Source organism: Teredinibacter haidensis, from assembly GCF_014211975.1.
In the GTDB taxonomy this organism is placed as follows: domain Bacteria; phylum Pseudomonadota; class Gammaproteobacteria; order Pseudomonadales; family Cellvibrionaceae; genus Teredinibacter; species Teredinibacter haidensis.
The window spans coordinates 1,903,160-2,364,532 of sequence record NZ_CP060084.1; the positions used below are offsets into that span (position 1 = coordinate 1,903,160).

The 461,373-nt window shown below is 46.8% G+C and carries 339 protein-coding genes, 6 tRNA genes and 5 pseudogenes (2 of these 350 only partly in view); 96 read left to right on the forward strand and 254 right to left on the reverse strand.

From position 1 onward, the window contains the following. The 4 genes from fnr to H5715_RS07460 all read left to right on the forward strand — a co-directional run. Window positions 1-588: the 3' portion of a fumarate/nitrate reduction transcriptional regulator Fnr gene (gene fnr / locus H5715_RS07445; protein ID WP_075185302.1), read on the forward strand. The gene continues 156 nt to the left of window position 1, outside the view; only the last 588 of its 744 coding nucleotides appear in the window; the start codon falls outside the window, past its left edge; the stop codon is at window positions 586-588. A gap of 19 nt (window positions 589-607) precedes the next feature. Beyond that, the gene (locus H5715_RS07450; protein WP_075185301.1) at window positions 608-1,210 is read left to right on the forward strand and encodes a DUF4202 domain-containing protein; all 603 of its coding nucleotides are present in this window, start codon (window positions 608-610) and stop codon (window positions 1,208-1,210) included. Window positions 1,211-1,221: 11 nt separating this feature from the next. Further along, window positions 1,222-1,593 carry a SirB2 family protein gene (locus tag H5715_RS20520; protein WP_075185300.1) on the forward strand — a complete coding sequence of 124 codons (372 nt, stop codon included), beginning with the start codon at window positions 1,222-1,224 and terminating at the stop codon, window positions 1,591-1,593. A gap of 200 nt (window positions 1,594-1,793) precedes the next feature. After that, window positions 1,794-2,327, forward strand: coding sequence for a hypothetical protein (locus tag H5715_RS07460; protein ID WP_075185299.1), 534 nt, complete (start codon window positions 1,794-1,796; stop codon window positions 2,325-2,327). A 66-nt stretch (window positions 2,328-2,393) separates the two neighbouring features. On the opposite strand, the gene H5715_RS07465 is transcribed toward H5715_RS07460, so the two are convergent. The 3 genes from H5715_RS07465 to guaB all read right to left on the reverse strand — a co-directional run bounded on the left by H5715_RS07465 (window position 2,394) and on the right by guaB (window position 5,997). Beyond that, complete coding sequence (locus H5715_RS07465; protein ID WP_075185298.1) at window positions 2,394-2,627, reverse strand: hypothetical protein; 234 nt, start codon at window positions 2,625-2,627, stop codon at window positions 2,394-2,396. Window positions 2,628-2,842: 215 nt separating this feature from the next. Then, window positions 2,843-4,420, reverse strand: a complete 1,578-nt coding sequence (gene guaA / locus H5715_RS07470) for a glutamine-hydrolyzing GMP synthase (protein WP_075185297.1) — start codon at window positions 4,418-4,420, stop codon at window positions 2,843-2,845. Window positions 4,421-4,521: 101 nt separating this feature from the next. Further along, window positions 4,522-5,997, reverse strand: coding sequence for an IMP dehydrogenase (guaB, locus tag H5715_RS07475; protein ID WP_075185296.1), 1,476 nt, complete (start codon window positions 5,995-5,997; stop codon window positions 4,522-4,524). 237 nt (window positions 5,998-6,234) lie between these two features. On the opposite strand from guaB, the gene xseA reads away from it, so the two are divergent. Then, window positions 6,235-7,596 carry an exodeoxyribonuclease VII large subunit gene (xseA, locus tag H5715_RS07480; protein ID WP_075185295.1) on the forward strand — a complete coding sequence of 454 codons (1,362 nt, stop codon included), beginning with the start codon at window positions 6,235-6,237 and terminating at the stop codon, window positions 7,594-7,596. Here the strand turns inward: xseA and H5715_RS07485 are convergent. The 3 genes from H5715_RS07485 to H5715_RS07495 all read right to left on the reverse strand — a co-directional run bounded on the left by H5715_RS07485 (window position 7,593) and on the right by H5715_RS07495 (window position 11,165). After that, entirely contained in the window at window positions 7,593-8,915 is a 1,323-nt protein-coding gene (locus tag H5715_RS07485; RefSeq protein WP_075185294.1) for a hypothetical protein, read from the reverse strand. The two genes, xseA and H5715_RS07485, sit on opposite strands and share 4 nt — an antisense overlap. Next, window positions 8,916-9,719 (reverse strand): PhzF family phenazine biosynthesis protein, encoded by an 804-nt coding sequence (locus tag H5715_RS07490; RefSeq protein ID WP_075185293.1) that lies wholly within the window; start codon window positions 9,717-9,719, stop codon window positions 8,916-8,918. Between the two features lie 612 nt (window positions 9,720-10,331). Then, the gene (locus tag H5715_RS07495; protein ID WP_139309761.1) at window positions 10,332-11,165 is read right to left on the reverse strand and encodes a sulfite exporter TauE/SafE family protein; all 834 of its coding nucleotides are present in this window, start codon (window positions 11,163-11,165) and stop codon (window positions 10,332-10,334) included. Between the two features lie 94 nt (window positions 11,166-11,259). Here H5715_RS07495 and H5715_RS07500 point away from each other — a divergent pair, with 94 nt between their 5' ends. Further along, complete coding sequence (locus tag H5715_RS07500) at window positions 11,260-11,622, forward strand: hypothetical protein (protein WP_075185291.1); 363 nt, start codon at window positions 11,260-11,262, stop codon at window positions 11,620-11,622. A 14-nt stretch (window positions 11,623-11,636) separates the two neighbouring features. Here H5715_RS07500 and der read toward each other — a convergent pair whose 3' ends face one another. From der to ndk, 9 genes are all read right to left on the reverse strand, one after another. Further along, window positions 11,637-13,025, reverse strand: coding sequence for a ribosome biogenesis GTPase Der (gene der, locus H5715_RS07505; protein ID WP_075185290.1), 1,389 nt, complete (start codon window positions 13,023-13,025; stop codon window positions 11,637-11,639). Between the two features lie 71 nt (window positions 13,026-13,096). Then, window positions 13,097-14,275 carry an outer membrane protein assembly factor BamB gene (gene bamB / locus H5715_RS07510; protein WP_246434731.1) on the reverse strand — a complete coding sequence of 393 codons (1,179 nt, stop codon included), beginning with the start codon at window positions 14,273-14,275 and terminating at the stop codon, window positions 13,097-13,099. Beyond that, complete coding sequence (locus H5715_RS07515; protein WP_075185289.1) at window positions 14,275-14,985, reverse strand: YfgM family protein; 711 nt, start codon at window positions 14,983-14,985, stop codon at window positions 14,275-14,277. The genes bamB and H5715_RS07515 overlap by 1 nt, the downstream gene beginning before the upstream one ends. 11 nt (window positions 14,986-14,996) lie before the next feature. Then, window positions 14,997-16,268 (reverse strand): histidine--tRNA ligase, encoded by a 1,272-nt coding sequence (hisS, locus tag H5715_RS07520; RefSeq protein WP_075185288.1) that lies wholly within the window; start codon window positions 16,266-16,268, stop codon window positions 14,997-14,999. A 36-nt stretch (window positions 16,269-16,304) separates the two neighbouring features. Then, complete coding sequence (gene ispG / locus H5715_RS07525) at window positions 16,305-17,429, reverse strand: flavodoxin-dependent (E)-4-hydroxy-3-methylbut-2-enyl-diphosphate synthase (protein ID WP_075185287.1); 1,125 nt, start codon at window positions 17,427-17,429, stop codon at window positions 16,305-16,307. A 55-nt stretch (window positions 17,430-17,484) separates the two neighbouring features. Next, a complete protein-coding gene (locus H5715_RS07530; protein ID WP_075185286.1) occupies window positions 17,485-18,426 on the reverse strand; it encodes a helix-turn-helix domain-containing protein in 942 nt (313 codons plus the stop codon). 38 nt (window positions 18,427-18,464) lie between these two features. Further along, window positions 18,465-19,259: a type IV pilus biogenesis/stability protein PilW gene (pilW, locus tag H5715_RS07535; protein ID WP_246434732.1), complete on the reverse strand. Its 795-nt coding sequence runs from the start codon at window positions 19,257-19,259 to the stop codon at window positions 18,465-18,467. A gap of 29 nt (window positions 19,260-19,288) precedes the next feature. Then, entirely contained in the window at window positions 19,289-20,446 is a 1,158-nt protein-coding gene (rlmN, locus tag H5715_RS07540) for a dual-specificity RNA methyltransferase RlmN (protein WP_075185284.1), read from the reverse strand. Between the two features lie 86 nt (window positions 20,447-20,532). Next, window positions 20,533-20,958, reverse strand: a complete 426-nt coding sequence (gene ndk, locus H5715_RS07545) for a nucleoside-diphosphate kinase (protein ID WP_075185283.1) — start codon at window positions 20,956-20,958, stop codon at window positions 20,533-20,535. 158 nt (window positions 20,959-21,116) lie between these two features. On the opposite strand from ndk, the gene H5715_RS07550 reads away from it, so the two are divergent. Beyond that, entirely contained in the window at window positions 21,117-21,668 is a 552-nt protein-coding gene (locus H5715_RS07550; RefSeq protein WP_075185282.1) for a glutathione peroxidase, read from the forward strand. Window position 21,669: 1 nt separating this feature from the next. On the opposite strand, the gene H5715_RS07555 is transcribed toward H5715_RS07550, so the two are convergent. From H5715_RS07555 to trmJ, 10 genes are all read right to left on the reverse strand, one after another. After that, on the reverse strand, window positions 21,670-22,101 hold the full coding sequence (locus H5715_RS07555; protein WP_075185281.1) for a SufE family protein: 432 nt from the start codon (window positions 22,099-22,101) through the stop codon (window positions 21,670-21,672). A gap of 2 nt (window positions 22,102-22,103) precedes the next feature. Further along, on the reverse strand, window positions 22,104-22,640 hold the full coding sequence (gene sufT, locus H5715_RS07560; RefSeq protein ID WP_075185280.1) for a putative Fe-S cluster assembly protein SufT: 537 nt from the start codon (window positions 22,638-22,640) through the stop codon (window positions 22,104-22,106). A gap of 229 nt (window positions 22,641-22,869) precedes the next feature. Beyond that, the gene (locus H5715_RS07565; protein ID WP_075185279.1) at window positions 22,870-23,220 is read right to left on the reverse strand and encodes a HesB/IscA family protein; all 351 of its coding nucleotides are present in this window, start codon (window positions 23,218-23,220) and stop codon (window positions 22,870-22,872) included. Window positions 23,221-23,234: 14 nt separating this feature from the next. Then, window positions 23,235-24,488, reverse strand: a complete 1,254-nt coding sequence (locus tag H5715_RS07570; RefSeq protein WP_075185278.1) for an aminotransferase class V-fold PLP-dependent enzyme — start codon at window positions 24,486-24,488, stop codon at window positions 23,235-23,237. Then, window positions 24,485-25,804 (reverse strand): Fe-S cluster assembly protein SufD, encoded by a 1,320-nt coding sequence (gene sufD / locus H5715_RS07575; RefSeq protein ID WP_075185277.1) that lies wholly within the window; start codon window positions 25,802-25,804, stop codon window positions 24,485-24,487. The genes H5715_RS07570 and sufD overlap by 4 nt, the downstream gene beginning before the upstream one ends. Continuing rightward, window positions 25,804-26,562 carry a Fe-S cluster assembly ATPase SufC gene (gene sufC, locus H5715_RS07580; protein WP_075185276.1) on the reverse strand — a complete coding sequence of 253 codons (759 nt, stop codon included), beginning with the start codon at window positions 26,560-26,562 and terminating at the stop codon, window positions 25,804-25,806. Before sufC ends, sufD begins: the two co-directional genes overlap by 1 nt. A gap of 186 nt (window positions 26,563-26,748) precedes the next feature. Next, on the reverse strand, window positions 26,749-28,188 hold the full coding sequence (gene sufB / locus H5715_RS07585) for a Fe-S cluster assembly protein SufB (RefSeq protein WP_075185275.1): 1,440 nt from the start codon (window positions 28,186-28,188) through the stop codon (window positions 26,749-26,751). A gap of 46 nt (window positions 28,189-28,234) precedes the next feature. After that, window positions 28,235-29,428 carry an IscS subfamily cysteine desulfurase gene (locus H5715_RS07590; protein ID WP_075185274.1) on the reverse strand — a complete coding sequence of 398 codons (1,194 nt, stop codon included), beginning with the start codon at window positions 29,426-29,428 and terminating at the stop codon, window positions 28,235-28,237. 60 nt (window positions 29,429-29,488) lie between these two features. Next, window positions 29,489-29,989, reverse strand: coding sequence for a Fe-S cluster assembly transcriptional regulator IscR (gene iscR, locus H5715_RS07595; protein WP_075185273.1), 501 nt, complete (start codon window positions 29,987-29,989; stop codon window positions 29,489-29,491). A gap of 86 nt (window positions 29,990-30,075) precedes the next feature. Then, complete coding sequence (gene trmJ, locus H5715_RS07600; RefSeq protein ID WP_075185272.1) at window positions 30,076-30,858, reverse strand: tRNA (cytosine(32)/uridine(32)-2'-O)-methyltransferase TrmJ; 783 nt, start codon at window positions 30,856-30,858, stop codon at window positions 30,076-30,078. A gap of 167 nt (window positions 30,859-31,025) precedes the next feature. Here trmJ and H5715_RS07605 point away from each other — a divergent pair, with 167 nt between their 5' ends. Continuing rightward, entirely contained in the window at window positions 31,026-31,829 is an 804-nt protein-coding gene (locus tag H5715_RS07605; protein WP_075185271.1) for an inositol monophosphatase family protein, read from the forward strand. Between the two features lie 86 nt (window positions 31,830-31,915). On the opposite strand, the gene H5715_RS07610 is transcribed toward H5715_RS07605, so the two are convergent. The 5 genes from H5715_RS07610 to queA all read right to left on the reverse strand — a co-directional run bounded on the left by H5715_RS07610 (window position 31,916) and on the right by queA (window position 39,611). Beyond that, window positions 31,916-33,964 carry a PAS domain-containing protein gene (locus tag H5715_RS07610; protein WP_075185270.1) on the reverse strand — a complete coding sequence of 683 codons (2,049 nt, stop codon included), beginning with the start codon at window positions 33,962-33,964 and terminating at the stop codon, window positions 31,916-31,918. 401 nt (window positions 33,965-34,365) lie between these two features. Then, window positions 34,366-35,292: a protein translocase subunit SecF gene (gene secF / locus H5715_RS07615; RefSeq protein WP_075185269.1), complete on the reverse strand. Its 927-nt coding sequence runs from the start codon at window positions 35,290-35,292 to the stop codon at window positions 34,366-34,368. Between the two features lie 24 nt (window positions 35,293-35,316). Next, a complete protein-coding gene (secD, locus tag H5715_RS07620) occupies window positions 35,317-37,182 on the reverse strand; it encodes a protein translocase subunit SecD (protein WP_075185268.1) in 1,866 nt (621 codons plus the stop codon). Between the two features lie 221 nt (window positions 37,183-37,403). Then, window positions 37,404-38,516 (reverse strand): tRNA guanosine(34) transglycosylase Tgt, encoded by a 1,113-nt coding sequence (gene tgt / locus H5715_RS07625; RefSeq protein ID WP_075185367.1) that lies wholly within the window; start codon window positions 38,514-38,516, stop codon window positions 37,404-37,406. A 39-nt stretch (window positions 38,517-38,555) separates the two neighbouring features. Then, window positions 38,556-39,611 carry a tRNA preQ1(34) S-adenosylmethionine ribosyltransferase-isomerase QueA gene (queA, locus tag H5715_RS07630; RefSeq protein ID WP_075185267.1) on the reverse strand — a complete coding sequence of 352 codons (1,056 nt, stop codon included), beginning with the start codon at window positions 39,609-39,611 and terminating at the stop codon, window positions 38,556-38,558. 153 nt (window positions 39,612-39,764) lie between these two features. Here queA and H5715_RS07635 point away from each other — a divergent pair. Further along, a tRNA-Leu gene (locus H5715_RS07635) sits at window positions 39,765-39,851 on the forward strand. Between the two features lie 197 nt (window positions 39,852-40,048). Here the strand turns inward: H5715_RS07635 and sthA are convergent. Genes sthA through H5715_RS07680 form a run of 9 tightly spaced genes read right to left on the reverse strand, consistent with a single transcriptional unit; the run spans window position 40,049 to window position 48,615 of the window. Next, window positions 40,049-41,446: a Si-specific NAD(P)(+) transhydrogenase gene (gene sthA / locus H5715_RS07640; RefSeq protein WP_075185266.1), complete on the reverse strand. Its 1,398-nt coding sequence runs from the start codon at window positions 41,444-41,446 to the stop codon at window positions 40,049-40,051. Between the two features lie 25 nt (window positions 41,447-41,471). Next, window positions 41,472-41,726, reverse strand: coding sequence for a (Na+)-NQR maturation NqrM (gene nqrM / locus H5715_RS07645; protein ID WP_075185265.1), 255 nt, complete (start codon window positions 41,724-41,726; stop codon window positions 41,472-41,474). After that, the gene (locus H5715_RS07650) at window positions 41,723-42,769 is read right to left on the reverse strand and encodes an FAD:protein FMN transferase (RefSeq protein ID WP_246434734.1); all 1,047 of its coding nucleotides are present in this window, start codon (window positions 42,767-42,769) and stop codon (window positions 41,723-41,725) included. Before H5715_RS07650 ends, nqrM begins: the two co-directional genes overlap by 4 nt. An 11-nt stretch (window positions 42,770-42,780) precedes the next feature. Beyond that, window positions 42,781-44,004 carry an NADH:ubiquinone reductase (Na(+)-transporting) subunit F gene (gene nqrF, locus H5715_RS07655; RefSeq protein ID WP_075185263.1) on the reverse strand — a complete coding sequence of 408 codons (1,224 nt, stop codon included), beginning with the start codon at window positions 44,002-44,004 and terminating at the stop codon, window positions 42,781-42,783. A 21-nt stretch (window positions 44,005-44,025) separates the two neighbouring features. Continuing rightward, the gene (nqrE, locus tag H5715_RS07660; RefSeq protein WP_075185262.1) at window positions 44,026-44,634 is read right to left on the reverse strand and encodes an NADH:ubiquinone reductase (Na(+)-transporting) subunit E; all 609 of its coding nucleotides are present in this window, start codon (window positions 44,632-44,634) and stop codon (window positions 44,026-44,028) included. Then, entirely contained in the window at window positions 44,634-45,293 is a 660-nt protein-coding gene (locus H5715_RS07665) for an NADH:ubiquinone reductase (Na(+)-transporting) subunit D (protein ID WP_075185261.1), read from the reverse strand. The genes nqrE and H5715_RS07665 overlap by 1 nt, the downstream gene beginning before the upstream one ends. A 3-nt stretch (window positions 45,294-45,296) precedes the next feature. Beyond that, a complete protein-coding gene (locus H5715_RS07670) occupies window positions 45,297-46,070 on the reverse strand; it encodes a Na(+)-translocating NADH-quinone reductase subunit C (RefSeq protein WP_075185260.1) in 774 nt (257 codons plus the stop codon). Further along, window positions 46,063-47,268 carry an NADH:ubiquinone reductase (Na(+)-transporting) subunit B gene (locus H5715_RS07675; RefSeq protein WP_075185259.1) on the reverse strand — a complete coding sequence of 402 codons (1,206 nt, stop codon included), beginning with the start codon at window positions 47,266-47,268 and terminating at the stop codon, window positions 46,063-46,065. The genes H5715_RS07670 and H5715_RS07675 overlap by 8 nt, the downstream gene beginning before the upstream one ends. A 3-nt stretch (window positions 47,269-47,271) precedes the next feature. Further along, window positions 47,272-48,615 carry a Na(+)-translocating NADH-quinone reductase subunit A gene (locus tag H5715_RS07680; RefSeq protein WP_075185258.1) on the reverse strand — a complete coding sequence of 448 codons (1,344 nt, stop codon included), beginning with the start codon at window positions 48,613-48,615 and terminating at the stop codon, window positions 47,272-47,274. A 492-nt stretch (window positions 48,616-49,107) separates the two neighbouring features. Here H5715_RS07680 and mfd point away from each other — a divergent pair, with 492 nt between their 5' ends. Further along, window positions 49,108-52,584 carry a transcription-repair coupling factor gene (mfd, locus tag H5715_RS07685; protein WP_075185257.1) on the forward strand — a complete coding sequence of 1,159 codons (3,477 nt, stop codon included), beginning with the start codon at window positions 49,108-49,110 and terminating at the stop codon, window positions 52,582-52,584. After that, window positions 52,584-53,567: a CsiV family protein gene (locus H5715_RS07690; protein WP_083607986.1), complete on the forward strand. Its 984-nt coding sequence runs from the start codon at window positions 52,584-52,586 to the stop codon at window positions 53,565-53,567. The genes mfd and H5715_RS07690 overlap by 1 nt, the downstream gene beginning before the upstream one ends. Window positions 53,568-53,877: 310 nt before the next feature. On the opposite strand, the gene H5715_RS07695 is transcribed toward H5715_RS07690, so the two are convergent. The 5 genes from H5715_RS07695 to nagZ form a co-directional block, all read right to left on the reverse strand. Next, window positions 53,878-54,090 (reverse strand): cold-shock protein, encoded by a 213-nt coding sequence (locus H5715_RS07695; protein WP_075185256.1) that lies wholly within the window; start codon window positions 54,088-54,090, stop codon window positions 53,878-53,880. A 227-nt stretch (window positions 54,091-54,317) separates the two neighbouring features. Beyond that, entirely contained in the window at window positions 54,318-55,070 is a 753-nt protein-coding gene (locus H5715_RS07700; protein ID WP_075185255.1) for an S-methyl-5'-thioinosine phosphorylase, read from the reverse strand. A gap of 1 nt (window position 55,071) precedes the next feature. After that, a complete protein-coding gene (locus H5715_RS07705; protein WP_075185254.1) occupies window positions 55,072-55,638 on the reverse strand; it encodes a phosphoribosyltransferase family protein in 567 nt (188 codons plus the stop codon). A gap of 3 nt (window positions 55,639-55,641) precedes the next feature. After that, on the reverse strand, window positions 55,642-56,769 hold the full coding sequence (locus H5715_RS07710) for a mechanosensitive ion channel family protein (RefSeq protein WP_075185253.1): 1,128 nt from the start codon (window positions 56,767-56,769) through the stop codon (window positions 55,642-55,644). Window positions 56,770-56,771: 2 nt separating this feature from the next. After that, window positions 56,772-57,797: a beta-N-acetylhexosaminidase gene (gene nagZ / locus H5715_RS07715; RefSeq protein WP_075185252.1), complete on the reverse strand. Its 1,026-nt coding sequence runs from the start codon at window positions 57,795-57,797 to the stop codon at window positions 56,772-56,774. 397 nt (window positions 57,798-58,194) lie between these two features. Between nagZ and H5715_RS07720 the strand changes: the two genes are divergently transcribed. Next, a complete protein-coding gene (locus H5715_RS07720; RefSeq protein ID WP_075185251.1) occupies window positions 58,195-58,515 on the forward strand; it encodes a DUF6763 family protein in 321 nt (106 codons plus the stop codon). 84 nt (window positions 58,516-58,599) lie between these two features. On the opposite strand, the gene H5715_RS07725 is transcribed toward H5715_RS07720, so the two are convergent. Both H5715_RS07725 and H5715_RS07730 read right to left on the reverse strand, forming a co-directional pair. Continuing rightward, the gene (locus tag H5715_RS07725) at window positions 58,600-59,004 is read right to left on the reverse strand and encodes a hypothetical protein (protein ID WP_075185250.1); all 405 of its coding nucleotides are present in this window, start codon (window positions 59,002-59,004) and stop codon (window positions 58,600-58,602) included. A 4-nt stretch (window positions 59,005-59,008) separates the two neighbouring features. Further along, on the reverse strand, window positions 59,009-59,284 hold the full coding sequence (locus H5715_RS07730) for a dihydrouridine synthase (RefSeq protein ID WP_075185249.1): 276 nt from the start codon (window positions 59,282-59,284) through the stop codon (window positions 59,009-59,011). A gap of 183 nt (window positions 59,285-59,467) precedes the next feature. On the opposite strand from H5715_RS07730, the gene lexA reads away from it, so the two are divergent. Both lexA and H5715_RS07740 read left to right on the forward strand, forming a co-directional pair. Next, window positions 59,468-60,070, forward strand: a complete 603-nt coding sequence (gene lexA, locus H5715_RS07735; protein WP_075185248.1) for a transcriptional repressor LexA — start codon at window positions 59,468-59,470, stop codon at window positions 60,068-60,070. Window positions 60,071-60,082: 12 nt separating this feature from the next. Further along, window positions 60,083-60,517: a SulA-like leucine-rich domain-containing protein gene (locus tag H5715_RS07740; RefSeq protein WP_075185247.1), complete on the forward strand. Its 435-nt coding sequence runs from the start codon at window positions 60,083-60,085 to the stop codon at window positions 60,515-60,517. 70 nt (window positions 60,518-60,587) lie between these two features. Here H5715_RS07740 and H5715_RS07745 read toward each other — a convergent pair whose 3' ends face one another. From H5715_RS07745 to topA, 3 genes are all read right to left on the reverse strand, one after another. Then, the gene (locus tag H5715_RS07745) at window positions 60,588-60,836 is read right to left on the reverse strand and encodes a hypothetical protein (RefSeq protein ID WP_075185246.1); all 249 of its coding nucleotides are present in this window, start codon (window positions 60,834-60,836) and stop codon (window positions 60,588-60,590) included. A 346-nt stretch (window positions 60,837-61,182) separates the two neighbouring features. Next, complete coding sequence (locus H5715_RS07750) at window positions 61,183-61,671, reverse strand: DUF6586 family protein (RefSeq protein WP_075185245.1); 489 nt, start codon at window positions 61,669-61,671, stop codon at window positions 61,183-61,185. 2 nt (window positions 61,672-61,673) lie between these two features. Beyond that, complete coding sequence (gene topA / locus H5715_RS07755) at window positions 61,674-64,376, reverse strand: type I DNA topoisomerase (RefSeq protein WP_075185244.1); 2,703 nt, start codon at window positions 64,374-64,376, stop codon at window positions 61,674-61,676. Window positions 64,377-64,845: 469 nt separating this feature from the next. Here topA and H5715_RS07760 point away from each other — a divergent pair, with 469 nt between their 5' ends. Further along, window positions 64,846-65,571 (forward strand): hypothetical protein, encoded by a 726-nt coding sequence (locus tag H5715_RS07760; RefSeq protein ID WP_075185365.1) that lies wholly within the window; start codon window positions 64,846-64,848, stop codon window positions 65,569-65,571. Here H5715_RS07760 and H5715_RS07765 read toward each other — a convergent pair. After that, entirely contained in the window at window positions 65,556-66,068 is a 513-nt protein-coding gene (locus tag H5715_RS07765) for a hypothetical protein (RefSeq protein WP_075185243.1), read from the reverse strand. The two genes, H5715_RS07760 and H5715_RS07765, sit on opposite strands and share 16 nt — an antisense overlap. 98 nt (window positions 66,069-66,166) lie before the next feature. Here H5715_RS07765 and H5715_RS07770 point away from each other — a divergent pair, with 98 nt between their 5' ends. Then, window positions 66,167-66,595 carry a universal stress protein gene (locus H5715_RS07770; RefSeq protein ID WP_075185242.1) on the forward strand — a complete coding sequence of 143 codons (429 nt, stop codon included), beginning with the start codon at window positions 66,167-66,169 and terminating at the stop codon, window positions 66,593-66,595. Window positions 66,596-66,601: 6 nt separating this feature from the next. Here the strand turns inward: H5715_RS07770 and H5715_RS07775 are convergent, their stop codons facing one another. Continuing rightward, window positions 66,602-68,497 (reverse strand): ATP-binding cassette domain-containing protein, encoded by a 1,896-nt coding sequence (locus H5715_RS07775; protein WP_075185241.1) that lies wholly within the window; start codon window positions 68,495-68,497, stop codon window positions 66,602-66,604. 161 nt (window positions 68,498-68,658) lie between these two features. On the opposite strand from H5715_RS07775, the gene H5715_RS07780 reads away from it, so the two are divergent. Both H5715_RS07780 and H5715_RS07785 read left to right on the forward strand, forming a co-directional pair. Then, window positions 68,659-70,659 (forward strand): transglycosylase SLT domain-containing protein, encoded by a 2,001-nt coding sequence (locus H5715_RS07780; RefSeq protein ID WP_075185240.1) that lies wholly within the window; start codon window positions 68,659-68,661, stop codon window positions 70,657-70,659. Window positions 70,660-70,721: 62 nt separating this feature from the next. Further along, the gene (locus H5715_RS07785) at window positions 70,722-71,357 is read left to right on the forward strand and encodes a hypothetical protein (RefSeq protein WP_139309759.1); all 636 of its coding nucleotides are present in this window, start codon (window positions 70,722-70,724) and stop codon (window positions 71,355-71,357) included. On the opposite strand, the gene murB is transcribed toward H5715_RS07785, so the two are convergent. From murB to H5715_RS07820, 7 genes are all read right to left on the reverse strand, one after another. Continuing rightward, window positions 71,349-72,368 carry a UDP-N-acetylmuramate dehydrogenase gene (murB, locus tag H5715_RS07790; protein WP_075185238.1) on the reverse strand — a complete coding sequence of 340 codons (1,020 nt, stop codon included), beginning with the start codon at window positions 72,366-72,368 and terminating at the stop codon, window positions 71,349-71,351. The genes H5715_RS07785 and murB overlap by 9 nt on opposite strands. Further along, window positions 72,365-72,844 carry a low molecular weight protein-tyrosine-phosphatase gene (locus H5715_RS07795; RefSeq protein WP_075185237.1) on the reverse strand — a complete coding sequence of 160 codons (480 nt, stop codon included), beginning with the start codon at window positions 72,842-72,844 and terminating at the stop codon, window positions 72,365-72,367. Before H5715_RS07795 ends, murB begins: the two co-directional genes overlap by 4 nt. Window positions 72,845-72,849: 5 nt before the next feature. After that, window positions 72,850-73,617, reverse strand: a complete 768-nt coding sequence (gene kdsB / locus H5715_RS07800; protein WP_075185236.1) for a 3-deoxy-manno-octulosonate cytidylyltransferase — start codon at window positions 73,615-73,617, stop codon at window positions 72,850-72,852. After that, on the reverse strand, window positions 73,614-74,654 hold the full coding sequence (lpxK, locus tag H5715_RS07805) for a tetraacyldisaccharide 4'-kinase (RefSeq protein WP_083607984.1): 1,041 nt from the start codon (window positions 74,652-74,654) through the stop codon (window positions 73,614-73,616). Before lpxK ends, kdsB begins: the two co-directional genes overlap by 4 nt. A gap of 24 nt (window positions 74,655-74,678) precedes the next feature. Continuing rightward, on the reverse strand, window positions 74,679-75,122 hold the full coding sequence (locus tag H5715_RS07810; RefSeq protein ID WP_075185235.1) for an ExbD/TolR family protein: 444 nt from the start codon (window positions 75,120-75,122) through the stop codon (window positions 74,679-74,681). A gap of 13 nt (window positions 75,123-75,135) precedes the next feature. Continuing rightward, entirely contained in the window at window positions 75,136-75,762 is a 627-nt protein-coding gene (locus H5715_RS07815; RefSeq protein WP_075185234.1) for a MotA/TolQ/ExbB proton channel family protein, read from the reverse strand. Between the two features lie 112 nt (window positions 75,763-75,874). Beyond that, window positions 75,875-78,247, reverse strand: a complete 2,373-nt coding sequence (locus H5715_RS07820) for a DNA internalization-related competence protein ComEC/Rec2 (protein ID WP_175574250.1) — start codon at window positions 78,245-78,247, stop codon at window positions 75,875-75,877. 229 nt (window positions 78,248-78,476) lie between these two features. Between H5715_RS07820 and H5715_RS07825 the strand changes: the two genes are divergently transcribed. Further along, complete coding sequence (locus H5715_RS07825; RefSeq protein WP_075185233.1) at window positions 78,477-78,995, forward strand: DUF2062 domain-containing protein; 519 nt, start codon at window positions 78,477-78,479, stop codon at window positions 78,993-78,995. Between the two features lie 39 nt (window positions 78,996-79,034). Here H5715_RS07825 and H5715_RS07830 read toward each other — a convergent pair whose 3' ends face one another. The 4 genes from H5715_RS07830 to H5715_RS07845 are packed head-to-tail and all read right to left on the reverse strand — an operon-like array spanning window position 79,035 to window position 82,629. After that, a complete protein-coding gene (locus H5715_RS07830; protein WP_075185232.1) occupies window positions 79,035-79,421 on the reverse strand; it encodes a DUF4870 domain-containing protein in 387 nt (128 codons plus the stop codon). Window positions 79,422-79,453: 32 nt separating this feature from the next. Next, window positions 79,454-80,689 carry a lipoprotein-releasing ABC transporter permease subunit gene (locus H5715_RS07835; protein ID WP_343044310.1) on the reverse strand — a complete coding sequence of 412 codons (1,236 nt, stop codon included), beginning with the start codon at window positions 80,687-80,689 and terminating at the stop codon, window positions 79,454-79,456. After that, entirely contained in the window at window positions 80,686-81,366 is a 681-nt protein-coding gene (locus tag H5715_RS07840) for an ABC transporter ATP-binding protein (RefSeq protein ID WP_075185231.1), read from the reverse strand. The genes H5715_RS07835 and H5715_RS07840 overlap by 4 nt, the downstream gene beginning before the upstream one ends. Before the next feature lie 6 nt (window positions 81,367-81,372). Then, window positions 81,373-82,629 carry a lipoprotein-releasing ABC transporter permease subunit gene (locus H5715_RS07845; protein WP_075185230.1) on the reverse strand — a complete coding sequence of 419 codons (1,257 nt, stop codon included), beginning with the start codon at window positions 82,627-82,629 and terminating at the stop codon, window positions 81,373-81,375. A gap of 93 nt (window positions 82,630-82,722) precedes the next feature. Between H5715_RS07845 and H5715_RS07850 the strand changes: the two genes are divergently transcribed. Beyond that, a complete protein-coding gene (locus H5715_RS07850) occupies window positions 82,723-83,316 on the forward strand; it encodes a PilZ domain-containing protein (protein WP_075185229.1) in 594 nt (197 codons plus the stop codon). A gap of 27 nt (window positions 83,317-83,343) precedes the next feature. Next, on the forward strand, window positions 83,344-83,652 hold the full coding sequence (locus H5715_RS07855) for a hypothetical protein (RefSeq protein ID WP_075185228.1): 309 nt from the start codon (window positions 83,344-83,346) through the stop codon (window positions 83,650-83,652). Window positions 83,653-83,680: 28 nt separating this feature from the next. Here the strand turns inward: H5715_RS07855 and H5715_RS07860 are convergent, their stop codons facing one another. After that, window positions 83,681-84,667: an alpha/beta fold hydrolase gene (locus H5715_RS07860; protein ID WP_075185227.1), complete on the reverse strand. Its 987-nt coding sequence runs from the start codon at window positions 84,665-84,667 to the stop codon at window positions 83,681-83,683. Between the two features lie 95 nt (window positions 84,668-84,762). Between H5715_RS07860 and mnmA the strand changes: the two genes are divergently transcribed. The 5 genes from mnmA (at window position 84,763) to H5715_RS07885 (ending at window position 90,177) form a co-directional block, all read left to right on the forward strand. Continuing rightward, entirely contained in the window at window positions 84,763-85,884 is a 1,122-nt protein-coding gene (gene mnmA / locus H5715_RS07865; RefSeq protein WP_075185226.1) for a tRNA 2-thiouridine(34) synthase MnmA, read from the forward strand. A gap of 2 nt (window positions 85,885-85,886) precedes the next feature. Next, the gene (hflD, locus tag H5715_RS07870; RefSeq protein ID WP_075185225.1) at window positions 85,887-86,519 is read left to right on the forward strand and encodes a high frequency lysogenization protein HflD; all 633 of its coding nucleotides are present in this window, start codon (window positions 85,887-85,889) and stop codon (window positions 86,517-86,519) included. A gap of 107 nt (window positions 86,520-86,626) precedes the next feature. Further along, window positions 86,627-88,009, forward strand: coding sequence for an adenylosuccinate lyase (purB, locus tag H5715_RS07875; protein ID WP_075185224.1), 1,383 nt, complete (start codon window positions 86,627-86,629; stop codon window positions 88,007-88,009). A gap of 73 nt (window positions 88,010-88,082) precedes the next feature. After that, window positions 88,083-89,228: a cupin domain-containing protein gene (locus tag H5715_RS07880; protein ID WP_075185223.1), complete on the forward strand. Its 1,146-nt coding sequence runs from the start codon at window positions 88,083-88,085 to the stop codon at window positions 89,226-89,228. Continuing rightward, window positions 89,221-90,177, forward strand: a complete 957-nt coding sequence (locus tag H5715_RS07885) for a GNAT family N-acetyltransferase (RefSeq protein ID WP_075185222.1) — start codon at window positions 89,221-89,223, stop codon at window positions 90,175-90,177. The genes H5715_RS07880 and H5715_RS07885 overlap by 8 nt, the downstream gene beginning before the upstream one ends. Here H5715_RS07885 and H5715_RS07890 read toward each other — a convergent pair whose 3' ends face one another. Then, complete coding sequence (locus H5715_RS07890) at window positions 90,178-90,495, reverse strand: Rieske (2Fe-2S) protein (protein WP_075185221.1); 318 nt, start codon at window positions 90,493-90,495, stop codon at window positions 90,178-90,180. Window positions 90,496-90,515: 20 nt separating this feature from the next. Further along, window positions 90,516-91,133: a bifunctional phosphoserine phosphatase/homoserine phosphotransferase ThrH gene (gene thrH / locus H5715_RS07895; RefSeq protein ID WP_075185361.1), complete on the reverse strand. Its 618-nt coding sequence runs from the start codon at window positions 91,131-91,133 to the stop codon at window positions 90,516-90,518. A gap of 188 nt (window positions 91,134-91,321) precedes the next feature. Between thrH and H5715_RS07900 the strand changes: the two genes are divergently transcribed. Together H5715_RS07900 and H5715_RS07905 are read left to right on the forward strand one after the other, a co-directional pair. Next, on the forward strand, window positions 91,322-92,047 hold the full coding sequence (locus H5715_RS07900) for a phosphoadenylyl-sulfate reductase (RefSeq protein ID WP_075185220.1): 726 nt from the start codon (window positions 91,322-91,324) through the stop codon (window positions 92,045-92,047). A gap of 41 nt (window positions 92,048-92,088) precedes the next feature. Continuing rightward, on the forward strand, window positions 92,089-92,424 hold the full coding sequence (locus H5715_RS07905) for a hypothetical protein (RefSeq protein WP_075185219.1): 336 nt from the start codon (window positions 92,089-92,091) through the stop codon (window positions 92,422-92,424). Between the two features lie 61 nt (window positions 92,425-92,485). On the opposite strand, the gene cysB is transcribed toward H5715_RS07905, so the two are convergent. Beyond that, entirely contained in the window at window positions 92,486-93,460 is a 975-nt protein-coding gene (gene cysB / locus H5715_RS07910; RefSeq protein WP_075185218.1) for an HTH-type transcriptional regulator CysB, read from the reverse strand. Window positions 93,461-93,653: 193 nt separating this feature from the next. On the opposite strand from cysB, the gene H5715_RS07915 reads away from it, so the two are divergent. Continuing rightward, complete coding sequence (locus tag H5715_RS07915; RefSeq protein WP_075185217.1) at window positions 93,654-94,445, forward strand: sulfite exporter TauE/SafE family protein; 792 nt, start codon at window positions 93,654-93,656, stop codon at window positions 94,443-94,445. Here the strand turns inward: H5715_RS07915 and H5715_RS07920 are convergent. The 10 genes from H5715_RS07920 to H5715_RS07965 form a co-directional block, all read right to left on the reverse strand. Then, a complete protein-coding gene (locus H5715_RS07920; RefSeq protein ID WP_075185216.1) occupies window positions 94,442-95,356 on the reverse strand; it encodes a 5'-nucleotidase in 915 nt (304 codons plus the stop codon). The genes H5715_RS07915 and H5715_RS07920 overlap by 4 nt on opposite strands. Window positions 95,357-95,361: 5 nt before the next feature. Next, window positions 95,362-96,378: a D-cysteine desulfhydrase family protein gene (locus H5715_RS07925; protein WP_075185215.1), complete on the reverse strand. Its 1,017-nt coding sequence runs from the start codon at window positions 96,376-96,378 to the stop codon at window positions 95,362-95,364. Between the two features lie 94 nt (window positions 96,379-96,472). Then, complete coding sequence (gene yajC / locus H5715_RS07930) at window positions 96,473-96,805, reverse strand: preprotein translocase subunit YajC (protein ID WP_075185214.1); 333 nt, start codon at window positions 96,803-96,805, stop codon at window positions 96,473-96,475. Window positions 96,806-97,040: 235 nt separating this feature from the next. Continuing rightward, complete coding sequence (locus H5715_RS07935) at window positions 97,041-98,078, reverse strand: helix-turn-helix domain-containing protein (protein WP_246434735.1); 1,038 nt, start codon at window positions 98,076-98,078, stop codon at window positions 97,041-97,043. A gap of 618 nt (window positions 98,079-98,696) precedes the next feature. Next, a complete protein-coding gene (bcp, locus tag H5715_RS07940; RefSeq protein ID WP_075185213.1) occupies window positions 98,697-99,173 on the reverse strand; it encodes a thioredoxin-dependent thiol peroxidase in 477 nt (158 codons plus the stop codon). Window positions 99,174-99,272: 99 nt separating this feature from the next. After that, window positions 99,273-100,256, reverse strand: coding sequence for a malate dehydrogenase (locus H5715_RS07945; RefSeq protein ID WP_075185212.1), 984 nt, complete (start codon window positions 100,254-100,256; stop codon window positions 99,273-99,275). A gap of 93 nt (window positions 100,257-100,349) precedes the next feature. After that, window positions 100,350-100,970 (reverse strand): dUTP diphosphatase, encoded by a 621-nt coding sequence (locus H5715_RS07950; protein ID WP_075185211.1) that lies wholly within the window; start codon window positions 100,968-100,970, stop codon window positions 100,350-100,352. 8 nt (window positions 100,971-100,978) lie between these two features. Then, window positions 100,979-101,758, reverse strand: coding sequence for a TatD family hydrolase (locus tag H5715_RS07955; RefSeq protein ID WP_075185210.1), 780 nt, complete (start codon window positions 101,756-101,758; stop codon window positions 100,979-100,981). A 100-nt stretch (window positions 101,759-101,858) separates the two neighbouring features. Beyond that, a complete protein-coding gene (locus H5715_RS07960) occupies window positions 101,859-102,212 on the reverse strand; it encodes a PilZ domain-containing protein (protein ID WP_075185209.1) in 354 nt (117 codons plus the stop codon). A 109-nt stretch (window positions 102,213-102,321) separates the two neighbouring features. Next, window positions 102,322-103,341, reverse strand: coding sequence for a DNA polymerase III subunit delta' (locus H5715_RS07965; RefSeq protein ID WP_075185208.1), 1,020 nt, complete (start codon window positions 103,339-103,341; stop codon window positions 102,322-102,324). Window positions 103,342-103,405: 64 nt separating this feature from the next. Between H5715_RS07965 and H5715_RS07970 the strand changes: the two genes are divergently transcribed. Beyond that, window positions 103,406-104,023 (forward strand): RluA family pseudouridine synthase, encoded by a 618-nt coding sequence (locus H5715_RS07970; protein WP_075185207.1) that lies wholly within the window; start codon window positions 103,406-103,408, stop codon window positions 104,021-104,023. Window positions 104,024-104,028: 5 nt separating this feature from the next. Here H5715_RS07970 and tmk read toward each other — a convergent pair whose 3' ends face one another. The 10 genes from tmk to H5715_RS08020 all read right to left on the reverse strand — a co-directional run bounded on the left by tmk (window position 104,029) and on the right by H5715_RS08020 (window position 112,044). After that, the gene (gene tmk / locus H5715_RS07975; RefSeq protein ID WP_075185206.1) at window positions 104,029-104,664 is read right to left on the reverse strand and encodes a dTMP kinase; all 636 of its coding nucleotides are present in this window, start codon (window positions 104,662-104,664) and stop codon (window positions 104,029-104,031) included. Then, window positions 104,651-105,754 carry an endolytic transglycosylase MltG gene (mltG, locus tag H5715_RS07980; protein ID WP_075185205.1) on the reverse strand — a complete coding sequence of 368 codons (1,104 nt, stop codon included), beginning with the start codon at window positions 105,752-105,754 and terminating at the stop codon, window positions 104,651-104,653. Before mltG ends, tmk begins: the two co-directional genes overlap by 14 nt. Before the next feature lie 25 nt (window positions 105,755-105,779). Continuing rightward, window positions 105,780-106,622, reverse strand: a complete 843-nt coding sequence (pabC, locus tag H5715_RS07985) for an aminodeoxychorismate lyase (RefSeq protein WP_075185204.1) — start codon at window positions 106,620-106,622, stop codon at window positions 105,780-105,782. A 16-nt stretch (window positions 106,623-106,638) separates the two neighbouring features. Then, complete coding sequence (gene fabF / locus H5715_RS07990; protein WP_075185203.1) at window positions 106,639-107,871, reverse strand: beta-ketoacyl-ACP synthase II; 1,233 nt, start codon at window positions 107,869-107,871, stop codon at window positions 106,639-106,641. A gap of 147 nt (window positions 107,872-108,018) precedes the next feature. Further along, a complete protein-coding gene (gene acpP / locus H5715_RS07995; RefSeq protein WP_011468112.1) occupies window positions 108,019-108,255 on the reverse strand; it encodes an acyl carrier protein in 237 nt (78 codons plus the stop codon). A 202-nt stretch (window positions 108,256-108,457) separates the two neighbouring features. Then, complete coding sequence (fabG, locus tag H5715_RS08000) at window positions 108,458-109,201, reverse strand: 3-oxoacyl-ACP reductase FabG (protein ID WP_075185202.1); 744 nt, start codon at window positions 109,199-109,201, stop codon at window positions 108,458-108,460. Between the two features lie 18 nt (window positions 109,202-109,219). After that, window positions 109,220-110,167 carry an ACP S-malonyltransferase gene (gene fabD, locus H5715_RS08005; protein ID WP_075185201.1) on the reverse strand — a complete coding sequence of 316 codons (948 nt, stop codon included), beginning with the start codon at window positions 110,165-110,167 and terminating at the stop codon, window positions 109,220-109,222. A gap of 41 nt (window positions 110,168-110,208) precedes the next feature. Beyond that, window positions 110,209-111,219 (reverse strand): phosphate acyltransferase PlsX, encoded by a 1,011-nt coding sequence (plsX, locus tag H5715_RS08010; protein ID WP_075185200.1) that lies wholly within the window; start codon window positions 111,217-111,219, stop codon window positions 110,209-110,211. A gap of 2 nt (window positions 111,220-111,221) precedes the next feature. Then, window positions 111,222-111,404, reverse strand: coding sequence for a 50S ribosomal protein L32 (rpmF, locus tag H5715_RS08015; protein ID WP_075185199.1), 183 nt, complete (start codon window positions 111,402-111,404; stop codon window positions 111,222-111,224). A 67-nt stretch (window positions 111,405-111,471) separates the two neighbouring features. Next, window positions 111,472-112,044, reverse strand: a complete 573-nt coding sequence (locus H5715_RS08020; RefSeq protein ID WP_075185198.1) for a YceD family protein — start codon at window positions 112,042-112,044, stop codon at window positions 111,472-111,474. 98 nt (window positions 112,045-112,142) lie between these two features. On the opposite strand from H5715_RS08020, the gene H5715_RS08025 reads away from it, so the two are divergent. Further along, window positions 112,143-112,757 carry a Maf family protein gene (locus H5715_RS08025; RefSeq protein WP_075185197.1) on the forward strand — a complete coding sequence of 205 codons (615 nt, stop codon included), beginning with the start codon at window positions 112,143-112,145 and terminating at the stop codon, window positions 112,755-112,757. 17 nt (window positions 112,758-112,774) lie between these two features. Next, the gene (locus H5715_RS08030; protein WP_075185196.1) at window positions 112,775-114,676 is read left to right on the forward strand and encodes an ATP-binding cassette domain-containing protein; all 1,902 of its coding nucleotides are present in this window, start codon (window positions 112,775-112,777) and stop codon (window positions 114,674-114,676) included. Window positions 114,677-114,731: 55 nt separating this feature from the next. Here the strand turns inward: H5715_RS08030 and H5715_RS08035 are convergent, their stop codons facing one another. Genes H5715_RS08035 through rluC form a run of 3 tightly spaced genes read right to left on the reverse strand, consistent with a single transcriptional unit; the run spans window position 114,732 to window position 116,799 of the window. Beyond that, window positions 114,732-115,229, reverse strand: coding sequence for a GNAT family N-acetyltransferase (locus H5715_RS08035; protein WP_075185195.1), 498 nt, complete (start codon window positions 115,227-115,229; stop codon window positions 114,732-114,734). Next, window positions 115,229-115,864, reverse strand: a complete 636-nt coding sequence (locus H5715_RS08040) for an HAD family hydrolase (RefSeq protein WP_075185194.1) — start codon at window positions 115,862-115,864, stop codon at window positions 115,229-115,231. Before H5715_RS08040 ends, H5715_RS08035 begins: the two co-directional genes overlap by 1 nt. 2 nt (window positions 115,865-115,866) lie before the next feature. Further along, a complete protein-coding gene (gene rluC / locus H5715_RS08045; RefSeq protein WP_175574249.1) occupies window positions 115,867-116,799 on the reverse strand; it encodes a 23S rRNA pseudouridine(955/2504/2580) synthase RluC in 933 nt (310 codons plus the stop codon). 1,009 nt (window positions 116,800-117,808) lie between these two features. On the opposite strand from rluC, the gene rne reads away from it, so the two are divergent. Both rne and H5715_RS08055 read left to right on the forward strand, forming a co-directional pair. Continuing rightward, window positions 117,809-120,778, forward strand: a complete 2,970-nt coding sequence (rne, locus tag H5715_RS08050) for a ribonuclease E (protein WP_075185193.1) — start codon at window positions 117,809-117,811, stop codon at window positions 120,776-120,778. A gap of 121 nt (window positions 120,779-120,899) precedes the next feature. After that, window positions 120,900-120,987: transfer RNA gene (locus H5715_RS08055), tRNA-Ser, on the forward strand. Between the two features lie 464 nt (window positions 120,988-121,451). Here the strand turns inward: H5715_RS08055 and H5715_RS08060 are convergent. Continuing rightward, a complete protein-coding gene (locus H5715_RS08060; protein ID WP_083607980.1) occupies window positions 121,452-122,084 on the reverse strand; it encodes an arylesterase in 633 nt (210 codons plus the stop codon). Between the two features lie 62 nt (window positions 122,085-122,146). Here H5715_RS08060 and H5715_RS08065 point away from each other — a divergent pair, with 62 nt between their 5' ends. The 13 genes from H5715_RS08065 to trmA all read left to right on the forward strand — a co-directional run bounded on the left by H5715_RS08065 (window position 122,147) and on the right by trmA (window position 136,264). Further along, the gene (locus tag H5715_RS08065) at window positions 122,147-122,812 is read left to right on the forward strand and encodes an ABC transporter ATP-binding protein (RefSeq protein WP_075185192.1); all 666 of its coding nucleotides are present in this window, start codon (window positions 122,147-122,149) and stop codon (window positions 122,810-122,812) included. Next, window positions 122,809-125,286 (forward strand): ABC transporter permease, encoded by a 2,478-nt coding sequence (locus H5715_RS08070; RefSeq protein ID WP_075185191.1) that lies wholly within the window; start codon window positions 122,809-122,811, stop codon window positions 125,284-125,286. Before H5715_RS08065 ends, H5715_RS08070 begins: the two co-directional genes overlap by 4 nt. After that, window positions 125,286-125,588: a DUF2288 domain-containing protein gene (locus tag H5715_RS08075; protein ID WP_075185190.1), complete on the forward strand. Its 303-nt coding sequence runs from the start codon at window positions 125,286-125,288 to the stop codon at window positions 125,586-125,588. The genes H5715_RS08070 and H5715_RS08075 overlap by 1 nt, the downstream gene beginning before the upstream one ends. Before the next feature lie 128 nt (window positions 125,589-125,716). Beyond that, window positions 125,717-127,105: an SLC13 family permease gene (locus H5715_RS08080; RefSeq protein ID WP_075185189.1), complete on the forward strand. Its 1,389-nt coding sequence runs from the start codon at window positions 125,717-125,719 to the stop codon at window positions 127,103-127,105. Window positions 127,106-127,264: 159 nt separating this feature from the next. Continuing rightward, window positions 127,265-127,585: a hypothetical protein gene (locus H5715_RS08085; protein ID WP_075185188.1), complete on the forward strand. Its 321-nt coding sequence runs from the start codon at window positions 127,265-127,267 to the stop codon at window positions 127,583-127,585. Between the two features lie 128 nt (window positions 127,586-127,713). Beyond that, window positions 127,714-129,237, forward strand: a complete 1,524-nt coding sequence (locus H5715_RS08090) for an FAD-dependent oxidoreductase (RefSeq protein ID WP_075185187.1) — start codon at window positions 127,714-127,716, stop codon at window positions 129,235-129,237. Between the two features lie 204 nt (window positions 129,238-129,441). Further along, complete coding sequence (locus H5715_RS08095; protein WP_075185186.1) at window positions 129,442-130,260, forward strand: mechanosensitive ion channel family protein; 819 nt, start codon at window positions 129,442-129,444, stop codon at window positions 130,258-130,260. 174 nt (window positions 130,261-130,434) lie between these two features. After that, entirely contained in the window at window positions 130,435-132,582 is a 2,148-nt protein-coding gene (locus tag H5715_RS08100; protein ID WP_075185185.1) for an adenosylcobalamin-dependent ribonucleoside-diphosphate reductase, read from the forward strand. A 9-nt stretch (window positions 132,583-132,591) separates the two neighbouring features. Next, window positions 132,592-133,287: a TSCPD domain-containing protein gene (locus H5715_RS08105; RefSeq protein WP_075185184.1), complete on the forward strand. Its 696-nt coding sequence runs from the start codon at window positions 132,592-132,594 to the stop codon at window positions 133,285-133,287. 163 nt (window positions 133,288-133,450) lie between these two features. Beyond that, the gene (locus H5715_RS08110; RefSeq protein ID WP_075185183.1) at window positions 133,451-134,104 is read left to right on the forward strand and encodes a Bax inhibitor-1/YccA family protein; all 654 of its coding nucleotides are present in this window, start codon (window positions 133,451-133,453) and stop codon (window positions 134,102-134,104) included. Between the two features lie 65 nt (window positions 134,105-134,169). After that, on the forward strand, window positions 134,170-134,532 hold the full coding sequence (locus H5715_RS08115; protein WP_075185182.1) for a DsrE family protein: 363 nt from the start codon (window positions 134,170-134,172) through the stop codon (window positions 134,530-134,532). Continuing rightward, entirely contained in the window at window positions 134,529-134,861 is a 333-nt protein-coding gene (locus H5715_RS08120; RefSeq protein ID WP_075185181.1) for a hypothetical protein, read from the forward strand. Before H5715_RS08115 ends, H5715_RS08120 begins: the two co-directional genes overlap by 4 nt. A gap of 302 nt (window positions 134,862-135,163) precedes the next feature. Continuing rightward, on the forward strand, window positions 135,164-136,264 hold the full coding sequence (trmA, locus tag H5715_RS08125) for a tRNA (uridine(54)-C5)-methyltransferase TrmA (protein WP_075185179.1): 1,101 nt from the start codon (window positions 135,164-135,166) through the stop codon (window positions 136,262-136,264). Between the two features lie 103 nt (window positions 136,265-136,367). On the opposite strand, the gene H5715_RS08130 is transcribed toward trmA, so the two are convergent. Continuing rightward, on the reverse strand, window positions 136,368-136,853 hold the full coding sequence (locus H5715_RS08130) for a DUF2489 domain-containing protein (RefSeq protein WP_083607979.1): 486 nt from the start codon (window positions 136,851-136,853) through the stop codon (window positions 136,368-136,370). After that, on the reverse strand, window positions 136,850-138,334 hold the full coding sequence (locus H5715_RS08135) for a DNA recombination protein RmuC (protein WP_075185178.1): 1,485 nt from the start codon (window positions 138,332-138,334) through the stop codon (window positions 136,850-136,852). Before H5715_RS08135 ends, H5715_RS08130 begins: the two co-directional genes overlap by 4 nt. A 78-nt stretch (window positions 138,335-138,412) precedes the next feature. Here H5715_RS08135 and murI point away from each other — a divergent pair, with 78 nt between their 5' ends. Further along, window positions 138,413-139,243 (forward strand): glutamate racemase, encoded by an 831-nt coding sequence (gene murI, locus H5715_RS08140; protein WP_075185177.1) that lies wholly within the window; start codon window positions 138,413-138,415, stop codon window positions 139,241-139,243. 65 nt (window positions 139,244-139,308) lie between these two features. Here the strand turns inward: murI and H5715_RS08145 are convergent, their stop codons facing one another. From H5715_RS08145 to H5715_RS08195, 11 genes are all read right to left on the reverse strand, one after another. Next, window positions 139,309-141,180, reverse strand: a complete 1,872-nt coding sequence (locus H5715_RS08145) for a SurA N-terminal domain-containing protein (protein ID WP_075185176.1) — start codon at window positions 141,178-141,180, stop codon at window positions 139,309-139,311. A 366-nt stretch (window positions 141,181-141,546) separates the two neighbouring features. After that, entirely contained in the window at window positions 141,547-141,819 is a 273-nt protein-coding gene (locus H5715_RS08150) for an HU family DNA-binding protein (RefSeq protein WP_075185175.1), read from the reverse strand. Window positions 141,820-142,173: 354 nt separating this feature from the next. After that, window positions 142,174-144,591, reverse strand: coding sequence for an endopeptidase La (lon, locus tag H5715_RS08155; protein WP_075185174.1), 2,418 nt, complete (start codon window positions 144,589-144,591; stop codon window positions 142,174-142,176). Window positions 144,592-144,788: 197 nt separating this feature from the next. Further along, a complete protein-coding gene (gene clpX, locus H5715_RS08160) occupies window positions 144,789-146,078 on the reverse strand; it encodes an ATP-dependent Clp protease ATP-binding subunit ClpX (RefSeq protein ID WP_075185173.1) in 1,290 nt (429 codons plus the stop codon). A 228-nt stretch (window positions 146,079-146,306) separates the two neighbouring features. Beyond that, window positions 146,307-146,948, reverse strand: a complete 642-nt coding sequence (gene clpP / locus H5715_RS08165) for an ATP-dependent Clp endopeptidase proteolytic subunit ClpP (protein WP_075185172.1) — start codon at window positions 146,946-146,948, stop codon at window positions 146,307-146,309. Window positions 146,949-147,312: 364 nt separating this feature from the next. Continuing rightward, window positions 147,313-148,626: a trigger factor gene (tig, locus tag H5715_RS08170; protein ID WP_075185171.1), complete on the reverse strand. Its 1,314-nt coding sequence runs from the start codon at window positions 148,624-148,626 to the stop codon at window positions 147,313-147,315. Between the two features lie 56 nt (window positions 148,627-148,682). Continuing rightward, window positions 148,683-148,767 (reverse strand) — tRNA-Leu (locus tag H5715_RS08175). A gap of 193 nt (window positions 148,768-148,960) precedes the next feature. Next, window positions 148,961-150,136, reverse strand: a complete 1,176-nt coding sequence (gene fadA, locus H5715_RS08180; protein WP_075185170.1) for an acetyl-CoA C-acyltransferase FadA — start codon at window positions 150,134-150,136, stop codon at window positions 148,961-148,963. 10 nt (window positions 150,137-150,146) lie between these two features. Continuing rightward, window positions 150,147-152,303 carry a fatty acid oxidation complex subunit alpha FadB gene (gene fadB / locus H5715_RS08185; protein ID WP_075185169.1) on the reverse strand — a complete coding sequence of 719 codons (2,157 nt, stop codon included), beginning with the start codon at window positions 152,301-152,303 and terminating at the stop codon, window positions 150,147-150,149. A 188-nt stretch (window positions 152,304-152,491) separates the two neighbouring features. Beyond that, on the reverse strand, window positions 152,492-153,100 hold the full coding sequence (locus tag H5715_RS08190) for a helix-turn-helix domain-containing protein (protein ID WP_075185168.1): 609 nt from the start codon (window positions 153,098-153,100) through the stop codon (window positions 152,492-152,494). A 21-nt stretch (window positions 153,101-153,121) separates the two neighbouring features. Next, entirely contained in the window at window positions 153,122-154,975 is a 1,854-nt protein-coding gene (locus H5715_RS08195) for a beta-ketoacyl synthase (RefSeq protein ID WP_075185167.1), read from the reverse strand. A gap of 140 nt (window positions 154,976-155,115) precedes the next feature. Here H5715_RS08195 and H5715_RS08200 point away from each other — a divergent pair, with 140 nt between their 5' ends. Further along, the gene (locus H5715_RS08200) at window positions 155,116-156,105 is read left to right on the forward strand and encodes a GlxA family transcriptional regulator (protein WP_075185356.1); all 990 of its coding nucleotides are present in this window, start codon (window positions 155,116-155,118) and stop codon (window positions 156,103-156,105) included. Here H5715_RS08200 and H5715_RS08205 read toward each other — a convergent pair. The 3 genes from H5715_RS08205 to H5715_RS08215 form a co-directional block, all read right to left on the reverse strand. After that, window positions 156,102-156,737, reverse strand: coding sequence for a class I SAM-dependent methyltransferase (locus H5715_RS08205; RefSeq protein WP_075185166.1), 636 nt, complete (start codon window positions 156,735-156,737; stop codon window positions 156,102-156,104). The genes H5715_RS08200 and H5715_RS08205 overlap by 4 nt on opposite strands. Before the next feature lie 77 nt (window positions 156,738-156,814). Further along, window positions 156,815-157,324 carry an Hsp20 family protein gene (locus H5715_RS08210; RefSeq protein ID WP_075185165.1) on the reverse strand — a complete coding sequence of 170 codons (510 nt, stop codon included), beginning with the start codon at window positions 157,322-157,324 and terminating at the stop codon, window positions 156,815-156,817. 200 nt (window positions 157,325-157,524) lie between these two features. Further along, window positions 157,525-158,487 (reverse strand): TIGR01777 family oxidoreductase, encoded by a 963-nt coding sequence (locus H5715_RS08215; RefSeq protein ID WP_075185164.1) that lies wholly within the window; start codon window positions 158,485-158,487, stop codon window positions 157,525-157,527. 248 nt (window positions 158,488-158,735) lie between these two features. On the opposite strand from H5715_RS08215, the gene H5715_RS08220 reads away from it, so the two are divergent. The 6 genes from H5715_RS08220 (at window position 158,736) to H5715_RS08245 (ending at window position 165,769) form a co-directional block, all read left to right on the forward strand. Beyond that, entirely contained in the window at window positions 158,736-159,047 is a 312-nt protein-coding gene (locus H5715_RS08220) for an HPF/RaiA family ribosome-associated protein (protein ID WP_075185163.1), read from the forward strand. Window positions 159,048-159,421: 374 nt separating this feature from the next. After that, window positions 159,422-161,341 (forward strand): biosynthetic arginine decarboxylase, encoded by a 1,920-nt coding sequence (gene speA / locus H5715_RS08225; protein WP_075185162.1) that lies wholly within the window; start codon window positions 159,422-159,424, stop codon window positions 161,339-161,341. Between the two features lie 11 nt (window positions 161,342-161,352). Beyond that, complete coding sequence (locus H5715_RS08230; protein ID WP_075185161.1) at window positions 161,353-162,552, forward strand: saccharopine dehydrogenase family protein; 1,200 nt, start codon at window positions 161,353-161,355, stop codon at window positions 162,550-162,552. Beyond that, window positions 162,552-163,739: a carboxynorspermidine decarboxylase gene (nspC, locus tag H5715_RS08235; protein ID WP_075185160.1), complete on the forward strand. Its 1,188-nt coding sequence runs from the start codon at window positions 162,552-162,554 to the stop codon at window positions 163,737-163,739. Before H5715_RS08230 ends, nspC begins: the two co-directional genes overlap by 1 nt. Window positions 163,740-163,828: 89 nt before the next feature. After that, window positions 163,829-164,524, forward strand: coding sequence for a GGDEF domain-containing protein (locus H5715_RS08240; RefSeq protein ID WP_075185159.1), 696 nt, complete (start codon window positions 163,829-163,831; stop codon window positions 164,522-164,524). A 465-nt stretch (window positions 164,525-164,989) separates the two neighbouring features. Beyond that, window positions 164,990-165,769: a PEP-CTERM sorting domain-containing protein gene (locus H5715_RS08245; protein WP_075185158.1), complete on the forward strand. Its 780-nt coding sequence runs from the start codon at window positions 164,990-164,992 to the stop codon at window positions 165,767-165,769. Between the two features lie 82 nt (window positions 165,770-165,851). Here the strand turns inward: H5715_RS08245 and msrA are convergent, their stop codons facing one another. Together msrA and H5715_RS08255 are read right to left on the reverse strand one after the other, a co-directional pair. After that, the gene (gene msrA, locus H5715_RS08250; RefSeq protein WP_075185157.1) at window positions 165,852-166,490 is read right to left on the reverse strand and encodes a peptide-methionine (S)-S-oxide reductase MsrA; all 639 of its coding nucleotides are present in this window, start codon (window positions 166,488-166,490) and stop codon (window positions 165,852-165,854) included. Window positions 166,491-166,513: 23 nt separating this feature from the next. After that, complete coding sequence (locus H5715_RS08255; protein ID WP_075185156.1) at window positions 166,514-167,170, reverse strand: class I SAM-dependent methyltransferase; 657 nt, start codon at window positions 167,168-167,170, stop codon at window positions 166,514-166,516. Between the two features lie 103 nt (window positions 167,171-167,273). Here H5715_RS08255 and H5715_RS08260 point away from each other — a divergent pair, with 103 nt between their 5' ends. Both H5715_RS08260 and H5715_RS08265 read left to right on the forward strand, forming a co-directional pair. Next, window positions 167,274-168,758 carry a Ppx/GppA phosphatase family protein gene (locus H5715_RS08260; RefSeq protein ID WP_075185155.1) on the forward strand — a complete coding sequence of 495 codons (1,485 nt, stop codon included), beginning with the start codon at window positions 167,274-167,276 and terminating at the stop codon, window positions 168,756-168,758. A gap of 9 nt (window positions 168,759-168,767) precedes the next feature. After that, window positions 168,768-169,496, forward strand: coding sequence for a J domain-containing protein (locus H5715_RS08265; RefSeq protein ID WP_075185154.1), 729 nt, complete (start codon window positions 168,768-168,770; stop codon window positions 169,494-169,496). Window positions 169,497-169,498: 2 nt separating this feature from the next. Here the strand turns inward: H5715_RS08265 and H5715_RS08270 are convergent, their stop codons facing one another. The 5 genes from H5715_RS08270 to H5715_RS08290 are packed head-to-tail and all read right to left on the reverse strand — an operon-like array spanning window position 169,499 to window position 174,721. Further along, entirely contained in the window at window positions 169,499-170,758 is a 1,260-nt protein-coding gene (locus H5715_RS08270; protein ID WP_075185153.1) for a hypothetical protein, read from the reverse strand. Continuing rightward, complete coding sequence (locus H5715_RS08275) at window positions 170,755-171,462, reverse strand: ABC transporter ATP-binding protein (protein ID WP_075185152.1); 708 nt, start codon at window positions 171,460-171,462, stop codon at window positions 170,755-170,757. The genes H5715_RS08270 and H5715_RS08275 overlap by 4 nt, the downstream gene beginning before the upstream one ends. A gap of 11 nt (window positions 171,463-171,473) precedes the next feature. Further along, on the reverse strand, window positions 171,474-172,709 hold the full coding sequence (locus tag H5715_RS08280; RefSeq protein WP_246434739.1) for an ABC transporter permease: 1,236 nt from the start codon (window positions 172,707-172,709) through the stop codon (window positions 171,474-171,476). A gap of 8 nt (window positions 172,710-172,717) precedes the next feature. Beyond that, on the reverse strand, window positions 172,718-173,950 hold the full coding sequence (locus H5715_RS08285) for an ABC transporter permease (protein WP_075185151.1): 1,233 nt from the start codon (window positions 173,948-173,950) through the stop codon (window positions 172,718-172,720). Between the two features lie 6 nt (window positions 173,951-173,956). Beyond that, on the reverse strand, window positions 173,957-174,721 hold the full coding sequence (locus tag H5715_RS08290) for an outer membrane lipoprotein-sorting protein (protein ID WP_075185150.1): 765 nt from the start codon (window positions 174,719-174,721) through the stop codon (window positions 173,957-173,959). A gap of 254 nt (window positions 174,722-174,975) precedes the next feature. Here H5715_RS08290 and H5715_RS08295 point away from each other — a divergent pair, with 254 nt between their 5' ends. Further along, the gene (locus tag H5715_RS08295) at window positions 174,976-176,466 is read left to right on the forward strand and encodes a glycosyl hydrolase (protein WP_185906614.1); all 1,491 of its coding nucleotides are present in this window, start codon (window positions 174,976-174,978) and stop codon (window positions 176,464-176,466) included. A 191-nt stretch (window positions 176,467-176,657) separates the two neighbouring features. Here the strand turns inward: H5715_RS08295 and H5715_RS08300 are convergent, their stop codons facing one another. Next, on the reverse strand, window positions 176,658-177,449 hold the full coding sequence (locus H5715_RS08300; protein ID WP_075185148.1) for a hypothetical protein: 792 nt from the start codon (window positions 177,447-177,449) through the stop codon (window positions 176,658-176,660). Window positions 177,450-178,100: 651 nt separating this feature from the next. Between H5715_RS08300 and H5715_RS08305 the strand changes: the two genes are divergently transcribed. Next, a complete protein-coding gene (locus H5715_RS08305) occupies window positions 178,101-179,882 on the forward strand; it encodes a malectin (protein WP_083607977.1) in 1,782 nt (593 codons plus the stop codon). Window positions 179,883-180,011: 129 nt separating this feature from the next. Here H5715_RS08305 and H5715_RS08310 read toward each other — a convergent pair whose 3' ends face one another. The 3 genes from H5715_RS08310 to H5715_RS08320 form a co-directional block, all read right to left on the reverse strand. Further along, window positions 180,012-180,842: a ribonuclease H family protein gene (locus H5715_RS08310; protein ID WP_246434741.1), complete on the reverse strand. Its 831-nt coding sequence runs from the start codon at window positions 180,840-180,842 to the stop codon at window positions 180,012-180,014. A 287-nt stretch (window positions 180,843-181,129) separates the two neighbouring features. Continuing rightward, window positions 181,130-181,990 carry a PA4780 family RIO1-like protein kinase gene (locus H5715_RS08315; protein ID WP_075185147.1) on the reverse strand — a complete coding sequence of 287 codons (861 nt, stop codon included), beginning with the start codon at window positions 181,988-181,990 and terminating at the stop codon, window positions 181,130-181,132. 398 nt (window positions 181,991-182,388) lie between these two features. After that, a complete protein-coding gene (locus H5715_RS08320) occupies window positions 182,389-184,122 on the reverse strand; it encodes a cellulose binding domain-containing protein (protein WP_075185146.1) in 1,734 nt (577 codons plus the stop codon). Between the two features lie 937 nt (window positions 184,123-185,059). Here H5715_RS08320 and H5715_RS08325 point away from each other — a divergent pair. Next, window positions 185,060-186,772 (forward strand): annotated as a pseudogene (locus tag H5715_RS08325) (cellulose-binding domain-containing protein); the annotation flags it as partial. Between the two features lie 245 nt (window positions 186,773-187,017). Here the strand turns inward: H5715_RS08325 and H5715_RS20525 are convergent. Together H5715_RS20525 and H5715_RS20395 are read right to left on the reverse strand one after the other, a co-directional pair. Further along, entirely contained in the window at window positions 187,018-187,152 is a 135-nt protein-coding gene (locus H5715_RS20525; protein ID WP_425507036.1) for a glycine zipper domain-containing protein, read from the reverse strand. A 211-nt stretch (window positions 187,153-187,363) separates the two neighbouring features. Next, window positions 187,364-191,749, reverse strand: coding sequence for a PKD domain-containing protein (locus tag H5715_RS20395; RefSeq protein WP_075185145.1), 4,386 nt, complete (start codon window positions 191,747-191,749; stop codon window positions 187,364-187,366). Between the two features lie 619 nt (window positions 191,750-192,368). On the opposite strand from H5715_RS20395, the gene H5715_RS08335 reads away from it, so the two are divergent. Both H5715_RS08335 and H5715_RS08340 read left to right on the forward strand, forming a co-directional pair. Then, window positions 192,369-193,292: a hypothetical protein gene (locus H5715_RS08335; protein WP_075185143.1), complete on the forward strand. Its 924-nt coding sequence runs from the start codon at window positions 192,369-192,371 to the stop codon at window positions 193,290-193,292. A gap of 2 nt (window positions 193,293-193,294) precedes the next feature. Continuing rightward, entirely contained in the window at window positions 193,295-193,903 is a 609-nt protein-coding gene (locus tag H5715_RS08340; protein WP_075185142.1) for a DNA-binding domain-containing protein, read from the forward strand. A 72-nt stretch (window positions 193,904-193,975) separates the two neighbouring features. On the opposite strand, the gene H5715_RS08345 is transcribed toward H5715_RS08340, so the two are convergent. Further along, window positions 193,976-194,335, reverse strand: a complete 360-nt coding sequence (locus tag H5715_RS08345; RefSeq protein WP_075185141.1) for a winged helix-turn-helix transcriptional regulator — start codon at window positions 194,333-194,335, stop codon at window positions 193,976-193,978. A 106-nt stretch (window positions 194,336-194,441) separates the two neighbouring features. Between H5715_RS08345 and H5715_RS08350 the strand changes: the two genes are divergently transcribed. Next, window positions 194,442-195,596: an NADH:flavin oxidoreductase gene (locus H5715_RS08350; protein ID WP_075185140.1), complete on the forward strand. Its 1,155-nt coding sequence runs from the start codon at window positions 194,442-194,444 to the stop codon at window positions 195,594-195,596. A 486-nt stretch (window positions 195,597-196,082) separates the two neighbouring features. Here H5715_RS08350 and H5715_RS08355 read toward each other — a convergent pair whose 3' ends face one another. Both H5715_RS08355 and H5715_RS08360 read right to left on the reverse strand, forming a co-directional pair. Next, complete coding sequence (locus H5715_RS08355; protein ID WP_075185139.1) at window positions 196,083-197,651, reverse strand: hypothetical protein; 1,569 nt, start codon at window positions 197,649-197,651, stop codon at window positions 196,083-196,085. Between the two features lie 538 nt (window positions 197,652-198,189). Then, a complete protein-coding gene (locus tag H5715_RS08360) occupies window positions 198,190-199,311 on the reverse strand; it encodes a LamG domain-containing protein (RefSeq protein WP_139309755.1) in 1,122 nt (373 codons plus the stop codon). 427 nt (window positions 199,312-199,738) lie between these two features. Between H5715_RS08360 and H5715_RS20400 the strand changes: the two genes are divergently transcribed. From H5715_RS20400 to H5715_RS20215, 3 genes are all read left to right on the forward strand, one after another. Continuing rightward, window positions 199,739-199,867, forward strand: coding sequence for a hypothetical protein (locus H5715_RS20400; protein ID WP_281388202.1), 129 nt, complete (start codon window positions 199,739-199,741; stop codon window positions 199,865-199,867). Between the two features lie 509 nt (window positions 199,868-200,376). Then, a complete protein-coding gene (locus tag H5715_RS08365) occupies window positions 200,377-200,763 on the forward strand; it encodes a hypothetical protein (protein WP_139309754.1) in 387 nt (128 codons plus the stop codon). Window positions 200,764-200,859: 96 nt separating this feature from the next. After that, window positions 200,860-201,213, forward strand: a complete 354-nt coding sequence (locus tag H5715_RS20215) for a peptidoglycan-binding domain-containing protein (RefSeq protein WP_246434742.1) — start codon at window positions 200,860-200,862, stop codon at window positions 201,211-201,213. Window positions 201,214-201,498: 285 nt separating this feature from the next. On the opposite strand, the gene H5715_RS08375 is transcribed toward H5715_RS20215, so the two are convergent. The 15 genes from H5715_RS08375 to rfbB (H5715_RS08445) all read right to left on the reverse strand — a co-directional run bounded on the left by H5715_RS08375 (window position 201,499) and on the right by rfbB (H5715_RS08445) (window position 216,145). Beyond that, window positions 201,499-201,786 (reverse strand): transposase, encoded by a 288-nt coding sequence (locus H5715_RS08375; RefSeq protein ID WP_075185136.1) that lies wholly within the window; start codon window positions 201,784-201,786, stop codon window positions 201,499-201,501. Window positions 201,787-201,819: 33 nt separating this feature from the next. Further along, complete coding sequence (locus H5715_RS08380; RefSeq protein WP_075185135.1) at window positions 201,820-202,179, reverse strand: IS110 family transposase; 360 nt, start codon at window positions 202,177-202,179, stop codon at window positions 201,820-201,822. 1,826 nt (window positions 202,180-204,005) lie between these two features. Further along, window positions 204,006-204,257, reverse strand: coding sequence for an AAA family ATPase (locus tag H5715_RS20530; RefSeq protein ID WP_075185133.1), 252 nt, complete (start codon window positions 204,255-204,257; stop codon window positions 204,006-204,008). Window positions 204,258-204,415: 158 nt separating this feature from the next. Beyond that, entirely contained in the window at window positions 204,416-204,991 is a 576-nt protein-coding gene (locus tag H5715_RS08390) for a YdeI/OmpD-associated family protein (RefSeq protein WP_075185132.1), read from the reverse strand. 775 nt (window positions 204,992-205,766) lie between these two features. Further along, a complete protein-coding gene (locus tag H5715_RS08395; RefSeq protein ID WP_075185130.1) occupies window positions 205,767-206,198 on the reverse strand; it encodes a GNAT family N-acetyltransferase in 432 nt (143 codons plus the stop codon). A 930-nt stretch (window positions 206,199-207,128) separates the two neighbouring features. Further along, window positions 207,129-207,205 (reverse strand) — tRNA-Pro (locus H5715_RS08400). A 138-nt stretch (window positions 207,206-207,343) separates the two neighbouring features. Beyond that, the gene (locus H5715_RS08405) at window positions 207,344-207,700 is read right to left on the reverse strand and encodes a MerR family transcriptional regulator (protein ID WP_075185129.1); all 357 of its coding nucleotides are present in this window, start codon (window positions 207,698-207,700) and stop codon (window positions 207,344-207,346) included. Next, a complete protein-coding gene (ihfA, locus tag H5715_RS08410) occupies window positions 207,684-208,007 on the reverse strand; it encodes an integration host factor subunit alpha (RefSeq protein ID WP_075185128.1) in 324 nt (107 codons plus the stop codon). The genes H5715_RS08405 and ihfA overlap by 17 nt, the downstream gene beginning before the upstream one ends. Beyond that, window positions 207,991-210,384, reverse strand: coding sequence for a phenylalanine--tRNA ligase subunit beta (gene pheT, locus H5715_RS08415; protein ID WP_075185351.1), 2,394 nt, complete (start codon window positions 210,382-210,384; stop codon window positions 207,991-207,993). The genes ihfA and pheT overlap by 17 nt, the downstream gene beginning before the upstream one ends. A gap of 111 nt (window positions 210,385-210,495) precedes the next feature. Next, window positions 210,496-211,509, reverse strand: a complete 1,014-nt coding sequence (gene pheS / locus H5715_RS08420) for a phenylalanine--tRNA ligase subunit alpha (RefSeq protein WP_075185127.1) — start codon at window positions 211,507-211,509, stop codon at window positions 210,496-210,498. Window positions 211,510-211,686: 177 nt separating this feature from the next. After that, complete coding sequence (gene rplT / locus H5715_RS08425) at window positions 211,687-212,046, reverse strand: 50S ribosomal protein L20 (protein WP_075185126.1); 360 nt, start codon at window positions 212,044-212,046, stop codon at window positions 211,687-211,689. Window positions 212,047-212,081: 35 nt separating this feature from the next. Beyond that, window positions 212,082-212,276: a 50S ribosomal protein L35 gene (gene rpmI / locus H5715_RS08430; RefSeq protein WP_075185125.1), complete on the reverse strand. Its 195-nt coding sequence runs from the start codon at window positions 212,274-212,276 to the stop codon at window positions 212,082-212,084. A 215-nt stretch (window positions 212,277-212,491) separates the two neighbouring features. Then, window positions 212,492-213,034, reverse strand: a complete 543-nt coding sequence (gene infC, locus H5715_RS08435) for a translation initiation factor IF-3 (protein WP_075185124.1) — start codon at window positions 213,032-213,034, stop codon at window positions 212,492-212,494. Between the two features lie 61 nt (window positions 213,035-213,095). After that, on the reverse strand, window positions 213,096-215,009 hold the full coding sequence (gene thrS, locus H5715_RS08440; protein WP_075185123.1) for a threonine--tRNA ligase: 1,914 nt from the start codon (window positions 215,007-215,009) through the stop codon (window positions 213,096-213,098). A gap of 122 nt (window positions 215,010-215,131) precedes the next feature. Further along, entirely contained in the window at window positions 215,132-216,145 is a 1,014-nt protein-coding gene (gene rfbB, locus H5715_RS08445) for a dTDP-glucose 4,6-dehydratase (RefSeq protein WP_246434744.1), read from the reverse strand. Between the two features lie 139 nt (window positions 216,146-216,284). On the opposite strand from rfbB (H5715_RS08445), the gene H5715_RS08450 reads away from it, so the two are divergent. The 10 genes from H5715_RS08450 to H5715_RS08495 all read left to right on the forward strand — a co-directional run bounded on the left by H5715_RS08450 (window position 216,285) and on the right by H5715_RS08495 (window position 224,194). Further along, window positions 216,285-217,703, forward strand: a complete 1,419-nt coding sequence (locus H5715_RS08450; RefSeq protein WP_083607974.1) for a capsule assembly Wzi family protein — start codon at window positions 216,285-216,287, stop codon at window positions 217,701-217,703. 53 nt (window positions 217,704-217,756) lie between these two features. Then, the gene (locus H5715_RS08455) at window positions 217,757-220,270 is read left to right on the forward strand and encodes an SLBB domain-containing protein (RefSeq protein ID WP_083607973.1); all 2,514 of its coding nucleotides are present in this window, start codon (window positions 217,757-217,759) and stop codon (window positions 220,268-220,270) included. A 219-nt stretch (window positions 220,271-220,489) separates the two neighbouring features. Next, window positions 220,490-220,566, forward strand: a tRNA-Val gene (locus H5715_RS08460). A 105-nt stretch (window positions 220,567-220,671) separates the two neighbouring features. Beyond that, window positions 220,672-220,747 (forward strand) — tRNA-Asn (locus H5715_RS08465). 831 nt (window positions 220,748-221,578) lie between these two features. Then, entirely contained in the window at window positions 221,579-221,905 is a 327-nt protein-coding gene (locus H5715_RS08470) for a hypothetical protein (RefSeq protein WP_083607972.1), read from the forward strand. Window positions 221,906-221,930: 25 nt separating this feature from the next. Next, the gene (locus H5715_RS08475; protein ID WP_075185120.1) at window positions 221,931-222,407 is read left to right on the forward strand and encodes a L,D-transpeptidase family protein; all 477 of its coding nucleotides are present in this window, start codon (window positions 221,931-221,933) and stop codon (window positions 222,405-222,407) included. A 15-nt stretch (window positions 222,408-222,422) separates the two neighbouring features. Then, window positions 222,423-223,085, forward strand: coding sequence for a L,D-transpeptidase (locus H5715_RS08480; protein ID WP_083607971.1), 663 nt, complete (start codon window positions 222,423-222,425; stop codon window positions 223,083-223,085). Beyond that, window positions 223,082-223,402: a hypothetical protein gene (locus tag H5715_RS08485; RefSeq protein ID WP_075185119.1), complete on the forward strand. Its 321-nt coding sequence runs from the start codon at window positions 223,082-223,084 to the stop codon at window positions 223,400-223,402. Before H5715_RS08480 ends, H5715_RS08485 begins: the two co-directional genes overlap by 4 nt. Window positions 223,403-223,551: 149 nt before the next feature. Continuing rightward, the gene (locus tag H5715_RS08490; RefSeq protein WP_075185118.1) at window positions 223,552-223,917 is read left to right on the forward strand and encodes a hypothetical protein; all 366 of its coding nucleotides are present in this window, start codon (window positions 223,552-223,554) and stop codon (window positions 223,915-223,917) included. Window positions 223,918-223,945: 28 nt separating this feature from the next. Then, window positions 223,946-224,194 carry a hypothetical protein gene (locus H5715_RS08495; protein WP_075185117.1) on the forward strand — a complete coding sequence of 83 codons (249 nt, stop codon included), beginning with the start codon at window positions 223,946-223,948 and terminating at the stop codon, window positions 224,192-224,194. A gap of 576 nt (window positions 224,195-224,770) precedes the next feature. On the opposite strand, the gene H5715_RS08500 is transcribed toward H5715_RS08495, so the two are convergent. From H5715_RS08500 to H5715_RS08520, 5 genes and pseudogenes are all read right to left on the reverse strand, one after another. Further along, window positions 224,771-225,355, reverse strand: coding sequence for a YdeI/OmpD-associated family protein (locus tag H5715_RS08500; protein ID WP_075185115.1), 585 nt, complete (start codon window positions 225,353-225,355; stop codon window positions 224,771-224,773). 159 nt (window positions 225,356-225,514) lie between these two features. Then, window positions 225,515-225,700 (reverse strand): IS3 family transposase, encoded by a 186-nt coding sequence (locus H5715_RS08505; RefSeq protein ID WP_139309753.1) that lies wholly within the window; start codon window positions 225,698-225,700, stop codon window positions 225,515-225,517. Next, window positions 225,700-225,912: a DDE-type integrase/transposase/recombinase gene (locus tag H5715_RS20535; RefSeq protein ID WP_425507037.1), complete on the reverse strand. Its 213-nt coding sequence runs from the start codon at window positions 225,910-225,912 to the stop codon at window positions 225,700-225,702. Before H5715_RS20535 ends, H5715_RS08505 begins: the two co-directional genes overlap by 1 nt. A gap of 113 nt (window positions 225,913-226,025) precedes the next feature. Further along, entirely contained in the window at window positions 226,026-226,379 is a 354-nt protein-coding gene (locus H5715_RS08515) for an IS3 family transposase (RefSeq protein WP_139309751.1), read from the reverse strand. Next, window positions 226,376-226,582, reverse strand: a pseudogene (locus H5715_RS08520) (transposase); the annotation flags it as partial. The gene H5715_RS08515 and the pseudogene H5715_RS08520, both read right to left, overlap by 4 nt. A 753-nt stretch (window positions 226,583-227,335) precedes the next feature. On the opposite strand from H5715_RS08520, the gene H5715_RS08525 reads away from it, so the two are divergent. Beyond that, window positions 227,336-227,575, forward strand: coding sequence for a hypothetical protein (locus tag H5715_RS08525; protein WP_139309750.1), 240 nt, complete (start codon window positions 227,336-227,338; stop codon window positions 227,573-227,575). A 161-nt stretch (window positions 227,576-227,736) separates the two neighbouring features. Here the strand turns inward: H5715_RS08525 and H5715_RS08530 are convergent, their stop codons facing one another. Then, window positions 227,737-228,669, reverse strand: coding sequence for an IS1595 family transposase (locus tag H5715_RS08530; RefSeq protein ID WP_075185111.1), 933 nt, complete (start codon window positions 228,667-228,669; stop codon window positions 227,737-227,739). A gap of 285 nt (window positions 228,670-228,954) precedes the next feature. Between H5715_RS08530 and H5715_RS08535 the strand changes: the two genes are divergently transcribed. Continuing rightward, window positions 228,955-229,242, forward strand: coding sequence for an acyl carrier protein (locus H5715_RS08535; RefSeq protein ID WP_075185110.1), 288 nt, complete (start codon window positions 228,955-228,957; stop codon window positions 229,240-229,242). A 98-nt stretch (window positions 229,243-229,340) separates the two neighbouring features. On the opposite strand, the gene H5715_RS08540 is transcribed toward H5715_RS08535, so the two are convergent. The 13 genes from H5715_RS08540 to tnpA (H5715_RS20540) all read right to left on the reverse strand — a co-directional run bounded on the left by H5715_RS08540 (window position 229,341) and on the right by tnpA (H5715_RS20540) (window position 307,061). Further along, on the reverse strand, window positions 229,341-230,795 hold the full coding sequence (locus tag H5715_RS08540; RefSeq protein WP_075185109.1) for a DUF1302 family protein: 1,455 nt from the start codon (window positions 230,793-230,795) through the stop codon (window positions 229,341-229,343). A 5-nt stretch (window positions 230,796-230,800) separates the two neighbouring features. Next, window positions 230,801-231,580: an outer membrane lipoprotein-sorting protein gene (locus tag H5715_RS08545; RefSeq protein ID WP_175574248.1), complete on the reverse strand. Its 780-nt coding sequence runs from the start codon at window positions 231,578-231,580 to the stop codon at window positions 230,801-230,803. Window positions 231,581-231,736: 156 nt separating this feature from the next. Further along, complete coding sequence (locus H5715_RS08550; protein WP_075185107.1) at window positions 231,737-234,310, reverse strand: efflux RND transporter permease subunit; 2,574 nt, start codon at window positions 234,308-234,310, stop codon at window positions 231,737-231,739. 523 nt (window positions 234,311-234,833) lie between these two features. Then, window positions 234,834-255,134 (reverse strand): amino acid adenylation domain-containing protein, encoded by a 20,301-nt coding sequence (locus tag H5715_RS08555; RefSeq protein WP_075185106.1) that lies wholly within the window; start codon window positions 255,132-255,134, stop codon window positions 234,834-234,836. Next, the gene (locus H5715_RS08560) at window positions 255,127-297,456 is read right to left on the reverse strand and encodes an SDR family NAD(P)-dependent oxidoreductase (protein WP_075185105.1); all 42,330 of its coding nucleotides are present in this window, start codon (window positions 297,454-297,456) and stop codon (window positions 255,127-255,129) included. Before H5715_RS08560 ends, H5715_RS08555 begins: the two co-directional genes overlap by 8 nt. A gap of 131 nt (window positions 297,457-297,587) precedes the next feature. Next, window positions 297,588-300,968: a thioesterase domain-containing protein gene (locus H5715_RS08565; RefSeq protein WP_075185104.1), complete on the reverse strand. Its 3,381-nt coding sequence runs from the start codon at window positions 300,966-300,968 to the stop codon at window positions 297,588-297,590. A gap of 138 nt (window positions 300,969-301,106) precedes the next feature. Continuing rightward, entirely contained in the window at window positions 301,107-302,315 is a 1,209-nt protein-coding gene (locus H5715_RS08570) for a sterol desaturase family protein (protein WP_075185103.1), read from the reverse strand. 39 nt (window positions 302,316-302,354) lie between these two features. Next, window positions 302,355-303,455, reverse strand: a complete 1,101-nt coding sequence (gene fabD, locus H5715_RS08575; protein ID WP_075185102.1) for an ACP S-malonyltransferase — start codon at window positions 303,453-303,455, stop codon at window positions 302,355-302,357. A 219-nt stretch (window positions 303,456-303,674) separates the two neighbouring features. Further along, window positions 303,675-304,298 carry a glutathione S-transferase family protein gene (locus tag H5715_RS08580; protein ID WP_075185101.1) on the reverse strand — a complete coding sequence of 208 codons (624 nt, stop codon included), beginning with the start codon at window positions 304,296-304,298 and terminating at the stop codon, window positions 303,675-303,677. 1,105 nt (window positions 304,299-305,403) lie between these two features. Next, window positions 305,404-305,829 carry a hypothetical protein gene (locus H5715_RS08585; protein WP_075185100.1) on the reverse strand — a complete coding sequence of 142 codons (426 nt, stop codon included), beginning with the start codon at window positions 305,827-305,829 and terminating at the stop codon, window positions 305,404-305,406. Next, entirely contained in the window at window positions 305,826-306,368 is a 543-nt protein-coding gene (locus H5715_RS08590) for an IS66 family transposase (RefSeq protein ID WP_075185099.1), read from the reverse strand. Before H5715_RS08590 ends, H5715_RS08585 begins: the two co-directional genes overlap by 4 nt. Continuing rightward, window positions 306,325-306,645: an IS66 family insertion sequence element accessory protein TnpB gene (gene tnpB, locus H5715_RS08595; protein ID WP_075185098.1), complete on the reverse strand. Its 321-nt coding sequence runs from the start codon at window positions 306,643-306,645 to the stop codon at window positions 306,325-306,327. Before tnpB (H5715_RS08595) ends, H5715_RS08590 begins: the two co-directional genes overlap by 44 nt. Continuing rightward, complete coding sequence (gene tnpA, locus H5715_RS20540; protein ID WP_425507038.1) at window positions 306,639-307,061, reverse strand: IS66 family insertion sequence element accessory protein TnpA; 423 nt, start codon at window positions 307,059-307,061, stop codon at window positions 306,639-306,641. Before tnpA (H5715_RS20540) ends, tnpB (H5715_RS08595) begins: the two co-directional genes overlap by 7 nt. A gap of 105 nt (window positions 307,062-307,166) precedes the next feature. Between tnpA (H5715_RS20540) and H5715_RS08600 the strand changes: the two are divergent. Beyond that, window positions 307,167-307,845, forward strand: a pseudogene (locus H5715_RS08600) (integrase core domain-containing protein); the annotation flags it as partial. Between the two features lie 58 nt (window positions 307,846-307,903). Here the strand turns inward: H5715_RS08600 and H5715_RS08605 are convergent. From H5715_RS08605 to H5715_RS08660, 12 genes are all read right to left on the reverse strand, one after another. After that, window positions 307,904-308,611 carry a 4'-phosphopantetheinyl transferase family protein gene (locus H5715_RS08605; RefSeq protein WP_075185097.1) on the reverse strand — a complete coding sequence of 236 codons (708 nt, stop codon included), beginning with the start codon at window positions 308,609-308,611 and terminating at the stop codon, window positions 307,904-307,906. A gap of 26 nt (window positions 308,612-308,637) precedes the next feature. Beyond that, on the reverse strand, window positions 308,638-312,183 hold the full coding sequence (locus H5715_RS08610) for a hypothetical protein (protein WP_075185096.1): 3,546 nt from the start codon (window positions 312,181-312,183) through the stop codon (window positions 308,638-308,640). Window positions 312,184-312,602: 419 nt separating this feature from the next. After that, on the reverse strand, window positions 312,603-313,574 hold the full coding sequence (locus tag H5715_RS08615) for an acyltransferase domain-containing protein (RefSeq protein WP_075185095.1): 972 nt from the start codon (window positions 313,572-313,574) through the stop codon (window positions 312,603-312,605). A gap of 43 nt (window positions 313,575-313,617) precedes the next feature. Beyond that, window positions 313,618-314,730 carry an ACP S-malonyltransferase gene (fabD, locus tag H5715_RS08620; RefSeq protein WP_221892359.1) on the reverse strand — a complete coding sequence of 371 codons (1,113 nt, stop codon included), beginning with the start codon at window positions 314,728-314,730 and terminating at the stop codon, window positions 313,618-313,620. 109 nt (window positions 314,731-314,839) lie between these two features. Further along, window positions 314,840-316,096, reverse strand: a complete 1,257-nt coding sequence (locus H5715_RS08625; protein ID WP_075185093.1) for a beta-ketoacyl synthase N-terminal-like domain-containing protein — start codon at window positions 316,094-316,096, stop codon at window positions 314,840-314,842. A gap of 5 nt (window positions 316,097-316,101) precedes the next feature. Further along, window positions 316,102-316,341 (reverse strand): acyl carrier protein, encoded by a 240-nt coding sequence (locus tag H5715_RS08630; protein WP_075185092.1) that lies wholly within the window; start codon window positions 316,339-316,341, stop codon window positions 316,102-316,104. 35 nt (window positions 316,342-316,376) lie between these two features. After that, window positions 316,377-317,126 (reverse strand): polyketide synthase, encoded by a 750-nt coding sequence (locus tag H5715_RS08635; protein WP_075185091.1) that lies wholly within the window; start codon window positions 317,124-317,126, stop codon window positions 316,377-316,379. A gap of 25 nt (window positions 317,127-317,151) precedes the next feature. Beyond that, complete coding sequence (locus H5715_RS08640) at window positions 317,152-317,937, reverse strand: enoyl-CoA hydratase/isomerase (protein ID WP_075185090.1); 786 nt, start codon at window positions 317,935-317,937, stop codon at window positions 317,152-317,154. Then, window positions 317,928-319,184, reverse strand: a complete 1,257-nt coding sequence (locus H5715_RS08645) for a hydroxymethylglutaryl-CoA synthase family protein (protein ID WP_075185089.1) — start codon at window positions 319,182-319,184, stop codon at window positions 317,928-317,930. Before H5715_RS08645 ends, H5715_RS08640 begins: the two co-directional genes overlap by 10 nt. A gap of 47 nt (window positions 319,185-319,231) precedes the next feature. Beyond that, window positions 319,232-319,861 (reverse strand): MBL fold metallo-hydrolase, encoded by a 630-nt coding sequence (locus H5715_RS08650; protein WP_139309748.1) that lies wholly within the window; start codon window positions 319,859-319,861, stop codon window positions 319,232-319,234. A 20-nt stretch (window positions 319,862-319,881) separates the two neighbouring features. After that, complete coding sequence (locus H5715_RS08655) at window positions 319,882-321,045, reverse strand: IS4 family transposase (RefSeq protein WP_221892360.1); 1,164 nt, start codon at window positions 321,043-321,045, stop codon at window positions 319,882-319,884. 318 nt (window positions 321,046-321,363) lie between these two features. Next, entirely contained in the window at window positions 321,364-321,762 is a 399-nt protein-coding gene (locus H5715_RS08660) for a polyketide synthase dehydratase domain-containing protein (RefSeq protein ID WP_083607968.1), read from the reverse strand. A 751-nt stretch (window positions 321,763-322,513) separates the two neighbouring features. Here H5715_RS08660 and H5715_RS08665 point away from each other — a divergent pair. Then, window positions 322,514-323,386, forward strand: coding sequence for a hypothetical protein (locus H5715_RS08665; protein WP_075185085.1), 873 nt, complete (start codon window positions 322,514-322,516; stop codon window positions 323,384-323,386). Between the two features lie 59 nt (window positions 323,387-323,445). Next, window positions 323,446-324,066: a hypothetical protein gene (locus H5715_RS08670; protein ID WP_075185084.1), complete on the forward strand. Its 621-nt coding sequence runs from the start codon at window positions 323,446-323,448 to the stop codon at window positions 324,064-324,066. 484 nt (window positions 324,067-324,550) lie between these two features. Here the strand turns inward: H5715_RS08670 and H5715_RS08675 are convergent, their stop codons facing one another. From H5715_RS08675 to H5715_RS08685, 3 genes are all read right to left on the reverse strand, one after another. Further along, window positions 324,551-325,417, reverse strand: a complete 867-nt coding sequence (locus tag H5715_RS08675; protein ID WP_075185083.1) for a phage integrase N-terminal domain-containing protein — start codon at window positions 325,415-325,417, stop codon at window positions 324,551-324,553. Window positions 325,418-325,576: 159 nt separating this feature from the next. Next, the gene (locus H5715_RS08680) at window positions 325,577-326,506 is read right to left on the reverse strand and encodes a hypothetical protein (protein ID WP_075185082.1); all 930 of its coding nucleotides are present in this window, start codon (window positions 326,504-326,506) and stop codon (window positions 325,577-325,579) included. A 1,581-nt stretch (window positions 326,507-328,087) separates the two neighbouring features. Next, on the reverse strand, window positions 328,088-328,543 hold the full coding sequence (locus H5715_RS08685) for a hypothetical protein (protein WP_185906615.1): 456 nt from the start codon (window positions 328,541-328,543) through the stop codon (window positions 328,088-328,090). A 348-nt stretch (window positions 328,544-328,891) separates the two neighbouring features. Here H5715_RS08685 and H5715_RS08690 point away from each other — a divergent pair, with 348 nt between their 5' ends. From H5715_RS08690 to H5715_RS08705, 4 genes are all read left to right on the forward strand, one after another. Then, window positions 328,892-329,107 carry a PilW family protein gene (locus H5715_RS08690; RefSeq protein ID WP_075185080.1) on the forward strand — a complete coding sequence of 72 codons (216 nt, stop codon included), beginning with the start codon at window positions 328,892-328,894 and terminating at the stop codon, window positions 329,105-329,107. 277 nt (window positions 329,108-329,384) lie between these two features. Next, window positions 329,385-330,065 (forward strand): hypothetical protein, encoded by a 681-nt coding sequence (locus tag H5715_RS08695; protein ID WP_075185079.1) that lies wholly within the window; start codon window positions 329,385-329,387, stop codon window positions 330,063-330,065. Window positions 330,066-331,480: 1,415 nt separating this feature from the next. After that, window positions 331,481-332,068, forward strand: a complete 588-nt coding sequence (locus H5715_RS08700) for a hypothetical protein (RefSeq protein WP_075185077.1) — start codon at window positions 331,481-331,483, stop codon at window positions 332,066-332,068. Between the two features lie 117 nt (window positions 332,069-332,185). Further along, window positions 332,186-333,139 (forward strand): hypothetical protein, encoded by a 954-nt coding sequence (locus tag H5715_RS08705; protein WP_075185076.1) that lies wholly within the window; start codon window positions 332,186-332,188, stop codon window positions 333,137-333,139. Between the two features lie 46 nt (window positions 333,140-333,185). Here H5715_RS08705 and H5715_RS08710 read toward each other — a convergent pair whose 3' ends face one another. The 3 genes and pseudogenes from H5715_RS08710 to H5715_RS08715 form a co-directional block, all read right to left on the reverse strand. Continuing rightward, window positions 333,186-333,554 (reverse strand): cold-shock protein, encoded by a 369-nt coding sequence (locus H5715_RS08710; RefSeq protein ID WP_246434770.1) that lies wholly within the window; start codon window positions 333,552-333,554, stop codon window positions 333,186-333,188. Beyond that, window positions 333,537-333,692: pseudogene (gene csrA, locus H5715_RS20220) on the reverse strand (carbon storage regulator CsrA); the annotation flags it as partial. The gene H5715_RS08710 and the pseudogene csrA, both read right to left, overlap by 18 nt. Before the next feature lie 544 nt (window positions 333,693-334,236). Next, complete coding sequence (locus H5715_RS08715) at window positions 334,237-334,425, reverse strand: hypothetical protein (protein WP_075188417.1); 189 nt, start codon at window positions 334,423-334,425, stop codon at window positions 334,237-334,239. Between the two features lie 210 nt (window positions 334,426-334,635). On the opposite strand from H5715_RS08715, the gene H5715_RS08720 reads away from it, so the two are divergent. After that, on the forward strand, window positions 334,636-336,852 hold the full coding sequence (locus tag H5715_RS08720) for a DUF4942 domain-containing protein (RefSeq protein ID WP_185906616.1): 2,217 nt from the start codon (window positions 334,636-334,638) through the stop codon (window positions 336,850-336,852). Between the two features lie 763 nt (window positions 336,853-337,615). Here the strand turns inward: H5715_RS08720 and H5715_RS08725 are convergent. Together H5715_RS08725 and H5715_RS08730 are read right to left on the reverse strand one after the other, a co-directional pair. Next, on the reverse strand, window positions 337,616-364,147 hold the full coding sequence (locus H5715_RS08725) for a YDG domain-containing protein (RefSeq protein ID WP_185906617.1): 26,532 nt from the start codon (window positions 364,145-364,147) through the stop codon (window positions 337,616-337,618). A gap of 88 nt (window positions 364,148-364,235) precedes the next feature. Continuing rightward, window positions 364,236-366,032, reverse strand: coding sequence for a ShlB/FhaC/HecB family hemolysin secretion/activation protein (locus H5715_RS08730; RefSeq protein WP_075185464.1), 1,797 nt, complete (start codon window positions 366,030-366,032; stop codon window positions 364,236-364,238). 1,640 nt (window positions 366,033-367,672) lie between these two features. On the opposite strand from H5715_RS08730, the gene H5715_RS08735 reads away from it, so the two are divergent. From H5715_RS08735 to H5715_RS20015, 3 genes are all read left to right on the forward strand, one after another. Further along, entirely contained in the window at window positions 367,673-368,050 is a 378-nt protein-coding gene (locus H5715_RS08735; RefSeq protein WP_221892378.1) for a PEP/pyruvate-binding domain-containing protein, read from the forward strand. A gap of 38 nt (window positions 368,051-368,088) precedes the next feature. Further along, the gene (locus tag H5715_RS08740; RefSeq protein WP_139309769.1) at window positions 368,089-368,523 is read left to right on the forward strand and encodes a hypothetical protein; all 435 of its coding nucleotides are present in this window, start codon (window positions 368,089-368,091) and stop codon (window positions 368,521-368,523) included. A gap of 362 nt (window positions 368,524-368,885) precedes the next feature. After that, entirely contained in the window at window positions 368,886-369,293 is a 408-nt protein-coding gene (locus H5715_RS20015; protein ID WP_221892361.1) for a helix-turn-helix transcriptional regulator, read from the forward strand. A 42-nt stretch (window positions 369,294-369,335) separates the two neighbouring features. On the opposite strand, the gene H5715_RS08750 is transcribed toward H5715_RS20015, so the two are convergent. The 3 genes from H5715_RS08750 to H5715_RS08760 all read right to left on the reverse strand — a co-directional run bounded on the left by H5715_RS08750 (window position 369,336) and on the right by H5715_RS08760 (window position 373,960). After that, window positions 369,336-370,772: a tyrosine-type recombinase/integrase gene (locus tag H5715_RS08750; RefSeq protein WP_139309770.1), complete on the reverse strand. Its 1,437-nt coding sequence runs from the start codon at window positions 370,770-370,772 to the stop codon at window positions 369,336-369,338. Window positions 370,773-371,154: 382 nt separating this feature from the next. Then, complete coding sequence (locus H5715_RS08755) at window positions 371,155-372,321, reverse strand: nucleotide sugar dehydrogenase (RefSeq protein WP_075185468.1); 1,167 nt, start codon at window positions 372,319-372,321, stop codon at window positions 371,155-371,157. A gap of 214 nt (window positions 372,322-372,535) precedes the next feature. Continuing rightward, a complete protein-coding gene (locus tag H5715_RS08760; protein WP_075185469.1) occupies window positions 372,536-373,960 on the reverse strand; it encodes an MBL fold metallo-hydrolase RNA specificity domain-containing protein in 1,425 nt (474 codons plus the stop codon). 1,241 nt (window positions 373,961-375,201) lie between these two features. Here H5715_RS08760 and wbaP point away from each other — a divergent pair. Next, the gene (gene wbaP / locus H5715_RS08765) at window positions 375,202-376,608 is read left to right on the forward strand and encodes an undecaprenyl-phosphate galactose phosphotransferase WbaP (RefSeq protein ID WP_221892362.1); all 1,407 of its coding nucleotides are present in this window, start codon (window positions 375,202-375,204) and stop codon (window positions 376,606-376,608) included. A 572-nt stretch (window positions 376,609-377,180) separates the two neighbouring features. Here wbaP and tnpC read toward each other — a convergent pair. The 35 genes and pseudogenes from tnpC to gyrA all read right to left on the reverse strand — a co-directional run bounded on the left by tnpC (window position 377,181) and on the right by gyrA (window position 415,993). Continuing rightward, a pseudogene (gene tnpC, locus H5715_RS08770) lies at window positions 377,181-378,684 on the reverse strand (IS66 family transposase). 21 nt (window positions 378,685-378,705) lie between these two features. Then, window positions 378,706-378,846 (reverse strand): IS66 family insertion sequence element accessory protein TnpB, encoded by a 141-nt coding sequence (gene tnpB, locus H5715_RS20545; RefSeq protein ID WP_139309771.1) that lies wholly within the window; start codon window positions 378,844-378,846, stop codon window positions 378,706-378,708. After that, entirely contained in the window at window positions 378,797-378,940 is a 144-nt protein-coding gene (gene tnpB / locus H5715_RS20550) for an IS66 family insertion sequence element accessory protein TnpB (protein ID WP_139309772.1), read from the reverse strand. Before tnpB (H5715_RS20550) ends, tnpB (H5715_RS20545) begins: the two co-directional genes overlap by 50 nt. Window positions 378,941-379,129: 189 nt before the next feature. Next, window positions 379,130-379,234 carry an IS66 family insertion sequence element accessory protein TnpA gene (tnpA, locus tag H5715_RS20555; RefSeq protein ID WP_425507026.1) on the reverse strand — a complete coding sequence of 35 codons (105 nt, stop codon included), beginning with the start codon at window positions 379,232-379,234 and terminating at the stop codon, window positions 379,130-379,132. A gap of 137 nt (window positions 379,235-379,371) precedes the next feature. Further along, window positions 379,372-380,469 (reverse strand): glycosyltransferase, encoded by a 1,098-nt coding sequence (locus H5715_RS08780; RefSeq protein ID WP_075185470.1) that lies wholly within the window; start codon window positions 380,467-380,469, stop codon window positions 379,372-379,374. Further along, window positions 380,466-381,617 carry a glycosyltransferase gene (locus H5715_RS08785; RefSeq protein WP_221892363.1) on the reverse strand — a complete coding sequence of 384 codons (1,152 nt, stop codon included), beginning with the start codon at window positions 381,615-381,617 and terminating at the stop codon, window positions 380,466-380,468. Before H5715_RS08785 ends, H5715_RS08780 begins: the two co-directional genes overlap by 4 nt. A gap of 11 nt (window positions 381,618-381,628) precedes the next feature. After that, window positions 381,629-383,095: a murein biosynthesis integral membrane protein MurJ gene (gene murJ, locus H5715_RS08790; RefSeq protein WP_075185472.1), complete on the reverse strand. Its 1,467-nt coding sequence runs from the start codon at window positions 383,093-383,095 to the stop codon at window positions 381,629-381,631. 225 nt (window positions 383,096-383,320) lie between these two features. After that, complete coding sequence (locus H5715_RS08795) at window positions 383,321-384,409, reverse strand: glycosyltransferase family 4 protein (protein ID WP_075185473.1); 1,089 nt, start codon at window positions 384,407-384,409, stop codon at window positions 383,321-383,323. A gap of 146 nt (window positions 384,410-384,555) precedes the next feature. Then, a complete protein-coding gene (locus H5715_RS08800; RefSeq protein WP_075185474.1) occupies window positions 384,556-385,713 on the reverse strand; it encodes a glycosyltransferase family 4 protein in 1,158 nt (385 codons plus the stop codon). Then, a complete protein-coding gene (locus H5715_RS08805) occupies window positions 385,691-386,842 on the reverse strand; it encodes a glycosyltransferase (RefSeq protein ID WP_075185475.1) in 1,152 nt (383 codons plus the stop codon). Before H5715_RS08805 ends, H5715_RS08800 begins: the two co-directional genes overlap by 23 nt. Further along, the gene (locus tag H5715_RS08810) at window positions 386,820-388,271 is read right to left on the reverse strand and encodes an O-antigen ligase family protein (protein ID WP_075185476.1); all 1,452 of its coding nucleotides are present in this window, start codon (window positions 388,269-388,271) and stop codon (window positions 386,820-386,822) included. The genes H5715_RS08805 and H5715_RS08810 overlap by 23 nt, the downstream gene beginning before the upstream one ends. Next, window positions 388,222-389,142 (reverse strand): Gfo/Idh/MocA family protein, encoded by a 921-nt coding sequence (locus H5715_RS08815; protein ID WP_075185477.1) that lies wholly within the window; start codon window positions 389,140-389,142, stop codon window positions 388,222-388,224. Before H5715_RS08815 ends, H5715_RS08810 begins: the two co-directional genes overlap by 50 nt. Further along, window positions 389,143-389,910, reverse strand: a complete 768-nt coding sequence (locus tag H5715_RS08820; RefSeq protein WP_075185478.1) for an NDP-hexose 2,3-dehydratase family protein — start codon at window positions 389,908-389,910, stop codon at window positions 389,143-389,145. It abuts the gene before it with no gap. Beyond that, window positions 389,894-390,343 (reverse strand): sugar 3,4-ketoisomerase, encoded by a 450-nt coding sequence (locus tag H5715_RS08825; protein WP_083608008.1) that lies wholly within the window; start codon window positions 390,341-390,343, stop codon window positions 389,894-389,896. The genes H5715_RS08820 and H5715_RS08825 overlap by 17 nt, the downstream gene beginning before the upstream one ends. Before the next feature lies 1 nt (window position 390,344). Further along, window positions 390,345-391,214 (reverse strand): glucose-1-phosphate thymidylyltransferase RfbA, encoded by an 870-nt coding sequence (gene rfbA / locus H5715_RS08830; RefSeq protein ID WP_075185479.1) that lies wholly within the window; start codon window positions 391,212-391,214, stop codon window positions 390,345-390,347. A 2-nt stretch (window positions 391,215-391,216) separates the two neighbouring features. After that, complete coding sequence (rfbB, locus tag H5715_RS08835) at window positions 391,217-392,281, reverse strand: dTDP-glucose 4,6-dehydratase (protein WP_175574256.1); 1,065 nt, start codon at window positions 392,279-392,281, stop codon at window positions 391,217-391,219. Window positions 392,282-392,352: 71 nt separating this feature from the next. After that, on the reverse strand, window positions 392,353-393,369 hold the full coding sequence (locus H5715_RS08840; RefSeq protein ID WP_221892364.1) for a Wzz/FepE/Etk N-terminal domain-containing protein: 1,017 nt from the start codon (window positions 393,367-393,369) through the stop codon (window positions 392,353-392,355). Between the two features lie 48 nt (window positions 393,370-393,417). Next, window positions 393,418-394,833, reverse strand: coding sequence for a mannose-1-phosphate guanylyltransferase/mannose-6-phosphate isomerase (locus tag H5715_RS08845; protein ID WP_075185481.1), 1,416 nt, complete (start codon window positions 394,831-394,833; stop codon window positions 393,418-393,420). Between the two features lie 233 nt (window positions 394,834-395,066). Beyond that, on the reverse strand, window positions 395,067-395,360 hold the full coding sequence (gene ihfB / locus H5715_RS08850; RefSeq protein WP_075185482.1) for an integration host factor subunit beta: 294 nt from the start codon (window positions 395,358-395,360) through the stop codon (window positions 395,067-395,069). 308 nt (window positions 395,361-395,668) lie between these two features. After that, window positions 395,669-397,351, reverse strand: a complete 1,683-nt coding sequence (rpsA, locus tag H5715_RS08855; protein ID WP_075185484.1) for a 30S ribosomal protein S1 — start codon at window positions 397,349-397,351, stop codon at window positions 395,669-395,671. A gap of 290 nt (window positions 397,352-397,641) precedes the next feature. After that, window positions 397,642-398,826: a lipopolysaccharide assembly protein LapB gene (gene lapB / locus H5715_RS08860; protein WP_075185485.1), complete on the reverse strand. Its 1,185-nt coding sequence runs from the start codon at window positions 398,824-398,826 to the stop codon at window positions 397,642-397,644. Window positions 398,827-398,836: 10 nt separating this feature from the next. Next, window positions 398,837-399,142 (reverse strand): LapA family protein, encoded by a 306-nt coding sequence (locus tag H5715_RS08865; protein ID WP_075185486.1) that lies wholly within the window; start codon window positions 399,140-399,142, stop codon window positions 398,837-398,839. Window positions 399,143-399,151: 9 nt separating this feature from the next. After that, a complete protein-coding gene (gene cmk, locus H5715_RS08870) occupies window positions 399,152-399,850 on the reverse strand; it encodes a (d)CMP kinase (RefSeq protein WP_139309773.1) in 699 nt (232 codons plus the stop codon). Window positions 399,851-399,856: 6 nt separating this feature from the next. Further along, on the reverse strand, window positions 399,857-400,561 hold the full coding sequence (pyrF, locus tag H5715_RS08875; RefSeq protein WP_075185487.1) for an orotidine-5'-phosphate decarboxylase: 705 nt from the start codon (window positions 400,559-400,561) through the stop codon (window positions 399,857-399,859). A 121-nt stretch (window positions 400,562-400,682) separates the two neighbouring features. Continuing rightward, window positions 400,683-402,278, reverse strand: a complete 1,596-nt coding sequence (locus H5715_RS08880) for a hypothetical protein (protein ID WP_075185488.1) — start codon at window positions 402,276-402,278, stop codon at window positions 400,683-400,685. Between the two features lie 117 nt (window positions 402,279-402,395). Continuing rightward, window positions 402,396-403,355 carry a FecR family protein gene (locus H5715_RS08885; protein ID WP_075185489.1) on the reverse strand — a complete coding sequence of 320 codons (960 nt, stop codon included), beginning with the start codon at window positions 403,353-403,355 and terminating at the stop codon, window positions 402,396-402,398. After that, on the reverse strand, window positions 403,352-403,858 hold the full coding sequence (locus H5715_RS08890) for an RNA polymerase sigma factor (RefSeq protein ID WP_075185490.1): 507 nt from the start codon (window positions 403,856-403,858) through the stop codon (window positions 403,352-403,354). The genes H5715_RS08885 and H5715_RS08890 overlap by 4 nt, the downstream gene beginning before the upstream one ends. Next, entirely contained in the window at window positions 403,859-406,399 is a 2,541-nt protein-coding gene (locus H5715_RS08895) for a TonB-dependent siderophore receptor (RefSeq protein WP_075185491.1), read from the reverse strand. It abuts the gene before it with no gap. A gap of 182 nt (window positions 406,400-406,581) precedes the next feature. Then, window positions 406,582-406,779 carry a hypothetical protein gene (locus H5715_RS08900; protein WP_075185492.1) on the reverse strand — a complete coding sequence of 66 codons (198 nt, stop codon included), beginning with the start codon at window positions 406,777-406,779 and terminating at the stop codon, window positions 406,582-406,584. 176 nt (window positions 406,780-406,955) lie between these two features. After that, window positions 406,956-408,368, reverse strand: coding sequence for a sulfate adenylyltransferase subunit CysN (gene cysN, locus H5715_RS08905; protein WP_075185493.1), 1,413 nt, complete (start codon window positions 408,366-408,368; stop codon window positions 406,956-406,958). Between the two features lie 90 nt (window positions 408,369-408,458). Beyond that, window positions 408,459-409,370: a sulfate adenylyltransferase subunit CysD gene (gene cysD / locus H5715_RS08910; RefSeq protein WP_075185494.1), complete on the reverse strand. Its 912-nt coding sequence runs from the start codon at window positions 409,368-409,370 to the stop codon at window positions 408,459-408,461. 81 nt (window positions 409,371-409,451) lie between these two features. Beyond that, window positions 409,452-411,680: a bifunctional prephenate dehydrogenase/3-phosphoshikimate 1-carboxyvinyltransferase gene (locus tag H5715_RS08915; protein WP_075185495.1), complete on the reverse strand. Its 2,229-nt coding sequence runs from the start codon at window positions 411,678-411,680 to the stop codon at window positions 409,452-409,454. Continuing rightward, on the reverse strand, window positions 411,664-412,257 hold the full coding sequence (cysC, locus tag H5715_RS08920; protein WP_075185496.1) for an adenylyl-sulfate kinase: 594 nt from the start codon (window positions 412,255-412,257) through the stop codon (window positions 411,664-411,666). The genes H5715_RS08915 and cysC overlap by 17 nt, the downstream gene beginning before the upstream one ends. Window positions 412,258-412,286: 29 nt before the next feature. After that, window positions 412,287-413,408 carry a prephenate dehydratase gene (pheA, locus tag H5715_RS08925; protein ID WP_075185497.1) on the reverse strand — a complete coding sequence of 374 codons (1,122 nt, stop codon included), beginning with the start codon at window positions 413,406-413,408 and terminating at the stop codon, window positions 412,287-412,289. 17 nt (window positions 413,409-413,425) lie between these two features. After that, window positions 413,426-415,993 (reverse strand): DNA gyrase subunit A, encoded by a 2,568-nt coding sequence (gene gyrA, locus H5715_RS08930; protein WP_075185498.1) that lies wholly within the window; start codon window positions 415,991-415,993, stop codon window positions 413,426-413,428. 210 nt (window positions 415,994-416,203) lie between these two features. Between gyrA and H5715_RS08935 the strand changes: the two genes are divergently transcribed. Genes H5715_RS08935 through H5715_RS08950 form a run of 4 tightly spaced genes read left to right on the forward strand, consistent with a single transcriptional unit; the run spans window position 416,204 to window position 419,727 of the window. Beyond that, window positions 416,204-417,538 carry a TRZ/ATZ family hydrolase gene (locus H5715_RS08935; RefSeq protein ID WP_075185730.1) on the forward strand — a complete coding sequence of 445 codons (1,335 nt, stop codon included), beginning with the start codon at window positions 416,204-416,206 and terminating at the stop codon, window positions 417,536-417,538. 2 nt (window positions 417,539-417,540) lie between these two features. Beyond that, window positions 417,541-418,260, forward strand: coding sequence for a bifunctional 2-polyprenyl-6-hydroxyphenol methylase/3-demethylubiquinol 3-O-methyltransferase UbiG (gene ubiG / locus H5715_RS08940; RefSeq protein WP_083608009.1), 720 nt, complete (start codon window positions 417,541-417,543; stop codon window positions 418,258-418,260). Beyond that, the gene (locus H5715_RS08945; protein WP_075185500.1) at window positions 418,257-418,919 is read left to right on the forward strand and encodes an HAD family hydrolase; all 663 of its coding nucleotides are present in this window, start codon (window positions 418,257-418,259) and stop codon (window positions 418,917-418,919) included. Before ubiG ends, H5715_RS08945 begins: the two co-directional genes overlap by 4 nt. A gap of 43 nt (window positions 418,920-418,962) precedes the next feature. Then, the gene (locus tag H5715_RS08950; RefSeq protein ID WP_075185501.1) at window positions 418,963-419,727 is read left to right on the forward strand and encodes a YciK family oxidoreductase; all 765 of its coding nucleotides are present in this window, start codon (window positions 418,963-418,965) and stop codon (window positions 419,725-419,727) included. Window positions 419,728-419,743: 16 nt separating this feature from the next. Here H5715_RS08950 and H5715_RS08955 read toward each other — a convergent pair whose 3' ends face one another. The 15 genes from H5715_RS08955 to flhA all read right to left on the reverse strand — a co-directional run bounded on the left by H5715_RS08955 (window position 419,744) and on the right by flhA (window position 435,048). Beyond that, window positions 419,744-420,280 carry a hypothetical protein gene (locus H5715_RS08955; protein ID WP_075185502.1) on the reverse strand — a complete coding sequence of 179 codons (537 nt, stop codon included), beginning with the start codon at window positions 420,278-420,280 and terminating at the stop codon, window positions 419,744-419,746. Beyond that, window positions 420,270-420,692, reverse strand: coding sequence for a DUF2802 domain-containing protein (locus H5715_RS08960; protein ID WP_075185503.1), 423 nt, complete (start codon window positions 420,690-420,692; stop codon window positions 420,270-420,272). The genes H5715_RS08955 and H5715_RS08960 overlap by 11 nt, the downstream gene beginning before the upstream one ends. Continuing rightward, window positions 420,689-421,171, reverse strand: a complete 483-nt coding sequence (locus tag H5715_RS08965; protein ID WP_075185504.1) for a chemotaxis protein CheW — start codon at window positions 421,169-421,171, stop codon at window positions 420,689-420,691. Before H5715_RS08965 ends, H5715_RS08960 begins: the two co-directional genes overlap by 4 nt. Before the next feature lie 139 nt (window positions 421,172-421,310). Continuing rightward, on the reverse strand, window positions 421,311-422,243 hold the full coding sequence (locus tag H5715_RS08970; RefSeq protein ID WP_075185505.1) for a chemotaxis protein CheW: 933 nt from the start codon (window positions 422,241-422,243) through the stop codon (window positions 421,311-421,313). Next, window positions 422,240-423,046: a ParA family protein gene (locus tag H5715_RS08975; RefSeq protein ID WP_075185506.1), complete on the reverse strand. Its 807-nt coding sequence runs from the start codon at window positions 423,044-423,046 to the stop codon at window positions 422,240-422,242. Before H5715_RS08975 ends, H5715_RS08970 begins: the two co-directional genes overlap by 4 nt. 84 nt (window positions 423,047-423,130) lie before the next feature. After that, window positions 423,131-423,997 (reverse strand): flagellar motor protein MotB, encoded by an 867-nt coding sequence (locus H5715_RS08980; protein ID WP_075185731.1) that lies wholly within the window; start codon window positions 423,995-423,997, stop codon window positions 423,131-423,133. A gap of 22 nt (window positions 423,998-424,019) precedes the next feature. Continuing rightward, a complete protein-coding gene (locus H5715_RS08985) occupies window positions 424,020-424,760 on the reverse strand; it encodes a flagellar motor protein (RefSeq protein WP_075185507.1) in 741 nt (246 codons plus the stop codon). An 11-nt stretch (window positions 424,761-424,771) separates the two neighbouring features. Beyond that, a complete protein-coding gene (locus H5715_RS08990) occupies window positions 424,772-425,908 on the reverse strand; it encodes a protein-glutamate methylesterase/protein-glutamine glutaminase (RefSeq protein ID WP_075185508.1) in 1,137 nt (378 codons plus the stop codon). A gap of 26 nt (window positions 425,909-425,934) precedes the next feature. After that, a complete protein-coding gene (locus H5715_RS08995) occupies window positions 425,935-428,124 on the reverse strand; it encodes a chemotaxis protein CheA (RefSeq protein WP_075185509.1) in 2,190 nt (729 codons plus the stop codon). Between the two features lie 77 nt (window positions 428,125-428,201). Further along, window positions 428,202-428,996 (reverse strand): protein phosphatase CheZ, encoded by a 795-nt coding sequence (locus tag H5715_RS09000; RefSeq protein ID WP_075185510.1) that lies wholly within the window; start codon window positions 428,994-428,996, stop codon window positions 428,202-428,204. A 19-nt stretch (window positions 428,997-429,015) separates the two neighbouring features. Beyond that, window positions 429,016-429,402 (reverse strand): chemotaxis response regulator CheY, encoded by a 387-nt coding sequence (gene cheY, locus H5715_RS09005; RefSeq protein ID WP_075185511.1) that lies wholly within the window; start codon window positions 429,400-429,402, stop codon window positions 429,016-429,018. A 167-nt stretch (window positions 429,403-429,569) separates the two neighbouring features. Next, window positions 429,570-430,295: an RNA polymerase sigma factor FliA gene (locus H5715_RS09010; RefSeq protein ID WP_083608025.1), complete on the reverse strand. Its 726-nt coding sequence runs from the start codon at window positions 430,293-430,295 to the stop codon at window positions 429,570-429,572. Window positions 430,296-430,398: 103 nt separating this feature from the next. Continuing rightward, on the reverse strand, window positions 430,399-431,226 hold the full coding sequence (locus tag H5715_RS09015) for a MinD/ParA family protein (protein ID WP_075185732.1): 828 nt from the start codon (window positions 431,224-431,226) through the stop codon (window positions 430,399-430,401). A gap of 75 nt (window positions 431,227-431,301) precedes the next feature. Beyond that, window positions 431,302-432,780, reverse strand: coding sequence for a flagellar biosynthesis GTPase FlhF (flhF, locus tag H5715_RS09020; protein ID WP_075185513.1), 1,479 nt, complete (start codon window positions 432,778-432,780; stop codon window positions 431,302-431,304). A 33-nt stretch (window positions 432,781-432,813) separates the two neighbouring features. Next, window positions 432,814-435,048 (reverse strand): flagellar biosynthesis protein FlhA, encoded by a 2,235-nt coding sequence (gene flhA / locus H5715_RS09025; protein WP_075185514.1) that lies wholly within the window; start codon window positions 435,046-435,048, stop codon window positions 432,814-432,816. A gap of 221 nt (window positions 435,049-435,269) precedes the next feature. Between flhA and H5715_RS09030 the strand changes: the two genes are divergently transcribed. Beyond that, window positions 435,270-436,481: a tetratricopeptide repeat protein gene (locus H5715_RS09030; RefSeq protein ID WP_075185515.1), complete on the forward strand. Its 1,212-nt coding sequence runs from the start codon at window positions 435,270-435,272 to the stop codon at window positions 436,479-436,481. Window positions 436,482-436,541: 60 nt separating this feature from the next. On the opposite strand, the gene flhB is transcribed toward H5715_RS09030, so the two are convergent. From flhB to H5715_RS09135, 21 genes are all read right to left on the reverse strand, one after another. Continuing rightward, complete coding sequence (gene flhB / locus H5715_RS09035; RefSeq protein ID WP_075185516.1) at window positions 436,542-437,675, reverse strand: flagellar biosynthesis protein FlhB; 1,134 nt, start codon at window positions 437,673-437,675, stop codon at window positions 436,542-436,544. A 22-nt stretch (window positions 437,676-437,697) separates the two neighbouring features. Continuing rightward, complete coding sequence (gene fliR, locus H5715_RS09040) at window positions 437,698-438,471, reverse strand: flagellar biosynthetic protein FliR (RefSeq protein WP_075185517.1); 774 nt, start codon at window positions 438,469-438,471, stop codon at window positions 437,698-437,700. Further along, window positions 438,471-438,740 carry a flagellar biosynthetic protein FliQ gene (locus tag H5715_RS09045; protein WP_075185518.1) on the reverse strand — a complete coding sequence of 90 codons (270 nt, stop codon included), beginning with the start codon at window positions 438,738-438,740 and terminating at the stop codon, window positions 438,471-438,473. The genes fliR and H5715_RS09045 overlap by 1 nt, the downstream gene beginning before the upstream one ends. A 19-nt stretch (window positions 438,741-438,759) precedes the next feature. Continuing rightward, entirely contained in the window at window positions 438,760-439,473 is a 714-nt protein-coding gene (gene fliP / locus H5715_RS09050; protein WP_139309784.1) for a flagellar type III secretion system pore protein FliP, read from the reverse strand. Between the two features lie 134 nt (window positions 439,474-439,607). Next, window positions 439,608-440,171, reverse strand: coding sequence for a flagellar biosynthetic protein FliO (gene fliO, locus H5715_RS09055; protein ID WP_083608011.1), 564 nt, complete (start codon window positions 440,169-440,171; stop codon window positions 439,608-439,610). Between the two features lie 11 nt (window positions 440,172-440,182). Continuing rightward, window positions 440,183-440,584 carry a flagellar motor switch protein FliN gene (gene fliN / locus H5715_RS09060; RefSeq protein ID WP_075185520.1) on the reverse strand — a complete coding sequence of 134 codons (402 nt, stop codon included), beginning with the start codon at window positions 440,582-440,584 and terminating at the stop codon, window positions 440,183-440,185. Further along, window positions 440,577-441,578 (reverse strand): flagellar motor switch protein FliM, encoded by a 1,002-nt coding sequence (gene fliM / locus H5715_RS09065; RefSeq protein WP_075185521.1) that lies wholly within the window; start codon window positions 441,576-441,578, stop codon window positions 440,577-440,579. The genes fliN and fliM overlap by 8 nt, the downstream gene beginning before the upstream one ends. Window positions 441,579-441,593: 15 nt before the next feature. Continuing rightward, window positions 441,594-442,118, reverse strand: a complete 525-nt coding sequence (locus tag H5715_RS09070; protein ID WP_075185522.1) for a flagellar basal body-associated FliL family protein — start codon at window positions 442,116-442,118, stop codon at window positions 441,594-441,596. 191 nt (window positions 442,119-442,309) lie between these two features. Continuing rightward, entirely contained in the window at window positions 442,310-443,665 is a 1,356-nt protein-coding gene (locus H5715_RS09075) for a flagellar hook-length control protein FliK (protein WP_075185523.1), read from the reverse strand. Between the two features lie 83 nt (window positions 443,666-443,748). Continuing rightward, on the reverse strand, window positions 443,749-444,096 hold the full coding sequence (locus H5715_RS09080; RefSeq protein WP_075185524.1) for an Hpt domain-containing protein: 348 nt from the start codon (window positions 444,094-444,096) through the stop codon (window positions 443,749-443,751). Between the two features lie 14 nt (window positions 444,097-444,110). Then, the gene (locus H5715_RS09085) at window positions 444,111-445,838 is read right to left on the reverse strand and encodes a SpoIIE family protein phosphatase (protein WP_075185525.1); all 1,728 of its coding nucleotides are present in this window, start codon (window positions 445,836-445,838) and stop codon (window positions 444,111-444,113) included. Window positions 445,839-445,932: 94 nt separating this feature from the next. Further along, window positions 445,933-446,241 (reverse strand): STAS domain-containing protein, encoded by a 309-nt coding sequence (locus tag H5715_RS09090; RefSeq protein WP_075185526.1) that lies wholly within the window; start codon window positions 446,239-446,241, stop codon window positions 445,933-445,935. A gap of 225 nt (window positions 446,242-446,466) precedes the next feature. Further along, complete coding sequence (locus H5715_RS09095; protein ID WP_075185527.1) at window positions 446,467-447,522, reverse strand: protein-glutamate methylesterase/protein-glutamine glutaminase; 1,056 nt, start codon at window positions 447,520-447,522, stop codon at window positions 446,467-446,469. A gap of 264 nt (window positions 447,523-447,786) precedes the next feature. After that, on the reverse strand, window positions 447,787-448,431 hold the full coding sequence (gene cheD, locus H5715_RS09100; protein ID WP_075185528.1) for a chemoreceptor glutamine deamidase CheD: 645 nt from the start codon (window positions 448,429-448,431) through the stop codon (window positions 447,787-447,789). A gap of 57 nt (window positions 448,432-448,488) precedes the next feature. Continuing rightward, window positions 448,489-449,322 (reverse strand): CheR family methyltransferase, encoded by an 834-nt coding sequence (locus H5715_RS09105; RefSeq protein WP_075185529.1) that lies wholly within the window; start codon window positions 449,320-449,322, stop codon window positions 448,489-448,491. A 56-nt stretch (window positions 449,323-449,378) separates the two neighbouring features. After that, window positions 449,379-452,105, reverse strand: a complete 2,727-nt coding sequence (locus H5715_RS20405) for a methyl-accepting chemotaxis protein (RefSeq protein WP_075185530.1) — start codon at window positions 452,103-452,105, stop codon at window positions 449,379-449,381. A gap of 17 nt (window positions 452,106-452,122) precedes the next feature. After that, the gene (locus H5715_RS09115) at window positions 452,123-452,692 is read right to left on the reverse strand and encodes a chemotaxis protein CheW (protein ID WP_139309774.1); all 570 of its coding nucleotides are present in this window, start codon (window positions 452,690-452,692) and stop codon (window positions 452,123-452,125) included. Window positions 452,693-452,732: 40 nt separating this feature from the next. Then, complete coding sequence (locus H5715_RS09120) at window positions 452,733-455,228, reverse strand: chemotaxis protein CheA (RefSeq protein ID WP_075185531.1); 2,496 nt, start codon at window positions 455,226-455,228, stop codon at window positions 452,733-452,735. Between the two features lie 85 nt (window positions 455,229-455,313). Next, window positions 455,314-455,676 carry a response regulator gene (locus H5715_RS09125; protein WP_075185532.1) on the reverse strand — a complete coding sequence of 121 codons (363 nt, stop codon included), beginning with the start codon at window positions 455,674-455,676 and terminating at the stop codon, window positions 455,314-455,316. A 122-nt stretch (window positions 455,677-455,798) separates the two neighbouring features. Further along, window positions 455,799-456,083, reverse strand: coding sequence for an STAS domain-containing protein (locus H5715_RS09130; RefSeq protein ID WP_075185533.1), 285 nt, complete (start codon window positions 456,081-456,083; stop codon window positions 455,799-455,801). A gap of 215 nt (window positions 456,084-456,298) precedes the next feature. Then, window positions 456,299-456,466 carry a hypothetical protein gene (locus H5715_RS09135; protein ID WP_175574257.1) on the reverse strand — a complete coding sequence of 56 codons (168 nt, stop codon included), beginning with the start codon at window positions 456,464-456,466 and terminating at the stop codon, window positions 456,299-456,301. 180 nt (window positions 456,467-456,646) lie between these two features. Between H5715_RS09135 and H5715_RS09140 the strand changes: the two genes are divergently transcribed. Beyond that, window positions 456,647-458,374, forward strand: coding sequence for a substrate-binding domain-containing protein (locus H5715_RS09140; protein WP_075185534.1), 1,728 nt, complete (start codon window positions 456,647-456,649; stop codon window positions 458,372-458,374). A 10-nt stretch (window positions 458,375-458,384) separates the two neighbouring features. On the opposite strand, the gene fliJ is transcribed toward H5715_RS09140, so the two are convergent. The 4 genes in view from fliJ to fliG are tightly spaced (at most 5 nt apart) and all read right to left on the reverse strand, a layout consistent with a single transcriptional unit that may run on beyond the window. Further along, complete coding sequence (fliJ, locus tag H5715_RS09145; RefSeq protein ID WP_075185535.1) at window positions 458,385-458,822, reverse strand: flagellar export protein FliJ; 438 nt, start codon at window positions 458,820-458,822, stop codon at window positions 458,385-458,387. Beyond that, window positions 458,822-460,261 (reverse strand): flagellar protein export ATPase FliI, encoded by a 1,440-nt coding sequence (gene fliI / locus H5715_RS09150; RefSeq protein ID WP_075185536.1) that lies wholly within the window; start codon window positions 460,259-460,261, stop codon window positions 458,822-458,824. The genes fliJ and fliI overlap by 1 nt, the downstream gene beginning before the upstream one ends. Continuing rightward, the gene (locus H5715_RS09155) at window positions 460,261-461,079 is read right to left on the reverse strand and encodes a flagellar assembly protein FliH (RefSeq protein WP_075185537.1); all 819 of its coding nucleotides are present in this window, start codon (window positions 461,077-461,079) and stop codon (window positions 460,261-460,263) included. Before H5715_RS09155 ends, fliI begins: the two co-directional genes overlap by 1 nt. A gap of 5 nt (window positions 461,080-461,084) precedes the next feature. Continuing rightward, window positions 461,085-461,373 carry the 3' end of a flagellar motor switch protein FliG gene (gene fliG, locus H5715_RS09160; protein ID WP_075185538.1) on the reverse strand. 755 nt of this gene lie beyond the right edge of the window, so the window shows 289 of its 1,044 coding nt (coding positions 756-1,044); the start codon falls outside the window, past its right edge — the gene reads right to left on this strand; the stop codon is at window positions 461,085-461,087.

Here is a 461,373-nt window from a genome sequence, read left to right on the forward strand (position 1 = left end):
AAATCGGATCATGTTTATCATGCTGGAGAGCCTTTCCGCTCTGTCTATGCCTTGCGCTCCGGTGCAGTAAAAACCGTAAAGGTTACTCAGGATGGGCAAGAACAAGTAACAGGTTTCTACCTCCCTGGTGAAATCATAGGTATGGACGGCTTAGCCTCCAACCACCACACCAACTCCGCTACTGCCCTGGAAACCTCTGCTGTATGCGAGATTCCTTTTAGCCGCCTCGAAGAGTTGAGCGCACAGGTACCTAATCTCCAGCGCCGCTTCTTTCAGTTGATGAGCAAGGAAATCACTCAAGAGCAGCAACTAATAACGCTGCTAAGTAAAAACAGTGCCGACGAAAGAATTGCCTCTTTATTGCTAAGCATATCGACCCGCAACCATAATCGTGGCCTTTCAGCCAAAGAATTCTACCTCCCCATGTCCCGCTCGGATATTGGCAACTACCTCGGCTTAACTATCGAAACCGTTAGCCGTGTTCTTAGCCGCTTGCACAAGCAAGAGGTGATTTTGCTGGATAAAAAGCATGTCATCATTTCCGACATGGATGCACTACAAAACATCTCCTCAGTGTCCATTGAATAAGCAGCGCACATAAGCCCGTATGACTGAACCACATAATCACTTAAGCCTCGTTCTGGAAAAAATAGACGAGGCCAACGCTCTCGATCCCAACCAAGAAGCCTGCCCCTCCAGCGAACAACTAGTCGCTAAGGAGTTACTGTACGGGCAGCGTATGTCTGAGCAGCTTTCCCTGTTCGCTCCAGAAGCATCTGAACATCTGCAAATTGCCGCTCGAGCACAACATATTGAACGCTGGAAATCACCAAGAAGTAATTACCCGGAAGGTCGCGCGGGATACAAGAAATGGCGAGCAGAACTCTCCCTCTTTCATGCCAACAGGGTTGTGGAGCTTATGATGGAGGTCGGCTATGCCGAGGACGCCTGCGAACGAGTAAAATTTCTCGTACAGAAACGCCAGCTAAGACAGGACGCAGAAACGCAAACATTAGAAGACGTTATCTGCCTTGTGTTCTTACAGTATTACCTGGCGGATTTCACTGCAAAACATCAAGAAGAGAAACTTATTGATGTCATCCAGAAAACCTGGAAAAAGATGTCTGACACAGGGCATCAAGCGGCACTAAAGCTTCCTCTACCGCAAGACCTGCTCTCTCTCGTGACAAAAGCGTTGGGAACCGCGTAAAAGCCGATAAAATGCTGCTTTATCTTAAATATTTTCATATTGCCTTCGCCGTAACCAGTATCTTTGGGTTTATAACCAGAGTGTTGTGGCTGACATATAAGCCAGAGTTTCTCCAAAATCGGGCAGTCAAACTAATGCCCCACCTAAATGATACAGCACTCTTCATCACTGGCATAACCATGGCAACGGCCATTGGCTACCCGCTGAATGCCTTTTACTGGTTTACAGTAAAACTTACCTTGCTTCTAACATACATTTGCTTAGGGTTTTTAACCCTAAAAACGACAAAAGCCAATTTAGACCGATTTGCACTGCTTAGTGTATCTATTATCACTTACGCTTCTATAGCAATACTCGCAGCTTATAAGCCCAACTTTTCTTAAACCTACATCACATCTAGCCTGTAAGCCATCCTTAAGTATTATTTTAGGCATACCTAAGGAGCAACCAATGCTCTGAAACGAATTTCCGCACAAGGAACTGGTTCACGTTTACTTGACATAACTTGTGGAGAACATTTTAATTGGATTAAGCGCCATACAAATGACTAATAATTATTGGCATATTATAGGGGACATTAGTAATGAAAAAATCACTCTCAGTTTGCCTGCTTGTCTTAATAACAATCGCAAATGCCGCAGTCGGCTGTGATGAACAGTGCCTAAAAGAAAAAGCAGAAGTAAAAGCCAATATCAGCTTTCCAACTTATTTAACGTGGAAACACTGTGATGACACCATTGTAGATTTTATGTCTTCATCCATGGACAGCCTAGACAAATACAGAAACCAACATTTCGACACGCGTTACAAAGGTGGAATGCGCAACATTAAGCACTACATAGTCCAGCGCAAAGAATGGCTGCAAGAATGCGATAACTATCTGCAACTGACCGGTAAAGGCCGCATATTTGACAATAAGAAAACAACTAATCAGATCTTCGCCTCTATGGACGCAGTTACAAAAGAACTGGATGATTTAATTTCTGGTGTTACCTACTCAAGCGAAATGGGTCAGGATTCAAGCTCCATTATTAATGAGCGCTTCGAAAAGCTATTAATAAATGTTGATGAGCACAAAACACTAATGCACCTTAAGGGTCGTTATGTTACCCGTTAGAAAAACGGTCTTTAGATAAAACACAGGCGCCCCTTGGGCGCCTGTGTTTTATCTATCAAAATTCTATTAATGAACTTGGGCTAATTTCTCTCCTTGTATTACCTCCTGCGCCGCTTTTTTTATAGCCTTCATTCCGCAGCGCAACAGGCGAGCCTGATCAACCGCAGACATTCCATCAGGGAAATGGCTCGGCGACACCCCTAGGGGTTGCAGCGGGCTGCCCTCAATCGAAATCCTAAAACCAGTTATATGGAATGCTGACAAACTTTCCAAGTCGACGTTCCAAGCATCAAAATCCATTTGGTCATCCTCTATCAGTAACTCGGTACAACACTTTCTTTACCCAAAAGTAAAGATACCTACGAAACAGTCCAAACATCTGTAATCAGCAACAAACATAAAATTTCGTAAGAAAATATGAACTCTATAGCGTTTACTGAATAATCTCTACTAAAAATTGATTTATGCTAATGTTTCCTTACTCTACAGGGCCTACAAGTACCGCATATTATTGACTACTCCCACTCGATTGTGGCAGGCGGCTTACTGGACACGTCGTACGTTACACGCGAAACACCCGCTATTTCATTGATAATTCGGCCGGATACACGTTCTAAAAGCTCATAAGGTAAATGCGCCCATCGCGCTGTCATAAAATCCACAGTTTCCACTGCTCGCAATGCTATCACCCATTCATAGCGCCGTCCGTCCCCAACTACACCAACTGATTTCACCGGCAAAAACACCGCAAAGGCCTGACTAGTTTTATGGTACCAACCGAATTCATGCAATTCTTCAATAAAGATAGCATCGGCCTCACGCAGGATATCGGCATAATCCTTTTTAACTTCACCCAAAATACGAACACCCAAACCGGGCCCAGGAAATGGATGGCGGTAAACCATATCGTAGGGAAGGCCTAACTCTAACCCTATTTTCCTCACCTCATCTTTAAAGAGCTCTCGAAGCGGCTCAATCAACGCCATCTTCATATCATCTGGCAGACCACCAACGTTGTGATGACTCTTAATAACGTGCGCTTTTCCAGTTTTACCCGCAGCTGACTCGATTACATCTGGGTAAATGGTGCCCTGTGCCAACCAATTAACATCGGTTAATTTGGTCGCCTCATCATCAAAGACCTCAATAAAGGTGTTGCCTATAACTTTGCGCTTTTCCTCAGGATCGTCAACGCCCACAAGCTTACCAAGGAACAAATCTTCAGATTGTGCTCGGATAACCTTAACGCCCATATTTTTGGCGAACATATCCATTACCTGATCGCCTTCATTCTTACGCAGCAATCCGTTATCCACAAACACACAGGTCAGCTGATCGCCAATGGCCCGATGCAGCAATGCCGCCACAACAGAGGAGTCCACGCCGCCAGAGAGCCCAAGCAGCACCTTGTCCCCTCCCACCATATCCTTAACGCGCAGAATCGCATCTTCAACGATATTCGCTGCGGTCCACAAAGGTTCACAGCCCGCCAGTTCCAGCACAAAATGTTCAAATATGCGTGTACCTTGAAGTGTGTGGGTTACTTCTGGGTGGAATTGAATGCCGTAGAAGCCTTTTGCCTCATAGGCCATTCCGGCAATGGCACAAGTTTCAGTGGAAGCCATCAAGCTAAAACCCTCCGGCATTTCAGAAACTTTATCACCGTGGCTCATCCAGACATCCAACAGGGAGCCACCATCGTTATCGACATGATCCTTAATATCGTGAAACAGTTGGTTTTTACTCTCGATCTTAACCTGCGCGTAACCAAACTCTCGTAGATCCGAGGACTCTACCTGCCCCCCTAGCTGGATGGCCATGGTCTGCATGCCATAACAAATCCCAAGTACGGGAACACCCAAAGTAAAAACAATCTCTGGCGCTCTGGGAGATTCTCCCGCGGTAACCGACTCAGGGCCACCCGCCAAAATAATTGCCTTCGGAGCATATTCACGAATTTCGTCTTCACTCATATCAAAGGCACGAATTTCAGAATACACGCCAATTTCACGCACTCTTCGCGCAATCAGCTGGGTGTACTGGGAACCAAAGTCGAGAATAAGGACGCGCTGGGAATGGATATTTTGAGTCATGGCTTGCTCATCAATGTGAACGGAGAAAAAGACACAGCCCGTGAGATAAGCTCACAGGCTGTTATATATACGAAGTATAGGCTCGCTCGCCTGCGCTATGGTTAGCGCCCGGAAACCGGGTAGTTTGGCGCTTCTTTAGTAATGCTCACATCGTGAACATGGCTTTCACCCATACCTGCCGAAGTCACCCTGACAAATTCTGGCAGTGTACGCATAACCTCAATATCGATCGAACCGGTGTAGCCCATAGCGGCTCTCACGCCACCCATCAACTGATGAACAATGGCCGAAAGCGGGCCTTTGTAGGGAACACGCCCTTCAATACCTTCTGGCACCAACTTTTCCATACCCTGGCTGGAATCCTGGAAATAACGGTCAGACGAACCCTGCGTCTTAGACATCGCCCCCAGCGAACCCATTCCACGATAGGACTTGTAAGTTCGCCCCTGATATAACTCCACTTCACCCGGAGCTTCTTCTGTACCCGCAAACATAGAACCAATCATAATCACATGGGCGCCTGCTACGAGCGCTTTGGCAACATCACCCGAGAAGCGGATACCACCATCAGCAATTACGGGGACGCCCGTATCTTTGAGAGCTGAGGCGACATTGGCAATAGCAGATATTTGTGGAACTCCTACACCGGTAACGATGCGCGTCGTGCAAATAGAACCAGGACCAATGCCCACTTTTACGCCATCTGCACCGGCCTCTACCAGTGCCAGAGCAGCTTCAGGTGTGGCGATGTTCCCACCGATCACCTGCACATCGGGGTAGTCCTGTTTAATCTTGCGCACACGGTCAAGAACGTTTTTGGAATGACCGTGAGCGGTATCTACAACCAACACATCCACACCGGCTTCTACCAGTGCTGCAACCCTGTCATCGGTGTCCGGGCTGGTGCCAACGGATGCACCTACGCGCAAACTACCGTCGATATCTTTACAGGCACTGGGATAGGTTTCCGCTTTGTTAATATCTTTCACTGTGATCAAACCGCAGAGATCAAAACTGTCGTTAACAACCAGAACCTTCTCAATACGATGCTTGTGCAGTAAAGCCTGCGCCTGACTGACGCTGGTCCCCTCTTTTACGGTTACGAGCTTATCACGAGGGGTCATAATGCTAGCGACCCGCTGATCCAGGTTGGTTTCAAAGCGAACGTCGCGACCAGTAACAATACCCACCAGATCTCCGTTCTCAAGCACTGGTACACCAGAGATTCGGTGCTTACGAGTAAGCTTGATTAGATCATTGATTGTCGCAGAGGATTCAATGGTAATTGGATCCTTCACCACACCAGCTTCGAATTTCTTCACTGCACGAACTTCTCGAGCCTGCTGTTTGATACTCATACTCTTATGGATAATGCCGATGCCGCCTTCCTGAGCTAGAGCAATCGCCAAGCCGGATTCCGTTACAGTATCCATAGCCGCCGAGAGCAGAGGAATATTCAGCGAAATTCCGCGTGTCAGCTTGGTCTTAAGACTGACGTCTTTCGCTGTAACAGCCGAGTAACCGGGAACCAACAGAACGTCGTCGAAAGTAAGCGCTTCTTGAGCAATCCTTAACATAGAAATAACAACCTCTGGAAATCGAGAAAGGCACCTGCCAAGCTAAGCTGACACGAAAATAACGAAAGGCCTTTAAGGGGCGTTTGGTGCGAGATAAAATAAACCCGATATTATAGTGTCGCCAAGCCTGTTGGTAAACAAAAGTCTGGCCTGAATTTCTTTATAGACCAATACTTTACTTTGATACGCTCGCTCGACATTATGTGGCGCCCCGCACCCGACCAACGGCTACGAGCTATGAACAACCTCATCTCAGATAACGACAACATTATCCACAGCGGGCGCCAGGTGTTGTCGGTCAGCGAGTTAAACCGCAAAGCAAAGCAACTACTGGAAATACACCTGCCGCTCATGTGGGTAGAGGGTGAAATATCCAATTTCAGCAAGCCCTCTTCCGGCCACTGGTATCTCACACTAAAAGACGAGAACGCCCAAGTGCGCTGCGCCATGTTTCGTAACCGTAACAATCAGGTACGTTTCACACCAAAAAACGGCATCAACGTTCAAGTACGCGCCAGGGTTAGCCTTTACGAAGGTCGTGGCGACTATCAGCTCATTATTGAACATATGGAGGAAGCTGGATTTGGCATCTTGCAAAAGCGCTACCAGGAATTAAAACAGAAGCTTGAAAATGAAGGACTGTTTGACAATGACCAGAAAAAACCGTTGCCAGAACTCCCTAGACACATCGCTGTTATTACATCCCCCACGGGTGCAGCCGTACGCGATGTGATATCGGTGCTGGAACGCCGTTTCCCGGCCATACCCATCACCGTAATTCCAGCAGCTGTACAGGGCGATGGAGCAGCCCAACAGCTGATCGAAGCGATAGATCTGGCCGAAAAACAGGGCTGCTTTGATGCCATACTGTTATGCCGTGGTGGCGGCTCTATTGAAGACCTCTGGGCGTTTAACAACGAACAGCTTGCTCGTAGGGTTTTCGCCGCAAAAACTCCCATAATCAGCGCTGTGGGCCACGAGATCGATTTCACGATTACTGACTTCGTGGCTGACTTGCGCGCGCCAACCCCTTCTGCAGCAGCAGAGATTCTTAGCCCTGATGCACAGGAGCTTGAATTCGCGTTTAAAGACTTCGAACGGCGGATGACGAGTAGAATCGAACACCTATTGAATCAATGCCAACAAAAATTAACGCATGCACGGCAACTAATGCGGCATCCCGGTCAGAAATTACAAATCTGGGCACAGCGTTTGGATTTATTGGATATGCGGCTGAATTCAGCTTGGGTTAAAACTTTTCAAAATAAGCGGATAAAACAGGACCAAATAGAGAGTCGACTGAACAGTCAAAACCCCGCAAACACTATTCGCTATAGCCGCGATAAAATTCAGGAGCTTTGCCAACGCCTAGATTTAGCCATGCAACACCAGGTAAAGGACAAGCAGGCTGCCTTCACCAAAGCCGCGAGTTTGCTCAATATCGTTAGCCCACTCAACACATTGAATCGCGGCTATGCTATTGCACAAAACCAGCGAGGAAATATTATTCGTGAATCGGCGGAAACCGAAAAAGGGGAAAGGTTAGAACTCATGCTATCGAAAGGCTCGCTGGAAGTTACTGTCAACAAAACAAATTAACTTAAGGCTAACAGCTCGTCACTAGCAGCCAAAACGGCATCCGCAAATGTGCGTTTTCGCAGAGTGACGCTCTCATCTAAAAGCTCTGATATCAATACAGGGCTACCGTCAAGATGCGTTCTCGCATACAGGCCAGCAACAAAACTTTCAACGGGGTGCCGTGCAATAACCTCCGTATTGCTATCAACAACATCCACAAGAATTTCCCGAATCGCTTTGGTATAGGTAATTTGGCGCATTCCCCCCACACACACAAGCCCCATAGAAAACATTAACAAACTAAACACCAAACACATACCGGGAATGATACTGCCTTCACGCAAACCCGCCATCACACTTTCAGGCTTTAAGACTAAGCGACCCTGCTCACTATTTAAGTGGCACCCATCGTATGACAAGAACGGAACCATCTTGCTGCCACTACATTGCCAGAATAAAATCGAACCCTGCCCTGCCTTTCTATTCCAACAGCCACTGACACCATCAAATTTTTCAACAACATTGTCTCTGCAGTTTTTATCAAACAACAGGCGGTACATTAATGAATCATTATTTTCCAGCTCGGTGATCAACAAATCAATCGCCAACTCACTAACATTGAAAAACAGGAACTCCACATCGGGTATTGCCTGCTGACACATTTTATGATTAAGCAATGCACACTGTTCGGCGTAACTTTGCAGAGCCAAAACATCACTGTTGCTATAAAATTCCCCCAACAGAAGCTCATATGATTTTTTTTTCTTTGAATCAATATCGCCCGAGCGATATTTTTTCTGTATCGCAGACAAGGCTTTACTCACATCAGATGTAGTGAACGGCTCCATATGGGAAACCATTTTCTTTTTACAGCTTTTAGGGAACAAGTTGATTTGCTGCAGGCCGCTCTTACCGGGAAGCAATAATCCTCTGGGGTAGAAAAGGTTATCCATGGGCACCCAGTCAGTTGAAAGAACCGGCACCACTGCAGGAGCTTTTCGACCTGCGCTTGCAACCAATAAACTTTGGATAGCTAAAGGATGGAAGAGCGGTGCAGTATGGTGCGCACTCAAAACAACGGGAGAATCAGTTAATTGCCCTCTCAATTTTGTATCGTCATTAAAGCGGGATCGACAAGCTGAAGAGATTAAATTAAAGAAGCTAGGATTAACCGGGCACTGCATATTTCTACTTAAAGCATGCCACAAATAATCAACGTAATCCTTGAGACTGGCATTTTGCCACTGAGCCAAATGCGAGACTAACACAGGATTCCGCTTTCCCAACTGAGAAAGAAGATGTGACCAAGCAGACAATTCCGCTTGAAAAGCAACGTCCATTTATGCACACGCTCCCACTGGAATACTACCCGAAAACCAGGTTAAGGCTTTGCCGAATATACAGACAGTTTGCCCGCTAACCCTGCAAGGGATAGGCCCTCCCCGCTCAGAAACCGAACACCCCATCAACTCTTCCCGTTTTAATTTATGGCTCCACAGCGGACCAAGGGCACCATTGGCGGAACCACAAAAATAATCTTCATCCACGCCAATTGACGGAGCAAAAACACGATAACAATAATCTGTATCCCGTCCGGGAGCTGTCACCAGCAAAGCCCGTATCGAGCCCACTAACGGAACAGAAAAATCCGGACGTAATGACCTCACCATATGCTCACTGGGAAACTCGGCAATTACATCGTAAAAGCTTTTATACATTTGCTTAACTTTTACACCTAAAAATTTGTTAACGCAGGGCACATCAATAATGGGTTTGCACAAAAATTTCGGCATCTCTAACTCGAAACCATCGCTGTGTATTCCCACTCGGACCTTTATTCTCCCCAAACAAAAAATGATATCTTCCCCTATATGACCGAGATACTCGCGTACCACATGAGAAGCGGCAACAGTACCGTGACCACAGATTTCCACCTGGTTTTTGGGGCCGAAATGCCGTAATAAATAGCCTCGTTCGCCGTTGGGTACGACAAAAGAGGTAATGGGTTGATTTAGTTCAGCCGCTATTTGCTGAAGACTTGAATCCGGCAACAGTTCCTTCAGCACACAAACTGCTGCGGGATTACCGGTAAACGGGGCGCTCGCAAATGCTTTGACAATAAATAAATTATTACTAGTCGTCATTTCCGTACAACTCGAATAGTAGTGCGCAAAAACTTGCGGAAAGACATTAACATTCGTTCTAACCAAAGCTTAGCACAAGCTTTTTAAAGCATTAGCCCTACTTGAATTTATTCTAAACCGTTTTTGTTCTTATTTTTATAAACCCATAGTATTTAGTAATAATGGGACAGAGTTACTCCCAATTAAAAAGCCTCATCATCATCTATACAACCACCTGCTTGGCCCATATAAATAATACATGTGTATTCCCGGTATTGATTAAGCTTTTTTTCAGGACTAACGATTAATGATTAGACAGATAAACCCTGCGGTTTCCACAACAAATCGCTCGAAAAAATTCACATAGATTACAAACAGACAGATCGGCAAGCCACTCCACGTGTTTAAGTTCGCAGCCGCTACAGACTATTCAGGCGCTAGTGCCTACGCCTTTGGCACTACCCATATATTTGATATCATTAGAATGATTGTCGCGCCTTATCGATAAGGTCAGTCGTGATTATTGTGTCGCTAGACATCAAAACACACGCCGGGAGGCGCTACAAAGAGCGTTTGGAGTTAATAAAAGAATTGAGGCGTTTATCAATACGGCTCTACATAAAATTTCGAGGATTAGCCTGTAATTTCAATTAACATTTTAATAACAAGCAACACCAATAAAAGAGCCAATATTCCCGACAACATCCGGTGAGATAAGCGCTTGCCGAACTTCGCCCCAAAAGGAGCTGTCAGCACAGACGCCGAAACAATCAATAAAAATGCGGGAAAATTGATTAAAGAAAAACTACCGTAGGGAGCATCCGGCCGCGTACTGCCCAAAACTAAAATAAGTAAAACTGCGGGCAAGGCAATAAGGAAACCAAAACCAGCCGCTGTTCCCACGGCCCGGTGAGCCGAGAAACCACGAACAACTAACAACGGCCCTCCCAAAGCTCCGCCCCCGACTCCTGCCAAAGCGGAAACGCAGCCGATACAAAATGTGGATAGAAGCATCCCCCACCCGCCACGCTGCTCCTTTGTATCACGCTCAGTGCTGAACACAACAACTAAACGAACCACAATAATGATGGCAACAATACCCAGCAAGGCTGCAAAAATCCCCTGTAACCAGCTACCACGCAAATTGGAAACGCCCAATGCACCAATTAAAGCACCCAAAAATAATGCGGGAGACCAAAAGCGCAAGCAGTACCACGCGATATTGTTCAACCGCCAATGGGCTTTAATCGAGGAGATGGACGTAGGAATTATACACAGCAAAGATGTGGATACCGCCATAGACATAGCCGTTTCTCCACTACAGCCCATCGCAATAAACAGGTGATAGAGTGCAGGTACAACGATAATGCCACCGCCAACACCAAATAACCCCGCTAGAAACCCCGCCAATATTCCCGTGGAACAGGCGAGTAACGCCAACATCAATAAGGATTCATTGAAAATCAAGAAAAAACACCTATTGTTAACCGAGAATAAATGGTAGTGCAATCCATTAGGTAATACACTTCAGCCCGTAAATGCGATCAAAGGAGTATCCGTTATGACACATTATTCAACTTGGAAGTACACTCTGTTTTGCTTAGTATCAAGCCTGCTACTCAACGCGGGTTCCGTTAGCGCAGACAACCATGGCACGGAAGAAGCAGCCATGCCAGAGGCCGAAATATCCAAAGCCCATAAATACAGTTGCTCCCAGCAGGGGCTTATTCGCCGCATTGAAATCAACTACAGCTCGGACGCGATGAAAGTTCCTTGTGATGTTAATTATTACAAAGACAATGAAGCGCCCAACGAAGTCAACACGCTCTGGAGCGCGCAGAATCTGGAAGGCTATTGTGAACAGAAGGCAGAAGAATTTGTAGGCAAATTGCAGTCCTGGGGCTGGTCCTGCTCTGCAGAGTAAGCCTACAAAGCAGATTACTTTTTCTTCACATGCTTCATTAACCGACGTTTTTTGGCAAGCTGGCGATCAGTCAGCTTGTTCTTTCTTCCCGCAAATGGGTTCTCACTGGAACGGAATTCAATTTTTACCGGTGTCCCTTGAAGCTCCAGCGCCTTGCGGAAGCTTTTCTCTAAATAACGCACATAATGATTCGGTACTTCCTTGGTTTGGTTGCCGTGAATGACAATCACCGGAGGGTTGTGGCCGCCAGAATGGGCATAGCGCAATTTTATGCGACGACCATGAACCAAGGGGGGGGGATGCCCGCTAACAGTGTGCTCTAAAACTCGGGTTAAAAAATTGGTTGAGTATTTCTCCGTTGCCGCGCGGTAGGCTTTTTCTACCGACTCATATAAATGCCCCACGCCGGTACCATGCAAGGCAGAAATAAAATGTAGATCGGCAAAGTCAGCAAAACGCAGCCGCCTTTCCAGCTCCATTTTGATATGTTTCTTATGGTCTTCTTCCAGACCATCCCATTTGTTGAGCGCGACAACGAGAGCCCGACCACTTTCGAGCGCGTGCCCCATTAGGTGTAAATCCTGATCGACTACACCTTCACTAGCATCCAGCACGACTATCACAACATTAGCGTCTCCCATTGCCTGGAGCGCTTTAACAATAGAAAACTTCTCTACAGTGAGTTTTACGTTTTTGCGACGGCGAACACCTGCGGTATCGATAATGGTGTACGGTTTTCCATCGCGCTCATAATCGATATAAATACTGTCTCGGGTAGTTCCCGGCATATCGAAAACCACAACACGATCTTCACCCAACATTCGATTGACGAGCGTTGACTTACCCACGTTGGGGCGCCCGACAATGGCCATTTTAATGCCGCGCTTTTCGCTCTCGTCTTCGGCTTCCGTCTCGGGAAATTCCGCCAACACCTCCTCTATCAGAGGTCGAACACCACGACCATGAGAAGCTGCAATGGAATAAATTTCGCCCAGGCCCATTTCGTAGAACGGCGCTACAGCCACATCCGGATTTAAACCGTCCACTTTGTTGGCAACCACAAAGGTAGGCTTGGCTAAACCGCGTAGGTGATCGGCGATTTGCTGATCGGTAGCTGTCATACCATCTCGACAGTCCACCATAAATAATACAATGTCAGACTCCATGATCGCCTGTAGCGATTGATCAGCCATCACACTGTCGATACCTTCTTCGTCGCCGCTGATACCGCCCGTATCCACAACAATAAAGCGCTTACCTTCAAATTCCGCATCACCGTATTTGCGATCGCGAGTAAGGCCCGCAAAGTTAGCGACAATGGCGTCTCGGGTTTTAGTGAGTCGATTAAATAACGTGGATTTTCCCACGTTTGGCCTACCAACAAGGGCAATGGTTGGGATCATGAAGCTTCTCTGGAATGAATTAGATGCGACGAGCCTTATTCAAGCTCGCCGCAGGCACCTTTGAACAAGCCCTACTTGGACTCGCCAACGATAGTATAGGCGCTCAGTTTGCCTTTATTGGAGTAGGTATACAATGTATCACCATCGCCCAACAACGGCGCACGTATAGCGGCTCGTCGCATTTTCCCACCACCGGCCAGTTTAAAACGGTCAGCGAATTGACCATCGTCCTGATTTAGTACATGTACATAGCCATAACCATCAGCGACGGCCAGATAATCGCCGAATATTGCTGGAGCGCTGGTATTACGGCGCTTAAGCTGAAAATTTTCCCACTCAAGCTCACCGTTTAAAGCGTTATACGCAACAATGCGAGACTCATCTGTGCTCACGAAGACTTTATTATTGGCAACCACCACTGCATTGTGGGTTGATGCCTCTTTCGACCACACCAGTCGACCGGCTCCGCGGCTTGCGGCCACGACATTGCCTTGATAATTCCCCGCGTACAGGTAACTACCGTTAAGCACCGGTGTTCCATCAATATCGACGATACGATCCAGCTCGGTACGCCCCTGGGGACGGCTCACTCGAAGCTGCCACTGGGACGAACCATCTTTGGCTCCCAGGCTCAGTACCTGCCCATTATCGAATGCAACAATCACCTGAGTGGGGGTCAGGACAGGAGACGCCGTACCACGCAAGGTCAGAACTGGCAGCATGTGATCATAGGACCAGCGTAGCGCACCGGTTTCGGCCTCAAAGGCAAATACGCGTCCATCAATGGTCACAGCAACAACAATATCACTGTTCCCAGCCGGGGCAGATGCCACTTCACTACTAACCTTGGCTTTCCAGTTAAGCTCTCCGGTATCCTTATTCAATACGTGAACCATGCCGTCGTAAGTGCCGAAATAAATACCGCTGGCACTCGCCGCAACACCACCGGAAATTTCAGCTTTAGTTTTTACTTTCCAGCGTTTTTTACCGGTTGTTGCATCGAAGGCCTGTACATCGCCCTTATAGCCAACCGTATAGATACCACCTTCGCCATCCAACGCAGGAACAAAACGTGAAAACCGCTTTTCCTGACCGGAACCCGCAGCCCGGCTCCATTGCTTTTTAACTTTGACTGTTTCCTCAAATTTAATGAGATCTGCAGCCTTCAATTCGAGTTTTTTTGAATCTTTGCTTTGACAGGCTACAAGGCTCAGAACAGCAACGGCCAGCAATAAATACCGCAACAACATTAAGCGTCTCCCTCAGCGGCAGCTTCAGTAGGTTCTGTTTCTGCTACGGGTGCTGATTGAGCAACCGCATCACGCTTTAGCTGGATAAGGCTGGTACGACCAAACTCAGAGGGTGGCAGTGAACTCAAGGCTTCAACATAAGCTGTATGAGCCTGGCCCATTTTACCCTGCGAGTGATAAATATCACCGCGAATTTCGGCAAACAGGGCCGTGTAGGTCTCGCTATTGGACTGAGCGACCAGAGCCAGCGCCTGGTCGACATCACCTTTGGCTGCCAATACACGGGCTAGACGCGCACTTGCCAGCTGTACAATAGAAGCATTTGCTCCACCAGTCACAACCTCTTGTAAGCGGCTCGCTGCGACATCGAGCTGCTTGTCTTCCACATGCAGTTTGGCCAGCATCAGGTTGCCCATATCGGCATAGAGCGAGCCATTAAAATCGCTAACCAGAGCTTCAGCCAAACCACTTACAATTACCTTTTGCTCGGCGCTCATGGCGGCACCAGGCTGAACCTCAGCGGCTTTAGACAGTGCTTCAAATTGATCTGATGCGGCCTGGGCCCTCCCCAACTTGTGGTCTTCCCAGCTTGACCAACCCATCCAGCCCACTAGGGCAACAACGCAGGGCAGTACAATAGACAGCCAATTCTCTTTCCACCAGCGCTTGAGCGCCTCTACCTGTTCTTCTTCTGTTAAGTGATCTGCCACTTTATTCGCTCCTAAACGATAACGTCTGTTATTTGTTGTTGTTTTATGGTTTGCTGCGCGTCACCCGTACGCAAATACTTCACGGTAATCTCGCCTTTACTGGCTTCATCCTCACCCAGGATCAAGGCGATCTCAGCCCCACTCCGATCAGCCTTTTTCATCTGACTTTTAAAACTTCCGCCGCCACAATTCATCTGCAGACGAAGATAAGGTGCTTCTTCGCGCAAGTACTCCGCCAACTGGAAAGCCTGAGGTATTACGTCGCCAACAGCCACCAAGTAGACATCGACAGTACGGGAAATATCCTCAGGAAATAAATTCAATTCCTGCAGCAATAGCACCAGCCGCTCCATGCCCATAGCAAAACCAACCGCCGGCGTTGGCTGCCCTCCCAATTGTGAGACCAGGCTATCGTAGCGACCACCGGCACACACCGTGCCCTGAGCGCCAAGTTTATCGGTTACCCACTCGAAAACCGTGCGACTGTAGTAATCCAACCCGCGAACCAATCGCGTATTTACCGTAAATGGTACCTCTGCCGCCGTCAGGTAGGCCTGTACCTGAGCAAAGTGCTCGCGGGATTCGTCGTCGAGATAATCTGACAGGTCCGGTGCATCGGCCAACAGTGCTTGCGTTTGTTCGTTTTTACTATCGAGTATGCGCAGCGGATTAGTTTCCATGCGACGCTTGCTATCGTCGTCTAGCTGATCGAAACGCGCCTGCAAATACTCCACCAAGGCTGCACGGTATTTCGCGCGGCATTCACTGGTACCCAAACTGTTTATTTGCAGAGTCACGGCATCATCCAGGCCGAGTACTCGCCAAAGACGGGCCGTTAATATTAGCAGCTCGGCATCCACATCGGCTGAAGCAATACCGTAGGCCTCAACACCGATCTGGTGGAACTGACGCAAGCGGCCCTTCTGAGGCCTTTCATAGCGAAACATTGGCCCAGAATACCAAAGCTTTTGAACCAGGGTACCGCGATTGTAGAGCAGTTGGCCTTGTTCACAGGCGCGCACACAACTTGCTGTGCCCTCCGGACGCAGGGTAACGCTTTCACCGTTCCTGTCATCGAAAGTATACATTTCCTTTTCAACGATATCGGTCACTTCACCGATTGAGCGTTTGAACAGCTCTGTCGTTTCCAAAAGCGGGAAGCGGATTTCCTGATAGCCATAAGTTTGTACGACTTCGGTAACAACCGATTCCAAATACTGCCAATAGGGTGACTCGTTGGGCAGAAGATCATTCATGCCCTTAATTGCTTGCAGCTTTTTCAATGCTTATCCTGATTTTATATGGTTAACTGACGGCTCTTATGCTTTGGCGATCAGGTTTTTTTCCTGCTCGGCGACTTGCGCCTCTTTCTCGTCTGCCCGCTGACGAATCAGCCTTTCCAAATTATCTACAAGGTTTTCTTGCTCTAACTTCTGGCGGGGCTCTCCACCTACGTAAATCAAGTTTTTGGGTGTACCGCCTGCCAGACCAATATCCGCCTCTTTAGCTTCACCTGGGCCATTGACGACGCAACCGATCACCGCCACATCCAAGGGCGTTTTTATATCTTCAAGCCGGGTTTCCAGCTCGTTCATGGTTTTAATAACATCAAAATTTTGGCGAGAGCAGCTTGGGCAGGCGATAAAATTAATACCTTTGTTACGCAGCTTGAGACTCTTAAGCATATCCCAGCCGACTTTCACCTCTTCCACCGGATCAGCCGCGAGAGACACGCGAATGGTATCTCCAATACCGTCCATCAGCAGCATGCCCAAGCCAACGGACGATTTAACAGTACCCGCACGCAGGCCACCGGCCTCCGTAATACCCAAATGTAGCGGCTGTTCAATTTGGGTCGCCAGTTTACGGTATGCCGCCACGGCCATAAACACATCCGAAGCTTTTACACTGACTTTGAAATTCTGGAAATCGTATTTGTCGAGAAAATCCACATGACGCAGGGCAGATTCCACCAGGGCATCAGGTGTTGGCTCACCGTATTTCTTTTGCAGATCCTTTTCCAGAGACCCCGCATTCACACCAATACGGATGGGAATATTCAGATCACGGGCTTTTTCAACCACGGCTTGAACACGCTTCTCACGACCGATATTGCCGGGGTTGATACGCAAACAGTCAACACCCAAATCGGCCACTCGCAACGCTATGCGATAGTCGAAATGAATATCCGCCACGAGCGGAACAGAAACTTTTTGTCGAATGGCCCCAAATGCCTCAGCCGCATCCATACTGGGCACGGAAACACGCACAATATCGGCACCGGCATCCTGAATACGCTTGATCTGCGCAACGGTAGCCTCGACATCGGTCGTTTCTGTATTGGTCATACTTTGCACGCTGATGGGTGCATCACCACCAACGGCAACATTGCCAACCATTATTTGACGCGTCTTGCGCCGTTTAATCGGCGATTCAAAATACATGGATTTTTAACCTACTGATAAATCGCCATTAAGGCCTGGGAGGTGATAACGATGGCTACGGAGCAACCGTAAAGCGCAGAGTTTTTTTGCCGGGCACGGGGTTCACGGCAAATGGTTGGCCGTTAATCATTACCTCCGCTGCCCGCGCATTGCCCAGCATCACTTTAAACGGGGCCTCTCCAAAAAGCTGCAGATTATCCCCTTTCAGTTTGGTTTGCGCAAACACTACCTTACCGTTGGCATCTGTAACCTTTACCCAGCAATCATCAATAAAGGACAAAACCAGTAACGATTCGTTCTGAAATACTCCGGGGCGGGTATCGGAAGGCGCCGGGGTCTCCGCCACCGGCTCAGCACTCGGTACGGACGTGGGCACCAGCACAGGGGGTTGAGGGGGGCTATCGACAGCATCGTTTTCGCTAACGTCTACTTCAGCGTCAAAAACAACTGTCTCTGTCTCTGTCTCAGCAACAACCGCAGCGACTGGCGATGAATTCAGCTCACCTACAGGTTTATTTGGTTTAATAAGCCACACGGCAAAAACCCACACGAACAGCAGTGCAGCAACGGCAACATAGCCCGGCATGGAGTTTATTTTAGTCAAGAAACTCTTTTTTTGATTCGATGACAGCGTGCTCATTGCAATTGAGCCCGAACCTGCAAGAGACGGCTCACCCAGTACGTGCTCGGCCGATGAAGCCATTGTGGAAGGTACTGACTGTTTATAGGCAGCGATAAGGGAGTCAGACTCGACATCAAGAATTTTGGCGACCTTGCGGATATACCCCATCACAAAAAGCTCGCCACCCAAGCCACCGTAATTGTCATTTTCCAGATCTGCCAACTTCCAGTCGGGGATCATCGTGGCACTGGCGATAGCCTCGATATCCACGGCCTTACCTTCCCGTATCAGCTTCAGAGCGGCACCTGGCTTGCTCTGATCCAGTAATTGCTGATATTCGTCTTCGATGTTGAGTTGTGCTTGGCTGCCGGTCATCAGATTGTTCTTATTCTTCTCGAGCCCGCATGTGGGCACTATTGAGTTTCAATAAATCGCTTGTAGTCCAAAAATTCTTTCGAGTAAGGGTACAGGTTTTTAAGCGCCAATGCATAGCTTGCTTCTTTATCTTTGTTCCCAAAAATGCGTTCAATGCGAATACCCAGCCACAGGCTCCTGGGTACATGGCGGGTAATGCTGCTGAATCGATCCAAATACTGCTTCGCGTTACTGTAATCCCTTTCCATAAAGGCCATATCCGCCAACTCCAAGTTTGACTGAGCGATACGCGGGTTTAGGTTCAAACTGTGCTCAAAAGCGGCTTTCGCTCGGACTTGATCATCTAGCTTGAGCGCGCACAAGCCGACATTCATCAGCGCATCCGGCCTGCCGTTATAGGCGTAATCCGAGCTTGATAACTGGAAGAGCTTCATCGATTCGTTAAAGCGCTCCTGCTCAAAAAGTAAGCGCGCGTAACTAAATTCAATGCTGGCCCGGGAAAAATCGATCCGACTCCTATTACTCAGAGCTCGTTTAAAACTGACTTCCGATTCCTTAATCTCGCCATTTAGCTGGTGCAGTAGCGCCATACCCAGGTGAGCTTCCGCAGATTTACTGTCGAGGTCTAGCGCTTTGGTAAAAGAACGCACCGCGCCCTCACGCTTATTCTGCTGCAGATAGGTCATTCCCAATTTAATATTAGCTTCCAGAGCCTGCTGCTTATCGATCTTCGGCTTGGAGCTCTCCATAGTGGTGATACAGCCGGCCAGCAACAGCGCTAGAAAAGCGCTCAGTACAACCGCCCTGCTTCGTCGAAAAATAAGCCTGGACACGGTTACTCCCCCTTTATTTTGTTTAATTATTATTGATTCACAATTTTCACGGGTATCACCCCATCTTCGGCACTCATCAACGCCACCTGGTCGAGTTTATAGCGCTGACTGCGTTTGGTCCTATCATTTACCTGCCCCGCCAGCTGACCACAGGCCGCATCAATATCATCACCACGAGTCGTGCGAATGGTCGTAGTGTAGCCCGCATCAATTAAAATCTGCTGAAAACGGTACATCGCGTTGTTGCTTACGCGCTTGTAGTTAGACAGAGAAAACGGGTTAAACGGAATCAGATTGATTTTTACCGGTACATCCTTCAGTAACTCTGCCAGCTCATGGGCATGCTCTGGCCTGTCATTTAATTGATCAATCAGCGTGTATTCAATGGTGATCTTGCGATGTGAATCGGGCAAACCCTCGATATAACGCCTGGCTGAATCCAGTAGTTGCGCAATAGGATACTTCTTATTTATGGGCACCAATTGATTCCGCAACTCGTCGTTGGGCGCATGCAGTGAGATAGCTAGGCAGGCATCGGTATACTTACCCAAACGATCCAGCGCCGGAACAACCCCGGAAGTACTCAAGGTTACCCGCCGTTTGGATATACCGTAGCCATTATCATTCATCATAAGATGCATGGATTCAACCACGTTTTCGAAGTTGAGAAGCGGCTCACCCATCCCCATCAGCACCACATTAGTCACTTTGCGGTCTCCGCGACCGCCATCTTCTTGCAGCTGACCAAAAGATTTAGCCGCAATCCAAACCTGACCAATAATTTCATCCGATGTCAGATCACGGTTAAAACCCTGTTTGCCGGTCGAGCAGAAACTGCAGTCTAGAGAACACCCTACCTGCGAAGACACGCACAGCGTTCCCCGCTCCCCCTCTGGAATAAACACGGCTTCTATAGCGTTGCCTCCACCCACACGAATCAGAAATTTGCGCGTGCCATCGGAAGAGTCTAATTGTTCGATCACTTCCGGCGCACGAATCTCCGCGACCTCACCCAGACGATTACGCAGCGCTTTGCTGATATTACTCATTTGCTGGAAGTCGCTCACACCCATCTGGTGAATCCACTTCAATAGCTGCGCAGCGCGAAACTTCTTCTCACCCAGGGATTCGAAAAACGCTTCCATACGCCCTTGCGACATACCCATCAGATTGACTTTCTCGGGCATATTGACCGCTACTACTTCAACGTTGGCACTGTTATCCTGACAACTCACTAAACTTAATACCTCTGGTTTTAATTCAATTGCCCGCCCTAGCGCGGACAGATCTCATCTTCTGAGAAGAAATAGTTAATTTCCCGTACAGCCGACTCGGGGCTATCGGAGCCGTGAACGATATTCCTACCGAGAGAATCACCGTAAACGTTGCGAATGGTGCCCTTTGCCGCTTTAGAGGGATCCGTCGCCCCCATGGTTTCACGGTTCAACGTAATCGCATTCTCCCCTTCCAAAACCTGTACTACGATGGGGCCTGACGTCATAAACCACATCAGATCATCAAAAAACGGCTTACCTTTGTGCTCAGCATAGAAGCCTCCGGCCTGCTCCTCGTCCATATGGATCATACGCGCGGCCACAATACGTAAGCCTGCACTTTCCAAGCGACGATATATTTCGCCAATAATGTTTTTCTTAACCGCATCCGGCTTCACAATGGATAATGTTCTTTCAGTAGCCATTCGATATTTTCCTATTGTTTTCATATCCCACGGCTCGCACGCCTACTTGGAATAATTCCCGATATTCACCCGCCAAATTATACTTGGATAATCGCCAGATTAGTATGCATAGTGCACAATAGTCATCCCCCTGACCGAACAGATTCAAAGGAGGTTTTATGAATAACCGGCTTACCCTTTGCCTTGTGCTGCTGTCAATTCTACAGATACCCAAGGCTGCCGCAGAAACAACCGCGCAGTGCCCCGGCTTTTTAAACCACGAATTTAAAAAGTTGCACAGCAGCAAAACCATTAACCTATGCGAACTCTACAAAAACAAACCGCTGGTTATTATCAATACAGCCAGCCACTGTGGGTACACCCATCAGTTTAAAGGTTTGGAAGCGCTATATCAGAAGTATAAAAAGGAAGGCGTTGAGCTGATTGGGTTCGCTTCAAATGATTTCAAGCAGGCCGCAAAAAGCGAGGAAGAAGCAGCAACCATTTGCTACAAAAACTATGGGGTTTCTTTTACCATGCTGGCACCCACTCACGTGCGAGGCAAAGAGGCCAACCCCGTTTTTACACATCTGAACGAGCAAACACGGAAACCCGGCTGGAATTTCAACAAATACTTCATTTCTGCCGATGGCAAACACATCAAACATTTTGGCAGCAATACCAAGCCCCTAAGCTCTAAGCTCGAGACAGCCGTTAAACAGGCACTCTGACTTACTTCTTGGCCTCGGTTCGAATACGCTCAACCATCGACCGCAGGCCATTACCTCGTGTAGGGCTGAGATGCTTAAGCAAACCTAACTGATCAAAATATTCATTGATATCGAAGGCCAGAATATCCTTAGGCGATTTACTGTTATAAGCCGCCAGAACTATCCCCAGCAAACCTTTAACAATAAAGGCATCACTATCGGCAGCAAACCACAGTTTGTCATCGATGCGCTGGTAATCTATCCACACTTGACTCTGGCACCCTTTCACCTGATACGCATCGTCTTTCTTTGCCTCATCCATCTCAGGCAATTCTTTTCCTAGATCAATAATGTACTTATAGCGATCTTCCCAGCCATCAAAAAAACCGAGTGTATCGACAACATCTTCCGCGGTAATAGATGTACCAAACGGGTTTTGGGTAAGATCCGACATAACTAAAAAAACATTCCGGTTTCAAGTTGCGCTTCTTCCGACATCATATCTCTATGCCAGGGAGGGTCAAAAACCAACTCAACCTCAGCCTCTTTTACATTGGGCACCATGCCTACACGATATTTAACATCCCCGACCAACACCGGCCCCATTCCACAAGCGGGAGCGGTTAAGGTCATATTGATAGCCACTTTTTTGTATTGCTGATCAATCTCTACCTTGTAAATCAATCCAAGGCTGCGCAGGTTTACAGGAATTTCCGGGTCATATACTGTTTCCAAAGCCTGCCAGACCTGATCTTCATTGATAAACTCATCTACAGGTTGCTCAAATACAAGTTCGTATTTTTCCAAGCCCAAAGCATCGGCATCTGTGCCATCAACTCGCAGCATATTACCTTGGTACACAACTGTATAATTACCACCGAGTGATTGGGTGATCGTAATAAACTGGTGTGCGGGAATGGTAACGGGATCTCCCACAGGCACTAAGCGAGCCGGGCAATCACGTACTGTTGTTACCATGCGTTGTTCTGACATATATAAAACCATCTATCAAAAATATAAAACTGTATTAACAATAAAAATAGGGTGAAGCACTCTGCACCAGAGCTGGGAATTCAAGCCCCCAAAGGTAAGGGTCGGAATGAACACCGACTAGCAGACTGTTGCAAAACTATCTGCATTGCCAGCGCGACGTTAAAATTTTGCAACGAGCTAGCAATCCTATGCCAAAATCAGCGCTTTGCGCCAACGGGAGAACACTCAGTTAAAAACTAAAGCTTTCACCACAACCACAGGCATTTTTAACATTGGGATTATTTAACACCAAATTCCGATTCAAACCCTCTTTCACATAATCCACGACCGTACCCTGAATGGCAGTCAGGTGGGTTGGATCGACATATAACTGTACGCCATTACCTAAAGTAATAGCCAAGTCATTTTCTTCTGAGCATTGAACTTCGTCAATAACATACTTAAAACCCGTACAGCCGCTCTCTTTTAAACTAATACGAATCGCCTGAGCCTGCTGTTTTTCAACTTGCTGACGAAAGTGTTCAGCCGCTGCGGGCGTAACACTCACAATTTCGCTAACGCTAAATGTTTCAACACTCATATCTGTTTCGCCTCTTACAAAAACTGTTTAACTTTTTCGAGAGCCGCAAACAAACGGTCGACATCATCTCGGGTGTTATAAATAGAGAAAGACGCGCGTACGGTGCCAGGAATATGCAGAGCATCCATCAACGGTTGCGCGCAATGATGGCCTGTGCGAACGGCGACGCCCTGCTGATCCAGCAACATTCCAACATCTGAAGGGTGTGCCCCCTCCAGCAAAAAGCTGAAAACACCAGCGATATTTTTGGCCTCACCCACGCGTTTCAATCCCTCGCAGGTTGCAGCGCGCTGATGGCAATATTCCAATAAATCATGTTCATGGGCAGAAACTTCATCACGATCAAAACACTGTAAATATTGAATCGCAGCGGCTAGACCAATGGCACCTGCAATGTCCGGTGTACCAGCTTCAAACTTATAAGGTAACTGATTGTAGGTGGTACCAGCGAAGCTACAGGTTTCAATCATTTCACCACCGCCATGATAAGGCGGCATTTCATTTAACAGCTCTTCTCGCCCCCAAAGCACGCCAATACCGGTTGGGCCAAACAGCTTGTGACCGGAAAAACCGTAAAAGTCACAATTCAACGACTGTACATCGACAGGGAAATGAGCGACGGCCTGCGCACCATCAACAAAAACCTTTGCACCGATTTTTTTTGCCTCTGCAATGATATCTTTAACAGGATTTATAGTGCCGAGAGCATTGGATACATGTCCGATTGAAACAATTTTCACCCTAGAATCCAGTAGCGCCGCAAAAGCCTGAAGATCAATTTCACCTTTTTCGGAAACAGGAATCGGGATTAAAGAGGCGCCTTTATCTTGCGCCAGCATTTGCCAGGGAACGATGTTGGAATGGTGCTCGAGGGTTGACACCAATATCTTGTCGCCAGCAGCAATATTGGCTCGCCCCCAACTGTGGGCAACCAGATTCACTGCCTCGGTGGTACCACGAGTCCAGATAATTTGTTCTTTTTTGGGGCTATTAACAAAGGTGGCTACAGTTTCCCGCGCGGCTTCAAATACGGCGGTGGCTTTATCACTTAAGCTATGAGCACCACGATGTACATTGGAGTTGTATCCACGATAGTAATCACTGATTGCATCAATCACCGCATTGGGCTTTTGTGTTGTCGCAGCATTGTCCAGATACACTAACGGCTGCCCGTTAACGTTCTGATCCAAAATGGGAAAATCCTGCCGAACTTTTTTTGCATCAAAAGTCTTCACAGTACTTTGCCCCACCTGCTCCGCAACATTCATACAAGGTGCCTCATTAACGCATCATCACGCGCAAACATTCTGACCAACATGGGACGTAAATGGCCCGCTATAGCATCATGTTTAATGTCATTAACCAACTCATTAATAAAACCAAAGCTCAGCATCACCCGGGCCTCTGCCTCCGACACACCCCGAGTGCGCAAATAGTGCATGGCGGTACTATCTAGTTGTGCAATTGTTGCACCGTGAGCACATTGCACATCGTCGGCATAAATTTCCAATTCCGGCTTAGTATCCACTTCAGCCTTATTGCTGGTAAGTAAATTTTTGTTGCTCAGCTGCGCCAGAGTTTTCTGTGCTTGCGGATGGATATGAATGCGCCCGTTAAAAACAGCACGAGAGCTATCGCCCACAATTCCCCGGAAAACTTCGTTTGTGGTACACAGAGGAACCGCGTGCTCGATACAGGTATGGTAATCAATATGCTGACTATTGTGGGTCAGATAAACGCCATTAAGTTCGCAGTGCGCGCCTTCGCCCTGATGATTCACAACGAAATCCAAGCGCTTAATTTTGCCCCCCAACCCCAGATGAAAACTGTTTAAATTAGCGTTGCGTCCCAACGCGACATTCACACTGCCAACATGAATGGCCGCTTCATGTTCCAGATGCAGGCGATAGTGATGTAAACGAGCATTTTCGCCCACACAGAGTTCGGTCACGCCATTCGTAAAACTATTCTGATCGTCCTCACCGGAAGCGAAATGTTCAACGATGGTAGCTTCACTGCCTTGCTCCATTTCCACCAACACACGCTGATGAACAGTATAGGCCTGATCTTGCAGGGTATTGATGTGTACAATTTGTACCGGTTTTTGCAATTGAATATTTTTTTCAACACGCAGAAAAACACCATCCTGCAGCTGTGCCGCATTTAACGCAGAGAACAGGTGCTTTTCGGGAATCGCAACGGAATCCAACTTAATGCGGATTTGAATCCGCTGTTCTTTGCTGGCCTCGGAGAATCGCACCAGCGTAATCCCCTCCGGCAACACAGACAGATTACTGGATAAGACCTCACTGTATTGCCCATTAACAAACACCAACTGCCATGCATTCAGATCTGCAATCTGAACCTGTTCCTGCCACGCACTCTCATTAACAACGGGCAAACCTTTCCGGTGAAAATCCCCCTGTTCCAGGGCCCGCAGATTGGTGTACTTCCAGCTTTCAGCTTTGCGCCCTGGAAAACGATGGGCCTGCCACTGATCTTTCCCTCGGGCATTCAGATCAGACAACCATGCGGACGCACCTGTTGCCAGAGGTTCGACGGCCTGTTGCATAAACTCCGACATTAAGCGGCTCCACCTAATGATGGGTCCAGCCAGCCGTAACCTTTCTCTTCCAGCTCCAAAGCCAAGCTTTTATCACCCGATTTAATAATGCGGCCATTTGCGAGCACATGAACAAAATCCGGCTCGATATAACTCAGTAAGCGCTGATAGTGCGTAACTACGATAAATGAACGCTCTGGGCTACGCAGTGCGTTTACGCCATCAGCAACCACTTGCAGAGCATCGATATCCAGCCCCGAATCCGTTTCATCGAGAATGCAAAGCTTCGGCTCCAGCAGCATCATCTGCATAATTTCATTGCGCTTTTTCTCTCCGCCCGAGAAACCTTCGTTCACACCGCGCTTCAAAAAGCTTTGATCGAGGTTTACGGCTTTACAGTACTCGCGCGCCTTTTTCATAAAACTTACAGCATCCAGAGCATCCTCGCCCCGGTGCTCCCGCACAGCATCAACCGCGGCTTTCATAAACTCCATGTTACTTACGCCAGGAATTTCCACCGGGTATTGAAAGGCCAGAAACAAACCTTCTCGGGCACGCTCTTCGGTATCCATTTCAAGCAAGTCTTTACCTAAAAAAGTGACTCGGCCACTGGAAACATCATAACCGTCTCGACCAGACAACACATGACCGGTGGTACTTTTACCGGAACCATTTGGTCCCATAATTGCGTGGACTTCACCGGGTTTAATTTCAAGGCTTAAGCCTTTAATAATTTCTTTGTCTTCAACACCTGCATGAAGATCTTTTATAGAAAGCATATTAAGTACGCTCGTTATTCGTGACTGATGAGCTATAGCGCAGATTTAAGCGCTGACTCTGTTAACGTGTGATTCTTCCACTGTTGCGCGTGGTGCGCTCGCTTTCGCTTATTGCCGTAGCTCCAGCAATACTGGTTTATAGATACTTACCTTAAGCAAGGCACACGAAAAGCGTGCACTCCCCTTTTAACCTACTGATCCTTCCAGGCTTACTTCCAACAACTTGCCGGCTTCAACGGCAAACTCCATCGGCAGCTCTTTAAACACTTCCTTACAGAAACCGTTCACGATCATGGACACGGCTTTTTCCGTATCAATGCCCCGCTGCAAACACAAATACAACTGGTCGTCGCTCACCTTCGAGGTTGTGGCTTCATGCTCGACAACGGCCGAAGGGTGTTTACTTTCTATATACGGGAAAGTATGCGCAGCGCACTGATCACCAATCAACAGTGAATCACACTGGGTATAATTACGCGCCCCCTCAGCACCGGGATTCATGCGCACCAAACCGCGATAAGCATTGGAGCTTTTGCCAGCAGAAATACCTTTAGAAATAATCGTCGATCGAGTATTTTTACCCAAATGGATCATCTTCGTTCCGGTATCGGCCTGCTGGTAATTATTCGTAAGGGCAACAGAATAGAATTCACCTACACTGTTATCACCTTTCAAAATACAGCTTGGGTATTTCCAAGTAACCGCAGAGCCAGTCTCGACTTGCGTCCAGGAAATTCGTGCATTGGTATGGGCAATACCACGCTTGGTTACAAAATTGTATATTCCGCCCCTACCTTCCGCATCACCGGGATACCAATTTTGAACGGTGGAATATTTAATATTGGAGTTGTCCAACGCTACTAATTCAACCACCGCTGCATGCAGTTGGTTTTCATCGCGCATAGGCGCAGTACAACCTTCCAGATAACTGACCTGACTACCTTCATCGGCAACAATAAGCGTGCGCTCGAACTGGCCAGTATTCGATTCGTTAATACGGAAGTATGTTGATAGCTCCATAGGGCAGCGCACTCCCTTAGGTATATACACAAATGAACCATCACTAAAGACAGCGCTATTTAGAGCTGAATAGAAATTGTCTTTTTGCGGAACCACACTACCAAGATATTTTTTCACCAACTCTGGATATTCTTTAATGGCTTCCGATATAGGGCAAAAAATCACGCCGGCATCTTTAAGCTTGCCACGAAAAGTGGTCGCAACCGAAACCGAATCAAAAACAGCATCGACAGCAACACCCGCCAGGGCCTCCTGCTCGTGCAAAGGAATACCCAGTTTTTTGTAGGTTTCCAACAGTTCCGGATCAACTTCATCCAGACTCTTTGGTCGATCAGCCATGCTTTTCGGTGCAGAATAATAGGACACCGCGTTGAAATCGATTTTGGGGTAATTAACGTGCGCCCAGTCGGGTTCTTCCATTTCCTTCCAAGCGCTGTAGGCTTTTAACCGCCAATCGAGCATCCATTGAGGCTCTTCTTTTTTAGCTGAAATAAAACGAATAACACTTTCATCCAGACCGGGCGGCAGGGTCTCGGATTCAATATCCGTTACAAAGCCTGCGGCATAATCCTGCTTGATTAAATGATCAATATGTTCTTGAGACATAGAATTCACAACTACTGGGCCAGCAACCTGGCCAAAAATCTAGAAACTAAACACTCGCCCGAGCGTTTAGCTCGGCAAGCCACTGAGGTGAGTTTTCTCGTAATTTGTTCACTGTGCTTACAACCGTTTGCGCTGCAAAATCCACCTCATCCTCGGTTGTATAACGTCCGAGACTGAAACGAATAGAGCTGTGTGCCAGCTCATCATTCAACCCCAACGCTTTGAGCACATAAGATGGCTCCACGCTGAGAGAAGTGCAAGCCGAGCCCGTTGAAACGGCCAGCTCCCGCAAGGACAGCAAAAGCGTTTCACCATCCACATAAGCAAAACTTATATTGGCATTACCCGCCACCCGATTTTCCAGTGAGCCATTAAGCTGCCAATCACTAAGCTCGCAAAAACCACGTAAAAAGCGGTTTCGTAAAGAGAGTATACGAGCATTATCTTCACCCAGTTGCTTCTGAGCTATTTTTGCCGCTAACCCCATACCAACAACTTGGTGGGTTGGTAGAGTGCCGGAGCGCATCCCTCTCTCGTGCCCACCTCCATGTATTTGAGCTTCAATAGGTACCTGCGACTGACGTTTTATGTAAAGTGCACCCACACCCTTGGGGCCATAAAACTTATGAGCCGACAACGACAACAGATCCACATCCAGCGCAGAACAGTTTATCGCTAACTTACCCGCGCTCTGCGCCGCGTCTACATGGTAAAAAATATCTTTTGATTTACACAGACGACCAATCGCAGCAATGTCGTTAATCACGCCGATTTCGTTGTTGACATGCATAACAGAAACCAGCGTTGTATCATGCTGAATGGCAGCTTCGACATCCGCCGGATCTACCCTACCCTCAATATTGGGCTTGATATACGTAACTGAAAAACCCTGTGTTTGCAGATATTTAAATGCATCCAACACGGCCTTGTGTTCGATTTGAGAGGTAACTAGGTGCTTGCCTTTTTGCAGGTTAGCCAGCGCGACACCTTTAATTGCCAGATTATTGGCCTCGGTTGCACCACTGGTCCAGACAATCTCTCGGGGGTCAGCTCCCAGCAATTCAGCCACTTGAGCACGCGCGTTTTCGACAGCCTCTTCAGCTTTCCAGCCATAGACATGGGAACGGGACGCCGGATTGCCAAAATTGCCCTCGCGGGTAAGGCAATGAAACATGGCCTCTGCCACACCCGGGTCTACCGGTGTGGTTGCAGCGTAATCAAGATATACGGGCTTTTGCATCAACTTACTTCAACCAATTTTTCAGCAAACGGCTTGCGAATGGATTGACGCAAACGCTGCTTAGCTTCCGATGTGAGAAGCCGTTAATAGGGTATCAATGTTCGACTCAATCGGAGCAGGAGCATCACGTCCCTCCTGTCGCTGAGCGACCTCTTGCACATCCTGCCGATCTACCAGGCTCTGGAGGCTGATCCCACTTAAAAAGTCGTGGATCTGCTCGCTTAAGTCACACCACAAAAAGTGGGTTAGGCAGACCTCACCGTTATGGCAATCACCTTCACGACCACAACTGGTAACATCAATAGATTCATTGACAGCATCAATAATCTGGGCGACAAAAATGCCTGCCGACTCGCGGCTCAACCGGTAACCACCACCCGGTCCACGCACACTGGATACCAATGTATTTTGACGCAACTTCGCGAAAAGCTGCTCAAGGTATGATAAAGAAATACCCTGACGCTTGGAAATATCAGCCAAACTGACGGGGCCACGCTGAGCGTGCAGCGCCAAATCCAGCATTGCAGTAACCGCGTAGCGGCCTTTAGTGGTTAATCGCATAGTACAGACCTCATCGTTGAGATGGCACCATTATTCAATACCCCACTAATTTAGTCAACTATTTAACCCAGCAAACAACTAGGTTATTACCCATTGTCACTCTTCGGTGGTTCCAGCTTTTTATCGGTGTGATAAATATAATTCTGGATGGATGTGAGCATCCCCCTCAGAATGTTCAACTCCATCTGATCCAAACGGGTACGGTTAAACAAACGACGTAACCGCGTCATCGTCTGCCTGGGGTTGCCCGGGTCAAGAAAATCCAGCTTGACCAGAGTCTCCTGTAAGTGTTCGTAATAATGCTCCAACGCCTGATTTTTAACCGGCGGCTGATCCCATTCCTCAAAGTGAGGCGCCTTACCCTCTTTCGCGCTTAAGTAAGACATACGTATTTCGTAACAGATAACCTGCAGAGCCGCCCCAATATTCAAAGCGCTGTAATCGGGGTTAGCTGGAATATGTACATGGTAGTTGCACTTGTGCAGCTCCTCATTGGTCAAACCGCGATCCTCTCGGCCAAACACAACCGCCACCGGATGTTTTTCGGCTTCAAACCAGCAGCGGTCACCACACTCTCGAGGGGTTACCAATGGCCAGGGGATTCGACGTTCTCTAGCACTCGTACCCACAACCAAGCCGCAGTCGGCAATGGCTTCATCCAAGGTTGCCACAACTTTAACATTCTCCAGTACATCGATAGCACCAGCGGCACGCCAAACGGCTTTTTCTGCCGGATACTCTTTTGGATCGACCAAATAGAGCTCAGACAAGCCCATATTTTTCATTGCTCGCGCCGCAGCGCCAATATTACCGGGGTGAGTGGTATTCACCATCACCATACGAATTTGCTGAAAACGTTGTTCATTCATGGAAATAATCTTCGGGAAAACGGGCTGTACGCCGGAAAAGGCGCGCAGTGTACCAGAGCAGCCACCTTCAGAATAGATTCTGCTGCCGCCCTACTGCTATAATCGCGCGCGCCGCGTTCAGCGGACAGAACGTTCTTTTAAATTTCCACCCGTCCAGAGATGCCACTATGGAACCCATGCTCACTATCGCGTTAAAAGCAGCCCGCAAGGCTGGCGACATGATCGAACAGTCATTCGAGCGCCTCGATTTGATCAACATTGAAGAAAAAGGCCGCAACGATTACGTTAGCGAGGTAGATCGCAAATCGGAGCAGGAGATAATTTATCACCTGAGCAAATCCTACCCTGATCACAAATTTATCGGTGAGGAATCCGGTGTTTCGGGCGCCGAAGAGAGCGATTACGAATGGATTATCGACCCTCTGGATGGCACCACCAACTTTATCCACGGTATTCCCCAGTTTTCCGTATCCATCGCCTGTAAATACAGAGGCCAGCTGGAGCACGCTGTTGTTCTCGACCCGATTAAACGCGAAGAATTTACCGCCAGCCGCGGCAGGGGCGCCATGCTCAATGGTCGCCGAATTCGCGTAACCGACCGCCGAGGCATGGACGGAGCGCTAATTGGAACCGGCCTCCCCTTTAACGGATTTGCACTAGAGCATATAGACGAATATCTGGGCTGCCTGCGTGAAATCGCTGGCCAGACTGCGGGCATCCGTCGCCCCGGTTCAGCAGCTCTTGACTTGGCTTATGTAGCCGCTGGCCGTTTTGACGGTTTCTGGGAAATGAATTTAAAACCCTGGGATATGGCTGCCGGTATTTTACTGGTAAGAGAAGCCGGCGGCTTACTCAGTGGATTTAAAGGCGACAGTAATTATTTAGAAACAGGTCACTTGGTGTGTGGTACACCGAAGGTGTTTAAACCCCTGCTACAGATTGTGGGCAAACATTTGAGCAATGTTTATTAAGCAACCAGAAACCTCCACAAAAAAGCCCGGCTAATGTTACCGGGCTTTTTTGTTTTTAGATCAGATAAATTCTTTATCGAATACCACTACAGTAACAACTCATTAAACACATCAATAAGCTGCTTCAGATCCAGCGGCTTGGTTAGATAAAAGTCAAAAGCGCTGGCCCGTCCTTTTTCAATATCATGCACCATCGCGTTAGCAGTCAACGCGATAACCGGAATATCCTTAGTAGACTCATCCTGTTTTAATACTTCCAACGCCTCAAAGCCGTCCATGCCCGGCAAGTTAATATCCATAATAATTAAATCGGGCTTTGTGGTGCGGGCCATAAAAATACCGCGCAGAGGTTCGCCCGTAAGATCCAACTCCAGGTTTGGATAACGCACGAGTAATTGTTTCATTAATCGCTGATTTGGAGGGTTATCTTCAACATAGAGAATACGTTTATTTTCAGTAACCAGCATATCCGGAATTTCGCTACTTAATTCCGAAGGGGTCCGGTCATATTGATCGGCCAACTGCTCGATAGGCTGGCCGTGGTATATTGGAAATTCTACCCAAAAAGTACTACCCACACCCTCCTTACTGACAAAACCAATGGCTCCTTTCATTTGCTCAACCAGCTGCTTGGTAATCACTAAACCTACACCACTACCCACTATATTGGTGGCTTCAGCCCCCAATCGATTAAAGGGTTGGAACAACTGCTTTTGCAGTTTATCCGGAATACCTCTTCCCGTATCCCGAACCGAGACCCGTAGCACATCGCCATCACCCAACTGACAACCAATAATAACCTTTCCGAAATCGCGGTTATATTTCACCGAATTACTCACCAAATTAAGCAGTATCTGCTTGAGCCGAACAGCATCTGCGATAATGGTTTTTTCTTCCAACCCATTCGCTTCGAGCTGAACACTGATGTTTTTGATATCCGCTTGAGCCTGGATCAACATTACCACTTCCTTTAACAGTCGCACTGGAGCTACAGGCTCCAATGAAAAACCCATTCGGCCGGACTCAATTTTTGCAAGGTCCAACACATCCCCTACCAACTGCAGTAGATGCTCGCCTGCCTGCTGTATTTCAGCAACATTCGTTTGCTGCTCCAATGAAAGAGTTTTGTCCAGGTCGAACAATTGTGCGAAACCGAGAATCGCATTTAGCGGTGTACGCAATTCGTGACTCATACTCGAAAGGAAATCAGATTTTGCACGATTGGCTAATTCGGCATCTTCCTTGGCTTTTAGCACACGCTCTTCTGCCCGCTTAACCTGAGTGATATCCATGTTTGTTCCTGACATCCGCGTGGCTTTACCTTCATCGCTATAAGCCATTTGCCCTCGGGCGCGAATCCATCGCCACTCATTATCTTTTCCGAGTATGCGGTATTCAATGTCGAAGGGTGTTTTCTCACGAACATGTTCTTTTAAGGCGTTATCAAAAATAGAGAGATTTTCTTCGTGAATACGCTTTCGCCAAGCTTGCATTCGATCAATACCCTGATTCACAAGATCGTCGTGTTCCGAATACCCCAGATGCTCCCAGCAACGGCTGGAAAAATGAAACCCCCCGTGCTCCGCCGACCACTCCCATATACCATCATTGGAGGATTGCAGAATCCGGGCGTGGCGAGCCTCACTAATGAGCAGCGCCTGCTCAGTTTGCTTCAGCTTGGTTATGTCATAGACCACCCCGGACACATACCGCACACGCCCCTTCTGATCCCGCACAACCTCGACACGCACTTCGGCCCAAATATGTCCACCGCGCTTTTTACGAATGCGAAAAATGGCTTCACCAAGCCCCAAGCCACGCAGCAGTGCGTGTACAGCACTGTTCAGCTTGCTCTTATCGTCTGGGTGCACGTATTCCATAAACGTCTCAGCACTAGAAATATGCACCATATCGGCTTCGGCATACCCCAGATGGGACCAGAAACTACCAACCCAATCCAGACAAAAACGGTTAACATCCCAATCCAAAAAAGCATATCCATGGCTACTCCCACGAAAAATACGCTCATAGCTAGCAACATTTTTCTCCAAGGAGCTAATTTTCTGTCGAAACTCATAAGCCGCTGAGTCCGATATGTCAGCCTTCGATATTCCCGCTCTTTTAAACCAATTCATCTAATAAGACTTCCGCAGTTTTTATACATGATTGAGGCGTTTACCATTCAGTTTAGAATAAATATCTCTATAGGCGTGAGCAATTCCGGCTAAGCGCTACAATTAAGAAACCCGTAACGAATGTAAGTGGCAAATGAGCGAAAACATTGAAGCATTAGCCGTGAAAGCGAGAAAAAGCATCGCCGAGTTGTTTTTACTTCTCGGTGATTCTGGCACGCTCGAGCGCAGCCACCCACTACCACTAAAGCCGCTCCTTCCGCATAAAGCGCCTTCTCTGTGCGAACCCAGATTCACCCAGAACAAAAATTAAACCTCACCCAGTTATAGAATCCTTCACTGTCAGACATAAAAAAAGCGGGAGCGACAATGGCCGAACCCGCTTTTCGTATAACGAAAACCTGTTACGGGATAAGCGTTTCCTGGTCGTCACCCTCTTTATCGATCACAATCAAATCATCTTTCGATATACCCATTACCAGCAGTACGTTCGCCGCAACGTATATAGAGGAGTATGTTCCCACAACCACACCTAAAATCAACGCCAAGGCGAAGTTGTGAATGAGTTCACCACCCACGATGAAAAGCGCTAACAACACCAATAGTGTGGTTAAAGAGGTTATCAGAGTTCTACCCAGAGTTTGCGACAAGGAAATATTGATGATATCGATAGATGCTGTCTTACGCACCTTACGGAAGTTCTCTCGGATACGGTCGGAAACAACAATTGTATCGTTTAGAGAGTAACCAATTACCGCAAGAACCGCTGCCAATACGGTCAGGTCGAAATCCAATTCGATAACGGAGAAGAGCCCCAGCACAATCAGCACATCGTGAGCCAGAGCCGTAACAGCGCCGACCGAAAATTTAAACTGGAAACGCAACGCAACGTAGGCCATTACAACTGACAGCGCGAATAACAAACCCAATCCACCGTCGTTCAAAAACTCTTCGCCCACCTGAGAACCAACATACTCAATACGCTCGCGTTGCACGATGCCATCACCTTTGTACGCAGAAGCCAAGCTTGCCGCAATGGCATCTCCTACCTTGGCCCCATCGGACTTAATACGAATAACGACATCGCGGTCGGTACCGAAGTTGGCCACAATTGCGCCGGGGTAACCCTGTTCTCGCAGCTCTGCGCGAATATCTGTCAAGTTTGCTGTTTCGGGGTAATGCATTTCGATCAGCGTACCACCGGTAAAATCCAGACCAAAACTCAAGCCCTTTACCGACAACACCGCGATAGAAGCTATTACCAATAAAATCGATAGGACTCCGGCAAGTTTGCGTTGGCCCATAAAATTAATCACTTTTTTATCGCTCATTTTCGTTCTCTTTATTCAGGCCAATTAAATCCAGAGTTTCTGTACACGACGACCGCCGTATATCAGGTTTACAATTGCTCGGGTGCCCATAATGGCGGTAAACATGGACGTCACAATACCTATAGCCAGAGTTACAGCGAAGCCTTTCACGGAGCCCGAACCAATCGCATAAAGAATAATAGCGACGATAAAGGTGGTGATATTGGCATCCAGAATGGTTTCAAAGGCACGGTCAAAACCGGCCTTAATGGCTGTTTGTGGCGGTACGCCATTTTCCAGTTCCTCCCGAATACGAGAGAAAATTAACACATTGGCATCCACCGCCATACCCACTGTTAGTACAATACCAGCAATGCCCGGCATGGTCAGAGTGGCGCCGAAAATGGACATAACAGCAATTAGCAATACCAGGTTAAAGGCCAGAGCAATATTGGCCGCGAAGCCAAAAGCCCGGTAGTACACCAACATAAAGAGCAACACCAACGCCAAGCCAATTTGTACAGATTTAACACCCTGAGATATATTTTCAGCGCCTAAAGATGGACCAATGGTTCGTTCTTCGACAAACCCCATGGGGGCGGCAAGCGCACCGGCTCTCAACAACAGCGCCAGCTCAGATGCTGCCTGGGGGTTTTCCAGCCCAGTAATGCGGAAGCTTTTACCCAGCGCGCTTTGGATCGTTGCCAGACTGATAATGCTGGACTCGGGAGTTTGCGTATAGGTAATTTTCTCTTCACCGTTTTCGTCAATACTACGCTTGGTTTCAGTTTTGTATTCGATAAAGAGCACTGCCATCCGACGCTTGATATTTTCGCGAGTACCGCGGTGCATCAAGGTTCCACCCTGGCTATCGAGGGTGATACTCACCTGCGGCAGGCTCGTATCTGGATCGTAGCCAACTTGAGCATTGGATACGTTCTGTCCAGTCACAATCGGGCGCTTCTCAATCGTCGCATCGCCGTACAAACGCTGCTGTCGATCATCCCTCATAGGATAACTTTCACGTTGGGAAGCCAACGTAGCGGCATCGGCTTCCAAACGGAACTCCAGGTTCGCCGTTTTGCCAATTACCGCCTTGGCGCGAGCAGTATCCTGAATCCCCGGTAGCTCCACTACAATCCGATTGCGCCCCTGACGCTGGACCATTGGCTCAGCCACACCAATTTCGTTCACACGATTGCGTAGCGTGGTTAAGTTTTGTGTAACAGCATAATCCTCTTTCTCGCGGATATAGGTGTCACTCAAACTGGCACGAATCAGGTATTTGCCACCCTCATCTACTTTTTCGTACTGGAGCTCGCTCAGATCGGCTCGCAGCATGGAGGTTAATGCTACGCGCTGCTCATCTGAAGCCGCTTCAATGGTAACAAGGTTATCCCGTACGCGAACATCCACACCGCGCATGCGCTCTTTGCGGATATGCTTGTTAATGTAGGACTCGATGCTCTCCATCTCTTCGGCCAGCACCTTCGGCGTATCCACCTCCAGCAAGAAGTGAACACCGCCTGCCAAGTCCAGGCCCAGCTTCATCGGTCCGGCACCTATGTTCAGTAGCCACTCGGGAGTGGTTGGCGCGAGGTTAACGGCAACGACAAAATCATTACCTAACGACGCCTGAACTTTTCGCTGAGCGGTTAACTGATCGTCCTGCTGGCGCAGTCGGATCAGGCCGTTGCTCTTATCGAACTCCACACCAAAGTAATCAATACCCTGCTCTGTTAAAACGGCCTCCGCTTTTTGTAGATCACCCTCGGTGATTTCCAATGCCGCGGAAGAGCCAGAAATTTGAATGGCTGGATCGGGTGCGTAAATATTAGGCAATGCGTAGAAAAAACCTACGACAACAACGACCAGAATGAGTAAATTCTTCCAGATGGGATAACGATTCATGATGTGGTCCAGGAAACAGAACGTTTTTGTTGTAATTTAAAGGCGGCGAATTATACCCGGAATCGCGCCAGCTTACCCGTAAATGGGCACACTAAGATCAAGTTTCAAGGGAAAGGGATTTCACCAGGGCATATTTTGTATGAGTTGGGGCACGAATTAAGGAACCCAATCCGCACCTCATTGATCGTTTTTCGTTGAGTTTCGGTGCGTACAACGCCAGCCTACAACCTAAAACGCACCTTATCCTGTCGATCATAAAATTCAGCCACGTAGTCTTCCAAACAGCCATTAGCAATCGCATCCCGCAACTCCCGCATAACGGTTTGATAATGACGCAAATTGTGAATGGTATTGAGCTGAGCTCCCAGAATTTCCCCACACTTATCCAAATGATGCAGGTAAGCACGGCTGAAGTTCTGACACGTATGGCAATCGCAACGGGTATCCAACGGGCCCGTATCATAACGATGCTTGGCATTGCGAATTTTAACTACACCTGTACGGGTAAACAGGTGACCATTGCGGGCATTGCGAGTAGGCATAACGCAGTCGAACATATCGATACCACTGCATACCGCTTCGACAATATCTTCCGGCTTACCTACGCCCATCAGATAGCGTGGCCGATCTGCAGGCATTTTGTCTGAAAGGTGGTTGAGGATACGAATCATATCGGCCTTGGGTTCACCCACCGAAAGCCCACCAATGGCGTAACCGTCAAAATCAATATCTTTCAAACCATTCAGAGATTCTGTTCGCAGGCCTTCGTACATGCCGCCCTGAATAATTCCAAATAACGCCGAGGGGTTACCCTCATGGGCATCTTTACTGCGCTTGGCCCAGCGTAGGGACAGCTCCATGGAATCGCGAGCTTCTTTTTCTGTGGCTGGGTATGGTGTGCACTCATCGAAAATCATCACAATATCTGAACCCAGGTCACGCTGAGCCTGAATGGCTTTCTCCGGATCCAAAAATACTTCGCTGCCATCAATCGGTGAACGGAACTTAACACCCGCTTCCGTAATTTTGCGAATATCACCGAGGCTGAACACCTGAAAACCACCGGAATCAGTGAGAATCGGCCCATCCCACTGCATAAAATCATGCAGATCTCCGTGAGCCTTAACGACTTCAGTACCGGGGCGAAGCATCAAGTGAAAGGTGTTACCCAGAATAATCTGCGCACCAATTTCTTTTATCTCCCGCGGCATCATGCCTTTTACCGTTCCGTAGGTTCCCACCGGCATAAAAGCCGGCGTTTCGACCACGCCTCTGGGGAACTTCAGTCGCCCGCGACGAGCCACACCGTCGGTGGTATCCAGTTCAAATTTCATAAAAGAGTCAGTCATGGGAAGCTCGGCCTTGGGAGTTGATCAACCGCCGACAGTTTCGTCGACAGCCGAAGGATTGTGAGTAATAAACATAGCATCGCCATAGCTGAAAAAGCGGTACTGTTCCGCTACCGCCTGCTGGTAGGCCTTCATCGTATTGCGATACCCAACAAAAGCCGAAACTAGCATCAACAGCGTCGATTCCGGCAAATGGAAATTGGTAACCAACGCATCGATCACCCGAAACCGATAACCAGGGTAAATAAAAATATTGGTATCGCCCTGAAAGGGCTGGATTTCGCCGGAGGCCGCAGCCGTTTCAAGGCAGCGTACGCTGGTGGTTCCAACGGCAATCACCCGCTTACCCGCCGCTTTGGTTTGTTTTACCTGCTCGCAGACCTCGCTTGAAAGCGCCATCACCTCCGAATGCATTTCGTGCTGAAAAATATCGTCTACCCGCACGGGTTGAAACGTACCCGCGCCCACATGCAGCGTCACAAAGGCTATCTGTACGCCCTTATCTTTCAACTGCTCAAATAATTCATCATCAAAATGCAACCCAGCGGTGGGCGCGGCGACGGCACCTTTATGCTTACCGTATACCGTCTGGTAGCGCTCTTTATCCGTTTCTTCATCCGGGCGATCGATATAGGGGGGCAAAGGCATATGACCGAGGCGCTCCAGCACCTCTAGAACTGGCTGCTCTGAGGGAAAAAGCAACTCAAACAAAGCACCTTGACGACCGGCCACCGTCAACTCCGTTTCGTCTTCCAGTACAATCGTGCTACCCGCCCTAGGTGATTTACTTGCGCGAACATGGGCGAGTATACGATCGTCACCTGTCACCCGCTCAACCAAAATCTCCAGCTTGCCGCCACTGGCTTTTCGACCGAAAAGCCGTGCGGGAATCACTCGAGTATCGTTAAACACCATCAAGTCACCCGCTTCCACCTGCTGCAGAAGATCAGTGAAGGCCTTATGGCTTATGGCCCCACTAGCGCCTGCAAGCACCATCAAGCGACTACCACGCCTTTCCTGCGCAGGCTGGCGTGCAATTAATGTATCGGGAAGCTCGTAATGAAAATCTTGGCGTTGCATGGGGTACCGGTCAATATTCGTTAATTACAGCGGGCGGCAAGATTAATGGAAATTCTCGGGTTTTTCCATGCCTGCTCTTGATAGAAAGAGTTGACCCCGCAAAAAGCGCTGTTATAATCTCGCGCCTCTGCTGTGAGAGTAGACGGAATTTATGCCAGAGTGGTGAAATTGGTATACACAGGGGATTCAAAATCCCCCGCCCTTAAAAGCGTGCCGGTTCGAGTCCGGCCTCTGGTACCACATACGAAAAAGCCCCGCCCTTTCGGGTGGGGCTTTTTCGTATGTGGTGTTTAGGCTCCGCTAGAACGGCATCCCGGTTCAACTAATCACACCGCAATTAGAACAAGCCCCGCCTCGACGAAGCTAGAAAGGGAAAAAGCCCATTGGCTTTTATACTTTAATCCAGCCTCTGGCACCATATTTGAAGCCTATATCCCTTAACTTCTATTGACTCGATTTAATCCATTTAACGCCGCGACGCGATAGGCTTCTGCCATGGTTGGGTAGTTAAAGGTGCTATTGGCAAAATAATCGACATTATTGGCCTTGCCGGGTTGATCCATTATTGCCTGACCAATATGTACTATTTCCGATGCTTCGGCACCAAAACAATGAATACCTAGTATTTCGTGCGTATCAATGTGGAAAAGAATTTTTAGCATTCCCACGTCTTCACCACTTATTTGGCCCCTAGCGGTATCTTTAAAAAATGCACGGCCAACTTCATATGGAACTTTTGCGGCAGTTAGCTCAATTTCGGTTTTACCCACTGAACTAATTTCTGGAAGGGTATAAATGCCGGTCGGCGCATCTTCGACAAAACGGACTTCACGGCCAAGCACCGCATCAACAACTGAACGACCTTGATCATACGAGGCACTGGCTAGGCTGGGCCAGCCAATAACATCACCCGCCGCGTAAATATGTTCAATTTTGGTGCGATATTGCTTATCGACATCAATCTGACCACGGTGGTTAGCTTCCAGACCAATAGCGTCCAGCCCCAAACTATCGGTATTACCGCTTCGACCATTACACCAGAGCAAGGCATCGGCTCGAATACGCTTGCCAGATTTGAGGTTGAGTGTCACTCCAAGCTGAGAGCAGTCGATAGACTCGTGGATTTCATTGTGGCGAACCATGACGCCGTTATTGCGCAGGTGGTAGCTGAGTGCATCGCTGATTTCATCATCGAGGAAGGATAATAAGCGCTCGCGCCCATTAATCAAATCGACCTTTAATCCCAAACCGGAAAAGATTGATGCGTATTCGCAGCCAATAACACCAGCACCATAGATAATTAATGTGCGTGGTGTATATTGCATGTCCAAAATCGAATCACTGTCGTAGATACGCGGATGTGAAAAATCGATATTGTCTGGATGATAGGGGCGAGAGCCGGTCGCTATCAAAATATTTTTTGCCACTATCGTATCGCGCGCGCCCTGCTCGTCACTCACCTCAACTTCATGCTCGGCAACAAATTTTGCTGTACCCGCATGGACTTGAATTCGGTTACGACTAAAAAATTCGGTGTGTAAACGTACTTGCTTTGGGATCACTTCCGAAGCTGCCGCGAGAATGCGCGGGTACGTGAGGGGCTGATTGTCAGCTATATGCCGAAATAAGGGGTGAGATTTGTAACGAATGGCTTGTTTAACAGCATTGCGCAACGCTTTTGAGGGAATCGTACCTCTGTGGGTACAATTCCCTCCGAGCAAAGATTGCGCTTCGACAACACCAACCTTTAGATTATTTTTTGCTGCGGCCATCGCCGCAGATTCACCGGCAGGGCCGGCTCCTATCACTAACAGGTCATATTCGTAATCGGCCATGTCGGCTGTTATTCCCCTTTAATAATTATTGTTTTTTCGTTTGCGTCGCGTCGTAGGCGAGGTCTTCCTTTATCGTTTCGCTTTCTTCTTTTTCTCGGCGCTCCTGCTCTTCATCACATTTCTGTGGATCACCACCGCAAATTTCGCATTCGCCATCAATCCCGACAGCCGATAAACCACCGCAGGAACCTTTGATAGGCTTATTACTGAAAATAACACCCACTGCCATCCCGGTGACAACCAACACTAACACTAAAAACGACAATACATAAACAATCATAATTTAACTCGATACTGATCAAACTCAGGCGATGCTTTTGTTACAAAGCTGTCTTTGTGTCGAATAATAAAATAAGCGGCGAACTTATGATCAACCGCCAGTTGATACCCAGCTTCCGGCCCCAAGACATTGATAGCCGTAGCAAGGGCATCGGCTTCCGCTGCTGTTTTAGCAATTACCGTCACGGATGCCAGACTGTGGGTAATCGGATAGCCCGTTTTGGGGTCTATGGTATGGGAGAACCGGCGACCATCCACCTCAAAATAATTACGGTAATCCCCAGAGGTCGCTATCCCCCCTTTGGGAACCGATATCGCCTGCGCAACACCTGTTTGAGCCAATGAGGGCTGCTCTACACCAATCCGCCAACCAACGCCTTTTGGGCTCTCACCTGCTAGAGCGATCTCTCCACCAACTTCCACCATGTAATCAACAATGCCATAACCTTCAAGCAGCTCTGCGATAACATCGGCACCATATCCTTTGGCAATCGCCGACAAATCAATTGCGACGTCAACGGTTTTGCTTACCTGTAGCCTTTCGGCGTCCAGCTGAATATTTTTGTAGCCAACTCGAGCTTTGGCCTGTGCCAGTAGGTTTTCATCCGGTTGTTTGTCTTCCCTTGCTTCAGGACCAAAACCCCAGAGGTTAACCAAAGGGCCCACAGTGATATCAAAAGCGGCTCCGGAAAGCGCGCTGATCTCCCGGCTTAACTGTAAGATATTGAACAGCGGCTGAGAGACAACCGTTGGCTGATTAACCGACACTTGATTCAGTAATGATAATTCCGAATCGGCAATGTAGGTCGACATAACTTGGTTGATGTCTTCCAACACTTTATCGACTTCAATTTGCAGTGTATTTTCGCCCACCGCTACGCCGGGCTTTACCACCGCTGTAATGTGATAAGTGGTGCCCATAGTACGCCCTTCCAGGCGATAAACCCGGTCCTGCTCAGGAGCACACGCCACCACCAGAAAAAAACAAAGCGAGACCAGGTAAACCGGGCTCGCTTTGCTAGTGGCTTTAATTAAGACACGCATAGTTGAGAACATTAACCACCGAAATCGTCGAGCATAATATTTTCATCTTCAACACCAAGATCTTTCAACATCTTGATAACCGCAGAGTTCATCATGGGAGGCCCACACATATAGAACTCGCAATCCTCTGGCGCGGGATGCTCTTTTAGATAATTTTCTAACAAGACATTGTGAATAAACCCTGTCATACCCGTCCAGTTATCTTCTGGCTGAGGATCAGATAGAGCAATGTGCCAAGTAAAGTTTTCGTTCTCGGCTGCCAGCTCATCGTACTCGTCTTGGTAAAACATTTCGCGCATTGAGCGCGCACCATACCAAAAAGACATTTTACGACTGGTATTAACCCTACGCAGCTGATCAAAGATGTGGGAACGCATTGGCGCCATGCCTGCACCACCACCAATAAATACCATCTCAGCATCGGTATCTTTAGCGAAAAACTCACCAAAAGGGCCATACACAGAAATCTTGTCGCCGGGTTTTAGGTCGAAAACGTAGGAGGACATAATACCAGGCGGTATACCCTGTGAGCCGGGAGGTGGCGTAGCAATACGAATATTGAACTTCACAACACCCTTCTCTTCCGGGTAATTTGCCATCGAATAGGCTCGAACGGTTGTATCCGTTACTTTCGACTCAAACTTAAACAGCCCAAACTTCTCCCAGTCACCGCGGTATTCTTCTTCAATATCGAAATCAGAATACTTTACATGGTGCGGAGGACACTCCAGTTGAACGTAACCGCCCGCACGGAAATCTACACTTTCCCCTTCCGGCAATTTTAAGGTTAACTCTTTAATAAAAGTTGCAACGTTAGGGTTGGATTCAACAGTGCATTCCCACTGCTTCACGCCAAACACTTCTTCGTCCACTTCTACCTTCATGTTTTCTTTAACCGCCACCTGGCAGCTCAGGCGCCAGCCCTCACGCTCCTGATGTTTGGTAAAGTGCGACTTTTCTGTTGGTAGCATAGAGCCACCGCCTTCAGTCACCTTACACGTACACTGGGCACAGGTACCACCACCACCACAGGCAGAGGCAAGAAACAGATTGTTGGCTGCCAGCGTCTGTAGCAATTTGCCGCCAGCAGGAACCGTAATGGTTTTCTCACCATTAATTTCGATTGTTACGTCACCAGAATTCACCAGCTTAGAACGAGCGCCGAGGATAATTGCCACGAGCGCCAGCACGATTACGGTGAACATGATCACGCCAAGGATGATTTCTATACTCATGTTCTTAAGTTTCCTCGCTGGTTACAGTGAAATGCCGCCGAAAGACATAAAGCCCAGAGACATCAGGCCAACCACAATAAAGGTAATGCCCAGGCCTTCCAGCCCTTTGGGTACATCGCTGTACTTCATCTTTTCGCGAATACCTGCCAAAGCGGTAATCGCTAATGCCCAACCCACACCGGAGCCAGCGCCGAAGACAACACTCTCACTAAAGCTATAGTCGCGCTCGACCATAAACAGCGAACCCCCCAGAATGGCGCAGTTAACCGTAATGAGTGGCAAGAATACGCCCAGAGCGTTGTAGAGAGCCGGTACATACTTGTCCAGAAACATTTCCAGAATTTGTACGAGAGCAGCAATAACACCGATATAGGTGATCAGGCCGAGGAAGCTCAAATCCACGTCTGGCAAACCGGCCCAGGCCAGTGCACCGTCGGCAAGAAAGTAGGTGTACAACAGATTGTTAACGGGAACAGTAATGACCTGCACCACGATAACGGCAACACCCAACCCGAATGACGATTCCACTTTTTTGGAAACCGCTAGAAAAGTACACATCCCCAGGAAGAATGCGAGCGCCATATTTTCAATGAAAATAGAACGAACAAATAACGAAATCAGCTCTTCCATTACAGGGCCTCCCCAGGTTTAGTATTGGGAGCAATTTTAAAATCGGCTGCTTCGTTCTGCGCTGGTTTGTAAGCGCGAATAGCCCAGATATACAAACCAATCAAGAAAAAGGCACTCGGAGGTAGCAACAACATACCGTTTGGATCGTACCAGCCACCATTGTTTACCGTTTGCATAATCTCGATACCAAACAAAGCACCACCACCAAAGAGCTCACGCACAACTGCCAAAGCGATCAGCATAGCGCTGTAGCCCAAGCCATTACCAAAACCATCCAAAGCGCTCTGCAGCGGTGGGTTTTTCATAGCGAAGGCTTCCGCACGCCCCATAACGATACAGTTGGTAATAATCAAACCCACAAATACGGACAGCTGTTTACTTATATCGTAGGCCACAGCCTTCAACACCTGGTCCACCAGAATCACCAGGGAGGCAATAACGGTCATCTGCGCAATAATGCGGATATTGTTGGGTATGTGACGACGAATAATCGATACAAACAGGTTGGAAAACGTTACAACGACGGTCAGAGCAACGCACATAACCATGGTTACTTTCATGCTACTTGTTACCGCCAGTGCGGAACAAATCCCGAGGATCTGCAACCCGATGGGGTTGTTATCCAGAATGGGCTTCAATAAAAGGTCTTTTATTTTCATGGCTTAGGCCTCTCCCGCTTTCAGCTTATTGAGGAATGGCCCATAGCCGTTCTCACCCAACCAGAACTTCATCATATTGTCGACACCCACGCTAGTAAGGGTTGCGCCAGACAAACCATCGACCTTGTACTGCGCACCAGGACTACCGGGAGCAACACTACCTTTAATGACCGACACTTTTACACTGCCATCGACTGCGTAAATATTCTTGCCCGACCATAAGGCCTTCCATCGAGGGTTATCAATTTCAGCTCCCAGCCCAGGAGTTTCTTTGTGATCGTAGAAACCCAGACCAACAACCGTGTTCATATCTGAACCCACGGCCAGAAAACCATACATAGTGCCCCAAAGCCCGTAACCCGAAATAGGCAGAATCACGGTTTCAAGACCAGAATCGCCTTTTACCAGGTAAACTTTGGCAAATTTCTCCCGCCGGGATAAACCGGCAATATCATCCTCGGAGCTAAGCGAGTCAGACAACGCAGGATCTTTAACTGATTTTCGTTGGTCAAAAGCAGAAACGTCGATGGCTTCGCTAAACGAACCGGTCGTCAAATCGACAATTTTGGTTTCGATTAGAGCAAATTGCTCATCAACACTTTTACTCTCTTCCAGTAATCCCGCAGCCGCCAGAATATTGCGATTGAAATCCAACAATTTGTTAGCCGCCTGAGCGGGCTTCAGCACCACGGATGCAGTGGACACTACTACCGAACACACGATACACAGCAGCAATGCAACCGTAATGGTCTTCTTAATCGTATCGTTATTAGCCACGAGCTAACCTCCGCTTAATATTGGACTGAACAAAAACGTGGTCAATGAGCGGTGCAAACAAGTTCGCAAACAAAATCGCTAGCATCATACCTTCAGGGAAGGCTGGGTTAACCACTCGGATGGTAATGACCATAAAGCCGATCAAGCCCCCGAACCACCATTTACCCGCATTCGTCATAGAAGCCGAAACCGGGTCAGTCGCCATAAAGAACATACCGAAGGCATAGCCTCCCAGAACCATGTGCCACCAGAAAGGCATGGCAAACATAGGGTTGGAATCGGCATTCCCGACAGCGTTGTAGATCAGTGTTGTGATAATGGTGCCGATAATGACTCCCACCACAATGCGCAACGAAGCGATGCCGGTTGCGACAAGAGCACCGCCACCAACAATGATCGCCAGCGTTGAAGTTTCACCAATAGAACCCTGCATTTTGCCGAAGAAGGCGTCGAACCAGCTCATCTGAGACTGAAGGACATCCATACCCTGCTGCGCGACCATGGATAAAGCCGTGGCACCGGTGTAACCGTCAACGGCCGTCCAGACACCGTCACCAGACATGGATGCCGGATAAGCGAAAAACAGGAATGCACGACCGGTAAGTGCCGGATTGAGGAAGTTTTTACCCGTACCTCCAAAGACTTCTTTGCCCAGCACTACACCAAAGCTGATACCAATTGCGGCTTGCCACAACGGCAGATCGGGAGGACAGGTCAGCGCAAACAGGATAGAGGTCACAAAGAAACCTTCGTTGATCTCGTGGCCACGCTTCATGGCAAACAACACTTCCCAGAAACCACCCACAGCAAAGACCATGATGTAGATCGGCAAGAAGAAGACAGCGCCGTATATAAAGTTATCCCAGATACTGGCGGGGTCATGACCTGCCAGCAGAGCAATCAAAAAGCCACGCCAACCTTCAATGGATGTCGCTCCCATTTCGGCAAGAATGGTGTTGGACTGCCAACCAAGGTTGTACATGCCGTAGAACATGGCCGGAAAAACGCACAGCCAAACGGTAATCATCACCCGCTTGAGATCGATACCGTCACGTACATGAGCGGTTGTTTTGGTCACGTCGTTTGGTTGGAATAGCAGGGTATCTGTCGCTTCATAGAGCGCGTACCACTTTTCCAGTTTCCCGCCTTTGTGAAAATGCGGCTCGACACTATCTAAAAGATTACGTAACAACTTCATCGATTAACCCTCCTTCTCGATAAGCGTAAGGTTATCGCGAAGAATGGGGCCGTATTCATATTTGCCAGAGCAAACAAAAGTACACAAGGCCAGATCCTCTTCATCCAATTCCAAACAGCCCAGCTTTTGGGCCTGTTCAGCATCACCCACAATCAACGCACGCAGCAACTGCGTTGCCAGAATATCCAGTGGCATAACCTTTTCATAAGAACCGGTTGGTACCATGGCCCGCTCGCTACCATTCGCCGAGGTAGTGAAATCAAACTTTTTGCCTTTAAATAAGCTTGAAATGTAAATAGGCAGCGTAGAGAACCGGTCAAAACCCGGAACCACAAAGTGCATAAATGGGCGCTCGGTACCTTCCAGCAGCACACTCACCTGGTTGTGGTAACGCCCCAGGAACGCCGCTGGGCCGTACGCATTACGTCCACCAAAGACTGAACCGCTAATCGTACGATTTTCTCCGGCTTTCATTTGACCGGCCGTCAACTCTTCCAAGCTGGCACCCACGCGGGTTCGAACCAAGCGGGGATCTTCAACCTGAGGCCCAGCCAGTGAAATAACACGATCGGTATTCAGTTCGCCGGTGGTAAATAAATCGCCCATCGCCATCACGTCCTGATACCCCACTGTCCAGGCAACCTTATTGGCACTGACAGGAGCAAGAAAATGAATATGAGTACCAACATTACCCGCAGGATGAACACCGCCGAAAGCTTCGTAAGCAACATTACTTAGATCGGCCTGGGGAATTGATACCCCCTCGGCGTGAGTAACAAACAGCTTGCCTTCGGTCAAACGAGACAAAACGGCAAGGCCATTTTTAAAGCTTTCCGGGCGTTCGTTAACGATCAACGCAGGATCAGCGGCCAGAGGAGCGGTATCCATAGCACTGACGAAGATAACGGCAGGCACAGCATTAATCGCAGGAACCTTGCTGAATGGGCGAGTACGAATAGCAGTCCATAATCCGGAGTCAACCAGATTATCGACAACTTTCTCTCGCGCCAAAGAAGCCAGCTCAGCTTCTGCGTAACTTGCGAAAGTCTCACTTTCATTGCCTTCAATATCGATAACCACCGATTGCATCACACGCTGGTAACCGCGATTTACCGCAGCTACTGTTCCAGAAGCCGGAGCCGTATAGCGAACACCTTCAGTTTTTTTATCGGTAAACAGGAGTTGCCCTTTTTTAACCTTATCGCCTGCCTGAACTGCCATAGTGGGCTTCATACCGTGATAATCGAAGCCTACAACAGCAACAGAACGAATCGAAGGGCCATCTTCTATGGATTGCCGGGGGGCCCCGGTGATAGGTAAATCCAATCCGCGACGGATCTTGATCATACGTCTTTGCCTAAAGTTTATGATTAGATGAGTTGGTTTTGAAAAATATTGCCGTTGCCCGCCACCCTCAACTTCGATGACCGAAAACGTAAATTCGATTATTAATGTGCCAAATTGTTTCCAGCACCACCCGATAACCTGTTTAGCCAGGTGCGGGACAGTCCACGTTAACATCCCAATAAAGAATAGATCAATTTGACGATCTTTTAGCCCGAACCAGTTTTATTGATTAAATTTTCACCGACCCCAAAGCGGGCACTAAAAAATCGCGCCAATTATAAGGAGGAGAGCCCTCTAACGCTAGCGAATGAAGTAAAAAAACCTAATTAACGTGTTGTTTTAAGGACGCTATTTTGAGATCAAGCAAACGTATTGCAGCCAACTCGGAATACTGATTAACGTAGCGGTACCATTAGAGAACCGCTATATTTGCGCCTGCCCGCCAGAATTCATTAAAATTCGACCGCCATTCAAACAGAGATTGTAGTATTCATGACGATTGCCAGCCCTCTAACCCCGAACCTGCCCAGCAACTCCGGAAACAAACGCAACTGGGGCAACTTGCAAGGCCCGACGGGAAGCGCGTTTACCATGGCAAACGCCCTGCTCGATACCGGCAAGAACATGCTGATTATCGCGCCAGACATGGCCACGGCAGAAGTCTACCGGCGCGACATCAACGTCTTCCTCAAAGACCGAGGCGCGCACTACAGAGTAATGCTGTTTAACGACTGGGAAACTCTGCCCTACGACAGCTTTTCTCCTCATCAGGATATTATTTCCGAGCGCATGCGCTGCCTCTACCATATGCACGCCAGCGAACACTGCGTGGTTATCGTTGCCGCCACCACCCTGATGCAGCGCTTACCACCCACCGATTTCATCCTATCCAAAAGCCTGATATTAAACGTTGACGACCAGCTCGACCGGGAGACCTTTCGCGAACAGCTCGTCAATTCGGGCTACACAAATGTCGATATGGTTTATCAGCATGGTGAGTTCGCCGTGCGCGGTGCGCTAATTGATGTATACCCCATGGGTAGTCGCGCCAGCTATCGAATAGAATTGTTTGACGACTGCGTCGACTCACTTCGTGAGTTCGATCCGGAAACCCAAAGAACCATCGCAAAAGTAGAACAAATTGAACTACTACCGGGAAAGGAATTCCCCATCGACAAAATCGGTATTGGTTTTTTCAAAAGTCGATGGCATGAAACCTTTAATGTCGACCACCAGGCCTGCCCAGTGTACCAAGATATTTCAGCAGGTTTATCGCCAGCGGGAGTTGAATACTACCTACCTCTGTTTTTTGAACACACTGCATCCCTGTTCGATTACCTACCCGACGACACAGAGCAAACCTTAATTTTTGTCCATGAAGAAGTACCCAATGCTATAGAGCATTACTGGAGGGATATCGAATCGCGCTACGAAAGCCGCAACGGTGATATGGAGCGCCCTATTCTACCTACTCACCAAGCGTTTCAGCCCATTGATAGTATTTATGCCGCATTAAAGCGGTTCCCCCGGATATTTTTACACACGCGTAATCTGGAAGAAGGCTCGGCAAACAACAATTTAAACTTTTCCCCATTGCCAGCACTGGCAGTCGATAGCAAAGCAAAAAACCCACTGTACCTACTGGAAAATTTCTTACTTGAAACCGAAAAACGGGTTTTGTTTTGCGCAGAAACCGCTGGCAGAAAAGAAACCCTAAAAGAACAGTTAGCGAAAATTTCCGTCCTTGCCGATGAGCTTCTATCCATTGCTGAGTTTTTAAGTGGAACCAGCCAGATCGCCATCACCATTGCCGACATCGACTCCAGTATCAATATTGATGACCCAAACATTATTTTGATTGCTGAACAACAACTCTTCGGTAATCGGGTTTCACAAAAGCGTCGACGCTCAAAGGCTACCGACGATGCAGATAACATCGTTAAGAATCTCACCGAACTAAAACTCGATGCCCCGGTAGTGCATATTGAACATGGTGTGGGGCGTTACAAAGGCCTGCAAACGATTGAGCACGATGGTCAAGCCGACGAATTTTTAGTTTTAAACTACGCCAACGATACCAAGCTCTATGTTCCCGTAGCCAACCTCCATTTAATCAGCCGTTACAGCGGAGCAGAAGAAAGCCTGGCCCCTCTACATAAACTCGGTAGCGAAGTTTGGCAAAGAGCAAAACGAAAAGCCGCAGAGCAAATTCGTGATGTCGCTGCAGAATTACTCGATATTTATGCCAAACGCAAAGCCCGCCAAGGCTTTGCTTACCAAAACCCGAAAGAAACATACGAGCAATTCAGTGCCGGTTTTCCCTTTGAAGAAACGCCAGACCAGGAAGCAGCCATTTACGCCGTTCGCGACGATATGCTTTCATCGCAGCCCATGGATCGTCTGGTTTGCGGTGATGTAGGCTTTGGTAAAACGGAAGTCGCCATGCGCGCCGCTTTTATCGCTGTTCAAAACAGCAAACAGGTTTCAGTGCTTGTACCTACCACCTTGCTGGCGCAACAGCACTTCGAAAACTTTAAAGATCGATTTGCCGACTGGCCGGTCAATATTGAGGTTATATCCCGCTTTCGCAGCAACAAAGAATTAGACGATATCCAGAAAAAACTGGAGGCGGGCCAAGTCGATATCGTTATTGGTACGCACAAACTGATACAGGGAGATATTAAATATTCCAACCTTGGACTTTTAATCATCGACGAAGAGCATCGCTTTGGCGTTCGCCAAAAAGAATCATTAAAAGCACTGCGAAGCGAAGTGGATATTCTTACCCTTACCGCAACGCCTATTCCACGCACCCTGAACATGGCCATGTCTGGCATTCGCGATCTTTCCATTATTGCCACGCCTCCGGCAAAACGCCTTTCAGTCAAAACATTTGTGCGCGAAGCTGACGACAACCTGATCAAAGAAGCGGTATTACGTGAGATATTACGCGGCGGCCAGGTGTATTTCCTACATAATGAAGTTAAATCCATTGATCGCCGGGCCGCAGAATTACAGCAGATGATCCCAGAAGCCCGTATCGGCATCGGCCACGGCCAAATGCGGGAGCGCGAACTGGAAAGTGTAATGTCCAACTTCTACCACAAGCGCTTCAATATACTCGTTAGCACGACGATTATCGAAACCGGAATCGATGTACCCAGCGCCAACACAATCATTATCGAGCGCGCCGACAAATTGGGGCTTGCACAACTGCATCAACTACGCGGGCGCGTCGGTCGATCACACCACCAAGCCTATGCGTATATGTTAACACCACACAAAAAGGCTATGACGGGCGACGCTCACAAACGCCTGGAGGCCATTGCGGAAGCACAGGATCTCGGTGCCGGCTTTATGCTGGCCTCTCACGACCTAGAGATACGGGGCGCCGGCGAACTGCTGGGTGACGAGCAAAGCGGACAAATGCATGCCATCGGCTTCTCTCTTTATATGGACATGCTCGATCGTGCGGTGAAAGCGATTCAGGAAGGCAAGAGCATCGACCTGGAACTGCCAGAAGAAGGCAATATTGAAATAAACCTGCGTATTCCCGCGCTTATTCCCAACGATTACCTGCCAGACGTACACACCCGCCTAACCCTATACAAGCGATTGGCATCGGTGAATTCTGAAAATGCGTTAAACGAACTACAGGTGGAAATGATCGACCGTTTTGGCCTATTGCCAGATGCCGTTAAAAATCTGATTAGACAAACACGTATCCGTTTAGATGCTGAACAAATGGGAGTTACCAAAGTCGAAGCCAGCAGATTGAGTGGCCGCATTGAATTTGCCAGCAAAACGTCGGTTGACCCTCTCACAATTGTTAAATTGGTACAAAAACAACCACAACACTACCGACTTGAAGGCGCAAACCATTTAAAATTCAGTTTCGATATGGAAACCACCGAGCAACGCATCACACAGGTAAGCCAAGTGTTGCAACAACTTAAACAGGCCAGCTAATGATCCAGCCCTTCCCAGCAATGCAGCTCCACCGTAAGCCTTTTCGGATTAAAATTGCACTATTCGCCACAGCTCTTTTCACACTCCCCTTCGGCTCCAATATTATTGCCCAAGACAATAGTAAAGGTTATGAGAACTGGTACCAGGTCGAACTGATCATATTCAAACGCGCAGGTCAAAGAGCCGAGACCGAGAGCTGGCCAAAAAATCTCACATTAGCCTATCCAACTGAGCTCCAATATCTTATTGACCCCGCGCTCCAAGAAGAACCCGAAAATACCGAGATACCAGGCGAAGCGGAAAACGGATTGAAACCAACACCAGAAGAAGAGCCTAAACCCCTTGTCGCCGCGTATACGTTACTGGACTCCAGAAAATTCGGTATTGGCAGTGCGAGCTATGCACTCAAAAAAGAGCGCGGGGTTTCCGTATTGTTTCACGAGAGCTGGCTACAACCAATGACAGCTCTGGATGATGCACCCGCGATTGTTATTAAAGGCGGCGAAAAATTTGGGGACCACCACGAACTAGAGGGAACTATCACCTTCAGCGTTAGCCGCTACCTGCATGCACACACTAACCTGTGGTTGACAAATTTTATCGCAAATTATGGACAGGAAAGCGAACACTGGCCCGACCTACCAACGCCACCAAGTTCCGCTCTCCACACACTGGATACAACAGCAGACACTTCTGCGTTAACGGAAAGCACTACCGCCAATAATTTTGGTTTCTCTCTGGAAAATCAATCGTCATTTTCTATGAATGAAACAGCCGACGCACCTTCAATGCTGAATGACTTTTCGGCATTAACGAGTAAACCGTTCCTGATACAGCGGATCATTACTTTGACACAGAATCGCCGCATGCGTAGCACAGAACTACACTATATCGACCACCCTCAACTCGGTCTGCTGGTAAAAATCACGCCGTTCACCAATCCCGAATTCGATTTGCAAACACTCGAGAAAGAAGGCAATTAAAGAATTAGGGTACCGCTGAATAGAACCGCTAACACTCAGACCTCCAGACGAATACGCAATTGCAGAACAACGATTTACGCATGCTGGACGCATGAAAAGTTGCAAACGACGAGAGCATACTAACCAAGGAGCCCCTGAAGGGTTCCACTGAGCACTAACGACTTTATTCAGCGATATCCTAGGGAGCACGTAAAACCAAACTGAGCGTTAATAGACGCCCAGCTAATTTGGCTTAATTCCAAACAATTTCGAGAATTAATTCTCTGCCTTGGAGGAAGTGCTTAACTTGAACAGCCGTGATACGGCTAGTCTAGATACAGGCAACATCTTCGGCTTGTAAGCCTTTATCACCTTTCTGAAGTTCAAATTCAACCTTTTGACCTTCGTTGAGGGAGCGATATCCGTCGCCCCTAATATTACGATAATGCACAAAGATATCTTCCGACTCTTCTCCGCGAGTAATAAATCCATAACCGCGTGCGTTATTGAACCACTTGACAGTGCCGAGTTCTCTATCAGCCATGTCTACACCTCTTATATCTATTTTTATTATGTTAATTGTTACAATACTCAATATCTTCCCTGTATTCCTAAACTAAAGCGTGTCAGTCGGCTGAGCAGTACATCCAGAAAACTCTCTTTTCATACTATGGTATGAATAACAGAACTCGCCTTTTAAATTTACTACTCATCCTGAAACAACTCAGAAGATGGGAAGACATTAAGATAAATTCTTTTCCATGTCCAGAGTTAACACAAGGTATCCACCAATGCGCATTGCACTTTTGTGAGTCGCTCCGCTAAAACGGCTTTTATCTCTTTAATGCATACAGATGCCACCGATTGCCCCGCTAATGAATAACTAATACCCGCCCCCCAATTGCTAACGACACAAACCGATAAATAACTTATCTCACGCTCTCGTGCTAATACCGCTTCTGGCATCATTGTCATCCCAACCAAATCACAACCATCATTTTTAAGCTTTTGAATTTCCGCAGCCGTTTCCAGACGGGGGCCCTGTACACAACCGTATGTTCCACCGTTAACACATTCCAAACTCTTCTCTAGCTCCTTACATAATTTACCCCGCAACGGACTTTCAAGAGGAAAGCTAAAATCAATATGGCTAAGCTCATCGTTAAAAGTATCGAAAAACGTATGGTCCCGCCCCCAGGTGTAATCGATAATCTGGTCGGGTAGAACAACACACCCCGGCGACATCCTGGCATTAATGCCGCCAACAGCATTCATAGCCATAATATGCTCAACACTCAGCTGAGAAAGTGCATCGATATTGGCTCGATAATTAATACGATGCGGAGGCGTATTGTGGTTTTTCCCATGACGAGCAATAAAACAAATCTCGGTACCTCCTATTTTTCCAGTTATCACCGCAACCGGAAATTTCGAATAACGGGTTTCTACCTCTACAACCTCACTATCGCCAATCTGAGGAAAGGAATAAAATCCGGAACCACCAACAATCCCCACAACGGCCATATTATTCCCCCCCTTCGCTTAAGACATAAATACCGGCCGCATTGCGGTAACGACCGGCATAATCCATCCCCAAACCAACAACAAATTTATCGGGTATTTTTAACGCAAAAAAATCAGGCGCCAATATATCAGACGATTCACTAGAAGCCGTTTTAAGTTGTTTCCACGCCAATACAGCAGTGTGAACAGACTCCGCTCCTTGTTCTATGCACCACTCGGAAACTTTACTCAGAGTCACACCCTGATCATAAATATCATCCATCAACAGAACTTTTGTCCCGCTTAACGAGGTGCGCGGGTAAGTATGCCATTGCAGCTCTGCCCCACTTTTTTTATCTCGATAGCGGGAAACCCCCACAGAATCCAGCTGCAAATGAAAATTCAAGTATGGCAACAACATGCCAGCGAAGACAACACCACCATTTAATAGCGTCAGAGCGACAACAGGGATATCAGTATATGTTTCCCCAAAAAATTCTCGGTTAATCTGTTCACCGACTTTTGCCACAGAGAAACGGGCATCCTCAAAAGAAAATAGCTGTTGGGAATCGCCCAGTATCTTTTGCATTTTTTATTTTCCCTCTGTTGATAGACCTGCCAATGATCGAAGCGGAATGCCTTCGGGTATGTGTAGAGTGGACGTTGGGAACGCGCACTGGGCACCATTGGATTCAATAATGTGAATTATTTTTAGCAGAACATCCTGCTTTACTTCGTGAAACTCAACCCAGTTTGTTGTTCTAGTAAAACAGTACACAAAGAAGTCCAGAGAACTACTGGCGAAAGCATTAAAATTTACAATTAAGGTCGTGTCCTGAGCAATGTCTTGATGGGAAAGTAGCATGGTTTTCACCTCGGCAATAATTCCCCCCATTTTCTCAACATCATCGTAACGAATACCAACTGTTTCATAAATACGCCGGTGAGACATCCTCGAAGGATTTTCTACTGAAATCTGCATAAATGTTGAATTGGGTACGTACAGGGGGCGTTTGTCGAAAGTGCGAATACGCGTTAACCGCCAGCCCACATCTTCAACAGTCCCCTCAATATTTTTATCGGGCGATCGCACCCAATCACCAACAGCAAAGGGGCGGTCGAGATAAATCATAAGCCCGCCAAAAAAATTAGCGAGTAAATCCTTTGCCGCAAAACCTACAGCAATACCACCAATACCGCCAAAAGCCAACACTCCCGAAATGCTATACCCCAAAGATTGTAGAGCGACCAGCAGCGCAGTGATCACGACTGAAATACGCAGCAGCTTCCCCATCGCCATTGCAGTGGTTTTATCCATTGGCTTATGACTGAATTCCGGGTCCATCAAATTAGATTCTGCACGCTTGATAAAACCAGTGAGAAACCAAGCAATAATAAGCACTGCTCCCAGATGCCGTATATGGCCTACCGATTCCAATACCAATGACGCGGAATTATCAGCGGCCATATCGGCTGCCGTAGCAATACCAAAACCCCACACAAACCATTTCGCTGGGCTCTGCAGCGCACCCACCAAAGCGTCATCCCACACTGACTGTGTGTTTAGCGCCTTGGCTTCCAGTTTTTTCAAAAACCGACTCAATATTGCTGCGAAAGAAAGCGTTAGCAACACCACAACAAAAATATCGACAATCCATAAATTTTCCTTGCCAACACCCTGCACATAAAATGCTTTGACACTTTCAATGATCCCGTCCATATCTAACCTTTTATTTCATCCAACATTAACGTTACTTCACGCCAGCGCGCACCCTGTTGTAAATGATCCCAGCTACCAGACTGCTGAGCACGCATTGACTCCAACCCCGAAACGACGACGCTATCGAATGAACGATGCAAACACTCGACAACCTCCAAGGCGCCCTTTCGGTTATTGCAAACCAATACGGCATTACACCCGGCCTGCAAAGCTTTTATCGCCCGATCACCGTAACCTCCCATTCCAACAGCGCCCTCCATCGAAAGGTCATCACTAAAAATAACCCCCTTAAACCCTAGTTTTTGACGCAAATACTCTTTCAGCCACCAGGCCGAAAAACCTACCGGCAGCGCGTCTATTCTGGGAAATTGAATGTGAGCAGGCATAAGTGCATTCGTCCTGCTCAGGAGTGACCTAAAAGGCCCGATATCACGCTGTTCAAGCTCATCCAGAGTTCTATCATCCACCGGCAACTCCAAATGACTGTCTTCCTTGATACCGCCATGCCCTGGAAAATGCTTACCCGTCGTCGCCATGCCCGCCTCGTGCATGCCATCCATAAAAGCAGCGGCGAGGAGAGTCACATCTTCGGGGTTCTGACCAAAACTGCGATCGCCAATAATATCGCTTAGACCGCAATCCACATCTAAGACCGGCGCAAAACTAATATCCAGCCCGGAAGCCAACAATTCCGCTGCCGACAGCCAACCAACAGATTTAGTAAGCGCAAGCCCACGCTCAGAGTCTCCTCTAAAAACAACACCCAATTGCTGCATGGCAGGAATGCGCGAGAAACCCGAACGAAAACGTTGTACGCGACCGCCTTCGTGATCAACCGCAACAATCAGTGCGGAATTCACTCCACGAATACCCTGCACCAACTTTTCCAGCTGTTGGCGGTCTTTATAATTTCTTCCAAACAAAATAATGCCGCCAACCCAGGGGTTGGCAAGCATTTTTTTGTCTTCATCTGTTAATGTCAAACCCTCAATGTCGACAACAACAGGCCCCAAATATTTTTTCCCCATAGCTCTATAGCTGCCTTAGTCACTCTGTGAATTAGCGTGTTAAGCAATTGAGACGCAACGCAAGAAACGTATACATCGACCTACTTTCACTTACGAATAAAATGATTTCTCATTCTTATAAAACCGTAATTTCTACTATTCGCTTTAACAAACCATGATATACAATGCCCACTTTATAGACTTTTTTAATCTTTACGCTTTATTGGCTATAGCTCCGAATTTTATAGACGCTGTATTTAGGCTTAAAGAAAACCCAAAAACCTATTATTTTTCAATCTGTTACGGAACGAATATCAGCCCCACGCTAAACACGTACATTTTCACCATATTTTAACGAAACCAAGTGCGCAAGCAACAAGGAAGTGTTAGCTTTAACGGCATAGAGTGGAGGTTGGTTATGGCCAAGATATTTCCGATTATAGGTAGTTGGTTTCAAGATACGTCCAGTATGCAACTGTTTGAAATTGTTGCTGTTGATGAAGACAGCAGCACCATTGAAGTTCAATATAAAGATGGCGACATTGACGAGTTCGAGCTTGAATCTTGGGGGCAGCTAAATCTCCTTTCCGCTGCAGCTCCTGAAGATGCAAATGCAGGTTACGGTTCCTCCTATTCCGACACATGGGAAGACAGCCCAGATCATTTTAACAGCAACTATAACAACCCTCTTGAAATGATTGAACCGGAATCCTTTACCGGGTTCGACGACCTCCCCTAGAGCACCCTCTCAAACGGAGAGGGCCAATACAGCTACAGCGAAACCCGCCCTTCCACCAAGTATCGTAAAGCCGTTGTAACATCCTTAGTCACCACCCTTTAAACCGGCCTCTCCTCTACCTTTTAACACTTTTTTCTTGCGAATATGATTGAACGGATCGCCAACTTCCGTACTTTCGATAGACCCTAACGTATTGTCTTTGGTGCCATCAGGCTCTGAACTTTGCTTTTTCTCTCGAGTAAAAACAGAAGGAGGGAAATTAAAAAGATAGTAAGCGATAGATAGTAGCGCGATACCAACCCACTTGGCTAAATATGCCCAACTTAAGGACTGCGCTGCTCCAACCGCGAGTGAATACTCTAAATAATCATCGTGGACCATTGACACGATAAAGTAAGCGACAAACAGTAATATCGTCGAAAGAACCAGTCGCTTGTAGCGCCCCCACAGTACCGTCGCAACAAATGATTTTGCCAGAAACTTGAACATTTACTTAGGTCCAGAAAGACAGCCCAAGTGCCGCCAACAGTAACAAGATACTTTTATCCTTAAACTCGCTTTTAATTTTGTCTTCCTCTTCTTTGACGATAACTTCGAGAACATCCTGATCATAATCCTCTGGCTTTCGACCATGTAAATAGATACGGGTTTTTGCGCGCTCAATAGCCTTTTCGCGAACCCGTATATCGACGCGATCTTTGAGCTTCGCTAAACCAGCTCGTATACCACGTTTGCGCTTCAGTTCTCGCTGCTCTACACCATTAACCATATAGCACCTCCCAAGCTGACCCCAGTTTACCAGAGCAAGGTGTAAATGGTGCAACTTCAAGGCACAACAAAAAAAAGTTGCCTCCAGCAAAACACTGTATATAATGACAGATACTGTACATCCGAACAGACAGAAGAAACAAATGTACATTCACCTGAACTTTTATAGGCTCCGGAGTAAATCATGATCAAGCTTACCGCAAGACAACAACAGATTCTGGACCTGATCAAAACCCATATTCAAGACACTGGATACCCACCCACAAGGGCAGAAATAGCCGACATCCTGGGCTTTAAATCGGCCAACGCCGCTGAAGAACACCTTAAAGCCCTTGCCCGTAAGGGCGCGATTGAAATGATCGCTGGCGCCTCCCGCGGCATTCGGCTACCGGAAACGCAAAGCGGTATTCCCTTGGTTGGCCGAGTGGCCGCAGGTAGCCCCATACTCGCAGAAGAACATATTCAAGACTACTGCGATATTCCCAATGCTTTTTTTCATCCTCAGGCAGATTACCTGCTGACAGTTCACGGAATGAGCATGAAAGATGCCGGTATTCTTGACGGAGATCTACTTGCCGTTCACAAAACAGACCAAGTGCGTAACGGCGATATTGTGGTCGCGCGCATTGAGAATGAAGTCACAGTAAAACGCTTTAAGCGCGAAAGAAATCGTGCCATTGTCGAACTATGGCCAGAAAACCCCGACTTTGACGTTATAGAAGTCGATTTACGCGACGAACACTTTGCCATCGAAGGCATCAGTGTTGGTGTCATACGTCGAAGCTAAGAGGATCAGTTGATGGCAATTCCAGCGCCCCACACCCTACAGGCTACGCCCAAGAACATAGCCAATGCCGAGCTTCGAGACCAGAGCGCCAGCCTAACTGAAATCGTGCTTACCCGCTCACACTTAGGCGAAAACGACTACAGCCTTGTAATGCCGATGCTGGCCCACCTAAGCCAACAAAGTCAGACCCGATGGTTCACTTGGATTGCTCCAAAAGGCGTCACTAAAGGATTGTTAAGTCGTTACCGCTTTAATCTTGAGAAGGTACGCGTTGTTTACGCCGATACGCCAAATGATATTCTTTGGCTTTACTGGGAAGCACTTGCCAACGGCAATAGCGATACGGTGGTAGCGGAAGTCAGTAGCCTGACAGATTCTGAATTCAGCAAGCTTGAAAGCGCCTGCAACCAAGGCTTGTGCCGGGGTCTTACACTGAGATTTCGATAACGATCTGGAAGGTAAGCAGAGGAAGGGGCGTTTACAATTCACACGCCAAACCGATCAACGTATGCTGGCACTAATGAAGAATCATTCCCTCACCGCTTTTCTCTGCGTCAGTAACAGCGGCCATTTCGTCCTGAAGCTCACTCGCAGCCTCCAGCCCGGCTTCAATCATTGCCTTGGCGACATCGAGTTTGGCGTCATTTAAATAATAAAGCGATTCTTCAGAAAAGCGGATACGCACCAGCGGCTCACCCTTTTCATCGGCTTTCTGCAAAGCTATTTCACCATCTTCCAGCTCTACTATTTCGTACAAAGTCGACATAAATCCCCAAGTTCAATCACTGCTGCTTATTTCATTCTTTTGTGTGCCATGAAGTGTACCATTTTCTGTCCTCGCGAATAACCAATTGCCGCAAAATGCCTCGGGGAAGTTCTGATTAAGTCCAGGAATGTTGTGGGCTCTTGGCTTATTCAAGACCAAGGTAAATATTTACAGGAGTACGTCCGTCTTCAAAAAAGATAAGACAGAGATAGAGAAAACCCGGAGGCCTCATAACGCGAGGCCAAAACACCTACTTCCTGCGTTGCGGCTACTAGCGAAGAAGCTCGCCCTGTAAATGAACGTTTTGGGCTAACACAGAATAGTGCTGGACTTGGCCAGAGCTTCCCTAATGCTCGGATGCCAACTCTCGCTGCTGGAGCACCAAGGCTTTAAAGGCCAGGTAGATATTTTCCAACTCACTCACAGTTGGGGAGCTTAACGCCGTGGCTGAGCCGGTGCGGGCTATCACAACACTATCCAGAATATGTTCTGTAGGGGGAATTGCTTGTAGATTAAGCAGCGAGCGAAAAAGGAAGTTGAGCTTTGACAGCCACTCACCAGAGTTCTTCGCTAACAATTTAAGCTCCTGCAGGCGGAAATCAGCATTGGACAAATCAAGAGCATCCAACCAGGAGTATTCAAGACCTCCCGATAAGTTGGCCTCGGTTATTTCCCGTAGATAGGCGTTAATACCTAGCCGCAACTGTAATACCACAGCCTGCGCGCATGACGCCTTCAGCTGGTTTTCAGCATCCTGAGCAACATCTAATTGTTTGCGCACGTAAAGCAACTGCAGATCAACTGCTCGTCGACAATCTTCATCGAAGCTTGCCACGATTATTTTTTCGCAGCTTTTTTACTGGCTGGTTTTTTCTTTGCGGGCGCTTTTTTGGCTGTAGCGCGTTTTGGCGCTGCTTTTGCCGACACATCCCATTTTCCATTATTGTAAAACGCCTTCCAGCCGGTTGCCTTACCATCCACTTCCGACTGCACGTACTGCTCTTTGGTTTTGCGACTGTAGCGAACCAAAGTATCGATGCCATCCTCATCCTGCGCTGGAGCAGAAAACAAAAAGCGGTATTTTGGATCTATCTCGTCCTTGTGTGGCAGTAACTCCTTAACTCTTGGCGCGCGAGTTTCACGATTTTTCGGGAACTGGCTTGCGGCTAAAAATAGACCGCTCGCCCCATCTCGCAATACGTAATGATCGTCGACCTTCTCGCAGATAAGCTCGGGCATATCCACCGGGTCCATCTTCGGTGGCGCCGCTTCGCCGCTTCGCAAAAGCTTACGGGTGTTTTTGCAGCTTTCACTGGTACACCCAAAATACTTCCCGAATCGACCGGATTTTAACTGCATATCCTTCCCGCACTTGTCACATTCGATAACCGGGCCGTCGTAGCCTTTAATTTTAAATGTGCCCTGCTCCACTTCGTAGCCACTGCAATCCGGATTGCGACCGCAGATATGTAGTTTACGTGTTTCGTCGAGTAAATAGCTGTCCATTGCCGTATTACACAGCTTACATCGGCGTTTTTGCCTCAGCTGCTTGGATTCGGCCTCATCGTCGTCGTCCACGTTAACGGCTTCTTCACCAGCCACCAGGTTCATGGTGTTCTTACAGCGTTCTTTCGGCGGCAGCGCATAACCTGAGCAACCCAAAAACACCCCCGTACTTCCAGTGCGTATTTGCATTTTCCGACCGCAATTACCGCAGTCAATATTGGTTTCCACCGGCTCATTGCGACGCATACCTTCGTCACTGTTTTGGGCCTGTCCCAGCTTAACGGTGAAATCGCCATAAAACTCGTCCAGCAGTACCAACCAGTCTTTTTTACCGTCCGCGACTTCATCCAGAGACTCTTCCATACTGGCCGTAAAACCATAATCCATCAGTTCGCTAAAACTCTCGACCAAGCGCTCAGTTACGATATCGCCCATCTTGTTGGCGTAGAAGCGGCGATTCTCGACATGGACATAACCACGATCCTGGATAGTGGAAATAATGGCAGCGTAGGTCGATGGGCGACCAATGCCGCGCTTTTCCAACTCTTTGACCAAGCTCGCCTCAGTAAAGCGAGCGGGTGGCTTGGTAAAATGCTGTTTGGGCAGCACTTCGTGTAATTTGAGCTGATCCCCAACTTTCACATCCGGCAGGATAGCGTCTTCTTCCTTCTTCGCAACCGCAGGCATAACCCTAGTAAAGCCATCAAAGCGAATGACACGGCCTCTCGCACGCAATTCGTAGTCACCCGCAGTTACCGCCACAGAACTGGAGGTAAACTCAGCAGGCGTCATCTGACAGGCGACAAACTGATTCCAGATCAGGGTGTACAGGCGTTCAGCATCACGTTCCATACCATTGAGCTGCACGGGACGCAGATTAACGTCGGACGGGCGAATGGCCTCGTGCGCTTCCTGAGCACCCTCTTTACTTGAGTATAGATTCGGCTTTTCGGGCAGATAACGATCCCCGTATTCCTGCTGAATAAAGTCCCTGCAGGACGCAACGGCTTCCTGGCTCAGGTTTGTGGAGTCGGTACGCATGTAAGTGATGTAGCCAGCTTCATATAAGCGCTGTGCCATCATCATCGTTTTCTTCACCCCGTAACCTAGTCGCGTAGAAGCGGCCTGCTGTAGTGTTGAGGTTATAAACGGAGCATTGGGGCGCGATTTTGTCGGCTTGTCTTCGCGTTCAGTAACGCTGTAATTGGCAGCCTGCAAGGCGTTCGTGGCCGCCATGGCTTGCTCTTCACTTACCGGTTTGAAAGCACCGCCCTGGAATTTCCTAACTTCGTATTTGGCGCGTTCTCCACCTGTAGTATCAAGATTGGCTTTAACCTCCCAATACTCTTCAGGAATAAATGCACGAATTTCGCCTTCACGCTCACTGATCAAACGAACAGCAACAGATTGCACGCGACCCGCAGACAAGCCTCGAGCAATCTTCTCCCACAACAGTGGCGACACCATATATCCCACGACACGATCGAGGAATCGACGCGCCTGCTGGGCGTTTACGCGCGCCAAGTCCAGACGTCCAGGCTCTTTAAACGCGCCTTGAATAGCGCTTTTTGTAATTTCATTGAAAACAACGCGGCGATAACGATCAGGATTGCCGCCAATAGACTCCTGTAAATGCCAGGCGATCGCTTCTCCTTCGCGATCGAGATCCGTTGCGAGAAAGATTTGGTCGGCATCTTCTGCCAGCCTTCTGAGCTCAGACACCACCTTTTCTTTATTCGGCAGAATTTCATATTGAGCCTGCCAATTATTATTCGGGTCAATACCCATGCGCTTAACCAGCTGCTCTTGCGCTTTGCTCTGCTTATGAATGGCTTTTTGCTCAGGCGACATCTTGCGTGTTAACGCCGCCTGTTTTGCCCTGGCTTTTGAATCTACGGGTGTCTTGGCTGAACCGCTGGTTGGCAGATCACGAATATGTCCCACACTCGACTTCACAATATATTGGTTGCCGAGGTACTTATTAATTGTTTTCGCCTTTGCAGGTGATTCCACAATGACCAGCGATTTACCCATGAGAGCCTTCTACTTTTTAATGGTTAGATAAGTCTCGACGCATTTCGCGCCCTGTATTTCTATAGACTTTTTACACTCAAATTCAACGAACTGACAAAGCTGCCAACAGCTAACGATGCGGTTATTTTTTCACCAATGGCGGCCACAAAGAATGCAAAGGAGCGCATATATAAGTCCTCACCGTTATAAGGTCAAGCAAAGTTTCACTGCAATTATTTGTTATAAACACCTAAACAGTTACTTTTCCACTTTAACTAAATAAGGTTAAAAACACTCTGCATCTAATTGTTTTGCAAAGATTTATGGGTATTTATACCATACATCTCTACAACTCAACCATAGCTGTATATCCTTTAAAGTGTCAAAAACCGACTAAAATAAAATATGTTACCTGCCGCTCAGTTTGAGGTTTTGAAATCACCATCCTATGTCCAGTGTTAGCTTGCTTATAATTTTCGTCGTCATCGCAATGTCATCGCTATTGGTTGTTAGCGCTGTAAATCAACGGCAAACCCGTACCCGGGTTATATCGCGCAAACTCGGGCAAATGAAACGCCGTGCAGACGAGCTGGAAGAACTAGCCGTTACCGTAGATCGCTTGGTAAATTCTCCGGAAATTGCCCGCCATATCAATGATGAGGTGATCGATTTAATCACCACTATGATACAACTAGACCCTACGAGCCAAACCCTACCGGTATTACGTTACAACGCTGAACAACTGGCCGAGGAAATGCGTAATCCTGCACGGCACCGCGAAATTTACCGCCTGCAGGAAAGCGATGCCAATATTGCCAGAACGCTTTATCAATTAACCGATACGGGACGTATCCTTCGCCGTCGCCAAGCCGCGGGCAAGCTGGAAGTCGCTCAGATGGAGGCGTTTATAGGGGATCTCTCATGGACCCATCTGATGGTTGGAGTTGTCAGCCATACAATCCAAGGCCACAAATCAATGGCGCGTGGCGACGTGTTACGCGCCTACGCGTTTTACAAAAAAGCCCAGCAGGTCGCTCTGCAATCCAGTACCAACGATGATCGCCGCCACGCCTTAATCCGCGAGCTATCTGAACTAATGAGTGGTCAACGCAAATTCCTTTCGCCCGTATTGATGCCCGAAACTGAATTCAACCCTCCCGCCGAGACCGACACTGCGAAAATGAAGGCGGAGGCCCTGGATCAATCCGCCATTTGAGCCAGCCAGTTAAGCTCGTGTTCAATAAAGTTTAAACAAAGCTCTATAGAGTCCTGCCAGCGAGCTTCCCTGTGCCAACAGGCTTCCGTCCAATACAAGCTAACACTGTGCTCGGTAACCTCTACCGCACGAATCGGCGCAGGTAACATTTGCACCCATTCGCATAATTCACGCTGTTTACCCTCTGCAACTCTATTCCGACCGACCCAATCCCAGTCTGCAACAAAGTTAAGCTCATGCTCAAAACTCTGACGGGCCAGCATCCAGGGGCGAAGCTTGTCTTTATGGCTGGTTGTTTCTACAGCATGGCTATAGACGCATAGCTGACGAGGTTCGCCCGAAACAGGGTTGGAACTCAGCTTCACACGTAACTGACGCGTTGCTGCCAGCTCTCGCAAGCGCGCCACACGACGCTGCCTGCGGCTCGGCTGAATCATCATAATGGGGCCAACGACCATGACCACAACCAAGCAAAACGCAATAATGGTAGCCCACATACGATTATCTCTCCCCTCTATTTATTCGGCGTTATAATCTATACATACGAACGACGTAGTTTGCATGCATTGATTAACATGTGTCAAAAGGAGGCAACATGAACGAATACAAACATATACTGGTTGGACTCGATTTATCTAATGACTGCACACGTATCCTTGATAAGGCGGGTGATATTGCCCGAGCCTTTGGAGCCGATATTAGCATTGCCCATGTCGTGGAACCGCTGGCATTTGCTTATGGTGGCGATGTTCCTATCGATCTCACGGAAGCTCAGTCCGTAATGGAGCAGCAGGCAAAAACGCGACTTGCAAAGATTGTCGATGAAGTACAGGTCGCTCCTCAGGAACAATACGTACGTGTCGGACAGGCGTCATCTGAGCTTCACCGGATCGCAGAAGATAACGGTATAGATCTTATCGTGGTTGGTAGCCACGGTCGTCACGGATTGGCTTTGCTGTTCGGCTCAATCACCAAAGGAGTTGTGCAAAACGCAAAATGCGATGTACTGGCAGTTCGCGTTTAATCGCAGTTAGTCGCGCATAGACTCCAACTCTTCCCATCGCTCATAGCGGGAGGCAAGCTTTGCCTCTAAAACCGATAACTTATCCATAATCCCATTCACCAATGCCTTCTCCTGCGAGTAGAAATCTGGTGAAGACATTTGCTGCTGCATCTCGTCCAGCTCTTTTTCCAGTGCTTCAAGCTCTGCGGGAAGGCCATCCAGCTCACGCTGCAATTTGTAGCTGAGTTTTTTCGCAGCAACGGTACTCACAGGCGCAACGCTCTCTTGCAGCTGTTCTTTTGCGGTAACGGCCTGGGTGGAAGTGCCCTCGTTGGGCCACACTCCGCCCTGACGAATCCAGTCCTCGTAACCTCCTACATACTCTTTAACCACGCCGCGACCTTCAAAGGCGATTGTGCTAGTAACGACGTTATTAAGAAACTCCCTGTCATGGCTCACCAGTAACAGGGTTCCACTGTAATCCACCAGGATGGTTTCCAGTAACTCCAGCGTTTCTGCATCGAGATCGTTAGTGGGTTCGTCCATCACCAACAAATTGCTGGGCTTGCTAAACAACTTGGCAAGCAATATACGATTACGTTCGCCTCCAGAGAGGGTCTTGATCGGTGTTCTCGCTCGTTCCCCCGTAAAAAGAAAGTCCTGTAAATAGGACATAATATGCCGTGGCCGACCATTGACCTCAATGGTATCGGCACCCTCACTGATATTGTCGATCGCACTTTTCCCCAGGTCGAGCTGATCCCGCATCTGGTCAAAATAGGCAACACTCAGCTTGGTACCCAGGCGCACATTGCCCTGCTGGGGCACCAAGTCCCCCAGAATCAATTTTAACAGCGTACTTTTGCCAATACCGTTCGGGCCGATCAAACCGATCTTATCTCCCCGAATAATTGTGCTGGTAAAGGCATTAATGATGGGTTTATCCTGCCAGGCAAAGCTAATATTGTTTAACTCAGCCACCAGTTTGCCCGACGCAATATCCGACCCGTGTTCAATACGGGCATTACTTAGCTGCTCCCGCCTTAAGCCTCTGTCATTGCGCATCTTTTCCAAGGCGCGTACACGGCCTTCGTTGCGCGTTCTTCGAGCTTTAATTCCCTGACGGATCCAAACTTCCTCCTGGGCCAACTTCTTATCGAAAAGTGCGTTTTGCTTTTCTTCTGCATCTAACTGCTGTTGCTTAAACTCCAAAAACCCATCGTAATCACCGCTCCATAAACGCAGAATACCGCGATCCAATTCACCTACCTTATTGGCCACAGCACGCAAAAACGCCCGGTCATGGGTAATAAACACTAGAGCCCCAGAAAAGCTCTGCAGCTGTTGCTCCAGCCATTGAATAGCCGCAATATCCAGGTGGTTGGTTGGCTCATCTAACAGCAGCACATCGGGCTCGATAACCAGCGCCTGCGCCAGCGCTGCACGCCTGCGCCAGCCACCAGAGAGCTGATTCATACGCTGCTCTCCATCCAGTTCCAAACGCGTTAGTACCTGCTCAATCCGGGTTTGAATACTCCAGCCATCGGCCGCTTCAATTCTTTGTTGTACCCTTGCCATTTGCTGAAGATCAGCACCATTGCCCTGTGCTACCAATGAATCAAACTCTTTGAGATCTGCGCCCAGAGCAGGCAAGCCAGCAGCCACAAAGTCGTATACGCGCGTTTCATCAGCGGGAGGTAGCTCCTGGGGAAGACTCGCAACCCGAACACCATCATCCAGCCAGCGACTGCCGGAATCCAGATCGACAATACCTTCCACACACTTTAATAGGGTCGATTTGCCTACCCCATTACGGCCGATAATACACAAGCGTTCGCCCGGATCGAGCTGAAGCATTAAGTTGTCGAACAGGATCTGTTCACCGTAGTGGAGATGGGCGTTTTCAATTTTACAAAGGGGCATGAATTTCTCGATGATGTGTAACTAGAAAGGCTAAGCCTCGCCAGCTTATTTCAAATTAACAGTAGCGGGGGCGCATTTTATCTACAACACTTAGTAATAAGCTATCCGAATAAAACAATTTCTGGTTAAATAAAAACCAGTTTTGAGAATTTGAGTTAAAGATGTCTAAAACGTTGTGCGGCAGAATAATCCTTTTCCCGTCTTGGTGTGTGCTTTTCATTAGCATTTTCACCTTCTCCCCAAGCTTTGGCCTGGCCGATAAAACCACCATCACCTCGAGCACAGATAAGCCCAAACCTGTATCTCTGGAAAAACAGCGCTACCACTACGAAATGGCGAAAGGCGCTCTCAACAAGGGCGAATGGCAAACCTTTGAAGAGCACTACGCCGTATTGGGAGACTATGCACTGGTACCCTACCTGGATTACTCCTTTCTCAAGTACCATCTCCACCAGTTGCAACTGGACAAAATCGACTTATTTTTGCTGACACACAAAGAGTCTTTTCTGGAGACCCGGCTCCGTACACAACTGCTGGGCACTCTGGCCGTTAAAAAGCGCTGGAACGACTACCTGCACTACTACGAAGTCACTGCGTCCACCAAAGAGCTCAACTGCTACTGGCTGTATGCGCGCGTACATGAAAATGACGCGACGGCACTCGCAGATGTCGCAGAGCTCTGGCAACAAGGCCTCTCCCATCCCAAAGCTTGTGACCTAGCATTTAACCGCTGGCGCCGCAGCGGTGGTTTAACTCCGGAAATTGCCTGGAACCGCTTCCATAACGCCATGAAGGCCGGCAATCGCAGCCTGGCCCGCTACATCACCGGTTTTATGAAAGACGACGATACTCGCTATGCGGAGCTGTATCAGCGTGTCCATAGTTACCCTAGCACCATTCGCCAGCAGCGAAAGTTTTCGGAACAGTCGCTGCGCATGCAGCAGATTATCGCCCACGGCATAAAACGCTATGCCCGTAAAAACCCAAAAGACGCCCACAAATTCTGGGAGCTGTACGAAGCGCAACAGCTTTTCCCGGAGGATCTCAGCACCGACGCCAAACTCTATATCGCTACCCGGCTGATCCGCGAAGGAGAAACCGCCCTCGCCGAAAACATTATGAATCACTCCCATGAACTGCGCGAAAACAATGTAGTTGAAGCAATGATTCGCCAAGCATTGAAAACGGAAGACTGGGAAAGGGTTCTGTACTGGGTTAACAATCTCGAGCCAAAAAAACAGGAACACGATCGCTGGCGATACTGGCGCGCTCGGGCGATGGTCGAACTCGATCATTTTGATAAACGCTATGGCAGCCCCGAGCAAATATACATATCCTTGGCGAGCAAGCGCAGTTTCTATGGTTTTCTCGCAGCAGACCATATCGGTCGCAACTACTCTCTGCGCCACCTACCCGCAGAGCTCAGCCCAAGCTCACTGCAGGCTGTGGAATCCCTCCCCGGTTTACGTCGAGCCAAAGAACTGTGGCTAAAAGGCAATTTGGGTGAAGCTCAGGCCGAATGGATTTTCACAACCAAGATTATGGAATCAGACAATCTTCTCGCTGCAGGTGAGCTGGCCAGACGCTGGGGCTGGTACAACAAGGGTATACACGCCATGATCTCAGGCAACCTCTGGGATCATCTGACCATTCGCTTCCCCCTAGCTTACGAAGAAGAGGTTTACCAAACCTCTGATACCACAAAGGTTTCGCCGGAGCTGCTCTACGCCATTGCCCGCCAGGAAAGCGCTTTTAAGGAGAAGGCACACTCCTCTGCCGGAGCCATGGGCCTTATGCAGTTAATGCCCGCCACCGCCAGCAGCACTGCACGGCGCAATGGGATCAAGCACAGCAAACAGGATCTCTACAAACCCGAGCACAACATCCAGCTCGGCGGCCTTTACCTAAATCAGTTGCTGGAGCAGTACAACGGCAACCGAATACTCGCCGCCGCCGCCTACAACGCCGGGCCACATAGGGTGAATCGCTGGGTAAGCAAAAACCCGCAGGATGTACCCTACGATATCTGGATAGAAACTATCCCCTTTAAGGAAACCCGAGGCTATGTTCAGAACGTACTGGCATTTTCGGTAATCTACGGATACAGGCTTGGACAGCCACGCAATATGGTCAGCGAACTTGAGGCCAATAGCCGTCTATAAACTTTATGATACCCACCTTATCTCAGGCCGTGATTTTTTGTTCGCGCCCTTAAAACTCTTCTATGCTTAAAGAATCTTTGAACCCTATCGAGATAACCTCAGGCTGGAACATGACGCAAGTGGAAGAAACAGCCCCCCACCCGAACGAGATGGGAGCGGCGTGGTCTCATATGCAGGAAACCATCAATATGCTCTATCTGGCGGTATGTCAGATAGAGGCAACCATGGTGGACTCCAACAAGTCTGTGGATACACTTACCCATTCGTTCACCGAGCTGGCCACCCATACGGGTGAAGTCAGTGAGCAAATCCAGAAGCTGCAAAAGCCCGATGAATTCGATGCGTTCAAAGCCGATCTGGCCGCAACAGCCAGTGATATGCAGTTCAATATCAAGGCGTCCATCCAGGCCTTTCAGTTTTACGACCGTATCTGCCAGCGTCTTGACCATGTTGCCCGCAGCCTTGAAAAAGTATCCAATTTATTGAATGAGGAAGACCAGGCATTTAAACCCGAAGAATGGCGGCGATTACAGGAGGGCATTAAGGGCAGCTACACCATGGAAGCGGAACGAATTATGTTTGAATTTATTATGCGCGGCGGTAGTGTTAAGGAAGCCTTACAAATTTATCACCACCACTTCGAGAAAGAAAAAGACTCGTCGACAGATATCGATAACGACGAAATCGAATTATTCTGAGAACAACCCGGGCTCGCGCTCCAGCGTTATTCCGAAACGCTGTTCAATATCCTTACGAATCGCATCAGCCAAAGTCAAGATATGATGGCGAGAAACTCGATTAGGGTTGGTAAGAACCAAAGCCTGCTGATCATGCACTCTAACCTGGAATGCTTCACGGCCTTTCCAACCCGCCGCATCAATCAACCAGCCTGCCGCCACTTTTTTATGGCTCCCATCCACATCAAATATCACCGCTTTCGGATGAGCCAGCTTTAACGCTGACGCTTTCGCCTCGGTGATAACAGGGTTTTTAAAAAAACTGCCAGCATTCGGTATATATTCTGGATCAGGTAATTTTCTCTGACGAAGTTTAATCACCGCTTCGGCAACCTTTTCCGGGTTTTTTCCATCCGCTTCGCGCTCCAAAGCCGACGCCAATGCAGGATACGATAGATTACAGGCGGCTTGTCGCTGTAAGCGAAACGTGACCGAGGCAATAATCATTCGGTCTTTTAAGCGGTTTTTAAATACACTTTCACGGTAAGCAAATTCACAGTCGGAAAAATTAAACGTTTGCATTTCTCCGGTTGCCCTATCCATGGCCTCCAGGCTATGAAAAACATCTTTTAGTTCAACCCCGTAGGCGCCAATATTCTGTATCGGTGCGGCACCCACAAGACCGGGGATATACGCCAGGTTTTCCAGTCCGTAATACTGAGCAGACAAGCAATGCATCACGAAATCGTGCCAATTCTCACCCGCCCCAGCCCGCACCCAACTGCTCTCGGCACTGTTTTCAATACATTCAACGCCCTTGAGTAAGGGCTGTATAACCAGCCCATCTAATTTTTCAGGCAGTAAGCTATTGCTGCCTCCGCCCAACACAAACACGGATAACTTTTCTTTGCTGGCAAAGGCTAACGCTAAACGAATATCTTCGAGTGTTTGAGCGATGAAAAAATAACGTGCCACAGAAGGCACCGCCATGGTGTTAAGTGACTGTAGATCCACATTTTGCTGGAACTTCATAGACGGTTTTGCTTAATGTGCTGCAATAATCCCTTGCAACCATCCTCGACCAAATCAAGTACCGTTTGAAATCCCTTTGCGCCACCATAGTATGGGTCTGGCACTTCGCTATAGCCTTTCTGACTGGAGAAATCCAAAAACAGCGATAGCACACCGGAATAGTTGTCCGGTTTCATAGCGGCCATGGCGCGGAGGTTATCGTTATCCATTGCTAGAATATAATCGAAGGTAGAAAAATCATTGGCGACGAATTCTCTGCCGCGCAAATGGGAAAGATCACACCCCCGGCTTAGGGAAGCCTCGACGGCACGCTTGTCTGGCATTTCACCAATATGCCAGCCGGAGGTACCCGCCGAATCCACATCAATAATATGGTCTAAACCTTCGCAGGCAACCAGATCACGAAAAAAACCGTGTGCGGTTGGCGAACGACAAATATTGCCTAAACAAACAAATAAAACCCGGGTATTTTTCATAAAAATTAGACGTTAAAAAATGCTCTTGCCCGCTCGAGATCCTCAGGTGTATCGACACCGCCGGGTACTTTCTCACAGGCATCTTCCACGTGTATTCTGAAGCCGTGAGACAAAATCCTTAACTGCTCCAGTTTTTCGATTTTTTCCAGCGGTGCCATTGGCCAGCTCACAAAGTTGTGCAACAGGCCCACACGATACGCGTAGATACCGATATGGCGCCGCGTCGCTATTTGCGCGGCTTGATGATCCATTTCTTCATCGGCAAAAGTGTAATTGTCGCGATCCCAAGGAATGGGAGCGCGAGAAAAATACAGTGCAAGCTGATTCTCGTCACAGACAACTTTTACCGCGTTAGGATTTAACGCAGTTGCAAGATCGCAGATAGGTTCACACAGTGTTGCCGCCACCGCCTGCTTATTGTGGGCGAGGTTATTGGCCACTTGGTTGATAACAGCAGCTGGTATATGTGGCTCATCGCCCTGTACATTAACAATCAGCTCGTTATCGTCCAAAGCGTAGTGAGTCGCGACCTCTTGCAACCGGTCCGTACCAGATTGATGCTCAGTTGAGGTCATGCATACTTCACCACCAAAGGCTTCAACAACATCGGCAATACGCTGGTCGTCCGTCGCCACAATCACGCGAGCAGCATCGCTTTTCTGTGCGCAACGGTATACTCGCTCAATCATGGTTTTACCGGCAATATCCACCAACGGTTTTCCAGGCAAGCGATGAGATGCATAACGCGCAGGTATTACAACGTAAAAAGTCATGTTTTTATCTCGTTAATTTTAGCCATAAGTTGCTGAAGGAAAGATTCCGGTAACGCTGCTTCCACGCGTAAAAACCACCAATTTTCCAGTGCAAACGACCGACACTTCACCGCATCTTTTGCGGTCATTACAACTGGAGCCGTTGCAGAAAAAGCGAAGTCTTGCGCGCAGAACAGATGATGGTCAGCAAAACCAATACAGTTAAGTGTACCAACGCCCAAATCTAACTGTTCCAGCGTGGTGAAAAATTTCTGTGGGCTGCCAATACCGGCCACCGCATACACGTCCTGCTCATTTGTAAAACCTTCCAGCGATAACTCTTCTCCGGTTTTTAGATTCACAAACATCTTGGCTGTTAAGTCAAAACCGTGAGCCTGCGAAATACCAGAAGAATCGCCTCGCACTAGAATCGTATCAACCGTTTGCAGGCGTTGCCTAGGCTCTCGCAACGGGCCAACAGGTAAACAATGTCCGTTGCCGAATCGCTTTTCACCATCGAGCACGGCTATTTCAAGGTCGCGAGCCAAACGGTAATGCTGCAATCCATCATCGGCCAGAACAATATCGCAACGATTGGAGCCGGCCAAAGTGCGGGCAGCCAGTGTACGATCTGCGGACACCACAATTGGGGCCTGGGTTGCCTCGAATATTTCCAGAGGTTCGTCACCCACTTGCAATGCACTACTTTGCTTCGATACCCACTGTAGATCCGAATGCTTACGACCATACCCGCGGGAAATTACACCCGGCGTAAAACCCTGTTCCCGCAGAAATTTCACCAGGGCGATAATAACCGGTGTTTTACCCGTGCCACCAACAGAAATATTGCCGACCACAATCACTGGCAAGGCACTCTTTTTAGCCCGCTTACTGAGGTATTTTTTACGACAAAGCACCAGCAATCGAAACAGCCACTCCAGCGGCAGTAAAAAAAGTAGCCCGCCGGGGGAAGAATACCAGCGGCGTTCAATGGACTGCGCTATTCGTGACGACGAATGATTAATCTGTTTAACATTTACCGCTGAAGCTTTATTCATTTGACTATCGGGCACGCCGCGGAATTAATCCGGCGCCAGGGCTCCAGCCTCACCCTCTTCCGGCTCCTGTGCTGTCAGACTCAGGTTGGTATAACCCATTTTCCCGGCGAGGGCCATGACAGAAATTGCGTTTTGATAAGGGGTGTTAGCATCCCCAGTAATAATAAAGGGAATACTGGTATCGTCCCCACTGACTTCCTGAATGGCCGCCTGCAGCGTTGAAAGCTGCTTGTTAACCAGGGCGCGGCCATTAACGGAAAACCCACCCTGCGCATCAATCACCACCTCAATCTGATCCACCTTCGAGACCTGTAATGCTCCTGCGGCTTCGGGTAAATCGATTTTCAAATGGGTTTCCTTGGTAAAGGTTGTGGAAACCATAAAGAAAATAAGTAGAAGAAAAACCACATCAATTAACGGTGTTAAGTTGACCTGTTCCTCTGCTTTGACCTGTCGTTTAAATTGCATTTTGCCCCTGCCTCTAGGCTACCTTAACATCAACACGACGATCACTATGGAGTGCATCAACTAGCTTTATCGCTTCTTGCTCCATAGTAACGACCAAGGTATCCACGCGCCGGACATAAAACCGGTGCGCCATCATCGCGGGAATAGCAACACACAAACCCGCAGCCGTGGTAAGCAAAGCCTCGGATATACCGCCAGCCAAAACAGACGCATTACCCGCACCCTCCAGATTTAAGGCAGTAAACACCTTGATCATACCGATGACAGTTCCCAGCAATCCGAGCAACGGAGCAATCGCGGCAATGGTGCCGAGCGCTCCCAGATAGCGTTCCATATCGTGGACCACTTGGCTAGCGGCTTCCTCGATACTGTCTTTCATTACTTCGCGACCATGGCGGGAGTTGCTCAAGCCAGCAGCCAGAATGCGGCCCAACTGTGATGAACGACGAAGATCACGCAACTTTTCACTATCCAGCTTGTTTTGCTGAATCCACTTCCACACTTCACCCAGTTGGTGGCGAGGCGCTATTTTGGACGGATCTAATGTCCAGTAGCGTTCAATACTGATAGCAATTACCGCAATTGAGCAAAGAATAATCGGCAGCATCAACCAGCCGCCGGAGGCAATTATTTCAAACACTGCTTACTCCTAAAGAACTTGGTGTGGGGCTATAACCCTCTCTTTTTCGAACGCTATGATACCCGATAAACTCGTACTATAGGGCTGAAAATAGTGAAACGCTTAACATGCCCTAAAACCAGGGCTTGGCCGAAACACTCCGTTGTGGCCGGACAAGCAATTGCCCATCAGAATTCCATGTGAAAACAACCGCACCGTGAATATCCGTACGCAAGATGTGAGCACCCGCACCATCATAACGATCCAGAACCTGTTGGTGGGGGTGGTGGTAGCGATTTTTGTAGCCCAGACTCAAAACGGCATAGACCGGTTTCACCCTCTCGATAAACGCTTCAGATGAAGAGGTGCGACTGCCATGGTGCGGAACCAGTAGTACGTCAACCTTTTCGGGCAGACGATCGTCTGCCAACAATCGAGCCTCCACCGACTTTTCAACATCACCCATCAGAAGTACTTTTGAATCGTTAATATGCAATAACAGGACACAACTTTGATTATTTCCCTTACTATCAAGGGCTTCTGCTAAGGGCCATAACACTTCTACCTCGACCTCACCCAATGACCATCGCTGCCCCTGCAGACAGGGAACGGAGTGTCCTTCCAGTCGCGCAGGCTCCCCGGCAAGTACTTTCTGGATACCAAAACTCGTGGCCAGGGACTGATATCCACCAGCGTGGTCGTTATCACCATGGCTAACAACCACCATATCCAGGTTGCGAATACCTCGAGTTCGCAGGTAGGGCGCAATAACCCTGCCACCCATATCAAAATCCTCACCGTATCGGGCGCCGGTATCATAAACTGCCGTCGCTTTCGGCGTTTCCAACACCACCGCAAGGCCCTCCTGCACATCCAAAACACTTAGTCGTAAGCCTTGCTTAATGTGAGACTTGGGATATACCAGAAGCAGTAACAGGGCAAGACCCGCCAAACGTAAATGCAGCGCTCTTGGGGAGAGTAGAAGCAACAGGGCAACCAGCGCCGCTAACAAACTGAGAGAATTACTCATGGGCGTCAGGTACCAGCTCCACCCCAATGATGAAGCCGCATCCAGGCCGACCCACAGCCAATCAAATAGCTGGCTAGCCCAGGAGATAAACATCTGGGCGGTGCCTAAGTGCAGCGGAGATAGCACCACCGCCAAGAGCAATAAAGGAACAATGAGGAATGAAACATAGGGAACCGCCAATAAATTGGCCAGTGGTGCCGCTAGGCTGACGGGCAAGCCGGTAAAGGATAACGGCAACAGCAAACCCAGCAACATCCACAACTGAGCTTTTACCAACCCAAGTAAGCTACCCTCGGTGTTGCGCCGCCATCCAAAGACGTAAACCAATACCGCAACGGCGGCAAAACTCAACCAAAAACCCGCCGAGAGTGCGGCGAATGGGTCGAGCAGTACCACAGTAAATACGGCGGCCAGCCAGACAAACCAGTAATTCACCCGCCTCCCAAGCGCGTAGGCCAGATTAAACACCAAAACCATCACCAGAGCCCGCTGTGTTGGGATAGCAAAGCCCGCCATACCGGCATAAGCAGCAGCCATCGCTACGGAACAAAAGGAAGGCAACCACCTTACCCCCTGCAAACGCCTCAGACTGATGATATGAGCAAGCAGTTTGCCAATAAAAAAACCAATTCCCGCCAGCAATCCAATATGCAAACCGGAAATGGCCATCAGGTGAACCGTTCCCGTATTTTGCAAGACTCGCCATTGCGCAGTGCTAATGTCTGATTTATCCCCAACAAGTAAGGCCTTGAGTAACGCGGAAGAGGCACTTCCCGTGACATTGTCCGGAAACAATTGGCGGGAAAGCCTGTAGCGCAGTCGGTTAAAACTCCACAAACCACTGTCTCCAAGATAGGTAAGCGCTTCGCGATCACGGATATAACCGCTGGCAACGATCCCCTGCGCCAATAGCCATGCTTGATAATCGAAGCCATTCGGGTTCACCATACCCCTCGGACGCTTCAAGCGGACGGTAAACCGCCACCGCTGACTCGGTGCAAGGGCTTGGTCGGACTTGGGTTGATACCAACTCAAGCGAAGCTTACGGCCAAGAAGCGCTTCCGCCTGCAGGTTGCCTTCAGTAACCGATTCAACCCGAGCATAAAAACTAACGCTTTCGCGCCCGGGTTCGGATTTCCGTATTTGCGGCAAGCTATCGATCAGTACGACCAGTTCTATATCCTGTCCTTCTGCTGCCACAGATAACTGACTATCGATAGCATTGAGTATACGAACGCCATTTAGCAAAAAACTCGACCCGATCACGACCAGAACCAACAACCAGCTTCTCACTTTTGGTAAAATCGCAAACAATAAAATGAACGTGCAAACTAGCGACAGCAACCAAAATACAGACTGGGATAATTGTTCGTAGGTCGATGTACACAATACAGGAAGGCAGGCTGCTACAGAGGCGAAAAACAGAGATAGATAGCGTTGAACAGAACGAACGGCGAAAAATTGCTGAGTTTCCATTCCAAATTTATCCATGTCAAAAAGACTTCACAACAAACAGATTACAATATGGGTCATCTTACTGAAAGCGGCTTCCCTGCCCTGCAGTAGCTAATACAAGTGCTTGTGGGCATAATACACGCCGCGAAAAGCAGTATCGCCGAGCTATACTCATTGAGGTGCTTGGGTAGGTTACTGCGAATTGGCACTGCACCGGCCGTTAAACCTCTTCACATATACGCTGTACACTATGCCTCGAAAGCTGTTTAAACGCTTTAGCCCGGACCCGGCCACTATCCGCAATGCACCCGCGTTAAAGTTTCTTGGCGCCATGATCCACGAGCCCAATCTCTTTCACCTCAACCGCCACTCCGTATCAGTCGCTTTTTTTGTGGGGCTCTTCGTCGCTTTCCTTCCAACATTGGGGCAGATACCGATTGCCGCCGCCGGCGCCCTGCTGTTTCGCTGCAACCTTCCCATCGCAGTCGCGCTGGTGTGGATCAGCAACCCCATTACCTTCCCTGTGATCTATTTCGCCACCTACAAACTGGGGGCGAGGCTGTTACAATTACAACCTCATCAATTTCATATCGAAATGTCGTGGCAGTGGTTCGCTTCAGAATTTCTGATTATATGGGAGCCACTAGTCTTGGGTAGCATTATCGCCAGCGTGTTCTTTGGCTGCCTTGGGTATATCACCATTCAGTGGAGCTGGCGCTGGCACGTTATTCAACGCTGGCAACTACGTAAAAAACGAAAGGAATCCTAGACCTTCTCTACCCACAACACTTATCAAGCCCTTTTTATTTTAAGAAACAAACCGAAACCCCAAAGGATAACGATAATACTCCCCCTTAGACGCCCGAATACTGCCTATAACAATACAAACAATATCAACAACCGTCACTAGCAAGAACATCATTGCCATCGCCACAATAGCAAGAACCGAAAGTTCTAATCCTGCGATTACAACAAAAGCAATACACACAGCGATATAGATAAAACTAAAAATTAAAAGCGAAAGCTGGAAATTAAACGATTCGCTGGCGTGAGCACGAACAAAATCAGACTCATTACGCTTCCACAGATAAACAAACAATGGGCCAAGCACCCCGCCAAAGGGCAAAATAAAACTGGCAAAAGCGGATAAATGACCAAGCATCGCTATCTCATTTCTTTGATTGCCTGATGCCATAAAACCCTCCATTTCCCTAGTGATATTTATATTTACTCGTAGCGCAAAGCGTCCGCTGGCTGAACTCGACTTGCCTTCCAAGCGGGGTACAGTGTCGCCAAAAAACTTAAAAACAGTGCGGTAGACGCAATATGAAGAAGATCTCCCGCCCGTATTTCGGAGGGTAAATAGGTTAGTGGATAAACATCAGATTTTAAAAACTGCACGTGAAACAGCGTCTCTAACAGCTGAACAAAATCTTCCACAAGCAAAGCGAGTATACAACCAATCGCAATTCCCAATGTTGTTCCCAGCAAACCGATAAAACTTCCCTGCACAATAAAAATAGACAAAATAGATTTAGTTGACGCACCGAGCGTACGCAGGATCGCAATTTCTCCCTGCTTATCGACAACAACCATCACCAATGTCGAAACCACGTTAAACGCCGCAATGCCTACAATCAGCGACATTAAAAGCCCCACCAAATTTTTCGACATATGAATCGCGTGATACAAATTTCCTTGAGTGCGGGTCCAGTTCGTACCGGTATAGCCGACGCCCAACTTAATCAGACTCTGGTAAACCACACTGGGCGCACTGAATAAATCCTGCAGCTTGAGACGAACGCCAGTGACTTTCCCTGGCATACCAGCCAGCGTTGCGGCCTGCTTTATTCCGGTTAACGCCAGTGTGTTATCCAGCTCCGTTTTAGAATGGATAATGCCAATTAACTCGAAATATTCAATTTTCGCGGAGGAATGATGACTGTCACTTCCCGGTACAACCACCATCAACTTGTCGCCCAACGTCGCGCCAATTTTTTCGGCTATAGCCGCGCCCAGCAACACCGTCGATTCTGTAGCGGATAAACGCTCCAATGTCTCGCTTTGAATATACTTTTCAATTTGAGAAACGGAGGGTTCCAGGGAGGGTTCAATGCCGTAAAGCAACACAGGCTCTGTTTTACGTTTGTAACTGACCAACCCATCGAGCTGAACAAAGGGCGCGGCTGCAACAACGCGGTCATCCCCTTTTACCGTATCAATCACATATTGCCAGTCGTCCAAACCACTGCGGTACTTTATTGCGGCCTGAGGGACAAGGCCAAGAATACGCTCTCGCAATTCCCTATCGAAGCCGTTCATCACCGATAACACCACCACCAGCAACGCCACCCCAACCACTAGCCCCGTAATGGAAATACCGGATAAAAAAGATACCAGCTGACTTCGTCGCCGTGTACCGGTGTAACGCAATCCAATAAAAAATGGAAACGGCATTTTCATACGGCGTTTAGCTCACCCTCGTCCAGCAAATAAATCACATCCATCGTCTTAGCAAAATGTTCATCGTGGGTCACCACAACAAAACTCGTTGCCAACTCCTGACTTAACTGCTGCATTAGTAATTGAATCGCACGCCCATTTTTGGAATCGAGATTGCCCGTAGGTTCATCCATAAGTACACAGGCGGGCTGATTTGCCAGCGAACGCGCGATAGCGACGCGCTGGCGCTCACCGCCGGAAAGCTCCGAGGGTTTGTGTTCCATTCGCTTTTCCAGCCCTACCAGCCTGAGCAGCTTCTCTGCTTCCGCCAAAGCCTGCTTTTTATCGACACCGGCAATTAACAGCGGCATGGCGATATTTTCCTGCGCACTAAACTCTGGCAATAAATGGTGAAATTGATACACAAAGCCCAACGATTGATTCCGAACTTTTCCCCGCTGATTATCGTTTAAACCCGAGAATGGTTTTCCTAGAATTTCCACATTTCCAGTATCGGGCTTATCTAATCCGCCTAACACGTTCAGCAAGGTGCTTTTACCACTACCGGACGCACCAATTATTGCGACATGCTCACCACTCTTTACGCTCAGTTCAACGTTTTTAAGTACCTCGACGATCTGAGGCCCCTGACTGTAGTTTTTTGCCACATTACGGCAACTTAAAACGAGTTCATTCATAATATTTTAGATATCGTAACGAAGCGCTTCCGCGGGCTCGATTTTAGAGGCGCGGTAAGCAGGGTAAATAGTGGCAAGAATGGCGATAAACGTCGAAAGACCACAGACCATTAAGGTATCACTCAGTTTCCACTCGGACGGTAAATAGGCAACGAAGTAAACACTGGGATCAAACACCTGCATGCCCGTATGGCTTTCGATAAACCCCATAATTTGCGGCAGCCATATGGCAGTGACAATACCGGCGAAAGCACCTACCAATATGCCGATAAAACCAATCGCAATTCCCTGAACCATAAATATTTGAACAATACCCCAGCGCGACATACCTAATGTACGCAGAACCGCGATATCACTGCGCTTTTCTGCAACCATCATGACCAAGCTGGTAATAATATTAAACGCGGCGACGGCGATAATGATGCTGAGCATTAATCCAACCACCGTTTTTTCCATTTTTACAGCCTGAAATAAGCTGCCCTGAGTCTGGCTCCAATCCTTCGCGGTTACCCCCTCACCTATATTCTGCTGCAACTGATTCATAGCCGAGGGCGCGCGATAAATATCATCAAATTTTAAATGAAGACCATCAACAGCCTTTCCTCTGCGAAACAATTTTTGTGCATCACGTATATGAATAAGCGTTAGAAACTGATCGACCTGCGCCCCTACTTCAAAGACACCCACAAGGGTAAAACGCTTGCTGCGAGGAAAAATACCGGCGGGCGTCACTGACACTTCCGGCAAGGTTATCGAAACCTTATCGCCGATAGACAGCCCCATATAACGAGCCATTAAAGCGCCCATAACAATATGGTATTCACCAGGCTGTAAATACTCCAGCTCGCCCAGGATCATGTGTTCGCCGACGGCAGAGATATTTTTTTCGTATGCGGGATCGATACCCTGCAACTGGATAGGTTTTACCGTAGAGCCAAAACTCAGCAGACCTTTGCCTTCGATAAATGGCGCAGCCGCTTGCAAGCCCGGGGCTTGCTGGATACTCGAATACAATGCCGCCCAATCCACCAGCGGTGCTGAAGTGGTTAAAAAACCATGCGGTACGACGCGCAAAATACGTTCTTTCAACTCGCGATCAAAACCATTCATCACGGAAAGCACGACAATCAGCGCAAACACACCCAGCGCCATTCCCACGAGCGCAAACAGGCTCACAAAAGCAATAAAACCGTTTCGGCGTTTGGCGTTGATATAGCGCAAACCAATATAAAGGGGTATCGATTGAGATAAGGAAGTGAACATGGCTGCGATTAAACAGGAGAAGAACTGGCAGGACAAGCATTAGCGCTATGAACTATCATTAACGGAATAAGCCTGACCTATGCAGACTAAAAAATGAACGACAACAAAGTAGCTAGCAAGGAAAAGGAAAGGCGCGATTTTTTTCGCGTTTCTCACGATGTGATTTTCGATTACAAAGTGGTCGATGCCTTTACCGCCGAAAACGACGCCCCCGAAATCGAGTTTGAAGACAGTGTCTCGCTCACACTAATGAACGAGCTACGTCGCCTCGACCAGGACAGTGTTCAAACCCTGCGCATTCTCACAGAAAAGAATCGGCTATTAGGCGATTATTTGCAAACATTGAGTTCGAAAATCGATCTATTAGCTCGGCATATGCTCTTCTCTCAGAATCAGAAAGCCGACCAAAGGCCTCGAACACGCATTAACTTAAGCGAGGAAGGCATAGCTTTTATCGCAGAAAGAGCACTATACAAAGGGAATTTTCTTGCTCTGCGAATGATTTTTTTACCAAATTACGCTCCCGTGGTAGTCTTCGCAAAAGTAATTCGCTGCGAGCCTAAAGAAAACAATTACCAAGTTGCAGCCAAATTTCACCGCCTTGCCGATAAAGACCGCCAGGAGCTTTCCAAGCAAATACTTAAAACTCAGGTTAGTCAGAAAAAGGCCACCTCAACGAAGCAATAACACGAACGTGTATTAGAGGAACTGCAGATGACGTTATTCCAATCCCTTCCCTACGCTGCACTCGCGGCAGTATTAGCATTCTCCGCTTTAGTTACCCATGCGGAAACCGTGCAAATGCCTAAACCCGATACAGAAATTAACGCCAGTAACGACACGAGCAGTATCCCTGTACCCAGGCGTGGCATGAGTAAATCCGACGTTGAATCGACCTTTGGCAGCCCCGAGAGCAGAGATGGCCCCAACGGCACACCGCCAATTTACTACTGGGAATACCCGAAATTCACCGTATATTTCGAGTCAGACTACGTCATTCACACCGTACGAAAGTACAAGTAATAAGCCAACACCTCCCAGCGCTGCCCTCTCAAAGGTGGCGCTCAAACATATCCAGCATGGCTGCAAAACCCTCGTCTCGATACTTATCCTCTTCAAAGAATATTTCATGATACGCATCAGCGACGACTCTCGGAGCGTTACCATCGCACAAATCGCGTTTTTGCTGGCAAAATCTATCCTGTGCGGCATTGTGCACAACACTGTCGGCACCAGCTTGCAGCAGTAGCAAAGGAGCTTTGATTTTCTTTGCCGCCTGCATTTGCACATTGCGTACTATGCAAGCCTGCTCGACCCAACCATAAGTCGGGGCACTTAATGCTGCATTTGGGTGCTGCTGAAAAACCTTCCTCGCCTGATAAAAACGCTCCGCTGAATGGGTGAGCCTGTTAAGTTTAAACGCCTCTTCGTCACTATTTTGGCTTGATCGAGGCGTTGAGCATTCCGCACAAAACCAGCTCACAACGCTAACAATGCCACACCCTCCGGGCACCCCAAGATCGGCCTCCAGCATCGGAGCATTTAGCACGGCCGCAGAGAAGAAATCGGGCCTTTTAGCCATCGCCAATATGCCGATGCTCCCGCCCACGGAATGACTAACCAGAAAACGCTTTTTGATCGGGGATTTTTCCACTTCCAGCTCTAAAAACGTGAGGAAGTCACCAACATAATGGCCGAAATCGACCACATGCCCCTTTAACCGATCCTCCAGCATTCTGCCCGAAAGCCCCTGACCTCTGTGGTCAAACGCATAAACAGAATATCCTTGCAGGTAAAGCTGATAAATAAACTCGCGATACTTCAAATAGGATTCCGTTCGCCCTGTAGACAACACAACCAAGCCTCGAGCGTTACGATTTTCAGCTTTTACGTGGGCGATCTCGATATTATCAACACCGGCAAAGTGGCCCGACTCTACAGTGGTAGCCCAAAAAAGATCCAGCTCAGCAGCGCCGTCGGCCGTCACCACCATCGGGATCAAAGCGGCAATCAATAAGCAATACCGACAAAACAGCATATTTTTTTTCCTATTTGTTATGGGCAGTCGTAATGGCCGCTACGCCTGTACTACAATAGCGATCTCTTTTAGCTTCTTAATTCCTATTGCTTTTCATGCCTGAAATCACCAAGTCCATTTCCGAAACCAAAGTCATTGTCGGTATGTCCGGCGGTGTTGACTCCTCCGTTTCTGCGCTACTGCTGTTACAGCAGGGTTATCAGGTGGAAGGCCTGTTTATGAAAAACTGGAACGAGGACGACGGTACAGAGTACTGTACCGCTATGACAGACTTAATGGATGCAGCCTCCGTTTGCCAGAAGCTCGGCATCCATCTGCATACCGCCAACTTCGCTGCCCAGTACTGGGACAACGTTTTCGAGCATTTTTTAGCTGAATATAAAGCGGGCCGCACCCCCAACCCCGACATCCTCTGTAATCGCGAAATTAAATTCAAGGTTTTCCTCGATTACGCAGAATCTCTGGGTGCCGACTATATCGCCACAGGTCACTACACCCGTACGCGCAACGAAAACGGTCACACCTACCTCTGCAAAGGACTAGATGGCAATAAAGACCAAAGCTATTTTCTGCACGCTGTTGGCGAAAATGAATTTGCCAAAACCCTGTTCCCTATTGGCGAACTGGATAAGCCAGTTGTCCGTGAGCTGGCCGAAAAGCACGATCTGGTCACCCATAACAAGAAGGACAGTACCGGCATCTGCTTTATCGGCGAACGGCGCTTCAAAGACTTTCTAGAAACCTACCTCCCCGCTCAGCCGGGTGACATTATCACGCCCGAAGGAACGGTAATAGGCCAGCACGAAGGCTTAATGTACTACACCATCGGCCAGCGCCAAGGCCTAGGCATTGGCGGTGTTGCCGGGGCACCGGAGGAACCTTGGTACGTTGCCCAAAAACAATTGGAAACGAACCAGTTACTAGTCGTTCAAGGTAAGAACCACCCCCTGCTCTTTGAGCCTGGCCTGAAAGCCAGCCAAATGCATTGGATAAATGGCGAAGCCCTGGCGGCGGGCAGCCGCTGCATGGCCAAAACCCGTTATCGTCAGCCAGACCAGGCCTGTACGCTAATCGACGTTAAGGATGACAGTATTACCGTACACTTTGACACCCCCCAGCGGGCTATCACCCCAGGGCAAAGCATTGTGCTTTACGACGGCGATATCTGCCTAGGCGGCGGCGTTATTGAATTTCCCACAAATGAGCAAGGAGAGTAAGTTTGGAGAAATCGTGGCAAAACATTGCCCTGGCGCTGGCAGGTGTTGTTCAGTGTGCGATTCAGGTGGAAGAGCTCGCAAAGACCGGTTACCTAAAAACAGAACCATTCGAAACCGCCGTTAACAGTCTGCTCAACCAGAATCCCGATTCAACCGAAGATGTATTTGGTCGTGTTTCAGCGCTGTCTCTCGGACTGGAATCACTCGATTTGATGCTGCAGAACCACCGCAACCCCAAACACTCAGATGCCTTGCGCTATATCCTCGGCATGATCCACTTACAGAAACGCCTGGCTAGACGTAAAGAACTGCTTTCCGTTATCGGTAGTCGGCTGGAAAAAACCCAGCATCAAGTGCAGCACTTCGGGCCGACCCACGACAATGTTATTGGCAATATTGCTGATATATACACCGATACCATCAGCAAATTCCCCTATCGTATCCAAGTCACAGGCGAATACACCTACCTGCAGCAAAGTCGAGTTGCCTCCCAGATCCGAACCCTACTACTGGCCGGCATTCGCGCCGCCACGCTGTGGCGTCAGGTCGGCGGCACCCGCTGGCAACTACTGTTATATCGCTCTAAATTAAGTAGAGCGGTAAGCACTTTACGCCAACAATGTGCCCCCGACTAAAAGCCTGAAATTTAACCGCATTTCAGGTAGAATGCGCGCCTTTTCCGTTTACCCGCTCTCCGTACATCATCCTTTTGGGGAGCAACAATCAAGAGACAATTTCGCTTATGGACTTATCTGCCCTTTCCGCTATTTCTCCCATCGATGGCCGCTACGGTGGCAAAACGGCGGATCTACGCCCCCACTTCAGTGAGTACGGTTTAATTCGCTGCCGTGTCGAGGTGGAAATCCGTTGGTTACAACGTTTGGCAGAGCATCCTGAAATCAGTGAAATTGGCAATTTAAGCGATGAATCCCAAGCGCAATTAAACCGTATTCTCAGCGATTTTTCCGAAGCCGATGCGCAAGCAATCAAAGACATTGAGCGCACCACCAACCACGATGTAAAAGCGGTCGAGTACTTCATAAAAGATAAATTCAAGGGCAACGCAGAGCTGGAAGCCGTTTCCGAATTCGTACACTTCGCCTGTACATCTGAAGATATCAACAATCTTTCCCATGCTCTGATGCTGAAAAGCGGTCTGGATGCAGTATTGCTGCCAGAAATGAAAACGCTGACCACCGCAATTGCCGACCTAGCGATTGAATATGCCGCAGTACCGATGCTATCCCGCACCCACGGACAAACCGCTTCACCATCTACCGTAGGTAAAGAATTGGCCAACGTTGCCGCCCGTCTACAGCGGCAGGTATCACAAGTCACCACCGTTAACCTGCTGGGCAAGATCAATGGCGCCGTGGGCAACTACAATGCCCACCTGTCCGCCTACCCGGAAATCGACTGGCAAGCTAATGCCAAAACCTTTGTCGAAAGCCTCGGCCTTACCTGGAACCCTTACACCACGCAGATTGAACCGCACGATTACATCGCAGAGTTATTCGATGCCATCTGCCGATTCAACACCATTTTGCTGGATTTCGACCGCGATGTTTGGGGCTATATTTCTCTGGGCTACTTCAAGCAAAAAACCATTGCAGGCGAAATAGGTTCATCCACCATGCCACACAAGGTGAACCCCATCGATTTCGAAAACTCCGAGGGCAACCTGGGGCTGGCCAATGCAGTATTTAGTCACCTCTCCGCCAAACTGCCTGTTTCACGCTGGCAGCGCGACCTGACAGATTCCACCGTACTGCGTAATATGGGCGTGGGCTTTGGCTACAGTCTGATCGCCTATGGGTCTACACTTAAAGGTATCCGTAAGCTGCAAATCAATGAGCATCTGCTGGCGGCAGACCTCGATAACAGCTGGGAAGTCCTTGCTGAACCAATCCAAACCGTTATGCGCCGCTATGCTATTGAAGGTGCTTACGAAAAGCTAAAAGAACTCACGCGCGGCCAGGCGATTAGCCAGCAGGTCATCCAAGATTTTGTACAAACACTCGATATACCCAAAAAGGCCAAGCTGGAACTCAGTAATTTAACGCCAGGCAGCTATATCGGTAACGCCATAGAACAGGCCAAAGCCGTAAAAGACCTGTTAGGATAACCAAAGAAAGGTTAACCCAACACCCAGTTTTACTGGGTTAACCTTCCTTCAGTCTGGGTAGACAGGAGGTTTTATGGACAGCTCTCATCCCTTTCCGCGCCTTAATTATCTGGGCGATATGCCAATCGATACGTTCCTTGAGGAATACTGGCAGAAAAAACCCTTGTTGGTTCGCCAAGCTATTCCGCATTTTGTATCCCCACTTTCTGCCGATGAACTGGCCGGGCTATCTCTGGAAGAAGACGTGGTTTCCCGCCTAATTGTTCAGGGAAAACAGAAAAACGACTGGTCGCTGCAACACGGCCCGCTCACCGAGGACACCTTTGCCAACTTACCGGATGATCACTGGACGCTGCTGGTTCAACACGCAGACCTGCTCGAGCCGGACGTAAATCGGCTGCTGGAAGCCTTTCGCTTCCTGCCTCGCTGGAGATTGGACGATATTATGATCAGCTACGCCAGCGATGGCGGCGGTGTAGGCCCTCACTTTGACTACTACGACGTTTTCCTGCTGCAAGCCAAAGGTAAGCGCCGCTGGCGTCTGGGCCAGACCTGCAGTACTGAAGACCCACTTATCCCCGGAATCGACCTAAAGATCTTGCAGCGTTTCGAAACAAGCTCAGACTGGCTCGTCGAGCCCGGCGACCTACTCTACATCCCGCCCAACCTGGCCCACTGGGGCGAAGCTGTTGGCGACGACTGTATTACTTACTCTATTGGCTTCCGCGCCCCCAGCTACGGCGACGTACTGATAGATTTTGCTCAGGAAATGGCCTCAATGTGCAGCGAAGATAAGCGCTACAGTGACAGCGAGCACAAACAACAGGCTCTTAGCGGCGAGATTACTGCCCATTCACTAGAGGCCGTCAGCGCAATTATCCACCGCTTCAGTCAAAACAAGAACTACTTGGCCAGCTGGCTTGGCGAGTATATGACACGCCCCAACCCCGGTGGGGAAGAAGCCAGCCAGGGCGAATTCCCGGTGGAACAACTGTCTACCACATTGTGTAAGCTCACCCCTTTCGCTCGCTGCGCTTTTTATAACACCAGCGACCACTGCATTGTATTTATTAACGGACACCGGTGGCACTGTTCTAAACCCCTGGCGATTATGCTCAGCAACGGAGAAAGCATCCTGTATTCACAACTGGACACCAAAGATCAGTACATACTGAAACATCTAGCGGAAGACGGTTTATTGGAGTATGCAGATGAGTGAGGCGCCATGCGAACTGGAAATTGTTAGCTGGACGGAAAACAGCTTGCTGCTATCCGACATCCGTAGAAAAGTTTTTATAGAAGAACAGAACGTTAGCGAAGCTGAAGAGTGGGACGAGCAGGACGCCCACGAAGAAACTCAGCACTTTATGATATCCAAAAACGATCAAGCCGTTGGCTGTGCCCGACTGCTTGCAAACGGCCAAATCGGACGAATGGCTATTCGCAAGGGTTTTAGGGAGCAGGGGTTTGGGCTGGAGTTGCTCCGGGGCATTATTCGCCACTCCCTACAGCAGCAATTTGCCAGCCACACGGAAAAAGATCTATTCCTCCATGCGCAGGTCGCAGCGATTCCATTTTATAAAAAAATGGGTTTTCATGAGATCGGCAATCACTTTATGGATGCCGGCATCCCCCATAAAACCATGGTACTGGAGCTTGATAGTTCTACGTTGACCACCCTTTACCGTGATCGGGTCTGGCGACTGCAACAAGCCCATGAATTTTCCCAGCATCTGGTGCAAACCATCCGCTTTGGCAATCTCAATCTCAATATTTTTTGTCACCACCTGACCCCAAGCCTGTGGGCTCACCCAGAAGCCGTCAAAGCCATTTCAGCACTAGCACGCCGTAGCGCCCATTCCCGCATTCGCATCCTGCTCCAGGACGCCAAAGCCATTACAGGCAAACACCACCCGGTGGTCGTCCTGTGCCAGCGCATCAGCTCCCGTATGGAAATCAAAGTCTTGGATAAAGATGTCGGTAATTTCGACAATGCCTACGCGATTATCGATGAAAAACAGCTGGTATACCTCAACAGCGAAGATACCTGTACGGGTTTTGCCAACTACCAAGCGGCTGCAGAAAGCCAGCATCTGCGGGAAGAGTTTGATCGCATATGGCTGTACAGCAGCCACAGCGACCAGGATCTAGCACAACTGTATTTGTAACTATGCTAATTCAAGCCCAAGCTGCCCGTCCTGATAGACGATCGGGTACTGCCGTAAACAGTCTAATTGCTTCGCTAACGGACCTTCAGCTTCCCCACTTTCAAGATTAAATTCGATGCCGTGAGCCCGGCAGCGGATTTTGTGATCGCTTAACAATTGGGCGTGAGTCAAGGGAACGTCCATATGGGGACATCGATTCTCGACGATATAGGGCTTAGCCTCCACCTGAACCAGCAATAGTTCATGCTGGTTCACGGTAAACGCCTTTTGGTAGCCATCGAACATCTGGCTTAACTTCTCCAGAGGAAAAAAAGCCATTCTGCCTTCTCTCAAATAAATTACAGTTCCAGTTTGCGAATACTGGCGTTGATAAAGGCCTGCTTCAGTTCTTCATAGGTTTCCACTGCGGGAAACTGAGGGAATTCATCAATCACATTCTGTGGTGCACTGAACAGGATACCCGCATCGGCCTCAGCCAGCATGGTAGTATCGTTGTAGGAATCACCCGCCGCGATAGTGCGATAGTAAATGGATTTGAAAGCGCAAATGGACTGGCGCTTGGGGTTGGCCTGGCGCAGATTGTAATCGACGACCTTGCCGTTATCGTCTACTGTCAATTTATGGCAAAGTAGTGTTGGGTATCCCAACTGGGCCATTAACGGGCCAGCGAATTCGTAAAAGGTATCAGACAGAATCACGACCTGAAAGCGCTCACGCAGCCAGTTAAGAAACTCAGCAGCGCCCGGCAAAGGGCTTAGTGTGGCGATAACATCCTGAATTTCCTTTAGCCCCAGCCCCGCCTTCTCCAGCTCTTTTAGGCGCATGGTCATCAGTTCATCGTAATCTGGAATATCTCGGGTAGTCGCCTTAAGAGCTTCAATACCGGTTTTTTCGGCAAACGCAATCCAGATTTCCGGGATGAGTACACCTTCAAGGTCAAGACAGGCTAGTTCCACAATCAGCTCCTTACGGCTAGACACAAAATTAAACGTAAATTGTGCCGCAAATCTACAGAAGTCGCTGGGAATTACAAGGCGTATAAGCATATTGTTTATGATTATTTTTAAACATATACAGGCTCTGGTATTCTTGCGCGCTTTGTAAACTATTCTCGAACGTTTAAGCCCAGCAGGCAGACTATTACATGAACGATACGGTAAACCTTGTCGATATCGACAACACGCTTCAACAATCAACGCCCCAGGAAATTCTAGCCTACGCCTTGGAGCAGCACGACAACCTTGCCATCTCCTTTAGCGGTGCAGAAGATATCGTACTTGTCGATATGGCTGCACGAATCAAGCCCGGAGTTAAGGTTTTTTGCCTCGATACCGGTCGCCTCCACGCGCAGACCTATCAATTTATCGAGCAGGTGCGTAAGCATTACGATATCGAACTGGATGTACTCTTCCCATCAACAGAAGCAGTACAAAAACTGGTTGCCAGTAAAGGCCTATTCAGTTTTTACGATGACAACCATAAGGAATGTTGCGGGGTACGCAAAGTAGGCCCGCTACGCAGCAAACTTTTACAGGTGGATGCCTGGGTAACCGGCCAGCGTAAAGACCAAAGCCCCGGTACACGGGCAAGCATTCCCGTTATTCAAAACGATAAAGTATTTGCCCGCGCTGGTGAAACTCTGATCAAGTTTAATCCGCTGGTTAATTGGACATCCCAGCAAGTATGGGAATATATTCGTACAGAGGGCGTCCCCTACAACCCACTGCACGACAATGGATATGTTTCGATAGGCTGCGAACCCTGCACACGCCCAATTGGCCCCGGCCAGCACGAGCGAGAAGGTCGCTGGTGGTGGGAGGATGCCACGAAAAAAGAATGTGGCCTACACTCAACAAATATTCAAAAATAAGCTCCAAGGGATATCGACACTTTAGATAAGCGGGAACAATTATGAAAATCACACTGGTAAAAAAAATCCTGGCTGATGGCTCACCCTGCAAAAAATGCGGTGATGTTCTGCAAAAGCTGGAATCCAGCGGGCAAATGGCGTTTATTGACGCAACAGCAGTCGCAGATGAGCGAGACCCCTCAAGCGAGGGTATTGCCCTGGCAAAGAAATATGACGTGAATCGTGCGCCCTTCTTTATCGTTGAAAATGAAGGTAAAGCGGCTGTTATTTACACGGTGTATATGAAGTTTGTGAAGGAAGTCCTTAACCAGAAAACAGAAGAGAGTGAAGAACTCAAAGAAATTATGGAAAACAACGACGACCTAGATTTCCTGTAGCTTTCGACCCGCAAAACTAAAGCAGGCCGCCAAACTCCGGCCTGCTTTAGCTTGTCACCGCTCAATACTCTGGCAACGCCACATGGGAAAAGAGTTCATCCAGCTCGACCTTAGAGTGTCGATTAAACGCTTCACTAACCAAATCCTTGGTTAAATGCGGCGCAAACTCCTCAATAAACTCATACATAAAACCACGTAGGAAAGTACCACGACGGAAACCAATTTTTGTGGTGCTGGCACGGAACAAATGGCTAGCATCCAAAGCGACTAGATCACTATCTTCCTCTTCCTGGTAGGCCATTTTAGCCACGATCCCAATACCCAAGCCCAGCCGCACATAGGTTTTGATAACATCGGCATCTGCCGCGGTGAATACCACGCGCGGTGCTAGCCCTCGCTCCATAAAAGCCTCATCCAGCTTGGAACGACCGGTAAAACCGAAGACATAGGTCACAATGGGATACTTGGCCACATCCTCCAGAGTAAGCGTGGAAACCTGACACAAGGGATGGTTTTTGGGAACGAGAATACAACGATTCCAGCGATAGCAGGGCAACATAATCAGATCACTAAATAACTCCAGCGCTTCCGTTGCAATAGCAAAGTCGACCGAGCCATCTGCAGCCATTTCCGAGATCTGCATGGGCGTACCCTGATGCATATGCAAAGAAACATCCGGATATTTATCGATAAACTTGGAAATTACGTCAGGTAAGGCATAACGCGCCTGTGTGTGGGTGGTTGCGATAGACAAGCTTCCCTTGCGCTCATTACTGAACTCCTGGGCAACCTGCTTAATGCTTTCTACTTTGCGCAGAATTTCACCCGAGGTTCTCAAAATAGCCTCGCCAGCTGGCGTAATACGGGTAAGGTGCTTACCACTACGAGAGAAAATCTCGACACCTAGCTCATCTTCCAGCAAGCGAATTTGCTTACTGATCCCTGGTTGTGATGTGTATAAACTCTGGGCGGTAGCCGAAACATTTAGCTCGTGATGAGCGACTTCCCAGATATACCGCAGCTGTTGCAGTTTCATATGCCCTCCAATTGGCGGCGGAACGTGATTTTTATATGCGTAAAACCGGGCACCTTATACCTAAAAGCACCCAAAACGACATTTCATTATAAAAATAGAAGAAAATATTCTTTTGAAGAATAGTTATAAATACGTATATTTGCCACCCGTATTTGTAATTTAGCAGTCAGCCTCACATTTTTCAGTACTAAATATGGATTTAGTTTTTTATATTTTCGCCGGCGCGGCGGTCGGACTGGCTGTTGGCCTCACGGGAGTTGGAGGAGGGTCACTTATGACCCCTCTACTCATCCTTTGGGGCATCCCAGAAAAGATCGCTATCGGTACCGACCTCCTCTATGCGGCCGCAACCAAAACCGGGGCTATGCACGCCCATCAGAAACAGGGCACAGTGCGCTGGAAATTGGTTTTTACCCTGGCCGCGGGCAGCATCCCCGCATCCCTACTGACAACAGTGGCGTTGCGTTTTGCCATACCCAAGGATCTCGATTACGCGCCATTGCTAACCCACACCCTGGGTTTTATGTTGATCCTTACTTCATTAGTTGTGTTCTTTAAGAAACAAATTCAGAAGGGCTTCGCATCAAAAAATGCTGAACAGGGATGGTTCTACCGAAATGCGACCGCAGTAACCTTCTCCGCAGGCATCGTTCTGGGCGTATTTGTTACACTGTCGTCGGTAGGTGCTGGAGCGTTCTGCGCAGCGTTATTGTTATTGCTCTACCCCCGTCTACCCGCATTACAGGTCGTGGGCACGGATATTTCTCATGCCGTACCGCTCACTCTAATTGCTGGCCTAGGCCACCTATGGAACAATAATGTCGACTTTCAACTCTTATTCGGTTTGCTACTAGGCTCTCTGCCAGCGGTCCATCTGGGAGCAAAACTCGCTGTACGAGTTCCAAATTCAATACTCCAGCCTATTCTCGCCTGTATTTTGATGATGATCGGAATCAAGTTCGCATTTTTGGCACCGGCACACTAAGCTCTGTCGATAAGCTCATTAGCAATGCCGTTGGGAACGTGTCCAGTGGCAACATGGTCACGGGCGGACTGACAATGGGTTTGTTGATCATCAAAAAATACATCTGCGCCATAGGCCTGCAGAAATTTACCCTTGCTTAAACCGCCCAAAAATAGAGATTCATCAATTCGCACATTCCATGCGCGCAATGTGCGAATAACCCTTTCATGTGCTGGTGCGGAGCGCGCAGTTACCAGCGCCGTCCGAATAGGGCACTCTCGCCCTTGAAATTCATTCTGCAAACCCTGTAAGGCAGCGAGAAAAGACTTAAACGGGCCACCACTTAAGGGGGTTTTTGCCGATTCACGCTCACTTTTTGCAAAGGCATCTAAGCCCTGCCTCTGGTAAACCTGCTCAGCCTCATCAGAAAATAGTACGGCATCACCATCGAAGGCAAACCTTAACTGATTACTCTCGCCTTTACTTTTTGACGATGTTAATAACGTCGCGGCGGCAACGCCCTGCTCTATCGCATGCCGTACGTCCCTCGCATCCGTGGATAAAAATAGATGCCCGTTAAAAGGTGAAATATAACGATAAGGGCTCTCACCACCGGTAAAGGCTGCGCGCGTAATATCCAGCCCGTAGTGATTGATAGAGTTAAATATACGCAACCCAGTATCGGCACTGTTGCGAGAAAGTAAAATTATTTCTACCCTAGGCTCCCCGCCCAGCTGCTCATTAATCTTTAACAACTTTTCGACCATAGGAAAGGCATCGCCAGGAGGAAGTACAACGTCCTCGTGCGCTATCTGGTATTTGGAGTATGCTTCTAGACCATCGTTTTCAAATACCTGGTGGCTTTCGTCAAGATCAAACAGCGCTCTCGACGAAATTGCGATAACCAACTTACCCCCCAGCTGAGATGTCATAGTCTTTACCTCCCCAGTACAACATTGCGGTATGGAAACAGGCCAAATACGCCTCCAGTGTGAACAAACACAATATCCTCCATTCCCGAAAAAATACCGGATTTAATTTCACTGACCAATCCATAAAACGCTTTTCCGGTATACACGGGGTCCAAAATGATGCCCTCTTCTTGCGCAACCATCTGTATACATTGAAACAGTTCATCATAACCCTGCGCATAGCCGGGACCGATATAGGCATCCAAGGTGTGAATGCGTAATTCAGCTAAAAGCTCATCAAGATTTGTTTTGTTAAAAAAAGCACCCCATCGTTTTTGCCAGGCACTGATATCGCTCCTCACCTTGTTATGGAAATAGAGTTCCGAGTCACACACAGCGACACCATGCACAGGTATTAATGACCCCTGCAGGTGCAGACCCAAGGTCAGGCCCGCCTGGGTCCCCCCTGAACCAGTTGCCACAACAATCGCATCCGGCTGAATATCATTTTGCTTGAAATCGTTTAACAGCTCTTCGGACGCCTGCAGGTACCCCCAAAGGCCAACCTCATCACTGGCTCCGGTCGGAATAACGTAAGCTGACCGCCCAACAGATTGGTAATACTCTTTCCAATGCTGAAAAATGCCTCCCAGATTTGCGACATATTCATCATCCGGATAGATGGAAACCTCGGCACCAGCCATATGATCCATTAGCAAATTGCCATCGATACAGGAAGCGGGATCCCCTCGTAATAGCAGATGCACCTTCAAGCCCAACTGAGCGCCAACCAGCGCTGCTGTTCGGCAATGGTTAGACTGAACACCACCACAGGTAATTAAGGTATCACAGCCTTGAGCTAATGCTTCTGCAACAACAAACTCTAGCTTGCGGAGCTTATTTCCCGTCTGAGCCGAGCCGGTAAAATCATCCTGTTTAAGCCAAATGCGAGGGCCGCCAAGCGGTCGGGACAAGCGATCCAGAGGGCGAATAGGCGTGGGAAGATGCGCTAATGAAAGTCGGGACGGTTTATAGGCTAACATAAGCGGTAAAGGTACCTTGAAAGCCTAGATAGGTAAAGAGAGAGGGGGAGCTAAGGCCTCGGCCGCAAACCGCAGCCAAGGCTTGCAGACCTAACTAGATAGACTTGATAGTGCCCTTGGGCAGTACCGCGTGTACGGATGACTTTTGAAATTTCAAATCTACATTATTAGTAGCATTCAAGGTAATGTAATTTTCATCTACTTCTGTAATTTTACCTAGCATGCCACTGGTCAATACCACTTCATCACCCTTACCCAGGGTCTCGACCAAAGACTTATGCTCTTTCTGCCGCTTGCGCTGTGGCCGAATTATCACAAAATACATAAAGACAAATAGACCACCAAGCAGTACAAAATTCATAAAACCAGCATTGGGAGGAGCAGCACCTTCTGTTTGCGCTACTGCTTCAGCGATAAAAAAGCTCATACGTAGATTAACCTCTGTCGTTCTTACAAAAAGCTAATGAGGGACTCACTAACAGTTGGAATGGAAGGCGGCTAACTCTACAAGATGCGGTGAAAGAGTCAAGCAATTCATACGCGGTTTAACCCAATTAGCACGCAGACCGGTAATTCAAGCGCTAACAGCCTAGAGAAAAGCGGTTAGAAAGGGAAGGAGCTTCCAATGGCCAGCGCTAGCCAACCATTGGGAAGATAAACACTTATACGTAATCGCGGAACAACTTTCTGAAGGTACTGGGAGATAGCCCCGTCCAACGCTTAAATGCATTGGTAAAACTTGTACGATCTGAAAAATCAAGCGATGCCGAAATACTATCGATACTCAAGTGCTGCTTAATTAGATAATCAATTGAATAATGAAAACGTACCTGATCGCGCAGATCTGCAAAGCTAACATCTTGCTGCTGCAAACGTCGTTGCAAAGTTCGCTTGGAGAGATTCAACTCCTCAGCAATGTGTCCAATGCTGAGAGGTGCTCTGCTAATGCGTCGTTCCAATACTTCAACGACTCGGGCCGGGACACCAAAAACTTCTGGAAGTCGAGCCTGCTCCAAATATTCGTCCAGAGTCTTTACGGACCCTAACGCAAACATTGCTTGATCAGTGAGTTTTCGTTGAGCTTGTGCTAATTGTTGGTCGGTCATAAAGGCCACTCCTTCTGCCAGTAGCTCTAAAAAAGCTACGTCCTCAGAACTGTATCCACCGCTGGAACTACCATCTCCAGTATCTGCTCCCAAGCTCTGTGCTTTCATAAAACACAGTACCGCTCGCTCAGCATGAGTAGAATTCACTACAGTGCCTAGGTACGCACCTACTTGGGTATTATTATACGCCATAGATAATGAATGCACACGTTGATCAGGTAAATTAGAGTGCACGCAGGTCTCATTTTTTGCTATTACCTGCTCGCACAAAGTACCGCTTAGTGATAAGTGCTGACCTACAAAAAATTTTTCGTCATTGCCGACGCAAGCAACCACTTCATACACTTGCGAAGATAACGGACGAGTGACTAAAGCAAAATCTGCTGTAAAACGTTTAATGCCTGCCTCAAGAAAAAGGCATATCGCTTTATTGTAGGATTCTGCAATATGGCTATTAGCTAACACTCGATATAAAAACGTTACGCTTTCATGCGCAATTTCCATATCGTATTGATTAATGTCCGGAGAAGTTGCGGACAAGCCATGATGAAAACTACTGCTGGATAAAAGCTTCAACTCTCTCACCTTATTCATTTTTGCTTACTTATTATAATTGTTTGCTATTAAGATCGACAATAAATCAGACAACCAGTTAGACATTTATCACTAGTAGTGAAAACTTAAATACAAATTAAACCCTGGCCCGGTAATGGTGAACATCGAGAACAAACCATTATCCGGGGATATAAATCAAAGATGTAAATTATTTCTTAACAGGCGAAGACACCAGAGCCAAATGCGCCACGCGGTTGCTTTGGGCGTCATTAATTGAAATATCAACAGTAAGTACACATAAAGCACACTTTTCGGGCTAACTCGTCACTCCGACCGCAAATGGTTAATATGTTAACTATATACCCGAAAAAACAGCAAAATCCGACCCCCTAACCGAAAGCTAGCTTTTATTGTTCGATGATGATTAAGGCTGTTGCTTGTTAACAAGGACGACTAAAGACTATCGCTTGCGCATCCGCTAACGTATGCATGAAAATTTATTTCGGCGACTAGTTATTATTATGTATCTCATAATTTCAGAATGCTATATAGCAAGAACCCCAATCCCTTCCATAATCTATTTGGCATTCATAAGAAACCGGATACTTCGCCGACTACTTAAATCTTCCACATTATTTATGTTTGACCCAAAGCGTTCTATGTAAGATGGTCAGATATATACACTACGACATCTTCATGATGGGTCTTGGTCTTTACCTTGTCCATAACGTACGCTAATCGGCCTTCCTTATCAATAATAAAAGTGGTTCGCAGAATCCCCATAAACTCACGTCCCATAAATTTTTTCAATCCCCATACACCGTATTTTTCGGCAATCGTATGATCCTCGTCCGAAAGCAAGCCAAACGTAAGACTTTGTTTTTCCTCAAAACGCTTCAGTCTTTCAACAGGATCCGGGCTTATAGCAAAAACCACGGTATCCAGCTTTTCAAATTCCGTTTTGGCGTCACGAACCCCACATGCCTGGGTTGTGCAGCCCGGGGTCATGGCTTTCGGATAAAAGTATACAACGACATTTTTTTTACCCGCAAAAGAAGATAGCTTAACAAGCTCGCCATTCTGATTTTTGAGGGAAAAGGCCGGAGCTTTGCTTCCAACTTTAGGTAGTGCCATAGTATTCCTCTCTTTATTCGGGGGACTTAAACCCTGAAATAAGTAAATATCAGGTATAAAAAAAGCGCGGTATAGTACCGCGCTTTCACAATAACCGATTTATGCTGGCAACAAAGATTTAACTGCGTCGCGCTCTTCTTTCAGCTCAGTTTCAGTTTCAATCATACGAGCCTTGGAGAAGTCATCAATATCGAGCCCCTGAACGATCTTCCAATCGCCGTTTGCGCAGACACAAGGGAAAGAATAGATCAGACCTTCTTCAACACCATAGCTGCCGTCACTGTATACGCCCATGCTAACCCAGTCGTTTTCAGAAGAGCCTAAAGCCCAATCGCGCATATGAAAGATTGCTGCGCTGGCCGCAGAAGCGGCACTAGAGGCGCCACGGGCTTTAATAATGGCGGCGCCACGCTGCTGAACCGTCGGAATATAGTCATTTTCGTACCACTCCTGTTCAACCTTGCCTATCGCAACCTCACCATCGACCAACGTATGAAACAAATCTGGGTATTGCGTCGATGAGTGGTTACCCCAAATGGTCATTTTTGAAATCTCATTTGTTGAGATTTTCAGCTTCTGACTCAATTGAGACATAGCGCGGTTATGATCCAGACGCGTCATCGCTGTAAATTGACGGGGGTTAATATCCGGTGCATTGCGTTGAGCAATCAAAGCATTGGTGTTAGCAGGGTTACCCACAACCAAAACTTTAATATCACGGGAAGCGTTATCGTTTATAGCTTTCCCCTGTACGGAGAAAATTGCAGCGTTGGCTTCTAGCAGGTCTTTACGCTCCATGCCAGGCCCACGAGGTCTAGCTCCTACGAGCAAGGCGTAGTCAGCATCTTTAAAGGCTACATTTGGATCATCAGTACAAATCATTTCCTGTACAAGAGGAAATGCGCAGTCGTCCAATTCCATTGCAACACCTTTTAAAGCTTCCAGCGCAGGGCTAATTTCCAGCATTTGCAAAATGATGGGCTGATCCTGCCCTAGCATTTCTCCACCGGCAATTCTAAACAACAACGAATAACTAATTTGACCTGCAGCGCCTGTTACGGCGACTCGAACGGGTGCTTTCACAATATATCTCCGTTTGGTTGGGTTACTTAAAAAGCGAGACGCAATTATAGGGACAAAATTAAAAATGTCATTGCCCTATAACATTTGCATCTGTTAAGAATAACGTGCTTGCAGCTTTTTATATAAGGCTGCACCAAAGTCAGGCATCTTGGGATCTAACTCCGCTAATGCCTCAACTAAATGTTCATTATCTTCCTTACCATTCCACTGTTTTTGGTAAGTACCGTCTTTGTAACCGAAGTCCTGACGGAATATATTCAATACATTTTTGCCAACGTAACTGTTGAACAACTGCTCAAAACTCAGCTCTACGCCTTCCAGCAGACGGCGAAATTCTCGTATCGCAAAACTCTTGGTCTGCAAGGTCAGCTCTGTAAATTGTTCCAAATCCTCACGGAAACTTTTATGAGCTATATCTGCCATGAACTCCTGCTCAATCTCACTGGCAAGCCTCTCATAACCTTTAGCCGTCGGCTCATCGCCCAACAGACGGATACTAAGGCCAAAATGCCAGATATCAATCAACTCCAGCACAACCTGATCCATATCCGGTGTCTGCTTCTTCCACCATTTCCAGCCGTAATGGTCCATTAGCTCGGCACACTCAACCCATATCGCTCTATACCATTCATAGTTCTGCTGTCTCCATTCCGCGTTAACCTTGCTGTTCATGGCTTCCTGAAGTTCAAGCATAGTCACTATTTGTTGGCGCATGGGAAATCCTAAAGTTTATTTTTTAGAAACAGGTTGGCGAAATTCCGACTGGTTGTTTCTGCTAGCTCGTCAAATGATATTCCGCGCAAGTCGGCAACCGCTTCGGCAACTGCACGAACATATTTGGGCTCGTTGGGCTTACCTCGATAGGGAACCGGGGCAAGATAAGGGGAATCCGTTTCAATAAGTAATTTATCCAGAGGAACCTTTTTTGTCACCTCTCTCAACGCATCAGCGTTTTTGAAGGTCACAATACCGGAAATAGAAATATAGAAATTAAGATCGAGCGCCTGTTGCGCCATCTCCCAACTTTCGGTAAAACAATGCATAACTCCGGCGCTGTGGCTGGAGGCATATTCACGCATAAGTGTTAACGTATCCTCTCTAGCGTCACGGGTATGTATGATTACCGGCAAACCCAGCTCGGCGCCAGCGATAAGATGGTTCGCAAAGCTCTCCTTTTGCTGCTCAGCTTTTTCCGCACTGTAGTAATAATCGAGCCCGGTCTCGCCCAAAGCCACTATTTTTTCATCTTTCGACCAATTTTTGAGCTGCTCAACCGACACTATGCTTTCAGAAACATCGGAGGGGTGGACTCCTACAGAAGCATATATCCCTTCATGCTGTAGCGCGATATCCAGCACCTGCTGCTTATTCTCTTCACTGATGCAGACACACAGCATTTTACTGACGCCCAGCTCTTTTGCCGCATCTATTGCGCCCGTAAGGCCATTGGGGTATTTGGACAGATTTAACCGGTCGAGATGACAGTGGGAGTCGACGAGCATTGAATGAATTTGCCTGCTTTTACCAGTTTAAGATACGAATTTGGGCCGAAACCCGGCGGAGCAAATTATGACCGGGTAGAGTAAGAATTACCACCCAGATTTACATGGTGTGGGTTGGTCTATCAGATTCGAGGGAGCCAGCAAGATAAGTTTCAATTTTATGGTTAGCCACATCATCCTCACCACTGAATTGCACACCAATACCCGCTGCACGGTTACCTTGAGCTCCCCGAGGGGTAATCCAAACCACCTTACCGGCAACCGGTATTTTTTCCGGCTCGTCCATCAAGCTCAGCAACATAAAAACTTCGTCCCCCAGGCTGTAGGACTTGTTGGTGGGGATAAAAAGGCCACCGTTTTGAACAAACGGCATATAGGCAGCGTATAACACTGCTTTATCGCGGATGGTTAAAGACAATATCCCGTTTCGGGCTGCACCACCTAAACCTTTCATATAAACATTGCTCGTCGCTAATTCTTATGGGGCTAAGGATAGCCGAGTGTTAACGGCAGGTCACTGCCTAAGCCACTTAAAACGTCTTCGGCGTACGTTAAATAGTCATTTATCGTGTAAAAGCGCTATTTGCCCCCCTCCTAGACAGCTTTACCATCGCCTTCCAGTCAAGAAGTAGCTCCTCCACTACAAGACTGGGATTGAGATTGTTGTTACTCAAGAGCTGGGCTTTGCGCTGACATAATGCATCCCTGTAGCGATACAGCAACTGCGCCGGAACAAATTTTGTTGCCTGTATCAGGCTCTCCCATGTGCTAGCGTTGTCGCTAATCGACGGTTTGACCCGATCTCTCAGCAAGCCATCAAGCCAAGATAAGAGCGTATTCACAACCTCAAACGGCGCCAGTGGCGACCAGTTTTGTACCACAGCACCAACAGAAAGGCCCCCTTCGCTGAGGGTCGCAAGCATTCCACACATGTCCTGCCGCTGCTTGAAATAATTACTTTGCCACCAATCCATTGCCAACAGTGGTGCCATACCCGCCTCGCTCAGTAGTTGCTGGGTATTTCCAACACCCATTTCCTCAAGCCATTCAAGTGATGCAGATTTATCGGGCAGGGGCATCACCAATTTGCTGCAACGACTGCGGATGGTTGGTATCAGACGGCTTAACTCCAACGTTACCAAAATAAGTACCGTATCACCCGCCGGCTCCTCCAGACATTTCAGCAAGCTGTTGGCCGCACTGATATTCATCGCCTCGGCGGGGGTCACTAACACCAGCTTTCTACCTCCCTGCTGAGCTGTTTTAGCAACAAAGTCTGTTAACTGGCGAATTTGATCTACTTTGATTACCTTACCCTGCTCCTCCGGTGCAACGTCATAGAAATCGGGGTGACTGCCGGCCTCTATCAGTTGGCACGATTTACAACTGCCACAGGCCACCCCTTCCATAGGTGATTTACATAACAAATAGTGCGCCATGGTCGCTGCCAGCTTTTCGACACCAATACCCGGACAACCGCTAACTAAGATTGCATGAGGTAACATGCTGCTATCCACCTGCCGTACAAATTTCTGCCACGCTCCCGACTGCCACTGATAAGGAGGCATATTTACTTTGCTCATGTCTCGAATTACCTCTGGGTTAAGGTAGAATGTTGCGCTTCTACAGTACTTTCAACAGCACCTTATGAATCTTGTATATGAAGATAACGATTTAATCGTTATCAACAAACCCTCTGGTTTACTATGCGTTCCTGGCCTTTCCTCACCCGAAAACGCCTTCGATCACGTTAAACAGTGCTTCCCTGAGGCCTTAATTGTCCATCGCTTGGACATGTCGACGTCGGGGTTGGTTATATTTGCACTCAATCCTGAAACACAGAGAAGCCTAGGGAAATTTTTTGAGCGCCGACAAATTACCAAACACTACACAGCCGTTGTATACGGGTATGTTTCCTCCTCCTACGGAGAAATATCCTCTGCTCTGATTTGTGACTGGGAAAATCGACCAAAGCAAAAAATCGATTGGTTAAACGGAAAGCCTTCCCTAACCCAGTTTGAGCTTATTACCCGCAACACAGAAACACAGTCATCCCGGCTACTGCTAGCTCCCCATACGGGACGATCACACCAGCTGCGTGTACACATGCAACAAATAGGGCATCCAATTTTAGGCGATGCACTCTATGGCTGCAAAAAAAGTAACGCACTCAGCGACCGACTACAGCTACATGCCACTCGCTTACAGTTTAAACATCCGGCAACGTTAAAATCTTTGGATATTTGTTGCGAAGCTGAGTTTTAGGGCGGCTAAGAACACCACAAATCTAGTTGATGCTCAAGCTGCCTTTCGATTACTGTCTGTACCTGCTCCAGAGATTTACCCGCATCCACCACAAAAAAAATCTCGGGTCGCTGCTTGACGCGCTCATGGTAACCTTGACGAACACGTTCAAAAAATTCGATTTTTTCTGACTCAAAACGATCCAGCTCTGCACGGGCACTCGCGCGCTCCAGACCAATCCGAACACTAATATCCAACAACAGTGTCATGTCCGGCTGACGACCTTTTTGTACTAGCTGCTCTAATTCACTAATAGTATCCCAGGGCAAACCTCGCCCCGCTCCCTGATAAGCAAACGTTGCATCCGTAAATCGGTCACAGAGCACCCATTTACCCTCATTCAACGCTGGCAAAATAACTGTATTCAAATGTTGGGCGCGCGCAGCAAAAACCAAAAGCAACTCTGCCGTCGGATCAAATTTTTCTTCTCGCTTCTCCAATAATAATTCTCGAATCTCCTCAGCCAAGGGTGTACCGCCCGGCTCTCGCGTAATGACCAGTTCAATATTACGCGCTTCAATCAAGTTTTTTATAAGCTCGATGTTCGTCGATTTACCTACACCCTCTGTTCCTTCGACGGTGATAAATTTACCTGGCTGCATCACTATCCTCATTGAAATCTGGACCTACAACAACCCCCTCTTTCTGCTTCATCACAGCAGGTTCTGGAGCTGACCGATAATCAGATCGGCGTTTTTTCTGATATTTTTTTACTGCCTCTTCATGTTCTTTGAGAGTGCTAGAAAAATAATGCGTTCCATCCCCCTTGGCCACAAAAAACAAAGTGCTTCCCGATGCCGGATGCAATGCGGCGCGAATGGATTCCTTCCCTGGCATAGCAATAGGCGTGGGAGGCAAACCACGATTTGTATAGGTATTGTAGGGCGTAGGCTTTTTCAGATCACTTTTCCGAATATTTCCGGTGTAGTTCTCTCCCATCCCGTAGATAACCGTTGGATCGGTTTGTAAACGCATATTGCTCTGCAGTCGACGCACAAATACACCGGCAATCTGTTTTCTCTCAAATGCGGCTCCGGTTTCCTTTTCCACAATCGAAGCCATAATTAAAGCTTCGTAGGCGGTTTTATAAGGCAAACCACCTGCTCGATTCAACCATTCTTCGTGCAATAGTTGCGTCATTTTTAAGTGCGCGCGCAACAAAATATCTTTATCGCTATCTCCACTGACAAACTGGTAGGTGTCCGGAAAAAAATACCCTTCGGGGTTCTCCGCAGTTATCTCAAGAGCTTTTGCAATTTCCACATTACTCATTCCCGCCAAAGACTGTACAATTTTTTTGTGGCTATGCAGACTTTCAATAAATTCCTTTAGGTTGCGCCCTTCAACTAGAGTTATCTGGTACTGAAGCAGTTCACCGGTTTGAAACCGGGATAGTAACGACACTGGAGACTCTTTTTGTGCCAGCTTATATTCACCTGCTTTAATATTGGAGAGATTTAACAAACGAGCGTAGGTGACCCAAATGCGGGGCCAACGGATCATGCCTTTTTCATTTAAATCCGAGGCTACGCGATGCAGAGAAGACCCGTGTTCAATAACGTAAACCTTATCGACCAACTCAACGCGCTGGGGCGTATGGAGCCAACTCCACACGTAGTATATGGACGCACCCATCATAAGCAACACCCATAGGGTGAGGGCTAAAACAACTCGAACGAGACTGACATTCATATACGAAATTTTCCAATAATTAACATCAGCAATACATCTGCAATAAATTCGCTGCCCGCTCTGCAAAGGAGTGTTCGCTATAGGCCAGCTGGTTAATACCAGCAACTGGAACAACACCCCGGACCGCGTTCGTCAAAAATACTTCGCCCGCAAATTCAAATTGTTCCATAGGGCATGAAACAATTTGAGTACGTACCCCCAACTCCTGTTTTGCTATCTCGATAATTCGTTCACGCATAACGCCTTTAACACCCACCATTGATACATCCGGCGTGAATAACTCACTGCGTATTAACCAGAAAATATTGTGGTGCATGGTTTCTACAATATTACCGCTATCATCCAAAAACAATAATTCCTCATCAGCCTTTAAAGTGATGTTTTTACTCGCGACAATATAATCCAAACGACTGAGGTGTTTAATTCCTGATAAGGATGCATTTTTTGTTAATGCTCCGGGAGCGGTTTTTAAGCTTACGGGGTTTTGAATCCACCCCTTTAGTGACGAATTTTGTGTAAACTGCAATAAAATATCTGCGTTGTTATTGTTATAGGAATAACTGCCCCGTACACCAACAGAGCGACTGACATGAATTTTCAATACCCCACTCCTGCCCCCTATACGTTGCTGAATCGCGGCCAAGTACTGTGAAACAAGCGCTATCTCGAGCCGGAAGCCCAATACAGCTGAGCCTCGCTGCAGGCGCTGGAGATGCTGCGACAGGAACGGAATTTTGCCGACAACAATCCGCAGAGTTTCGAAAACTCCATCTCCATATAGAAAAGCCCTGTTATTGACAGACAAACAACGGTTTTCTACCTCTACACCATTGAGCAGTAAAACCTCGCCTCCCTCGTCTATATCCATCTTTCAATCGCGTTAATTACACTTTTTTGAACAACAGGGTTCCGTTGGTTCCACCGAAACCAAAAGAATTACTGATAGCTGTATCGATTTTCATTTCCTGTGGAGTATGGGGAACGAAATTCAGGTCGCAACCTTCATCAGGGTCATCAAGATTTATCGTGGGTGGTGCGACCTGATCACGAATAGCTAATATACTGTAGATTGCTTCAACGGCACCGGCTGCACCGAGCAAATGTCCGACCATCGATTTAGTGGAGCTTACAGCCAAAGCAGCGGCGTGATCGCCAAAAACGTCTTTCACCGCACCGCACTCGGCCTTATCGCCGGCAGAAGTAGAGGTACCATGAGCATTTATATAGTCGATAGCATCCGGATTTAGGTGTGCGTCGGCGAGAGCATTTCTCATGGATAATGCCGCTCCATCACCGGAAGGCGAAGTAATGTGGTAGGCGTCACCACTGGTTCCGAAACCACATAACTCTGCGTAGATTTTAGCCCCACGTCTCTTCGCGTGCTCATACTCTTCGAGAACCAAAATACCGGCACCATCACCCAGAACGAAACCGTCCCGCCCTTTATCCCAAGGGCGACTTGCCGCCTGAGGATCGTCATTACGCTTCGAGAGAGCGCGCGCCGCACCGAAACCGCCAATTCCCACAGGCGTAGTGGCCATTTCGGACCCCCCCGCGAGCATCATGTCCGCACTGCCATATACAATCTCCCTCGCGGCCAAACCAATACTGTGGGTACCCGTGGTACACGCGGTGGTAACAGCAAGATTAATTCCCTTGAAGCCGTATCGGATCGAAAGATTACCGGCAATCATGTTAATAATCGCACCGGGAACAAAGAAGGGAGATACTCGCCGGGGCCCACGCTCTTTAATTGTGATGGCGGTATCCTCAATCGAACCTAAGCCACCGATACCTGAGCCGATCACACAGCCCATGCGCGCAGCATTTTCATCCGTTATAACAATACCTGAATCTTCCATCGCCTGAATACCAGCCACCATACCGTACTGTATAAACAGGTCCTGTTTACGAGCATCTTTAGCATTCAGATAGGGAGATAAATCCAAGCCTTGCACTGAAGCACTGATTTGAGTTGAAAAAGCAGAAACATCAAAGGATGTAATAGGCCCAATGCCACTTTTACCGGCCAGAATAGACCGCCAGTTTTCCTCAACATTGTGCCCCACTGAGGTAACCATACCCAGCCCAGTAACTACAACTCTTCTTCGACTCACAAATATCCTCCAAATACAATGAACTAAGCAGCCCACCCTGTCAGGCCGCGCTGAATCCGATAAACAAAGGTTCCAGAAACAACAAAAGCCGTACTATGCAAGATAGATACGGCTTTTGCGTATAGGGTCAATCGAAAGGCCGACGAATTATGCCAGGTTTTCGTTGATGTAGTTGATCGCCAGCTGAACAGTGGTGATTTTTTCGGCTTCTTCGTCAGGAATTTCAGTTTCAAATTCCTCTTCAAGAGCCATAACCAACTCAACAGTATCCAGGGAATCTGCGCCTAAGTCTTCAACGAAGGACGCTTCGTTTTTCACTTCTTCTTCTTTAACGCCGAGCTGTTCCGCAACAATCTTCTTTACGCGTTCTTCGATGCTACTCATAATCTTAGTTAACTCCTAATCATAACCTTCAGTGAAGCCGTTAAATAAACATTTGCTAAGCCGTACCCAAACGCCACACAACGGCAAAAATCAGTGTTCCGGCTTACACGTGCCGCGCATTTTAACGCGATTTTCTTCGCGTTGTAACGCATCTCTACAAATTTATTGTTGTTTTGCTATTTTATTGTTTGATAACAATAAGTTAGCACATATACATACCACCATTCACATGCAGAGTTTCACCCGTAATATAGCTAGCATCGTCGCTACACAGGAATTTAACCACATTAGCGATTTCCTCAGGCTGCCCCAAACGCGCTAGAGGAATTGCCCCCAACATCGCCTTCTTCTGCTCTTCTGGTAGCACTTTAGTCATGTCTGTATCAATAAAGCCAGGCGCTACAGAGTTAACCGTTACATTGCGCGACCCTACTTCTTTGGCCAGGGAGCGGGCAAAGCCCATCACACCGGCTTTGGTCGCCGCATAGTTGGACTGACCAGCGTTACCCATCTGACCAACAATTGAGCTGATATTCACTATACGCCCCCAGCGAGCCTTCATCATACCCCGAAGACAAGCCTTGCTTAGACGATAGATGGCGCTTAGGTTGGTGTTGATAACATCAAACCACTCTTCCTCGCTCATACGCATCAACAAATTGTCTTTTGTTATACCTGCGTTATTCACCAAAATGGTGGGCGTACCGAACCGGTCGGTAATCGCCTTCAGCAGAGCAGCAACAGATTCAGCTTCGGTTACGTTCAACTGCATACCCGTACCCTGAATACCTTTTTCGGCAAAGCGCTCTGCAATCGCAGTAGCACCGGCTTCCGAAGTGGCCGTACCGATTACTATTGCACCGGCGGCACCCAGAGTATCGGCGATGGAAGCACCGATGCCTCGACTGGCACCAGTAACAAGAGCTATTTTTCCGTCAAATGACATAGGTAAGAATCCTCGTTTTTATTTTAACTCAGCAAGACTGGTTTCCAGCGCTGCAGCAGTATCGATATTGTAAGCTTGCAAACTTTTCTCAATGCGCCTATTCAGGCCTGACAGCACTTTGCCAGGGCCACATTCCAGCGTGACCGTAACACCGTGCTCTGCCAGCGCCCGCACACACTCCACCCAACGCACAGCAGAGTATATCTGCTCTACCATCAAGGCTTTGATTCTAGCTGGGTCGCTCTCGGTTTTAGCGGTTACATTATGAACAACTGGTATGGTGGGCACTTGAAATTCTGTTGCCTCGATTTCTGCTGACAATCGATCTGCTGCTGGCTTCATAAGAGAAGTGTGGAAAGGCGCGCTTACAGGTAGCGGCAAGGCTCGCTTGGCTCCTGCCTCCTTACACAACACCATCGCTTTTTCTACAGCGGCCTTATGACCGGCAATAACTAACTGACCAGGCGAATTATAGTTAACCGGTGACACAACATCGCTGGCACCAGAGGCTTGCGTGCACACAGACTCTACCTGCTCATCGGCCAAACCAATAATAGCAGCCATAGCACCAACACCAGCGGGAACGGCTTCCTGCATATATTGTCCACGAGCACGCACCAGCCTAACCGCGTCGGTAAAGCCTATAACACCAGCACACACCAATGCAGACCACTCACCCAAACTGTGACCGGCCATTCGAACTGGCATAGTACCACCTAGATCCTGCCAAACACGCCATAGCGCGACACTCGAAGTCAGCAACGCAGGCTGGGTCACTTCAGTCATATTCAACTTTTCCTGTGGCCCGGACTGAACCAGCTCCCACAAGTCATAACCCAAAGCAGCAGACGCTTCGGCAAATGTTTTTTTCACCAGAGGGTTTACCTCGGCAATATCGGCCAACATGCCTATTTTTTGTGAACCTTGCCCCGGAAAGACAAAAGCGAGCTGTTCGCTATTACTCATAACTCAAAACCTGAATAATTAATTTAATAAAAAGGAGATTATTACCCCTGCTTGAGGCAGGATTCAATGCGCTCGGGTATCCGCGCCAACACTTGGGTAACTGCAACATGTAACGCCTGCTCAAAACCCAATTGATCGGCACCACCATGGCTTTTCACCAGCGTGCGACGCAGACCGAGAAAAGCGGCGCCATTATAGCGGGATGGATTAAAAGATCGACGCCAATGAGAGAGGACTGGCCGTGCCATCCAACCGGAAAAACGACCCCACCAACTTGAGAGAAACGCCTCAGCCAAACTGCTGAACACAAAATTGGCCACACCCTCACTAACCTTGAGAGCAACATTTCCCACCAACCCATCGCAAACCACAACATCCACTTTGCCGGAATAGAGATCGTTACCTTCAATAAAGCCCGTAAAGTTAATCCCTTCTCGCTGACGCAGAGCTTCCGCCGCTGCCTGAATGGTACTACTGCCCTTACTTCGTTCGGTACCAATATTCAACAAGGCTACCGAAGGTTTGGCTACGCCACTCAACTGTGCAAGAGCACTCCCCATCACACCAAACTGCTCCAACTGCCCTGCCGAGCAATTGATATTGGCACCGAGATCCAACAACAAACTGGTACCCGTATAGGTGGGGATCAACTTACAAATAGCGGGGCGACGCACACCATCAAACGTTTTTATCAACTTGCAACCAATCGCCATCAGTGCGCCGGTATTTCCGCCGCTCACGCAGGCATCAGCCTTTGCATCTGCCACCAGAGCAATGGCCTGCCACATAGAGGAGGACTGCTTGGAACGCAGCACATCACCGGCTCTTTCGGCCATACCCACCGTGTTATCTGTATGTAAAAAACAAATACGTGCTAGCAGGCTTTCACCAACCGTAGAAGGAATATGCTGCTGAATGTCGCTCTCATCACCAACCAGGGTGACGACAACATCGGGGCGGGATTTTAGAAAGGCAAGCGTGGCCAAAACGACAAGGCGGGAACCTTGGTCCCCGCCCATCGCATCAATAGAAAGATGTATTGGTTGCGACAAGCTTACTCGTCGTCGGCAATATCAATCACTTTACGACCACGATAAAAACCATCAGCAGTCACATGATGACGACGGTGCTTTTCACCAGTGGTTGGATCTACGGACAAAGTAGCGCCGGTTAAAGCATCGTGTGAACGACGCATGCCACGCTTTGAACGGGTTTTCTTGCTCTTCTGAACTGCCATAATTTACTCCTGGTATCACATCAAACCGACTTACACTGGAGCGTAAGCTCTGCTTGGGGACTCACCGTTAATCTGTTTTTTTCAAATCCTGCTTCAAGCTGGCGAGTACACTGAAGGGATTATCTTCATCACCACTTGCTGCCTGGGTCTCTTCTACTTCGTCACCAACCGATAAACGGCTAGCATCGATACACTCGAAGTCGTGAAGTGGTGATGCCGGCAAAGCCAACAACAGCTCATCTTCCAGTACCGAGTGCAAATCTCCCTGTTCTTCACTAATCAGCCAGGGGTCGAGGCTTCTCGGCAACATCTCCAACTGTTCTTCATCAAGCACAACTGCGAGGTTGACCTCGGTTGCAATGTTAAGCACAAAGGGCTCTAAACAGCGTTGACACTCCAGCGTTACACAAGCCGAAACATTGCCGGATAATCTTCGCCGTCCCTGCTCATCCCGAAAGAATTCCAGTTCAGCGCTTATAACCCTGCCTTCTTCCGAATCAATTCCGGAATTGAACGTGGCATCCTGTAAGCGTGGCAGACATTCCTCAGGTACAATGCCCACCAACTTGGCGTTAAAATGAGCGAGTTTTCTGGGGTCAACCAGCTTCGGAAGCTGTTTTATAGGGGTACCCTCTGACATAAGCGCGCGATGATAGGGAATTGACTATTCCATGTCAAAGAAAACCTTGAAACCTAAGGCGTTTTTCCGCAAAAGGCACCCCAAAAACGAGCATTATAATGTCAACAAACGAAAAACAGGGCTTCATACTGCAAAAGCGGCTAATTCTGGCATCTGGCTCCCGCTATCGACAGCAGCAATTACAGCAGCTGAACCTCCCCTTTCAGGCAATATCACCCGACATCGACGAAAGCCACAGAATAAATGAAGCAGCCGAATCTCTGGCACTAAGGCTCGCAGAGAGCAAAGCAAGGGTTCTAGCCCAAAAAATCACGGAGCACGCGCTGATTATAGGCTCGGATCAAACGGCCAGCTGTGATGGACGACTCCTAGGCAAACCCGGCACTGAATCTGGAGCTATTGAACAATTGTCCTTCTGCCAAGGTAAAACCGTTATTTTCTACACTGCCCTAGCGTTGCTAGATACAGAATCTAAGCAAATGCTTGCAGACACCGTAAGCACCAAAGTAAAGTTCCGCCCCCTGAGCCGCGAACAAATTGCGCGCTATATAAAGAAGGAACAACCACTGGATTGCGCAGGCAGCTTTAAATGTGAAGGACTGGGCATCGCACTGTTTGAATCTATCGACAGCAACGACCCTACCGCACTGATCGGCCTCCCGTTAATCCGCCTGACCACTTTCCTTCAACAACTGGGTGTACAGCCCATCTAACCCCTTATTCGAGCCCTATGATTCAACTACAAAAAGTCAGTCTTCAACGAGGCCATAAATTTCTGCTGGAAGAAGCAGACCTCACCATCTTCCCTGGGCAGAAATGGGGTATCGTCGGCGCTAACGGCAGCGGCAAATCAACGCTGTTCAAGCTTTTGCTGGGCGAACTAGCGGAAGATGGCGGCCAGCTACAAATACCAGGTGACTGGCAACTGGCTCATATGGCACAGGAAGTTCAAGCGGGTGATCGCCAGGCCATCGACTATGTTATCGATGGCGACCAACCACTGAGATTACTGGAAACCGATATTCAAAATAGTATCGATAACGGTGAAAAGCTGGCCTTACTCTACCAGCACTTGGAAGCCATAGACGGCTACACCGCCAACACCAGGGCAGAGCGCCTACTGCACGGACTGGGATTTAAAACCACGGACAGTAATAAATGGGTCAAAGATTTTTCCGGCGGCTGGAGGATTCGACTTAATCTTGCGCGAGCGCTGATGTGTCGATCCGACCTACTTCTATTGGACGAACCCACCAACCACCTCGATCTCGATGCAACTCTGTGGCTAGAGCAATGGCTAAAAAACTACCGCGGCACTTTACTGATTATTTCTCACGATCGAGATTTTCTCGACAACATAGTGAATGGTATCGTGCATATCGAGCAGCAAAAACTCAACAGCTACAACGGCAACTATTCGGCGTTTGAGAAACAACGAGCAGAACGGTTAGCACAACAAACCGCTGAATTCGAAAAACAACAAGTTCGCATTGCCGAAATTGAAAATTTCGTACGACGCTTTCGCGCAAAAGCCACTAAAGCAAAGCAGGCGCAGAGTCGGCTAAAAGAACTCGAGCGCATGGAAAAAATCGCGCCAGCTCACACCGACTCCCCGTTTAGTTTTAGCTTTCCCACGCCTGAACGCATCCCGCAAACCATGTTAACAATGGATCAAGCAGCAATTGGCTATGAACACAACACCATTGTCGCCAATATTGAACTTAGCATACTAGGCGATAGCCGCATCGGGTTGCTGGGCCACAACGGTGCAGGAAAAAGCTCGCTAATAAAAACACTTGCGGGCGAGCTCTCGTTAGTTGGCGGACAACTAATCGAAGGGACCCATTTAAAATGTGGCTACTTCGCTCAACACCAACTTGAAGCGCTGGATCTACAAGCGTCCTGTGCCCTGCATTTACAACGCCTAACCCCAAAAGCCAGCGAACAGGAGATCCGCAACTTCCTCGGCAGCTTTGGGTTTCAAGGCGACCGTGCTTTTGAAGTTATTGAGCACTTTTCTGGCGGCGAAAAAGCGAGACTGGCACTGGCCATACTTGCTTGGCAAAAACCCAACCTGCTATTGCTCGACGAACCCACCAACCACCTAGATTTAGAAATGCGCCATGCGCTCACGCTCGCTCTTCAAGCATGGGAAGGCGCACTGGTAATCGTATCCCACGATCGCCATTTACTAAGAACAACCGTTGATCAGTTTTTACTGGTAGACCGGGGGAAAGTATCCAACTTCGACGGCAACCTTGACGATTACCAAAACTGGCTACTAAACGATGAGGAAGAGGAGCAGGAACCTGCCGAGAACACCACGAAGCCCTCATCTAAACAGGACAAGAAAGAACTGAGACAGCAGCAGGCGGAGATTCGTAAACAACTAACCCCATTCTCCAATAAGTTGAAAAAGCTCGAGAAAAAACTTGCCGCTATTGAAACCTCGCTGGCAGAAATAGAACACAGCCTATCCGATCCGGAACTCTATACAGGAGCATCGAAAAAGCTCGCCCCGCTATTGAAGCAGCAGGGTGAACACAAAAAAGAGCAAGAAGAGGTGGAGATGGAATGGATGGAAATCAGCGAAGAAAAAGAAGAACTGGAAAAGCAGCTTAATCGTTTATAGTGCTACAGAGGGTATATTACTCATACCCCAAACCTGTTATAGCTCAAGAAAAGTTTTATATTCGCTTCTGCCAAAACATTGCTTCACCAGCCTCTTCCGCCAACCGATAAGGATTGAAGCCATTTTTATTATAAAGCGCTTTAGCAGAAAGATTATTATTCAAGACCTCAAGCGTCAACTTGCAACAGCCCATATTCTTTGCGATCTCTTCCGTCTTGCCCAGCAATAAACCCCCAACACCCTTGCCACGCCAAGCATCTACTACAAAAACATCGTGCAAGTTTAAAATGGGTTTCAAATAGAAGGTTGAAAAAGATTTTAGAGAAGTAGCAATACCAACCGGTTTAACATTCTCTTTATCGGAAAAAACCAGAACGGTTACAGCCTGCCCAAAATCACTTAAACTGCTAGCTATTTTTCCGCAATGCTCTTCAGACAGAGGCTCCCCTCCCCCCATATCGTCACCAGAATAGCCTCTCATCATTTCAGCAATCGCATTTTTATGCTCGAAGCGTGAGTAGTCAGCTACGACCACAAAGAGATTATCCAACATTATTTTCTCCACTCCAAAATCTGCTGAAACTGATCGACACACATTACAGGCTTATAGGGTTTTAACCGATCAATATGGTGAGCCCCAAAACTAACAGCAATACGCGGCATATCAATTTTTTTAGCCATGGCCATATCGTATTCTGTATCGCCAATCATAACAGCCTCGCCCACAGATACCCCGAATTCTGCTAATAGCTCCAACAACATTTTAGGGTTCGGCTTGGACGCAGTCTCATCGGCACAACGACTTCCGTGGAAAAAAGCATTCAAATCCAGCTTTTGCAGTACACGATCCAACCCTCGACGGCTTTTACCCGTTGCTATTGCTAGCGTGTGGCCGGCATCAGCCAACGCCTGCAGAACATCCATCGCACCATGAAAAAATGGTGACGGCGTCGCATCCGCAGCCGTAAAAAACGATGAATACCCGTGCCGCACCCTCTCCAAATCTTCATCACTTATTTGTGGGTATATAGCACGAATAGCCTCAGGCAAACCTAAACCGATAATATTTTTTATCTCGTCATCGTCTTTGTCGACCAAACCCGCGGCCTGCGTAGCCGAACGCATGCAACGCACAATCTTAGCCGCAGAGTCACTAATGGTGCCATCCCAATCAAAAATATACAGCACGGTTACTCCAAATTATCTAGTACAATCTGTAGATCATCCGGCAGCGGCGCCTCAACAAACAACGCCTCTCCGGTGGGCAAATTAAACGACAACGACGCAGCGTGAAGGAACAGCCGCTTACATCCCAACGTCTTCATTTCACGATCAAAATCATCATCACCGTATTTGTCATCACACGCTAACGGGTGCCCCTTGTGCTGAGCGTGAACGCGAATCTGATGGGTTCGCCCGGTTATGGGCTTTACCTGCACTAAGGTTGCATTTTCATAACGCTGAACAACCTCAAACTCGGTTTTGGACGCCTTACCCTCCAGACTTACACGCACTACACGCTCTCCGCTTTGCAGCTCATTTTTCTGAAGTGGCGCCTCCACCACCTTGGCGCGATTAGGCCAACGACCTTTTACTAATGCCAAATAGCGCTTGTCAATTTGCTTCTTTTCCCGGAACAAATTCTGCAAATACACAAGCATCGAACGTTTTTTGGCCACCAACACACAGCCGGAGGTGTCGCGATCCAATCGATGCACCAATTCCAAAAAGGTATTTTCCGTTCGCATCTGCCTTAACGATTCGATTAAACCCAGGCTGATACCACTACCTCCGTGCACCGCAAGCCCGGAGGGTTTGTTAACAACGATCAATCCTATACTTTCATATAGAATGGATTCCGACAGCAGGTTTCGCAGGCCATCACTTGCCTTAACCTCCACCTTCCCTTCAGATACTCTGACCGGTGGAATGCGAACAACATCATTCGCTTGAAGCTTTCTCTCGGGCTTGGCTCTGCCCTTATTAACACGCACCTCCCCCTTGCGAATAATCCTGTAGATCATTGATTTCGGAACACCCTTCAAGCGCGATATCAGGAAATTATCCAATCGCTGACCTTCGGCATCTTCGGTAATGGTAACTAACTGGACTTTACTGGTCATAGATTCCGCGATGTGAGAGACAACTGAAGGGACGCCATCATAACAATTAACGCACCCTACACAAACACACAAAACGTAGCCTGGGGCGAGCGACCGCTAACAGGGAAGGCCTTATAAATTGAAAGACTTGTATAAGAGTGCTATATTTCGTCCAGCTGTGCGGGAAGCGCTCACAAGGGCAATTGACCCGTCAGGTAGCCCGCCCAGCAGAGATCAAGCCTGCGATACCCTCTTAAAAACATTTACCGGGCCCGCAGGCCAAGAATTTTAAATTAAGGTGCCCAAGCTAATAGGCTTGGGCTATATTGAAACTATCGCGCGAATTAGATCGTGCATTGCTAAGAAATAAACTGATCGGCAGGCTTGCCGACGGAGAACCTTTTGTTTCAACAGGTAGCTGTGCCTGGAGCCATCTAGAACCCTAAAGTTAGATAAAGGCTCATAAAATTGCTGTTTGCACAGCTCTGATTTCTGCGCATTATGCTCATACGGGTAAGGTTGTATACAGCCTGTACCAGTACTGACGTGCAGACAGAAAACAAAAAAGGTTATGTTGAATCGAGTACTAGGCTGACGTCTGCCTGTTCCCACTCAACACCTCTGCCGCCCAAAGCTTACATCGCCGCTGAAACTGATAACTAAATAACCGCTAAGCCCTAGAGGCCTGAATCAAACACAAGCGGTTATAGGATGATAAAGAGTAATAAATAGAACTCGGCACCGCTACAGCACACAGCGACTGCGCCTACCGCGCAACTGCCACAAGTTCAGTGTTACTACGATTACGGGAAAATCAGCTACTATAGCCAACTGTAACTGTGCCCACAAGGCACGCTTTTTTCGTTTCAATCTCGTACAAAGCTTTTAAGCTTTAGCGAAACGAATGGCTAACAGAAAGCTGCTATACCCGCGTTTTGCTCCGTCATCCGGTTAATCAATTCAGTCGTATTCGTTTACTTCCCTCCCCAATGCCTTCGATGTTTGCCGCGCAACATTGAGACACTGTTTAATGAAAAGAATGCTAATCAACGCTACCCAGCCAGAAGAGCTGCGCGTAGCACTAGTGGATGGCCAATGGTTATACGACCTGGACATCGAGAATCGTCACAGAGAACAAAAAAAGGCCAACATCTACAAAGGTAAAATTACCCGAATTGAGCCCTCTCTTGAAGCAGCCTTTGTCGAATACGACAACGGCCGTAATGGCTTCCTCCCTCTTAAAGAAATCTCCCGCGAATACTTCATAAAGCAACCCCGCGACATTGAAGGCCGCATTCGAATCAAAGATGTTATAAAGGAAGGCATGGAAGTTGTTGTACAGGTGGACAAAGAAGAGAGAGGCAACAAAGGCGCCGCTCTCACCACTTTTATAAGCCTTGCAGGTCGCTACCTCGTTCTTATGCCCAACAATCCGCGTGCTGGTGGAATTTCACGTCGCATTGATGGCGATGACCGCTCTGAACTGAAGGATGCATTGAGCCAAATCGATATCCCAGAAGGTATGGGTATTATCGTACGCACCGCTGGTGTAGGCCGCTCTGCCGAGGAATTGCAGTGGGATATGGGTTACCTCACACAACTGTGGGGCAATATAAAAAAAGCGGCAAACGAATCCAGCGCACCTGAGTTTTTGTTCCAGGAAAGCAACGTTATTATTCGCGCCATTCGAGATTACCTGCGCCCGGATATAGGCGAAGTTATTGTCGACAACCAAGAAGCATTCGATCTCGCAACCACGTTTGTAGACCAAGTAATGCCTAACTACCGTAGCAAGGTAAAGCTCTACGGAGAGTCTGTCCCCCTGTTTAACCGCTTCCAAATCGAAGGCCAGATTGAAACGGCCTTTCAACGCGAAGTTAAACTGCCTTCCGGCGGCTCTATTGTTATAGATGTGACGGAGGCTTTGATTAGTATTGATATCAACTCCTCCCGCGCGACTAAAGGTGGTGACATTGAAGAAACCGCATTACAAACCAACCTAGAAGCCGCAGACGAAATCGCCCGTCAGTTGCGCCTGCGCGATATGGGTGGCTTAGTCGTCATCGACTTTATTGATATGCAGCCAGTACGCAACCAGCGCGCGGTGGAAAACCGTATGCGCGACGCGTTGGATATGGACCGGGCCCGAGTTCAAGTAGGCCGAATCTCCCGATTCGGACTACTTGAAATGTCGCGCCAGCGCTTGCGTCCATCACTGGGTGAAACCACCTCAAAAGTCTGCCCACGCTGTAGTGGCCAGGGCACCATTCGCGGAACAAAAAACATCGCTCTATCGATTATCCGCCTAGTAGAAGAAGAAGCTCAGAAAGAACGTAGTGCTGTTATTCGCGCCATTGTACCCGTTAGCGTTGGAACCTACCTTCTCAACGAGAAGCGTCAATCTATCTACGATATCGAAAAACGACACTCCACTCGTGTAACCATCTTACCCAACACCGATATGGTTACTCCACACTTTGAAGTTCAGCGACTGCGTGATGACAACGAATCCGCAACTGAAATCAGCTACCAGATCGAGCTAAACGGCGAAGAGACTGCGGATATCGTGGAAGTGAAAGCTGCGCCCGCGGACAATATGCCAAAACCAGCAGTTCAACAGGTCGCGCCTGCGCAGCCTGCACCGACACCAGCCAAAGAACCTGGCTTACTTTCTAAGGTGCTTAAAGCACTTGGCGAATTGTTTAAAGGTGAGGCAAAGCCTGTAAGCAAGCCAAAAAGCAAAGGTCGCGGGCACCAGAAACGCAACGACAACACCAACAACCGCAATAGCAATCGCCGAAACAACCGCCAAGGCGATCGCGACAACAATCGTCAGAGTGGCCGAGACAATAAGCGCGAAGTTGAAAATAAAGAAACCAGCGGTCAACGCGCCCCAAAAGAATCTAACCGACGTGATCGCGATCAGCAACAAGGGGAGCGTCCAGAGCGCCGTCGCCGCAACCCGCGCACTGGAGATAACACCGATAAGTCTGTAACTGCAAACAACAGTCAGGTCACCGCTGAAAACGGACGCACAAGCAACAACGAAGATCGCCCAAACAAACGCCCATCAAATCGTAGAGGGCGCCCACAGCAGCGTCAGCGCGGCCCATTGCCTGAGGTAGAAGCTGGACTAAGCCAACAGGCCATCGGCGAGCTTGAAGCAGACCAGAGCAAACAAACCGGTAATGATGAGATTGAAGCCAAAGTGTCCGCACCGGCAAATGATGAGGCCAAAAACGATGAACGTGGCGATACACGTCAACGTCGTGGCCGCAACCGCAATCGTAATCGAAACCGTCGTGAAGATAACCGCCAACAGCCCTCCACCGATGAGCAAGCGGTAACTGAAAGCACTAACGCTAACACCGATTCAAAACCCGTTGAACCTGCAGTTGTTGCAGAGCCGCAGGTTAGCACCCCCAAAACCTCGAGACCTGCTGTTTCCGAGCAAGTAAAAGATGCCCCAGCCCCAGAGAACAACAGGGAAAAGGCATCTTCAGCGGATAAAGAGGCACCCTCAACGGTGAAAGAGGCGCCTTTAGCTAAGAAAGAGGTACCCGCTGAACCGAAAGTGATTGTTAAACCAGAAGAGCCCGCGGCCGAAATCGAAAACAAGCCATCTATCGCCCAGGCCGAATTGGAACTCACTCCAGCCACAGAAACAGCAGCAAAGGCCAGTAAAAAAGTAGAGGCCAAACCTGTTGATGAAACCGCTGAGAAAGAGCCTGTAAAAGCCGTAGAGCCAGTATCAATACCAGCGCAACGCGAACTTACCCGCACCTCCAACGACCCACGCTTAGCGCCCAAGCCCGTCGCCAACACACTCATCACAAGTGTTTCCAGTAGTGTGCATATGGGACGACCATTGAACACTGGGGAGCCCGCGAAAATTGAGCGAAAACCTCGCGACATCAAGCGCCCAGCGAACGACCCCAGAGCCAAGCGGCAGCAAAATCCAGCAGCCGAAACGACAACAACATCGGATTCCAACCTATAGCCGATACCACTTCATTAACTCGGCGGGCCAAGCCTCAAACGTAACCCGTTGAGTTAATTCGATAATTTTTGGAACAACCGCTTGCGACAAACGTAATCCTATGTATAATTCCGACCCTTCCGGTGGGCTGGCTGAGTGGTCGAAAGCGGCGGTCTTGAAAACCGTTGAGTGTAACAGCTCCTGGGGTTCGAATCCCTAGCCCACCGCCATAAACAAAACCTCGCATATGCGAGGTTTTTTTATGCCTAATACAGCTTGAACAAGCTCTATTACTCATTGGGCAAGGGCCATAGACGCCCCGAATCAAACAACACTTACGCCGTTATCCGCAGCCACGCCCGGTCTCGTAGGTTATTTAGGTACTCCTCACCCGACTCGCGGCAAAGTGTTATCACCGGTTTACTGATCCCAGCACTACCTTCTAATTACAGCAATCCATACGAAAGTGTAATCTTGCAAGCCAAAACAAGTTGTTGTGCAGAGAGCGTTTTACACATTCATCCATAATACAAGCCCGTCGGCACAGTACAGCGCTGAAATTAACGATGAAATAGATGGTCGGGCGACCAAATATGTTGTGGAACGATATAGCCTCGAGTCAACCTAAGAAAATAATTTCTATGGGACAAAAACACATTCCACAACTTTCTACTTTTCACGTCCAACAAAACACTCACATTAACTTTTCCAAAATAACCCAGACATTATCCAAAACAATAGATTGCGCTTCAGCAGTTGGATGTAAACGATCAGCCTGCATTAAATGATTATGTGTCGCCACATCCTCCAACAGGAAGGGAACCAGAGGAAGATCATATTCTCGCGATAACAGTTTATATTGGTTGAAAAATGGTTCTGTATAGCGTTTCCCATAGTTGGGGGGGAGATGGATTCCTGTAAGCACAACCTTTGCCCCAGCCTTCTGGCTGAGTTCAATAAGCTTGCCAAGGTTTCGGGTAATATAAGGGATGGGTTTTCCCTGAAGCCCATCATTAGCCCCCATTTCCAAGATGACAATGTGTGGCTGATATTGCTGTAATAACGATGGAATTCTCTGCAGAGCAGCGGCACTGGTCGCACCTCCGACGGATGCATTCACGACGCGATAGCGCGCACCGTACTCAGATTGCAAATCTATGCGCTGCTGCAAGAGGTAGACCCAACCCTGCTCTTCAGCAAGATTGTAGGCTGCGCTAAGGCTATCCCCAACAACTAATAAATTTAGCTTTTGCTCTGCATGGCTTGTAGGTACAAAGCCATATAAGGAAATAATGCACAAATAGAAATATAAACGTTTAAGAATCATTACCAAAGCTGCCCTTATGTGTAAAACTCCATAATCAGAAAAATTTAATTCAGGCAGACAACATGCTTCAAACCCGAAATCTTCATCATTGCGTGCCAGTATTCGATGGCCAACTTGAGATACTGAAAGGTATTAACCTCGAAATCAAGCGTGGAGAATCTGTTGCTATTGTCGGCGCGTCCGGCTCTGGCAAATCAACCCTACTTGGAATGCTGGCCGGCTTGGATGTTCCCACTTCTGGCGAGGTCTTACTGGACAATACGGATATCACCCGGCTCAACGAAGAAGAACGTGCGGGTATTCGCGCTAGGATGGTATCGTTCGTATTTCAAAATTTTCAGCTCCTAGGTAGCCTATCGGCGTTGGAAAATGTGATGCTTCCACTGGAAGTGGCCAACCGACAAGATATTCAACAAAAAGCCAAGAGCTATCTTGCGCGAGTCGGCTTAAGTGAACGGGAACATCACTACCCACGACAACTGTCTGGAGGAGAGCAGCAACGAGTTGCCCTTGCTCGAGCATTTTCTTCCGAAGCACCCGTGCTGTTTGCAGATGAGCCCACAGGGAATCTGGACTCCATAACCGGAAAATCGATTGCAGACTTGCTCTTTACCATGAACCAGGAAGCCGGCACCACTCTTGTTTTGGTTACCCACGATCAATCCCTCGCAAATCGCTGCCAAAAACAATTTCGTATGGAAGCTGGCGAGCTGGAAGTTGTGCAATGAAATCTATTTTTACATTATTCTGGCGAGATTTTCGCAGCGGGGAACTCAATATTCTGATTTTCTCTCTACTCTTGGCGACCGCAACCGTCACAAGCATAAGTTTGTTTACCAGTCGGATTCAAAATTCCATACTAGATGAAGCTACAGAGTTTCTAGCCGCCGATGCTCAAATTCGTAGCACGCTTGCAATCAAACAGCCCTGGCAGGAACAAGCCAGCGCCAGCGGCCTGCAAACAGCCAACCTAGCGACCTTCCGCACCATGGCATTTTCAAACAATGGCATGCAGCTTGTTGCCATCAAAGCCGTGAGCGAACAGTACCCACTAAAAGGTGCTGTAACACTTTCAGACCAACTATTAGGTAAAGCGTATACTGCTTCACGAGCCCCCGCCAAGGGGGAGCTGTGGTTAACTTCACGATTATTTTCTGCTCTCAATATTCAAGTTGGCGAATCACTGACTATTGGCGATGCCAGCTTTATCGCATCCCGAGTACTGATCAAAGAACCAGATAGTCCCCAAACATTTTTTGGTGTCGCACCACGCATAATTATGCACTACGCAGATATCGAAGCCACAAACGCAATACAAGTCGGCAGTCGAGTCAATTATGCGCTACTCGTCAGCGGAAACCAAAAGCAAGTTAACCAATTCAAAAAATGGATCGAACCAGAATTGGGGAATCACGCTCGCTGGATCGATGTGAAAGACAGCAACCAAAACGTAGGTGACGCCTTGGAGCGCGCCGAAAAATTTTTACTCCTGGCCGGTAGTCTTAGCGTTCTACTATGCGGTGTAGCCATTGCGTTGGCGGCCCGTCGCTACGCTATCCGTCAGTCACCTACCGTCGCACTTCTAAAGACCTTTGGGCAAACACCTACACAAATTTTGCTTCGCTATTTAATCGTTCTCGTTGTATTGGGGTGTAGCAGTGTACTGTTAGGCGCAATGCTCGGCTGGATATTACACGGTGTCATCCTACAGTTACTGCATTCTCTGCTCCCGCCCGAGCTGGCAGCAGCATCTTTAATGGCTTTTTTCACTGGCGCCATTGCTGGATTTGTTACGTTACTCGCATTTGCTGCACCACCACTCATTTCATTGCGCAACATTCCTCCAGCTGCGGTATTAAGACAGGGAGCCAGCAATAATATTGTCAGTCCACGAACAGCTTCTATCTTGGGCTTTACCACGATTACATTACTGATTTTCGTCTATAGTAAAAATATAATGATAACCACAGTAATCGCCCTTGGCGGCCTGATAACGCTAATCGGTGGCGGACTATTAGCGTGGCTGATTCTTGCTATAGCAAAGCAACTGAGCCATAAGCTCAACAACGAGTGGCGACTGGGAATTGCCAACCTAAAGCGTCATCAAGGTTTTAACGCCATACAAATCGTTATATTTTCCTCCATTTTAATGCTACTGCTCATTCTAATTGATACCCGTACGAGTTTAGTTTTTCAGTGGCAAAAGCAATTACCCGAACACGCCCCTAATCATTTCCTATTTAATATATTTAATGATGAAAAACCAATAGTCGAAAACTTATTAAAGCAGGCAGAGCTCAAGTTCAGCCCCTTTTATCCGATGACCCGTGGACGCATAACTCTAGTAAATGGTGATTCAGTAAAACCGCGTATTGAAACAACAGAATCCCACATGAATTATGAGCGAGAGTTAAACCTTACATGGGCAACTACTCTTGGTGATGATAACGACATTATCGAAGGCCAATGGCATGGTGACAAAAACGAAGACTTAATTGTTTCAGCAGAATTGGAATATGCTCGAGGGCTTGATTTAAAAGTGGGCGACCAGCTCACCTTTAGTGTTGCTGGCGAGAAAATGACAGCCACGCTAGGTAGTTTGCGATCCGTTCAATGGGATTCAATGAACCCCAACTTCTTCATGATTTTTAGCCAGCCACTCCTAGATAATACCGCGACCAACTGGTTAACAAGTGTCTATTTGGATCCGCAAAATAAAACCATACTTAATCAGCTCACCAGCCAGGTGCCAACAGTATCAGTTGTTGAATTAGACCAGATGATAAAGCAAGTACAGAGCATTATCGGACAGGTATCTTTAGCCGTGGAGTTTATTCTTCTACTCGTACTGGCCGCAGGGACCTTGGTATTGATTACGAGCGTACAGGCCACGCTCGATGTCCGTTTCCAGGAAAGCGCCATTCTTCGAACACTTGGAGCCAAGCGAAGGCTGGTACTACGAGTACTTATAATTGAATTCACCAGCTTGGGCTTTATGGCTGGCCTGCTCGCCAGTATTGGTGCTCAGTTTTCCCTATATTTATTGCAGACTCGAATATTTCAACTAGAGTTCTCTGCAAGCCCCCTAGTGATATTGCTGGGCCCTGTCGCTGGCGCTTTACTTATTGGCACAATTGGCTGGTTATCCACTCGGAAAGTTACCTATCAGCCCCCCCTTACCATTTTAAGGTCTTTGGAGTGATGTCTACATCAGACAGCCCTGAGAATCGACAAGCCAAACTCAATAGAGAAACGGCCAGTATTGCGTGGAGGGAATTACAACGGTTCTTTGCTACAGGCAAAGCGGTTTTCGTGTCGCCCAACATCGATTTATTGGACGTTGCTGAAGCGTTATTAGTTGACGATTCGACGAAGCTTAAGCAGTGGATGAGCGAGGATTTAGTTCATCCTGTTTCAGATACTGAAGCCAGTAATTGGTACGACAAGGACGCTTTCGTCTGGCCTGTCGTCATTTCCCCGTGGGTTTTAGTTCAACCAAAGTAAAGCCCTGATTGCCCTAAGTCAACCACAACTCAAATGGATAACAAGTGAAGGTATGAGCAAGTTATAATGAGGGATTCGTCTTTTAACCATGCAAGCTATCGTTTTACCCTTACGATCTAGGAGACTATATGGCCACCGCCAATATGCGCAGTTTGGCAGCAACAGTACTACTATTTGCAGCAATTCTTTTCACTGAACTCTTTGGGATACCCGGCGTAAACCTTACCCACGCTCAGGAAATCACTGCAGCCATATTGATCGTTGCTGCGGTGCTGTGGGTTTCGGAGTGGGTATCACTGTTTGTTGTGAGTTTTATGATTCTCGCTCTGGAAATTGTCTGGTTGCTCCCCGCCCTGCACGACCTGGGGAACACGAGTCTGAAAACCAGCATATTTTTCAGCCCCTTCTTCTCTAATATCATCTTGCTATTCCTGGGGGGATTCGTTCTATCCAGTTTGATGCAGAAATACGGTCTGGATATTCGCTTTGCTCAATTAATTTTACGACGTACCAAGGGCCTGCCCTCACTAACACTTTTGGGCATCATCCTCGCCTGTTCGTTTTTGTCGATGTGGATTAGCAACACCGCTACAACGGCCATGATGCTGACGATGGTATTTCCTCTTATCAAAAAAATCCCAGAGGGAAACCCCTTCCGCAAGGCGCTCGTTCTGTGCATACCTTTTGCCTGTAACCTCGGCGGCATTGGTACCCCCATTGGAACACCACCCAACGCAATCGCACTCTCCTACCTAACGCAGCACGGTTATACCATCAGCTTCGCCAAATGGATGATCCTTACATTTCCCTTCTTGATCTTTTTCCTGTTTCTTTTATGGCAAATGCTACTGCGCCTATTTCCCGCAGGAGACTTGCGACTGGAAGTACCCGAGCGACATACCGGTAAGTTTGGCCTAAAACACTGGGCTGCGGTTGCCGTATTTGCCACCACAGCAATGGGCTGGTTTTTCGCCAGCAAACTGGGCCTGGCGACCGGTACGGTCGGCCTATTCCCGGTAATTGTATGCTTCTGGTTTGGCCTATTAAGCACCCAGGATTTTCGTGACCTACCGTGGGATGTGCTCTATATGGTATCCGGCGGTCTGGCCCTCGGTGTCGCGCTAAACATTACGGGTTTAGGTGAGGTCATGATTAACGCCTTGCCGCTTGAAGGCTCTCCGGTAGTTCTACTTATGATCACTGCTGCGGTTGCGGGAGCTATGTCCACAGTAATGAGCAATACCGCGACGGCTGGCCTGGTAATCCCTCTTGTGATGAATTTGCCCTTCGAAAACGAATTTATCCTTGCACTGGTCGTGGCATTGGCACTAATGTGTTCCATGGCTATGGCTTTGCCCGTGAGCACACCACCCAATGCCATTGCATTTAGCTCGCGAGCCATTAGCAGCAAAGATATGATACTGACTGGAGGGATTATTACCCTGGTTGGTTACGTGTGTGTAGCGTTTTTTGGCCCTATGTACTGGCAGTTCGTACTGTCAATTATGGGGGTATAACATAACAATAACGAAGGGAATCTTGATAAGTCATCGACACTGAGTCCAGACATACAGGATTCCCATTAAACAAGCGGGTGTATTGTTGTTTTGACGACTAACTACGTCATCAAAATATGCACCACCCGCAATACTGGGGGATTTGTTGTGGGAGAAATAATGGAAGTAAAAATTCAAAAATGCCAAAGCTGCAGCTCCAGAAATTTGCGCAATGTTCTTGTACGAGATGAGTTACAAAAGGTATTTGTCCAGTGTCGCGACTGCGGCGAATTAGTCGCTCGCTACGTACTGGCCAAAGGTGGCTATTTCCACGCAGGCAAAGGCTTTGAAAGCTTTTTGCGCTCAATGGAACGTGATGGCGACACGATCAGTGCTCGGGATCTCAACTCATCGTTTGACGATCTGGAAACGAATATTCAACAAGAATATAAAGAACTAACCAATATTATGAACGATATCTACGGCGAAAAATTACCGTAGCAACACGTGCATACGTACAAAAGCAGTGCCCAAGAAGTACTTTACATGTGATGAGTAGTTACACCCTGTCCTAGAACAATTGGCTATAGCACGCTATGCTTTTGTTATGATGCTGGCGGAATACAATTATGGAAGAGGTCGACATTACCGTCATTGGCGGCGGTATTAATGGCGTAAGCGTTGCGGCTGAGGCTGCAAGCAGAGGATTGCGTACGGTTCTCGTTCATGACAGCGATCTAGCCTCCGGTGGCTCTGCCACGCCGGTTACCCTTTCGGGTACACACCTGCAACACCTATCCGCGCTCGATTATTTTCAGCTAAACACCATGCTAGATGAGCTTCAGCGCTTGGGACGCACTGCGCCGCATCTGCTTGAGCTTCTTCCCGTCACACAAGTGAACGGCGAACCCGTAAAAGAAACCGGTGAAGGTTTAATCGAAAAGTACTTCCAGGGTGTGCGAGATAAATCTCTCGCCTCCATGTGTACCGAGAGCTTCTCTACAAAAATACAAAGCCTTGCGGCAAAAATCAAACCTTCCCGGCTTATCATCTGCAAAGCTCTGCAAGCACAGAAGTATGGCGCCATCATCCTGCCTCGGCACAAGGTCACCTCAGCCAGTAGGCAAGTCAAACACTGGGAGCTACAACTTGAAAGGCAGCCAGCGCCCTCGGATACTACAAACGAAACTGCTACCGACATAAAAAGTAATATTATTATCAATTGCAGTGGTTGGTGGGCCAATGAACTTATGGAAAATCTCCTCCATATCCGCACACGATGCAAAGCTAAGGAAGAGCATCGCACACAGTTTTTCTTTCGCAATCCAGGCATTCCTCTCAAATGGAAGCATGGCAATAAAAATCGTGTAATAAAGCTTCAAGGCAGCAGTAAGCAGGCCTATTACGCATATCCCGTTGTCAACGATATACTGGCTTTCGGGCCTCGCAAATGCGATCAGCAGGGATATGCAGAATGCATCGATCTGCAACAGGGTTTTATTGATACCTGGAATCAAATAGTCACGGCCCACTATCCACACGCAAAACTCACCCCAGAGCATTTTGTATTTTCCCGAAAATCACTGCTCGCGCTAATTGCAGACCCTTGCTCCAACTCAGACACGCCAATGACAACGCCTTTACACGATCTGGATAATCCTGGAGGAGCCGCCATACTGCTTAATATTTTTGGAGTCGACGCCGCCATACACCGAAAAACCGCACATCAGGCCTTAGATATCTTACAGCCCTTCCTCAAGAAAAAAGCACGTCCAGGCTTTAAAGACGAAATACTTCCCGGTGGGGATATTCAATCGAAAACTATTTCAGACTACGTGGTACAGCTCAGCTTAGAGTACCCTCAACTACCCGGCACTCTCCTTTCACACATTGCTAATAATTACGGTAATTTGGCTTATGCAATATTGGGGGAAAGCCAAACAATAGAAGATATGGGCGAGCATTTTGGTGGAGATCTGTATCAACGAGAAGTCGACTATCTTATGAATATGGAGTGGGCTTCAACGCCAGAAGATATCATTTGGCGGAGATCGTTAATCGCCTTCAGTTTAGGAAAAAACGAAGTCGAGACCTTACGCAGCCACATGAAAAGCAAACAAAAACATGTCGCTCACGCCTCTAAAGCCAGATAATGGCGCGCAAAAAAACATTCCCTATGGATAATCACTGCAGTTTTTGAGAATCTTCGCAGCCTTAACGCGAACGCGTTAACCATTCCCCCGAAACACCTCCTATACTGATTGAATTATAAAAATCTGTAGAGTTATTCGTGTAAGAATGACAACACTAACCCTTTAACTACCCACTGCAACATAATCTCCAAACAGGAAAGAAAAATGAACGGAAATATTGAATCTTACATTCAACAGGCTACCGATCTTGTCGTCACATACGGCGTTAAGATCGTCATGGCCATCGTCATCTATATCATTGGTAAATGGATTGCTGGAGTCGTAGCGAGACTACTCGAAAGATTGATGAACGCGCGAAGTGTCGACCCCACAATCAGTAGCTTCGCCCGTAATATTGTGTATTACATCCTTCTAGCAATGGTTTTCATCAGCGCCTTAGGACAGCTAGGCGTGCAGACTGCCTCCTTCGTCGCCATAGTCGGTGCCGCGGGTTTGGCTGTTGGTCTAGCTCTGCAAGGTTCGCTGGCAAACTTTGCAGCAGGCGTATTGATCATCCTCTTTCGCCCACTCAAAATCGGTGATTTTGTTGAAGCCGGCGGTGCTGCAGGTGTGGTTAAGGAAATTTCTATTTTTTCCACTATCCTCACCACCGGCGACAACAAGACAATTATCATCCCCAACGCAGGCATTACAGGCGGAAATATAACCAACTACTCTACTCAGGCAGAACGCCGTGTAGATTTCACCGTTGGTGTAGGCTATGGCGCCAATCTGGATCTCGTCCGCAAAGAACTTGAAGCGATCGCGGCGGAAGACGAGCGAATTATTCAGGATAAAGGCATCACCATCGGCTTGGCTGAACTCGCGGACTCTTCTGTGAATTTTGCTTTCCGCGTTTGGACGAAAACTGAGAATTATTGGGCCGTTTTCTTTGAGACTAACGAAAAAATCAAAAAACGCTTCGATGTCGCAGGCATAGAAATCCCATTCCCTCAAATGGATGTTCATGTGTCGAAAGACTAGCCTCATCCCCCTTGGGCCGCCGTTTCCGGCGGCTCATCTTCACTCGTATTGTCGCTTAATTCTCCCTGCCCTCACCTTTCGAAACAATTTCTGATTGACTAGAGCCAACCAGCTGCGCTTAAATACACGCCTCACTATTATTCACCTAAAAACCACAACATATTGGGATCGGGAATGACCAATACCACTACAAATAGTCTTTCAGACAGTTTAGAAAAGCAGCAAGAATCCGTTCATCCAGCGCTACAAGCGGCCTCAGAAGACATCTGGGACAAGAAATATCGCCTCAAGGATGCGCACGGGGAATCCGTCGATGCCGATATACACGCAACACATCTACGTGTCGCAAAAGCGTTGGCTGATCAAGAACCAAAACAGAAAAAACACTGGCAGGAACAGTTCTTGTGGGCACTCGAAAACGGTGCTATCCCGGCAGGCCGAATCATATCTAACGCCGGTGCCAGTAAATACAAACCGGCGACCTCAACCATCAACTGTACGGTATCTGGTAGCATCCAGGATTCCATGCACGGTATTCTACAAAAAAATCTGGAAGCAGGCCTTACCCTGAAAGCCGGTTGCGGTATCGGCTATGAATTCTCAACTCTGCGCCCAAAAGGCGCTTATGTATCTGGTGCGGGCGCCTACACCTCCGGCCCACTGTCGTTTATGGATATTTTCGACAAGATGTGCTTTACCGTATCCTCCGCTGGCGGCCGCCGAGGAGCCCAGATGGCCACCTTCGATGTCCACCACCCAGACGTCCAAGACTTTATTCGCGCCAAGCGGGAAGATGGCAAGCTGCGGCAGTTCAATCTGAGCCTGTTGATAACCGACGATTTCATCAAAGCCGTAAAAAACAAAACTGACTGGCCATTATCCTTCCCTCTTTCACAAATGGACCTGGAACACAAGCCTCTGGATCTGGAAGACGACACGGTAGTCGTATGGCGCCGTGTTTCAAACCCAGAAAACTATATTACCAATGATGCCGGCCTCACCGCTTGCCGTATCTACCGCACCATTCCGGCAGAGCGCTTGTGGAACCAAATTATGGCCTCCACGTACGACTATGCCGAGCCAGGGTTTATTCTTATCGATCGCGTTAACCAGCAAAACAACAACTGGTTCTGTGAAAACATTCGCGCCACAAACCCCTGCGGTGAACAGCCTTTGCCGCCCTATGGCAGTTGCCTGCTCGGCTCGGTAAACCTGACTCTGTTCGTGGAAAACGCCTTTACCAAAGACGCTCGTTTCGACTGGGAACGCTACCGACAAGTTGTCTCGATATTCACCCGTATGCTGGACAACGTCGTAGAAATTAACGGTTTAGCACTGCCGGAGCAGCAAGCCGAAATCACCAACAAGCGCCGCCACGGTATGGGATTCCTGGGCCTGGGTTCCACCTTGGCACTGCTGGGCATCCCTTATGGTAGCTCCGCATCTATCGCCTTTACCGAACAAGTAAGCCGCGAACTCGCTGTTACAGGCTGGGAACAAGGTATCGCGTTAGCCAAAGAAAAAGGTATGGCCCCAGCACTGAAGCAAGAATTTGACGTAACCGAATCTATGCTTCAACAACGCCCTCAAATGCAAAAAGATGGCCTTAAGATTGGTGATAAAGTCCCAGGCCGAGTGCTGTTCTCTCGTTACAGCAAGTACATGCAGAACCTCGCCGAAGAAGCTCCAGAGCTTATCGACCAGTTAGTTGAGCACGGTTCCCGCTTTACCCATCATTCCTCTATCGCTCCAACGGGGACTATCTCTCTATCTCTGGCCAATAATGCCAGTAACGGTATCGAGCCCAGCTTCGCTCATTATTACTCACGTAATATTATTCGCGAGGGCCGCAAGACGAAAGAAAAAGTAGACGTCTACTCTTATGAATTGCTTGCTTACCGCCACTTGGTTGATCAAGAGGCAACCCCGGACACCCTGCCAGATTACTTCGTCTGCGCTGACGATATCTCACCACAGCAACATGTAGACGTGCAGGCAGCGGCACAAAAATGGGTGGATTCTTCTATATCCAAAACCATCAATGTGCCCACTAACATCCCCTACGATACCTTTAAAGACATTTACCTCTACGCCCACGAAAAAGGGCTGAAGGGGTGCACCACCTTCCGCTTTAATCCGGAAGCCTTCCAGGGAGTTTTGGTAAAAGAAGAAGACCTTGCCAATACCACCTATAGCTTTGAGCTGGAAGACGGTACAAGTGTCGAATTAAAAGGCAATGAAACCGTCGAATATGATGGGGAAGAACACACGGCAGCCAACCTCTACGATGCATTGAAAGAAGGTTATTACGGAAAATTTTAGGAAATCGTCATGAGTATTGTAAAAATCGACAAAAAAATTACCGGTTACGGTATCCAGAAAGAGCCGCCGGCAAACGAGCCCACGACGGGAGCGGCAGATCAACAGGCAGAGCCTGAAATCGAGCATATGCATGAAAACGTAGACCGCCCCGAAATGCTGCTGGGCTCGACCTACAAAATTAAGACCCCGTTATCGGATCATGCGCTCTATATCACGATTAACGATATTATTTTGAACCCAAATACCGACCACGAAGTACGTCGCCCGTTCGAAATTTTTATCAACTCCAAAAATATGGATCACTTCCAGTGGGTGGTCGCCCTGACCCGTGTAATCTCTGCGGTATTCCGTAAGGGTGGTGACTGCACCTTCCTGGCAGAAGAAATGCAGGCGGTGTTCGACCCCAAAGGTGGCTACTTCAAGACCGGTGGCCGGTTTATGCCATCACTGGTGGCTGAAATTGGCTATGCCATCGAATGCCATATGAAAACCATCGGTTTACTTGTGGACGACGAACTATCCGATATCCAAAAGAAAATTCTGGTAGAAAAACGCCGCGAATACGAAGAAAGTGAAGGGAAAAAAGCCAAAGAGGGTGAATTCCCAGAAAGTGCCCAACTGTGCATGAAGTGCTACACCAAGGCCATGATTCTTATGGACGGATGCATGACGTGCCTCAGCTGCGGCAACTCCAAATGCGGCTAAACCAAAATAATACTTTAAAAGTGGACGCTTAAGCCCAATATCACTTACCAGACAAGGAACTTTCATTTAAGCTTCGAGCCTAAAGTAGAAGTTTCCATGCCCCTTGCAATTTCGAAGGGGCTTTGTATGATTATCTGCAAATAAACACGTTTGGAGTTGGACAATGCAAGAGCTATACACTCAATCGTCAACAGGCGCATCTTCACTGGAGGTCAGTAAGGTATTACGTAATACCTACGCCCTTCTGGCAATGACCATTGCCTTTAGTGCCGTAACGGCAACTATTGCTATGGCGATCAACTTCCCATACATGGGCTTGTGGATGCTACTGCCTTATATTGGTCTGCTGTACGCTGTAGAAAAAACTAAAAATAGCACGGCTGGTATCTTTTGGGTCTTTGCCCTTACGGGTTACCTTGGCTTAACGCTCGGCCCAATCCTAAGTTTTTATATCGGAACAACCGGTATCGAGCCCATCATTATGGCATTGGGCGGCACCGCTCTGATTTTTTTCGGTTTATCTGGTTATGTCCTGGTTACTCGTAAGGATATGAGCTTCGCGACCGGTTTTATTATGACCGGTTTCCTAGTGGCCTTTGTCGCCATGATGGCCTCTGCCTTTTTGGATATAAGTGGGTTAAGCCTCGCCGTAAGCTGCATGTTCCTGGTGCTTTCTTCACTGCTGATTATGTGGCAGACCAGTGCAATCATTCATGGTGGCGAAACCAATTACATCTCAGCGACCGTTACCCTGTACGTGAGCTTATACAATATCTTTACCATATTACTGAGCTTCCTTGGCGCCAGTGACGACTAAGCGAAGACCATGTACTCCAACGGCTCTGCTATTGCGGGGCCGTTTTTATTTGTGAGACAAACTAATTGAGCGCGCTAAACTTTCACATTCTGGTAAATGCCCCGCCACATTCTCAAACCGCAAAGCGCGCGATGGCGTTTGTTTCCGACAGCCTCAACATGGGCCACAATATCTGCCAGATCTTTTTTTACGGCCCTGGCGTAAAAAACGCCCTTAGTCAGGAATGGATAAAACTTATTCATCAACAATCGCTCGAAGCCACTGCCTGTATAAATTCTGTAGAAGAATACGCCCCCCAACTGCAACAAAAAGCAGATTCTCCCGTGCAAGTCGCAGGAATGGCGCAACTGGCAGCGGCGAGCAAGAATGCAGACAGAACCATTACCTTTGGCTTACGCTCAAACGATACGGCTGATACACCGGAATGAATGGCCACACTCTTATCACCATCTACAGCGAGGCCGACGAGCACCAAATAAAAGCTGCATTTGATGCCGCACTGACGAAATGTATCTTTGAACAACCCGTTACTGTTGCCATATTGGATTCGTTCGAAACAGTAGAGCAAAGTCGGTCATTTTCAGGCATCATAAACACCAGCGCCACATTGCTTAGACAACATTTTAAAGAAGTCGATATCCTCTGGGTCAAACTGGTAGTACCCCCACAGCCGCTGCTGGAAACAACTAGCAAAACTATCAGCTACGATACGTTTAGAAAACAACTCCACCAAAGCAATAATCTACTGCAATTTTAGGGTAATTCGTTTTCGATGCTTCATATAATCAACTTTGAAAAATACCTTTCTGAAGCGTCATTAAATGCTCTCTGCAAGCTGACTGAACCGGACGACAGCGTTGTTTTAATCAACCTTGACGACAACCGCTCTAAGACAGTAACTAAATTTTTGGAGAGTCTACAACACAATGAAATTTACACTTTAACCGATTATCCCGATAGCAACTTACCCCCATATAAAGGGTTGCACGCAATTAACAATCAACAATTCATTCAACTTTGTGTTGAGCACTCCCCCATTAACAGTTGGTATTAACTTTCATGCAACATACCGGTACTGCCCTAGCAGCAGATTACGAGCAACAACTCAATGAAAAAATCACTGTAACAGAAAGCGAATTCACAGAATTTTCTCCACCCGAGCTAGAAGTCTTCCCATCGCCTGCCAGCCATTTTCGCATGCGCGCGGAATTTAAAATCTGGCACGACAAAGAAACGGGTAGTGCCAGCTATGCCATGCACAAACCGGGCGTCTCCAATAAGCCGTTTATTATTGAAGATTTCACTATCGGTTCGGCCACCATCAACCAACTAATGCCCGCCCTGCTAACAGAAATCAATCTCAGCGAAACACTTAAGCGCAAACTCTTTCAAGCAGAGTTCTTGACCACAACAAAACAGGAAGCCCTAATTTCCTTGATTTACCATAAGCCCATCACCGAAGAGTGGCGCCAACAAGCAAAAGCTTTAGCAGAAAAGCTACAATGTAAGATTATTGGTCGTAGCCGCAAGCAGAAAATGGTAATAGATAACGACTGGGTAACAGAAAAATTTACGGTAGGCGGAAAGAAATACCAATATCAGCAAGTTGAAAACAGCTTCACTCAACCGAATGCCGTCGTATGCTCCCATATGCTGAACTGGGCAATTGACACTATCAAAAACATTGGAGGGGATCTATTAGAGCTCTACTGCGGAAACGGTAACTTCACGCTACCGCTATCCCGACAATTCAATAAAGTATTGGCCACTGAAATCTCTAAAACGTCAGTTAATTCTGCCAAGTTCAACATGCAAGAAAACCAATGTAATAATATAGATATCGCCAGAATGTCCAGCGAAGAATTTACTCAAGCATTAAATCGGGAGCGGGAATTTCGCAGACTAAAACACATAGATCTCGATGACTACGATTTTTCCACGATTTTCGTTGACCCACCTCGCTCGGGCTTAGATCCAGACACCGAAGAACTCGCCGCTCGTTTTGACAACATCCTCTACATATCGTGCAACCCCACCACATTAAAGAAAAATATTGATCACCTATCCAAAACGCATACCATAACTCGCTTTGCTCTCTTTGATCAATTCCCCTATACCGATCATCGAGAGTGCGGTGTTTTATTACAGCGAAGAAAGTAGTAAAAGGGTGTTTCAAGCGGTCTGTGATTTTCATAAGCCGCTGTAAAAGCGGCGCAATAAAGCTCGTACAGTAACTACAGACGCACGCCTATTCGGCGAAACCCTAGCTCTTCGCTATATGCTCCGTATAAACTGCCTTGTTCTCAATAAGTCGTTCAGCTGCTGCAATAATAAAATCGTGGTACTGCCTTTCGAGATTCAGTCGCTCCGTTTCGAACGAGTTCTTTTCTTTTTTAGAGAGCGCCTTCCATGCATCAAGAATTGGAATATGCGCGGTCGACTGCGCCAGCTTAAAAAACGCCACATAATACTCGAGATCTTCCTTCGGCAAACATATAGCCTCGAGTAAAACGCTGACACGCATACTCGTTTCAGTTGCCGTAACCTGGCCTCCAATCATCCCACGGCACAACACTACAATACTACTCAACGCGTACCTGCGCTTATCCAAGCGTTCCAGCGTCTGTTTTTGTTTTGCGCGATCACGCTCAACCTGACGCTGAAATAATTTCCAGTGTAAGTAAGCCGCAATGGAGGCCAGCACCACAACAATAATAACTGCAATTGCGATCAAGAATGGGATACTCAAAGCTTATCGGATCCTTCTGTGTTTTCTCCTACCTCTGCATGTGCTTCATCTAATGGCGGCAGCCCACCCTCATCCCCATCGCACTCCAACGCAGCGTCCTTAATACTTTCGGGAATATGACGACTAGTTTTCGCACCCAAACCCCTTAGTGTTTCTACCCGTTTCACCACATTGCCCCGGCCATCCACCAGTCGCTTGCGCGTTGTATCGTAAGCTTCCGACGCTTTGTCTAGAAATTTCCCAATATCATCGATGGAGGACAACAGCATAACGAACTGGTCATACAACTTGCCCGCACTCTGAGCAATTTTTTCCGCGTTATTATTTTGTTTTTCGTAGCGCCACAAGGTTTCCACTGTCCTTAACGCAACCATAAGGCTCGACGGACTAACCAGCACAATATTATTGTCGTAGGCTTCCTTAAACAACGCCGGAGCCGATTGAATAGCCGCTATGTACGCTGCTTCTACGGGCACAAAAATAAAAACGAAATCGAGGGTGCGTATACCCTCTAGATTCTCATACTTCTTTCGAGACAAGCCTTTAATATGTGTGCGTAGCGAATCCACATGTTTCTTTAACGCCAGCTCCTTTTCTGCGGCACCCGCCTCCTGACAGAAACGCTCATAATCCAGCAGCGATACTTTTGCATCGATAACAATATCCTTACCTTCGGGCAAATGGACAATAACATCAGGTTTAAACTTTTTACCCACTTCGTCTGAATGGGTTTTCTGTGTTTCATACTCTCGTCCACGCTCAAGCCCGGATTGCTCCAGCAAACGTTCCAGAATAATTTCACCCCAATTGCCCTGCGCCTTGTTATCTCCTTTTAAAGCCGTAGCCAAATTATTCGCATCACTACTGATTTGCTGTGTTTGTTTTTGCAGTTCCGCAATCTGCCCCACCAACCGGTTTCGCTCACTGTTCTCCTTGTGGTACACATCCTCAACTCGCTTATGAAAATCTCTCAACTGCTCTTTAAAAGGGTTTAACACCGATTCAATATTAGTACGGCTGCTGGTCGCGAACTGCTGCTGCTTAGCGTCAAACAATTTATTGGCTACTAACTCAAACTCTTTAAACAAACGCCCCTTAGTCTCCTCCAACAGCTGCTTTTCACGCGTCTGGTGAAGCTGCTGCTGCTCGAACTTGGTTTCAATTTGTATGCAGCGCTCTTTATACCCATTTAAACCATCTATTTCCTCCTGACGGAATGCCATCTGCTGCTTACACGTTGTCAACTCAGAGTACAGCTTGGCAATATCCAGCTCACGCTGGTGCAACTGAATCAGCTTATCCTGATCTAACTGGGCCAATTGTTGACGAATTACATTAACTTCCGATTCGCAAGAACGTTCAAAACGTTGCAGCTTTGAGCGAAAGATCAAGAAGTAAACGGGCAAGAGCAAAACAATTGAAATGAGCGAAGTAACAATATAATGAGCAAGAGGAAGAGGAAGAATTAAAGTTTCTGACATTATGGATTCTGTATAGAGTTTTAAAGCTCTGTTATTATCGATGGGTGTTCGTTCTAGGTAAACCCGGATAATAACATTGTGAGTAATAAACCGAATATTCTTGTTTTCGATTCTGGCGCGGGGGGGCTAAGCATTGCGCAGGAAATCCTTGCACTCTACCCCGATTCAAATCTAATTTATGCCGTCGATAACGCAATGTTCCCCTATGGACTAATGGATGATGACCACCTTATCCAGCGAATAATCGCCGTTATTGGAAAGCTGCTCTCGCAATTTAACCCAGATATTGCCGTAATCGCATGTAACACAGCCAGTACAATCGCGCTAGATCAACTCAGAACGACGTTTGACACGATTTTCGTTGGTGTGGTGCCAGCAATCAAGCCCGCAGTGGAAAGCTCTAATAGCGGCGTTATCGGCCTCCTGGCAACCCCCGCAACGGTAAATCGCCAATACACAGACACTCTTGTACGGGAATTTGCCCCTAACTGCGACATTATTCGTTTGGGAAGCAGCAAACTGGTTGGATATGCCGAAGCCTATATACTGGGCGAAGACGTGAACAGTGCTGATTTAGAGCTGGAGTTAAGTCCCTTGATTTCTCAGGCTAAGGGCAAATCCATGGATACGATTGTTTTAGCCTGCACGCATTTCCCCCTGTTAAAAAAATGCTTCCAGAAGATTAAAAGCCTTGAAACGATTCATTGGGTAGATTCAGGCAATGCTATCGCTCGACGCGTCGGCTTTCACATCGACAAACTTACGCTTTCCTCCCACCATTCAGCTCAATCTAGCAGAATTGTCTTTGCTTATACGGATCCCTTCACACAAACAAAAACAAAAAGTGCCTATCAACTATTCCTGGATCGAGACAACCTATATCAAACCGAGCACACGGCTATTTTCTAGCCCCCACAAAAAAGCCTTACAATATAAACTGTAAGGCTTTCAAAAAAATAACGGTAAGCGTCGAATTAATAAATCTTAATATCCGCTCCGGCAATAACATCCGCCTGATAAGCGCTGCCTTCAAAACGACTATTTTCACGCTCCAACTGAGTCGCCAGTCCAGTAACCTGCATCGCATCCAAACTTTCTACTGTTCCAGGGGTTTTCGCTGTAATACCAACGATACGATAACTGCCATCTGCATTTTTATTCGTTTCGAATGTTGTACTACCCTCTTTAACCACCGCAGAGAAAACCCGCTGGCGAGTAGCTGGATCTGAAACCGGTGCCGTTCTAGAAGCATTTTCATGGGTGGTAAAACCGTAATTCAGCTCTGCCGCCAAAGCCTCGACACTACTACCGCCTTTTACTGTTGCAATAAAGGCATCGGCTTTGCCTTTCAAAACATCCTCAACAGAGATATCGAGCAATGTTTGCTTTACCTGCTCGGAGATCAACTCAAGTGGTTTAATATGCTCAGGCGCGTGCTCCTTTAAGCGCAGAACCAAGGCGCGGTTACCTGCCAATTCGATCACCTTACTATTATGCCCATCAACCAACACCTCTGGCTCGAAGGCAGCATTTCTCACCGGCGCGTTGGCCGCAATACCTTGCCCTTTGGTACGCTCAAACAGAGCAGAAACCTGCACCTCGAGTCCAAGCTCTGCTGCCGCAGCCTGGAGATTATCGGCACTGAAAGTCAGCTCATCCAACAATTCAAGATTGGAAACAAACACTTCCTCTGCTCGCGCCCGTTTGAGGCTCGCCTCTATACTGGACTTTCTATCAGCAAAGTTCGGTACCTCCGCCACAGTTTTAGTGACGACCTTAATCAGGTGGATACCCGCATCGGTTTTAACCGGAGAGGAAACCTGTCCTTCTTCCAGCTTATACACTGCATTTTCAAAGTCTTCAGGGAAGATACCGGCAACCAACGTGCCCAGCGATCCTCCAGCGTCCTTGGACCCCGCATCATCGGAGTAAGCCTTTGCCAGCTCAGTGAAACTTTCGCCAGCAGCCAGTTTCTCCTGCACTTCAACCAGTTCAGAGTCACCGCTGTTGCTATCGATAAGAATATGGGCAATTTCGTATTCAGCCGAAGTATCAAAATCAGCCACTTCCTGATCATACTGCGCTTGAATATCCTCTTCATTAACCGACGTACCAGCGCTCAGCCCACCAACGGAAAGCTCAATGTACTCGATAGAAGCTTTTTCCGGCTCAAGGAATTCGATTTGATTATCCTGGTAATAGCCTTGAATATCCTCATCTGACACACTCACTGACTCAGCGATACCGTCCGCAGGAATATCCACGGTGTAGAAAGAACGCTGCTCGTGAATGATGGCTACCAGGTCAGCTGTTTCCGACTCAGTTACGAAACCCGTAGATTCCAAACCCAAGCTCAATTGCTGCAAAACCAAACCTTCAGATAATTCCTGCTTGTAAAGTGCGGGCGAAGAGCCAATTCTCTGCAGCAAGCTGCGATATAACTGAGCATCGAACTTACCTTCAGTATGAAAATCCTGCTGGGCAACAATAACGCTATTAACCACGTTATCAGAAACCCCCATACCACCTCTTTCGGCAGAAGCTAGAACAGCGGATTTTTTTGTTAACCGATCAAGCACCGGTTGACGAAGATTTTCTTCTTTTAAATAATCTGCGGAAGGATCCACGCCTTTCTGGGATTCCAGACGAGCCTTTTCCCGATAAACTTGGCTTCGCAATTCGTTTTTAGAGATGGACTTACCATCGACTTTAGCTGCATCTGTTCCCGCAACCGAACCCAGCCATGAGCTGCCAACACCAGAAATAACCATTGGCAGAATAAAAAAGAGTGTAATAACCGTTGCGACGACGGTTCCTTTCATGTTATCTCTTAAGCCCTGAAGCATGATAAACCTCAATAGTTTTTATATTTTCCCAACACAAAAAAAGGCGCCTCGATACTGCGCCCTTTTATTTCCACGAGTCTGAATGAGAGTAAAGCGTTGTCAGTCACTGACTTTATTTTGGCACAACTGATTTTATAACTTTAAACCAGCGTAAACATTTTTCTCTTGGAGAGTTGCGACTTGCTAGTCACTTTAAGGAGTGTGCAATTTACTTCCAGAAAAGTTTTTTACACAAGACTCAAAACAGAACTCTTAAAAGCAGGAAGGCTTGCCAAAATAACGTGGAATTTATACCAGGCTGGTAACTAAAACTGGCAACCTGTAACCGGCCACCAGCTTAAATTTATTTATACCTGTTTATTTATACTAGTTAACAGCGTCTTTCAGCGCTTTACCTGCTTTAAAGCTGGGTATTTTAGCTGCTGCAATTTCAATAGGCGCACCAGTTTGCGGATTACGACCCGTACGAGCCGCACGCTCTTTTACTAGGAAGGTACCGAAACCAACTAAAGCAACCTGATCGCCTTCTTTGAGGGCGTTAGCGATTGATTCAGTTACAGCATCCAGTGCTCTTCCTGCTGCTGCTTTAGATATGTCTGCGGAAGCTGCAATTGCCTCTACTAATTCTGACTTATTCACTTTAATCCCCTCTTTTTATTGGATTACTCAATTTAATACTTTACTTTTGCGCACCCCAATGATCGGTCGGCCGCTGCAGCGTCCTGGGCGTATTGCCCCGCAAAGAATTGCGATTTATACCAACTGCCCGTATACCGGTCAAGAATGAAATACATTATTTGCCGGAGATCTCAATAACTGATCGTAAATCGACCAAATCGCCCTAACTAAATCACCATGACGCAAAAAAAGTGGTGGAAAAGTAACACCACCCTTTTTCAAGGTCTCACCATGGATGTAACTGTTACAAAAACGTTTCTCCATTTCGGGCAATGAAAATAGGGCCTGAATGAACCAAGCCCACCCGGAGAAATGCTAATGAGTACTAATTCTACTAGACTCCTCACTTGCACTTTTCGCTTGAGCTTCAAGCTCTTGGTATTCCTCATCGCTGAATGGCGTTGGCATATACTGAAGCGCAATTTCCAGAACTTCATCAATCCACTTAACGGGTTTGATCTGTAGATCCTCTTTAATATTATCTGGAATTTCTCTCAGATCGGCTTCATTACCATGAGGAATAATAACTGTTTTAATTCCTCCTCGATGAGCCGCTAATAGCTTCTCTTTTAAGCCGCCAATTTTTAGCACCTCACCCCTAAGCGTAATTTCACCTGTCATCGCCACCGTCGCACATACGGGTATATCGGTAAACACAGATACCAGCGCTGTACACATGGCAATGCCCGCGCTCGGGCCGTCTTTCGGTGTCGCACCTTCGGGTACGTGAATATGCATGTCACGCTTCTCATGGAAATCTGGCATGATGCCGAGAAACTGTGTGCGGGATCGAACAACTGTCATGGCAGCCTGAATCGATTCCAGCATAACGTCGCCCAGAGATCCCGTTTTCACCATTCGCCCTTTACCCTTCACCGCCGAAGCTTCAATGGTTAAAAGCTCTCCACCGACCTGTGTCCAAGCCAAACCCGTAACCTGGCCTACCTGGTTTTCATTTTCGGCTTTACCGTAATCCGTTTTGCGTACGCCAAGATAATCTTCGAGAGCATCCGGTGTAACTTCAATGGTCTCAATATTTTTTGATTTTACATTTCGGGTCACTACCTTTCGACAAAGCTTGGCAATCTCCCTATCCAACCCCCTCACACCCGCTTCACGCGTGTAATAACGTACAACATCCATAATCGTATCGTCTGGAATCGAGACTTCTGATTCTTTTAATCCGTTATTTTTTATTTGCTTGGGAATTAAATAACGACTGGTAATGTTAACTTTTTCGTCTTCCGTATAGCCTGGTATACGAATGACTTCCATTCGATCCAATAACGGACCAGGAATATTCATCGTGTTGGACGTACAGACAAACATCACATCTGAAAGGTCGTAATCCACCTCAAGGTAATGATCGTTGAAGGAGTTATTTTGTTCGGGGTCAAGCACTTCTAACAAAGCCGACGCAGGATCACCACGATGATCCATACCCATTTTATCGATTTCGTCCAATAAAAATAGCGGATTTTTAACGCCTACTTTTGACATCTTTTGTACTAACTTGCCCGGCATCGAACCAATATAAGTACGGCGATGCCCGCGTATTTCCGCTTCATCCCGAACACCACCTAAGGCCATGCGCACAAACTTTCGGTTTGTAGCTCGAGCAATGGATTCACCCAATGACGTTTTACCAACACCAGGAGGACCAACCAAACAGAGTATGGGACCTTTCACTTTTTTAACGCGCTGCTGAACAGCCAAATACTCCAGAATTCGCTCCTTAACCTCCTCCAATCCGTAGTGATCCTTATTCAGAATTTCTTCCGCTCGCCCCAGGTCGTGCCGAACCTTGCTGCGTTTTTTCCAGGGTAAGTTAACCATCCAATCAATATAAGATCTGACGACTGAAGCTTCCGCAGACATAGGTGACATCAATTTCAGCTTAGCTAATTCTGCTTTAACTTTACCTTCCGCCTCTTTGGGCATGCCCGCATCGGCAATTTTTCGCTCTAGCTCTTCAGCTTCACTGACCTCTTCGCCCATTTCTCCGAGTTCTTTTTGAATGGCTTTCATTTGCTCATTCAGATAGTACTCACGCTGACTTTTTTCCATCTGCTTTTTAACACGACCACGAATGCGTTTTTCTACTTGATAGAGATCAGCTTCGGCCTCCATCAAGCCAATCAAATGCTCCAAACGTTCGTGAATATCGGCTATTTCCAGAATTTCTTGCTTTTGCGTCAATTCAAGGCTCATATGTGCCGCAACGGTGTCCGCCAAACGGCCGGGGTCATCAATACCACTTAGGGAGGTCATAACCTCCGAAGGAACCTTTTTACTCAGATTGACGTACTGCTCAAATCGAGAAATAAGCGAGCGCGTAAGGATATCAATGTCTCTGCCCTCTGTTTCATCCTTAGGCACCATGACGATATCAGCCATGAAGAAGTCGCCCTGCTCCTCAATCGACTTTATTTCTGCTCTTTGCGTCCCTTCTACCAACACTTTTACCGTGCCGTCGGGCAGTTTGAGTAATTGCAATACACTGGCTACTGTAGCAACGCCATAGAGATCTTCGATTCCTGGCTCGTCAACCGACGCATGCTTTTGAGCGACCAGCAGAATTTGTTTATCTTCTTCCATAGCACGCTCAAGTGCGGCAATGGATTTAGCTCGCCCTACAAACAGGGGAATAACCATGTGCGGATATACAACGACATCTCGCAATGGTAGAAGGGGAAGACTACTGTTACTGGAAGGCATCTCTGTTTGATCCATTTATGACCTCGAAACTACGGGAACATAAGAGTATTGGGGGTTCATTTTCGGCGTAGCAACACCGTTCAAATTACCAACATCTTAGCTGAAGTAATTTAAATGGAGCCACTATCGCCTATTACAAGTATTTAACGCAAAAAAGGGGCCGTTTTACGCCCCCTTGAACTTCACCATCAAACAGCCACTATAGCAAACGACTATTCCTCTGGAACGGCTTTCGCGGAGTCTGAGTTACCATACACAATCAAGGGCGCCGATTCGCCTCGAATTACCGATTCGTCTACAACTACTTTCTCGACATTATCTTCAGAAGGCAATTTGTACATGGTGTCCAGTAGAACGTTTTCCATTATTGATCGCAGTCCACGAGCACCTGTTTTTCGCTCCATAGCCTTTTCTGCAACTGCATCCAGGGCATCGTCACGAAAATCGACTTCCACATTTTCCATTTCAAAGAGCTTACCATACTGCTTAACAAGCGAGTTTTTGGGCTCTTTAAGGATAGTCACCAATGCGGCTTTATCCAATTCATCGAGGGTCGCTATTACCGGCAAGCGCCCAACAAACTCAGGGATCAATCCATAGCGAACCAAATCTTCGGGCTCCAGGTCCTTTAATGTTTCACCAACATTCTTACTGGCATCCTTGCTCTTAACTTCGGCGCTAAAGCCAATGCCACCCTTCTCTGATCTATCGCGAATAACCTTATCCAGCCCAGCAAAAGCGCCTCCACAAATAAACAAAATATTAGATGTGTCAACTTGTAGGAACTCCTGCTGCGGGTGCTTACGGCCACCTTGGGGCGGCACAGAGGCAATAGTGCCTTCAATCAGCTTGAGCAAGGCTTGCTGTACACCCTCACCAGACACGTCACGGGTAATGGACGGATTGTCCGACTTGCGAGAAATTTTGTCGATTTCATCGATATAAACAATGCCTTGCTGGGCTTTCTCGACATCGTAATCACACTTCTGCAGGAGTTTCTGAATAATATTCTCGACATCCTCGCCCACGTAACCCGCTTCGGTCAAGGTAGTCGCATCTGCTATCGTAAACGGCACATTAAGTAAGCGCGCCAAGGTCTCGGCCAGCAACGTTTTACCACTACCGGTTGGGCCGACCATAAGAATATTGCTCTTGCCCAGCTCGACATCGTCCTTGCCCTTCTTCTGCTCACCGGCTCGCAACCGCTTGTAGTGGTTGTATACCGCTACAGCTAAAACCTTCTTAGCATCTGTCTGACCAATAACATAGTCATCCAAAGTCGCCGAGATCTCTTTCGGTACCGGCAGTTTGTCCCCAGTGCCCTCGGCTGCGTTTTCCTGGATTTCTTCACGAATAATATCGTTGCATAAATCGACACATTCGTCACAGATAAAGACGGAAGGGCCGGCAATTAGCTTACGTACTTCATGCTGACTCTTGCCACAAAACGAACAGTACAGCAATTTTCCGCTATCTTCGTTATCACTACTATTGTCGGACATTCTCGTCTCCAACCAACTTTATTCAAAAATATTACTTTCAGGCACCATGTTTTCTGTTTGGTCCCTCTTCTAAACTACCTTACGCGCTATACCCGACGTTTCACTGATTACGTGACACATTGTGGCAACCGAGGCTCTGGAGTGTCAACTTCAGCCCCTTCAACTTCGGATATACGTGCCAGTTTCATACGAACATTACTGACACAGCAAGTTTTAAACCAAAATATCTCAGTCTTCTGACGCCGATCGACTCTGAAGCACTTCATCTACCAACCCATAAGCCTTCGACTCTTCAGCGCTCATAAAGTTATCACGCTCGGTATCGCGAGCAACTTCTTCCACTGTACGACCAGTATGATGAGCCATAATTTCGTTCAAACGCTCACGAATCTTCAGAATTTCCTGAGCGTGGATATGGATATCAGACGCCTGCCCCTGAGCTCCACCCGATGGTTGGTGAATCATCGTACGTGCATTTGGCAGGCAATACCGCTTACCCGTTGCGCCCGCAGACAAAAGAAAAGACCCCATACTACAAGCTTGGCCAATACACATAGTGCTAACATCGGGCTTAATAAACTGCATAGTATCGTAAATTGACATGCCCGCGGTTACAGAACCACCCGGGGAATTAATATACAGGTGGATGTCTTTGTCTGGGTTCTCCGCTTCCAAAAACAGCAGCTGCGCGACAACCAAGTTGGCCATATGATCTTCTACCTGGCCGACGAGGAAAATTACACGCTCCTTCAACAGGCGGGAATAAATATCGTATGAACGCTCACCGCGTGCGGTTTGCTCAACAACAATAGGGACCAGGGAACTACTTACTCCCGGCGCGATACCACCATAGAAATCTAGTTGGGCCATAAATGTTTCCACTTAGCTTTAATCAATATTTAGGTAGGATTCTGCATATCAGGTAAGTTTAGTCGTTCGCTGGAAATTGCACTCAAAATCGATAAATTCGTGCCAAATACCAGTTATCTCCCCACAGAATATACAAACCCACGACTACTTAGTATTCCATTATAAGGGCAGACTTCCGACATACAATGATTGTAGCTGCAATAAGGTGAGATTATTTTATGTTTGGCTAAGCATTAGACAATATTTATATCTTTACACGAAAAACAATAAAATCTTTTGATGCTGCATAATTAACAAGCACATAAAAAAACAGCTCCTTAAAAGGAGCTGTTTTTAAGCGTTGTAGTAAAACCTACACACTGAATCAAGCACTCTCTGCCGGCTTGACAATTTCTTCGTAACTAACTTTTTCGTCATTTACTTTCGACTGTTCCAACAATACGCTAACAACCTGCTCTTCCAGTGCGGCAGCTTCTACGCTAGTCAACAACTGCTCATTACTGTAGTAGTAGTTCACAACCTGCTCTGGATCTTCATAAGTTGAAGCCGTTTCCTCGATCAAAGAGCGAACAAGATCTTTATCTGCCTTCAGCTCTTTTTCTTTCACCAGCTCAGAAATCAACAGTGCCAAAGCCGTGCGACGCTCTGCTTGAGCTTTAAACATATCGTCAGGCAACAAGGCTTTAAGGTCTAGATTTGCGGCTGCTTGGCCATACTGCTGAACCATTTGCTGTCGCAACGCATTGATTTCACTATCAACCAAAGCTGCTGGCAACTCTATAGGGTTGGCCTCGAGCAACGCGGACATCACCTGATCTTTTAGCTTGGCCTTAATGGCGCGCTGCTTTTCGCGCTCCATATTTTCTTTAACATCGGCGCGAAATTTCTCTTCGCCACCGTCTTCAATGCCAAATTTGGCAAAAAATTCATCGTTCAGTGCAGGCAATTTTTCGCCCTGAACCTCATTTACGGTAATATCAAAAGCAGCTTCTTTTCCACGCAACGCTTCAGCCTGATAGTCATCGGGGAAAGTGGCACTTACAACGCCGCTCTCACCAGCCTTCATACCAATAATCCCCTTCTCAAACCCGGGAATCATCGAGTCGGAGCCCAGCGTAAGATTATGACCTTCGGCGCTACCGCCTTCGAAGGTTTCTCCGTCAATTTTACCTACGAAATCGATAACAACTTTATCGCCCTTCTTAGATTTACGCTTAACAGGGTTCCAGGTCACCTGACCTTTGCGCAACGACTCAATCATTTTATCCAAGTCGACATCTTCAATATCCGCGTCGTAGCGGGTGATATCCAGCTCGTCCAAGCCTTTCAGCTCTACTTCCGGGTAAACTTCGAAAGTGGCAATATATTCAATATCCTTGCCCTCTTCCATCTGCTTGGGCTCAATATTCGGCTGCCCGGCGGGACGCACAGATTCCTGCTGTATAGCATCATAAAAAGTACGCTGTATGGTATCGCCGACAACCTCCTGACGGATGCCAGCACCGTAACGCTGCTTAACAACCTTTAAAGGAACCTTACCTTTGCGAAAGCCGTTTATGCGCACCGACTTGGTCGCGTCTTTCAAACGCTTATCTACTTCCTGGTCAACGATGTCAGCAGGGATACCGACGGTTAAACGACGCTCTAAGCCAGATGTTGTTTCAATGGAAACTTGCATCTTGTTCCTCGTAAAGTTCTTGAGATTTAATCTTCGTATCTAAATTAAAGAGTTAATGGTGCGGTCGGAGAGACTTGAACTCTCACACCTTACGGCACTAGAACCTAAATCTAGCGCGTCTACCAATTCCGCCACGACCGCATAACCCGCTTGCAGCACTCACAGCCCCAAAATAGCAATATTGCCACCTAACTCGTTGTTTTTAAACAACAATTTACCGACAAAACCTAGAGGCTGCGAATTGAAGGGTGGCAATTGTGCCACAGACCCCATAGGGGTTCAACAAGAAGCTAATACCTGCGCCGAACAATATCCAACGCAGGGATCTACTGAGCTATACGCGTTCAAAGATAGTAGTAATACCCTGCCCCAAACCAATACACATAGTAGAGGCACCCAAAGTGGCGTCTGTATCCTGCATAACCGACAGTAATGTGCCGGAAATTCGAGTACCCGAGCAACCAAATGGGTGCCCAAGGGCAATGGCGCCGCCATAGAGATTGACCTTTTCATCCATGGCATCGAGAAGGTTCAGATCTTTTAATACCGGAAGAGCTTGTGCGGCAAAAGCTTCATTTAGCTCTACCCTCTCGATATCGCCCATTTCCAACCCCGCAAGTGTTAAGGCCTTCTGCGTTGAGGGCACAGGCCCATACCCCATAATGGACGGGTCGACTCCGGCTAAAGCCATTGCACGTATGCGAGCAATCGGCGCTAAGCCCATTGCCTGCGCTTTCTCTGCGGACATCACCAGCATGGCCGAAGCTCCGTCAGTAACCTGGGAGGATGTCCCCGCAGTGACGGTTCCACCTTTTGGATTAAAAACAGGCTTTAACGTTGAAAGTATTTCTGCCGTTGTTTCGGGGCGGATGGTCTCATCATGCTCAACCAGCATAGGAGCTCCATCCTCATCGTGGCCCACAATGGGGATAATCTCCCGCGCAAACTGGCCGCCACTACGTGCGGCGTCCGCTCGCTGGTGGGAACGGGCGCCAAATTCATCCATTTGCTCCCGGGTAATACCGTGCAGCAGCGCCAAGTATTCAGCGGTAATCCCCATGGCTCCCGCCGCCTTTGCGATCGATAAACCTAAAGCGGGGTTTTGATCCACACCCTCGGTCATATCGATATGTCCCATGTGCTCAACACCGCCCACAAGGTAGAAATCTCCCAGGCCAGCCATAATATTGGCGGCGGCAGTATGCAGTGCAGACATGGATGACCCGCATAAGCGGTTGACAGTTTGCCCGGGGACACTGTGGGGAAGCCCAGAACTTAACACGACATTCCGCCCGATATTGAAGCCCTGCTCTCCGCGCTGCATCACGCAACCCCAGATAAGGTCATCGATATCTTCAGCGTCAATACTCGCGTTGCGGGCCAATAAGCCCCGTATCAAAGCGCTGCTTAAATTTTCAGCTCGAACGTGGCGAAAGCAGCCATTTTTTGAACGACCCATTGGGGTGCGAGCATAATCGACAACAACAACATCTCTTGGATTTAAACTCATGCTGATCACCTCACGCGACGGGATAATAGGTTGTTTTATTATTGAAGTGCTCAGTCATACCCGATGTCATCTCATAGAACGGACCAAGACCTGCAAGCGGTTCGAGCATATTTCTGAAAGTTTCTATACCTATTGTGTCCAGCCAGCGAAAAATGCCACCCCTAAATGGCGGGAACCCTAAGCCATAAATCAACGCCATATCCGCCTCGGCAGCGGAAGCCACGACACCCTCTTCAAGGCACCGCGCTAATTCCGTCACCATTGGAGCCATCATGCGAACAATAATTTCTTCTTCAGAGAAATCCTGTTTTTCGGCCACATACAATTGCAACAACTCGTAACTTTCGTTCGTAGGTATTTTCTGTGGCTTGCCTTTGGTGTCCGGCTGGTAGTTATAAAAACCCTTACCATTTTTTTGCCCAAAACGCTCTGCTTTAAATAAAATATCGGACGCGGCCATAAAACCTTTTGTCATTCGATCGGGAAACCCATCTGCCATAACAGCTTCGGCGTGAACGCCCGTATCGATACCCACAACATCCATTAAATACGCAGGCCCCATAGGCCAACCCCAGCGTTCCATAACTTTATCGACCCACTGAAAATCGGCGCCATCGCGCAGTAACATAGCAAAGCCCGAAAAATAAGGGAACAAAACACGGTTAACTAAAAAACCCGGACAATCATTGACAACAATAGCCTTTTTACCCAGTGTATTAGCGTAGGCAACCGTTCGGGCGATCGCGAGATCAGACGTCTTTTCCCCGCGAATAACCTCTACCAAAGGCATAGCATGAACAGGGTTAAAGAAATGCATTCCACAAAAATTTTCGGGACGCATCAATGCTTCAGACAAGTAATTAATGGAAATAGTCGAGGTGTTTGAACACAGGATGGCGTCTTCACGAATATGCTTTTCCACTTCGGCTAAAACAGCATGTTTGATTTTGGGGCTTTCAACCACCGCCTCGACAACAACATCAACTTCATCAAACCGATCGTAACTTAATGTTGCTTGAATGCGATTAAGCACCTCGGCCATTTTCGCTGAATCGATTCTGCCGCGACTCACTTGTTTATTTAATAATTTCGCCGCTTCGGCCAAACCTAAATCCAAACCTTCCTGCGCAATATCCTTCATTTTGATAGGCGTACCTTTATACGCCGATTGGTAAGCAATACCCCCACCCATAATACCGGCTCCCAGCACTGCAGAGCTTTCCACTTTTTTCCCCGCTGCTTGCGCAAGAGTTTTGGCCTTTTTACTCACCAATTGATCGCTTAAAAACAAACCCACTAGGCTTCGTGCGGCGGACGTTTGTGCCAACTCTGCAAAATAACGTGTTTCAATATCGATGGCTTCATCGCGACCAAGCTTAGCAGCTTCCTGCATGGCTTTTATTGCCGTTACCGGCGCAGGATAATGATAACCTGCCTGAGCTTTCACCAAGGCTTTTGCGCTTTCAAAAGCTAATAGCGCTTCGATATCGTTATGCCTGAGCGGTGATTTTTTCTGGTTCCTTCGCGCGCGGTAATCCAACTTACCTTCAACCGCATGAGTTAAGACTTTGAGGGCTGCAACATGAAGTTTTTCATCATCAACAACACCATCCACAACGCCAGCCGCCAACGCCACACTGGCCTTGTTATCTTTGCCAGAAGCGATCCACTCAATTGCAACGTCCACACCGGCCAGCCGTGGTAGTCTCACCGTTCCGCCCCACCCGGGAATCAAACCAAGTTTGGTTTCTGGCAAACCGACTTTCGCAGATATACTCGCCACACGAAAATCACAAGCCAAGACAACTTCCATTCCGCCGCCAAGACAAAAACCATTAATAGCCGCCACTGTCGGAAAAGGCAGATCCTCGATACGACTAAAGATTGCATTGGTTTTTCCAACAAAGGCCTTGATGCCTTGCTCCCCCTGGGCAAAAACAGGGCCAAACTCTGTGACATCAGCACCGACAACAAATACGCCTTTGCCACTCGTAAATATTAAACCTTTTGTTTCTGTACGCTGTTCCAAAAGGGCTAAAACCTTCTCTAACTCATTCAACGCGACAGCATTAAACTTGTTAACTGATTCACCCTGAAGGTTAAACTGCAGTTCGACAAACCCATGATCCAGCTCTTGTAGCTGAAACGCCTGACCATTAAATATCATGTTCACCTCATTTATTCCGCGGAGTGAAGGGCTACCACCATAGGGAAAAGCCTGGCGGCAAACACTATTCAATTCGACTGAAATCGATGTCGTTATCCATCACATATTTTGCAGTATGGAACAAAATGGCGGTAGAGGGTAGGCAATGGCCTGCCATTAATCAAATGACCATAGGAAGAGTATGGCGACTATTCGCGCCTATCGCTGAACGAAGCCGAAATCACAATACATTCGTGTTGGCTTCTATTGGAAATAGAGTGGGAACGGTGCAGAGAAAAATGAAAGCCCTCTCCCGCCGAGAGCTGGTATTCATTACCATCCAGCCGCAGAATTAGCTCTCCAGAAACGACAATGCCGCCCACAAAGCCTTTGCGAATCATCCATTCAGAGGCTATCTGGGCGCCGGGCGCATAACGCTGACGGGAAACGTAAACTCCATCCCGACCAGATTCCGACAGCGGCATAATCCAGTTTTCCGTTCCATCTTTTTGAACTTTCACAAAGTCCCCTGAACGAAAAACTGGCGGCGCGATTTCCAAATTATCAGAGAAAAATTCCTGCAGCGTCATAGGGATCGCCGCTAATATTTTCTCCAGAGAACTCACGGACGGGCTGACTTTACCCTGCTCAATCATCGACAGCGTGCTGTTGGTTACCTCTGCCCTACGCGCCAACTCCCTTTGCGACAAGCCCTGCTGCTTTCTCAGCCCCTGGAGGCGCTCACCCCAATTACCTGTAATAGTCCGGGATGTATCACGCGCAATTTTTTTATCGTCACTGCTGGTCGGCTCGGACATAGGCGCCCCTATTGTTGCGTCTTAAAAAGAAAAACCTTCATCGTCGCCTAATGTAATCGGCTGTTCGTAACCGGGCAAGGAAATTGAGTTGTGCGAGATAATAATACTGTCTTCGTCGATTAAATCTGTGCCAAATGCGTAAATCGGCTCCAATTGAGCTTTATCCGCTTTGGCCTGATAATTGGCCGCCACCTGCGCAGATTGCTCCTGACGCTGGCGAAAGGCTCTCATCTGAACGTTGCTGTAACGCTTGCTCAGGAAACCTTCCAGTACACGGGGAGACAGCACCGTTGCTGTTGCATTGTTGCCGCCAAAACCCTTAGAGTTGAGGAAGGCAATATCACAACCTTCCACCCCCATCTCAATATCCGTTTTACTGATTTGCAGACGATCGGCATAAACATCACTGGCTACGGAATCGATCGTTTTGATCCCCGGCACATAGCCATAAGCAAAGGTTCCCAAGCTAGCGACCAGCTGGTCGCCACTAGCTGGCCCAAGGGAATGACCAAGATAGGATTTCACCGCCGCAACTGGCCAGGATTCAATACCGAAAGCTTTGGCTACTTCATCAAAAATACGTGATTCCGTAATGCGGTTTTGCGGTGTACTAGAGCCGTGGGCATGAACAAAGCTGCGCTGCCTGAGAGCATCGTCACCCAGTAGCGTCCGCGCAAGCGCCACTGCCTTGGCCATGGTGATGTAGTTGCCGGCACCGGGAGCGGAAATAGACTTTTTATGTCCATCTGCATTCACATATACACCGGGAACAGCACCGTAAACCTGAGCGCCGAGCTTAATTGCCAGATCGTCAGCCATTAACACAACAAATTGGGATGATTCCGCCAAAGTAAACCCACAGTTCTCGCCAAATGGCCGACTGGCACGGCGGTGATTTGGGGTTTCACTGGAGTGAAGCCCATCCAGCTTTAGCAGGTCAGCATCCGTCGCCAGCGCACTCATGGCGGAATAGCCATCCATAACCTCAGGGATAATAGGCGCCTCACTGGCACCGACCACAACAATCTTGCGGCGGCCGCTACGAATCTCGTCTACCCCCTGCCTCAGGTTGTATAGGAACGTTGCACAAGCGCCGGTAATACCACCTGTAGCGCCGACGCTACCCAGGACATAGGCATTAACGAAGTCGGCTGGCATAGTATTTAGGCCCATCGCCAACTGCTTGGAGGTGACGCGAGTCGCTAGTTGGCGCGCCTGCATCATACCCCCAAAACCTGTGCTATCCAGCTGTGTCATAACACTGCTGCTGTATACCGCAATAGCATCCGGCGATACATGACGAGCAGCCTCCTGCCAATCAACCCCCATCGACTTCACCGCGTCGCTCGCAGCGAGAATCGACATTTGCAAGCCGCGAGGATGATTTTGCGAGCGGTAGTGGCTACCAGGATTGAAACCACTCGGTAACTGCCCGGCCGCCTGCACCGGCATTTTGCTGGTACAACTTAAGGTTAGGGTTTGATCACTGTCGATAAGAATCTGATAGCGCTTGCCCCCCTCATCCAATGGCTCTGCTGTCCAGTGATCGGGCAGCGGGTGAGGTAAGTCCTTGCCGGCAATAACGAACTTAGCGGGCTTCTGCTCGTCCGCCTGTAAAGTGATGCGCTTGCCTTGAGGCGTGTTATTAACATTAAAAAAGCCGGACTCAACCTGGCGGACCAGGGTACCATCCAGGACTTGCTGCTCATCTGCTCCAGGAATTCCCATCAAATGAGAAAGCGATTCAACGGTTTGCTGGCGCTGATCAGCTGCTAGGCTTTCCAGAATCATCCGCTCATAAGACCGGTATCCGGAACTTCGACCCGCTGCGTTATATCCACCAAAACCAACAATAAGGGGTAAGAAATTCGCCATAATTTTCGGAACTCTCTAGTAGATCGCTGAAAGTAATAATCAATGGAGCACAGTCTATTGATAGGCGGCGCAAAGCGAGCTGGCATTCCGGCCACAAAACCATGGTATATTGGCCATACGCCCACTCACCTGGTCAAAATATGCTCAAAGTCACCTTTCTGCTTTGCGATAACATGCTCGCAACCAGCGCTACACTACCTCTGGAGCAACTCCGCGCAGCAAGTATATTTGCCCGTACCGGAACAGATGCAACACTGAAAAAAAAGCACCTAAAAGTAACATTAGCCTCTACTAGCGGGGCACCCATAAAAACTCACACCGGTTTCACGCTGACCCCCGATTGCTCTATTGAAGCATCCCCCCTGGCGGACATTGTTTACCTACCTGCGCTGTGGAGAAACCCGGAGCCGACACTAAAAACCAATAGAACCGTTATTCCATGGCTTCAACAGCATTTTCAACACGGCAGTATTCTGGCGGGAGTCGGAACGGGTTGTTGGTTTTTGGCAGAAGCCGGACTTTTGGAAGGTAAACCTGCCACAACACACTGGTATTACTTCGATCGTTTTGCGCAGCAATTCCCGAATATTCAATTGAAACGAAATCATTTTATTACCCAGGCTGGCAATATCTATTGTACCGGCAGCATCAACGCACTAGCCGATTTGAATATTTACTTTATTCAACAACACTTCAACGATCATATCGCCAGCAACGTTGAACGGCATTTTTTTCACGAAATTCGCAGCGCCTATACCACAAGCGCCTTTCAGGAAACTCACACCCTTCATCCAGATGAATCTATTGTGCAAGCGCAGGAATGGCTCCAACATCACTACAACGGTGATATAAAATTGAGTGGGCTGGCTGAACAATTTGGCATGAGCGTACGTACATTTAACCGCCGATTTAAAGCCGCGACCCATACAACTCCCTTGAACTACTTGAAGAACATTCGCTTAGATAGCGCCAAGGATTTATTGCAAAACACAAATTTAAGTATTAGTGAAATCGTCTTCCGTTCCGGGTATCAGGACTCCAACCACTTCACAAAACTATTCAAACTTAAACACGGCACAACGCCAAGCCAATACCGCACAACAGTACGAGCAAAATTGTTTTCACCTTAAGGTTTCCGAAAAATAAAACTATCTGGCGCAACCACCGTTAACGTTGCATTCCAAGTGGTTTCCAGATGTTTCAACGTATCATGCGTGAAAAAACTGATATGGGTAGGATCGTTCTTATAATGCCAGGACGAAAAACTCTCCTGGTCGATAACCAGCTTGGTCATTACACCAAAATAACCACCTGATTCTAGTATATCCCACAGTGCTAATAGCTCAACACCGGGATTGCGAAGATGCTCAACAACCTCCGTTGCCGTAATAAAATTATAGGTCGACTGTAAAAGGGTTCTGTCCAAGGCATAAAACTGATCGTAATTCACAACGTCTATCCCTTCTTCCTCAAACATAACGGACAAGGTAGGCCCCGGACCACAGCCAAAATCCAAACCTTTATCATGAACAGTGAGAAACTTGAGCATTGGCGCAACCAAACGATTCAAAAAATTTCTGTAAGCCTGATCTTCGGGTGAATTCTCGTGCTTATCGTATTCGGCCTTTTCCTTCTCCATACTCAAGTGAAACTGCCTGGGAACAAAAACTAAGCTACAGTCACTACAACACAGATAGTCTCGAAGCTTATTACGATAAAAAAGACGGTTATTGTAGCTTAAGCACAGCGGACAGCTATTCATAAACAATTACCGGAAAAGCAAAAAAAGAGGCCGAAAAACCGACCTCTTTTATAGAGTTTTAGATAAGTAAAGAAGGTTTATGCAACCTTATTGACCTGTGACGAGGCAATATCTACCGGCACTGACTCGCTCTCTGTTTTTTCCAGCCTAGCTTCGCGCTGCACCGAAGAAATTTCAATAGTTCGAGGCTTCATCGCTTCTGGAATTTCGCGCACAAGTTCAACATGCAGTAAACCATTTGCCAACGAAGCGCCCGCAACCTTCACATAATCAGCCAGCTGAAAGCGACGTTCAAAATTCCTGGCGGCAATACCCTGATGTAGAAACTGCCTGGATTCTACTTTCGATTCGGCTTTATTACCTGTCACTAACAAACTATTTTGTTTGGTTTCAATATTCAATTCGGATTCATCAAAGCCTGCAACAGCCATCGAAATACGGTACTGATCCTCACCTGTCAATTCAATATTGTAAGGCGGGTAAGTTGGTTGGCTTTGCTCTGCACGCGACAGGTTATCAAGCAAGTTGGCCATACGGTCAAAGCCAATGGAAGAACGGTATAATGGGGAAAAATCGAAATTACGCATAACTATATCCTCTTATTTGAGCAATATTTAAAGTGGTTTATCTAAATGATCAAACCGGGTTTTAGATATACTTTTATTGATCTGTCAAACAATCCATAGGACTTGCCGACGACAACCAATGAAAGAAAAGCTCCTTTTCAGCGAGCTCAATTAAGATATAAAGGCGGTAAAATATTTTTCAAGAGAGAACTACAAAAAAATTATCGTTGCGTAACATCGGCAAGCGCCGACGGCAACAAGGGGTGCTGAAATGGAAAACCAATTTTCTGGGCGCAAACAGGTAGAACATGTTGGCCTCCGATCAATAGTTCATCCGCCATCTGCCCATAAAGGAGTTTAAGCGCCAGCGCTGGAGTAGGCAGAAATGTTGGCCGATTTAATGCTCCCCCTAGTGCCCGGGCAAAATCAATCTGGCGAACCGGATTTGGTGCAGTTGCATTGAAAACGCCCCGAAAAGAAGGATCATGCATAGCGGCAATAAACATTCGAACAAGGTCACAAATATGTATCCATGAAAACCATTGCTGCCCCCCCGCAATCGGCCCGCCGAGAGCCATATTAAAGATCGGCAACAATTTACTTACAGCGCCCCCCCCCGGACCCAAAACAACACCAATACGAAAAATACAGATACGAGAACCCAGCGCGGAGAATCTCTCTGCAGACGACTCCCACTGATCACAAAGCTCCGAGGCAAAGCCCTCACCTTTATCACTAATTTCCGTTAACACTTCCTCCCCTCGAACGCCGTAATAACCAATAGCGGAAGCGTTCAGTAAAACATTCGGCTTGTGCCCTTTACTTTTTACTGCTTTTAGCAAATTTTCTGTCAGACGAATACGGCTGTCTAGCAACACTTTTTTTTGCCTTTGTGTCCATCTTTTTTCCGCGATTGGTGCACCCGCCAGATTCACGACAATATTCGGTACACAGCCATCGGGTAAGTCGCGATATGAGGAAAGGAAGGTGATTTGCCGATGACGATGATGACTAGGCATGCGCGTCTGCACATACAGTTGATAATGTTGCTGAGCAGGTGTCTCGGTGAAAGAAGGGTTATTGCCGAAGGGTGATTGATGGCACGACAGTTTTAACAAGGCGGAGCATAACGCGCGGCCAATAAACCCCGTACCGCCATTAATGAACACCACGGTAGATGCCACAGACGCTCCTGTTTCTTCGATTGTTTTATTATTATCAAACCACCTTGTTTATCGGGAAAGTATACGCTGATATCGGCCAAACAAACCAGAGCCTTATTGCCTCAGACCTATTCCGATCAAAACGGTATAACAGCGCCGGAAATTATTCTTAAAAACTTCTTGAATTTTTTTTTTAAAGCGCCATGATTAGGTTGTGGGCTCACCAACTACATTTTGATTTCGTCGAAGGCACTGATGGAGGTTCGCCTATGAATGTTAATGTTGTATACCGTGATCTTGACCCATCCCCCGCATTAAACAGTACTATCCACAAAAAAGTAGAAAAGCTACACCGCTACTCAGACTCAATTATCCACAGTCGGGTTGTCCTAGACTCGCCGCACAATCATAAACACAAAGGTAAAATGTACCGCGCCTCCATTGAACTGGGGATTAAGGGCTCTCCAATTACGGTCAGTCACGACGACCCCTCTGTCCATATCGCCGTGCGAGATGCTTTCGCTACCTGTGAGCGCAAGCTAAAAGAAGAGGCTGATCGAAAGAAGAGCTCTCGCCACTAACCTGAACACCCCGAGCGGCGCTAAACCGGGCATTTTTCGTATCCCGGTTTAGCGTGTACAGTCGCATTACTCCCAAACAAAACCTAACCATCCGTTACAGGCAAAAATTACCACCTTAGGGGCTCGTTACATAGCGCTTACCACGCCCCCCAATCAACACAAAGACAGCGCCCCCATAGCGACTACAATTTTCGTGCATAGCCGATAATTTCAAGCTAGAATTCGCTCGCCCCCAGGCCACAGAGCTCCCATGCCCCGCAGGAGAACTTCTGTGCTGAACCCGGCCCGGTTATCGCTCCTCAGTTTTAACAAAAGCTTGCCCTTTGAGGCGATTAGAGTGATGACGTTACCTATTGATATGAGAGCAAACATCTTTGAAAAAAAACGTTAACCGCAGCTGGACAGCCAAAGACTCTGCGGAAATCTACGGCATTAATGATTGGGGAGTGGGCTATTTCAACACCACTTCCGACGGCCTTTTAAGCGTTACCACAGATAACTGTGGTACCACCATAGAAACGCCGCTACTGCAAATCATTCAAGACATTAAGGATCGTGGCCTGGATGCCCCCGTTCTGGTGCGCTTTGAAGACCTGCTGGAACAACAAATTGGTCGTTTGAATGATGCTTTCAATGAAGCGATTACGACTGCAGGTTACCAAGGCCAATATCGTGGTGTGTTTCCTATTAAAGTGAACCAGCAGTGTCACGTCATTGAAGAAATAGCCAAGGCTGGAGCCAAATACGGGCACGGCCTAGAGGCGGGCTCTAAACCGGAACTGATAATCGCCCTAGCCCACCTGGAATCACCGGATGCTCATATCGTCTGCAACGGTTATAAAGACCAGGAATTTATCGATCTCGGTCTACAGGCACGAAAAATGGGTTACAGCTGTGTTTTCGTTGTCGAAACGCTCAGCGAACTCCCCATTATTCTCGATCGTAGCCGGGTACTGGGAATCAAGCCGCTTATTGGCGTTAGAGTAAAGCTCGCTTCAGTTGTCGGAGGCCACTGGAACGCCACCAGCGGTGACCGTAGCATTTTTGGTCTTTCTATCGCACAGCTCGTTGAAATGATAGACATCCTGCGCGCTGAAAATATGCTCGACTGCCTACAATTATTGCACTATCACCTGGGCTCACAAATCCCTAATATTCGTGATATCCGCAACGGTGTAGTGGAGGCCTGCCAGGTCTATATGGACTTGGTCCGAGAAGGCGCCAATATGCAGTTCCTCGATCTGGGCGGTGGCCTAGCCGTGGATTACGATGGCAGCAAAACCAACTACATACACTCGAAGAACTACACCCTGAGCGAATACTGTGCCGATATCGTCGATGTAGTCATGAGCACACTCGACCCGGAGAACATCACGCACCCCACGATCATTACCGAATCGGGCCGTGCCACCATCGCCTACTCATCGGTACTCGTTTTTAATGTACTGGATGTCGCCACCTTCGAGCCAGGCGCCGTTCCCGAAACCATTGAAGAAAGTGAACACAAATTAATTCATAACCTGAAAGAAACTGTAGATTCACTGTCAGAAAAAAACATGCAGGAATGCTACAACGATGCCATTTTCTACCGCGACGAGGTCCGCGAGCTCTTTAAGCGCGGTCAGCTTGGCTTGCGCTCGCGATCCCTGGCGGAAAACCTTTTCTTACTCATTATGAAGAAAGTGTTAGACGTTTCCGACAGAGCCAAACGTCCACTTCAGGAAATAGACAAACTACGCGAACAGCTTTCCGATATTTACTACGGAAATTTTAGTCTTTTCCAATCGCTACCTGATGTGTGGGCAATTGATCAGATCTTCCCCATCGCCCCTATTCACCGGTTAGACGAGCAGCCAACTAGGCAGGCAATAATTGCCGACATCACCTGCGACTGTGACGGGAAGATAGACCGTTTCACCAATATGCACAGCACTAACACCACCATTCCCCTTCACCCAATGATTGGCGAAGAAGAATATTTTATTGGTGTTTTCCTCGTGGGCGCATACCAGGAAACCCTGGGTGACCTACATAATTTGTTCGGTGACCCCAATGTTGTCAGCGTACGTTTTAATGAAGATGGCAGCTATGAATTCGCAGATGAAATTGAAGGTGACAGCATTGCCGATGTTCTCAGCTATGTGGAATATCAGCCACAACAATTACGCGAACGCTTCCGTAAAATTGCCGAGCGTTCGGTTAGACAAGGGCATATTAGCGCTTCCGAACGTCAAACCATTATGAAAGCCTTTTCTGAAAGCATGCAAGGCTACACCTACTACGAGAAAGAGTAAGAGGAATCAACATGAGCAAAGTCATTATCGTAGGCGCCGGTGGAGTGGGTAGTGTTGTCACCCACAAATGCGCACAGCTTCCCGACGTCTTCAGCGAGATCATCCTCGCCAGCCGCAATGAAGACAAATGCAAGGCCATTGCCGCACAGCTGAGCCGCCCCATTCGCACAGCACAGGTCGATGCCGATAACGTGGAGCAAATGACCGCTCTGCTTGAGGCAGAAAAACCCGACCTCGTAATCAATGTCGCACTGCCGTACCAGGATCTACCAATAATGGATGCCTGCCTGAATGCCGGTGTGGACTACCTGGATACCGCCAACTACGAGCCCCCCGAAGAAGCCAAATTCGAATACAAATGGCAATGGGCTTACCAGCAAAAATTTGTTGAAAACAACCGTATGGCCCTGCTTGGTAGTGGTTTCGACCCTGGCGTTACCAACGTCTATACCGCCTATATTCGCAAACACTATCTCGATGAAATTCACGAGCTGGATATTATTGACTGCAATGCTGGTGACCACGGCCAACCCTTTGCCACCAACTTCAATCCAGAAATCAATATTCGCGAAGTTACCGCCAAAGGTCGCTTCTGGCAGGAGGGGCAATGGGAAGAAACGGATCCTCTCTCCGTAAAAGACAGCTACGATTTCCCTGAAGGTATTGGCCCGAAAGATATCTACCTTATGTACCACGAAGAGCTGGAGTCCCTCACCAAACACTTCCCGGAAATTAAACGCGCACGTTTCTGGATGACTTTCTCTGAAAACTATTTGAAGCACTTGGAAGTATTACAGAATGTCGGTATGACGGGTATTAAGCCCGTTAACTATAACGGCACCGAGATCGTTCCACTGCAATTTTTGAAAGCGGTTCTACCGGACCCATCCAGCCTGGGACCATTAACCAAAGGCCGCACCTGTATTGGCTGTGTTGCCAAAGGTATAAAAAACGGTAAGGAAAAGACTGTCTACATCTATAACATTTGCGATCACGAAAAATGTTATGAGGAAGTTCAATCCCAAGCCATTTCCTATACCACCGGTGTTCCGGCCATGATCGGTGCCAAAATGATACTGGAAGGAAAGTGGAAGGCTGACGGCGTTTGGAATATGGAGCAGTTCGATCCCGATCCATTTATGGAAGATCTGAACAAATACGGCCTGCCCTGGACAGTGGTTGAGCTCGACACTACAGGGCTCTCCAGTTAATGGGTAATACCACGCAAAACGGCGAGCCGAATTTCGGCTCGTTCGACCCTAATGCCGTACCCAGTCCGTGCTACGTTATCGACGAGGCCAAAATTGAAGCTAACCTGCAAATTCTGAAACAGGTTCAGGAGCGCAGCGGGGCCAAAGTTTTGCTCGCACTGAAAGCCTTCTCCATGTTTTCCCTTGCGCCACTGATTATGCGCTACCTGAAAGGCGTATGCGCAAGCGGATTAAATGAAGCTAGATTGGGCCGCGAAGAATTTAAAAGTGAAGTGCATACCTATTCTGCGGCAATACGCCCCCAGGAATTCGATTCCCTGCTCCAGCTTTCCGATCACTTAGTATTTAACTCCGTGAATCAATGGCACCTCTATCGTGAGCGAGCCCTGAATTATCAAAAAAATTGCGGGCGTGGTATTGAGTTCGGTTTACGAATCAACCCAGAACACTCCGAAGGCGAAACCCCCATGTACGATCCCTGCGCGCCCTGCTCCCGCATGGGGATTCGCGCACACGATTTTACCCAGGTAAACTTGGACGGCATTAGCGGCCTACATTTCCACACGCTATGTGAACAGGAATTCGGCCCCCTTTCCCGCACACTAGACGCAGTAGAAAATGCCTTTGGCGAAACACTGCATCAGTTGACCTGGGTTAACTTTGGAGGCGGACACCATATTACCCGCGAAGGCTATGATATTGATGGCCTTGTCGAGCGCATCAAAGACTTTCAGCAAAAATATCAGGTACAGGTGTATTTGGAGCCCGGCGAAGCCATCGCTCTCGACGCGGGCATACTGGTAACCGAGGTTCTGGATACATTGCACAACACCATGGACCTAGCAATTGTGGACGCTTCCGCAACCTGTCATATGCCCGATGTACTAGAAATGCCATACCGCCCTCGCCTCACCGGGGCAGGAGAGCCCAATGAGCACCCCCTAACCTATCGACTTGGCGGCCCAAGTTGCTTAGCAGGTGATGTTATTGGCGACTATAGTTTTACCAAGCCCTTAGTCATAGGCCAAAGGCTCACGTTTGAAGACATGGGCATCTATACCATGGTGAAAAACAGCACGTTTAATGGTATTAACTTACCTTCCATTGCGGTTTGGAGCAGCGAAACCCAAAAGTTGCGTATAATTAAACACTTTGGGTACGACGACTTTAAACAGCGCCTATCCTAAGGCATAGCTAAATATAATAACGTTACAACTAAGTGGGGCCCTGGATAGCTATATCACAAACACACATAGACATTTCGCAGGCTGATCGAATGAGTGAAACGGACAGTAAAAACCTCTCCACACTTGAGTGCCCCAAGGGTGAAGAATCCTGTCCCATTTTGAGTGAGCTTATACAGCTTAGAGAAACCGTAGAACAGCTCAAGCAAGAAGCTCACACGGATGCACTCACCGGCCTGTATAACAATCGCCACTTCCAGCTTGCTCTTCAGCAGGAGATGGAACGAACTCAGCGAACAGGGCAGCCAACCACGCTATTACTCTTGGACCTCGATCACTTCAAGCGCATAAATGATACCTGGGGCCACATAGCTGGCGATGAGGTACTCAAGCAAACCGCCAACATGCTGCAAAAGTCCATCCGTAAACTGGATATCCCCTGTCGCTACGGAGGAGAAGAATTTGCCATACTTCTACCCTCCACTCCCCTGCTAATCGCCACGCAAGTTGCTGAGCGACTAAGGATAATGATCACCAGTAATGTCATTTCCCACAAGGGGATCGATATTCCAGTCTCCGCCAGTATCGGCGCCGACACGTTTATTTCGAGCAAAGCCGAAAGCCCACAGGCGTTTGTCGCCCGAGTTGATACATGGCTCTATAAAGCCAAACATGAAGGCAGAAACTGCGTTCGCCACGGAAAAATTCAAGATGAACACAAATCCAGGCAAATGGTGAGTACCGAAGAGAAGAGCGCATTAAACGACCTATTCGAACCTCCCAGCTAAAGCCTAGGGAACCTCAAATCCGAATATGCCCTGGTCTCCTGGCTTTTCCAAAATCAAGACGACTCTCCGCAAAAATGCATCCATCTTTCAAAAAGAGACCCCAAACAGATAAGGGGCCAAGAGACCTCAAAGGGTGCCGCCAAAACTCCCCCTTCTTGCATTGAACTTTTTCCGCCATTAACCGCAAAGTACACATTGCAAATGAATGTTTCGGACTATCCCAGAACATGTATGGACTTAATAATAGGTCTCCGTGGTGTGTCGCGCATTTTTACAAGCGTAGTATCAGACAGATACTCCACAGCAGATAACCCTTTGTATTTAATAGCAAATCAAAGCCTGGCCTGATTTTTGCTATAATACCTCTATAATCAGCATAGCCACATGTTTCCTAGATGCCTTGGCAACACATCAAAGTTCCTCGGCTGACCATTCAGGGCACCAAAGAAAAATCGGGAATTCACCATGCAAAAGCGCAACCTTGTTGTAAAAATTGGGCGGGCGTGCCTAGCAATGGCATTGACAGCCTTTGCCTCTTACACACAGGCAACAACGATTACCTACGATTTTTCGACGAAAAATATTGGTACTTTCTCCGACACCGCACTGTTAACCGGAAGCGATAGCAGCACCCTTACTGCCACAGCTTTTGCCCGAACCGATACGGGCGCAACCGTTGAAGCCCGCTTGGGAGCAGCCCCCGGCTACGGTCTATATGTATGCTCAGACTCGAATTTGGATGGTACCCATCGCCACTTTATGTCCTGTGGCTTTGATACATTCTTTTCACCGGAAGATATTTACCCGGTAGACGGCGAAGACAATATTGATGAAGGTATAAAGCTCGCGTTTAATGATGGCAATGATTACCAACTAAAGAGCGCCAGTTTTTTTGTTTACGATAGCTGGTGGGTTGGAGAACACGACGAAAGCGGAAATGGTTCCGACATATATGCCGATTCAAGTAAATTGGGAACAGCACTGTTTAATGTCAATAACCTGTTCTCCGATTGTGTTAACTCTGGTCGAAATCCGAGCAACCTTGGGAATTACTACGACTGTACCTTTAATTCGGGCGCACTAGTTGCCAACAACTTCAGTTTTGTCGCCAGCGAACCTGTTCATAAATTCAAGCTAAAAAACATCGTTGTCGAAACCGTCAGCGTAGCGGAACCAGGCACCTTAGCTCTACTGGGGATTGGTATCCTCGGCCTTAGCCTGTGTCGCTCAAGACGATTGTCTTAAGCCAGTCGAATACATTTACACCACTCTAAATATTAATCACGCAGCCTATAAGGTAGCGTGATTTAGTTTTGGCCAGTGATAACTATTCAATATAAGCCACACCTGTCCCGCCCAAGCCGCAATAGCCGTTCGGATTTTTAAAGAGGTATTGCTGATGATAAGCTTCCGCATAGAAAAAATCCCCGGCCATACAAACCTCTGTCGTTATCTCCCCAAAGCCTTCTTGACTCAACTGCTGCGCATACCTGGCTTTTGCCACCTCCGCTTCAGTGTACTGTTGCTTTGAGTTGGCATAGATACCAGAGCGATACTGCGTTCCAGTATCATTGCCCTGTCGCATTCCCTGGGTCGGGTTGTGAGATTCCCAAAAACAGGTGAGCAATTCACCCAGGCAAATAACCTTGGGATCGAATACCACCAATACAGCCTCGTTATGCCCCGTACAACCGGAACAAACCTCCTCATAGGTTGGATTGGGTGTAATCCCCCCCGTATAACCTACCGCCGTTACCCTTACACCCTTCAGCGCCCAAAAGCGCTTCTCGGCCCCCCAAAAACACCCCAAGCCCAGAATGAGGCTGTCTGTTCCTGCAGCAAAAGGCGGCTTCAGAGGAACACCCAAAACTGCGTGCTTTTCTAAGGTAGGAATTGGCTCTGATCGGCCGGGAAGTACGTCGGCACCTTTGGGCATTTGTTGATTAAAACGCTCGTTAAGACTCATAGCTTACCCTTTCTTAAGACGAACTATTTGGCTGCTGGATCCAAATCCAAGACCCAACCAGACATATTATGAGGGTGTGGAGCAGACCAGGGCTCCAGAAATGCGCCCAGCTTATCGACACAGCGCTCTGCCATCTCGGTAAAAGTCGGCCTCCCGGGATCAGTAATCACCACTCTTACCCCTCCGGCCTGCTGGGCACGTCGCACCAATTTATACAGTGGTGAAACCATTTCATCCCAAAAACAGATATCTGCCGCAATCACGATATCAAACGCTTCAAGATCCAGTTTGCGTACCTTTTCGTAGCGGCACTGCCAGGTTTCAACTTCAACCCCATTAATTTCGGCATGGTGCACAAAGTATGGAAATACGGTTTCATCCGCGTCCAACCCCGTTACGGTAGCGCCAAACTCTTTTGCACAAAAGATAGCCGCCAAACCCCATCCGCAACCGACCTCCAAGACTCTTATAGGGCGTTTTTTCCCGGTCTTTTTGGTGGAGTTGTCACGAATATTCTCTGGAGGGTATGCGCTTAAATAATCCATCAGTAACAAGCTAGACTTCCAAAACTTGTTACCATGAATGTTGGGCATTCCCGTCTCTTTTCGTAAACGCTTGATGTCTTTGTTACTGTTGTTCAATATACGCAAACCAAATGCTTGTCGTTCACTCTTAGACACGAAATAAATTCCTCGTAATGGTCGTCAGCTTCCATTGTGTCAAAATCACGGGTTAAATCCCAGAGTGATCAACCAATAATCGAAGACCGTGAGCTACCACCCCATGCCTCAATTCGAATCCCCGTACTTTGCCGCTATCGACCTAGGCTCGAACAGCTTTCATATGCTGGTCGTGCGTTTTACCGATTCCAGGATCGAGATAATCGACCGGGAAAAAGAAATGGTTCAGATTGCACGAGGGTTACGGAACACAGGTAACCTCGACGACGAAGCAAAAGAACGCGCCCTCGCCTGCTTAAACCGGTTTTCTGAGCGCCTGCAGGAAATACCACGCGCGCAGGTACGGGCCGTTGGAACAAAAACCTTGCGCTCCGCGCGCAACGCCAAAAGCTTTATCAAAGCAGCCGAAAAAGCCCTTGGCGTACCGATACAGATTATTTCTGGTTACGAAGAAGCTCGATTGGTCTATAACGGGTTATCCCATACAGTGGTTGATGAGCAAGTTAACCGGCTGGTAATCGATATAGGCGGTGGCAGCACAGAGTTTATTATTGGCAAGGCCTACGATACCTTCTGTATGGAAAGCCTAAGCTTGGGTTGCGTAACCTACACCGAGAACTTCAAACTCTCAGCCGATAAGTTTTCGGGCAAAGCTATACACAAGGCCTATGTCAACGCCTGTGAAAAACTGGAAGAGATCCGAAAAACCTATATGCAGCAAGGCTGGCAGATCGCCTACGGCACATCCGGCACTATTCGCGCTATTGCAGAACTGTTAGATGGCGAAAATGGCGGCGCGGTTATCCACCGTAGCGCACTGGATGAATTGATATCAAAAGCCATTGAAGCAAAAACGCTGGACACTCCAGGGATTGCCAAGTTGCGACGGGAAGTTTTACCTGCAGGATTGGCTATTCTACAGGCCATCTTTCATCAGCTACAGCTAGATAAAATCCATATCGCCGACGCCACCTTAAAAGAAGGGCTTATTTACGACAATATCGGTCGATTTAGTAATCACGATTCTCGGGTGCTAACCGTCAATCAACTACAAGAAAAATACCGCATCGATAACCCTCAAGCTGAAGCCGTAAGCAAGACAGCCCTGCACTTGTGGCGACAAATCGAAAATGATACTGAGCTAAGTGGCGTTTCTCGCACCAAAATTTTAGACTGGGCAGCAAAGCTTCACGAAATAGGTTTAAGCATCTCCCACAGCAGCCATCATATGCACGGCTACTACCTTTTACGGCATTCAGATTTGGCCGGTTTCAGCCGACACGAGCAGTACATTATGGCGAACCTAGTTCGCTTCCACCGTAAAAAAATCACGGCAAGTCGTTTCGAAGATATGGGCCACGAAGCTTTCGAGGCTTTTCGGCCACTCTTGCTTTGCCTGCGTATTGCCACGCTGTTGCACCGTCGTCGAGAACTCGCTCCCATACTGCCAGAGATAGAACGCAAATCGGATAAATACAAACTTCACCTCGACAAACAATGGTTAGAAAATTATCCCCTTAGTCGTGCCAGCCTGGAACAGGAAATTCTATTTCTGGGTAAAATAGGCATTGAATTGAGTTTTGAATAAGGCTCCACAATGACACTTCGCCTTGTTATCGCCCTCGCCCTGATCACAAGTATTTTTTGGTTGATGAAACGCTATCGAACACTGCCGGAAAAGCAGCGTAAGCAGTGGCTGATAAAAATGGCGGTGGGCGCATTTGTTGTGCTAATGCTACTGGCCGTCGTAACTGGTCGAGTACACTGGCTGGGAGGTCTATTAGCGGCAGCATTGGGCTTCGCTAAATTCGGGGTCAATATGTTCGCCCGAGTTTTCCCTTTCGTCCGCCTATTTGGCAGGCACGCCTTTGGCAACCCGGTTTTTTCGACCAGTTTTTTAAAAGTTCAACTGGATCTGCAAACAAACAGCGTGACAGGCATTGTTATCGAAGGCCCCTATAAAGGCTCAGAACTGCATCATTTAAACGATGAACAGCTAGCAGAGTTGGAAGCCCACTATCAAAAACACGATCGCCGCTCGTACTATTTAATTCGCGTCCTAAGACAATCAGGGCAACACAGCCAACACCACCACCAACAACAAAGTAAACAGGATTACAGCTCGGTAAGCGACCCCTCCTACAACGAGGCACTCCAGGTACTAGGGCTGGAAAGTTATATTGGTAACAACGAGCTAGACAAAAAAACGGTTATTCAAGCCCACAAAAGACTTATGCAAAAACTTCATCCAGATAGAGGCGGCAACGATTACCTCGCCTCTCGCGTTAACGTCGCCAAAGAAATTGTACTGAAAAAGCTGCAATAACGTTAAAAATACCAGGCCAACTGCGCGAGTAATGAAGGGCCAGAAGAAAGATAGCGATCATCAATACCGGATTCTAAGCCACCAAACTCGCTGCCCTTATCACCAATCGGAAGATTAAGCGAAAGAAGAAAGCAGCTTTCCTGTGAAATATCGTGGCTAGACACCAATTGAAACAAGCTAGAACCATCCTTAACGTTCCAAAAGCCGGTGGGCGTTAACACCCATAAAGGGTGAAGTTCAACCGTCATAGTTGCCGCTAAGTATTGCCGAGCCAAATTAAATAATTCACCTCGCGCGAGCCGCTTAAGCAGCTGTGGATTTTGAGATAAAGTCAACGGGTGATAGTCACCCGAATCCAGCCCAAAGCCATTGTAAAAATATTCCAAACTTCCGGAAAAATTGCGTTCAAAGGCTACCCATGAATAGGAAAGATTGGCCACTGCGCTGTAATAATTTTTATTATCGCTTTCCGACACAATAAAATCTGTTCTTGCTATAGCACCGCCCAAGCCCCAAACCCCACCAAGGGCCAATACGCTATCATCGAAGTGTTGCGCAAGTAACATATCGAATTCATGCTCACCAATAAAACCGTGATATTTAAACGCCGTTGAATTTCCCGAAGCAGAGAGATCGCCACTGTTATCGCGTCGCCCCACCAAAACCGCTTGCAGGTCGTGACCGTTATCGAATAAGCGCTGCGCGTAGAGCATATCGTCACCAGTCTTGTATTCGGTATCGACAGCCGTCGGATCAAAGGGGTTAAACATGTCCATAGGATTAAACATCAACCCATTTCCCCAACTAATTGCCTGGCGCCCAATTTTAATAACACTTGAATGGCTGCTGTAGGCAAGCGAAAGGCGATCCAGCCGATGAACGACCAGAATGTCATCATCATCCAGTAATTGATCCGTTAACCGCATTAGACGACTTTCATCACTGGGGTAGATATTTCCCCCGAAGCTCTGGGATAAGGAACGATGGTTATAACTGACGGAATCACCCGATTTAGCAAACAGCTGATAATTCAGATCCCACTGCCAAGCACCCATTTGCCCATTGGCATTGAATCGCGCATCCAGATTATTATCCACTGCAGGGGAATCCATAAAATTGCGGTAAATACTGTGCTCGGGATAGGTACTTATGAGCGGTTGATACTTTATATGCCCACTCAATGCCACGCGACGCTCTTCCCCTTGTGTCGACAAAGAAAGGCATAAGGTGATCAACCCGAATATTACGACAAGTTTTTTCATTTTCCCTGAGGCGACTCTAGCGATTGTATTTGATCGCTCACAATGCACCCATCTTCCATCCGCACCAATCGTTTACAGTGCGCCATCACTCTCTGATCGTGAGTAGCAATAACAAAGGTAACCTTTCTGCGTTTATTCAGCTCGGAAAATAAATCCATTAATTGATCGGCAGTTTTAGAATCCAGGTTCGCCGTGGGCTCATCGGCTAATACCAGCTTAGGATTACTGGCAATCGCCCTTGCCACGGCCACTCGCTGTTGCTGCCCACCAGACAACTGCGATGGCAGTCGACTGCCCATTCCAGACAATCCCACTTCCGCAAGCGTTTCTCTCACTCGCTCTGCCCGCTGCACTTTAGCCAGCCCCTGAACCTGCATAACAAATTCAATATTCTCACTGGCAGTTAACACAGGTATCAGATTGTAGGCCTGAAAAACAAAACCAATATTCTGCAAACGCATTTCTGCAAGCTCGACTTTCTTTAAAATATCGACCCGTTTATCGCCGACCATTATTTCTCCTCTATCGGGTGTATCCAACCCGCCCATGGCATTTAACAGTGTCGTTTTACCAGAGCCCGAAGGGCCAGACAAACAAACAAACTCACCGGATTCAATCGCAATAGAGACCTGGTCAAGCCCGGTAATAACCGCCTCACCCTGATGAAAGGTTTTACATAGATTTTTACAGGTTATTGCCGTCATAGTGGATTCCGTTAATTTTTATTGAGCGCAACAATCGGATCGTAACTGGCAGCACGCCATGCGGGTAAAATACTGGCGGCCACCCCCAATACAATAACCACCACATTCGCAACCACCACATCCTTAAGCTTTAACGCCGGATACAACACACTGTTCGCCCCAAACATTTCCATCCCCTGAGAAACGGCAGAGATATTAATACCCGACTGGAAAGGGACAATCGTCAGCAAGGCAAGCGCATTACCCGCAAGCAAACCGATCAACAACAGAAAGAATGCTTCACAAACAACTTGCACCAGAATAAGTGTTGGCTTCATACCTAAGGCCTGCATCAAACCAATTTCTCTCACCCTTTCAAATACCGCCATAACCAAGGTGTTCACCAAGCCAAAGGACAGCGCCAGAAAAATTATCAGCACCCAAACAATAACAAAGCCGTCCATCACTCGCATCATAGTACCCAGGTAAGAATCCACTTCGTGCCAGGGTAATAGCTCGCCGCCTGAAAGCACTAAATCCGTCTGTTTAAGCCAAGCCATTAAAGGCTGGGTGTTGCGATAGTCTTCACCATTAAATGCAATCTCAGATACATTGCCTTCAACCGCCAGTAAAGATTGAACGGTACCCAAAGCCGCATATACATTTAACTCCTCCAGCAGCGCCACATCATTGGAGTGGTATACCCCCACAATACGAAACCCTCGCTCGGCAATCGTGTTTTTCTCGTCCTGGCTCATAATGACGACACGCTTTCCTAAACGGGTTTCCAATCGCTCCGCAAGTTTTGCCCCGATAACAATACCTTTATCAACATCAGACTCCAGCCAACGCCCTTCTTTAACCTGACTGATATCAAAAGCCATAGCCGCTTCGGACTGCGGCTGAACCCCCAAAAGCACGATACCGCGCACTTCACGCTCGCTGGAAATAACCGCCGGAACCTTTAAGCGCGACGTCCACTGATGCACGGCGGGATTCTGTAACTGCTTAAGCTGATGATTCGTTAATTGGGGAACGGAATTGACGATATTGGGATCGTCGCGATAGAGAGGATGATGAAGCTGTGCGTGCCCGGGTAGGTGGCGAATACCACTTTCGAGCATATCGTCCACCATGCCGCGCATCATAGCGGTCATAAAAATCATCGCCCAGACACCCAGCACAATGGCGAGCAGCATAATGAGTGTGCGCCGGTAATTACGCCAAAGGTTTCGCCACGCCAGTGTTACGATAATGCCAGTTTTCACTCAACCCCCTAAACCGCTCGCATAGCCGCTACGGGCTGAAGTTTATGGATGCGCAACGCAGGATACAGTGCCGCTGCAATCGAGCCCATAAAGACGAATGAAGGCCCCAACAGCATAGAGAGGCAACTAATAGTGGGATACATCCGGCTGGGCAAATTGAAACGCCCCGCCATTTCCTCCATACCGGGGTAAGAAAAACCGGCATGGCTTAAATAAAGCGTTATACAGAACCCCAGGCACAAACCCAGAAGCAAACCCAGGCCCGCAAGAATCGTGGTTTCGCTTAACACCAGGAGGCTCAAGCGACCGGGCTTTAAGCCCAAAGCCATCATAATGCCGAATTCGCGGGTGCGCTCCAGCACAGACATCAACTGCGTATTGAGAACACTAAACGCCACCAGTGCCACCAACACCAAATACATAAAAGCCGCGCTCGACATATCGGCTTGAATAGCTTGCTTTAAGCCCGGTTGCAATTCATCCCAGCTCAGTACCACCATGTTTTCGTTTGAAATATTCGAGCTAAGTGTTTGCCTCCATTGATCCACAATATCCAGTTCCGGAGCCGCGATAACCACACTGTGACCGGCTCCATTCATGGAAAACACCTGCTGAAATGTTCGCAGGGGTATCTGTGCCACAGCGCGATCCAAATCCACCATGCCCGACTCAAAAACACCCACCACTTTGACAATAACCGCCGCAATGGAACCGTCATAACCACTGCCTAAAAGCGTCAGCTCTTCACCCACATCAACCTTCAGGTTGCGGGCCAATACACTGCCTATCACTATTTCATCCGCATCAACATTTTTCAGATAATGACCACGCACAACCAAACCCGGAAGACTCGACACCTTCGGCTCGAACTGAGGCTGTACCCCAGTCACCTGAAGGCCAAAGGAACGATCCTCGCTGGAGGCCATCGCAAAACCCATGGCGCGAGCAGAAACGGTTTTCACATGCAGTTGCGCTCGAATTTCGCCAGCCAATTGAACAACGTCCGGCACAACCATTCGCATCTTGCTCTCGTCCAGATAACCCCTGGCCTGAACCTGCATATGGCCCGTAAAGGCGCGCAGACTATTGTCGATCATCATGGTGTAACTGCCCTGCTGTAAGGCAATCATAAAAATCAGTAAAGTATTGGAAAAAATAATCGCGCCCAGAGTCAGCCAGGTTCGACGCTTGTGTCGCCAAAGGTTACGCCAGGCAAGTCTAATACTGATATTAACGGCCATATCCGCTTACCGGGGATTGCGTAAACTGGAAAGAGTAAAGAGGCTCTCGGGCAAATCGACATCAAAAGCAATGGAATGGGTTTCCATTTCGGTCCACTCGTCCGGTGTTTCGGCGTCAGCCATACGCATGCGCTTGGCCACTGGTCGCCCGCCCATATCAACGACGTCCAGGGTAGAGAGGGTTTTAACAAGAATATTATCCTGATCCCAGAACTGCTGCTCCATTACAACAGCGTCATCGCGAATAGCATAGATTTCGCGCCCCCAAACCACAGCGGCATCTTCATGGGGAATCGCTTCAATGATATAAAACTGCCTGCCCTCCTCTTCCTTCACTTCGAGCAGCTTGTGTGAGTATTGATCGAGCACATCGGTAGACTTGCTGATGTCTTTATTAGTGAAATCACTACCCATCCAGCTCTGCCCCATCATGGAGGAAGGAATTTTTATCACGCGATTGATTTTGGGAGTAAAGGTCCAGAGAGCATTATCGATCAGCAAGGTGCCATTACCCGCATCCTTCTTGGGCTCAAGGACTCTCACCAGCGACTTTTTATCGCCCTTTGTCCATGCCTTCATCGACATCGTTCGCTGCCAGTCGCTGCGCTTGATGGTCATACTCAGCTCGGACACCGACGAAGAACCTCGCCACAGCTCCATTGCCTGGCGAAGGAGAGCCTTGGCATCCACGTCCTGTAGTTCTGAAGCCACCCCCGGTAGCACAAGCCCCACCGATAAGGTAATAACAACCAAAACCCGTATGCAATTCATCGCAATGTCCCTTGTGTGCGGCAAGACAATATTCTAACACCTACTTGATCTTGAATCCTTGCCAAGCGTTCTAGCAATCGACTACCATTGCGCGCACAACTGAAACCGGTTACATTTAGATTTTTTCATTCTTGAGCTCGTCCGTTTATTACACTCTAAAAGTCAGACCTAAAAACCACCTGATCTTTTGCGTTAATTTTTCACATCAGGCTCAGTAAATTTTAGTAAGAAAGCACTACATTCATGAGGCATCTATGAAACATTATCTTTACGCTGTCGTTACAGCTTCCATACTGCTGGTTTCAGCATGTGGTGGTGGTGGCGGCTCGTCCCAATCATCCAGCAGCAGCTCCAGCGAATCATCCAGCAGCAGCTCTAGTGAATCATCCAGCAGCAGCTCTAGTGAATCATCCAGCAGCAGCTCTAGTGAATCATCCAGCAGCAGCTCTAGTGAATCATCCAGCAGCAGCTCTAGCGAATCATCCAGCAGCTCAGTGGCAAATATCCCTAACGCAGCATCGAACAATAAGCCCTACTGTCGCGACAGCTCAGCTGTACCCGAGAATGGCTGGGGCTGGGAAACAGGCGCCACATGCATCGGCTACCTATCCGCTGCAGATCCGGGTGTCGGAAATTACGATTACTGCCTGATTGGTGCAGAAAGCATACCCTTCTGCTCAACAGAAACGGGCGATTGGGGTTACGAAGATGCCGAAGTCTGCCTATCTCAAAGCCTATGTCCAGGCTTTAATAGCGGTCAACAAACCGCTCTATCCGAAACCTTGGTTAACCCAAACGCAGATGCCACAGCAAAAAAAGTCTACACCTACTTAAAGTCCGTTTGGGGTAGCAAAATGCTGTCCGGCCAACAGGATTTAACCTGGAATGACAGTGTTGATATGTACCAACGAGTTATCAACGACACCAATAAAGCCCCAGCAATAATGGGTTACGACTTTATGAACTACGCTTATTCCGGTGGCTCTGGTCAACAACAAACAGAAGAGGCCATTGTGCACTGGGACCGAGGCGGCTTAGTCACTTTCGCCTGGCACTGGAGAGTGGGAAGCGAGGTTGAGTTTTATTCAGAGAAAACTGATTTTGAAATCCCCATTCTAAACGGCGAACTCAACACCAGCAGCGCAGATTTCACCGCGCTCGTTGACGATATCGACGACATTGCCGCTGAACTACAAACACTAGAAGATGCTGGCGTAACCGTACTCTGGCGCCCTCTTCACGAAGCCGCTGGCGGCTGGTTCTGGTGGGGACGTACCCGCACCGACGGAGTGCCTGCCGGCTATGCACAAGCCCTGTTATGGCAATATATGTATGACCGCATGACAAATCACCACGGTTTAAACAACCTAATTTGGGTATGGAATGGGCAAAGCCTTTCTTGGTATCCGGGTAACGACTATGTCGATATCGTGAGCCACGACATCTACGCTGAGGCTAAAAATTATGGTTCTCAAATTGGTACCTACAATATCGCCAAGGCTTACCCAACGGAATCCAAATTAGTTGCCCTGAGTGAAAACAGCAATATTCCAGACCCGGATGCTATGGAAGCAGATGGTGCCTGGTGGTTGTATTTTGTCGTTTGGAATGACAGCACCTCAACTGAGGGCGTGACCGACAGCAACAACTTCTGGACAGGTGAGTACTTCAACACAAACGCCCACAAAAACCATGTCTACAACCATTCCAATGTTATAACACTGGATGAACTGCCAAGCTTTTAAGGTTATGCCTAAAAGCTGAATCAGATTAAAAGCCCGGCCCAACAGCCGGGCTTTTTTAGTATTGGCTACTAGTACAAACGCCCTATGCAAGCGCCCACAAATAAAATCAGGCGCATAGAAAAGCCGGTTGGAAGACCCAACCGGCTTTTCAAAATCATCAATAATATTGAGCAGGAATTAATTTACCGTAATTAACGGATGGTTACTCTTCGTCTCAGTGCGCCAACGGCAGCCAAAGCGAAAACGAACAGAACAGCAGTACCTGGCTCGTCAACCCCCACAGGAGGAGTATCACCACCAGTACGAATCAGGGCAACACCCATACCTTCAACGTCGATTCTCACGCTATCTAGCATTGATTCAGTGAAACCTAAAACCATTCTAGAAGGAAAGATCACCGGCCCTTCAGCACCCAACATGGCGAAGCTAGTAATGGCCCCGGCAAGTAAACCAACCTCTCCGTATTGAGCGATCGTAGCCTCGTACATTGTACCGTCAACACCAATATCTTCTCTTCGATCCGTTACACCAAACAACGCGACAAGCTCATCAACAAGGCCACCATTAGCACCGCCTTCATATTGCTTATACTGCGCGGTAGAGCCATCCCATGTTGCGCCAGATAAACCCACGCTGGTGTATAGCTCAGACATATCTAAAGCCGTTGCCAAGCTCCAACCAGAAGCTTCGTATTCAGCAAGTGCTTCGCTTATGGATTTCCCGGTCGTCAAGCTCCACTGCAACCACTCATCGCCTGTGCGAGAGTCTGTAATTACGCCAGAGCTTTCATCCAAAGACAATTGTGGTAGTGCTACCGCTGTATCGATTAAAAACAAGCACAGAACAGAAGTTCCGAATAACTTCCCAAAGAATTTCATTAGAGTTTCCTCACCCCAAACATCCAGAATTGAACGCTCTTTAAAAATAAAGAACATGTTTATTATCGTTAAACCGCCTAAACCTGCAGTCTGCCCATAAATCATGCAAACCGCTCCAATCTGGCCGTGAGATACAAGTTTTATGCCTTAATTATTATTGTGATTAGAATCAGAACCTTAGCTAAGATCTAAAACGTACCTCCCCTACCATCTACTCTCTCGATGTAAAGAATTTCGGCGACAGGTGGAACTCACAATCGCTGCCTTTTTACTCACCCTCAAAGCACATAAAGGGTGCACAGGTCTATTTTACTGAAAGGTACTAGACCAGAACATATCTCCAGCCATGGCGATACTGAAGCTCAGGTAAAAGCCCACGAGAGACAACCTCTAAACGACTCATTCCCTCCAAACAGCTCAAACTGGCTTGAACTATTTTTTACAGATAAAAAAACGCTGACCCTAGTGTAGAAAATATAACCGCTACCGTTGGCGTAGCGGCCGTAAAACGGAAATGCCAAAGGTTGCATTTAGGCCCCACCACTCAAAAAGGGGGAAAGGGGATGCTCTAGTTTCAGTTGACCCGACAAGAAATACTTGTATACAATCATGCGGAAGCGCGCGCCACACATCCCATGAACAAGCTAAAAGAAAAGATTACCTCAATACTGCGAGGTCATGGCACGGGGCGATGCGTTATAAAAACAAGACATAGCGAGTTTAAACATACTTCAATTATTTAGTTTTGGAGCACCAATGAATACTATAAAAAAAATTACATTACTCTCTTCTGCACTAGTGCTGGCCGCCTGTGGCGGAAGTTCGTCCGACAAGTCCCCCATACCCGTTCCCGGCGGCTACACCCCCACAGAGCCTGTGTTCGTGTACGCGGTGAACGTCGGTGGACCAGAGATCAGCTTTAACGGCTACACCTACAGCGCCGATCAGTTCTCTACCGATGGTGCCACCCGCGATATCACCGATGATATCGAAGGGACCGAAGAAGACATCCTCTATCAATCTGAACGCTACGGAGACTATAGCTACGAAATCCCAGTTACTAACGGTAGCTACGATGTCTTAATGCACTTCGCAGAAACCTATTGGGATGAAGCGGGCAAGCGCCTCTTCCACGTATCAGTCGAAGGTGAGCGTATTTTCACTGATCTGGACCTAGCTGATAGTGCAGGTCAACTGACAGCTTTCCAGCATACGGTACAAGACGTAGTCGTCACCGATGGCAGCCTGACAGTGACAATTGAAACCATCGAAGATAACGGCTCCATAGCTGGAATCGCATTATTCTCAATAAGCGGTGAATTCGTTGAGCCAGAGCCCGTCGAGCCCCAACTCCCAGAGCCCCCTGCGATTGGTGTTGCTTCTGACGAAAACAAAGGCGCCGACTGTGCGGTTCAGGCCTTAGCCTTAGACACCGACCTGATTCACGACGCTAACCTGCCAGATCCGTTTACCAAACTAGACGGAAGCCGAATGACGACAACCGCAGAATGGCGCTGTCGCCGGCAGGAAATTCTCCGCCAGGCAGAAAGATATGTATACGGAACCAAACCCCCCAAACCAGAACAGGTTACGGGTACGGTATCCGGAGACAGCATCACCATTGACGTTCAAGACGGCGACAAGAGCACCAGCTTCAGTGTTACGGTAGATCTACCCACCACCGGCACCGCTCCCTACCCCGTTCTGTTCAGCCTTGGATCTGGCTTTTTCGGCTTTGCACACAACGACCTAGTTAAAAACGAAGGCGTAGCTATCGTTACCGTTAACCCCTACGACATCGGCGATGAGTCCGGTTCACGGGGAAGCAAAAAAGGCGCTTTTTACGATATATACGGAGCCAAGAGTACTACCGGGCTGTTAGTTGCCTGGTCCTGGGGCGTTAGCCGAATCATCGACGTTATCGAACAGTCGGATGGCAGCATTCTTCAAGCCGACGCAACCGCCGTTGTAGGATGTTCTCGCTTCGGTAAGGGTGCATTTACCATCGGTGCATTTGACCAGCGAATCGCTCTCACCATTCCCTTCGAATCAGGTAGTGGCGGCGTTCCCATTTGGCGAGGAATTCCCGGCGAAGGCGCACAGAGCCCAGGTAGCGCGTACGGCGAAACTTACTGGCTAGGTGACGACTTCCAACCCTTCGCCACAAACACCAATGTGGAGAAACTTCCAATCGATACTCACGAGATTGTCTCAATGATTGCGCCACGTGGCCTGCTCATCCTAGACAACCCACACATTGCCAACCTCGGCCCGCAGTCTGCGCACGTCGCCGCACTGGGCGGTGCAGAAGTATATAAGGCACTGGGAGCGGAAGAGAACATTTCCTACCACTCAAATGTAGCCGACGGTGGACACTGTTCTGCGAGACCCGAACACCAGCAACCCGTGATCGATAACCTTCGCAAATTCTTGCTGAAAACCGCCAACGAGCCAGGAGCGATAACACCGCATAGCAATACCACCGGAGATCTCGACACCTGGAAAGCCTGGTCAACGCCAACCCTGTCTAACGAGTAAGAGACAGAGCACTGTTCACAAACGCTGATTGAACAGTCGAAAAAAAACCGGTATTCCTCGTTGAATACCGGTTTTTTTATGCCCCGAAAAACTTATCTCAAGGCGCACTCCCAAGCCACTCAGCAAGTACTACCCAGCTCTCATAGCCAAAAGGGATTGAATATCGAGCTTCTCGCGATAAAGACTAAAGTCCTCTTCCCTAAACTCTATCGCCATTATCGACATTCGATCAGCCAATTCGTTACCTTCAACACCCACATGGCCGTTCACATGTAAAACCGGAACCTTATTCTCTAACGACTGGTAGAGCGCAAACATATCCTTTATCAATTCCAAATTTTTTATTTCACCACCGCTCTTTTTCCAACCCTTCTTCTGCCAACCTACAGCCCACTGAGTAACGCATTGAATAGAATATTTGGAATCACAAAATATCGCGACAGACCTTCCACTGCTAATTTCATTCTCTGCCATTAACAACGCCTGGTGTAACGCATTTAACTCGGCAGTATTATTCGTACCCTTAGGGTTATATAAGCCATACCAAAGCTCGTCAACAGTATTATTACGATACACCGCAATCCCCGAGCCGGCTTTACCGGGGTTAGGATCACAGCCGCCATCCGTAAATATTTTTGTCTCTATTGCCATTGCAGAAATCTCATCAGCAGCATAGGTTTTAACACCATTCGCCGATGCGGTTTTCGACACACGACTTTTCCCAGCCAAGCCCTTACCGGGTTTTACACTCTTCCCCTGAAAAGCCAGCTCGGCTTCTGCCAACGTAGTAAAAGACTTATATTTAGCACCGGCAAACCTATCAACCTGCTTTTTACACGAATTCCAATCAGTATAAATACCCGTTTCCCGCCCTTCCCAAACTACATAATATTTTTTCGCCATCAGAATACCTTTATCAATACGGGAAAATAACAAATCAAAACCGGAGACACTCGCCATGTCGAAAGACTTGCCTTAAAGCAACCTTAGAACAAATCGTGAAATTGAACCACCCAGGCGAACTCGGCATAGTGTTATAGCGCTGCAAAGCACGACAAACACCCCTCACTGCAATCGCGGCATATTAGCCGAAAACAGCGCAAACAACGAGACACACGAGCCAACCGTGGGCGAATTGAAAGTTACAGAGGTTCAGGCCGGGAAAGAGAGTATCCAACTGCCGAAAGATCAATACACGAGCCACGCTTCCCTGCATAGCTGCCCGCGTTCATTTGATAGAGTGTGGCCTAAAATTCGCCATCTCGTGCGGCTTGCTCGCGCTCTATGCGTTCATCTTCTTCCTGCTTGGCGAACTCAATTATGCGTAGCATAGTGGCAATGTCGGTATCTACATCGGCTTCGGCAAATTCACCCGTAAGCTTGCTATCGGGGTGTAGCTTACCGTGCTCGTACAGCTCCCAAATTTCTTCGGCGTAGTGCGTTATCCGCAAATTGGGATCGTAGCGACCAAAGAAATCAGTCATCTTGTTGACGTCGCGCGCGAGCATCATTTGAGCATTATTGTTACCCGCAGCGTTTACGGCCTGGGGCAGATCGATAACCACGGGGCCTTCTGGATCGACCAACACATTAAATTCGGATAAATCCCCATGCACAAGGCCAGCACACAGCATGCGTACAATTTCCATCATCATACGGTCGTGATAGTCGCGGGCTTCTTCCGGGGTAAAAGATACATCGTCTAAACGTGGGGCCGGATCGCCACTTTCGTCACACACTAAATCCATTAGCAGCACACCATCCACAAAACCGTGGGGGCTAGGCACCCGCACGCCAGCGGCCGCCAGCCGGTAAAGCGCTTCTACCTCAGCGCTTAACCAGGCTTCTTCATGCTGTTTTTGGCCAAAGCGCGTGCCCTTCGCCATGGCCCGCGCGCGACGGGAATTACGCACGCTGCGCCCTTCCTGGTATTGCGCCGCCTGCTTAAAACTGCGTTTATTGGATTCTTTATAGACTTTCGCGCAACGAATATGGTCTCCGCAGCGCACTACAAATACTTGGGCTTCTTTGCCACTCATTAGCTGGTAAAGCACTTCATCAATCAGGCCATCTTCCAATAATGGCTGAAGTCGTTTGGGTGTTTTCATTGTTCCCCGTGATGTTAGGTTTATTGATGTATTCAGTAGGTTTTGCCATGCAAAACACTCAGCCCGATACCCTAACATAGAGTGCGGGATTAGCGTTATTGGGAGGTGAAATTAAAGCCCTATCGGCCAACGAGAGTGCAAAAACAAACGTCTACCGCAGTAACAGCCTTGGGGCTATAGCGGTGGCCTGCATTCGCAAACGGTAAGGCTGGCTATGCAGCATTAAAGCACGCCGCTACAAATTAATACGCCAGCCCTGCTCGTATGCCTCTATAGGGAGAGAGCCTTTTTACGGTGTTTTTAAGCTTTTCACCCGCATTCAAGCGGGTGAAAACGATTACATAGAGCCCATGCTCAGCCCGATAAAGCGCTGGAGACTAGCGCCCCAGGCAAATAGCCTAGTGACATAGATCGCCGCCAAACTGAGGCGGTTCCGCTTCCTCTGCCCCTTTCGCGCCAACAAAGCCAAAAGACACCGACTGGCCGGAAGGAATCTGTGCGTTGTAACTCAGCCCACTTACCTCGTAGGGGTTGTCGCCACTAACGCTGGCAGACCAAGCGCTACTTATTTGCTGCTCTCCTGCAAACGTCAGGCTCAGCTGCCATCCATCAATGGTTGATTCGCTATTATTTGTAATCACTACTTGCGCACTAAACCCCCCATTCCACTGCGAAAGAAGGTTGTACTCACATGACACCTCCGGGGCTTGCGGTGCAACCGTAATATTAAACGTTTGATGGCTGGCCCAGGGGTAATCGATACCACGGAAAATAACCACATAATCGCCAGGCTCATCATAGGTATGGCTGACAACCAACTCATCCTGCAAAATCTCAGAGCCATCGCCAAAATCCCATTCCGTGTCAGAAACACTCGCTTCAACCTCACCTTCCGCATAAAGCGTCATGCCCTCCACATAATAGGACAACACCTCAACGCTGGGCTCATAGTATTCACTGCTGGAGCTAGACGAGCTAGACGAACTTTGTTGTGTTTCCCCTGTCGAGCTGCGAGCGGTCCACTGGATGGTTTTTGTGGCTGAATATTCGCCGTCGGTAATGATCAAAGTAATATCGTAAATACCGGGATCCACATAATCGACTTCGGCTTGCTCGAAACTAATATCGGGCTCACTATCGCTTACCGTCAGAGGGTGATCCAAGGTATCGGGAAAGACTTCACCGTTACCGAAATCCCACGTATGCATCAACGTGTTGTTATTGGCGTCAGTGCTGGTGCTGTAACAAATCGTTTTAACGTAAACACTGGGAGCCGTGTCGGTTCCACTTTCAAGCTCATCCTCTTCGCAATAGAAATCGGCAACAGGCGCTTCATTCTCAGGGCCAACCGTAATATTGAAAGATTGAATATTTGCCCACGGATAATCGACACCACTAAACGTTATTGAATACTCTCCCGGCTCTTGGTATGTATGCGTAACAGACAACACACCTTGCAAGGTATCTGATCCGTCACCAAATTCCCAAAACGTCGTAGGATTATCATCAAACGACGTTACCTGAGCATCCGCATGAAGGGTCATTCCGTCGATATAATAAGTAACGTACACCCATGGGCTGTAGTATTCATAATTGTAGCTAGAGGAAGAGCTCTGCTGAGACGAAGAACTCTGCTGAGACGAAGAGGACTCATCTGGACCTATACCCTGCCCGCAGACTGGCTCAACAAATGCCCCCGAAAATGTACCCTGCACACCAAACGTTACGGTCTCACCGCTACCGAGGTAGCCATTCCAATAATTATTACTGGCGGCTAAATATTCGCCTTCATGTTCAAGAACAACACCCCAAGCCTGATCGACGGTGTAGCTTTCATTTAAACTAATTTGGGTGTTCCACTGCTGGGTTTCTATCGTACTGATATTGGTTATTTCAACAGCCAGCTGATAGGCGTTACCCCAAGTTTGTACGGACGTTACTTCACAAGCAAGTGAAACCGCCGACGAAGACGATGCAGAGTATGAGCCCGGCGTGCTTGATGACTGCCCACTGCTGCTTGCACTGCTGCCACTTGCTGAAAGTTCGGTTTCTTGCGCATAGATATTTATTCCGCCAAACAACAGCATCGCCAGTAGCGTATACCTTGTTAACGTTTTTATTTGATTATTCATGACGATTCCTTGTTTATTGTTTCTGAAATAACTGTCTGTACTGCGACCACTCATCTGAGACTAGCAAGTTGAAGTAGTAAATACTATAAACAAGAAGAGACGACGACTATAAACAAAATGAATAGACACAAACAAAATAAGGGCAGCGCTTTACTGCAGAGGATAAGCAGGTAAAAATCATTTCAACTTAAAATCAACTGAACAACTTGCCAGAAGTTTATTTTGTTGGCGCAAAAAATTGATTGCGTTTTTTAACGATCCTCCACGTCAGCCCCGCTACATGCACCTCCCACGGTAAGCGCAACGTCACCTTCCCACACCAACCCAGCATTTACGCTTTTTTAGCGGGCCAGTTCGACATCAACACGAGAAATACACCTTAAAATACAGAGGTAAATCGCCATAACAACCCCCTAAAAACAGACTAAACCGGCAGTTTAAACGCCCCCCTGTGCCGCGGTAACGTGTAAAACCTTCTGGCGCACAAAATCAAAAATAAAAAATGATTTTTGACGCCGCACTGGCAACGCATAGCGCTCACCGGATTGCAATGCATAACCAATCCACAACCATAATATAAATGTTCGATTATTCGTGACACTAAAGTGTACAAAAAACTGAAAACAATTTAGATTATGATGCTTGCAAAGAAGAGATCTTTAGGTTTATTTCTTTTCTCGCAAAAAAATCACGTGCGGCGTTGTCGATCTCTGCAGTGAAACGTGTCAAACAATCATAACGATAAGTAGAGCCACACGGTTCACATGGGTAAACGAAGGCCTGCACACCAAAAGTTTCTCGACCAACGTCGAGATTTAGTTAACAACTATTTTCAGAGAACAATAAAAATAAAACTTTTTTTAATACCGTGCAGAAGCTCTGCATTTCCCCCCACACGCCTGTTTCAACTCGCTACATCTATTTCAAGGAAAGTACGATGAAAAAAACTCGAAAATTACTCAAACACACGCTAATTACCGGCTCGCGTATCGCTCTCTTAGGGCTCGGATTTTTAACCTCAATCGCACAAGCAGACGACACTGACTACTGCCATGTCGATTACGACATTATTAACGAATGGGGTACCGGCTTTCAGGTGGACGTAACCCTCACCAACAAAACACTAGAGCCCATCTCTGGTTATGAGCTTGTATGGAGCATGTCTGAATCGTTCGATTCCGGGTGGAACGCAAGCTACTCCAGTGAAGGAACAACCTTTACCGCTTCTAACGATGCCACTCAGTGGAACGGCACCATTGCAGCCGACTATGGACAAGTTAGTTTCGGCTTCAATGCCACATACGGCAGCTCTCCCGCGACGGTTATTTCCGGGTTTGTGCTAAATGGCAATATCTGTAGTTCCGGTGACACCGTTTCGTCATCGTCCAGCTCCAGCGATTCAAGCTCGTCTAGCAGCTCAACGTCTAGCAGCTCTAGCTCCACCAGCTCAACGTCCAGCAGCACAAGCTCAACTACGGGTGAAGGCGACTGTGCAGATGTAAACGAATATCCAAACTGGACAGCAAAAGACTGGGAAGGCGGAGTGTCTAACCACGCGGATACTGGCGATCAAATGGTTTACCTTGGCAACCTCTATCGGGCCAACTGGTACACCAATTCTGTACCCGGTAGCGATGCCTCCTGGACCCTGCTCGGCAGCTGCGATGAATCGACCACAAGCTCAAGCACCAGCTCCACGAGTTCAACTACCACAAGCTCAAGTACCAGCTCTACAAGTTCAAGCACCAGCTCCATGAGTTCAAGTTCTGGCTCGACCAGCTCAACTGCTAGCTCGACCAGCTCCAGCGGCTCAACGAGTTCAACCCCGCAGGCAGGCACACTTACCGCCGGGGACTACGATGATGTCTTGAATCCTCACCTCTACTCCAGCTATGTGAGCGATTACTTACAAAGCCACGCCGGAACAACGCTGCCCTTCCTGAATATGAACGAAGCGCTTACCGTTACCGTTCTTGATAGCGACGGCACACCGTTCCCACACGCCAAGCTAGTCGTCAACGAAAGCGATACCGCTCTCCTTACCCACTACACCGCAGCCAACGGACAAACCATACTTTATCCGTCGATCGATGGCTTGCCAGATGTTTTTGATATAACCGCTTCAAACGCCAGTGATGACGTACTGATCTCTCAGACAGTTGATCTAAGCGCTCTCGGTGATGACCGATCCCTAGAATTTACGCTGCCATTATTATCGCCAGGGCCAGTTGATAAATTGGATCTATTACTTGTAATTGATACGACCGGAAGCATGAGTGACGAGTTAAATTACCTTCAGGCTGAATTAACAAGCATTCTATCGGCAATAAGCGAAGACAACCCCGCCGTAAACATTAGAGTGGGTTTAATCGTGTATCGCGACACAGGTGATTCGTACGTAACGCGAGAATTCCCACTAACAGACGACATCGCAACAATACAAGACGATTTGAATGCGCAGATTGCCAGCGGCGGCGGAAACTACCCCGAAGCAATGGACGAAGCGCTCGAACTGGCAATGCAAGCTGAGTGGCGTTCCGATGCCGTCAAAGCACTGCTTTTAGTCGCCGATGCGCCTCCACACGATGAAAACATCATGGCCACGTGGAACTCCGTGTTGACCGCCCGCGAAAATCAAATCCATATCGCCCCCGTCGCCGCCAGCGGTGTCGGAGATGTCGCGGAGTTTTTAATGCGCAGTGCCGCAGCAGTCACCCAGAGCCGCTACCTGTTCCTGACCGACGACTCAGGTGTAGGCGGTTCGCATCAAGAACCCAGTGTTGACTGCTATATCGTTACACGGTTAGACAACTTGGTTCGCAGGGTCGTTTCCAGCCTGCTTATAGGCGAGCGGGTAGAACCCAGTGAAGAAGAGATTATAAGAACCGTCGGCAATTACAATGCCGGTGTCTGCGAGCCTATCGTAGAACCCACGGCTGAGCCCACAACCGAACCCACAGCTGAACCCACAACCGAACCCACAGCTGAACCCACAACCGAACCCACAGCTGAGCCCACAACCGAACCCACAGCTGAGCCAAGCGCTGAACCTGTGGAACTGTAAATTTAAACACCGAAGCTTGCGAGCAAATGTGAATGTATCTGCAGACACTCTCGCTGAGTAACAAAAAAAGGGCTCCTCACTGGAGCCCTTTTTCTTTATTGGCCGCTAAACACCACGGCCTATTTAATTACAATTCTTCAAGCTCCTGTTTTTGTTTGCCAAGCTATACCGATATATTTATACCGTTGGGCTTTTTCGTCTGCGCCTTAGGCAATAGAGCGTGGTCAGTAAAAACACACCAAACAAATTAACGCTACCGCCACCACCGCTCTTTTTCCTTTCGATGCCTGGCTCGGGCTCTTCCGGTTCTGGCTCTTCCGGTTCTGGCTCTTGCGGTTCTGGCTCTTCCGGTTCTGGTTCTTCAGGCTCGGCAGGCAGGGTAACCGTAATACTTTGTTGGCTGGAGGAGCCTTCAGGATGCGCTGCGTTGCTGATGGTGATGGTAACGGTATAGGTTCCTGCGGTGTTATAGGTATGAGTACCGCTAGCCAGTGCGCTGGTATCACCGTCGCCGAAGTCGATCAATAGGGTAGAGTCTGCCGGATAGGTACTGGCCGCAGTATCAAAACTGAGTATATTGTCATTAAGCGAAACGGATAGCTGCGGGTTTGTCGCTACGCTGGTATCTGCAGAAAGTGTAATGGCTGTTTGCCATTGCGCAAGGGTGTCGCCAGCATCGCTGTTAACTTTCAGCGAAACCAGATAGTCTCCAGCGCTAGTGTATTCGTGTACCGGGTTTTGTTCCGCACTGGTATTGCCATCGCCAAAATCCCAGACCCACGCGGGCGAAGCACCTGCCTGGGTACCGTTACTGATGCTGAGTGTTTTTTCGCTAAGAGTGTAGGAAATATCTGCATTCGCGGGCACCACCCACTTAACACGGTAATCTTCTACCTCTCCAGAATCATAGCCAGACGACAAATAATTATGGCAAGGTGAAAGCGTGTAACTGAAAACGAATTCATATTGCTGCAGCAGCCGCATGTTCGAAAAATAAGAGCCCGGCGTTGTATCGGTTAGTGGTGCGTTAAAAAAACCTTCGATATATCCACGCCCGCTTTCATAGTCCAGAAAATCCAGTCGGTTCAGCAGCCGTTCCGGTGATGCTTCATCCTGTGTTTCACTGCCAAACCAGTAGTCGCGGTTGGCATCCAACCACAAATAATAACGTTCGGCCGCTGTTTCTGCCTCATAAGCCGCTTCGATATAGTAGTGGTTGTTTTCGGGTTTTATCAAAATCGGATTATCGGGGTTAATCAAACCGCCTTCGTTACCCGTTTCAAAGCGCTGACCATTAATTTCGACAACGCGCACCGATTCAAACATCGTATCGCCTTGCGCTTCGCAATACGCACTGGTGTCTGCGGCCTCCAGCACCACCTCCAGGGTAGATAATTCGCTTGCCCATACCCAATCGAGTTCACCACTACCCGTACGCTGGCGATAGCGGAAAGTGAGGTTAACGGTGTATTCGCCGGGGGCGTTGTAGGTGTGCAATATTTTTTGGGATGTGTAATTGGGCTGCGATTCACTTTGTTCGCCATCGCCAAACTGCCAGAGTATTTCCCACTGGCCCGAGTGCTTGTCTTTGGGCGTACGGCCCAGACTAAAACCAAACTCAACACTGTAGGTATTCTCGTGCCGACGCAGAACTTTAGCCTTAAAGGAAGGGGCCGAAACACTTTCTCTCACGGTTACCGCAGAGCTATCGGTGATACCTTGCGGGTTGTCGGGGTTGCTAATGGTGAGTGTTACGATGTAGCTGCCCAGCTCAGCATAAGTGTGTGCTGGCATTTCTTCGTTGCTGGTGCTGCCATCGCCAAAATCCCACAAGAATGTCGAGTTTTCAGGGTAAATACTTTGATTATTTGAAAAGGTAATCGTGTGGTCGTTTGCCTGATGGTAAAATCTCGGCTCGGTATGTGTGCTGTATGCAACGGTTTTCGTTTGGTTGTAGAGCGGCTCTCCCTTGGCATCTTTTACCGTCAGGTTTACCTCATAGTTACCGCTCAGGTTAAAACTATGGCTAGGCTCGGGATCACTGCTGGTAGTACCGTCGCCAAAATCCCAGTGATAACTGGCAATGCGCGTGTCGTTGGTGGTGGAAGAAAACACCACCTGATTGAGCTGTAACTGGTGCAGCCAGTCAAACTGATTGGCTACCGCACTGTTCCAGATAAGGCTAAAGTCGGCGACCGCAGTCTCTTCCACCTCGCCACAGGGCGAATCTGGCAACCCATCGGCACTGCTAACAACACGCAGACGGTAGGTTTCACCTGCCCTGCCAATAAAATCCGTATTTTTCTGACTTTGCCATTCCGTGCCGACCAGGCTAAGACGTTCTTCGTCGGTGAAGACACCATCACTATTGCTGTCGAGCCATACGCCGACCACGCGGCTCGTTTCCGCGGTTTGCGTTACCGGCCCCAGCAACAGGGTGTAACTAAGCGGCTGATCGGCGGGGATCAATACCGGGTGTTGGGTATTGTCACTGTAGATTCCCGGCTCGGTTTCAATCAGTAAACCGTTAATCCCGAGCATGCGAATGGTGAAGAGTTCATCCACCTCACCGCCTACGTGGCAGTAGTCATCCGCCACCGATAGGGTTTCGAGAAAATTATCCGATTCGCCATTGGGTGATGTAACCGTAAGGGTAACGGTGTACTCACCGCTTTCACTATACGTGTGCGCTGCATTGAATGTGGTCGCGCTGGCACTGCCGTCGCCAAAATTCCATTCTGTGCTCCAACCGCCATCGAGCTGAGCCTCTGTGAGCGCTACGCCCTCTGCACGCGAAAAATTTGTGAAGTTAACCGTTAGAAATTTTTTCTCGGAGCTAAACTCGCTTTCTACACCCTGATCGAGATGCAATATAAGCCCAACCACGGCAAACGCTTTGCGTATGTGATTGGCTAATTCCGCTTCACTCCAGTATTGGCCCGTACTTGTTTTCACACCGTCGCTTTGTAAACGCATCGCAACCGCCGAAGCCTGTCTCATAACGCAATCAGCGGCATCCATAAAGATACTGTTCGCCAACCAACAAGCCTGGTTGGCATTGGCAAAGGCATAAAAAGCATATTGAATGTTCCAGGGCGCACCCGGCTCCATGCCATTAGTGGCGAGCGTAAAAAAAGCTTTGTTAAAAATACCAGAGCCGTAATGGCCATCTAGCCCTGCGTTGTACTGACTAATGTGATCAACAGATTTTCCATCCCGTGTGGGCGTCTGCATATAGCGCACGGCACCCTCTTTTGGCCAGCTATCTGCACCGACCAGCCAGTCGGTACTGCCGGTAAGAAAATATTCGGCCGCTTCGCCAGCCATATCGGAAAAGGCCTCGTTAATGGCGATAGCCTCGCCTGTTCTCATATACTTTTGTCCACCATCAGCACCGTGGCCAGCGGTAAAGCCGTGCGCAATTTCGTGGGCTATGGTATTGAGAGAAACCAGCGGATAAAATTCTCCTCCACCGTCTCCAAAATACACGGTGCCGCCCTCGTAAAATGCATTATCGAACGATTTTCCGTAATGCACGTATTGCACAATGGGGTTATCGAAGAAAGGTTTTTGCCCTAGGTATTGCTCAAACATACGCGAGCTAACTTGCCCCCTATAGTGCGCATCGTTGAGAGGGGATTTCGCCGTATTAATGCTTTTGTAGTTATTAATAGACGATATTGTACAGTCGTAAACAAACGGCGAAGCCATAAGGCCACCCACATCTGACTCGTGTTCTGCGCTGCGCGTTTCTACATTTTGTGCATCGAAATAGCACAATGCGCCTTCATCAGACACAACGCGGTCGACAATAAAGGTCGCGGGTGGGCTTAAATTAGCATCTTCCGGCTGGTAATCATTCGCTGGCGCTCTGGCATTACCTGAAGGCCCGCCGCCGCCAATGGATAGGTGCTGGAGCATATCGTGTTGTGCCAGAACCGTTTGGGTGTTTACATCGAGAATAATACGTACCGATTGCGGATCATTGTTCCGGGATAAAATATCGGAAAATATTTCCAACGCAAGCGCGTAGTGGGCACGCTGATTCTCGTCCAGAAAAATAACCGGCGTCACGCTAGACCGAATAATAACGCGCGCCGTAGCTTGCGCGGCTTGAAACCCGCTCAAATAGGCATTTAGCCGAGCTTGCTGTTCCGCTTCTGTCAGCAACGTTAACGTACCCAACTCGTCTTCAAGTTTAGTCGGTAGGTACCCATAACTTTGCACCGGCTGATGCTCCCCCTCCATCAAAATCACCGGCGACATATCCAGCACCGGTACCGATTGATAGCGCACCGAAAAACGAAGCGCCCGGTAGCGCCCAACCGCTTTTTCACTTTCTAACACCAGGCGAGTGTTATCGCCAAGCTCGAGAACTCGCTCTAGCGAACGCAGTAACTCTGTATTTTGCAGTGTGTTCGCTAAGGTGATTGACTGGCTAAAAGGCTCATCATTCAAATTTTTATGAAAGGGAGTATTGTTAAATAATGGGGTAAGATCAGCAGCATAAGTGAAGCTAGAACACAACAACAGAAAACAGACAGCGAGGGTACTCCGAAACATAGATCATCCTTAAACGAGCTTACTCAAAACAGAAAAAGTGGGAATTTAATGCGGTTTAGCTTAAAGCGGCGGGCATTGTAACCGCTCAGCATATGCAATAGTTAAGACGTTATTGTTACAAAACTGTAGCACTGTGAATAATCGAGTACAAATGCAGCTTAAACGCCTAGCGCGAGCCACGTGAATATTAACAAGATAATCACCCATTCATCGAATGGCCTTTTAAAGACTACCCGCGTAAAAATAGCTAAAACGCTACACAGCCCAGGTAAATCACTTTAAACAACAACATTTGCGCAGGCGAGCTGCTTTGAGGCTGCTCAGTTTAGGATCAGCCACAGACTCTTTTGCCGCAGCTACGAAGATCCGCCCCCACTAGCGCGGCACCTTCCGCTGTAACAGCCATAAACCAGAGCAATATCACATATAGATAAGGCAGATCGCCGTAAAATACGCTGTGGGTTTCATTGTAACCTACAAGAAGGCCACTATTCAGCGTGGCAACGTCTAAATCATACAACCCTACCCCGAGCGCATTCCCTCGCCGGAGCGTAGGAATACGTTACAGAAAATAAAATTAGCGAACCGAGGGAAATCCAAAATAAGGTATAGCTCCGCTATGAATAATAATGTACGTACAACTAAAACGGACCCCTCTACGCAGCAATTGGCGTTAGCTCTCAAGCAAAATGAACATACCCTTGTGGTTATGATGCCCGATGAATTTCTTGAATATGTAATTCTTCAAAAAAAACGTACAGGGCAAACCATTGAACAAATCACCGAGTGGATGAATAGCCTTATCATTGATTCAACCGAAATCAGCCAAAGCGCAAAGCAAGATTGGCTACGACAAAAAGAAAGAATAAAAAATGCAGGTTCTTTTTTACCCGTCTTGTCCGATACCAAAACACTCGTAGTTCTAGCGACGGAAATGTACAAAGGCGGGCACATTCTTTCTAAATATCGCGTCAATACACATGCGGGTCGTGCATACGTAGTTTTAAAGGGCTATCCAGGGTTGAGATCGCAACTTAACAGCACACGCTATCTTGCTAACAATCCAAAAGTCGTCAGCATGGGGATTGGTAAACTGGGTGTAGCGAAAGCGATCAAAGGCGGCATCGTTATCTCCATCATATTTTCCGTGGCTTTTCATGCTCTCGAGCAACTGGTGAATGACCGCGCAACATGGCACGATTTCGTTGCAGGGGTTAGTATAGACGTTGCCTCAGCAGTCGCTGGTGCCTCTATCGCCTGGGGCGTTGTATCAACAATTGTCGGGGCAACTGCAATGGCGGCCATTGGCCCAATCGCTCTGGTTGTCGTGGTCGGCGCAGGCATAACGCTCGCTTTAAACGCAGTGAACTCACACTTTGGACTGACGGAAAAACTCGCAACAATGCTAAAACAAGCCGAATCCAGAATGGTTTCCAATATACAGAAAATACGTAACGAAGTTTACAGAGGCCTCAGCTATGCCGAAGAAGACCCAATAGGTTTTATGCATGCGCTTTTCGGCGTGCCCTATTTCAGACAATAGATATGGAAGGCGAAGTGCAATCGACCGCTGTAGGCTTTAAAGCGCAATTAATGCTAATTTTTTATAGTTTGGCCCTGAGCGCAACGGTATTTATTATTGTGGTATTGCCAGGTAGTAGCCTGCTAGAAAATATTGCCCGGCTTAACAGCAGCAATATTTATGTGGCCGCTTCCAGCTGGGATATTCCCGCCTTTATAAGCTTGCCTTGTTTTCTCGCCTTAATTTACGCACTGCTGTTACGGCTAACCCAAAAAGCAACCGAGATACGGATACAGCGCTGCGTAAAAGTAGCGACCATTTTTGCACTCGCCGCTATTGTTTTTCGTATCCCCTATGGCTTTGCCATTTCACATTATATGGAGGCCAAAGGGTACTCTTCCTGTGTTTCCTATACGTCGCCAGCGTTAATGAGCCCAGCCGTTTGGGTACGCTACCCCACCTACTGTATTGAAAATACAGGAAGCGTGAGACGCTCCTTGCTTGAATGGATTGATTCATCCGTAGAAGCGGGAAAGAGCATCAGCCCAGAAGACCTAAAGAGAAAAGCTGAGCAATTACTGGAAGAATACGACAGAAAAGAACGGGAGACATTTCCGGGGGTATACCGATAGTAGCCACCCCTTCCTGGAGGCAAATGAGCCGTCCGTACAGGGGGTTGACCCAATTCCAAAAAACGTCTGGCGTTATTGCCGGGAATCGAAATATTGTCTAGCCTTTTGTACATCGTTGTAATTGTCCACCGTCCATTTATAAATCGCTTTAAAAGACGGCAGTAACGAAACGCCAAGATCACTCATTGAATACTCGACAGATATTGGTGAAGTGTCCTTCACGTCTCGTAGTACAAGCCCGTTACGCTCGAGCTTACGCAGCGTTTGTGTCAAGGATTTCTGAGAGACGCCCTCTAAACGTCTCTTAATATCATTAAAGCGTCTAGGTTGCTCCTCTAGAACTGACATGATCATCATTGACCATTTGTCGGCAATCTCCGAGAACAATACACGACAGGGGCAATTGACAGAAAAATGTTGGCTCGCTTTCACAGTGGTTACCTAAAGGATACTTAGTGAATTAAAAGTGCTTTATTGACACTAGGTATATAGATGATACCTTACGTTCCGTTTCATCCCCAATACGAAAGGTAAATAAATGTCAGCTAACGTAAACACAAGCCAGTCAGACACCAAGCAATCGTTAGATACGAGCGTCTTGTTCCAGCCGGTAAAAATTAAATCGCTAGAGCTAAAAAACCGTATTGTTATGGCGCCAATGACCCGCAATATGGCACCAGATGGCATACCAAACCAATCGAATGCGGACTACTATCGGCGGCGCGCCGAAGGTGGCGTTGGGCTCATTTTGTCCGAGGGTACGGTTATTGACCGCCCAGGTTCACGCAATGAACCCGCCATTCCGTTCCTTTTCGGTGAATCTGCACTGTCTGGCTGGAAGGGTGTCGTTGACGAGGTCCATACTGCGGGCGGCCACATGGGGCCGCAAATCTGGCATGTAGGCTCGGTACCGGGTATGAGTGAATGGAAACCCGATGTCGACGTTGAAAGCCCTTCTGGGCTCATAGGTCCTGACACCCCTAGGGGCGTTGCCATGAGCGAGTCCGATATCGCTGATGCGATAACGGCTTACGCGCAGGCTGCCGTCAATGCAAAAAGCGTGGGTTTTGACCTTTTGGAATTACACGCTGCTCACGGATACCTGATCGATCAATTCTTTTGGCAAGCGACCAATATACGCGCGGATTCCTGGTCTGGTAACAGCCTGCCAGAACGTTCTCGCTTTGCCATCGAAGTGATTAAAGCCGTACGAAAAGCCGTAGGGCCTGACTTTCCAATCTTTTTGCGCTTAAGCCAGTGGAAGCAACAGGATTACACCGCCAAGCTAGCGTCAACACCCCAAGAGATGGAGGCCTGGCTTAGCCCGATGGCGGAAGCTGGCGTAGATGTATTTCACTGCTCACAACGGCGTTTTTGGGAGCCAGAGTTTGCGGATATCGATGGCGCTCAAGGGTTAAATTTTGCAGGGTGGGCGAAAAAGTTAACGGGTAAAACAACCGTGAGTGTGGGTTCGGTAGGTTTGAGTGGTGAGTTCTTGGCAGCCTTTGGTGGTGAAAGCTCAGAAAGCCGGGGCTTAGAGAACTTAGTTCAGCGTTTAGAGCGCGAAGAGTTTGATCTGATTGCCGTTGGACGTGCCTTATTGAGCGACCCTCTATGGGTAGAGAAAGTGAGGCGTGGAGACAACGATAAGCTGATGGGTTTTGATCCATCTGATTTGGGAAAACTTATTTAAGCGTGAGCCGGTGAGCAGGCATTAAGCCCTGCATTTTACCTTGGCCGCTAGTGGACTATATCAAGCCGCTTGAAGCTCGCACAGATACTATGGAAGCCGTGGTCAGGCTATTTTACATGTCGAGGAATGTAAGGCGCTGTGAACCCTAGCGGTCAGCGCCTTAGTACTTCTTGCCGATGCGGTTTTACAGAGCCGATAGAATCAAACCAAACAGATCGCGTTTTCTTTTCACCGTAGAGGGCATGCTTGGGGGCTGTATCGGATGGTGGTGTAGGCCTTAGACAAAAGTTAGATATCTTTTGCGGCTTAGGTCTTTATCGAATGCCTGCTATCGCGCGACAGCAAGCATTCAAGCGAAAGGCCAAGACCAAAAGCTAAACTTGTGCATAAACTCAGGATACGTCGTAGCACCGCTCATGATGGGCTAAAACGTTACGTCCACATTTTTATGCCGACCTCGATTGAAAATATCCAAGCGAAAAAATACTATTCGCAATTGTCCTTTCTATAAACGTTATTGAGTACGTCTGGCGCCCCCATACAAGTCAGATCCAACTCTGAGATGATCGGTTCAGATGAATAAAAATATCTAACGGTTTTCTCCTCTGTTCTGACGCTTTCTGTATTTTCAAAACGCAACCGCGGAACAAAGAAAAGAAAATCTTCAGGTTTGTTTCGTGAATAAACGGACACAAACAATTCTTGCTTTATGTGAGTCTCTATTTCTGTCTTTAAAGCACCTGAAACTTCCATACCGCCCATTACTGAAACAAATTTTTCGCTTAACAGCTCTTCCACAAATAGAGCCATAACTGCGTCATTCCATTGATACCGTTTGCTTTGTACTTTTTGTTCTAATGTAGACAATATACCTTCCCACACGAAAGTAACTTCGCTCTCCATTACATGCTGTTCCGCTTGAGGCCACAAGAAATATATTTGAAAAAGTGAAGACAAATCTACATTATCCGACTCAGCCAGAGAATCAAAACGCTTTGTCCCCGGCAGCGTAAATTCAATAGAAAAGTTTCCTTTTATAGAGCTATTGTCAGTCAGCGCCTTGGGGTCAAACATGACATTTTCGATAGTCGCATTAGCAACTAGATTAACCGTCTGTTTTTCTTCCGGTGAATCTTCATTTGAAACTGAACAGTCAAACAGTGTAATCGGCGAAGAATCAACTTCCAATGTGAGACCCTCACACTGAAGAACAATTTTCCCTTCAGGTATATCAGTAAGATACCGCCTTTCGAACGTTACTATTGGCGGTAGAACGCTAATTTCTTTGTACTCGTAGAAACCAATATTTTTTGCCTGCTCAAATAATTCGGTTGCATCCACATCTAACGAAAAACGACTTGAAAAAACTAATTGATCTTCCGACACCCAATCAGTAACGCTTAAATTAAGGAATATTTCAAGAACATCACCTATTAAATCTCGTCTCTGCACAGAAGCAACTCCAGGATTAGATTCTAGATCAAGATTTTTGGGGAAAAAAGTAAGTGGTTCTGAATAATCGTTAATCTTAAAAACATAAAATTTATCCGTTACATTTACGTCAAACTGATCGCTAACATCCAAAAGAACGGCCTTATTTGTGTCATCTTCTACCGTGTAGCTTATTGAAGATATAAACACGCTGTCGGGTAAAAAAACGCCCAACTGGCCAATATAGCTATTGGCTTCAGGCGTCGTGAATAAAGCTGTATTCACCTCGCCACTCGAGCATGGAAACTCTATAGCCTGGTCTTCATTCTTTCCTTTTTCTGGCTGCCAAAAACAGTTCAAGTCCGTAGAGCTACTAATACCTTCAACCGACAATTCAAATGTTAGCTCGCTACTAGATATATCTAATGTTTCAATTTTTGAATGTGATATTGTCACCAAATATTGCGTTGTCGAGCCATCACCGATTCGGTCACCACTATCGCGCCGATCCGATTCCATTTCATCTCCGGAACCTCCGCATGCCGCTAGAAACACACAGAATGTTAGCACTAACACTCTGAAACCATCTTTTATCGCTTTAATACGGTAATAGCTTTTAAACATAACTCTATCCCCCCTGATATATGTATATTATATTCGCGAAAGATTAACACACCCGCCCAGATTTTTACGTTTGGCAAGTCTTATTCAGCGCCATTTAATTTTTTCAAACCTAAGCCCTTTTTTACGCCAAAAAAACCTTTTACGTCTCGCTTGAAAAATATACATTCCCCTAGTTTATCGGCCATAAAGCGCTTTGTTGCGCCAGCCGACATTCATCTAGCAATAAAACAAGAAGGAAATTCCGAGTTAACCTCCCTGCTTGCAGAAAAGTTTATTTTCGCTGGCCGCAATTTACCCATGTAACCAGTAGTTGAGCGAACATCTGTGAATTTTATATGGCTAACTTATGAACGTTGTTTACCGTAATATTTCCAAATTGGCGCTAACCATAAACTAATAATCCAGATATCTTATTGCGGCTTAGGTCTTTATCAAATGCCTGCTATCGTGTGACAGCAGGCATTCAAACGAAAGACCAAGAACAAAAGCTAAACTTGTGCATAAACTCAGAATACATTGTAACCCCGCCTACGATGGGCTAAAACGTTACACCCACAAGGTTATCTAAGCGAAACATTAACCCCCAACCGAAAAAATTATTTGCAACGCCGATAACAATTTCATTGCTACCTTTTACCAGCGGCAATTCAAAGCTGGCGTTTTCTGCCGACACTCGGCCTTCTGGTTTTTTCATTATCGGTTGCCCGTAAAGGTTTTTATCCACGAAGGCGTATTTTCCGTTAGCAAACACCCAAACCTCATCACTAAAGCCAATGGCCACGCGCTTGCGTTGATCGTAATCCGAGTTGATCGTTGTTTTTAACCAAATCACATGCCGACCATCGAGCAAATTGTAGTATCTGGAAAGGTTAACCAAGCCCTTCTGTTCTGCTTGTAGTGCCTTCCACGTTGCGGTCGCAACCGGTATATCGCCAGGCCGTAAATCTATGCCTTCGGCAAGCGGAGAAACCGAACTTGCTTTCCATGCACGCAAGTAGCGTGGGTCGGAACGAGTGTTAACGTCGCTAGCGTTAGCGGTTAAGCCCGCGACCGCATTCCTATCGACTCGCAGATTCGCAAATATGGCATTACCGTAAAACGAGATGGTGCCGCTACTCGACTCCCCCTCCAAATGAGTAACCTCGAGGCTTGGCTGCTCATCAGCATTAACAAAAACGAGTAAGCGCTTGCCCGATACCACCAACTTCACATGGTTCCAGGTATTACCAACAATCAAGGCAGGCGCCTGGTGCTCTGCGTAAAGATTCCAAAGATTCACCCCTTTTATTACCGGTGCATACTGAATCGCGGTTGGCGACTTTAAATCGTGCGGTTCAAAGGTGCGTAAATAAAACGTTTCGCTATCGCCCTGCTTTGATTTCCTAAAATCGATTCCGGTGAAATCACCATTAACCGGCTTAACATCAAATTCAATTGTGCCATTAGCAAAATCCATTGCCTTCAACTCTGCACGGCTGCTTCTGGTATCCAGACGAATCGCAGCAACGCCCTTATGCGTTATAAAACTTACCTCACCCTCGACAGACCAAAACGCCTCCTCCATAGGAACAACGGCATCTGGCTGGCTCAAACTTAGGGAGCTTGCCGCCAACATCGTAAGACAGAGGAACAACGTCCTCGCGTAGCAGTAAATTTTCATAATAGATATTCTCCGGCATGAGTTAGTATAACGCCACAAACTGTACGGTTAAGGCCCATAAATAGCCAGAGTTATCACCCAAGGTAAATGAATAACAAACCGCCCCGCCATTCTTTAAATAAAGCCCGCGACCGCAAGTAACCAAATATTAGAAGAGCCCTATCAATGCAGCCAGAGCTATTGATTTTAATGTGTGCTTTCACGGTAAAAGGGGATATTTAAGTGAACGGTAAATATTGGGGGCTGACGTTTTCTGTGCGTTATGAAACGCAGCTTGGTATTGCAGATCTGGTTGGGTTAATAGAAACAGATCTTGTTTCTTGTTCCACCAGATGGGAGCGCTGTAAGAGTTAGGTATGGATTCAGATATCTTATTGCTGGTTAGACGTCAATCAAATATCTTCTATGGGTAGAAGCGGATGCTCAAGTGAAAAAGAAATATCAAGACCTGACGCTATCTGTCGCAGGTTTCTCAAGCGAACCCAATGACGCCTACCTCTACCAATCTAAACGAAAAGACGCCGAGTGGATGGACGCACAAGCGAGTCGATTGTAAAAAAGGAAAGCTGTTTTACAGCCATGGAATGTCCGTTGTCGAGAAAGCTTTGGGAAACATAGATACGAATAGAGGATTAAGTCACTTCTCTTTACGAAGTAAAGAGAAGTGCTAGGGCAATGGTGTCTATTCAGTTTGATACATAACACAGAACAGATTAAGAGTTACGGCGCAATAGCATAAATATGCTGATATATTCACAAAAACGCGACGGAAAATCACATAAGCGCGATTATGTTAAGGGAACCTGATTAAATGGCAGGTAACTAAAATAAAAAATATGTCCTGTGGATAATTTAGTGTGAATTCACTTTCCCTACACGATCGTTATGCCACTACACAAGGGGTTAACTATGATAATTCTACGATTTTCATGGGTCTTAATTGTTTTCTTGCTGTCATTTTCTGCGATATCGATTAGCTGTGCTGAGGATTCCAGTAGTACAACCACTCACCCTGGGAGTGCTGTAACAACCTCAGTTCTAGCTCACGCCTCGAACGTGCCCCAATTGAATTACAGAGATTTCAGTGAATTCTACAACGATTTTTCCCGTGCAGTGGATAGGAGCGATTGGGAACATCTAGCTAAACTGACCAGATTTCCTTTTATACTCGAAGGAGAGCTAGATGGTGAGGGACGAGTGGTGTTTGATAAGGGTAGTTTTATAAAATCTATAGATGAATTATTAAAGGAAGAGATTTATGTAAATCTTGATGACGATCTGGTCGTAACTACTTATCGAAAAATAATACTTAAATCGAAAAATAATGAGCAAGTAGATGGCGACGAAGCACAATTATTCGGCATTCAATTCCACAATACAGGTGATGGTTGGAGAGTTTTAAAAATTACCACTCATGTCCATATTGTAGAAAAGTATTCAGAGGAGAAATAATGCAAACGCTTAAGATGTCAGCAAAAGGGCCGGATGTGATTAAACTTCAAATTCTCTTGAACGGTTATTTGAATCCTACCATCAAAATAAAAAATAATGGCCATTTCGGGAAAAAAAACAGTGGTTGCGGTAAAAATATTTCAAAAGAAGAAAGGGTTAACTAACGATGGCATTGTTGGTTTAAAAACCTGGAGTGCGTTAAGCGGTAATGCCAAGACCCCGGTAAGTAGGCAAAATACTACAGCGCTGACAATAAATGCACCATGGCATGACATTGCTCAAGTTGAAATGGGTGTTAAGGAAATTCTTGGGGCAAATACGAATAATCAGCGTATTTTGGATTATCATGCAACTACTACACTTGGCGCGAAAATAGAATCAGTGATACGAATACAGGTAGTTCGACAGGCTATCATGTGGGATTTTATATTACGGCAAACAAGGTGGTGATATCGCTGTTGGGCGGCAACCAGGAAAACTCTGTTAAAAAATCAAATTTCATGTTGCGCTCTTACGAAGTTGTAGCTTATAGACGACCTATAATCTTAACCCTTGGTGTTCCACTAGATATTTCTTCAATGTTTTCTCGTATTGCATAATCCCAGGCTTTTTACTTGACGGTAAATTAACGACATCTACATATTGGAGATTGCTAAACCTTGTCTCCGGATATTTTGGAAGCTCTCGAACTTAGCTGTCTAGGCTATAATTTTATCGTATATCGCTCAGTAGCTGTTAATGCGGCGTTTGCCTCTCATTTTTTCCACTTCCTCTATTGATCGGGGCTACGCCAACAAGCTTGCTGATTTGATTGTTTGTCAGGGTTCCGATTTCTGGAAGGTCGGCGAGCATACTGTACGTTAAGGTGTTTCCTACGCCAGGGGCGGATAGCAATATCTCTTCTCTCTCGCTCCACTCGGACTGAGCCTCCACCCGCGCTTGTAGCTTGTTTTCAAGAGACGCCACCTCTTTATCTAGCAGCTTAATTATGCGTCGGCACGATGGATCGATAGCCTTCCCCATGATTTTAATCCGGTTGGGTTCTTGCGTGCGCTTCTACGTAACTTGTCGTCTTCGTGCAAGTAAGTCTTTGATAATAATAAAGATCTTACTTTTCTGTGGTGTGGGTTTAAGCTTCAATACAGCCGCGTATTCCGCTATCAATTGCGCGTCAATCTTGTCCGTTTTCGCCAGTTGATCGATAGCGCCTGCATATCGACGGACGGAAATAGGTTTGGCGATGACGACCGGTAGACCTCTAGCGTAACAAGCTTCAGCGAGGGCAAACTCGTACCGTCCGGTAGCCTCCATGACGACTCGTTCAACCTTATAATAGGAAAGGCGCCTGAGAATATTTTTGATGCCTGAGTCAGTATTCTCTTCTCTAAAATAGAGCCCGCGACCGCAAGAAACCAACGACTAGAAATAGCACTATTAATGCAGCGAACGTTATTGATTTTAATGTGTGCTTTAGTGGTAAATTAAATATTGAAGTGAAAGGTAAGTATAAGGGGCTAGGACTAGCTGTGCTTCCCTTCCAAAATTATCAACAAAGATAACTAAGAAGAAAAAAATATTTCCGGCGAACATCTCAGCGAAAGGTGAGAGATCACCCAAGTAGTATTGAGCCAGGGGCCAGGGGAAAGATCAAAAGCCTACTCTCCATGAACGATTCCAAGAGAGTAGGCAAGAGAAAAGGCCCAGAAAAATGGCCACACTAAAAAGCCTAAGGAAGTGCCATTCGGGTCTAGGCCCCAATTACTATCAATTAATACAACTTAATTACAAGTAACCTTTAGCTGTGGCTCACCACCTTGGGGCTGCCAAATTGGTACGGTGTTATATCCACATGCACCGCAAAAATTTTGAATAGCATCGATATTGCTTGACCACTCGCCCGCCCAGAAGATGCCGTAAACTGCACCGGAATTCGTGCATGGATCAATTGTGGTGATATTCGGTGAATCGCAAGTACCAGAATTATAGAAATCATTTGTTAATGAAATAGAACAGCCAGGGGAACCGACGGCTCGAGTGACAGAGGTTTTAGTCGCTGCAACCGATCCGTCAATAGAGCAGTAATATGTTACGTTTGCTGTTGAGCCCCCTGAAGCTACAGCGGAATAAGACCATGAACAGTCATCTGCAGAAGCGGATAAAGGCAGAGCCAAGAGTAACGCAGAGGTTAGTGCTATATTTAAATATTTCATTGTTAAGTGACACCGAGTTATTATTAATTTTAAAGAGACATCCCTAATGCTCCGCAGAATAAAGAAACTACAGTTCACCCTTGCGGTGTAACCGCTCATCCCAGAGTCGGCAAAAAAACAACAAAAGATTTTATGGGCGAACGTTTAAACAGCTTCATTCTACCAGACAAAATAAATCTATAATAAAAGGAGATACATTCAACCACCAGACTCTTTAACATAGAATTTGGAGCTAACTAAACCATTTAAAATTAAAGGTCGAGCATTTTACGACGGAGTATGATTCTACATTTTATTTTTATAAAAAAACCGGCTGCAGGCAAAACAAACAGGTCGGCATAACATTTTTCGAGAAAGCTCTAATAAAAATGATCTACGCGAACCATTATCGTGCCCTTTGGTGCCAGATTATAAATTGCTGCGCCGAGAGCGTTTATAAGCACGATAAATAGGCCCCACATTCAACAGAGTCGCCCATTAGCAAGCCGATGTCAACGGGGCAAATAAGTACTTTCGGAGTTTCCCATGAGTAATTTTTTCATAGCTGAATTTATTTACGGCAACGGTATGAATAAGCGTTACACTAAGCCGCTCGATAATGATTACAGCGGAAAGCCAGTACAAATTACAGGTTGATTCAATCGCGAACGACGGTTTGTTACCCCTAAAAGGCGACAACCCTTTAATTACTTGCATAGGGTTATCGTCCAATTTCGCCGCTAAATAACCGTTGATAACGATTGCAAAAAACCCAGACATAATTGTAATTAGAATGTAGATCTATTCCGCAACACACAGCCATGTAAGCCTCCTTCAACTTGTGGTTACAACACCAACAAAGTAATTTATTAAAGTGAGCTATGGAGGCTTGCTAGATAATTACCCACGTCATTAGTTTTTATGTGGGCTTTCGCGGTAAAACGGGATGCTTAAGTGAAAGGTAAACATCAGAGGCTGATGCTATCAGTCGCTGGTTGCAACCTCCCTGCTTCGATCAGCACGCACTTTTATTAAACTTCCTTCACGACCTACTCATAAGCTCGCTGGAAGGAAGGTGTTTCTAGCCCAAATACATTCCTTTTTAATTTCTGGATCTAATGAAAAAGCAGAGTGTGACAGCGTTGATACCCCTAAAGAAATAGCATACCCAAAATGTAGACCTATTCTTTGGGCTGTTTTAGCTAATAAACGAAGCGACTTATACAGGTTTGACTTTCCGCTAGAATTAGCGCCAGTTACCACATTTAGATTGCTGAGGGGGGTTATCAAATGGAGTAAGGACATATTTTCATAGTAAGCACCGACTCATAACGCCTCAATAAAGGACGCCGAAAGCGGAGTGTTTTTGAGCTAATGTTTGAGCGCTTGCGCGAGTGAGCACAAAAATGTGTAGCTTTTGGGTCCGCCACATAGCCTTGTTAGGCTTTTCATCTTCTTGATACCTAAGTCGGCTTTTCATCACTGGCAAGCATGTCTACGAACTTTTCAAATCGCCTCGCTCTAGTTTCGGGTTTCTTCGCACTTATTAATCCGTGTGCAATAATAGCGCGACTCGATTTAGCGAGTGTCTCGAAAAACTGTTTCGCCTTCGGTTTAGTCTCTAGAGCTAATAGGAAATCCTCAGGTACTTTCATTTCACTTATCGTATAGGCGTTCTCCCACCTGCCGTCTGCCTTCGCAGCACGAACGTGCACGAGCCCTGGCTCTTTCATTCGATCTTCGCTTATTAAACGCTCGACATGCTCAGTGTTTCTTTTAGACCACTTGCTCCGCGCTTTCCTTGGAGTGACCCGCTGGAGATAGGCTTTATCGTCGAGCGATTTCTTGACGCCATCGATCCAGCCCCAGCACAGAATCTCAATTACGACATCATCCCAAGTCACGCTCTGAATCCCAGATTTTTTCTTGAATATCTTCACCCACAGTTCACTTTCTATGGCGTGATTATCTTTGAGCCACCAGCTAAGATATTTCGGCGATGCAAAGGACATGATTTTCGCCGGATTGGATTTAGGCATAAGGTTCGATGCTCTTAGATATAACAATATTATTATGCGTGTATTGCAGTATTAATTTTTAAGTTACTCGGCAATTATTGAAATGACAATAAAAATTAAGGCAACCCAAGAAAGAATACGCATATATTGAGGGTTGTCTACTGCAGGGCCAAACTCAAAATAGCCGACTAGAGTATTAGTAAGCTTTTCTGCGCCGTTGAAAAATATGACCCACAAGAAAAATAAAATTCCTACGATGTAAAACACAATGCATTAATCCTTAAGTGCGAATACACATAACGCCTTGCTCACCCGCGAAGCAATGCTACCTCTTTAACCTTGCCATAAAACTAGACACTTATAGGCAATAATTTCCTGCATCAGCCGATTCATCATCTGAGAATGTCCTTCGCGGTCATTAATCAACCTCAAGCCCTGAGGCATTGGCGTGCCTCTAGAAAGTTTTACACCCAGCCACACATAGGTGTTTTCTCTATTCTGGTTTTTTGTGAAAGAGACACTCCTTTACCGTTTGAAATCACCATAAGAATCCCGTTTAGTTCGATGGTATCAATATCGCTGGGGGCTTCTTACATTTTAAAACCTGGGGCCGGTTGAATTAACAAGCCTAAATAGGTCTTCTGGTGAAAAATATAAATCTTCCATTTTTTCACTGTCCTTTAGTAATTTGTAGACATTTTAACGCCTCAAACACCAGTTTGGTGATGTTGGCGGTTTTTTTTGGGTGTTTTTTCAAAAAAGTGACAGCATTTACAAATCCGCGCGCTTTGACTTGTTATATTTCATTGACCAGCCCAACTTCAAGAGCAAAAGTTTCATCTTCAAATATAGCCATAGCTGTATTCATGCTCTTGAAACCTAGTTTTCTATAGAAACCTTCCTTGCCTATATTCGCATACAAGATTATTTTTTTATGGCCACTAGATAATGATACAAGTTTATTTATAATTTCTTTACCTAGCCCTGAGCCTTGAGCATCTGGATGTACCGCCACATCACAAAGGTACGAACAATCAAACCCATCCGCTAATGCTCTACCGACACCGACTAGATTAGAACCATCAAATATAAAACACTTATACATGCTATTGCTGAAAACAACTTCAAGCCTTTCGGGAGGCTTTTCACCAAGAGGAGCAATTTTATATAAATTAGATACCTGATTCCAATCTATTCCCTTTGCATCAAATTTCCAAATTAAATTCAAAACCTTCTCCTTGCGCCGAGAACATAACGTTTTGCTAAACGGCGCAGCTTGCTGAGTCCAGTGGAGGCCGTCTTTTGGCCGGAACGATGTTTAATTTGTTATAAGCGGAACCGAACTTTCTAGTGAGTACCACAATACTTTAATCAAAGGCCCTGCTTCAATATTTTGACTTAGCCCACGCAAAGATGGTTGAAACGAAGTCAAACAACCGCCAACAAATTATTTACTAAGCCAAGCTATATTGTTGTTCTTTAACAATTTGGTTTGGCTGGTATAGCTCGCACCGAGAACGAACACTCTTAACCTCAAACTATGGCGGCCAACAGACGGCCCTTTAGCTTAAAAGTGGTTCCACAAAAATTTCAGCAAAGCCCCGCACTCAATTGAAACACGTAAAAACCGTACAACCAACTACGACCGATTATAACGCCTTTGTTAGCTGCGTTTTGGTCGAAGCGTAGTTTTGCGAAGCCACCCCAAAACGAAGCGTAGACCAAAACAGGAACCTAACCCGATAACATAGTTTGGTACAACCCACGATAGGCTCACACGCTTCACCTGTTCAGCATAGTTCCTCGCCAAAGCAAACAGTTGCGCCAGTCAATTATTGTCCAGTCATCACCACATTGTCACCGGCCAACGCCAACCTCCATCTAATGGCGCGATAACTCCCCTCACTAAGCATTAAAGTCAGCTCAAGCAAGCTAAGGGCAGATTTGAAGCAATACACGCCTATTTAGGTGTTTTAGGGAGGGCAAATGAATAGGGATGGCTTCGAACGAAACAAACACCGAAAAACGAACCACCGCAGCCGCAGAACGGGGGGCGGAATTCTTTGAGAAATATGGACTTAATACGGACTTAAGTTGCAGGCACAAAAAAGCCCGCTTAAGTAGCGGGCTTCTAAGTCGTTGATTTACAACGTTTATTTGGTCGGAGTGGCCGGATTTGAACCGACGACCACCACACCCCCAGTGTGGTGCGCTACCAGGCTGCGCTACACTCCGATATTGCTTCGCGTCTTTGATGATGCGAGGCGCACATCATACGGATTGAGAGGGTTTATGCAAGATAAAATAGCAGGGTTTTTAGTAACTTTTGCGGTTAGTTAAACGATGCTGTTTTACTTGCAAGCCGAGACTGAATCAGGATTTCAGTACCGCTAATACCTCTTCCAGCTCTTTGATCATTTCCCGCACGATTTGCGTCATGTCGGCTTCTTCAGGCTTGTCGACCTCGGCTGTCATTTGCTGACGGGCGCCGCCTATGGTGAAGCCCTGATCGTAGAGCAAGGCGCGAATCTGGCGAATGGTGAGGACGTCTGCACGCTGATAGTAGCGGCGGTTTCCACGCCTTTTTACCGGTTTCAGCTGGGGAAATTCCTGCTCCCAATAGCGCAGCACATGCGGTTTTACCGCACACAACTCGCTAACTTCTCCAATGGTGAAGTATCGTTTGCCTGGGATTACGGGTAATTCGTCGTTATTACTCGGTTCCAGCATACGCTTCGACTCGTGCCTTTAGTTTCTGACCTGGGCGAAATGTTACCACTCTTCTCGCGGTGATGGGGATCTCTTCACCGGTTTTGGGGTTTCGTCCTGGTCGCTGTTTTTTGTCGCGTAAATCAAAATTTCCGAAACCGGAAAGCTTAACTTGTTCGTTGTGCTCAAGGGCGTTGCGAATTTCTTCAAAGAAGAACTCTACCAATTCTTTGGCTTCACGCTTGTTAAAACCAAGCTCTTCGTAGAGATTTTCGGCCAAATCGGCTTTGGTTAAAGATTCGTTTTCGCTGTTACCTGAGACTTGCATCAAATTTATCCTCTAGTCGCTCCACTATGGCGGCCACCGGACTGTTAACTTCGTCCTCGTTAAGAGTGCGTGAAGGATGCTGAAAGGTCAAGTTAAATGCAACACTTTTTCTTTTAGGATCAATACCTTCGCCGCTATATACGTCAAACACCTTTAAGTTCTTTAGGTGATCGCCTGCGTTCGCTTGGATTTCTTCCATTAATGCAACCGAGGTGACGTCTCTATCTACCAGGATAGCTAAATCTCGGCTGACTTCAGGGAATTTTGACAACAATTTGAACGACGGGATTGTCGCTGCAACTATCTTATCTAAATCCAGCTCGAATACGAATACATTTTGTTTTATATCCAGTGCCTTGGTTAGTTGAGGATGAAGAGCCCCCACGTAACCGGCTGATTCGCCCGCCAAGAATACTTCTGCGCACTGGCCAGGATGTAATGCAGGGTGCTTTGCCGCCTGGAAGCGGGCCGTTTGGCCGGAGAGGCTTATCAGCGACTCTAGGTCTCCTTTTATATCGTAGAAGTCCACGCCGCCTTTACTTGCGGTCCAGGTGGCATCATCACGCTCGCCGTAGATCAGGCCTGCTAAGCCTTGGGTTTGCTGTAGGCCGTTGGCTGTTGGTATAAAGCGCAACCCTTTCTCGAACAGGCGCACGCGGCTCTGCTGGCGATTAATGTTTCTACGTAGCGCGTCTACCAGCCCAGGGAGTATGGATGTACGCATGGTGCTCATGTCGGCACTGATTGGGTTGAGTAGTTCCACCGCAGCATGTTCCTGCTCACCGGCAAAAAGTTTATGGAGTTTCGGGTCGATAAAGCTATAGGTGATTGCTTCCTGGTAGCCTCTGGCGATTAGTTGTCTCGCCAGACGGTCTTCTGGTAACTGGCTTTCTTCTAGCCTGGGCAGTGCTGCCGGAATCCGCATTTTTGTGGTGGGTAGTTGGTTGTATCCGTAGATTCGCGCCAACTCTTCCAGCAGGTCGGCTTCGATGGCGATATCGAAGCGGTAGCTTGGCACTTCAAATACCCAGCTGTTGTCGATTTCGCTCTGTAGGACCAATCCGAGTCGAGTAAGAATATCGACCACTTCTTCGTCGGGGATGGCGAAACCGAGCCCCGCTTGTATGCGCGGCTTTTTCAGTGTGACGGTTCGCGCCGAGGGCAGTTCATCTGCCAGCTCTTCGCAAACGACCGGGCCGGGTGTACCACCGACGATGTCGACCAGTAGCTGGGTGGCTCGCTCTATTGCGGTTTGCGCTCCATCGTAGTCGACGCCGCGTTCAAAGCGGTGTGAAGAATCGGTGTGCAGGCCGTATGAGCGAGCTTTGCCGGCAATGGCGATGGGGTTAAAGAATGCGCTTTCGAGGAATATGTCCTGTGTTTTGTCGCTTACCGAGCTGGATTCACCACCCATAATACCGGCCATGGCCAGGGGGCCGCTGTTGTCGGCAATAATCAGTGTTTCTGCTTTTAGCTCTATTTCCTGACCGTCCAGTAAGGTAATTTTTTCACCTTGTTCTGCCATGCGAACGCGAATACCGGAATCCAGTTTGGCTAGGTCGAAGGCATGCATGGGCTGGCCCAGCTCTAGCAGCAGGTAGTTGGTTACGTCTACGACTGCATCTATAGAGCGGAGGCCGCTGCGGCGCAATCTTTCTTGCAGCCACTGAGGGCTGGGCTTGCTGATATCAATACCTTTTATTACGCGGCCCACGTAGCGCGAACAGGCACTGCCCGCCTGCAGGCTTACGGGGAAGGTATCGTCGCAAGTGCTGGCAACCGGTTTAATGTCGGGTGCGCTAACGGTAGCTTTGTTTAATACGCCCACTTCGCGAGCCAAGCCTTTCAGACTCAGGCAATCACTGCGATTGGGTGTGAGGTCGACGTCGATAATGGCATCGTCCAGGTCGAGATATTCACGAAAATCGACGCCCACTGGTGCATCGGCTGCGAGCTCCATCAGGCCGGAATCATCGGTCCCTACCTGTAGCTCTGTTTCGCCACAGAGCATGCCCATGGATTCAACACCGCGTAACTTTGCCTTTTTGATTTTGAACGCTTTACCGTCGTCCCCTGGAGGTAAGCTCGCACCGACTAATGCGAAGGGAATTTTGATTCCAACACGCGCGTTAGGCGCACCGCAGACAACTTGCTTGGTTCCCTCTGGTGAACCCGCTACCTGGCATACACGTAGCTTGTCGGCATCTGGGTGCTGTTCAACTTCGAGAATTTCTCCCACCACGACTTTGCTAAACTCACCGGCAACACTTTCTACGGCGTCGACCTCTAGGCCCGCCATGGTGAGCTGGTCAATAAGTTCTTGTGTACTAACGGTAGGATTTACCCAGGTTCTTAACCAGGATTCACTGAATTTCATTGTTTTAGGCTCTGTTGGTGCGGGATTCAACGTTCCCGCTTCGTTTTTTATCAATTTCGCAATCGCCAGGAAGTCGCCTTTGGCGGCGCTCCGGCGAGGTTTTGCTCTGCCTTAGAACTGCTTCAAGAAATCGAGATCGTTTTCGAAAAACAGCCGCAAATCATTTACGCCATAGCGCAGCATGGCCAAACGTTCTACGCCCATTCCAAAGGCAAACCCTGTGTACTTTTCTGCATCGACATTGCAGGATTCAAAGACGTTGGGATGAACCATGCCGCAGCCCATCACTTCGAGCCAACCGGTATTTTTACAGATACGACAGCCTTTACCACCACAGTTGGTGCACTGAATATCGACTTCAGCAGAAGGTTCTGTAAACGGGAAATAAGACGGGCGAAAGCGTACGGGTACGTCGGCTTCGAAGAAGGATTTTAAAAATTGATCGACGGTACCTTTCAGGTCAGCAAAGCTGATTTCAGTATCCACAACCAGCCCTTCCACCTGATGGAACATCGGGGTATGGGTTAGATCTGAATCGCAGCGGTATACGCGACCAGGGCAAATCACCTGGATCGGTGGCTCCTGGGTGAGCATGGTGCGCACTTGTACTGGCGAGGTGTGGGTACGCAGTACATGCGTTTCGTCGATATAAAAAGTATCGTGCATCGCCCTGGCCGGGTGATGGGACGGAATATTCAGGGCTTCAAAGTTGTGGAAATCGTCTTCAATTTCTGGCCCTTCTGCGATTTTGTAACCGACAGCCGTAAAAATATTCTCTATTCGCTGCAGTGTGCGAGTAACAGGGTGTAAGCCACCCAGTTCAGCTCGACGACCGGATAGGCTGACATCGATTGTTTCGGACGCTAGCTTGGCGTCGATAGCCGCGTTTTCCAAGGTCTGCTTACGCAGGTTGATTTGCTCCTGCACACTGGCTTTGGATTTGTTAATTTCTGCTCCGGCTGCGGGCCTTTCTTCTGCGGTTAATTTACCCAAGCCTTTCAGTAAGCCAGTTAACTGGCCTTTTTTACCCAGGTAATTAACACGCACGCTATCTAGCGAGGCCAGATCTTGTGCTTCGTTTACCAGGTTAACTGCTTCGTTTGTTAATTCTTTTAGGTTTTCCATATTTAAAATGCGGAGCGTTCGCTTCGCTCTCTGCTAGAGCGCCTGCTATGCAGGCTTCTGGAATACAGAACGCTATATTTATAAAGTGGGCGCCCTATTATTAAATAAAAAAAGGAAGTGCCGAAGCCCTTCCTTTCTGATTGTTTTACAAAATCACAGGTTGCCCTGTGATTTTGATCAAGCAGCGAGTGCTTCTTTTGCTTTGCTGACAATAGCGGCAAATGCTGGCTTATCGTGGATAGCCAAATCGGCTAATACGCGACGGTCCAAAGTAATATCGGCTTTCTTCAGGCCAGCAATCAGACGACTGTAGCTTACGCCTTCAACACGAGACTGGGCGTTGATACGAGTGATCCACAGAGCTCGGAAATTACGCTTTTTATTGCGACGGTCGCGATAAGCGTATTGACCAGCCTTGATAACGGCTTGTTTCGCTACGCGGAATACGCGTGAACGAGCACCATAATAACCTTTTGCTGCTTTTAAAACTTTCTTGTGGCTGCGGCGTGCCACTACTCCACGTTTTACACGTGCCATATTAATTCCTTATTCAAAAAATAGTGGGGGCCAAATTACTTGGCACGCAACATACGATCTACCGAAGTAGTATCAGCAGCAGTAACCATACTGGTACCGCGCAGCTGACGCTTACGCTTGGTAGTCATTTTGGTAAGGATGTGGCTCTTGTAAGCGCTTTTGCGTTTATAGCCACCTGCGGTTTTTTTAAACCGTTTAGCGGCACCGCTATGTACTTTAGCTTTTGGCATTGTTACTTCTCCAATATTGGGCTTTCGCCCCTGGGTTTTACTTTAGAGCCAACTAGGCAGCTAAAAAGCCTGAGGGCTCGTTTAGAGTGAATTCGAGAACTCACTCTGTTATCACTGCTTTCGCTATTGCAAAAACAGTAGATTCTTTGTCGCCGGAGCGCTTCACATACATCTAGAAGCCGCCACCGGCGACGCTTCACTCAAGAAAACGGAAGTTATTTCCGCTTTCTTGGTGCTAAAACCATTATCAGCTGTCGGCCTTCCATTTTGGGGTACTGCTCGACGGTTGCCATCTCTTCCAGATCGACTTCGATGCGTTTCATCATCTCCATACCCAGTTCCTGGTGAGCCATTTCACGACCGCGATAACGCAAGGAAACCTTAGCTTTGTCGCCGTTTTCAATAAATCGCATCAAATTACGCAATTTAACGTTGTAATCGCCCTCTTCTGTTCCAGGACGAAACTTCATTTCTTTCACTTGCTGCTGTTTTTGCTTCTTTTTGGCAGCGGCTTTCTGTTTTTTGATCTCAAAGAGATGTTTGCCATAGTCCATGATTTTGCAGACTATTGGTTCCGCATCCGGCGCTATTTCCACCAAATCCAAACTGGCGGCTTGCGCTGAGCTCAGTGCCTCAGAAATTGATACGATACCTACTTGTTGTCCATCTGCGCCGATAAGACGTACTTCTTTTGCTTCGATTTGTTCGTTAATCGTTGCTTTTTTTGAACGCCCTTTGGCATTATCACGATTATTAATGGCCGATCTCTCCTCTTCTAATTAAAAGATATCCAAGTTCCAGTAACTTCTGCGGCGTAAACTACGCCCTACCACGCTTGGAGACTTGGTCTTCCAAGAGTGTAGCAAAGTCATCTATGGAGTGTGTCCCCAAGTCTTTACCTTCGCGTGTTCTTACTGCGAGGGTACCGTTTTCAACTTCCTGGTCACCAACGACCAGTAGATAGGGAACCTTCTGGATGGTGTGCTCGCGGATTTTAAAGCCGATCTTCTCATTTCTCAAGTCAGAAAACACCCGGAAGCCTTTGTTTTGTAGGGTTTTCTCAACTTTTTGCGAATATTCTGCCTGATTGTCGGTAATATTGAGAACTACAGCCTGCTCTGGCGCCAACCAAACGGGAAACGCGCCCTCGTAGTTTTCAATCAAAATCCCGATAAAACGCTCGAAAGAACCCAGAATTGCGCGGTGCAGCATAACCGGCACCTGACGCGAACCATCTTCCGCTACATACTGGGCATCTAAACGGCCCGGCATAGAGAAATCTACCTGAATCGTGCCACACTGCCAAACTCGGCCAATGCAGTCTTTCAGGGAGAATTCAATTTTCGGCCCATAGAACGCACCTTCTCCGGGCAGCAACTCATACGCCAGACCTTTGGCGTCCAACGCGTCTTCAAGTGCTTTTTCTGCCTTATCCCAACCCTCGTCACTACCCACACGTTGCTCTGGGCGGGTAGAGAGACGAATAATCACTTCGTTAAAACCGAAATCTTTATAAACCGCATATAAAAGATCGGTAAAGGTGGAGACCTCGTCCTGAATGGCTTCTTCAGTACAGAAAATATGTGCATCGTCCTGAACAAAGGCGCGTACACGCATAATGCCTTGCAGGGTACCCGAGGCCTCGTTGCGATGACAGGAACCAAACTCAGCTAGGCGCAAAGGCAAATCGCGGTGGCTTTTCAAGCCCTGGTTAAACACTTGAATATGGCAGGGGCAGTTCATAGGCTTTACGGCATAGTCGCGAGATTCCGATTCAACCGTAAACATATCGTCGCGAAACTTGTCCCAGTGGCCAGATTTTTCCCACAGGGAGCGATCAACCACCAGTGGTGTTTTGATCTCCTGATAACCATTTTCACGCTGCACCTGACGCATGTACTTTTCGATTTCGGTGTACACCGTCCAGCCTTTGGGGTGCCAGAACACCATGCCGGGAGCTTCTTCCTGAATATGGAACAGGTCGAATTTCTTGCCCAGCTTGCGGTGGTCGCGCTTTTCGGCCTCTTCCAGGCGATGCAAATAGGCTTTTAGCTCTTTTTTGCTCGACCAGGCGGTACCGTATATACGCTGGAGCATTTCATTATTGGAATCGCCCCGCCAGTAGGCACCCGCAACTTTCATTAATTTGAAATACTTGAGCTTGCCAGTAGAAGGCACGTGCGGGCCGCGACACAGATCTTCAAAGTCACCCTGTTTGTACAACGACAGATCTTCGTTGGCAGGAATGCTTTCGATAATTTCGGCCTTGTACTCTTCACCGATACTGCGGAAGAAATTTACCGCCTCATCGCGCGGTAATACCCGGCGCGAGACGGGAAGATCGGCTTTCGACAGATCGGCCATTTTCTTTTCAATGGCTTCCAGATCTTCCGGCGTAAATGCGCGGGAATAGGCAAAATCGTAGTAAAAGCCGTTTTCTATGACTGGCCCAATGGTCACCTGAGCGTCGGGAAACAATGCTTTTACCGCCTGCGCCAGCAAATGTGCCGTAGAGTGGCGGATCACTTCCAAGCCTTCGGGTGATTTTTCCGTCACAATCGCCAGTGAAGCGTCGGCACTAATTGTGTATGCGGCATCAACCTCTTTGCCATCAACCAGGCCAGCCAGTGTGGCTTTTGCCAAACCAGGGCCGATATCGGCGGCAACATCCAGCACAGAGACAGCTTGCGGGAATTCGCGTTTTGAACCATCGGGAAGCGTAATAACAGGCATGTTCAGTCCTCAGTGGTGACCCCTACCAAAGGCCACGTGATTATTTGTAGCAATGGGGTATTGCCAAAGAGAATAAGGCGCAAGATTATATAGATGTATGATTCGTTGCGCCACAGGACGATTCACCGAGCCGCGAGAAAGGAAAGAACCGTTTTTCTCAAGCCCTCCCGCAACAGCGTTTGGGGCAACCAGCCCAGAGATTTCACTTTGCTGGCATCGCTCGCATAGCAGCGATCGTGACCAGGCCTATCGGTAACAAGCCTTATTAATTCGGCATAGCTTTTTAACTTGGCGCTTGGTGAAAGCTCGTCCAAAAGCAGGCAGAGGGTTTCAACCAGATGCTTATTGCTGACCAAAGTCTCTGCGCTGATCAGAAAAAAATCGTCTGGCTGCCCCTTCTCGGCTATCAATTCTATTGCGGCGACATGGTCTTCCACGTATAGCCAGTCACGCTGCTGCTGACCATCGCCGTACAAGCCAATGGGCTGCCCTGCCAACGCCCGCTCTATCACCATAGGGATCAGTTTTTCTGAATGCTGGTGCGCGCCGAAGTTATTAGAGGACGTCGAAATCAATACCGGCAAGCCATAGGTGCGGTGCCAGGCTCGCACCAAATGATCGGCGGCGGCCTTAGAGGCTGAATAGGGAGAGCTGGGGCGGTAAGCCGATTCTGCCGTGGCTACGCTACCGGAATCGTTAAAATCGCCAAACACTTCATCCGTTGAGATCTGATAAAAACGGAACTGGTTTCTCTGTTCTTCCGCCAGCCCTTGCCAGTAATTACGGCTGGCCTCAAGCAATACTTGAACACCAAGAACATTGGTAGCGATCGTTTGCTCACTGCTTTGAATGCTGTTATCCACATGCGACTCTGCCGCAAGGTTAATCACAATATGGGGCTGAAAGTGATGTAAAGCCTGTGCCACTGCAGCGGAGTCCGCGATATCGGCCTGAACAAACTGGTAGCAATCGCCGCCATTCAATCCCGCCAAACGACTCAAATCCGATGCATACGTGAGCTTATCGATATTGCACACGGTGTTGCCTGAATTCAGCAGCAACCGTTTAATAAGGTGACTGCCGATAAAACCTGCTCCACCGGTAACGAGATACCGCCTACCACTTTTCAATTCCACATCGACTCAACTCACGCAACCCCAAAAGAATGTGATTTTACATGAGTTTACTCGATGGGCATTGACTGGAGAATAAAAGGCCTTAACATGCAGCGTCTTCAGGACTCTTCCGCGTTCCTGTACAAATCTCTGGGGATAAATGGACAGATCACATTCTATGGGCTCATCGCATAAAGCCTGCTTGTCAGTAATTATGGTCGTTACGCTCGCATTCATCCCTCATTTCGCCTCTTCTGAACCCTGGGTTTCCACCGGCGATGAACGCACCCGCCACCACTTACATATTCTTGCCGATTCGGGAAAGCTCAATATTCCAGTTACCACCTGGCCCGTTATGTGGAGTGGTATTAAGCTCGGCCTAGAAGAAATGAAGGTAGAAGAGCTAAACGAAACCGAGCTTTGGTCTTACCGCTACCTGCAGCACACCCTTAAGCGCGCCATGCGAAGCTCGGAAACCGTCATAAAATTGCGCGGCAGTGAAAACCGCAGCACGGCGTTGAATAATTTCCACTCGGATTTTCGCGAAGGATCGGAAGCCCTTATCGCCAGCAGCTACACGGGCAATCGCTTCACCCTGAAAGTTCAACACAGCTATGCCGATAACCCCCTCTCGGGCAGCACCAGTCGTTACGACGGATCTTATATAGCGGCAACCTGGGGCAACTGGGTGCTGGGGGCTGGCGCCATCGATCGCTGGTGGGGGCCGGGCTGGCAGGGCAGTATGATTCTAGGCAATAACGCGCGCCCCTCACCGGGACTATTTATACATAGAAAAGATACCGGCTCCCACGGTAGCGGAAACAGCTGGCTGGGCAGTTGGGATATAAACCTATTCGCCAATGATTTAAATGATGAGCGCTATATAGATGATGCAAGACTATTTGGCGGCAGAGCCACGCTAAAACCCACCACGTTTCTGGAGCTCGGTATAAGCCGTACTCGAATCAGCGGTGGTAAATCCGAGCTGGACGATAAGCCAAAGAACACCATGAGTGCATTCGACTGGCGGCTGGGGCACACACTCTTCAATTTGCAGGCGGCGCTATATTCACAAAAGGCAACCCGCGAGACCAACAACAACGCAAAAAATGAGAAAGCCGAGCTGTACGGTGTTGAAGCAGGCATGCTGTTATTCGGTGTTAATAGCCGCTTCGCTCTGGAACGCCAGAATACGCGCAACGGTGAAAGATCCATATTCGATCACGACTTTTATCGAACAGGCTACCGCTATTACGACCGGCCTCTGGCCACCTCTATCGATACCAACTCATACTCCAACGCCCTGCTCGGCGACCACTACCTAAGCTCTGGCCAGCAAATAAGCTGGCGACTAGGCAACGTGCAACTAAACAACGATAATATCGCCTTCGAGGCCCCCGGCGGCCATATCTACGGCGCTGGCGAAAAGCACATCGATTTTGCAGAGCTAGTATTTAAAACACCTCTTGCAACTTACCTGCAATTGGAACTAGGGGCTCAGTATTTGAGTAAACCCCTGAACTTTTTAGAAGAAAATATTTCCAGCGGCGGATACCTGCAGCTGAATATTGAATTTTAGATTTACAAAAACAGTTACAAACCAACCAAAACCAGGAATTAACAGCGCTTCTTATGAATATTCGATCGTTTTATCGCGCAAGCTTACGCAGCCTGATGGCACTGACCTGCTCTACACTGATGCTGGCCGTTGCTGCACCAAGCTACTCTCAAACACCATCACCCGCGCAAATTGAACAGTTCAAGCGTATGTCTCCGGCCCAACAAGAAGCTCTGGCCCGCTCAATGGGTATTAATTTAAGCGATTACACGGGCTTGCTGGGCAACAGCAGCGACACCGCAGCGACACCTGAGCAAGATGAAGTTTCGGGAAACCGCAGACAAATCGATGCCGATAAATCTGAACTGGAAATTACAGCACGCGAAGCGGTAGACGATTTAAGCCTGGAAGAAGACAAAGAAACCGATTCACTAAAAGAAAACCTGGAACTTTTTGGCTACGACATTTTTCAATTCGGTGCCGATAGCTTTACACCGGCATCGAACATTCCCATTCCCGCCAACTACGTAATGGGCCCCGGCGACTCACTGATTATTCAACTGTACGGAAAAGAAAATTCTACCCACAATCTAACGCTCGATAGAGATGGACAGGTGATGTTCCCCAATATCGGCCCCATAGCGCTGGCTGGCATGAGCTTCTCTCGCGTTAGCGAAAAAATTGATGAAATTGTCAGCCAGCAAATGATCGGGGTGAAAAGCTCAGTGTCCATGGGCACCTTGCGCACCGTTCGCATTTTTGTATTGGGTGATGTGAACATACCCGGCTCCTATGTGGTTGGCTCCTTGTCGACAATGACAAACGCCATATTTGCCTCTGGCGGCATTACCAAAATCGGCTCCCTGCGCAATATTCAGCTAAAGCGCCAAGGTAAAGTGATAACAACACTGGATCTCTACGACCTATTACTGAAAGGCGATACGCGAAACGATTCGCGCTTGCTTCCTGGCGATGTGATTTTTGTGCCCCCCATCGGCAAAACAGCCGGTGTCGCCGGAGATGTAAAACGCCCCGCTATTTACGAGCTGCGCAACGAAAAGAATGTTGAAGAGGTGATAAAACTCGCCGGAGGATTACTGCCCACGGCCTACGTTCCCGCATCCAGAATTGAACGCATTCTCACCGAGAGCGGTGAAAAAACCCTGGTCAACCTGGACCTTTCCACCACCAACGGCAAACGCTTTAAAGTAAAAGATGCCGATGTCATTCAGATATTCTCTACACTCGACACCATGCGCGATATCGTCAAACTGGATGGCCACGTAAAACGCCCCGGTGGTTTCGCCTGGCGCGCCGATATACGCTTTACCGACATTGTCACCAACGTAGATGACCTGCTAGCCAACCCGGATATTGATGTCGCCGTTATCCAGCGAGAGCACAAGCAAACACGTAAAATAGATATCCTTACCTTCTCCCCTCGTTTAGCTTTTGCAAACCCCAATAGCGAAAACAATCCTTTGCTGGAATCCAGAGATACCATCACACTATTTAACTACGAATCAGATCGAAGCGGCTTACTAACCGATATTATTCAACGTTTAGCAACCCAAGCGAGTATTTTTGAACGCGCCCAGATTATTAGCATTACCGGTAGTGTACGTTTCCCTGGCACCTACCCGCTCGCACGCAATATGGATATGCAGGATGCGATCTTTTTTGCTGGCGGGCTAACGGAAAGCGCAATGGGCACTTCCGGCGAAATTACCCGCTACGACCTAAACGAAGAACGCTCGACAATTGTGATGCATATCGATCTGGATATGCAGATCGATAACCCGGTACTGCAGGCCGGCGACACCTTGCGCCTAAAACAAATTCCACTCTGGCAACAAAAAGAATCCATCACACTTGAGGGCGAAGTGGTACACCCCGGCAGCTACTCCATTCTCCCCGGCGAAACACTGATGGACGTTTTACACAGAGCCGGAGGCCTAACGCCGCACGCCTACCCGGAAGGCGCTATTTTTTCCCGTATGGAGTTACGCAAGCTGGAACAAGAACGGCTGGAAGACCTGAAAGATGTTATCGCCGCGGATATTGCCGCCTCGAACATTCAGGAAAGCAGCATTAAAAAGAAAGTTGTAGATGCAGAAGACACTGACCAGATTCTAGAAAACATTGACCGTATTGAAGCCGTTGGCCGTATGGTTATCGACCTGCCTGCCATTATTAAAACACCTGCAACGCTCGATTTTCAGCTGGAAGGTGGCGATATGCTGAGGGTACCCCGCTTTAAACCTTCCGTTACGGTGGTAGGCGAAATACAGTTCCCCACCTCGCATTTTTACGATCAAAAATTATCAGCCACCGATTATATCGATCGCTCTGGCGGCACCAAACCAAACGCCGATAAAAAGCGTATTTACATTGTTAAAGCGAATGGTCGTGTTTTTCTGCCCACCAAATCTGCCTGGTTCCGCTCCAAGGGCAGACAATTGGACCCTGGCGATACGATTGTAGTGCCCATTGATACAGACCGCGTAGACAAGCTGACGGTATGGAGTAGCGTAACCGAAATGATGTATCAGGCGGCGTTGGGTATAGCGGCGATAGGCAAACTGTAAGGAACAAGTGCCTCTGGCGCTTGTAGGGCGTTCGTTACCGGAGTTTCTGGACGGGTGGAATCAAAGGCCAAGCCCGTTCCAATATCAGTACAGGGATGTAGCTTATTGGGGCAATTGCCAAGCCAATGAACCGGTGCCCTTTTTAAGCACTTGCGCTTAAAAATAATTCCTATAAAATACGCGCCCTCTTCGGCCAGAACTGTCGTTGAGATGTGTAACAGGACCATAGCTCAGTTGGTTAGAGCGCTACCTTGACATGGTAGAGGTCGGCGGTTCAAATCCGCCTGGTCCTACCAAACAAACTTTAAGAAAATCAAAGAGTTAAAATTGATTTTTTAGGGTTGACACACAAAGAGCACATCAGTAACATACGCGCTCTTTCGGGCAATAGCCCACGCCACTCCGCCTTAGCTCAGTTGGTAGAGCAAATGACTGTTAATCATTGGGTCGCTGGTTCGAGCCCAGCAGGCGGAGCCAAATAAATCAAAGACTTACAATTTTGTAAGCCTTTTTTATTTCTCCAGAACGAAAAACTGCAACCGTTGTGCAACCGTTTTTAGCCCGCACCTAAAAGCCCACCAAAAAACTTGCAGCGCAATATCTACAAACAGGCATTGCAAGACTGAGATGCTTTTTTTAAAAGAAACGCGATACCTGCAATCGGCCCAGCCCCTTCCCCACACGGAAAGATCTAAACAGGTCAATCTCACCAATATCTCGGTATGACGCTGTTGGGACCGCAATACCAAGCCTATCAATACAGCGACACTAATCCTGCATCAGGATTCACTAATATTATGGCTCGGACTAAAAAGCCGTAAGGATCACACTTTTTTTGGCGCAAAAATACATCTTTATCAACGAGCCATTTCAGCCTAAATATCACCAAAATCTATCGCGACACGCTTGATTGAATTTACAACATTTTATCATCTGCTTTATTGCTATTACCTCCTGTTGCAATCTCTTAAGAAGCGCCAACAAACACCCTTTAAAACTGTCTTTACTTGCAAGTGACACAACAGCAATAATGGATTAATGTATACAGTACTTGGAGAAGCTTTTTATCGAGACCAAGGGCGCATACCATAGTGCCTCAAAAGCAATAGATTAATTTTTGAGGCATATAGGCCGATCATCAACAAGTCATACCAAAGGCACAAGAAAGAACGTATGCGGTACCTGTATAGAGGAGTAAGCGAGCAACTATATCGGAAATTATCTGGTAAGCTCACTCCAACATTATGCAATGCACTGCTTGCAAATTTCGCAGCATGTGGAGACCCGCATTCCATATGCGGGTCAGACATGGAATGCGGCGAATCAGACCTAAACACAGTTATTCTGCACCAAGGGGAACAGGCTGGTATACCTACATCAGGTATTTCCACCTCTCCTTACCTTCCAAGAGCAAAGTACTATGCTCTTACTGGTGGCAAAACGAACATAGGGTATGTATTTCAGCTTTCCGTTAAAAAACCACTTAATATTGATGTTACGATTTATCGAGTTAATGATTTAATTCCTCATCCAGCGGCACATGAAGATGATGATCACATATTGGCTGCTAATGACTGTGGCCGTATCCCAGAAATCGCTATTGAATCAATTTCATTAGTGACTAACAATACCTGATGACAACTAAAACTAATACGCCATCATGAAATTACTACACTGCTTTTTTATAATGCTTATTTCACTCGATACCCATAGTGTAGTCGATCTTGTAAAAGTCATTAAATCAGAAAACAGGATGTACCTTTATGAAAATGGCCGAATCGTCAAGGAGTACCATGTGGCACTAGGAGCCAACCCAAAAGGTCACAAACAACAAGAAGGCGATCAGAAAACACCGGAAGGAGAGTACCTGCTTGATTATATAAAGCAAGATTCTTCATTTTATAAAGCCATGCATATTAGCTACCCAAATAAACATGATATTCAATCCGCAAAATCGAAAGGTGTGCCTCCGGGCGGATTCATTATGGTACACGGCCAAAAAAACGGGCTGAGCTGGCTAGCCACTATCACACAAAGGTTTAACTGGACAGATGGATGCATTGCGCTGAAAAACAATGAAATGGATGAATTTATTTCACTTGTAGCAATAGGAACCCACATAAAAATCATATATTAACACAAAGAAATAACCATGAAATTTATTGCACATAAAGTCGGATTCAAAAGCGATAACAAACCTGCTGACGTCAAAACGATTGTTGATCTTCTGTCCATGAGGAAAAATCAATTTAAATACAAGCAGTGCCTATCAAAAATGGTAGTGCCTGAGCAACGAGATCCCGAATGCATCGGCAAGTTAATAGAAGCAATCAAGCTGTTTCAGAAAAATTTCCAAAAAATGAAAATACCAGATGGAATTATATCCCCGAATGGGAACACAATTCTGTATCTTGGCGGCATTAGACCTTCTGGCAAAGTTATCATCGTCGATCTTGATGATCAAAACCTCTACGCTCTCAACGGGCCTAGACTTGAGCATGAATTTTACTGCGCGTCAGGAGACAAGCTTCACCCTACGGCCACATGGCCATCTCTTCATAGAATAACAAGAAAACACAAAGTTTACAGAAGCCGTACCTACGACGCACAAATGAATTATGCAATGTTCTTTACGTCCGATGGCAAGGCAATTCATCAGTCCAATGTAGTTGGATTGACTTCCACATTAAAAGATATCGGCATAAATCAATTAGGCTCACATGGATGCGTAAGACTCTCAGAAGACAATGCTTGCACCCTTTTCGATTGGGCGCCCATGAACACTCCCGTATTTGTGGATCTTGAAAAATTATGAAAATATTCATAGGCATCATAGTCTTGACGATTTCGTTTTTTTTAGGTGTGGTTTCAGCAGTAATTTACTACGAAAACAAAATAGAAAGCATTAATGAAGATATCCTTTCGAAGGAAATATCACTAACAAGCTCAATCTCAAACAAAAGCGCTCCTTGCGAAGAACTACTAACATCGGATAACTGGATTCAAGAGAATCAAGGAAAATATTCTGTATTCTGGCAGATTAATGCCGATCAAACAATGATCGCTAAATTGGTTATTGATAGCGACTACTCAAGCGCCATTGAAACATTTGCAAATGGCTGTCATAATTAAATTAATTGAAAGAATCAAATACAATACCATTTACAAAAATCTATCGATAGACTAAATGAGTCACACACGCCTGTATATCGATACGAAAGATTCTGTATGTGCGGAACAACTTACCGTATAGATACACTCAAGAAAATTTAATTGCCCTCATGAAAGTAACAATATTTCAATTAGAAAATCCGATTTATTCGTCGCCTTCAGATCCATTTTCTGAAGTGGCTAAGGCCATTTATCACACTCCAACACTACCTGCATACGCAATCATTGACTCACGCCTTGACATGAAAAACTCTATTCATGTCCCTGCCGGATATATTCCTATGCGTTATAATATTGACAAAGATAAAGTTATCACAGAAAAATCAAATAGCATGTTTGGTGCGTCAGACGAGGGAACGCTCACGGTTTATCACAATGGTATTTGTGACTATAAATTGCTATTCCCTCATGTCAATCCGCGCAAACTTAAAAATGAGACTATCTCTTTTTTCCGAAGAGGCGGAACACGCATTTGAAACTCAATCCTGGATATCATATTGCATCATGGTTGGAGCGGTAATTGAAGGGTTGTTGTTTGATAAGTTTGGCAACAGAAACTTTAACTCATTGATAGAAAAAGCTAAAGCAGTTAAATTATTAAACGCAAATGAAGCCATAGTTATTGATTCAATCAGAAACACTCGTAACAAAATACACGCAAATAAATACAATGAAGATATTGCAGGTCGAAAAGAAGCTCTACAGTTGAGTGCAGCCTATGATCGTCTGCTGAAGAAAAACTGGGGAACATAAAAATTGAGCAAGATCACACAGAAATAGGGGTATTGTGGTCATCCCTCGAAAAGTCCACTAACTCTCTAAAGGCCAGACGCCATAAGCCTTTCAACGAATGGACTAGCTGACACAAAGTTTCTCAAACACACGATTTTTTACGTCTAGCTCCTTTTTAAGTGTGCTTATTTCAACGCTTTGTTGCTGAGCTTTTGCTTCCCAGGCTATCTCTAAACATAATGTCGGATTTGCCGGTAGTAATCTGACATTATGTTTAGAGATAGCCGTGATACGGCTCGTCGATTCCGCATTGCCTTCGGCGACGCTCGCCGCGTGGCAGACCCCCGGGCGTGGCCGGGGGGGGCGCATAGTGGCGTACGGTACCTTCTTTCCCAGTGCGGCGAAAAGGGTTCTATCTCACCTAAATGAAATTCTGGTGAAATGGGCCTCAAGAAAATACAAGCGACTCAAAAGGGGTAAGAGCCCTGCTAGAAAATGGCTACGAGGATTAGCAGAAAGAGATCCGTCGCAACTATTTGTCTGGCAAATAGGTCCTATCCCCCTCGTCCCTTTTTCCCTCTGCCCTTGAGTATACGCCTATTTTTTTGCAGGCTTGTTTTGTCGCAGCATGGGGATTTTCAATCCTTCCTCACAGGATTCGATCAAAACTTCAAGTCGCCTTAGGCGCGTTTCCTCTTTCTTCGCACTCATCACCCACCATATCGAATCTCTTTTGTACGATGGTGCCAAATTACTAAAGTATTCCCAGGCTTGTTCGTTGGCTTTAACTTGCTTTTCATAGGCTTTGTCCAGCTTGATGTTGCGTTTATCACTGGAATACCCTTCCTTGTCGCTGCGATTTTTAAAAAGCTTGAGCCCCTCTGGTCTCATTCTTTTGTCAGTGATTAACTGCTCAACTTTCTTTACGTTTACTGCGCTCCATACGCTATTCATCTTACGAGGCGTAAAGCGGATTTTATAGCTTTCTTCGTCGACGGTTTTACGTATGCCGTCGATCCAGCCAAAACACAGGGCGACATCCACCGATTCAGACCAAGTAAGATTTTCTTTTCCAGAACCTTTTCTAAAGTATCCTACCCAAATCTCATCGATTTTAGCGTAATGTTTTTCGAGCCACACACAAAAGTCATCTTGATCTTTAAAATAAATTAAGTCGGACATTGTTTGCATTCTTTATTGTTTCTGTCTTTTAGGTTTTGTAAGCGGCCAATAATTGTAAACTTTCAATTAGAGCTGGCTGAAGACGGATCGAGTACTACCCTATCATAACATTTTTTGGCGTTATTCGCTGGTGTTACCCACAAAAAGTAGACACCCAACTTATGCAGCCATCGCTGCGGTTCCCTCAAACTCAACGGAACTAAGCCCGTCGCTTGCAGAGCGTCTTATTTTGCGGTTGTAAAATATTTCAATGTAGCCAAATATACCGGATCGTGTCTCTTCGATCGACTGATAATTTTTGGCATATATCAATTCAATTTTAAGTCGGGCATAGAATGACTCCATCACCGCATTTTCCAGCAGTTTCCTTTTCGACTCATGCTCCGCCGGATGCCGTGCTTCTCAAGGAAGCTCACATAGCTATTTGAACGGTATTGAGTGCCACGATATGACTGCACGATTAAACCCGGCGCTACGCCTCTTGCGTCAATAGCCATTTGCTTGGCTCGCGTTATCAGCTCCTCTGTCATTTGAGTATCCAAGGTCCAACCGATAATTTTTCGCGACTATAAGTCCATCACGGTTGCCAAATAGAGCCACTTTTTTTAACCCACACGTAGGTGATATCGCTGACCCACTTATGATTTGGTCGATCAGACGAGAAGTTCCATCATAGGAGGTTGTCAGAAACGTTGTGCATCGTTAGCGCATGCCCGCCATAGTTAAATGCTTTCCCGTTTCGCGCAATTCTCCTGTTTTCCCGCATGATTTTTGCGACAAAGTTGAGTGAGCATCTGTGGCCAAGCGCATTCAGCTCTTTCGTAATTCTCGGTGCGCCGTACATCGCTTGAAACTCAGCAAACGTATCCTTAACAAAGCTTTCGACACCTTCGCGCCGAGTTTGCCTCTGGCTTTTAGGCGCGTCACGCCATTTGCAAAAGCCTGAACGATGTACGCCAAGCACCTCACGCATCAAGCTGATGCTGTATTGCCCAACGTGCTCTAAAATAATTGCGTACTTCATTCGTGGTGCTTCGCGAAGTACGCAGTAGCCTTTTGTAGAAAAGACATCTCCTCTTGCAGGCGCTTATTTTCACGGCGAAGCCGTCTTAGTTCGTCGCTTTCTTGTTTGGAATAATCTACCCCATCAACTTTATTAAACTGCTTATCAGAAAGACGAGTGAACTGACGCTTCCAGTTTGCTATTTGCTGCACACTTACCCCAAGCTCTTTTGCAAGTTACGCCTGCGTGACTCCGGCCTTTGCGGATCGCTTCACTGCCTCTTTTCGAATCGTGGGTAACTTGGTCGCGTTATTTGTGAAGCGAAATTTGCTTATTGGAAAAATACGCCCTTCGGGCTTTTTGGCATCTAACGCCTCTGGTTTGGACAATTTTTTGGCAAACAGGTTGATAAACAAATGAAAGCCATTCTCATAATAGGCTTATATCTCACTGATCAAATTGGGGTAGAATACTCGCAAACCAATTTTTGGGGATGGACAAAAACCGTGTTACGAATTCTAGTGTTAGCGAAAGAATTAAAAGCTCAAAAAGACTAACACTTCGGCTTGCGTGGAAAACGATGACAAACGAATTAACGATACGTCAAAATTATTGATAGATATGATTTTTAAAAAAGCAAACGTGAAATGTAAATTTGGTTTCACCAAAAAAAGAAAATTCTACGCCATTTCAAAGAAACTAGAGAAATTGACAGCATTAGATGAATCGGATTGACTTCGAGTGTAGGGGGGCGTAGATTTAACTCTGAAGTGCATCATTTGATGTTGTAGGCAAAGCGGTAAGATGAAGGTAAGCTTGTCGCTTTTTCTCCGGCAATAGATGAAGTGATGACAAAAACATACCAGCAGAAAATAGTTGCGACGCAATCAAGGTGGACGCGGCTACCTTCATAAACAGGCTCAAGGGCACGTCGAAAAAGCCCTCGAGTAGGCAAAAAGGCGCGCCTAGGTTTTGGTATGCACCATGTCATGGAAAATCGCCATCATTTAATGGTGGGATTTAAAACGATCAAGGCCGAAAGCATCACGGAGCGAGACGCAGCGGTTTATTTATTGGCGGAATTGCCAGCCGAACACCGGAAAACGGTAGGAGCCGACAAGGGGTGGCTTACTTCGAATGATGGTTTGAGGATTGGATCGTGTGGATATGGTGATAACGTTTACGGCCACCGTGTTCAATTTACTGCGTATGAATAATCAGCATGAGTATTGGCAGTAGATTTGCCGTAAAATTCCGTAGAGACGAAAAATCGCGGGGAAAGTGTGCCGTTTCAATTCAAAATCGATGATATTTTTAGTGTGGTAGTTTTTTCGAGGTTTTTTAAATTATTTCCTAATTAGGTTCATATCTAAGCCGGCTATAATCGTAAAATATTTTCTGTTATCGGCGGGGTTCGTAATGAAACGTAGGCCAATCGTGGCATTAGGGCAGACAAATTGTATCTGCGGTTAAAACGATACTGAAATTCTGCCAGGTAACGTTGTGCGTGCTTTGGACTGATCGAATGATAAGTGCTGCGCAATGCACTTTTCAGGTTCCCAAGCACTGTGTTCACCCAATAAAACTCGATTTCTTCAACAGACGCTTTTCCTCCACCGCAAACAATTTTGTCGTGCTCACAACCAGCTTCGGTTACAGCGTTAAAGCATTGCAAGCCGTCAGAAACGATTGTGCTACCGGCTTTTATTGCTTTGCTTGCCCACTTGGAAATAGTCCTACTTCGAAAACCATCAACAATCTGAAGCTTTATAGCCTCTGGCTGCCCCTGCTTTGTGGTCTGTACTGCCGCGACAAACGGCGTTTTATTTTCAGATCCACGCCCAACCTTACCTCCACGACGTTCTCCGCCAAGGTACGCGTCATCGAGCTCAATAAACCCCGATAGCGGCTTGTCGTTGTCCCTTTCCAGCATTACCTGCATAAGCTTCTGCTTCATTCGCCACGCTGATTTATAGCCAATACCCAGTCGCCTCATGAGTTCAAGCGCCGAAACACCCTTTTTGTCTTGAGTAATAAAATACATACCCAAAAACCACATTCGTAAAGGAAGCTTTGTGGCTTGAAATATCGTACCGGCGGTTATTGACGTTTGATGATGGCACTTATTGCATTGCTGAAGTTTTCTTGTACTTAAGCGGCAGCTTTCAGTACAGCCACACTCTGGACAAAAAAATCCGTTTGGCCAGCGCCAGTTAAATAAAGCCTCAAAACATTGCTCTTCCGTACCATAAAGCCCCATGAATTCCGGTAAACTCATACCTTTCTGAAATTGAACTGTATTTTGCGCCATGACTAAGCCTTTGATTTCTCTTAACAATACTGGCTTAATATACAGTACAGTACGGCTTAGATATAGACCTAATTAGGAATTATTTAGGAAATCGAAAAGCGCGATACTCATACTTTTTAACAAACTTTTAGAACATAAAACGCCGGAGTAGTTAATGCGATATCATTTTACAGGATAATACCAACTATGATTCACTTCAGATTTTTATCCACGAGACAATAAGAAAGTCTCACAGAATTGATTAAAAATATTTGTCAAACCAAGCCGAAGAAAGCGCAACGAAACATGAAACAGATAGATGAAATAATTGAGCTACTTCACGCTACTATTCTACGGATGTCGCCTTATTCTTTAGAGACTATTGATCAAGCAGGAAAAGTTTTTAAAGAAAGTTACCTCGTAGACCTAGGCATTAACTCGATTGACTATGCAGAGATTGTGACAACTATGATGGAAAACCTGAAAATCGGGGTGCCATTGAATAATTTTTGCAGTGTTAACAGGGTAGATGATATTGCTGAGTTAATTTTTGTTATTCAGAAAAAGGCATGCGAAGTATGCGAAGAGGCGTAAAAGACGCGAAGCCATAAAAAGCAATAAGTTGAATGTTGTTGTGGCTTAGCGAAAGTTGTAGATTTTTGTGGCGGCCTTTGACTCTATAATCGTCTGCATCAAAAGTTAAAATCAATTTGGACTGACACTCTGTGCTTATCCTGCAACTGTCCAAACAAAGAATCCTGAAGTCTGCTATCGAAATAGTCCACCTGAAATTCAGCGGACCATTGATCAGTGATATCGTATTGCACTTCAAAACGATGAAAAGATTCGTTGTCTTGAAGTTGCGCGCTGGCTGTATATTGAGTCGTGAGTGTTTCATTTCTCCAGGGTTTGTTCCAGATTAGATATGCAACAGTCTCATGTCTGCGAGTGTTAAGAAGTTTGGTATTCCAATCCATCACATGTTGGTTGCTTAGCTCAAGACTTAAGCTATAAAGCCCGTTAGCGTTGTACTCAAAACCAAATACGCTATCGAGGATCTCGTAGCGCTCGGTGTTTAGTGGGTTTACCAGATTAAACTGTTTGTTATGTTTAAAAGCAACTTCCCCTTTCCAGACGACCCCCCCCTGCGCACGGTTGAAACCAAGTCCAAGCATTTGATAGCGAGGATACTTTGCATAAAGTGTCTCCTGGTTTGAAGATGGATTTTCCATGGTAAACACCGGATTGTTATCATGTACGTCAGCTACCATCATTGACCAGTCCAACTTGCCAACCGTAATGCTCCACCGCGCTCCAACTTCGGGGCTATCCCATGATGTTCCTGGACGGTCGTCTATAATGCTTGGCGGATTTGGTGGTGTTGATGGAGGAAATGAATCTGCTGGAGCATAGGGGTGACCCGGCAATGCCAGGTCATTCACCTTGATATAAGGTGTTACGATCAGCGACCATCTATGCTGTGCTTGTGTAGCCATATTCTGGTAATAAGCATCAGCCACAAACATATCCTGGCCAATTCTAGCATCCTCCACAGAGGTAAACACCAGCTCGGTCAAGTCTCGTGGGCTCATAATATCAGTCACTATTCCGCCGTCGGCTTTTCCCCATACAACAAGCTGGCGGCCCAGTTTAGCGCTAAATGGCCCTTTACTGGCTTGAATGTAGAATTCTCGCACTTCGCTTTGGTGGTTGTATCTTTCTCTAACCTCGTCTGGGTAATCGTTGCTGTTATAAACGAAATCTTTGTCGGTTTTGCCGTCGAAGCGCACAAAAAAATTGCCTTTGCTTTGCTCCCATTGCATTCGTAGAGATGGGCGATTGATTACAAGTGCATTCGGCTCGTCGATACCATAAGCCAGTTCGTAGCGCAGGGTAAAATATGCGGATGACAAAAGTGGGTGTTGCCTTAACGAAGTGAAACTGTTGGTTATATCATCACCCTCGTCAATCTCGGTGGAATCATCATCGATAAAAAATGACCCCTCCATATCAAACGGTTGTTCTACAAACTCTTCCGTGGATGCTTCTGAATCATCTTGAGTGGTCAGTGTGTCTTCGGGCTGTGCTGCGGTGTCAAGAGACACCAGCAGCAAGCTAAACACGATCAGTATAAGCGAGTTTCTCATCGCTATTATTCGATAAAGGTACGGAATGTATTAAGTCGCTGCTCGCGAAAAGCAACATCAGTCAAGGTGCGAAGATTTAAAAAGTCGTCTTGAACGCTGATGTTTAAAGCGGTCTTCTCGATTTTTAAAGTCGTCATTCGGTTGGTTTGAACGTTGTCCATATTTAGGATCATAGGAACCCAGACGCCATCAATCTTTCTAATATCGTGAGATATGAGCTGCTTAACTTTTTTACCTTGGCGATCATATAAAATAGTTTTAAGCGCTATATGACGTTCTTTATCTATCCAATTGATAGACTTCTGGTAATTGCTTTTCCGTGCGTGCTCCTCTGTAGGCGTAATCTCGAGAACCCAGCATGGTCGATCTTTATACGTAACACTTTTGAGTACTTCGTAAGAGTAATCTTCCAGGTAGCGTTGCTCGAGGTCTTCGTAGCTGAATTCAGATCCGAAGAAACTGCCTTGCTTAGGTTCGTTGTCATTGCCAGATACAATACGCTTTACTTTACCTAATGCAGAAAGGTACATCCATTGGTCCGCGTCTTTGTCAGGATTCTCGTAATCATACTGGAGAAAGCCGACGCCACGTTCGGCGGCGGGACTCTTCACGATAGACACGGTTTTAACATCTTTTTGCTTCTCACCGTAATCTTTACGAACTGATTCAATGACGTTACTGCGTGGTTTTTCAATGCAGCGTTTTCTGTTGTTTTTCATTGCGTATCGACAGCTGCTGAGCTTTTGTAACGAAATCTGACTGATGCCATCGTCTCGGTCGTACATTTGTTTTGCGATCTCTTGGGCGCTGATTGCGGCGTTTGGTTCAGCCGCCGATTTTTTGCTCGGCTCCTCGCAGAAGCCGGGCATAGATATACTACAGCCTAAAAGACATGCTATGGTAAATCGATTGTACATAAGGTGAACTCCAGTTATTTCAGCTTATTGTGCAGTTGTCACTTGTGAGTTTTTTTCAGCTGAAGCAATACGCTTAAAATCAGCTTTAAATAGCACGCACAACGCTGGCAATAACAATAGATCGGTCACTAATGCCATCAATATTGATATGGCGCTGAGGATGCCAAAGTTGGCCATTGATAGTTGTGACGAGAAAATGAATACGAAAAACCCAACGGCCAATACCACTGAGGTGAAAGTTATTGCCTGCCCTACTTCACGTATTGTTTGTTGAATGGCTTCTTTAATGTTTTCAGTTTGTAGCACGCAGACACGGAAGTGTGACAAATAATGGATGGTATCATCCACTGCGATACCAATGAGAATGGGAGCAACCAGCAACGTATCTGTATTCAATGGCATATTCAGATAGCCCATGAGTCCAAATGCGCAGATAATTGGCATTAAGTTTGGAATCACGGCAATTAAGCCAATGCGTGCGGAGCCGAAAACGAGCAGCAACAGTACGGATATTACCGCCAATGCAACGCCAAAGCTTTCAATTTGAGACCAGCTGATGTAATCGACAACTCTTGTCATGAGTGACATACCACCGGTGACTTGTATTGTCAGTTCTGGGTAATCCGATTTTACGTCTTTAAAGAGCGAATCGATTTTATTGTTAATATCGTCGATCATTGGTACATAAATATAGGAACCCGCAGACTTCAGGGTAATGGTCATTCTTGCGTTGCTATAGTCATCAGAGACAAGCTTACGACGATCTTCCGGATTTGCGTTGTTAAACATAAACAATGTTTGTGACAGTACACGCGGATCCTGTGGTATGCGATAGAATTCCTGTTTATCTTCGTTTAGTGCTTTAAAAGCGTCTTTACTGACGTTTACCAGTGATCCAGTATCGCCGACCAACTCGCCGTATTCAGACTCCATAAATTGTTGTAGCGACTCCATGCGATTGAGTAAGCGAGGATCTTTAAACGCGTCTGATTTACCTGCGTCAAACAGTATGTCCATGACTACCGTGCCTGCCATACTATCGTCGACAACAGCGACGTCTTTGCGAACCGAACTCTCGTGAGGCAGAATCTCAATAATATTTGAATCGACTTTGATGAGCGGAATGCCAAATAAAAGCACGATACTCAACACGGAGAACGTCGCTACAACGCTTTTAGGGTAGGTGTAACCAACATGCTCAACCTGTCTTAACAAGCGCTGAAGTTTATGCGGTTTGCTGTTCTCTTCGATCTTCTTTTTCTTGCTGACAGGCGCCCACATATCCAGCATTAGCGGTAACATTACAACGGTTAGTAAGAAAGCTACGAGAACCCCAATGGCAGCAAAGATACCGAAATTCTTAATGGGCACGATGGGCGTTAAGGCTAACGAGAACAAGCCTATAGCGGTGGTCAAACTCGTTAGAAAACAAGCCAGTCCAGATTTTTTAAGAACCGACCGCAATGCAGCTCGGTGGTCTTCCCCGGCTTCTCTAAAATACAGATAGCCAGATAGAATGTGGATTGCATTGGCAATACCCACCGCAATGATCAGGAACACAATAATATTGATCATGATCGTCATAACAGCACCCGACCAACCTACCAATCCAAGTGTTGACATGAACGAAAAAATAACAATGCACATGGACCAGACTACTGCGCTAAAGGAATGAAATAATACCCACAAAAGAATCATAATGAGGACGATTAAGCCAGTTATGACGATACCCATTTGCGGCAGTATTTCGTCATTCAAAAATGCTGTAGTGGCAGAAACACCCGTTGGATGGAACTCAAGATGATCTGCATATTCCGCTTTACCAGTGACTTCTTTAATGGCATTGATAAACGCAGAGTATTCGGTGACATCCGCCTGACGGAACTTCGGAATTTCTTCGTCGCCAGTGAACATGTTTTCATCCCATGCTGCTTCCACATCCACTACGGTCTCTTCGTCCCACTCCTGCTCAGCACTCAGATCATCAGTCTTACTTTCGCTGTCCGTTTGATCAAGTTGAGCTGCGAGATCTGTTTCGATCACTAACGCACCGAAGCGTGAATCTTCAGAAAGGTAAACCCCTTTAAAGTCTGGGTGATTTAATGCTTTCTTTCTTAACTCTTCACGAACTTTATCATTTTTTGGAAGTTGGTCTCCGATAAAAGGCCTTGATAGCAACACACCTTCGCTAGCTTCCATATACGAAACATTAATGAGGCTTGTGACATCCGTAATGTGATCCAATCCGGATTGAGAGTCTTCTTGGGCGCTTAAATGATATTCGCTTAATTCGGTGTGCAGCGATTGGAGAGCTTTTAAGGATTGATCCGAGAATATATCGCCATCTCGTGCTTGAAACGTAAGAAATAATACTTCATCACTGCCAAACTCAGCACGGAATTTATCGTAAGCTAATTTAGCGGGATCATTTTTTTTAAAATATGCTTCCATGGTTAAGTCAATATTAACCTTTGGAAGACCGGCAAGAATTACCGCAATGATCACAAAAAAACTTAACCAGATGAAGAGCCGATAGCGGCGTACTGTGTCAGGGAGATGTTCGAAGAAAATATTGGTCTGCAGTAAAATTTTTTCCATGGGTTTCCCATTTGCTGAGCAGGTTGAATTTAAAGAAATGGATCATTGTAAGTGCGCGGTATTATTACAAATGTCCGTTGATGGTTCTAGAGAATTTTACAAACTTCGGCGTTTTAGTTTATTGAAATAAATAATGATTTTGCGATGCTTTAATGGTTTCCAGTTCTTGTATCCGACGCCTTGTCGCTAAGCAAGTTGTAACGTCGTTTATTGTGGTGTTTGTTTACAGTTTTAACAGTTTCTAAGAAAAAGGTATGGATCTTGCATTACTATCAAGCCTTTATTTCCGCATAAAAAGTGAAATAACTTCATCTTGCTGAGAATCCTGTTTTAAATTGTAATGGCAAAAATTCGTGGGATGAATAACGCGCCGTTGAGGAAAAAATGTTTCTTTGATGAAGATTATGGTGGATTGTTTGTTCATGCTAAACTTGTGTTCCAGTCGTTTTATCCAAATATTAAAACCGCTCGACCAGGCTAATTGTTTAAGTCTAATCGAGTGGTTTTCTTCGGGATTTTTTTCTTAGTTAGAAATGTTCACATCTAAAGAACTTACATCGTCCTGAGAATAAGGATTAGACACCAACCAATTCCTAAGCTGATGAATCGTTTGTTCAACGCTCGTAACACATAGGATCAACCGTTCTTCCATTTCGACACGCCCTGTTTGTAGCGTATATGCGAGTGACATCAGGTCCGTCTGCGGATGACCTTCCAAATATGAAAGCATTCTTTTTGCGTATTCATGCAAAGACTGATGATTCTTTGCAGATATCGGTAAAAGGACACCACCCTCAACACGCGACTGGGATGGGCGAGCATCTATCTCAGGAGAAGTAAACTCTTCGAGAATGATGTGCGCATTAGAACCCGTCGCTCCGAATGAACTGATGCCAGCTCGCCGAATACTGGTTTCTGACAACTCCCATTTCTCGGTCTCTCTTTGAACATAGAAGGGAGAGGAAGCTAAATCCAAATACGGGTTGATAACCTCGGAGTGTAGAGATTTAACCAGCGTTTTGTGATGCAACTGTAAAATAGTTTTAGTTAAACCACTGATGCCGGCGGCACCTTCCGCATGCCCCATATTGGATTTTACTGATCCTAAAGCACAATACTGCTTTTTATCCGTGTGTTCTCTGAATGCTCTGTTAAGCCCCTGGATTTCAATCGGGTCACCCAATGAGGTACCCGTTCCATGTGCTTCGATATACGTAATGGTTGCGGGATCTATCCCGGTTTTTTCCAGGCAATCCGCAATCATTTCACCTTGCGCGATTGGTGATGGTATTGTGAAGCCCCCGTTCGTGCCACCGTGATTGATAGTGCTTCCTTTCAAAACTGCATAGACAGAATCTCCGTCTGCTACTGCTTGTTGTAATGGCTTCAGCAAGATAGCACCGACGCCTTCTGCCGAGACATAGCCATCACCACCCTCTCCAAATGTGTGGCAATGGTTGTCACTTCCATGAATGTCCGCGATGCCATATGTGAGATATTTATTGGGATGCAATGAAAGATTAACTCCGCCTGCCAGCGCAATTTTACTTTCGCCTCTATGCAAACTTTCCATTGCCAGATGAACCGCTGTTAGCGACGACGAACACATTGTGTCTACCGCCATCGAGGGGCCATGGAAATTGCATAAATAGGATATGCGGTTGGCAATGGAAGCATCGTTGAGCGTAAGCGGTATTCTCTGTCCTTCATACACTGCCTCGTTTTGCATATAGCTGTAATCTTTATGCATAACGCCAACGAATACACCAACAGGTCGCCTGTGGTTGCTTCCTTCTGGCGAGACAATATTCTCAGGAGTATAACCGGCGTCTTCCATAGATTCCCAGCACACTTCTAAGAACAAGCGCTCTTGCGGATCTAACGTCTCCGCTTCTTTCGCTGTTATTCTAAAGAACTTATTATCGAAGCAATATGGATCTTCAATGAATCCGCCCCACTTCGATATGGATTTACCGGACGGAAATGTTAATCCGTCAAAATAGTTTATATCCCAGCGATCTTCAGGAATTTCCGTAACACAATCTTTACCCTCTTTCAGGTTTTCCCAAAACTCAGCGATGTTAGCTGCGTGAGGATAACGACCGGACATGCCTATTACTGCGATGTCGGTGGTCAGAGGTTTTTCAATCTCGACCACATTTTTTGTTTCGGTCACTTCCTGCGGTAAGAATCGTGAATGCGTGGTGTCTGCCAGCGGCTCAGAATCTTTAGGAGCCGCTTCGTTTCCGCAAGAAACTACCACATTCTCTTTGTGGTCTGTCAGATCGTTATTGTAAACCGATTGCAGAGATTTAACCGAATCAGACATTCTAGGAAGTTCGTAATTGTTTTCGAGGAACTCGGCAAGTGCAGCTATAGTTGTATATTCAAACAATAAGGTCGGGGATAAACTTGTCGCTAAAATTGATTCCAGCAATTTCGACACCTCCAAGAGCACAATAGAGTTGAGGCCAAGCTCGTAGTATCCACGATCGACTGCAATATCTTGCGTGTCGACTTCAAGTTTAGACGCGACGATAGATTGCACCAATGAACTCATCGAACTAAAAGATAAATCCACGTGTTGCGAAGCTTTTGGTTTTGTAGCTTCTGTCCGTGGCGCATCTGTGTGTTGTATCTGACGGCCCGGATTAATCAGACCTTCATTGCGTACAAGTTTGTTTTTGAAATTTTTCAGCTCGCCTATTTTTCTACCGTCAGGAGAGAAAAACTCCATTGAAATACTCAGCAGTTCTTCTTTAACTTCAACAGAAGATTTCTTGATACGCGTGTAGCATTCGTTTCCAAAGCACTCTGAAGCGATGAAGGATTCATAGAACAGGGGCAAGAACAGACGATCTTCATTTTCCGCGAAGCCTGAGAATAAACTTTCAGTTCCTACACCGCTGCCATCGACCAGCGCCGGATGAAACTGATAGTGATGCACGCTATTAGGTGAGGAACCATCCAGTTTTACGTGCACCCAAATAGCATCACCGGCGTCATATACCGAGCCCTTCACCTTCATGATATCGGAGTGAATCAATTCCCGACTTTGGCAGTGTTGATATATTTCATCGATGTCGGTTTTTGCATATTGCGATGACGCGATATCCTGAATATGCACACGCTCATCAACCAAAGGCGAAGAGACTGAATGCATTTCAGCCGTAATGTAAAGTGACTTTTTGTCATCTTCTGAAATTGTATCGAGCGAGTCTCTGACTTGAATTCGCCAGACACCTTCATTGGTTTCTGTTGCCTCAACGAGGAGATTCACTGGCTTTGCTTTAGCAACTATCAATGGTCGATAAATAGCAAGGTTCTTAAGGGCTAGTGTTTTGAAGCTATTTCCTGCTTCAGCAAACCACTGGTATAGAAAATCTATCCATGCCAAGCCTGGTAGCAAGTCTTGATCATATACTTTGTGGTTCGCGAGAATGGGATGATCGCTGGTTAATGTCAGCCCCCACTCCTTCGATCGTCCGAAATCGTGACTCAAAAAGCCCAGCTCGGAATTATAGAATGACTTACTTTCCGTTATGAGTGGTTCAAAGGTCCGAACATCAACTCGTTGCAACGCTGGAGATGGCAGCGGCTTACGATTCACGGTTGTAGCTTGCAGTGCGTCTTGCTGCAAAATAACGTGCGCGTTAGTACCTCCATCTGCAAAGCAGTTTAATGCCGCATACTTCAGCTCCTTCGATTCTGCTTGTCGTGGGAAGCTGAAACCTGATTGTTCAATCGCATAGTGTTTAAGCGGTTTTTGTCCGGATAAAAATGGTACCAGCTGTTGACGGTTCAGCATTAATGCCACTTTAATAAAGCTGGCAATCCCTTCGGCGCATAGAGGGTGGCCGATATTAGGTTTCATTGCGCCGAGATACATTGGTGAAGTAGCTTCACGCTTGTAAACGGAGGCAACGGCCTTGATTTCAAGCAGGTCGGTAACTTCCGATCCAGAACCATTCACATCCAAATAGCCTACGTCATCAATTGAACACTGACTTTGTTTTAACGCAGATTTCATGACAGCAGCCTGTGCCTCCATGTTTGGTGTCGCTGGGCCTGCCGTTCTGCCATCGTTGTTAATACCAATGCCGGCAATCACGGCGTAAATACTATCGCCGTCCTGCTTGGCTTTCTCCAATGGTTTCAGGTAAACCATCCCACAGCCTTCACCCAGCACGATTCCTGATGCACGTTGATCCATAATATGAAACTGACCTTCAGCTTGTAAGAGATTTCGCTTCGAGAACATTTCATGTGCGGATGGACTGGTAAGCAAGCTCACACCGCCGACAAGTGCGGATTCGATTGTTCCAGATCTCATGGCTTCAACAGCCATGTTCATTGCTACGAGCGAAGACGAACATGCGGTATCGAGGACTAAGGATGGTCCTCGTAGATTGAAAAATTGTGAAATATTCGCCGCGAGATAATTCTGCCCTACTATCATGATAGGGTTGCGACTTTTCTCGATTTGAGAAGGATCTGCCGACTGGCTACGCGCACCAATATAAACGCCAACATCTTTCCCGGCGAGTTCCTGGTGGGTGTAGCCTGCGTGATAGATTACGTTAAGACTTTCCTCTAGTAACACCAGCGCCTGTGGATCCATCGCCTGAGCATCTTCATTTGGAATCATGAAGAACTTCGGATCGAATCCGTAGATATTGTCGAGTAAGCCTCCATAGTAATCGGTTTTAACACCCCAGCAATCTTCTGGAATAGCGGCGATAGCACTTTCACCCCTGAATAAAAGATCCCAGTATTCCTCAATGTTTGATGCTCCAGGAAAACGGCATGCCATACCAACCACCGCGATTTGTTCAGCGGAATTTCGCGTGTTTCGAGCGCGCGATGGTCTTTTCATGCTGCTTGCGATGGTGTTGAGAGTTGTTCTGGATTTTGCGATAGCGGCAGCCACGGTATTGGTCTTCTCAGCCGCATTGTCGTTTCGTCTTTGACTATCTGCTGCATTAGAAGATGCTGCGCTGTTGAGTGGCAGATGCTGAGCGAGTACATCCAGGTAGTTATTCTGGAGCCATAGCGATAATGCATCTAGTGAAGAATGCTCTAACAGTATTGACGGTTCGAGATCCAGACTCAGTTCGCGATTTAATCGTTTAAGAAGCTGAGCAAGAAGGATTGAGTCCACGCCGTAATCGGCGAAGACTGAACTTGCGTCAATCTGACCTGGGTTTAACTTTAACTCCGATTCAAATATGGATTGGAGCCATGCATCAACGATCTGCCGTTCATTATCCTTCAGGGTTTCGCTTTCAAGAGTCTTTGCAAACTGTTTTGCAATGACGGGTACTGGTGCTGAATCTGTCGAAGAAGTTTGTACATCAGATTGCATCAGTTCTATAGCATTAAATTTGGTGTCGTCCACTACCAATGGCATGATGACCGAATCATGCAGATTAGCCAACACCTGATCTAATAACTCGCGGCCTTCGTTATCGGTAATGGTCAAGAGCCCAGTATTGTTGTATATCGCACCCGTTGCTTCGCCCATACCAGTTTCTTTCCAGCTTGGCCATTGAATACTTACGATGGGCGCGGAGCCTTGTGCCATAACATAGTAATCCATGTAGGCGTTCGCCATTGCATAGTCACTTTGGCCAGTGCCAAGTCGTGGTATCAAAGCGGATACTGATGAGAACAGCAGTGTGAACCGAAGCTGGTTTATATCGACCAGTTGCATAAGGTTCTGTAGGCCATCGACTTTCGGAGACATGACACGAGCAATGCTTTCTTCAGTTTTACGGATAAACGCAGGGTTTTCACCATCCGCTAAACCGGCAGCGTGAATGACACCTACAATATTGCCATCAGAGACTTGAGCGGCATCGTATTGCTTTTTAAGTTCTAGAGGATTATGAAGAGGGAATGGAATCACCTTGACCTCAACACCTTTTTGCTGAAGCATTTGTATCTTCCTGATTTTGTCCTGAACTGAAATTGGAAATTTCTCAAGCGATGACCATTCGTTTTGCTCGGGAAGCTTCTCCCTTCCAGTCAAAATAAGGCGCTTCAAACCATAGGTCGCCACCAGGTGTTGTGCGCATAACAACCCTACACCACGCGTTCCGCCTGTGACCAAGACCACGTCTGAATCATTGAAATTCGTGAAACGAGAGCTTGTATTGCGAAGTGTGGTTTCATGCAGTTGGCTGATGAATCGAGATTCATTTCGATAACAACATTCAACCTCACGAGAGTGGCTTGCGCTTTCGGTCAAAATGGCGTTCGCCAGCTGCTCCAATTGATGAGCATTCGGATCTAGATCGAGATGGCGTGAAGACAGGCCTGAATACTCGCTTTGCAGCATGCGATACAGACCCACTCTCGTGGCTCCGGAAAGCTCGATTGACGTATTTTTGTGAAGTTCGAGACCTTGCGTAACGTAAAGAAGCCTCACATTATTGGTTCGATTTTTTTCAATAACCGTTTGTAACAATGAAATCCATTTGTTACCGGTTTTGTTGTGCAATGTATCGCCCGCTATCCCGGTCAAGTCCATCCATACGTCGCAATCCTCAACGGATTCTGTAAACTCTGTGTGTTCAAGTTCGTATTCAGGAATTAAGCGTGCATGTTCCGCTGTTGCTTGGATAATGTCGGCCAACGCTTTGGTTTCCACATTGTGGAGCACGATGATGGAACCAGGAGAATTGTTTTTCGCTTGTAGCTCGGAAGGCGTCCACATCTTTTTAAGGAATGTCATTCGACGTTCCTTACTTTCCACACGCCCATCTGTAACCGCGTGGCTGACGCCCGTATTATCGAATTCGATACCGCGTAGCTCGATACATGGCACGCCAACACTGGAGTATATGTCTATATCTACGCAGATGGGGGAACCAGAGTTCTGCTTCGTTTTGTCTGCCTTCGAGAATCTTACCCAGGCGTACATTTCTTCGTAACATCCGCCCTTAATGCTGAGCGATGCTAAGTTTGCTAAGAAATCTACATGGGCGAGGTTTAATTCAGTGGCGAGTGCTCCGTCTTTAATCCACAAACCTACGGAGGATCTAATCGCAGCGTTCACGATTGCTGGATGTAATTCGTAATCCTCTTTGGTACTGACGAGTGATGCAGGTAAACACAATTTAGCAAGAAGCTCTCGATCACCCTGATATATTTCCTGAATCGTCTGAAGTTTGTCATTAAGCTCGAATCCCATTTCATGGAATATCGCATTGTAGGCCTCTTTAGTAAGTGGTCCATGAACCATCTGGGATTGAAGGAGGCTGATGTTAATCGACGCAGGCTGTTCATCTGAATGAAACTCAGCACAGCCCTTGAAGTGAACAACAGGACTCTCAGGATCATCAGTTTCACTGTAAATTTCATAGTGCAGCCGCCCATCATTTTCCTCATATAGACCGATGTGCGTATCGATACTGGGATCTTCGATAAGTGCTGGCTGCCCCCAGCTCATTTCAGAAAGTTTGACTGCGGATTCATGACCCTGCCTTCTGGAAGCTACGCATACCGCAGCTCGCGCCATTTCAAGATGGGCAGCCGTTGAAAGTAACCTTTCACCTGAAATAGCGGTACGATTAATGAAGAATTCCGCACCAGTAAATCGGGAAGTAAAACGCTGTTCTAGTAAATCAGATGTGTTCTGATGCAACAACGGATGAATGGTCGATACGTTTGATCCCGCATGCGACATAAGGCCAGTGGCCGGTGTTTCCGAGTACCAATATTTTTCTTTTGCAAATGGATAGCTTGGAAGACTGATACGTCGAGGCTTGAACTCTGTGTATAAACGATTCCAATCTAAACGGAAGCCTTTTACCCAAAGATCAACTAATTTGGAAATCTTCTTACGTTCGATCCATTTTTCGATCGCTTCCTGTAACTCTTCGTCACCGGCGAACACGGCTAGCGCTTCTTTATTGCGCTTTACTTGTCCTTGGTAAACCTCGTCAATATCTTGCTCGCCATTTATATAAGCCTTGAGCTTCTCACAAAGCTCATCGACTGAGCTTACGATTAAGCCCAATCGTTCTTCCATTGCTTCGCGACCTGTCTGTAGCGTATAAGCAATATTCTCCAACTGCGCACCTGACCGGTTATTACTTCTTTCGTGAGATATAAAATCGAGTAGATTCTGCGCAGACATTACCAGTTGGTCCTGTGTTCTTGCGGAAAGTGGGATCACAACCGGAGTAAAAACGGATTGTTGAATCGCCGGTGTTACGTCTTGGTATTCTGTGACTATCAGATGTGCGTTACTCCCACCAGCGCCAAAAGATGACACCGCAGCAACGAGCGGAATATTTGTATTATCTTGTTTGGTTGGCTGCCAGTCATTGAGTTCCTGATTGACGATGAATGGCGTTTGTGGAAAATCGATATTGGAATTTAATACCGACGAATGCAAGGAAGGCACGATTTTTCTATGCTTCATTTGCAACAGAATTTTTGTTAAACCGGCAATACCCGCTGCACCCTCACAATGGCCAATATTGGATTTCGTGGAGCCGATGCGACAGAAGCCTTTTTCATTCGTGTGCTTGCCGAAGGCCTGGGACAGTGCCGCAATTTCGATTGGGTCTCCAAGCTTGGTGCCTGTTCCGTGGGCTTCAATGTAGCTGATGCTATCTGGTGTTATTTTCGCTTCAGATAGCGCCATCTCGATAACACTGCGCTGAGCTTTCGGATTAGGCACGGTATAGCCGTTGGTCTTACCGCCGTGATTAATTGCACTGCCGAGAATAACACCGTAAATATGATCTTCATCCTTAACCGCATCTTCCAGGCGTTTTAATAATACAACGCCAACCCCTTCTCCAGGTATGTAGCCTTCACCTCCCTCTCCGAAACTTTCGCAGCGGCCTTTAGCAGAAATGAAGCCCGTGGCACTCAAGCCTAAATATTTATTAGGGTGAATTGTGACGTTCACACCACCTGCAATTCCTATATCAGTTTTGCGGTGTTTTAAATCCTGACATGCCAAGTGAATTGAAGTTAAAGACGATGAGCACATAGTGTCAATAGTCATGCTCGGGCCGTGCAAATTTAATACGTACGATACCCTGTTCGCAATACTCGCTAAGCTGCCAGCAATAGCACGGCGATTACCGCGTAAACTTTCTTCCGCACCAAACAATTGGTATTCGCTGTACATCACCCCAGCGTAAACACCAATTTGAGCGACTAGATCGTCATGCTGAACACTGTGTAAAGTTTCACGGGTATATCCGGCATCTTCGATTGCCATCCATGCGTGCTGCAGGAATAAGCGCTCTTGAGGGTCCATTGCCATCGCTTCGATTGGCGTAATGTTAAAAAACAGCGGATCGAATTCATCGACACCCTCGATAAACCCTCCCCATTTACTGTAGTGCATTCCGTTTTTACTGCGATCTTCAGTGTAATAATCTTGCCAATCCCAGCGCTCTTCCGGAATCTCGGTTATACAATCCACACCGCTTTGTAACTTTTCCCAATATTCTTGAAGGTTACGGGACTGTGGATAACGGCCACTTAAACCAACAATCGCAATATCCAAAGCCGTGTTTTTGCTTGTGTGGTGGTTTACTTGCTGAGTTGCTGTGAAGCGTCTTCGTTTTCTGTTGTTGAGTTTAGCTGTCTTAATTACTGGCTCAGCTGCAGATTTGGAAGAGGCCGCCATAAACGAGGATGTAGCATTGCTGTTATATAGTGATTGCAAGGTCGCTTCGTACGATTGCAGGAAATAATTGCTCAGTTCAGAGATCGTCTGATACTCAAAAAATAAAGTTTTCGGTAGTGAGCCAAAGGTTTTTTCCAGTTGGTTCGTCAGGTTAATAGCAAGGATTGAATCCATTCCATATTGCTCCAAGGGGGCTTCGGTATCGATCTTTTGCATGGAAAGTTTTAATACAGACGAGAATTGCTTTTTAAGGTACTGCTGAGCTTTCTCTTCGAGAGTTTTAGCATCTATTACAGAGCTTGGAGCTGTATCCTGCTGCAGCTCATTTCCTATCGTTTTAGAACCCAGTAATGTGCTATGCAATTTTTCAAGTTGACCTTCTGCAACAGAGACTTGCGCGTGGCCAGAACTCAAACCTTGATAAAACGCTCTCAAGCCTGTTTCTGTTTGCATGGGGATCATTCCGGTGGACTCAATCATCATTGCTTCACTGGCGGCATCAATTTGCATTCCACCATCTTTCCATAGCGGCCAATTGATCGAGAGCGTACGCCCTTGACGATTCTGTTTGAGCATTTCGGCACTTCGGTAGCTGGCAAAATGATCCATGAATGCATTGGCTGTCGCGTAGTCAGCCTGTCCGTAATTACCCAGAATCGCTGAAGTTGAGGAAAACAGCACGAAAAAGTCCAGGCTCATATCACTTGTCGCAGTATGCAGGTTAATCGTCCCTGTTACCTTTGCCGCTAGAACCTGTTCGAATTCTTGTTTTGTTTTCTTCAGGATAAAGTTGTCAGCAATCACGCCTGCGCAGTGAATAACGCCATCGAGTGCACGATGACTTTGCTGGATCGTGCTGAGCAAATGTTTGATCTCGCTTGGCTCTGAAACATCAAGCGAATAGTATTCAACGCGTCCACCAAGGATTTCCAGTTCAGTTAATACAGACTGCTTTTGTTGATCAAGCTGAGATCGACCTGTAAGAACCAATGTTACGTTATTGGTTTGCTTTAAAATCTCCCTGGCAAACTGTTGGCCTATTGCCCCCAAACCACCGGTAATCAGATAAATGCCTTCTTCTTTAAAGTGGCTGTCTGCCAAAGTTTTGTCAGGTGTAAACTCTTCTCGATGTAACACATAGCGTTTTTGGTTCTCGTATTTGACGCAACTATCTGTTGGATGCGACAAATTCTCCTTGAGGAGTTTGGCTAGGCGTTCTGTAGCCTGGTTAGTGTCAATCTGGATGACCTGCCCCGCTATCCGTGGGTTTTCCAAGGCTGCGGTTTTTAACAAACTCGACAAACCGAAATACACCGAATGTTCTGGCTGGTCTGGTATGACAATCTGTACAAACGCTTTTTCTTGAGATTTATCCCTGAGTAGGACTTGAAGGTGTTCGAAACATTGCGCTGCATATTCGGTGTATTGGCTTGCGATTGTGCTTGCAGTTGCCGCGTTTGCGACGAGTGCATGGCAATTACTACTTGGAAGTAAATTACCTAAGGCCTGAGCCTGAGAATCCTCAGGCTCACACATTAAAATCAGGTGTTTCCCATAAGAAGTCTGACTGTTCGATGAGGAAACGGTCGCTTCAACCCAAGACGGTGTCGTGAGTAAGGTACTGTGTTCTGGATTACCTGATGCAATATGGTTAGTCGATTCGCCCAAGCCAGCAGGATCGCTGTTGGTATCAAGTACTCGTGAGGAGAAACCGCGCATACTGACACAAAGTACGCCGTGTTCATCGTAAAGATCGATATCCAGCTTTTGTATCTTTTGCTTTGCTGGAGAATGCGCGCTAGTGTGACTTGAAGGTCGAACCCAGGCGAACATTTCTGATGTGCAAGCGGACTTCACGAGCAAGGATTCTAGAGCGAAAGGAAGGCGCGCTGTTAGCTGGGGTTTATCGCTATTAGTCTCGCTATGTTGTTCACTTGCTCCCTTTTCTTTTAATTCAGCCTCGATCATCAAACCGATGGAAGACTGAATGGCTGAATCCATTAAGCTTGGGTGAAGGGTGTATTCACTGGTACTCTCGTGCATTGTTACTGGAAGCGAGAGTTTGGCCAGTAGCTGTTGATCACCCTTAAAGATCTTTTCAATCGCTTGATGCGCTTCACCATAATTTATCCCCATTTCGGAAAACGCCGTGTAACAAGTTTCAGCGTCCAATATCCCTTGAGTCATCTGCGACTGTATTTCAGAAATGTCTATGCGCGTTGGGCGCAGTTCTTCATCGTCTTCCACTTCTATTGAGGATGTTCCTTGAGAGTGAATAATTTCTTCACCCTTTTCAGATTCGGTATAGATCTCGTAGTGAATTCGACCATCTTCAGCTTCGGCAAGTCCAATGTGTACGTCTTGAGGAGCGTCGTTCACTGCTATCGGCTGAGTCCAGACAATATTCTCAAGGACTATGCTGGCGTCAGTCTCCGCTAGTCCTGAAGACTTAACAACGGCCGCTCGAGCCATCTCAAGATAGCTAACACCCGGTAGTATCTTTTTACCATTAATGACATGGTCCCTTAAGAAAAATTCACCGCCACTAAATGTTGACGTAAATCGTTGTTCGGACAAGTCGGACGTGTTGCTGTGAAGCAGCGGGTGCATACTTGAAAATTGACTAGTTTCCCCCGACTTTTGCAAGGTGTTGTCTACCCAATAACGTTCTTTCGCAAAAGGATACCCTGGTGCACTGATGCGTTTCGGCTTTTGATTCTGATACAGTCTGCGCCAGTCGATATTCAGGCCTTTTACCCACAAATCGACAATTTTGTGATGTTTGGCTTTGGTGATCCAGGTTTCCACTATCAAACTCATATCTTCATCTGCAGTGAAAACGGATAAGAGATTTTTGTCTCTGTTGATGCCTCCTTGATAGACGCCTTCCAGCTTTTTGTGGTTATTTTTGTCGTTGCTTTTGTTGCTACTTAAATAACCTCTTAACTTTTCTAATAATTCCTTCGTAGAAGAAACCACCACTCCTAAACGTTCTTCTAAGGGTTCACGCCCAGTCTGCAGAGTAAAGGCAAGATTGGATAAGTTTATGCGATTGTCATTAGCTTCATTCTTTTGGATAAACTCAATCAGTGATTGCGCGTATTCTTTTAAACGATCCTGATTCTTGGCTGACAAAGGAATGATAACCTTTGATGGTTCAGGTGATTCTAGCGATTCACTTTCAACATACTCCTGGATAATCGCGTGTGCATTTGAACCTCCCGCGCCTAACGACGAGATGCAAGCGGTTCTTGGATATTCCTGAGGCTGTCCGTTTATATCGACAATTGGACGCTTCCAAGGGGTAAGCTGCTGTTGTACGTAGAATGGCGATTTATCAAAGTTGATATTGGGATTGAGCTGTTTGGAATGTAGCGATGGAACCAGTGTTTTATGTTTCATCTGCATTAGAATTTTGCTAATCCCGGCGATACCCGCAGCAGCTTCCGTGTGACCGATGTTGGATTTCGCAGATCCGATTGCACAGAACGCAGTTTTAGGTGTAAAGGTTCCGAATGCTTTGGTTAAGCCAGTAATTTCAATAGGGTCACCCAATGATGTCCCTGTGCCATGGGCTTCCACGTAGCTTATGCATTCCGGATTAATATTCGCGGTTTGCAGAGCATCAACAATCATCTCCGCATGTGCATTGGGGTTTGGTACTGTGTATCCGTGCGTCTTACCATCATTATTGATGGCAGTGCCCTTAATAACGGCATAAATATTGTCGCCGTCTGCAATTGATTGCCGCAACGGTTTAATAAACATCGCACCGACACCTTCGGATGCAACGAAGCCATCACCACCTTCGCCAAAACTGCGGCATCGTCCCTCGGATGACGACATATTGCCTTGAGCTTGCATAATGTATTTATTGGGGTGTATGGAAAGATTCACACCACCTACAACGGCTGCTTCACACTCGCCATTCTTAATGCTGTTAACTGCGATATGTAGAGCGGTCAATGACGACGAACACAAGGTGTCGATTGCCATACTTGGCCCGGTTAAATTTAATATATACGAAACACGATTAGCAATTGTTCCGTACGACGCACCGACAGCCATACTGTTACTTATTCTGTTTGTCGCACCACTAAACAGCTGGTACTCACCATACATAACACCTACAAACACACCAATCTTATGTCTGGCAATTTCCTTACTTGAAGGAGCGTAACCGGCGTCTTCGAATGTGTGCCAGACCGTTTGAAGAAACAAACGCTCCTGCGGATCCATGAACTCGGCTTCACGTGGTGAAATGTTGAAAAACAAGGGATCGAACTCGTCGATACCGCTTATAAATCCTCCCCATTTAGAATGTATTTTGCCTGGGATGGTCTTATCTTCTTCATAGTAATCTCGATAGTCCCAGCGATCTAAGGGTATTTCCGATACGCAATCTGTCGCGCTTTTCAAGTTATCCCAATATGCATCAATGCTGTCGGATTGAGGAAACTTCCCACTGAGGCCGACAATCGCAATGTCAGCGACGCGATAGGGGCGTTGCTCTAACATTGAAAGCTCATTGGCTTGACGGATGTTGGCCATCTGCTGACGATTGTCATGAGCAATATCGCTTGTCGCACTTGCGTTAACGCCGAGTAGCTTGTTTACTTGCTTGGTATGTTGATTGAGGAAATACTGCGATAGTTGGTGAATTGTCTGGTATTCAAAAAACAGCGTTTTAGACAGCTCTCCAAAATCCTTTTCAAGAGCAAAATTCAATTTGGTGATCATAAATGAATTAATGCCATAATGATCAAAGGTAGATGTCGAATCGATTTGTGATGCTGGGATTTCTGATACTTCGGATATTATGTCTTTCAGATATTCGGACACATCTGATAGCAATTGATCGTTTTCAGTATTAGCTACAGAATCACTGGAAGATGTAAGATGAGGCGTTCCGTTAAAAGCACCGTCATAAGTACCAGTCATCGATGCATGTTGGTCTATTACGTTGTTTTCTTTTTTGATCCAATGGCGTTCTTTGGCAAAAGGATAAGTTGGCAGTGGGGCGCGTTTCGACTTCGTTGGGGTTAATCCCTGCCATGAGAATTTCACGCCCCGCACCCAATCTTGGGCAAGTAAACCCAGGTTGGTTTGTTTCTCAAGGTGTTTAGCATCACTTGCTGATTTAGCTGTACCTCGATACATACCTGTTCTGTGTTCAGTTCCTTCGATGAAGTTTTGCAGCATTTGAGCAAGCTCCTGGTGAGATTTCACCACCATTGCAACACGTTCCAACATCTCGGTTCGCCCCATACGTAACGTGTGTGCAATGTCAGATAGAGGCGAAACGTTTGTGCTTTGCTTTAAATACTGCAGCAATCGTTGTGCGAGTTGCACTAATTGCGCTTCGGTAGCGGCAGATAGCAGGATAAGTTGATCTCCCGCTTGCTCCTGTTTACAGTGATTAGTGTACTCTTCTATTACAACATGCCCGCCCGAGCCTGTAGCGCCAAAGGCGTTAATGAGCGCTCTGCGCGGCTCTGATGTTGTTTGATGCGCGGAGCCGCCGTTTCGTTTCTCTGCCACTTGTTGTTTGGTGGGCTCCCATGGCATTAATTTTTGGCTGATTTCCAAACCACTATCTTTTAGTTGAATAAGCGGACTCACGGTACCAACATTGACCGTCGGGAAAATTATTTTGTGTTTCAACTGCAATAGCACTTTCATTAATTGCGACATTGCAGAAGCAGATTCAAGATGACCAATATTTGATTTGACACTGCCAATAAAAATACGTGAGTGTTCAGATGAATCTACACCGAACGCATCTTTCAGCGCTGTGATTTCTGTGGCATCGGCTAGGCTCGCGCCAGGCGCTGCAGTTTCTATGTACGAAATCGAACTTGCATCGATACCTGAATTTTCAATTGCGGTAAGGATGGACTCTTTCTGCAATTTAGGCTTGGAAGATCCCCCGCCAACCCCACGTCCGCTGAAGCCCACCGCAGAGCCTTTAATAACACCATGAATGTAATCGCCATCTCTTTCTGCATCAGCCAATGGTTTAATAAGTATCGCACCGACACCTTCTCCAACCACAAATCCACTTCCGTTCTTGCCAAATGGGTTTGAGCGTCCATCTTTCGAGAGTAAATCCAGGCCCTCTAAGGTACGGTGATGGTATGGATGACTCATAATATTTGCGCCGCCCACAACCGCCGCCCGACACTCGAGATTTTTTATACTGGTGCAGGCGTAATGAATGGCAGTCATCGCTGAGGAGCACGACGTATTAAGCGCGATACTTGGCCCGTTGAACTGGAAGAATTGAGAAATGTTATTAGCGATTGATGAATGCAACGAAATTACTGGGACATTCTGATCTGCCTTCTCGTTATTCGAACTATGGTGTTGGTAGTCGTCCCACATTGCGCCGACAAAAACACCGATTCTCTGTGAGGCGCGATTTAATTCCTGGCCGGTATACCCGCTATTCTCCAGGCATTCCCATACGACTTCTAGAAGTAAACGTTCTTGAGGATCGATACTTCTCGCTTCTAAGGGAGAGATGTTAAACAGGCGCGAATCAAAACAATCAATTTGATCGAGAAATGCAGCTTTGTGGCTGATGTTAGGCGAGCTGACTTCTGGCAGATCACTTCTCCGGTATTCTTCTTCGCGTTCAAACGAAAGCTCTTTGAAACTCTCTCTGCCCTGCTCGAGGTTTTTCCAGAACTGATCGAGTGTTTCAGCGCCGGGGAATCGACCGCTTATTCCCACAATTGCAATGTCCTGACGCAGGTTTACAGTTTGCTCATGTTGCGGTTGCGTAGCATGCTCTTCTAGTCCGTCGTTGTTAGGTTGACGACGGTTCTCCAAAAACTTCCAATCGGCAGGCATTTCCATCTCATAACCGCCGCATACCAAACTGTGAACGAGCTGATCGCCGTCTTCCAGGTGAAAATCGTCCCGGATCTTGTCAAATAATATTCCACCGATCGGGCAAACACCGATCTCAAACTCTGCTTGACGATCCATCAATAATTGACCGATATAGCCAGCATCAAGAAGCGCCAGATAGCGACTTTCGTTGTCGAAGTATGGTTTTAAATCTTTTTCAGGTGATACCAGGAAAACACAAAACTTAGAAGCTTTAAGCTGTTTTCGATTAAAAGGCGTGTAGCACGATTTCAGTTCGCTGGATAATTCTGACGTGACAAGTGCGAGTTTGTGTTGCTGCGCATAGTATTGATAAAGGCCTTTCGAAAGTCCTTCGACGCCATTTTCTTTAACATACACAAACACTTTAAGTGAATGACTTGCGGTGACAGAAGCGTACAGGTATTGATGACTGTTGCCAATGGTTTTTGGATCCAACAATGACAAAAACTTGCTTAGATTCTCGAACGGTACCGCGCTTTGAATATACTCACGTTTTGTGGAGCGAAGTTTATAGTATTGGCCAGGAAACTCTTTCTTCTTCAATGAAATGCCTGATCTATTGGTAGGTAAACGCCGTAAATTCGGATCGTTTTGAATGTTTTCTTTTTCTTCTTTTGTGGGAAATCTCGCCGTTTCGTGTAGTAGCGCCGTCATTGAGGGATGATTTAACGGGTTTGCCTGGCTTTGAATGCTTTTGTTCGTTTGACAGAGGTATTCAAAAAGGTTCTTGTCGGTAACGTTTTGTTGTTGAGAATTATCGGTGCTTAAGTTTTCAGCCAGCATACAGTGAATAAACGCATGGTTTTCATCAAGATCAAAATACTGGCTGATAGCGTTAAACTTAATACTGCTTATCGGTGATAGTGCTAAGCCAAAGTCCTCTTGCCTGCTTGCAAGTAATTGCCCCATATACCCCGCTTCGAGAACAGAAAGCGTCGCGCTTGTATCTTTGTAGATTGGAAGCAGAGATTTCATTTGAGCAATGAAAAAAATCGCAAAGCTCGAGTTTTTAAAGGTTTTATGATCGAATTCAAAAAACACACTTTGTTCGATGTTGGTTCCCGAGCTTACAGGAAAGAGCGAGTGATTTTTGGGGTGGTAATAATAAATGCCCTGAGTCAGCCCTTCAATTGCACTATCTTTGATGTATACATAAGTCTGAACAGGGTTGAGACCACCTGCCGATGCATACAAATATTTTCCTTCCTGATCGACCTTCTCTTGTCGAAGTAATGATAAAAACTCACCAAGGCGATCCAGTGATGAAGACTCCTCCGGAGTGGTTTGTGCCATAGATGATCCGATGTACGCAGAATCAATAAAATCGCTGTCTTTTAGCTTTATTCGCGCTGCGTTAGATGCAGCAGTTTGAAATTCCATTTGAATTGAAGAGCTCGCAGCTGACGAATTTATAATTGACGGCGATTTACTGTCCCTTTGCGTATTGGAAACCGTGGTCAGGCTAGCGTTATCCGTTTTAGTTTTGGCGAGTTCGTTCTGTAAATAGAGAGAAATGGCATCGACTGTTGGATTGTCTAAGAATACTTCAACAGGTACCATAACAAGCAGTTCCTCCTGGATCTTCTCTACCACTTGCACCATGGTGAATGACGTTGCTCCATGTTCGAATAAGTCATCGTCTACGGTTATGTCTGCGCTATCTAACAACTCAGTGAAGTAAGTGAGAACCTGAGCGTGTAAAGCATTCAGGCTAAGGGCTTCAAAAGTGTCGACTTCAGAACTGGATCGACCAGGCGCAGTGTGGTTTTCGGGATTAAGAACCAAACTTGTCGCGGCTGAATTACTATTGTTCGGCATAAGTTCAGCTACATATTTTGCAATCGCCTCCACTGAGGGAGAATCTAAAAATATCTCGACAGGAATAGTTATCGACAAATCATTTTGAACTCTCTCGACAACCTGCACCATTGTAAAAGATGTGGCGCCACACTCGAAAAGATCTTCATGTACAGTTAATTCATGTGTATCCAAAAGCTCACTGAAATGTTGCAATAGCATGGATTCAATCTCTGAGTTATCCAATGAGTATTGAAATCCGGCTTCTGACGATGATGATTCATTCTGAGCCGTTTGCTCTGTGCCTGCTGAGAGTACTCCGAACAAGTACGCGGCAATGGCCCGCATTGTTGGTGTATCTAAGAAGACCTCGACAGGTATTGTTGTGCCGTAATCATTTTGAATATTCTCCACCACTTGCACCATGGTGAAAGACGTTGCGCCGTGCTCAAACAGATCATCATTGAAACCAATGTCTCGGGCATCCAGTAAGTCTATAAAATATTTTTGTAGCGTCGAGCTGAGGGTATCAATGCTTTGGGCTGGTGTACTAGATGGGGTTATTGGTTTATCGGGTGCCTCAACGACAGGCTGCTGATCTCTGGTGCTTAGAGATGTTTCCAGATAATCTGCGATAGCGCTCACGGTGGGAGAATCGAGAAATACTTCTACTGGAATATTGATGTCATGACGGTCTTGTATTTTTTCAACCATTTGCACCATCGTAAATGATGTAGCACCTAGTTCAAACAAGTCTTCGTCGACTTCCAATACGTCGATATCCAACAATGACAAAAAGTCTGACCTTAGTTCGACTACTAGCTTTTGCTTTCTTTGTGACGATACTGATTCGCTTTGTTCTTGAGGTGTGTGTGTAATCTGGGCTTTGGCACCTTCGCCTTTTTCCTGCTTTTGTGTTAACTGGAGTAAGGCTTTCCGATCGACCTTTCCGTGCGTCGTCACCGGAATTTCATCGACGTGAACTACAGCATTTGGGAGCATGTAATCCGGTAAACTTGTTCGGAGAAATCCGCGGATTTGTTTTAGCGAAATAGTTTGTCGCGAAACAATAAAAGCCACTAGCTCCGGATTTATAGTTCCTTCCCCTTTCACCAATACTACAGAGTGTTCGATATCCTTATGTTGATTGATCGAATTTTCAATTTCCCCAAGTTCAATACGGAAGCCGCGAAGTTTAACTTGCGAATCAAGCCGTCCTAAGTACTCGATATTTCCGTCTGCCAGCAAACAGGCCTCGTCACCAGTTCGATAGAGCTGGGGGCTTCTACTTAATTGTGTCGGAAGAGGATTATTAATGAACGCTTTAGCGGTGATCTCATCGCGATTCAAATATCCCTTTGCTAACCCTACTCCGCCAATGTATAGCTCTCCACTCTCTCCAGGCGCAACTGGCGCAAAGTTTTCGTCGAGTATGAAGAGCTGAATATTGCTGATAGGACGTCCAATTGGCACTTTTTGATCTTCTCGGAGCTCACATTCCCAATAGCTCACATCCACCGCGGCTTCTGTTGGGCCATATAGGTTATGAAGCTTTGAGGGCATGGTTTCAATAAATTTTGTGGTTAACTCATAAGACAGCGCTTCTCCACTTGCGAAAACATGCTTAAGTGACTCGCATTGTGCAGCTGTCGGCTGGTTTAGAAAGAAACGCAGCATAGACGGCACGAAATGGCAGATCGTAATGTTTTCTTGTTGGATAAGGCTTATAAGATAGGCATTGTCTTTGTGTCCTTTCGGCTTGGCAAAAACAAGAGATGCTCCGGACAACATGGGAAGAAAGAGCTCCCATACTGATACATCAAAGGTGTACGGCGTCTTTTGTAAGATACGATCCCGGCTACTTACCTGGTACTGCTGCTTCATCCATAACAAACGATTACATATCGCACGATGAGGAAGCATGCAACCTTTAGGTTTTCCTGTCGAGCCAGAGGTATAAATAATGTAGGCCAGGTCCTCCGCTTGGTTGATATTGCTGAGATTCTCAGTATTGTAATGCGTAAGGCTACTCGAATCTGCATCGAGTGATAGGGTTTTTCCGCTAAAATTCCTTAGCAGGATGGAATGCTTCTGTTGGGTCAACACCACCGACACATTCGCATCTTGAAGTATAAAATCCAAACGATCCTGCGGTGTTTCGGGGTCTAATGGTAGATAGGCTCCCCCGGATTTTAGTATGCCTAGGAGCCCAACGGCCAGTTCCAAAGATCGATCCATCACTACTGCAACAATATTGTTACGATCCACATCGTAGTCTCTGAGCTGACGTGCTAGCTGATTAGCGCGTGCATTTAAACTATTGAACGACAGTCTTGCTCCTTCATAACAAACTGCTTCTGCATCAGGTGTTCTCGCTACTTGCTCTTCTATAAGGTCGTTCAACTTCAGATTCATAAAGGAATTATCATCAGTGTTGTTTATCGCTTGAAGACTTTCAATCTTGTTATACATTTTCAATCTCACTCTCACCGATCATGTTTGCAGAATGTGTGCTATGCGAAGTACCTGTATATTGTTCAGGTTGTGCATTGATTAAGTCGTTAAAGTTATGCTGATACCAGCTATGTTGGTTTTCGGAAAGAAGCTGTAAAACCCGTTGGTAGCCATCGAACATTTTCTGCATCATTCCTTCCGGGAATAAGCTGTTCGCCACATCCCAATGCAGGTATAAACTGGCGTTAGTCTCTGTGCTCATATTATCCATGTGGACTTGTGATGTTTGGCTTAGGGATTCTCCTTGTTTAAACCCGTCAGGCGCTTGGAAACCTGGTGAACTGCTCAGGTTGGTAAACACGATCGGAAAACTCAATATTTTGTTGCGTCGATTTTTAGTAGCCACGCGACGAAGTGCTCCCAATCCGCTCACAGCGCTATGGGAAAGATCTTCTTGTACCCGGTCATGATAAGAACGTGCTCTCTCAATAAATGTGTTGGTCTCGCGCTCGATTACCAGCCAGCTCATTGAGGTGAAGTCACCAGCAACTCGATCGATATCTGGATGAAGCGGTAATCTATCCCAGCTCGGAATCACAATTGAGAATGATTCTGACGAAGACCATTGAGCCAATACATCGGCGTAAACCGTCAATAGGATAATTCCTGGTGATATCGATAGATCTTTAGCGATATCTTTTATTACCTTCCATTGCGGAATCACGCCTTCAAATCTTTGGGTTTTATGTGTGGATGTTTGAGTTATCATCGGGAGTTCTGGTCCGGACGGGATGTCGATGAACTTGTTCTTCCAATACTCAAAACTGTTCTTATAACCATCAGTTTTCTTATATTGCTGCAACGACATAATATAATCGGCAAATGTCAGCTGTGGTTTTTCATTTTCCATATTCGGATTCTTATAAAATTCGAACATGTCATTGACCAGCACTACGATACTTGGACCGTCAGTAATAATTAAGTCTATACTGAAGTGTATTCTAAATGTCCGCTCGTCGATTTTTGAGACTTGTAAATCAAAGTAAGGCCACTCTCCTATAGGGCAAAGTCTTGTTACCATCGAAGAGGTTATATTGTTCAGTGCTTCTTGAACGTCATGCTTTCGTCCAGTTAAATCATTCACCTTCAACTTGTAGGTTGGTATTTTGTCCAGCATTATTTGAGTGCCGTCCTGTCTGATGATTGTGGAAAGCACCTCGTGGACCTGCATCACTTTTTGCCATGCATTCTCAAGTCGTTTCACATCCAGGTTCTCAACTTCAAAATAGGTATAGAACTGGGAGCTGACATTCGATCCAAATTTACTGCGACCGAAGGCATACGCTTGCTGCTGATCAGTCAGAGGAAAACTTGTTCCACTGTGTGGAAAGTGATGAAGCTTGAGATCTTTGTTAAGCGCCTGTTTAACATCAAGTTCAAATGCTTCTCTTGTGTTGTTGTTGGGTTTGATATTGCCAGTAAGTTGGTTTCTAAGTGTATTGTACCATTCAGCAGATTCCCACAGATCCAATCTCGACATAATAAAGTTAAGAACTCTCGAGTATTCAGCAAAAAGAGTTTCGATAGCCCCTGGTTCATAATATTCTTTTGCAATGTCCCATCTGAATTTTAATGATCCATCCTGCTCAAATATCTGATGATCAAAATAGATTTGAGGCGTTTGCGTAATAGAAAACGTAACGTTGTCCATGAAGCTCACGCTGTCATAGATGTCGTGTCCCAATAACGATGTAAAGACTACGGGAATAGACGATATATTGGCTATTTTTCGTCTCTTTTTAAGTTCTCGTAAAGCCCTTATGCCGCTGACATTATTATGATCCAGATCTTCGAAGAGATCCTTTTGTACTGATTGAATAGATTCTCTAAAGCTGCTGCTTTTACTGACTTTCGATACAAAAATATTAGTAGATGCAAATGGCGCTACGATCTTTTCAAGCTCGGGGTCAAGCAAACGATTGAAGAACGTAAGTATTATGGATAGTTGTTCCTGTTCACAGGATGCATGAAGTACCTGTGTAAAGACGCTTAAAAGGAATATCGTAGGCGAAACGTTGAGTTTTTCGAGTGTTCTTTTCAATGTTTGCCATTTCGCTTTTTCAATCGATCCAATGAGAGTGCTACGAAGGTATTGCTCGTTGCTTAAAACAGTATTGTGGCCTGTATTTATTGGCAGTGACGGGCCCTGTAGCACACCATCCAGTTTGTTTACCCAATACTCCAGATCGTTATTGAAATGCTCTGAGCCTTCAAAATCCCTTACCGCAGAGATGTAATCGCGGAAGGAAATGTCTGTGGACGGTATTGTCCATGTTGAATCAAGATACAGGCTTTGCCATTGTTGCAAGATGAGTTGTATGCTCAGAGCATCTACGATCAGTTCATCGATACTAAAATGAATAATAGTTTTATCAAAGCAAGCACTAACGCATATTTCGTAGAGAGGCCATTGCGTCGGTTCATATACTTTGTGAGACATCGCTTCTCGCGTTTTCGTCAGCGAGTACGGTTGCATCGCTTCATTACCCTTAAGATCTATCACATTGAAATCGTATCGCGGTACGTCTTTCAATATCTTTTGTTTGCCAATAGACAAAAATACAGCGCGAAGCATTTCATGATGTTCACTTAATTTGTTCCACGCGGTGTTTAAACGTGGAATATCCAGATTATCCATTTCTATTTCGAAGTAAATATGGCATCCCACTTTGTCGACACCAAGCTTGCGCCCAATAAAGAAAGACTCCTGAATATCGTTCAGTGGAAATGGCTCATGTCGTTCTAATGGATTGGAGATAATTGAGGGTGATTCCACATATAACTGACTCGGTGCTGCTCCCTTCACTTCAGATTCAGTTATTGTTGATTCAGTCGTGTGTGAAGCGCTGATATATTGATCTTCACCACGATCTATCTGTGAACCTTGGAGATCTTCCAGATCCAATTTTTCCAAGATTTGAGAATATTGGGCGACCAGATACGTCACGAGATCGGCTGGCGTAGAATACTCATAAAACGTCGTGGCGGAGAAGTTCTTGGTGACCTTCGCTTTGATTGCGTGTGTGATTTTCAACAAGTCGTGAGACGTTAACCCCATTTCGTAGTAACTTGAGTGGGTGTCTACTTTTAGCGGATCGATGTGAAGCTGTGTGGCAATCAGATGTTGAATCAGATACCTTGTTTTATCTAATGCATCCGAATCGTTACTTAGCCAGGCCGCGCTATTTAGGGGAGCGTCATAAGAACTCGATGCTTTGCTATCTGTGCGTGTCAAGTCCCCTTTTGTCGATGAGGTTTTTTGGTTTTCGGTAATCCAATAACGTTCTCTTGCGAAGGGGTACCCCGGCACTCCAGACAATCGTTTCACGAACGTACTGTCGTTCATATCGTTCCAGTTAATATGATTTCCTTTCACCCATAGATCCGCGATAGAGCTGTGCTTTTTGTTTACGACCAGGCTTTCGATGTAGTCAAGTCCGTCGCGAGTGCTGGAGATTAATGATTGTTTATCGCCTTGTTTTCCAGATACTATTCTCGAATCTGATTCGCGACACTTGAATTTTTGTAACAGTGTTACAAGCTCCTGAGAAGTCGAAGCAATGATGGCCATACGGTACTGCATGGCATGTCTACCGGTTTGCAGCGTGAATGCAAGGTCAGATAGTGTAATCTCAGGATTATGACTAAGATATTGAAGCAGATTCTCTGTTGAAGTCGTCAACTGAATTTCCGATCTAGCAGAAAGTGGGATCACAGCCGGCTCATTAACGGGTGTATTTGCTCGAGGAATACCATCCTCTTCCGCCGACTTTTCGGAGATGACGATATGCGCATTAGTGCCATTTAATCCAAATGAGCTAACCGCTGCCTGTCGAAAACCTGTGCTTGGTGTTTCCCACTTTTGGGGCCTCGTGTTAATGTAAAAAGGACTTTCGTCAAGCTCAATGTGTTCGTTTAACGCATCGAAATTGATGGAAGGAGGAAGTGTCTCGTGTTTTAGAGCCAGTAGTAATTTGATGACACCCGAAATACCTGAAGCATGCAATAAATGTCCGATGTTACTCTTGATTGAGCCCAGTGCGCAGAAATTCTGAGCTTGAGTGTATTGTTTAAATGAGTCTTTTAAACCTTCTATCTCAATCGCGTCCCCCATTTTTGTTCCTGTACCATGAGCTTCAATTAGCTGAATGTGCGACGGATTAATTCCGTGGTTTTGATATATCTCTGTCTGCAAGCGAGTCTGCGCTTTCGGGTTGGGCGCGGTGAGACCGTTGGTTTTTCCATCCTGGTTTACACCCCAACCTTGAATGACACCGTAAATTGAATCTCCGTCTTGCTTGGCTTTATGCAAAGGTTTTAGATATACCACTCCTACACCTTCGCCGGGGACGAAACCATCGGCTCGTTGATCGAAAGTAAAGCAGCGGCCTGATTTAGATAACATACCTGCATGTGATGTCATGATATGCAAGGACGGTCCAGACATGACGCACACCCCACCCGCCAGAGCCAGATCACTGTTTCCCGTTACTAAACTGTCACATGCGCTTGCGATGGCCACGAGCGAGGATGAACACGCTGTATCGATAGATAAACATGGACCTTGCAGGTTTAGGAAGTATGAAATACGTGCGGCGAGTACCGCAGTAGTACCGCCCATCAGCCCTTCCGCTGTTAAGCCTGAATTCTCGATGAGGCGACTATAGTCTCCAGGTCCGCATCCGACGAAAACGCCGCACTTTCTCCAGGATAGAGTCATTGGGTTATACCCCGCATCTTCGATGCAGTGCCAGCATGCCTCTAAAAATAGCCTCTGCTGTGGGTCCATCGCGTTGGCTTCTTGCGCTGAAATATTAAAGAAGGATGGATCAAACAGATCATACTCTTCCAGAGCTCCCATCCATTTACAATCTGTTTTCCCGGGCTTTTTGCTTTCAGTACTGTAATAATCGTTGATATTCCAGCGCTGCGCGGGAACCTCTGTAACACAATTTTGGCCGGATTTAATGTTCTCCCAATAGTCTTCCAGATTTTTAGATTTTGGAAACTTTCCTGCCATACCGATGATCGCAATCGCAGTTTTTTGTATGGGTTCAGCTGACTTGCCCGAATCGTTTTCTGTAGTGGATTCGCGATATATCTTTTGCTGAACCGGTGTTGAGTGCGCGATGGTTTCGCGCGATAAATTTGCATTTTGTTCAGACTGTGCGGTGACTGCTTGCGGGTTGATTTCCACAAGGATTTTCGGTGTTACAGACATCTGATGTGAGAGTTCGATAGCGTGAGGATTGCCTTGGGGTGCAGAAAACTGGGGTGCTGTGTTTTCTGCGGCAGGACTTTCAGCTGCAGTAGTTTTGGTTCCCTGAGTATTCCTGTCTTTACGATTAGACAAAGTATTTACTGAACCATCGTCGAGGCCTCCTGCTCCTGTCTGATAACTCGTTTCGCCCGCTACATATGGTGTGAGTTCTTCGAGGGTTGGCAGACTATAAATTTTTGTGACCGGGATGTTGATGCCAAAAGCTCGGTTAATTTTCTTCACCCAGGTGACGCCTGTGATGGAGTCTAAGCCCAGGTCCAGAAACTGCGCGTCGTCGTCGATTTTGCCTGCGTCGAGGAAGAGTTCGTCGGCTAAAAGTTGCTTGAGAGTGGACATAACCGCCGATAAATCTGTTTGCTGCAAGAAGTTGTTATCAGACTCAGTTTTTTGACCTACCTCATTGATCTGAACTCGACTGTTCTCGTGACGGGTATCTTGATTACGGTTTAAGTGCCCCAGTGCATCGCCAGTTAATGCACTATTGTCCAACGCGATGCGTGGTTTGGTCTTCTGTTCCTTTACCTGTACCTGTAAAACAGGCTCTTCCTTAACTGCTGCAGTATTGTTTACAGGCGTAGTGCTTACGTTATGCGGTTGTTTTATCTTCTCAAGTTCGCTGATGATAAAAGGCGTTAGATCAGCCATTGTCGGCAAACTGTAGATTTTAGTCACAGGAATATCGATCTGATACAGCTGGTTAATTTTCTTCACCCAGGTGACACAGGTAATAGAATCTAACCCTAGATCGATGAACTTGGAATCATGATCAATCTTTGCTTCATCCAAGAATAATTCAGCCGCAAGAAGCTTTGTTAACGCGGCTGCAATTGAGTCTGGATCAATTGATTCTTCAACGGTATTTTGTTGCGCGGACGATGAATTGTCTTGTTTTACCTCGAGGTGCATCGCGTGCGCGCTGTTTTGAAGCGCTTTATGAACTTCAGGTTCTATATTCTGGGCTGGAGCTATGTGGTTATCTGATACATGATGAGTTGTAGCTGTATTGTGCAACAGGATTTCGATATAGGGAGCCAGCTCGTAGATAGTGGGAAGGCTGTAGATTTTTGTGACTGGAATGTCAATGCCGTACTCCTGATTAATCTTCTTAACCCAGATAACGCCAGTTATAGAATCGAGTCCCAAATCCAAAAACTGCGATTCTTCTTCTATCTTTTCCTCTTCAAGGAATAGTTCTGTTGCCAATAGCTTCTTCAGTGTGGATATCACCGAACTCAAAGTAGTTTCTGTTGGTAATTCATTTGAACTCTCTATTTCGTTGATAGACATAGAATTCTCTTCTGCATTTTCATGAAAGCTTTGTGTTATTTGAGATAAAGCGCCGGGGTTGTTAACAAATGTTTTTCCGTGCATGGCGAGCTCAAGCCGATAAATTTCTTCCAGTCGGCCGGTAAGAACTCGGTTGAACTGTTGTTTGAGGGCCAGCAGTGTAGTGCGTGGAAGCTTCTCAATTTCTTTGGCCAGATCCAGTGCAAATTCCAGTACCTCGTGGCGACGAAGCACGGGTAGTTTGATTCCGCGATGGCTAATGTCGTTACCCTTATACTCATTTGCGGTCATTAAGACTTCTCTGGCGAAGTCCATTCCGATCTGATGTGGAAAAAGCAGTGTCGAACCGGCTCCAGGCGTAAACCCGTAACTCATAAAGCGTGTGGAATAGATGCTTTCTTTACTGAGAAATGTGAAGTCTGAGAACATTCCAAGCGTCCAGCCTGCGCCAATGCCATGGCCTTGCATGGCCGATATAACTGGAAGACTGCAGCGTATCGGCAGTTCGTATATCGGAGCATCAGAGTATTTTAAACGCCCTTCCTGGATCGCAATCAATCCCTCTTTCGTGCCTCCTGAAGCGAAGTATGAATCGTATCCAGTGAGGACAACGACCTTGTAGTCCTTACTTTTTTCGATATGTTGGAAAGCTTCGTTGATACCTGCAATGAATGCTTCAGAGAACATATTTCTCGCTTGGCGATCAACCATCTTAATGACTACGATGCCTCTGGAATATACGGTGGCTTCGACGACTTTGGACTCGAGTGGAATACGCGAGGGTTCTGTCCAAATTTGATCGAGTTCGTCAGTCAGTTGCAATGACTCTGGTATGTGACCCCTGTTTTCTTCTACATGCGCTTGAAAAATATCTGAGTCTGCTGTAATGGAAATGAGCGACTGCTTTCTCGACGTTAGCGTTAACAATGCTTTCGGTGATTGTACCGCCCATTTTTTTGCTAACGCTAAAGCCGTCGGGAATACATTTTCAGAATCGGTTGAGATTAATGCTCTTTGCTGCTGACTTAGATCACTCCCTGTAAATTCAGACTCTGTAAAGAGAATTCGCTTAGCCAGGCGGTGACCAAATTCCCGCGTAAACAGTGCGACGGTATCATTTATAGGAATCGCACTGTCTGTAACGCTATTAGCACTGTATACGCCGTCGGTACAATAAATGGAGGTGTCACCACATAAGCTGATAAGCCAGGGCAGTCCTCTTGCATTCGCTTCTAATGCGCATATGACAGGTATTGTGGAGTTTAGGAAAAGTCTCTCCAAACGCGGAAGAATATTTTGGTATGAGCGTTCGTTGATTGGCAGGAAATTTTCGTCTGAGCTGCTAAATACGATCACCTTGTGGTGATTCGACGCACTCACGTCGAAAAATAGTTGCTCCAACGCAGACACTAGATCTTCAATTTGCTGAGGCTCGCAAGGTAAAGCCTTAACAAGAAGAATCTTATCCTCATAAGTCTCCACGCCAATGAGATTTGAGGAGCACGAGATTTGAGCATTATTTCGAGTAGAGAAGTTTTGTGGCTGCTCTGGAGAGTTATATGTTTCGAAAAAGTGTTGATTCTTAACGTTGAGGTCGTCAAGGAGCTGAAGACTGTCTCTAATGAGGTGTAGTTTAAGTTCGCGCAGAGAAACCAGTGGCATGCCCGCTAAATGATGTGCCAGTTCGTTCACGATGGCCTCATGTTGGTCTTTGCTGACAAATTGACAGCCCACGCCTTTCTCTTTCAGAGCTCTGGCGGTTGGAAGGCCGATACCATAGAGCAGATCTTTGGTGATGACCTCTCCAAATCTTTGTGTAAAAAATGCATACTCAGCATCTGTCGCAAATAAATCTTCCCGCACATCAGAAAAACCATAGTTTCCTTCCATATTGAAGACAATAAAATCGCAAAGGCAAGCAACAAAGAAACCTGCTCCAGTGGCATCGCCTTTCATGGAAGCTATTACGGGATAAGGTAGCTCTGCGAGTTTCTTATGTAGTCCTTGTGCAACAAGTTCATCTTGTTCTGCTCTTCCTCCAGTCAAAAATGTTTTCTCGATCCCTGAGATGATCAATACTTTCACTTCGCTTTGTTGTCCGATCTCTTCCAGCGTAATCAGCATCTCTGACACGAAATGGCTGTTAAGTCGATTGTCAGCGTTTTCGCTGGATATGTTTAAAACATATATACCCTCTCCTTTATCAGTCCAGCTGGCGCTTGAGGAGCCTGACAGTAATTGTTTTTTTACCGCGGAGCGAGAAGCTAACTTGATTAGACTAACATTGGACGTTTTACGAAGGTTATGTGACGACTTCGATATAGCAGCGTTAACCGATGTCGACTTGGTCAAACTGATACCGTCTGGTTTTGCGCTTATGACACTATTGAGATCGATTAACTGGTGGGCTTGATTAAGCCCAGGCGTAACTTCTATGTCTCGAGTTTGGTCGATTGTAACAACGGTGCTTTTATCCGCGTTGGAGATTTTTTGGGTATCAGTATTCTGCTTAGTGAACGTCTTTTCTGCTTGCACTACAGCTTTCGATACAATCGAAGTATTTTGCCTCTTGATGATATCCCCTACCCAGTAACGCTCTTTCGCAAAAGGATAGGTTGGCAGATTAATGCGTCGTGGTTTCTCATCGCTATAAAGCTTCTCCCAGTCCAAGTTTATGCCTTTCACCCAAAGATCCAGAACATTCTCCAGATTTCCATCAGTAAGCCATGTATCTACCTGACTTTGCCAATCGTCATTGGATTTAAACTCCAACAGTGCTTTCTTGCTGTTTTTAACTTGTCCGGTGAATAACTTCTCGTCGTTGTTTGTTCCCTCAATATAGCTGCACAAATAAGCTTCGAGCTCTTGCATATCCTGAACAATGAACGCCACGCGTTCTTCCATGCCTTCTCTGCCTACCTGCAGCGTGTAAGCGATGGACTCAAGTGAGAAAGACTCGGACTTAACAGTCGTTTTCAGATCCACAGCGCGTTGTATTAATTGATCTTTGGTTCTAGCAGACAGTGGGATAGCAATCGGTTTTTTTGATTTTGGCCCATTATCATTTCTATCGTCAGTCATAGAATAATTTTCCAAGATGAGATGAGCGTTGGCACCGCCCGCGCCAAATGATGAGATTCCCGCGAGAAGTGGTTGTGTGACATTTTCAAGCTTTGGTGCTTCCCAGTCAGTTAATTCTTGATTCACTATGAACGGGGTTTTCTCAAATGTAATGTTGGGGTTCAATACATCGGAGTGCAGGCTTGGTGCGATTTTTCGATGTTTCATCTGCAGAATGATTTTTGTAAGACCAGCGATTCCGGCGGCAGCTTCGAGATGCCCAATGTTAGATTTTACAGATCCGATTTTGCAGAACTCGATATCTTGCGTATCGTGTTCGAATGCCTGCGACAAACCTGTGATTTCGATTGGATCGCCTAGCGCTGTGCCAGTACCGTGGGCTTCGATATAGCTGATGTTCCTCGCGTTGATACCCGCTTTATCTAATGTGGTACGAATTAATTCCGCTTGTGCTTTGGGGTTGGGAACTGTATAGCCGTTTGTCTTTCCTCCATGATTAATGTGAGTTGCGCGTATCACAGCATGAATCGTGTCTTTGTCTTTTATCGCATCATCGAGCGACTTTAAAAGAACAGCGCCAGCGCCCTCTCCAGGCACAAAGCCATTTCCGTCGGCGCCGAAACTCTTACACTTTCCATCCTGTGAGAGCATCTTTTGTGCACACAAACCTACGTAACTTGATGGGTGCAGATAGAGGTTCACCCCACCAGCCAAGGCCAGGGTACAATCGCCGCGGCGAATATATTCACAAGCTTCATGAATTGCGGTTAATGATGAGGAGCACATAGTGTCGACTGGCATACTCGGCCCCTGAACATTCAGGAAATACGAAAGACGATTGGCTACGGAACTGAATGATGTTAGCGGGAGAAGGCGTTTGTCATTATTCCATACCTCGGGTCCGTAAAGATTAAATCCCGTTTTTGTGATGCCGGCGAAAACACCAAGTTTTTGCTGATACTTTTCTTTGATTAATGAACGTGTATATCCAGCGTCTTCCAACGTGTTCCACGCAACTTGTAGAAACAGCCTCTCTTGAGGATCGGTGTTTATCGCCTCTCGTGGTGATATATTGAAAAATAGCGAATCGAACTCGGCAAAGGTGTCGACAAAGCCGCCCCACTTGCTGTAGCTCTTGCCTTGCTTTATTGCTTCATCCGGGTCTGAATTAAAAAAACCGTTTAATGACCAGCGATCTCCAGGTACTTCCGTAATTGAGTTTTTGCCCTGCTGTAGATTCTCCCAATATTGCTCTAACGTGCTTGCGTCAGGATAGATCCCGCTCAAGCCAATAATAGCGATGGAATCTGACTTCTGAATTTCGTGTAAACGTCGTGATCGCGTCACCTTTTCGGGTTGTTGTACCGTTAATGATGACAGTTTTGGCCAAGATACATTAGCGGTTGAGTCACTTACTGAAGGCACCGTCGGGGTCCCAGTTTGGCTGTTGGCTTTTTCGATTAAGTCTCTATTAATTTCAGTCCAAACTAAACATTCCCGGGGGTATTGCTTCACGAAATAGCGCGTCAAGAGATCCAGCGACTCGTATTCAAAAAACAAGGTCTTGGATATGTCGCCAAAAATGGTCGTCAATTGTTGATTGAGTTTGGTAATCATAACGGAATCAATACCGTAAGTTTCTAGTACCTCACTTTCATCAATTTTCTCAACAGGTAGTTTGGTAATTTCACCAAACAGCCCCTTGATCTTGCTCAGCGTTTCTTTGTGGAGCATTAAGAAATCAATATCTTCCAGGTTAATATTGGTCGATTGTGTTTTATGGGGCTCCTGTTGTGGGACTTCTGATGTATTCTCAGAGCCGCTGAAAAGCGTGTTTCTAATCTTTCGTGTTTCACCCTCCATTACGAGAAGTTGCGAAGACGAGGAACTCAAGGCTTGGTGGAAAGCAGCAATACCCACTTCGGTGCGCATGGCAACCAGGCCGGTGGTTTCTTTCATTAAGGTTTCGCTGGCGCTATCGATATGCATTCCACCCTCTTTCCAGAGGGGCCAGTTAATGGACACGGTATGCCCCCGGCGCAGTTGCGAGCTAGTAAGTTCGTTACGGTAGTGAGCAAACTGATCCATAAAGCCGTTTGCTGCTGCGTAGTCCGCTTGTCCGACATTTCCTATTGCGCTGCTACCCGAGGAAAACAGAACGAAGAAATCCAGCGAAAGATCTTTTGTGGCCGCATCCAGGTTTAATGTCCCCGCCACTTTGGCGGACAGTACCCGTTTAAATTCATCAGCAGGTTTATTGAGAATGAAATTATCGGAAATAATACCGGCACTGTGAATTATGCCATCCAGAGACTTATGGCTGTGTTTGATAGATTCAATTAACTCCGTCACTTGATGGGAATTCGAAACGTCAACGGCTCGGTAGTCAATACGTCCGCCGGCAGCTTCAAGTTTTTTAATCAAATCTTGCTTATCTTGGTTTAGTTCGGATCTACCTGTGAGAATCAAGGTTGCATGGTTGGTTTTAAGCAGGATCTCTTCTGCGAATAAATACCCGAGCCCACCAAGGCCGCCCGTAATGAGATAAACACCATTTTCTTTGAAATGATCTGCAGGATTTTTACTATTGAATTCAACATCATCCCAATCCAACACTAACCTGGATTCACCTGAATACTGAATAACCGCGTCGTTAGGCCGTTGCAGGTTTTGTGTGAGTTTAAACGCGAGGCTGTCAACAGAATCATTCGCATTCACAAGTACAATTTGACCCATGAATTTGGGATTCTCCAAGTTGGCGCTCTTGAGAAGCCCTGATAACCCTGTAAATACTGAGTTTTCAAGTGTAGCAGGCAGCGCGAGCTGGACAATCGACCTTCCCTCTGGTTTGGCTTGCAGAATACCCTTGATGAGTTCAAAACACTTTACAGCGTAATCTGTATAGCGTGATGTGAGTGTTAGATCGGTCGCGCTGAGGATGGAACATCGGCTTGCACCGGTGCTTTTTGCTAGTTGCTCAGACGAGATATTTTCCAATTCAAGTAATACAATGTTATGTTCTGCATAAGTGTATTGGTTTTGGTAATTCGATGGTATTGGCATTGCATGCCATGCAGGGTTCATCAACAGCGTATCCAATACCTGATGGTATCCTGTTTCCCGCGTGTTTTCATGTTCGATTTCTTGATCGTTTGCTTCTCGTTTTTGTGTTGTGCCACTGTTGCCACTCAAGGTTAAAAACGAGAGGTTTCTCAAACTAATACAGATGTTCCCACTCTCGTCAAAAAGGTCTATATCGACAGAGCTCGGACTATCTGTAGATTGTTGCGGATCAACGTAACGGACCCAGGCGTGCATATGGGTTTTAATCGAAGCCAGTATTTTGAGGGATTCCAGGCTCGAAGGTTGGAATGCAAGATGCTCTTTATCTTTTTCAGAATATGAATTCAGCTTTAAGCTTAGGCAAGCTTGAAAAGCCGCTACCAATAAACCGGTGTAGAGATCTTCGGCATTTGATGGAAGCACGATATCTGCAAGAATTTGATTGTCGCCCGAGAGAATGCGCTCAATACTTTGGAAGGAAGAACCATATTGTGCTCCCATTTTCTCAAAGGTTTGATAACAAATTTCAGCGCTCAGATGTCCTTGAGTCAAACGAGATGTCAGGTTCTCTATCTCGATTCTGGCAGATTCTTTTGGTTTAAATTCAGAAGTCCCTTGGAAATGAATCAAATTCCCTGAGTCGATTTCGGAACCACTGTAAATCTCGTAGTGTATTTGCTCTGAATTGTTATCAAATAAACGGATGTGCACTTCTTTGGCTGTGCCAGTGACGACCAGTGGCTCACCCCAGACCATATCCTTAAGGGTGACGGATAAGCGTGTGTCTGACATTGTAGCTGCCCTGCTAATAGCAGCGCGTGCGATTTCAAGATACCCTAAGCCAGGAAGTACTTTTTCGCCGTTTACCCTATGATCCGTCAGGAATGCTTCACTCCCCGTGAACTTTGAGCTGAAACGCTGTTCCAACAAATTGGAGGTGTTTTCATGTAATAACGGATGTATCAGGCTTCGTGTTGCGATAACAGGTGCTGTCAAATTACCCGCGGTACTGGTAATCCAGTACTTCTCTTTGTCAAATGGGTATGTTGGTAAACTAATGCGTTTAGGTGTTTGGTCTCCGTAAAGTTTTTTCCAATCAAAGCTCAGCCCTTTCACCCATAGATCAAGGATATTCGAAATTTTATTTGGACTGATCCATTTATCCAAAGCTTCATTGAGATCTTTATCCTGATTAAAGATTGATAAGGTTTCATGGTTGTTTTTAACTACACCGTGATACACATTTTCGATCTCTTCCTCACCGTTAATATAGGCTTGCAGTTTATGTTTCAACTGATCAATCGAGGTTACGATAAAGCCTACCCGATAGCTCATTACTTCACGTCCTACCTGAAGCGTGTATGCAAGATCAAACAAGTTGGGCGTTTCTGTTGTAGTATCGGAATTGGTGATGAAATCCAGTAACCGTTGTGCGTAACGCGACAGTTGGTTTTTGCTTTTTGCGGACAATGGAACAATGACCGGGCTCGCCGCCGCACTATTATTGACTGAAGTCTGAACCGATCGGTCGTTTGTAGTCGCTAAATATTCAGAAATAATCAGGTGCGCATTACTACCGCCTGCTCCGAACGACGAGACCCCCGCAATGAATGGAGAAATGCGATTATCTTTGACCGATCGTTTCCAATCCTGTAACTCCTGATTAACAATAAACGGCGTTGTATTGAAGTCAATATTAGGATTTAAGGTTGTAGAGTGTAGTGATGGTACGATTTTCTCGTATTTCATTTGCAACAGGACTTTGGTTAGTCCTGCGATTCCTGCAGCTCCCTCACAGTGACCGATGTTAGATTTTGCCGAGCCTATAAGGCAAAAACCTGTTTTTTGCGTGTGCTGTGCAAAAGCCTGATTTAATGCAGATATTTCAATGGGATCACCGAGTTTAGTTCCTGTTCCGTGCGCTTCGATATAACTAATAGCTTGAGTGTCGATTCCAGACTCTGAAATCGCCACCTCAATAGCGCTACGTTGCGCTTTCGGGTTGGGAACCGTGTAACCGTTGGTTTTTCCTCCATGGTTAATGGCGCTGCCAAGAATTACGCCATAGATATGATCTTCATCCTCAACTGCATCCTGTAATCGTTTTAAAAGAACGACACCGACACCTTCTCCAGGAATATATCCGTCGCCTCCTTCTCCAAAGCTTTCACAATGCCCCTTGGTTGAAATGAATTGTCCAGAGCTAAGCATCAGGTATTTATTTGGATGAATGGAGACGTTGACTCCGCCGGCAATACCCAGATCGGTTTTATGAAGTTTAAGGTCCTGGCAAGCTAAATGGATTGCAGTTAATGACGACGAGCACATGGTATCCACAGTCATGCTGGGTCCATGCAGGTTTAGGATGTACGATACGCGATTCGCAATACTCGCATAACTTCCGGGAATGGCTGTACGATTTCCTTTCAGACTTTCTTCGATGCCCAGGAACTGGTATTCGCCATACATTACCCCGGCATATACGCCGATTTGTCTAGCAAGCTGACTCCGGTTGGATTGGCTTAGAGTGTCTCGCGTATAGCCCGCATCTTCCATTGCGATCCATACATGTTCCAGGAAGAGACGTTCCTGCGGGTCCATTCTGATTGCTTCTACTGGTGTAATGTTGAAAAATAATGGATCAAACTCGTCTACACCTTCAATAAAGCCACCCCACTTGCTGTAGTGAGCGCCTTCTTTGCTTCGATCTTCACTGTAGTAGTCGGTCCAATCCCAACGTTCTTTGGGAACCTCAGTCACACAGTCGTGACCGGCTTGTAGATTTTCCCAATATTCTTTCAGGTTTTCTGATTGCGGGTAGCGACCACTTAAGCCAATAATCGCAACATCCAACGCCCCACTGTCTTCGCTATAGTAGATGGCTTTCGCCGAAGCAGTCGACTTTCTCCTACGAATTTTTGTTAGAGGCGTTTTCGTCAAATTTGCATTTGATGTTATCTTTTGTGGAGCTTGAGAATCGTGGTTAAACAAACTGAGAAGTTTCGCCTGGTATGCCTCTAGGAAAAAATCCGTGAGCTCTGCAATGCTCTGATATTCAAAAAAAAGTGTTTTGGGAAGAGAACCTAATGTTTTTTCTAATTGGTTTGTCAGACTCACCGCGAGAATAGAATCCATCCCGTATTGTTCCAACGGAGCTTTGGAGTCAATCTTGTGTGCCACCAATTTTAATACAGAAGAGAACTCACCTTTCAAATAATGCTCGGTTTTCTCTCGAAACGCTGAAGTATCCAGATCAAGCCTTGCAGGCTCATCTTCTATCATTGAAGACTCGACATTCGAGGATTGAGATATCAGCAAATTGGTTTTCCTGGGTTCTAAAAAGATATCGCGCATCTGTTTAAGCAATCCTTCCACCACCAACACTTGGGTGTGCCCGGAGTTAATACTTTGATAAAACGCATTAATGCCTGTTTCGGTTTGCATGGCCGTCATGCCCGTGGCTTCTTTTATCATGTGTTCACGGGTTTGATCGACCTGCATGCCACCTTCTTTCCATAGCGGCCAGTTAATAGAGAGCGTATGTCCACTACGCTGATGATTGTCCACCAAGTTATTCCGGTGATGCGCAAACTGATCCATAAACGCATTGGCAACTGCATAGTCGGACTGACCTAAATTGCCAACAACACTTGAGGTTGACGAGAAAAGGACGAAGAAATCAAGCGGTATATCCCGTGTCGCTGAATCAAGGTTGAGGGTTCCCGAAACTTTAGGCGAGAGTACGCGCTTAAATTCATCGGTAGTTTTCTTAAAAATAAAATCATCCGAAACAACACCAGCACAATGCATTACACCGCTGAGTTTCTCATGATGACGAAAGATACTATCTACCAGGGTACGTACTTGATCAGCTTGCGCGACGTCAGCTACAAGGTATTCAATCTGATGTTTCTCATTGATCAAACTGTTCAGCAAGTTTTGCTTTTCGGTGGATAGTTCACTGCGACCCACTAAAATTACTCTGGCGTGTTTTGCTTGTTTCAATATTTCCTTAGCAAATAGAAATCCTAGACCTCCGAAACCTCCCGTTACTAGGTAAACCCCATCGTCCTTGAAAGTGTTTGTGATTTGGGCGTGAGTCACCTTAGGGGGGTGTGGCAGCTCGTCCCAGGTTAAAATCTGACGTTCCGAATGATGGTAACGAACTTCAAAGTCATTAGGATGATGTGCATTTTCTTCGAGTTTCTGAGCGAGTTCGGTGATCGACTCGTCTGATTCAACCTGTATCACCTGACCTTCAATCTTCGGATTCTCCAAAGCGGCGGTTTTAAGTAAAGCCGACAAACCTGCAAACAGAGACTGTTCTGAGGTATTGGGTAAAAGAATCTGTACGAAGGTTTTTGATTGTGATTTTTCCGCAATGATGTTTTGGATCATTTCGAAACAAAAAACCGCATAGTCCGTATAGCGGGATCCAATAGATTCCTCTTTCGCCCGAAAATTCAGGCATTGGCTGATGGGAACTTGCTTTTGCAATTCAGTAGAATCAATGCTATCCAATTCGCATAGCAAAATTCGATGTGCGGAATACGCCGGATTCATTTGGCTGGTTGATACGGGCAGCGTTTTCCACGTCGGTGTCGCCAGTAAAATTTCAGTCGAAGCGACATGTACTTCATGTTGGAGTTCACCGTGGAGTCCTTTGCTGAGTGAATCTGAAATATCCCCCTCTAATATTCGAGATGAAAAGCCCTTCATCTGAATGCAAACCCTGCCCACCTCATCACACAAATCTACATCGAGTTTTTGCAGCTTAGATGATGCGATCCCTGATTGAGAATTTTGAGAAAAGCGTACCCATGCAAACATGTGAGACGTACACGGGCCAATAAACTCCACTGAATCCAATGCAAATGGCAGGCTTGCTTTGCGTAAAGTATCTCCCTGATTTAATTCAGTGTTCTTGAGTGTCAGAGCAATTGAGGATTGCAGCGCGGCATCCATCAAACATGGGTGAAGGGTAAATTCTTGGAGAGTCTGCACCACATGCGATGGAAGAGCAAGTTCAGTTAAGACCTCGCCTTCTCCAGTATAGATCACACTGATCGCTCGGTAACTTTCTCCATAATCGAGCCCCATGCTCTGGAAGATCGGATAGCAAGATTCGCCATGTAAAGACTCATCGCCCAATCTGGATCGAAGCGCATCGATGTCGAGGAATATCGACTTTTGTTCGCTTCCAAATTCTGCTACACCCTGCGAATGAATAGTCTCCTCTTTCGTTTTTGACTCGCTATAAATTTCAAATCGGATGTTCTCATCATCGCCATCAATGGCACGTACATGAACGTCAACAGGGTTTTCTTTCACTACGATCGGTTGCGTCCATACGACATTTCGCAAAATCAGGGAATAATCTGAATTCAAGCCTTCGATGGATTCGTCTACAGCAGCTCGAGCCATTTCAAGATAAGCAACACCTGGAAATACTTTTTCACCCTTCACCTTGTGGTCCGCTAAGAAAAACTCTGTTCCCGTGAATCGTGAGCTAAAGCGTTGTTCGGCTAAACTGGAAGTGTTTTGCTGGATCAATGGGTGAACTGCAGACGGCCCAGAACTTGAGTTCCATGAAGCTGAGTTTTTTGATCTCTCGAAAATCGGATATTTTTCCTTGGCAAACGGATAGCACGGTAAGCCAGGTAAAGATTTTATGACGTGGCTGTCATACAGCTCTTCCCAACGAATGTTGATACCTTGAACCCATGACTCCGCCAGTTTCTGGTTATTGTCATTGGGTTTAGCTTCATTGTTTATAGCGCTGCCGATTGAGCCAATTCCATCTACGCTACCTGGGACTACCTGCTTTCTATCTACAGTGCCTTTAAATATGAAGGACGTAGTTTCGCCCGTGAGTGCTTTTCGCAATTCATTAATGAGTTGATCTCGGTCGCGCACCACAATAGCTAAACGGTGAGTCATGGGTTCGCGTCCTACCTGAAAGGTATAACACAAACCTGTAAGGTCAATATTTTGCTGCTTCTCTACGAAAGCAAGAATGTTGTCGAGATAACTGTTAAGTTCACTCGTTGTTTTTGCAGATATCGTTAAAAGGTTTTCCGGTAGAACGGGGTTAGTTACCTGCCTGTTACGATACTCTTCAATGACCACATGCACGTTAGTGCCGCTTCGACCAAATGAACTGACCGCACCTAATCTGGAACCCTGTTCATTTACTTCCCAATCTCGATTGGTTTTATTAACGAAAAACGGACTGTCCTGCCACTCAATGAACTCATTTTCATCGGCGCAATGCAAACTTGCAGGAATGACGCGCTGTTTAAGGGCGTAAAGTAAATTAACAACGCTTACAAGGCCGGAAGCCGCTAAGGTGTGTCCCATATTAGGTTTGTTACTTGTGAGCGCACAAAATTGTTGCTGGCTGGTTTTTTCTTTGAAAACTTCGGAAAGTGCATTTACCTCGACCGGATCACCTAACTTGGTGCCTGTTCCATGAGTGACAATATAGCCGAGTTGTTCCACATTGATATTTTTGCGTTCGTATAGATCTTTTACTAATGCAGACTGCGCCTCGCCACTTGGCGCGGTGACGCCATTGGTTTTGCCATCGAAATTCATCCCGCTGGCTTTTACCGTTCCATAGATGTGGTCATTATTTTTTTCTGCATCTTGAAGCCGTTTTAGAAGAAGAACTACAACGGACTCACCACCGACGATGCCATTCGCATCTTTGGAGAATGCGTGGCATTTTCCATCAACTGAAAGCATCCTGCCCTGACTCATCATGACATAGCTGGAGGGATAGCTTAGGACTGAAATTCCACCGGCAATGGCGATGTCACTTTCGTAATTTTGCAGACTCATACATGCTTGATGAAAAACCACTAAACTTGATGAGCAAGCGGTATTGGTGGCGACAACTGGTCCTCGAAAATTTAAGAAATATGACAGTCGCGATGAAATCATCGCTCCTCCGCTACTGGTTAACGCCAATCCAGCAGTACCGGCTGATCCCTCTGCTTCAACCTGAAGCCCTTGATAACCGCTCTCTTCCTCCATTCCCAGAAATACGCCGACCTTCATTTTGTTGAGTGAAACGGGATTAATTCCCGCATCTTCCATTGCGTGGTAGGCTTCCATCAGGAACAGACGTTCCTCCGGCGGCATGTACGCGGCTTCTCTCGGTGATATTTCAAAGAACAGCGGATCAAATGTATCGACATCCGCAATCATACCCGCCCATTTTGAATACGATTTGTTGGGGTCCTTTCCGGTTGGATCGTAATACTCATCTACGTTTCCCCAGCGCGATTGAGGAATTTCAGTAACGGTTGTTTGTCCTGAAACTAATACATCCCATAGTGCCTCGGCCGATTCAGCTCCTGGAAACCTGCCGCTAAGACCGACAATGGCGACGTCCTCTTTTGGACCTGCAATCGTTGCATTTCGCCGACTCCGACTAGCGCGAGAAAGTGGTCGGATGTCTCGTGTAGTTACGTGTGTAATCTGAGAAACAGACTTGGCATCAGGGTTCCGGTTTTCACCTGTTGGTGACTCATACAACTTTCCAAGCTCTGTTGCGTGTTTAGTTAGCAGATAATCCCGTAGTTGCGCAATCGTAGAAAAGCTGAAGAAAACTGCTGGAGTAATCTCAACTTCGAAAACCTCATTCAGCGCACGAGAAAACTTAGTCAGTCCCACAGAGTCGAAGCCGAAGTCCGAGAAGTTTTGCGTTTCGTCCTGTTGTTGAGAAGGAACTTTTAATATGCGTTCTACAATAGATTTGAGGTCATTCGCCACACATTGCGCAAGATCGTGACTTCCTTTCTCGGAACGCCAGAGTTGACTTTTCGAAGTGGTATTGTTGTTTAGACGTCCGTTATGATTATTTTCTTGATCGTTATTTCGGGCGCTATCGAGAATTTCACCAACGTTGCTGGTGTACATATAGGCGACAGATTTTTGATCCTGTACGTCAATCCATTCTGGTCGATACTTTCTTTCAAGAAAACCTGTTATGCGTTGATGATCGCCTATCATGGCGAGGGTCTGGGAATATCCTTTCGCCAAAACCTCTTCAAATACCGAGATCCCGTGTTCTGTGGTTAGCAAGGACTGTCCACTGCTCTTAAGATAAAGCTCTGTAGCGGCTTGATCGCTGACGAGCATTCCACCCTCTTTCCACAGAGGCCAATTTATCGCGATATATTTTGGTCGGGGTTGCGATGAGCGCTCATGCTTCTGAGCTTGAAGTTGACTTAAAGCCATTTGATAGCGCTTGCCGACAGAGTAAGAGCAACTACCAAGATCGCCAATAATGGCGGAGGATGAGCTAAAATAGCAGATCCACTCGCATTGATTAAATACTGAATTTATTGCATCTGTGCCGTCGATATTAGCGGAAAGTATAGCGTTAAATTCTTTCCAGTCTGCCTCGACAATACTTTGCTTAGTCTCAATACCTGCAGAATGAATGACACCGTCAATCTCTATGTTTTGTGATTCAAGATATCCTGCGAGTGTACGCAACGCTTCTTTATTTGAAATATCGATTGATTCGTAACGAACAGATGAAGCGCCCTCCGCTTTAAGCTTCTCAATTGCCGATTGGTGTTGACGATTCTTCGGTGAACGCCCAAGTAAGATAAGATTTGCATGATATTTTTGGCTCATATAAGAGGCAAATATCCTCCCTAAGCCACCGAATCCACCTGTAATAAGGTAGGTGCCTTTTTCTTTAAGCGGGATATATTCTACTGACTCATCAGTGTTGATTGGATGAGCTTCGCAAGATAATTGCTCTAGCTCATTGTTGGTATATTGGAATACACCACCTTTTCCGAAGGTTTGCACGATGGCATTAGCGGTAAGTACATCGTATACAACAGTAATTTGTAAGTTGGGAGCTGATAGGCCAATGGACCGCTCGAAACCGATCCACGCTTGATGGTAGGCGGATGCGCCATCACCGACGAGTAGTAGCTGCTTTATTGAAGAGCTACCTGCTTTTAGAAGGTTAAAGATATCCTTGATGGAGTCAGCATTATTCCCGTGAACTGGACGATAGACGACAATCAAATTATCGTCGTTCTGATGCGACGTTTCTATTGCGTGAATAGCATCTTCCAGTCTTTCCATAAACCTCGTGGTATTAAACTTGCCACTTGTCTTCAGGTTAAGGTCTTTCTGGATATCGTCATGATCTCCTATATAGAGAAGATTCTCATTTTCCACTTTTAGTGATGAAGTCGCGGTAGACACTTTTTCCCAGCTTTCGTGATACAGATTTAATACAGGTTTGGTTGTCTCACTGTCGGGTTTCGGCATGGCATCTTTTCTGTTCCAATCTTCGAAAGTAACGCCGACCATCTGTACACAGATATTACCCTCTTCGTCCATAAGATCGATGTTTAGTTTTAGTAATGAATCTGAATCATTTGCTGGTGTTGGACGGATCCATGCATACATTACTGCAGTGCATTGACGTAAAACCGAGACCGACTCAAGACTTGTGGCCAGCTTTGGTTTAACACCGTCGGTGATGACTGAATCCAGATTAAGGTGTCTGTCTTGGAATCCGTGACTCAACCCACCACCAAATGCATTATCGCCGATAGTTAGCGCTATGACAGACTGCAGCGCTGCATCAACAATACAAGGGTTAAGTGTAAATTCGTGAATGGCCTTTTTCACACCGTTAGCCATGTTGGCTGGCAATGATAGTTTAGCCAGCAATTGATTTACACCCTTATGTATTTCATCGATACCCTGTTGTTCTTTGCGGTATTCCATTCCCATTAATGCGTGTAAACGATAAACCATTTCACCACTTATCGTTCCCTGATTAATTCGAGATTTCAGGGTTACAAGATTGTGACTCACTTGTTGGTCTGTGGATGCAATTTCCGCTACCCCGTTAAAATGAATGATGTCTTCTTCGGTTTGCGAGTGCGAATAGGTTTCAAACTGGAGATCGCCATTACTTTCCTCGAACAGGCCAATGCTTATTTCCTTTGCATTGCCTTCGAGGATGAATGGTTCGCACCAATTGATATTCTTCATTCTAATTGCCGGTAGATCATCAATATCGCACGAAGCTTTGACGACAGCAGCATGTGCCATTTCTAAATAGCCAGCTTGTGAGATTGTTTTTCTTCCATCTCGGGAGTAGCTATGCAGAATAGATTCTGATCCATTAAAACACGAAGTGAAGCGCTGCTCTCTCATGTTTGAAGTATTTTCATGGAGGAATGGATGTAAGGCTTGAGGCACTAATGATGTTGAACCGAATCCATTTATGTCACGCTCGTTAAGTGAGGAATCACCGGCTACGCGATAGATATCTCTCGCAAATGGATAGGTTGGCAGGTGGAGACGTTGTACGGATCCTTCCTCGTAAAGTCCTTGCCATTTTATGGAATAGCCTTGCATCCAGAGATCGGCGATTTTAGTCAACTTACCCTTTGCAATCCACTGCGCCATCGCTTCCTGCAGATCCGAATCGGTACTAAAAATATCCGCACTTCCAGATTTTAACTTCACTCGTCCATGCAGTGCATTCGGAGTGCTTTCGTCTGCCATCCACATCTTTAGACTTTCAATTGCTTCACTGATGCTAGTGACGAGCAGAACCAAACGATGTTCCAACACAATTCGACCAGTCTGAAACGTATACGCCAGTGACGGGAGATCCGTGCTGGGATGGTGTTGTAAGAACGCGACGATTCTGGCGGCATAATCCTTTAGTTGTTGACTAGTTCTGGCAGACACCGTCAACAAAACACCACCTTCAACATGTGTACGTGGCGCTAGATCTGTTAAGGAGTCATTACCAAGATCATTCGCAACATATTCTTCAATAATGACATGAGCATTAGAACCTGTAGCACCGAACGAACTGACGCCTGCTCGACGCGGTGTATTATCTGGTGATGTCCATTTTTCCGTGGATGTCTGCACGTAGAATGGTGAATTGGGTAGATCCAGATAGGGATTTACAATAGTCGAATGCAGGGATTTAACTAAGGTTTTATGATGCAACTGCAGAATGGTTTTCGTCAGTCCACTTATCCCCGCTGCTCCCTCTGCGTGCCCGATATTGGATTTAACAGAGCCTAAAGCACAAAACTGTTTTCCTGTTGTAAATTCTCTGAAAGCACGATTAAGTCCCTGAATTTCAATCGGGTCGCCAAGAGACGTTCCTGTTCCATGCGCTTCGATGTAGCTGATAGATTCAGGATCGATACCTGTTTTGCGTAAGCAATCGGCGATCATTGCGCCTTGTGCAACAGGTGACGGCACTGTGAAACCGCTGACGGTTCCCACATGATTGACGGTGCTTCCCTTCAATACCGCGTAAATACTATCGCCATCATCGACTGCATGCTGCAAAGGCTTCAATAAAATGGCACCAACACCTTCGGCAGACACATAACCGTCACCACCTTCTCCAAAGGTGTGACAAAAGCCATCGCTTGAGTGCATATCCATCATGCTGTAAGTGCGGTATTTGCCTGGGTGTAAAGAAAGGTTGACGCCCCCAGCGAAAGCCACTTTGCTTTCTCCTTTGATAAGACTATCCATTGCAAGGTGGACCGCATTTAATGATGCAGAACACACTGTATCAATCACCATCGATGGTCCGTGGAAATTACAGAAGTAAGAAACTCGGTTAGCGATAGGCGCGTAGCTTAAGGACATGGGAATTTCATGACCCAAGTGCACTGCCTCGTTTTGTAGCAAGGTGTAATCTTTATGCATAACACCCACAAAAACAGCGACGGGACGTCGGTTGTCTTCGCCTTCTGGTGTCACAATGTTATCGGGTGTATAACCCGCATCTTCCATCGTTTCCCAGCAGACTTCCAAAAATTGACGTTCCTGAGGGTCCATCCACTCAGCTTCCTGAGGGGATACTCTGAAGAATGTAGGATCAAAACAGTACGCTTCGCCAATGAAACCACCCCATTTCGAAATAGGTTTTCCGGATGGGGATTCACGATCGCTGTAGCCAGTATTTTGAATATCCCAACGATCCAGAGGTACTTCTGAAATGCTGTCTATTCCGTTCGTGAGATTCTCCCAAAACTCCTCAAGATTCGAAGCTTGCGGGTACCGGCCGGACATACCGATAACAGCAATGTCTGAGGTTTGTAGATACCCTGCGCCACTAGTGTTTCGGCTCAGGCGTTGAACGGCTCCCGTAGAAAATCCAGGTGTATGAGTGGTTTTTTTAGTAAAAGAACGTCTCTTATGAGATTTCTTGGGTTCCTGTGCAGTGTTAGTTGTTAGCTTGGCAACGACGGAACCTGGAAGCGCGTAATGTTTTTCGAGGTAATCGGACAACGATGCGATAGTCGTATATTCGAAAAGCAAGGTCGGTGACAGGGTGGTGGAAAGTAATGACTCTATTGTCTTGGCGACATCTAGCAGCATAATCGAATTCAAACCGAGCTCGTAGTAACCTGAATCCACGGCAATATCATTGGCATTGCACTGTAACTTAGACGCTACGATCGATTGTAATAATGCGGACATCGAATCGGTCGACAAGCTAAATTCTTGCTGCATTGTAGAGTTTGTTGATGTCTTATTGTGATGGGTATTGTCGGTGTTCACGACCCGATCCGGATTAATCAGACCTTCATTACGCACTAGTTTATATTTAAAGTTCCTAAGCTCACCGACTTTTTTACCTTGCGGTGTAAAAAACTCCATTGTAATGCTGAGAAGTTCTTGTTTCGTCTCAACGGATGATTTTTTAATTCGAGTAAAGCATTCTCTACCAAGCTCTTGTGTTGCATAGAATGATTCGTAAAAAAAAGGTAAGAACAGACGCTGTTCATTTGCCTCTTGCTGGGCAAAAAGTGTTCCGGCACCAACAGCACTCGCGTCAATTAATGCGGGATGGAAAACGAATTCGTTATCGCTGGTTTTTTCTGAATTATTGCTAACGGTTGCCAGCAGATTATTGGCGACCACATGTATCCAACTAGCATCAGGAGTGTCGAACACACTGCCGTTTGCTTTCATCAGACCTGAATGGATTAGCTCGCGTTTTTGATAATGCTGGTATATATCGTTCAATTCACTAGCGGAAATCGATGATTCAGCAATGCTCGCCACATCAAAGCACTCATCGATTGCGGTAGCAGAAACCGGGTGCATTTCGGCCGTGATATAAAGTGAACTATGATTTTGATCTGCCGCCACATCCAGAGAGTCTCTGGCTTCAATTTTCCAAATACCCTGCTCTGTCTCTGCAGCCTCTACTAATAAGCTCACAGGTTTTGCATCTGAAACGATTAATGGTCGATAGATCGATAGATTTTTCAGCTCCAGTCCTGTGTGGTGATGCCCCGCCTCTGCAAACCATTGGTAAAGAAAATCAATCCAGGCAAGCCCAGGTAATAACTCTTTGCCGTAGACTTTGTGGTTCGCAAGAATTGGGTGATCGCTGGTTAATGTCAGGCTCCATTCCTTTGAGTGATTAAAATCATGGCTTAAGAATCCGAGTTTAGAATTGTATAAACCGTTGTTATTTGCTTCGTTGATTTGTTCTAAAGGCTCAAGGGTACGAACGTCAATACGGTTTAGTTCAGGCAAGGTCAAAGAATGACGTTTCACTTTCACTGGTTTTACGGGTTCCTGACGTAAAATAACATGCGCATTTGTACCCCCGTCAGCAAAACAGTTCAACGCAGCGTATTTCATGTCGACAGCTTGATTTTGTCTCGGGAAGCTAAAGCCGGCATCCTCTACCGAAAAATGCTTTAGAGGCTCTTTACCCGACAAGAATGGCACCAATTGCTGATGGTGCAACATTAATGCGACTTTTATAAAACTGGCGATGCCCTCGGCGCAAAGTGGATGACCGATGTTCGGTTTCATAGCGCCAATATACATCGGAGAATGTTCATCGCGGCTATATACCGAAGCAACCGCTTTAATTTCTAACAGGTCAGTCACTTCTGAACCTGAACCGTTTACATCTAAGTAATCAACGTCGTGGCTTGCACATTGGCTCTGTTGCAATGCGGATTGCATAACCGCGGCCTGAGCTTCCATATTGGGTGTCGCAGGCCCAGCCGTTCGCCCATCGTTGTTGATGCTAATACCGGCAATGACAGCATATATCGCATCACCATCCGTTTTTGCTTTTTCCAGAGGTTTGAGGTAAACCATGCCGCAACCCTCACCCAGTACGACGCCTGATGCACGTTGATCCCAAATATGAAACGTCCCGTCTGTTTGCAGCAAGTTTCGTTTTTCAAACATTTCGTGATACGACGGAGTCGTCAACAAACTCACACCACCCACCAAAGCCGACTCTATCGTGCCAGAACGCATGGCTTCGACAGCCATATTCATCGCGACCAATGACGATGAACACGCAGTATCTAACACGAGTGAAGGACCTCGTAAGTTTAAGAATTGCGAGATGTTAGCTGCGAGGTAGTTTTGCCCCATCACCATGATCGGGTTACGGCTGTTGCCAAGCTGAGACACGTCTACACTCTGACTGCGAGCTCCAACATAAACACCAATATTCTTACCGGCTAACTCTTGGTGAGCATATCCTGCGTGGTAGATGGTTTTAAGACTTTCCTCCAACAATACCAGAGCCTGCGGATCCATTACCTGCGCGTCTTCTGTCGGGATCATAAAGAAATCAGGATCGAAGCCATATATATCTTCGAGCAATCCTGCGAAGTAATTAGATTTAATTCCCCAGCAGTCCTCTGGCACTGCGCTAATAGCGCTTTCACCCTTGGATAAAAGATCCCAGTATTCTTCTACATTGGAAGCACCCGGGAAACGGCAAGCCATACCGACGACTGCTATCTTGTCGTTGGATTGACGAGCGGCTCTACCACGTCGTAGTTTTGCCGAAGTGTTATAACGAGCGTTTCGCGTAGTATCTTTTGCTGAATCTGGGGTGCCGTGGCTTAGAAGCGATACATTGTGTGAGCGGCGTCCACCATCTACAGAGGCCGATGTGTTCTGGTTGGTCTCATCTCGTTCATTTGATTGCTTGGTTTCCGCTGCAAAATGCGTATTGATGACTTCGGGTTCATTCTCTATAAGCCATACGGCAAGTGCCTGTACGGTCGAATATTCCAATAGAATGGACGGTTCGAGTTCTACGGCTAGCTCGCGTCTTAGACGTTGCAGGAGTTGAGCGAGTAAAATCGAATCCATGCCGAAATCTGCAAATGGCGTTTGCACGTCCAGTTGGTTGGCTTTAAGTTTTAACTCGGATTCAAACAGTGAGCCCAGCCATTTTTCTACAACGTGGTTGACCGACGTAGCCGTTTCACTACTGACTGAAACTGACTTTCCTGCGCTTTGTTTTGTTGCCACGCTATTCGCAAAATTCTCTGTCTGCTTGTTGTTGGATGCCTTGTGTTGTGAGGCATGCTCAGTGCGAACATTTTCAATATCTTCTGTCAGTAACAGCCGACTCGAATCGAACTTCTGGTTATCGACCACCAGTGGCATCAATACCGATATGCTGTAAGGATTTGCAAGAACCTGATCGAGGAACTCGCAACCTTCAACGTCGGTAATGCTGAGTAGACCTGTCTTGCCATACGCTGGTACAGTGACTTCTCCCATACCTGATTCTTTCCAGCTCGGCCATTGGATACTAACTAATGGTGTTTCGCTGTGAGCCATCGCGTAATAGTCCATATACGCATTCGCCATTGTATAGTCGCTGATGCCAGAGCCGAGACTTGGAATCACTGCAGATACCGATGAAAACAATAATACAAACCGCAACTCATTGACGTCACGTAGCTGCATTAAATTTCTGAGACCGTCAGTTTTCGGCGAGGTAATCTTTGCGATACTTTCGGGGGTTTTGCGGATGAAGGCTGGATTTTCGTTGTCGACCAAACCTGCGGCATGAATAATCCCGCAGATCTGACCCATTGATGACTCAATTGCAGTATGTTGCTGTTTAAGTTCTTCAAGGTTATCCAATGGAAATGCGAAAACCTGAACGTCGGCACCAAGAGCTTGTAGTTCTTGAATATTTTTAATCTTTTGTTGAACCGATGGAGAGGAATTCTGCAGATTTCCCCATTCTTCTTGCGGCGGCATAGCTTCTTTACCGGTTAGCACCACACGCTTTAAGCCATAGTTCTTTATCAAATGATGAGCGCATAACATCCCTACTCCACGGGTTCCGCCTGTCACGAGCACAACATCGGACTCATTGAAGCTCGCGATTTGAGATTCCGAAATTCCCGGCTGGAGTTCTCGCTGACTCTCCATAAGCTGGCTTACGAAACGTTGACCATCACGGTAACAGCATTCTATCTCGGTTGAATCGCTCGATAACTCCGCTAAAATTTGTTCGGCTTGTTGTGTAAGGTCATTGGTGTTTCCATCGAGATCCACGTGCCTTGAAGAAAGACTGGAGTATTCGCTTTGCAACATGCGATACAATCCGACTCGTTCGGCGCCGGAAAGCTGGATATTTTCGTTCTGGTGGGCTTCCAGACCCTGGGTGACATAAAGTAAACGAATGTTATTGAAGCGATTCGCTTCTATTGTTTCCTGCAGTAGTCCAATCCATTGTGAGGAAGCAACGTCTTTACCGATTCCAGTCAGATCAATCCAGGATTTACAACCATTTATGACTTGTGAAAACCTTTCTTTTTCTTGCAGTTCATCGTCCCGAATCAGCCTTATTTGCTTGGATTCTTGCGCGATGATTTCAGCCAGTGCTTTAGTTGTCTCGTTATGAAGTACAACTAGTGGCATGGTTACACGGCTGGAGCTTGAAACAGGTACGAGGTTCCAACCTTTTTTAACTAATGTAACGCGACGTTGCTTTTCGTCGTTGGCTTGGAATGGCCCGAGTTCTAGTCCTTTCATCGATACGCAAAGAATCCCGTCTTCATCAAACAGGTCTATATCCCACACCTGAGCATCTGAGTCTTCGTGACCGGAAATGTTTGTATCGGCAACCTGACGTACCCACACCCAAAGGTTCGTTGGGAACGCGTTTAGAATATCTATGGAACCAAGCGTAGCAGCAAAGTTAAGCTGGAGCTTATTTTGTGCCGATGGACTATCACTTGAAATTTGTTGGCTATAGATAGCGCACTGAAGTGCTGCATCGATTAAGCTTGGGTGAAGAACGTAAGCCTGGTGCTGGTTTGCGAGTGAAGACGGTAGCCCTATTTTAGCCAGAACCTGGTTTCCACCCTTATATAACTCTTGAATCGCATGATGGGCTTCACCATATTGAAGCCCAATCTCATTCAAACTTGCATAGATTTGGTCAATATTGAACGATTCCTGATTCATCATTAACTGAATTTCAGCTATATCAATCCGCAAAGATCCTTCGAAAACTTCCATAGGTTCAAACGAAGCGATACCGTATGAATGAATACGCGGTTCATCTTCCTCATCTACTTCACTATGAATTTCAAAGTGAATGATATCGTCGTCATCGCTAAACAAGCTGATGTGAGTATCATGGCTTTCATCATTGACGATGATAGGTTCATCCCATACCACGTTCTGAATAGAAAGGAATTTATCAGATTGACGCTTTCCCGATGCTTTTTCGATAGCCGCACGTGCCATCTCAAGTAGACTCAATGCAGGAAGAGCTTGTTTGCCATTGATCTTGTGATCTACCAAAAATGATTCGGAGCCCGAGAATGTTGAGGTAAAACGCTGTTCCAAAAGGTCTGAGGTGTTCTCGTGCAATAGAGGATGTAGCGCTTTAACATTCTTTGAATTTTGTTGCAGCTCTCCATGTGCTCTTCCTTTTTGATTGGGTTCTCCGCTATCACTTCGGTATATTTCCCTTGCGAATGGGTATGTAGGTGCATGAATGCGCTGCATCGCTTTGTTGTGATATAGCTCCTGCCATTTCACCGTGTAACCCTGGATCCAGAGTTCAGCGATCTTCTTCAATTTCCCTTTTGCCACCCACTGGGCGATGGCATCTTGTAAGTCGGCGTCCGTATTAAAAATATCGCCATTACCAGAGTGCAATCTAACGTGGCCGTACCATGCATTGGACGAGATTGAACCGTCGAGCCAGACTTTTAGACTTTCGATTGCATTGTCAATACTGGTAACAAACATTATTAATCTTTGTTCAAGGAGAATTCTTCCTGTTTGCAATGTGAATGCAAGTGATGGCAGATCTGTTTCCGTATGGGTTTCCAGAAAGTGCAGCATTTTCTGTGCGTATTCTTTTAAGCGATCCTCGTTCTGCGCAGAGATCGGTAATAAAACGCCACCTTTTACTCGTGTTTGCGGAGCAGCGCCTTCATGCGGGAATTCTTCCAAAATGACATGAGCATTGGAACCTGTTGCACCAAATGAGCTAACACCGGCTCGGCGAGGTGCGTTCTCAATCGGAGCCCATTCTTTGGTGTCTGTTTGCAAGTAGAATGGTGAGGACGGTAAATCTAGATAGGGATTAACCACATTCGAATGCAGAGATTTCACCAAAGTTCTGTGATGTATCTGTAGAATTGTTTTGGTTAAACCACTGATACCTGCCGCAGATTCTGCATGGCCAATGTTTGATTTTACGGAACCCAAGGCACAAAACTGTTTATTCGTTGTGAATTCTCGGAATGCGCGATTTAGACCTTGTATTTCAATTGGGTCGCCCAAGGAAGTGCCTGTACCATGCGCTTCAATGTAGCTGATGGTTTCGGGATCAATACCTGTTTTTCTAAAACAGTCAGCAATCATGTCCCCTTGAGCAACCGGAGACGGCACTGTGAATCCACTCACTGTACCAACATGGTTGACGGAGCTGCCTTTTAGCACCGCGTAAATGCTGTCGCCATCTGAAATCGCTTGATCCAAGGGTTTTAGAAGAACGGCGCCTACACCTTCGGCGGATACATAGCCATCACCACCGTCGCCAAAAGAATGACAATAGCCATCTGTGGAATGCATGTTCATCATTCCATACGTTTGGTATTTTTTAGGATGCAACGAGAGGTTTACGCCACCTGCAAAGGCTACCTTACATTCACCTTTTATGAGACTGTCGATAGCCAGGTGTACGGCTGTTAGCGATGCTGAACAAACTGTATCGATCGCCATGGAAGGGCCGTGAAAATTACAAAGATAAGATACTCTGTTTGCTATTGGTGCAAAGCTTAAAAAGGTTAGCGGAAACTTTTGATGTGTATCTGAGTTCTGATTCTTCGACACTTCGTTTTGCAGTAATACATAGTCTTTATGCATTACCCCTGCAAAAACAGCCACAGGCCGTCGCTTATTTTCTCCTTCTGGTTCAACAATGTTATCAGGTGTGTAACCGGCGTCTTCCATTGTTTCCCAACACACTTCAAGAAACAAACGCTCCTGAGGATCCATCCATTCTGCTTCTTGTGGTGAAACTTTGAAGAAAGAGGGATCAAAGCAATAGGCTTCGTTAATGAAACCGCCCCACTTTGACATGGATTTACCGGTGGGAGACACCAAATCACTATAACTGCTAACGCTGATATCCCATCTATCTTGTGGAATTTCTGTGATGCAGTCCTTGCCCTCCTTTAGATTTTCCCAAAACTCTTCAAGATTGGAGGCTTGAGGATAACGACCCGCCATGCCGATTACGGCAATATCCGAGGTTCTCGGATATGCGGCACCGTTTGCAGTAGCGCCTGTGTTAGGTGCAATTAAAGGAGAATGAGTCGTTTTGGTTGAGGTCAAATAATTCTGTTTCGGACGCTCGGGCTGTTTCTGGTTGTCCTCATCTGCGACAGTCTCCGCTTCCCCCGGTAGCGTATAGTTTGCTTCGAGATACTCAGATAGCTCTGCAATGGTGGTGTATTCGAATAATAGTGTTGGGGATAAAGTTACAGAGAGTACAGATTCCACTGTCCGGGCAACACTTAACAACATAAGTGAATTAAGCCCCAGTTCATAATAGCCTCGATCTAATGCAACATCTTTTGGATGGCTATCCAGTTTTGAAGCAATAATAGATGCAAGTAAAGCACTCATTGAATCAACGGAAAGATTGGCTAGTTCAGGTTCTTTATTCTGTTTTTCTGCACCACTCGGCTTTTCTTCGATATCACTATTTCTTGTAGGATCGATAAGTCCGGCGTTGCGAACAAGTTTGTTCTTATAGTTCTTCACCTCTCCAATCTTCTTGCCTTCAGGCGTAAAGAATTCAAGCGTCATGCTACGCAGTTCTTCTTTCGAATCTCGTGAGGAGTGTTTTATCCGCGTGTAACATTCGCTTCTGAATCTCTCTGATGCACGAAACGACTCGTAAAATAACGGCAAATATAATCGCTTGTCGTCATCGGATGATTTCGAAAACAACCCCCCGGAACCGACCGCGCTGCTGTCAATAATGGCCGGATGAAATATATAACCGTGTTCAGGATCTTGCAGCGCTTCATTGACTTTAATATGAAGCCACCTTGCATCTTTTGTGTCATACACATTACCGTCAACGTTCATGACACCTAGGTGTAGCAGTTCTCGTGTTACACATTCCTCGTAAACACTGGCAATGGAGCTTTGTGTGCAGTCTCTTGAAAGAGTTTCGTTGATGTCGACCTGATCATCGAAAATGACAGAGTCGATCAAATGCATTTCTGCAGTAATGTAAAGATTCTTTTTAAGGTTCTCTCTATGGCCATCTCTAACATCCTCTCCAGCGTTTGAGGCTGTTTCCGCTGAAGCGTCTCCGATCTCTATTCGCCAGAACCCTTCTTTACTTTCGGTCGCTTCCACCAAAAGATTCACTGGCTTTTCAGTGGATACGATTAAGGGGCGGTAAATAGAAAGGTTTTTAAGCTCAAGGTTTTCAAAACCATAACCACCTTCAGTAAACCATTGGTAGAGAAAATCTATCCATGCCAGGCCTGGCAATAGTTTCTGCCCGTATACTTTATGATTGGAAAGAACGGGATGGTCGCTCGTAAGAGTGAGCCTCCACTCTTTAGACTTGTCAAAGGAATGATTTAAAACACTAAGGTTCTTAGTTGCCGTTTCGCTACCGCCGCTATTTTCAGGCGTGGATTTCCCGAGCGGTTCGAGAGTGCGCACATCGACTCTTTCCAGTGTGGGGATCGGAAGTGATTTGCGCACAGCTTTTTTGGAGTTCGTTGGCTCGTGCTGCAAAATAACGTGCGCATTCGTTCCCCCATCAGCAAAACAGTTCAAGGCAGCATATTTCATCTCCAGAGCCTGTTTTTTTCTGGGAAAAGTAAAGCCTGCTTCTTCTACGGAAAAATGTTTTAGTGGTTCCTGGCCTGACAAAAACGGCACGAGTTGCTGCTGGTGTAACATCAGCGCGACTTTAATAAAACTTGCGATCCCCTCTGCGCACAAGGGGTGACCAATGTTAGGCTTCATCGCTCCGATATACATGGAAGCATTTTCTTGGCGAGCATAGACAGACGCGACGGCTTTGATTTCGAGTAAGTCGGTTACTTCTGATCCCGAGCCATTCACGTCCAGATAGTCAACCTCATGACTCTCGCATTGACTTTGTTTTAAAGCGGACTGCATTACAGCGGCTTGCGCTTCAATGTTGGGTGTCGCTGGACCCGCAGTACGACCGTCATTATTTATGCCGATGCCTGCGATTACGGCATAAATGCTATCGCCATCTTGTCGGGCTTTCGCGAGAGGCTTTAGATACACCATACCGCAGCCTTCACCTAAGACGACACCAGACGCACGTTGATCTAGAATATGAAACGCACCGTCATTTTGCAGTAGATTACGTTTTTCGAACATTTCGTGATACGACGGACTGGTTAACAAACTCACACCACCAACCAGAGCAGAATCTATTGTGCCTGCGCGCATCGCTTCAATGGCCATGTTCATGGCGACCAATGATGAAGAACAAGCCGTATCCAGAACCAGCGAAGGTCCACGAACATTAAAGAATTGAGAAATATTGGCAGCCAGATAGTTTTGCCCCATTACCATAATAGGGTTACGGCTATTGCCCGTTTGTGCGAGGCTCACATTTAGGCTGCGGGCGCCAAGGTATACACCGATGTTCTTCCCCGCTAACTCCTGGTGCGGATACCCAGCGTGATAAACGGCCTTGAGGCTTTCTTCAAGTAAGACGAGGGCCTGAGGATCCATTACCTGAGCATCTTCTGTCGGTATCATGAAAAACTTAGGATCGAATCCATAAATATCTTCAAGTAAACCAGCGTAATAGTTGGACTTAATTCCCCAACAGTCTTCCGGGACGGGTCCGATCGCACTCCTGCCATTGGCTAATAAGTTCCAATATTCTTCGATACTGACGGCACCGGGAAAACGACATGCCATACCGATTACGGCGATTGCCTTATTGACCTGTTTATTTGAACGTCCACGCTTAAAGCGATTAGAACTTTTCGCCACTACTGTATTGGTGCGCTCTTCACGCATAATACCATTGGCTTTATCTGAACCTGCCAAGATATTTGATTGATGGCTATCTTGAGTCTGCTGTGCTCTATCGGTCTGTGAAGCAACAGCCTCTTCAGAAATTTCAAACAAAAAGTGATCACTCAATTTTTCACGATGGTGCTGAAGCATCCAGCATGCGAACGACTCAAGTCGGGAATGCTCTAATAGAATTGAGGGAGCGAGTTCTATTTCAAACTTTTGTCTAATTTTTTTGATGACCTGCGCCAGCAGAATAGAATCTACGCCGTAATCTGCAAATGGCGTTTGTGGATCCAGTTCCCCGGGTTGAAGTCTTAATTCTAATTCAAATAATGCTGCTAGATTCTCTTGAACTATATGCAGGTTGTGTTGACTGGTATTGGTGTCAGTCATTTCCTTTATTGTTTCTGTGATCGTTTGTCTGTTTCTCTGTCCACTCGCTTCTCCACTTTTTTCTAAGGTAGAAATAGACTGACTGTCGCTGCTTGAATTAGCGCTGTTTTTCTCTGTGCGCATTAAAGATGATGCATTAAATTTAACGGGATTTATGACGAGCGGCATAATAACCGGTGTACTTTGGTCTGCTAGTATGCTGTCCAGAAAGTCACATCCTTCGGCATCAGTGATACTGTTCAGGCCTATATTGTGATAAGCAGGGCCGGTCACATCGCCCATTCCAGATTCTTTCCAGCTTGGCCACTGAATACTTACAATAGGTAGCGTGTCCCGCGCGCTTGCACAGTAATCCATGAACGCGTTTGCCATCGCGTAATCACTCAATCCGGCTCCTAAATCAGGTATGACCGCGGACACTGACGAGAAAAGCAGGATGAAACGCAGTTCTTGCACTTCGGCAAGCTGAATTATATTTTTCAGTCCTTCGATTTTTGGTGACGTAATTGTAGAAATACTTTCAGTTGTTTTACGGATGAAGGCAGGGTTTTCGTTGTCCACTAATCCCGCCGCATGAATTATCCCTGCTACGCCACCCACAGTTGCCTTAATAGTTGCATATTGCTGTTGAAGTTCGGCTGAATTATCCAATGGGAAAGTGAAGACATGAACATCCACATCTGATGCTCGTAGCTGTTGAATGTTCTTAATTTTGTGTTGAATAGATGAAGAAAAGTCTTCAGGATTGTTCCATTGATCCTGAGGTGGCATTGATTCTTTGCCTGTAAGCACCAAACGCTTGAGTTCGTAGTTTCTCACAAGATGCTGGGCACACAGCATTCCAACGCCACGAGTCCCGCCCGTAATAATCACAACATCTGAATCAGAGAAATTCGCCATTTTGGCTTTTGTATTGTGGCGTGTCGTTTCTTTTAATTCACTCACGAAACGCTGCTCATTGCGGAAGCACGATTCCACATCATTCGATTTAGACATTAACTCAGCGAGTATCTGGTCAGCCTGTTGTCCAAGGTCGTGAGTGTTAGGATCCAAATCGACATGGCGTGACGTAAGGTTTGAGTATTCGCTTTGGAGCATGCGGTATAAGCCTACTTTTTCAGCACCGCTAAGCTGAATTGCAGAATTTTCATGTGATTCAAGCCCCTGTGTGACACAAAGAAGTTGTAGGTGGTTAGATCGATTAAGCTCGATCATCTCCTGCAAAAACCCAATCCAACCGGAGCCCGTGGCTTCCTGTTTCATTCCGGCTAAATCGATCCATGCTTTACTTGTTTGTATGGCTTGCGCAAGCTCAGCTCTTGTTGCGTCGTCGTGTTGCAGTGCTTCAACTTGAATCAGGGATACGTGTTCTATTTTTTCTGCAATGAATTCTGCCAGTGCCAAGGTATTTTTGTTGTGCAGAACGATAACAGGGCAAGAAATTGCTTGAGCTGCCGGTAACGAAGAGATTTGCCAGCCTTTCTTCAAGAAAGTCACACATCTCTCTTCAGATTCATCCTCAGAGAAATGCTTCGACAATACGTCTAAATTTCCCAGTTCGAGGGCTTTTATTCGGACGCATACCTTGCCGTATCGATCACAAAGATCAATATCCCAGTCGGACTGATTGCTTGATGCTCGAGTCCAGGCAAACACTGTTGAATCACAAGAAGCGAGGATTTCTACAGATTCAATGAAGACCGGAAATAATATTTCGGTATTATGTGATGACCCCGACTCTTCCTGGGAAAGCTGTTGAATAAGAATACTTTGAATAGCAGCATCGAGCACGCTGGGATGAAGCACATAAGCACTTTGTGAGGCTGCTATCGATGAAGGCAGTGATATAGATGCAAGCGCTTCTCCCTTCCCTTGGTAGATTTGCTGAATTCCTTGAAGTGCCGCGCCATAGGTGAGTCCTGTTCTGCCAAGCGTCTCGTAGCACAACGGGGCTTCTATAATACCGTGTGTCATCTGTGCTTGAATGTCGGCGATATTCAATGATGAACGCTCTTGACTTGCAAAATACTGAGCTAGACCTTGGGCGTGAATAACACTCTCATCTGATTGAGGCGAATTGCTGTAAATTTCAAAGTGAATGGTGTCGCTATCATCGATAAATAAACTGACGTGAATTTCGTTAGCAGCTTCATTCAATGTGATGGGATTTTCCCAGGATATGCGTTCAATATGCAGCTCTGTGTCGGAGCTCGGTTTACCGTTCGCCTTTTCTATCGCGACTCGGGCCATTTCTAGATAGGCTACGGGCACAAGAGTAGGCTGCCCCATGACCTCATGATCTTTGAAGAAAAACTCTGAGCCTGAAAAACTTGATGTAAAGCGCTGTTCCAGCAAATCAGAGGTGTTCTCATGTACTAAGGGATGGATAATATTCTTTGTTTGGGTACTTACAGTTTCCGCCTGTCCGCGTACACGCTCAATCCAGTATTCATTGCGCGCAAATGGATAGCTCGGCACTGGAATTCTGTGTGGCGTAGCTTCATACAAGTTTTTCCATGATATTTCGATACCAGAAGTCCACAGGATGGCAATTTGTTCCAGGTTCTTTTCTTCAACGACCACGTCGGTGACCTGTTGTCCAACCTTCCCTCCGAATAAAGTTTCTATTTCGGCACGACTTGCATTGGCGTTTTTCTGCCAACTATCATTTGTCGCGCTACTACCGGATATCCATCGCGATAATTTATCTTTCAGATCTGCGTAGTTCTTTACTTTAATAGCCAGTCGCTCTTGCATGGGTGTTCGAGCGGCTTGCAGGGTATAGATAAAGTTGCTAAATGAAATCAGCGGAGATCTTTCAAGAAACGTGAGCATCGATTCGGCGTACCGATTCAGGCTTTCTGAATTCCTGGCAGAAAGAACGAATAAATACTCATCCTGGACGAATCCTGATTTCGACTCAGAATTATATTCTGCTAACACGACATGAGCATTGGTGCCGCCCGACCCAAAGCTGCTAACACCTGCCACGCGGTTTTGATGCCCTGCAGGTTGCCATGACTGGTGTTTTGACACGATGTAAAGTCGCGATGCATCGAGATCAATCTTGGGGTTCAAGGTATGAAAATGTATGCTCCGAGGAAGTTGCTTTTTCTGAAAACATAGTACTGTTTTGAGTAACCCAAGAATGCCGGCGGCAGCTTCCAGATGCCCTAAATTGCTTTTAATTGACGCGATTCCACAGTGCGTAGTAGTTGCGAAACCTTCAGCGGAGAAGTTAGCGAAAGCCTCTCGCATACCCTGAATCTCTATAGGATCGCCCAACGAGGTACCAGTGCCATGTGCCTCAAGGTAACTAAGATCAGCTGGATCGATATTGGCATTTTTCCATGCCGAAATAAGTAGCTCTGCTTGCTTCTGAGGGTTTGGTACTGTTAGGCCCCCTGCGAGCCCCCCGTGGTTGGTTGCACTTCCTTTAATCAGTGCATGAATAACGTCCTGATCAGCTTCGGCTTTTTCTAATGGCTTGAGTAGTAGAGTCACAGCGCCTTCAGATCGAACATAACCGTTTGCTGACGCGTCGAAGGTTTTACACCGGCCATCTGCTGCGAGCATTCCGGCGTGATAATAAGCCATGGTGTTTGCTGGATGGCAGATGAGGTTGATTCCTCCGACTAAGGCCATTGAGCACTCGCCTCTTTGCAACGACTGCATGGCGGAATGGATCGCCACTAATGAAGAGGAGCAGGCTGTGTCGATTTGTAAACTCGGCCCGGAGAAATCGAAAAAATAGGAAATTCTATTCGCGAGAACAGCCAGCGAGCTACCCGTACCATGATGAGCTTCGACCTCCACTCCGGCCTTATTCTGTAAGTGTGCATAGTCTGAACCGCTAGCACCGATGAATACGCCTACATCACGAGATGTCAATTTTTCCGGGAGTATCGCTGCATTCTCAAAACATTCCCATGCAAGCTCCAGAAGTATTCTTTGTTGCGGATCCATGCTTACCGCTTCTTTGGGAGAAATTCGGAAAAAAGGTGCATCAAAACTTGCGATATTCTCAACGAAACCGCCACAATTAATTCCACGATGTGTGTTTGTCGGATCGATCCCTGGCGGCCAATCGAATCTTTGTTCAGGCAACTCCCCTATCGCACACTCACCGTTCGCCAGTGTTTCCCAGAGTTTTTCAACGGAATCTATGCCTCCGGGAAGTTTGCATGACAAACCAATAATCGCGACATTTTGCACAGAAAATTGACATTTTTGTTTTGCAGTAAGATCTTGGTTTACTGGTAGACGGTCTGAAGTTTTTTGCGTGCTCGGAGTGTTGATGATACGTGACTCGTGGGCAACACTATGGATTGGATTGCTTTCCGCTGGTGAGCTGCTTGCTATTGGTTGTGACACCGAGCGATCCTCACTCAGTTGTGAGACGAGATATTTCAGGACTTTTTTCGGGGTGTTGTATTCAAAGAAAAAAGTAGATCTCAGATTAATGACGTATTCATTACAGATCTTCTCCTGAAGCTTCAACAGATCTGCCGAGTCAAACCCTATTTCCATTAATGGACGATCAAAATCATCATCTTGATGGTGCTCACCTAGGATATTTAAAAGATTGAGTTGCAAAAAATCAGCTATAGCAGCAGAAGGTATGGTTGTTTTGTTGGTGTTGGTGTTTGTGGCTGCGCTTTCTGTAACCGGTGACGATGAAGTACCGTCTTGTAAAGAAAGCGGCACTCTATGATGAATGTCATAGTGAACCAATACGCCGAACCCTTCATTAGTGACATCCGCAGGTCGATACTGAGGCATCTCTTTTAAGATAGTGGCACCGTGGCGCTGGTGAAAATATAAAATGGGATCTCTGATCCGACCTTGCTCATCCGATTGACGAATGTAATCGGTAAATGAGTATGCATCATTAGCTTCATAATTCTTGCAAAGCGTTACTCCAACGACGGTATCTACATTTTCGGTGAGAACGCATCTTTGTAGCATAAACTCGAGAAGCTGATCACCTAACTTTAGATTTTGTACTTTGGGGTGAATATTGACTGCCAAGAGCTGTACAATCTCCCCTGAGTCTCGGTGGCAATGGTGAACATAGGCAGCACTTTGGCCTTCAAGATGCTCGATACTTTCGATTCGCTGGCTGTACACAACCCCTACCACTTCGCCGTCTCGCTCGAGTACAAACTGTCCTGCGGGATATTGCTGCAGGCGAGACTCAATTTGTGCATCTGATGTTTTGATTTCCTCCTTCCAACATAGGCGCTCCAACTCAAATAGTTTGGGCAGATCATTGGAGCATGCATGACGCACAATATAGTCACGCCTTTCAAAACGATTTAATGTTAAGCGACATGTGTCGGCGCTTACGGGGAAACGCTTCGGAGGGACTTTACCAAAAAGACCGAGGTTCGCTGCAATGATGACAAATGATTCAGCACTTATGAGGTAATGAAGTGACAGACTGGACACTAAGTCCAAAAAGCCATCACCACTTAATTCACCATTTTGCGTAGCAGTAAAATCCTTATTCCTATGTAATTCCAACGTTAATAGATTGCCATCAACGGCTGTATCCACTAGTGTTCTTAGATACGATTTCCAGGCATTCAAGACCTGTAGACTTTCCAGCTTTCTGCCTTGTCGTGAAATATATACTCCTGATTCGGCCTCCACCAGAACAGAAAGTGTTTGATCTTCGTGTTGATAGCCTTCGGGGTCAATCAGTTGGCCAGCAAACTTGTAGATAGACAGCATATCTCTCGAATCAGAGTACCCAAGGTTCAGACATCCCTGTCGAATAAGTTCTGGAGAGTGGCGCGCGCTGAGAAGCGTATGATGCGGAAGTTGATTAAGGGCGGACGTTGTATTTTCGAGAGATCGCTCATTATTGCATACGGCCATAAGCGTTAGTGGATAGCTCTCGATATTCCTTCCACGCTGTGTCTTTTCGCGAATCGAATGATACAAACTAGTTAAAAGCGATCCATCCTTGCATCCTATATCTACCAGTAATTTTGGCTGCTTTTCAACAGGAAGGTGATCAAAAATACTCACTACTAACTCAGCGATGCTGTCCGCCATCACAGGGTTAACGAAGTCGATATTATTCTCGCGTCCATCCAGAAAGTCTTGCACATTGTATGTCTGCTCATCGGCAAACAGTAGAGTCTCAATATTGAAAAGTGTTTTGCGGTGATCCGCGATATCCGCATGGATATCGATACTTTTCAAGAATTCATGCGCCGCTTCGGTGATCTCCCATTTGTGTCCAGGGTGACTAAGCCAGGTATGTTTTACGAGGAAATTTTCGACGGGATGTAGAAATGTTTGAGGAAAGGCCTCCAGGTTTTGGCGGGAATGGAATACGCCAAGCTGATGTAAGCCGATTATGAGTTTAGTGAATATCGCACCGGATACCAGACGTGAAGCAATGGCGTCTGAGTTTTCTTCGATACCAGAGATCAATTCTATTTTACTGGTAATATTTTGCTGGTAAGTCTCTTGTTGAAAAAAATCTATCGGAGCTGCTTCATAAAGACTCTTGAGGTCTAAGAAAAGAAAACGGGAATCAAATTGGGAAGTCAATCTAAATGCATCTTCCTCGTTTCTCTCCGCTAAGCCAAAATAGACGAGCATTTGCAAAGTGATGGCGAGATATCCTTCATTGGCGTTTAATTCTGTAGCGAGCGTTTGCCTAGGAGTGAAAACCTGCAAATCCAGCAGGTCGAATAGCCCTCGCTTTTGACAAGCTTCCAGCATCGGAACAGCTACATAACCAAAAAAATACTGATTAAACATGCTAAACATCTTCAAGAACTCCCGAAAGTTTCCACAACGCGTCTTCGGACGCGCTTGAAAATGTGGATTGTTTAAATTTAGTTATCACTTTCCACCGTTCTCTGATGGAAATAGAAAAGAATCAGGTGACGTTAAGCTGGGTCGACATCAGCTTTACTTTTGCGCCCCGTAATATTGGAAAGCAGCCGGGAAATAAAACCCGATCTGGAATAATCATCAGGCGAATGTTGCAGAACGCCGTGCTGTTCCTTTAATTGCTGTTTGAAAGTCTCAAGAGATTTGTCCGTGATGCCCTTTTGCGAGTAAAGACCGTGACAAAACTCGGTAATCGTTTTATAAACATGATCTTCCAACAGAAAGTTCATGTGATTTGGTGTGTCGACATCCAAGATATGAAAGTCATGGAGGTTTTCCTCCCATTCATGCCAATAGTTGGTTTTATCCACTCGGCTCTTATCGCTTGAAATCGTGAAGTATGGCTCCAACTCACCGAAGAATAGCCCGCTCTTATTGCGGAAGTAATAGCATCTCACGTCGCGAGGCGATCGCAGCGGCGCAACAGTATAATGATCGACGTTATAATCTTCCTCTTCCCCTGCCATCTCTTCGACTTTTTCCTGTATGTGTTTCCTAGAAATCAGGCCTTTCTTTTCTGCTATATCGAGCAACTGCTCTTTGAATTTCTTAGGGTCTAACGATTCATCGAGTTCGTTATGATGGATCAGTGCTTCGCTGAATTTTCTTGGGTCATGCATAACTCTTGACGCTAAGGTAAGATTGACATAAAGAAGCTGCTGACTTTTAATGGAACTCCTCACTTTCTCCAAGCCAGAGGTGTCGAGCGTATCGAGCATGACAATCGAGGAAACTTTGTCTCCGTTGCGTTGAAGTTGGCGAGTAATTTCATAGCAAATTAATCCACCGAGCGAATAGCCTCCCAGATCATATGGGCCTTGCGGCTGTACTGACTTAATTATGCGAATGTAGTATGCCGCTACCGATTTCATGCTGGAGGTGGATGTCCTGATCTTGCCCTTTGCTTGAATACCATAGAATGGACGCTGCAACCCTTCGGCTATATAGTAGTATGGCTGTACGCCACCTATTCCCCCGTGAATCCAAAATACAGGCCGGCCCTGATTTGCTTTATTCAGATGAATAAGTTCGGGGAATTTGCTGGTACTTTTTGCACGGCTATCTTTGAGGGGGGCGTTCTTGGTAACAGCAGCTTTCGCCGTGCTCTTTTTAGCTGTTCTCGGTGATCTTTCAAGCTCAGACTCAGACTTGCCAAGGCGTGTGTTTTTAGATGTTGTAGTGTCGACGGTACTATTTTTCGACGTCGTGCTCTTGTCTTTAATTGATTTTAATTCCGGTGTGACTGCCGGCTTATTTTCGTCAACCGATGGTTTTTCTTTCTCTTCCTGTGTTTCTACAGCAGCGCCTGCAAACGTCTCGGGAGCGGACCAGTGTTGAAACTGCTCTTCATACTTTTCGTGTAAGTATCCAGATAGCTGATCGATGGTTACGTATTCAAAAAGCTTTTCTGGAGGCAGTTTTTCTCCAATAACGTTTTGAATCTTTTCGATAAGCATAAGAAAACCAAGTGAATCCAATCCCAACTCAAAGTACCCTCGAGTAGAATCGACATCGGTGACCGAAAGCGCTAATTGCTCAGCTATTTCGATTTTCAGGAATAATGAAATTTTCTCGATGATAGGCAGCTCGTATGATGGCTCTTCTGATTCAGGAGTTTCTACCAAAGTTGTTTTTGTTGATGGTGTTTCTGTATGTAGCTCTTCACGTGATAGTTGTTCTGCTAAATTTGCCGAGATCTTGTCAGTCCCTCTAGCAGTATTCTCTGCTTGAGATTGCTTGTTGTCTGCTAGCGAAGTTTCGGCACTTCTCTCCCTTGCAATGCAGAAGCGCTCCTTCTCAAACGGATAGGTGGGCAAATGAAGTTTCTGTGGTGTTGTTTCCTGATGAAGGTTTTTCCAGTCTACGCGACCGCCATTGACCCAATGTTCAGCGATTTCATTCAGTTGCTCACTAGTGATGGTCTTACCATTAGATTGCTGCGGGCGTGCTTCAATCTCCTTGCCTTTACCCCTCACAGAAGTTAAATCACTGCGAGAATGCCAGATTTTCGCTTGTGATATTCCGGCTTGCATTTTTTCGGCTTCATATTTGGCAAGCTTACTTTGAATCTCCAAAGTCATTAACTCATTTACTGGCTTCAGAAAATGCATCACACTCCAAACCAGCTCTGCAACTTGGGTATCGTGAATGGCTAGTTCCCATATTCGCTCCATGAATTTGGTTCTTACTTCAATTTCGTTCTTGAGTGTTGGATTTTCGTCTAAAGTGTCACTCCATCTTAGATCATCCATCGTTCCCCTTTGCCAAATTTGTATATTCACTTCTGCAAGTTTTTTGTGAAAGATTCCAGCTAAGTGTGGGGTGTCTTTGGGGTGATCGGCAAAGGTCTCTCCTAAGGTGACGGCTCCCAATACTGCGGATGTCATGCCTTGCCCATACACAGGATTATAAGAACAAACTGTATCGCCTACAGCAAAGAACTTTTCAGGGCGCTTATCGAGTTTTTCAAAGTGATTTATTCGACTTACGGTTTTACGTCTTGTATATACCGATGAGATAGGTTCTGCGTATTTTATTGCATTATACAAATCGGGTGATGGTAAGCTTCGCGCGAACTCAAGGAAGAGTGAATCATCTCGCGATAGGGCCTGCCCTACTCCCCAAAGTGTCACCATCCATTGATCATTCTCGATGGGGTTAACAAAGCCGCCACTAGAGCTGCCAACATCGTCAGGATAAACCGCTAAAAGCTTCCAGTCCGATTTGAAATTAGCTGGTTTTTTGAAAGCGCGGCAACTATACACCACAGGTGGCTGTATGATGGTTTCTTCGGGTTTGTCAAAACCGAGTGCTTCAAACCATTTTAGAGTTTTTGCGGTTCGCCCTCCTGAATCAACCACTATGTCTGCAACTACATCGTGTTGTGCGTCTTTATTCTGCTGAAGGGACACACCTGTAACGCAATTTGTGTCGCGATCGTAGAGCAAAGATTTTACTTCACTTTGCTCCATAATCTGAATATTGGAGATCGCTGTAAGTTGCTGATGAATATGCCACTCAAGCAACGGGCGACTGCAGCCATATAGCCAAATATCGGATTGGTACCGTGGTATCCTTCCGTTTGACATCTTGGCTGCAATGTCCTGCCCTACGTTGAACCTAACCGCCCCGGCCGATTCCAATGAAGAGAATAGTTCTGGGAATAAATCGTCGAGAACGCGGACACCTTTTGCTAAAAGAATGTGAAGAAAGTGACCTTGCGGAACACTTTTGCGAGTGGCGGGAGACTCCGGCAGCGGATCTTTTTCGATGATCGTGACTTTAGAAAAATGTTCGCTTAGGACACGCGCGCACACCATACCACCCATACCGCTTCCAATGACAATAGCATGGTCTCTGCCTGGGTAATTCTTCATATGCAAAACCTCATAATTAAATTCTGAAATCACAGGTGACTTTGGTTTATAAGCTAATTTTTTTGAACTGGTGTGGCCCTTGTCTAAGTATCGGTAACAGCTTTTGAATGTGAGCGTGTTACTGTGATTCCAAACAACTCATTGCCGAGAGTTATATTTTTTTACGAGCTGGAGATACCAGCGATATTTCGCGTTATTCCATTCAAAACCATTTAATATTTCATCGAGTCGGTAGGCTTCTTGTTCGCGATCCGACATCCTCTCAATTTTTTCACGCTGTTTTTCTGGCAATATGTGTTTATATATTTCCAGGTTATATGCAAGACCGTAAGGTTCTAATCGGTTGTGGTGATGAATTGCGTGCTGTGAACGACCTGGATTTTTTTGCTTAGGGAAGATTCCGGGAATGTACTGGTGATCAGTGACATTCTTCCAGATGCTGTTGGTATAGAAGATAAAAGCCATTAGCGGATTGAACATAGCTATTGGCCTGCCTAGCATTTGTCGGATAATCCCCTCGAGAAATCCACTTTCATCGGCTGCTAGCAGAGCACTTGGGATGGCATCGTGATGCGCGCCGTGCAGATAGATAAATTCCAGCTCTGAGTTATGTGCTAACCAATGATCTCGGTAATACCAACGCAAAATACCCGCGAGACTCTTAGAAAAAACAACATAGTTTGCCACGCAAATTATGGGAATAAAAATGATAGAAAAATCGAAATAGCTTACAACCAGGAACCAAGGGATCAGCATCATTATATGTGCGAGTATTCCCGTGAAATAGCTGTGAAATATTTCGAGAAACATACTCGGGTGCTTCACTACCACACGCTTCCATGGCGTTTCCAGTAGTACCTCTTTTGCAAGATTTCGTTTGTACAAGTGTGCGGCAAGGATTGCTGTTCTATAAATCGTTATAATCGCGAAATTAAGGTATATAAGGTAAAAACCAACTTGACGAACGAGCTCAACTTTATGAGGCAGCTGTGGCGTAAAGTAAATTGCAACGTTCTCTAGTATAAGAATAGCCGCAGCGATGAGGATGATGGGCTCAAGGTTCGTCAGTCTGTAGACCACCATATATAGAATGTCTTGGGGCCGCTTCACGATCAATGGCGTTTTCAATTTAAAACCATGTCTAAGCGGAAAGTTAATGATCATTAAGGCACACGCGACTAGACCTATCTGTGTTAAAAGGTTGTCTATGCCATAAATGCAAACCAAAGCGATTCCGCAGAGACAGATCATAATCACATAATCGAGAAAGTCACCATCACGAAAAGTCATCCTTCTGCTCTGTACGCCAATTAAATGATGATACCGGTCTGCTTCAGATTTCTTCATTGTTAATTACTCATTTGATCATTGATCATTTTTAATAACTCATTCAAAGATGAGTTCATCGAGTGAAAAATACCCGTAATAACCTTTCATGTAGACAACCGCATTATTCTCAGATAAGGCCTTAGCTGGTGATCTTGTTTCCAGTTGTTGAAACTGTGCGTGTATTGAATTTACTTTTGTACCGATGGGATGTTGATTATTCCAGTCTATAATCAGAGTATTAGTTGCAGCATTGGACTTGTTTGGATCAGATTCCGTGCTAGTGGATTTTTCGGTTATTGGCACTTTGTTCTTGATGGTACGAAGCAACTTGGTGAGCACCTCTCCATGACCTATTTCTTCGAAATCCATAGGGATTCCGTTGTCTCTGTTTAGATTAAGAAGATATTCGATGCCATCTGACCAATAAACACAGCTTTTTAATTGCTCACAGAGGTTCTTGACGATGTCCTCACTTTCATAGGGTCTGGCAGTGACGTTCGAGATGACAGGAAATCTTGGTTGGGAAAACGTAAAACCCTGTAAATAATCGAAGAAGAGCTCACTTGCAGGTTGCATAAAGCGAGAATGAAATGCTCCGCTCGTGTTAAGAGGGTAATAGATTGCACCTGCATCTTCGAAATGCTGTTGTGCCTGAATGATCTCTGCTTGAGCACCAGAGATCACGATTTGAGACGGCGTATTGTAATTGGCTAAATCTACATTGTTTAATCCATGAAATTCCAATATAGATTCTATTTCTGATTTTGATGCGTTAAGAATCGCGGCCATCGCTCCTTGTGGAGCTTGGCTCATAAGCTCACCACGTTTCTTTACAAGTTGTAGTCCTGTATCAAAGTCGTAGCATCCCGCAGCCAGAAGCGCATTAAATTCCCCTAAGCTGTGCCCAATCGCATAATCCGGCTCTGTATGATCATTTTGCAGCTTATCGAAATAGGACAGTGCGTTTACTACATACAGAGCGGGCTGAGTGAACTGTGTGTTATTTAGCTCGTTTCTTTCATCACATAAACAAAGTGCTTTAATTGAGTATCCGAGAATTTGATCAGCTTTCTCAGTTAAATCGGCAAACTTGTCGAACAAAGATGCTCCCATCCCTTTGGATTGAGAGCCTTGGCCTGGAAACATATATGTCTTCATCTGAATCCCCTTTGCTAACTGAGAGACACTACGAAAGTTCGATCTGATTCATAGCTATCGTTGGGTTATTACACATTGCTATTTTCGCTTTATAGGCTTTCTTGAAGTGCGAACCTGAATAATTTTCGGAATTAGAAAATTTTGAGCACAAGGGAGCTCATGAGAACAACTTGTATGTTCTCACCGATGCGTACCAGTAAGCAAAAAGTCTAAATTTCGTTACTTTTTGGGCGGAAAACGAGCGCTTTCTGTTACTTCTATTTCAGCTGCTCGAATAAACGCTTCTCTCTTTTTCAATCGTAAAATATACTCCTGCACAGCGCCTTCTTTTGGAATTACGCCTAGCATCTGTCCAAATCTAAGCGTTGAACCGACAAGAACATCTGCTGACGAAAAAGTGTCACCGACGAGCCATTTGTTGTCCGACACTGCTTGCGTAACAACGTCAAGCATCTGATCAAAAGATCCCCATGCAATACTTTTTGCGGGAATGTCCCATTCATACATTTTTTGTACGAACGCAGGCTCCATAATCGCACTTGAGAAAAATATCCATCGCAGGTATTCGGATCTCAATGGTTCTTGCATAGACGGACATAGCTGAGCTTTAGGATATGCGTCGGAAAGATAAATCGCGACAGCTCCGAGTTCGGCGACCGGCACATCACCATGTAAGACAAGTGGAACTTTACCCATAGGGTTAAGCGCCAGGTAGTCGAACTCTTTGTGACGGCCGGATTCAATATCAAAGCTTTCTATTTGGTACTTCTCACCAAGTTCTTCCAGTAGCCATAATGCAGAAAATGATCTGGTTCTCGGTGCGTAAAATAAGGTTAGTTTCATCGGGAGTTCTTAAGCTGGCTTATTCAATTGAATATTAACGGGATAAATATAAAGACTTATGCTTGCGATGCGGTTGATAGCTAAGTAACATAAAATCACATTTCGAATATCTACAAGAAATCATAAATATTCGTTGCACATGCTACTACCCTATAGTTACTTCTATGACGTTTCGTATTGAGTTATCTATATCGATTTTTTGAGCTATAGTTAAATCTGGCGTATAGAAGCCATCTAGCAACGTTCTGTTTTCGATCTTTCTTGCACGTCATTAATGAATTTTCTTTCGCCGATAACATCCGCTATTAACTCGTAACCATGAAGCCGACGCCACTTTGATTGCACCACTTCAATTAATATAAACACCATTGATAATGTGGTTTATCAGCTACCACCGTTCTTTTTTTTGGTGTTCCTTAATCTCACGGTCACAAACACCGACCCAATGTGATTCGTGGTCCGGAGATACATGCAATGCTCTGATGGGAACTCATAGAACGTTAGAAAACATTCTTTGTATTTTTGTAAAAGCAATGGTCGTCGACCCGACACAATCAACCAGCAGCTTACACCGCTTTCTTCTTATCGGATACACCAGAAATTATCATAGCGTCTATTATTTCTGTTTCATATTCAATACTGTTACAAACCTAGAAAATGATATATTTGAATATAGCTTTTCGATATGCAGACTCGTAGCATGATATTAACGACCAGATATCTCGAAGTCCACCACTTATATGTAAAATATGTTTAATTCCACGTGTCTATTTCCTTCTTTTTTTCCTGTGTGTCGCAATAAAAAAACAATTTGCACCCATTTCCTCTTGATGGCGCCCATATGGATGTTATTTTTAAGATTATCATTGCCATTCTGACACGAATAATTGTTAATGAAAAATGTGTCGTGAGGCTTTCGCGATATTTATTTTTACAGCGATTACGGAGAAGAATCATTTGGTGAAAAAAAGGCGACAAGTTATGCCAATTCGAAAATTACACAGAGTGTAAGTGTCCGCGCATTCCACCGGTCAGGCTATGTCATATTCTGTTCAATGACTCTACAAAGCAGCGAGTACGACACACGCCATCTTTTATCCAGTGATTAAATCGTGGCTTTTTTCTGGTTAAGCCTGACGACGCAACCATGCTTCTTCATACCCGCCCGATCAACAAAGCCTACGCTATCGCCAATACTGAGTTCGTATTTTTTCAAGCCTTCCACCTCGGGCTGGACGATACGCGTGTCCGTGCCTCGGATATTGATCGCGCACAAGGGGATCTGCCAGCGTTTTCCATCGCGTAGGTTTTTCATCACCGCTTTCGTTTCCTTTATATTCTCAACAATCGCTGGCTCAATGCGATTGGCGGACGCTTCGTAGTAGTCGATCATTTGCCCTAAGAGCAACGCCTTTTTAATTTCAATCATACGCTTTGATTCATAAATCAAATGTTCAATGGCGCGCTGCAAGCGATATAAATCAGAGGCGCTTGCATGATCTAGCGCTTGGATAATATCGGCGTAGTTCATGACAAGGGTTTCTGCCAATGATAGGGCAACAGGGTTTCTAAATCGTTCTCGCTTGCTGTGATAGGCAAACGCTTGAGTATATAATTTAAATAGTCGTAGACATTTATTTGATTAATTTTGGCCGACTCCACCAGGCTGTACAAAATGTCCGCCGCCTTCTGATCCGGTAAATAAATAACTTTTCGCCCTAGGGCAACAGGGCGCATTTCGCGCTCGCTGAAGTTGTTATCTATCTCTAAATACGCCGAATCGCAATAGCGCGTTAAGGCCGACCAGTGATTGAGGGCATATTGCACAGCTTGGCCAAGTTTATTTTTGGGTAGGTGCTCGCAGGCTTTATGCTCAAGCCAACGTTTAAGCTTCCGTAATATCGGTTTGGCCAAACGCTGTCGCATTTTTTTGCGCTTTTTATCGTTTATATGTTTGGCATCTCGCTCAATGTTACATAGCTGCTTCATCACGCAAAGTGCTTGATGTGCAGGACCAAACGTCTCCTCAAGCAAGGCGGCTTTTTGAAAATACCGCCGCCAATGTGCCATGCTCTTGGCGCGTTAGGAACATGGCGTCTTCATCGTGTTTTGGCCACTTAAAACGGCCTCGCTCTAGGCGCTTGTGCACGATCACCAGGCCGTTGCGATGCCAGTACATCAGCTTGATTTTATCGCCGCTGTTGTTGCGAAAAATAAACAGACCATCGTTGAGCGGGTTGCGCTGTAAAAACGAGGTAGCATAGACGGACGAACCGTCGAAGCTTTTGCGCATGTCGATGGGCTTAACAGCTAACCATACAGGCAATTGTGCGGGAACTTTTAGCATGACGGGGCCGAGGACAAGGCTTTTGTCACGCTGGCTACTGATGTCGCATCGCTTTCTAGCGTCGCCTGGATGTTGTACGGCAAATCTAGTGATAGCCTGACATTTAGGGGCTTCATTGTTGATGATTCCCCAGTGACGCTCAGCGCGATAAAGTTCGACACCAAAGCATCGTCAGGCATCGATGATGATTGCCTCTTGAGCCGGCTTTTCCATTGGTTGAAGTTCCGATAGCACAGCCCTTGGGCCTCACAAAAAGCTTTTTGTGTTTGACCGGAGGCATCCCACGGAATAATCAGGGTTCTCCAGTCGCTCTGCGTTCGGCGCTGGCGTGCTAGTTTTATTGAGGTGGGAGCGGTTGTCTCCGGTTTAAGTGCGAATTCATAGTTATCATCTCCAGCTGAATTGGAGAAGATAATCTAATCAATTGTAGCTGAGATTTTTAAGTGTGGTTGGTCGGACACTTACGATAGAGTGGTGTAAAGCAAGTGCCCATTTCTAAACGTACTTCCCCTATTCGGATTTCGCAGATTGCGGCCCTGGAAAAGAAGAAATACGATGATGAAGCCAGCGGCGAAATAGAGACTCACCACCCCCGGTATCTGGGCTCTGAGGACACGTTTTACGTGGGCAATATGAAGCGTGTAGGTCGGATATATCAGCAAACCTTTATTGATACTTATAGTAAAGTAGCCTTTGCAAAACTGTATACAACCAAAACGCCAATCATATCAGCAGACACGTTGAATGACAGGGGATTACCATTCCTTGAAGAACAGGAAGTGCCGGTTCTTCGCATACTGACCGACCAGGGAACCGAGTATTGTGGCCGTGTTGAGCAACATGATTATCAGCTATATCTAGCCATAAACAACATTGACCATACAAAGACCATACAAAGACCATACAAAGACCATACAAAGACCATACAAAGACCATACAAAGACCAAAGCGATGTCACCACAAACGAACGGAATCTGCGAGCGCTTTCATAAAACTGTATTAAATGAATTTTACCAGGTCACTTTCCGTAAAAGGCTGTACGCTACAATGGAAGAACTACAAACTGATCTGGACGTGTGGATGGAAAAGTATAGCAATGAACGTACCCATCAGGGTAAAATGTGTTGCGGTCGAACAACCATGGAAACATTTCTTGATGGCAAACGAATTTGGGCAGAGAAAAATCTAGCTCAAATGTAAACTGACAGCACCGATAGAAAAACGGGTAACTGTCAGATTAAGTCTGAGCTAGTACACGTTAGATCATTGGTATTTCCAACACTGTAATTATTTTATCATACCTTTTACAGAATTTTCCTGTCAACAACATGCCGCACTGATATTCATCGCATAAATTATCGTTCAACTCAAAATTCACAGAACCCTGACTGTCGTCGCTCCATGCAATACGGGTAACACTAACGGCTGAGAAGTCAAAGCACTTTTGTACTCGAGGATACGCTGCCTTAAAAAGACTTTCTTTTATAGAAAAACATATGGTAAAAATATCATCGAAATTTTCTTTATGAGCATAGCGCCGATCCTCGCTCTGCGTTAGGATCTGGGACCTCAACCGGTTGGCGGTATCTAACGCTACAAGCGTTTCAACATCGACTCCAACGCCCATATACTGTGAGGCATCGGCGACAATAGCGATAGCGTAGGTGTTTGAATGGCTAATAGCCCCAACCAGGCCTGAAGGCCACAACGGCTCCCTATTCTGTCCGGCTTTAACGACATAGTCTTCAATAGCCCACTGGCGCAAACACAGATTCGCACAATGCCGACCCGCTAGAAATTCCGCTTTACGCTTTACAACCGCTTTGGAACTGACCAAATGAAAAGGGATTTCACAAATATCGTAAAGTTCGTCCTGGTAGCTCTCAACATCGAACTCGCAAGCAATCCCTCGGATATTTTCATAGAAAATATCGGGCGGAGCTACGACCTTTAAAAAATCTTCCATCGAATAATTGCTCTTGCTTTGTGTTACTAATGTATGGAAAACTCTTGCGTCAGTGGACTTGGTGACGATTCATCAAGATATTCAGCCAACAACAACTCCAAGCGTTCACGGCCAAGATTGGTTTCGAACACCTTAAACCGTGCTTTTAACTGTTCTATTTGAGCTGGTGACTGTGCACTTAACGAACGTTCCCACAACTTGCAAAAATAAGGCAGCGCTTCAAAGTATTCACCCTTTTGACAGCGTAAATCTGCCTCCACGCCATCGAGGAGTTCTGCCATTGGAGTGCTATCCTTCCTTGATTTAATCTCATGAAACAACGATTCGGCCAATTCGAAATTCTGTCTCGCCATACGCATCAATAAAACATCTACCATTTGCTGAATCTGGAATCCGGCTGGAGCGTCATCATAAGCGATTTCTTCAAGTATTTTCCGTTCGTAGTTTTCAACATCATCCGTGTTGTTTAGATCAAAAGCGTTAACAGCCAAGATTTTTAACATGGCAATAACGCCATGCCAGGCCTGAAATTTGAAGTACACCTCATAGGCTTTTAGACATAGATTACTACTTGTTTCTGTATCAGCGTTGAGTTTAGCGTAATGATTTAGAAAATTGACCACCATTTGAAAACGAGCTAAATCTTTTTCTTCGATAGTGTCGCTCTGGTCAACAAACCAATCTCGCCACACCCCAGCCCCTTTTTCCAGCCCGCTGTTCTCTTTTGCTGTACTGGAAAAGCTAAGAGTCTCGACAGCTAAACCAAGCCATGCCACCGCAAATCCGGTATTTTCAATTTTTTGAGGGCTAATCTCTGTACGTGTTAACAAGTCCCCACTCCACTCTACCAGCTCATGCTGCAGTTTTGCCTGGGTTAAAAGCTGCTGAAATGATTTCCTGACAGCCATGAACCTGGCGTAATCGTCATGAAACCAGAGTCTTTCGAAATGTTTCACCCAATGCTTTCGATTCGAGATTAAGTTATTCGACATCGGAGGGTTTGGGTTCTTTAACACAAACTGACTCAAGCGTAATACACCTTGCGAGATCACTTGGCTAAACAGAAAGTTAAGCTCATCCGTGATTTTTGAGTCAAATTCAGACTTGTACTGCTTGTCTTTCACAAAATGCAGGGCTTTGTTTTCAACCATATGACCATGAGGTAATAACTTGGTAAAGCCCGCCGCCGACAGACGTTGGAGTCCCTCTTTTACTTTAGCGCTCTCATCGCCCAATAAAGCAAATAGTTTTCTGGAGGGTGAATCAGCTTCTTGCTCCTGGTCTGCTGCAATCATTACCATTTCTAATAACAATCCCGGCATTTCACCGCAGAGTGTCAGAAAGTTCTGCCAAACATCTGGTAATTCCTGCCATTGCCATTGGTCGATTACATCCAAAGGAGTATCGCTGGTGAGACTGGCCTTGCTCACATGGCTCAAAATATCCTCGATGGCGTAACGCGATAAAAGAGGAGTTAACCGTTGAATGACACTCGGGTTTCCCTGTGAATATCTGACCAGTTTTTCCCATGCTTCTTGCGCTACGACATTCTCGTTATCGGGCGTCGCATCAGAATTTTGGGTGACCAACGAAAGGCTCGCTTTTTCCAGCGCTAAACTGCCGACAATTCTGCCAGGGAGATTGGGAAGACCCGCAAGCTCTACACTCAAATCAATCAAGGGTTTATCGTCTTCTACAAAATAATCCCTCAGGGCTGACTCGTGTTGATTTAAGTTGCCAACAAGGAATACGCAATGTTCTTGTTGCTTCAGTTCAACAAACAGATTCCTAAAAGCTTGTATCCGTTGGGTATCGTGGCTCTGCAACAACACATCTAGATCGTCAAAAATAAAGGCGCATGGCACAGTCTTAAGTCGCTCAAGTACATCTGCCGCTTTGGTCTGAAGGACAGGCGCTATCATGTCGGCAATGTCTTCAGCTGTATAACCCTCATCCGCAAACGAAAAGTTGAAGCTGTAATAATATTGCTGCTTCAGACTTAGATAAAAACAAGCGAAATACGCATGATGGGTTTTCCCGACCCCCTGCTGGCCAGTTACGCTGATAATCTTACCACTTCTTCTATCGGCGATTTCAGTGCTTTCGATTTCTCTTCTTTGGGGTTCAGTTGCATCGATCAGGCGACTCTTGTTCTTTGCTGAATTATCCGTATTCCTAGTAACATCAGATTGAACGTAAGCAATGATATCTGATAGGGATTGGTCACTGACACTAAACGCTAAGGGAGGCAATTTTTCGCCACGAAAACCAAACATAGTCGCATGAGCGGCATTAAGCGGATTTATCTCGGTGCCCTCTTGGCTTAGCTGAGGCGCCGCAAAGAATTGGATATGTTGTGCCCCATAATGCTGAAGCAATAACCAGGCCGGAAAGTGATTGAAGTCATCCAGGCTGTAGCGATTCTTGTTCTGCATTTGAAGTAATTTTCGCGCTTCTACTACAGCAGTCGAAATATCATGCCCTGCCAAAATCTGTCTATAGATTTCCGAAAAACAGGCTTCACTTAACCAAGGCAGGGTTTGATGAGATAGTCCCACTATATTTGTAATCCCAACGTGCTGTGCTATCTGTGCAACTTCTGCCAGGCCACGTGAGTTTTCTTCTATACAATCGTTACTTCTACACTCTGCAATGTCTAAAAACAATACTCGTATACCATCACCAGCAGCACACTCAAATAATTCTTTGAGGTCAATATGTTGTTCCGAATTTGAACTTCCATACATAAGACTGGCTCTACCTTCTTCAAAGCTTACAACCCCCTGAAGATGAAGAATATGGTATTGCTCGCCTTCACCCTGAGCAAACTGTGTAGAAAGCGTATGCTTTAAATCACTCACGTCTCTCAGATAACAAAGGTTTACATCTAAGGCACTATTGAGTTCGTTGAGAGTTAAACATGCCTGCACATTATTTCGTAGAGGTGCCCGTACAGTGTCATATTTAGCAAAAGGCGTGGCATATATCACACGCAAAGGATTGTTTTCTTTAGAGCCAGTGGTTTCGCTACCGTTATTCAATAACTGATTAATTTCGTCCTGATGTGGTGGTGTGACATTGAGCTGGTATTCGACTGTGGGCAACGACTCTTGATGTCGCCTATCGAACACTCTTGAAAATCGCTTTACTTGCGTAGCAAAAAGGTACTTAGCATCATGCAACACTGCGGCCTCCCAGAATTCACTAAAGAACTCGGGGCGCGTGGAGACAATACTCACCTCAAGTTTTTCGTAACCCTCCCGCTCGATGATGCTTAAAAGTCGGAGCAGTTCATGATCTTCCCCTAACAGAGAATCACCTAAAGCATGACCAAGGCGGAAAAATTTCTCCATCGGAGCTTGTACTTTCAACTTTGTATTATCTGAAACGATACGGCCGAAAAGAAAATACTGAAGATTCTTACGAAACTGTGCGGTGAAAGGCGATTCTTCATAATCACATACGTATTCTTCCGAAACCGCATCGCCACTCAACACCATTTTTATAACATTATTTTCACCGGATTCGTTGTCGGAACCTATTGAGTGACCATCAATAATTTCTAGTAACATGGATCTAATTCAGCCTGTGTTATCGTAAGAATCGCTTGTCTTCTAAGAGTCCGCGTTTGCGCCATTTTATTAAGATTCGAAGGGGTGAATCAAGCGAAGGCAGCGCAGATAAAAAGAAAAGGCAATCTGTTCTATTTTTAGACAAAAAATGTAAATTTACGCGACTAAGTTCCCTATATCGACGCCAAGCACGAAACTGGTATCAGTGAGCCAGGTAATTCATTTTGCGTACCTCGGTGGCAAAACAGCACGTTAAACGCCCAACCAGGACGCTTCGCCACCTTGAGGAAGATATGAGTACGAGCCATGAGAGGTATCAGTGGGTAGCTGCCCTGTTGTGAGGCCGCGAGAATCGCAACGAAGAAGTGAAAGAAGAACTGTAATGAAGAGAGACAGAAAGACGCTATGCGAGAAAGACACTATGCGAATTCAAGTCGCGTGTCAGAGAGTTTTGTAAGGGTTTTTTCAAGCACCGATGCATCCTTACCAAACTGATTCATTGTTTCCATAAAATTGGAACCGGAATCGGTTGGCAAACAATATTTAACAGAAGTAGAAAGTGTGCCACTTGGCCCGACATCAATAAAGGTAAAGTCACCTTCATTCAACACTTGTTTTATTGTATCGGCGAAATTAACCGGCTCCCGTAACACCTTCCAGAGATGATGCTCATGTAACGCCGTAATCTTTGAGCCGGCTGTACAGGAATAAATAGATATACGTGGCGCGCTGTAATTAAACAGTTCTGTAATCGCTTTAAACGTCGACTTAAGAGGTTCCATAATGTCACTATGAAATGCAAATTTCACCGCAAGACGCTGTGTCAAAACACCCTTTTCGCTTAAGTATTTTTGCAGTTCGCTCACGTCCTTTTCTAAACCACTCACAACAAAGTTGTTTTCAAAGTTACGCCCGGAAACCTGGCAACGTTCAAACGCCTGCGGATGCTGTTGAACAATATCTTCCTTGCTGATTATCGCGAGCATACCACCAGCTGGGCTATATTTTTTTAAAGCTTTGGCAACTTCGACGCACAGTTCAATGCCCTCTTCTAAAGTAAGTACACCAGCCACTACAGCCGCAGTGAACTCTCCCAGGCTATAGCCAAGCAGATAGTCTGGTTGTATTTTGGCCTCTGTCAATAATTGCGCCAGGCAAAACTCGATTGAAACCAACGCCGGATTTGTTAGCACTATATCGTCAAACGCGTGACTCTTATCAAAATCGCCATAAAGCGTCTCTATCAGAGAATGGCCCGTGGCACTCTTGACATAAATATCGCAGTGATCCATCCACAGCTTGAACCGTGGATGGGTCTCATATAACTCGCGCCCCATTTGAAAGTACTGCGAACCTTGTCCGGAAAACATAAACACGACGGGTTTGCGCATATAAACTCCAAACTGAAAATTAGTAAGATATATCAGAAGTTCGTTAGGCGTTCGCTGGTGCAAGCTCAGTCAGATCGAAATATCCATTATAGCCCTGCATATAAACCGCAGCCCTGTGACCAAACAAGACCATTGCTTCTGAACGTGTTTCTAACTTATCGTAATCATGAGTTAATGATCTCACCGCGGTTCCAACGGGGTATTGCTTGTTCCATTTTTCAACCAGTTCTGTGGCGGAAGCTGAAACGGGCAATTCGTCAGATTTTTCAGTTTTAACTGTCAACGATTCAACTGATTTCGTAGTTTCCTTCTCGATGAAATGCAACATCTTACTGAGCACATCGCCATTACCAACCTCTTCAAACTCCATTTTCTGGCCATTTTCATCCAGCCACATCAGATACTGAATACTTCCACACCAACGCACACTGCTTGCAAGCTGCGCGGCGAGGTTATCCACCACATCTTTATCTTCGTAAGGCCGTGCAGTTACATTGGAAATCACAGGAATTTTTAAAGGAGAGAACGTGAACTCATTTAAGAATGCTTTAAACTGTTCGCTGGCAGGCTGCATAAACCGCGAATGAAACGCACCACTGGTATTAAGCGGGTAATACATCATATTGTCATGCTGAAAAAGATCCTGCGCCTTTCCAATTTCTTCGATATCACCGGAAATTACGATCTGAGCCGGCGTATTATAGTTTGCAATATCTATTTGATTCAGATTGTTCTCACTTAAAATACTCTCGATTTGTTCTTTAGTAGCGTTTAGGATTGCCGCCATACCGCCTTCCGGAGCGCCTGCCATTAATTCTCCGCGTTTCTTTACTAATGTCAAACCGGTTTCAAAATCAAAGCATTCCGCCGCTAAAAGTGCATTAAACTCTCCAAGACTATGGCCCGCAACGTAATCAGGTTTCACATTGGTGTCTTTGAGTTTTTTATAAAACGACAATGCATTGACCACATATAGTGCTGGCTGAGTGTATTGCGTTTTATTTAGCTTTCGTTTTGGATTCTCAAGACACAACTCTTTAATCGAATACCCTAAAATCTCGTCAGCTTGTTGTGTTAATTCGCTGAACTCGTCAAACAAACCACCGCCCATACCCTTAACTTGAGAGCCTTGACCAGGGAAAATAAATGTTTTCATGATGTCTCCTGTGATTAATTCAAAACAATGACAGCACTGAGCAGATTAGGCGTACACCACCTAAATTCCCGACCGGATCTGTCATAAAATTTCTAACAATCTTTGATGATTAGCACTGTTCAATACACACTGCCGTGTTCACTCCGCCGAAACCCATGCTAAGAGAGATAGCCGTACTGATTGTCTGCTGTATACTCTTCTCTCTGACCCAGTTGAAATCCATATCAATAGGCGTTGTCAGGTTTCTTGTACGATGAATGCGCCCGGCTTTCATCTGCAGAATCGTCGCGATCAGTTCGACCGTTCCAGCCGCAGACAGACCATGCCCGATGATTGACTTGGTCGCGTTGATGTATGCATGCTCCAGCCCACTTTGCTTAAGTACGCTAAGCTCTGTTTCATCACCAACGATCGAAGCGGTGCCATGCGGGTTAACATAATGTATGTCACTCGCTGTCATATTGGCCATTCTCAATGAATTTGTGACTACCGTTTTCTCACCTTCCAAAGACGGGTTGGGATTACGATTCCCGTCCATTATGTGGGACCATCCTTTTATCTCCGCATAAATATCCGCGCCTCTTTTCCTCGCATGCTCCTTTGTTTCAATCACGATCACACCGCATGCCTCACCGAAAATAAATCCATCATGATCGAGATCAAATGGACGGCACGCAAGCTCAGGGGAAAACGCAAACTTTTCCGAGCCCATCGCGCCAAGCGTACGAAAGCCTCGACACTCCCAATACGACAAATCCATCATCGAGCCAATAGCAATGCATACATCGACCTGGCCGGATCTTACCGCGTTAATCGCTTGTATTACCGCAACTTGCCCAGACGCAGAAGCACCGCCCAAGGTGTAAGAAGGACCACGAATTGGAAATACTTCAGTGCATACTCCGACCGCGTCACTATCCATAAAACTCATGGCATAGGTCGGACGTAAAAATTGAGGCTTATCACGATATTTATCATGCACATTGACGAGTTCACGCTGCTGTACATTGGAGCCACCAATGACAAGCCCTATACGCTCCGAGGCAACCTCATCTAGACGACTGTCATTCCAGGCTTCATGCAAAGTGCTGACGGTGACCTGACTGGACCACGAAGCAGTTCGTAAAAGACTTTTTGGGATTGAGTCGGGCACCGACAACTTAGATATTTCAGCTCCAAGATATTTTTCTTGCAGAGGTGTTTCATCCTCTGAAGGTGGTGTCTCTGGAGCCTGACGGCCTTCTCTTTGCATAATCCCAAAAAGATTCTCGCCGGATAAAAGTCCTGCGAGAAAAGCCTCTTTGTTCTGTCCAGCGGAAGCGGTGACACCGATCCCCGAAACTACAATGGAAGAAAGAGCACTCATATTATTTACTGCTTATCGTGCATAATCGTGGCGAGGTCACCCATGTTCTCAGCGCGGGCGAAATGAATCATAGCAACATTCAATTCCAGTGACTCCAAAGACATCATGATAATCTCAGACCGGTCGACTGAATTTGCCCCCAACTCTTTCAAAGAATCTTCGAAATCAAAATTGTGAGATTCAAGCGCTGGAACGACTTCGCGAGTATTTTTTACGATTACATCAAAAATTTCGTTTACGTTCATGTTTCTACTCCAAACTATTATGTTAATTGTGTAATTTACCTGCCAAAAACAGTGTCTATTCGAGTTTTCACTTCTGGTCGATGGAAGGTGAGTTCGTGTATCTCCACGTCTTTTTCTATGTGCGAACTTAGTTTTTGTCTAAATTTACCCACCATCACATCCTTTAACGTCACCAGTGAGACTCTTGTCTTCTTAGCTAACTCTTTCGCTCGCGCTATGGCATAAGGCAAAACTTCGCTACGCGCAAGTACCGGAAAAGAAATACCACGCTGCTTCAGTTCTTCCCCCCGGAAGTTTTGTGCATTGAGCATCATTTCCCGGGCGAGGCCCAAGCCAAGCTTCTGCGGCAAAATCATGGTGGACCCCATGTCGAGTGTGAAGCCATACTTCATAAAATTAGTGGTGTAAATACTTTCCCGACTTAACACAACAAAGTCAGCAAATAGGCCCATCACAAACCCACCTCCTATACCATGCCCCTGCATTGCGTCAACCACTGGCACTGGACAGTTCAGTGAAAGACTATAGAGATCTTTATCTGTAAACTGGAACTTGCCTTCGTAAAGATCCCTTAATCCCTCTTGTGCACCGCCACCAGAAAAGTAGCTGTCATATCCCGTCAAGACTACCGCGCTGATATCCTCACGCTGAGATATGGCGTGGAAGGCGTTAGTTAATCCAGCGATGATCCCTTCGGAGAAAGTATTTTTATTCTCCTTGTCTTGCATAGACACCTGGACTACACCGTCAGTCAGGTCTTCTAATACAACAACACTGTTGGTCATGGGTTACCTTCTTTCACTAAAGCTATTATTCCCAGGGAAACTGGCCGGTTTTCACATAGCGTGCAATTTTCTCGAGGTTATCTGCGTCAGAAAATACACTTTTGTTTGCCGCAAGCGCCTTTTCTTTATCGTTTCGAAGACCGTCACTTAACTCCGACATATAGTTTTTATAACGTTGTATTCCCGATTTATTTAGTCGTCTTAAACGTAACAATTGTTTTCTCAGAAGATTCTCACTGTTTGGCTCGATTGCGTCTACCAACCCCCACTCCAACGCCTGCTGCGCATTAATGGGCTGAGTTATCAATGTCATATAGTTGGCTTTCGCATGCCCTATTCTTCGAATCAAGAACGGTAATACACAGGCAGGCATTAAGCCAAACAACAATTCGGATAGGCTGAAAACGGTGTTCTCCTGAGCCAATACAATATCGCACGCAGAGACAAAACCTATACCGCCGGCATTAGCTTTACCTTGTACATGAGCCACTGTAATGAAAGGGCCAGTGGCAAGGGTATGCCATAAATCGTACAAAGGACCGGGGTCCTGATTTTCGGCAACATTTCCGGTGTCGAAGCTCTGCTGCAATTCGTTAAAGTCCGCCCCAAAACAAAACACCTCTGGCGATCCCTCAAGTACGACAACTTTGATTTGATCGCTGTAAGTATTTAGTACAGAGTTCATATCCTCAATGAGCTCTGCATTAATCGCATTCTGACTTTCTGGGCGATGTATTTGAAGAAAGCAGATTTCCTCTTCGATCCGTACGTTAATGGTGTTGTACGATGCAATATTCTCTACTAAACCCATTCGTACTCCCGATGAAACTCTTTAATCTGCTTTAAAAATAGTGTTGGTTTGCCCAGTGTGGAGCGTGCGTTGGGTATAAAGCCAGGGTCCAGTTCGAGATTACGCGTACCAAATTTAGGGGATTTTGCGTGCGAAAGAATACTGTCATACTCGTCCATAGAGAGCTCATAACGGCTGTCCAGATGTTGTTGAATCCCCATATCCAACAATCGTTTTTGCCCTTCTTGCGTGACAACACCACTGAAGAACTCCGAACAACAACCAGAGCCGTATGAGAAAATACCAATACGTTTTGGTGTGTCGAAATCGCCATTAGCCACCGTGCTCGCAATAGAGAGCGCAGCGGTGGCCCCCATGATATTGCCTACACGCTGGCAATAATTGATTGCCGGCAATACTCTGCGTTGGAAGTCTTCTTCGATCTCGGGTGGTTTCGCTTTCACCAGCTTTCGCATTAAATTACGATGCGCACCTTTTACCATGCCACCAAATGGTGTGTGGAATGCAAGATAGGAGAAGGTTTCGGTGTACGTGCAACCCGGCACACGTCTTTGATATTCCAGAAACGCATTTTCACAACAGTCGAGATAGGAAAGTAACGAAAGATCCACGTCGCCTGCATCGCCATCCGTGGTGGGACGACAAGTGTCCATTACTTCGTAACCGTAATAACCGTTGGCGCCTACGTCTATTTGCAACACATGGGGCTGTTCACTCACCAGCATTGCGACAGCACCTGCGCCACTGCTGGGCTCAGCAAAAGACCAATCCGCAGATAATGCATCTCCGCCCTCTTCAACCATAAACCTTGCAACATCAGTCGCAATCACCAGTGCTTTGGCACCTGGAGACGCTTGACCTAAAATAAAATTGATACCCATCTGCAAACCAGCTACCCCGGAGTAACACGCGTTCTTCAATTCGAAGAGACGACAGTTGCGGTTTAAGCCCAATAAGTCATGACAATAAGTACTCATCGATTTACCAAAATCGAAAGCTGATTCGGTACAAGTGATAACCATTTCAATTCGGTCTTTCTCAGCTTCACTTAAGGCATCCACAATTGGTTTTGCTGCGTTGATCGCAAATGTAATCGGATCTTCATAAGGTAAAGGAACCGATTTTTCTGACATCATCAGATTCTCAAATCGACTGGTATCCAAATTTCGGTGTTGAGATAGCTTTTTCACATCGATGTAACTCGTTCCAGAAAAAGCATTCATAGCTTCGATTCCAACGGTCTTCATGCAGGTAATCCCCGTTATTTATATTGAAGGTTAATGAGTTTTGGTAGTTATTTGAAATTAAGTATTTTGGATAGATTTTGTGTATTTCTCATTCGGAATGCGACGAAGTCTTTCGCACTATTGAATTGCAAATAAATGTTAACGCGCTGTATGTAAGCAAATGCCTGCTCAGGCGACTTGACATGAGTATGTCTTAGGAAAACCTGAGTATCATGTTTTAACCGATGGTTGAGTTTCTGTAAGCTCTCGTACATTGCGAATGCATCATCATTACTTGGACAAATACCAACACCCTCATTGAATAGTACGTCCCAACAGAATAACCAACTATCTATCAGAAAGGAGACGCAACCTTCTGTATACCCTGGAATTAATATGGATTCGATGATGATATTGCCTACGCTCCATTTCGTTTCATCAATTGACACAAGATGTTCTGACTGAAAGCAAGACACTGCAATCTCATTACTCGACATCCAGATTGGACAATCATGTTTAGACGCCATTGAACCAGCGAGGTTGATGTGATAAAAATGAGAATGTGTAATAAGAATGCCAACTAAGTTCAGGCCCAGTTGCCGAAAATGATTTTCCAACAGCACCTGTTCCCAAGCAGGATCAACTATAACAGCTACCTTCGACACCGAATCGGCAATAATATAATTGTTATTTTTCATCACTGCTGTCCCGTTAACTTTCAAAACAATTTAGCCTGAAGCGAATCATGAGGTTTATAAACTGGCGGATCACCTCTAAGCAAAGTCATTAGGTCGCCTCTTTCAAACAGGTTTATCTCCAAAATCTTGATGACTTGCTGAAGGGATAGAGACAGATTGGATTGAAATTTTGTGAGCGTCAACAATAAATAGACGCATATGGTAATCCAAATATGAGTAAGAATTGCGTTCTTGGTGGCACCCACAAACGACTTAATTTTCAGGTTTTGCTTTATCCATTTAAAAAACAGCTTCACCTGCCATCGAGACTTATAGATATCGGCAATCGTCTTACTCGATAGCTTCATGTTGTTGGTTAAAAATACACAATGCTTAACGATCTCTTGGTCTCGATACCCAATGCGCCGCAGGGGGAGTGGGAACCTTTTTGCTCTGACCGCACCAGTGAATTCGATTATCTGATCAGAGGTTATCCCTTTAGACTTGACCGTTTCCTGACGCTCAATAATGCAATAAACCGCATTGCTCTTTAGGCGTGTTACAAAGAAAATCCCTTTGTTTTCCAATTGGTTATACCACTCACAATCATTGTAAGCCTTATCAAAAACGAGGATGCTGCCAGGACTTAGCGTCAAACGCTTAGCTGCTTTAGCGTCGTACGTTTCCCCTTCCGTGATACGCATGAATTTAGGTAAGTACCCTGAATAATTTAAGCCTACGAGCAATTTTCTCGCGCCTTTGGTTGAACAAAAATTAGCGCAAGGGCAATCGTCCAAGCATAAATTTATCCTGTTAGCGTCAAGGGAATACAGCGGATTTGTAAACCGAAAATTGTGTCTAGGCGCCACATTCTGGCAGCCAGCAAACAGATGGCCACACAGCGCCTCGTAAAGGCCGTAAGGCTTGCCTTCGTAAATTCGAGATAATATGGTTCGCGACGATTTTGACGAGCCAAGATGGTAGAGGCGATGCACTTGAGCTGTTATGTTCTCGACAATATCCCGCAAGAAATTGCGGCCTGAAAGCTGGGCAATAGCCATTGTCACAAACTGAAACAGACGGGATGCTTTGCGGAAAGATCGTCCGCGGTGATACTCGCTGGCCAGGCTTTCAAATTCATATCTAGGAATCAGTTTTAGCAATTGCGAGATGACTGCATTATCATAACTCATGGCATGTTTCACTCTTGTTTTATGGTGAAACGCTTATAAAGCATTAAGTGAATATAGGCCTTCCTTCGCTGAAGTTAAAGCGACAGAAATGATTTTTCATCTGACCTTTTGCCACACTCATAAAGTAAACATTAACTGGAAACACATTACACACATTGAGCAAACATGTTAGCGAGTTACTATTCTCGACTTCTATAACGCAGTTTCCATTTTTAAATTATCACTCTCAGTCGCAAGTTCACGAATATAAATTATTAACATTTACTAGAGGTAAATTTTTCTCGTTCGTAAGGACCACATTGAATTTTTTCTATTACTCGCCCCCTTTTGCTAACTGTCTGCATTTTCAACAAAGGCGATACAATTTGGCGTCAAAGAACGCAATAGCCAGATTTCTTCAGTTGCAAAATGCACGCTGGTAGCTCCTCCCCAATCGTGACCTATTAGACCTGCTACCGTTTGTAGTGCACCAGCCAATAAACTTGGGTGCATTAAATATTCATCAAAATCCTCTTTTACAATCTCACTCACCGCAGTTTGGCCAAGGCAAAATCTATCTCCGATATACATGTTCGTTATTGTTTGAAAGCTTTCACCATATTGAAAGCCCGCCTGCTTAAATTTAGAGTACAAGTCCGACCTGTCGAATATATTGGTAGCTCGGCTGATAATTTCATCAATATTCAGATGATCGAAATTCTTTTTTATTTCATAAGCGTTGAAACTGATTTTATTTTCTCAATTAATAACTACTCACCATAATGCACGATGTTATTTCAAAAGCAGTAGGTTATCCAATAATTTTAACGTTTGTCGTAAGCTGCTTTTTTTTGACGTCGAAAATAAGTAGCTAAACCCACACGATGTCGTTGATAGTCTCATCCCTTGCTTAGCCAGCATATTTTGGAGTAGTAACGCGCGGACACCTAAATCAACAAAAGAATATCGGCGACGCCTTCGCTGAACATGTCGTCTCACAGAAGTTGTGCAATATATAGCCAGAGGCAAGGGGTGATCAGGTTGGTCCGGAATACGCACAGGGCAAGTTTTTGATCTGCTTCACCGATCAGGAAATGTCCATGACTCAAACGGTGCCCATAATTTCATACTCGCAAATATACGTAAAATAAGGCAGTTTCTACCCAAAAATGGCCATTGAAGTTCGTATGCATATTCCGACCCAAGCTGATCACCCGTTGCGATACAACGTGATCACCTGTTGCCCGCGTGCGATCAGTTTCGGTGGAATACGCAGGTGGTAAAGATTCACGAGGTATAGCGATATATAATTTTGCAGATATAGCCCTCACAACAACCATTGCAAAATCTACGCGCCACGACTAAAGCCTCCCGATTGCATGATTACTTTATAATGAGTGCCCCCAAACGCTCGAATGAGAAAAGATCACCCGATAACCTTGGTAGCCATCAATATTGGTTGTAATATAACAACAGATAAACAACAGGGAAGCACCAAACAATGGGAATGCTTGAGCAATTTATTGACCGGACAGATCAGCTCGATTATTCCGACACTGTGGAGATCGAGGATGCCGAAGAGGAAGCCCCTAACTGCTTACAACTGCTCTATCCATCGCCCTTACAGTTTGGTAGCCAAACGCTCACGCATGCTTTACAGCGCCACCCGCTGTGCTCTCCCATTAGTGTGCTTGAGTTGCAACCCGGCGAAGAAAACGACATGGATATTCAAGGCTTAGCGGTTTGGGACGATCATGTCGTTCAAATTATTGGCGTGAATAATTCTATTCCTCCTGACCAAGTGGCCTTCACGCTGGAAGTTGCACATTGTAACCAGGAGGATAAACACGCCATCAGGCACCATCAAAGTCATGTTCTCCTGGTCTATGCCGGCCGCTGCGACATACTGCTTTTTCAATACTATACGCTCACGATTGTGGCTGGTGTACTCGCGGACACCAATGCATCTGTGGTGCTCAACTTACCCGCTTGCGCCTGTATACCGGCAACCTTAGTGTCACCAACAATGAACCCCGAGCTGCATACAACCGAAGATGACCTGCTATTGGTCTTACTCTACACCGGCTATGTCAAATATTTTAAGGAAGGATTGCCTGGTTGCTGGGTTAGGACAATGACAGGAACAATCCTCGGCGTACCAGACTTTGCCACTTTTTTACCCGAGATAACCGATGCTGAAGATTACATGTTTATCATCGGCGATATCTTTAGCTATCTAATCAATAGCCAAGCCCTCTGTGATGAGGGTCATACGCTCAGCATCAACGGTGAGATATTTGTTCTCAGAAGACCCAACGCTATTGAATACTTTTTAGAACGTGACGGCCCCCTATTCGTGCTTCAGCAGCACTAAACACTGATTAATCAACCAGAATTTGACGCACTCAAATCAATAGTTTTTATAGGATACTCATGGAAAATTTCAAACACAGAAAAATAGAGGTAGTCTTCAAAAGCATTACCGGTGAGGTTTTAGGTCAAAATAAATATTCAGAAACGCACGTTTCCTCCAGTGGAGGTGGTGGTTATATCGATAAGCACGGAGGTCATGTTGATGCGCCACAAATTCATTCAAAAAGTGTCACGAATCACGAATTCTGGATTCGAAAACAGGATGGTACAGAAGAGAATGTACAGCTTAAAGGGCACGACATCCCCTTGCGAGCAGGTCAGATCATCACTCTAATATCGGCATTCACTAACGAAAAACGCAAACCCTACTACTCAGTACTGGTTAATCACAATGCTAAAAAGCACTGGTTTATCAATAAAGCCAACGAGTTGAACCGTTTTTTTTGTATTGATGTATTTTCTGGAAAGTCACTAGTACTCGCTGGTGGCTTATGGTGGGGTGTCGCATACTTATTATCAGCAGAATTCGGTGCCATTGCCGCAGGGATATTCTTGCTATACCGTCTAATTACTAAGTTTCCTCGAATGTCTAGGCTTGAAAAAGAACTTGATGCCTATTTGGAATCGCTCGCACAAAAGGCTTACGCGGTTGACTATTCCCCACAGAGCACACAGAACTGAGCAGTCTATCCAGTAAACAGGCTTGAGTTCGCCTGGATCAACCTCAACACGCCTGCTCACTAGCGGCTCAGAACGGTGACCATCAAGTGATGCCCATTTTTTCGGCGAGACAAATAGCACGTCCTGTGTCATTTGTCGTCACTCAGAAAAGCCTGTAAAACGGATGCTTTTCTGAGTGGTCTCGCCTTTGGCGAGCAAAAGCGCATCCATGCGCTTTTCATGTTTTTTCTTTCCTCTGTGTATGCTCTCAGATTTTCGACTTTTGCCGTAAATTCAAAACTCCGGCAACACCCCAGTTTCATTACCGTTGTAAAAATACCTCGGAGCGCGAGGCAGCGCCTCGCATAAAAACAAAAAGCCCCGCCAGGGGCAGCATTTATGTATCAATCATTTTCACTTCTTCAATATTCGCCCTTCTGTTGATTGGCAGACAGCCATTAGTCAACCCTTAAACTCACTAAAACAATTACGGAATAAAAACATGCTAACCTAAATAATTAACGAGCACAGCAATTCTGTTGTGGCCCAACTCGCTTGTCAGAGTTTCGCGCGCTCGCAGATCAATCTCTCGCTCGGCATCATTTAGCTCCTGTTTTTTCGGGCCTCCCAGATGAGGGCAATCCCAGCCGGTAAGCTCGCGGTAACGTGTTTGCGCATAGTGGTGCCGAAGGCCGTGAAGGCGTTTCATACCGAGATTGAGTGTAACTTTTTCGTAGTGCCTTCGCTGTTGAATATAGCGCAGGTTAGGCGGTATCAACGATCCATTTCCCGCAACAATCAAGGCATTTTCTAATGCTTCTCGTTGCTGTTCGTTGCGTATGGGTATCAGTCTTTCACGCCCGCCTTTACACCAGCTTGGACGCAGGTATAGCCGGTCGCTTTCATTGGCAATAGATGGAATAACTTTGATCGCCTCTTCCTTGCGCAGCCCGAAGGCTCTCGCCATCATCACACTGGCTCGAACATATTCATCGTCAATAGTGTTGATTTGCTCGTCGGTAAGCACCAAGGCTTTCGAACCTTGATTCACGTAAACTCGGTGTTTAACACCATAGTGATCGTTTTTTCGTGCAATTACGTTTTTCTTATGGATTTTTTCCGCCCACCAGCGCAATTGTGACATTCTCACTTTTATCGTTGTTGTCGAAAGATTTTGTGACTGCCAGAGCTTTACCAGGGCATCAACGTGTTTGGGTTTTAGGGATCGGACATTCATGTGTTGATACCCCAACTCACCCGTTAATTGTTTGGTCGCCAGGGTTAAAACAGCCATACGTTTGCGTTGGGTTTCGAAGCTACCCTCGTGGCTTTTTTTGCACAGGTTTCTGATTTCAAAAACAAGGTCTTTCATATTGGTATTTCCACCTATTAATTAAAACAGGCGCCAGCATGAGCAATAGAAACCAACAATAAAAGCGTAAACCTTTCAGACTTTCTGAAACGATAATCGTTGAATCAAGCGTTATTATAGGCTCTTTAAATCAAGGCCAACTTGCTGAAGGTGAACGGTTTATGGCTTTTGAGAGGCAGTGCTTTGGGTGATAGACTTATTCAGCTTGTAGATATTGCCATACTTTCGCAGAAACCCTTCATTTTTCAATTGTTCCAGTATGCCTTTGGCTTCATTAAAATAAATGCCATAGCGTTGAATCAGGTTTCGCGTCGCTGGCGGGACTTGCTCTAGAATAATCGCACGCTTGATCAGTGCCGATTGATCACCCTTTTGATCACTCTGTTGATCGGTAGTGTTTTTTAGCTTTTCGTTCGTGTCTTTTTTCTCGATTAACATGCCGGTCAGCATAAACACGGGCATCACTTCTATCACAAAAGAAAACAAGAAGTACGCGGTGTATTTCACGTAATGTATCGGCCAGCCGACAGCTTTCGCCACCAACCCAAACATGACCATCAATTTTACGCTTTTTTCGGCTTCGGCCTTGCCAACCGTCTTTTCAGTACGCCGAAGTTGAACAAGCTCAACCGTCAATTGATCAATTTTCTGTTCCAGTTTAGCTGCGTTGTCCCATTGGTCATGATACGCACTGGACAGGTGTTTCTTCCGCCGCGCTTCTTTGCTGGCGATCTGGTTGACCAGTTGCGTTTCTTTTGTACGATATGCGATATATTCGGCGGTTGCCTTTCTTTGCGTTTCAATAAGGTCTGTTTCCTGAAGAGTACAGAAAGCTACGCTTGCCGCACAGGAAAAACTCGTCAGTACGATGCCGAATATAACGTGCGGCAGGCTATGCCGTTTGGTATACCAGCAGAGACATTTCCCCGCTTCGACAACCACACCAGAGACGATTAGGAGTATCCATACAGTGACATCTATACTCGCATCGTCGCTTCCACCTAAAAATAAGATAAATCGTATTGTAAACACCAGGCTTAACAAGCCCGATGCCAGCGCGGTTACGCGCAGTGCATAAACTACCGGCATAAAACACTCACGTTATTGATATGTAAAGCGGCATTGTGCGCAGTCATATCTCTACCGTAAAGCAAGAACGTTTCAGAGTTGTTGAAATACAACTGGCGTATTGCGGCCATAAGCCTATGACGATCTTGCTGAATATTGAAAGCAATAGCGACTTTGGGCTTCTCGCTGAATACATTCAGGTGAATACCGACGATAACATCATTGTCCTCCTGTGTTGTTGTGAATGGCTTTATCTCATACCCAGCTTGAAACGGTGAGTGATCGTCTGTTGACTTTCCAGGTGATTGTCAGGCAAAAGCGCCCTTGTGTGGGTCTGCTTTGCCGTTCGGCGTTACTACAAATTGGTTAGCGTGTAGTGATCTCACTTAATGACTGATTCAGTAAGTGACTGCCCGAAAGCAGCAAGATCTTGGGACGCCAGTCCCTTTCTCTCATCCTTGACCTGGACATTCTCCAAATTGACTACGGAATCGCGCAATGTGTGTGCTACTCAATTCCATACGTTTGTCAACATTAATCATTGCATAGAACAAGGAACGTTTTTCTGAAGTTGAAATTCAAAACTTCCGTTATATAACATTCTGCAATTTTTCTATGCTTTTACTTGCATTTTTTGTATTTTTCGGTCTCCTTATCAATAAATATAGGCATCATGTTAATGGTTATATCTTAATGATTTGTATACTATTTATTTAAATTTACGTTCATTTTTTGTTTATATTCCTTGTCGAGTGAAAGGTTCTTTCTTGACAAGAGGCTTTTTGCTTAGGTGCTACTTTCTATAGACATTTACGTTTTCTCCGTTAAGACTATGTTGTGGTTTAATGCTTGGTTTGTCTGATTTTGGTTAACCCACTTTGATTTATGAATCCCAGTTGGACTCTGGTATGGATGATCGCTGACGCGATAGACGTAGTAAAATGCTCTGCTCAGGTAGGCCTATAGACGGCGGTTGAGACAGTTCAGTAGTAAAACGCTCTGCTCAGGTACGCCTATAGAGGGCGATTGAGACAGTTTAATAGGAACCTATCAACACGGATAAACAGCCTCAGCCGTTCCAGTGTCTTCAAGCGATAGGACGCAGTTCAAATGATTAAGTTTTTAACCTTCATTCGGATTAGACGATGGAGATTTAGACATAGCCATTAACAATGAACGGCTATGGCTGGCCAGTTAACCGAGTCGATGGACGATTGGCCGGACGGTTTCATAAACGCCATATTGACGTTTTTTAAGGTTCGATTAGCGTACATTATTCAATCAGGCATGACAACCCAAAATTCAACCATTACCCTAGTGGAGTTTTTTATTTCGTTCTGTAGGTTACAGTCGTCGTGGGTTTGCGGCTTGCGTTTCCTCAGATTTGAGGAAACGCAAGCCTTTGCTTTCGATTGATTTATTATGCGTGGTGGATGTTATTTTTCGAAGATGGAACAGCCGTCGTTTTATTTTTCTTGCTAATAATTGCGTGTTACGCGGAAAACATTGATGGAAAATAGTTTTTGTGGCGAGCTGTCAATTGTCAATAAACAATGTCCTACGAATTTTATTTAGCCTGTCACCGCATAGCTATTATTGTCGTTATGCCATAGTGGCTGTTTGAATTTTCTTTGCCACTATTTTTGTTTTCGGTTTTGTCTTCGCTTTTTTTTGATTGTTTATCCGGCGTGCCGTTTGTGCCTTCGCTACCGTTGTCTTTCTGCATTCGCGGCACCATGCCCCTTGCAGAATACTGGATGGCAGTGCGTCCCATTCATGCCCGTGCTGGCAGCGCCAGCGCATTTTAGTGTTTACATTCTCATAAACTTTCGACAGACACTGACCGCCCCGCTCTTTTGCCACGACCTGCATCTCGTTCAGGGTGTGCTTGCGCGGATTGCAGATTGGGCACGAGGTTTTTTGGAGCACATTCCGCGGTAACATGCTGAACTCATGGCCTTTATCGCAACGCCATTTAAGCGGCTTTAATGTACCGTTATAGCGTTTTGAAACCACCTGCCAACCCAGTTTTTCGGCGATGTGGTGCATGGTATCCAAAGTGTATTTGTTCCAATTTCTCGGCGCTCGCGGTGATCGGTTTTTACAAACTCGACACCAACCCTGATTAGCCGATCGATAGGTAGCTTCCCACTCATGGCCTTCAGCACACCGCCAGTGATATTTTGTTTGGGAGTCGATATATTCGGTCGATAAACATTCTCCACCCTTAGCCTTGGCTATTGCCTGCATATCCGCCAGTGTTTTACGGCCAACCGGCGAGCAACGAGGACACCAATAACCATCGACAACACTTTGCGCTGTTTTTTCCCATCGATGCCCTTGATTGCAAAGGGGCTGAGTCCGACGCGGCCTGTTTTTCCTACATATTAAATTTGGAGTAGCTGCGTGAATGTTCGTCAACCGATATGGAAACAGGGTGGCCTAGGCATCATTGAGGTCATGGTATCTATCGCTGTGGGCCTGTTTATTCTCGCGGGTGTGCTGCAGTTATATGCAACCTCATCACAAAATTCCGCAGTGGTTAATGGCTCATCCACCATCCAGGAAAACGCCCGCTATACAGGTCAAAGCGTAGTTTGTCCCATTGCGAGTCTTGCTTGAAGCGAGGATTCTTTTTAGAGGCGAATAGCTGATCAAACATCGTAGTTATCTGGAAGTCCTGTTTTTTGTCGCTTTGAGTCCGTTGTGTATACGTTCATATTACCGTTTTAAACTGAGGCCGACAATAATGTACTGGCTGAAACAACGACTACGTTAGACATATCCCTATCTTGATTTTGTGACGAATATCACATTGCAGCCACTTTAGCGCTGCTGATATCATCCCTCGTTGGTTTCAAATGAATTTTTGGCTAATGTTTATACGGAGCGTAGTGTGATGGATAAACCCCCTATCCCTGAAAATGACCTTGAGCGCGCACTATATCTTGCGGCTGAGGAACTGGCTTATTACCCCGTTTTTCTTGAAGAATTGATGCGTTCATCGGTGATGTTGTTAGCACACCCCGGCTGGGGAGAAAATGAGAATTGTTTTTATCCCTTTATTCATTGGCCTTACCCTTCAGATCAGACGCTTATGGTGATTCCATGTTTTAGCTCTCCGTTGGTGGCACAGGCGTCCATTAATGTTGTGAGTAAAATACAATCATCACTGGAAGACTATTCAGATCATTGTGTTGAGGTACCTTTTTCCGAATTAGCACCAATGGGTTATCCGAATGTTATTTTTCAACTGAATCCAGTATCGCCTTTTGGTGCTGAGCTTTACCCAGATGATATTGGCCTATTATTGGGGGCAATACCGGCATCGGAGAAAGCGCACACACAGGATGTTGATTTGGGTTTATTGGCTCCAGAAATAGTCCCTGACGATTTGATGTTTTCACTATCACAGCTTTTTTGCCAATTTTCAGATATTGATCGCGCCTATTTATTGTTCTTTACCAATAAAAAACAGGTGCTCAGCATTACTTGGTTGCTATTAAGTCCGACGCTACTGATCTGCATGCGATGTATGCCGATGCGGGAGTGGTTGCCAACCAATGTCGCGGTGACATAATACAGACAACAGTTATGTTTATGAGAATGCAGGATTCTGACATGATTAGTGCGTTTTGTACGGCGAAGCTGTCTCCGTTTTATGATCGGGCTTGGGGGCAGCTTTTGGCAAATCCGACTGAGCATGGGATGGCATGATGTATTGATGCTTATGTGACTATCGCAATGGTCACTTGCACAATAATTTATATCATCAGAATTTAATTCAGGTCTACTCCTTTTTCACTCTACAAATTGCAGTATTTATGCGGTTAATGTGCAGCTTAGTTGCAGTATTACTGCAGACTTAAAATGCTTTTAGCGCCAAAGTATCTATTTCGTTACTTTTCTGCTTATCTTCTTCTTGCTCTCTGATACCATATTTGTTAACACGTTGGCGACTAGGGCTAAATAGCTTATGGCTTGGAATGACGATAACCACGGCCAACTATTCAAAAGCAATGAATTAAAATTGTATTACTCCGGCACTCATACATGGGCAATGAAGCTCTCACAACTTCATCACCAGAGTGGTTATGTTCGGATAATCACTTATTCGCTTCCAGACATTGATTATGTCAAGCAACAGTTTCATCGCAGACCCTATGACATATCCATTATTTGCCACAGCAAATTCAGAGATAAAGCGATTGAAATTAAAAAACCTATCCCAAAATTAGAATCGCTATAAAAAACTCTGTTCACTCAAAAATTCTGCTGATCGAACCGAAAACATTGTATGTCACAAGCGCCAACGTTGGTCGAAGTCACTGGCATGAAACATGTCTCGGCGCAAGATCGAAAGCTGCTCACGACGAATATATTGCGCACTCGTTCAATCACCTTTGGGACAGAGCAGAAGAGATCCTTTTACAAGACAATGGTAAGATTTAGGCGTATTGGCCGCAGTACTCGCGTGATCAATATATCCCTTGCCCCTTTTTCAGCCAAACACGAGGACTAGACAATGAAGAAAACGTTTTATTTTGCCTCAGCGATAGCAAGCATCATAGGTTTGTTCATAGGCATTTACTCCCTTCCCAGCAACTCAGTAGAACAGAACATCAATGGAAGACCAATAATGTTGTTGGCGAAAACAAAGGCAGCATAATTATCAATAACTATGACCAGCCCTCTACCAATAGCAGCACAGGCCAATACAGGGTTAGACATCCTTCTGGTGGCGGAACCTTTTTATCAAACACTCCGTCGATTTTTAATTTCGATCCCAATAAAAATATCGTATGTCAGCTAGATCAAGGGACAACTGTCACACCTCTTGGCGAGGTGTTCACTAAAAACAATATTGAATCTTCAAAACATGTCCGCGTAGAAAATGGTAGCTGCGCCGGCAAAATCGGATGGATATCTAACAGCACAATAGAAATTCTCTAACAGAGATATTTTTAATCTACAACCAATACGTTAGGAGTTATTATGAAATGGTGGGAAAAAACCGTCGAATACTACTTTATCAAACAACACGTTAATTTAAATATGCTTTTTGCACCACTTGACGGCAAAGAAGAAGAGAAAGCCTCAGATCTTATCCTTGGCAATATTGATCGCTGGTTGCTTATTGAATTCAAAAAATCTAAAAGTGACATAGACAAAGAGAAGGTAAAGTTCCACGATTATGACGCTGCAAAATATCGGCTCCAGGAAAAAGACAACCATCATTGCATTGTTTATGGCGAGTTAAACAGTGTATTTCAACTAAAAGGGAAGACATATTTTTCCAAAAAGCCATTTTCCATCAAAGATATTTACCAGAAAGGCACCGACCTTAAAACATTTAACGCATATATTGAAGAATTGACCCGCCTTAAGAAAAATCACACCGAAACATCGGGATCGGCGGGTGCATTAGCCTGTGTAGCAGGCGTCTCTGGTGACGGCGAAATCACGCAGTGCTTAACGCTGCTAGACTACGCAAATTATTATCAGCTAAGCCATACGATGCAATTAATGCAATCAAGAGGCAACACACCTTCTCATACCATCTCAAGAGGACCAAGCATGTAAATCGAACCAATATCCATTTACCGCTTTTGGCTTTGCGAGTACTCGTATATCTTTCTAAAAATATATTTGCGCTTAAATGGTCTATCTGCCACCACCTTACACGCACGAGGAATATCTATGCACTGTTTTAGAGATAAGCTTTTAAAGCTAATGCAATCTGTTAACACTTACGGTGTTTCTTGCCCATTATTGTACATCAAGCTTGATTTTGTTGAAAAAATGGAATTAGAGGTGGATGAAAACATAGTTTTTAAAAAATCGTTATTGGACATGGATTCATTAGTTGACAAAGCTCTTCAGGACTTGGAGTACTATGAATCATTAGTTTGCATTAAAAACAGTTATTCCGAAGCATTTATTTACGCAAAATTGCAGTCATTATTGCATATTGAGAAGATTCCAGAAACATCCAGCTCAACACCTGACTTCAAAGTCAGGCATAAAGCTAACGACATTTATATCGAACTCAAAAGCCTAAACATGGTGGAAGGCAACCTCAAACACAAAACGGTGATGCACAGCGCCATGAACGCCAAGATTGATGCAGAAAACCAAATAGCCAACGGAAGTAACGTTGGATTCGGCTTCCATGTCATACAGCCTTACAAAACAGGCTCCAAGGAATATGAGGCTGATTCTGTTCGATTAGTAATAGAAGCATTAATCAGTAAAATTGGACAGAATATCAAGCGAGAGCAATACGGTCTAGGAACCACCATTTTATTGGTAGATTTGGCAGATCAATTACCGTTGCATTCGCAACAGGAAGAGTCCATACAACAGCAATATTATGATATTGACAATAGGGCAAAGCTTAGTGGAGAACTCTGGTATGTTGCCTTTGGTAAAATCGGTGATGAAATATATAAAATTTCAGGGCTGAAAGGTGGGCAATGTAGCGACGGAAGACTTCAAAAAGAAGGCGTTCTCAGGGAGCATCCGTATATCAAAGGAATAATATTTCATGTGAAAGATTGTTTTTACGGGCTGGCGCCACTGACGAGAGAGAACGTCAGTGCGACTCATTTTATTGAGTATATTACGACGGCTCATTCATTCTCTTCATCGTAGTTCTGTCCACTTTGCTTTGTTAGAGTGTTAAGAAAAAGTCGTCACGTTAACGTTTTTTGCCGTCAATCACTCTTGGGCCTTTGATGAGACGAAAATTGACATCGCTGCCCTCTTCCAATTGATAGAACTGATTTTTAAGTACCTCTGTTGCGTGGAAGTAAATATTAGTATTTTGGCCAGGGGCATAAATAAAGCCGTATCCGGCGAATTTTTTGATGAACAGGATATTGGCATCGTTGTATTGTTCTGGGAACGAGCTTGTTTGACTGCCTGGTTGACAGTTCGTTTGACGATCAGTGGTATTGTGAGAGCTGTGATACTGAGTATTTGGTTGCTTTGAATTGCGGACTTCGGGTGGTGCTTGGTTTTGATTTGAAGTTGGTGGTAAAGGGTTGTTTTGCTTTCGGTGGTAGATTTCTTCGCGGTCTACGGTGACGTGTTTGGGTGCGTTAATGCCGATTTTGGTTTGATTGTTTTGAGTATTCAGGATTGTAATGGTTATTTCATCGCCAATTTTGATTGATTCACCGATATTACGGGTTAGGATGAGCATAGTACTAAGTATTTCCTTACAGTACGTTTTACTTTCTTTCTATTTTCGTCTGAGTATTTTGTTTAAGCCGTGTCGATTTGAGATGCGGCGTTAGCAGACTAATTCATTCTCGTTTTAATCTTTTCTGGGCTTTGGGCTTTGGGCTTTGGGCTTTGGGCTTTGGGCTTTGGGCTTTGGGCTTTGGGCTTTGGGCTTTGGGCTTTGGGCTTTGGGCTTTGGGCTTTGGGCTTTGGGCTTTGGGCTTTGGGCTTTGGGCTTTGGGCTTTGGGCTTTGGGCTTTGGGCTTTGGGCTTTGGGCTTTGGGCTTTGGGCTTTGGGCTTTGGGCTTTCAGGAAGCGTGGATTAGTTCCTATTTATGGGCATTCTTTTTTAGTTATCTCTTATCTCTTCCAAGTTTCACTCTCGACACACCGCACTCCGTATCAACATTAGCATTTTACCACAGATATATGAGTTGGTTTTTGTTTGGGCGTCCGGGCGTGCCACTCCTCCTTCGCTGGTCGCTCATCCCGCACAGGGTCTGGTGCTTGTAAGGCCGTTTTATCTATTGGAGCTTTATCGGGCTTTGTTTTGAGTTGGGGATTTCCCCTGCGCGGGACAAGGACTGCATGTCACTGACGCTGACGTGCTCCGCACGTTTCTTTTTTAATAAGGCTGGCGCAAGCGCCGCTAAGTCCGTGATTCGATTGGTCGTTTTACGTCCACTCGGATCACGGTTGTGTTGCTGATCCATTTTTCTTCTCCTTCCTTCGTGATGCTTATGTTCGTTGAGGTTCCTTTGCCGTGGGTTGAACAATAGCCCCTTTCCCAACCATTGCAATGCAACCCTGCAAGCAGGGCCGCTGTGCGGTCATTGCAATGGCTGGGATAAGGGGCAAAGGGCGTGTTCAACGGCAAACGAAACTCACCGATGCGATGCGTATCACGACAGGAGAACGTCAATATGACCATCAACACGCAAGTCAACCGCGATAACGGCACAAAATCTACCAATACGATGTGGGGGCAAGAATTCAAGGAAAATTTTTCTAAAAAAGCAAATAAGTCAGGTCGGAGGGCTGTGAGTCAGGCACAGCAAGAGAAAACCCAGGCAGCGCGGCGAGAGCTGGTGGCTTTGACCAAACATTTAAAGCAGGTTCAGCAGGAGCAGGCAGAGCGGTACTGTTCAGAGGTGAAGGCGGCAGAGATATTAGCGAAAACACCCAATGATCTACTAAGGGAGCATTACTTAGGCTCAACCGGTGCCAGTGAGCTAAAGACCTTTCACCAGTGGAAAAATGCGGGTTATTCCGTCAAGAAAGGTGAGACGGCTTTGCGGGTATGGGGCAAGCCTTTTAAAGCAAATTCAGAAAAAGTGGTTTCTACACCCGATGGAGAACATGCGGTTGCGGTGAGTTATGACCGCTATCCTATGGTGCCGCTTTATTCTGATTTGCAGGTACAGCCGATTGATAGTTGTGGTGCTGGTGCTGGTGCTGGTGCTGGTGCTGGTGCTGGTGCTGGTGCTGGTGCTGGTGCTGGTGCTGGTGCTGGTGCTGGTGCTGGTGCTGGTGCTGGTGCTGGTGCTGGTGCTGGTGCTGGTGCTGTCAATGATGACGAACCACTGGCACAAAATGCAAGTTTTAGTGATGTAGCTATTAAAGAATTTGCAGATAAACAGCAGGCGGAGTCAATAGGCGAATGTGAAGAAGCGCAAGCGCGCGAAACCATTAACTTGCCTACCGTTATTGAGTCGGAAGTGAATAATTTTGACGGTATTGAAATTTTAGAAGCAAACCGTATGAATGGTGATGCTGACAATCTTGTCAATGTTGGCTCTACTTTAAATGCACAAAGCGACGAAATTATTGTTAGTGGCCTTAATGATTCCGACTCTGCTAAACCCTTTGCAAACACTCGAAAATCCACAGCCAAACTGGTAGCCGAAATTAAAGCCTGTGACGAAGATTTTGAGTTTTACCCCACCACAGATGAAATTATTCAAGCGATTAATAGTGATATTGAAAACGAAGGCTTTCGAGATATTCGTTCTGTTTTGGATTGTGGTGCTGGTGATGGTCGCGTGCTGGAGTCGCTCAACATTTACAGCAAGTACGCCATAGAAAAAGCCAAGCCGTTGTTGGATGCTATGAGTAAGGATATTTTTATTGTCGGCACCGAGTTTGCCGAGCAGGTATTGATTGATAAAAAGGTAGACGTGGTGTTTTCTAACCCGCCCTACTCTGAATATGAAAAGTGGGCGATTAAAATTATCAGTCAGGCCAATGCACGGCATGTGTATTTAGTGATACCCGAGCGTTGGGAGACGGTCAAAGCCATACAGGATGCCATAAATACCCGTAGTGCTGAAGCGTATATTATTGGTCATTTTGACTTTCACAATGCCGAACGTAAAGCTCGTGCAAAAGTACATTTAGTACGTATCGATTTATGCTATGTCGGTCGCTATGGCAATACTCGTTCACTCGAGGTTGATCCGTTTGAACTCTGGTTTAATGACAACTTTAAACTGGATGTTGCCAACGACGAATCCTCTAAATATGACCTATTCAACCAGTGTCAAGAGCGCGTGGACGTATCCTTAAAGCAAGCGCTGGTGAAGGGGTCAGATTTGATTACTGCGCTAGAAAGTCTGTATCAGCATGAGTTACAGGTTCTTTTGGGCATCTATAAAAAGTTGGAAACGCTTGACCCTGTCATACTGAGCGAACTGAATGTCAGCCTTACCGCCGTTAAGAAAGCATTACAGCTCAAAATTGAGGGGCTGAAAGATATTTTTTGGAAAGAGCTGTTTGATCGACTGGATAAAATCACCAGCCGCTTAACTACATCCAGCCGGGAAAATTTGCTTAAAAAACTGACAGAGCATACCCACGTTGATTTTACCGTGTCTAATGCCTATGCGATTGTCGTGTGGGTGATCAAAAACGCCAATCACTATTTTGATGATCAATTGATTGGTCTGGTTGAGAGTATGACCAGTGAGGCCAATATTGAAAGCTATACCTCCAATCAGCGCACCTTTGGCCGGGAGGAATGGCGCTATGGGCAAACGCCTTCGGAATTGGCTCGTTATAAGCTGGATTACCGGATTGTATTGCACCGTTCTGGCGGCTTGTTACGGGAGCTTTTGAGGCCGTATCAAAAGAGTGCGAAATAACGATCGAGTCAACCGCAGAAGGCAGAAGCGGGTATTTCTTTGACTATTCCCACGAAGCCGAAATGCTGCAGCTTAGCGGAAAGCGCTTAACTCCTCTTGATTGGCGGTTTTTCTTTTTCCCATGGTGGGGAAATCCAGAATACGCGCTAGATCTTGAATCAGAAACGCAGATACCTGAGCTGGAATGGCGGTAGACCTGTGAGAAATACACCCGAGTTAAACAGCAGGCCGGTGCAATCGCTTTATAACTACCCCGTTTAGCGAACAATCACGCAAAGGGAGACTAGTTTAGCTGCATAACTACTTGATCGCTCGCAGTTAACAACTGCGGTCATGCAGCCTTGATTACAGTCACTCAGGCCAGTTGATATTCATCGATGAGCAAAGCTGATTTAGGTTATGGAACCTCTGATCAAGTCCGAGCCGCCTCTCGCTTTCAGGAATACTGCCGGGCCGCGTAGGCTGGCAAGGCATACAATGCAGGAAGGCCGGGCGGCGCTCCGCTGGTTGCCTGTCGAAGCAGCACAAGCCTTCCCCGTCCTGCTCACGGCCCTTATCTACCTCCGTGTAGGCAACGCAGCCATCCTGCGAGGCCCGGAGTAATTCCTGAAAGCCCCAAAGGGCGCATCCTCCCTCTACAGCATTGAAACTCTTGTTAAGGACAAGTGTCCCACACCCCGGGCCATTAACTGCGAATTTCGCCTTGTAGAGAACCGCTACAGGTTGCTCAGAGACGACTCGGGCTTAATCAGAGGTTTCTTAATTATCTATTTGAAGCTAAATCCATTCCCTTTTCAAACTGAACAACTTTCACTTTTATTTTTGACGTTGCGGTGTTGCCGTCTTGATCACGTGCAATCAGTAAAATTTCAACATCGCCTTGAGCTTTTGGTGACGCGCTATACATTTGCATATCTGCTGCATTAAATTCCAACCATTTCGGTAATGCGCTCCCATCAGCAAGCTGTGCTTCAACAACAAACTCTCCTGAATGCTTGAAAGTATCTTCTGGGAAGATAATAACAAAGGGTCGGTCACTTCTAACCCATAGGGAGTCAAATTTCTTAGCGCTAGTAAAGCCGCCGCTATTTTCCACCGGAACCGATACACTTACCGGCGTATATTCCGCCATAGAAAAATGCACGGGTGCTTGAGTATCAGCCAGGGTGTACCCTGCATGAACTGCAACAGCAAAATCGTGCTGTTTGTCATAGTGCCCAACAACAAATTCTGGCTGCAGGCTACCTAAAGTGCGCGCTGTATAAGGAGCGTCATCGAGGGCTGCCAACTCCCTAGAACCTACTGTGTAAACACCAGGATAGATGTCTGCAGTAGCATTCTGTTGCTCAATAACGGTGTAGTTATTTAAATCACTGCCGAACGCATATGCCGTCAAATCCACTAAACGATTTGCGCCCGGATTGACATTGGTGAAGTAACCCGTAAAGTCAAACGTCACATCATTGCCAGACAGTAAACCATCCAAAACTAATTGAGATAAATCCAGTCTTGCGGAGGTGGAGCCATCAAATAATTTATCGTCTGCATCAATTCCAGAAATAGTAATCGTTCTCGGGGAAATGGAGGCGCTAGCAACAGATTCGGAAGAAACGCTATAGTTGCTCGCATCTGTGCCGGTGAAAGTACCATCTAACAATACCGAAATATCATTGCCAACATTGCTCGATGTAAATTCACCGAAGAGATCAATGGTGACGTCGTCACCTTCAATCAAACCGGTAATGGAAGCAAGCGCTGGATCGATATTAACACTCGTCGTGCCATCATAAATTTTATCATCTGCAATCACGTCAGTAACAACGAGTCCTCGCGGAGTAATATCTGCAATCGATGAGACTTGGTCTACAAAACGGTAGTTACCAACATCGTCCCCGCTGTAGGTACTTGTAAGAGCCACATAGAGGTCACTACCTACATTGCGAGTTTCAAATTCACCGGAGCTAGCAACAGCCAAGTCGTCTCCTGCAACCAAGCCTTGGAAACTGACTTGACTAACGTCAACCGCAGCGTCTGTAGTGCCATCGTAGATGCGATCCACACCGGCTAATCCACTGACAATAATTTCTCTTTGAGAGATTGTGGCGTAACTTAATAATTGGTCGCTAATAGAATAGTTATTTAAGTCTGCGCCTTCGTATAGCGTACTCAGTGTGACAGTTCTGTTATCCCCAACATCATCGGTATCGAGGTTACCGGTGACCGTAAGACTAAGGTCATCACCAGAGACCAGCCCATCAAAAACTGCATTTGTGCTATCAACTGTTACCACCGTTGTACCATCATAAATACGGTCTAGCGCTGCGAGCCCCGAAAGGGTGAGGGATCTGGTATTTATATTGGCCGTGGTGGACAGCTGGTCAGTAATTGCGTAGTTGGCAACATCGCTGCCGGTGTAGCTGCTAATAAGGCCAACGTTAATATCGGTGCCGACATTCCGACTTGCAAAGGTGCCAGTAACATTCACACTGAAGTCATCACCAGTCACTAAACCATCCAGCTCCATGTCGGAAGTCAACACGGTGGAATTTGTTGTGCCGTCGTAGACTCTGTCGGCGACATCAATGCCGCTTACCGTTAAGCTGCGGGCGAAAATATCTGATGTGGTCGTGGAAACAGAATCAATATCGTAGTTACGAAGGTCTACGCCGCCAAACTGACCTACCAACAAAACTTCCAGGTCTGTGCCCGCATTGCGCGTTTCAAATACACCAGAGAAATCAACATTGACAAGGTCACCCGTTAATAAACCACCGGTATCCACAAGGCTAATGTTGGCAGCGGTGGTGCCATCATAAACGCGATCATCTGCGGTGACGGATGAAATAAAGACCGATCTAGCCGTCACTGACTGACTACCCACAACAGTGATATCGCTATCAAAATTGGAACTGGTCACCGAGATATCAGCCGCGCCCAGGTCGTAATTACCAACCTGTAATTCACCCGCGCTACTTAACTGAGCACTTAGTGGCGTTATATTAAAGCTTGCCGTACCACCGAAACCATCGCTTAGACTAACGGAGTTTCCAGCAACTACGACGTTGCCGGTGAGATCGATAATGGAAGAATCACCAGAGTCTAAATAGCGCGCCTCTGTAACACTATAAGTCGCATCGTCACCGTAGGTATTCGTGGTAGCGCCAAAACGGATAAGTAACTCATCCGCAGCAACAATGTTGTAGTCGCCGGCAACGTAACTAATGGTGTAATTGCTTGAGGTGAAGCCCGATGCCACTAACACATCATCATAATTACCTGCGGCGTTAACCCCTGAGTTCGTTCGATTAATTGCTAACGAGCCCGAAAGCACCGAGGTATCTTCACCGCTAACAAAGCCTTGGTATGCGGCTCCGCCATACCCTGCGCTATCGGCTTCACTCACAAACTTAGCATCGCTTTGTGCTATTACCGTTAATGTCGCTGGTGTGATGGTGCCGCTACCGTCGCTCCAGTTGAGGGAGTAGTTACCGCTTTCCGCTCCGTTTAGGGCAATAGTTCCCAATTCGATTGTTCGAGCGCCAGCGTTGGCAGAATCGTATTCTGCAAAACCAACAATATTCACTTCATCATCAAGCAGTACACCCAGTAATTCACCGTATCCTAAGCCCGAGGTTAATATGTTGGTACCGTTGTATGTGCGGTCTTCCCCGGTTGTGCCGGTCAGAAATAGATCCCTCGGCGTTATATTTGCCGAGGTCGTTAACTGTCCGGTAATGGTGTAGTTATTGATATCTGCACCAGTGTACGAGTTGCTGAGGTCCACCACTCGGTTAGTGCCTACATTGCGGTTGCGGAAAGCGCCAGTAACGCTCAGAGTCAGGTCATCCCCTGCAACGAGTCCGGCGTAAGAGATGTTGTCTGTGTTCAGGGAAACTGCCGTGGTGCCGTCATAGATTCGGTTGTCAGCTGTCACCCCATTAATCGTTAAATCTCGCGGCGTGATCGTTGCCAAAGCTGTCGCCTGGCCAGTGATAAAGTAGTTGGCAATATCCGCACCGGAGTATTCACTGGTGATGTCTACTTGCTTGTCATCACCCGCATTTTTATCGGTAAATTCGCCAGTAGCCGTTATCGCTAGGTCGTCACCCACTACGATATTGTTGAAAGCGACACCAGCAAGGTCAACAACAGCATCGGTTGTACCATCATACTCTCTGCTTTGCGCTGCAACGCCGCTGACGGTAACCGCGCGCTGAGTAACGCTCAAGTTACCGAGTAAAGAAACCTCATTGAAGTTGGCACTGTCAGATTGAATATCGGTTGCGGCGACAACATAACTACCCGTATTAACTTCTCCGGCGCTACTGTTACTAGCGCCAAGCAAACTGAGTGTCAGTGATGCAGTCCCGCCAATACCGTCATCGAGGCTCAGGTTATTTCCGGTAATACTTACCTGAGAAGTAAGGTCCACAATACTATTGCTGCCGCCATCTAAGTAGCGGGCCTCTGCTAGGTCGTAGCTCGCTGTTACGCCGTAGGTCGCGCTCGCATTGTTCAAACGTACAAGCAGCGTATCGGCCCCAATAATCTGGTAATCACCAGCTTCGTATGTAATGTGGTAGTTTTGCGCATCCAACCCAGTACCGATCAAGACATCGGTATAGTTGCCCGCAGTGGTTTGCGTGCCAGCGCGCTCTATCACCAAATTACCGGATAACAAATCGCTGGTTTCACCGTTAACGAAACCGGCATAGCTCACGCTGTTGTAGCCAATAGCGTCTGTTTCAGTCACAAAGCGAGCATCGTTATTGACATAAACGGTTAGCTCTGCGGGCAGGATATCCGCATACGCTTGCGAGTTTCCGCTCACACGGTAGTTCCCAGCATCCGTGCCGGACAAGGTGATATCAGTCACGTCGATAAATTTATTTTGGCCTGCGCTGGCATCAAGATAAGAAGCATTGAAGGTAAAACTGACATCGTCGCCGCTCACTAAGTCTCCAATCAGACTCACTTGACGAGTCGCTAGCACGGTGCCGTTATACACTCTGTTTTCAGCGGAAGCCGTGAGATCCAGAACTTTGGGCGTAATGTCTGCGCTCAAACCAGTCACTGGCACGAGCCGGTAATTATTGCGGTCGTTACCCGAAAGCAGAATACTGGTTGCGGTAACCCCAATGCCCGTTGCAGCATCTTCCGAGTCAAATGCACCCGTTGCACTCACAAACGCAATGTCATCAGCGCCAATAATACCCTGTGCACTTGCAGCGGCCGTGTTTATACGCGCGGCTGTAGTGCCATCATATTCTTTATCAAGAGCAACCAGCCCGGTAACAATAAGGTCCGCCGCAGTGACAATACCAATATCACCATTAGCAGATGAAGAGCTGAGTTGGTAGCCGTAAACAGCTGCACTACCGTCACTGACGGAAACAATTTGTAGGCCGTCGACGGTCACGTTTTTGTCTTCGCCAACATTTTTAGTGTCAAAATTTCCATTCGCTGGGAAGTTCAACGTTACTACGTCTCCATCAATAGCGCCGCTGGTGGCGTCATAATTGGTGACGAGTAGCGGCGCATTGGTTGTCGCATCGTAAATGCGTTCAACGCTGCCGGTTAAGGCTACTGTTATTTCTGGCGATACCTCGTAAATCAATCCGTTTTGTCCGTCGGTTGACCCGGGAAGAACGGTAAAGAGGTCGGCGTTGTAATGCTTGAAATCTGGCGTTAGGCCACCGCGCGTATCTAAACCGGGGTTGGAAGAGTACACCAACCAGCGACCCGTATTGGTATCGAGCGCAGAGGCACCAGCGTTGTTAATAAAGTTATCGGCGGCGGCTATTAAAATGTCACCTGCACCGGCATTGCTCACGGTACCATCCAGTACCATGTTGCCTGCACTATTACGCATATCAATGTCGCCACCGGTGCTGCTTACACCACCAGCCGCTACGGTAAGTGTCGCGTTGTTGCGCAACGACAACCCGCCCGAGCCAACGTTAGCTGTTACAGTAGTAATAGAGTTATTTTCATCGTTAAACACAACGCTATCGCCAGCGGCATTGAGACTGTGTACGGAAAGTACACCCTGGCCAGCCACATTGCCCGTGCCAGCATTCGCCGTTAATGTGGCCCCGCTGGCGCCGCTGGTCACGTCATTTTCAAAGGTAATGTCCTGGTTGTTGGCGATTATCGTGGTAGCCACGGACCCCGCATCCAAATCGACATCGCCGTTAAAAACAATCTCGCCAGAGGAAGCCTGGTAGCTGGTGCCATTAAGGTCGATATTATCGGCCGTTACATCTATGCTTGCCGCGTTCACGGCGGCTAAGTCTGCTTGGCTCGCAGAGGTAATCAACAAGTCACCGACCTCGCCATCTGCCCCTGCTCCCATGTCACCGGCAAAAGCAACGGTTCCTGTTCCTGCCGTCACTGTCACGTTGTTGGCTTCAGAAGCCTGACTATTCAATGTGCCTGTCACTTGAACGTTGGCACCAGCCGATGCGTTGTTGGTGGTATCAACGATCAACTCATCATTAATCGTCAGGTCGCCATCAAAGTTAACCGCTGAACCGTCGGTGCGATAAGTACTATTGGTGGCAATAGTGCCCGCGGTGTAGGTTTGTGTGCCCGTTGTATCCACATCGCTAATAGAGATGGAAGCGCCAGTAATATGGGTACTGGTTAGGGCGGTCATTCCACCGGCGGCATCACTCACAGTAACGTCACCGGTTGTTGTGGCTTGCAGGGTTTGCGCACCATCAATGGTGCTATCAAAACCAATATCACCAGAACCGGTGGTGACGTTGGTGTCTCCCGCTAAATTAACACTGCCCGACACATTAAAGTTCGCACCCGTTGTGGTGTAAGTGCCATCCAAAGTGGCATCATTACCGTAAATTTGTGCACCTGAGGTTGTCACATTTTGCAGGCTCACCTCACCACCCGCATTTGTGCTCAGGCTGGTTAGGGCTGTGGTAGCACCCACATCACTGATAAAGGTTGCAGCGCCGCTGCCATTCACCGCTAACGTTTGAGCACCGTCTACCGCACCCGTAAAGGTCACATCACCACTGCCAACATTAACGCTGCTCGCCCCAGCCAGGTTGGTTGTGCCAGCCACAGTGAGATTAGCGTTGGTGGTTGTGTAATTACCGCTTAGGGTTGCGTCTTCGCCATAGCTTTGTGCTCCTGATGTGGTCACGCTTTGTGCGCTCACATCTCCGCCAGCATTGGTAGCCAAACTAGTTAGCGCGGTTGTGCCGCCTACCGCATCAATCAAGGTGGTGCTGCCGGTGCTATTCACTACCAAGGTTTGCGCACCATCCACAGTACCCATAAAGGTGGCATCAGCACTGCCAACATTCACTGTAGTTGCTCCGGCAAGGCTGGCACTACCCCCGATAGACAGGTTTGCATCGGTAGTCGTGTAAGCGCCGTCAAGCGTAGCGTCGTCTGCATAACTCTGCGCGCCGGAGGTAGTCACACTTTGCAGGCTGACATCGCCGCCCACGTCTGTTACCAAACTGGTTAAGGCGGTTGCCCCACCAACATCACTGGCAAAGGTTGTGCTGCCAGCGCTGTTCACCATTAGGGTTTGCGCCCCGTCTACGGAACCAGTGAAGCTTACGTTGCCACTGCCGGTGCTAACGCTCGTGTCATCGGCCAAGCTGGTAATACCACCAACAAAGAGGTTGGCATTAGTAGTGGTATAAGTGCCTTGCAAGCTGGCATCGTCACCGTAACTTTGCACACCGGTAGTCGTCACATTTTGCAGACTGACATCACCACTGGCATCGGTGTTCAAACTCGCTAAAGCTGTCGTTGCACCGACATCACTGCTAAAGGTTGTGCTGCCGCTACTATTGACCGTGAGCGTTTCTGCGCCATCAACAGCGCCTGTGAAGCTCGCATCACCACTGCCCACATTCACATTGGTTGCACCGCTTAGGGTTGTTGTACCACTCACGCTTAAGATGGCGTTGGTTGTCGTGTAGGTGCCATCCAAGATCGCATCGTCACCGTAGTTTTGTACTCCGGTAGTGGTCACATTGTGCAGGGTGGTATCGCCGCCGACATCGGTGGTCAAGCTGGTGAGCGCGGTAGAGCCCCCCACATCACCAATGAAGGTGGTGCTGCCACTGCTGTTTACCGCTAAAGTCTGAGCGCCATTAACATTTCCGCTTAAGGTCACATCACCGCTACCCGCATTAATATCTGTTGCTCCGGCAAGCGTGGTTGTGCCATCAACACTGACATCGGCGTCGGTTGTGGTATAGGTGCCATTGAGGCTAACGTTATCACCGTAGTTCTGTGCACCAGCGGTGGTTACGTTTGTAACGCTAGTGCTGCCACCAGCATCGGTGGTTAGGCTGGTGAGCGCTGTTGAGCCTCCAATCACACCGCTAAAGACTACCGCATCTAAGCTGTTCACGGTGACTGCACCTGCGCCATCTAGCGTACTGCCATAGTTCATATCTCCAGTGACGGATTCAATCAGCGTGTCGCCACCTAGAGTGACAGCTCCGTTCAAGGTGTTGTTACCCGCTAGGTTGCGCAGTGCACCTCCGCCAGCGGCACCCGTGCCGCTCAACGTTAAAGCGTCTGCCAGGATAAGGTCAGAGCTTGTCCCATCTAACACCAAGGTTGCGCCATCGGCCACTGCAGTGCTGCCATCTGCTGTACCTAATGCGGCGTTATTCTTCACCGTAAGCGTGCCACCGTTTACATAGGTGTTTCCTGAGTAAGTGTTGGCCCCTGAAAGAGTTAAAGCGCCGCCATCCAGTGCGAGGCTGCCACCGCTACCCGAAATCACACCCGATATTTCACCAGCGTTATTACTCAGGGTAAGGGATTCACCGCCGAGATCTAGATTGCCATTACCTGCAAGTGATGTTGTGACCACATCGCTCGCGCCAGAAACATCCAAATCACCACTGTTGGCAATATCACTGGTGCCTTGTAAAGCGTTGGTGTTAGTTACGCTGAGAGATGCACCTGCACCGATAATCGTTTGGCCGGCATAAGTATTGGCTGCGGCAAGGTTAAGCTCACCCGCGCCGACGGTTTGTAAATCACCGGTACCAGAAATGCTGTCAGATAATTCACTGTCTAAGCCAGCGCTCACCTGCAGGGAATCGCCATTGAGTACAAGACTGCCAGGAGCATTTATAGCACCGGCAGAATTCAGAACGGTGGTATCTGCGAGCGTCACGCTACCCGCCCCAATGCCCAGTGTGATAGCGCCGGAGTTCACGTTACCGAAAGTGATTCTATTGAAGCCGTCTTGCAAGAACCCAAATTCGCTTGCGTCCAAGTTGAGGGTTCCTGCGCCACCGGCCAAACCAATGGTGGTAGCTGCCGTTTCGTTTTGGATAACCAAGTCGCCTGAGCCGGAAACATTACCTCCCAAAGTCATGGCATCTGTGGTTAGGGTTAGGTTATTTACCCCGGCAGAAAGAGTTGAGCCAGTGGTGATTGAACCCGCCATTAACACAGTATCGGTATCCACCGTCACGGCATCATTAAACGTTAAGGCGCCGCTAAAGGAGAGCTGACTGCCGCCAATATTCGTAGTACCGCCAGTATTGGTTGTTAGCGAAACAAGCTCACTCATACCTCCCACATTGCCACCGAGAGTGGTTGTGCCAGCACTATTGAGAAGCAAGTTATACGCACCGTTCAAAGTACTGCTCACATTTAAGTTGGCTGTACCAGAGGCTAGAGTCGTATTCGCGGTTAATGTTGCTGCGCCCAAATCCAACTGCGAGTCTATAGTGGCGACAGTACCGGCCACGGTGGTACCCGAGGCGGCGGTGGTATCCAATCCGCCGCTAAAGGTTGTGCTATCGGTGTCGGCATCACCCAGCGTTACGTTACCGGTATTTAAGGTTGTGGTGTCGGTATCCACAAGGCTCGCTGCGCCGTTAAGAATCAGGTCATAGGCGCTCGCGAATGTGTCTAAGTCATTGACGGTGAGGTTGCCGGCAACCGTGATCGTGCCGGTTTGTGTGCTGTCACCCAAATCGAGAGAGTAGCTGCTGGCGCCGTCCGTTACGGAAGCCACATTGATGGCGGCAGAACCCGAGGTTAATGAGCTATCCGCAGCCAGAGTCACGGCACCTAAATCCATTTGGGTATCGGTGGTGGCGACGCTACCGGCCACGGTGGTACCCGAGGCGGCGGCGGAATCCAATCCGCCGCTAAAGGTTGTGCTATCGGTGTCGGCATCTCCCAGCGTTACGTTACCGGTATTCAAGGTTGTGGTGTCGGTATCCACAAGGTTCGCTGCGCCGTTAAGAATCAGGTCATAGGCGCTCGCGAATGTGTCTAAGTCATTGACGGTGAGGTTGCCGGCAACCGTGATCGTGCCGGTTTGTGTGCTGTCACCCAAATCGAGAGAGTAGCTGCTGGCGCCGTCCGTTACGGAAGCCACATTGATGGCGGCAGAACCCGAGGTTAATGAGCTATCCGCAGCCAGAGTCACGGCACCTAAATCCATTTGGGTATCGGTGGTGGCGACGCTACCGGCCACGGTGGTACCCGAGGCGGCGGTGGTATCCAATCCGCCGCTAAAGGTTGTGCTATCGGTGTCGGCATCACCCAGCGTTACGTTACCGGTATTTAAGGTTGTGGTGTCGGTATCCACAAGGCTCGCTGCGCCGTTAAGAATCAGGTCATAGGCGCTCGCGAATGTGTCTAAGTCATTGACGGTGAGGTTGCCGGCAACCGTGATCGTGCCGGTTTGTGTGCTGTCACCCAAATCGAGAGAGTAGCTGCTGGCGCCGTCCGTTACGGAAGCCACATTGATGGCGGCAGAACCCGAGGTTAATGAGCTATCCGCAGCCAGAGTCACAGCACCTAAATCCATTTGGGTATCGGTGGTGGCGACGCTACCGGCCACGGTGGTACCCGAGGCGGCGGCGGCATCCAATCCGCCGCTAAAGGTTGTGCTATCGGTGTCGGCATCTCCCAGCGTTACGTTACCGGTATTCAAGGTTGTGGTGTCGGTATCCACAAGGTTCGCTGCGCCGTTAAGAATCAGGTCATAGGCGCTCGCGAATGTGTCTAAGTCATTGACGGTGAGGTTGCCGGCAACCGTGATCGTGCCGGTTTGTGTGCTGTCACCCAAATCGAGAGAGTAGCTGCTGGCGCCGTCCGTTACGGAAGCCACATTGATGGCGGCAGAACCCGAGGTTAATGAGCTATCCGCAGCCAGAGTCACGGCACCTAAATCCATTTGGGTATCGGTGGTGGCGACGCTACCGGCCACGGTGGTACCCGAGGCGGCGGTGGTATCCAATCCGCCGCTAAAGGTTGTGCTATCGGTGTCGGCATCACCCAGCGTTACGTTACCGGTATTCAAGGTTGTGGTGTCGGTATCCACAAGGTTCGCTGCGCCGTTAAGAATCAGGTCATAGGCGCTCGCGAATGTGTCTAAGTCATTGACGGTGAGGTTGCCGGCAACCGTGATCGTGCCGGTTTGTGTGCTATCACCCAAATCGAGAGAGTAGCTGCTGGCGCCGTCCGTTACGGAAGCCACATTGATGGCGGCAGAACCCGAGGTTAATGCGGCATCCGCAGCCAGAGTCACGGCACCCAAATCCATTTGGGTATCGGTGGTGGCCACGCTACCGGCCACGGTGGTACCCGAGGCGGCGGTGGTATCCAATCCGCCGCTAAAGGTTGTGCTATCGGTGTCGGCATCACCCAGCGTTACGTTACCGGTATTTAAGGTTGTGGTGTCGGTATCCACAAGGTTCGCTGCGCCGTTAAGAATCAGGTCATAGGCGCTCGCGAATGTGTCTAAGTCATTGACGGTTAAATTACCGGCGACTGTGATCGTGCCGATTTGTGTGCCGTCACCCAAATCGAGAGAGTAGCTGCTGGCGCCGTCCGTTGCGGAAGCCACATTGATGGCGGCAGAACCCGAGGTTAATGAGCTATCCGCAGCCAGAGTCACGGCACCCAAATCCATTTGGGTATCGGTGGTGGCGACGCTACCGGCCACGGTGGTACCCGAGGCGGCGGTGGTATCCAATCCGCCGCTAAAGGTTGTGCTATCGGTGTCGGCATCACCCAGCGTTACGTTACCGGTATTCAAGGTTGTGGTGTCGGTATCCACAAGGTTCGCTGCGCCGTTAAGAATCAGGTCATAGGCGCTCGCGAATGTGTCTAAGTCATTGACGGTGAGGTTGCCGGCAACCGTGATCGTGCCGGTTTGTGTGCTATCACCCAAATCGAGAGAGTAGCTGCTGGCGCCGTCCGTTACGGAAGCCACATTGATGGCGGCAGAACCCGAGGTTAATGCGGCATCCGCAGCCAGAGTCACGGCACCCAAATCCATTTGGGTATCGGTGGTGGCCACGCTACCGGCCACGGTGGTACCCGAGGCGGCGGTGGTATCCAATCCGCCGCTAAAGGTTGTGCTATCGGTGTCGGCGTCACCCAGGGTGACCGCGCCGGTGTTTAAGAAGGTGGTATCCGTGTTTACCGTTGCACCACCCAATAGTGAAACACTGTAACCCTGTGCTGCGGTATTCAGAGTATCCGCAGCCAAGTCACCATTAAAGACAATGGCACCCGCAGTATCTGTAAGTGTCACGGTGGTTGCTGCAACATCCCCAGAGAAACTCGCCCCACCAGTTTGCGCTACAGACAAGGTGGTTACACCGGTAACACCACTGGCCGCAAGTACACCAGAGCCGGCATCGAAGCTAAGCGCACTGTCTGAACCTGCGTCGCTGACGCTACCTATTGTGATATTTTGATTTGCTGTGGTTAGGCTTGCGGTTGCCGCACCTAAGTCCAAGTCAATACTGCCATTTAGGCTAATTGCCCCAGTATTGGCATCATAGGTGGTTGAGTTCAAATCAATATTGGCAGCCATCACACTTAGACTGCCGGCCACAATATTCTGCATATCCACTTGGTTGGCAGAGACTACTTGCAGTGCTCCAAGTGCACCGTTGCTTGCCTGCCCAACATTACCTTGTATATCAACGTCGCCAGCGGTACCAGCTGTTAATGTCATGTCATTAGCTTCGCTGGCTTGACTGTCCACTGTGCCGGTAAAGGTGATGTTCGCTCCGGCGGCATCGGCACCGCTATTGGTGGTGTCCACGCTCATTGCATCGTTAAGCGTTAGATTACCGGCAAAGGAAAGACTGCCGCCTTCGGTAACGTAACGGCTATTTGTGGTAATACTTGCTGCGGTGTAAGACTGGTTACCGCTGGTGGTTACATCGTTTAGAGTGATAGTTGCAGCAAAAGCGGTAACACTGGCAAGTGCGGTGGTAGATCCGGCATCGCCCTGCAGGTCAACGCCGCCGGTTCCCGCAGCGAGTACAATATCAGCGGTGCCGTTTAGAGTAGCGTCGAAGCTAATATCGCCCGCGCCGGTATCTGTATTGAAGTCCAAGCCGCCGGAAACTTGAGTATCACCTTGTATGAAGATAGCGCCATTTGTGGTGTCTATATCCAAGTCAGCTAGTTCGACATCGTTACCACCCGTAGACGTTCCTTGAATATCCACACTGCCGGCCGCGAAGGTGTGGCTATCTAGGGTATTGGATTCATCAATTAGGACTCCCGCTTCGGCTGTTCCGGTGCCAATAATCGTGATGCTGTCTGTGGTGTAGGTTGTTGCACCGGGAGTACCAGAACCTATGTGTATTGGGTCTTCACCCGCAAATGCACTGTCTACCCACACCCCATGGTCACCACCTTCCCCGACAATGCGAACAGTAGCTTCGGCGTAGATATCGGTGTTTTCAATGCCGACACCATCGGTACCCCCTTGAGCGGCATCCACTGTGCTGCTGCCGTCAACCCCTTTTATGCGGAAGTCTGCGGCAGAAATTAGCGTGGAATCACTGAGAAAAACACCATCCGCGTTAGTAGAATCTGCCTCGATGAGAATGTCACCCGCAGTCGTAGTCGCTTGAAGGTTATCAATATCGACGGCTGTACCATCAACAGCGCTACCGGTGAGTGTGAGGCTGGCCGCATTGATAAAGGTGTCAGCGCCATAGGAGTCGTCAATATCAATTCCGTCACCATCAGCAAGCCCTATTCCGGTTATCGATACAGCACCTGCAGAAGTGAGGCTGTTGGTATCAAAGTCGACACCGTCCGAATCTCCGCTAGCACCTTCCGCAGTGCCTGTTATGGTCACTGAAGTTGTGGTGGCGGATCCTATAGTCGCACTTTCAAGTTGGATACCGTCACCGGATGCACCACTACCGTTGCCAGTCAGCACAATTGCACCACCGCGTGAATCCAGTATGGTTTCGTCGCCATCTATTCCCCTGCCCGATCCGTTGGCATCGACATTATCACCAATAACGGTTAACCCACCTGTGGCGGCAACAATCTCTACATCTGGAGTATCATCAAAGTCGACACCTTCGCCAGAGCCGTAGGATGTGCCCGTAAGGGAGATAGCACCATATGAGCCGACGGGCGCACCGACGGAAACAAAAGTATTAATCAAAACATCGTTTTCAACGGAGATACCGTCTCGGTCGCCGTATTCGCTAGTGGAACTCGTAGACCCGGTACCCACAATGGTGATGTCGCCACCGTCAGTGGTTTGCAGCGTTGAAGAGGAAACCCAAACGCCTAATGAGGTGGTTTCATCCTGAGCGAGCATGGCATCAAAAACACCGCCTGTGCCGGTAATAGAAATATTGCCTTGCTCGGTTTCTATTAACACCGATGTGCGATCGCCTAGCGAAACACTACCAATAGCAACACCGGCATTTTGCGAGCTTGATACAGAACCGCCTGTGCCTGTAATAGTAATGCTACCAGCACCACTGGTTCGAACCGTGGTAGTACCCGCTGTAGCATCGTCAATTTTTACCCCGTAACCTGAGCCAAACCCACTACGATCTCCTACCAGGGTAATATCACCGCCTTCTGCATCGAGTGTTGCACCGTCATCAACGAGCACCGTCAAGCCAGAAAGATCGAGCTGAGCGCCATTGGTTGCTATTGTTTGAGATACCGTTACATCACCATTGGCAGCGGCATCAATTCCACTGGTAAACACGTTATCCCCGGGTGTACCTGCACCGCCCACTGTCGCAAAGGCGATATCATCGGCGCTAATCAATTCCACTAAACCGGTATTGAGTGTTCCAGCTTCTGTTATTCCTGAAAGGTAAATATCTTCGTCATCTTGTGATACGAACCGAGTTGCACCCGCCGAGACAAGAGCCAACTCTGTGTTATTAATATTCAAACCGGAATTGCAAGTCGATGCAGCGCTACAGAGGAAAATATCCAGATCATTGGTTGCTGTAATTGTGGTTCGAGCCGTACCAGAATTAATGGCTTCAGTAATATCCAGGTTAACGCCACTGGAAATATTCACTGCGTCATCACTGGTAACAATTCCCGAAACGGCGCCACCGGCATCAAACGGGTTGATTGAAACAACGTCAGTGGTGAGAGCGCCTGTGTAGGTTTGGCTGATATTTAATGTGAACGCATCACTCACATTGGCTGCGAAATCGTCGATTCGGTTAGCGCCATCTAACAGCACAGCGCCAGAGCCTCGAACAACCAGTTCATCCGCGCGAATATCCGTACTCGCAGCCTGCGTTGCACCTTGGGTAACATCGAGAAGGAGCTGTGCCGCCTCGATATTCCCTAATTGAATTGCCGTTGCACCGCTGCCTTCCCCGGCAAGCTGGGCATTCATATTTTCTGTATCGATATTCACTGTGCCGGCAAACACGTTAGCGGCATCATCAAGCACAAAGAGGCCCTCACCGGCAACAATACTGCCATCGGTATTTGAGGCACTTTGTTGCACTATGAACGATATATCGTCGGGTAAATCCAGAGCAGTCGTTTGCAATATTCCCGTTTCATTAGTGACCCCGCCGGTCGCATAAATGCCGTCTGTTGTAATACTCAGGGCACCGGTAATGAGGTTGTCATTGGTCAGTGTTACCGCAGCTACATCGGCAGCCGATGTAATGCTTTCTCCACCCGCATCACTAATCACCAGCACACCGCCCGCCAAATCTGCTTCTATAACGGTTTCAACGTTGAGATTATGATCCGTTGCGCGTAGGTCATTACCCACCATTTCCAATGAAATAACACCGTTAAGACGAATCTCATTTGCTGCTGCTACCCCACTTCCTCCAGCGAAGAAATTACTACTGGTGCCACCCTCTATAAACTCGCCAGCAGGCAAGGTGAAGTCACCCCCGACCCGCAAGTAGGCACCCGTGCTTTGAGTAATATCACCGCTGGAATCCAGCGTAAAATCACCGCTCACATAGGTGTTGCCCAGCTCGGTTCCTCCGGCATCCGCATTGGTGACAGAAACATTCGCGGCATCAAATGCGGTGGTATCAATCGTTAAATTACCATCGAGCGTAATCAAAGAGCCAATAGACTGATCCAGTAAACCGCCTACAGACAGTGTGACATTGGAGGCGCCTGCGCCATCGTTTAGGCCAGAAATATCACTGATATCACCAATGGTTAAGCTGTCGGCGTCAACAAACGTAAGAGCGGCGTCAGACGAAAGAGTCGCAGCCAAAATATCGATATCATTGCCGGCATTGGTTAACGTGACATCACTGGAGGCTTCGAAACCGAAGTTAGTAACAGCAATGGAGCTGCCTGCAGTTATTGCGGAGGCATCACGAATGAGCACAGTATCCAAAACAACGCTGTTACCTACCGCGCCCGTAAAGGCAACAGAACCACCACCCGTGCCATCAATTGTGAGGTTATTGGTTTCTGCCGCTTGACTATCCAAAGTAGAAGTAAAGGTAACGGCACCGGCACCACGTGAAACGGTAAGGTCGTCATTCAGGGTGACTGCACCAGCCATGCGCACTGCACCGTCACCGGTTTGAGCATCAATAGTTAAACCGTCTAATACTATGTTGGTGTTGGTAATATTGACACCGGCTACCGCACGGGTAGTTAGGTTATCAACCAATGTCGTTGTACCTGTACCGGCAGATTGCACCAGGCTTGCGCCGTTAAAGGTGGAATCTAAAGTGACATTGGCAGCAGAGCCGATTACTACAGCGCCCATGCCATCAACCGCTCCCCAAGCCGCATCAAAATCAATATTGCCGATGCCTGCCGTCAGCGTCACGGCGTTGCTTTCACCGGTTGCGCTGTTGACTGTGCCATTGAATGCAATGGCTGCCCCGGCGTTTGCATTATCTGTGGTATCCACCACTAAGGCGTCTGCAGCGATTACATCGCCCGCAAAGGTAATAGCGCCACCCTCACTTAAGTAGGTGCTGTTGGTCGTGATTGCACTGGTGGCGGTATAGGTTTGCACGCCAGCCGAGGTTATGTCTTGTAGGTCAATGTTTGCTGCTGAAATTGCAACACTGGAAAGTGGAGACGCAGCGCCAACGTCGCCGCTTAAGGTTGCGTCCCCCGTACCCGCCGTTAGGGTAAGCGCCTGCGCCCCGTTGACGCTACTGCCGAGTGTTATAGTTCCGTTACCAGCACCGGTAGCCAGCGCGATATCACCGGTAAGCGTTACTGCTGTTGAAAAACTCAGGTCATCATTTGTGGTGGTGACATCGCCCGCCAGGCTATTCGCTCCAGCGCCCGTTTGACTAAAGGCTGCACCCGCATTGATGTCGCCAGATGCGCTTGTGGTGAAAGTGCCCGCATTAACGACGGAAGTACCGTTGGTTGTGCCGAGCAAAGCATTTACTGTGAGGTTTTGCCCGGTAAAACTGAACAAGTCACCTAAAGCCACTGCGCCCGAAAACGTCGTGGTGCCAGAACCCGCCGTTTGCGTATAACTGGATGCCGCCAGCGTAGCGTCAGCGGTCACATTAGTTGCAGAATTAACCAATAGGTCACGCAACGCATCTGTCCCACCCACTGCACCGTCAAAATCTATATTTCCGGTACCTGCCGTAAGGGTGACATCATTCGTTTCGGCGTTGGCTGAGTTCAAAGTACCGCCAAAGGTGATGGTCGCTCCGCCCGCGGCATTCGCTGTGGTGCTTAGCGTTAGCGCGTCTTCGGCAATGAGGTCGCCAGCAAAAGTGATGGCCGCCCCTTCGGAGGTATAGCTGCTATTTGTGGTGATTGAGTTGCTGGCGGTATAGGTTTGCGTGCCCGTGCTCTCGACATCGCTTAAGCTGATATCCGCACCCGATGCGCTCAAGCTAGTGAGTTTAGTGCTGCTACCCGCATTCGCGCTCAAAGTTACATCGCCGCTACCTGCCGTTAGGCTGAGGTTTTGACCGCCATCCACGGTAGGAGTAAGCACAATATCGCCCACTCCAGCGCCGCTGTTCATAAGCACATCGCCCACTAATGAAATCGCGGTGGCAAAACTAATTCCGTTGTTGTTGGTCACCACATCACCGGCGAGGCTGTTGCTGCCGGCACCATTTTGTGTAAAGCCTGCGTCGGCACTGATATCCCCACTTATGCCCGTCGTGAAGGTGCCGGTCTGCGTAACTTCCGCGGTGCCAGTCGCGTTCATTGCGGCGTTCATTGTGAGGTTTTGGCCGGTGTAATCAAAGCCGCCACTGAGCGTAGTTAATCCAGAGAATGTGGTGGTGCCTGAGCCTGCAGTTTGCGTATAGCTGACAGCATCTAGGGTGCTATCCAAAGTGGTATTTGCTGCCGAAACAATGGCTAACGCACTCAACGCGGTGCTATTACCAATCGCAGCATCAAAATCAATACTGCCTGTGCCCGCGGTTAGACTGAGGTTTTGTGTACCATCAACGGTTCCGGAGAAAGTAATATTACCGGTGGAATCTCCAGAGTTAATCGTTGCAGCGCCAGTTTGCAGTGCTACCGAGTCGGAGAAAGTAACGTTTGCGCCTGCACCTTGAGAGCCAAACCCACCCGCGATGCCGCCCTCGCCAGTAACTGCAATATTTTGTACATTAATGTTGCCGCCAGCGGTATTCACGGCGACATTTCCGGCATCACCACCGTCCGCGGTTGCATCCGAAGTGGCACCACCCGAAGTGGTAATATCCCCTGCGAGTGTGATAGTTGATGCACCACCACTCACATCCAGGGTAACGGCGCCGCCCTCACTGCCCGTGGTCGACACATGTGTTGCACCTTGGGTGTCTATATCACCTGCAACACTCACGGAACCGTTGCTGTCAATATCCACCGCACCAGAAACTGCACCCGTGTTAACGGCGGCGGTGGTTGTTAAAGCCTGACCGGCGGCTAAATCGATACCACCTGCACCGGCATTCAAATCTATTAATTGGCCAGAGGTAATAATCCCAGCATTTAGGTCGAGGCCCACAGCATCAAGCGTAACAGTGCCTGTTTCTGCCGTGAGCAAGCCATCCAAAGTAAAGGCCCCCGTGCCAGTAACTGTTTGATCAAAATTGGCTGACGAAACTACAGCGCTGAAGGTTACGGCATCTGCAGCATTAATGGTGATATCACTTAAAGCATTGGTTTGACCAACAGCGCCACTAACGCTAATGGAACCTGTGTCTGCAGTGAGAGAGAGGTTTTGTGTTCCATTAATTGTGCTGCCAAAATCTAGCGCTCCGCCATTACTGTCTATCGCGACAGCCGCCGTTGACAAGGTTGCTGCGCCATCAATATTAAAACCGTCATAGCCCGTAAAAGTCAGGCCATCCAATGTCACGGTACCCGCAAAATTACTGCCTGTATCACCATCGCCTAAGATGACATCACCGCGCAAAATGGCATTCCCTCCAGCATTGGAAACCACCAAGCCAGAATTACCTTCTAGGGTGCTGGTGAATTCCAAGGTATTGGAAGTGGCAACGGTAATGGCAGCCCCAGTACCGTCACCTATTTCAGTACCTACACCAGCGCCAACAGCCCCGTTGAAGGTTACAGCGCCGGAACCTGCATTAATAATTAAGTCCTGAGCGCCGTCCGTGGTCCCGGTGAAAAAAGCAGCGCCATTATTGGTATTGAAAGCTACGGCAGCGGCAGACAGTGTGGTATCGCCTCCAATGGTTAAGCCGTCGTAACCTGTAAAGATTAAGCCGTCAAACACAGCATCGCCCGCAAGGTTTGTGGCCGTATCGCCGTCAGCTAATGTGACGTCATTCTGGAAAGTGACTGAACCTGTCGCCTCGCTGGCAACAATACCGCTGTTAGCCTCAACAGTTGACTGGAAATCCACAGCAGCTGTTGATGCAATACTCATCGCCGCCCCGGTTCCATCGCCTATTTCCGTGGTACCGCCCACGGCACCGGTAAAGGTCACAGCGCCAGCACCAGCATCCACACTTAAATCTTGTGAACCATTTAAGGTGCTCTGAATATCCAAATCACCATCATGGGTGTTTATGGTAACCGCACTGGTTGAGAGCGTTACGGCGCCAGCAACGGTTAAGCCATCGTAGCCATCAAAAGTAATACCATCAAAAATAACACTGCCGCCCAAACTGGACGCCGTATCACCGTCATCCAGTGTGACATCACCGTTAAAAGTCACGTCACCAACGCTCGTGATACCCGAATTCGCGTCTAGGGTTGAGACAAATACCGTATCACCTGAACCCAGCAATATTAGAGATGCTCCTGCACCATCACCAATGGCGGAATCACCGCCGACCGCACCGGTAAATGTTGTGGCAGCCGTGCCGGAATTCACAGTGAGGTCGAGGGGTCCGTCAACGCTATCATTAAAATTAATAGCAGAGTCGACGCTTGTAATGGCCCTGGCAGGCGTTGCCGAGTTGAGCATATCCACAGGAGAGTTGAAGGTAATCGCGCCCGCAGAGGTGCTTTCCACATTACCTAGTAGCTGAATATCTGTGCCGCCGGTTGCCGTGAAAGTTTGCGCACCATCAATCACCAAACCACTGGCAGCTATAGTGAGTAACTGTGCCGTTACATCCAAGGCGGTGATATCAGAGTTGACTAAATCCAAGCCGTACAGCTGGGCTGTTCCGGAATCTAACGTTAGGTCATAGGGCCCTTGAATGGCGTTGTTCTCGAAGGTAAGCAGGCTATTGTTAGAGTTTATTTCTGCTGGGCCATTTTCTAATACCACGCCACCGCTAAATCTTAGGGTGTCGAAACCGGAAAGGTTCATACCCCCTGCACGTCCCAGTGTCACTTGGCCGGCAAAGGTAGAGCCTACCGTACCGTTGTCCAAGGTTACATCGTCTCTGAAAATTACCGGCCCGGTAGCGGTAACCCCATTATTTGCCCCTAAGGTACTGAGGAACGTTGAGCCAGTGCCCCCTGCGGTTAAATTAAATGCTGTTTGTGCATCACCAGTAGCCCCCATATTGGAGACAGCACCCGTGAAGGTATTGGTACCGGTTCCGGCGTTGACGGTTATAATATTGCCGCCACCGTCGAAGGTGCCGTCAAAAGAGATATTGGAATCCGTGCTTTGAATCGTAAGATCAGCATTTGCTACCACATTACTGTGGAAGCTAATCGTACCTGCAGATGTGCTCTGTATATTTGATCCAAGTGTAATACCCAGCCCACCTGCGGTGTAATCCTGAAAGCCATCAATGACCATATTCGGCAGGACTAGCGCCGCGCCGGTAGCTACGGTTAAAGACGTAGAAGAATTACTAACATCAAGTAAACCGGTTACTGAGCCAGCAATGGAGGTTAGGGTAATATCATTGGCACCAATCCCAATACCATTGGTTCCCCCTACTGTTGTAAGAGCGAAGTTATTGGCATCTGTATACTGTAAGGCGCCGCCAGTAAAACCTGCGGCCAAACTGGTAACGTCGTTGCCAACATTATTTAACGTTGCAAAACCATCTCCCACCAGCAACAACTGGCTGGCGGTGATAGCACCCGATTGGGTGATATGACCATCTGCATCTATGGTGATTAAACCGGTTGCCGACGAGGTGTTTACATCAACCTCATCCGAGTCCGTTAAGGTGACGTTAGTTGCGGCATCCACTTGCAGCGTATCGACATCCACACTGGCATCTACATCGGCGGCCTGAACAATCTGCAATGTACCTATAGTGCCCGCTGGGCCTGCTGCATCCAAAACAATATCTTGTAACGTGCCGCCGTTATTTGCAGTTAACGCAGCCGTGCCGCCAACCGTCCATTCACCGGAATCAGTAATCGCGTTGGTATCAACAACTGTCACATTCCCTGTTCCGCCGGCGGTTAAATCGAGAGTACCCAATAAATTGGCGGTCTGGCTTAAAATTATGTCGTTATTATCTGATACGGATAACACAATAGGCGTATTTTCCAAGCTCCATGCCGAAGCTTGGGTTATGTCGTCGTTCTCAGTAATGGTGACGGCTTGCGGAATACCACCGAAAGCCAAATCACCTAATACGTGGCTGGCATCATCCAAAATTATACTGGTACTGCCGGTACTACCGGCATTAAGAGTCGTATCACCGGTGGTTGTCCATGCCGCACCATCTGTAATATTGTCCGCTTCAGTAATATTTACTGCACCACCGGTTACAATTAAGTTACCCATGACATTCGATGCATTCGTGACGGTAATCGTATTACTGTTTTCAGCGTTTAAAGTCACAGGTACGCCAGCAATCACCCAAGCAGAAGCCTGTGTAATGGTAGCATCTTCGGTGATCGTCACAGAGGTAGGAGTACCGTCGACAATAGTAATGGCAATGTTGCCTAGAGTATTGCCGCTTTCGGTTAGTAAAATATCATTTGCGCGGGCATTTAACGTTACAGGTGCCGCACCAACTACCCACGAACCAGACTGAGTAATGTCATTGTTTTCCGTAATCAATACGGATGAAGGTGAACCGTTAATATCAATATCACCCAGAATATTATCCGTATCGTTGAGACTTATTGCTGCTGTACCTGCATTAAGAATAACGGTGCCAGGCGTATTCCATAAGGTGGTGTAATCGGTAATGGCACTATTTTCAGTAATAGTGACATCCTGAGCGGTGAGCTGTAAGTCACCCATCACATTACCGGCTTCGTCTAAAACAATATTGCCATCACCAGACACGCCTGAAGCGTAGGCATTTAAAATCGTTAAATCTGTTGTCCATGCGGCAAAATCTGTGATGTTATCATTTTCATTAAGCGTGACATCATCTACTGAAACTTGTAAATCACCCAACACATTGGAGGTGTTGGTTAATGTTAAATCGTATGTACGGCCAGTGGTGGATAATGTGGTATTGCCATGTGTCGTCCAGGCACCCCCCTGCGTAATATGATTGTTTTCGTTAATAGAAACAGCGCCAGCAGATCCCGCGCCGTTATTGACCTGTGTAATGGTCATATTGCCGAATGAGTTGCTTGTCTGATCTAACGTTATGGCTTGGTCATCTTCAGTAACCAGTACAATTGCATCGTAAAATGTTTCCCAGGCTGCGTACTGGGTAATAGCATCGTCCTCTGTAATTGCCGTAGTACCGCCATAGCTAGAAGAGCTGTTGTCATCAACATACAAAGCACCGAGGCTATTACCGGTGTTGGTTAAAGTAATACTGTCAAAAAAGCGGAATGTGGTATTCCCGCCCGTAGTTAGCGTTGCTCCCCCACCTTGCGTAATATCCAAAGAGGATGTGCCGGAATACAACTCAAAGGTGCCACTAACGGTAGACGTTAAAATTTCAAGATCAGTCTCTGTGTGTAGCAACACATTATTAGCAGAAACAAATTGCAATTGATTCCACTGATTATAGTCGGTGTTATTTAACGTAAGGTTATTTACCCCCAAGGTAAAGCTTGCCAAGCCATCGACTCGCACACCATAGGGACTGTTTGTTTGAGTTACATTACCGCCCGCTGTAACCGTTAAGTTTCCAGTTAAATCGGTACCGCGCCAACTGCCACTTTCACTATATGAATAAAAATTGAATCCATCGGTCTCAACCAATGAGAAATCATTGGCTTGCTCAACAATAATATCGTTAAAATCGTTGTCGGCATCGGTTAGCGTAAGATCTTCAGCAGAATCAATATCAAAATACGAATCACCACTAACAATTAGTTCATTTGCTTGGGTAACCGCACCATTCGGAACGTCTACGGTTAAATCTTCCGTAATGGTCATACCGGGTAAATTTACTGAGGTAGCATTGTCAAAATATAATGTAACATTGCGTAAAGTACCCGCGCTTTCTAACCCGGAAAGTACCGCGTTGCCTGCATTTTCATTGCGGAAATCAACATCACGATAGCTGCCCAATCCGGTCGCGTCCATTGTGACAGTGCCAGCAAAATTATTGCCATTTTCACCAATTAGTAAATCGCTGTCTGCAGCAGTCACCGTAAAGTCAGAAGTACCATCAACGGTAATGGTGCCATCATCATTAATGCCGCTATTTTGAGTGATAGTGCCGCCGGCAGTAAAATCTAAATGACCATCAGTGCCAGAAACATCAAGATCATTAACATCAATATTAGAATCTTCACCCAAGGTAATTGTCGAAGCAGACGAAATTATTAAATCACCGTCGTTAACGGTAATATCAGAATCGAACCCGGTGTAAAACAATCCCACATCCGACGTAATTGAAAAATCGCCTCCAACCGTTATATCAGCATAATTTTCCAAATAAATATTGCCTGCCGTGTTACTTATTGTAAAACCTGCATCTACAACAACCGTCTCGGCATAGTCAAACCAAATGGCGCCGCCTGCCGTCAGGCTATAACTTCCTTGAACGTCTGTTGCATAAATTTCAACATCATCAACATCATTTATAAGAACGTTGTTGGCATTACCAATACTTATTTGGCCAAAATCATTGTCGGCATGATCAAACGTTATATTGCCACTTGCGCCCGCATTCAGGCTTGTGTACATGGCATTAGAAATTGATGTTATTGGCCCCACTGCACTCACGTCAATTGTTCGTGTACTGGTAAATGTAGGGTCTACAAATGCCGTTAATTCCGCCGGTGTATAATCTCTCATATCACCAGCAGTGGTAATGGAAAGGTCATCCGCAAACGTGCCACCAATAATTATCGAATTGGCATCTCTGAAATAAGCTGAATTCCCTGAAGCGTCCTGATCTACTACAACCTGACTGAAGTCATGAGCGTAACTACCCAGATCAATATCAGAAGGGGTAATACCAAAACCACCGGCGGTAGTTGCTATAAACGTATCACCGACAACCGTTATTATTCCTGTGTCACCAACAGGCCCGACAATGTCCAGCAGTAAATCCCCCGAAACTACTGAAGTGCCTAACCGAATAGCTTTTTTATCATACAAAGTTACATTGTTTGCAGTAACTTGCAGTATCTCCATATCCGTGCTTTCACCCTGAATATCAACATTACCGGCCGTTGTAATAGAAGTAGTGCCTTGAATACGCACGGCTCCATCAGCTGTCGTATTGGTAATATTGACATCACCGGTGAGGGCATTAAACGTCGCTGAATCACCGATTGTAATACCACCAAGCGTGAGACTGCCGCCAACATCTGTTTCAGAATGTGTCACCGTCAAAGTGTCGGCGATAATACTGCCCGTGGAAATGTTAATTTGATTATCCGCTGCAGCATCATCTCCGGTAATCGTTACTGACCCTAGCCCTGCATTGATTAATCCATAATTAACAAAAGACGCAACACCAGCATCTCTATTACCGACATCTGCGGCATCATCGTTAACAACAAAATTTATATCGCCGTTATCAGAAGATATCAGCGCCTCTACGGAAATACTGCGCCCAGCCTGAAATGTTAGGGTTCCACCATCACCACCACCGATAGTAATGATTGTCTCTTGAATGGTAATGTCGTTATTCGCTTGTAGCGTAACGCTGGTTCCAGTATTGCTAAGAGCCGTTATGGTATCCGCATCGATATTGCTATCACCCGCAGGTGTATCTGTAAACTCATCGACATCGGTAAGGGCTGCGCTGCCACCTGATGTCACTACAATATTTTTAGGGTCAAGCAACAATAAGCCGCCTTCACCATTGTTTGCTCCCGCATCGACCATACCATCAAAATATAATGTTTCTTTACCAGAAACCTCTACGAAACCACCATCGCCAGCGGTATCACCGCCACGTACTGAAATATCACCCCGATAATGTGTGTGATCATCGGCCCAAACAATGACGCGACCACCATCACCGTTTTCACGTGCGCCTGCCTGAATGGTTGCGCCGCTTGCAACACGAGTTGTTTCGGCATTCAGTACATCGGCGTTAGTCCCCTGAAAATCGCCACCGACTAACACAGTACCGCCGCCATTGCGACCAGAGGCATCGATCGTTGCGCTGGATTCCACTATTACTTCGCTTCCCGTAATTTCTACATGGCCGCCAATGTTCCCGCCAACAGCATCACTGGAAACATCTATCATTCCAGAGATTTGTGTAACTCCGCCATTACCGCTGGAAATGTCCACCTCACCTGCGATTACGTAACCAGCCTGAGAGGTTAGGCTAAAGGAACCATCTTCGTTGGCCACTAACGCATCCGCTTCGCGGTCTTCAATAGGAATTGCGCTTTCAATAAGACTTTGTGCCGCAGAAGCCAACATAAATACTTTGCCACCTTCAGCACGAATTAAATGTCGGTTAGCAATCAATTGATTAACGGTACTCGGTTCAACCGCAATAGAAATTAAATCGTTGCCTACAATATTCAATGTGACTTTTTCGCCACCAGCCAGGGCGACGCTACCCAGCATGGCACTAATAACGCCTTCGTTTTCTACCGTTGGAGCGAGTAGTGCAACATAGCCGCCATGCGCAGAAATATCCCCTTGGTTTAATACGCCATTTTCATTGCCATGACTGGTAAAATCATAATTTCCAGCGATAAAATCTTCATCAGCAATATCGCTTGTTGTTGCGACTAAACCACCCACATTAACCCTGCTTCCCGCACCAAAGGTTATGCCATTTGCATTTAACAAAAAAACCTGCCCATTGGCAGTTAACGAGCCATAAATAAGCGATGGATCATTACCCAGTACTCTATTAAGCGCAACCGACGACTCGCTGTTTTGCTGGAAATTTACACTGGCATCACGACCAATGCTGAATGATTCCCAGCTTAATATGGCACGGTCAGAAGCCTGATGAATATTGAGTGCGTTGTCACTTTGTGAAACCGAAACATCGCCATGCGTAACCTTTCCGCCGGTAGGCAAAGTCGTTGCATCGATTTCTTGCGAAACGACTGTTTGCGGCGGCGGCAGGTGGATGTTCGGATCAAATCGATCAGCCGCCTGAACACCTCCCACTAACGACGAAGCCACCACACCTACTGCCGCACAAAGAGAATGTTTTTTCTTGGCTTTGGTTTTTTCCGACGCAACCACCCAAACACCTAAAGTCGCATTCCAAACACAGCGAAACACATGATTTAATGACGCTCGTTTCATAATTCGAAAACCTCAATACTGGTTCGCCTACTTGGCGGATGCCTATTTTTTCTAGCTACCATTTTCTAAAGTACGATGTATTAGTTGCTTAAAAATGCTTAGACACACTGATCCATACCGGCCAAAGTGTTTTTGAGCCATTGCTATCATTACCGGTAGCTTCATCCGCTAATGGGTTGTCACCAATTCGGCGCGCGATATCAATACTCGCTGAAAAATTGCTGGGGTGGGTCCAAAGTAAACTTGCCCCTATACCCTTTAGGTTAAGGGTATCTTGCTCTTGTGCTTGGGTTTCTTTTTGAATAACTTGACCATATTCAAAAAACCCCGTAAGTAAGATATTTTGATCAAATTGATGACGTACTTCGAGAGTAAAAATTGCCCCGCTATCGCCGCTGGCCTCAAGCACAGGGTACGCTCTCACCCCGTTAGGGCCACCTAAAGAAATCGTCTCTGAAGAATCGAGTTTGTCGCCAGTCACCTGTCCAATCAAAGAAGCCCACACATTCGTTTTGTCGGCGACTTTTTGTAAGCGACCGTAATTCCACGATAAAACCGAGTAGCTTCCCTCTGTTTCGGGGCCTAAAGCATCTTGAGCCTGGTTAGTGGCATTACCAGATAAATCTACATCACCAAATGCTAACGTGGCACCAAAATAGCTAATGCCACCTTTACCCATGCTGTCAATTTTATTGCCATTCACACCCAGATGGATTGCGCTTATGGATATGTCAGAAACGGTTTCATCTAACTGAGAGTTTTCGTAATCCCGCTGCTCAATTCGGCCAGTAACATTGAGGTTCTGCCTTAACTGACGCAACACAGGGTAAGTGACACCAGCAGCAACAGTTACCGCATCACCTTTTGCATTTAGGTCTTCAAACTCTGCACCTAGTCGATAAGATAAAAACGACGCACTCACGTCACCACGTAAGCCATTTGCCATCAGTGGGTGCCCGTAACTAGCTCTGCCATACAGATTCCCTTCGGAAAAAAGACCGATAAGACGAATGTCATCGCCTCTGCGAAAAGGGTTTGCAATGGTTAACGAAGGCGTAACTCGCGTCTCACCAGTTGATTTAACACCGTGATTATCAATACTCACCGCGCCGGAATATTGGGGCTCAGAAGATACATCCACGGAAACATCCGTTTCACCCTCATGCTCACCTGCAACCAAAATATTCTTGGCCACAATCCCCGGTAAGTCGTTTAAAATCAATGTAGTACGCTCTAAGCGTTTTAAATCAAGGGTGTCACCTTGAGATTGGCCAGACGCAATAATGCGTTTCGCAAACCGAGAGGAAATAATCTCAGAATCAATTCGTTGACTATCTTGAATAACGGCCTTGCCGAACTTAGCCTCGACAATAGCAATAACTACCGTGCCATCTTTTATATTCTGCTTTGGGAGATACACTCTTACCAAATAGCCACTATCCTGGTAGCGTTTTGCTATTAAGCTCGACACATAATTTAGTTCCGCGAGACTTAGGACTTTATTCATCCAAGGCCTGACCACCTCAAATAACGCATCTTCGCCAAGCAGTGTATTACCGTAAAAATTAAACTGATTAATTGTCACTTCCGGTCCACCGTCTTTTTCCGGTGGGGCGGTTGGCACTATGTCTTCTGGAACTTTGTTTTCCACAGGATACTTCTCTGCTTCAATCTCCTGCTGAATTGCACCAGCATCCGGAGCTTGCTGAGCAAAAGCAGTGTGAGAACATAGAACCAATAAACCACCACAAACACCGCCAACCAAAGCCCTAGCAATGGGCTTAATATCACGGTTTACTATTGGCAAGCGGAATACGGGGTTGAAATAAAATGACGAGAAATACTGCCGATCTAACAGCGATATGTATTTTTGGAACGAAGACATTGTTGCCCCTTACAAGCCTAAACAGCATTTGGCCAGCTGCTACAGCAAACTTGAGCAAGCAAAAAGACAGAAATAAAAAGATGAATGCCGAAAAGGATTTGTCACCTAGAACACAACCAATATAACTTTCAGCCATTAAGAGCGAAGTTGAAAGTAAACATACGCTGTACTCTAAGGTTTTCCCATTCCTATCCTAATTTATACAGCCTGAGAGTTTCGCTCATATTTGCAATTTTAAACGCCAATATACGGCTAAATGAAAGTACATTGGCTAGCTATGTTTACCTGAGTATAGACAGGAAATTGCAGACTGCAGAAAAAGCCGAGTTACTCTAATCAGTTCTTATATTTTAGCTATTAACAGGCGGGAACCAAGCCACTATCGTTCATTTTAGATTGCTCCCAGGCGAGAGCATTTTAGCGCCAGTTGTAGTCATTTGATGACACCGAACACTCGCATAATTAACTCTGTCATTGATTATCAAAGCGTTCAAAATAACCACGAAAAGACAACAAAGCGCTATCCCAACGCCTTCACAAAAAAGCTGTTACGCTGGTAACGAAACGAGGGTATCGCGTCGCGGAGGTGGTGGGAGTTACTACGAATCTTTTGCACACATGGCAGGAGTGCTGGAGTTAGCGAATTGCTCAATGAATCCGAGCGCGGAAAGTTCATACGTTTACAGGTAAACAACAAACTCACTGTGCGCCACCAGAGCAAAATGAATCACCTCATCTAGCCGGCCCTGGAGGTTTCATCCACACCTAAACGGCGGTCATCACTCAGGGGATTTATGGCTGTCTGTGCCCCATAAAACGCTCTAGAAGCGAACAGGCCCGGTCGGTCTGCTGCACATGGAAATTGTTCGCCACATCGCGCATATCCTTTTAAGCCAAGAAGATCCTTCTGGTCCTGAAGATCAGTGCTGCAATAAACGGGTCTACATCACGCAGAAATTCTAGCACTGCTTTCCCAATCATACTGACTCAGTAAAGCGTTTGTCCGAGGCCAGTAAACAACTAATTTTAAAAATATTTGCCATCTATCAATTCGTCATCCAGATACCAATGCTAGGGTTTCGCTTCGGGGTTGTATCGATGCTTTACAGCGGGCTACTTATACCTCGCGAATTGGGTGGATTGGCCATCTATATTCCAAAGAGTAACCAACCATCCTCCCCCAGAGATACAGGGCGTGCCTCTCCGTTTCTGGCGAATGTGCTGGCAACTAGGCCGCTGTTGACTGGCGAATAGGGCCTTTGATTACTGACCAAAGATAATAAAAGCACGCTGGAAGTGACGTTCCTGTCTAGTTTTTTCGACTGCGCATGAAACTCTGTTGTTCTTTCTAGCGCAACAGACTCTGGCTAACCTAATCGTAATGGGGAATGGGGAATGGGGAATGGAAAAGTAACGAGACCCTCTATGTGTGACAAAGGTTTTTGATGCCTACAGAAAACCGGAATAAATCGATAATAGTGTTATTTTATTTATTAGAAGGAGCACTACCATGAGTACTGCCGCAGACGTTAAACACGTCTATTTGTTCAATGAAGTTCAACTGGCTGAAGAGCTGGTTGATGGCGTATGGGAAAACGTTAGAGCCTTGCTAGGCGGGCAAGGGTGCTAATCTGGCGGATATGACCCGGCTGGGTGTGCCTGTACCGCCCGGATTTACGGTTACCACTCGCGCATGTAATTGTTATCTGCAAGCGAACGAGAGCTTCCCTCCGGGTATGTGGGAACAGGAACTCGACGCAGTAAAAGCTATTGAAAAAGCTACTGGAAAAACCTTCGGGGACCCCAGTAATCCGCTTCTGGTTTCCTGTCGCTCTGGCGCCAAGTTCTCTATGCCGGGCATGATGGACACCATTCTCAACATTGGCCTGAACGATCAGGTTGTGGAAGGTATGATCGGGCTCACTAGCGATGAGCGCTTTGTGTATGATCTATACCGCCGCCTGGTGCAAATGTTTGGCAGCGTCGTTACCCGCTATGTCAGGATAGTTGTCGCCTGATTGGTGAACGCATCCAGGTAAAATTACATCACGACAAGTTGCTGATCTATGTTGGGCAACAGCAGGCTTTAACACTGCCTCGTGTTTACCCGCAGGCTGGTGACAATCGCGCGCGATCCATTGATTACAAGCATGTGATTCGTGCGCTCGCCTCAAAACCGCAAGTGTTTCGCTATTCACAGTTGCGAGAGGATTTACTGCCCGACGACAATTACCGCCAGCTCTGGCAATACGCGGATGAACATTTAGAAAAACGCGAAGCCTGCAAGTGGATCGTGACCGTGTTGCGACTGGCCTTTGAATACGATATTGAGTCAGATCTCGGACAAGGTTTGTTGGATGAGGTTAGGCAGAGCCAATTTGCCTCTATTAACGAGCTTCAAGAGTGCTTCCTCCGTCACCATGAACCCGAGTTGAGCGCATCAACGACTCAGCATGAACTCTGCAGTTATGATGGAATCTATGACGATTGATCACAAGGGCGCTGCCACGGCGCTCTGGCGGCGCGGATAACAGGTTCCCTGCCCTGCTATCCGCGCCGCCAGAAAAATCGCAGAAAGCCGCCCCCTTCCATGTGTGCGGCTTTCTGTTTTTTACAGGCGGATTCGCTGACGCGAATGGCGGTGCGTCCTTGCACCGCCGTATCAGAAGAACCTGTATGTCTATCGAAAGTTGTTTGTAGTTTGAATAACGTTCTTCGAACTCTGAAAGGTTTTCGCTTTAATGAACGCATTGCCGATTGTAGGCTATGTGCAAATTGTTACAAGCCGTTTTAACTATCAGATATATGACAACTCTCCATCAACATGACCACCTTTCCCAAATGGCTGACGCTATGGGTATCTCTTTGTATGAGCGCTTTAATGACAAAGAAGCCGCTAAGTTCCTGCAAATACATACTGATACACTGGTATCGCTACGGAAGCAAAAGAAAATCGGTTGCTTACGGGTGACACACAATCAAGTCGAGTATTTTGGCGCACACCTGCTGGAATACTTACTATCGGTTAGTCAGTCGGCTTGCTCGGTATCCACTAAGCCTGAAAAAGATGTCATCCTGCGCATGCCCCAGGTAGCCGAAATCACCGGGCTATCGCGGACAACGCTTTGGCGGTACGAACGGGAAGGCATTTTCCCGACTCGTATTGCGCTAGGTGGCGGTAGTGTCGGTTGGTATCAGAGCGACGTCGATCAATGGGTTAGCTCGCGAAAAAAACTTACTTATCACAGCCAATTAAGTTAGCTGCATTAAAATTTGCAACCATTTACGATCTAGATACCTGCATTAAGCAACGCTCTTTAACACATCCTTCAAGGCTTCGGAGTATTGGCTCATTGCTTCTGATTTTTCGGGTAAAAATGCAGCGGGGTCGTTTGCATAATTGGTAACATCTACCCCTGTTTGCCCGTGGTTTTGCAACAAATTACGAAGGTCTCTACGAATACCCGCTCTAGTCATTACCTGCTTACAAGTTCGACGTATGTCTTTTGCCGTAAAATGGAGGATGGGCTTATCATCAACTATAGCGAATTCGCTATCCAAAAAACGCTTGAAAACATTCTTAAGTGCACCAAGAGAAAATGGCACCCTTCCATAAGTCGTGAATGGCCATTCATATTTCCCTGTTATTGGTGCCAAAGAATTTAGCAGTTCTACAGCCTCGGCAGGCAGGGGGATTAAATGAGCTGTACCCTTAGTATCTCTGCGTTTCCCTTTGAGATCGCGAATGAGTAACGTTTTTTGCTCAAGATCGTAGTCACTCCAAGGCGCGCGAAGAACTTGTTGCGGCCGCTGGCCACCGATGATGATCAAAAATCGTACAAAATTTGCCATTTGGAGACTGACGCTATTAGCAAGATGGAGCTTCTGATAAAGCTGACGTAGCTCTTTGTCAGACAAAGCCCTTTCCCTTGGCTTTTCAGCATGTCGAAATATGGGAATTGGAGTTACGGGATTTTGCTCCAAGCCGTATACTCTTCCACTCTCCCGAGTTTCATCATATTCATGCTTCAACGCAAACTCAAATGCAGAATGAAGGTAACTACGAACCCGATTACGATATACGAGAGCGTTCCTGTCTGAGATACGTTTTAGTACACGCGAAATATCTGCAGGCCGTATATCTCGCGCCTTTTCCTCGACCATAGCAGGCCACGCTTCAATCACCTCGTTAATAAATATATTGCGCACGGTGCGCTCACTTACCTGTTTAAAAGCCGCCATGCTCGCAAGATAATCATACAAAAGATCTTTGAATGTTGCTCTAGATTGCTCTATATGACGCTCTTGCTCTTCTTTTATTAAGCGCTCTTGCTCTTTGATCTTTTGGCTCTCTAGCCACGATTTTAAATCAGGGTGCGTCTTTCTCAATAAGGCAAGTTCAGCGCATCGGTTACGAGCAGCAGCTAATCCTATCTCCCTCCCGAGAGTACCCAGCTCTAACCAAGGGCGACTTTTATCAGGCGCTGTATACCGATAATACGCTGTAACGCTCTTTTCTCTCCCAATGAGTAGCAACACCCCAGCGCCTCGTCCACCGACCTTTTCTGTGTACGTTTTTCCACTTGCCAAGGCTTTCGCTTGCCTGTCTGTAATGCGCAATATTTGATCGCTCCATATATTAAATGAACAGACAGTATTATAAAAAAGTGCAACCGTTTTGCAACCGTTTTGTGAGTAATAAGATGAAATGGGATGAAACGCCCCAAAACACAAAATCAATATATATCTATATATATATCAATACTTTATGCAATCTCTTACTATGGAATGAAACTTTTTGAAACATGTATTCAAATGACTGTTAATCATTGGGTCGCTGGTTCGAGCCCAGCAGGCGGAGCCAATATTAAGAAAACCGTATTCGAAAGAGTGCGGTTTTTTTTTGCCTAGCCCGCGACCCAATGATTAACAGTCGTATATTGAGGAGCCATTGCGTGAAAGCAGTGCTTCCACCTAGTTCGAGCCCAGCAGGCGGAGCCAATATTAAGAAAACCGTATTCGAAAGCGTGCGGTTTTTTTTCGTTCATGATTAGAGCTGCTTGCGCTGCTGTTAATCAAGCGTGAAAGCGGAGCGCTCCAGCATCGAAGCGCCGGGGAGCGTTTAGTCGCTATTAAACAAATCCCGTGTATATACCTTCGCCGCTACATCCCGAATATCATCCACCATTCTATTGGCAACAATCACATCACTTTGCGCTTTAAATTCAGTAAGATCGTTAACTACTGGCGAATTGAAAAACTTGGCATCTGTTATAACCGGCTCGTGAACAATAACTTTAATGCCCTTTGCCTTAATGCGCTTCATTACACCCTGAATAGAAGATGCACGGAAGTTATCCGAGCCCGCTTTCATAATCAGCCTGTAAATACCAACGGTTTTAGGCTGCTTAGCAATAATGGAATCGGCAATAAAATCTTTGCGGGTACCGTTAGCGTCTACAATCGCCCGAATAAGATTATTCGGCACTTCGTGGTAGTTCGCTAGCAGTTGCTTGGTGTCTTTAGGTAAGCAATAACCGCCGTAACCAAACGAAGGGTTGTTGTAGTGGCTACCAATACGCGGATCTAAACACACGCCTTCGATAATTTGTTTGGTATCCATTCCATGCGTTTCGGCATAGGTATCCAGCTCGTTAAAGTACGCGACGCGCATGGCCAAATAGGTGTTGGAAAACAGCTTAATGGCCTCCGCCTCGGTTGAGTCTGTAAAGAGAGTATCGATATTCTCCTTAATTGCCCCCTCAGCAAGCAGGCCGGCAAACACTTCGGCTCTTGCCGAGCGTTCACCAACAATAATGCGTGACGGATAAAGGTTGTCGTATAGCGCCCTGCCCTCACGCAAAAACTCAGGCGAGAACATGACTTGCCCTGTACCCAGCTGCTCACGAACGCTTTTGGTGAAGCCAACAGGAATGGTGGACTTAATCACCATGGTTGCATTCGGGCTTATTTCAGCTACATCACGAATCACCGCTTCGACAGAGGAGGTATTAAAATAGTTGGTTTCCGCGTCGTAGTCGGTGGGCGTTGCAATAATGACAAAATCTGCGCCCGTATACGCCTCTACCTTATCGAGAGTCGCGACTAAATTAAGGGGCTTATTCGCTAGAAATTCTTCTATTTCGGTATCTGCAATTGGAGAGCGGCGGGCATTAATTAACTCTACTTTTTCGGGTACCAAATCCAACGCCACAACTTCGTGATGCTGTGCCAACAACACAGCGTTGGACAGCCCGACATAGCCAGTACCTGCAACGGCAATTTTCATTCTCGATCCTTAATGAGTCAGCAAGTTTTTATGGCGGTTATTCTAGCCGATATACAAACTTATCGAAACGCCATAACTGTGGCTCCTGTGATACTGGCAACGAGAGCATCTCGCAAAAAACCCTAACGCCCCCGTAGAGCCCTGCCAGTACCTTATCCATATTGCCTGGAGTGCAGCTGCCGCAACGTCAACGCCGACAGTTTTCAACAGCCTGCTAGGTAGGCAACAGCGTATCAAACAAGTGCCCCCGGCTCTTACCTAAGTCTGAATACAGTCGCTTTAAGGCCAGCTTTGCTGGCTTATCGCCGTGTACTATGCGAATCTCAGAAGGCCAATGGCGCATACGCTTTACAAAGTTAAGCAGATCTTTTTGATCCGCATGAGCACTGTAACCACCAATGGTCGTTACCCGCGCTCGAATCTTATAGCGCTTGCCCTCAATATCGACCCAACCCTCGGGCTTAGCCTCTTCTTGAGAACCGTACTTTTGAATCGTATGGCCATAGGTGCCGCGCGCCTGATAACCCACAAATAAAACCGCATGGCGTTTATCCTCCAGCATGGCCTTTAGATAATTCAAAATACGACCGCCGCTGGCCATACCACTTGCTGCCAGCACCACCGCTGGTCTACCGTTTTTAGCCAGATAGGCGACAGTTTGCTGATGCTCTGCGTGACTATCCACCAGCGTTAAATTTTCAAAACTTAAGGGGTGCCGCCCCGCGCTGACCTTACGCTGTGCTTCGGCATCCCAGTAGGGGCGCAGAGCTTTGTAGACCTCGGTAAATTTAGCCGCGAGCGGCGAATCGACGATTATTTCCAGGTTTTTCCACAGCGCATTACCGCGATAGATTAGATCCTCCAGCTCGTATAACAACTCCTGCGTACGCCCAATACTGAAGGCCGGAATCATCACCGTACTGCCGTTGGCCAAGGCATGCTCTATTGCCGCGCGCAGGTGCTGCTTGCGTACTCTTCGGCTCTCGTGGCATTTATCTCCATAGGTGCTTTCAATCACCAAGGTATCCGCCTTATAAGGCGAACGCGGCGCGGGAAGTAAGGGCGCGTAGGGCGCGCCCAAATCCCCAGAAAATACGGTTCGATGGCTGTAGCCAGGGTAGCGCGCATCCAGCTCTACAAAAGCAGAGCCCAGAATATGACCCGCCCGCTGAAGCTTTAACCTAAGCCAACACCCGTCATCCCCCGGCGGATCGAACCAAGAGCCGTAATCCAACGGTACCAGCTGCTTCCCCACCGACTTTAAGAAGCGATTAATTAAGCTCTTATCTCGGGTAAAGCCAATTTTAAGTGCATCTTCAATCACTAATGGCAGTAAATGCGCCGACGGCTTGCTGCAATAAATAGGGCCAGAAAAACCCGCCGCCAACAGGTAGGGCAAACGCCCGACATGGTCTATATGCACATGGGTAACAATCAGCCCCTTTACCTGGCTAATATCAAACTCAATGGTATGACGCGTAAACGAATCGCCCTGCTCGTCCTCCCCTTGGAACAAACCGCAATCGATTAAATAATGGGAATCATCCGTAGCCATATAGCGATGACAGCTACCGGTTACGCCAGAGGTGGCGCCGTGATGAGCAATAACGGGGAATGACGAGTGTTCACTCCTTAACATAAAACCTCCTTTTAATTGGTACAAAGTGCGAAAGGCTTTTTATCACACATTTCTACTGAGCGGCCACGAATACGCTATTTGATATTTATCCTTTCTACTTATATCGCTAGAGCACATTGAACCAGCGCAGCGAATCCATAACTCTGATAGCTACAGTTTTAGCTGTAGGGGTACCTTCGAGGTACCCCTACCCCTGATAAACCTACCCCCTGGGCATGCTTTAGCTTCACGGGGGGTATCTTCGAGGTACCCCTCCCCCTGATGAACCTACCCCCTGGGTATGTTTTAGCTTCAAGAGGGGTATCTTCGAGGTACCCCTCCCCCTGATAAGCCTACCCCCTGGGCATGTTTTAGCTTCACGGGGGGGTATCTTCGAGGTACCCCTCCCCCTGATGAACCTACCCCCTGGGCATGTTTTAGCTTCAGAGATGGAGCCTTTAGGTGGCGAGAGTGATAAAGGCACAGAGGGCTTATGGCTAATCTATGGAACGAGAAAACGCGCTACTTAAGTTAAGGACAGCAGACCAAACTATTTATGGCTAAGAATCGGCGCCGTTACCTCACTAATATCGAATTCAATGGTATGGCGCGCAAACACATCGCCCTTCTCGCTACCCATCTGGAACGTGCCGCAATCAATCAAATAAATGCATATTAAACATCGCAATAAAACGATGGCAATTACCGATTACGCCAGAGGTGTTGAATTTTTTTGGGGGGGGGCAGCCGGTTTCTCTTAGGCGCTACGCTTTCCCTGATCAGTACCGCTCACTCTGCCTGTAGCCCTATTGTGAAAACCCATGCGTATAAGCCTAGTTATGGCTTATACGCTACCGAGATAAAAAGAAAAGAAATACAACCTTTCTATGGTTCGCAACTTTCATACGTCAAACCACGTTTAGCGATTGTAGAAATTGCGCAAAAAGGAACCGTACCCAGGGTAGAAGCACACAGACCAACAACATCAGTAAAGTGCATTTTTTTACATAAATTCGCCCAATAATGGTGCCAGAAGGCAAGTTTTATCGATATACTGCGCCCACGTAATGACCATTATTGTTTATACAATTTTGAAATTGACGAGTCTACGCCCAAATCAAATGTTTTGCGCGCCATTGAGCATATTGTTATCATTGATGTTTCGCGCATGTAATGAGCTCGACTAGTTAGAATACTGGACTAATAACATCATGGAACGCATGGCAGCCAACAACCAAATCTTTCGAAGCCTTACATATAACTTGAATTCATTAACAAAAACTTTTATCAATACAGGCGCTTTGGTTAGCTCAGACTTACTCTCTGCAGGACTAACACTGTATCTATTACACTCCCTTACAAAACTATCCCCAGAGACTAACCACAGCAGCTCAATACTTTTTGTTATTTTGTCGAGCATCGCTGTTCTGCTTTTTTTTGCGCGGGGACACTACCACAAAAGGGTACCGTTTTGGGATGAATGCAAAGACACGATTAAAGTTCTTGCGAGTATTGGATTGCTGCAGGGTACTTTAAGTGCATTTGTAGCCCCTGGGGACTTACCAGCAGCGTATATTTTTGGCTGGCTGGTCAATATTATTTTATTCTTATCCTTAAGAAGCACGATAAAACTAATACTTATTCGTATTGGAATCTGGCAGCTACCCACCATTATTATTGGTGATGGTCACAATGCTGTTGAAACGGCAAGAGCGATCAGCGAAGAGCACTTACTTGGTTACGATATAATTGCATTTCTTTCGACCAATAACCCTTCCCGGCACTTTGTTGATATCGCAAAAAAACGAATTCCCGTTAAACCTCTCGGTACGCAACCCGAAAAATTTCTTCGCCGACTTAATTCACCACATATTATTGTCGCCCTGGAAAAAGGAGGGCTTAATGAAATACAGCACTATTTTGATAGGTTAAGCCTAAAATACTCGCAGATATCCATTGTGCCCGCACTTAGAGGATTGCCGCTTTTCGGTACAGACCTACATCACTTCTTTAGCCATGAAGTTCTCATGCTAAACCTTAAAAATAACTTATCGAGCGTGTCGTCGAGAGTTATAAAACGTTTTTTTGATCTTACACTTACCTCTATCCTATTGCTCCTTTTTGTGCCTGTATTTATCGCTATAGGGCTCTGTGTTAGAAACACCGGGAAACAGGTTATCTACGGGCACGAACGTATTGGTAGAAACGGTAAGCCATTTAAATGTTACAAATTCCGCTCCATGGTCGAAAACTCCCAAGAAGCACTACAAAACCTACTGGACACCGACCCTAAAGCAAGAGAAGAATGGAATAAAGATTTCAAATTAAAGAACGACCCAAGAGTTACGCGTTGCGGGGACTTTTTAAGGAAAACAAGCCTGGATGAGCTACCTCAACTATGGAATGTTCTAAAAGGAGAAATGAGCTTGGTTGGGCCTCGCCCCGTAATAGACGAAGAAGTAAAGAGATATGGTGAAAAAGCGGTTTTTTACTACAAAGCGAAACCAGGTATTACGGGCTTATGGCAAGTAAGTGGAAGAAACGACATTGATTATGAATCACGGATTGATTTAGATGTTTGGTATGTGAGAAATTGGTCGCTTTGGAATGACTTAATAATCTTGATTCGAACCGTATCCGTTGTACTAAACCGAAACGGAGCATATTAAACCTAGTGAGATAGATTGAGCGAACTAATTGTATTGTGCTACGGTAACCATAAGATTAAATATACTTAACTGACCAATTTTTGACTCCTGTGACCCTCGATAACTTGAGATAGCAAAACACAGACAGTTTCTACTCGAATAAAGCATTCCAACACGTAAGAATATAGGAAAAAGAGGGATCCAAACCCGAACTGTATTCGGTATACTAAAAAGTACAAATAAACCAACCCAACAGAAATCAAAAACATTTGATATGTTGCGCGCACCCGATGCTAGAACTGACCTTTAATGAGCTACATAACACTTAGATTGTATTAGTTCCGATTTAATCTGACACTTCTGCTTGAAATGAGCAGAGTTACCCATTTGATGGTAAAGCTATTGGGACTAAGAAGACTCCAGCTCAGATCTAACCTAACAGGCACTTTTATTTAAAATGGGTAACTGTCAGATCAAGCCTGAACTACCACTCTTAGATACCGTAGATATTAAATATTATTCCAAAGAGCTGCTTAGACGCCAAACGAGTAACTCTCAGCACTACACAAAGTAAACGCCAATCCAGCCACACCCTAGCGCAAATCAGCATTCCAAGGTAACAATGTCTCTATTTTCTCAACACTTGTAGCATTGGGTAGCGCTTTAAAAATGTACTGCAAGTGATCGTACACATTCAAATCATTGGCTTTAGCTGTTTCGATTAAGCTATACAGGTTAGCGCTGGCCTTGGCACCTGCTTGGCTTTTATTACTAGACATCCAATTCTTTCGACCAATAGCAAACGGCCGAATGGCCCTTTCGGCTGCATTGTTGTCAATCGGGTAGGAGGCACTCTCGACGTAAGTCGCTAGCCTATCCCACTGATTATTTAGGTACACTAAGGCCTTGCCAATAGACGTTTTTGGCGGCACGGTTAGCAGACTTTTCTCCATCCATTTTTTTAATTTTTTGAGGATGATTTTTGCCTCCGTTTGGCGAGCTTGATAGCGCTTCTCCGGAGGGTCGTCTTTTACTTTCTTTTCTATCGCGTAGAGCTTTTGTATAAAGGCCAAACCTTGATCGGATTTACCTATTTTTCCTTTCTTTTGCAGCGCTTGGGCTTCTTTAAATTTCCTTCTCGCATGCGCCCAGCAACCTAGCCGAGTTATATTGTATTCGTCACACGCCTTTTGGTACCACTCATAACCATCCACCATGATGGCCGTGTTATCTTCGCTAAGAAGCTCTACCGGCACACGTTGGCCACGGTTGTCTGCGTAATGGAATACACAAGCAGGCTGAGCGCCGGCATTTGTCATCACCCACATATAGCTTTTGCGTTGAGCGGATTTACCCGGTTCTTCAAGAACCTGCAGCGTCGTCTCATCCATATGCAAGCAAGGTTGTTTGTGTAAATGATCTAATAGTAGATTGACGATTGGCTGAACCAACTCTCCACATTTAACCATCCAATTGGCCATATTAGTTCGGCCTAGTTCAATACCTATGCGCTTAAACATCTCGCTTTGGCGATATAAAGGTAACGCATCGGCATATTTTTGTACTGCAACGTAAGCCAGCAAGCTGGGGCTGGCAATACTCTTTTCGATGGGCTGCTTAGGCTTAGCTGCTGTAACGATATACTTATCGCAACACGGGCAGGTGTATTTTAAGCGTTTGTGGCGAACCACTTTTATTTTGGCCGGAATAATTTCAAGTTTCTCATAATCTTCGCTGTCAAAGGATTTTAATTCACTTCCATCATGTGGGCATGATTTTTTCTGATTCTGGTAGGTCGTGAATGATCTCTTCACGAGGGAGGTTATCTGGGATGCTTGTGCGAGGTTTTTTACTGCGCGTATGGCTTTTAACAGTCGTAGGATTCGCTTCGTCGGCTTGCTCTTTCTCTACGATAGCCTCTTCCGTTTCGTTAAACAAACCTAACTGATCGGGCGACGACTTTTCGCTAGAACTACCATAGCAATTCTTCAGGAGAATTTTTAATTGCTCCTGCAAAGCAGTGATATGAGTATCGCGCTCAGATAATTTTTCACGAAATAAATCATTTTCTTTTTGTAAAGCCGCCGCATCAATCATGGTGGCTATTATACAAAATAGTTACGCGACGTAGGTAAAATTTAAGCGCTTCTGCCACAACGCAAATCCCGTTTCATCCCAGTAAAGTACCTTTATCTGTGAGCGGTTTTTGTTACAAAATACAAAAAAAAGCTGAATCGCAGGGGGACAAATCCATCTCATCACTAACAACTACCGCCAAGCCATTGATAGCCTTGCGGAAATCCACAGGGTCACGGTGCAGGTAAATTGAACAGGATCTTGACCACTCAATCATGCGAGAGCGTGAACAAGGTTAGCGATTGATTCTGTCGACAGCGATTGAGGACAATAAACCTTACACCGTCCAACCTCAACGATAAACTCGCCCTCTGAAACGGCCTTTGGGGTGACGGAGACACGCGCAAACGCAGAATCATGTGGTACGGCCTCAGCTTTGTGGTTAGAGAGCTTAAGACTAAAGTATTTAGCATTTGAGATCGTGCTGTTTGCAAAACTCGACCTGCGATAAGCCCGACTGTTCAAAATCTGTAAACAGTTGGGGCCAGTGATATTTTCTATATTTGGTCATGGTAGCCTCCTAAGTATGTAATGGGAGGCTATAGGTTAATAGGTTATTTCGAGGCGGTGTAGGGGGTGGTTGGTTTTGCGTTTACTACACAAAAGCTAAACAAGGGCTCCCAAATAAGTGCCTCTTCAAACAATCCTTTAGGAACTTTCTAGCAATACTTTATCAACAACTGCAGAAAATTCAGTTTTGAATCTCTCCTCCCCAAACCTTTCTGCGTGCATCCTTATTTCATTCGAGTTAAATTCTGACTGACGCACTTCAAACTCGTCCACAGCGAAATTAAGGCTGTCGATAGTTTGCTCATCAAAAAACAAACCTGTAATATTTTCACGTATAGTTTCTAAAGCACCTCCCTTTCTATAAGCAATTACCGGACGACCACAGGCCATTGCCTCTAAAGGAACAATACCGAAATCTTCAACCCCAGGAAAAACCAGAGCCCTACATTCCGACAGCAATTCTCTAATTTCTGAAAAGGGCAACTTTCCACGAATATCCACATTAGCATTCGCCATCTTTCTCAAATGCGAAAATTGCTCACCGTCTCCAACAACAACCAACTTCTTACCTGACAAATTGAAGGCTTGAACTGCAAGATCGGCCCTTTTGTAATCAGCTAGCTGACCGAGCAACAGGTAATAATCGCCAACGACTGGTGATATAGCAAAATCAGAAAATGCTACGGGGGGGTTGACCACAAGAGAGTCTCTTGCATAAAAGGACCGAATTCTTTTCTGTACAAACTTACTATTAGCAACAAACTGTGTCACCTGCGTCGCAGTCTGCTGATCCCAACGGCGTAAATAATGCATTAAAAACGGCATTAAAAGTCGCTTAACAAAACCAGCTCGACGCTTGTATATGGGATAAAAATCCCAAGCATAACGCATCGGGGAATGACAATAACAAATATGAGGCACACCTGGAGGAGGAATAACCCCCTTTGCCGGGCCGGACTCGCTTGAAAGAATCAAATCGTAACCGGTTAAATCCAACTCCTCTAGCGCAAGAGGCATTAAAGGTAAGTAGTTTTGATAAAGCTTCCTTGCGAAAGGAAGGCGAGCAATAAAGGTTTCAAATATCCTGTGTTTGGAGATTACAGATTTTAAAAATGGATCTGGATAATAAACATGGGTGTAAATATCCGCGTGTGGAAATAGCTCGCAAATCGCCTCTAATACTTTCTCGCCTCCTCGGGCATTAACCAACCAGTAATGTACTATTGCAACTTTCATTTTACTTCCTCAAAAACATCCATCATCTTCCGCATACGCGTATCGTATGTATACTTTGAAGCCAGCTCCAGCCTTTCTTCGATTCCGCGTTCAGGGTTCTTACATGCGAAACTCAAGTTTTTAATAAATTCATAATACCCTGAAGACAAAAAACACACACGCCTGTGCTCGAATAATGCATTCAAACCAACGCTAACGACAGGCTTACCTGCGGCGAGGTATTCAAAAAATTTCATGGGAAACATCGAATCGGTGTACTCATTTATTAAGTTAGGCAACATTGCCACTGTCATGCCCTTAAGGTAAGCAGGCAGCTCAGTATAATTTTTAGGGCCTAGAAAATAGACATTACGAAGGCCCTGCAACTTGGAAATATTCGTCCATGGGTCACCCTCTCCCACCTGACCAATGAAAACGAAATTTATTGCAGGGCAGTTAATAGCAGCGTATTCAATCAAAGAAAGGTCAAGTTTATAGCCGCTAATAGCTCCAATAAAACCGGCAATAGGGCCATTGATATTTAACAACTCATCCGGTATCTTTGTCTCGGAACTAAGCGCTTGACTAAAATGATTAAAATCAGCGACATTGGAGAAGTAATGCGTTTCTTTGTTAAGCTCTTTTCGTGTTCTGTACAGCTCTGGTGCTGTTGTGAATACAATATCTGCCTTGCTGCATAGTTCTACATCAGCCTCCTCTAAAATAATAGAAGGCATACCAGGCTGAGCCTTAATCTCGTCTACACAATGATAAACTAGTTTTTTAAATTTAGCGCAAGACAAAAGTCGTGTTGTTAGTGGATTGTAAGTCCACAAAACATCCTTGCTAAAATTCAACTTTTTTAACCAATAACTTAACCAAAAAGAAAGTAATACTCTATTTGTAAACCTAATAAGCCCAACACCCTGAAACGGGAGTACAATTGGAGACCACACCCAGATATTTTCCTCCACTTCCCGTGGCGCCATAAACCCCTTTTTCACTCTATTCCTTATTCGACCAAAGTCGGAGGCTGTAGCAGCGGGGCGGCGTAAGCCAAGGGAGTCAATATAAAATATCCTATACCCCATTTTTGCCAAGGCTACAGATACATGCTGTTTATTTGTCCAAAAGGGGTTATCCCAATCGGCTGTAGATAAAATCACCATATTTTGTATCCTCATACTCTAACCTTGAACTTGGAAATATAAGGAGAAATTGTACTTCTAATTACCGGTATCGAAAAAACATATATACACCAGAAAACTACGAATACAATAATTTCAACAAGCTGAGCACCTACGTATAACCCGTTAAATGTAGACATTAATAGAAAACAAAAAAGTCCACCCACAGCCATCACAGCTAGCAATGGGAGTAGCGATTGAACCAACCCGAGAGACAATGTACAGAGTGCAAATAGTAGGATGCTATACACGCTCACACCTAAACCAATTGCCAACACGCCTAACTTCTTGTAGAAAACGAAATTGAAAATGACATTTGCCAAAATGGCCAGACTAGTGAAAAACACAACTTCACGATTTCTTGACTGAGCGTTAAAAACTTTAATCATCACATAAGACACGACTTGCGCCCACAACCCTATAGAAAGTCCGATTAACACTTTACTTGACACGTTTACGGACTCCTTTAAAAAAGCTCCTCTTTCGAAAATAGTAGAAATAATTAGGTCCGAAAAACATGCCACAAAAATAGAAACAGGAATTGAAATAACTATCACTACGCGAATTGGGTCAATTATCTTCTTAGATACGTCTTTTTCCGAAAGACCGCTAAATGTTGAAAGGACAACATAACCCAACGGAATTGCCATCAAAAAGACTACTGTCTCTGTGATAAATTTGGCATAATCAATAGCTGCAACCGCTTGAATGCCTATATATGAAGCCACAATTTTTTCCGCGACAATTCCACCTTGCAGCAAAAAAGGCAGCAATAAAAGCGGTCGAATTACCACCCAGAACTCCCTAATTATCTCAGCCGACCACTTCAGAGAAAAATCAAGCAAAGAATTTAACCAAAGTAACCTTAGGGCAAAAAGAAAATACACTACATACGCTATTGAAAACCCCCAAGCAAAAAAAACGACTTCGCCTCTCGAATAAGATACCAAAGCACCAAGTATCATCCCTAAACTTTGAATCGCTGGCCTAATAGACATAAGCAGATACAAATTGTTTGCCAGAGCCAAGCACGAACACAGCTGACTAACAACGTAGAACGGTACTCCATACGACATTATTTGTACAAACAGCACCGAAGTACTTTTTCCAGCAGAATCAAAGCCAGGTACCACATAACCCACCAAGGCTTCCGCATTAAAATATAACATTACAGTTAGGGCTATAGAAAAAAAAGTAACGACCATCATGAGTAGCCAAAAAAGTGATTGCGCCTTTTTTGTATCCTGACTCTTAAACCTCGCATATAGCGGTATGAAACCAGCGCTTAACATATCCGATGTGAAAAAATTAATGGGCACAAGCGTTACCGTTAAGGCCACTCTAAATGAACCCGCAACAACACCTGTGCCATATAAACTGGCCACTAACAATTCACGAAAAACACCTAAAACTTTCGCAAAAACACCGCCGCCAAACAATTTCACTACATTCTTTATCATAATATCTTAGTAACTTGACCAAATAAAAGCATACGGCCAAGAAGTCAGTTCAAACGATCAGCAACTAACCTCTTTCTTACCCTATACTTAGCACATAAAGCGTACAACCTTCTCAGCGTAGAAGATTACTATATTATAAATACAGCCAAATTAAGCTACCCACGGTGCCAAATTGCATAATAAATATTTCACAAGAGGACGCAAAAAAGGGGCCGACTACATACACTATTTTGAATCAGTACATTCTTCGATGTATCTCTCGGAAATTACATCCCAACCATAGTGTGCAACACTAGCACTCACTACCTCACGATCCAACCCTAATGCCAATTCAACTTTATTTGCAATATCTCTCGGATCCAAAACACAAATATATCCATTAACACCATCTAATATTACCTCCCGTGAGGCACCTGCGCTGCTCATAACCACGGGCAAACCGCACGCTGCAGCCTCTAAGCTAACTAAACACATAGCTTCAAATTTGGAAGGCAAGACAAAGCAGTTTGCTGATCTATAGATTTCGTCCAAATCGTATCGGACCCCCAAATAATGCACCCTATCAACCAAGCTGGAATCCGTATTTTTTTTTGACTCTCGAATCTGATAGGAGTCCCCGCCAACAACAATAATCTCCCATAGATCAGGAAGAAAACTTAAGCTCTGTATAGCATACTTCAATCCTTTTCGGTCAAACTCGTAACCAACGAATACCATATACTTTTTGTTAAGGCTCTCTTCATAAGGAGAGTTTTGGCTTTTCTTCCCTTCGTATTTAAAGCGTGAGAAATCAATGCCATTCGGAATAATTTTAATTTTTGATTTATGATTAGAGTAAAATTCAGAAAATTCATTTTTTTGAGAAAGTGACGAGCAAACAATGTAGCTATGAAAGCCGAAGGCGTGGCGAATTGATTCCCTAAAAAATATGAATAGATGTATAGGGTTTCTCAGAAAAAACTTCAGCCTCCCAAGACGAGCAATCATTGCTCTATGCAATCCATGGTTAACATATACTTGCCCATACAAAAAATCATTATGCGAAATAACAAAGTATTTACTTTTTGGGAATCGCATAGCCAACACAACACTTCCTATTGTACTAGCCCAAACCACCTCCAAAAATAGCCATAATTTCGATAGAAATATATTCCTAAATTTTATACATACAAACCCTGAGTTCTCTACAGTGAATGTCGCAGTATTATAACCAGCTTCTGAAAAAGCCTTGTCCAATGCATAAGCCACCCCGCTTACACCACCTCTTTTATCAATACTCCTAGAAGCATTTACGATAGTTTTTTTTCTATCCATTAGTTTAACCAATAATCATCGATGAAACTCAAAGTAGTTCGACATGGTATTAGCTTATAAAGCCATGCCCACCACGCACCAATACAAAAACCTACCAACTCAACATACTGACAGCACAAGCAACTAGTATCCACCAACATACTTTACTAAATATTATCAAAATACTTTATATACTCATCAATCACACCTGCCATACTATACTTGGCTGGCAATAAGTTACGCCTTGGTGATTTTTTATATTCACATAAAATTAAACCCTTTTTTATTGATGCTGGCGACCTCGGATCTACAGGAACAACATATTCACTAAGCGAATTGACCTCTTCTAAATGTTGCGAAGCCAAAACGGGCAATCCGGTCGCTAACGCTTCTAAAGGTAGTAACGGCAAACCTTCTTCATGAAGAGTTGAAAATATATAAACATCTGACATATTTAAGTAGAGCGGCAGCTCCTTAATAGGCACACCACCCACAAATATAACCCTTCCCTCCAGATTACTCTCGGCAACAGTATTTCTAATATTCTGCTCTTCCGGTCCGTCACCAACAATCAACACCTTAAAACCTTGGCCCTCCGCCAATAGACTTAACCCCAAAAGGGCCTTTTGAAGGCCTTTTTGTTTGTGTAAACGACTTGCAAGTAAATACACCGTTTCTCCCATGTCTATATTAAGACTTTCACGACCGGATACCCGCATTTTCTGGCATGGAAAGAATTCATTTATATCTATTCCGTTTGGTAGATATTTGATTTTTTTATCTCTTAAAAACTTACGATAAAACGGCCCATCCAAGTCTCGATAAACGCGCATTCCGGAAGTAATTATTCCATCGAAAAATGGGTACTTATAGATATCTATAGGGAGCCACTTAATATTTTTTAAACTGCTTGCTAGAGATTTAAACGTATGGAGTCGAAATTTGGATACAATTTCACTTAACGAGGTACCATGAGCCTGAAAAACAAATTTAGTTTCCGGGAACATTTTTTTTAACGCGACTGCCGAAAAACCCGCCGCACTTACACTCAAAACAACATCACAATGATCAACCAAAAGCTTTGATAGATAGCCTTTTGACAGCTTCCACCAAGCCCTACTATAGGCTCCAGGTTTAGTTCCTTTTAATGCAAGGACATCTACCCCACTCTCAGAAAAGGCGCTGGGCCTCCCTGGTATTGAGGTCGTAATACAGGAAACTTTAATGCCCTTTGATGCAAACGCTTTGGCCAAATCCCAGGTAATAACCTGCATACCGCCAATACTATGAAAAGGTAAAACCCTAGTTAGAATTACGATGTGCATAATTTTCGATTACTAAACTATAGATAGCTTCTAGTTTTTTCGACTGTTTTTCTATATCGAACTTTTTTTCAACCGTTTCTCGAGCTTTTAAACCCATTTCTACCCTCTTCACAGGACTATCGATTAGAATCTTCAGTTTTTCCGCTAACTTATTAGCATCCCGTTCTGGAACCAAAAAACCATTCTCGCCATCCAAAACTGCTTCAGGTATTCCCGCATGATTCGTGGCTACAACAGGCATCATATAAACAAACGCCTCTAGTATCGTAATGGGTAGGCCCTCGGTATCACCGCTTTTTGCAGTAACACTGGGAAGGCAAAAGATGTCTGCCTTTTTCATCCATTGCAATACCGCGTGATTGTCAAGCGCCCCTAGCAGCCGCACTTTTCCAGCCAAATTGTTAATCTTAATTTGAGCCTCTAATTCAGCACGTAATGGGCCATCGCCAACTACAATCAATTCAAAATTGTCACCATCTAGCAGAGAAATAGCTTCCAGTAGGTATTGGGTTCCCTTTTTTTCAGTAAGGCGAGCAACATGTAATATTGTTACCTTATCTGCGTTATTCCGCTGTTTACGCAAGTAGGTTCGGTCGATATCTATACCAATATAATGCGTAACGGATTTATCTGCCAAAAGGCCTAGAGCCAACACTTTAGATCGGATGAAATCAGATACACATATATATAACTCGGCTTCTGTCTTTAACCGGCTGCGAAATAGAGCATAATTTATCCAAGCGGGTTTAAGTGATCTGAAAAGAGCTTTTCTTGTTGCCGTGGCGTCAAACCCATGGAAGGTTACGACCAACGGAACACCCAACCTCTTGGAGATATTCAAAGCGTACAATGCATCAACACCAAAATGTGCATGGATTATATTTGGGGATAATCTCGCCACGCTATCCAACAAGTATTTGGAACGCATAGACAAAACAAACAGTACATTCTTTATGAAGCTCAAAGGCTCCAAAGTAATTACGCTATCGCCAAAATCAACCTTACTATCGGAAAAACAAGCCCTGCCCACATAAAAGGCCTTAAATTTTCTAAAAACTCGAGCCTGATTAGCAATAAATGATTCGGACAATTTAAACAGCTGACATCTAAACACGACTACCTTGAGCATTTATACCTCTCAATGTTGACAAGTGCCTTTCGTTCGACGACACAAAAATAATAAACAATACAAAAGCCGTATTGCCCGCTTGATATAAATCTGCTGATATTGAAAGCATCCCTGCATACAAAGCTAGGCAAACTTGCGCAAAATGATGCCTAGAAGCTAGGCTAGTAGTTACTTTAAATCCGGATCTTAAAACTACGTAGATAAGCAGGGCATAAAGAGACAAACCAAGTATTCCGTACTCAGCTAGTATGCCAAAGTACGCACTATGAGAAACACCTTGCCTATCGACAAGCCAATCTACCGAAGCAAAGCTATTAAATAGCACTGGAATCTGGCCGCCACCAACACCAAAAATCGGACTACTTTTCCAGATATTTAACATCGTCTCCCAAATTAAAACCCGCTCTACTTCTGCACCAGCCTCTAGCAAACTAAATAATCGCTCCCGAATCGGTGCAACAATCATAGCTAAAGCCAATCCTAAAGCAGAATATAATACAAACATGTATTGGCGTTTATACATAACATTAACCACAGTCAACGAAACCAACATATAAAGCAACCCAGAACGGCCCATCGTTAGCAGCATTACAATGAATACGGGTAAAGCTAAAAGTAACTTATATATGGCTAGCGACGAACTGTAAAATAAGACAATTAGCACCATACCACAGACAAAAGCGAGAGCAGGAGGGCTGATATAGACCCCCATTGCCCTTATGGTTTGGTCTTTATATATGTAATTGTTAGATTCCAGCCGATTTGCGACTTCATCAACACCATATAACATTCCTCCAATATCTGAAGCCATTATATCCAGCCAGCCTGGCCCAAAAATAAAGAATTGAGCCGACGACAATAACAACAGTAACAAAAATGGAGCTATAAACAGCTTTACAATCGAGCTGGACAAAAAGTCGAATTTAAAATGGTACCGAAACGATAAATACAAACAAAAAAACTCAAACCACCTTAAAAGACTTTTAATCATTGCCCCCCCAGTCCAATTATAAAGACCGCTAAGAAATGACACAAAACAAAACGCCGCCAGAATAAATTTTAGCGAGTCGCGTTTATTGTAAACCAGCCAATATCTAGTATTAATAGCAGAATGAACAAAAATAGGTAGCGCAACTGCCTCCCACGCCTGAACAGGAAAACCAAATAACTCCCCCCTAATATTAAATATAATAAAGAAACACAACGTCAATAAATACAAATCCTTCCGATAGGAGAAGGACAAAAAAGCACATACAGCCAAAAGACTTAAGAAGAATACAGAATTGGTATAGTGAATTAGCCCAAAGCATACTAAAACCCCACTTAGTATAAAAAATAGAGAGGCAATCAACTCAAAAACAACGCTAGACGCATTAAACCTATACACTTTCAAGAATTTGACCAACCCAGCTACAAACGGCTCGAGCATCCCTACTATCAAGACCCTTAAATATAAAGGATTTAAACATATTAACAAACTGATCATCCCTGCCAGTTTCATATACTGTATGCGAAAACCCCTCAAAAATATCGACGGTCGTATTTAGCGTTGCTGGCTTAGAAAAAACACGGTTAAAAAAATACTTTTTATCATTTGTTACCAAAACCAGTTCATTTGAATAGGGCAAGCCTATACCCCACTCCGCAACAGCATAGAAGTTTTTGTAGTCCAAAATGGCCACACCACTTAAATCGACGTCATACCCTACTTCACTTTTTTTTGTGGCCTGAACTTTCTCCGGATTACCTAAAAGGTTAACCATAATAGACAGTGGGTAATAGCCCACATCAAGCAATGCTCCACCCGACATTTCTCTTTTGTAGCGAATATCGTCCTTTGGTAAATGCGGAATAGTAAACTTTGCAGAAATGCTTTTAATATTCTGTTTGTTTTCTTCCACCAGCTGCACTAAATACTGGTACTGCGAGTGAAATTTATATACACAAACTTCATGTAAGACCAAACCCCTGCTCTGAGCCAGCTCCACCAACTCTTGACTGTACTGCGAACTGTCGGTTAAAGGTTTTTCACATATAACGTTTTTATTGAGTAATAGCGCTCGTTTTGTCAGCTCATAATGGGTTGATATTGGAGTAGCTATATAACACCACTCGGCAACACTGTCAGGGAACTCACTCAGAGAACGAAGCTCGATATCATGCTCATCAATCAAATGGACATACTTTTCCACATTCCGAACGTAGATGGCTTCTATACCAATGCCATCTATTTTCTTAAGGGCTGGCAGGATATTTTTGGTAACGTGACCACCAAAACCAATAATCGCTAGCTTTTTCATTTATAACCCCGACAATATTCCACGGATGTGCGGTGCCACTATGGCATCGTGCTCTCGAATTAGCTTTTTTAACTGATAAAGAGAAACCCACTTAAATCTTTCAGATACCAACTCCAGTGTTTCCCCTTCCTTGTATTCTACGAGCATGGAGCGGTTACGTTTATTATAGAGCCTGCCGCCATCTTCAGAGGTCCACTGATCGAGTAATACCGTAACGGGGTGATCTTCTGGCTCTAAAAACAAATGGCTGTAATTCGTTTGTTTACCTTTGTGGGCACGATTCAGGTTACTGAAGGTTGCCTGCACTGTAGGGCTGATTTGCGCCACATTGTAATTGCCCGGTTCTTCTTTCGCTTCAACCAGGTAGTGTGGAACACCGTCAATGCGCTGCCTGACCAACCCGAGTATGCCACCGTCGAAACCTTGCTGGGTTAAAAAGGGTTGATCCCAACCTGCAGTAACTTCGCGGGAACCCGTGCCAGTTATTCTGTACCCTTCAACACGGAAGAACTCGCCAGAGCTATGTTCCATACAACCTGTTTTTTCATTAAGCGACCATTCTCGGCATTCGCTTAATGGGATACGCTGCATTTTCATTGTGGATGCATTCACCAGCACCCAATACCAGTCTACAATGTCTTGTAGGCTACCTTGGTTTGAAAAATCTTCTAGGCCTTCGAATTTAAATTCTGAATACTCGTCTACTGAAAAGCCAAGCTGGCTCAAGCCTTCCAGATATTGCTTTAAACGGTTACTGTATGCCGACATTTACAGGCTCCACGATCTCTTGAAATACAGAATAGTCTCGAACAACTTCATCAAACCGGTACTCTCTATCACAAAGAACCATCACTACTGCGTCTTCAGAGAAATCTCGCATTGTCCGCCAGACTTTGCCATCCAACAACAACGTGTCGCCGCCTGCTCTCATCTCGATCGCTTTAGTATCCACTCCGTTATCCAGTTCTATGGTGAAAGCTCCGCTCAGGCAAACAATCGCTTGTTTCAATTCTTTATGTGAGTGCAAGCCTCTCACCGCATCACTACGAATACCGGAGAGGAAGAAAACACGCTTAACTAAAAAGCCGAAGTCTTTCCCAAATTCTAAAACACCTAAGTTTCCGCTTTCCTCGGTTATAACGGTAGACGGAACGAAGCTCCAAGCCTCCTCTCCACTACCAAATAATTCTTTGACACTCATGTTATTTTGTTTCCAATAGTGCTTTCAGATATTGACCATAACCATTTTTTGAGTACGCTTTAGCTGTATCCATAACTTGCTCGCTGGTCAGCCAGCCATTACGCAATGCAATTTCTTCCAAGCACGCGATTTTGTAGCCCTGTCGTTTTTCAATCGTTTCAACAAACGTTGCAGCTTCCAGCAAGCTATCGTGAGTTCCGGAGTCTAGCCAAGCAAAACCTCTTCCGAGCAGCTCTACCTTTAAATCACCTCGTTTTAGGTAAGTTTGATTTACCGTTGTAATCTCAAGCTCTCCGCGCGGAGATGGTTTTACATCTTTCGCAATTTGTACTACATCGTTATCGTAAAAGTATAATCCGGTTACAGCGTAGTTAGACTTAGGTTCAAGCGGCTTTTCCTCAATGCTTAATGCGGTATTATCTGAGTCAAACTCCACCACACCAAACCTCTCGGGATCATTTACCTTGTAACCAAACACTGTCGCACCACTTTGTCTTTTGGCTACGTCTTGAAGCGTTAGAGAAAATCCATGCCCCCAAAAAATATTATCTCCCAGCACCAAGCTAACACTATCATTCCCGATAAATTTCTCGCCGATTATAAATGCTTGCGCAAGGCCATCGGGGCTGGGTTGAATTTCGTAGCTCAAATTCACACCAAAACCAGAGCCATCTCCCAAGCACCGAATAAAGCCTTCTTGATCTTCTGGCGTTGTTATAATCAGAACATCCTTTATACCTGCAAGCATTAGAACTGAGAGCGGGTAATAGATCATCGGTTTGTCGTAAACCGGTAGAAGTTGTTTTGATACGCCCTTAGTGATTGGGTAGAGCCTTGTTCCAGAACCACCAGCTAAAATTATGCCTTTCATTTTTACCCCTCTACACCCAGACGTTCCCGCCGATAAGAGCCATCCAAAACCCGCTCCCACCAGGATCTATTCGTTAAATACCACTCAACCGTTTTTCGTATTCCAGTTTCGAAAGATTCGCTTGGCACCCAGCCCAACTGATTTTTGATTTTCGAAGCGTCTATTGCATATCGCACGTCATGACCTGGGCGGTCTTTAACGTAGGTAACCAAATCAGCGTACGTCTCAACACCATGAGGTTTATTGGGAGCCAGCTCTTCAAGCAGGTTACACAGCGCTTTTACTACGTCGATGTTAGCTTTTTCGTTGTGCCCACCTATATTATAGGTTTCTCCAACCATGCCTTTTGTTGCAACCAAGTAAAGAGCTCTTGCATGGTCTTCAACGAATAACCAATCTCTAATTTGCTGACCATCGCCATACACCGGCAGTGGTTTTCCCTCCAGCGCATTAAGAATCATTAAAGGAATTAATTTTTCAGGAAAATGATAGGGGCCGTAGTTATTCGAACAATTTGTTATGACAACAGGCAGTCTGAACGTACGATGCCAGGCTCTAACCAAGTGGTCGCTTGATGCTTTTGAAGCAGAATACGGGGAACTGGGCTGGTAAGGTGTTTCTTCTGTAAACAAATCCTCAGGGCCTTCCAAGTCACCGTACACCTCATCTGTCGAGATATGATGAAACCTAAACGCCTCTTGCTCCCCCCCTTTAAGTGACTGCCAATACGAGCGACTAGCCTCTAATAAAGTGTAGGTTCCAACAACATTCGTTTGAATAAATTCACCAGGACCATCGATAGAGCGGTCTACATGACTTTCTGCAGCAAGGTGCATAACGATATTAGGACGATATTGCTCGAAAACACGATCCAGCTCAGCTCGATTGCAGATATCAACCTGCTCAAAGCAATAGCGCTCGCTCTGAGATGCGCTCGCCACCGACTCTAAATTTCCCGCATAGGTTAATTTATCGACATTGATAACACTATCGGTAGTCTGCTCAATAATATGTCGGACGACTGCAGAACCGATAAAGCCTGCCCCTCCCGTTACAAGTATTCTCACGAAAACATCTCCGAAACGCTTTTCCACGCTAGACATTTAGCCTAAAACAAACATTAACAATTTTTATGCGCTCATAGCTTTGGCACATCGGACTCTTTTAGATTTACCAAAGCATGGCGAATAAACACGATAACAACCCCGATAAAACCGCCCAATATCAGCGCTATCAGTACAATTAACGAGCGTTTGGGGCTATCTTTTTCTTCAGGCACTACTGCGGGGTCTATAGTCGTGAAAGTGTATTCCTGCCGCACATTGGCCAACATGATCGTTTTTGTTTGCTCTTCGATTAACTGCGAAAACACTTTGCGCATATCCGCAACGGAGGTGTTTCCCAGTTGTAGGGAAAGATACTCAATACTTCTACTGGACTCTTCGACATCACGAGTTCGCATATATTCATTAATGTCCAGAATTAGCGATGAAACCCACTCCTGAGCAAGCGTTGGTGAAAAGTGCTTAATTGATACTACAATCAGCCCGTTTTTTTTATCTTGTGAAACTGAGAAGTTCTCCAAAAAATATTCATAGGCTTCCCAGTCTGAGGGCTTTGCCTTTCTAGGTGGAGAGACGTCTCTAATCCATTCGCCACTATTTTGGTCATATATATCTGAATCAAAAATTAGTGAATCTTTGTTTAGATTCCAGCCTTTAGCCGCAACCAAGGGAACCAATAGATTATGCTTGTGTATAAATTCATTGATGAACCGCCTCGATTTCATTATCTCAATAGCCACCACTGACTTGTCGCCAGAAGCACCTAAATCGACCCCGGCTAACGAGGCCAGCCCGCCAAAGCTACCTGCCAGCGCGGACAATCCGCCCCCTTTTGATTCATCGGATGGTGAAAGTAATGCTTGAGCTTTATAGACGTTAGGTAAACTAAGCGCATAAAAAACCGATGCCAGAGCAAAGACAAATGTCGTTGCAATAACAATCCATTTCCCTTTCCAAAGTACATCCCACAACGCTCGCAGATCAATTTCGTCCTCATCAAACCTAGACAAGCGTGACTCCATAAAATCTGTTGAAGAAGAGTTCAACATTGCCTCCATGTTGTCCATACGCTTTTCAATATCGTTTTGCATATTTTCCTAGTGATATAGTTGATTGCCAAAATTTATTTCGAAACGAATCTAAAAATCGTTTAAACGTACGATATCATCTTCTCCCATATAGCTTCCGCTACGCACTTCTATTATATGCAACGGAAGCTTGCCCGGATTAGAGAGTTGATGATTTTCCCCTATAGGTATATATATAGATTCATTCTCGTAAAGCATTCGCTCTTCTTTGCCCTTTTTTACCTTGGCTGTCCCTTTTACAACTATCCAGTGTTCTGCTCTGTGATGATGTAACTGGAGAGAAAGGCTGGCCCCAGGCTTTACTTCTATGCGTTTCACCTGGTAACGCTCACCGCTATCTATGGAATCGAAACTTCCCCAGGGACGGTGTACTTGTCGGTGATGTTTAAACTCGCTTCGCTGTTCTTCTTTAAGCCAATCAACAATATTTTTTACATCTTGTGTTTTTTGTCGGTTTGCCACTAATAAAGCATCATCACTTTCAACAATAACAATATTGTCTAAACCTATTGCTGTAACCAAACGATTTTGAGAATGGATCAGCGAATTGTTACAATTCTGTAGGAATGCGTCACCAAACACAGCGTTGCCATTTTCGTCTTTATCGCTCACTTCCCAGAGCGAATCCCAACTACCTAGATCACTCCAGCCCGCGTTTAGCGGTACCATCCAGGCGTTCTCGGTTTTTTCCATTAGGGCGTAGTCTATGGAAATATTGTCGCAACAGGAAAAGTGTTCTTTGTTTAGACGAATAAAATCTAAATCAGATTCTGCATATTCTACCGCTTTGTGACACGCTTCTAGCCACTCACCTCCACAGGTTTTTATTTCTTCCAGCACTTGCTGCGCTGAGAATACGAACATGCCGCTGTTCCAGGTGTAGTTACCTGCTTGCAGGTATTGCTTAGCTGTTTCAAGGTTTGGTTTTTCTACAAACTGAATAACCTTGCTACCTTCTGCGTTATTGCCCGTTTCAGCTTGAATATAACCGTAACCCGTTTCGGGCTTGTCTGGCACCACACCAAAGGCAACCAGCTTCTTTTCTGCTGCAGCGCTTATAGCGTGGTCCATTGCCGCATTGAATGCAGCCAGGTCTTTAATCAAATGGTCTGCCGCCAGCACCACCAATATGGGGTTGCGGTAATGCTTTAGCGCCAAATCCGCTGCTGCTGCGATCGCAGGCGCGGTATTTCTGCCCATAGGCTCCAAAATAATATGCGGCTTTGCCGTGCAGACTTCGCTTAGCTGGTCTGCCACCATAAAACGTTGGTCGTTGTTACACACAACAATGGGCGCCTCGAACTGCGCTACACGCTTTACGGTGTGCTGCAGCATGGTGCAATCGCCGTATAGTTTGTGGAGTTGCTTGGGGTAGGTTTTACGGGATTTAGGCCAGAGCCGTGTTCCGCTACCACCAGAGAGAATTACAGGAACGATTTGTGGCCGGTTTAGTTGCTTTTCCTTCACGTTGGCATCCAATTACGAGCAGTAGTTCACATTTTACGGGTGCGCATTATATAGTACGCGCATTAGAAATTGTGGGTATTCACAATTTTTTTCATTTGATTTTCCCAGCATCCCAGACGAGCACTTCGCTGCCGAGACGGGCCGATGAAATACGGGACTTTCTGAGCTGTAACCTTTTTATTATTTGGGTTTTCGTTACAAATTAACCTATCAGTCGGCCTTTCTTGAATGGTCTATTCGTTTTGCAGGCTTTCATTCACCCTGTCGCGCATTTCTTTGCCGGGCTTGAAGTGAGGAACGTACTTGCCAGCCAGCTCTACAGATTCACCCGTTTTAGGGTTACGACCTGTTCGCGGGGCGCGGTAGTGGAGTGAGAAGCTGCCGAAACCACGGATTTCTATGCGATCACCGTTGGCTAAACACTGGGACATGTACTCCAGTATGAGCTTAACGGCAAGCTCAATATCTTTTGCAGAGAGCTGATCCTGCCGCTCTGCGATTCGCTCTATCAGCTCTGACTTGGTCATAGGCTAAAGGTGGGGCTTATTTAAGTGAGTAGCTTAGATATTAGCGTAAAAAGCAGCTTATATCATTGTGTTAGGTTTGTTAGTGAATGCAGTTACTACGTTTTAGCTGCAAGTTGTTGTTTATACAACAAAAAGCCGCCGAGTACCAGCCCGGCTGTTTTTTGTTGAAGGCGCCGCCCTTTGGGTGGCTGCTGGAGCGGTTCGATTTACGACGGCACTGTGCGCACGTTTTTTTGTGCCTCCATAAAAAAAGCGACACACCTTTCGATGCGCCGCTTTTTGCAAAGCTAGCTAAACGTAATTAGCGCTTATTTATCTTTACTTTGCATTTCAGCTTTAATCAAGTCACCAATAGTTGCAGGCGCTGCTTGCTCGGTGGTTTTGGCGCTGTGCTCTTTGATGGCCGCTTTTTCGTCGTCGTTATCCTTCGCTTTGATGCTCAGCATAATTGTACGGTTTTTGCGGTCAACGTTGGTGATTTTGGCTTCCACTTCTTCACCTTCTTTCAGCACGTTACGGGCATCTTCTACCTTGTCGCGGCTAATTTCTGAGGCTTTCAGTGTGGCTTCTACATCGTCTGCCAAGGTAACAACAGCTTCTTTGGCGTCTACAGACTTGATGATGCCGTTAACGATGGTGCCTTTGTCGTTGTTGGTTACGTAAACAGAGAACGGGTCTTCATCCAACTGCTTGATACCCAAGGAGATGCGCTCGCGCTCTGGGTCGATAGCCAATACAACGGTTTCCAGCTCGTCGCCTTTCTTGTACTTGCGTACGGCTTCTTCGCCAGCTTCATTCCAGCTGATATCGGACAAGTGAACCAAACCGTCGATACCGCCGTCGAGGCCAATAAAGATACCGAAATCGGTGATAGATTTGATTTTGCCAGAGATCTTGTCGCCTTTAGCGAATTGATTGCTGAATGCATCCCATGGGTTTTCTTGACACTGCTTGATACCCAGGGAAATACGACGACGCTCTTCGTCGATATCCAGAATCATCACTTCCACTTCGTCGCCCAGGTTTACAACCTTGCTTGGGTGGATGTTTTTGTTGGTCCAATCCATTTCGGATACGTGAACCAAACCTTCAACACCTTCTTCGATCTCGGCAAAACAGCCGTAGTCGGTAAGGTTGGTGATGGTCGCCTTAACTTTGGCGCCTTCTGGGTAACGGTTAGTGATAGCCGCCCATGGATCTTCACCCAGTTGCTTAAGGCCAAGAGAAACACGGTTGCGCTCACGATCAAACTTAAGCACTTTAACGTCGATCTCGTCACCAACAGCAACGATTTCGCTTGGGTGCTTAATGCGCTTCCACGCCATATCGGTAATGTGCAACAGGCCGTCTACGCCGCCCAAGTCAACAAAGGCACCGTAATCGGTCAGGTTCTTAACGATACCTTTAACCGCTTGGCCTTCTTGCAAGGTGGCCAGCAACTCATCACGCTCTTCGGTGTTAGCTTGCTCCATTACAGCACGACGAGAAACAACAACATTATTGCGCTTCTGGTCTAACTTAATAACTTTAAACTCTAACTCTTTACCTTCCAGGTGAGTCGTTTCGCGCACTGGGCGAACGTCTACTAATGAACCCGGCAAGAAAGCACGAATACCAGCAACGTCTACGGTGAAACCACCCTTAACCTTACCGTTAATCACACCTGTAATAACTTCTTCAGACTCGTGCGCAGCTTCCAGCACTTTCCAGCTTTCGGCACGCTTGGCTTTTTCACGAGACAGACGGGTTTCACCGAAACCATCTTCTACGGTTTCCAGAGCAACCTGAACTTCGTCACCTATATTTAGGTCGAGTTCGCCTTTCTCGTTTAGGAATTGTACGGCGGGAATAACGCCTTCAGACTTCAGGCCGGCGTGTACGGTTACCCAATCCTGATCGATATCGATCACTACGCCAGTTACGATGGTGCCAGGCACCATATCTACCGTTTGTAAACTCTCTTCAAAGAGTTCTGCAAAGCTTTCGCTCATTCCATTACCTATAAGTTGTTTAAACCGTATTGCCAGTATACGGGTCAGTTGTTTTTAAGTTAAAACCGCTCCACATCTGGCTTTAGGACGGTTTCGACGGATTTCGAGGGGCGCGACGTTAACAGGTTACTGGCTAAATCTCAAGCGATTTCAGCGCGGTGGCCGCCTCGCACGCTAATGGTGGCTTTCTTTCTTCTGCGGCGCTTTGCTTCTGGATCGCAGGCTTTGTCTGCTTCGGGGGAAGAACGTTAGAGACACCTTGGCGAGCGGCCCTGCCCTACGCTGACCTATTACCGTTGAGCGATAGTAGACCAGCTCTTACAGCTTGGACACAGCCAATGCAATTGCTCGCCCTCAAAGCCACAGTTAGAGCAATTGTACAGAGATCGGTCTTTGGTGAGCTTTTCCAGTACACCCGTAATCATGTTATAGCTGAAGCCTTTCCACTGGGTGTGATTTTCAGCGACAAGCTTGAGCAGTTCGCCTGCGGCTTCCATCTGGGGAAAGGCTTGTAGCTCGTGCAGCAGAAAGTCGACAACCTTGCCTTCGCCCTGCTCTTCTGCGATGGATTTGGCAAGATAGCTAAGTGTTTGCAGGTTATTGTTCAGGCCGTAGATTTCCTGGTACATTACTGTCATTTCTGCCGGGCTGTTCAGCTCCTTGAAGCTTTCGTATATGAGCGGCAGCACTTCAGACACAAACTGAGGGTTTTGATAAGGCAATTTTCGCAACAAGGTAAGCGCCACCAAGCCCGCGCCCTGTTTCAATTCCACCCTGGCTTGCAGCAATGCAGCTCTGGCACAGGTTTTATCGTAGCGCAGTGCGTTGCGCAGCAGGCGGCGTGTATTTTCACAATCGTTTTGCTCAAGCGCTTTGTCTGCTAGCTCACAGCAGTAATGCGCTTGCCTCTCTCGCCAAATGTCTGGTGTGCCCGCAAACTTACTGGCGGTCAATCTGTCGGCCACATCAATAGCGGCTAGCCATTCGTGAGTATCCTCGTAAACCTCAAGCAGAAACGCCAGGGCTTTCTCTCGAATTGTTTTTTCGAGCCCTCTGACATCGGCCAACTCTTTAAACAGAATTTCCGCTCTATCTAAAAGGCCGGACTTCAAATAATCCACTGCCAGTTCCAATTGCGCGATATGTAGCTGGCTTTTACTTAAGCTGGGGCGAGAAAGCAGGTTTTGGTGTATACGAATCGCCCGGGCCACCTCGCCTCGTTTACGCAACAGGTTGCCAAGCGCCAGATGGGTTTCCAGTGTGTCGCTATTAACGTCTAGAGCCGCTATAAACGTATCGATTTCTGCGTCCGGCTCATCGTTTAACAGATAGGTCAGCCCCTGATAGTAGGACTGTTCAGACAGTTTGCGGTTATTCTCGACCAACGGGTGCCGCAGCCTGCGAGTATAGCGCCCCATGCCAAAGCCCAACCCTAGTGCAATAAACAAAAAAATAAAAACCAGAAGCTCCTTCATGTTCTGCTTTTTACTCCTTTACTTGTGCTGCGCGGAGCTTACCAACCTCTTTATTGACTTTACCCAGCTCGCGCCTGCGAGAATAGAGCTTTGCCTGCGCCAATAACCAGGTTCCAAACCAACCGAGCGCGACGCCCGCCGTAAAGGTAAAACACAGGTAAAAGCCTATTGTCATTTCGGGGAACTGGAAACCAAAGACGTTCAACGAGGTGTAATCCGGATTGCCGTACGCGATCCAGCCTCCAATCAGTAATATTGCCAGCAACCAAACAAGTACAAAAAAACTGCGAATCCATCGAACCAGCTTGCCAAACATTTAACCCTCCTAGGCCTGCAGAATGTTGCGGCTGTATACCTCGGCCATAATTGTTTCAAAAACATCGGTAATCGATAACGATGTGCTATCGAGCACCAGGGCATCATCCGCCGGCTTCAGGGGTGCAGCAGCTCGGCTACTGTCGCGCTCGTCGCGAGCCTGAATATCGGCCAAAATTTTTGCTTTGTCGATATTCTCTTCGCCCGCCTCCTGCAGTTGCTTCACACGGCGATTGGCGCGCTCTTGTGCGCTGGCGGTAAGGAATACTTTAATCGGCGCATCGGGGAACACTACGGTACCCATATCGCGACCATCGGCAACCAGACCGGGCTGCTGTCGAAAATCCCGCTGACGATTTAGCAATGCTTCGCGCACACCCGGGTATGCGGCAACCTTGGATGCGGCCATACCGACATCTTCCCGCCGTATATCCTGAGTAACGTCATCACCATCGAGCATAACAGCGATAGCGGTTGGTGTTAGCTTAAATTCGGTGTTAAGGCTCTGAGCGATTGAGGTTACCGTCTCTTCGTTATCACGATCCACACCCGCACGAATAGCGGCTAAGGCGGTTAACCGATATAACGCGCCACTATCCAGCAGCGAAAAACCTGTGGCTTCGGCCAACAAACGGCAGATCGTACCCTTACCGGAGCCACTGGGGCCATCCACGGTGATGACCGGAAATACCTTATTATTCATCATCATTTTCGTTTACAACCCCTGAATACTTGCCGCAATTGCGGCACAGGCTTCTGCGGGGTTTTCAGCTTGAGTTATGGGGCGGCCGACAACAATGTAGTCACTGCCATTTTGCATCGCCTGCTCTGGCGTGACGACCCGACGCTGGTCTCCCTGTGCTGCGCTCGCAGGACGAATACCGGGTGTGATTGTTAAAAACTCCGCTCCCTGTATAGACTTCATTTGCGCCGCTTCCACTGCTGAGCACACAATACCGTCCATTCCCGACTGTTTGGCCAGCGAGGCCAAACGCGTCACCACCTGCTCTGGCTGCTCTTGAATGCCAATGCCCGCCAGATCCGATGCGTCCATACTGGTAAGCACTGTAACGGCAATGAGTAAGGGCTTTTGCTGAAAAGCCGCAAGCGCTTCTCGCGCAGCAACCATCATACGCTCACCGCCCAAGGCATGTACGTTTGTCATCCAAACGCCCAAGCCAGCAGCGGAGCTGACAGCGCCCGCAACGGTGTTGGGAATATCGTGGAATTTGAGATCGAGAAATACGTCGAAACCCAGTTTTTGTACAGATTCGACAATTGACGGCCCAACCGCAGTAAACAGCTCTTTACCAATTTTTAAACGGCAATCGGCAGGATTTAATTGTTGTACAAGATTTAAACATTGCTCTGTGTTTTGATAGTCCAGAGCAACAAGCAGGCGTGGGCCAGTATCAGACATTGAGTATCTCCCTCGTTGGATGCTCGCCATTTTACACGCAGAGAGAAAGTTTTTCGCGGCTTAACCATAATAACTGGCGCCCCCCGAGAAAAGGGCAGGCGCCGAGCATATAAGGAGCCTGCTAAGGTGTAGCGCCCTTGTCGATACGAAAATTTCTAAACTGTAAACTATCTGAACCTGCAGGAACGGCCTCGCCCGTTACGTATAACTGAACACCAACAACCTGAATTAAGGTTTTGTCGAAGCCGTCTTCTTTGTAGTCAAAATCTTCGTCGGAAAGGCCTGCTAGAGAAAGCGTTGTCCAGCCTCCTACCTCCATTGCAGCCAAATTAATCGCGACTGGAGCGGCATAGCGGTATCCGTAATCCATAACAAAAAGCTGTGCTTCAACTTCGTTACCGGTGTAATTCTCTGGTATATACATTTCAACCTGAACCGAGCCGTTTGTTAAGTCGAGAAGCGGATTCAGATCGTATCGAATCGCAATTTTGTCCCTTACTGTAGACCAGCCAGGGTTAAAGGTAAGTACGCCCGCTTCCGTATAAAAGTCATTCATTGAGGGGGCTCCGCCCCAAAAATCATAAGACACCGCTTGCTCACCCAGTAGAATTTCTTGCACTTGCTCGCCCAACTCTTCTATGGGATCGCCATCACCTTTAACCCAGCGCACATTGTCGAGCTGGTAGCGCAAACCGTTCATGGCATCCCAGCTGGGCTCTAACGAAAGCGCTTCGGTAACTACACTCGTATCGAGGCCGGTAGAAATCATTTCACTAACGCTTAGAGATATATGAGTCCACTCGCCAATGGCGAGTGTGCCCAAGGAAATGTTTTCGCTAATACAGGGGTAATGGCAGGACACATGAGCAAATAAATCTGTCGCATCTCCCCAATCCAACATGCGAATATCAAATTCTATAGTGCCATTATTGTAGCCACTCATATTCACGTTGTAGCCGTCTTCTGAATAAGGAGCGCCAAAGCTCAACGACCCGTTAGCGTCGTCATTGTTGAAGCTAACATCAATCACTCTGCCGTAGCCTTCTTCTTCGGTATCGATAACATCCCAGTTAACCAAGTAGTCGCTATTGTTATCGGTATAAAGGAAGTTGGTGTAAGTTCCATCTTTTAACATTTCCCAACCTAGAACACCGAGCCACTCCGTGGCTACGCATTCACCAAACACAAGCCCTGGCTGCATTGAACAGCTAGCATCCTCGTTTTCGGAGGGAATAACAGAATAGATCACGTCTACTGTTTTCGGGCTCCCACTGTATTGCGTTGTACACGCAGCGTCCTTGCAGGCACTTACGGTAAAGCTGCCGGTATAAATACCCACCCCAGGTAACAGATCCGAAGATTGCGTTGTAAGGGTTAACGTTCCCGAGTAATCGACTTCGGACAATATTGCTTCGGCATCGACAATAAGATCAGTTCCAGAGACATCAACAAAGATATACACATCACCATCCGGCTGATTAAGTGTGCCGATAATGTCCTGCTGAAAATAGATGATGTCTGAATCCCTCGCAGTATAAGCCAACGTCGAATGAGACAGCCTAAACGCACCCTCTGCTGAACCGGGAGCCGGATCAGGGCTGGGCACCGAATTGTTAGAGCCAGGCTCAACAGGAGTTGCATTTCCACCACCGCAAGCGACAACGGCTAGCGATAGAAGAATTGTTGGTATTTGAAAAAAAACGACTTTTAGATTCATTCTTGCGACCTCTTATATTTATATCAGTTTAATTGAGCTACTTATATCGGCGCTTTTGCCCCTTCCTCACCTATAGACACCCGAAAATATGTCTCCCTCCACAGATTCATTAGGCACCTACGGCACCTGTAGAAGAAACTCATTTTCAGCAACGCTGTAGCTAACTTTTAAACCAAGAGCGCTCGCCAGGGCCTTTAGTTTGTTCTCGTTTTCAGATAACTGGATAACGGCGGTTACCTGCTTGCTCCCCAGTGATTCATCTGCAAGCCGAATTTTGCCCGCATGGTAACGCTGTAATTCATGGATAACCTCCGTTAGTGGCTGCCCCCGAAAAATAAGCTGCCGCTTACGCCAGGACAGCATGGAATGAGCATCGACACTTTTCGGTTTTTCGCCTTTTGCTACACTGGCAAAGCTAGCCAGCTGATTACGCCTAAGCTGGACTTTGGCATTAAACTGGTTTTCCGACCTTGATCCCAACGCAACCAACCCTTCCAGAACTGTAACCTGAGCTGTTTGCCCCGTTTCCTGAACGGAAAAGCGGGTTCCCAATACTCGGACTACACCGCTTGGGGTAATAACGTCAAAGGGGCGGCTCGCGTCTTTAACTACATCGAAAAAGGCTTCTCCTTCGTCCAAATAAACAGTACGGCTACCATTCGTTATTTTCACGCGTATACGAGACTGCGTATTAAGCGTTATGGTAGAGCCGTCCTTTAGCGGCACACTTAACTGTTGGCCAACGGCGGTATGAAACTGGTGACTTTCCGTTTTATTCCCCATGCTATTGAATATAAACAACACACCTAGCAATACAACTGCGCAAGCCGCCACCCAGCTCGTAGCGGGCTTCCATCCTGAGCGCGATGACTTTCCTTCGGGAATGTCTGCCAATACTTCACCCCGCTCCCACAATTTTTCTGCCTTTATGTAGGCCGCCTGATTAATTGCCGAGGCTTCCAACCATTGCCAGAACATTTGCTCTTCACTTTTTGATAGATTTTTAGACTGCAGACGAGCAAGCCACCGAATGGCGGCTTCTTCGGCAACCACAAGAGAGGAACGATCGGCGCTCATATCGCACCTCCTATGTCCAAATGGGTTTTTAAATGTTTCAGTACACGAATAATGTGCTTTTCTACTGTGCTTTCTGCAATATTCAGCTCTGCGGCGATCGCCCTATAGCTCTTACCTTGCTCACGGCTTAACAGAAATGTTTTACGATACTTTTCGGGAAGTTCATCGATACTACGCTTCAAAGCCAGAATATCCTGCTTCGCCATGACAGAACGCTCCGGGGAAATAGTGTCTTCATCCGTTGTGTGTTGCATTGCCGTAAGCTGCGCACGCCGTTTTTGGTTGCGGATCCTGTTTAGCGCCAAATTGCTCGCTGCCTGGTAAAGGTAGGCTCGGGGATTATCGAGGGATTCAAAATTGTCGGCTCGCAAAATGTTGTGGAAGGCATCCTGAATAATATCTTCGGCATCGGCATGATTCTTCCTGAATTTTCGAACAATTGAGCGCAGCAGCTCTGGCTGACAGCTTTCGTACAACTCTGTTAACGGGTGTTTGACATTCATTTAAAACTCCACTTGTACAGATGCCATCATAGATCGTCCCACTGCTCGGTTCTCTCTAACACCACTTAGCAATGCGGTGTAGTAACCCTGGTCTAACAGGTTTTTTATTGCCACCTTTATATTCAGCTTTGCATCCTGTAAATGCATTTGATATTTACACCCAAGATCAAACGTCGTGTAGGGTTCCAGATAGTAAGTGTTGTCATCATTCGCATAGCGCCCACCAACGAATTTGTAACCCAAACTAAAATCCAATGCTGAACTGAGTTCATAGTGGGCAAACAGGCTGGACGTTTTTTTTGCGGCAAGTGCCTGCCTATTCCCCTTGTTTTCACCGTTGAGAATTTCTGGCGAGAGTATCGCAGCAGCACCGACCAGGTTGATTGAATCGTACAATCTAAGGGTGAAATCGAGATCTACTCCACGAGAAAATTGTCGATTATTGGTCACTGAAGTCCTAACCCCCTCAATCACTCTCAACTCGGCAACATTCCATTTGCCTATTTCGAATGCAGCTACTGAAGCAAGGAGCCGATTATTGAATAGTCGTGTTTTTATTCCAATTTCAGTTTGTTTGGACAACTCGGGCTCGTCAACTTGATAGAGGCTATCGTCTAACTGATAATTTGGCTTTAAGCCCTCGCTGTAATTCGAAAAAAACGAGTTATTGTGATCAATTCTAAAGACCAAACCTGCCTGCGCGGATAATTTTCTATGCGTATTTAACCTTGTAGAAATATAGTTTGTGGTATCGGTATAATTTCCTTCTGTCATGGTATAGCGTGCACCGAAGGAAGCCACCAGCCGATCACTTAACTCTACGCTGTCTTGCATAAACAACCCAACGTCAGAATAGGTAAGTGTATTTTGGTACTCTTCTAGAAGCCCTATATTTTCACTGGAGGCTAAAATGGTATTGAGTATATTTGAAAGCTCTGCTTCCAATTCGAGCCCATTCCAACTTTGATTCGCAAAAACATCTCTTACCTCGACCACGTAGCGCGTATCGACTTCCTGTCGATGAAAGTCAAAACCGAAGGTAGCATGGTGATCCCTATCAAACAGAGAAAATGCCCCCTCCAGGCTAGTGTTAAAGCTCAGCGCATTTTCTTCAGCATCTTCATCGTATAGGCTGCGAATGGGCGCTATCTCGTAGCGCCATTCATCGCGAGCTATATCAAGCACAACCGCAATAACCGCCTGCCCTCCGGGGGCAAATATTAATAAATCTTCCCCTAGCTCTTCTTTGCGAAATAAAATATCGGTACGCAATAGCTGCTCGCCCGTTGTTCTTACGCCATAGCGGAATTCATTTTGCCACCCAGTTCTTGCCCGCAAACGCCAGGTTGGAGAAAGGTAATGATTAAGCTCTGCTGTGAGTAGGTTAAAGTACGCAGAAAAACCCTGCCTTGCCTGCGGAACAACTTCAGCCAATGTTGCTCCCGGAAAAAAATCACCATAGGAACGAAAAACGTCGAAATCCCGATCCCCGGTAAATTCAGAATATTGATAGTCGTAACGAAGCGAGAATTGGGTATTGTCATTTTGAGCCCAGCTTACTGCGCCTGAAAATAGTTGGCTAAGTAAATCGCTGTTATCACCGAGTTCCCGCTGCTTATCATTGGCCATTATCGCTCGATACTGAATAGCTGGGGTGCTCTCAGGGGACACATTAATATCGACATCGGCAGACAGGTGGTCACCAGAGCCCATACCAACATCCACCCAAAGGTGATTCTCTTTTAGAGGCTGTTTTCGAACAATATTTAATGTTCCACCCGGCTCCCCTTGGCCGTAGAGTATGGTGGATGGCCCTTTTAATATTTCTATACGCTCTACATTCGCGGGCACTATTTTTACACCTGTACTATCCCCCAAACGAAAGCCATCCAGAAAAGTCGCATGCCGGGGAAAGCCTCGAATCAAAATATCATCATTGCTATCGGCAACACCATCGCCCGGTGTTACGCTGCTAGCGAACTTCACAATCTCTGCCAACTCTTCTGCTTGCTGGTCATTGATTAGACTACTGGGCAGTACATTAATAAAACGAGCAGAGTCGAAGTAAGGGATTTCCCCATGTAACTGCGTGCTGGAGATGGTGTTATAACGAAATGAATGGGAAGCACCGAAGACCAGCGTTTCATCGATCTGATCATTAAATTTAGCTTCGCTGGCGAGCGGCTCAGGGCTATTACTTGAGGAGGCAGGTGATGGAGTAAGGCTGTAACTATTCGAACTCTGGCTGTAAATATAGGCTAAATCCGCTTTTGCCAGCAACTGAGCTAATGCAATATCGACCGTACGAGGACCCATAATTGGCGTAGCGAGTTTTTTTCGGATCAACGCCTCATTCGCAATAATTGTGATATCGGCCTGAACAGCAAATTCAATTAGCGCAGACTGTAGCGATTGTCCCGGAAGGTCAAAGTAGCGTATATCCTTAACCGCTGTATCAGCATAAGCGTTTACAGCGCAATAACCTAACCATCCAAAGCGAAATACAATACTAAAGAACCAATTACAACGTGTTTTTTTCATTATTATCAATCACGAACAACAACAGTAAGGGTAATTATGCCGTGATTTGCATGGTTTGCGAACTTCAATTTATCAATAATAAACAACAACTGTGTTACGCAAGCTCTGAGATGCACTAAAGAATATTTTTACCTTTGTCTTGACCCGTAATAGCGGCATCTATCCCTTTTAGGTTTGGCTGGTCAGCGGGCTAAATTAACGTTCATTTTCGAGGCCGCCATTTCGACCACTGATCTTTTTATAGCCAGCGGTGCCTTGGCAGCACCGGTTGTTACGGGAATGGATAAAAGCACGCAAAATACAGCCAACGCTAACAACGCATTGTAGATATCTTTAAAAACAAATCTAGCTGGTGCTTTAGCTACTAAACATTCAACCATGTTACTCCCCTTTTGCGTTTCTATAATAATCCACCCGCTCGAAGGATAAGTATAGAAAGAGGCTCGTTTTTTGACTGTAGGATATAGGGATAAATGAGTGTAGGAATTTGCCGTTTTAAGCTGCAAGCATAAAAAACGCCGGCATTGCCGGCGTTTTAACAACTAAAAAAAGGCTCTTATAGTTTTGAAATGTCTTTCGCATCCCAATGCGGAAAATGTTTCCGTACAAGCGCATTCATCTCCAGTTCAAACTCCGAAAATTGCGATGTGCCTGAGTGCTTAGCTTCCAGCGGATTAATAACCATACCGGCACCAACCGTAATGTTTGTCATACGGTCAATAATAATGAACGCACCTGTAGCACGGTTTTGCTGGTAAGGGTCGACAACCACTTTTTGCTCTAGCTGAACATCCACTACGGCAATATCATTCAGTTGTATTTCATTCGCTTCAGATTTTTCGAAGGTATTAACATCAATCCGGTACTCAACATCGGAAACAAACCCCGAGGTAACCTTACTGGCGAATTTAAATAAATACTGTTTGCCCGGTGCCATCGTCGCTTCTGCCATCCACACCAGGTGGGCACGCATACGGTCAGTAAAGGCCGGAGTAGCATCTGCGTGAACGATCATATCGCCGCGACTGATATCAATTTCATCTTCCAGTGTTAGCGTTACAGACTGATCAATAAAGGCCTGATCCAGCTCGCACTCATAGGTGACAATTGATTTGATTTTACTGGTTTTCTCCGATGGATACACTTTTACCAAATCGCCCGTTTTCACAACACCTGAAGCAACGGTTCCACAAAAACCACGAAAATTGAGATTGGGGCGATTAACATACTGGACGGGGTATCGAAAATCGTGAATATTTTTGTCTGCAGCGACTTCAACGAATTCCAGAATTTCCATTAAGGATCGCCCGGAATACCATGGGGTGCGCTCGCTGATATTGACAACATTATCCCCATCCAAAGCTGACATGGGTACAAAATGTAATTCAGCATCGTTCAAAGATTTGGAAAGCTGCAAATAATCGGCTTTAATTTCTTCAAAGCGCTTCTCATCAAAGCCCACCAAATCCATTTTATTAATGGCGACCACAACGTGCTTAATGCCCAGCAAGGATGCGATATAGGAATGGCGGCGCGTTTGCGTTTGCACACCATAGCGCGCATCGATAAGTATGATGGCTAGATCACAGGTAGAAGCGCCTGTTGCCATATTGCGGGTGTACTGCTCATGACCTGGAGTATCGGCAATAATAAACTTGCGTTTGGCAGTAGAGAAATAGCGGTAGGCTACATCAATAGTAATGCCTTGCTCCCGTTCAGCCTGCAAACCATCTACCAACAGTGCAAGATCTAGCTTTTCTCCAGTTGTACCGTGCTTGCTGGAATCGGAGGCAACAGCGGCCAGCTGATCTTCGTAGATCATTTTTGAATCGTGGAGCAAGCGTCCAATTAAGGTGGATTTACCATCGTCCACACTGCCGCAGGTTAAAAAACGCAGCAGCTCTTTCTGTTCATGTTGAGCGAGATATTCATCGATATCGCTTTCGATTAATTCTGATTGATGAGACATATAATAAAATTTCTCCGAAATTTTTGGAACGCTGCTTCGTCGTTTTTAGAGTACTTCGCTTCGCTCGTTGCAGGAGCGCCAGACGTTGACTTAAAAATACCCTTCCTGCTTTTTCTTCTCCATAGACCCGGCTGAATCGTGATCGATAACACGGCCCTGGCGCTCGGAGGTTTTTGTTAGCAGCATCTCTTGAATAATTTCCGGCAGGGTTGTTGCTGTGGATTCCACAGCACCCGTTAGCGGATAACAACCCAAGGTACGGAAGCGAACCATTTTCTCTTCTATCTTTTCGCCCTCTTCAATGGGCATACGCTCATCATCAACCATGATAAGCACACCGTCTTTTTCCACAACTTTACGCTTGGCCGCAAAATAGAGCGGAACAATAGGAATATCTTCTAGGTGGATATATTGCCAGATATCTAGCTCAGTCCAGTTGGATAAGGGGAACACACGTATGCTTTCGCCTTTATCGACTTTACCGTTGTACAGGTTCCACAATTCTGGACGTTGGCTTTTGGGATCCCAGCGATGATTCTTATCACGAAAAGAGTAGACTCGCTCTTTCGCCCGGGATTTTTCCTCGTCCCTGCGTGCGCCACCAAAGGCGGCATCAAAGCCGTATTTATCTAGGCCCTGCTTTAGACCCTGGGTTTTCATAATATCGGTGTGCTTGGCGCTGCCGTGAACAAACGGGCTGATCTCCATATCCACACCTTCCTGATTGATATGCACAATCAAGTCCCAGCCCAAATCTTTGATTCGCTGTTCGCGGAACTGAATCATTTCTTTAAACTTCCATGTCGTATCCACATGCATAAGCGGAAACGGTGGCTTACCGGGCGCAAAGGCTTTCATGGCCAAGTGCATCATTACTGCGGAATCTTTTCCCACGGAATAAAGCATTACAGGGTTATCAAACTCCGCCGCAACTTCGCGAATGATATGAATGCTCTCCGCCTCAAGCTGCTTGAGGTGTGTCATGGTGTATTCGTTTGACATGAAATAGTAACCTAGTTGTATCTGATAGTAGCGCCGGCATCCCGCCGAAGGACGGAAATTATAATGTTTTAACGCTCGAAATTAAGAACAATTTACTTCTAAGCTTATTCCAACCTTTTTCGCCAGTTCAACGAAATTTGGGAAGGATGTTGCCACATTCGCGCAGTTATTCACGCGAATTTCGCCAGATGCTCGCAGTGCCGCAATAGTAAATGACATCGCAATTCGGTGATCGTGGAAGCTTTCTACTGATCCTCCAGTCATTTTCCCACCGTTAACCACAATACCATCGGGCTTTGTTTCGCAGTCAATACCCAGAGAGGTAAGACCGTCAGCCATGGCTTGAATACGGTCCGTTTCTTTCACGCGCAGCTCTTCTGCACCGGTCAATACTGTTTTCCCATCGGCACAGGCCGCTGCGATCAGTATGGCGGGGAACTCGTCAATAGCCAGAGGCACCTGCTCTTCCGGGATTTGAATTCCTTTTAAAGGTGCATACTGCACACGAATATCGGCTACCGGTTCACCGCCCACTTCGCGCTTATTCTCAAGCTCTACATTGGCCCCCATTAGCGTCAGAATATTGATAACACCAATACGAGTAGGGTTAACACCTACGTGCGTGAGCGTAATATCTGAACCGGGACAAATGGCGGCAGCCACCATAAAGAATGTGGCCGAGGAAATATCTGCAGGAATATCGATATCCGTTGCCGTAAGTTTACCACCGGAAGCGACCGTTACTTTATTCCCTTCGCGCTGCACACTGTAACCAAAACCACGCAGCATTCGCTCGGTATGATCTCGCGTTGGAGCTGGCTCCGTTACGGAACTGGCACCATCCGCGTACAGACCTGCCAGCAACAAACAGGATTTTACCTGGGCGCTGGCCATCGGCATGTCGTATTCGATGGCTTTTAATTTAGAGGCGCCGTGAATTTTCATGGGTGGGCGCCCCTCTTCAGCTGTATCGATTACAGCGCCCATTTCACGCAGCGGATTAGCCACACGATTCATTGGGCGCTTGCTTAAAGAGATATCACCGGTTAGTTCGCTGCTAAAGGTTTGGCCAGCAAGAATACCCGATAACAAACGCATGGACGTACCGGAGTTGCCCACATAGAGCGGCCCAGTAGGCGCTTGCAACCCATTTAGACCCACCCCATGCACGGTAACTTTACCTTTGTTGGGGCCCTCGATAACAACACCCATATCGCGAAAAGCTTGCAGTGTTGCGAGCGCATCTTCGCCTTCTAGAAAGCCTTCAATATGAGTTACGCCTTCCGCCAGTGAACCCAGCATAATCGAGCGGTGAGAAATGGATTTATCACCAGGAACACGAATTTTTCCTTTAACACTGCCGCCAGGCGCAACAGTATAGACAACATTTTTTTCTTCGGAGTTTTGCATAGATTTACTATAAGCTCTGTGCTCTAACATTTTGGTGAATCGATCCCGCGCAAACTTTGCGCGGGTAAAGACACCGGTGATTTCGGTGGCGTTTTCCTGGTCGATAAACGCACGTAAACGTGAAAGATTGGACGCAAACAAATCGATTGCATCAATTACGCTGTCTTTGTTTGCGAGCATTATATCTCGCCACATAATGGCATCACTACTGGCAATACGGGTGAAATCCCTAAACCCTCCTGCAGCATAACGGAAAATGTTTTCATTTTGACTATCGTGGGCGAGCGTATCAACCAGCGAAAAAGCAATAACATGGGGTAAATGACTGGTGGCTGCCAAAACATTATCGTGGTCGTCCACATCCATTTCCAGCACTTCAGCTCCTACCCATTCCCACATAGAGCGCACGGCTGCCACCGCTGCCGGAGCGTTTTCCTCTACAGGAGTAAGAATGACACGGTGGCCAATATATAAATCTGGATTGGAGGCCTCTACACCACTTTGTTCGGAACCCGCTATGGGGTGGCCCAAAACAAAATTCGGGGGGAAATACCCATAAATATCTTTTACGTCTTTACGCACACTACCTTTAACGCTGGCACCATCCGTAACAATGACGTCGCCATTCACGCTGTTTTTAATCGCCCGCACAATACCACCTACGGTTAGCGTGGGTACCGAGATAAAAATAATGTCGCCTTTCCCAAGCTCGCCAGCAATTGAAGCCAAGTCTGTTGTTGCTTGATCAACAATTCCCATAGACATTGCTTGACTACAAGTTTCCTCTCTGCGAGCAACGCCAATAATTTTTTTGCATACGCCAGCCGCCCTTAAGCCCGCCGCAAGGCTGCCGCCGATCAAGCCCAGGCCAACAATAACAACTTTATTTAATTCGGTCATGAGCTATCAAATAATCAATAATTTGTTTAACGCAGGCTTTTATGCTTTTTTGTGCGGTGTTTAGTGAAACCTCCGCGTCTTCGGGTACTTCATAGGGAGAATCTATTCCCGTAAAGTGCTTTAAATCGCCGCACCGAGCTTTTTTGTATAATCCTTTAGGGTCGCGCGCCTCACAAACGGTGAGTGGTGCCGACATGTAGACTTCTATAAATTCTCCAGGAGCAAAAAGCTCTCTCGCAATTCGTCGGTCTGATCGAAAAGGGGAAATAAAAGCACTTATGACAATCAGCCCTGCTTCGACAAAAAGGCGAGACGCTTCTCCGATACGACGTATATTCTCTTCCCTGTCCGCATCGCAAAACCCCAAATCCTTACTTAGGCCGTGACGAACATTATCGCCATCAAGAATATAGGTATGCTGCCCTCGCCTATAAAGCTCCAACTCCAGTTCGTTCGCAATGGTCGATTTACCAGCCCCGCTCAAACCTGTAAACCAGATCAGGCAGGGTTTTTGCCCTTTTTGCTCGGATCTTTGCTGTTTAGTGACAACATGATCTTGCCAAACAATGTTAGCCATACCAGTTTCCGATGGAGAGTTCACGCAGACTACAAAACGCCCTTGGGGTAAGAGCCTAATATTTTTAAATCGGACACGTTCTTTGCAACATCCTGAAGAGCCGCCTGAACAACGTTATCCTGCACATGGCCGGAAAAATCGATAAAGAACACATAGTTCCATGTTCCAGTGGGCGAAGGGCGCGTCTCGACACGGGTGAGATCAATTTTGTGATGATGAAATGGTTCTAATAGGTCGTGTAGAGCACCGGGCTCATTGCGGGTAGAAACCACCAAAGACGTTTTATCATTGCCGCTCGGGCCAACATCTTCAGAGCCAATAATTAAGAAGCGCGTGGAGTTGTCGGGCTGATCTTCAATGTTTTGGGCGTAGCTTTTTAGATCGTAGAGTTCGGCGGCAATCTCACCAGCAATCGCTGCCGCATTCCACTCGCCCTTTAAACGACGGGCGGCTTCCGAGTTGCTGCTGACAGCGATGCGCTCGGCTTGCGGGAAGTGCGCATCTAACCATTTACGGCATTGAGAAAGCGACTGCGCATGAGAATATACACGCGAAATATGCTCTGTGCGGGTGATATCGGAAACCAAAAAATGATGATGAATACGCAGCACAACTTCGCCGCAGATCTTTACACTGCTGGAAAGAAAGTTATCCAGGGTGTGAGTTACAACGCCTTCCGTGGAATTTTCCACAGGCACGACACCGTAATGGGAAGCACCCGAGGCTACTTCACGAAAAACCTCATCGATTGCCGAGAGGGAAACCGCCTGCGCAGAATGACCAAAATGCTTCAGTGCCGCCTGCTGAGTATAGGTGCCTTCGGGCCCCAGATAAGCAACCTTTACCGGATTTTCCAGCGCCAAACACGCCGACATGATTTCGCGAAACAAGCGCGCGTATTCTTCATCGTGCAACGGCCCCTTATTGCGAGCCATTGCCTTGTGCAGCACCTGCGCCTCTCTTTCCGGGCGATAAAAATTGGGGAATGCCTCTCCTGCATAGCGCTTTTTGATTTCTGCTACATTTTGCGCACAGCTCGCCCGGGCGCTGATGAGGTCACCGATTTGTGTATCAATGGCATCAATCTTATCGCGCAGTTCAGCCAGTTCTTGCTGCTCCTGGCTGTTTGGAGTTTGGTTGTTATCGCTCACGTATTCTAACTCCAGAGTTACTCTTCGGTGTCTATCTCACCTTCGGGCGCATCATCTAATTGCTCGGCAATTCGTTCGACACCAACAATATGCTCGCCATCTTTCACACGAATCAGGCGCACGCCTTGCGTATTACGACTCAACACAGAAATCTCGTCACAGCGAGTTCTTACCAAGGTGCCTTGGTCGGATATCATCATGATCTCATCGCCATCAAACACTTGTGTTGCACCCACCAGCTCGCCATTGCGATCGGAGGTTTGCATGGCGATCACCCCCTGAGCACCACGACCTTTTGTGGGAAAATCGCTTACTTCGGTGCGCTTACCGTAGCCATTCGCGCTGACGGTTAACACCTTTCCATTATCGGAGGGAATCAGCATGGCAATAACGCGATGCTCTTCGTTCATTCTTATACCTCGAACGCCACGGGAAACGCGTCCCATTGAACGCACTTGCGCTTCCTCAAAACGCGCAGCCTTACCGCTAGAGCTCAGCAGCATAATATCTTTACTGCCGTCGGTAATGGAGGTTCCTACCAAGTGGTCGCCTTCTACCAGATCGATCGCGCGCAGACCTACGGAACGCGGACGAGCAAATTGAGGTAACGGCGTTTTCTTCACTGTGCCATTAGATGTGGCCATAACAATAAAGAGGTCTTCATCAAATTCGCGTACTGGCAGTATCGAGGTAATGCGTTCACCCTCTTCCAATGGCAATAGATTTACCATTGGGCGGCCGCGAGACTGGCGACCCGCAACAGGGATTTGGAAGACTTTCAGCCAGAATACCTTGCCCGCATTCGTGAAGCAGAGTAGATAGTCGTGAGTGCAGGCAATCAGCATATGCTCGACGAAATCTTCATCTTTCACCGCTGTTGCCGCTTTACCCATTCCACCCCGACGCTGCGCCTGGTAGGCATCCAGCGGCTGAGTCTTGGCGTAGCCACCATGGGAAATGGTGACCACACGGTCTTCTTCGGTAATCAGGTCTTCTACGGTTAAATCCTGCTGGGAATGCTGAATATCGGTTCGGCGCTCATCGCCATACTCTTCTTTTACAGCTTCCAGCTCTTCACGGATAACTTCCATTAAACGCCCAGGGTTACCCAAAATTTCGAGATATTCGGCAATAAGCTTCAGTTTTTCTTCGTATTCCCCAAGCAGCTTATCGTGCTCCATACCGGTCAAGCGGTGCAAACGCAGCTCAAGAATGGCTTGAACCTGCGCCAACGAAAGATAATAGAGGCCATCACGCAGACCAAACTCATCACCAAGCTCATCTGGTTTACAGGCATCGGCGCCAGCACGCTGTAGAAATTGGCTGATGGTTTCGGTACCCCAACCACGAGCCAGCAATGCTTCACGGGCTTCCGCGGGAGATGGCGATGCCTTGATCAGAGCGATTATTTCATCAATATTCGCAATGGCAACCGCTAAACCTTCCAGCACATGACCACGTTCGCGGGCTTTGCGCAGCAAGTAAACTGTACGGCGCGTAACAACCTCGCGGCGATGAGTGACAAAATGCTCCAACAGTTCCTTCAGGTTAAGCACTTTTGGCTGATCGTTTACCAGGGCAACAACGTTGATACCGAACACGCTCTGCAACTGGGTCTGGGCGAACAGATTATTGAGCACCACATCGCCCATCTCTCCTCGCTTGATTTCGATAACCACGCGCAAACCGTCTTTGTCCGACTCGTCACGAATTTCGGAAATACCTTCTATCTTCTTGTCTTTTACCAGCTCGGCGATTTTTTCGATCAGGCGGGCTTTGTTTACCTGGTACGGAATTTCGTTAATGATGATGGTGTCACGGCCGGTTTTCTCATCCGTTTCCACATCGGCCTTCGCACGAACGTAGATGCGGCCACGGCCGGTACGGTAGGCCTGAATAATACCGGCGCGACCATTGATAATGGCGCCGGTAGGAAAGTCTGGCCCCGGGATATACTCCATCAGCTCATCGATGGTGATGTCCGAATTATCGATAAGGGCCAAGCAGCCCTGTACCACCTCGAAGAGGTTGTGCGGCGGGATATTGGTGGCCATACCAACGGCGATTCCAGAGGAACCATTAACCAGCAAGTTAGGCACACGAGTGGGCAGCACTGCCGGAATCATCTCGGTACCATCGTAGTTGGGTACAAAGTCGACGGTTTCTTTATCCAGATCGGCCAACAGATCGTGAGCCAGCTTCTTCATGCGAATTTCTGTATATCGCATGGCCGCCGCACTATCACCGTCGACGGAACCGAAGTTGCCCTGACCATCAACCAGCGTGTAACGCAAAGAAAAAGGCTGCGCCATACGAACGATAGTGTCGTATACGGCCGAATCACCATGAGGGTGATATTTACCGATTACGTCACCCACCACACGGGCCGACTTTTTATAGGGTTTGTTCCAATCGTTGTTCAGCTCGCTCATCGCAAACAGCACACGACGGTGTACAGGTTTCAAACCATCGCGCACGTCTGGTAGAGCTCGCCCCACAATTACGCTCATCGCGTAATCGAGATAGGATTGCTTCAGTTCGTCTTCGATGTTTACCGGTAGAATTTCTTTTGCAATATCGCCCATGAATGTCTCACCCGCTGTGCGGGATATGCCTTATTGTTGTTGGCGCCCCAGGCTGTCCTGGCTCGCGATCAAATAAACGGCGAATACTACCACAAAATCAATGCGATAAGCACGCTGAGAGGCCACCACGGCCCCCTGATTTACAGGTATACTGGCCTCCCGAACAATTCCTTGGCTTTGCGGCCAAACAACATACGATCTGTACGCAATATGACCAACAAAATCCCTGTAGACCTGTCCCTCGACGCCTCGTGGATACTGCCCGTTATTCCCCGCGAGAGGGTATACAGCGATTGCAGTCTGCTAATAAAAGACGACTGTATTGTTGCGATTGTTCCCAGCGGGAAAGTTGAAGAACAGTACATCCCCCGCAGCCGGGTTGATTTAGGCGCCCAACTGCTGATGCCAGGGCTGATCAACTGCCACGGCCACGCCGCCATGACGTTATTGCGGGGTTATGCGGACGACCTACCTCTCGAAACCTGGCTGAACGAGCATATCTGGCCGGCAGAATCCCAGTGGGTTGATGAAGCGTTTGTGCGCGATGGCAGCCGGCTGGCCATTGCTGAAATGATGCTTTCCGGCACGACCTGTTTTTCCGACATGTACTATTTCCCGGAAGCCTGTGCCACAGCGGCCCACGAAGCAGGTATGCGCGCCCAGATCGTTTTCCCGGTGCTCGACGCTACCAACAACTGGTCCAAAGATGCCGACGACGCCATAAACAAGGGCTTAAAGCTGCGGGATAAATACCGCTCTCACCCGCTAATAAAAATCGGCTTTGGCCCCCACGCGCCCTACACCGTTTCCGATACAGCTCTGCAGAAAATCGCCACTTATGCGGAAGAACTGCAAGCGCCGATACAAATTCACTTACACGAAACTGCAGACGAAATAGAAAGGGCCATCGGCCGCACCGGCATGCGCCCTATTCAGCGCCTGCAGGATTTAGGGCTGCTGACACCCCTTACCCAGTGCGTCCATATGACGCAACTCGACGCGAACGATATAGACATCCTTCAACTGAGTGGAGCGCACGTTATTCACTGTCCGCAATCCAATATGAAACTGGCCAGTGGCAACTGTCCGACTCAAACCTTGCTCGACAACACTATCAATGTCGCACTGGGTACCGATGGCGCTGCCAGCAACAACGATTTGGATATGTTTGCCGAATCCCAGTCTGCCGCCCTTTTAGGTAAAATGGTTGCCGGAAACCCATTGGCTATTGATGCTGCCACTGCCATCGAAATGTCCACAATAAATGGCGCGCGAGCTTTAGGCATCGAAGACCAGGTTGGCTCGCTGGAACCGGGAAAACAGGCCGATATCATTGCCATAGATTTTTCGGGTGTCTCCAGCGCCCCTCTCTACAACCCTTTGAGCCAATTGGTTTACACAGCTTCGGGCAGTCGAGTATCCAACCTTTGGGTAGCCGGTGAACACCTAGTGCAAGACTATGCACTGGCCAGAATGAATTCTACCGAGCTAAAAAACCATGCCCTGAAATGGCAAAACACTATTCAAGGACACGACGGAGAGTAATGATGAACACGACTACCGCCACCCAAAACGTCGATGAAAGTGAAATTGCCAAATTTGAGCGCATGGCTAGCCGTTGGTGGGATTTAAATGGTGAATTTAAGCCCCTGCACGACATCAATCCCTTACGCGCGAACTATATTGACGAACGCGCAAAAGTCGCTGAAAAAAATGTACTGGATGTTGGCTGCGGTGGCGGTATTTTATGTGAAGCCCTCTACCAACGAGGCGCCAACGTTACCGGTATTGATATGGGTGCAGCGCCACTGGAAGTGGCCAAACTTCACGGCTTGGAATCTGGAGCCAAGGTGGAATACCTGCAAACAACGGCAGAGGCTTTTGCACAGGAAAGCCCAGAAACTTTCGACACACTCACTTGCCTGGAAATGCTTGAGCATGTACCCGATCCGGGCAGCGCCATTAAGGCCTGTACCAGACTACTGAAACCCGGTGGCGACATATTCTTCTCGACCATTAATCGCAATCCAAAAGCCTATGGGTTTGCCATATTGGGCGCAGAGTATCTCTTAAAGCTGTTACCCAAAGGCACCCATGAATACAGCAAATTCATTCGCCCTTCCGAATTATGCGCCTGGGCGCGCGATGCCGGATTGGTGGTCGAGGATATTTGCGGGATTACCTACAACCCTTTAACAAAAAAATATCGTTTAAACCCCAACGATGTCGATGTTAATTATCTGCTACACGCAAGAAAAGTAAAATGACTTTAGCCGCTGTATTTTTTGATCTGGACGGTACCCTGCTGGACACCGCTCCCGACCTAGCCAATGCATTGAACACCCTGTTACTCTCCAGGGAGCAAGAACCCCTGCCCTTCGAGGTTATTCGTCGAGTTGTGTCCGATGGGGCGAATGCCATGTTGAATCTGGCGTTTGGAAAAACGCCGAAAGATGAAGGCTTTGATGAGTTACGAAGCGCGCTATTACAGTTTTATCTGCAGGATCTCGCTTCCCTCACAGAGCCCTTTAACGGCATCGAAAATTTGTTAGCGCAAATCGCGTGTGCCGATATTCCCTGGGGTATTGTCACTAATAAACCTTGGGCCTATACCGAACCATTGATGGAGTCTTTCGAATTTCTCTCTGCTCCCACCTCCATTGTGTGCCCAGAGCACGTTAATGAACGTAAACCCGCTCCCGATGCCCTCTATCTCGCCTGCCAACAGGTGAGTTGCGATCCCGCCGATGCAATCTATATCGGCGACCACCAGCGTGACATTCTCTGCGGCATCAATGCCGGCATGCCTACCATTGCCGCAGGTTATGGCTATATCAATGCAAATGATCACCACGAAAACTGGAATGCCGACCATTCCGTGAACAACGCCAGCGAGATCTGGCCCATTCTTAAGGCATACTTGTAGACACCTGTAGCAGGCCTTAAAAATTCAGATCAGGACCACAATTATGATCGACTCCAAAACTCTCGCTCACTACCAGCCACCGGAAAATTTATTACAGAATAAAATTATTCTAGTTACCGGCGCCGGTGACGGTATTGGTAAAGCGGCCGCTTTTGCTTTTGCCGAGGCAGGCGCCACTGTCATATTGTTGGGCAGAACGCTGACAAAGCTTGAAACCGTTTACGATGAAATCGAGGACAACAACTGGCCTAAACCCGCCATCATCCCCATGAACTTTGAAGGTGCTGCCGAGCAGGATTTTATTGAAGTGTGCAATGTACTGGAAAATGAATTTGGTCGTGTCGATGGATTGCTACACAACGCCAGTGAACTCGGCCCGCGAACCCCGATAGCCAACTACTCACTGGCAGAATGGCAAAAAATCTTTCAGGTTAACGTCACTGCGCCATTCGTTTTAACCAAAACGCTGTTGCCACTGCTGCAAAACTCCGGAAGCGCCAGCGTTGTATTTACCGGTTCTGGCGTAGGCATCCAGGGCCGTGCTTTTTGGGGCGCCTATGCAGCCTCCAAAGCGGCAACTGAAAACCTGATGGAAACGCTAGCGGACGAATTCGATGGTAAAAAGTCGATTCGAATCAATTCCATTAATCCCGGCGCCACCCGCACAAAAATGCGCGCCACTGCATACCCTGCTGAGGATCCATCAACACTCGCTACGGCAGAAACATTGATGAATCGTTATTTATTTTTGATGGGGAAAGACAGCGAAGGGGTAAACGGCCAACAGTTTAATGCCCAGCCAAAATAGGTTGGGCAGCCCTGTTTTACAGGCTAATGCCCTTCTGCTCAATAATGGGCTGTGGCATTAGACTTTGATCGGAATAATTTTCTGGAACACCTTCCGGAATCGGCGTAGTCGATGGTGGCGTGTCCACCGCCTTTATCTCCGCCTTGTTTTTTTTGGGTTTGCCAAAATAACGGTCGACCTGTACTTCCGAAAACGCATCTCTCCAGTGACGCCTGACAACAGCCTCTTCATAAAATACGTGGAAATATTCCACCTCGCGTTTTTCGCCGTTATAGCGTAACAACACCAGTAGATCTGCGTGCTTTTTATGTGCGCGGGTTAAGCGATAGGTAGAGATCTGCTTGCTACCAGGCCCCTGCTGTACGATTAGCGGTTTGCCCAACTGTGATTCAATCCAGTGCTCGGTGGTTTTACCACGGCGAATTTCATAAAAAAAATCATCAGGTATTCGACCTTCCGCATCATTAAAGGACGTTGTCGTGGAAACAGAACAGGACGCCAGAAAGGCGACTGAAAAAATAACATAGAAAAAGAATAACCGCTTATGCCACATGTTCGCGCGCTTGTTTGTGCAACATTTGCATTAGGCCAATCTCAGACGCTGACAGGCCACTGTTTGCGGCGACGGTTTGAGCATCAATCCCCTGCTCTATCAATTTCTGAGCCTGAGTGTAGGAAAACTCCAGATCACTTTGTCGAATATCGTGCTGCTGTTCCTGAAGGCTATGCAGCTTTTTTTCGAGGGAAATTAGACGCTGGCCAAGCCCCAAAGACCCGGAGCTCATTAAACCCGCCTGCTTTTCCATTATTTGCAGCTTGGTCGCTAACTGCTGCAGTTCCCTGCGGCTGCCAACGTAGGACACAACCACCATCAGCATTGCCAAAATGGCAACGAGAAGAGCGCCAATGACCAACCAGGCCAAAACCGCTGAATCTCCACTGAAGTGTTGTGCCAAAAAACTCATGCTTCTATCTCAGCCCACTCGTCGTCCGTCAATAACTTGTCCAACTCGATCAGAATCAGTAGCTCCTTGTTCTTGTGACAAACGCCCTGGATAAATTTAGCGCTTTCTTCGTTGCCAACGTTGGGGGCTGTTTCGATTTCAGATTGGCGCAAATACACCACCTCCGCAACGCTATCAACCAATATGCCCACCACGTGGCTATCCGCCTCGATAATTACAATACGGGTATTATCAGTAACTTCACCCGGCGGCAGCGCGAAACGCTCACGCGTATCGATTACCGTAACGACGTTACCCCGCAGGTTGATTATGCCTATAACATAACTGGGCGCTCCGGGGACGGCGGCAATTTCGGTGTAACGCAAGACTTCCTGCACTTGCATTACGTTAACCCCGTAGGTTTCACCGGCCAATTTAAAGGTAACCCACTGGAGTACAGGATCCTCACTGGATTTATTCATGCTGGAATTTGTTGCCATTGATTCTGTTCCTCATGCCTATTGCAATACAGCAGGCGTCAATATTCAGCCTTGCGGCGTCAGATATACCTTTTAATATAGTTAACAGCAGCTTCTATGCCAGCAAATAGCCGTTTTTTTTAACCTAGCTCAAGCGCGTTTAAGTCTTTTGTTCTGATGCCTGAAGCATAGCTCCCATTTGGGGGATATCGATAAGAGCACACATGGCGGACTTTACCGTACCTGCCAACCATGGTCGGCTGGTACGCTGTGTCCTCCACTTGACCTCATCCGGGTCCAGAGAGATGGGTTGGTTCACCGAATCTACCGCCAGCCCCCAGGGCAACCCATCAATTGAGATAACGTATTTTGCCGCCCCGAGAAAAGAGTCTGAATATTTTTCCGGCATCACGAAAAGCGCTGTGTTCAAAGTCCGTATTTGCCCGTTTGGCGTATTCAGTAAGCCCATAAACCAATCGGACTGACCAAAAACGGGCGTGAGTTCATCACCAATATTTTGTATCTGCCCCAGTGCAATCAGCGGCACCGCCAGTGTTAGACCCGAAACCTCAAATAGAAGCACATCAAAACGTTGCTGCGCCCACTGCGGCCTGCCATTTTCCGCCCACTCCAACACGGCATTAACGCTTTCTCTCAATTCGCCTGCGGGCTGTTCTAGCGCTGGCTCGGTAAGCTCAGGAGACCCTAGTTTTATCCGCATTTCCTGTTCAATTTTCTGCTCTGGAGAGAGCACCTTTACCTTGACCTCTGTCTGCAACTGCGGAGTTTTTTCTGGCACAGGTATAGATAAATCTGGCATACGCTTGGTTAGCAAGGCCTGGAGTTGCTTGCGCTTCAATGCCTCCAGCTCTGCCAACTTAGCAACGGGTTGCTCTGCTACAGGTCGCTTATTAACCGGCTTGGGCTGAACCCGAAGAGAACTGACCTCAGGAGGCTGAAGTGGTTTCTCTGACAGTTGAACAGAAGAGGGCTTAGCGTTAACTTTTGGGTTATCTTCAACCGCAATGTCGTCATCCCGCAACAGTTCGGTAAAATAATCCAGCAGAGAATCCTGATTACTGCCGTCACTCATAACTCACCACCACTGGTCGCCGTTTTTTTACAAACTTTTCCGCCGCTCTCCAAAAACTGAAACAAGGAACGGTAAGCCAACACACTGCGGGATGAAGCATCAAAAAGATGCGGTGGCATACCCGCTTTACTGGCATCGCGCAAACGGGTATCAATGGGTATTTTCCCCGCCCACACCTCTTCGCCGAAGTTATTACGAATTGTACGCAGGCTGGTCACACTGGCCTGTGTTCTTCGATCATACATGGTCGGCACAATGTGGTAATACAATTCGCTCTTGCGCGAACGTTTCATCATATTCAGGGTATGTAAAATTCGCTCCAAACCTTTGATTGCCAGGAATTCGGTTTGCACGGGAATAATTAATCGACTGCAGGCGGCGATCGCGTTCACCATTAACACCCCCAACTGTGGCGGGCAATCTATAATCGCCAGCTCATACTCGTCGAAAATAGTCGATAAACTTTTGGACAACACCAAGCCCATGCCATCACCAATTGCTTTTCTTTCCAGTGTTGCCAGTGGGGTTGACGCTGGTAACACGTGCAAACCCGAAAACGGTGTAGTCAGCGTAATTTTTTCGACCAGGTTATGCGTAATATGCGCACGCTGCTCAAACAAGGTGAAAGTTGATTCAGTGAGGGTGTCCGGATTTTGTCGAAAGTAGCTGGTAAGAGAACCGTGCGGATCGAGGTCGACCAGCAAAACACGCTTACCCTGCTCGGCAGCCAAACCACCAAGAGCAATACTGGTGGTCGTTTTACCCACGCCACCTTTTTGATTTGCGACTGTCCAAACCTGCACGAAGTTACCCGATAAAAAATGTCAAAAATCCAGAAGATAAAAAGCTTTTTCCCACAATAGCCCATACAAGGCAATTACCGTGCCTTACCCTCTTCCTTTTGGGTCACTGGTGAATAACAAGCCTCCGTTAGGGAGTTTTATCGGCTCGATAACGTTTTCCTGAAGCCCTCCTTGCGGTTCTTCCATTGCATCAGGAGCTAACGGCTGCACCTGCTCTTCCATATCCGGCAATATCGCTTCGCCGGATTCAGCCATCACACGCGCCGCGCCTTCCCGAGGTGTTTCTGCCTTGCTGCGCGCAACGCGCAATACCACCCGTCTATTTTTCGCACGCCCCTGTGCAGTTGAGTTGTCATCAACCGGTTGATATTCACCATAGCCAGTAGCCGATAAGCGCGTCGGGTCAACACCGGTGTATGCCAATAAATTGACTATCGCAACGGCTCGCGCGGAAGACAACTGCCAATTACTTTGGTAGCGCTCGGTTCGTATGGGAATGTTATCCGTGTGGCCGCTAACCGCTACGGCATTTTGAAATGGGGCAAGTACGTCAGCGACATCGGCAAATATCTGCTTAGCTTCAGCGCTTGGGTCTGCACTGCCCGAATTGAACAGCAAGTTGGCGTTAATCTCCAGCTCGACCCAGTCTTCATTTCCCCAAACAGACACCGAGCCGTCAATAATCATCTTTTCTAACAAGGTTTCCAGTTCCGCTTCCAGGCTATCCAGTGACACCAGCTCGGTTTGCTGCTGGGCATCTACCGGCTGACCCGCCTGCGAAGAAAAAGCAGACTGAAGCGTGCTGGACAATATACGGTATTTATTCTCGTTGACCTGTGATACGGAGTACATCACCACAAAAAATGCGAACAGCAGCGTAACAAAATCGGAATAGGAGACCAACCAGCGTTCGTGGTTAATTTTGGTTTCTATAGGGTTGCGTCGTCTCATGGCACGTTCCGAAGCGACCACGCTAGTGGAGGTATCCACTTAGTTTCATTTCGATCGCTTTTGGGTTTTCGCCGTCGGCAATAGCAATAATGCCTTCTATCAGCAGCTCACGAAACTGAGACTGTTCTTTAATGCAGGATTTTAATTTGTTGGCGATCGGTAATAATAATAAGTTGGCAAAAGCAACGCCGTAAATCGTTGCCACAAAGGCAACGGCGATACCTGGCCCTAATTCTGCAGGGTCAGCCAAATGCTGCATCACGTGAATCAAACCCATGACAGCACCAATAATACCTATAGTCGGTGCATAGCCGCCCATACTTTCATAAAACTGAACGGCATCGTGATCACGCTGCTCAGCCACAATCAGATCAGTTTCCAAAACATGGCGAATGACATCTGGCTCGCTGCCATCGACCAATAAACGTAAACCCTTTTTGGAGAAGGCATCGCTTTCGCGCTCGGCAATATTTTCCAGGCCCAAGAGGCCCTCTTTACGGGCAGATCTGGCCCAGCCAACTACACGCTTTATGCCCAGCTGAAATTTTTGGCGAGGAGGTTTGAAGATCCATTTAAACAGAGACATTGCCCTGCGTAAACCATTGAACGGGGTTTGCAGTATAGCGGCTCCGAATGTGCCGCCCACGACAATAATCGCTGCAGGACCATTTGCAAGAGAGTTCCATGAGCCGCCTTCCAGGAAGTTTCCGCCGAGAAGTGCAGCAAACCCGATAATAACGCCGAGGACACTAAGAAAATCCATCGAGCCTCCCGCTACAAATCACTGATTAAGCGAGAAGAGAATTCTCCCAAAGACAGAACCTCGTCTGACAAATTGGCTTTAGCAACCGCCGCAGGCATACCGTAAACAATAGAGGACGCCTGATCCTGCGACCAAAGGACAGCCCCCTTGTCTTTTAATATTCGCGCACCATCACAACCATCGGAGCCCATACCAGTCAATACGATTGCCAGCACCTTCTCATGATAAAAATTAGCAATCGAAGCAAAGGTAATATCGACACAGGGCTTGTAATTAACTCGATCATCACCCGCAATAATTTTTATAGCGCTCCCTGTGCGATCTAGCATCATTTGCATTCCACCAGGAGCGATCAAAACACTGCCGGGGGCTAACTTATCGCCACTTTGTGCTTCTTTCACTGTCACTGCCGATAATCTGTTCAAACGTTCGGCAAACGCTTTAGTAAAATTCTCTGGCATATGCTGTACCACCAAAAGGGCGGCGGGAAAATTTGCTGGTAATTGAGTAATAATATCGGAGAGAGCGACCGGCCCTCCGGTTGAAGCCCCAATAACAACTAACTTTACTTTGCCTTTAAGGTTTCGTTTTTCTGAGCGAGGGCGGTGCGGTTGCGCTGCTGATTTTTCTGTTGGTGCAGTTCTGCTGGCTATTCGCTCCCTTAACGCAGCCGTTTTTTCTCTTGCCCGCTGGGAGCGAACGTTTGCTTCGGCGGCTAGCTCATCGGTAGAGCGGACTGGTGCAATGTTTGCCTGACTCGCAAACGTGATAAGTTTTTCGTGTAACCTGCGCTTGAGTAAATCCGAATTTTTTGACACTTCCGCAAAATTTTTCGGAATAAAGTCAACGGCACCAGCATCCAGCGCTTCCAGAGTAATATTTGCGCCTTCATAGGTCATAGAGGAGAACATAACAATGGGTACCGGACGCTCGGCCATAATAGCGCGCACAGCAGAAACACCATCGAGTAACGGCATTTCGTAATCCATGGAGATGATATCGGGCTGCAGACTGGCGGCTTTTTCAATCGCTTCCTGCCCATTAGCCGCTATACCAACAACCTTAAGTTCGGGGCATTCATTAATAATTTCTTTCAAGCGGTGCTGAAAGAAGCTGGAATCATCGACAACTAAAACCTTATATGGCACGAGTCCTCCTCTGCATTTCGATTGACTCAGGCATTGCCCGCATAGCGTTTAAGCATGCTCGGTACATCGAGAATAAGCGCTATTGTTCCATCACCAGTAATGGTTGCACCGGCCATTCCGGGGGTTCCGTGCAACATTTTCCCCAATGGTTTAATAACCACTTCTTCTTGACCAATCAGCGCATCTACAACAAAGCCTACCCGCTTTGTACCCACAGAGACGATGACAACATGTCCTTCTTCTGGCAATCCAACTGACGTATTATTTTTCACTAACCAGCGTTTTAAATGGAAAATGGGAATGGCCTTATCGCGAATGGTGATACATTCCTGTCCATCGACGATATGGCTCTTGGTGAGATCCATATGAAAAATTTCATTCACACTTACTAGCGGTAAAGCAAATGTTTGTCGGCCAAGCATAATCATTAAGGTTGGCATAATCGCAAGAGTTAAAGGCACCTTGATACGAATGCAGGTGCCCCGATCAATTTTCGAATCAATTTCTATAGAGCCGTTTAGCTGGGTGATTTTGGTTTTCACCACATCCATACCCACACCACGACCCGAGACATCGGAAATTTCTTTTTTGGTAGAAAATCCCGGTGCAAATATCAGATTAAACGCTTCGCTATCGCTAAGTCGAGCAGCGGCATCCGCATCGTATAATCCTTTCTCAACGGCTTTTTCACGCAGCATATCGGGATCCATTCCACCGCCATCATCAGAAATAGAGAGCATAATATGATCGCCCTCCTGCTCTGCTGCCAAAATAACTTTTCCGACTCGCGATTTGCCTTTTGCTTCACGTACTGCGGGCAATTCAATTCCATGGTCAACAGAGTTTCTCACTAGGTGAACCAGCGGATCAGCTAGTGCTTCCACCAAGTTTTTATCCAGATCGGTCTCTTCTCCTTCCAGATCAAGACCAATTTCTTTTTTCAGATTACGCGCAAGATCTCGCACCACTCGTGGAAAACGGCCAAACACCTTTTTGATCGGCTGCATGCGTGTTTTCATAACCGAGGTCTGTAGATCGGCTGTTACAACATCCAGGTTGGCCACGGCTTTCTGCATGGACTCATCAGCAGATTCCAGCCCCAGACGTACCAAGCGATTACGTACCAAGACCAGTTCGCCGACCATATTCATAATATCGTCGAGCCGCTGAGTATCGACCCTTACGGTCGTTTCAGCACTGGGGGCAGCCTGCCCTGAAGCTTCACGGGTTTTTGGTGCCGCTGCTCGGACGGGTGCTTTCGCAGCTGCAGGTACTGCCTTAACGGCAGGTTTTGCCTTCTCGGCAGGCTTCGGCGTATGGGCTGACTCCTGCGTTTTTTGCGTTGGAGCGGCTGCAGAAGACTCAGGAACCGTAGGCCCTTTGCCCTTACCGTGTAATTGGTCGAGAAGATCTTCGAACTCGTCATCGTTGATCAACTCAGGCGTTGTTGGGCTGGGCTGTTTCCCCGGCGCTTTCCCCGAACCGTGCAGCTGGTCTAGTAGGCTTTCAAACTCATCCGGCGATATTTCATCGCTATCCAATTTTCCCCTCGTGACGGGTGTCGGCAACACAGGAGAGTCACCAGAGGGGCCTTTACCGCTACCGTGCAGCTGATCCAATAATGCTTCAAATTCATCTTCAGAAATTTCTTCAGAACCGGAAGATGCTACCGGCGCGGATGCCGGCTTCGTTTCTTTAGTCTCGCCGGTGATCGCATCGAGAAAACCTTCAAATTCATCATCGGTGATGTCGATATCACCGCTTCCACTCGCGACCGGCTCCGCACGATCCTCTACCGCTGGAGTCGGCTCGACCACAGCAAGATCTTCACCGGAGACAAGCCTTTCAAGAGCATTAATCAGCAGTGGATCTGCGGGCTCGGGAGTTTCCCGAGCAGACACCTGAGCAAACTGAGCATTTACCGCATCCAAAGCCTGGAGTACAACATCCATCAGCTCTGGGGTCACTTCCCGCTGGCCGTTGCGCAAAATATCGAATAAATTTTCAGTTACATGGCAGCAATCCACCATCGAATTTAACTGCAGAAAACCCGCCCCACCCTTTACCGTGTGAAAACCGCGAAAAATGGCATTGAGCAAATCCCGGTCGTCAGGCTTCTGCTCAAGGTCTACTAACTGTTCAGATAGCAGCTCGATTATTTCTCCAGCTTCGACAAGGAAGTCCTGTAGGATATCTTCATCTTCGCCAAATGCCATTCAATGCTCCTTTAAACCGGCGGTCATTTCCGACCGGTTAACTGTCTATTACACACGTTTAGATTCCAATGATGGACCTAAAACCCCAAACTCGATAACAGGTCATCTACATCGTCCTGCCCCGAAACCACATCATCGCGTCTGTCTGCATGAATTTGTGGCCCTTCGGCTACACTATTGTTCTTTTCTGGGAGACTTTGTTTATCACTCCCTTCGCTCGCCATGCCGGTAACCTGCTCCACCTGACCGGCAATACGCATCAAATTAACCAGCTCATCTTCTACATCGGTGACCAGACTAATCACCTTTTTTAATACCTGCCCGGTCAGATCCTGGAAGCCCTGCTCCAGAATAATATCCTGCAGGGATTTGTTTAGCTGCACAGTACCTTCTTCCATTTGGTCAAGAAAATCGCCCATCTGGTTATACAGTTCTTTAAATTCTTCCTTGGAAATTTCCCGACGCTTTAAACGGTGCCATTCATCGCGTAAACGCGTTGCTTCCTGCCCTAGATTCATCGCGATAGGGGCAACAGCTTCAACTTTATCCATCGTTTTATCAGCCGCTTCCTGCGTCATTCTAATAACGTAGTTAAGTCGACTGGAGGCATCCCGAATTTCCGATTGATTGATTTCGGGAGGCTCGGCTTCTAAATCGGCATCAACATTGAAGTTAACGATTGCATTATGCAGCGCCCGGGTGAGCTGGCCGACACTGGTAAAAATATGTTTATCTCTGGCTTCAACTAACCCGTGTATAAGCGCGGAAGCTTCACCGTAGTTGTCGCTTTGGAGCTTCTCCACAAGGCGAGTAGAGCATTCCTCTAACTGCGACAAAAATTCCTCATTGTGGGAATGTTCATTTATATCCATTGACTGATCCGCCTGGCTGCTAGCCCTCTACGCGCTCAAAAATCTTATCGATTTTTTCTTTTAATACCTGTGCTGTAAACGGTTTAACAACGTAACCGTTTACGCCAGCCTGGGCGGCTTCAATAATTTGATCCCGTTTGGCTTCTGCCGTAACCATTAGCACTGGTAGGCTCACCAGCTTCGCATCAGCCCTGACTTCTTTGAGCAGGTCGATACCGGTCATTCCTGGCATATTCCAGTCGGTAACTAAAAAATCAAAATCGCCACTGCGCAGCATTGGCAATGCCGTTGTACCGTCATCAGCTTCCTGGGTGTTAGTAAACCCAAGGTCGCGAAGTAAATTTTTGATGATGCGCCTCATTGTCGAAAAGTCGTCAACAATCAGGATTTTCATGTTTTTGTCCAATTCAACCTCCGTTACCCAAATGTGTTTCTTGGCAATCTGCTAGTTATCGTATGTTCCAATAGCTTTGATGCCATAGTAATTTTTAGAATCTCTGGTTAAGTTTAGTCGTAGATTACAAGTCGGCCAGTTTAAGTGACATATTTTTGGCAATACCTTGATCTCACACTTTAATCATTCCGGTGCCAATCTGTAAGCCTGGAACGCAATCGCAACGCCGCCTGACTATGTATCTGGCTCACCCTTGATTCTGACACCCCCAAGACCTGACCTATCTCTTTAAGATTTAGCTCTTGATCATAATAGAGTGATAGCACAAGCTGCTCTCGCTCAGGTAAATCTCGTATCGCCTTTGCCAGCGCCGCCTGAAGTGCTCCGCGCTGCGCGCCCTCTGCCGGCCCCAGAAGAGCTTCACTTAGCTCTGGCTGGCTGAGGCGAGACTCGTCGTCTTCGTAAGTTTCTTCCAAACTGAATAAGCGTGTGGAGGTACTGTCGCGCAGAATGCTGTGGTACTCATCAAGCGACATGTCTAATTCTTGTGCAATTTCGCCATCTTTGGCATCGCGCCCCAAGCGCGATTCCAGCCTGGTTATTGCCTCGGATACCCGTCGTGTATTTCGGTGCACGGAGCGTGGCGCCCAGTCGCCCCGGCGCATTTCATCAACGATGGCCCCGCGAATACGAATTCCCGCATAGGTTTCAAAACTTGCGCCTTTAGTAGCGTCGTATTTTTGTGACGCCTCCAGCAGCCCCACCATTCCAGCCTGAATAAGGTCATCCACCTGAACACTGGAAGGCATGCGAGCCATGATGTGGTACGCAATACGGCTGACCAAGTGCAAATAATCTTCGACCTTGATTTGGGGTACCGCTTCCTGCGTTTGCTCATATACCATTAAATTATCTACCGCGGTAACTGACATAAAACATACGCAAATAATAATGTGAAATTTCTGTTAGGGGTGGGCGACCACTGGGGCTTACCATTGGGAAACGTTCCTAATACCCACTGACATCAGCGGTAAGTAAGCGCTCCAAAAAGAATTCCAAATGGCCTCGTGCGCTGGCTTGCACCGGCCACTGGTCTATTTTTTGAGCCATTGCCCGCACGGCATTCGCTGCTTTCGATCGTGGGGCAAACTGAATAAGTGGTTGGCGTTTCTGTACCGCTTTGCGAACGTTTTCGTCGAAAGGCACATTTCCAAGGTATTGCAGCGAAGCATCTAAAAATCGCTCACAAACAGCATTTAACTTATTAAATAAGTTAATGCCTTCCTGGTTGCTGCGGGTCATATTGGCAATTACGCGAAAACGAAAAACACCGTGATCAACATTGAGGATCTTGATAAGTGCATAGGCATCGGTAATGGACGATGGCTCGTCGCAAACAACAATGATGGCCTCTTGCGCAGCACGTACGAAACTCACAACGGTATCGGAAATACCGGCGGCGGTATCAATTACCAAAACATCCATCTGTTCGCTCAATTCATTAAACGCGTAGATCAATGCCGCATGTTCTTGCGGTGACAGCGCCGTCATTTGCTGCACACCTGAAGACGCCGGTACAACTTTTACACCGCCGGGACCGTTTAATAAAACGTCTCTTAGCGTTTTACTGCCATCGAGCACATCGGCAATGGTGTAGCGAGCCTGTAACCCCAGCAATACGTCAACATTGGCCAATCCTAGATCGGCATCCATTAACACAACCCGGCGGTTTAGCTCGGCCAACGCAACGCTGAGGTTAACCGACATATTGGTTTTGCCTACACCACCCTTGCCGCCGGTAACAGCAATTACTTTAATTGGTCGGTTAGCACTCATACGGTTGTTTACTCGTTTAGAACTTGGCTCCACCAAGTATAGATGACGTTTTTCACGCTGCAGCCCTTGCACCGATTAACCTCCATTAAAAGCGGAAATTGGTTGTTCTGTAGTCGTTTTTAACAATCCAACGGCCGCAGCGACTAATTGATGACCACTGGCACAGCGGATGTCTTTGGGGATTTCCTGTCCATCGGTGGTATAGGCGACAGGAAGTTGTCGCTCCAGTACAACACTGATGGCTTCACCCAGGCTCGCCGACTCATCAAGCTTGGTAAGAACGCAGGCATCAACACCATGCTGCGAGTTATAGGCGTGGGTAGAGGCCTTCATGGTTTGAACCTGACTGTTGCACGCCATAACCAGCACTCGCTTAATAGCTGCACAGGTATCTAGCTTGCGCAGCTGATCCTTGAGCATAGGGTCTCCATGGCGAAAGCCTGCGGTATCGACCAGAATCAAAGGGAACTGGCGCAAGGAGGAGAGAATGGTGACAAGACTGTTTTCTCCGTCCACAGCGCGTACAGGAACGTTCAGGATCCGACCCAGCGAACGCAGCTGATCGTAAGCTCCCACCCGGTAGGTATCGGTTGTTACCAGTGCCACTTTCCCCGGCCCGTGTTCAAGCACGTAGCGTGCGGCTAGCTTGGCGATGGTGGTGGTTTTACCCACACCGGTCTGCCCGACGAAGGCGAAAATTCCACCCTGCTGGATAATATCGCCGCCAGCAACAGGAATATCTTTGGCCAACCGCGCCATACAGTCACGCCAAGCTTTACTCACTTTGCTGTGATGCCCGCACTCTTGTATCAACCGCTGGCCCAGACTTTCGGGTATTCCCAAGCGATTCATATGCTCGTGTAAAACAGTGAACCCCGCGGGTAATTTAATTTGTGAAGGTATTTCCAAAGGCTGCTCGCGTTGTGTCATTCTCCACAGCTGCTGCTCCAGAATCATACGCATATCCGCCAGTTCGCTCTGCAGGGTTTCCAAACGTTCATCCTGTTCAGAACCACTATTTTCTACTGGCTGGACTGCTGCACGCGCTGCGGCTACAGGTCGCGGCCGCATTTCTGGCTGCGGCTGTACGCTTGCAGGCTCGGCATAGCGCTGAGGCGTGGGCAGCTCGCTAATAGGTCTTTCGCTTTCTTTAGCGCGACGTTTCGCATCCAGCATACGCTCACGAGCACGCTCAATTTCCTGGGCAATTTTTGCGCCACGACCGATAGGGGCCTGGTTAGGCTCGTTCGATTCAACGCGACCGGAATACTGCGCAGCGGCACGATCTACTTCGGCTTGAGCATGCCAGGCCGAATCACTTTCCATCGCCCGATCCAGATCAGCATCGAAGTGACTGCCAAATTCCCGTCGCACATCGATACCCCGTGTGGGTAAATCCGGCTCCATGGAGGTGACAACTTCCACGCCTCCGGCAACTTTTTGGCTGGAAAGTATAACGGCCTCTGCCCCCATCTCTTCTCGCACAAGATCCAATGCCCTGCGCATGGTGGGCGCAACAAATCGCTTAACCAGATTATTGCCTGTAGCTTGCATGGTGTCTCTCCTGCTGGGTTAAACCTTAGGGGTTTAACCGCTTAGTACTTCGCCGCCAACACTGACGTCTATGGTGATTTGCTTGTTATCCGGCACTTCGTTGTAGGCCAGCACACGCATATCGGGAATATTAAATCGAACAAACTGGGCCATCATTGAACGTATGGGAGCCGCAACTAACAGCACAATAGATTTTCCGCCGCTTTCCTGTTTTCGCGCTGCGGCTACCAGGGCATTGTTCATACGTTCGGCCAACTGTGGTTCCAGTAGCGCCCCTTCATCGGCGCCAGTTTTTTGTGCCTGTAGTACCGACTGTAGCAACAATTGTTCCAGGGCTGGATCAAAGGTGATCACGGGGAGTTCAAGATCGGCACCGACAATACCTTGGACGATTTGACGCGCCAGTGATGCACGAGCAATGGCGGTGAGCGAGGCGGTATCGTGATTTTTACTGCCGTGCGCCGCCAACGCTTCTGCAATGGTTCGCATATCCCGAACGGGCACCTGTTCACGTAACAATGTTTGCAGTACTTTTAACAACTGGTTGATGGATATCGTATTGGGAACCAGCTCTTCAACCAACTTAGGTGATTTATCTGCTAGTAGATCCAGCCACTTCTGTACATCCTCGTGGCCGATCAGTTCGTGGGTATGGCTTTGAATGATTTGATTAAGATGAGTGGCAGCTACGGTACTTGCATCTACCACGGTGTAACCTAAGGTTTGCGCCTTATCTTTCTGGCTTTCATCGATCCATACCGCCTCCAACCCAAAGGCCGGATCCTGGGTAACGGTTCCTTCCAACTTACCAAAAACTTGCCCTGGGTTAATTGCCAGGGAGCGATCTGGATAGACCTCACCTTCGCCGACACTTACGCCCATTAAAGTGATGCGATAGGCACTGGGCATCAGGTCCAGATTATCGCGAATATGAACTGCGGGAATCAGAAAACCCAAATCTTGAGAAAGCTTTTTTCGCACACCCTTTATACGCCCAAGCAGCTCGCCGTTTTGCGTTTTATCAACCAAGGGGATCAGCCGGTACCCCACTTCCAGACCGATAATGTCGACGGGTGTAACATCGTCCCAGCTAACCTCAGTAGGCTCTTCGGTTAAGACTGAACCTGCTGGTGATGGTAGGCCTGCGGGCCCAGAAATTGTTGGAGGAAGATCTCCTCGGTTCGGCATAGCTCCCGGTGCGCCGTGCTGAAACCCGCCCTCTTCCACCACCTCGATTTGCTGTTGTTTGAAGTGAATATAATAAGCAATAGCGCCACAAATCGCCGCGAGACTAATAAACGCAACGTGGGGCATTCCGGGTATGGCACCCATAATAAATAGAATACAGGCGGTGACGGCCATAGCCTTGGGAGACGCAAACATTTGCGACAGCACCTGTCGATTCATATCCTCCGAGCTGTTAACCCGTGTCACCATTATGGCGGCGGCAGTGGACAGTAGCAGTGAAGGAATTTGTGCGACAAGACCATCACCAATAGTTAGCAGGACGTATTTTTGCAGTGCATCCTGAAACTCCAAAGAATGCTGAGCCACACCCACTATCAGACCACCGATGATGTTAATAATGAGGATTAAAATACCTGCGACGGAATCACCACGAACAAATTTACTGGCACCGTCCATCGCACCATAAAAATCCGCTTCCGCAGCCACATCGGCTCGGCGGGTGCGCGCCTCATCCTGATCGATAACGCCCGCATTCAAGTCCGCATCGATAGCCATTTGCTTACCGGGCATGGCGTCGAGAGTAAAGCGCGCGCTCACCTCAGAAACACGCCCGGCACCTTTGGTAACCACAACAAAGTTGATAATGATCAGGATGATAAAGACCACCAAACCAACGGCGTAGTTACCACCAATAACCACTTCACCAAAAGACTGAATCACTTTACCTGCAGCATCCCCACCTTTATGCCCCTCCAGCAATACCACGCGGGTGGAGGCCACATTCAAAGCCAACCGCAACAGGGTGGCGATCAATACGATGGTGGGGAAAACGGCAAAATCCAGAGGCCTGAGGCTATATACCGCCACAAGCAGAACCACAATGGAAAGCGCGATATTGAACGAGAAAAACACATCGAGTAGAAAAGCCGGCAATGGCAGGGTCATCATCCCCAGCAGCATTAACAGCAAAATGGGTACGCTTAGATTTCCACGGCCAATACTTCGCAAATTATCGACTGTACCCTGGCCCGTAACGCTTCCGGGTAAGGACTTAAGATGTGAAAAAAAGGGCTCTGCCATAAAGATCCAATGCGTCGGAATTCTGTCGTTTAGCTTACGTACCAAGGCTAATGGCAAGAACCGTTCCGGTTTGGAAATGGCAGATCAAACAGTTTATCCCTCGTCCATTACAGGCTAAATACACGTCACAACTCTGTCGTATATTTGTAACAATTCGCAGCCAAAGGGTGCTATTATTTAGCTGTTGGGGTAGTGCAATTATCATCAAAATGAGGCCTGCCATGATCAATACATCCGTTTACCGTTGCGCCACTTTTAGCCTTATACTGGCCCTAGCGTTCTTTGCGGTTCCGACTGTACTCGCTACGAATGATATTATTTCAGTCACAGAACCGAATCCGGACAACCTTTACCAGCAACTAACGGCCGTACCCTCACCAATCCCCAACCAATCTCTCGATCTTTCAACCCTACCAAAAATTGAGGACGTTGATTTACTCGCGATCGATGATGAAATAAAACAAATTCTGGATTTAGAGATCAGGCCCATTCACAGCAAAAGTGAAAAAGCTCGTCAACTTCACCGCCTGCTGTTCCACCCCATGTACCTGGGCATTACTTATAACTACGGTAAGACGCTGACAGCCCAGCAAGCGTATAACGCAGGCACAGGTAACTGCCTCTCTCACGCCAGCTTATATTTAGCAGCCGCCCGCTATGTGGGTTTGAATGCGCAATTTCAAATTGTGGATGTCCCGCGGGACTGGCTAGACAGGAAGGACTTTTATGTTGTTCCCGGACATATCAATGTCAAGGTCTCGATCCCCAATAATACGGTTATTGTTGAATTTGCTGACGCGTACTCAGCCATTCGAACAAAATTACTAAAATCCGAGCGCATATCAGAACATCAGGCACTGGCCGAGTACTACAACAATATCGGCATGGAATACATGGAGAAAAAGGATTACGCAACAGCCATTGCCTATATGCATAAATCCACAAAAACCTATAGAAAAGTCGGCTCTGTATGGTCTAACCTCGGCGTTGCATACAAAATTAGCGGGCACCTGAAGCTGGCTCAAGATGCCTATGAAAAAGGACTTAAGTACGACAAGCGCAACCCCTCGATTATCAACAATATCTACATTCTCTATCAGCAAACAGGTCAGATGGCTAAGGCTGAAAAGCTGGCGAAAAAAGTCGAAGGCTACAGCAAGACAAACCCGTATTACCTGGAGAAACTCGCAGGTTCCGATATGTCTATGGGCAACTACAAGCATGCCGTTCGTTTACTGAGAAAAGCCGTACATATCAAAGAAGATGAGCCTAAGTTTTATTTGGCTATGGCTTTTGCTTACCATCAGTTGGGTGAGTACGAAAAAAGTATAAGCTCCGTAACGCTGGCCCAGAAGCACTCTGTGAGCCAGGCCGAATATGATCGTTATGGACACAAACTCAATGTGTTGCGCAGCTACCAGGCGGGGCTATAAGCGGCGAAAGCCGCTAAAAAACAATAGCATGATTACTCGCCGCTTTAAGTTCCTCCACTTTTAGTAGTGGCTCATATCTTTGGGAACATCTATTTTACGGGGATGTTGCGGCCTTTCCCCCTGTCCTTTTCTGAACTCGCGCAGCTGAAAAATGTATGCCAATACTTGGGCAACAGCCACGTATAAACCCGCCGGTATTTCCTCATCCAAGTCCGTTGTGTTGTAGATAGCTCGCGCTAACAATGGCGCCTCTACAAATTCGATTTTCTTTTCTTTTGCGACTTCACGAATTTTCAAGGCCATAAAGTCAACTCCCTTCGCCAACAATATGGGGGTTTGCATTGTCTCTGGGTTATATTTAAGCGCAATGGAATAGTGCGTTGGGTTGGTAATCACTACATCTGCATCGGGTACAGAAGCCATCATTCTCGATTGGGCAATCTGCTGCTGCATTTGCCGAATCTTCCCTTTCACCTCAGGCTTTCCTTCGGAATCTTTCATCTCGTCTTTAATGTCCTGCCGGGACATTTTCAACTTTTTGGCGTGATCCCATATCTGAAAGGGAATATCCACCATCGCAATAATAATGGTGGCGGAGGAAAGAAAAACTGCAGCCCATAAGCTCAGCGTAACCGAGTGAATAATGCCCTGCTCTATACCCTCATTTGCCAAGCCTAGGAGCGCGTCCTGCATCGACTTTAACAACACAAAAGCAACCCCTACAACCACCAATATTTTACCGATTGCCTTTACCAGCTCGATCAGTGACTTGGCGGAAAACATCCGTCCCAGCCCCTTTATAGGGTCCATACGATCGAGTTTCGGCGCTAGGGATTTCGTACTAAACAACCAACCGCCCAAAGCAACCGGCCCGGCAATCGCAGCGACAAGAACGATAGAAAAAAATGGGATCAAGCCCAGAAAAGCCTGCCAAAAGGACGCGCCCAGCTGGGCAAACATAAATTCTGTATCGAATATAGATTCTCGACTCATCTGGAAATTCATGCGAATAATGGTCATCATTTTGCCTGCAAGCAAACTGCCAAAAAACACTAGGCCCAGAGTACCTGCTAACAAAACAGCCGTTGTTGTTAATTCCTTCGACCGGGGAACCTGCCCCTCTTCCCGAGCTTTATCCAGCTTTTTCGGCGTTGCTTCTTCCGTTTTTTCCTGCGAGCTATCGTCGTCTGCCATCGCTATCGGTCCACCCGCCCCGTTAGAGTTTAAGCATTCGACTAACCGCGTCGAACCCAAACACCATGGTGTTATTGAAGATATCGATAAAATTCGACAACCCCACCCAAATCAACAACAAGCCGCACATTAGCGTAAACGGAAAACCCACCGCAAAAATATTTAGCTGCGGAGCTGCACGGCTCATAACACCAAATGCCATATTCACAAATAGTAGCGATGTTAGTACCGGCAACGCCAGTACAAGCGCTGATGCAAACATCCAACTAGCGAGGTTGACTATCTGCATAAAAACACTGGGCTGCAAATAGAAATGACCCGGCTGCAGTGTTTGAAAGCTTTCTACAATTAAAGAGATTAAAACTAAGTGCCCATCGACGGAGACAAAAATTAGTGTTGTCAACATTAAGAAAAATTGGGAAACAACGGTAGTTTGTACACCGTTGGTGGGATCGTTCATAGAGGCGAAACCAAGGCCCATTTTCATGGCCATATATTGCCCGCACAATACAAACATTTGAAAAAATATTTGAAAACTGAAGCCAACGACCACGCCAACCAACACCTCCTGAACAATAAATCCGAGGGCCTGTAGACTAAGCAAAGGTACTTGCGGTATAGCCGGTATAAAGGGCGCAACGCAAATGCTAACCAGTACCGCCAGCACCAAACGAACTCTGGCATTGACAATACGAGAGCCGATTACCGGCATGACCATAAACATTACGCCAATGCGTACAAAGGGTAAAAAGTATTGCTGAATAAAGACGTAGAGTTGCGCCTCTGTAAGTTCCATTACCCAATTATCTCGGGTATTTTCATCATTAACGATGTGAATAAATCACTGAGGCGCTGAACCAGCCAGGGGCCAGTCATCATAATGGTTGCCAAGGTAACCAGCAGGCGAGGAAGAAAGCTCAACGTTTGCTCATTAATTTGGGTGGCGGCCTGAAAAGTACTTACCACTAATCCGACCATCAAACTAGGGCCAACAATAACAACAACCATGGATACCGTTAAATAGAAGGCCTCACCAAAGAGTTGTAGTGCAATTTCCGGTGTCATAATGCGCTCCCGGCGGGTGTTAGATTCCGAAACTGGCGGCCAGCGTGCCGATAATCAGCCCCCAACCATCTACTAGAACAAACAGCATAATTTTAAACGGCAGAGAAATAATCAGCGGGGACAGCATCATCATACCCATGGCCATCAACACACTGGCTACCACGATATCGATAACCAAAAAGGGAATAAAAATAATAAAACCGATCTGAAACGCAGTTTTCAGCTCAGATGTCACAAAAGCAGGCAAAAGCACACTAAAGGGCACCTCGTGCGTTGATGCTACGGGCTCTAATCGGCCGATACGAAAAAACAAATCAAGATCGGTTTCACGTGTATTTGTCAACATAAAGGCATGAAATGGAATTTTAGTGTTTTCCAGCGCCTGGTTCGCGGAAATCTGTTCGTTAATATAGGGCTGCAATGCGTTTTCATTAACCTCATTAAGTACTGGCGACATAATAAAAAACGAAAGGAATAGCGAGAGCCCAATCAGAATCTGATTAGAAGGAGACTGCTGCAACCCGAGAGCCTGCCTCAAGATGGAAAACACGATAATGATACGGGTAAAGGATGTCATCATCATAAGGATCGCTGGCAAAAATGTCAGCGCTGTCATTAAGAACAGAATTTGTAACGTTACCGTATATTCCTGACTACCATCGTTATTCGTTTTTACCGTAACAGCTGGTAGACCTTGAATAGGCTTAAAGCCTTGCACCCCCTTCTGAAGCATAGCTTCTGCCGCTGCCGTGCCTCCATTTTCCTGGGCGGCTGCAAATTGAGGGTAGACACTTACCAACAGAGTTAGACATAAAAAAATCGCTATGTGTAGCTGTTTGAACGGTAAAAAACCATCATTTCGCTGCATTAGGACTTACTTCCCTGATCGAGAATGGACTTCAAATAACGGGCAAACTCCTGCCCCTTTTTCAGCGGTTGTACATTTTTTTTGTTGATATCTTCCTGCATAGCGTCTCCTGTGTAATGAGGAGGCGTCTCCATTTTTTGTATTAAATTGACCCGCCCCGGGGCCACACCCAACAACAGGCGAGTACCCTCTACGTCGATGAGTACAGCTTTTTCGCGGGCGCTCAACGGGAGATTAGCCAGTACTTTCATGTGCGCCCCCGCCTGAAAGTTGCCGTATCCCAAGCGTTTGGTCAGCCACGCCATAGCAAAGATCAATATAGTCACAAAAAGAAGACCAAACGCCACCTGGCCCAGCACGCGAGTAGGTGCCATCACTTCTTTGTCTGCAATCGGCTCTTTCACAGCTTGTGCAACGGCGCCAGCCTCTGCCGCTATTCCCTCGTCCAAAGACCAACAAAAGGGTGTGGCGCTCAGGCTGATGAAAAACACAACAACCAAGCAAGCAAAGGTGCGCTTTTTCGATGGCGAAACAATCTGTGTGCTTCTGTCGTTTATCTCCATGGCGAGCGTCCCTACTTGAGCTTTTTAATGCGCTCCGAAGGACTAATAACATCGGTCATTCGAATGCCAAATTTTTCGTTCACCACAACCACTTCACCGTGAGCTATCAATGTTCCATTCACCAGTACATCCAGGGGTTCTCCTGCGAGCCTATCCAACTCAATAACGGAACCCTGGTTTAGCTGTAGCAAATTGCGAATGGTAATTGAGGTTCGCCCCACTTCCATTGAGATTTTAACGGGAATATCGAGAATAACGTCAAGATCCGGATTACCATTGCCCTGCCCCGTAGAGACGCTTTCAAATTCGTCCAGTTCCATCGTCTCCGCTTCATCCTCAGGAGCATCCTGCTCTTCCATCGCTGCAGCCCATTCGTCAGCCATACTGCCCTGATCGACATCATCATCACTCATGACCGTCTCCTTCTTCTCTTGTTACGGGGACTTTGGGTCGAGCCACAAAATCCAGAATTTTTAATGCGAGATTTTCGTGACTCTGCCCGAATTGTGTTTTGAACATAGGCACACCATTCGCGGTAGCGATATGTGCTTCCGGCATATTAATAGGGATAATGTCGCCCTCTTTTAAATCCACGATATCGCGCAGGCTGATTTCGCGGCGAACAACATCGCACTCCAAATCAACCCGCGCATCCATTACATCTTCACGCAAGGCTCGCACCCAACGCTCGTCGCGTTCGTCGGTATCGGACTGCAGTCCAGCATCGAGCACTTCTCTAATGGGTTCCACCATGGAATACGGCATAGTGATATGCAGTTCACCGCCGCCGCCATCCAGCTCAACATGAAAGGTGCTCACAACAACCACTTCACTCGGGCTTACAATATTGGCCATGGAAGGGTTGACTTCGGAGTTGATGTACTCAAAGTCGATCACTTTTACGGCCTTCCAGGCTTCACGTAAATCGACAAATACCTGTTCCAACACCATTTGCACAACGCGCAGCTCTGTTGGAGTGAATTCACGGCCTTCAATTTTCGCGTGACGACCATCGCCACCAAAAAAATTGTCGACTAACTTAAAAACGAGTTTTGCATCCAGAATAATCAATGCCGTTCCGCGCAGAGGCCGAAACTTGATCATATTTAGACTGGTAGGTACGTAAAGCGTATGAACGTATTCGCCAAACTTTTGAATTTGAATACCGCCCACAGAAACATCTGCAGTGCGCCGCAGCAGGTTAAACATACTGATGCGGGTATAACGGGCAAAACGCTCGTTGATCATTTCCAAGGTGGGCATGCGCCCGCGAACAATACGATCCTGACTTGTTAGATCGTAATTACGGATTCCACCGTTATCCTGATCGTCCTCTGTTTCTATATCACCGTCATCAACGCCATGTAAGAGCGCGTCAATTTCGTCTTGCGAGAGTAAATCTTGCACAGTTGCTCCTGGTAATTACTGCATGACAAAATTGGTAAAAAGCACCATTTCTACACCGGGCTTGCCAATTTCTTCCTGCATAATTCTCTGTAATTCTTGCAAACACTGCTGTCTTAGCAGCTCTTTACCTTCCGCAGTCTGGAGCTCTTCGTACAACTGACCGCCTATAAGAAGGTTCAAACCATTACGCACTTTTGGCATATGTAGCTCAACCGCAGAAACGACATCGTCATCTCTTATCAACAGCGTTAACTCTGCCTGTAAATATCGCTGCCGCCCTTTCACATCAAAATTCACAATAATCGCGGGTTTAATGGGGTAATAGATCGCAGGTATTGGCGGAGGCTCTACTTCTTCCGTATTGCCATCTGCGAGCTCCTGCGGAGATGGGGCGAAAAATTTCAGCGCCGCCAACGTGCCACCTACAGAAATTCCAGCAATTATCAGCGCTAACACAATTAGAAGAATCAGCTTTTTTTTGCCTCCCCCTTCTGCGCCATCTTCGCTTTGCTCGTTGCCATTTTCGTCTTCATCAGCCATGTCAAACTTCCGTCTTATTCCGCCGGTAATTATCCAGTGAGCAAGAGATATGCCAAGCTCCCGTCACCGCTCTATTGGTAAATGTAGACCTTGACTGTGTCTTTGGCTGAGTTTTTTATGATTGGAAGAATAAGGGTAGCGTGTAGGAATAAGCCCGCTGCTCAGCAGGCTTGTGGAGCTGCAGGGTTAGCTTAAGCGTAGTAATCAATTCCAGAACTAACGCTGAGCTGTACCGTTTTAAGCTCGCCGTCACCCTCGGTCAGTGAAGTGCCCGCTACGGCGGCTTCTGCCGATTGATTCTGATCAGCCTCAGCCTGCTGCTGCTGTGCGGAGTGGTCTGATACATCCACATCCACCAGAGTCATGCCCTGCTGATCACACAGTTCCCGTAACCGGGAAGCGCTAAGATCCAGGGCTTCCCGTACATTGGCGTGGGAGGATACAAAGCTCACGCTTACCTGGTCGTTCTGAACGTGCACGCGAACCTGCAGCGGCCCTAGCTCTGGTGGATCCAATTGTAATTCAGCCGACTGAATTGCCTGTCCTGCCATCATTGCAGCCCGCTCGGCAACCATTCCCGCCCATTGGGGCTTGCCAAAACTGATAGACACCGGCATTTGCATGCGGCTTATGCTCTGGTCCTGCGGGGTGGGTAGAGCATTCGGCGTGGCGACGGCGGCCGCAGCGTTGCGATTTTCTGCCACCACCTTATCCGCGTGAAACAGCTCTTCGAATACTGCATCGGATTTCACTGACATAGACTGCTCGCCACGTATAAGGTTTTGCGAAACCTGATCAACGATCGGGTTAATCGCTGCGCCTTTGGGGCTAAGCTCAGAGGTTACCGCACCCGGAGCCTTCGCGATCCCTTCAGGGGAGAGTATCGTATCTGCGGCCACTGGTTTTACACCATCAGAAAGCACAGCTAATCCACCCTTAGGGTCCGATGCACGAAGGTTTTCCCGCAGCGTCAATCCTCTGGCACTAAATGAAATGGTGGGATCTTCAGTTTGCGGATTCAATGCGGATTCATCGACAACGGCGCCCATCTGAGGCTGGAGAGGAACAACACCTGCCACCAGCGGACTAGTAACTATCAGCTCCACTTCGTCATCCACAGCCTTCACGGCCTTCTGTGCTGCCAGCCCGAGCGGTTTAAGCTCCGAGTTGACATTACCCTTTAACGGGTGAACCCTAAGCTCTGTGCCCTGCAATACAGTACAAGTATCCTCGGCCTTGACGGTTTCTGCCGTGGCCTGCTCAGTTTTTATCTTCTGTGAACTCTCGCCAACAGAGTCGCTCCCCTGAGGGCGCGCGCTTGCCTCGGCCTTTTGCTCGGCTTTGGTATTCTCGGCAGAAGCCGTAGCTTGTGATTTGTGATCGCGCTGGTGGCTGCTTTTGCCTGCCTGTTGCTTTTCCTCGCGCGCGAAGGTATTCCGAAAGCTCTCCTGAGCTTTATCGCTGTGGCCGCCCCTCCGGTTTGCGTGGCTGTCGTCACTTTTTACTTTTACAGGGTCCGCGGCTTTGATATCTAAGATGGGTTGCATTACCTAATCTCGTAGTAGTTGGCTTAACGCATAACTATGAGCAAGGCTTATGCCAGCAGGGAAAACGGGAGGGGTTGCAGGGATTACGGGAGAAGTGAACTCAACTGATTCGAAGCAGCGGCAAATTGTTGCTCTATAGCGGCAAAAAGTTGCTCCATATCGCTTCCATCTTGAACTCTTGCCTTGGATTCCATCTTATCGCACAACTCAGCCAGTGAATTGACACCCATATTACGGCAACTGCCTTTCACTCCGTGGGCTTCGTGACAAATAACGGTAAAATTTTGATCGGGCAGCGCATCAGCTATACGACCTATACGAGCTGCACAATCACTGTTGAATGTGGTTATCAACTCATCAAATTTGTCTGCCAACAGCTTTTTTAACCCCTCAAGCATTACCATGTCTAAATCGGCTTCACTCTGTGACATTCTTTTCCTCTTTACTAATCATGGCCATCATCCAGATGCCAACGAAAATCGACTTCGATATCGTTTCCTGGCGGATGAACAGTTAATTTTTCACAGATAGAGCCCATTAACGACATGCCTCTACCATAGTAATCCGGCTTATTATCGCGCACGTCTTCCTGTACAACTTTTTTGGGTATAAACCCTTTCCCACTATCGGTTACGCGAATATTGAGCAGACCGCCAGACTCGTGAGCAGTGTGTTTCAACTGCACTTTCACCCACCCTTCAGACAGATCATTCAAACGCACATGCTTCAGTTTATAAAATTCTGCAAAGCCTCGAGGAGTCTGCTTTAACTTTGACGAAAGGCCGAGCACACCGTGCTCCAAAGCATTAGCATAAAGCTCGGCAAGAACCGTGTACAGCGTCGTGCTTCGATCTTTTAAGCCCGGTACTTCCGCAGTAATATTGACAAGCAAGGGCAAAGGGTCGAACTTCTTTAAGCTGGTTTCGTTCACTTCAAACGAGAGAGACCAGTCAACCAACTGCCCCGTCCGGTGGGCGTGACCGTGATCTTCAATCCGTTTTATTGGGAAGTCTTCAATTAACACTTCCACAAGGGAAATATCATCGTCCTTATCTGATTCACCAATATGATTGTGAACCTGCGCCAAAATCTCATCGAACAATTTACTTTCCCCCCGATACTTGCTCATCAGTTTGTGAAGCCGGGGTTCTCCAAACATCTCACCCGACTTATCGCGGGCTTCAAATACGCCATCTGACCACATGTAAAAACGGTCGCCAAATTCCAACGGAATTCGGTGACTCTCTACGCGAAATTTTTCTTCCGACAACACGCCGAGCGGTAAATTTTTAGACTGCAGCACTTCGTAGCTGTTGGTGCGAGCACGGTATAAAAAGCTCTCTGGCAAACCGCCATTCCATATTCGCATGCGACGCTTATCGAAATTAATATCGATAAGCGTCGCACAGCAAAAAAATCCAATCGGCAAAATGTCATGAAGCTTGGCGTTTATTTCCTTAAGAATATCGTCCATAGAAAAACCTTTACGCGCCATACCATAAAAGGTTGTCGCTAAAGGCATGGAACCAATGGCCGCCGGTAATCCATGGCCGGTAAAGTCGCCCAACAGCATAAGCACACTACCACTCGGGCTGATTTCGGCAACCAAAACGTCACCATTAAAAACCGCCAGGGGAGACATATAGGAGTGAATGATGTCTAGATCCAAACAACCCGAATGAGCAATTTTATCGTAGACTTGTTTAGCGACTCTCTGCTCCTGAATAAGATGCTGATTGTGAACTTCAATAAGAGCTTTTTGCTGTGCCAAGGTTTGGTGCATCTCGCGCACACGTCTGAAGGCTTTTATTTTGGAGGTTAGTACAACTGGGTTATATGGCTTAGGCAGAAAATCATCACCACCGGCTTCGATACACTCAACCAGAGATTCATCGTCCGACAATGACGTAAGAAAAATAATGGGAACAAATTCATCTCCGGCGAGCTTGCGTATTTGCACCGCCGCTTCAATGCCACCCATATTAGGCATAAGCACATCGAGCAAAATGAGATCGGGCAGGCATTCACTATAGGCTTCAACGGCTTTCAATCCGTCGGCAACAGCTATTACTGTATGTCCTGCGCGAATAATAATAGACTCAAGAATCAAGCGATCGGGAGCAGAATCTTCCGCGATAAGAATATTGAGACTTGGCTCACCGTTACTATTCACAAAGCGGCCTCGTTTTAAGCATAGATTTGCACCGCTCGCCACTTTCTTTGACCAACACCACGCTTTCGATTTTTCTTAACAGCACGTGCAAAGTTTACTGAATTTCAAATAATTGCTCAAAACTGGAAATAGCGAATATTTTTTTAACTTCAGGACTGCAGTTATTAATGGTTATGTTTGCGCTGTCGCCGCCGGCAAAATCCCTTAGTACAAGTAGCATTCCTAATGCCGAACTATCCAGATGAACTGTGCCACCCAGGTCAACACAATAAGCTTCCAACGAGTGGGAATCTACATCCTCATAGGCTCGACGAAAGTCATCCAAGGACGAAGCATCGAAACGACCCTCGATCACGATTTTAAGTGTCTTGCCGCTATCCGCAATTTCAGACTTAATAGCCATGTTATGTGTCTCTTCTCTATGGCCGAGAGAACAAGCTTCGCTTGAACGTTCTTCGACGATAATTTAAACAACAGGTAATTTCGTTCACTTTACGGTGAATTATCACCAACTTAAATCGCGCGCATCTTACCACACCTGTTGCGCTTCTTCTGAAGAGCGAACGGCAAAAAACGCCTCTCCTAAGTATATCGCTCATTTTTCAATCATGCTGAGTAATTCACAGGTTTATCGAAATGCCTGCTTCAAAATACAGCGGGTCACCTTGTTCAGAGGCAATACTTTTTCTGCCGCCTCCAACTTCACAGCGGCTCCCGGCATACCCCAAACAACACTGGACGCCTTATCCTGAGCGACAGTAAACGCGCCAGCCTCTCGCATACGCAGCAGTGCTTCGGCACCGTCAGCTCCCATACCTGTCAGTAAAACGCCCATACTGCGCTTACCTGCAGCATTACGCACAGAATCAAACAACGCTTCTACCGATGGTCTATGACGATTAATATGCTCATCCTGCCCCAGCTCACAATAGTAGGCGCCGCCATTTAGAGCGACACGCAAATGTGCATTACCTGGCGCAATGTATACGTTGCCGGGTTCGATGGGCTGGCCATGCACGGCTTCATAAACATTAACCCGTGCGGCATCATTCAAACGCTTGGCAAAGGAACGGCTAAAGGTTTCAGGAATATGCTGAGCGACAACAATTGGCGGGCAATATTCTGGCAATACACGTACAACCTCTTTTATGGCTTCGGTTCCTCCGGTAGATGCGCCGATCGCACAAAGAAACCCGTACTTTAGCTTTGCGGTGCTGTCTACTTCAATTTTTGAACCGCCAACCGCACGCAGTTCTGCACAGGTATGAACATTGGCATTGGCCGCGCATATTACTTTTTCGAGAATAACATCGCGATAACGCTCCAGTGCGCCGCCACCTTCATTTTTCGGTTTAGCCACAAAATCAATTGCGCCCAACTCCAACGCTTCAAGGGTTGAAGGAGCACCTTCCTGGGTAAGCGTTGATATCATCACCACAGGCATGGGACGCAGACGCATTAAATTTTTGAGGAATGTTATGCCATTCATTCGAGGCATTTCGATATCAAGCGTCAGAACATCTGGTGAAGTTTGTTTAATCAATTCTCGCGCTTCATAAGCATCACAAGCGGCGCCTACCACTTCAATATCCGGGTGCGATTTTAATACTTCCGATAACAGCGCACGTATTAATGCGGAGTCATCAATAATTAGCACTTTGATTTTTCCAGTTCTTTTAGACACGGGCGCATAATTCCATTAATGATTTCAGCCAGATTTTTTTACATCAATGACTAACAGTTAACGAGAAAACATCTAAATAAGTTTACGATTCCTAAGCCTAACCCGCAACACCGCAATGTAAACTGAATACCAAAATTATTGGCCGTCATCCTCAGCCCCACCTCTTACCATATTTTCCCGATTAATATTGAGAGGCAGCGCAAAACAACAATCATCTTCTTCTACCAACCACTCGCTGATCGTCATGAAGCATTCGGGTGATGTCTAAAAAAGTTCTACAGCACCGGAAGTAGGTTTCTTCACCATAGCAGCCAAATACGCCTTCTCCCTTTGCTCAATAGTATCGTTATTTCGGGTACGCAATTTTTTCAGCTTAACCGCGCCCGTATCAGGAAAATATAGAACCTTGCGAGGATAATCACTGCCTAAATCCTGGGCGGCCACGTTCAACCCATCTTTTTGCAAATAATCTAATACGAACTCAACATTGCGCCCACCGATATCCATATTTGTCATACTGCTTAACACCCGGCCACCACCAAATATTTTTACTTCCATGCGATCTCGCCTTCCTCCTTGCTTTATAATAGCATTGATCAAATATTCCATTGCCCAGTTGCCATAGCAAAGCTCCGCATTGACAACACTCGGGCGCGATATCATTTTCTGTCCTATTTTCACTGGCAACATAAAGTGGTTCATACCACCTACACCAATTGCCGAATCTCGAATACAGGCAGCAACACAAGAACCTAAGACCGTCACGATCATTTCACCGCTATTACTGACATAGCACTCACCTGGCAATATTTTGGCGGCAGGTGCACCCATGCGTTTGTCCCAGTATCGGTTTATATGCTCAAACCCCTTTATCGAGGGAAGCGGTTTAAACGAGCTGTGTAGATTCAATCAATTTCCGCCTTTGCCAACTCACACACCCACTCAGGGAATAGTGAGTTAATCGTTTTAAGAAAGTTGATAGATCGTTTTTCCAAGCGAGCTAAAACGACCACTAATATTATGCAAATTTTCAGAATGGCCAATAAAAAGGCGCCCCTCGGGGACTAGGATATTCGCGTACCGATCAAAGAGATTCCGCTGTGTATCTGAGTCAAAATAAATAACGACATTCCGACAAAATATAAGGTCGAATGGACCTTTCATTGGCCAGGCATGCAAAAGATTAAGCTGTTTAAATGTGATCATTTCTTGAATCACCTTTTTAACTTTAACTTTTTCTGTTTCATTATTAACAGATAAATAGCGACGATAATTATGCGGTATAGATTCTGCCCTCTCAACAGGATAAACACCATGTTTCCCCTTTGAGACAACATTTGAATCCAGATCCGTTGCCAGCACTTTCACATCCCAACTATTCAAACCAGAATACGATTTTAATACCATAGCAATCGAATAGGGCTCTTCTCCTGTAGAACAACCTGCGGACCAGACACGTAGTCGTTTCTCCTTTTTATGTTTCACAACTTCAGGCAGGAGCGTATCAACTAAATATTCGAAGTGATGATTTTCACGAAAAAAAGAGGTCAGGTTTGTAGTAATAGCATTGACAAACTCTACATGCTCATGGCTTTTACTTTCCGAAATCAAACTGCAGTACTGGTCAAAGCTCCCCAACTGCAAACGCCTTAAACGTCGAGCCAGTCGACCGTATACCATATTTTTTTTATGGTTCGATAAGCTTATTCCCGTAAGTGAATATGCAACATCCTTAATCTTATCGAAGTTCCGATCTGACATCGGAAACTCTCGACCGGAAAAATCCTCGATCGCCGACATAGCTAGCGATTTCCCCCAACAATTATATTCAAGCATAACCAATCATATAAAAACATCTAAAAATCCTCCCACTCATCATCAGCATCCGACGACTGACCGTACTGCGGACTGGGTACTTCCCGGGTAGACTCCCCAGGCCGTTGATTGGGATTTGATAGCGCTGTTTTTTCCCTGTGAGATGTAATTGAGAAAAAATCAACTACTTGGTTTAGTGAGTTGGCTTGCTCCGCCATTGCCTCTCCCGCCGCAGAGGCTTGCTCAACCAACGCAGCGTTTTGTTGCGTCATTTCATCCATTTGTGAAACGGCAGTATTGACCTGCTCGATTCCCGAAGTTTGCTCTTTCGATGCATCGGCGATTTCTCTCATCATCGCAGTTACGCTTTCAACAGACGAAACAATATCGGCAAGCGTTTGTCCAGATTCATTGACCAGCGCTGTCCCATCCTGCACTTTGTTAACGCTATCGCGAATAAGGTCTTTAATTTCTTTTGCTGCTCCGGCTGACCGTTGCGCCAGATTTCTTACTTCTCCGGCCACTACCGCAAAGCCTCTACCCTGCTCACCCGCTCGAGCCGCTTCAACTGCAGCATTCAACGCCAATAAGTTCGTCTGAAAAGCAATCTCATCAATCACACCGATAATGTCGCTAATCTTCTTGCTAGAATCATTAATCTCCTCCATGGAACCCACTGCGCGACTCACAACATCGCCTCCTGTTTGCGCTTTAGTTTGAGCTTCCATTGCCAAGCTGCTAGCCCGAATGGCGTTATCTGCACTCTGTTTAACAGTGGATGTCATTTGCTCCATACTGGACGCCGTTTCTTCTAGCGAAGACGCTTGCTGTTCCGTTCGTTGACTGAGGTCGGCATTACCCTGTGCAAGTTCATTCGCGGCAGATCCGATCGCGGAAGATGCTGTACGAATTTTGGTAATCACTTCCGTAAGCTTATCTGCCGTGGTATTGGCGTCATTCTTCATGGTTCTAAACGCGCCTTCATAGTCGCGCGTAATACGTTCAGACAAATCGCCTCTAGCCATAGAATCCAACATTCGTATAACATCATTCAAAGCAACTTCAACAGTGCCAATCAATTCGTTGAGGCCTTTTCCCAAGTTGGCGAAGAAGCCAGACTTACCCTCCAAAGAAATATGCTTACTAAAATCACCAGCGCTGGCCGATTCAACAATAGAGTCAATCTCTCGCTCGATGGCAACTTCATCGGTTATATCCGCCCATTCAACAACGCTACCTATACGCGTTCCATCAACCGACACAGGGTTTGCGATAACAGTAAATGATCTGCCTCCTACTTCTGCTTTTCCGTGGTAAGTAGCGGTAAGCTGCGAAAGAAGTCTTCGTTGATGTGATGGATCTTTATGGAACACATCCATACTTTGACCGTCTAGCTTAGAGGCGTCAAAATTCGGCAGATCTTTCCGAATATCGATTTCCGCGTTTTTCATCATGCCTTTGACTGCATCGTTCAAATATATAATATTCGCATCGTTATCGGCGATCATAACGTTGGCCGACACATTATCCAGTGCTTGCTTTACTCGAGCATTCTCTTCCGCCAGGGATTTTTCTTCGAACTCTTTTGCCAATCGATCCGTTTTATCATTCCATTCAACAACGGTTCCCAGCCGTTTCCTATCACCGTCGTACAAAGGCGTAGCAACTAGACCAAAGGTTAAAGATGAAAGCTGAATATCAGCCTTATGGGGCGCTTTAAGATTCATTAATAGCCCTCGTTGAAATTCAGGCTTAACGTGAAAATCGTCAATACACATACCAATTAACTTTCCGACGGAAAATCTCGGAAGCGTCTTACGTATTTCATCTTCCCGCCTCTGCATCATGTTCTTTGAAGCATCGTTCATATAGATGATATTCATATCATAATCCGTCAACATCACCGATGTATCGCAGACATCCAGCGCCTGACGAATACGTAAATTTTCTGCGGCTTCGGCTGCTCGTATATTTTCCTGCGCTAACCTCTGCGTTTTATCCTCCCACTCTACAAGCGAACCCAATCGATTCCCTTCCTCGTCAAACCACGGAGACGCGATTAAACAGAACGTTAATTTACCGATTTTAATATCGGCTTTAAATGGTTCTTTAAGATTTTTTAACAGGTTACGTTGATGCTCCGGTTTAGCATGAAATTGATCAATATTCCCGCCAATTAAAGAATTTACCGTAAAAGAAGGTAGCTCTTCTTGTATTTCTTTCTCATTACTGAGTAACATTTCCCTTACCGTATCATTAAGATATACGATATTGAGGTCATGATCTGCGATCATGACATTTGCTTGGCACAACTTTAACGCATTAGCCAAATCTGCCCGCCGCTTGTTGGCTAGCTCCTCGTGTTTTCGCTTGGTAACATCAATAGCGAATTTAACGACCTTATAGGGCTTACCGCTCGCATCTAAAAGTGGGTTGTAGGAACCTTCAATCCAAATTTCATTTCCTTTTTTCCCAATTCTTTTAAATTCTCGAACCTGATGATCACCATGAGCTAGGCCAGTCCAAAACTGCTTGTATTCCAAGCTTGCAGCATATTCACTATCCACAAAAACACTATGGTGTCGACCAACAACCTCTTCTCGCCGATACCCCATCACATCCAAAAAATTGTCGTTTGCAGTGAGAATATTCCCTTTTATATCGAATTCAACCATGGCCTGAGTACGACTAACAGCCTCGAGCTTATCCTCCATCTCCTTGCATGCTTGCGATTTTGCGAAACCGATAGCTGAAAGAAACTTATTCATAATTATTTACCCTTTAATTATCCATGGGAGAGCTTAATCTGCTCGGCCAAATTCGATAGGTTTGGTACATCTTCCAATGTAAGTAATTTATCTATATCAAGAAGAATTACCATTTTTTCCTGCACGCTAACGAGTCCACGTATAAAATCGGTGTTCACTGCATTACCTAGGTCTGGAGCAGCCCGCAGTTCGCCCGACGAAAGAGCATAAACATCTGAAACCGCATCTACCACAACCCCCATAATCCGATCACCATCACCGGTATAAACCTTAAGTACAATAACAACGGTTACGTTGGTATATTCAATCGCAGGCAGGCCAAAACACTGGCGCAAATCGACAATTGGAACAATGGTACCCCTTAAATTAATAACTCCTTTGATATGAGTTGGGGCATTCGGTAGCGGTGTCGCGGATTCCCACCCGCGAATTTCCTGCACACACAGGATATCAACACCGTACTCTTCGCCAGCCATAATAAACGTCAAATATTGGTCGTTAAGATCACAATCCAGGCTGGTCCCTCCTGCCGATACGACAGCCGACTTAGTTGGTTTTTCTGCTACGACGTCCGACTGTATCTGCATAAATCCTCCGGGAAAATCCTGGATTGAATAATAAGGAGCCCTAGCAGATCCCTATTGCCTGCGAGTCCAACAATTGAGCTGCATGGTTACGCGTCTGCGTAAGCTGATGCGCTACACCAAACTTTTCGCCTGCTAACTTCACAATGCCACCAACATCAAGAATCAGTGCGACCGTTCCATCGCCAAGAATGGTTGCCCCCGAAACGCCATCCACCCTGCGGTAATTTTGTTCCAGGCTTTTTATGACTACTTGTTGCTGTGCGAGTAATTCGTCAACTACAATGCCAACTTTTTCACCATCGGACTCTACTACCACGATCAGGGATTGATCGAGATCCTTTGTATCCGGTCGAATAGCGAAAGATTTATAAAGTTCGATAATAGGCACGTAGTCGTCACGCAATTTAAATACATCACATCCTCCGGCAACTTTGCTGATAGATTCCTTTCGACACTGCAGAGATTCAACAATGGAGACCAATGGGAATATATAGGTTTCGTTACCGACGCGAACTAGCTGACCATCTAATATCGCCAGTGTTAACGGTAAGCGGATAGTAATTGTAGAACCTTCATCAATTTTCGATTTTAACTCGACTGTACCGTTCAGAGCCTGAATATTACGTTTTACAACGTCCATACCCACACCACGGCCAGAGACATCACTCACTGTCTTGGCTGTTGAGAACCCAGGCTGAAATATTAGATCAAACATTTGCTCATCAGAAAAATTTTCTGCTTCTGCTTCCGTCACCACAGATTTTTCGATGGCCTTTATGCGAATCGCCGCTCTATCCAAACCCTTACCATCATCCCTAATTTCAATAACAACATTGCCCCCCTGATGATAGGCATTTAACGCAATGGAGCCTAAAGCCGGCTTTCCTTTTCCTTCGCGTTCATCAGGAAGTTCAATTCCGTGGTCCACAGCATTGCGCACTAAGTGTACAAGCGGATCGCCTATTTTTTCCATTACCGTCTTATCAAGTTCAGTCTGCTCACCATGCATTTCCAGATGAATCTGCTTGCCCAAACTTTGCCCAAGATCGCGAACCATGCGGGGGAAACGGCTAAAAGCGAAGCTAATAGGCAACATACGAATACGCATGACGCTTTCCTGAAGCTCGCGCGTGTTCTGCTCGAGTTGAGTTAATCCTTCTAATAATTTTGGAATGCGCTCCACTTCAAAATCGGTACCCAGCTGGCCGAGCATCGATTGGGTAATGACAAGTTCGCCAACCATATTGATCAGATTATCGACCTTGTCGATACCGACACGAATGGAGCCATTTTCTGCTGTTGTTTTTTTTGCCGCGATAGCATTTACTTTTGCCACCACCGGCGTTGTTGCGGATTGTAAGGGAGGGGATTCTTTGTTTATCTCCACCAACTCAGAGGTTGGTATTTCAGATGATGAGGTGGCAGGCCTCTCAACTTCTCCGTATTCGGCATTGCCTACAATAGGAGCTTCAGGTTTTTCTTGGTGTTCTTTTGGCACATGAGATCCGAATCGAATATCCAGTTCGGCATCATCCTTAACCCATTCAAAAACTTCGAGTATCTCATCTTGAGTTATTGATTCCGCGTATAGCTCTATATCCCAATATAGTGCGCATAATTCGTGATCCATCAAATTTAGGGATAAAATATTTTCAGTATTCGCCTTTATCTTAAGATCCCCAAGATCTCTCAACGCTCTAAACAAACGCAGAGGCTCGTTTCCCGAACGCAATATATCTTCGGCAGGTCTAAATGTAATATACCAGCATTTCTGTGGACACTCTTCAACTATAGATAATTCGGATTCATCCTCAACCCACTCAAAGACTTCTTCAATTAACTGCCTTTCCTTTTCGGTTTCAATTAGAAGGTTCCAACTGAGATAGCAGTTTTCAGGGTCAAGTGTAGCGAAGTTATTGAATTTTCCTGTACAGTTATTTTCTAAAATATCGCCCAGATCACTAAGCTCTCGAAACATACGAACAACATCGTTACCCGTTTTCAGTATTCCCACTTCTGGAATAAACGAAATTCGAAATAATCGGATTTTACCCTCGGGTAATTCTGTAGTGCGCGGAGAAAACACCGCTGTTTCATCGGTGTTTTCAGCGTCGCTTACGAGCGTGATTGGTTGCTGCGTGACGGGCTTGTTTTCAAGCATAGCCTCGAAAGTATTCTTAAGTTCGACAGAAAGGTTCGTGTGCCCTTCTTCACCAGCCTGTAAAAGCTGAAGCATTTCGCGCATGCAATCGACGGACTTTAAACATGTGTTAACATCTTCCGGCCCAAATTTTCTTTTCCCCGAGCGAACCTGATCAAGAATGGTTTCCAGGCCGTGGGTAAATTCAGAAACTGAAGTAAAACCAAAAGTCGCACTCCCCCCTTTAATGGAGTGTGCGGAACGGAATATGGAGTTTATCGTCTCGTCGTCGATATTATCGGGATCGAGCTCCATGAGCGCGGCCTCCATAACATCTAACCCTTCGAAACTTTCCTCATAAAAGACCTGGTGAAACTGCGATAGATCAATGGTCATAGTATATAAACCGGGATGTTATATCTTTGCCTGCGTAACCGGCGGCTGTCGCTGAACCGAAGCTTTCTTTAGCCGCAAGTAAGTATTAAAGCACTTTACCAATAGTTGCCAATAGCTGGTCGGGGTTAAAGGGCTTGACGATCCAGCCTGTTGCTCCGGCGGCTTTGCCCTCACTTTTCTTTTCCGTACCAGATTCGGTGGTCAACATTAGTATGGGTGTGAACTTGTAGGCAGGCAGCTGTCGCAATTCTCGAATTAGCGCAATACCATCCATATTTGGCATATTGATATCGGAGATCACAAGATCTACACCGCTCTCAGCTTTCGCTAATTCTAATGCTTCCACCCCATCGGTCGCTTCGCACACATCGTGTCCTGCTCCCTTCAAAGTAAAACAAACCATTTGTCGCATTGAGGCAGAATCATCAACAGCGATTATTTTTGCCATACAGTTATTCTCCAGCTCTCCAGAGTGAGGCAGTATTGAATTGTGATGTCGCCAGTTTTAGGAACAATAAACTTCATCGCCATAAACGGTATATTACCCAAAGCCTGCCTGCGCCTGGGAACCTAGTGGATTCCAATCGCAACATCCACTCCCAATAATTTCGCTGCATTGCAAAGCGTTTGAGAGGGATGATCCCAGGTAACGCTGATCTGCCTTTCGCGCGTTGCTTGCATAAATGCCAACAAAAGCTGCAATCCCGCCGTATCTGCTCGCTGTACAGAGCTGGCCTTAAGCACCACAACATCACAATCCTGTTTATCGACTAAGGCTTCAAATTCTTCATGTAAGCCATGAATATGAGCGATCGTCAGGTTCTCGGGTAAGTTAAAATTTACTGTCGATGCCACGCTGGTTACCTCTATTAGCTGGATAATGAACTGACAACATTCATTGTCTTCCTGTGAACTTCCCCTTTTAAAGGGTTCCCTTTAGCTGCAGATCAATCCCTGGTAGCGGGCATACTGTGACAAGGTAAAATTCACGGAGCCATGTAAGGCTCATGAGACAAGTCAAACTAAGTCTAGCCTGTGTTACCCAAGATGCTAGAAAGTTGAAAAAGCTTTTATCGGCGGGCGGTTGTGTCAAGGTTTTTTAAAATTGTTTCATCTAAAAAATACACAGCTGTTTTATTTTTGCTATAAAGCGTCGAAAGCGCATGCAATTGTGTGCTTGAATTATCCTCACCCACACAATCTTTAACGAGTTTCATAGGACCTATTGAGATAAACATCTGGATATCTTGGCGAGAGCTTGCGAGAATTGATCATTGACGTGCCGATATGTAGTGAATACCACCGTTGTTGTTCGTCACTATCATTAAACCGATCACGCGTTAATCATTGCCTTTGCAACGAACAGGTTAATAGAATCCCTGTCGGCATTAACAGCCCACTCTAATCTTGGAGCCATAATGTTCAGTCGTTCAGAACAACCCATGCATATTGGTGTAATAACACCCTTTTTACAGGGCGATTACATGGGCGAGATTACTAATCAAATTCGCTATATTTGTGAAACTAAACACTACCAATTTAGTGCCATCCGAACCGATAGTTTCGGACACTATAACCTTCCTATTGGCTTGGATCAGCTGGCGGGAGTGATTGTTCTGCGCAACGCCGCCAACCCCAAGCTCATTGAGAAGATTCAAAATCGCGGCACTCCAGTCATTGCTATCGCACACGACTACTTCCCTCTTGATGTCCCCGTAGTTACCTGCAACAACAGCCTGGGAGCAGAACTGGCCTTTGAGTTTTTGACCAGCAAAGGACATAAAGAGTTGATGTATGTGGGCGACATAACCCAATATGATCTTCGCAAGCGTTACGAACGTTTCAGCGAGCTACAGAAAGAACACAATTTGCCTTACGGTAACGAACAGATAATTTGCGCGCCAGATTCCATTTTTTCCGGAGGGTTGGCCGCTGGCGAACAATTCCTGCAGAAGGCCTCGCGCTGTACGGGAATATTTTGTGGAGCCGGCAATACCGGAATGGGGTTTATAACAAAGCTGGAAGAATGTGGTATTCGCTTCCCCGGAGATCTCGACGTTGTGGCATTTGATGCCATTCGAGCAATGCACGTGCTTACCCCCCAGCTATCCTACATTGACCAAAACCTCGACGTGCTTGCCAAACGCTGCATCACCGTTCTCGAAGGGATGATTCACAGTAAAACCACGCCAACAACCGCCATTACCATTGCCCCTACCCTCTGCGCTGCGAATCCCGAGCGCAATTTGGATCTCGACACGTACGCAAAAGAAAGTCACACCGAAAGCATCCTGAAAAACACCCGCTATACTGGATCACTGCTCAACCACAGCATTGAGATGACCCAGGATATTGTCTACTCACGACTGGACAAAATCATGAGTGTCGCCCCACTTTTCAGTCAGTTTATGAATTTCGGAATTCTCTCCTGCGTCGTCTACGATCGCCATAAACGCACACATTTGCACACTTATAAAATATTTGAAAATACGCAAACGATTTGTATCGCTGAAAGTGACGAAGACCATACCTGCCTGCCTGAAGCGTTTCCACCTCCAGCCATCCGGGCACAATATAATCAAGAATGGGATTCCTGGGTTCACTTTCCGATTTTTCGGGAAAAAGAACTCTGGGGAGTACTGAGTTTAGCTGGTGCACGTGATAGAGCCCATTCCGTCAGCAGTTTTTCCAGCTTCACCTGTTTTATAGACAACATCGCTTTTGGCTACGCACTATTATTAGAAAACCATTCTTTACGCGAGCAGCTAAAACAATCAGAAGCAGCCTCCCCCAAGATCGGCCTCACGAGTAGACGCGGTAGCACACTGCCAAGTTTTGAGTGGGATCTGGAGAAAGGCTCTGTCATTTGGAGCGATCTCGCTCTGGAATTACTGGGATTTACGACAGAGCTGGAAAAAAACATTTACCGCAGTATGGAAATTTTTGATCGTGTTCACCCGGACGATGACAGTAAATTACGAAAGGAGTTAACCAGTAGTTTATCTAACCTCGGAAATATGACCACGGCAGCGCGCTTAAAAAATGCTGAGGGGGAGTACTGCCACTACAGTTTTCAGGGGGAAATAATGCATGAAGTAGACGCAAGGGCGGTCAGTTATCGCTGTTGTCTATCGCTGATTAATTAGTGCCAAGCACCTAACGACTACTGCGCTGGGTAATCCATTCTTCTACCTGGCGCTGCTCTAGCCGCTCTCGATCAGCCGCTTCCTCCTTGATGTAGCGCTTCTGTAAATCTTCCAGCGATTGCCGCTTTAAATAACATTTATGCCATTCAGACTGCACCTGCGTCAACTGTTGCTCGACGACTGCCACCTGTCGCTTCTGCCCCTCGATCGCCTGCGCCATCTGCTGAAGAAAGGTGCGGGACTCACTGAACTTGGACGCTCGCAAACCGCTAATATTGGCCGAGAACGCTTGATTGTAGTGCTGATAATAGTCCTGTAAATCCTGGTAACGCTGTTTTTCTGCAGCCAGTATACCCTGTTGCGAATTTACCGCGACAGCCACCTTATCCTGCTTTCTTCTAGCCAACTCCACTACCACGTCCATACGCTGCGATCGTTTAATCGCCATTAACGGTTACCTGAGGCCAGTGGTCGTTGAGCAGGAGATGGGGCCTGTTGCTGCTGTAGTGGCCTTTGTCCTGGATTTGCGCTGGGAGCTGCGCCGCCGCTGCTGCTTTGTAAAACGGCTTCCAACATTTTTTTGCTTTGCAGAAAATTCGCGGGTTCCGTCATTTTCTGGGAAATAAATTTCTTCAGGTAGGGCTGGCGTTCAATGGCGGCATCAATATCCGGGTCCGAACCACGGCTATATGCGCCGATGGCAATTAAATCCCTATTCGCCCGATAGCGAGCCAACAGCTGTTTAAAGCGCTGCGCCTGTAAAAGATGCGCCTCATCGACTATATTCGGCATTACCCGGCTGACAGAAGCCTCAATATCAATCGCCGGGTATATCCCCTCTTCCGCCAAGTCCCGTGAGAGCACCACATGTCCATCCAGAATTGCACGAGAGGCATCGGCGATAGGATCTTGCAGATCATCCCCTTCCGTCAGCACCGTGTAAAATGCCGTAATCGAACCGCCACCTTTATCGGCGTTTCCAGCTCTCTCAACCAGATCGGGTATTTTGGCAAACACACTGGGTGGATAACCCTTGGTCGCGGGCGGTTCACCAATGGCGAGTGAAATTTCCCGCTGCGCCTGCGCGAAACGGGTAAGTGAATCCATTAGCAGCAACACGTTTTTACCCTGATCTCGATAATACTCGGCTATGCGTGTTGCCAATTGCGAAGCGCGCAAACGCATCAGGGGTGCATCGTCCGCTGGCGCGGCTACCACCACTGCGCGGGTTAAACCTTCTTTACCGAGAATATGGTCTACAAACTCCTTCACCTCGCGACCACGCTCTCCAATTAGCCCCACCACGACAATATCTGCCGTCGTAAACCGGGTCATCATGCCTAAAAGCACACTTTTACCAACACCACTTCCGGCAAATAACCCAATGCGCTGCCCCTTGCCAACTGTCAGTAAACTATTAATTGCGCGTATACCCACGTCCAGTGGCTGATCTATGGGATGACGATGCAGAGGGTTGATAGTACTGGGCTCTAGGTCCACCTTGGCATTGGTATTTACGGCACCCAGTCCGTCGAGGGGCTGACCAATACCATTGAGAATTCGGCCGCGCAGGTGGTCTCCCATTGAAAGGTTTTTATGCGCGTGAACAGGGACAACACGTGCGCCCGGCTGCAACCCTTCCACTTTTTGAACTGGCATAAGAAAGGTTTTTTCATTATGAAAACCTACAACTTCAGCCTCCAACTCACGACCATTGCTGAGTAGCACTTTGCACTGGCGCCCGACCGAGACATTCAAACCAACGGCTTCCAGCGTTAAACCCACCATACGCGTCAGGCGCCCTTGCGCCTCAGGCGTATGGGTCAATGAGTCATAGCGTTGGTATTTTTTTAAGCGTTCCATTACTGGAGTGGAATGAGTTAGCATCAGGCATTATCCTGCGCGGGCGCGGGCTCAACATCGGAAACAGGCTGCTCTGTCGAGACAACTTCATCGACGGATTGCATATACTCGGCCAGTCGGCTTTCTATCGAAAAATCCACCAAACTATCGGCCGTCTCCACACGACAACCACCGGTGATAAGGCTATTGTCATCACACAAACGCCAGCCACGGTGTTCGACCGGAATCACGGTATCCAGTAACTTTGCGTCCTGCTCGTTAACATAGACAGTAATATTTTTGGCTCCAACCGGCAGTGTCTTAATCGCCCTGTTTACAAGGTTACTGAGCGTCTCCGGCGAACAGCTTATTTCCGATGCAATTAGGTGTTTCGCCAAGTGCAGAGCCATATCCACAACTAACGTTTCGAGCTGTTCATCCTGCCCTTGCAACGGCTCCATCAACTGGTTAGCAATACTGCTAATTCTGCGTTTTTCGTCGTCTAGTTTCTGCCGAGTTTCAGTGTAAGCCTTTTGCTCGCCCAGTTGCTGACCTTTGCTTTCCCCCTGTTTTAAGCCTTTTTCCATTCCTTCTTTAAAACCATCTGCATAGCCCTCCTGTTGAGCTAGGTCGGCAATCTGCTGTAATTGCTCTGCGGTAGGAGGCTTGGGCTTTTGTTGACGAGGAACATCTTCTACCGTTTCCGAAGCCTTAGCAGCCGCCTTTTCTCTGGCTTCTCGTTTAGCACTTTTCACTACTTTACGCTTTTCACCAATGCTGGGTAAACTCCAGGCACTAACCACTTCGTTTTTATCAAGTGATTCATGAGGGATGCGATTCATCTGTTTGGATACATCAGTCATAGGCTTTACAGCATTTCCTCTCCACCGCCACCCAGGTTAATTTCACCGGCATCGGCCATACGGCGGGCAATAGTAAGAATTTCTTTCTGAGCACCTTCCACTTCAGACACTTTAACCGGCCCTTTCGCATCGAGGTCATCACGCAGAAGTTCGGCAGCACGTTTAGACATATTGCCAAATATTTTTTCCTGTAGAACTTCGTCTGCACCTTTGAGCGCAAGAATAAGTACATCGGAAGACACTTCTCGCAGCAGTGCCTGAATACCCCGGTCGTCCACATCTTTGAGATTTTCG

What these genes read in the sequence shown, in the direction of transcription:
- H5715_RS07450 (WP_075185301.1), top strand. Translation starts at nt 608, where the DNA reads ATGACTGAACCACATAATCACTTAAGCCTCGTTCTGGAAAAAATAGAC.
- H5715_RS20520 (WP_075185300.1), top strand. Translation starts at nt 1,222, where the DNA reads ATGCTGCTTTATCTTAAATATTTTCATATTGCCTTCGCCGTAACCAGT.
- H5715_RS07460 (WP_075185299.1), top strand. Translation starts at nt 1,794, where the DNA reads ATGAAAAAATCACTCTCAGTTTGCCTGCTTGTCTTAATAACAATCGCA.
- H5715_RS07465 (WP_075185298.1), bottom strand. Translation starts at nt 2,627, where the DNA reads ATGGATTTTGATGCTTGGAACGTCGACTTGGAAAGTTTGTCAGCATTC.
- guaA (WP_075185297.1), bottom strand. Translation starts at nt 4,420, where the DNA reads ATGACTCAAAATATCCATTCCCAGCGCGTCCTTATTCTCGACTTTGGT.
- guaB (WP_075185296.1), bottom strand. Translation starts at nt 5,997, where the DNA reads ATGTTAAGGATTGCTCAAGAAGCGCTTACTTTCGACGACGTTCTGTTG.
- xseA (WP_075185295.1), top strand. Translation starts at nt 6,235, where the DNA reads ATGAACAACCTCATCTCAGATAACGACAACATTATCCACAGCGGGCGC.
- H5715_RS07485 (WP_075185294.1), bottom strand. Translation starts at nt 8,915, where the DNA reads ATGGACGTTGCTTTTCAAGCGGAATTGTCTGCTTGGTCACATCTTCTT.
- H5715_RS07490 (WP_075185293.1), bottom strand. Translation starts at nt 9,719, where the DNA reads ATGACGACTAGTAATAATTTATTTATTGTCAAAGCATTTGCGAGCGCC.
- H5715_RS07500 (WP_075185291.1), top strand. Translation starts at nt 11,260, where the DNA reads ATGACACATTATTCAACTTGGAAGTACACTCTGTTTTGCTTAGTATCA.
- der (WP_075185290.1), bottom strand. Translation starts at nt 13,025, where the DNA reads ATGATCCCAACCATTGCCCTTGTTGGTAGGCCAAACGTGGGAAAATCC.
- bamB (WP_246434731.1), bottom strand. Translation starts at nt 14,275, where the DNA reads ATGTTGTTGCGGTATTTATTGCTGGCCGTTGCTGTTCTGAGCCTTGTA.
- ispG (WP_075185287.1), bottom strand. Translation starts at nt 17,429, where the DNA reads ATGTATTTTGAATCGCCGATTAAACGGCGCAAGACGCGTCAAATAATG.
- H5715_RS07530 (WP_075185286.1), bottom strand. Translation starts at nt 18,426, where the DNA reads ATGACCGGCAGCCAAGCACAACTCAACATCGAAGACGAATATCAGCAA.
- rlmN (WP_075185284.1), bottom strand. Translation starts at nt 20,446, where the DNA reads ATGCCCGAGAAAGTCAATCTGATGGGTATGTCGCAAGGGCGTATGGAA.
- ndk (WP_075185283.1), bottom strand. Translation starts at nt 20,958, where the DNA reads ATGGCTACTGAAAGAACATTATCCATTGTGAAGCCGGATGCGGTTAAG.
- H5715_RS07550 (WP_075185282.1), top strand. Translation starts at nt 21,117, where the DNA reads ATGAATAACCGGCTTACCCTTTGCCTTGTGCTGCTGTCAATTCTACAG.
- H5715_RS07555 (WP_075185281.1), bottom strand. Translation starts at nt 22,101, where the DNA reads ATGTCGGATCTTACCCAAAACCCGTTTGGTACATCTATTACCGCGGAA.
- sufT (WP_075185280.1), bottom strand. Translation starts at nt 22,640, where the DNA reads ATGTCAGAACAACGCATGGTAACAACAGTACGTGATTGCCCGGCTCGC.
- H5715_RS07565 (WP_075185279.1), bottom strand. Translation starts at nt 23,220, where the DNA reads ATGAGTGTTGAAACATTTAGCGTTAGCGAAATTGTGAGTGTTACGCCC.
- H5715_RS07570 (WP_075185278.1), bottom strand. Translation starts at nt 24,488, where the DNA reads ATGAATGTTGCGGAGCAGGTGGGGCAAAGTACTGTGAAGACTTTTGAT.
- sufD (WP_075185277.1), bottom strand. Translation starts at nt 25,804, where the DNA reads ATGTCGGAGTTTATGCAACAGGCCGTCGAACCTCTGGCAACAGGTGCG.
- sufC (WP_075185276.1), bottom strand. Translation starts at nt 26,562, where the DNA reads ATGCTTTCTATAAAAGATCTTCATGCAGGTGTTGAAGACAAAGAAATT.
- sufB (WP_075185275.1), bottom strand. Translation starts at nt 28,188, where the DNA reads ATGTCTCAAGAACATATTGATCATTTAATCAAGCAGGATTATGCCGCA.
- H5715_RS07590 (WP_075185274.1), bottom strand. Translation starts at nt 29,428, where the DNA reads ATGCAAAAGCCCGTATATCTTGATTACGCTGCAACCACACCGGTAGAC.
- iscR (WP_075185273.1), bottom strand. Translation starts at nt 29,989, where the DNA reads ATGCGATTAACCACTAAAGGCCGCTACGCGGTTACTGCAATGCTGGAT.
- trmJ (WP_075185272.1), bottom strand. Translation starts at nt 30,858, where the DNA reads ATGAATGAACAACGTTTTCAGCAAATTCGTATGGTGATGGTGAATACC.
- H5715_RS07605 (WP_075185271.1), top strand. Translation starts at nt 31,026, where the DNA reads ATGGAACCCATGCTCACTATCGCGTTAAAAGCAGCCCGCAAGGCTGGC.
- H5715_RS07610 (WP_075185270.1), bottom strand. Translation starts at nt 33,964, where the DNA reads ATGAATTGGTTTAAAAGAGCGGGAATATCGAAGGCTGACATATCGGAC.
- secF (WP_075185269.1), bottom strand. Translation starts at nt 35,292, where the DNA reads ATGAGCGATAAAAAAGTGATTAATTTTATGGGCCAACGCAAACTTGCC.
- secD (WP_075185268.1), bottom strand. Translation starts at nt 37,182, where the DNA reads ATGAATCGTTATCCCATCTGGAAGAATTTACTCATTCTGGTCGTTGTT.
- tgt (WP_075185367.1), bottom strand. Translation starts at nt 38,516, where the DNA reads ATGAAATTTGAACTGGATACCACCGACGGTGTGGCTCGTCGCGGGCGA.
- queA (WP_075185267.1), bottom strand. Translation starts at nt 39,611, where the DNA reads ATGCAACGCCAAGATTTTCATTACGAGCTTCCCGATACATTAATTGCA.
- sthA (WP_075185266.1), bottom strand. Translation starts at nt 41,446, where the DNA reads ATGGCCGATTACGAATATGACCTGTTAGTGATAGGAGCCGGCCCTGCC.
- nqrM (WP_075185265.1), bottom strand. Translation starts at nt 41,726, where the DNA reads ATGATTGTTTATGTATTGTCGTTTTTAGTGTTAGTGTTGGTTGTCACC.
- H5715_RS07650 (WP_246434734.1), bottom strand. Translation starts at nt 42,769, where the DNA reads ATGCGTGTCTTAATTAAAGCCACTAGCAAAGCGAGCCCGGTTTACCTG.
- nqrF (WP_075185263.1), bottom strand. Translation starts at nt 44,004, where the DNA reads ATGAGTATAGAAATCATCCTTGGCGTGATCATGTTCACCGTAATCGTG.
- nqrE (WP_075185262.1), bottom strand. Translation starts at nt 44,634, where the DNA reads ATGGAAGAGCTGATTTCGTTATTTGTTCGTTCTATTTTCATTGAAAAT.
- H5715_RS07665 (WP_075185261.1), bottom strand. Translation starts at nt 45,293, where the DNA reads ATGAAAATAAAAGACCTTTTATTGAAGCCCATTCTGGATAACAACCCC.
- H5715_RS07675 (WP_075185259.1), bottom strand. Translation starts at nt 47,268, where the DNA reads ATGAAGTTGTTACGTAATCTTTTAGATAGTGTCGAGCCGCATTTTCAC.
- H5715_RS07680 (WP_075185258.1), bottom strand. Translation starts at nt 48,615, where the DNA reads ATGATCAAGATCCGTCGCGGATTGGATTTACCTATCACCGGGGCCCCC.
- mfd (WP_075185257.1), top strand. Translation starts at nt 49,108, where the DNA reads ATGACGATTGCCAGCCCTCTAACCCCGAACCTGCCCAGCAACTCCGGA.
- H5715_RS07690 (WP_083607986.1), top strand. Translation starts at nt 52,584, where the DNA reads ATGATCCAGCCCTTCCCAGCAATGCAGCTCCACCGTAAGCCTTTTCGG.
- H5715_RS07695 (WP_075185256.1), bottom strand. Translation starts at nt 54,090, where the DNA reads ATGGCTGATAGAGAACTCGGCACTGTCAAGTGGTTCAATAACGCACGC.
- H5715_RS07700 (WP_075185255.1), bottom strand. Translation starts at nt 55,070, where the DNA reads ATGGCCGTTGTGGGGATTGTTGGTGGTTCCGGATTTTATTCCTTTCCT.
- H5715_RS07705 (WP_075185254.1), bottom strand. Translation starts at nt 55,638, where the DNA reads ATGCAAAAGATACTGGGCGATTCCCAACAGCTATTTTCTTTTGAGGAT.
- H5715_RS07710 (WP_075185253.1), bottom strand. Translation starts at nt 56,769, where the DNA reads ATGGACGGGATCATTGAAAGTGTCAAAGCATTTTATGTGCAGGGTGTT.
- nagZ (WP_075185252.1), bottom strand. Translation starts at nt 57,797, where the DNA reads ATGGGGAAAAAATATTTGGGGCCTGTTGTTGTCGACATTGAGGGTTTG.
- H5715_RS07720 (WP_075185251.1), top strand. Translation starts at nt 58,195, where the DNA reads ATGGCCAAGATATTTCCGATTATAGGTAGTTGGTTTCAAGATACGTCC.
- H5715_RS07725 (WP_075185250.1), bottom strand. Translation starts at nt 59,004, where the DNA reads ATGTTCAAGTTTCTGGCAAAATCATTTGTTGCGACGGTACTGTGGGGG.
- H5715_RS07730 (WP_075185249.1), bottom strand. Translation starts at nt 59,284, where the DNA reads ATGGTTAATGGTGTAGAGCAGCGAGAACTGAAGCGCAAACGTGGTATA.
- lexA (WP_075185248.1), top strand. Translation starts at nt 59,468, where the DNA reads ATGATCAAGCTTACCGCAAGACAACAACAGATTCTGGACCTGATCAAA.
- H5715_RS07740 (WP_075185247.1), top strand. Translation starts at nt 60,083, where the DNA reads ATGGCAATTCCAGCGCCCCACACCCTACAGGCTACGCCCAAGAACATA.
- H5715_RS07745 (WP_075185246.1), bottom strand. Translation starts at nt 60,836, where the DNA reads ATGTCGACTTTGTACGAAATAGTAGAGCTGGAAGATGGTGAAATAGCT.
- topA (WP_075185244.1), bottom strand. Translation starts at nt 64,376, where the DNA reads ATGGGTAAATCGCTGGTCATTGTGGAATCACCTGCAAAGGCGAAAACA.
- H5715_RS07760 (WP_075185365.1), top strand. Translation starts at nt 64,846, where the DNA reads ATGTCATCGCTATTGGTTGTTAGCGCTGTAAATCAACGGCAAACCCGT.
- H5715_RS07765 (WP_075185243.1), bottom strand. Translation starts at nt 66,068, where the DNA reads ATGTGGGCTACCATTATTGCGTTTTGCTTGGTTGTGGTCATGGTCGTT.
- H5715_RS07770 (WP_075185242.1), top strand. Translation starts at nt 66,167, where the DNA reads ATGAACGAATACAAACATATACTGGTTGGACTCGATTTATCTAATGAC.
- H5715_RS07775 (WP_075185241.1), bottom strand. Translation starts at nt 68,497, where the DNA reads ATGCCCCTTTGTAAAATTGAAAACGCCCATCTCCACTACGGTGAACAG.
- H5715_RS07780 (WP_075185240.1), top strand. Translation starts at nt 68,659, where the DNA reads ATGTCTAAAACGTTGTGCGGCAGAATAATCCTTTTCCCGTCTTGGTGT.
- H5715_RS07785 (WP_139309759.1), top strand. Translation starts at nt 70,722, where the DNA reads ATGCTTAAAGAATCTTTGAACCCTATCGAGATAACCTCAGGCTGGAAC.
- murB (WP_075185238.1), bottom strand. Translation starts at nt 72,368, where the DNA reads ATGAAGTTCCAGCAAAATGTGGATCTACAGTCACTTAACACCATGGCG.
- H5715_RS07795 (WP_075185237.1), bottom strand. Translation starts at nt 72,844, where the DNA reads ATGAAAAATACCCGGGTTTTATTTGTTTGTTTAGGCAATATTTGTCGT.
- kdsB (WP_075185236.1), bottom strand. Translation starts at nt 73,617, where the DNA reads ATGACTTTTTACGTTGTAATACCTGCGCGTTATGCATCTCATCGCTTG.
- lpxK (WP_083607984.1), bottom strand. Translation starts at nt 74,654, where the DNA reads ATGAATAAAGCTTCAGCGGTAAATGTTAAACAGATTAATCATTCGTCG.
- H5715_RS07810 (WP_075185235.1), bottom strand. Translation starts at nt 75,122, where the DNA reads ATGCAATTTAAACGACAGGTCAAAGCAGAGGAACAGGTCAACTTAACA.
- H5715_RS07820 (WP_175574250.1), bottom strand. Translation starts at nt 78,247, where the DNA reads ATGGAAACTCAGCAATTTTTCGCCGTTCGTTCTGTTCAACGCTATCTA.
- H5715_RS07825 (WP_075185233.1), top strand. Translation starts at nt 78,477, where the DNA reads ATGCCTCGAAAGCTGTTTAAACGCTTTAGCCCGGACCCGGCCACTATC.
- H5715_RS07830 (WP_075185232.1), bottom strand. Translation starts at nt 79,421, where the DNA reads ATGGCATCAGGCAATCAAAGAAATGAGATAGCGATGCTTGGTCATTTA.
- H5715_RS07835 (WP_343044310.1), bottom strand. Translation starts at nt 80,689, where the DNA reads ATGAAAATGCCGTTTCCATTTTTTATTGGATTGCGTTACACCGGTACA.
- H5715_RS07840 (WP_075185231.1), bottom strand. Translation starts at nt 81,366, where the DNA reads ATGAATGAACTCGTTTTAAGTTGCCGTAATGTGGCAAAAAACTACAGT.
- H5715_RS07845 (WP_075185230.1), bottom strand. Translation starts at nt 82,629, where the DNA reads ATGTTCACTTCCTTATCTCAATCGATACCCCTTTATATTGGTTTGCGC.
- H5715_RS07850 (WP_075185229.1), top strand. Translation starts at nt 82,723, where the DNA reads ATGAACGACAACAAAGTAGCTAGCAAGGAAAAGGAAAGGCGCGATTTT.
- H5715_RS07855 (WP_075185228.1), top strand. Translation starts at nt 83,344, where the DNA reads ATGACGTTATTCCAATCCCTTCCCTACGCTGCACTCGCGGCAGTATTA.
- H5715_RS07860 (WP_075185227.1), bottom strand. Translation starts at nt 84,667, where the DNA reads ATGCTGTTTTGTCGGTATTGCTTATTGATTGCCGCTTTGATCCCGATG.
- mnmA (WP_075185226.1), top strand. Translation starts at nt 84,763, where the DNA reads ATGCCTGAAATCACCAAGTCCATTTCCGAAACCAAAGTCATTGTCGGT.
- purB (WP_075185224.1), top strand. Translation starts at nt 86,627, where the DNA reads ATGGACTTATCTGCCCTTTCCGCTATTTCTCCCATCGATGGCCGCTAC.
- H5715_RS07880 (WP_075185223.1), top strand. Translation starts at nt 88,083, where the DNA reads ATGGACAGCTCTCATCCCTTTCCGCGCCTTAATTATCTGGGCGATATG.
- H5715_RS07885 (WP_075185222.1), top strand. Translation starts at nt 89,221, where the DNA reads ATGAGTGAGGCGCCATGCGAACTGGAAATTGTTAGCTGGACGGAAAAC.
- H5715_RS07890 (WP_075185221.1), bottom strand. Translation starts at nt 90,495, where the DNA reads ATGGCTTTTTTTCCTCTGGAGAAGTTAAGCCAGATGTTCGATGGCTAC.
- H5715_RS07900 (WP_075185220.1), top strand. Translation starts at nt 91,322, where the DNA reads ATGAACGATACGGTAAACCTTGTCGATATCGACAACACGCTTCAACAA.
- H5715_RS07905 (WP_075185219.1), top strand. Translation starts at nt 92,089, where the DNA reads ATGAAAATCACACTGGTAAAAAAAATCCTGGCTGATGGCTCACCCTGC.
- cysB (WP_075185218.1), bottom strand. Translation starts at nt 93,460, where the DNA reads ATGAAACTGCAACAGCTGCGGTATATCTGGGAAGTCGCTCATCACGAG.
- H5715_RS07915 (WP_075185217.1), top strand. Translation starts at nt 93,654, where the DNA reads ATGGATTTAGTTTTTTATATTTTCGCCGGCGCGGCGGTCGGACTGGCT.
- H5715_RS07920 (WP_075185216.1), bottom strand. Translation starts at nt 95,356, where the DNA reads ATGACATCTCAGCTGGGGGGTAAGTTGGTTATCGCAATTTCGTCGAGA.
- H5715_RS07925 (WP_075185215.1), bottom strand. Translation starts at nt 96,378, where the DNA reads ATGTTAGCCTATAAACCGTCCCGACTTTCATTAGCGCATCTTCCCACG.
- yajC (WP_075185214.1), bottom strand. Translation starts at nt 96,805, where the DNA reads ATGAGCTTTTTTATCGCTGAAGCAGTAGCGCAAACAGAAGGTGCTGCT.
- H5715_RS07935 (WP_246434735.1), bottom strand. Translation starts at nt 98,078, where the DNA reads ATGAATAAGGTGAGAGAGTTGAAGCTTTTATCCAGCAGTAGTTTTCAT.
- bcp (WP_075185213.1), bottom strand. Translation starts at nt 99,173, where the DNA reads ATGGCACTACCTAAAGTTGGAAGCAAAGCTCCGGCCTTTTCCCTCAAA.
- H5715_RS07950 (WP_075185211.1), bottom strand. Translation starts at nt 100,970, where the DNA reads ATGCGCCAACAAATAGTGACTATGCTTGAACTTCAGGAAGCCATGAAC.
- H5715_RS07955 (WP_075185210.1), bottom strand. Translation starts at nt 101,758, where the DNA reads ATGCTCGTCGACTCCCACTGTCATCTCGACCGGTTAAATCTGTCCAAA.
- H5715_RS07960 (WP_075185209.1), bottom strand. Translation starts at nt 102,212, where the DNA reads ATGAAAGGTTTAGGTGGTGCAGCCCGAAACGGGATATTGTCTTTAACC.
- H5715_RS07965 (WP_075185208.1), bottom strand. Translation starts at nt 103,341, where the DNA reads ATGAGCAAAGTAAATATGCCTCCTTATCAGTGGCAGTCGGGAGCGTGG.
- H5715_RS07970 (WP_075185207.1), top strand. Translation starts at nt 103,406, where the DNA reads ATGAATCTTGTATATGAAGATAACGATTTAATCGTTATCAACAAACCC.
- tmk (WP_075185206.1), bottom strand. Translation starts at nt 104,664, where the DNA reads ATGCAGCCAGGTAAATTTATCACCGTCGAAGGAACAGAGGGTGTAGGT.
- mltG (WP_075185205.1), bottom strand. Translation starts at nt 105,754, where the DNA reads ATGAATGTCAGTCTCGTTCGAGTTGTTTTAGCCCTCACCCTATGGGTG.
- pabC (WP_075185204.1), bottom strand. Translation starts at nt 106,622, where the DNA reads ATGGATATAGACGAGGGAGGCGAGGTTTTACTGCTCAATGGTGTAGAG.
- acpP (WP_011468112.1), bottom strand. Translation starts at nt 108,255, where the DNA reads ATGAGTAGCATCGAAGAACGCGTAAAGAAGATTGTTGCGGAACAGCTC.
- fabG (WP_075185202.1), bottom strand. Translation starts at nt 109,201, where the DNA reads ATGTCATTTGACGGAAAAATAGCTCTTGTTACTGGTGCCAGTCGAGGC.
- fabD (WP_075185201.1), bottom strand. Translation starts at nt 110,167, where the DNA reads ATGAGTAATAGCGAACAGCTCGCTTTTGTCTTTCCGGGGCAAGGTTCA.
- rpmF (WP_075185199.1), bottom strand. Translation starts at nt 111,404, where the DNA reads ATGGCAGTTCAGAAGAGCAAGAAAACCCGTTCAAAGCGTGGCATGCGT.
- H5715_RS08020 (WP_075185198.1), bottom strand. Translation starts at nt 112,044, where the DNA reads ATGTCAGAGGGTACCCCTATAAAACAGCTTCCGAAGCTGGTTGACCCC.
- H5715_RS08025 (WP_075185197.1), top strand. Translation starts at nt 112,143, where the DNA reads ATGTCAACAAACGAAAAACAGGGCTTCATACTGCAAAAGCGGCTAATT.
- H5715_RS08030 (WP_075185196.1), top strand. Translation starts at nt 112,775, where the DNA reads ATGATTCAACTACAAAAAGTCAGTCTTCAACGAGGCCATAAATTTCTG.
- H5715_RS08035 (WP_075185195.1), bottom strand. Translation starts at nt 115,229, where the DNA reads ATGTTGGATAATCTCTTTGTGGTCGTAGCTGACTACTCACGCTTCGAG.
- rluC (WP_175574249.1), bottom strand. Translation starts at nt 116,799, where the DNA reads ATGACCAGTAAAGTCCAGTTAGTTACCATTACCGAAGATGCCGAAGGT.
- rne (WP_075185193.1), top strand. Translation starts at nt 117,809, where the DNA reads ATGAAAAGAATGCTAATCAACGCTACCCAGCCAGAAGAGCTGCGCGTA.
- H5715_RS08060 (WP_083607980.1), bottom strand. Translation starts at nt 122,084, where the DNA reads ATGATTCTTAAACGTTTATATTTCTATTTGTGCATTATTTCCTTATAT.
- H5715_RS08065 (WP_075185192.1), top strand. Translation starts at nt 122,147, where the DNA reads ATGCTTCAAACCCGAAATCTTCATCATTGCGTGCCAGTATTCGATGGC.
- H5715_RS08070 (WP_075185191.1), top strand. Translation starts at nt 122,809, where the DNA reads ATGAAATCTATTTTTACATTATTCTGGCGAGATTTTCGCAGCGGGGAA.
- H5715_RS08075 (WP_075185190.1), top strand. Translation starts at nt 125,286, where the DNA reads ATGTCTACATCAGACAGCCCTGAGAATCGACAAGCCAAACTCAATAGA.
- H5715_RS08080 (WP_075185189.1), top strand. Translation starts at nt 125,717, where the DNA reads ATGGCCACCGCCAATATGCGCAGTTTGGCAGCAACAGTACTACTATTT.
- H5715_RS08085 (WP_075185188.1), top strand. Translation starts at nt 127,265, where the DNA reads ATGGAAGTAAAAATTCAAAAATGCCAAAGCTGCAGCTCCAGAAATTTG.
- H5715_RS08090 (WP_075185187.1), top strand. Translation starts at nt 127,714, where the DNA reads ATGGAAGAGGTCGACATTACCGTCATTGGCGGCGGTATTAATGGCGTA.
- H5715_RS08095 (WP_075185186.1), top strand. Translation starts at nt 129,442, where the DNA reads ATGAACGGAAATATTGAATCTTACATTCAACAGGCTACCGATCTTGTC.
- H5715_RS08100 (WP_075185185.1), top strand. Translation starts at nt 130,435, where the DNA reads ATGACCAATACCACTACAAATAGTCTTTCAGACAGTTTAGAAAAGCAG.
- H5715_RS08105 (WP_075185184.1), top strand. Translation starts at nt 132,592, where the DNA reads ATGAGTATTGTAAAAATCGACAAAAAAATTACCGGTTACGGTATCCAG.
- H5715_RS08110 (WP_075185183.1), top strand. Translation starts at nt 133,451, where the DNA reads ATGCAAGAGCTATACACTCAATCGTCAACAGGCGCATCTTCACTGGAG.
- H5715_RS08120 (WP_075185181.1), top strand. Translation starts at nt 134,529, where the DNA reads ATGAATGGCCACACTCTTATCACCATCTACAGCGAGGCCGACGAGCAC.
- trmA (WP_075185179.1), top strand. Translation starts at nt 135,164, where the DNA reads ATGCAACATACCGGTACTGCCCTAGCAGCAGATTACGAGCAACAACTC.
- H5715_RS08135 (WP_075185178.1), bottom strand. Translation starts at nt 138,334, where the DNA reads ATGTCAGAAACTTTAATTCTTCCTCTTCCTCTTGCTCATTATATTGTT.
- H5715_RS08145 (WP_075185176.1), bottom strand. Translation starts at nt 141,180, where the DNA reads ATGCTTCAGGGCTTAAGAGATAACATGAAAGGAACCGTCGTCGCAACG.
- lon (WP_075185174.1), bottom strand. Translation starts at nt 144,591, where the DNA reads ATGGATCAAACAGAGATGCCTTCCAGTAACAGTAGTCTTCCCCTTCTA.
- clpX (WP_075185173.1), bottom strand. Translation starts at nt 146,078, where the DNA reads ATGTCCGACAATAGTAGTGATAACGAAGATAGCGGAAAATTGCTGTAC.
- clpP (WP_075185172.1), bottom strand. Translation starts at nt 146,948, where the DNA reads ATGGCCCAACTAGATTTCTATGGTGGTATCGCGCCGGGAGTAAGTAGT.
- tig (WP_075185171.1), bottom strand. Translation starts at nt 148,626, where the DNA reads ATGCAAGTTTCCATTGAAACAACATCTGGCTTAGAGCGTCGTTTAACC.
- fadA (WP_075185170.1), bottom strand. Translation starts at nt 150,136, where the DNA reads ATGAGTTTAAATCCAAGAGATGTTGTTGTTGTCGATTATGCTCGCACC.
- fadB (WP_075185169.1), bottom strand. Translation starts at nt 152,303, where the DNA reads ATGATATTTAATGGTCAGGCGTTTCAGCTACAAGAGCTGGATCATGGG.
- H5715_RS08190 (WP_075185168.1), bottom strand. Translation starts at nt 153,100, where the DNA reads ATGTCCGAGCCGACCAGCAGTGACGATAAAAAAATTGCGCGTGATACA.
- H5715_RS08195 (WP_075185167.1), bottom strand. Translation starts at nt 154,975, where the DNA reads ATGGCGAATTTCTTACCCCTTATTGTTGGTTTTGGTGGATATAACGCA.
- H5715_RS08200 (WP_075185356.1), top strand. Translation starts at nt 155,116, where the DNA reads ATGCTCAAAGTCACCTTTCTGCTTTGCGATAACATGCTCGCAACCAGC.
- H5715_RS08205 (WP_075185166.1), bottom strand. Translation starts at nt 156,737, where the DNA reads ATGAATAGCTGTCCGCTGTGCTTAAGCTACAATAACCGTCTTTTTTAT.
- H5715_RS08210 (WP_075185165.1), bottom strand. Translation starts at nt 157,324, where the DNA reads ATGCGTAATTTCGATTTTTCCCCATTATACCGTTCTTCCATTGGCTTT.
- H5715_RS08220 (WP_075185163.1), top strand. Translation starts at nt 158,736, where the DNA reads ATGAATGTTAATGTTGTATACCGTGATCTTGACCCATCCCCCGCATTA.
- H5715_RS08230 (WP_075185161.1), top strand. Translation starts at nt 161,353, where the DNA reads ATGAGCAAAGTCATTATCGTAGGCGCCGGTGGAGTGGGTAGTGTTGTC.
- nspC (WP_075185160.1), top strand. Translation starts at nt 162,552, where the DNA reads ATGGGTAATACCACGCAAAACGGCGAGCCGAATTTCGGCTCGTTCGAC.
- H5715_RS08240 (WP_075185159.1), top strand. Translation starts at nt 163,829, where the DNA reads ATGAGTGAAACGGACAGTAAAAACCTCTCCACACTTGAGTGCCCCAAG.
- H5715_RS08245 (WP_075185158.1), top strand. Translation starts at nt 164,990, where the DNA reads ATGCAAAAGCGCAACCTTGTTGTAAAAATTGGGCGGGCGTGCCTAGCA.
- msrA (WP_075185157.1), bottom strand. Translation starts at nt 166,490, where the DNA reads ATGAGTCTTAACGAGCGTTTTAATCAACAAATGCCCAAAGGTGCCGAC.
- H5715_RS08260 (WP_075185155.1), top strand. Translation starts at nt 167,274, where the DNA reads ATGCCTCAATTCGAATCCCCGTACTTTGCCGCTATCGACCTAGGCTCG.
- H5715_RS08265 (WP_075185154.1), top strand. Translation starts at nt 168,768, where the DNA reads ATGACACTTCGCCTTGTTATCGCCCTCGCCCTGATCACAAGTATTTTT.
- H5715_RS08270 (WP_075185153.1), bottom strand. Translation starts at nt 170,758, where the DNA reads ATGAAAAAACTTGTCGTAATATTCGGGTTGATCACCTTATGCCTTTCT.
- H5715_RS08275 (WP_075185152.1), bottom strand. Translation starts at nt 171,462, where the DNA reads ATGACGGCAATAACCTGTAAAAATCTATGTAAAACCTTTCATCAGGGT.
- H5715_RS08285 (WP_075185151.1), bottom strand. Translation starts at nt 173,950, where the DNA reads ATGGCCGTTAATATCAGTATTAGACTTGCCTGGCGTAACCTTTGGCGA.
- H5715_RS08290 (WP_075185150.1), bottom strand. Translation starts at nt 174,721, where the DNA reads ATGAATTGCATACGGGTTTTGGTTGTTATTACCTTATCGGTGGGGCTT.
- H5715_RS08295 (WP_185906614.1), top strand. Translation starts at nt 174,976, where the DNA reads ATGAAACATTATCTTTACGCTGTCGTTACAGCTTCCATACTGCTGGTT.
- H5715_RS08300 (WP_075185148.1), bottom strand. Translation starts at nt 177,449, where the DNA reads ATGATTTATGGGCAGACTGCAGGTTTAGGCGGTTTAACGATAATAAAC.
- H5715_RS08305 (WP_083607977.1), top strand. Translation starts at nt 178,101, where the DNA reads ATGAATACTATAAAAAAAATTACATTACTCTCTTCTGCACTAGTGCTG.
- H5715_RS08310 (WP_246434741.1), bottom strand. Translation starts at nt 180,842, where the DNA reads ATGGCGAGTGTCTCCGGTTTTGATTTGTTATTTTCCCGTATTGATAAA.
- H5715_RS08315 (WP_075185147.1), bottom strand. Translation starts at nt 181,990, where the DNA reads ATGAAAACACCCAAACGACTTCAGCCATTATTGGAAGATGGCCTGATT.
- H5715_RS08320 (WP_075185146.1), bottom strand. Translation starts at nt 184,122, where the DNA reads ATGAATAATCAAATAAAAACGTTAACAAGGTATACGCTACTGGCGATG.
- H5715_RS20395 (WP_075185145.1), bottom strand. Translation starts at nt 191,749, where the DNA reads ATGTTTCGGAGTACCCTCGCTGTCTGTTTTCTGTTGTTGTGTTCTAGC.
- H5715_RS08335 (WP_075185143.1), top strand. Translation starts at nt 192,369, where the DNA reads ATGAATAATAATGTACGTACAACTAAAACGGACCCCTCTACGCAGCAA.
- H5715_RS08340 (WP_075185142.1), top strand. Translation starts at nt 193,295, where the DNA reads ATGGAAGGCGAAGTGCAATCGACCGCTGTAGGCTTTAAAGCGCAATTA.
- H5715_RS08350 (WP_075185140.1), top strand. Translation starts at nt 194,442, where the DNA reads ATGTCAGCTAACGTAAACACAAGCCAGTCAGACACCAAGCAATCGTTA.
- H5715_RS08355 (WP_075185139.1), bottom strand. Translation starts at nt 197,651, where the DNA reads ATGTTTAAAAGCTATTACCGTATTAAAGCGATAAAAGATGGTTTCAGA.
- H5715_RS08360 (WP_139309755.1), bottom strand. Translation starts at nt 199,311, where the DNA reads ATGAAAATTTACTGCTACGCGAGGACGTTGTTCCTCTGTCTTACGATG.
- H5715_RS20215 (WP_246434742.1), top strand. Translation starts at nt 200,860, where the DNA reads ATGGCCATTTCGGGAAAAAAAACAGTGGTTGCGGTAAAAATATTTCAA.
- H5715_RS08375 (WP_075185136.1), bottom strand. Translation starts at nt 201,786, where the DNA reads ATGGGGAAGGCTATCGATCCATCGTGCCGACGCATAATTAAGCTGCTA.
- H5715_RS20530 (WP_075185133.1), bottom strand. Translation starts at nt 204,257, where the DNA reads ATGTCCTTACTCCATTTGATAACCCCCCTCAGCAATCTAAATGTGGTA.
- H5715_RS08390 (WP_075185132.1), bottom strand. Translation starts at nt 204,991, where the DNA reads ATGCCTAAATCCAATCCGGCGAAAATCATGTCCTTTGCATCGCCGAAA.
- H5715_RS08405 (WP_075185129.1), bottom strand. Translation starts at nt 207,700, where the DNA reads ATGCTGGAACCGAGTAATAACGACGAATTACCCGTAATCCCAGGCAAA.
- ihfA (WP_075185128.1), bottom strand. Translation starts at nt 208,007, where the DNA reads ATGCAAGTCTCAGGTAACAGCGAAAACGAATCTTTAACCAAAGCCGAT.
- pheT (WP_075185351.1), bottom strand. Translation starts at nt 210,384, where the DNA reads ATGAAATTCAGTGAATCCTGGTTAAGAACCTGGGTAAATCCTACCGTT.
- pheS (WP_075185127.1), bottom strand. Translation starts at nt 211,509, where the DNA reads ATGGAAAACCTAAAAGAATTAACAAACGAAGCAGTTAACCTGGTAAAC.
- rplT (WP_075185126.1), bottom strand. Translation starts at nt 212,046, where the DNA reads ATGGCACGTGTAAAACGTGGAGTAGTGGCACGCCGCAGCCACAAGAAA.
- rpmI (WP_075185125.1), bottom strand. Translation starts at nt 212,276, where the DNA reads ATGCCAAAAGCTAAAGTACATAGCGGTGCCGCTAAACGGTTTAAAAAA.
- thrS (WP_075185123.1), bottom strand. Translation starts at nt 215,009, where the DNA reads ATGCCTGTTATTACGCTTCCCGATGGTTCAAAACGCGAATTCCCGCAA.
- H5715_RS08450 (WP_083607974.1), top strand. Translation starts at nt 216,285, where the DNA reads ATGGACAGATCACATTCTATGGGCTCATCGCATAAAGCCTGCTTGTCA.
- H5715_RS08455 (WP_083607973.1), top strand. Translation starts at nt 217,757, where the DNA reads ATGAATATTCGATCGTTTTATCGCGCAAGCTTACGCAGCCTGATGGCA.
- H5715_RS08470 (WP_083607972.1), top strand. Translation starts at nt 221,579, where the DNA reads ATGGAATGCGGCGAATCAGACCTAAACACAGTTATTCTGCACCAAGGG.
- H5715_RS08475 (WP_075185120.1), top strand. Translation starts at nt 221,931, where the DNA reads ATGAAATTACTACACTGCTTTTTTATAATGCTTATTTCACTCGATACC.
- H5715_RS08480 (WP_083607971.1), top strand. Translation starts at nt 222,423, where the DNA reads ATGAAATTTATTGCACATAAAGTCGGATTCAAAAGCGATAACAAACCT.
- H5715_RS08485 (WP_075185119.1), top strand. Translation starts at nt 223,082, where the DNA reads ATGAAAATATTCATAGGCATCATAGTCTTGACGATTTCGTTTTTTTTA.
- H5715_RS08490 (WP_075185118.1), top strand. Translation starts at nt 223,552, where the DNA reads ATGAAAGTAACAATATTTCAATTAGAAAATCCGATTTATTCGTCGCCT.
- H5715_RS08495 (WP_075185117.1), top strand. Translation starts at nt 223,946, where the DNA reads ATGGTTGGAGCGGTAATTGAAGGGTTGTTGTTTGATAAGTTTGGCAAC.
- H5715_RS08500 (WP_075185115.1), bottom strand. Translation starts at nt 225,355, where the DNA reads ATGTCCGACTTAATTTATTTTAAAGATCAAGATGACTTTTGTGTGTGG.
- H5715_RS08505 (WP_139309753.1), bottom strand. Translation starts at nt 225,700, where the DNA reads ATGGAGTCATTCTATGCCCGACTTAAAATTGAATTGATATATGCCAAA.
- H5715_RS08515 (WP_139309751.1), bottom strand. Translation starts at nt 226,379, where the DNA reads ATGAAGTACGCAATTATTTTAGAGCACGTTGGGCAATACAGCATCAGC.
- H5715_RS08525 (WP_139309750.1), top strand. Translation starts at nt 227,336, where the DNA reads ATGCACCATGTCATGGAAAATCGCCATCATTTAATGGTGGGATTTAAA.
- H5715_RS08530 (WP_075185111.1), bottom strand. Translation starts at nt 228,669, where the DNA reads ATGGCGCAAAATACAGTTCAATTTCAGAAAGGTATGAGTTTACCGGAA.
- H5715_RS08535 (WP_075185110.1), top strand. Translation starts at nt 228,955, where the DNA reads ATGAAACAGATAGATGAAATAATTGAGCTACTTCACGCTACTATTCTA.
- H5715_RS08540 (WP_075185109.1), bottom strand. Translation starts at nt 230,795, where the DNA reads ATGAGAAACTCGCTTATACTGATCGTGTTTAGCTTGCTGCTGGTGTCT.
- H5715_RS08545 (WP_175574248.1), bottom strand. Translation starts at nt 231,580, where the DNA reads ATGTACGACCGAGACGATGGCATCAGTCAGATTTCGTTACAAAAGCTC.
- H5715_RS08550 (WP_075185107.1), bottom strand. Translation starts at nt 234,310, where the DNA reads ATGGAAAAAATTTTACTGCAGACCAATATTTTCTTCGAACATCTCCCT.
- H5715_RS08555 (WP_075185106.1), bottom strand. Translation starts at nt 255,134, where the DNA reads ATGTATAACAAGATTGAAAGTCTTCAAGCGATAAACAACACTGATGAT.
- H5715_RS08560 (WP_075185105.1), bottom strand. Translation starts at nt 297,456, where the DNA reads ATGTTTAATCAGTATTTTTTTGGTTATGTAGCTGTTCCGATGCTGGAA.
- H5715_RS08565 (WP_075185104.1), bottom strand. Translation starts at nt 300,968, where the DNA reads ATGAAGAATTACCCAGGCAGAGACCATGCTATTGTCATTGGAAGCGGT.
- H5715_RS08570 (WP_075185103.1), bottom strand. Translation starts at nt 302,315, where the DNA reads ATGAAGAAATCTGAAGCAGACCGGTATCATCATTTAATTGGCGTACAG.
- fabD (WP_075185102.1), bottom strand. Translation starts at nt 303,455, where the DNA reads ATGAAGACATATATGTTTCCAGGCCAAGGCTCTCAATCCAAAGGGATG.
- H5715_RS08580 (WP_075185101.1), bottom strand. Translation starts at nt 304,298, where the DNA reads ATGAAACTAACCTTATTTTACGCACCGAGAACCAGATCATTTTCTGCA.
- H5715_RS08585 (WP_075185100.1), bottom strand. Translation starts at nt 305,829, where the DNA reads ATGAACTACGCCGATATTATCCAAGCGCTAGATCATGCAAGCGCCTCT.
- H5715_RS08590 (WP_075185099.1), bottom strand. Translation starts at nt 306,368, where the DNA reads ATGGCACATTGGCGGCGGTATTTTCAAAAAGCCGCCTTGCTTGAGGAG.
- tnpB (WP_075185098.1), bottom strand. Translation starts at nt 306,645, where the DNA reads ATGCTAAAAGTTCCCGCACAATTGCCTGTATGGTTAGCTGTTAAGCCC.
- H5715_RS08605 (WP_075185097.1), bottom strand. Translation starts at nt 308,611, where the DNA reads ATGGAAGATTTTTTAAAGGTCGTAGCTCCGCCCGATATTTTCTATGAA.
- H5715_RS08610 (WP_075185096.1), bottom strand. Translation starts at nt 312,183, where the DNA reads ATGTTACTAGAAATTATTGATGGTCACTCAATAGGTTCCGACAACGAA.
- H5715_RS08615 (WP_075185095.1), bottom strand. Translation starts at nt 313,574, where the DNA reads ATGCGCAAACCCGTCGTGTTTATGTTTTCCGGACAAGGTTCGCAGTAC.
- fabD (WP_221892359.1), bottom strand. Translation starts at nt 314,730, where the DNA reads ATGAAAACATTTATTTTCCCTGGTCAAGGCTCTCAAGTTAAGGGTATG.
- H5715_RS08625 (WP_075185093.1), bottom strand. Translation starts at nt 316,096, where the DNA reads ATGAGTGCTCTTTCTTCCATTGTAGTTTCGGGGATCGGTGTCACCGCT.
- H5715_RS08630 (WP_075185092.1), bottom strand. Translation starts at nt 316,341, where the DNA reads ATGAACGTAAACGAAATTTTTGATGTAATCGTAAAAAATACTCGCGAA.
- H5715_RS08635 (WP_075185091.1), bottom strand. Translation starts at nt 317,126, where the DNA reads ATGACCAACAGTGTTGTTGTATTAGAAGACCTGACTGACGGTGTAGTC.
- H5715_RS08640 (WP_075185090.1), bottom strand. Translation starts at nt 317,937, where the DNA reads ATGGGTTTAGTAGAGAATATTGCATCGTACAACACCATTAACGTACGG.
- H5715_RS08645 (WP_075185089.1), bottom strand. Translation starts at nt 319,184, where the DNA reads ATGAAGACCGTTGGAATCGAAGCTATGAATGCTTTTTCTGGAACGAGT.
- H5715_RS08650 (WP_139309748.1), bottom strand. Translation starts at nt 319,861, where the DNA reads ATGAAAAATAACAATTATATTATTGCCGATTCGGTGTCGAAGGTAGCT.
- H5715_RS08665 (WP_075185085.1), top strand. Translation starts at nt 322,514, where the DNA reads ATGGGAATGCTTGAGCAATTTATTGACCGGACAGATCAGCTCGATTAT.
- H5715_RS08670 (WP_075185084.1), top strand. Translation starts at nt 323,446, where the DNA reads ATGGAAAATTTCAAACACAGAAAAATAGAGGTAGTCTTCAAAAGCATT.
- H5715_RS08675 (WP_075185083.1), bottom strand. Translation starts at nt 325,417, where the DNA reads ATGAAAGACCTTGTTTTTGAAATCAGAAACCTGTGCAAAAAAAGCCAC.
- H5715_RS08680 (WP_075185082.1), bottom strand. Translation starts at nt 326,506, where the DNA reads ATGCCGGTAGTTTATGCACTGCGCGTAACCGCGCTGGCATCGGGCTTG.
- H5715_RS08695 (WP_075185079.1), top strand. Translation starts at nt 329,385, where the DNA reads ATGGATAAACCCCCTATCCCTGAAAATGACCTTGAGCGCGCACTATAT.
- H5715_RS08700 (WP_075185077.1), top strand. Translation starts at nt 331,481, where the DNA reads ATGAAATGGTGGGAAAAAACCGTCGAATACTACTTTATCAAACAACAC.
- H5715_RS08705 (WP_075185076.1), top strand. Translation starts at nt 332,186, where the DNA reads ATGCACTGTTTTAGAGATAAGCTTTTAAAGCTAATGCAATCTGTTAAC.
- H5715_RS08715 (WP_075188417.1), bottom strand. Translation starts at nt 334,425, where the DNA reads ATGGATCAGCAACACAACCGTGATCCGAGTGGACGTAAAACGACCAAT.
- H5715_RS08720 (WP_185906616.1), top strand. Translation starts at nt 334,636, where the DNA reads ATGACCATCAACACGCAAGTCAACCGCGATAACGGCACAAAATCTACC.
- H5715_RS08725 (WP_185906617.1), bottom strand. Translation starts at nt 364,147, where the DNA reads ATGAAACGAGCGTCATTAAATCATGTGTTTCGCTGTGTTTGGAATGCG.
- H5715_RS08730 (WP_075185464.1), bottom strand. Translation starts at nt 366,032, where the DNA reads ATGTCTTCGTTCCAAAAATACATATCGCTGTTAGATCGGCAGTATTTC.
- H5715_RS08735 (WP_221892378.1), top strand. Translation starts at nt 367,673, where the DNA reads ATGACCCGGCTGGGTGTGCCTGTACCGCCCGGATTTACGGTTACCACT.
- H5715_RS20015 (WP_221892361.1), top strand. Translation starts at nt 368,886, where the DNA reads ATGGGTATCTCTTTGTATGAGCGCTTTAATGACAAAGAAGCCGCTAAG.
- H5715_RS08755 (WP_075185468.1), bottom strand. Translation starts at nt 372,321, where the DNA reads ATGAAAATTGCCGTTGCAGGTACTGGCTATGTCGGGCTGTCCAACGCT.
- H5715_RS08760 (WP_075185469.1), bottom strand. Translation starts at nt 373,960, where the DNA reads ATGTTAAGGAGTGAACACTCGTCATTCCCCGTTATTGCTCATCACGGC.
- tnpB (WP_139309771.1), bottom strand. Translation starts at nt 378,846, where the DNA reads ATGAGATGGATTTGTCCCCCTGCGATTCAGCTTTTTTTTGTATTTTGT.
- tnpB (WP_139309772.1), bottom strand. Translation starts at nt 378,940, where the DNA reads ATGATTGAGTGGTCAAGATCCTGTTCAATTTACCTGCACCGTGACCCT.
- tnpA (WP_425507026.1), bottom strand. Translation starts at nt 379,234, where the DNA reads ATGACCAAATATAGAAAATATCACTGGCCCCAACTGTTTACAGATTTT.
- H5715_RS08780 (WP_075185470.1), bottom strand. Translation starts at nt 380,469, where the DNA reads ATGAAAGTTGCAATAGTACATTACTGGTTGGTTAATGCCCGAGGAGGC.
- H5715_RS08785 (WP_221892363.1), bottom strand. Translation starts at nt 381,617, where the DNA reads ATGGTGATTTTATCTACAGCCGATTGGGATAACCCCTTTTGGACAAAT.
- murJ (WP_075185472.1), bottom strand. Translation starts at nt 383,095, where the DNA reads ATGATAAAGAATGTAGTGAAATTGTTTGGCGGCGGTGTTTTTGCGAAA.
- H5715_RS08795 (WP_075185473.1), bottom strand. Translation starts at nt 384,409, where the DNA reads ATGGATAGAAAAAAAACTATCGTAAATGCTTCTAGGAGTATTGATAAA.
- H5715_RS08800 (WP_075185474.1), bottom strand. Translation starts at nt 385,713, where the DNA reads ATGCACATCGTAATTCTAACTAGGGTTTTACCTTTTCATAGTATTGGC.
- H5715_RS08805 (WP_075185475.1), bottom strand. Translation starts at nt 386,842, where the DNA reads ATGCTCAAGGTAGTCGTGTTTAGATGTCAGCTGTTTAAATTGTCCGAA.
- H5715_RS08810 (WP_075185476.1), bottom strand. Translation starts at nt 388,271, where the DNA reads ATGCTCGAGCCGTTTGTAGCTGGGTTGGTCAAATTCTTGAAAGTGTAT.
- H5715_RS08815 (WP_075185477.1), bottom strand. Translation starts at nt 389,142, where the DNA reads ATGAAAAAGCTAGCGATTATTGGTTTTGGTGGTCACGTTACCAAAAAT.
- H5715_RS08820 (WP_075185478.1), bottom strand. Translation starts at nt 389,910, where the DNA reads ATGTCGGCATACAGTAACCGTTTAAAGCAATATCTGGAAGGCTTGAGC.
- H5715_RS08825 (WP_083608008.1), bottom strand. Translation starts at nt 390,343, where the DNA reads ATGAGTGTCAAAGAATTATTTGGTAGTGGAGAGGAGGCTTGGAGCTTC.
- rfbA (WP_075185479.1), bottom strand. Translation starts at nt 391,214, where the DNA reads ATGAAAGGCATAATTTTAGCTGGTGGTTCTGGAACAAGGCTCTACCCA.
- H5715_RS08840 (WP_221892364.1), bottom strand. Translation starts at nt 393,369, where the DNA reads ATGCAAAACGATATTGAAAAGCGTATGGACAACATGGAGGCAATGTTG.
- ihfB (WP_075185482.1), bottom strand. Translation starts at nt 395,360, where the DNA reads ATGACCAAGTCAGAGCTGATAGAGCGAATCGCAGAGCGGCAGGATCAG.
- rpsA (WP_075185484.1), bottom strand. Translation starts at nt 397,351, where the DNA reads ATGAGCGAAAGCTTTGCAGAACTCTTTGAAGAGAGTTTACAAACGGTA.
- lapB (WP_075185485.1), bottom strand. Translation starts at nt 398,826, where the DNA reads ATGAAGGAGCTTCTGGTTTTTATTTTTTTGTTTATTGCACTAGGGTTG.
- H5715_RS08865 (WP_075185486.1), bottom strand. Translation starts at nt 399,142, where the DNA reads ATGTTTGGCAAGCTGGTTCGATGGATTCGCAGTTTTTTTGTACTTGTT.
- cmk (WP_139309773.1), bottom strand. Translation starts at nt 399,850, where the DNA reads ATGATGATGAATAATAAGGTATTTCCGGTCATCACCGTGGATGGCCCC.
- pyrF (WP_075185487.1), bottom strand. Translation starts at nt 400,561, where the DNA reads ATGTCTGATACTGGCCCACGCCTGCTTGTTGCTCTGGACTATCAAAAC.
- H5715_RS08880 (WP_075185488.1), bottom strand. Translation starts at nt 402,278, where the DNA reads ATGAATCTAAAAGTCGTTTTTTTTCAAATACCAACAATTCTTCTATCG.
- H5715_RS08885 (WP_075185489.1), bottom strand. Translation starts at nt 403,355, where the DNA reads ATGAGCGCCGATCGTTCCTCTCTTGTGGTTGCCGAAGAAGCCGCCATT.
- H5715_RS08890 (WP_075185490.1), bottom strand. Translation starts at nt 403,858, where the DNA reads ATGAATGTCAAACACCCGTTAACAGAGTTGTACGAAAGCTGTCAGCCA.
- H5715_RS08895 (WP_075185491.1), bottom strand. Translation starts at nt 406,399, where the DNA reads ATGAAAAAAACACGTTGTAATTGGTTCTTTAGTATTGTATTTCGCTTT.
- H5715_RS08900 (WP_075185492.1), bottom strand. Translation starts at nt 406,779, where the DNA reads ATGGTTGAATGTTTAGTAGCTAAAGCACCAGCTAGATTTGTTTTTAAA.
- cysN (WP_075185493.1), bottom strand. Translation starts at nt 408,368, where the DNA reads ATGTCTCATCAATCAGAATTAATCGAAAGCGATATCGATGAATATCTC.
- cysD (WP_075185494.1), bottom strand. Translation starts at nt 409,370, where the DNA reads ATGTCAAACGAATACACCATGACACACCTCAAGCAGCTTGAGGCGGAG.
- H5715_RS08915 (WP_075185495.1), bottom strand. Translation starts at nt 411,680, where the DNA reads ATGACCGAATTAAATAAAGTTGTTATTGTTGGCCTGGGCTTGATCGGC.
- cysC (WP_075185496.1), bottom strand. Translation starts at nt 412,257, where the DNA reads ATGGCTAACATTGTTTGGCAAGATCATGTTGTCACTAAACAGCAAAGA.
- gyrA (WP_075185498.1), bottom strand. Translation starts at nt 415,993, where the DNA reads ATGGGCGATATTGCAAAAGAAATTCTACCGGTAAACATCGAAGACGAA.
- H5715_RS08935 (WP_075185730.1), top strand. Translation starts at nt 416,204, where the DNA reads ATGACCAACAAAATCCCTGTAGACCTGTCCCTCGACGCCTCGTGGATA.
- ubiG (WP_083608009.1), top strand. Translation starts at nt 417,541, where the DNA reads ATGAACACGACTACCGCCACCCAAAACGTCGATGAAAGTGAAATTGCC.
- H5715_RS08945 (WP_075185500.1), top strand. Translation starts at nt 418,257, where the DNA reads ATGACTTTAGCCGCTGTATTTTTTGATCTGGACGGTACCCTGCTGGAC.
- H5715_RS08950 (WP_075185501.1), top strand. Translation starts at nt 418,963, where the DNA reads ATGATCGACTCCAAAACTCTCGCTCACTACCAGCCACCGGAAAATTTA.
- H5715_RS08955 (WP_075185502.1), bottom strand. Translation starts at nt 420,280, where the DNA reads ATGTGGCATAAGCGGTTATTCTTTTTCTATGTTATTTTTTCAGTCGCC.
- H5715_RS08960 (WP_075185503.1), bottom strand. Translation starts at nt 420,692, where the DNA reads ATGAGTTTTTTGGCACAACACTTCAGTGGAGATTCAGCGGTTTTGGCC.
- H5715_RS08965 (WP_075185504.1), bottom strand. Translation starts at nt 421,171, where the DNA reads ATGGCAACAAATTCCAGCATGAATAAATCCAGTGAGGATCCTGTACTC.
- H5715_RS08970 (WP_075185505.1), bottom strand. Translation starts at nt 422,243, where the DNA reads ATGAGTGACGGCAGTAATCAGGATTCTCTGCTGGATTATTTTACCGAA.
- H5715_RS08980 (WP_075185731.1), bottom strand. Translation starts at nt 423,997, where the DNA reads ATGAGACGACGCAACCCTATAGAAACCAAAATTAACCACGAACGCTGG.
- H5715_RS08985 (WP_075185507.1), bottom strand. Translation starts at nt 424,760, where the DNA reads ATGGATTTTCTTAGTGTCCTCGGCGTTATTATCGGGTTTGCTGCACTT.
- H5715_RS08995 (WP_075185509.1), bottom strand. Translation starts at nt 428,124, where the DNA reads ATGGCATTTGGCGAAGATGAAGATATCCTACAGGACTTCCTTGTCGAA.
- H5715_RS09000 (WP_075185510.1), bottom strand. Translation starts at nt 428,996, where the DNA reads ATGGATATAAATGAACATTCCCACAATGAGGAATTTTTGTCGCAGTTA.
- H5715_RS09010 (WP_083608025.1), bottom strand. Translation starts at nt 430,295, where the DNA reads ATGGTATATGAGCAAACGCAGGAAGCGGTACCCCAAATCAAGGTCGAA.
- H5715_RS09015 (WP_075185732.1), bottom strand. Translation starts at nt 431,226, where the DNA reads ATGAGTGCTAACCGACCAATTAAAGTAATTGCTGTTACCGGCGGCAAG.
- flhF (WP_075185513.1), bottom strand. Translation starts at nt 432,780, where the DNA reads ATGCAAGCTACAGGCAATAATCTGGTTAAGCGATTTGTTGCGCCCACC.
- flhA (WP_075185514.1), bottom strand. Translation starts at nt 435,048, where the DNA reads ATGGCAGAGCCCTTTTTTTCACATCTTAAGTCCTTACCCGGAAGCGTT.
- H5715_RS09030 (WP_075185515.1), top strand. Translation starts at nt 435,270, where the DNA reads ATGATCAATACATCCGTTTACCGTTGCGCCACTTTTAGCCTTATACTG.
- flhB (WP_075185516.1), bottom strand. Translation starts at nt 437,675, where the DNA reads ATGGCAGACGACGATAGCTCGCAGGAAAAAACGGAAGAAGCAACGCCG.
- fliR (WP_075185517.1), bottom strand. Translation starts at nt 438,471, where the DNA reads ATGGAACTTACAGAGGCGCAACTCTACGTCTTTATTCAGCAATACTTT.
- H5715_RS09045 (WP_075185518.1), bottom strand. Translation starts at nt 438,740, where the DNA reads ATGACACCGGAAATTGCACTACAACTCTTTGGTGAGGCCTTCTATTTA.
- fliP (WP_139309784.1), bottom strand. Translation starts at nt 439,473, where the DNA reads ATGCTTCAGAAGGGGGTGCAAGGCTTTAAGCCTATTCAAGGTCTACCA.
- fliO (WP_083608011.1), bottom strand. Translation starts at nt 440,171, where the DNA reads ATGGAGATAAACGACAGAAGCACACAGATTGTTTCGCCATCGAAAAAG.
- fliN (WP_075185520.1), bottom strand. Translation starts at nt 440,584, where the DNA reads ATGAGTGATGATGATGTCGATCAGGGCAGTATGGCTGACGAATGGGCT.
- H5715_RS09070 (WP_075185522.1), bottom strand. Translation starts at nt 442,118, where the DNA reads ATGGCTGATGAAGACGAAAATGGCAACGAGCAAAGCGAAGATGGCGCA.
- H5715_RS09075 (WP_075185523.1), bottom strand. Translation starts at nt 443,665, where the DNA reads ATGCAACCCATCTTAGATATCAAAGCCGCGGACCCTGTAAAAGTAAAA.
- H5715_RS09080 (WP_075185524.1), bottom strand. Translation starts at nt 444,096, where the DNA reads ATGTCACAGAGTGAAGCCGATTTAGACATGGTAATGCTTGAGGGGTTA.
- H5715_RS09090 (WP_075185526.1), bottom strand. Translation starts at nt 446,241, where the DNA reads ATGGCTATTAAGTCTGAAATTGCGGATAGCGGCAAGACACTTAAAATC.
- H5715_RS09105 (WP_075185529.1), bottom strand. Translation starts at nt 449,322, where the DNA reads ATGTCGGCGATCGAGGATTTTTCCGGTCGAGAGTTTCCGATGTCAGAT.
- H5715_RS20405 (WP_075185530.1), bottom strand. Translation starts at nt 452,105, where the DNA reads ATGAATAAGTTTCTTTCAGCTATCGGTTTCGCAAAATCGCAAGCATGC.
- H5715_RS09115 (WP_139309774.1), bottom strand. Translation starts at nt 452,692, where the DNA reads ATGCAGATACAGTCGGACGTCGTAGCAGAAAAACCAACTAAGTCGGCT.
- H5715_RS09120 (WP_075185531.1), bottom strand. Translation starts at nt 455,228, where the DNA reads ATGACCATTGATCTATCGCAGTTTCACCAGGTCTTTTATGAGGAAAGT.
- H5715_RS09125 (WP_075185532.1), bottom strand. Translation starts at nt 455,676, where the DNA reads ATGGCAAAAATAATCGCTGTTGATGATTCTGCCTCAATGCGACAAATG.
- H5715_RS09135 (WP_175574257.1), bottom strand. Translation starts at nt 456,466, where the DNA reads ATGTTTATCTCAATAGGTCCTATGAAACTCGTTAAAGATTGTGTGGGT.
- H5715_RS09140 (WP_075185534.1), top strand. Translation starts at nt 456,647, where the DNA reads ATGTTCAGTCGTTCAGAACAACCCATGCATATTGGTGTAATAACACCC.
- fliJ (WP_075185535.1), bottom strand. Translation starts at nt 458,822, where the DNA reads ATGGCGATTAAACGATCGCAGCGTATGGACGTGGTAGTGGAGTTGGCT.
- fliI (WP_075185536.1), bottom strand. Translation starts at nt 460,261, where the DNA reads ATGCTAACTCATTCCACTCCAGTAATGGAACGCTTAAAAAAATACCAA.
- H5715_RS09155 (WP_075185537.1), bottom strand. Translation starts at nt 461,079, where the DNA reads ATGACTGATGTATCCAAACAGATGAATCGCATCCCTCATGAATCACTT.